A 448,817-nucleotide genomic window follows, 5' to 3' on the forward strand; every position below is an offset into this window, starting at 1 on the left:
GAGCTGTCGCTGCGACCCGGCGAACGCGTCGGCGTCATCGGCGACAACGGTTCGGGCAAGACGACCCTGCTGCGCCTCATCGGCGGCGGCCTGTTCCCCGACGCGGGCGAGCTCGTCACGCGGTTCGCCGGGGGCGTCGGCATCCACGACCAGGTTCTCGAGCTGCCCGAGGAGGCGACCGTCGGCGACGCGGTCGACGCCTGCTCGACCGAGCTGCGCGCGCTCGAGGGCGCGATGCACGCCGCCGAGGAGCGACTCGCCGGCCTCGAGGGCGCCGCGCTCGACGACGCCCTTGCCGAGTACTCGGCGCTCATCGCGCGCTTCGAGGCGCGCGACGGGTACGGCGCCCCGGCCAGGCTCGACGCATCGCTGGAGGCGCTCGGCGTGGGCGGGCTCGATCGCGACCGCGCGTGGCGCACCCTGTCGGGCGGCGAGCGCTCGCGGGTCGCCCTCGCCGCGACGATCGCCGCCAACCCCGAGCTGCTGCTGCTCGACGAGCCGAGCAACGATCTCGACGACGAGGCCTGGCGCTGGCTCGTCGAGCGACTGCGCGCGCACGACGGCACGGTCGTGGCGGTGACGCACGATCGCGCGTTCCTGCAGGCGCTCACCGAGGTGATCTGGGAGGTCGATGCCGCCTCGGTCGCGCGATACGGCGACGGCTATCCCGGCTACCTCGTCGCGAAGGCGAACGAGCGCGAGCGCCACCGGCTCGCGTACGAGAACTGGAAGTTCGAGCTGGCCCGCAACCGCGAGCTCGTCGCGGCGAACGCGGGCCGGCTCGCCGCGATCCCGCGCAAGCTCGACAAGGCGGGCATGGGGGTGGGCGCCTTCAAGCCCCGCGGTCGCGACCACGGGGCGATGGGCCGCATCCGCAACGCGAAGGCGCGGATGTCGCGGCTGCTCGCCGAGCCGGTCGCGCCGCCGCCGAAGCGGCTCGCCTTCCGGGCGGTCGGCATGCACGCGGCACCGGTTGCGAACGGCGAGCCGAATGCCGCGGCCGAGTCGGATGCCCCGCTGCTCGTGCTCTCCGGGGTGCGGGTCGCCGGGGCCTCCGTCGAGGAGCTGCAGCTGTCGGCGGGCGGCCGCCTGCTCGTCACGGGGCCCAACGGAATCGGCAAGACGAGCCTGCTCCAGGTGATCGCCGGCGAACGCCGGCCCGAGGCGGGCACGGTGGCGGCGACGTCCCGCATCGGGCAGCTGCGCCAGCACAGCGTGATCCCGCCGAGCCGCCGAACGCTGCTCGAGGTCTACGCCGCCGGCATCCGCGAGGATCTCGTGACGGCCGAAGGCCGGCTCATGCCGCTCGGGCTCTTCCACCCGCGCGACCTCGCGGTGCCCGTGGGCGCGCTCTCGTACGGCCAGCGCCGACGGCTCGAGCTCGCGCTGCTCGTGAGCGAGCCGCACGAGCTGCTGCTGCTCGACGAGCCGACGAACCACCTCTCGCCCGACCTCGTCGAAGACCTCGAGGCCGCACTCGAGACCTTCGCCGGTGCGGTCGTGCTCGTGTCGCACGACCGGCTGCTGCGCGAGCGCTTCGGGGGTGAGCACTTGCGGTTGCCCGGGTGAGGGTGCGGCGGTGGGCTCGCCACGACGATCCCGCGCCACGACTTCGGAGATCGCCACGGTATCGGACCGAACCCGTCGGGCGGCTCCGAAGTCGTGGCGATCTCCGATCGTGCGGGGTGCGTCTCAGCTGCTCGCCGGGCCGGATGCCGGAGCCCACGCGAACCCGTCGGGATCGACGAACGCCGCGGCATCCCCGTTGATCTCGACGCGGTGCGAGCCGCTGCCGTCGGCCGCGACGCCCACGGTCTTCGCGAGGGCTCGGCGCTTGTAGAGGCCGAGTCCGATGGGGCTGCCGTCGATCGCGAAGTCGACGTAGCCGCCGATGCTCTTCGCGACCGTGAGCCCGCGGTCGCTGTAGAAGCGCTTGCTCGCGGCGACGTCGTCGGCGCCGATCAGCAGCACGACGTGCTCGATGCGATGCGTCGCGGGCCCGGTGTCCTTCTTCGCCTCGCTCGCGAGCTGCCAGACCGTGCCGTCGGGCGCCTGCACGACCCCGCCGAAGCCCCAGAGCGACTTCTCGGCGGGCTTCAGCACGGTGGCGCCGGCGGCGACCGCCGCGTCGAGCAGGTGCACGACCTCGGCCGGCTGGGCGACGATGAGCGACATCGTGAATCCGCGGAAGCCGCTCGACGGGACCTCCGTCTGCCTGAGCCGCAGCCGTTCGCCGAGCCCGAAGGCCTCGTCGTAGAAGCGGGCGGCCGACTCAGGGTCTGTGACCTCGAGGGTGACCGAGCCGATCGACGTGAGCTGATCCTGGTCGGTGTTCATGTGGCACACGATTCCCGCGCGTGCGGTCGGCGTCAACCCCGCGCGTGCGAGGCGAGCCAGCCCCTAAGCGGTCGGAAGCCCGGCCGCCGACGCCTGCCGCCGCGCGTAGAACTCGCGCACCCGGTTGCGGTTGCCGCAGTCGGCCGAGACGCACCATCGGCGGTTGTGCCGCGGCGAGTGGTCGAGGAACACCCAGCCGCATTCGGCGTCGGAGCAGATCGCGAGCAGTTCGAGGTCGTCGCGCTGCAGGAGTTCGACGGCCGCGAGCGCGATGCGCCGGCGCAGCAGCGCGAGGTCGACGGGGAACGCCCAGCGCCACCCAACTCCGGCGCCCGTGCCGGCGCCGGTGCCGGTGCCGTCGGCGTCGGCATCGCGCACGAGCCGGCCGGCCCCGACGGCCTCGGCATGGGCGGTCGCGATCGGGTCGGCCGAACCGCCCTCGTAGCAGGCCGCGAAGAGCGCCTCGCGCAGCTCGACGACGTGGGCGGCCTCGGCCGCGGCCTCAGCCGGGTGCGACCCGGCGAGCGCGTCGAGCGCGGCCGCCTCGTCGTCGTCGATGAGGCCGAGCTGGTGCGCCCATCGGCGCACGTCGTCGTAGTGACCCAGGTGCTCGAGCAGGCGCTCGTCGCTCAGGCGCCACGACACCGTGTTGACGAGGTCGAGCGCGACGGCGCCGCCGATCTGCGCGAAGGTGTCGCGCCTGACGTACGGCGCGGTGGTGACGGCCATGCATCGAGACTAATGGATGAATCTGACTTTACGCATTCGGTGCGCTCTGCCAAGGTGTAACGCATGCTTGTTCGATCTCCCATTAGTCGGCGCGCGCCGCTGCCGGCAGACTTCTCCCGACTGTGGCTCGCCCAGGGAGCCGGCGTCGCCGCCGCCCAGGTCGCCGAGCTCGCGCTGCCGCTGCTCGCGGTGCTCGTGCTGAACGCCTCGGCGCTCGAGCTCGGGCTGCTCGGCGTCGCGCGGTGGCTGCCCTTCCTGCTGCTCGCCCTCCCCCTCGGTGTGCTCGTCGACCGGCACCGGCGGCGTCCGATGATCGTCACGGCCGACTGGGGGCGCGCCGCGCTCACCGTCGCGATCATCGTGGCCGCGATCGGCGGCCTGCTCACGATGCCGGCGCTGCTCGTGCTCGCGACGGCGATCGGATGCTTCACGGTGCTGTTCGAGGTGAGCTACCAGTCGATCGTGCCGAGCGTCGTGCCGCCCTCGGGGCTCGAGCGCGCGAACTCGCGCCTCGCGGCGACGGCCGCGGCCGTGCAGGTCGGCGGCCCGGGTCTCGGCGGCCTGCTCGTGCACCTCCTCTCCGCCCCGTTCGCCCTGCTCGCCACCGCGGTCGGGTACGTCGTCTCGGCGGTGTCGGTCGCCGGCATCCGCGCACCCGAGACGCCGTCGGCCCGGCGCGGCCGGTTCACGACCGAACTCCGCGAGGGGCTGTCGTTCGTGAGGCGCGACGAGTTCCTCGTCGCGAACCTCGGGTTCTCGGCCCTCTACAACCCGTTCAGCCAATGGATCATGGTGCTCTTCGTCCTGCACGCCGTCGACACGCTGGGCTTCGACGCCGCGCAGCTCGGCCTCGTGCTCGCGATCGGCGCCGCGGGTGCGCTCGTCGGCTCGATGCTCGCGGGGCCGGCGACCCGCCGCTTCAGGGCGGGCCCCGTGATCATGTGCTGCGCGATCGCGAACTGCGCGCTGCTCATGCTGATTCCGGTGGTGGATGCCTCGTGGGGCATCCCGCTCGCCGTGCTCGTGCTCGGCTCGGTGTTCGCGGTGAGCGGCGCGGCGTCGGCGATGTCGAGCGTGATCCTGACGACGGTGCGCCAGCTGCGCACCCCCGACCACATGCTGGGGCGGGTGAACGCGAGCATGCGCTGGGTCTCGTTCGGCACGATCGCGTTCGGCGCCGCACTCGGCGGCGTGGTCGGCGAACTCGTCGGCACGCGCCTCGGCCTCGTCTTCGGGGTGGTGCTCACCTTCGCCTCGGTGATCTGGGTGGCCCGGTCCCCGCTGCCGCTGATCGGCGACCCGGCCGAGCTCGCGATCCCCGAGCGGCGCGAGCCCGCGGCGGCGGCCTCCACGTCGGCGTCGGGCGCCCGCTCCTGACCCGCCCGAACCGCGCGCGTCAGCGCCGCGAGCGGATCGGCGCCTCGGGGTCGATCGCCGCGAGCGCCTGCTCGAGCGCCTCGGCGAGCGCGCCCACCCCGTCGGCGCCGACCGGAGCGAACTCCCGGTCGATCGCGGGCAGGTACGCCCTGGCTCCGGCGAGGAACCGGCGGCGACCGTCGGCGGTGAGCACGGCGAACGCCGATCGCCCGTCGTCGGGGTTCACCTCGCGGGCCACGAGGCCCGCGGCGACGAGCTCGTCGACGAGTCGGCTCACCCGGGTGCGGCTGAGCACCACCCGCTCGGCGAGCTGCCCCATCGTCAGCCGGCCACCCGCGTCGTTGAGCTCGAGCAGCACGTCGTACCAGCTGAGCGGCAGCCCTCCCCCGTCGGCGACGGCACGCTCGAGCCGGGGCAGCACGGCCGCGTGCAGGCGCAACAGGGACTCCCAGGCACGTTCGGCATCGCTCGACATGCCTCGACTCTAGCAGTTGCGTGCGTGCGCACACATATGCCAGACTCGCTCACCTCAGTTATGTGCGTCCGCACACACTTGAAAGGATCGAGCTCATGACCACGCTCCTGCACGTCTCCGCCTCGCCGCGCGGCGACGCCTCGCACTCGCTCGAGATCGCCCGGGCATTCGTCGAGTCGTTCGAGGCGACCTCGCCCGCGGCATCCGTCGAGCACTGGGATCTCTGGGACGGTTCGCTGCCCGCCTTCGGCCCCGACGGGGCCGGCGCGAAGATGCGGGTCTTCGCGGGCGACGAGCCCGAGGGCGCCGAGGAGCTCGCATGGCACCGCGCCCGCCTCGCGTTCGAGCGGTTCGCCGCCGCCGACCTCTACCTGTTCAGCCTGCCGATGTGGAACTCGGGCGTGCCGTACATCGCGAAGCAGTTCATCGACGTGGTGAGCCAGCCCGGCTGGGTGTTCGGCTTCGACGGCGAGACCGGTTACTCGGGCCTGCTCGAGGGCAAGCGCGCCGCGGTCGTCTACACGAGCGCGGTCTACGGCGAGGGGCGGCCGCCGGCGTTCGGCGCCGACTTCCAGCAGCCGTTCTTCGACGGCTGGCTGCGCTGGGCGGGCGTCGACGAGATCGACGCGATCGAGTTCCGGCCGAACCTCGCGATCGCCGATGCCGAGCCGGGCCGCCTCGCCGCCCTCGCCGAAGCCCGCCGGCTGGGCGCCGAGTTCGGCCGCGACGGGCGCGCCGCAGCGGCCTGACGGCGACGGGGCGACGCCCACCGTTCGTTCCGGGGGTTCTCCCGATACCGCCCACCCGCGCGCATCCGCTTGGCTCGAGACATGTCTCTCGTCACCTTCCTGCGCGGGTGGGCGGCCGTCGCCGTCGGCTGCCTGCCGCTCTTCGCCCTCATGCTCACGCCCCAGCTCATGCGCAGTCGCGCGGGCAGCGAGTCGCTGCTCATGATCGGGATGCCACTGCTCCTCACCCTGCTCGTCGCCGCGATCGTGCTCGCGCCCGTGCTCAACGCGATGGCGGCACCGCTCGCCGGCCGCTGGGAGCCGCGCACCGCGCTGCGAGCGACGCGCGAGGTGTGGCGCCGTCGCGCCGGGCAGGCGTGGCTGGCGCTCGGCGCCCTCGTGGTCGTCTACGGCGCAGGGCAGGCGATCGGCTACGCCGCCGGAGAGGCGGTGCCCTACGTGCACGACAACCCGGCGAGCGCGACCGACCCGTCGGCGCCGCTGTGGATCATCGACTACCCCGCGTACGCGCTGCAGGCGATCGTGCTCTACGCGTTCACGACGCTCGCGATCGCGATCTACGCGGCACGGCTGCGCGCGCTGGCCGCCGGGCTGGCCCGGCCCGCGACCGAAGAGGTGTCGAGCCCCACCTTCGCCGGTTGAGGAGCGAGCGACGAAGGAGCACGCGTCTCGAAACCTCGTGAGCCGGTCTCGAGACTCGGTCGCCGGGAATCTGCTCGGGCTGTGCCAGTTCCGCCTCATCGTGAGGGGAACTGGCACAGCCTGAACGGGGACCGTCGCCGGGTCTCGATACGCGTCGTCGCTGCGCGCCGGCGCTACTCGACCACCGGGGCTCCTCGATCGTCGCGGCTCCACTCGACCCGGGGCTCCTCGATCGTCGAGGCCCTACTCGACCACCGGGGCTCCTCGATCGTCGAGGCCCTACTCGGCCGCGGGTGCCGGCGGCACGTACACGGCGAGGCGCTCGCGCAGCGAGCCGGCGTGCAGCTCGAAGAGGTGCCCGTCGTCGTCGTAGAAGTAGATCGATTCCCCCTCGCCCTCGACGCGCGAGCGCGGCGGGCGGAGGTCGAGGCCGAGCTCGGCGACCGTCGCGCGGAGCCCGGGCAGGTCGGCCCGCTCGACCTGGAACGCGACGTGGTTGTAGCTGCGCGGCAGCCCGCCGTCGCCGAGCATCGTCGCCACCCAGGTCGCCGCTTCGCCCTCGCCGACGAGGAAGAAGCGCTCCTCCGAGAGCGAGAACGTGTCGCTGCCGCTGTCGTAGACGCGCACCGCGCCGAGCACGGCGGTGAGGATGCGTTCCATGCGGTCGAGGTCGCGCACGATGAAGGTCACATGGCTGAGGCCGCTGCTGGTCACCGCGTCAGACTACCCGCGGCCCACGGCCGCACGGCTCGGCGCACCGCGGCCAATAGGCTGAACGCGGTCGACGTCGGGAGAGACATGCTGGTGAGCTGGGCTGCGGTATTCGCGGTGGCGCTCGTCGAGCTCGGGATGGCCCTGACGCCCGGCCCGAACATGGTGCACCTGGCGGCGCGCTCGATCAGCCAGGGCACCCGTGCCGGGCTGGTCGCGCTGTCGGGCACGGCGGTCGGCTTCGTGGTCTATCTCGCGGCCGCGGCCTTCGGCCTCGCGGCGCTGTTCGCGGCGGTGCCCGCAGCGTTCCTCGTGGTGAAGATCGCCGGGGCGGTCTACCTCGGCTGGCTCGCCTGGCAGATGCTGCGGCCGGGCGGCCGATCGGCGTTCGACCCGGCCGAGGTCGCCCCGATCCGGCCCGCGCGGCTGTTCGGCATGGGCCTCGTCACGAACCTCCTGAACCCCAAGATCGCGCTGCTCTACGCGGCGATCCTGCCGCAGTTCATCGACGCCTCGCAGCCGGTGTGGCCCCAGTTCCTCGTGCTCGGCGCCGTGCAGATCGTCGTCGGCGTCACCGTGAACGGGCTCGTCGTCCTGAGCGCCGGCCGGCTCGCCGGCTTCCTGCGGGCGCGGCCCCTGGCGATGCGACTGCAGCGGTGGGTGTCGGGCACCGTGCTGGCCGGCTTCGCCGTCAAGCTCGCGGTCGAGCGGCAGCCCGCCGCCTGACGGAGCCGCCCGACGGAGCCGCCTGACGGCCCGCCCGGCGAGATTCGGTGCTGGCCCGGGTGAGCGCACGCCCGCGCCGCACTAGCCTGAGCGCGCCCGAGCGAGCGTCAGGGGGCTGCGCATGACCGAGTACACCGACATCAGCGAGGTGTCGAGGGGGCTCTTCGTCTTCATCCCGGGGCTGCCGCCGCGCACCCTGAAGGCGCGGGCCCCGTGGCAGACGCTGGTCGACCGCCTGCGCAACGACCTCGAGCCGACGTGGCGGGTGGAGGTGTTCGAGCACGAGCTCACGGCCACCTCGCGCGAGGACCTCGACGACGTCGTGCGGCGGCTCGCCGCGCAGTTGCGCGACTGGACGGGCGAGCTCTCGACCGACGTCGAGCCGCCCGACGGCATCATCCTCGCGGGGCACAGCTTCGGAGGCATCCTCGCGCGGGCCGCCTACCTGCTCGACGCCCAGGTGCCCGACGCGGCGAAGCCCGACGGCGCCGGGGCCGACCCGACGACGACCGACGACACGAAGACCGGCACGGTGGCCGCAGCAGCGACCCACGCCGCCGCCCGCGACGCGACGCACCCGTGGACCGGGCTCGTGAAGCGCATCGTGCTGCTCGGCAGCCCGAACTCGGGGTACCGCGTCAACGCCCGCAAGACTCCCCTGCGCTGGCGGCTCGCCTACGCGCTCGCCACCCCGTTCTTCGACTTCACCTTCGAGAAGGTGATGGCGGGCGGCTACTGGATCACCGACCTGCGCCTGCGGTGGCTCGAGGCGTTCCGGTCGACGAGCGATCGGCCACGGGTCATCCAGATTCTCGGCACTTCGGACCCCCTCGTGACGCACACCGACGTGATCGACCAGAAGTTCATGCCGCACGCGAAGGTCTACGAGATCCCGAACGCCGACCATGTCGGGCTGATCGACGTCGACGCGGCGCGCGATCCGAACCGTCGCTACCGGCAGCTGAAGGACGCCATCCTCGGCCGGCCCGACGAGACCGTCGACGACGAGCGACCCCGCACCCCCGGCGCGACGGCGTTCGTCCTGCACGGCATCCGTGCCTCGGCGCTCGGCACCTGGGTCGAAGACCTGGGCGCCGACTTCGCCGAGGCGACGAAGCAGGTGGAGGGCGAGGAGACCCTCGTCATCAACCCCGACACCGGGTACTTCAGCGCGCTGGAGTTCGCGCTGCCGGGCACGCGTCGTCGCAAGGTGCACGAGTTCCTACGGCTCTACGGCGAGGCGTATGCGACGCGCGATCCCGAGCGGTTCGTCTTCGCGGGCCACTCGAACGGCACGTACATGATGGCGCAGTCGCTCGATCGCGTGCCCTCGATGCGGTTCAGGCGCATCTACCTCGCCGGCACGGTGCTGCCGCGGAGCTACGACTGGCAGCGCGTGTTCGAGAACGAGCAGATCGGCCATCGCGGCGACCGGTGGGAGGCGGGCGAGGTGCGCATCGACCGCGCCACCCGGGACGTGCCCGTGGGTATCCTCTGCTCGTGGCTGCGCGGACTCGGCAGCGCCGACGTCGGCACCGCCGGGGTCGACGGCTTCGAGAACATCTCGGGGCGTGCGATCGACCAGCAGCGACGGGTGCCGGGCGGCCACGGCGCGGCGCTCAAGCACGCCGAGCAGCTGCGGGAGATCGCGGGCTACCTCACCCAGGAGTCGGTCGCGGTGGATCGCGCGTCGCGACGCGCATCGGCCGCGACCACGACCGCGCCGTCGTCGGGCACGCAGACCACCGCAGCAGCGAAGGCGGCACCGCGGATGACTCCCGCAACCGCCGCGCCCGCGGACGGGCCCGCAACCGCCGCGCCCGAATCGCCCGACGCGCCCGGCACTGAGAAGCCTGGGCCGAGGCTCGGCGAGCGCCTCTTCAACGGCGCGAGCCGCTTCGTCGGGCTGCGCCCCATCGCGTGGATCCTGCTGCTCGGGCTCGCCGCCCTCGCCGCGATCGGGCTCGTCAAGCTCGGCCGGGCGAAGGGCCCGAAGGTCGCGATCGGCACTGGAGCCGCCGCGGGCGTCGGCTTCTGGGCGCTCCTGCGCTCGATCTGACTCGCGAGCGAGCCCGAGGCAAGAGACCTCGGAACAGCCCTCCAGCGTCTGCGAGCTGGGGGGGGGTTCGCGGCCGGAGCGGGTGTGGTCATGTGGCCATGTGGTCGCGCAACCTGTGGTCAAGTGGCCATGTGGTCGCGCGACGTGTGGTCATGTGGTCGCGTGGTCGCGTCGCCGGCCCGGACCCGCCCCGCCACGCCCGGCCCCGCCGAGCATGCGCGGGATCGCTGCGGCCGAGGCGCTGATCCGAGACGGTGCCGTCACGGCCCGGTCGTGCAGGTCTCGAATCCGCTCGTCGCCTCCGAGAGCAGCGTGCCGCCGATGCCGATGCCTCCGTTGCTCGGCGCGCTCAGCGGGTTGAAGTTGTTCACGTGGTTCTCGACGGCCGGCGTCGCGGTCTGCCCCAGCGCCAGCCCCTCGATGCCGAAGTCGTTCACGGAGGGGTCGGAAGAGGTCTTCGCGAGGTCGATCCCGGGCATGGTCGGCCCGAACACCGAGCTGCCCGCCGTCTTGTTGCCGGCGATCGCCAGGCACAGCTCTGACGCGGTGTCGATCGGCCGCCCCGACTGCGCGAAGATGCCCGAGAAGTCGCCACCGGTCGGCGCACTCACGGTGTTGTTCTTCACCTGCGCCACGACGTCGCCGGCGCCGAGCGCGCGCACCGCCACACCCGACCCGCTCGTCTGGCTCACGGTGTTTTCCAGGACCTGCGCCGTGAGCGAGGCCCCGACGCCGTTGAGCGAGTCGGCGCGCGCCTCGATGCCCGGGCACCCGGCACCGTTGTCCGCCTCGATCACGTTGGCGTTGATCTGCGCCGCCACGTCGGCTGCGCCGCTCGCCGAGACGATGATCGCCCGGCAGTCGACGTGCCGGATCGGGGCGCCGACGCTGGCGCCGTTGCCCGACACCTGGAAGTTGCCCTGCGCGGCGCCGGACACGTCGATGGCCGCGAACGCATCGGGCTGGTGGCCGAACCCTCCTGTGCCGCCGTCCATGCTGTTGGCGTTCACGGCGACGACCTTCGCCAGATCACCCGGTGCGCCGAGCGTCGACGGCACGGCGCCGAAGGTGTTGCCGCCGATCACCTGGATTCCGTTCCCGGCACGGAAGCCCGAGATGGTGTTCGCCACGATGGTCGCCGAGTTGATCGCGGCCGCACCGGTCGAGCTGCCGGTCGCCGACACGACGATGGCCGAGCCGGGCGTGAGCTCGTCACCGGCGTCGGAGATGCGGTTGCCTCCGATCGACGCCGACGAGATGGTGCCGGCCCGGTTCGCGATCGAGATACCGGATGCCTCGTTCAGCTCGAGCACGCTGTTCGTGATCTGGACGGCTCCCGTGAGGTTGGTGAGGTTCGCCGAGTCGAACGCGATGCCATCTTCGCCGTCGGCGTCGCCCGCCCCGGTGATGGTGCCGGAGACGAACGAGAACCCGGCGACACCGGTGCCCACGACACCGTTGCCGGCGCTGTTCTCGATGCGCATGTTGCGGAGCGAGACATCCGCGGTGTTGGTGAGGTCGATCGCATTGCCCGTGGCGGCCGAGATCGTGCCGCCCGAGGCATCCCCGCCCTGTACCGTGCTGCCGGCGCCCGTGACGTGCAGGCCGCCCTCCGTGCCCGTGCCGGCCAGCCTAATGCCCGAGGGGGCCCCGTTCGAGGAGATGCGCTCGAACGTGACGTCGTCGGCCCCGATACCGGTCAGCGCGATCGAGAGCGCAGTACCGGTCGTGCTCGTGAGCCGGTTGCCCGTGCCGGTGACGACGACGGTTCCTGAGAGGGCGACGTCGAGGGGTACCCCGCTCGTCGTCGCGACATCGAGGCCGCCGCCGGTGATCGAGAGACGGTGCCCGCCGGAGGAGGCGAACTTGACGCCGGGATAGACGCCCGTCTCGAGATGCTTCGACGCCCCCGAGAGCACGGTGGCGCCGCCGGTGTTGTTCTCGACGATGACGCCGCCGCCCGCGTCGCTGCCGTCGGTGATCGACCCCGAGAGCGTGACGGTGCCGCCAGTGCGGTTCTGGATGTCGACACTCGTGGTCGCGGGTCCGTCGGTGATCGAGCCGCCGTACGAGATGTCGCCGCTGCCGCCGCGCACCCGGAACGGGGTGAGCCCGCTGGGCCCCGCGGAGAGCTCACCGGCCGCCGCCGAGAACGTGCCCGTGCCGATCTGGTCGATGTTGATGCCGTACACGCTGCTCTTCGTCGACGTCACATTGTCGAACGAGAGCGACGAACCCGCCGACGCGCCGACGTGCACCGCCGGCCCGTTGGTCGCGGAGATGCTCGCGTTCGCGCTCGCCGGCACGGTCACCGGACCGGTCAGGTTGAGGCTGAACCCCGCCTGGCTCGCGTCCTTCGTGCTGATGAAGAGATCGCCGAACGCGACGGCGCCCGTCGTCTGCTGCAGGTTGACGCCGCCGCCGTTCGACACACCGGTGACGAAGACCCGGTCGATCTGGCTGCCTTCGAGGTTGGACAGCCGCGCGAGGAATCCCCACCCGGTCCCCCGGGTCTGGATCTTCACGCTGGCCGCCGGGTCGAACACGACCTTCTCAGTGGAGTCGACGAACACTCCGAAGCCGGCGACGTCGACGTCGAGGTCGCCGATCCGGCTCGTGCCGGTCACGCCCTGCAGCGCCAGCCCGATGCCACCGGAGACGTCGTCGACGATGCGCACGTCGTCGACGGTCACGTCACCGGCCGGATCGCCGACGATGTCGACGACGCCGATGCCGCCGCCCGCGGTGACGGGGTGCACCTCGAGCCCGGCGACGCGGTTGCCGACGCCGAGTCCGACGACGTACGTGCCCGAGTCCATGGTGATCGTCGGCCGCTTCGCCGGGTCGCCGTGGTGCAGGGTGCGGCCGTCGACCACGAGATCGGATGCCTCGCCGATGAGTTGCTGGTCGTCGTCGAGCGCGATCGCGATCGAGTATCCGGTCGTGGTGCCGTCGCCCTTGAAGACGAAGATGTCGTCGCCCGCGCTGCTCGCCGTCGCGGCCTGCGCGATCGTGTCGAACGGCGCGGTGGAGGTGCCGACGTCGCCGTCGGCCGAGTTGTCGACGTACCAGACGCAACCGGTGATGCCGATGATCACCGTGCCGACGTCGGTGAGCGGGGCCACGTCGCCCTGGTCGGTGACGGTGTAGTCGAAGCTGTCGATCCCGATGTCGCATCCGGCCGGCGGCGAGTAGATGATGTCGCCGTCGGCCTCGATCACGACGCTCCCGCCGAACTGAGTCGTGAACGTTCCGGGCACGAGCGCGAGCACCGTGCCGGGGTCGGCGTCGGTGTCGCCGAAGAGCACGCTGCCCGACACCACACGATGCGGGCCGGCGACGGTCGGGGCGCCGTCGGTCGGGTCGTCGATCACGAAGGTCGTGTTGCCGATCGCCGCGTCGCGCCCCTCGAAGGAGTCGTCGTCGGCGATCGGGGCGTCGGCGACGCACGTCACCGCGACCGAGACCTGCGCGTTCGCGCCGCCCGGGGTGAGGGTGTAGCTGAACACGTCGGGCGCATCACCGGGCGGGGTGTTGCAGTACCCCGTGTGGGGCTCGTAGGTGAGCCCGGTGCCGCCGCCCGTGATGACGACCGTGCCGTGCGCGGGCTGCCCGACGCTCGTGATGCTGCGTGGCCCGCCGTCGGCATCGGGGTCGTTCGCCAGCACGTCGATCGCCGTGGCGGAGGCATCCTCGCTGATCGTGACCTCGTCGTCGACGGCGTCGGGCAGGTCGTCGACGCAGGTGACGGTCACCTTCACCGTCGTGGTCGATCCACCGGGTGCGAGCGTGTAGGTGAACTCGTCGGTCGTGGTGCCGGGCGGGTCGTTGCAGTACGCGGGGTCGGGTTCGTAGGTGACGGATGCCTCGTCGCCGGCGATCTCGACCGTGCCGTGTGCGGCGTCGCCGACCTGGTCGATCGAGATCGGTCCGCCGTCGGGGTCGGTGTCGTTGGCGAGCACGTCGATGGTGGTGGGCCCGCTGTCCTCCTCGACCGTCGCGGTGTCGGCGACCGCGGTCGGCGGCACGTCCTCGACGACGTCGGCCACGTGGATCGTGAACACCTCCTCGCGGCTGCCTCCATACCCGTCGGTGCCGCGCACCCGGATCGAGTAGCTCTGCTTCGCCTCGTAGTCGAAGCTCGCGGCGGTCTTCAGGGTCGAGCCGGTGATGGTGAACGAGGCGTTGTCGTCGCTGCCGGCGCCGCTCACGAGCGCGAACGCGGGCGTCGCCGCGGGGTCGCCGTCGACGAGGCCGAGGGTGCCGACGACGGTGCCGGCGGGTTCGTTCTCGAGCACGTCGTCGTTCGAGAGCGTGAGGTCGCTCGGGTTCTGGTTGCCGATCACGTACCGACGCTCACCGCTGAGGCATGCGGTCGACGAGCTCACCCGGCGCAGCACGCCCGAGCTCGGGGCGCAGAAGTACGCGACCTGGCCGGTCGTACTCGGCACGACGAGCATCGTGCCCGCCGGCTTCGTTCCGGTGCACGACTTCGCCGAGGTGAAGCGGCGCACCGATCCCTCGGGTTGGATGCAGAGCGTGGTCGGGCCGGGCCAGATTGCCACCGCCGTCTCCTGCTTCTGCCGGCAGTCGCCCGGGCTCGCGGCCGCGCGCAGCAGGCCGTTCGACTTCTGTGCGCAGGCGTAGCGCAGCTGCGTCTCGCTGTCGACGGCGAAGGCGACCGACGGGGTCGCCAGCGCGAGGATCATCGCGACGACGCTGAACAGCACGAACGCGAGCCGGATCGCCGGGGCGATCGGGTGGGTCGCTTCGGCAGTGCGCGGGTGAGACGCAGTGGACATGGAGCCCTCCTCGGGCGGCACCATCGCCGTCGATCCGCGACCGTCGGGCTCGGCGCGGAACTGACCCAACACTCGACCCGTCGCGCCCGATCCGCCAGCCCCGCGAACGGGGAGCCCACGAACGGGGGTGCCGGGTCGTTGTGCGCGGCGCCCGACCGGAGGATGCTGAGATCATGACCGATCGTGAGGATTTCTTGATTTGGCTGCAGCGCGACTTCGTGCGGGCCGAGCGGGCGATGTTCGACGGCGACGCCGGTCCGCGCCGGGCGATCTGGGCCGAGCAGGAGCCGGTCACCGTGCTCGGAGCCTGGCGCAACGTGTCGAACCACGCCGAGCTCGTCGAGGCGTTCGACGAGCTCTCGACGAGCTTCTCGAACTGCGCCGACTACGAGTTCGACCTGATCTCGTTCGAGGTGCTCGGCAACATGGCCTACACCGTGGGTTACGAACGCGTCGCCGCCTCGATCGACGGCGAGCCGCGCAGCTTCACGCTGCGCGCCACCCAGGTCTATCGCCGCAACGGCGACGGCTGGCGGGTCGTGCACCGTCATGCCGACCGGGTCGGGTAGCCGGGGTCGATCGTGACCACCACGGTGGAGGCCGACTACCTCGTGGTCGGCGCCGGCGCCATGGGCATGGCGTTCACCGACGCCCTCATCGACCACGCCGACGACGTACGGGTCGCGCTCGTCGACCGGCGCCACAGCGTCGGCGGGCACTGGCTCGAGGCCTACCCGTTCGTGCGCCTGCACCAGGCCTCCGCCCTCTACGGCGTGCCCTCGACCCTGCTCGGCGGCGGTCGCGTGCAGCACCGCGGGCCCGAGGCCGGGCTGCAGGAGCGGGCGACGAAGTCGGAGATCTGCGCGTACTTCGAGCGCGTGCTGGCCGACCGCATGCTCGAATCGGGCCGCGTCGAGTTCTTCCCGGGCTGCGAATACCTCGGCGACCATACCTTCGTGTCGCGGGTCTCGGGCGAGCAGTTCAGCGTGCCCGAGCACTGCCGCGTCGTCGACGCGCACTACCTCGCCCCGCGCGTGCCCGCCGAGGTGCCCCCGCCGTTCGAGGTCGACGACGACGCCCGGGTGATCCCGGTCAACGAGCTCGCGCACCTCGAGGAGGCGCCGAACCGGTACGTGATCGCCGGGTCTGGCAAGACCGCGACCGACGCGATCGTGTGGCTGCTCGGCCGCGGCGTCGACGCGGGCGACATCACCTGGGTGCGCCCCCGAGACCCGTGGATGGTGAACCGGGCCGCCCAGCAGCCGCTGCCCGAGGTGTTCCTCGGCATGGTCGCCGACATCATGGAGTCGGCCGACGACTCGGAGTCGCTCGAGCAGCTGTTCCTCCGGTTGGAGGAGGCCGGGGTCATGCTGCGCATCGACCGCTCGGTGATGCCCACCATGGCGAAGGCGCCCACGCTCGGCACGTGGGAGCTCGAACTGCTGCGCACGGTCGACGACGTCGTGCGGCTCGGCCACATCCGGCGGGCGGCGCGGGGGCGGCTCGACTTCGCCGGCGACTCGGTCGCGATCACCGACGACGCCCTCGTCGTGCACTGCGCCGGCTCCGGGCTCATGTACCGGCCGCTCGTGCCGATCTGGTCGCCCGGCGCGATCACGCTCCAGCCGATCCGCGCGGGATTCCCATCGTTCGGCGGCGCGATCGCGGGCTACGTCGAGGCGACCCGCGACGACGACGAGGTCAAGAACCGGCTGGCCCCGCCGTCGCCCTACCCCGACTCGATGGCGGCGTGGGCGCGCATGATCGCCGTCGGCGGCCGCAACGCGGCGGCGTTCGGGGCGGAGCGCGACATCGCCGAGTGGGCCTCGACGGTGGCGACGAACCCGGCCCGCATCCCGCCCGGAACGCCCCGCTCAACGCAGCTCGACTCGGTGCTCGAGCGGCTGAAGGCCCACACGAAGACCGGCACCGCCCGTCTCGAGCAGCTCAGCACCGCCGGCTGAGTCGCCCTCCGGTGGTCGAGGAGCGCCCGACCCCGCCTGGTGGTCGAGTAGCGCCCGACGAAGGAGGACGCGTATCGAGACCCGGCGACCCGGCCTCGAGACCCTTGCCGCATCCCACCCACCGTCCGATACTCAAGACATGCGTCGTCTCGGGGCCCTACCGCCCGAACGTCGCCGGGGGGCGGGGTTCGTGCTCGCCGTGGCCGCGGCGGTCACGGGCCTGTCGGGGTGCGCGCTGCTGCCGGCGGCGATCGACGCCGACGCCCACGCCTTCGCGCGCGGCGAGGTGGCCGAGCTCTCGCGCGGGCTGTACGGCGAGGGATCCGACACCACGATCGAGCACTACGCCCGCGAGGCCGACGAGGCGCTGGCCGAGCACGCCTGGCCGGTGCTCATCGGCTACGAGGCGTACGCCGACGACGAGAGCGAGGCCGCGCCCGTCGGCCGGCTGGAGTTCCGCGTGGTCGTGCCGAGCGAGGGCTACGGCACCGACGATCACGTCGCGTGCTTCTGGTCGGAGTTCGACCTCTACGGCGTCGTGCCAGACCCGACCGCGAGCGACGCCGCGATCGCCCACGACCTCGACTGCCCGCCCGACGCGCAGCCGATCGACCCGCCGGTCGACACCGACCCCGTGCACGTCGTGCCCGACGGCGCCGAGGCGCTCGTCGTCGAGGTGCTCACCGGGGCACCGGCGAACGCGACGGCCGACGACCTCGTCGCCGAGGTGACCGAGCGGATGCCCCGGCCCACCGGCCCCTACGACGTGGCGTTCGAACCCGCCGCGGTCGTCGTCGACGGCGAGATCGGCTTCGCGATGGGCTCGGGCCATTCGTGCCTGCTCGTGAAGCGCACCGCGGCCGGCGTCGAGGTCGTGCACGCCCCGTCGATCCTGCTCGAACCGGGCGAGCTCGGCTGCCGACCCGAGACCGCCCTGCTGCCCGCCGACCAACTCCAGTCGCCGCACTGACGCAGCACTCGCGTCAGGCGATCGGGAGACCGCCACCCGAACTGGGGCGCTGACGCACCTCGTGGCATCGTCGCGGCGGCGACACAATGTGCGCATGGACACGATCCAGACCTCGGACGCCCAGACGGAGCCCGACACGTCTCGCGCACGGACGTCATTGGCGACTGGGATCTTCGCCGCGGCGGTGTATCTCGTGGCGAACCCGCTCATCTACTTGTTGCCGCTGACCGACTGGCTGCCGCCGGGGCCGTCCTCGGGCATGTTCGCGTATCTCACGCTGCCGATGCTGCTCTGCCTCGCATCGGCCGTGCTCGGAGTGGTCGCGATCATCACCGGCAGGGCGGCGCTGCGTCGGCCGACAGCGCGGGCATACGCCGGCGCGGGCATCGCCCTCGGCGTCGCCTCGCTCGCGCAGTCCGTCATCTACCTCGTACTGCTCGTGCTCGACTTCGCCGCTATGTGACCACCCCGCCGGTCGAGTAGCGACCGACGAATGAGCACCATCGGCGGTCACGTAGCGCCCGACGAAAGTGGAAGCGTATCGAGACCCGGTGACCAGGTCTCGATACGCTCCTTCGTCGCTACTCGACCACCGGTGGGCCGAGACGGGGTTACGCCGCGAGCGGCATCACCCCGGCGACGCCCACGACGAACTCCCCGTCGCGCACGTCGACCCGCACCGCTCCCCCGTCGCCCAGCGCACCGCTCACGAACAGGTCGCTGATGCGGTCGTCGATCTCGCGCTGGATGACCCGGCGCAGCGGCCGCGCACCGTACTCGGGCTCGGACCCGCGCTCGGCGAGCAGCGCCACCGCGGCATCGCTCGCCTCGAAGCCGACCTCGCGCGCCGCGAGCCGGTGCTCGGTGGCGCCGAGCATCAGGCGAACGATCTGCGCGAGCTGCGGCTGGTCGAGCTTCTGGAACAGCACGATCTCGTCGATGCGGTTCAGGAACTCGGGCCGCATGGCCTCGCGCACCTTGCCCATGACGCGCTGGCGCACGTCGTCGGCCGACGCGAAGCCCGAGGCATCCGAGCCTGCGACGAAGCCGAGCGCACCCGACCGCGACGCGAGGAACTCGCTGCCGAGGTTCGACGTCATCACGATGACCGTGTTGCGGAAGTCGACCGTGCGGCCCTGGCCGTCGGTGAGGCGTCCGTCGTCGAGCACCTGGAGCAGCAGGTTGAACACGTCGGGGTGCGCCTTCTCGATCTCGTCGAAGAGCACGATCGAGTACGGGTTGCGCCGCACGCGCTCGGTGAGCTGGCCGGCCTCGTCGTAGCCGACGTATCCGGGAGGGGCGCCGACGAGTCGCGAGACGGTGTGGCGTTCGCCGAACTCCGACATGTCGAAGCGAATGACGGATGCCTCGTCGTCGAACAGGCTCGCCGCGAGGGCCCGCGCCAGCTCGGTCTTGCCGACGCCCGTCGGCCCGAGGAAGAGGAACGACCCGACCGGTCGACGCGCGTCGCCCATGCCGGTGCGGCTGCGGCGCACGGCCTTCGCGACGGCGGTGACCGCGTCGTCCTGGCCGATGACGCGCGCGTGCAGTTCGCCCTCGAGGTCGCCGAGGCGCTCGCGCTCGGTCTCGGTGAGGCGGTTCACCGGGATGCCGGTGGCCCGCGAGATCACGCCCGCGATCTCGGCCTCGCCGATGACCGAGGCGTCGGATGCCGCGGCGCGACCCTGCTCGGTCGCCTCGTCGAGCTTCGACTGCACCTTCGACATCTCGTCGCGCAGGCGCGACGCCTCCTCGTAGTGCTCGGCCGCGACGGCCGCGTTCTTCTCCGCTTCGAGCTCGGCGAGGCGCGCCTGCAGCGCGGAGACATCCACCTTCACGCCGAGCTTCAGGCGCAGCCGCGCCCCCGCCTGGTCGATGAGGTCGATCGCCTTGTCGGGCAGCACGCGGTCGCTGAGGTAGCGGTCGCTGAGCTCGACCGCGGCGCGCAGCGCGGCGTCGGTGTAGCTGACGCCGTGGTGCTGCTCGTACGCGGGCTTGAGTCCGTGGAGGATCTGCACGGCGTCCTCGATCGACGGCTCGCCGACGCGCACCGGCTGGAAGCGGCGCTCGAGCGCCGGGTCCTTCTCGATCTTGCGGTACTCGTTGAGCGTGGTCGCACCGACGAGGTGCAGCTCGCCCCGCGCGAGGCGCGGCTTGAGGATGTTGCCCGCGTCCATTCCGCCGTCGCCCGCACCACCGGCGCCGACGACCGTGTGCACCTCGTCGATGAAGACGATGAGCTCGCCCGTATTGGCGGCGATCTCCTCCATCGTCTTGGTGAGGCGCTCCTCGAAGTCGCCGCGGTAGCGGGTGCCGGCGAGCATGCCGGGCATGTCGAGCGCGATGACGCGCTTGCCGAGCAGGGCCTCGGGCACGTTCTCCTCGACGATCGCGCGGGCGAGGCCCTCGACGATCGCCGTCTTGCCGACGCCGGCCTCGCCGACGAGCACGGGGTTGTTCTTCGTGCGGCGCGACAGGATCTCGATGGTCTGCTCGATCTCGTCGGCGCGCCCGATCACCGGGTCGAGCTCGCCGTTCGCGGCCCGCTCGGTGAGGTCCATGCCGAACTTGTCGAGCATCGGCGTCTCGGACTCTGCTTCCGTCGGTCGAGTAGGCGCGCCAGCGCCGTATCGAGACCCGTCTTGGTCCTCGGTCTGTCCCTCGAAGTCCTCACGCATCCCCTGCGTCAGCGCCTCAGCCGTCACCCCAGCCCGAGCCAATACCTGCCCGGCAGGCGCATCCTGCCCCAGCACCAACGCGAAGAACAGGTGCTCCGGATCGATGTACGTCGCACCCGACGACCGCGCCACCTGGTAGCTGTGGAACAGCGCGCGGCTCGCCGACGGCGTGATCGTCGCAGCATTGATGTCGGCGATCTCGGATGCCGCGGGCAGACGCGCCTCGGTCGCGGTGATGATCCGCTCGGGGCTCGCCCCGATGCGGCGGATCGCCTGCTGCACGCTCTCGTCCTCGACGATCACGCGCAGGATGTGCAGGGCGTCGAGCTCGGTCTGCCCGCGCTCGAGGGCGAACCGCCCCGCCTGCTGAAGAATGCTCTGGGTACGCGCGGTAAGGAACCGGCTGAGGTCGATCGACCGCGCCTGTCGCGCCTGCTCACCCGCGAGGTATCGGGCGAGGAACTCGTCGAACGAGCTCGCGCCTGCCTCGTTGAAGTCGTTGGGCACCTGGCCTCCTGGTTGAAGTTGAGTGTGGTTCGCTCAAGTTCAACGCCCAGGAGACGTCTGTATTCCCGTGCAACAGGCCGTGCGCAATGGTCCCTTGCCTCGAAGGGCTAATCTCTCGCGGAGGGCCTACGCTCGCGGCATCCAGTACGTCGCGGCGTACAGCCTGAACACCGACTGCCCCAGGAGAAGGACCTGATAGGAAGTGAGGGCAATAGACACGGCTTCGATCGAGGTTCTGAGCGTGTCAAGATTCCCCGGGAGGTCGATTCCGGTCGCGAACGCACCAAGGGTGGCGGGTATCGCAAGCTGGAGTACCGCTAGACCCGTCGCAAGAATCCCAACTAACACGGTCCAGAAGAGTTGCGTCGTCAGCCGGTAGACGTGCCAACGCTCGTCCGTTTTTGAGAACTTCGGGTCATTCTTCAGGTTGATAGCGCGAGGCCAAAAGAACATTGCCATAGTCACGCTCAGTGCCGTAAACACGGCATTGGCGGCGAGTACTGCGGCACCAGGGTCACCCGTCCCAGCCTCGTCTCCAGCGAGCGAGGCGGACGTTGCGTAGATCCCTCCCACGATCGCTGCGGCGAGCAGCCAAAACAACTGGAGCCATGCGATTCCGGGCTTGGCGATTGCTGGAGGGGCCTCGGAAAAGAACTGCTCTCGAACGATCTGGAGGAGCGATACTCCATTCATCTGTCCCAGCCCTTCTACGTGAGGGTGGACAGTATCTCAGCGCCCACCGACGCGTTGATTGGGAGTCGCTGTTGAGCGTCCTGCAGAAACTCAGCGCAGGCTTCGGCGAACTCGCGGTCGGTGGGCCGATACGCGCTTGTGGCCCCAGCATTCGCACCGAACGGGTAGATGAGCGTGGGTGCGGAATCGTCGACAGCGACCCCGAACGAACGTTGGCGGCCTCCTCTCGTCTTGAACGCGACGGTTGCCGTCCACCCATTGTTCATCGCTTGCCCACCGGTAACCCCCGAATCTTCAACGAGGGGGGCATTCGACAGGAAGCCGAACACGGTCGCACGGTCTGGCCCATCGTTACCAATCAGTCGATTCAACGTAAGGCTGCCGCGCGGCTTCACCACGATTCTCACATCCGCGTGAACTCCATTCACCTCGATCGCTTGCGTCGAAGCTCCGGGTCGCTTTGGCGCGTCGAATCTCAGCTCCTGTACCTGAACTTGGTTCGCCCAGGCAGTAACAGCGGACCACTCCGCAACCGGGCCGAGCTTCACTGTAAGGTCGCCGAATCGGGAACGAATCGCATTCACCAGGTGACCTTGAAGTGTGCTAAACGCGGTGGCCAGACTCGCGCGCTCGTTCAGCCAGTAAGCCTCATGACCATCGGGCGGGTATACAAACATCGAGCGAACGACCGTCTCGTTCGACTCGTCAGCTTCGAATGGGACTTGATTCCCATTTCGCTGATGAAGCGTGCCCGCGATACCCGAACGACCGACACCAAACTCGACCAACGTGAAGTTGGCATATGGGTACAGGGTGCGGACGCGAAGAGTCCTGGAGTCATCATCGTCGCCGTCCAGCGGGACGAGGCTCGGACCCTCGAGTCTGGCCAGCGCACCGTCTATTACTTCACGAAGCGTGCCGCCCGAGCCGTCAACGTCCCCGATTGGCCTTCGTTCGCCCCCGCGCTGGTACCTCGGATGCAGCCAAAGGGCGTAGGGAGCCATCGTGTACGTCGCCAATTCATTGGTTCCTTTCGTTATCTCTGACGATATGGGGCAATCCGGCAGCAGCCTCTGGCGACACGACCCCAAATTGGGGGTGGTGCGGTACTCCTACTTTGTCTCCTCTACGCGCCATTGACGCACCCCGCCCACCGGCGTAGACCTGAGGCAGCCCGAGAAGGAGGTGCCGTCATGGCGAAGGATCTCTTGGTCACCCTCGAGGATCAGCCCGGCGAGGGGGCCCGACTCGGCGAAGCGCTCGGCAATGCAGGCGTCAACATCGAGGGCCTCTGCGCGCTCATGGAGGGCGGGCGGGGCGCCGTCCACATCCTCGTCGAAGACGTCGCGGGCGCCAGGGCCGCGCTCGAGAAGGCCGGTATCGCGGTCGATGCCGAGACCGACGTCATCGTCAGTCCGGCGCTGCCCGAGCCCGACCTGGACACGCCAGGCGTGTTCGGTGGGATGGCTCGCGCCCTCGCCGAGGCGGGAATCAACATCTCGCTCGTCTACGTGGCATCCCGAAACCGGGTCGTGCTCGCGACGGATGACAACCAGCAGGCCACACGGCTGCTGCAGTCGATGATGTAGCGACGGGCAAAAGCCCCGATCAGACCTCGACCGCGATCCCGTCGACGAGCCAGACGGCGCGGTCGTGCACCGACGCCGCCGACGCATCGAGCGCATCCCGCAGCCCCTGCTCGCCGTCGACGAAGTGCGACCAGCCGTCGTAGTGCGCGAACGTCGCGACGCGCGGCGCGGCGATGCCGACGAGCTCGACGGCCTGACGACCGGTCATCGTGAACCGCAGCGGTCCCGTCGCGCCGAAGCGCACCCCGCCGACGTTGGCGAGCATCACGTCGATCGGCAGCTCCTCGGCGGCCCGGCGCAGCGGGGCGAAGAGCACCGTGTCGCCGGTGATCCAGATCGCGATCAGTTCTTCGCCCTGTCGACGCACGGCGAACCCGATGACGTCGCCGACGATGGGGCGCGTCAGGGGCGGCCCGTGCCGGCACGGCGTCGCGGTGATCACGAGCGTCGGCAGGCCGGGGCGCGGGCCGGGCAGCGTGACCGTCTCTCCCGCTTCGAGCCCGTGCAGCCGCTCGGCGGACACCGCGCCACCGGGCCCGCCCGTCGCGAGGCGGCGGGCGCCGCTCGCCGTGGTGACGACGGCGCCGACCGCGGGCAGCATCGCGCGGCCCGCGTCGTCGAGGTTGTCGGCGTGGTGGTCGTGGCTGACGAGGGCGACGTCGATCGGTCCGAGCTCGTCGACCCCGACCGCCGGGTCGGCCGTCTTCGTCGATCCGGTGCCCCAGCCGAACGAGTACTGCCGACCCGCAGGGTCGAACGTGGGGTCGACGAGCAGGCGCCATCCGTCGAGCTCGACGAGCACGGTCGGGCCGCCGATGCGCGTCAGCCTCATGCAGCCACATCCTTCATGCCGCCACGCCCCCTCATGCCCGAAGCCGGTGATTCCGCGATGGCAAACACCGTAGTGGAGCGCTCTCATCGGCCGCTAGACCGAGCTGATGCGGCGGTGTGCGGGCCCAGCTCGACACTCGGAGCGGGGCTCGCGCGAGGCATCCCCTTCGCCGGATTCAGCGGGCGTGCTGCCACGCCTGCTTCGCCCAGCCGATCAGCTCGCGGTCGACGTCCTTGACCAGCCGAAGCTCGACGTGATGCATCCATGTCGCTGTCGTCGGATGCGCGATCTCCTTGAACCGCTCCGATTCCAGCCGGTGCGGCAGCGCGATCGACACCACCACGGGCACGCCTGAGGCGAGGTACTGCTTCGGCGCCCAGGCGTAGGCGAACCCGCGTCGGGCGCGCAGCGCGACCTGGCTCTTCGAGACGCGCACCGACACCCCGTCGAGACGCACCAACGGTCGGGCGAACGCACGATAGATCGCGCGCGCCTTCTCGTCATGGGCGAAGAACTGCTCGCCCTCGACCGGCTCGCTCATGACGACCACGATATGACCCGCTGCCACCGGCCGCCGCACAGGCGTCGCCTCGTAGGCTGGGAGCGTGCCCCGACTCCACGCAGAACCCGATCGCACCAAGTGGGTGCCCGTCACCGACTCCCTCGGTTTCCGCGGCCGCCGCGCCCGCAAGCAGGCGATCGGCATGCTCCTGTCGCAGGCGAAGGGGCCGAACGCCGAGCCCGCGAAGCGCGGCGGCGGCTTCAGCGCCTGGGCGATGAGTCAGGCCGTGCCGTTCCTGATGCGCAAGGCGGCGGGGCGCGTGCTCGTCTGGGTCTGGAAGGCGGAGCCCGACCTGCTCGTCGTGATGGCCCAGGTGCAGACGGCGACCCCCGACATCCGCATCGCGCGGGCCTCGATGCCGATCGAATACGACGACACCGAAGAGTTCCGCGGCACCTACCTCGGCATGGGCGAGAAGCTCGTCATGCCGCTGCCGCCGGCCGGCCGGCCGCCGTTCGCCACCTACACGTGGGATCTCGGCACGCACCTCGTGACCGTCACGGCCGTCTGCAGCGACCGCGAGCGATTCGGCACCGTCATCGGTGCGATCGATGACCTCGCCCGAGACATCCGCATCGTCGACGACCTCACCGTCGGCGAATCGGCGCCCGTGCTGCGTATCGACCCCGCCTGACGCTGGGTCCTCCACGGCGGCCGGGCTGACTTCTGGCCCGTCCCGCCGCCGCCGCATGCCACTTTCGTCCTGGATGCCGGTCCCGCTAGCTTTGCGAGAGGTCCGCGCGTGGCCCGTTGCCGAGCTTGGGAAAGGAGCACCTGATCGTGACCCTGCAGGCAGTGCTCAAGGCTGAACTCCGAGATCAGCTCGGGCCCGCAGCCCGGAGGCACGGCTACCGCGGTTCGGCACCGACGTGGCGGAAGTCGAACGCGAAAGGCGACTGGGTCGTGGTCAACGTTCAGTCCTCGTCGTGGAACACCGCTGAGAGCATCAGGTGCACGGTCAACATCGCGGCCGTGCCGGAGCCGTGGCTGCGTTGGACGCGGCACCGGCTCGGCGCTCGCGCACCGAAATCCGTCTCTGACGCGCATGGGCTCTACCGCGAACGTCTCCGTCCAACCGGTGCGCCCGCTGGACTCGATGTCTGGTGGGAAGCCGAGGATGCGCCCACCACTTCCGCGATGGTGGCCGACATGACCTCTCGGCTCGAACGGGTGGGGTGGCCACTGCTCGACTCCCTATTGTCCCGCGACGGCATGCGCGGGCGGCTGGCCGACGGCGATCTCGGCTTCTCCAAGCGGTCGACCCTTCCTTCGCTCTTCGAAAGCGCAGAAGCACTCCTCCTCATGGATCAGGGTCCGAGTGAGGAACTCGACGAACGTCTGGCGTCCCTGCTCGAGCGCTCGACACCGATGCAGCGGCACGATGCAGAGTCGTTCGATGCATGGGTGCGAACACAGGCGAAGGCGGCTCTCGCCACGTGAGCGTGCGGCGCGTGGATGCTCATCCTCCACGCGCGTACCAGGCCGATGCCGTGCACCAGCCCTGCGAAGCGCCGTGGGGTGACCAGCCGAGCGGTCAACCACTGACCCGCGCGCCGGGCGGCAGGGAGGCGCTGTCTCGACGAGGCTCTGCCAGTTGCGCCTCATCGATGAGGCGCAACTGGCAGAGCGATTCTCGTCTCGCGCTCGGAGACGAGAACGAGCCGGCGATCACACCGCGCGACCCGCCACGGCGGCCCGCACCGCATCCAGCACCGCCTGCGCGCGGCCGCATCGCGGACCTCTTGGGCACGCTCGAGGATCAGCCCGGCGAGGGAGAACGGGGGCATGAGAACCGCGTCGATAGGCTCACATCGTCGACGAGTGAACGGAGTGCGCCCGTGTTCGTGATCGAATCGGATCCTGCGCGGCCTCGGAAGCGCCGCGTCGTCGATCGAGAACGAGATGCCGCGCTCGTCCCCCTCGGCATGCGCGCGTACGAGGCGATCCGGCTGATGAAGCTCGAGTGGGGCGGGCGGGTGATCCCCTTCGAGTACGACCTCGAACCCGTCGCCACGAAAGCCGGCAGGCGCTTCGTCGGTCATGTCATCGGCTTCGGCACGAGCATGCTCGCCGCGGAACAGGCCGGCACCTCCGGATACCGGTTCGTCGACGAGGAGGAACGACGCGCCGCCGAGCGACTCGCGGCCGAGGCGCTCCTCGTCTACGGGGACTTCTACGACGGCCTCGACCATCCCGACGGAGTCTTCACCGTCGAGGTGCCGACGAAGCACGGATCCTCCGAGTACACCCGCTCGTCCTTCGGCTAAGAGACCGGCGCCACCCGCCTCGTGCTCTCCCCCGCAGCCACTGCACCTTGGGTCGCCGCTTGGCGAACCGCATCCAGCACCACCTGCAGCGCCGGCGAGTCCGCCTGACTGCGCCGATGCACCGCCGACACCCCGCGCGTCGACGCCGGTCGCACCGTCGGAATCGCCACCAGCTCCGGGTGCAGCACGGGCCGCCCCATCCGCGGCACGAGCGCGACCCCGAGTCCCGCGCGCACGAGCTCGAGGTGGTTCTCGAACTCCATCGACTCGTGCACGATGCGCGGCGCGTTCGAGACGCCGTCGAACAGGCGCCGCAGCCACTGCCGGCAGATCGTCGAGTCGAACGTCGCGATCCACTCCTCGTCGGCGAGATCGACAGGCTCCAGTTCGGTGCGGTCTGCGAGCGGATGATCCCGCCGCAAGATCACGTCCGCGACATCCGTGAACAGGGGCGTCTCGATGAGGTGATCGGGCATCGCGAGCGCGACCGCACCCCACCGGTGCACGATGCCGAGGTCGCGCTGCCCCGACGCGACGAGCGCGATCGTCTCCCACGGCTCGCTCTCGCGCGTCGGCACCCGCAGTTCGGGATGCTCCGCGCGCAGGCGCGGCAGCACGTCGACGAGGATGCCGCGCACCGCCGTCGAGAACGCGCCGACGCGCACCTCGCCCGTGACCGGACGGCTGCCTGCACCCTCGGGCCCCGCCGCGCCGCCGGCCAGGTGCAGGTCGGCCTCGAGGCGCTCGAGGTCGGCGAGCACGGTCGCCGACGACGTGACGAGGTGACGACCGGCGTCGGTGAGCACGACGCCGCGGCCGGCCCGCTCGAGCAGCGCGACGCGCGTGCCGCGTTCGAGGCGCTTGATCTGCTGCGACACCGCCGACGGCGTGAAGCCGAGCGCGTCGGCCGCCGCCGCGACGCTTCCGTTCGTGGCCACCGCGCGCAGCGCGACCACGGCTTCGAGATCGATCATGTACGAATGCTACCGAATCAGGCACAGAAATGATCGCTGGTGTTTCCGGATGCCTCGCGCTGAAGTAGAACCATGACGAGACGCGACATGCTGCTGGCTGCCCTGGTGGCGACGCTGTGGGGGTTCAACTTCGTCGTGATCGACTGGGGCATGGAGGGCATCCCGCCCCTGTTCTTCGTCGCCGTGCGCTTCGCCGTCGTCGCCCTCGCCGTGGTCGTCGTGCCCCGCCCCCTCGCGAGCTGGAAGACCGTCGTCGGCGTCGGCCTCTTCATGAGCCTCGGCCAGTTCGCGCTGCTCTACACCTCGATCGCGCTCGGCCTGCAGCCCGGCATCGCGGCCCTCCTGCTGCAGGCGCAGGTCGTGCTCACGATCGTCGTCGCGGCGCTCGCGCTGCGCGAGCGCCCGAGCCGCCTGCAGACCGTCGGCGTGCTCGTCGGCACCGTCGGGCTCGGGGTCGTCGCGTTCGGCCGCGGCGGCGATGCGCCGGCGCTCGCCGTCGTGCTGTGCCTGCTCGCCGCGCTCTCGTGGGCGATCGGCAACGTCATCTCGCGCAAGGCCGGCCCGGTCGCCCCGGCGAAGCGCTTCGGCGCACTCTCGCTGACGGTGTGGTCGTCGCTCGTCGTACCGCTGCCGGCACTCGGCCTGTCGGCGCTCATCGAGGGCCCCGACGCGATCGCCGCGGGCCTCGCCGCCTTCGGCTGGCGCCCGATCGTCTCGACGCTCTACACAGCCGGTCTCTGCACCCTCATCGGCTACGCGATCTTCAACGGACTGCTCGCCCGCAACCGTTCGGCCTCGGTCGTGCCGTGGGTGCTGCTCGCGCCGGTCGTGGCGATGGCCTCGGCCGCACTGCTGCTCGGCCAGATCCCGAACCTGTGGGAGACCGTCGGCGGGCTGGTGCTCGTGGCGGGGGTGTTCATCGCGAACGCGCCGGGTCGGCGACGCGTGGATCGGTCTGCCTCGGCGCCCGAGCCGGCCGCGACATCCGCCGCTAACCCTGCACGAGCCGCAGCGCCTTCTCGGTGAAGTAGCTCACCTCGCCGTCGGCGTCCTCGACGCCGAAGACGAACTTGCCCGAGGGAGTCGCCCTGACGTCGACGATCGCGCCGCGCCCGTGCGGTGTGATGACCTCGGCTCCGGGGGTGAAGATGGTGTCGCTCATATCTCGGAGTATGCAGGCCGGCAGCGCCTCCCACCTCCCCCGTGCGGCGGAGAATCCGTCGACGATCGAATCGTCGGCTTCGTTGCGAGATCGTCTTCCGCGCCTCTGGCGATGAACCGGCACCCCGCTCGTACACTGAGCGAACGCCTCATCCCGTCGAGAATCGGGGGTCTCAATGAGCGATGTACTCCGCAGCGCTTCCGCCGCATCCGCAGCCGCACTCGCCGTCGTCCTCGCGCTCACCGGGTGCTTTGGGGCGCCGACGGCGACCACGGAGACCGAGCCGTCCGCCGAGCCGACGCCATCTGCCGAGGCCGTGCCGGTCGACCCGATCACCACCACGGCCGCGATCGTGGTGCGACCCGAGCAGCTCGAGTTCGTGGATGCCTCCGGTGCCGTCGTCCATTCGCTCTCGTACGACGCCGAGGCGGCCGAGTTCGTCGTGGCGCTCTCGACGATCACGGGCGCCGAGCCCGAGCAGGCCGAGCACCCCGCCAGCATGGAGACGCCGCCGCGCACCGACTACACGTGGCCCGGCGTCATCCTCAGCGACGACCACGAGGAGGAGATCTCCGACAACGGTCTCGGCGGCTACGGGCCGATCGACATGAACGTGAGCGTGAACTTCGGCGCCGCGACGCTCGGCGACGGAGTCGTCGTCCGCACGGTCGACGGCTTCCAGCCCGGTGGTGACGCCGAGGCGCTCGCGGCCGAACTCGGCGAGCCGTGGCTCGACAACGGCTACGACCAGGTGCGCGTCGAGACCGGTGAGCCCATCGGGCCGCAGCAGGCCGGCCACGACTATGAGAACGCGTACTCGGTCGCGGTGAACACGTGGGAGTGGCAAGGCGCCTCGAACCGGGTGTTCGCGCCGTGGAACTTCGGCATCGGGCACGTCTGAGCCTCGAGCGACGGATCGCCTGCGGCCTCCGACCTCTTCGGAGCACTCGACCGGTCGGGCTCAGCGCTTGCTAGCGTGACCGCATGGAGGAGCAGCTCGCACCCGTCCTCGACCACCTCGACCTCGCCGACCCCGGCGAGATCGTCGGCGTCTACCTCTACGGCTCGGCCACGTCGGGAGGGCTCCGTCCCGACAGCGATCTCGACGTGCTCGTGCTGACGCGACGCTCGCTCACTCCCGGCGAGCGCGAGGCACTGACGCGAGTGCTGCTCGATGCCTCGAGCGGGTCCGCGCACCCGCTCGCGTTCTCCGACGGCGCCGCGGGCCGTCCGCTCGAGCTCACGTGCGTGGTCGTCGACGAGCGCCGCCGGTGGCCCGAGCCTGCCGAGCACGACTTCCAGTACGGCGAGTGGCTGCGCGCCGACCTCGAGGGCGGGCAGACGCCGCAGCCGACCCTCGACCCCGACGTGCCGATCCTGCTCGCGACCGCGCACACCGCGCACCGGGTGCTGCGGGGGCATCCGCTCGCAGAGGTCGTCGACCCGGTCGCCCCCGGCGAACTTCGCGAGGCGATGCTCGCGAGCATCGACGACATCCTCGGCGAGATCGTGGGCGACGAGCGCAACACGCTGCTCGCGTTCGCCCGCATCGTGACGACGCTGCGCACCGGCGAGATCGTGCCCAAGGATGTCGCGGCCGCAGCTGTGGCCGAGACGTTGCCGCCGAACGACCGGGCGCTCCTCGAGCGCGCCCGTGCCGGCTACCTCGGCGAGGCCGACGACGACTGGACTGGCCTCGCCGACGAGGTCACAGCCCTCTCCCACGCGCTCGCGGCGCAGGCGCACGAGCTCGCCGACGCTCCCCCGGTGTAGCCTGCGAGCGCACTCCGACGCTGAGTCGCCAGGCGACTCAGTGTCGGAGTCTCACCGCTGCATCGGGCCTCGATGCATCGGAACCATGCCTTCGAGGAGCGCCCGTGCGACTTCGTGCCGTCGACATCGTCGATGTCTTCGTCTACCTGGTCGTGCTGGGGCTGTTCACGCAGTTCTTCCCCGCGGTCATCACCGAGTCGTTCCTCGTCTCGCTGCTCACCGCGGTGCTGTTCAAGCTCGCGCTCGAGGTCATCGCCTGGCTCAAGTCGCGCATCATCGACCGGGTGCGGTCGGCGCGAACCCCCGCCCGCAAGGCGATGAACACCGCGCTGCTCATGGTGCTCGGCGCGGGCAGCAAGTTCCTCATCCTGTGGCTCACCGACCTGCTCTTCGGCGACGCCGTGCAGCTCGGCGGGTTCTCCTCGGTCACCCTGCTGATCGTCGTGCTCATGGCGGCGCGCTTCGGCATCCGCCTGCTCGTCGACGGCAAGCGGCCGCGCGACGGGAGCGCGTGACCCGCTGACGCTCAGCGGCCGGCGAGCAGCTCCGCCGCGATCGCCTCGCCGAGCGCACGGGCGCCCTGCTCCGACGGGTGCAGCCCGTCGTACGACATCCCGTCGGCGAACCTGCCGTCGACCGTGCGGAGGTCGGCCGAGGCATCCACGAACCGCCAGCCGCGATCGTCGGCGAGTGCGCCGAGCCGTTCGTTGTACTCGACGGCCGCGGCCGGAAACGCGTCGGCCGGCGGAATCGACGAGACCACCACGTCGGCGATGCCGACCCGCTCGACGATGCGGTCGAGGTTCGCCGCCGATGCGTCGAACGGAACCCCGAACGCGAGGTCGTTCGTGCCCGCGAGCACGACGAGCACGTCGGCGTCGTACGCGCTGACCGAGTCGGCCATGAACGCCGTCGTTGCGCCCCACTCGGCCCATCCGCCGGCGAAGTCGAGGCCTGCCTCGACCGCGGAGGTCACCCACGACTCGCTGCCGAGCTCGCCGCCCGCGAGGTCGGGGCTGTTCGCGTCGGTGATCGAGTCGCCGACGACGGCGAAGCTCGTCGTCGCGGCGCTCGGCGCGGTCGCATCGGTCGAGGGGGATGTCTCGGCCGGCCCGGTGGCGCCCTGCGGCCCCGAACCGCCCGACGGCGAGCACGCGGCGAGCCCGACACCGGCGGCCACCGAGATCACGACCGCGAACGCCCGCGCGCCGCGGCGGTGCGGCGTGCGATCGACGACGGCACCCATGCTGCGAGTCTACGAATCACGCCGCTCGCGAAGCACTGTCAGACTGGCCTCATGCCGAACGCCCCGATCGACCACGACGCCGCGCTCACGATGTGGGCCGAGTACCGCGCCGCGCATCCGGAGATCGCGACCGACGCCGAGCCGCCCTCGGTCGAGCGGTTCGGCGACCACCCCGAGCTGACCGACGAGCTGCTGGGACTCGTGCTCGACGGCACGAAGCGCGCGACCGCGACCCTCGTCGCCGAGTTCGCGGCCGAGGAGCAGGCGCTCCCCCGCGTCGGCAGCCACTGGATCGCCTGCGACTCGACCGGCGCACCCCGCGTCGTGCTGCGCAGCACCGAGCTGCGCGTCGGCCCGTTCACGAGCGTCGACGCCGCCTTCGCGTACGACGAGGGCGAGGACGACCGCTCGCTCGAGTCGTGGCGCGAGAACCACTCCCGCTACTGGCACCGCACCGCGGCGGCGATCGGCCTCGAGTGGACCGAGCAGCACGAGGTCGTGTTCGAGCGCTTCAGCGTGGTGTGGCCGCCCGCCGTCGCGGACGGCCACTCGGCGTAGCCGCTGGTCACGCCTCGGCGGTGCGCTCGCCGCCCTGCTGCGTGCGCGACGACGGCGCTGCGCGCCCCGGCATGACGGCGATGGCGAGCAGCGCGGCGATCGCCGCGACGACGGCGCCGAACCAGTAGCCGCCGTCGAAGGCGGTGATCGCGTCGCCGACGAGGGCAGCCGCCGCGATGCTCGAGACGGCCGAGACCCCGGTCGCGGCGCCGAACTCGTGGAAGGTGCTGAGCACGCCCGATCCGATGCCGGCCTCGTGCGGGGCGACCGCCGAGAACAGGCTCGTCGACGACGCGACGAAGGTCGCGCCGATGCCGAGTGCGGCGACGGTCATCGCGATCACGAGTACGGTCATGCTCGCGATGCCGGCGGCCGCCGCCATGCCGATCGCCGCGACGAACAGGCCGACGACGGCGGTCGTGCGCGCGCCGAAGCGGCCGAGGGCGCGGGCGCCGAACTGGGCTCCGCCGATGGTGCCGAGTGCGACGGGAATGAAGACGAGCCCGGTGTCGAGCGCCGAGAAGCCGTGCACCTGCTGGAAGGTGAACGAGCCGAGGAAGAACACGGCGATCATGAGCGCGGTGGCGGTGAAGATGAGCCCGAGGCCCGAGGCGACCGGGCGGCGTGCGAGCATGCCGAGGTCGAGCAGCGGCGTACGAGCGGTGCGCTGGCGCCAGACGAAGAGCGTGTAGCCGACCGCTCCGCCGAGGAGCGGCAGGAGCACGGCGAGGCTGAGCCAGCCCGCGTCGCCCGCGTTCACCAGTGCGACGATCACGCTCGCCGTCGCGAGCGTCACGAGCACGGCGCCGATGAGGTCGAGGCGCCCGCCCGAGCCCTGGAAGCTCGGCAGGATGCGCACGAGCGCGATGAGCAGCAGCACGCCCACGGGCACGTTCACCCAGAACACCCACGACCAGCCCGGGCCCGACGTCAGCAGCCCGCCGAGCAGCACCCCGACCGCGGCGCCGGCGCCGCCCAGGGCCGACCAGACGCCGAGCGCCTTGGCGAGCTCGGCGCCCTGGAAGGTGCGGGCGATCGTCGAGAGCGCCGCGGGCGACATCGCGGCCGCGCCGACGCCCTGGAACGCCCGGCCGATGAGCAGTGTCGTCGGGTCGGCGGCGAAGCCGGTGAGCAGCGAGGCCAGCGTGAAGACCGCGAGCCCTGCGAGCACGACGCGGCGCGAGCCGAAGACGTCGGCCGCCTTGCCGCCGAGCAGCATCAGGCCGCCGAACATGAGCGCGTAGATGCTCACCACCCAGGTGAGCTCGCCGCGGCTGAGCTCGAGCTCGGCCCCCATCTGCGGCAGGGCCAGCGCCACCACCGTGACGTCGACGATGAGCATGAGCTGCGCGACGCCGAGCAGTGCGAGCATGCGCCATCGCCGCTGGTACAGCTGCGGGGTGTTGCCGGTCTCGGTGTTCGGTCGTTGCTCGGACATGTGCCGCCCTCATCTCAAGTCGAACTCGTGTGTACGAGTTCGCACGATAACATGAACATGAGTGTTCGACAACGGTGAGGTGGACGACCGCCTCGGGGAGGGCTCAGCCCTGCGCGGCCACGACGGCGAGCGCCGTCTCGACCACGAGGCGCGGCGCGTCCGCGACGGCGAGCTCCTCGCGGTGCACCGCACCCGACGCGGCGTGCAGCACCGCCTGGATGGTGATGATCTGCCAGTCGACCGGCATGTCCGCGCGGAACACGCCCTGCTGCCGCCCGCGCTCGAGCAGGGCGCGCACTCGCTGAGCGGGGCTCTCGTGCGCGCGTTGCATCTGCTCGGCGGGCAGCGCCTGCCCGGCGGCGATCACGATGCCGCCGAACCGGTGCGTGAGGTACCAGCTCGCCTCGAGCAGCCGTGCGAGCGCCGCCCGCGGTTCGCCGTCGATGTCGACCTCGCGCAGCGCGAGCTCGGTCTCGTCGATCGCGCGCGTGGCGACCTGGGCGACGAGCGCCGTGCGGGAGTCGAAGTGCCCGTACAGCGTGACTCGGCCGACGCCCGCGGCCTTGGCGATGTCCTGCACGCTCGCGTCGGGGTCCGTCGCGAGCAGCCGGGTCGCGGCATCGAGGATCGCCTCGATGTTGCGGCGGGCATCCGCGCGCTTGGCAGGCGTGGCGGGAGCGGCCAAGGTGACTCCTCTTCGCGGACGATCGACGATCTCGTACGGTGCTGTCCATGATAGGGCGATCGCCCGAGTGGCCGGGCAGCAGCGCACTCCCCCAGTTCGCTTCGCTTCGAATTCGCAGGGAGCGCTAGGGCTTCGGCCGGAGCAAGCGTAGATTGCGTTATATCGCGTTTCAGGCGTGGCGAGGGGGCCACGTCTCGGCTCGACGAAGGCGGACACATGAACCTGAATCTCGAACAACGACGGAGTGGGCTCGACACCGTCGAGCGCGCCGACGGGAGGTGGGCGCCGTGGAGGTGCTGCTCGGCATAGTCATCGCATTCCTCGTCTTCGTGATCGTCTCGATCACCACGGTCGTGCTCGTGGCGCGCGCGGTCTATCGGCGCATCCGGCGCAACCGTGCGGTCGCGACGACGGCGCTGCGCACCAAGGCCGGGTTCAGCCGGGGCCCGCGGCGCAAGGTGCTCGCGCTCCGCGTGCGACTGGCCGAGGCGCTCGACAGCGGGCAGGCCGCGATCGACCTCGCCGCGCAGAGCGGCGGCGCGCACGGCGAGCTCCCCCGGCTGTTCGCGCGCATCAAGACCGAGGGCGACGCGCTCGACCTGCAGCTGCGGCTGCTCGAGAGCGAGATCGATCGGCCGGTGTTCGCGGGCGAGCTGCCCTTGGCCGAGGACCGCGTCGACCAGGTGACCGCGCTCGTGCGCCGCCTGCGCGCGGCGGTGTCGACCGGCCTCGCCGGCTCCACCGACGACACGCTCGGCATCCTCCACTCCGAGATGGAGCGCGAGGTCGCCGCACTCGCCGCCGGGGTGCAGGAGCTGCAGCGCCTCAACCGCCGCGACGAATACGTCGCGCCGGCACGACCCTCGACCCGGGCTCCCGCCCGATCCGCGAGCGCCGCGCGCCGCCCCAGTCCGACGTACGACCTGAAGGAGACCCGACCATGAGCGACAACACCTCGCGCGTCCGCACCATCTTCCGCAGCAAGACGAAGAAGGCCCTCGACAAGATGGAGGACCCGCGCGAAACGCTCGACGACAGCTACGAGCAGCAGGTGAAGCTGCTGCAGCAGGTGCGCCAGGCGGTCGCCGACGTCGCGACGGCGAAGAAGCGCGTCGACCTCCAGGGGCAGGAGATGGGCACCCGGTACCAGCGACTCGGCGAGCAGGCCCGTGAGGCGATGGCGCAGGGCCGCGAGGACCTCGCCCGCGCCGCCCTCGAGCGCCGCGCGCTGCTCGAGTCGCAGGTCGCCAAGCTGCAGGACCAGTACGCCTCGATGCAGCAGCAGACCGCGCAGCTGCAGCAGCGAGAGCGCCAGCTCTCCGAGCAGGTCGCCGCGTTCCGCGTCGAGAAGGAGACGATCAAGGCGACCTACACCGCCTCCGAGGCGCAGGTGAAGGCGAACGAGGCCGTCGCCGGCATCGGGTCGAGCATCAACGACGTGGGCGCCAGCCTCGATCGCGCACGCGACCGCGTCACGCAGATGCAGGCCCGGGCCGCCGCGACCGACGAGCTGCTCGCCAGCGGCGCGCTCAAAGACCTCACCGCCGCGCCCGACGCCGACATCGAGCGGCAGCTCGCGACGCTGTCGGCGAAGGCCGAGGTCGACCGGCAGCTGCAGGCGATGAAGGGGGATGACTCGAGCGCGGCTCGCACGCAGCAGCACCGCGAAGGGCCCGACGAGTGGCTGAGCATCGGGCAGGCGCCGACGACGCCCTGAGGTGGCGGAGGGGCGCATCCGCCTGCCACGATGCCAGTACGCCGACGTGACAGGAGACCCGATGCGCGAGACGCTCGACCGCCCGCCCGCTGCATCGCTCTCGACGCTGCCCGGCGCGACGATCATCCGCCGCATCCGCCGGATGATCTTCGCCGCGCTGGGCACGGGGTTCGTCTACTCGATGGTCGGCACGGCCAGCAAGGGTGGCTGCCAAGGCGGCGTCACGGATGGCGGCTTCGTCGACGGGCACGGCCAACCGACCGAAGTCGCCCCGACCTGCGTGGACCTCACCCTGCACCCGAGCCCGATCGTGTACACCTCGATCGCGGTGACGGTCATCGTCGCGCTCACCCTCGTGCTGCGCACGGGGCGGACCGAGGCATCCGCCCTGAAGGTCATCGACCGCGCGGTGATCGTGATCATCGCGGGCACGTTGGCCTGGGCGGCGCTCACGATGATCTCGTTCCTCGCCATCCCGCTCGACCCGCCGAGCCCGGGCGAGCCGTTCTCGATCCCGTTCACGTTCGGGTTCGTGGAGATCGACATCACCCGGTAGACGGCGGGCTTCGCGCAGCCCCGTGCGCGCGAGGGGTGCCGCCGGCGGAACGCTCTGCAACTCTGCTCCACCACCGATTCCCGGTGGAGAACCCTCCGCCCTCCAGCGCGCCCGCGCTCGCGCCCCGGGCCCGGGCCCCGGGCGAGACTCACCCGACGGGCTGCGAGCTCCCTCGCGAAGCAGGGGCAGGGGCAGGGGCAGCGGCGGCATCCGACGCCGGCGGGGGCCCCTGCCGCCGGAGCTCCCACGTCTGCAGGCCCCAGAAGATGCCGAAGAAGAGCAGCACGGTGGCCTCGACCCAGAAGATCACGGGCGGCGGGCGCTCGTCGGTTCGCGTCATGAACCAGGCCACGAGGCCGACCGCCACGGTCGCCGCCATCACCCAGGCGATCGCCTGGTAGACGGGCCGGTACGTCACCTCGCGATCGCGGATCGTGACGAGCGGCGTCTCCGTGCTGAAGCCGTTGACGAACACCACGACGATGATGAGCACGAACATCGGCACGGCCGCGCCGTAGTGCGCGAACGAGAGGAACGACGCGCGCAGCGGCCAGTCGTCGGTGAAGCCGAACCAGAGGAGTGCACCGAGCCAGACGACCGCCGCGACGACGAAGCCCCAGAGCGACCACCGGTCGCCGCGCTGCAGCCGGCGGATGGACAGCGCGGTGAAGACGAGCGCGAGGAAGCCGACGGCGAAGAGCGCCGCCATGTTGTTCACGACGCCCGGCAGGTACGCCTCGGGGATGCACCGCTCGCCCTCGATCGGGCAGGGCTCGGGCACCGGGGTCGGCACGAACGCGACGACGGGTGCGAGCATGCCCGCGAGGTTGAGCGCCGCGTCCTCGGGCCCGGGCCGGCCCACCAGCACGATGAGCGCGAACCCCATGCCGACGAGTGCGCCGACGAAGACGCTCCTGACGGGCGTGTAGTAGTACGCGCTGATCGAGTTGAGCAGTTCACCCGTGCCGAAGGTCTCGAAGACCAGCGCCGCGAACACGAGCAGGACGGCGGCGATGAGCGAGACCCGCAGGTAGATGTAGGTCTTGACGAGGTGGGCGTCCGACGACGGACCCGCCTCCGTGTGCAGCGACGCGCGCTGTGCCCCCATGAGCGCCATTCTCGACCGTGCCGGGGTTCGGCGCTGACCCCAGTTCGGGCGTGGTCGGCGACCCCGCCGCGCCGACGCGATGGGAGTAGCGTGAGCGCCGGACGCCGTGCTGCACGAGGAGGTCGCCATGGCGAGGGCACCGATCATCTACGAGACCGCGCACCAGGTGGGCTTCTCCGAGCTCGACCCCTTCCAGCACCTGAGCACCGGCAACTACGCGAGGTACTTCACCGACCATCGCATGGAGGGACTCGCGAGATACGCGGGCTGGAACCTCCCGACGCTCGGCACGCTCGGCTTCATGACGTGGGTGCGGCGCATGGAGATCGACTTCCTGCGGCCGATCGACGGCGACCAGGCGGTGACGATCACCTCCTTCGTGCGCGAGTTCCGCGGGCACGACGCGATCATCGAGTGCACGATGACGGATGCCTCGGGCACGACCGCCGCGACGTGCCTCATGATCGTGGCGTACGTCGACGCCCGCACGCGGCGCGGCGCCGACTGGCCCGACGAGCTGCAGGCGCAGTTCTTCGAACCGGCAGGGTGACGCATTCGACCGGGTCGACGCCTCACAACCAGCCGCGGTCGCGTGCGATCGTGAGTGCCTCGAGGCGATTGCGCGCGCCGAGCTTGCCGATCGCGTTCGAGAGGTAGTTGCGCACGGTGCTCGTCGAGAGGAACAGCTGCTCGGCGATGTCGTGGATCGTCGCACCGGCCGTCGACGCACGCAGCACCTCGGCCTCGCGCGCGGTCAGCGGACTCTCGCGGGTACCGAGGGCCTCCGCCGCGAGCGTCGGGTCGACGACCCGCTCGCCCCCGCGCACTCGCCGGATCGCCCCGGCGAGCTGCTCGACCGGATCGTCCTTCACGAGGAACCCGCTCGCCCCGGCGGCGAGCGCGCGCGCCAGGTAGCCGGGCCGGCCGAAGGTCGTCACCACGACGACGCGACTGCCCGGCGCAGCGGCGAGCAGCGGTTCGATCACGTCCAGTCCGCTGGCGCCGGGCAGCTCGATGTCGAGCAGCACGATCTCGGGCTGCAGCCGCGCGGCGGCGGCGACCACCTCATCACCCCGCTCGACCGAACCGACGACCGTGAGATCGGGCTCGAGCTCGAGCAGGGTGGCGAGCGCCGAGCGCATCATGCGCTGGTCCTCGGCGATGAGGATCGTGGTCGATTCGCTCATCGCGCCGACCCCTGAAGAGGCACGACCGCGGTGACGCGGAACCGCCGCCCGACCTCGACGGCGAACTCACCGCCCATGGCCTCGACCCGCTCGCGAAGCCCCCGAAGCCCGCTGCCGTCGGCGGCCGATGGCTGCGATGCCCGAGTGCGACTCGGCCCGTCGTCGGAGAAGTCGATCGTCACCCGCTGATCGGCGATCGAGATCTCGATCGCACACTCGCGGGCCACGGAGTGGCGGAGCACGTTCGTCGCCGCCTCGCGCACCACCCAGCCGAGCAGCGCATCGACCGCGACCGGCATCGGCTCCTGAGGCAGGACGACCGAGGTCGCGACCCCGGCATCCTCGAGGGTGCGGCGCGCGTTCACGATCTCCGGGCCGAGACTCATGGCACGCGAGCCGGCGACCATCGATCGCACTTCGCTGAGCGCCTCGCGTGCGATCGTCTCGACGTCCGAGATGTGGGCGGCCGCGGCATCCGGGTCCGGGGTCATGAGTCGGCGTGCCGCCTCGGTCTTCACCGCGATCACCGAGAAGGAGTGACCCAGCAGGTCATGCAGGTCGCGCGAGAAGCGCAGCCGTTCCTCGGCGACCGCCGCGGCGGCGAGTCGCTCGCGCGTGCGGTCGAGCTCGTGGGCGAGTGCCACGTAGTACTGCACCAGGTAGTTGCCCGCGCCGCCCGCGAAGGCGGCGAAACCGACGAGGACCGCCGCGCCGAGCGACAACGTCTCGAACCCCACGGCGAGCGCGCCGGTCACCGCCACCGAACCGACGATGCCCATCGCCCACCGTCGTCGGATCGCGAGCGAGGCGGCGACCGCCAGCAGCGGGAAGAGCAGCGCCTGATCCGAGTGCCAGAGCACGAGGTACCCGGCGCAGAGCGCGAGCAGCGCGACGAAGACGATCTCCGTCAGCGCGCTGGGGCGACGCCCAGCCCCGAACGGTCGCGAAACCGCGACCCCGAAGGCGACGCCGATCAGCACGACGTACGCGATTCTCGCTGGGTCGCCCGCGGCGATCGCGGCGACGAGCGGGGCGACCAGCAGCACCGGCGCCGCGATCAGCGCCAGCCACGGACCCGGGCGGTAGGCGAGCCACGCCGCGGTTCGCGGTGCGGGCTGCTGTTCGTCGATCGTGGTCACGTCACGCATCCTGGGCTCCGAATCCGGTGCTCGTCCGCCAGCCAATCTACTCAGCGCCTTCCTGCACCGTGCGGCCGTGCCGCGAGCGGCAGGCCGACGAGGAGTGCGGCACCGGTGGTCAGATGCATCGCGATGAGTGCGATCAGCACCCCTCCTGACGCGCCCGCGCCGATCGGGCCGAGCAGCGAAAGGCCGAGCAGCGTCCATCCGACGACGGCGAAGATGCGGTGGGCATGCAGTACGAACCGTTCGAGGAGCGCGAGGACGCCCCATGCGGCGGAGCCCCCGACGAACCCCGCGACGACGATCGACGCGGCGGTGACGGTCTGCGCCGTCGGACCCGCGCCCACGATCAGATCGAGTCCGAAGAGCGCGGTCGCGACAAGGCCGACGAGGAGTGGCAGCAGGATCGCCACGGCGACGGCCGCGGCCCTGCGCACTCGTCGACGTCCAGACGTGGGGGCGTTCGCCGCAACATGATCGGCGGTCGTGTTCGGCGGTAGGTTTCGAGTGGTCGTGTTCATGCGGTCGACGCTACGAACCGCCGACCCGCGACGGCAGGGTCGAATGTCACCATTCGATCGGGACGGAAGTACCGGCTCGCGCGCGACGCCGCGGCCCTACGCCCAGCCGAGCTCGCGCAGCCGGGCGTCGTCGAGCCCGAAGTAGTGGCCGATCTCGTGCACGAGCGTGATGCGCACCCGCGTGCGCAGTGCGTCGAGGTCGGCGCTGTGCGCCTGCATGTTGTTCTTGAAGAGCGTGATGCGGTCGGGCAGCTCGCCGTAGCCGTAGACGCCGCGGGTCTTGAGCGGCCGCCCGCTGTAGAGCCCGTAGAGCCGCGGCCGCTCCCCCGGCGGCTGGTCGGCGATCAGCACCGCCACGTTCTCGAGGCCGCGCACCATGTCGTCGGGCAGCGCGTCGTAGACCTCGCTCACCATGCGCTCGAAGTCGTCGTCGGAGATCTCGACCATGCGGCAATTCTGCTCGCTCGCGGAGACCGTCCGGCCGGCGCTCGCTCTCAGCGGAATCAGTCCGTGAGCCCCCGGGCCGGATGCCCCGCGCCCCCGTCGTTCTGGAGGAACGCCAGCACCGCCGCCACCCTCCGGTGCACGCCCGACTCGGGCAGCCGCAGCTTCGTGAAGATGGCGTTCACGTGCTTCTCGACCGTCGAGGTCGACAGGAACAGCGCCTGCTCGATTCCGGCGTTCGTCTTGCCCGCGGCCATCTGGCGCAGCACCTCGAGCTCGCGCGGCGACAGCGTCGCGAGCGGGCTCGCGGACCCCGCGCTCCGCCGCCGCACGAGCGTGTCGACGATCTGCGGGTCGATCACCGAGCCGCCGGCGCGGACCTCGCGCAGCGCGTGCACGAGGTCCTCGAGGTCGCCGATGCGGTCCTTCAGCAGGTAGCCGAGGCCCGCCGAACCGTCGGCGAAGAGCGCGAGCGCATAGCTCTCGTCGGCGTGCTGCGACAGCACCACGACCCCGGTCGACGGCGACGACGCGCGGATCGCGTGCGCAGCCTCGATGCCCTCCATGTGATGGCCCGGCGGCATCCTGATGTCGGTGAGCACGGCGTGCGGCGCGAGCCGCCGCACCGCGTCGAGCAGCTCGGCCCCGTTGCCGACCGAGGCGACGACGTCGACCTCGCCCGAGTCCTCGAGCAGGCGCCGCACGCCCTCGCGCACGAGGTAGTTGTCCTCGGCGACGACGACGCGCAGCACTCCCGGGTCATCCAACGGGCGCCTCCTGCCCCGCCGCCGGCGCGGCCGTGTCGACCGGCAGCTCCACGACCAGCGTCGTGCCGGACGGGTCGTTCGGCCCGACGCGCACGGTGCCGCGCAGGGCGGCGACGCGGTCGCGGATGTTCGCGAGCCCGCCGTGCGACATGGGTGTCGCTCCGGTCGATCCGGGCACCTCCCCTATCCCGCACCCGTCGTCGCTGATCGCGATGCGCAGGTGCCCGTCGCTGCGGGCGAGCCCGACCGAGGCGTGCGTCGCGTTCGCGTGCTTCGCCGTGTTCGCGAGCGCCTCGCGCACGACGTAGTAGGCGGTCGTCTCGACGTCGTCGGGGAAGCGGGTGGCGCGCAGCGCCGCGTCGGCCGACACCTCGAGCGGGATGGGGTACCGGGCGACCCCCGACTCGACGGCGGCGACGAGCCCGTTGTCGCTCAGCACCGGCGGGTGGATGCCCCGTGCGAGCTCGCGCAGCTCGCGCAGGGTGTCGCGGGCCTGCTCCTGCAGCGCGGCGAGCTCGGGGGCGGTGAGCTCGCCGCGCTGGAGACGGTTGCGCGCGAGGCGGAGCCCCGCGATCTGCGCCACCACGTCCTGCTGGATGCCGTCGTGCAGGTCTCGCTCGAGGCGCCGGCGCTCGTCGTCCTGCGCGGCGACGAGCCGCTCGCGCGAGGCCGTGAGCTCGTCGAGCTGCTCGGCCAGCTGCGCCGTCAGGCGCACGTTCGCCACGGACGCCGCGGCCTGGCCCGCGACCGTGCGCAGCAGCATCCGCTCGGCCTCGCCGTACTCGCCGCGGCGCCTCGGCCCGAGCTCGATGCGCCCGAGCGTCTCGTCGCCGTGCACGAGGTCGCAGACGTCGACGGCGGCCTCGCCGGCCGCGGCGGCGGTCGCCGCCGCATCGGCGCTCGCGAACCCGACCGGCGCCGGGGCGATCGCGCCGTCGACGCCGACGAGCTCGATGCGCACCCACGAGGCATCAAGCCCCTCGCGCACCGCCTCAGCGAGGCGCGTGAGCAGCTCGCGCGGCTCGACCGCCTGCTCGAGCCGCGCGCCGAGCTCGCCGAGCATCTCGAACTGCCGTTCGCGGTCGCCGAAGAGGGTGCGGTGGAGCCGACGCTGCAGCCAGCTCCGGAGCGGAAGCAGCGCGACCGCGAGCAGGGTCGTGAGCAGGATCGCGGGCACGACCCGCAGCGGCGGCGCGAGCAGCACCGCGGGCGTCGCGACGGCTGCCGCGTAGAGCACGGTGATCAGCAGGTTCGACGACCGCGCGACCAATGGCCCGCGATCGACCGGCGCGATGTCGAACGCGCCGTACCGAAGAATGCCGTGGATCGCCGCGATGGGGATCGTGATGAGCGACGCGTAGACGAACAGCTGGATGATCCAGTGGTCGAAGAACGTCCAGAGCGCGAATGCGACCAGGGCGGCCGCCACGACGAGGGCCATGACGCGCGTGCGTGCGCGCACTTCGGGCGTGCCGAACAGCGCGCGGGTTCCGAGCACCGTCAGCCCGACCACGACGGCCGGCGCCGGCTGCACGATGAGGTACTGCACCGCGGGCGCCGCCCACTCGAGCCATGGCACCGCGTACGGGTTCGGGATCGCGTCGCCGCTGAGGCCGATGTAGGGCGACATCACCACGTGCGGGGTCGTGAGCAGTGTCAGCGGCCCCGCGAGCATGGGCGTCCAGAGGAAGACGACCGCGATCCGCTGCCAGCGGTGCTCGGCGGTGCCCTCGGGGAAGGTCGCGAACACCATGAGGAACGCCGCCGTCGCCGTGCCGTCGGCGGTGAGCCCGATCGCATTGAAGAGGGGGAACCACGGCTCGGCGGCGACCTCCGGGTTCAACAGCACGAAGGTCTCGTACGCCGAGCTGACGAGCATGGCCGTGGAGGCGAGCGCGATCAGCACGGCCATGCGCGACGCCGTGACCGTGAGCAGCCACATGCCGAACACGAACAACGGCAGGATGCCGATCATCGGCCAGGCCAGGGTGTGATCGGCCTGGCCCTCGATGAATCCGCGCACGACGACGATGTAGACCAGGGCCGCGACCCCGATCGGGCCGAGCGTCGCGAGGCACACCCACCTGCGTTCCACGCTTCCATCGTCCTCCTCTCCGGCGCTCGGCGGGAGGGGGCCTTCCCCGGCCGTCCCTTAGCGGCTGGCCCCCATGGCGCGCGGGGGCGGCTGCCATGCGGCATCCGGCCCGCCGCGTTCCGGCGCGGGCGGGCAGCGAGCAGCGTGAACACGAGCGGATGCCACGCACCGGCGCCGCACGAAGGAGAAGGCATCATGCGCAAGCTGTACTCGGGCCTCGCCTGGACCGTGTCGGGCGCCGTCGTCGTCCAGGCCGCCGCGATCGCGTTCGCGTTCGGCGGCATGCTCAACCTCATCGCCGAGGGCGGCGTCGTCGACAAGGCGCTGCTCGAGAGCTTCCAGGCCGCGGGGGTCGGCGAGCTCGGCTTCCTCGTCCACGGCCTCGTCGGCGGCGTGCTGATCCCGCTCGTCGCGGTCGCGCTGCTCATCGTGTCGTTCTTCGTCCGCGTGCGCGGGGCGAAGCTGTGGGCCGCGATCACCCTCGGGCTCGTGGTGCTGCAGGTGACGCTCGGGTTCTCGATCGTCGGGTCGCCCTACCTCGGCATCATCCACGGCGCGAACGCGCTCGCGATCGTCGTCGCCGGGGCGGTCGCCGCCCTCCGCGTGCGCCGGGCACGACGGGCGGACGCCGCGGCGGAACGCCCGGAGGAGGCGACGAGCGATGCCGTCGCGGCGTGAGCTCCTGCGGTGCGCCGTCGTCGGCGTCGCGGTCGCGACCGCGCTCGGCGCCGGTGCGCTCGCGTGGAGCTCCACGCTGCTCGGCGAGTACTCGGTGATGGACATGGGCTCGGGCGAGGGGCACGCCGGCCACGGCGGCGACGCCGGCCACGCCTCGGGCGGGGCGGTCGGAGGCGACGGCACCGAGGCATCCGCACCCCCCGGCGGGCTGAGCGTGACCGCGCTCACCGCCCCCGACCGCCCGGCCGACGTGCGCGTCGAGCTCGTCGCCCGGCAGGGCACCGTCGAGGTGCCCGGCGGCCGCGACGTCGAGGGCTACACGGTCAACGGCACGTCGCCCGGCCCCAGGATCCGGGCACGGCAGGGCGACCTCGTCGAGGTCGAGCTCGTGAACGAGTCGGTGACCGCCGGTGCGACGCTGCACTGGCACGGCATCGACGTGCCGAACGCGGCCGACGGCGTCGCGGGCATCACGCAGGACGCCGTGCCCGTCGGCGGCCGGCACGTCTACCGCTTCGAGGCGACGGATGCCGGCACCTACTGGTACCACTCGCACCAGGTCTCGCACGAGCAGGTCGTCGGCGGGCTGCTCGGGGCGATCGTGATCGAGCCGGCGACCGTCTCGACCGCCGAGGCGACGACGCCGGCCGCGGCGCTCGACGTCACCGCGCTGCTGCACGTCTACGGCGGCCAGCACACGCTCAACGGTCGCGTCGGCGACGAGCGCGTCACCGCGGCGCCCGGCTCGACGGTGCGGGTGCGCGTCATCAACACCGACCAGGGCACCGCGGCGGTGTGGTCGGGCGCCCCGTTCCGCGTCGTCGCGACCGACGGCCACGAGGTGAACCGTCCCGGCGAGGTCGACGGGCAGCGGCTGCTCATCCCCGCCGGAGGTCGGGCGGACGTCACCGTGACCGTGCCCGCGAGCGGCGCAGCGCGCCTGCACGTGGGCGGCGCCCGGAGCGTGCTCATCGGCCCGGCCCCGGAGGCCGAGGCCGCTCCCCGGGTGCGGCAGCCGGCCGAGACCCTCGACCTGCTCGCCTACGGCACCCCCGCCCCGCTCGCCTTCGACCCCGATTCGCCCGACCGCTCCTACGAGTACGGCATCGCCCGCCGCTTCGGCATCATCGACGGCCGGCCCGGCAACTTCTGGACGATCAACGGGCGCATGTTCCCCGACGTGCCGATGTTCGCGGTGGCCGAGGGCGACGTCGTGGTGATGCACCTCCGCAACGACTCGGGCGACGTGCACCCGATGCACCTGCACGGCCACCACGTCGTGGTGCTCTCGCGCGACGGCGTCGCGGCGTCGGGCAGCCCGTGGGTCGTCGACTCGCTCGACGTGCACCCCGGCGAGTCGTACGACATCGCCTTCGTCGCCGACAACCCCGGCATCTGGAGCGACCACTGCCACACCCTCCCGCACGCCGTCGACGGGCTCATCGCCCACCTCATGTACGAGGGCGTGACGACCCCGTTCACGATCAACGGCGACGCGGGCAATCGGCCCGAGTGAGCGCGTCGCTGCGACGCGCTCCGACGCCTCAGTCGACGAGTGCTCCGGCTGACAGGTTCGCGATCGCACCGGTCATCGAGTGCGCACGGTCGGATGCCGCGAATGCGAGGTACTCCGCGACATCCTCGAGCTTCGGCAGCCGACCGAGCAGCGTCATGCCGCTGAGCCCCGTGATCCACTCGTCCATCGCGACGCCGCCGGCGTCGGCGATGCGGCCGAACATCTCGCCCGTGTACGAGGTCGCCAGCGCGTCCGACATGGCGTGCGGGCGAACGCAGACGACGCGCACCCCGTCGGGCCCGAGCTCGCCGGCGAGCGCCCGCGAGAACCCCTCGAGCCCGGCCGACTGGGCGGCGTTGCCGATGAGCCCGCGGCCGGTGAGCCGGGCGCCCGGCGTCGAGATGGTGAGGATGACGCCGTCGTGCTGCGCGATCATGTGCCGCGACGCCGCCTTCGCGGTCACGAAGTTCGTCTGCAGGTACCCGACGACGGGGTGCAGGTAGTCGTCGAGCGAGGTCTCGGCGATCGGGAGGCCCTGCACATGGTCGAAGCCGACGGCGTTGAGGGCGACGTCGATGCGCCCCGCCGTCTGCGCCACCTCGTCGACGTGCCGGTCGACCGCGGCCTGGTCCATGGCGTCGACGACGGCGACCGAGACCTCCGCCCCCTCGGCCCTCGCCCGGGATGCCGCGAGCTCGAGCCGCGGCAGCGACCGCCCCGCGAGGAACACCCGCGCGCCCTCGCGGGCGAACACCCGCGCCGCCGCGCTCCCGATCGAACCGCCACCGCCGTGGATCACGGCCACCTTGTTCTCGAGCAGCATGTCGAGCCCTCCTTCGTCCGCTTGTGCAACTCAAGGGTTGCACAACGCGAGAGAGAAATGCAACCTTTTGATTGCAAATCGGATGCGCGACGACCCGGTCATCCTCCGTTCGGGGAGACGGCATGCCGGCCCGGCGGGCGCGACCGCAGGACGATCACCGGGATCTCGCGGTCGGTGAGCCGCTCGTACTTCGCGAAGCCCCGCGCCGTCGCCGTGATCTGCGCCCAGGCCGCCGCCCGTTCAGCGCCGTGCAGCTGCTCGGCGACGACGTCGAGGTGCTTTCCGGCGAACTCGATGCGCACCCGATCGGGGTTCGCGGCGAGGTTGTAGTACCAGGCGGGGTTCCGGGCCGCTCCGTTCGCCGAGGCCACGATGTACCGCGCGCCGCCCCCGGCCGGGAACCAGCGCACCGGGGTCACCCGCTCGAGCCCCGTGCGGTGGCCGATCGTCACGAGCGCGAGCTTCGTGCCGCGACGGTCGCCCTTGCGACGGATGCGTTCGGCCATCCGGAGATTGGCCCACCGCTCGAACCGGTTGCGCGCCGGCTGCCGCGCACCACGGGTGCCGCTCCGCGTGTCGAATGACATGCGATCGCCTCCTTCCGGTGGCGAAGACTGCTCCACCTCAATCATCCCGCCGATTCGCTCGACCGGCACCCGGATTGCCTAGACTCGCCGGGTGACCGACGCCCCCGCCACCCGTCGCATCGAGCTGACATTGCACAAGCCCTGGTTCGCGCTCTACTGGGGCGTCAGGCCGACCCTCGTCATCGACGGCCGCGGCCAGCCGAGCCAGTGGGGCGTCGGAACGTGGCAGCTGCGCGCCGACGAGCGCGCCGTCATCGGCGCGTACCTCTTCAATCGGCTGTGGCGCTTCGGCGCGGCCGAGTTCGCCCTCGAGCCGGGGCATTCGGCTGCGCTCGTCTACCGGGCGCCCGCGCTGCCGTTCGGTCGCGGGCGCATCCTCCCCGCTGAATAGGATGTCCCTGACCCCACCGCGGAGAGGACGCCCATGTCGTTCGGCGAATCGATCACGACCGTGCTGCGCAAGTACGCCGACTTCAACGGCCGGGCGGGCCGCCCCGAGTTCTGGTGGTGGATCCTCTTCTACGCCCTCGTGGCGGCGGCGCTCGGCGTGTTCAACGTGATCCCGCTCGGCGACGCGTCGAGCCTCGGCGCCGTGCTGTCGAGCCTCTGGGGCATCGCCATGCTGCTGCCGACGCTCGCCGTGATCGTGCGGCGCCTGCGCGACACCGGCCAGGGCTGGGGCCACGTCTTCTGGCTGCTCGTGCCGATCGCCGGGCTCATCGTGCTCGCGGTCATGCTCTCGCAGCCCGGCAAGGCGGCCGCCGTCGCCTGACGGCACGACTCGGCTTCGCCCGGGCCCGCACGCCCGGGCGTAGGCTCACCCCCATGACCATTCAACGGATGGACAACGTCGGCATCGTCGTCGACGACCTCGACGCCGCGGTCGCCTTCTTCGTCGAGCTGGGCATGGCCGTCGAGGGCCGAGCCCCGATCGAAGGCACGTGGGCCGACCAGACCGTCGGCCTCGACGGCGTCCGCAGCGAGATCGCGGTGCTCGTCACCCCCGACGGCCACGGCCGGCTCGAGCTCGCGACGTACCTCGAGCCCGTGGCATCCGAGATGTCACCGGCGAACCCGCCGCCGAACACCCTCGGCCTGCACCGCGTGATGTTCGCCGTCGACGACATCGACGACACCGTCGCGCGCCTGCGCGGGCACGGCGCCGAGCTCCTCGGCGAGATCGCGAACTACGAGAACGTCTACCGGCTCTGCTACCTCCGAGGCCCCGCCGGCATCGTGCTGGCGCTCGCCGAACGGCTCGGCTGACTCCAGCGCGCGGCTCGGGATCACCCGAGCCCGGCGCGATCCTCCGAGGCATCCCGCTCGCCCTCGACCGGGCGGTTCGACAGGCCCACCGAACCCGCGCCCGGCTCGCCCTTCGACAGCGCCGCAGACACCGCGACCGACTCGTCGACGTCGGGGTACTGGGGGCGCAGCTGCACCGGCGTGCGGCGGCGCTGCTCGCGCTTCGCCTTGCGCGACGCGGCGATGAGGTTGAGCGCCTCCACGAGGATCGCGAAGGCCATCGGGGCGTAGATGAGCGCCTTGTCGATGTGCACGCCGAAGCCTTCGGCGATGAGGAACACGCCGATCAGGAGCAGGAACGACAGGGCGAGCATCTTCACCGTGGGGTGGCGGTTCACGAAGGTGAAGATGAAGCGCGCGGCGAAGAGCATGATCGCGAACGAGAGCACGACGACGGTGACGATGACGACGAGGTTCTCGGTCATGCCGACCGCGGTGATGACCGAGTCGAGCGAGAACACGATGTCGAGCGCGAGGATCTGCGCGAGCACCGAGCCGAAGGTGATGCGCCGGGGTGCGCCGCCGTGCTCCTCCTCGGCGCCCTCGAGCTTGTGGTGGATCTCGGTGACCGCCTTGTAGACGAGGAAGAGACCGCCGGCGATGAGGATGAAGTCCTTCACCGAGAAGCCCATGCCGAACCAGACGACCACGTCCTCCTTCAGCGTGATGATCCATCCGGCGAAGAACACGAGGATCACCCGGATCACCATCGCGAGCGTCAGGCCGAGGTTGCGGGCCTTCGCCTGCTGCTCCTTCGGCAGCTTCGACGCGAGGATCGAGATGAAGATCACGTTGTCGACGCCGAGCACGATCTCGAGCACGAACAGCGTGATGAAGACGGCGATCAGGTCGGGGGTGAAGGCGAAGGAGAAGTCCACCCGTTCATCGTAGAGAGCCGCCGTCCTCGCACGCTGCCGTCGACGCGGAATCGCAGGGATCGCTACCGGGTGAGCTCGGCCTCCTCGTCGAGGTGGCCGAGCTTGTACGGGTTCGCGATCGAGAAGATGCGCGTGATCCGCCCTCCCTCGATCTCGAAGCTGATCGAGCCTGCCAGCGCGCCGTCGACCTCGCCGCGGATCGCGGGATGCCCGTTGACCCACGTCGGGCGCGCCTCGAACGGCAGGCCGAGCTTCGCGAGGCCGCCGAGCAGGTAGCGGGCGATCTTGTCGGCACCGACGATCGGGCGGGGCGCCGCGCCCTTCACGAAGCCGCCGCCGTCGGCGACCGAGACGACGTCGGGCGCGAGCACGTCCATGAGGCCCTGCAGGTCGCCCGAGTTCACGGCCGCGACGAATCGCGCGACGACGGCCTCCTGCTCTGCCCGGTCGACCGCGATACGCGGCCGCCGCGCCGCGACGTGCTCCTTCGCGCGGTGCGCGATCTGGCGCACCGCGGCGGGCGACTTGCCCACCGCGTCGGCGATCTCGTCGTACGACACGTCGAACACCTCGCGCAGCACGAACACCGCCCGCTCGGTCGGCCCGAGCGTCTCGAGCACCGTCAGCATCGCGATCGAGACGCTCTCGGCGAACTCGACGTCGTCGGCCACGTCGGGGCTCGTGAGCAGGGGCTCGGGCAGCCACTGCCCCACGTACGACTCACGGCGGCGCGACCTCGTGCGCAGCTGGTTCAGCGCCTGGCGCGTGACGATCCGCACGAGGTAGGCGCGCTCGTCGCGCACCTCCGTACGGTCGACGGTGTTCCAGCGCAGCCACGACTCCTGCAGCACGTCCTCGGCGTCGGCCGCCGAGCCGAGCATCTCGTAGGCGACGGTGAAGAGCAGTGCGCGGTGGGTGACGAACGGGTCGTCGGTCATGATGCCGAGCCTACGACCTCGGTGGAGGCACCCGCCGACGCGCGCGTCGCGATCGGCGGCAGCTCGCACGCGTCGGCGTAGCCCTCCGAGTGGATGCCGAGAGCGACGTTCATGCGCGAGCTCATGTTCATGAACGCGACCTTCGCGGTGAGCTCGATGAGCGCGGCCGGGCCGAGCTCGTCGAGGAGCGCCGCCGAGAGCTCGTCGGTGACGGCGGGCGGGGTCTGGCTCATCGCCTCGGCGTACTCCATGACGTTGCGTTCGAGGGGCGAGAAGACGGATGCCTCGCGCCACACCGGCACCTGACGGGCCTTCGCCTCGTCGAGGCCCTCGTTGTGCGCCTTGTAGTAGTTGAAGTCGAGGCACCAGCTGCAGCCGATGTACGCCGCCGTCGCCATCACGGCGTAGCTCGCCAGGTTCTGGTCGAGCTCGTCGAGCGCCTCGATCTTGCGGCCGATGCCCATCGACGCCCGCATGAGCGCGGGGTGGTGCGCGAGCACGCCCATCGAGTCGGGCACCCGGCCGATCATGCGCTTCGCTGCGACCTTCACGACCGTGCCGAAGACGCCCGTGAGCTCGGTCGGCGGGATGCGGGTCTGGGTGGTCATCGTGTCCTCCTGCGATCGTCGACGGTCCGGGGTTCGGTTCCCGGGATCATCCCGTCGCACATGAAGACACCGGCCGGCGCGGGCGTGTGACATCCCCGGCATCGATGTTTCGACCTCGAGCGAAACGAAGCGACCATATCGTCGTGCGGTGACCTCTTCATCACCTGACATCGATTCGGCCGCGACCCACGGCGAGCACCTGGCCATCGAGCCGAGCATCCTCTACTTCGGCACTCCGGTCGTGCTGATCACGACGACGAACCCCGACGACACGTGCAACCTCGCTCCGATCTCGTCGGCCTGGGCGCTCGGCCAGACCCTCGTGCTCGGCCTGGGCTCGGACGGCCGCTCGGCGGCCAACCTCCTCGAACGGCCCGAACTGGTCGTGAACGTGCCGTCGCCCGAGTCGTGGGAGCAGGTCGAACGGCTCGCGCCGCTGACGGGCCGGTTTCCGGTGCCGCCGTCCAAGCCGGCGGGGATGCGGTTCGAGCCCGACAAGTTCGCGGCAGCCGGCCTGACGCCGATGCGGTCGACGACCGTCGGGCCGCCGCGGGTGGCCGAATGCCCGTTGCAACTCGAGGGGACGGCCGTCAGCCTGCGCGCCGGATCGGCGGGCGGGTTCATGATCGTCGAGGTCGCCGTGAGCATGGTCCACGCCGCCTCAGACATCGTGGTGCCCGGCACGAATCACCTCGACCCGGGCAGGTGGAGTCCGCTGATCTACAACTTCCGGCACTACTTCGGACTCGGGGCGCAGCTGGGGCACTCCTACCGCTCCGAGACCCCGGCGGGCGCACACCGTACGACGTCCGATCCGTCGGGCGAGCCCTCGGCGGCCTGAGGATCCCGGCCGGAGTTCAGTACCAGCCCTGTTGACGCGCGCCCCGGGTCGCGCGAGCGTTCGAGGACGGGCACCGGCCGTGGGCGAGGTTCTCGACCTCACGATTTCCCCCTGGCGGTCGAGCCCGGTGCTGGAGGTGGCAGCCCATGTCTGCCGAAACTGAACCCAAGTCCCGCTGGCAGCAGGTCAAGGCGCTCGTGCTGACGGCCGGCGGTCTCGCCGGCGCGATCCTCGCCGTCGTCGGTGTGTGGAACCTCTTCTTCAGCCCCGACGAAGGCGAGCAGGTGAGCCTCGAGCTCGAGCAGCTCGAAGACCAGAAGCTGCACGACTTCGACTTCGACGAGGCGAGCCGGGGCTTGACCTCGGCATCGGGACCCGCGGTCGAGGAGATGGGACCCGGGCAGGCGAGCGTCGAACTGACGGTCGTGGCAGTGCCGTCGCCCGCGCCCGACAAGGTGACCGGGGGCTCGACCGACGAGGTGACGGATGGCGGGACCGACGAGGTGACCGACGATTCCACCGATGCTCCCGAGACGGGTGACCCCACTGACCCGGCCGAAGACCCGACCGACATGCCGACGGTGGCGCCGACTCCCTCGACGACACCCGACGTGAGCGACTCGCCCTCGGCCTCGACCCGCCGCTTCGACGCCGTGCCGAACACCGACGTGCTCAACGAGGTCGCGCAGAATCCCGTGCTCGACAAGTGGGATCCGACCGACGATGAAGTGAAGGCGGTGATGCGTGCGATCGCCGAGAACATCGATCTCCGCGACCCGAGCGGCGATGCGCTCTCCGCCGACGATGCGGCGACGCAGTTGGCGGCAGCGTTCGAGGAGGTCGAGTCCTCGGAGGAGGGCGGCAGGTTGAATCCGCACGGATACCGCGTGAGGGTGGACTACCAGCTCGACTGGCTCGCCGGCGAACCACTGGTCCTGACCTGGTCGGTGCGCAGCGACGACGCGAGCGCCTGGACGTCCGACCGCTTGGGCGTCCGCTTCACGCCGACGAAGGAGCACGACGGCGGCACCGCGTACATCTGGGCGCCCGACCTCGAATCGGCAGGCCGTCACACACTGGACGTGAAGATCTACCACCTCCCGGATGAAACGCTCTTGAAGGGCGGATCGCTGGATCTTCCACCCGACTGAGCCCAGCACTCACGCCGCGGCGTGGCACAGACGGCGACGCACCCAGCCCGAGGCATCCGCCTGCTCGAGCTCGCCCGAGCGGATGGCACACGCGAACTCGATGGCCTCCTCGCTCAGCCGGCCGTCGGCCGTGTCGGGACCGTCGCGCAGCACGGCGACGGTGAGCCACCTCGTGAGCCGGCCGCCGATGCGGGCCGTGACCGCCACGGTGCCGGCGAAGTGCCGCGCCTGGCCGTCGGTCTGATCGTCGACCGGCCTGCGGAAGCCGCGGCCGCTCAGGCGGTTACGGCCGCCGCTCGCCGCGTCGAACACCCACAGCGGTCCGCGTCGGACTCCGGCGATCCGGCCGAGCTCCTTGAGGAACCGCCCGTTCGAGTAGCCGCGGTCGGCGAGGCGGGCGATCGAGTCGGCGAGGGCGGCGCAGGCGTCCATCCCCTCACTGTACGAGGGCGGGCGGCACGGGCGCGGCCGGCTCGGGTGCCGGCCCGGGCGCCGGCTCGGGTGCCGGCCCGGTGAGCGGCAGGGCATCGCCGAGGATCGGCGCGAGCGCCGATCGTGCCGGACCGAGGTACCGGCCGAGTTCGGCCCGCCCGTAGCGGATCGGCACCGGCGCCGTGCCCTTCGCCGGGTACATCTCGTACTCGTCGCGCAGGGTGCCGAGGAAGTGGGGCCCGAGCGCCGGGGCGGCGCCGGCGATGACGACCTCCTGCGGGTCGAGGAGGGCCGCCATGATGCGCAGGGCCCGCGACAGCGCGCGGGCGCCGACGGCCATGCGCTCGCGGGAGTCGGCGGTCGAGGCGAGCAGGCTCGTGTCGTGCCCGTCGAGCTCGTCGGTGTAGGCGTCCCCGAGCATCGCGCTCATCGAGGCCGCCGATTCGAGGCATCCCGACAGGCCGCACCGGCACGTCGCGCGGTCGCCCTCGAAGACCACGCGCACGTGGCCGATCTCGCCGGCCCGCCCGGTCGCACCCGACATGAGCGTGCCGCCGTTGGTGACTGCTGCGCCGACGCCCTCGCCGAGGTGCACGACGAGCCGGATCACGCCCTCCCCGGCGTCGGCGGCCTCGGTGAGCGCCTCGGCGTCGACGTCGTTGACGACCGAGGTCGGGGCGCCGATCGCCTCCTCCAGCAGGCTCGCGAGCGGCAACCCGTACCAGCCGAGCTGCACGCTGTCGACGACGACCCCGCCGGCCGTGACGCCGGGCACCTGCACGCATGCGGCGAGCACCCGCGACTCGACGCCCCGCGTGATCTCGCGGACCGCATCGACGACCGCGTCGACCTCCACCCCGGCGGGGTGGTCGACCCGACGGCTCGCGACCGTGCGACCGGCGAGGTCGACGAGCGCGGTGTCGACTGCACGGGTGCGCACGACCGCGACGACGATGAGGTGGGTGTCGCCGTCGATCTCGAGGCGGGTCGCGCGCTTGCCGCCGGTGCTCTCGGCGGGGCCGGTCTCGGTGACGAGGCCGACCTCGATGAGCTCGGCGACGAGCGACGACGCGGTCGCCGAGGTGAGGCCGGTGCGCCGGGCGATCACGGCCCGGGTCACGGGGGCGGGTTCGCGCGCGATGAGTGCGAGCGCCCGGAGCAGGTTGTCGCGGCGGATCACCGTCTGGGCGTCGGGCAGCCCGGTGCTCGCGAATCGGCGCAGGAGAGCGGATCTGCGCTGCGGGCTGGCGGTGCTCACGGTCATCGTCTCCTCGGTCGGGCGAAACGGTCGCCGGCGGCCGCGCTGCCGGGCACGAGAACATCTTGCCCCTTGACGCCTCCACAGCGATCGCATAGGTTCGACCCAACTTAGTTTACTAAGTCAACAAAGTGGGCCGGATGCACGGATTTCCTCCGTCGCACGGGTCCCGCGGTCGGGGATTGGCCGCGGGACTCCCCCGCTCCTCAGCGCGCCCTACCGCCGATCCGCGGTGCTGCGCGCCGTCGGACGCGGCGACGACTCCGTGCCTCGGGCGACACGACGATCGTCGAGAAGTTGGAGGCAATGATGCAATCAATTCGCAAGACGCTGGCCACGGCAGGAGTCTGCGCCGTCGCCCTGGCCGGGGTGCTCGTGCCGCTCCCCGCCGCTGCGGCCCCGCCGACGGGACCGCTGCCCGCCGTGAGCCCGACCCCGCAGTCGATCGACCGCGCGGGCTCCGACCTCAACGTGCCGGGTCGCGTCGAGCTCGTCGTCGACGACGGCACCGACCCCGCCGCGCTGGCCGCGCTGCGCGAGACCCTCACCGAGCACGGCGTCGACCGCATCGACGAGCGCGACACGCGCTCGGGCCGGGCCCCGCTCACGATCGGGCTGGGTGCGGCGTCCCGCAGCGACATCCGATCGGTGCTCGGCGAGACGGAGGTGCCGACCCACGCCGAGGGCTACGCGATCCGGGCCGATGCCTCCACGGGCCCGCTCGGCACCGTCGCGCTCGGCGGCGTCGACGCGGCCGGGCAGTACTACGCCGTGAAGACGCTCGAGCAGCTGTTCGTGCCGAAGGACGACGGCGGGTACCGCATCGCCGGCGCCGCGGTGAGCGACTTCCCCTCGATGCCGCTGCGCGGAACGATCGAGGGCTTCTACGGCGAGCCCTGGTCGCACGACGAACGACTCGACCAGCTCGAGTTCTACGGCGACGTCAAGGCGAACACCTACATCTACGCGCCGAAGGACGACCCGTACCACCGCGACAAGTGGCGCGACCCGTATCCCGCCGACAAGCTCGCCGAGCTCGGCGACCTCGTGCAGGCCGCGACGGCGAACCACGTGCGCTTCACCTTCGCCCTCTCGCCCGGCAACACCGTCTGCTACTCGAGCGACGCCGACTACGAGGCACTCACGGGCAAGCTGCAGCAGATGTACGACCTCGGCGTGCGGGCCTTCAACATCCCGCTCGACGACATCGACTACGCGCGCTGGCACTGCGACGGCGACCGCACCGCGTTCGGCGCCCCGAGCGGGCGCACGGCGGGCATCGCGCAGGCCTCGTTCCTCGACCGCGTGCAGAAGGAGTTCATCGAGACGCACGAGGGCGCCTACCCCCTGCAGATGGTGCCGACCGAGTACTACAACACGACCGACTCGGGCTACAAGACCGCGCTCCGCGGCATGGACGAGGACGTCGTCGTGATGTGGACCGGCGAGGGCGTCGTGCCGCAGGAGGTCACCGTCGCGCAGGCGCAGAAGGCCGCGACCGTCTTCGGCGGCCCGACCTTCCTCTGGGACAACTACCCGGTGAACGACTACGGCCAGACCTCGGGCCGCCTGCTGCTCGCGCCGTACGACAAGCGCGAGGCCGGCCTCGGCGAGTACCTCTCGGGCATCGTCTCGAACCCGATGAACCAGGCCGCCGCCAGCAAGATCGCGATCTTCGGCGTCGCCGACTTCACCTGGAACGACGAGGCGTACGACGCCGGCGAGAACTGGTCGCAGGCGCTGCGCTACATCGCGAACGGGGATGCCTCGACGGCCGCTTCGCTGCGCGTCTTCGCCGACCTGAACCACCTCGCCCCGAGCTTCGGGGCGCCGTGGCAGCCGCAGTCGCCCGAGCTGAACGCCCGCATCACGGCGTTCTGGGAGAGCTGGGAGGCCGGCGACAAGGCCGGCGCCGTCGCCGAGCTCCGCGAGTACGCCGTCGCCATCGGCGAGGCGCCCGACGCGATCCGCAGCGGCCCGACCGACCCCGCCTTCCTCTCCGACGCGAGCCCGTGGCTCGACGCGACGGCACTCTGGGGCGAATCGACCGTCGAACTGCTCGACGCGGTGCAGGCGCGCCTCGACGGCGACGAGGCGGGTTCCGAGGAGCTCGCGGCCTCGGCCAAGGCGACCGCGGCGCAGGCCGCCGCGGTGGTCGTCGACCCGCCCGACAACACGTGGGGCAAGGCGAAGGTGCGCATCGCCGACGGCGTGCTCGACGTGTTCCACGGCCGCATCGGGTTCACGCTCGCCATGTGGGACGCCGGTGACGTCGTGAACGTCGCGCCGAAGGGCACGGCGACCGCGTCGAGCGTCGAGGTGCCGCAGTTCGGCGCCGCGAACGTCAACGACGACAAGCCGTCGACCCGCTGGGCCTCGGGCTACAGCGACGACTCGTGGGTGCAGGTGAAGCTCGCCGAGCCGACGGTCGTGCGCGGGGTCACCCTCAACTGGGAGTCGGCCTGCGCGAACGCCTACGAGCTGCAGACCTCGACCGACGGGGTGACCTGGACGACGATCCGCACGGTCGACGACTCGACCTGCGGGCTCGACCTCTTCACCTTCGACGAGGCCGACCCGGTGCAGTACGTGCGCATGCAGGGCATCGACCGCAAGACCACGTGGGGCTACTCGATCTGGGAGTTCGGCATCTACGCGGCGAAGTGAGGCGGCTCTGACCGGTGCCCTCCCGCTCCCCTACGGGCTGGAGGGCACTCTCCTGCGCGGCCATCGCGTTCGCACCGTCGACTCTGCGTTCCGCGCTCCGCGCCGCCTCCGGATGCCGCTGCCCGCGTCGCATCAGGCGACAGGTGCCTCGTTCGAGCTCTGCCAGTTTCGCCTCACGATGAGGCGGAACCGGCATGGCATTCTCGGCGATGTCTCCTAGTCGTCGGACGCGACGATGAGGTGCACGGCATTGCTGCGGCGGTCGACCACGACGAACTCGTGGAATCCCAGCTCTCCGGGCGTGAACCCGTAGTCGTGCATTCCCTCGTCGCCCGGATTGTTCAGGGTGTAGACGGTCCCGAGCCTCAACAGGTTATGAACCCACTGAAGTCGTTCATGAACTTCGGGAGGCTGCCGGTAACCCGGGTCGGCCCAGTCCTGATCGTCTGCCCACGATCGAATCCGTGCCTCGGCTTCCCCGGCGGTGGTCGATCGGAAGCTGCTCTCGCGGATCTCGCTCAGCCACCAGCGCCCGTGCACCGGAGGTGAACTGGGAAGCCGCTCCCGATCGCGTTCGAGCTCTTCTTCGAGCAGTTCTTCCAACGGATACGGGACGGCGTAGTCGAACGCATACCCCGGACTCGCGATCAGCGCTGCGAGAGCCGATCGATCGTCGGCGGGTGGGGAACCGAAATGAGTGGTCTGCACCCACATGAACGTGTTCTTGTCGAGGTGAATCGTCTTCGCACCGATGAGCGGCAGTCCACCCATGCCTTCACCGCACCGATTCCGCTGGGTCGGCTGTCGTGAGCACAGCGCGGAGTCGTGCCCGGCACTCCGTCACGAACTCGGGGAACGTCTCCCAGTAGTACGCGATGCCCGAGACCGCGACGCCGATCGCCCAGGCACGGGCGCGCAGCCAGGTGGCGTCGTCGAGTCGCGCCGCCGCGAAGTACGCGTCGCGAGCCGCAGCAGGCAGATCCCACACCGGGGCGTGCTCGGCGTCGGGCGCGCCGATCGACAGCGCACCGAAGTCGATCACCGCGTGCAGACGGCCGTCGCGCACGAGCAGGTTGCCCGGTCGCAGGTCTCCGTGCAGCCAGACCGGGCCGGCGGTCGAGTCGGGCAGCTCCACCGCCTCGCGCCACCAGCGTTCGAGGGTGCCGATGTCGAGCTCGTCGCCAACGAGCGGTCGGCAGCCGTCGAAGTACGGGGCGATCCACTCGTCGGCGTCGCGAAGGCTGCCGCCGCGGTACCAGCTGAGCCCGCCGTCGCGGGTCGCCCTCATGAGCTCGATCGCGTGCAGTTCGCGCACGAAGGCCGCGAGGTCATGGCCGAACGCCGACCAGCCCTCGACGTTGCCCGTGTCGGGAACGTCCCCGTCGATCCACCGGACGATGGCCCACTCGGCGGGATACTCCGGGCTCGGTGCACCAGCGAACTCGGTCGTCGGCACGCGGAGCGTCAGCTGCGGTGCCAGCCGCGGCACCCACTCCCGTTCCTTGCGCAGCGACGCGGCCGAGGCGGTGGTGCGCGGCATCCGGACGAGGAGTTCGTCGCCCAGCCGGAACATGCGATTGTCGGTGCCGCCACCGGCCTCGGCGATCGGCAGCTCCGCCCACTCAGGGCGGTCGCGGCGCAGCAGCCGGGCGACGAGTGCCTCGTCGATGTGCAGCTCGTCGTCGTGCAGGGGCATCCGCCCATTCTGCCGCTCGCGGCCCCGACCCGCCGCGCTCAGCGCAGCGGCGCGTACTTCGCCGCGATGATGCCCGAGTCGGAGACCTGCGCATCGAGCAGCCGCAACCCGACCGGATGCGGCGAGCGCAGCCGGTCCTCGGCGTTGCCGACGATGAAGGGGTGGATGCCCGCGTGCACCTCGTCGACGAGGCCGGCGTCGACGAGCGCGGCCGCGACCCCGCCGTACCCGTGCGAGATGATCGAGTCGTACCGCTCGAGAAGCCCGCGCACGTACTCGGCGAGGTCGCCCTCGATGAGGGTGCAGTTCCAGTCGAGGGGGCCGGTCAGCGTCGTCGAGGCGACGAACTTCGGCAGTGCGTTGTAGTACGCCGCGAAGCCGCGTTCGTCGGTCTGCGCCGGCCAGTACTCGCGGAAGAACTCGTAGCTTCGGCGTCCGAGCAGCACGGCGTCGGCGCCGAACACGAGCTCGTCGCTCGCCCGCTGCAGGCCGGGGTCGTTCTCGTCGAACCAGTGCTCCATCTGGTCGAATGCCCCGTCGAGCGTCATTTCGAATGAGATCGTCACGTTGCCCATCGCCCCAGCATGCGCCTCGGGCGCCGGGATGTCACGGACGATCGGCCGCGGCGAGCTCCACGCGCGGCTCGAGGCCGAGGTAGGCGGCGTACCGTGCCGCCGCGTCGTCGAGGGCGGCCCGCTCCCCCCGTGCGAGCGCGCGGTACGGTCGCACCGCGAACGTCACGGCCTTCGCCGTCACCGTCCGCTTCATCGCCCCGAGCAGCTGCGCGTCGACCAGCGCCATGCCGATCGCCGTCTCCCTGGTGCGGGGCACGATGCCCTCGCCGTCGAGCACCCACCGCGAGTCCTGATACCCGCGGTACATCTCGTCGAGCACCTGCAGCAGGTGACCCCGCGGCTCGACGGAGCTCGGCGGCCCGCCCGGCGCGTGCCAGAAGGTGCGCCCGTCGTGCTCGAAGGAGTCGAGCCGGTCGGCGACCGCGGCGAGGCCGCGGCGCACGTCGGTCACGGTGAGCGTCGCCCAATAGGCGAGGTCGCGGTCGGTGGCCGGGCCGTGCGACGTGAAGTAGCGCAGCGCGAGCTCGGCGAGCGCCTCGTCGCGATCGAGGCGCCGCGGGCTGGGCACCCGATCGGCGAACAGCGCGTAGCTGTGCTCGCCGTCGCGCGGCACACCGCTGCACACCAGTCCGAGCACCTCGAGGCGCCCGAGCAGCAGCATGAGCTGCTGGCCGGTGAGCTGCTCGCCACGGACGGCGAGCGCCTCGGCGAGTTCGCCCCTGGTGCGGTCGGGCGATTCGCCGAGCGTCGCCACCACGGCGTCGCCGAGCGCGCCGACGCGGTCGCCGAGCGGTTGCAACTGCTGCTCGAACACCGGCATCACCCGGGGCGCCGTGAGCTCCTGCAGCCATTGCGCGTCGTCGGCGTGCACGTAGTGCCACGTCGATCGCAGCACGTGGATCCGCAGCACCCGCCCCTCGGCGAGCGCAGCGGCCAGGTCCTCCGCCGCTGCCGAGCCGGTGCGCGTCGCGACGGCCCACGCCGACTGCGACGGGTTCTCGGCCTGCACCGCGAGGAGCGACCGCACCACCTGCTCGGCGGTGTCGACGGGAGCGGCGAGCAGCTGCGAGCGCAGCCGCCATCGGGCGATGTCGCGGTCGATGAGCACCATTGCAGCGTATTGGCGACGACTCGGCGAGACCAGCGCCCCGCCTGTACGGGGCGAGAGGATGCCTCGCGCCGGATCCCGCTAGAGCGCCCCGGTCGCAGGCTTCTCGACGACCCGCCCGCCGCCCTCGAACACGAGCAGGCGATCGGCGAGCTTGTCGACGAAGAAGCGGTCGTGCGACACCACGACGACCGCGCCGGGGAAGTGGGTGAGCGCCCGCTCCATGACCTGCGTCGAGGTGATGTCGAGGTGGTTCGTCGGCTCGTCGAGCACGATCACCGCCGCCCCCGAGAGCAGGCACTGGGCGATCGCCACGCGCGCCCGCTGGCCGCCCGAGAGGGTGCCGATCTTCTGCTTCAGGTCGTCCTCGGAGAACTGGAGCATCGCGAGGAACCGGCCGACGCTCTTCTTCGTGGCGGTGAACGCGAGCGAGTCGGGGTAGGCGTTCACCGCGTGCCCGACGGTGTCGGTGAGGTCGAGCTCGGCGTACACGCGGTTGTACGAGACGAAGCGGGCGCCCTTCGCCCAGCGCACGCTGCCCGAGTCGGGTTCGGTCTCGCCGGTGAGCACGTCGAGCAGCGTCGACTTGCCCGAGCCGTTCGAGCCGATCACCGCGACGCGGTCGCCGCGCTGGAGGTCGAACGAGACGCCGTCGAAGAGCGGCTCGCCGCCGAAGCCCTTCGAGAGCCCCGTCACCGTGAGCAGGTCGTTCGAGACCTTGAGCCCGTCGTAGATCGAGGTGATGATCTGGTCGATCGGGCGCGGCGCCTGCCGCTTCTTGATGTCGGCGAGGCGTCGGGCGACGGCGTTCGACGGGTTGCGGGCGGCCTCGCGACGCGCAGTCGACGCGGCCTGCTCGTAGGCGAGCAGCTCCTCCTCGTGGGCGAACTGCTTCTCGAGCATCTTGAGCCGCGACTGCTTCGCGTGCACGTACGCCGAGTAGTCGCCCTCGTACTCCTGGAGGCGGTAGTTCTCGACCTCGATGATGCGGTCGACCACGCCGTCGAGGAACTGGCGATCGTGCGAGACGACGAGCACGGCGCCCGCGAACGACTGCAGCCAGTTCTCGATCCACTTCACGCCGTCGAGGTCGAGGAAGTTCGTCGGCTCGTCGAGCAGCAGCACATCGGGCGCCTGCACGAGGATCTGCGCGAGCGCGGCCCGGTTGCGCCAGCCGCCCGAGAGCCGGTCGACCGGCAGGGCTCGGCGCTCGGCGTCGAAGCCGAGCCGGGTGAGCACGGTGTCGATCGTCGTCTCGTAGGTCCAGCCGCCGATGTGGTCCATGCGTTCGAACAGCTCGCCCTGCTCGGTGAGCAGTCGCGTCATCTCGTCGTCGGCCATGGGCTCGGCGAGCGCGAGGCCGATCTCGTCGAGGCGGGCCTGCGTCTCGTGCACGTCGGCGAAGTGGGCGCTCAGCGTCTGCTGGATGCTCTGCTCGCCGTCGAGCTCCGAGAACTGCGAGAAGTACCCGATCGTGGTGCCGAGCGTGACATCCCGCGTGCCGCCCGAGGGTTCGCGGCGGCCGAGCACGACCTCGAGCAGCGTCGTCTTGCCCGTGCCGTTCTTGCCGATGAGGCCGACCCGGTCGCCCCGCTTGAGCTTGAGGAACGCCTCCTTCAGCACCGGCCGTCCCTCGATGTCGATGCTCACGTCGTTCAGGCGGATCAGGCTCACGGGCGTCCTCGGTTTCGGGGTGCGGTGCGTTGCGCAGGGGGCGAGAGTCGGCGAGACGGATGCCTCGAGCCGGCGTCGAGTCTATCGACGGCGCCTGCGCGCCGGGTGGGTGGCCGAGCCGATCAGACCATGCGGCGCAGGAAGCGGTCGCGATCGACGAACTGGTGCTTCAGCACGAAGCCGAGGTGCAGTGCGACGGCGACGAGCAGGAGGATCTGCAGCGTCACGTGCACGCCGACGAGCAGGTCGTCGTCGACGAGGTCGAGCGGTGCGGTCCAGTCGGCACGGTCTGCGATCTCCCAGTCCTCGCCCGAGATCAACACGAGCGCAAGACCGCTCGACGGCGTCAGCACGAGCAGTGCGTAGAGGGCGCGCTCGGTGGTGGAGGCGAGCTTCTGCTCCGCCCGCGTCACGGTCGCGGGCCACGCCGGCAGCGTCACGACCCGACGCCAGGCGAATCGCAGCACGGTCAGCGCGAGGATGCTGCAGCCGATGACCACGTGCACCGGCAGCAGCAGGTCTTCGTCGCCGTCGTAGAGCTCCTCGACCACCGGTTCGAGCAGCCCCTCGGCGCCGATCATCGCGTAGCCGACGAGGTACTGCGACAGCAGGGCGAGCACCGTGAGCCAGTGCAGCACCCGGGCGATCACGCCATGCCGCGGCGGGAGCGCCCGTCCGCCCGCGTCGCCTGCCATTCGCCCAGCATTCCGGTTCTCCGCCCGGATGTCACGGCTCACGCCGATGCGGAATGCGAGGATCGAACGCATGCCCGCCTCGAATGCGACCCAGCCCACGCCGTTCGACCTCGCGACCTGGCCGCGCCGCGAGACCTTCGAGCACTACCGGCACCGCGTCCCGTGCACCTACGCGATGACGGTCGAGCTCGACGTCACGGCGTTCGTCGCGGCGCTGCGCGCCTCGTCGCGCAAGACCTACCCGACGCAGATCTGGGCGATCGCGAACGTCGTCAACCGGCACCCCGAGTTCCGCATGACGCTCACCGACGACGGCCTGCCGGCGACGTGGCCGGTCGTGCACCCGGCCTTCACGGTGTTCAACCCCGAGCGCGAGACCTTCGCCGCGGTCTCGGTGCCGTACGACGCCGACTTCGGGCGGTTCCACGAGGCGGCGACCGAGGTGCTCGCGGAGGCGTCGGCCGCGAGCGAGATGTTCCCCCAGGGCGGCCTGCCGGCGAACGGCTTCGACGTGTCGAGCATCCCGTGGGCGAGCTTCACGGGCTTCACCCTGCAGATCGACGGCGGCTCGAACCACTTCGCGCCGATCTTCACGCTCGGCCGCTACGTCGAGCGCGCGGGGAGCACCCTGCTCCCCCTCGCGGTGCAGATCCACCACGCCTCGGCCGACGGGTTCCACACGGCCCGGCTGGTCGGCGAGCTCGAAGCGCTCTTCGCCGACCCGTCGTGGGTCGACGGCTGAGGCGACCGGACGCATCCGGCCGCCTCGCCGCACTCGATCTCAGCCGAGCATGCCCGAGGCGCTGACACCGGCGACGGTGCCGCCGTCGACCAGCAGGTCGGTGCCGCTCACGAAGCTCGCGCGGGTGGCGTCGAGCAGGAACGCGGCCGCCTCGGCGATGTCATCGGGGGTGCCGAGCCGCTTCGCTGCGGAGGCCTGCACCATGCCGCGCATCTGCGCGCCCGAGTCGCCGGCGAGCTCCTGCTGGCCCATGGGCGTCGAGATGACGCCGGGGCTGATGGAGTTGATGCGGGCGCCGCGCTCGCCCCAGGCGACGGAGGCGCGCTGGACGCGGAGGTGGTTGGCGCGCTTCGCGATCGAGTACGCGGCTCCGGGGTCGGGGAGCGCGCCGAGGAACGGCAGCGCGAGAAGCTCGTCGCTCGGCGTCGCAGCGAACGCCTGCTGCAGCTCGGCGGGCAACTGACCGGCGGCGAAGTGACCGGCCATGCTCGCGATCACGACGCCGGCACCGCCCGGCGCGATCACCCTGGCGAACTCGTCGAGCACGACGGCGACGCCGAGGAGGTCGACCGCGAGGATCGCCTCGGTCGAGGCCTGGGTCGGTGAGAGTCCGGCGGTGTGCGCGACGTGGGTGACCGGGCCGAGCGCCGCGGCGTCGTCGGCGAGTGCGGCGACCGAGTCGCGCTTGCTCACGTCGACGAGGTGGGCGTGCACCTCGTGGCCGGCGCCGCGCAGCTCGTCGGCGACCTGATCGAGGGTGGCCCGGTTGAAGTCGGCGAGCACGACGATGCGCCCGCTGCCGATCCGGCGGGCGATGGCCTGCCCCATTCCGCCGACTCCGATGACGACGGCGACGTCCTTCGACATGTACTGACCTCCTGTGTGCGGGTGCCCGTCGATTAACGAGACTCCAAGTAGCCTAATTCGATTCGACACCGAATACCATCGACACGTGGAACCCTCCAAGCGCGGCCGCCCGCGCAGCACCGACGCCGACCGGTCGATCCTCGAGGCGGCGCGCGACCTCCTGCTCGAGGGCGGCTACGACGCCCTCAACCTCGCCGCGGTGGCCGAGCGCGCCGGGGTGGCGAAGCAGACCGTCTACCGGCGCTGGAGCTCGAAGTCGCACCTCGTCGCCGGCGCCGTGCTCGCGGGGGTCCTGGCACCGAGCGGAATCGCGGCCGTCGCCGTCGCCGGTGCGGACCCTGGCGTCGGCGCCGAGGCCGCCGAGCCCCGCGAGGCATCCGATGAGCCGGGTGGACTCCACGAGTGGATGCGCCGCCTCGCGGCGAGCCTCGAGTCCCCCGCGAACGCCGCCACCGTGCGCGCCCTCGCCGCGGCCGCCGCCGATGACGACGACGACGCCGCACGACTGTACGAACGCTTCACCGGCCCGACCCGCCGCCTGCTCGTCGAGGTGCTCGAGGCCGGGCGCGACCGCGGCGAGGTGCGCACCGACGCCGACCTCGAGGCCGTGGCCGATGCGGTCTTCGGCGTCGCGCTCTATCGGATCCTGGCCCGCATCGACGACCCGGCCGCGGGCATCGACTCGCTCGCGACGATCCTCGTCGACGGCCTCGCGCCGCGCACCGCGACGCGCTGACACGGCGCCGGCACCGGCACCGGCACCGGGCGCAGCCGGCCGCTCACGGCCACGGAGCTCACCCCGCCGAGTCTGCGAGCACCCGCCCGCTGGCCGCCAGCACGAGCCGGCGCGGCATCACGCCGACGAGCCTGCTCATGAGCGAGTTCGCCCGGCCAGAGACGACGCTCGCGGGGGTTCGCCGCCGATCGAGCCGGTCGAGTGCGAGCGACACGACCTGTTCGGTCGTACGGAACCGGCCGACCGCCGCGTCCTCGGTGCCGACGACGTCGAAGAACTCGGTGCGCGTCGCCCCCGGGCTGAGGGTCAGCACGCGCAATCCCGATTCGCGGGTCTCGTAGGCGATCGCCTCGGTGAAACTCAGCACGAAGGCCTTCGATGCGCCGTAGATCGCCATGTTCGGGCAGGGCTGGTACGCCCCGGTGCTCGCGATGTTCACGAGAGCGCCGCGCCCGTCCTCCACGAGATCGGGGAGGAACGCGCGCGTGATCGAGACGAGCGCGGCGACGTTGAGCTGCACGAGCTCGTCGACGCGTGCCGCATCGGCGTCGACGAACGCGCCCTTCATGCCGAAGCCGGCGTTGTTGACGAGGGTCTGGATGCGGATGCCCCGCTCGTCGAGCTCGGCCCGCAGCATCGCCGCGGCACCGGGCCGCGCGAGGTCGAGCGCGATCGGGGTGGCGCGCACACCGTGCTCGCGCTCGATGCGCTCGGCGAGCTCGCGCAGCCGGTCTTCGCGGCGGGCGACGAGCACGACGTCGGCCCCGCGTCGTGCGAGCTGCAGCGCGAACTCGGTGCCGAGCCCCGAGCTCGCGCCGGTGATGAGTGCGGCGGTGGCGGTGAAGTCGATGGTCATGCCCGCAAATGTAGACACTGACAGCATTGTTGTCAATGCCTACTTCGCGATAGGGTGCTCGGGTGACCGAACGCGCCTACCACCACGGCAACCTGCGCCAGGCGCTGCTCGCCCGCGCCTGGGAGACGATCGACGCCGAGGGGCTCGACGCCCTCTCGCTCCGACGACTCGCGCGCGAGGTGGGCGTCAGCCACGGGGCATCCGCGCGCCATTTCACCGACCGCACCGCGCTGCTCGACGCGATCGCCGTCGCCGGGTTCGCCCGCATGAACGAGACGCTCGCGGCAGCCGTCGCGAGCGAACCGGCATTCGCGGGCCGGCTCCGCGCGGCGGGCCTCGCCTACGTCGGCTTCGCGGTCGAGCACCCCGCGATCCTCGACCTCATGTACAAGGCGAAGCACCATCCCGAGGCCTCCGCCGAGCTCGTCGAGCTGAGCCGCGCCAGCATGACGGCGGTGATCGCGCTCGTCGCCGAGGCGCAGGCGCGGGGCGAGATCCGCGAGGGCGACGTCGAACGGCAGGCGCTCGTCGTCTTCGCCGCGGTGCACGGCGTCGCCGCGCTCGCGACCGACGACCTGCTCGACGGCGTCGCCTGGCAGGACGCGGCCGACGCGACCATCGCCATGCTGGCCGGCGCCTACGTGCCGTGACCCCCGCGTCGACGGCTCGGGCGAGCGCCCGCGCTCGGACGAGACCGCCCGGGTCGCTGATGACTCACGGCCACCCGGCCAGGTGCGACACCTGCTCGGCGACGAGCACGACGGCGAGCACGATCATGGCGGCGCCCGACACCCGCGAGACGATGCGCATCGCCGAGGGCCGCAGGCGCAGCACCGCCCGCGCACCGAGGCCGACGCCCGTGTAGACGAGCGCGCAGCAGCCGACGAAGAGCAGGCCGAGCACGGCCAGCTGCACCGGGATCGGCCACGACCCCGCGGCATCCGTGAACTGGGGCAGCAGCACCACGAGCACGAGCAGCCCCTTCGGGTTGAGCCCGCTGACGCCCGCGCCCTGCGCGAGTCGACGCCACGGGCGATCGGATGCCACGGCGGGCAGCCGCCCGTCGTCGCCGCCCGCTGCCGGGCCCGCAGCGCCCGCCGGCGCGACGACGACCGGCGGGTCGCGCAGCACCCGCACGCCGAGGTGGATCAGGTACGCGGCCGCCGCGAAGGTGAGCGCGACGATCACCGCGGGCACCGCCGCGACCGCCGCGCCGACGCCGACCGCGACGGCGGCGACGATCGCGAGGTAGCCGAGGAGGACGCCGGCGAGCGGGGGCACGATGCTCCGCCCGCTCGCGCCCGCCGCGATGAGGTAGGCCCAGTCGGGGCCCGGCAGCAGCACCATGAGCGTCATCATGACCGAGCATGCGAGCAGCAGCTGCACGTCCATGGCGGGCCTCCTTCGTTCCGGACTCCTCGAAGGTAGGCGAATCGCGGGGGAAGCCGCTGCCGAATTCCACCTCTGCGAACCGCCTGCGTGGAAGAATTCACCACATGGATGCCACTGATCGGAGAATCCTTGCCGAACTGCAGCAGGACGGACGCCTGAGCCTCACCGAGCTGGCCGAACGCGTGCAGCTCAGCATGTCGCCGACCCACCGCCGCCTGCGCGCGCTCGAGGAGGCGGGCGCGATCACCGGCTACCGGGCGGTCATCGACCCCGAGCGGGTCGGCCTCGGCTTCGGCGCACTCGTGTTCATCACCATGGACCAGGCGAATCGCGCGACCGTGCCCGCGTTCGACGCGGCCGTGGCCGAGATCCCCGAGGTCATCCAGGCGCTGCGGCTCTTCGGCGACCCCGACTACCTCCTTCGCGTCGCCGTGCCCGACCTCGCGGCGTACCAGCGCCTGTGGGACGAGCGCCTCTCGGCGCTTCCGGGCGTGCGACGCGTCGAATCCACGCTCGTCATGAAGACCATCGTCGACGACCGGCCGCTGCCCATCTGAGGCGTTCGATCCGGACGCACGGATCTTTTGGGACGCTTGACTGGGACGCGCGTCCCACAATACGCTGCGAGCCATCGAGCAAGGAGGCTCACATGGCGCACCACGTTCACTCGAGATCCGCCGCAACACCGCTCGCCGAAGGTCGGCGACGACGCTCCATCCGCTCCATCCTCGGCATCGCCGCGATCGGCGCTCTGCTCCTCACCATTCCCGTCGCCCCGGCGTCCGCCGCCGAGAACTGGTGGGACGCCCCGAACCGCCCGGCCGTCGACGTCGAGCTCAACGTCACGGGGGCCCCGATCACGGGCGCGCCCGGCGGCGAGGTGCGGGGATTCATCGACTCGCACACGCACCTCAACTCGAACGAGGGCTTCGGCGGCCGCATGATCTGCGGTGCCCCGTTCTCGCCGAACGGCGTCGCCGACGCCCTGAAGGACTGCCCAGAGCACTACCCCGACGGCAGCGGCGCCCTGTTCGAGAACCTCACGAGCGACCCCGACGGGCACCACGACCCCGTCGGCTGGCCGACCTTCGCCGACTGGCCGAAGACCACGTCGATGAGCCACCAGGCCTCGTACTACGCCTGGGTCGAACGCTCCTGGCGCGCCGGCCAGCGGGTGCTCGTCAACGACCTCGTCACGAACGGCGTCATCTGCTCGCTGCCGATCATGCCGAAGGACCGCTCGTGCGACGAGATGACCGCGATCCGACTCGAGGCGCAGAAGGCGCGCGAGATGGAGGCGTACATCGACGGCATCTACGGCGGGGCGGGCAAGGGCTTCTTCCGCATCGTCACGACGCCCGAGCAGGCACGCGACGTGATCGAGGACGGCAAGCTCGCCGTCGTGCTCGGCGTCGAGATGAGCGAGCCGTTCGGCTGCAAGATGATCCTCGACGTCGCCCAGTGCTCCAAGGCCGACATCGACCGCGGGCTCGACGAGTTCGAGGCGCTCGGCATCTCGAGCATGTTCCTCTGCCACAAGTTCGACAACGCCCTCTGCGGCGTGCGGTTCGACACCGGCACCCAGGGCACGATCATCAACGTCGGCCAGTTCTACTCGACCGGCACGTACTGGCAGACCGAGGCGTGCACCGGGCCGCAGCACGACAACCCGATCGGCAACGCGGAGGTGCCCGAGGAGCTGCCGGGCGCCGACCCGCCGACCTACCCCTCGGGTGCGCAGTGCAACACGCGCGGGCTCACCTCGCTCGGCGAGTACGCCCTGCGGGCGGTGATGTCGCGCAACATGATGGTCGAGCTCGACCACATGAGCGTGAAGGCCGCGGGACGCGCCCTCGACATCCTCGAGGCCGACGGCTACCCCGGCGTGCTCTCGAGCCACAGCTGGATGGACTCGAACTGGTCGGAGCGCCTGTACCGGCTCGGCGGGTTCAAGACCGGCTACCCGCACGACGCCGAGGGCTTCCTCGACGAGTGGCGCGACACCGCGGCGCTCCGCGCGGAGTACGGCAAGGGCTACGGCTTCGGCCTCGACTTCAACGGCGTCGGCAGCCACCCCGCCGGCGGCACCGCTCCCGTCGCCGTGTCGTACCCGTTCACGGCGGCCGACGGCAGCACCGTCGTCGACCGCCAGGTCAGCGGGCAGCGCACCTTCGACATCAACACCGACGGATTCGCCCACTCGGGCCTCGCGCCCGACTACATCGAGCAGCTCCGGCTCGCGGGCGGCGGCGACGAGCTCGTCGACGACCTGATGTTGGGCGCCGAGTCGTACCTGCAGACCTGGGAGGCGACGCGCGGCCACGAGAGCGCGCAGAACCTCGCGACCGGCAAGGCCGCGACGTCGAGCTCGAACGAGTGGAACCCGTTCACGAGCTTCGCGCCCGGCCGGGCGGTCGACGGCAGGGCCGACACCCGCTGGGCGAGCGGCAACTGGGGCACGAGCCCGCAGTGGCTGCGCGTCGACCTCGGCGAGTCCCGTCCGCTCAGCCGCGTGACCGTGACGTGGGAGCGCTCGGCCGCGAAGGCGTACGAGGTGCAGCTCTCCGACGACGGGCAGAACTGGCGCACGGTCTGGTCGACCACCACGGGAGACGGCGGGCTCGACACGGCGTCGTTCACGCCGACGAGCGCCAGATACGTGCGGGTGCATTGCACCGAGCGCACCACGAAGTACGGGTACTCGATCTGGGAGCTCGGCGTCTTCGGCAGCTGATCGCGTCGGCTTCGCGGGCCCGGCGACGTCGTCGCCGGGCCCGTTGCGCGCCGTCGGCATCTCCGCGCCAGCACGGATGCTCCGCATCCGCGCCGCACCTACGCTGCCCCCATGAGCGGCACGCCGTCGCACCACTATCTCGTCGCGCTCGCCGACGGGGGCGGCACCGTGCCCGCCGAGCTCGGCGTCGCGCGCCGGCTCGTGGATCGCGGTCACCGGGTGACCGCGCTCGTCGACGAGTCGATGGCCGGGCCGAGCCGGGCCACCGGCGCCGCGGTGCACCTCTGGAGCGCCCGCCCGAGCACCGAGTTCCGCGACTGGGCGATCCGGAACCCGCTCGAGCTCGCGAAGAGCATGTCGGAGCACTACCTCGCCGGTCCGGCGCCCGGCCACTCGGCCGACACGCTCGCCGCCATCGACTCCGCACGCCCCGATCTCGTCGTGACGACCTTCTTCACCCTCGGAGCGATGATCGCGGCGGAGGCCCGGTCGGTGCCGTTCGACGTGCTCATGCCCAACGTCTACATCGCTCCGGTCCCGGGCCGCCCGCCCGGCGGAGCCGGGATGCGCCCGATGCGGGGCCCGCTCGGGAGGGTGCGCGATCGCATGGCGGGTTCCGCGACCACGAGGCTGCTCGACCGCTACACGGTGGAACCGCTGAACCGGGTCCGGGCGCGCAACGGCCTCGGGCCGATCGAGCACACCTGGGACCAGCTGCACCGCGCGCGCCGCGAGCTCGTGCTCACCACCGCCGAGTTCGAGTTCCCGGGCGACTACCCCGCGAACGTGCGCTTCGTCGGCCCGGTGCTCGACGACCCCGCATGGGCCGTCGCCGAGCACTTCGCACCGCCCGACGGCGATGCGCCGCTCGTGCTCGTGGCGCTCTCGTCAACGTTCCAGAACCACGCCGACTGCCTGCAGCGCATCGCCGACGCGCTGCGCGCCCTGCCGGTGCGCGGGTACATGACGACCGGGCCCGCCATTCCGCCGGAGCTGATCGACGCGCCCGGCAACACGGCCGTCGTGGCATCCGCGCCCCATCGCGAGGCGATGCGCCACGCGAGCGTCGTCGTGACGCACGGCGGGCACGGCACGGTCATGAAGGCGCTCGCCGCCGGCCTGCCGCTCGTGGTGCTGCACCACGGCCGCGATCAGGCCGACAACGCCGCCCGCGTCGTGAAGCGGGGCGCGGGCGTCGCGGTGCCGCGGCGCGCGCCGGCCGACGAGATCGCCGCGGCCATCGAGAAGGTGCTCGCGCACGACCGGTACCGGCTGGCCGCGGCCCGCCTCGGCGAGGCGATCAACCGGGATGTCGCGGCGAACGCCCTGCTCGACGAGCTCGGGAGCCTCGCCCCGGTCACAGCCCCTCCGCGATCTCCTTGATCGCGGCCAGTCGGCGCTCCCATTCGCGGCCGATGGCGTCGAGCCGTGCCGCGGTCGCGCTCAGCGACGAGCCGAGCACGCGGTAGCGCACCTCGCGGCCGACCCGCACGGGTTCGACGAGGCCGACCTCGGCGAGCACCGCGAGGTGCTTCGCGATCGCCTGGCGGGTCACGGGCAGCCGCTCGGCGAGGGCCGATGCCGAGGCATCCCCCTCGCCGAGCGCCGCGAGGATGCTCCACCGCGTCTCGTCACCCAGGGCGGCGAACACGGGAACCAGCGTCGCTGAGCTCATGCGTCGCCCTCGAGCAGGGCGACGAGCTTGTCGAGTTCGGAGACCCAGCCGTCGGCGTGCTCGGTCATGTTGAACTTCGGGTCGCTCGTGCGGTCGAACCCGGTCTCGACGACCGTGAGCTCGGTTCCGCCGTCGACCTCGTCGAGGGTGAACGTGAAGACGGTCGTCGTCGCCTCGTCGATGCCCTCGGGTCGCCGGGCCTGCGCGTCGTCGTTGCCCCAGCGGTACGAGACCGAGCGCGGGGCGTCGACCGCCTCGACGCGCAGCGGGATCACTCCGTACCCGTCGAACGTCATCGTGCCGGTGGCGCCGGCGCCGGCCCCGTCGAGCACGGTCTCGCCGAACCAGCGCGAGATGTGCTCGGGTTCGGTGACGGCTCGCCACACCTTGTCGCGGGGTGCGGCGATGCGGATCGTGCGTCGCACCGTGAAGGCCCCTTCATCGATGACGGATGCTTCGTTGCGGGTCATGCTCACCATGATCGCGCTCCTTCCGGCGAATGCCGTGGTGGATGTCTCGGCGATCGTTCGATCACCTGCAACTCGATAGTTGCATACCACCGATCGGGACGCAACCCTTTGGTTGCATTTACTCAGTCATCCGCAGGACGACGCTCCCGCGCTTGTGGCCGCCGTCGACGTACCGGTGCGCCTCGACCACCTCGTCGAAGGCGACGACGCGATCGATCACCGGTCGCAGCACCCCGGTCTCGGCGAGCGCGGCGAGCCGCTCCATGCCCGCGGCATCCATGCGGCCGCCCTCGTGGTCGACGACGAGCCCGCTGCGACGCGACTGCCGCTTTGCGAGGAGGAGCCCGTGCAGGTCGAGGATCACGAGGAGCAGCGCGCCGCCCGGCCGGAGGAGGTGCTCCACCCGCTCGAAGGGGGCGTTGCCGACGCACTCGACGATGACGTCGTAGCGAGCAGCCGCACCCGGCGAGCCGGCCACCGGCGTCGCGAAGTCCTCGCGGGTGTGGTCGATGACGTGCGCGGCGCCGAGCGAGCGCACGAGCTCGGCGTTGCGGGCGCTCGTGACCGCCGTCACCCGCGCGCCGCGCGCCGCGGCGAGCTGCACCGCCGCCGAGCCGACCGCGCCCGAGGCGCCGTTCACGAGCACCTCGCTGCCGGGGCCGATGTCGACGCGATCGAGGTAGCGCAGCGCCGTGTGCCCGCCGAAGACGATCGCCGCGGCCTCCTCGAACGAGAGGTTCGCGGGCTTGCGCGCGACCTGGCCGTCGGCGGCGATCGTCACGTACTCGGCATGGCAGCCCATGCGCGAGCCGCGCATCACGATGACCTCGTCGCCGACGGCGAAGCGCTCGACGCCGTCGCCGACCGCCGCGACGACGCCGGCGGCGTCCATGCCGAGCACGCGCACCTTCGGCCGGAACAGCCCGACCGTCGGCGCGACCATCAGGCCGAAGCCGCGCGGCAGCCGGCGCGCGCGCATCCGCTCGTCGGCGACGCTCACGGTCGACGCCCTGACGCGGACGAGCAGTTCGCCGGGGCCCGGCTCGGGGCGGGGCAGCTCGACGAGCCGCACGACCTCGGGCGGCCCGAATCGCTCGATGCGTGCGGCGCGCATGGTGGCGGGCAGCTCGTCGGGCCGCCGATCGCGACGGTCGCGGCCCGGCTCGCCGACGAGCTCGTCGTCGCGGCGCGGCCGCCTGGTCTCGGGGTGCGATCCGATGGACATGCGAGGCTCCCTTACGTCGTAAGTCTTACGTCGTAAGATACGCCGTGGGGCGAGCGTTGTCCAGACCCCCGCCGAGATACCTGACGTTGTACGGTGAGACCATGCCGAGAACCGCCGAGCGCACCCCGCTCAGTCGCGAACGCGTGCTGCAGACGGCCCTGCGGCTCGCCGACCGCGACGGCCTCGACCGGCTGACGATGCGCGCCCTCGCCGACGAGCTCGGCGTCGAGGCGATGTCGATCTACTACCACCTGCCCAACAAGCCGGCGATCCTCGACGGGCTCATCGAGCAGGTCTTCGCCGAGATCGCGGCCGAGACGGGCGGCTTCGCACCGCCCCCGACGGATGCCACGAGCTGGTCGGACGCGCTGCGCTCGCGCATCCTCGGGGCGCGCCGGGTGCTGCTGCGGCATCCGTGGGCCCCGGCGCTCATGAACGTGCGCGGCACCCCCGGCACCCTCGCGATCGCCTACGCCGACGGCGTCGTCGGCATCATGCGCGGCGGCGGGCTCTCGCACGATCTCATCCACCACGGATTGCACGCGATCGGCAGCCGTATGTACGGCTACGTGCAGGAGCTCAACGACGACAACGCCGCCGACCCTCCCGCCGACCCGGCGCAGTTCGCCGCCCTCGCCCCGCACCTCGCGGCGATGCTCGCCGACGTCGCGCACGACGACCCCGACTCGACGCTCGGCTGGTGCGACGACCAGACCGAGTTCGAGTTCGGGCTCGACCTGCTGCTCGAGGGGCTCGAGCGTCGCAGGGTCGCCGAGGCGCGCTGACACCCGTCGCCACCGCGGCGGGCCCGGCGACGCGTCACGTCGCCGGGCCCGCCGCTCCCCCCGATCTCCCCCCGGTTCTTCGCGCCCCCTCAGCGCACGCTCTCGAGGAAGTCGCGGGTGCGCTGCCGCTGCGGACGGTCGAGCACCTCCTCGGGCCTTCCCGCCTCCACGACGACGCCGCCGTCCATGAACACCACCTGGTCGGCCACGCCCCGGGCGAAGCCGATCTCGTGGGTGACGACGATCATGGTCATGCCGTCGTTCGCCAGCTCGCGCATCACGTCGAGCACGTCGCCGACGAGCTCGGGATCGAGCGCCGAGGTCGGCTCGTCGAAGAGCATCAGCTTCGGGTCCATGGCGAGCGCGCGGGCGATCGCGACGCGCTGCTGCTGGCCGCCCGAGAGCTGCGACGGGTAGTGCCCGGCGAAGTCGGCGAGGCCGACGCGGTCGAGCAGCTCGAGCGCGCGCGCCTTCGCCTTCGCGCGCGGCACCCCGGCGATGCCGACGGGGGCCTCGGTGATGTTCTCGAGCGCCGTGAGGTGCGGGAAGAGGTTGAACTTCTGGAACACCATGCCGATGTCGCGACGCTGCCTGGCGATCTGCCGCGGCGTCATCTCGTGGATGTCGTGGCCCGCCTGCCGGTAGCCGATGAGCTCGCCGTCGACGATGATGCGGCCTCCGTCGATCGACTCGAGGTGGTTGATGCAGCGCAGCAGCGTCGACTTGCCCGAGCCCGAGGGGCCGAGCAGCACGGTCACGGTCCCCTCGGGCACGGCGAGCGAGACGTCGCGCAGCACCTGGTGGGCGCCGAAGCTCTTGCGCACCCGGCGGATCTCGACGAGGGGCCGGACCTCGGCCTCGACAGCGGCGACCGGGCCGGCGGTGGGGGCGATGGTGTTCATACGGCGCTGACCGCCTTCGTCTCGGGCGCGGGCTCGACGGCACGGCGCGTGGTGAACGTCGCCCGCAGCCGCTGCAGCGGCGTCGGCGGCAGGGTGCGGCTCGAGCCGCGCCCGAACCGGCGTTCGAGGTAGTACTGCGGGATCGAGAGGATGCTCGTCATCAGCAGGTACCAGAGGCTCGCGACGATGAGCAGCTCGACCTGCTTGAGGTTCTGCGACGAGATCACGGTCGCCTGCGTGTAGATCTCGAGCACCGCGATGACCGAGAGCAGCGAGGTGTTCTTCAGCATCGAGATGGTCTCGTTGCCCATCGGCGGGATGATCACCCGCATCGCCTGCGGCAGCAGCACCCGCCGGAAGGTGTAGAGCGGCGACATCCCGAGGGAGAACGCGGCCTCGCGCTGCCCCTCGTCGACCGACACCATGCCGGCGCGCACGATCTCCGACGAGTACGCGGCCTGGTTGAGCGTCAGCGCGAGCAGGCCCGCGACCATCGCCGTGATCAGCACGTTCGTGTCGATCTGCCAGAACACGACGTCGGTGAAGGGGATGCCGATGGTGAGCTGCTCGTACAGCAGCCCGAGGTAGCCCCACAGCACGATCTGCACGAGCAGCGGCGTGCCGCGGAACGCCCACACGTAGAACCAGGCGACCGTCGAGAGCACCGGGTTCGACGAGAGCCGCATCGCGGCGATGACGATCGCGAGCAGCGTCGAGACCACCATCGCGATGAGCGTGATCACGAGCGTCAGCACGACGCCGTCGATGATGCGCGGGTCGACGAGGAACTGCCCGATGGCCGCGAAGTCGATGTTGGGGTTCGTCAGCACCGAGCTCACGAACCCGGCGGCGAGGAGCAGCACCGCGGCGGCGCTGATCCACCGCCACGGGCGGCGCAGCGGGATCGCCCGCACGTCGTCGTCCGTGGCATCCGTCGCGAATGCGGCCGCCCGCCCGGCGGGCGCCGTCGGTGCGGTCGTCATTCCGCCGCCCCCTGGTTCACCTCGGCCGACTCGACGGCGTAGGCGGCGATGTTGTTGCGCTCGAGCACCGCCTGGTAGGCGCCCTCGTCGATGAGCGCCTGCAGGGCCTGGCGCACCGCCTCGACGAGCTCGGTCTCGTCCTTGAGGATGCCGATGCCGCTGTAGACCGGGTTGAATCCGGCCGGGTTCTCGGGGTCTCGCACGACGTCGAACGCCTCACCGTCGTCGGTCGTCGCGGCGACGTACTCGGCCACGACCGCGTCGGCGACGTAGGCGTCGCTCTTGCCCGCGCGCAGGGCCGTCTGCGCGTCGAGGTCGCTCGGCAGCTCGGTCACGGTCACGGGATCGCCGTCGCAGTCCATCGCCCGCAGCAGCTCGCCCTGCACGGTCGCCTTCTGCACGGCGACGGTCTTGCCGCAGAGGTCCTGCTGGGTGGTGACGCCGACCTCGTTGCCGGCCTGCACGAGGATCGCGAAGCCGCCGTGCGTGTAGTCGACGAAGCTCACCGTCTCCTGTCGCTCGGGGGTGTCGTTCATGCCGCTCATGATGAGGTCGTTCTTGTTCGCCTGGAGCGACGGGATCACGGAGTCGAAGGCCTGCTTGTTGAGCGACACGTCGATGCCGAGCTTCTGACCGAGGAGCCGCCCGAGCTCGGGGTCGAAGCCGACGGCGCGGTTCGTCTCGTCGTACATCGCCATCGGCGGGAACGGGATGTCGAGGGCGATGTCGAGCCGGCCCTTCTCGACGATCTCCTCGGGCAGCAGCGCGGTGAGCTTCGCGTCGACGGTCGTCGAGACCTCGTCGCCCGTCGGCTGATCGGGGCCCTGGGCGGCCTCGGCGCCCGAGCCGGAGCCCGAGCAGCCGGTCAGCGCGAGGGCGAGGGCGGCCGCGGCGGCGGTCGCGCCGACGAGGGTGGTGGTGCGTGCGTTCATCGTGACTTCCTTGTCATGGGTGGGACTGGTGGGACGGGGTGGTGGGACGGTGAGGGTGGGCGGTGAGGGGGTCGGCCGGGCGCTGCGGGCCGGATGCCTCAGGCGAGCGCCTCGGCTCCGGCCATCGCCGGAGCGTGCGTGGCGAGCAGGTCGTCGTAGCTCTCACGACGGGCGACGAGCCGGGCGTCGCCCTCGCGGGCGAAGACGATCGCGGGCTTCAGGGCGCCGTTGTAGTTGTTCGACATCGTGTAGGCGTACGCGCCGGTCGCGGCCATGACGACGAGGTCGCCGACGCGCGCCGACGGCATGGGGGCGCCGTCGACGAGCAGGTCGCCCGACTCGCACTGTCGGCCGACGAGCTGCACCGACTCGGTCCACGGCTCGTGGAGCCGGTCGGCGAGGATCGCCTCGTAGCGCTGCTGGGTGAGCGCGATGTCCATCTGGTCGGCGAGGCCGCCGTCGACCGCGACGAAGGTGCGGCCGGTGCGCTTGACCGTCGTGACCCGGTAGAGGGTGACGCCGGCGCGCGCGACGACCGAGCGCCCGGGCTCGATCATGAGCTTCGCGTCGGCCGGCAGGTGGGCTCGCGCGGCCGCGACGACCGCGTCGAGGTAGGCGCCGACCTCGGGCGCCTCCTCCGCGTAGGTGTACGCGATCCCGAGTCCGCCGCCGACGTCGTAGGTGCCGAAGGTGCCGACGCCCGAGATCTTCTCGACGGCCTCGGCGAACTGCGCGACATCCAGGATCTGCGAGCCGATGTGGAGGTGCACGCCCTCGAAGCGCATCAGGGGGTGGGCCTGCATGCGGGCGATCGCCCGGGCGGCCTGGTCGATCGGCAGGCCGAACTTCGAGTTCTGGCCGCCCGTCGCCTGCGAGGCGTGCGTCTTCGCCTCGACGCCGGGGATGACGCGCAGCAGCAGGCGCTGGGGCCGGTCGAGCAGGCGCTCGAGCCGGTCGAGCTCGTCGTCGTTGTCGACGATGATCGCGCCGATGCCGGCGTCGAGCGCCATCCGCAGCTCGGCGTCGGTCTTCGCGTTGCCGTGGAAGTAGAGGCGTTCGGGGTCCACGCCCGCGGCGAGCGCGAGCCGCAGCTCGCCGCCGCCCGCGATGTCGACCGCGAGCCCCTCCTCCTGGGCGAGCCGGTACATGCCGACGGCCGGCAGCGACTTCGAGGCGAAGAGCACGTCGGAGTTCGGCCAGCGCTCGCGGAGCCCGTCGATGAACCGGCGGATCTGGCGGCGCAGCCCGGTCTCGTCGTAGACGTGCAGCGGGGTGCCGAAGCGCTCGGCGAGCTCGGTGACGGCGACGCCGCCGATCTCGAGCACGCCGTCGGCGTTCGCGGTCGCCTCCTCGGGCAGGATCCGCCAGAGCTCGCCGAGGCGAGTGCCGTCGGGTGCGGGCCGGTCCGTGGTCATGCTGTCCTCCTCGTGGGCGGCGCCTTCGCCGTCGCGCTGGCCAGCCTAGAAAGATCGCCTCACCGTGTGATTGTCGATCTCGGATAGATTCACCACATGGATGCAGGGATTTCTCCAAGCGGCGTGCTGCGATCGTCGGGTCCACGCGTGACGCTCTCAGAGCTCGTCGAGCAGCTCGGCCCGCGCACCGCGACGCCGATCGGGGCGCTCGGCCCGGGAATCGCCGTGACCGGCACGGAGTTCATCGACATCGTCGACGAACTGACGGATGCCCCGGGCACGCTGCTGCTCGCGCCGTCGACCGCGTCGCTCTCGACCGCCCGGCTCGCCGCCATCGCCGCCGCCGCGGCCGAGCAGGGGGCCGCCGGACTGGCCGTGAAGTGCAGCGCCGAGCGCGTGCCCGCCCTCGCGGCGATCGCCGACGCGACCGGACTGCCGATCGTGCGGGTCGCCGACCGCATCAGCTGGCGGCTGCTCGACGCGCAGCTCACCCACCTGCTCGGCGAGGCCGACGCGCCGCTCGCCGGCCCGCAGGACCGTGGCGCCGAGCCGTTGTTCGCGATCGCGAACGAGCTCGCCGGGTTCTTCGGCGGCTCCGTCGCCATCGAAGACCTCAGCCGCAACATCCTCGCGTACTCCTCGGTGCCGGGGCAGGTCATCGACGCGCTCCGCACCCACGGCATCCTCGCGCGGCAGGTCCCCGCCTCCCCCTACAACGACGACCAGTACCGCACGGTGCTGCGCAGCGACCGCCCCATCAAGTACCCGCGCCTCGGCGACGAGGAGCCGCGGGTCGCATTCGCGATCCGCGCGGGCGCGCTGCCGCTCGGCTCGATCTGGGCGATCGACGCCTCGGGCGAGGGCCCGACCACGCCCGAGCAGGAGGAGCGGATGCGGCGGGCGAGCGCCCTCGCGGGAGCCCACCTGCTCGACGACCTCCGCGCGCACGCGACCAACCAGCGTCCCCGCGAGGACCGCCTGCGCACCCTCCTCACCGGCATCGAGCTCACCGGCACCGAGTTCGCCGAGCTCGGCATCGAGGAGGAGCGCGGCGCCGCCCTCCTCGCCGTCGAGGTGCCGGGCGCGGGCCCGACGGCGGTCGCGCAGCTCCGCTCGACCGTCATCCGCCACCTCGTGCTGCATCGGCCCGACGCCGTCGCCGTCGCGCACCGCGGTCGCGTCTACGCCCTCTTCGCGGCCGGCTCCGTCGATGAGGCCGTGCGCTCGGCGGAGCCGCTGCTGCCGCTCGTCGACCGCCTCGTGGGCGACGGCATCCGCATCGCGGTCTCGGGGCCCGCGCACCGCTCGGGCGACGTCGCGGGCGCGCGCGAGCTCGCCGACCGGCTGCTCGAGACGGCGGCACGCGCGGGCGACCCCCGCGCCCGGCGCATCGTGACGGCCGCCGAGCTGCGGCCCCAGCTCGTGGTCGAGCGCGCCGCCGAGCTGCTCGCGACGGCGCCCGAGCTGCGCGACCCGGCGATCGACGCACTCGCCGAGCACGAGGCGACGGCGACCGTCGCCGAGACCGTGCTCGCCTGGCTCGAGTGCTTCGGCAACGTCGCCCAGACCGCCGACCGGCTCGGCGTGCACGAGAACACCGTGCGCCACCGCCTGCGTCGCGCCGCCGAGGTGCACGGCCTCCGCCTCGAGCACGCCGACGACCGGCTCGCCGCCTGGCTGCAGCTGCGCGCGGCGGCGCGCTGAGCCCGACGACCGGCTCGCCGCCTGGCTGCAGCTGCGCGCGGCGGCACGCTGAGCACGACCGCTGCGTGCCCGGCCCCGAACGCCTACTCGGCCACCTCGCGGATGAAGCCGACCACGTGATCGCGCAGCGCCTCGACGCGGCGGTCGCGGGCCGCCTCGACGTCGAAGCCGAGGTAGGCGACGGGCGGGCGCTTGCGCGCGTTCGCCGAGCACTGGAAGTCGGCGCACACGAGCGTGCCGACGGTGTCGCCCTTGCGGCCCGCCGCTCCGGCCCGCCGCGCCACGAAGAAGAGCACGTCGTTCGGCAGGTGCACGTCCTCGCACCACGAGCACTGCGGCCGCGAGCGCAGCCGGCCCTCGGCGCGCCTCAGCATGACGCCGACGAGCTCGCCGCCGACGGACGCCACGACGTAGGCGACGTTCGGCAGCTTGCGGTCGCGCCAGCCGAGGAAGTCGCGGCGCTCCCAGTCGAGCTCGGCGAAGTCGGCCGGCAGGCTGAGGGCGGCGCGCTCGCGCACGCTGGCGTTGATGAACGATGCGCGGATCTGCGCGTCGGTGATGGGGAGCATGAATCTGAACCTGTTCTGTTCGCCGCCGAGACGGGCGGCACGCTGACGTGGGGGTGACCGGTCGCAGGCGCGACCGACCGCGGCCCGCGGCGTCGAACGCCGCCGGCCTGGGGCGGGGTCACCTCATCGCGGCGCACGAGGCGCCCGCGACCCCCTCACGCCCGCGCACGATGGCGGGCAGCTCAGCACGATTCACAGTGGGGCAGTCTACACAGCGGCATCCTGCGACCCACCCGGCGCACGCGGCGCACGCCCCTGCACCCTCCCCTCGACCGCCGTCGCCCGGCGGCGTATCGTGGCCGCCGAAGCGAATGGCCGAACAAGGGGGTCACCGATGGCCGAGCTCTCACCCATCCAGCCGTGCCTGTGGTTCGACGATCAGGCCCGCGAGGCGATGGAGTACTACGTCGGCGTGTTCCCCGACTCGCGCATCAACCGCATCGACGAGTACCCCGACGAGTCGCTCGACGAGCACTTCGCGGGCATGAGCGGGAAGGTGCTCAACGGGCAGTTCACCCTGAACGGGGTCGACTTCGTCTGCCTCGACGGCGGCCCGCTGTTCACGTTCAACGAGTCGATCTCGTTCGTCGTCTCGTGCGCCGACCAGGCCGAGATCGACCGCTACTGGGCCGCGCTCTCCCACGTGCCCGAGTCGGAGCAGTGCGGCTGGTGCAAGGACCGCTTCGGGGTCAGCTGGCAGGTCATCCCGGCGAACATGGACGAGCTGACCCGGCGGCCCGAGCAGATCCAGGTCATGATGCGGCAGAAGAAGGTCGTGATCTCGGAGCTCGAGAACGCCTGAGCCTCCGCTACTCGATCGCCGGCACCCCGGCGTCGTCGGGCACCCACTCGAGCAGGTCGCCGGGCTGGCACTCGAGCACCCGGCACATGGCGTCGAGCGTCGAGAAGCGCACGGCCTTCGCCCGCCCGTTCTTCAGCACGCCGACGTTCGCCGGCGTGAGCCCGATGCGCTCGGCGAACTCGCCGACGCTCATCTTGCGGCGGGCGAGCTCGACGTCGATGCGCACGACGATGGGCATCAGATCACCTCGTCGAGGTCGCTGCGCAGCACCGTGGCACGGCGCAGCAGCACGCGCATGACGACCATCGTGAGCACGACGACGGCACCGACCAGCACCATACCCGTGAGCAGGATCGGCAGCCCGGGGTCGCGCAGTTCGGGGGTGACGTAGATGACGGTGACGAGCGTGGCGGCGAGGCCGGCGAGCAGCAGCCAGCCGACGACCATCGCCCAGACGATCGCGTCGACCCAGCGGAAGGCCCGCTCGCTGAAGATGCGGTCGTCGCGCACGAGGTCGAGCAGGCGCCAGATGCAGACGATGACGACCTGGAAGCACGCGGCCTCGAGCACGGCGACTGCGAGCATGAGCCACGGAAGCGCGCCGCGCTCGGGATGCTCGGCCGCCATGTGCGAGAACTGCCCCGGCAGGCTGAGCAGCTGCGCCACGAGGAGCCCGGCGAACACCAGCACGAGCAGCACCTTGAGGGGCACGATGACCTGGTCGATCTTCAACATGAATCGACTCTCGTTCATTATCGATCGATTGTCAATCGATAGACGCGGTCGGTTAGGCTCGCCGCATGCCCCTTGCCGCGGTCCTGCTCTGCGTCGTCCTCGGCCTGCTCGCCGTGTTCCAGCTCGCCCTGATCCTCGGCGCCCCGATCGGGCGATTCGCCTGGGGCGGGCAGCACGAGGTGCTCCCGACGCGCCTGCGCATCGGCAGTGCGGTGTCGATCGTGATCTACGCGCTCATCGGCGCGATCGCCCTCGACCGGGCCGGCCTCATCGACGTCGTGCCCGACCCGGTCTCGACCGTCGCGATGTGGATCGTGTTCGGCTACTTCGTGCTCGGCATCGCGCTCAACGCGATCTCGCGCAGCCGCCCCGAGCGCCTCACCATGGCGCCCGTCAGCGCGGCGCTCGCGCTGCTGAGCCTGCTCGTCGCGATCGGCTGACGCGGGCGCTCCGCTCAGAGGTACTGCTTGAACCCCACGTGGGATGCCTCGAAGCCGAGCCGCTCGTAGAAGCGGTGCGCGTCGTCGCGTCGCGCGTCGCTCGTGAGCTGCACGAGTCGCGCCCCGCCGGCACGCGCGTGCTCGACGGCCCAGCCGATCATCGCCGATCCGACGCCGCCGCCCCGCAGGTCTTCGGCGACGCGGACCGCCTCGATCTGCATCCGCGTCGCGCCGCCGCGCGAGAGGCCCGGGATGAAGGTGAGCTGCATGGTGCCGACGATCCGCCCGTCGACGGCTTCGAGCGCGACCAGCAGCTGCGCGGCATCCGCATCGATGACGTCGAACGCGCGACGGTACCCGGCGAGCGTCTCGTCGTCGAAGGCGAACTCGGCCGAGCGCAGCCGGTCGGCGGCCATGAGCGCGACGAGCGCGTCGACGTCGTCGCGGCGGGCGCGGCGCAGGGTGTAGGCGGCGTTCGGGGTCTCGATCGTGGTGAGGGTCACCCGACCACGCTCTCACACGGCGGGCGGCCCCGTCGTTGCTACTCCCCCGTCGCGGCGTCGTCGATGATCACGTAGAGCTTGCGCACGGTCTCGTGCACGTGCCACACGCCGCGCCAGCCGCTCGGCGTCACGAGGGTGTCGCCGGCGCCGAAGGTCACGGGCTCCTCGCCCTCGACCTCGATCGTCACCCGCCCCGAGAGGAACTGGCAGACCTCGGCGTAGCCCTCACGGGTGGCGGCGAAGCGGCCCGGCGTGCACTCCCAGTACCCGGCGTCCACGCCGGGAACGCTCCAGAGCGAGTCGGATGCCTCGAGCACCCCCTCCTCGAGCGCGGTCGGCTTCGGGGCGAAGGGGCCGAGGTCGCGTGCGAGCGGGTCGAGCGCGGCGACGGTCGCCGCGTCGGGCTGGTCGGTCATGGTCTCCTCCGGGGTCAGCGCCTCCCGCAGAGCGGCTTCTGCAGGAAATCGGTCGCGATGGGTCGATATTCGGGTGTCTCAGTGCAGATCTCCTGCGGAAGCCGCGACGCGGCTCAGCGGCCGGCGACGAGGTCGGCGACCTTCGCGATGGGCGAGGTCGTCGCGCGGCCGCGCTGCTCGCCCCGGTCGGCGGCGTGGTAGGCCGTGTAGATCGCCTGGACGGCGAGCCAGCGCAGCGGCTCCACCTCCCAGTTGCGGGCCCGGTGGCCAACCCAGGGCAGGCGGGTGAACTCGGTGTCCTGCCCGAGCACGAGGTCGCGCAGCGTGCGGCCGGCGAGGTTCGTCGCGGTGACGCCCGTGCCGACGTAACCGCCGGCCCAGCCGAGCCCGGTCGTCCGGTCGTGGCCGACGGTGGCAGCCCAGTCGCGGGGCACGCCGAGCACGCCCGACCAGGCGTGGTCGATCGCGGCGCGCCGGGTCGACGGGAAGAAGCGGTTGAGGAGGGCGGTGAGGCTCTCGATCGTGCGCTGCTGCGTCTGCCCGTCCTGGTCGACGTGCGAGCCGTATCTGTAGGGCACGCCGCGGCCGCCGAACGCGATGCGGTCGTCGGCGGTGCGCTGCGCGTACATGTAGACGTGGGCGAAGTCGCCGAGGACCTCGCGGCCGTTCCAGCCGATCTCGTCCCAGACGGCGGGTGCGAGCGGTTCGGTCACGATGAGCGAGGAGTTCATCGGCAGCCAGGTGCGGTGCAGGCCCTTGAGGTCGGGCGTGAAGCCCTCGGTCGCGCGCAGCACGTGCGCCGCGCGCACGGTGCCGTGGTCGGTGCGGGCCTCGCCGGGCACGATCTCGGTGACGGTCGTGCCCTCGTAGATCGCGACGCCGAGGCGCTCGACGGCCTGCGCGAGGCCGAGCGCGAGCTTCGCGGGGTGGATGCGCGCGGCGTGCGGGTGCCAGATGCCGCCCTGCACGCCGGCGACGTTGATGCGGGCTGCGGCGGCCTTCGCGTCGAGCACCTCGACGTCGGTCGCGGGCCACGACTGCTCCGACGCGGCCGCGGCCGTGAGGCGGGCGAGCTGTGCGGGGTTCAGGGCGACCTCGAACTCGCCGCCCTTGCGGATGTCGGCGTCGATACCCTCGGCCGCGGCGATCGCGATGACCTCGTCGACCGTCGCGTTGAGCGCCCGCTGCTGCGCGATCGCGGCCTCGCGGCCGTGCGTCTTCACGTACTGGGCGCGACCGCCCGTGACCGAGTTCGTGAGCCAGCCGCCGTTGCGGCCCGACGCCCCGTAGCCGGCGAACCGGCGCTCGAGCACCGCGACGCGCAGGTCGGGCTGGTCGCGCTTCAGGTAGTAGGCGGCCCACAGGCCCGTGTAGCCGCCGCCGACGATCGCGACGTCGACGTCGAGATCTCCCGGCAGTGCGGGCCTCGGGGTCGGCACGCCGACCTGCTGCAGCCAGAACGAGACGCCGCCGTTCACCGTCATGCGGGGTGTTCTCCATCTTCGTCGAGGGGTTTCGGCCGCGAGCGGCACGTCGCCGAGGCATCCGGATCGAAGCGGAGAAATCGGCGTGTTGTACAACAGTGTTTTGAAACGTACCCTCGACGTGTCAGGCTGTCAAACGACGAAGCGAAGACGGAGCGGAGGGAGGGCCAGTGCCGATCGAGGTCGACCCCGACGAGCGCCTCGCCGACATCGCCCGCGCGACGGTCGAGGTCGCACGCGAGCGCGGCACGCGTGCTGTGACGCTGCGCGCCGTCGCCGAGCGCCTCGACCGCTCGACCGCGTACATCACGAACTTCGTGCCGTCGCGCGCGCTGCTCATGGCGAACGCCCTCGACCACGCCCGCGCCCAGTGGGACGAGTCGCGCGCCGCCCACCTCGGCGACCTCGTGGGCGTCGAGCGCCTCGCCGAGCTCACTCGCTGGATGTGCTCGTCCTCTCCCGAGGAGAACGTGCTGCGCAGCCTCTGGATCGAGGTCATCGCCGACGTGCGCGGCGCGAACCGGCGCGCCTACGAGGTCGTCAGGGGCGTGACGGATGCCACCTACGGCAAGTTCCTCGCGGGCGCCGAGCACATCGTGGCGAGCGGCGAGCCGGTCGACCGCGTGGCCGCCGCGCACATCGCCGACATCCTCTACCTGTACTGCCGCGGCTACGAGGTCAAGGCGGTGGAGGACCCCGCGGCCTGGACCGACGAACGCGTGCAGGCCTCGCTCGAGGTGCTGCTCCGCGCGCTCGTCTTCGACGGCGCCGAGGCGCGCTGACGTTCAGTCAACACTTGGATACAAGTTGTATCCTTCGGGCATGGGCAGCAAGCAGACGACCCCGACCCCCGGCGAACCGACCACCGCGACCGACCGACCGGGGCACGCGACGGCGCACGCCGCCGGCCTCGAACGACGGCTGCGCCGCGCGCGCACGCTCAACGTCGTGCTCGGCGTGGCGACCGCGTTCCTCCTCGTGATCGCCATCGCCCAGGCGTTCCCGCAGACGACGAGTGCGGCGGCGCCGGCCGCGGGCACCGGGCCCGAGGCATCCGCCCGGCCGAGCGCAGCGGCCGAGAACCCGGCGATCGCGCTCCGCGATCCCGACGACCCGCTCGCCATCGGCGACGTCGACGCCCCCGTGGTGCTCGTCGAGTGGGCCGACTTCCGCTGCCCCTTCTGCGCCGTCTTCACCAACCAGACCCTCCCCGTCATCCTCGACGAGTACGTCGAGACGGGGCTCGTGCGGTACGAGTTCCGCGACGTCGCCTTCTTCGGCGACGACTCGACCGCCGCCGCGGTCGCGGCCCGCGCCGCGGGCGAGCAGGGCCGCTTCCCCGAGTACCTCGAGGTGCTCTACGCCGCCGCCCCCGAGCAGGGCCACCCCGATATGCCGCGCGAGAAGCTCGTCGGCTTCGCGAAGGAGGCGGGCGTCCCCGACCTCGCGACGTTCGAGGCCGACCTCGATCGAGCCGACCTCCGCGAGGCGGTCGCCGCGAGCACCGCGCAGGCGCAGCAGCTCGGCGTGAGCGGCGTGCCGTTCTTCGTCGTCGGCGACCAGGCGCTCTCGGGCGCGCAGCCGCTCGACGCCGTGCGGGCGTTCCTCGACGAGCAGTTGCTCGCCGCCGGCATCGACGCCGCCGAGCTGCCGACCGCCGGCTAGCGGGTCGTGGACCTCGGCTTCGCCGGCGCGTTCATCGGCGGCATCCTCACCCTGCTGAGCCCGTGCTCGGTGATGCTGCTGCCCGCCTTCTTCGCCTACGCGTTCACCTCGCCGACGCGGCTCGTCGCCCGCACCGGGGTCTTCGCGCTCGGCCTCATGACCACCCTCGTGCCGATCGGCGTGCTCTCGGGCACGGTCGGGGCGTTCGTCAGCGCCAACCGCACCCTGCTCGTCACGATCGCCGCGGTGGTCGTCATCGCGCTGGGGCTCGTGCAGGCACTCGGGATCCCGCTGCCCTGGTTCACCCGCGACACGGGCGCGGGCGACGGGGCGGGCGACGCCGGCTCCGTGGCATCCGTGTACCTGCTCGGCACCGTCTACGGACTCGCCGGGATCTGCGCCGGGCCGGTGCTCGGCTCGGTGCTCACCCTCGCCGCGCTCGGCGGCAGCCCCCTCTACGGCGGGCTCGCCCTCGCGGTCTTCGCCCTCGGCATGACGGTGCCCCTCTTCGTGCTCGCGTTCGCCTGGTCGCGGTCGCCGTGGATCCGCCGGATCGTGCGCCCCCGGACGATCCGCATCGGCCGGTGGTCGAACACGTGGACGCAGCTCGTCGCCGGTCTCCTCGGCATCGGCCTCGGCGTGCTGCTCATCGCCACCGACGGCACCGCCGGGCTCACCGGGCTGCTGGGCGCATCGCAGCAGTTCGCGATCGAGTCGAGCGCGCTGCGGCTCACCGCAGGGGTGCCCGACCTCGTCTTCGTCGCGATCGCGGTCGCGATCCTCGTGGCGGTGTGGCTGCTGCACCGCCGGGTCGCGCGACGGTCCGCCGCGGTCGCGCAGCGTGCCGCCCCGGTCGACGGCGCCGGGTCGGCGCAGCCGGAGTCCGGGGCACCGGCCCCGTGAGTCACGAACCGGCACCGATGGATGCGACCAACCCCGGGAGCGGCCATGATGGGCGGGTGCCGACCATCGACAGCGCAGCACTGCGCGCCTACGCCGCGACCCGAGCGGCGATCCTCGACGGCACCCATCGCCCGGGCACCATGCTGAGCGAGAACGAGCTCGCCGGGCGGCTCGGCATGAGCCGCACCCCGGTGCGTGCGGCGCTGGCGCGCCTGCAGGACGAGGGGTGGATCACGATCTACCCGAAGCGCGGCGCGCTCGTGCGCGAGCTCGGCCCGCGCGAGATCGCCGACCTTGCCGACGCCCGCCTCATCCTCGAGGCGATGGGCGTGCAGCGGGCGACGAGCGCGGTGCGCCGCGCCCTCGCCGACCGGCTCGAGCCGCAGCTCGTCGACCAGCGGGCGGCGCTCGTCGCCCACGACCTCGACCGCTTCGTCGAGCTGACGATCGCCTTCCACCGCTCGTTCGTCGAGGCATCCGGCAATGCCGTGCTCGTCGAGATCGGCGACCGGCTCGCCGACCGGCAGCGGCTGCTGCTCAGCGCCCACCGCGACACGCTCTTCGATCGCGTCGACGAGACGATCGCCGAGCACCTCGCCCTCCTCGAGGCGCTGCGGGCCGACGACCCCTCGGGCTTCGCCGAGGCGCTGCGGGTCCACATCATGGATACGCACGGTCCCGAGCTCGGGCCGGTCTGAGCCGACCGCACCGGGCGCACCGGAACGCGTCCGGCGCGCCCGCGCGCTCAGGCGGGCACTGCGACCTCCGCGGGCTTCCGCTCGCGGATGAGGAACCCGAACGCGAGCGCGACAAAGAACATCAGCACGCCGTACACGGCGGCGGGCAGGCTCATCTCGACGCTGCCGATCACCGTCTGCGCGATGACGATCGCGAGCGTCGCGTTGTGGATGCCGATCTCGAACGAGCTCGCGACCGACTGCGCGCGCCCGACGCGCAGCAGGCGCGGCACCGCGAAGCCGACGGCGAGGCTCAGCACGCAGAAGAGCACGGTGATGAGTGCGAGCGTGCCCGCGTTGGCGAGGAGCAGCTCGAGGTTCGTCGCGATCGCGCCCGCGATGACGACGACGAGGATGACCACAGACGCGATGCGCACGGGCTTGTCCATGCGGTCGGCGAACGCCGGCTTCCACCAGCGCACGAGCATGCCGAGCACGACCGGCCCGAGCACGATCGCGAACACCTCGATCGTCTTGGCGAACTGCAGCCCGAGGGCGTCGTCGCCCGGAAGGAAGCAGGTGATCGCGAGGTTCGTGATGAGCGGCAGCGTGAACACGGCGAGCACCGAGTTCACGGCGGTGAGCGAGATGTTCAGCGCGACGTCGCCGCGGAACAGGTGGCTGTAGAGGTTCGCGGTCGTGCCGCCGGGGGATGCCGCGAGCAGCATCATGCCCACCGCGAGCACCGGCGGCAGCTGGAACAGGAGGACGAGCCCGAAGCAGATCAGCGGCAGCAGGACGAGCTGGCAGGCGAGTGCGACGAGCACCGCTTTCGGCTGCTTCGCGACCCGGGCGAAGTCTCGCGGGGTGAGCGAGAGCCCGAGGCCGAACATGATGATGCCGAGCGCGACGGGCAGCCCGATCGTGGTCAATGGACCCATGTGGTGATCACTCCTTCGTGATGACGGTGAGAGACAGTCTCGTGGACGGGACGACCCTTGTCACGAGCGGATTCTCGGGGCCCGGGCGGCCCGGGTTGACGGTGGCAGGTGGCATGCTGGGCGCATGGCGATCGACGTGCGACCGGCGACGGAGTTCGACGACACGGCGGCGGTGATCGGACCGAAGCGGCCGACGTCGAACGTGTGCTTCTGCCTGAGCTACCGGCTGCGCTCCTCGAAGGAGAACCTGGCCCTCGTCGGTCCGGCGCGCGGCGAGCGCGTGCGCGAGCTGTGCGCCCAGACTCCCCCGCCCGGTGTGCTCGCCTACGACGGCGACGAGCCCGTCGGCTGGGCTGCGGTGCATCCGCGTGCCGACACCGCCTTCGCGACCAGCCGCAAGATCCCGCACGTCGACGACCTCGACGTGTGGTCGGTGTGGTGCATCCGCGTGCGGCCCGGTCACCGCGGGGAGGGCATCTCGCACCGCCTGCTCGCGGGGGCGGTCGAGTTCGCCCGGGCGAACGGCGCGCCCGCGATCGAGGGCTACCCGGTCGACAACGAGGGTGCGAAGGTCGACCTCACGATGGCGTACGTCGGCACGCGGCGACTGTTCGAGCAGGGCGGCTTCACGAAGGCGGCCGACACCGATTCGGTGATCAACGGGTTTCCGCGCGTGCTGATGCGGCTCGACCTCGGGTAATCGACCGACTCGAGCCTCGGGCTATACATCCGATCTTTAATCGGGCAGGATGAGCCGTGGTCGCAGATTCCCGACGAATCGCGATGATTCCGCACCGAAACACCAGATCAATGATGCTCCGGAGGTTCCCCCGCATGCTTCACCGCGAGATTCCGCGCCGCCGCGCCCTGCAGCTCGGCGGGCTCGTCGCCCTGGCACCGCTCGTGCCCCAGTTCCTCGCCGCCCGGCCCGCCGCCGCTCTCGTCGGGGGCCGCGCCGCCGCTGCCGCCGGCGGAGGCATCCCGATCCCCGAGCTCTCGCCGAAGGCGCTCTGGTACGGCACCCCCGCGACCGACTGGGAGACGCAGGCGCTGCCCATCGGCAACGGCCGCCTCGGCGCGATGCTCTTCGGCAACCCCGACGAGGAGGTCGTGCAGTTCAACGAGCAGAGCCTCTGGGGCGGGCTCAACGACTACGACAACGCCCTCGCGGGCAAGCCAGACGGCGCCTACGACACGAGCGTGACGGGCTTCGGCTCGTACCGCGACTTCGGCACGCTGACGATCGCCTTCGGTGCGAAGCCCAAGGTCACCGCCCCCGGCGGCCCGTACAAGATCTGGGGCGCCGAAGACGTCGACAAGAGCTACGACGGCAACAGCCAGACGAAGTGGTGCATCGACGGACCGCCCGCGCACGTGCTCTGGCAGGTCGAGCTGCCCTCGGCCGCGGTCGTCGCGTCGTACAGCCTCACGAGCGCGAACGACGTGCCGGCGCGCGACCCGCAGGAGTGGCGCGTGCTCGGCTCGAACGACGGCAGCGCCTGGACGACGCTCGACTCGCGCACCGGTGCGCCGTTCGAGCAGCGCTTCCAGACGAAGACCTACGAGTTCCAGAACGCGACCGCCTACCGGTTCTACCGCATCGACTTCGTGCCGAAGGCGGGCGTGAGCCACTTCCAGCTCTCCGAGATCGGGCTCGGCGGCATCGAGCTCGCGCAGGGCGGCAGCGTCTACGTCTCGTCGCCCACGGGGCACGCCGACTCGCTCGTCGGCAGCATCGACGGCGAGGCGTCCACCGTCTGGCAGGTCGACGACGCCGGGTCGGGCGCCGCGTGGCAGCTCGAGCTCACCGCGAAGCGCGCGCTCACCGGCTACGTGCTGACGAGCGCGCCCGACGCGCCCGAGGCCGACCCTCGCGACTGGGTGCTCGCCGCCTCGAACGACGGCGTCACCTGGAAGACCCTCGACACCCGGGCGGGCGTCGCGTTCGCCGGGCGCGGCGAGGCGAAGAGCTTCTCGTTCGCGAACTCGACCACGTACTCGCGCTACCGGCTGACCTTCACCGCGCCGGGGGCGTTCCGCCTCGCGGGCGTCGCGCTCACGGGCAGCGGCTACACGACCCGCGGCCAGCGCAACGTGGTCGGCTACCGCAGGGCGCTCGACCCCGCGATCGGCGTGCATACCGCGCACTTCGCGACCGTCGCGGGCGCGGTGCTGCGCGAGGCCTTCGCGAGCCGCGAGGCCGACGTCGTGGTGCTGCGCTACACGAGCGACACGGCGGGCGCGCTGACGGGCACGATCGGGCTCGTCTCCGAGCAGGAGAACTCGCCCACGACGGTCGACGCCGCGGGCCGGCGGCTCGGCTTCGCCGGCACGATGGCCAACGACCTCAGCCACGCGGCGACGGTGCGCATCGCCGACACCGACGGGGAGGTCGCCGCCGACGGCGCGGGCCTCCGCGTGACCGGGGCGTCGACCATCACGCTGATCCTCGACGCGCGCACCGACTACAAGCTGAGCGCGGCCGACGGCTGGCGCGGCGCCGCCCCGCAGCCCGGCATCGACGCGGCGCTCGACGCGGCGAGCGCGCGCGACTTCGACGAGCTGCTCGACGAGCACGTCGCGCAGGTCTCCGAGCTCATGTCGCGCGCGGCGGTCGAGTGGGGCGAGACGGAGGCCTCGGTGCTGGCGCTGCCCACGACCGCGCGCCTCGCGCGCTACGGCGCCGGCGAGTCCGACCCGACGCTCGAGCAGTCGATGTACGACTTCGGCCGGTACCTGCTGCTGAGCTCGTCGCGACCCGGCGGGCTGCCCGCCAACCTGCAGGGCCTCTGGAACAACAGCAACCAGCCGGCGTGGGCGAGCGATTACCACACGAACATCAACGTCCAGATGAACTACTGGGGCGCCGAGACCACCGACCTGCCCGAGGCGCACGAGGCGCTCGTCGCCTTCGTGCAGCAGGTCGCCGTACCGAGCCGCGTCGCGACCCGGAACGCCTTCGGCGAGAGCACCCGCGGCTGGACGGCGCGCACCTCGCAGAGCATCTTCGGCGGCAACTCGTGGGAGTGGAACACCGTCGCGAGCGCCTGGTACATGCAGCACGTGTACGAGCACTGGGCCTTCACGCAAGACAAGAAGTACCTGCGCGACGTCGCCTACCCGATGATCAAGGAGATCTGCCAGTTCTGGGAGGACCGGCTCAAGGAGCTGCCCGACGGCACCCTCGTCGCGCCCGACGGCTGGTCGCCCGAGCACGGGCCCCGCGAGGACGGCGTCATGTACGACCAGCAGATCATCTGGGACCTGTTCCAGAACTACCTCGACTGCGCCGACGCGCTCGGCGACGAGGAGCTCGGCGCCGACGTCGAGTACCGGGCGACGATCGCCGACCTGCAGTCGCGGCTCGCGCCCAACAAGATCGGCAGCTGGGGCCAGCTCCAGGAGTGGCAGGCCGACCGCGACAGCGCCACCGACATCCACCGGCACACCTCGCACCTCTTCGCGGTCTACCCGGGCCGGCAGATCACGCCGTCCTCGCCCGAGTTCGCGGCGGCCGCGCTCGTGTCGCTCAAGGCGCGCTGCGGCGAGAAGGAGGGCGTGCCGTTCACCGCGGGCACCGTCTCGGGCGACAGCCGCCGGTCGTGGACGTGGCCGTGGCGCACCGCGCTGTTCGCCCGCCTGGGCGACGCCGAGCGCGCCGGCATCATGGTGCGCGGCCTGCTCACGTACAACACGCTGTCGAACCTGTGGTGCAACCACCCGCCGTTCCAGCTCGACGGCAACTTCGGCATCACGGGCGCCATCGCCGAGATGCTGCTGCAGAGCCACGACGGCACGATCCGCCTCCTGCCGGCACTGCCCGCCGACTGGGCCGCCTCGGGCTCGTTCACGGGCCTGCGTGCCCGCGGCGGCTACAAGGTGAGCTGCGAGTGGAAGGACGGCGAGGTCGTCTCGTACGACGTCGTCGCCGACCGGGCACCGAACATGTCGAACGTCACGGTCGTCGTCGACGGGCAGCGGCGCAAGGTCAAGCCCGCGAACCCGAAGAACGGCAAGCCGATGCGCGAGCTCGGCAAGGCCGACTGAGCCGCACCGCGAGATCGTCGGCGAGGATGCCCCGGGCGCGAGCCCGGGGCATCCTCTGTGTCGGCGGGGCACGTTAGCTTTGGCCCCGACGAAGGGACACCGATGACCGCCTCGCACGACTCCGCCTCGCACGACCTCGCCCCGATCGAGCGGCTCCGCGCCGAACTCCGGGGCGCGCTGCTGCTGCCCGGCGACGACGGCTACGACGCCGCACGCGCCCCGTGGAACCTCTCGGTCGAGCAGCGCCCGGCCGCGATCGCCGAGCCCGCCGACGTCGACGACGTGCGCGCGATCGTGCTCGCCGCGCGCGACGCGGGGCTCGGCGTCACCACGCAGCCGAACGGGCACGGCGCATCCGACGGTCTCGACGGTGTGGTGCTGGTGCGCCCGCGCCGGCTCGACGAGCTGCACGTCGACGTCGAGGCGCGGGTGCTGCGCGCAGGTGCCGGCGTCAACTGGGGTCGCGCGCTGGCGGCGCTCGAAGGAACGGGTCTCATCGGGCTCGCCGGATCGAACCCCGAGGTCAACGTCGTCGCGCTCGCGATCGCCGGCGGCCAGTCGATGTTCAGTCGCCGCTACGGACTCACGGCGCGCTCGATCATCGCGGTCGAACTGGTCGATGCCGCGGGCGAGGTCCGCCGGGTGACCGACGCCGACGACGGCGAGCTGCTCTGGGCGCTCCGCGGCGGCGGCGGGCTGTTCGGCGTGATCACCGCGATCGAGCTCGCGCTGCACCCGGGCGACGCCCTCTACGGCGGCGGCCTCGTGTTCCCCGCCGAGTCGGCGACCGACGTGCTCTCGGCCGCCTTCTCGCTCGCACGCGACGAGCCCGAACTCGGGCTCGACATCGGAATGATGCGCTTCCCCGACGCCCCGGTCTTCCCGCCCCACCTGCGCGGGCGCGTCGTCGCCACCGTCGGCCTGGTGCACGTCGGCGACGAGGCGACCGGGCAGGCGTTCGCCGACCGGCTGGTCGCCGTCGCCGAACCGATCGCGAACGCGCTCACCGCCTTCACGATCGGCGAGCTCGCGGCGGTCGCCGCCGAACCGGTCGACCCGATGCCCACCGCCGACTTCGGCGCCGCGGTCGGCCCGCTCGACCATGATTTCGCGCGCGACTTCGTCGAGGCCTTCGTCCGCGGTGCCGACCGAGGGCTGACCCGGTGCAGCATCCGGGCGATGGGGGGCGCGATCGCCGACGAGCTCGGCGCCGAGCTCTCGGTCATCGGCGCGGTGCACGCACCCGGCCTGCTCAGCTCGGGCGTCCTGCTGCTCGGTCCCTCGGTCGACCCCGAGGCCGCCCTCGCGCCGCTGCGCGAACTCGCCGCGAGGTACCCGGCCGAGGGCATGGTGCCGAGTTTCCTCGGGGCGCGCACGAGCCTCGCCGACGCGTACGGCCCCGAGGTGCTCGAGCGACTCGAGGCGGTGAAGCAGCGCCTCGACCCCGACGGGTTGATCCGCAGCAATCGCCCGCTGCGCTGACGCCGACGATCGCGACGAGAGAGCGAAGAGCGCACCATGGCCGAGCGGTACCGCACCGTCGACGAGTTCCTCGCGGCGCAGGCACCCGAGCGACGTGCCGAGGTCGAGGTGCTGCGCGAGCTCGTGCACGAGGCCGAACCCCGGCTCGTCGAGATCGTCAAGTGGAACTCGCCCGACTACACCCTCGAGGGCGTCGACCGGCTGACGATCAACGCCGCGGGGCGCGGCCCCGTCCGGCTCATCCTGCACTTCGGCGTTGCACGCGCCGAAGACCGCAGCGCCGCGCCGAGCTTCTCGGGCGACCCCTCGGGGCTCCTCACCTGGCACTCGAACATCCGGGCGAGCCTCCCTGCACCCGGGGGCGCGTCGGGCGCCGACGACGAGACCAGGGCGCGCATCATCGCCGTCGTGCGGGCGTGGCTCGCCGACGTGTGAGCCACGACGGCGCCAGCACGGCACCCCGATCCCGCCCGACCGGGCGCGGGTGGCTGGCGGCCGCCGGGCCGATGCACGAGCATGGCGGAATGGACCTCACCGAGTGGTTGCTCGACGCCGATCCCGCGATCCGCTGGCAGGTGCTCCTCGACCTGCACGACGACGCCGACGGCGCCGCCTCCGAGCGCGCCCGCGTCGCGCATGAGGGCTGGGGCGCGGGGCTCCTCGCCCTCCAGGGCGACGACGGCTATTGGAGCGGGCAGGAGTACGGCGAGGACGGCGACCGCCGCAGCACCATCTGGTCGCTGCAGTCGCTGCGCCGGCTCGGCGTCGACCCCGAGGCATCCGTCGTGCGCTCGGCGATCGCCCGGGTCCGCGACGGCGTCGTGTGGCGCCACCACGGCGACCTGCCGTTCTTCGACGGCGAGGTCGAGGAGTGCGTGAACGGCGGTGTGCTCGCGCTCGCCTCGTACTTCGGCGTGCTCGGCACCGGCAGCGACCGCATCGTCGCCCGCCTCCTCGACGAGCAGCTGCCCGACGGCGGCTGGAACTGCGAACCCCGCGAGGAGTCGGAGCGCTCCTCGTTCGACTCGACCGTCTGCGTGCTCGAGGGCCTACTCGCCTACGAACGGGCGGTCGGCGACGACGCCTCGAACGGCGACGCCTCGACGGTCGCAGCCGCGCGCCGTCGGGGCGAGGAGTACCTGCTCGAGCGCAACCTGTTCCGCCGGCGCACTACGGGCGAGATCGTGCTGCCCCGCTATGCGAACTTCGCGTTCCCGTCGTACTGGTTCTACGACGTGCTGCGGGCGCTCGACCACTTCCGGGATGCGGGCGCCGCACCCGACGCCCGCATCGCCCCCGCGATCGACCTGCTGCTTGAGCAGCGAGCCGATGACGGTCGCTGGGCCGCCGGTCGGCCGTGGCACGGCGAGACCTATTTCGCGCTCGACGCCGCCGAGGGCGAGCCGAGCCGGTGGAACACGCTCCGCGCGCTGCGGGTGCTGCGCTGGGTCGACGCCGCCGCGGCCTGAGCCGCCCCGACCCGACACCCCCTGTACCGGTGTCTTGCCGCGCTTGTCCCCCGGTCCTACCCTGAAATGCACCCCGCCAGACCGCGAGGTCCTCCGAATCCGCTCCGGAACGGTGACCGCATGTCTTCAGCGTTGTACGCCCTGGGCCGCTGGGCATTCCGGGCGCGTCGCGCGATGCTCCTCATCTGGGTCGCCGTGCTGGCGGTGCTGTTCGCAGGGGCGGCGCTGCTCAGCGAGGGCACCGAGAACAGCTACGCGATCCCGGGCACCGAGTCGCAGGAGGCGCTCGACGCGCTCGCGCGCACCTTTCCGCAGGTGAGCGGCAGTTCGGCTCAGCTCATCGCGGTCGCGCCCGACGGCGACTCGGTCACCGCCGCCGGCTTCGAGTCGGCCGTCGACGACGCCGTGACCGCGATCGCCGCGCTGCCGCAGGTCGCCTCGGCGACCTCGCCGTACTCGTCGGCGACGAGCGGGGCGGCGAACATCGCGAGCGACGACTCGGCCGTCCTCGTGCCGATCCAGCTCTCGGTGAGCACGAGCCAGGTGCTCCCTTCGACGGCCGACGCGCTGCAGGAGGCCGGCCGTTCGCTCGAGGCCGCGCTGCCCGACGGCTCGGAGGTCGCGGTCGGCGGCCAGCTCTTCGCGCAGACCTCGACGGGCATCAGCGTCACCGAGCTGCTCGGCATCGCGATCGCGTACGTCGTGCTCCTCATCACCTTCGGTTCGCTCATCGCGGCGGGCCTTCCGCTCGTCACCGCGCTGCTCGGCGTCGCGGCGTCCCTCTCGATCGTGCTCGCCGGCACGGGCTTCATGACGATCACCTCGACGACGCCGCTGCTGGCCCTCATGCTGGGCCTCGCGGTGGGCATCGACTACGCGCTCTTCATCGTCTCGCGCCACCAGGACCAGCTGAAGCACGGCCTCGACCCCGCCGAGTCGGCTGCGAGGGCCGTCGCGACCTCGGGCTCGGCGGTCGTGTTCGCGGCGACCACGGTGATCATCGCGCTCCTCGGCCTGACGGTCGCGGGCATCCCGTTCCTCACGACGATGGGCGTGGCGGCGGCGCTCGCCGTCGCGGTCGCCGTGCTCATCTCGCTCACGCTCACCCCCGCGCTGCTCGGCTTCGCAGGGTGGCGGGTGGTCGCGAGGCGATTCCGCCCCGGCGGCGCCGATGCTGCCCCGCCCGAGTCCGGCGAGCATGCGGATGCCTCAGGGGAGGCACCGGACGACGACGCGGTCGTGGCATCCACGCCTCGCGAACCCGCCGCGGGCGATGAGCTCGCGGCCGCCCTCGCGGAGGAGCCGGCCGAGGAGGCCGCGCGCTCGATCGACGACGACGACGTGCACTCGCCCGCCCGTCGCGGCTTCTTCTGGGGCTGGGTGCGCACCGTGACCCGCTGGCCCGTCGTGACGATCGTCGTGATCGTGGGCCTGCTCGGCCTCGCGGCCCTGCCGGCGGCGCACCTGCGGCTGGCCCTGCCCGATGCGGGCTCGCTCGAGGAGGACGCCCCGGGCCGCATCGCCTACGACCTCATCGCGGAGCACTTCGGACCGGGCTACAACGGCCCGCTCATCGTGACGGGCACGATCATCGAGAGCACCGACCCCGTCGCGCTCATGGACGACCTCGCGGTCTCGGTCGCCGCGGTCGACGGGGTGGCGTCGGTGCCGCTCGCGACGCCGAACGAGACGGGCGACACCGGCATCGTGCAGGTGATCCCCGAGGGCTCGCCCGACTCGGAGGCGACGAAGGCCCTCGTGGCGGAGCTGCGCGCGATGCACGACGACTGGCAGCAGCAGTACGGCGTCGACCTCTCGGTGACGGGCTACACGGCCGCGGGCATCGACATCTCGGCGCAGCTCGCCGACGCGCTGCTGCCGTTCGGGCTGCTGGTCGTCGGGCTCTCGCTCGTGCTGCTCGCGATGGTGTTCCGCTCGATCGTGGTTCCCGTGACGGCGGCGCTCGGTTACGCCCTCTCGATCGGGGCGGCGTTCGGGCTCACGAGCGCCGTCTTCGTCGACGGCGTGTTCGCCGAGCCGCTGAACGTCGCCGACGTCGGCACCGTGATCAGCTTCATGCCCATCATCCTCATGGGCGTGCTCTTCGGGCTCGCGATGGACTACGAGGTGTTCCTCGTGAGCCGGATGCGCGAGGACTACGTGCACCGGGGCGACGCCGAGTCGGCGGTCGACAACGGCTTCCTGAGCTCGGCGCGCGTCGTGACCGCGGCGGCGATCATCATGTTCGCCGTGTTCGCGGCGTTCGTACCCGAGGGCGACGCGTCGATCCAGCCCATCGCCTTCGGCCTCGCGGTGGGCGTCGCGATCGACGCGTTCATCGTGCGGATGAGCCTGATCCCCGCCGTGCTCGTGCTGTTCGGCGCGCGGGCGTGGTGGATGCCGCGGAGCCTCGACCGGGCGCTCCCGCACTTCGACATCGAGGGCGAGGGACTCGCCGAGGAGTTCGCCCTCGCCGACTGGCCCGAGCCCGGCACCCGGCTCGCCGTGGCCGCCGACGGGGTGCGCGCCGCCGTGCCCGGCCGCGACGACGATGAGGACGTCTCGCCGCACCTCGACGCGATGGTGCCCCGCGACGCGCACCTCGTGCTGCTCGGCGGCACCGACGTCGAGCGCCGTCGGCTGCTGCTCGCACTCGGGGGGCGCGCCCCGGTGGCGGCCGGACGACTGAAAGTGGCCGGCTTCGTCGTGCCGCCGCGGGCTGCCGCCGTGCGGGCGCGCTCGGCGGTCGTGCGGTTCACCGACTCGGCGACCGCGCTCGAACGCGTCCGCAGCGCCCTCGTCGCGCGACCGCGGCTGCTGCTGCTCGATGCCGTCGAGGAGGTGGGCGACCCGCGCGTCGTGCACGACGTCAGGGCCCTCCTCGCCGAGGCGGGCGCCGACGCCGCCTCGGGCTCCGGGCGGCGCGGCCCGGTGCTCGGCGTGGTCGTCGCGGCGCGCGACGCCGACGCCGCCGAGCGGATGCTGCCCGACGGCGCCCCCGCAGTGCACGCCCATCTCGTGGAACCGGCGGCACCGGCCGCGGCCGGCGCCGGCGCGGCGCTGTCGGCGGTGGGCTGACATGGCGTCGCGCACCTTCTCGGCGACCTCGGGTTCGGAGCGGCTCGGCCGGCTCGCGATGCTCGGACTCGTGGTGCTGCCGCTCCTCATCGGCGGGGTGCTGAGCTGGGCGCTCGCGACGCCGACCGCGCACCTCGACCGGATGACCGCGGCCATCGTGAACGACGACGCGCCCGTCACGATCGACGGCCGCACCGTGCCGCTCGGGCGGCAGTTTGCGGCGGGGCTGATGGAGGGCGGGGCGACGGCGAGCGCGACGCCGAGCCCGGGTGCGACGCAGACCGGGGCTCCGTCGGCGAGCGCCTCAGCCGAACCTGCCGCGAGCGTCGCTGCCGAGCCCGCGGCCGGCGCGAGCCCGACGGCGAGCACGCCGGGGAGCCCCGAGCCGACCCCGCTCCCCTCGCCCGCCGCGGCGACGCCCGTCGAGACCCCGACGAACTTCGACTGGGTGCTGACGAACGCCGACGAGGCCGCCGACGGGCTCGCGACCGGCCGCTACGCGGCCGTCGTCACGATCCCGGCGTCGTTCTCGGCCGCGGCCACCTCCTTCAGCGGAGCAGCGAGCCAGGCACGACAGGCCGTCATCGAGGTCGCGACGACCCCGGCCTCGGCGTTCCTCGACCCGGCGCTCACCCAGGCGGTGACGCAGGCCGCGGTCGATGCGCTCAACCGGCAGCTCACCGAGCAGTACCTCGCACAGGTGTACCAGGGCCTCAACACGATCGACGAGCAGATCGGCGAGGCCGCGAGCGGCGCCGCCCAGCTCGCCGAGGGCGCCGCCTCGCTCGACGCCGGTGCGGCGCAGCTCGCCGACGGCGCCGCCTCGCTCGCCGAGGGGCTCGCGGCGCTCGAGACCGGCGCCGACGGCCTCTCGGCGGGGGTCTCCGAGCTGGATGCCGCGGCCGCCCCGCTGCCCGCCGCCTCGAGGCTGCTCGCCGACGGGGCGGCCGACGTCGCGGTCGGCGTCGATGCGCTCGCGAGCGATCTCGCGGGCGCGACCGCCGAGTTCGCCGCGGTCGTCGACCGCGTGTGCGCGACACCGGGCCCCGTGTGCACGCGTGCGACGACCGCGCTCGAGAACCTGCGCCGCCTCGACGCGAAGATCGACGCGCTCGCCCGGGGCGCCGACGGCGTGGCGGCCGGCGATGCCGACCTCGCCGAGGCGATGACGGGGCTCGTCGACGGCCTCGACGCCGCCGCGACGGGGGCCGGCGACCTCGCGAGCGGCGCCGGGGACGCGAGCGCGGGCGGGGCCGACCTCGCGAGCGGTGCCGACCGGCTCGCGAGCGGCGCGAGCTCGCTCGACGAGGGGGCGGCGCAGCTCGCCGAGGGGCTGGCGCAGGCGAGCGAGCAGATCCCGAGCTACACCGCCGACGACATCACGACCCTCTCGACGGTCGTCTCGCAACCGGTCGTCGCCGACCAGGACACGGACACCCCCGGCGTGCTCTCGGTCCCCCTCTACGGCGTGGTCGCGCTCTGGCTCGGCGGCTTCGCCCTCGCGCTCGCCCGCCGGGCGGTGCCGGTCGAGCGGCTCTCCGCCGCCGATCCGTCGCGGTCGATCGCATGGCGGGCGGTGCTGCCGGGTCTCGGCCTCGGCGCCTTGCAGGGCGTCGTCGTCGGCGTGGTCGTGCTCGCCGGGATCGCCGTGACGCCCGCGCAGGGCGCCGCCTTCACCGTGGCGAGCATCGTGGTCGGCGCGGTCGGCGCGATCGCGAACCAGGGCCTCGCCGCCGCGTTCGGCGGTGCCGGGCGACTCATCGCGGTGTTCGTCGCCCTCGTCGCGCTGACCGCGGGCCTCTCGTCGACGGTCCCCCCGTTCATCGCGACGGCGGCGCAGCTCGCGCCGACCGCACCGGCGCTGCAACTGCTCACCGCGACGCTCGCCGACGCCGACGCCGACGCGTCGGCAGCCCTCTGGGGCGCGTTCGGCCTGCTCCTGCTCATCGCCGTCGCGGCGTTCGCCCTCGTCCTCGCGGGGGTCGCGGCCCGCCGGAGCGGCGACCCGCTGCGGTTCGCCCCGGCCGGCTGATCAGAGCATCGCGCCGACGAGCGCCTCGCCGAGCGGCGTGCGCAGGTGGAGCATCCTCGCCCCGTCGCGCGTCGAGGCGACCAAGCCGCCGTCGCGCAGCACCGACAGGTGGTGCGACGCCGTCGACACCGCGATGCCGTGCTCGGCGGCGACCTGCGAGGTCGTGCGCGAGCGGTGCGCCGCGAGCAGGATTGCCGCGCGCGCCGGGCCGATGAGCGCCCCGAGCGCCGACGCGGTCTCGCCGGGATCGCGCGCCCACGTCTCGGTCACGCCCTGCGCGGGATAGAACACGGTGGGCTGCGCGGGCGGTTCGGTCAGCACCATGCACCCGTACGACGACATGACCGAGGGCACGAGCACGAGCCCGCTGCCGCGGCAGTCGAGCACCTCGTGATGGAGGCGGAGCCCGACGCGCACGGCGTCGTCGTGCCAGCTGATCGAGGGGTGCAGCTCGCCGGCCATCGCGGCGATGCCGTCGGTCGCCACGCGGCGCGACCGCACGGCGATGTCGGCGCGCAGCATCCGTTCGAGCTGGGTCCACACGGGTGCCAGCACGGCCGCCCACACCTCCACCCAGGCGTCGGCGATCATCGCCCGCGCCCGCTCGGGCTCGGCGATCATGCGCCGGATCGCCTGCTGCCTCGAGCCGCTCGACCGCAGCACCATCTTGTGCAGGTCGACGAGCATCGGCTCGACGGACGCGACGCGGAGCCGCGCGACCTCCTCGTCGGGTTCGAGGTCCCACCCGGGCTCGGAGGTGAGGAAGTCGGGCATGTAGCCGTCGACCCCGATGAGCACGGCGAGGAGCTCGAAGGACTCGCGCGGCAGCCGCCCGCGGACGGCTCGCAACCAGCCCCACTGCAAGGGGTGCTCGGCCGGGCGCTGCAGCACGCGCACCGCGTGGCAGAGCTCGTGGCCGGGCGAGATGCCGAATCGGATCGCCGAGATGTCGCCCTGGGCGAGCCCGAACTCCACGAAGTTTCGATTCACATCGAAACTCTAACGCTCGGGGATGCCACGGGCGGAGGCTGTTCCCAGATCGTACCGGGGCCGTGCCGAGGCATCCGGACTGCAGAACCGAACGAAGGAGCCGCCGTGAACGCCGCCGAGATCACCCTCTCCCCCACCATGACGCCGCCCACGACCCCGAGGGTCGTCTCCGCCGAGGAGCTCCGCATCGGCACCGGCGGCACCCGCCGCTTCGTCGGGCTCGAGCACGGCGCCCGCATCTCGTACTTCTTCGTCGACAACGCCCCGGGAGAGGGGCCCGACCTGCACTGGCACCCGTACGCCGAGACCTGGATCGTGCTCGAGGGCGTCGCGCGCATCACGGTCGGCGACACCGAGCTCGTCGCCCGCGCCGGCGACACCGCGACCGCACCCGCCGGAGTGTGGCACGGTTTCAAGAACGCCGGCGAGGGCCGGCTGCAGCTCATCGGCATCCACGCCGCCGAGACCATCGTCCAGACCTGGGCCGAGTAGGCCCGGGCACCGCCCGAATCCGCCGATCCACCCGATCCATCGATCCACCGACGAAGAGCGAGGGAGCATCCATGTCGTTCCAGGCATATCTCGACAACATCGAGGCGAAGACCGGCCTCACGCCGCGCCAGTTCATCGAGCTCGCGTACGAGCGCGGCTTCGACGCCTCGACGAAGGCGACCCCGATCGTCGCCTGGCTGAAGGAGGACTACGGGCTCGGGCAGGGCCACGCGATGGCGCTCGTGCACGTCATCACGAAGGGCCCGCAGATCAGCACCAAGCACGTCGGCACCGACGGCGTCCACCGCGACGCGACCGACACGCTCTGGCTCGACGGCCGGGCGACGAACCCGAACGGCTGACGCGGCTCAGGCGAGGCGCGCCGCTCAGGCGAGCCGGGCCGAGACCTTCGCGCCGCGGAACTGCCCGGCCGCGACGAGCAGCACGATCACCACCGCGAACACCCCGCAGCTGATGAGCCCGAGCGGGCTCGCGAGCCAGGCCTCGGGCACCGGTGACCCCGCGGCGACGACGAGGGCGCCGAGCCCGGCCGAGGCGTTGAACGCGCCGTGCCCGAACACCGCGGGCCAGACCGAGCCGGTGCGCAACCTCGTCCAGCCGAGCAGCACGCCGAAGAGGGTGCACGCGAGCACCATGAGCAGCACCCCGGTGACGTCGGTGAGGCCGTAGTTGTAGCCGAGCAGAATGAGCGGGCTGTGCCAGAAGCCCCAGAACGCCCCCGAGACGAGCAGGGCGGGCCAGACGCCGAGCGGGCGCAGCGCGGGGAGCAGCCAGCCGCGCCAGCCGACCTCCTCGCCGAACGCGAGCGGGGCGTTGACGATCGCGCCGACCGGGATCATCATGAGCTGCGCCGCGACCACGAGCCCCATCGGCGGCAGGGGCTGGCCGGGCGGCAGCTGCCCGGCGATCAGCTCGGTGAAGCCCGAGAAGCCGACGGGGTCGAACACCGCGAGCCCGAGCAGGCCGACCACGACGAGTCCGGCGCCCACCACGAGCGGCATCGCGAAGATCATCACGACGCTCGTGCCGATCGTGCGACCGACGGGCCGCAGCGGCCACATGCCGAGTCCGCGCAGGATGTCTCGCGCCGGGCGCCGGCCATTGAGCCTCCCCTCGACCACGATCGCGACGAACGTCGCCACGGCCGGGGTCAGCATCATCGCCATCGCGATGAGCGGCAGCAGCGGGTCGGCGAGGCCCTGGCCGCGCGCCCACAGCGGCGAGGCGACGAGCCAGGCGAGCCCGCACGACACGACCGCGAAGACGCCGACCGGCACCCAGGGGACCGTCGCGCGCACCTCGGGCCGCGTCTCGGCGTCGGCGGCGGCTCGGGTCTCGGTCTGGTCGCTCACCCGGCCCACGCTACCGAGCCGCGCCGCACCGCGGATCCGTCGCACGACGGAGATCGACGGAGGCCTACGCGACCAGCGTCCGCCAGTCGCCCCCGCGCGCGTCGATCGGCGAGCCGTTCGCGATGCGCGCGGTGCGCGCGGCCGGGTCGAGCTGCACGGTCGCGAGCGTCGCCCAGCGCTCGCCGAACGGCAGGGCCGGGTCGGGACGGTGGCAGAGCAGCGGCTGGCCCGGGTCGGAGTAGAGGAACGCGAGCAGCTCCTCGTCGGTGCGCGGCTCGGGATAGTCGGCGAAGCGGCTCGCGATGAGTCCGTACCGCTCGTCGGAGTCGGGCTGGTAGACCTCGGTCTTCTCGTCGGCCTGCGCCTCGGGGCTGAGGAAGTGGTTCGTGCGCACCACCGTGCCGTCGACGGGCTCGACGACGAACACCCCGACGGGCGTGATGTCGGTCGTCACGACACGCTCGGCGTCGAGCAGCGTGAACGAGCTCGATGCGCTGCGGGGCGCGTCCCGCACGAGCTCGACGGCCTCGTCCACCGAGGCCGCCTCCTCGAGCACCGTGGCCGACAGCACGTGCACGGGCACCCCGCCGGCGCCGTCGGTGCGGTGCCCGAGGATGTTGAAGTGCACCGCGAGTCCGGCGCTGTTCACGCCGATCTTGCCGAGCATGCCGTGCTCGGTGAGCCCCGCGAAGTCGTACCTGCCGCCCCGCGTCTCGTGCGTGTGCCACTCGCCGTCGAGCTGGTGGTGCCAGTCCCAGGTCTGCAGGCCGAAGGTGCGCACCGTGCCGTCGTCGAGCTCGACCCGGCGACCGATCGTCGAGCACTCGCCCGGCGCGGCGCCGAGGCCCTGCGACAGGATCTCGGTGCGGGCGTTGAGCGCGTAGACGTGCCACGGCTCGACGCCGGCCCCGGCGGCGATGCCGTCCATCTCGGCGAGGCGGGCCGGGCGCCACTCGCCGACCGCGTCGGCGCAGCGGAGCGCGAGCGTGCGCACCTCGGCCTCGTCGAGCGCGTACTTCGCGAAGAGCTCGAGGTAGGTCTGCAGCCCGGCCGGCAGGGCGTCGCGCAGCCGGCTGCCCCGCTCGCGTCCGCGTTCGAGGGGCTCGCTGCCGTTCGCGACGACGTGCAGGCGGTCGGTGATGCTGTGCAATGGATCGTTCCTTCGGATGTGCAGTGGTACGTCGGTCGGCGATGCCGCCGGTGCGGCGGAGCCGCCGTCGCCGGGGATCATGCCTGCCGGGCGAGCTCGTCGATGACCCCGCGGCGTGGGACCCAGCCCGGCTGGGGTGCGCACTCGAGCAGCAGCTTGGTGTACGGATGCGAGGGGTGGTCGAGGATCTCGTCGACCGTCCCCCGCTCGACGATACGCCCGCGCCGCATGACGATCACGTCGTCGGCGACGGCGCGCACGACCGAGAGGTCGTGCGTGATGAACAGGTAGGTGAGGCCCTTCTCGCCGCGGAGCCGGTCGAGCAGGTCGAGCACTTGCGCCTGCACCGACACGTCGAGGGCCGAGACCGCCTCGTCGAGCACGATGATCTCGGGCTCGGCCGCGAGTGCGCGGGCGATCGCGACGCGCTGCTTCTGGCCGCCCGAGAGCGCCGAGGGCTTCGCGTCGGCGTGCCGCTCGGTGAGGCCGACCTCGGCGAAGAGCTCGAGCACTCGGGCCCGTCGCCCCGTCCGGTCGAGGTCGGGCCGGTGCACGCGCAGCATCTCGTCGATGGTCGCCGCCACCGGGAGCGAGCGGTTCAGCGAGCCCTGCGGATCCTGGAAGACCATCTGCACGAGCTTGGCGCGCGCCCGCAGGCGCGACCGCGAGGTGGTCGGCCGCACCTCGACGCCGTCGATCGCGACCGTGCCGGCGTCGGCCGTCTCGAGGCCGACGATCACGCGCGCGAGGGTCGACTTGCCCGACCCCGACTCGCCGACGACGGCGAGGCAGGTGCCGCGCCGCAGCACGCAGGAGACGTCGTCGAGCGCGGTGACGCTCGATCGTCGGCCGAGGTGGAAGGTGCGGCGGAGGCCCTCGGCCTCCAGGATGAGGTCCGCGCTCATGCGTGCGCCTCCGTTCCGTTCGGGACCACCGGCGCACGGTCCCCCGGGTGCAGCAGCGGCCGCGCGTCCATGAGCGCGCGGGTGTATGCGGTCTTCGGCCGGTCGCGGATCTCCTCGGGAGTGCCGATCTCGAGGATCGCGCCGTCCTTCATGACCGCGAGCCGGTCGCACACCGCGGCGGCGAGGTCGAGGTCGTGGGTGACGAAGATCATCGAGAGGCCGTGTTCGCGGCGCTTCTCGTCGAGGATCGCGACGACCTCGGCCTGCGTCGTCACGTCGAGCGCCGTCGTGGGCTCGTCGGCGAGCAGCAGCCGCGGCTCGCCCGAGATGGCGCCGGCGATCACGACGCGCTGCAGCATGCCGCCCGACAGCTGGTGCGGGTAGGAGCGCAGCACCCGCTCGGTGTCGCTGATGCCGACCTGCCGCAGGAGCCCTGCCGCCCGCGCCTTCGCCTCCGCCTTCGGGAGCCCCCGGGCGTCGGCCATGCCCTCGATGAGGAAGCGCTCGACGTGGAGCACGGGGTTGAGCGCGCCGTGCGGGTTCTGCGCGATGAGGGCGAGCTCGTTCGCCCGGATCCTCCGCAGCCCTTCGCCGCTCGCCGAGAGCAGGTCGGTGCCGGCGAACTCGATCGAGCCGCCGACCTTCGCGCCGGCCGGCTCGATGCCGAGCAGGCACTTGAGGGTCATGGACTTGCCCGAGCCCGACTCGCCGACGAGCCCGAGGGCTTCGCCCTGGCCGAGCGAGAACGAGTTGCCCCGCAGGATCTCGGTCTCGTCGCCCGTGTCGGGATCGGTGACGCGCAGCGTCAGGCCTTCGACGTTCAGCATCAGCGCATCCTCCCCGCAGCACGGCGACCGCCGAGCTGCTCTCCGACGTAGCCGAGGGCGGCCACGGTGATCACGATCGCGAGTCCGGCGAAGACGCTCTGCTCCCAGTAGCCCTGCAGGAGCGACGACTGGCCGTTGGAGACCATGAGGCCCCAGTCGGGCGTGGGCGGCTGCACGCCGAGCCCGAGGAACGAGAGCGCGGCGAGGTCGATCATCGCGTAGCCGAAGTTGATGGTCATGCCCGTGAGGATCTGGGTGCGCACGTTCGGGAGGATGTGCCGCACGGTGATGAGGAATCCCGAGATGCCCTGCAGCTGCGCCGAGGCGACGTACGGCAGGTTGCGCTCGCGCAGCGCCACCGAGCGGATCACCCGGGCCGAGTACGGCGTGAAGCCGATGGCGAGCGCGATCGAGGCGGTGAGCAGCGACGGCCCGAAGATGGCGACGGCGAGGATCGCGAGCAGCATGTTCGGGAAGGCGAACAGGATGTCGAGCACGCGACCGATGAACGCGTCGACCCGCCCGCCGAACCACACCGCGGTCAGCGCGAGCGTCACGGCGGCGGCGGCCGCGACGAGCACGACGATCGTCGGTCCGATCAGGCTCGTGCGCGCACCCCAGATGATGCGCGAGAGGATGTCGCGGCCCGACTGGTCGGTGCCGAACCAGTGCTCGGGGCTCGGCGGCAGGTGCCGGTCCACGACCGAGCCCTGGTACGGGTCGTACGGTGCGAGGAGCGGCGCGAAGATCGCCGTGAGCAGCACGAGCCCGAGCACCCCGGCGCAGACGAGGCCGAGCGTCCCGAGCCGGCGGCGCACGAGGCCCCACCCGGTCACCGGGCCGTCGAGGCGCCGGCGGCGCACCGCCTGCACCGCGACGGTGTCCTGGCCGACGGTGTTCGCCGGCGGTTCCGTACTGGTCCGGCCGGTCATGCCGACACCTCCCTGGCCAGTCGCACCCGCGGATCGATCACGGCGTAGAGCAGGTCGACGATGAGATTGATGAGGCCGAACGCGAGCACCATGATGAGCGCGATCGCCTGCACGACGGCGAAGTCCTTCTTCTGCACGGAGTTCACGAGCAGGGAGCCGATGCCGTCGAGGGTGAACGCGTACTCGATCACGAAGGCGCTCGCGAGCAGGCCTGCGATGTTGGTGCCGATCACGGTCGTGACCGGCAGCATCGAGTTGCGGATCGTGTGGCGGGCCAGCACGATCCGCTTCGGCACGCCGCGGGCGATCGCCATGACGACGTGCTCCGACCCCTGCTCCTCGCGGACGGCCGTGCGCGTGATGCGGGCGACGACCGCGATGGCCGGGAACGCGAGGGCGATCGCGGGCAGCGTGAGGTGCCAGACCCGGTCGGTGAACCCCTCGCCCGAGCCCGAGACCGGGAACCACCCGAGGTTCGCGCCGAACAGCGCCATCAGGAGGAGCGCGGCGAAGAAGGTCGGCACCGCGAAGCCGAGGTTCGAGCCGAACACCACGACCTTCTCGAAGACGCCCGAGCGGGTGGCGGCGAGCACTCCGAGGCCGACGCCGAAGAGCACGATGAGGATCGCGGCGTACGCGGCGAGGAAGAGCGTGGTGGGCAGCCGCGACTCGACGAGCGTCGAGACATCCTGCTGCGTGATCAGCGACCGGCCGAAGTCGCCGTGCAGCACGTCGACGAGCCAGTTCCAGTAGCGGACCAGGAAGGGATCGTCCAGCCCGTACTGCGCCCGGATGGCCTCGAGCACCTCGGGGGTCACCGTGCGGCCCTGGACGAGGAACTGCTCGGGGCTCCCCGGCGCGAGGTACATCCCGCTGAACACGATGAAGCTGGAGACGAGCAGCACCAGCGCCAGTGCGACGATGCGTTTCAGTACGTAGAGCATGGACGATCCCTTCCCGTGAGCACCGGTTACTCGGCGGAGCCGAGGTCGGCGGCCCAGGGGTAGTACAGGTAGACGAACGACGCGGGCACGCCGGTCACCGCCTTGTCGAGGTAGAGGCGCACGGCGAGGTCGTTGATCGGCACCCACGGCTGCTGCTGCATGACCAGCGCCTCGGCGTCGACCGTGAGCTCGGCCCGCTTCTCGGGGTCGCTCTCGGCGAACGCGGCGTCGATCGCGGCGTCGATCGCCGGGTCGGAGAAGCCCGAGTAGTTCTGCTGGCTGCCGGTGTAGGCGACGTTGTCGAGGTGCGCGAGCGGCGACGGGCTCGACAGGTAGTTCGTGGTGACGAAGCCGTCGTAGCCCTTGCGCGCCTCGGGGTCGGAGAAGAACGCGCCGAACTGCGCGCTCGGCACGCCCGTCGGCTCGAGGGTCAGGCCGAGTTCCTTCGCGCCGTTGGCCATCTCGTTGAGGATGTCGGCGTAGAACGCGCGCTCGCTCGGGTAGGCGATCTTGATCGGCTGCGAGAGGTCGACGGTCGCCGCCTCCAGCTCCGCCTTGGCGGCCTCGAGGTCGTGGCCGAGGTCGGGCAGCTCGGCGTCGCGCTGCGCGGCGACCTCGGGATAGCGGTTCCACGGACCCTGCGGGACGACCGAGCGCGACGGGGTGCCGGTGCCCTCGTAGACGGTGTCGGCGATCGCCTGGCGGTCCGTGGCGCGAGTGAGCGCGCGGCGCACGGCCGGGTCGCCGAAGGCGCCGTTGCCGGTGGAGATGATGGCCATGATCTGCATGCCCTGCCCGTACGAGAGCGAACCGGTGCTGCTCGTCGAGAGCTGCCCGAGTGCGGGCAGCGGCACGTCGTAGGAGCCCTGGATCTCGCCGGTCGAGAGTCCGGTCGCGATGGCGGTGGGGTCGACGACGAAGCCGATCACGACCTCCTTCGCCTTGGCGCGCTTCTCGGCGTTCCAGTAGCCGTCGTAGCGGTCGAGCGAGATCGACTGACCCTGCTTCCACTCGCCGAGCTGGAACGGCCCCGTGCACATGACGCCGGCCTCGGGGTTGCCGTAGTTCTCGCCGGCGGCCTCGCGCTGCTTCTGCTGCACGACGGCGCCGAGGTTCGTCGCGAGCTCCTCGTCGAGGATGGCGTTCGGCTCCGAGAGGGTCAGCGTCACCTCCCACTCGCCGGTCTTCTCGATGCCCGTGACGTCGGCGAAGCTCGAGGCGAGGTAGCTGCCCTCGGCGGGGTCGAGGTGGCGGTTGAGGCTGTAGACGACGTCGTCGGCGGTCATCGGCGTGCCGTCCCAGAAGGTGACGTCGTCGCGGATCTGGAAGACGTAGCGCGTGCTGTCGTCGAGCACCTCGAAGCCGGAGGCGAGGTTCGGCTCGACCGAGAAGTCGGGCTGCATCTGGAACAGCGACTCGCAGAGGTTCGAGATGATCGTGTTCTCGGGGTAGTTGAAGGCCTTGATCGGGTCGAGCGTCGCGAGCTCGCCGTAGGTCGAGTTCCACGTGACCGTGTCGATCTCACCGGTGGCCGCGGGCGTGACCTGCAGGAGCTCGCCGTCCTCCAGCGCCGGGCCGGCGTCGTTGCCCCGATCCGCCGTGCAGCCTGCGAGCCCCAGGCTCGCGACCGCGAGCAGCGCGATCGATGCCCTCGTCAATGCGGTTTTCACTGTGTCCTCCTGAGCTTCTTCGTTGAATCCCTCGCCGTCGATGCGATGAGCTACGGCGACGGTACTAGGAAAATCGATTCTTGTAAATCGATTCCCTGAATCGATTCTTCTTCTCGTGGACTGCGCGATCCGCTTGCTACGCTGTGCGGGTGTCCATCGAAGCCGCCAGACCGACCATCAACGACGTGGCCGAACGCGCCGGCGTGTCCCGCACTACGGTCTCGAACGCGCTCAACGGCAAGGGCACGATCGGCGCCGAGACCATCGAGCGGGTCAAGCGGGTCGCCGACGAGCTCGGCTACGAGCCGAACGCCGTGGCGCGGGGCCTCCGCCAGTCGAAGCTCGGGGTGATCTCGCTGCTCATCCGGCCGCTCGAGTCGCTCGACACCGCGCTGCCCGAGGGCGTCGACTACTTCCTCCGCTTCGCCGGGTCGGCCGCCCTCGCCGCGATGGACCACGGCTACTCGCTCATGCTCATCACCGACCCCGCGAAGCCCGGGGCCCCGTCGTCGTCGCTCGCCGCCGACGGATGCCTCGTCGAGGCCCCGATCCGCAACGACCCCGCGCTCACCCTCCTCGACCGCAAGCGCATCCCGTTCGTGGCCATCGGCGTCGACCCGGCGCGGCCCGACGCCTTCCCCGCGATCGCCCAGCAGACCGAGCGCGACACGTTCGTCGTGCTCGACCATCTGCGCGCGGCCGGGGCGGAGCGCATCGCGCTCGTGACGGGCACCGACGAGAACTCGTGGAACACCCTCGCGCGACGCGGCTACGAGGCCTGGACGGCCCGCCACAGCATCGAGCCCGAGATCCGCTCGCTCGACGAGACGAGCGGCGTCGAGGGCGGCCGGGCGATCGCGCACGAGCTGCTCGCCGGCCCGCAGCGGCCCGACGGCGTGTACTGCCTCACCGGCCGGCACGCGGCCGGACTCGTCGCCGGGGCGGGCGAGCTCGGCCTCCGGGTCCCCGACGACCTCCTCGTCGCCGCCGGCTCCGACGCGGTCGTGACCCGCACCTCGACGCCCACGATCACCGCCCTCGACATGCGCCCCGTCGAGACGGCACGGCTGGCCGTCGAGTCGCTGATCCGGGTGCTCGAGGGCGAGCCCGTCGACTGGTCCCTCATGGATCCCGAGAGCCTCCTCGTGGTCCGCGACTCGACGTCCCGGAGCTGAGCGGCCCCGGGGCATCCGCTCGCAGCCGACTCACCGTTCGAGGCCGTAGGCTCGATGGCACCGCAACCCCCGAACTGCAGAGGAGTCCGCCTGCCATGAGCGACGCCGCGAACCTTGACGTCTTCAACCGCCGCGAGTCCGAGGTGCGCGGCTACGTGCGCTCGTTCCCGACCGTCTTCGACCGTGCGACGGGCTCGACCCTCGTCGGCGCCGACGGCACCGAGTACCTCGACTTCTTCGCCGGCGCGGGCGTCCTGAACTACGGGCACAACAACCCGCTGTTCACGCGCGCCCTCATCGAGTACCTCGAGCGCGACGGCATCATCCACGGGCTCGACATGGCGACCTCGGCCAAGCAGGCGTTCATCGAGGCGTTCGAGCGCCACATCCTCGAGCCGCGCGGCCTCGACCACAAGCTGCAGTTCACCGGACCGACCGGCGCGAACGCCGTCGAGGCCGCGCTGAAGGTCGCCCGCCAGGCGACCGGCCGCTCGACCGTCGTGGCGTTCACGAACGCGTTCCACGGGCTCAGCCTCGGCGCCCTCGCCGCGACCGGCAACAGCCACTACCGCGAGGCCGCCGGCGTCTCGCTGGGCGACATCGTGCGCCTCCCCTACGACGGCTACCTCGGCGACGGCGTCGACACGCTCGACCTGTTCGAGAAGATGCTCGGCGACCCCGGATCGGGCCTCGACCTCCCGGCCGCCGTCATCGTCGAGGCGGTGCAGGGCGAGGGCGGCATCAACGTCGCGAGCGTGCCGTGGCTCCAGCGCCTCCGCGCGATCACGGCCGAGCGCGGCATCCTGCTCATCCTCGACGAGATCCAGGCGGGCGTCGGCCGCACCGGCGCGTTCTTCGCGTTCGAGGCCGCGGGCATCGTGCCCGACCTCGTCACCGTCTCGAAGTCGATCTCGGGCTCGGGCCTGCCGATGTCGCTCGTGCTGCTGCGCCCCGAGGTCGACGTGTGGAAGCCGGGCGCCCACACGGGCACCTTCCGCGGCAACAACCTCGCCTTCGTCTCGGCGCGCGTCGCGCTCGAGAACTACTGGGCCGACGACGAGTTCGTCGACGCGATCGCACGCACCTCGTCGGTGCTCGCCGCCGAGCTCGAGGAGATCGCCGCGGCGAACCCCGCGCTCGGCCTCACGGTGCGCGGACGCGGCCTCATGTACGGCCTCGTCTGCGACGGCGACCCGACGCTCGCCGGCCGCATCTCGAAGGCGGCCTTCGCGCGCGGCCTCGTGATCGAGACCTCGGGCGCCCACGACGAGGTGCTGAAGTTCCTGCCCGCCCTCACCATCGGCGAGGACGAGCTGCGTCGCGGCCTCGCGATCGTGCGCGAGAGCCTCGCCGCGGTCCTCGAGGCCTGAGCGGGCGAGCGTCGTCGACGACATGACCGAGACGGATGCCCCGCGCGCGCCGCGCGTGCTCGGGGCGACCGTCGACGACGAGACCCGGTGCGTGCACTACCGCACCGAGGTCGACGTCGTCGCGATCCGCTTCGCCTGCTGCGGCGAGTACTACCCCTGCCACGCCTGCCACGAGGAGGCGGCCGACCACCCGGCCGAGCAGTGGCCGCTCGCCGAGCGCGGGCGCGAGGCGGTGCTCTGCGGCGTCTGCCGCACCGAGCTGACGATCGAGGCCTACCTCGTCGCCGACGCCTGCCCCGCGTGCGCGTCGCGCTTCAACGAGCGCTGTCGGCTGCACACGCACCTCTACTTCGAGACGCGCTGACGACGGCCGAGGGCGGGCGGATGCCACGCGGCATCCGCCCGCCCTCGTGCGCGACGCCTCAGCCGCCCAGCGCGACCGCCTCGACCTCGACGCCGAGCCGCTCGGGCCGCGGCTGCGACGGGTGCGGGGTGTCGAGGAGCTCGGCCTGCAGCTCCCACAGCACGACCTTCAACTCCTCGCGGAGCTCCGCGTACGCCGGGTCGAGGTAGACGTTGTTCACCTCGTCGGGGTCCTCGACGAGGTCGTAGAGCTCCCACTCGGGCGGATAGCTGTGGGCCGACGACCCCGGCAGCCCGAGCCCGTCGTTGTAGAAGTAGATGAGCTTGTGCCGCTCGGTGCGCACCCCGTAATGGGCGAAGGCGTGGTGATTCGCGTCGTCGTTCTCGAAGTAGCGGTAGTACATGGCGGGCCGGGTGGGCCGTTCGGGCTCGACCGTGAGCTGCGGCCAGAAGCTCTGGCCCTGCATCCGCCCGTGCGGCGCGACGCCGGCGCTCTCGAGGATCGTCTGGGCGAAGTCGACGTTGGTGACGATCTGCTCGAGCGGCTCGTCGCGGTGCGGGATCCGCGACGGGCAGCTGATCACGAGCGGCATTCGCAGCGACTCGTCGTACATGAAGCGCTTGTCGAACCAGCCGTGGTCGCCGAGGAAGAAGCCCTGGTCGGACGTGTACATCGTGAGGGTGTCGTCGAACTGGCCGCGGTCGCGGAGCCAGTCGACCACCCGGCCGACGTTGTCGTCGACGGAGGCCACGCAGGCGAGGTAGTCCTCCATGTAGCGCTGGTACTTCCAGAGGGCGGCCTGTTCGTAGTCGAGGCCCTCGGGCGGCGCCTGCTTGAGGTCGGTGAGCGTCAGGTGGTCGGCGATGCGCATCGCCGCACGGTGCGCGGCCGACGATCGGGTGCGGTAGTCGTCGGTGAACGTCGCGGGCACCGGGATCGGCTCGGCGTACATGCCCCGGTGCTTCTCGTCGGGCTCCCACGGCCGGTGCGGGGCCTTGTGGTGGATGAGGAGGCACCACGGCTCGTCGCCCTCGAGCGAGTCGAGCCAGGCGAGCGAGAGGTCGGTGATGACGTCGGTCGCGTAGCCGTCGACGATCCGCACCCCGTCAGCGGTGAGGATCTGAGGGTCGAAGTACTCGCCCTGGTCGCGGAGCACGGCCCAGTGGTCGAAGCCCTCGGGGTCGTGGCCCGGGCCCTCGCCCATGTGCCACTTGCCGATGATCGCGGTGCGGTAGCCCGACTCGCGCAGCTGCGAGACGAACGTCGGCTGGCTCGCGTCGATCGGCGTCTCGAGGGTGGTGACCCCGTTGACGTGGCTGTAGGTGCCGGTCAGGATCGACGCCCGGCTCGGCGTGCACAGCGCGTTCGTGCAGAAGCAGTTGTCGACGCGCACGCCGGCGGCGGCGATCTCGTCGATGCGCGGCGTGCGGTTCACGACCGAGCCGTACGCGCCGATGGCGTGCGAGGCATGGTCGTCGGTGAGGATCAGCAGGATGTTCGGGCGGCGTTCGGTGGAACTCATCGATCTCATTCGTCTGTCGAGAAGCAGGCAGGGCGAGGCATCCGCTGCCGACGGGGCCGCACGGCGGAGCAGGCGCTCCGCCGTGCGACAGGGGTGCGGACGGCGGCGGGTTACTCTTCGCCGGCCGCCACGAACTGCTCGCCGAGGTAGTACTCGGCGGGGTCGAGCGGGTCGGTGACCTTGCCGGCCGTGACGAAGTACTCGTTGAGTGCGCCGAGCCAGGTGACGACCGTGCCGTCGTCGGTCAGGGCGTCGACCTCGGCGGCGGTCATGTACTTCGCGTTCTCGGCCTCGACGGCGAGCGCGTCGGCCTCGATCTTCAGCATCGCCGAGGTCAGCTCGATCGTCTCGTCGAGGTTCTCGACCCGGTAGTCCATGGCCTCGCGCAGCACGGCGAGCACCTTGGCGGTCGCCTCGGGCTGCTCGTCGACGAACGACGGGCTCGCGACGAAGGCGCTCGGGAAGGCGACCTCGTCGATGAAGTCCTCGTTCTCCGCGAGGATCTCGAGGTCGGGCACCTGCTCCTGGATGGTGTCGATGAGCGGGTACCAGATGCCCGCGGCGTCGACCTGCTTCGAGGCGAAGGCCGACACGACCGTCGCCGGGTCCATCGCGACCTTCTCGACGTCGTCGATGGTCATGCCGGCCTCGCGCAGCGCCATGGTGAGGATCATGTCGCCCGAGGTGCCTTCGGGCACCGCGACCTTCTTGCCCTTCAGCTCCTCGATGGAGGTGATGCCGGCCTGCGCGATGACGCGGTCGGCGTTGCCGAGGCTGTTGATGGCGGCGACCTTCGCCTGGCCGGAGGCGGGCAGCCACATCGCACCCGGGCCGATGTAGCCGAAGTCGAGGTCGTCGGTGCCGAGCGCCTGGATCTGGAGGGGCCCGTTGGTGAAGACCGGGGTCTCGACGTCGATGCCGTGCTTCTCCCAGAGGCCCTGGTCGTCGGCGATGGCGAGCAGGCTCGCGCCGTTGAAGTCGGCGATGTAGCCGAAGCGCACCTTCTCGAGCTCGGCGGGGGCGCCCGAGCCCGAGTCGCCTGCGGCGCTGCTGGAGCAGCCCGCCAGGGCGAGGGCGACGACTGCGGCAGCTGCGGCGAAGAGGCCGCGCGTGCGGAGGGTGTTGGTCATGGATCTTCCTTGATGTCGTGCTGTCAGTCGACAGCGGTGGGGGTCGTGCCGGGGTTCTGGTGGTAGACCGCGTTCCAGACGCGGTTGCGGAGCGCCGCGAACTCGGGGCTGAGCCGCATCTCCTCGGTGCGGGGGTAGGGCAGGTCGACGTCGACGATGTCGAAGATGCGCCCGGGTCGTGCCGCCATCACGATGACGCGGTTGGCGAGGTACACGGCCTCGTCGACGTCGTGCGTGATGAAGACGACGGTGCGCTTGTCGCGGTTCCACGTCTCGAGCAGCTGGTCCTGCAGCGTCACCCGGGTGAGCGCGTCCAGCGCGCCGAACGGCTCGTCCATGAGCAGGATGCTGGGGTTCACCGCGTAGGCCCGCGCGATCGCGCAGCGCTGCTTCATGCCGCCCGAGAGCATCTTCGGCAGGGCGTCGGCGAACTCCGTGAGCCCGACGAGCTCGATGAAGTGCTCGGCCTTCTCACGCCGTTCCTTCGCCCCGAGCCCGGCGGTCCTGAGCCCGAACTCGACGTTCTTGCGCACGGTCAGCCAGGGGAAGAGCGCGTACTGCTGGAAGATGACGCCGCGCTCGGGGCCCGGGCCGTCGACCGCGCGTCCGTCGACGAGCGCCTCGCCCGAGCTCGGCCGGTCGAGCCCGGCGAGGATGTTCATGAGCGTCGACTTGCCGCAGCCCGACGGTCCGACGACGGTGATGAACTCGTTGTCGGCCACGTCGAGCGAGACGCCGCCGAGGGCGGTGAACTCCTCGCCCTTGAGCTCGAAGGTCTTGGTGACGTCGCGCACCGAGATGCGGGCGTCGGTGAGGGTCGTGGTGGTCATCGTCGTTCCTGCCATCCGGTGAGCTTCGTCTCGGCGTAGAGCAGCACCCGGTCCATGAGGAGTCCGAGGATGCCGATCACGATCAGCCCGACGAAGATCGTCGGGAGGTCGTAGTAGAGCTGGGCCTGCTGCATGCGGTAGCCGAGGCCGGCCTGCGCGGCGATGAGCTCGGCCGCGACGAGGGTCGCCCAGGCCGCACCGAGGCCGACGCGCATGCCGACGAGGATGAACGGCACGGAGGCGGGCACGACGACGCGGAGGAAGATGCCGGCGTCCTTCGTGCCGAGCACTCGCGCCGCGTTGATCAGGGTGCGGTCGATGTTCACGACGCCCTGGAACGTCGAGATCACGCAGGCGAAGAACGCCGCGAGGAAGATCACGAGGATCTTCGGCTCCTCGCCGATGCCGAGGAGGACGATCGCGAGGGGGATGATGGCGAGCGGCGGGATGGTGCGGAAGAACTGGATCCACGGTTCGACGAGCCCGCGCGCCCACGCGTACCAGCCCATGAGGAAGCCGACCGGGATCGCGACGAGGGTGCCGAGCGCGAAGCCGATCAGCACGCGGGTGAGGCTCGCGACGGTGTCGGAGAGCAGTGTGCCGTCGACGAGCAGCTCCCAGCCGCGCACGGCGACCTCGACGGGCGAGGGCAGCCGCAGGCCGGCGGCCGAGAGGGCCCACCACAGCAGGATGCCCGCGGCGACGCTGATGAGGTTCAGCGCGAGCATGCGGCGGCGGGGCGAGGCATCCTTCGCCTTCGCCGTCGCCTTCGCGCGTTCGGAGGCGTCGCGGCGCTTCACGGTGGCATCGGTCAGCGCGACCATGCGCGGCCTCCTCGGTTCAGGGGGGACATCAGGTGGTGCTCCTTCGCAATCGGGTGGCCGCGGGGGCGACGTTCGTCGCCGACTGGTAGCCGGCGAGCAGGGGGGAGTTCTGGAAGATGGCGATGATGCCGCCGATGGCGCCGCCCTCGTCGCCGAGCGCGGCGCCGCGGATGCGGGGCGAGTACTCGCCGACGGGCAGCAGCTCGTAGGCGGTCGTCGCCGCGGCCTGCTCGAGGATGACCTCGGAGATCTGGGCGACCTCGCCGCCGACGACGATCTCGGAGGGGTTCAGCGCGACCGCGAGCGAGCCGATCACGCGGCCCACGGCCTCACCGGCGTCGCGCAGCACGCCGACGACGAGGGGGTCGCCCTTGGCCGCCGCCTCGGCGAGGGCCTCGAGCGAGCCCATCGGCGCGCCGGCCTCGGCGGAGCGCCGGAGGATCGCGCCGATCGAGGCGACCGTCTCGAGGCAGCCGCGCTTGCCGCAACGGCAGAGCTCGCCGTGCCCGCCGAGACTGATGTGGCCGAACTCACCGGCGAGGCCGGAGGCCCCGGTGACGAGTCGCCCGCCGACGACGAGCCCGCCGCCGATGCCGTCGGACAGGCGCAGGTAGAGCAGGTGCTCGGCCTCGGCGGCGCTGTCCCAGGTCGCCTCCGCGAGCCCGGCGAGGCGGGTGTTGTTGTCGAGCAGCACGGGGGCGGCGAAGCGTTCGGCGAACGCGGTGCGCATGAGCACCGCTCCCGCCCTGCGCGCCTCGGCGACCGGCTCGGAGGGCTCGTGCGGCACCCGCGGCGAGAACGGGCCGGGGAATCCGATGCCGACGCCGAGCACGCCGTCGAAGTGCAGCCCGCGATCGGCGCCCATGCGGTCGACGAGGTCGAACGCCGCGTCGATGCGCTCCTGCCACGACGCCGTCGCGTCGTAGGCGACGACGTCGGAGGCGATGAGGTCGTGGGCCGCGTTCGCGACCACGATGCGCACCCGGCGCCGGCCGAAGTCGACGCCGAGGTACTGCCCGGCGGCGGGGTCGAGCGTGAGCTTCTCGGCGGGCCGGCCGCGCCCGAGGCGGGGGGTCTCGTCGTCCGAGACCGAGATCACGCCCCGCTCGAGCAGCTGCGAGGTGATCTCCGAGAGCGTGGTGCGCGAGAGGCCGATGCGCGCGGCGAGCTCGCCGCGGGTCATCGCGCCGTGCTCGCGCAGCACCTGGAGGACCCGGTCTTCATGGGTCCGTCTGACGAGTGCGTGCACTCCGCTGGGCAAGGTCACACGGACACGCTAAGAGGGCCGATTTTTTCCGTCAACACACCGACATAATTCGCTTCGAAATCCGACATCCACCGGACGAATGGCGCTCCGAGCCCATGCGCCGGATGCCTCGGCACGACGACGAACGGGCGCGATGGTCGTCGACCATCGCGCCCGTCCTCATCGCCGCGGGCCCCGCGCGGGGCCCGTGAGCCCGCCCGTCAGCGCTTGCCGGGCACCGTCACCTGGACCGTTCCGGCTACCACCGGCTCGGCGCCGCCGACCGTGACCTCGAGCTGCCCGGTGTGCACACCGGAGGTGTGGAAGTTGCGGCTCGAGCTGCCCGCGTACGGCGAGTTCTGCGTCATCGCGACGATGTCGACCGCGGCGGTGCTCGTGAGCGCGACGCTCTGGCGCAGGCCGTCGCTCCAGACGAGCTCGGCCGTGACTGCCGCCGGAACGGAGTCCGGCGCGATCACCCGCCAGTCGATCTCGACCTTCGACGACATCGGCGCATCGCCGGCGGCGGCGGGGGTCGCGGTGACGGGCACGCGCGTCACGCTCGGCGCCGCATCGACCCGCCAGTCGACGGTCGCGGTCGGGAAGAAGTTCACGCCCTGCACCGTCATGCGGGTGCCGAGCTGTCCGGCCCGGTCGATGAACTCGGCGAGCACCTTGCCCGACTGCGGCGTCCAGCCGGCCTCGGCGGTCGCGAGCAGCCGCGGGAAGGTGTAGAACTGCGCCTGGTCGACGCCCCGGATGAACTCGCCCCAGAATGCGGCCTCGACGCCGAGGATCGCGCTCTCGGGGATGCCGGAGATGTGGGTCGCGGGGTTCCAGCTGTAGGCGTTCTCGAGCGTGCACGGGCCGCCGCAGGCCCACGTGCCGCCGAGCGGCTGCCGGCCGTCCTGCTTCTGCGGCATGTAGGTCTTGTTCGCGGGCGAGAGGATCACCTTCGCGCCTCGCTCGCTCACCGCGTCGCGGGTCGATGCGCCGTTCCCGTTCCAGTACTGCACGACCGCGTCGTCCTGCGGCAGTGCCGAGCTCGCGTACTCGTTCCAGCCGACGACGGTCTTGCCCAGGTCGGCGACGGTCTCGTTCGCGAAGTCCACCATCCTGAGGTAGTCCGCGTGCGAGGTGCTGTGCGCCTCGTCGCCGCCGATGTGGAGGTACTCGCCCGGCGTGAGCTCGGCGAGCTGGCCCAGCACCTCGGTGATGAAGGCGTAGGTGTGCTCGTTGTCCGCGTCGAACGTCGAGATGCCCACGTCGCCCGTGCCCTGGTGCGGCGCGGTGTCCTCGCCGGGCAGCGGCTTGGGGTTCGACCCCGCCGAGTTCAGCTGCGGAATGGCGTGGAGCGCCGCGTTGGTGTGGCCCGGCAGGTCGATCTCGGGGATCACGGTCATGCCGTTGCGGCCGGCGTACGCGACGATCTCGCGGTAGTCGTCCTTCGTGTAGAAGCCCGTCCGGCCGAGCTCGGTGCCCATGAGCTGGCCCGCCCGGTTGTAGGTCATCGCGGTCGCGCCGCTGATCGCGGTGAGGTCGGCGTAGTCGATGCCGGAGGGGTTCTCGGCCGGGGTGTCCATGGCGATGCGCCAGCCCTGGTCGTCGGTCAGGTGCAGGTGCAGCCGGTTGAGCTTCAGCGGGGCGGCGCTGTCGATGAGTCGCTTGACCTCGTCGACCGTGTAGAAGCTGCGGGCGGTGTCGACCATGAGCCCGCGGTGCTCGAAGCGCGGGTAGTCGCTGATCGAGACGAACGGCACCGCCCATTCGACGTCGGTGCGCTGCGCCGACTCGACCCAGGCCGGCAGCAGCTGGCGGAGCGTCTGGACGCCGTTCAGCGCCCCCGCCTCGGTGTCGGCGGCGAGCTCGATGCCGCCGGCGTCGACCTCGAGCGTGTAGCCCTCGGCCTCGTGGCCGGCGGGCGCGCTGCCCTCGGCGACCGAGACCTCGATGACCGGGCCGTCGTCGTCGGCCTCGTCGACGATCGGAAGGTCGAAGCCGGTCGACGGCCGCATGACGTCGGCGAGGTACTCGGCGGCCGCGAGGGCGTCGCCGGATGCCTCGATCTCGACCCCGTCCGTGAGGATGAGCGCGCCGTCGCCGCGCTCGAGCGAGACGGGGGCGGGTACGAGCGGCAGCTGCGGCTCGGGCTCGGGCAGGGGCGCGTCGTAGACCCGGAACTCGGAGAGCGAGTACCCCCAGCTCGACCAGCGGGTGATGCCCTGCATCCGCACGAACCCGACCGGCTCGTCGACGTCGAGGCTCAGTTCGTCGATGCGCGGGCAGGTGGCCTGCGCGGCCCGTTCGGCCTGCGTCGTCCACTCGACGCCGTCGACGGAGGTCTGGATCCGGTAGGCGCGGGCGCAGGCGTTCGGCCACTCGAGCACGACCGTCGCGACCGCTGCCGGCTCGGCGAGCTCGAGCTGCACCCAGCTCGCGTCGACGTACTTCGACGACCAGCGGGTCGAGGTGTCGCCGTCGTTGACGTGCGCCGGCACGAAACGCGCGTCGTCGAGCTCGGTCGACGACGCCGTCGCGACGGCGTCGAGCGCGAGGTTCGCGGGCATCGCCGCGCGAAGCGCGGTCGGGCCGCCATCGGGCTCGTCGGCGGCGGCCGCCGCGAACGGCGCCGCCGGCACGATCAGGGCGGCGGCGAGTGCGGCCGCGGCGAGTCGGAATCTGCGGGGCATGAGGTCTCCTCGTCGAGATGCAGGGAATCGCGCCTCACGCTAAGGAGCCCGTTTTTTTCCGTCAACACCCCTGCAGAATTCGGCCCGGAACCCCCTCCGAGCTGGCGTCGCGACGGGCGTCCGACGCGCTCGCCGGCGCCCCCGGCGAGCCCGCCCGCACGACCCGGAGCGTCGCGAGCGTCGGGTCGACGGCCCCCCGCACGTAACCCCCGGGGGTGGCGGCGATGCGCTGCAGGAACTCGACGACCTCGGCGGTGACGACCTCGCCGGGCAGCACGTTGGGGATGCCGGGCGGGTACGCGGCGAGGGCATCGGTCGACACCCGCCCGATCGCCTCCTCGATGGGCACCTGCGCGCCGGAGGCGAAGAACGCGTCGCGCGGCAGCATCGCGAGCGGCCCGGGCTCGGGCAGCGCGACCGACGCCGCGCGGGCGATCCCCGTCGATCCGGATGCCTCGCCCACGGCGTCGTCGGGCGCGAGCGCGTGCAGGGCCTCGACGATGCGGTCGACGTCGGGCACGACCCCCGCGCCGAGCACCGCCACGACGGCCGAGTCGGTCGCGATCTCGAAGGAGACGCCGTCGCGCTCGAGCCGATCGCGCACGGTGTGGCCGTGCAGCCCGCCGCGGGCGACGTCGATCGAGACGCGCAGGGGGTCGGCGTCGACGATGTCGGCGAAGTCGCCGAAGCCGTCGCTCACGATGCCGAAGCGACCACGGCTGCGGATCTCGTCGCGCAGGCGGTCGGCGGCCGCGATCGACGCGGTGATGCGCGCCTCGCCCGTCTGCAGGGTCTCGCGCGCGAGGTCGAGCGAGGCGAGCAGCAGCGCGCTCGCGCTCGTCGACTGGGTGAGCGTGAAGCCGCGGTCGACGAGCGGTTCGAGCTCGTCGGCGAACGGCCCGTCGGCGAGGTGGAGCATCGCCGACTGGGTCAGGCTGCCGCCGAGCTTGTGGGTGCTCGAGATGACGAGGTCGGCGCCCAGGCGCACCGGGTTCTCGGGGAGTTCGGGATGGAACCCGAAGTGCGCGCCCCAGGCGGCGTCGACGACGAGCGGGGCGCCCGCGGCGTGCGCGACCTCGGCGAGCGCCGCGATGTCGGCGACGGCGCCGAAGTAGCTCGGCGAGATGAGGTAGACGCCCTTCGGGCGATCGACCCGGGCGAGCGCGGCGCGGAGTGCGTCGGGCGAGACCCCGTGGTTGATGCCGAGGACCGGGTCGATCGCGGGTGCGACGAAGCTCGGCGAGAGCCCGGCGAGGATCACCCCGTCGATGAACGAGGAGTGGGCGCTGCGCTGCCCGACCACGGGATCGCCGGCCCCGCGGAACGCGCCGAGCGCGAGCGCGGCGATGCGGTTCGCCTGCGAGGCGCCGTTGGTCACGAACCAGGTACGCCGCGCGCTCCAGGCCTCGGCGGCGAGCGTCAGCGCCTCGGCGAGCGGGTTGCCGGGCCCCTTGTCGATGCCGGCGAGGAGCGGCGGAACGTCGCGCCGCAGCAGCGCCGCCCCGAAGAACTCGGTGAGCGCGGGCGCCGCGTCGGGGTCGGCCGCGTGGCCGGGCACGTAGACACGGGCACGGTCGGTGTCGGCGTAACGGGCGACGGCGTCGGCGTAGGGAGTGGGCATGGTTCAAGCCTCCCCGATCTCACATCGATACGGAATACCGTTGTTTCTGGAATGCTCCATACTGAATATGGAGTAGGAAAGGAGAGAGTCGATGCTCGACCTGCGTCAGTTCCGTGCACTGCGCGCGATCGCCGAGCACGGCTCCGTGGCCGCCGCGGCCCGCGCCCTCGGCTGGAGCCAGCCGACCGTGTCGCACCACCTCGCCGGACTCGGCCGCGCCACGGGCACCGACGTGATCGAGAGCTCGGCGGGGGGCACGACCCTCACCACGGCGGGTCGGCTCTGGCTCCCGCACGCCTCCGCCGTGGTCGACCGCGCCGACCGCGCGCTGCTCGAGGTCGCGGCGACGCTCGAGTCCGGGCGTCGCACGGTGCGCCTCGGCGTCTTCCCGACGGCGGCGGCACGGCTGCTTCCGGGCCTCGTCGCGGCGTTCGACGCCGCGGGGCTCGTGCCCGAGATCACCGAGGCCGAGCTCGACGTGCTCGCCTCGGCGCTCGATCGGCTCGAGCTCGACGCCGCCGTCGTCTACTCGGCCCCCGGTGCGCCCAGGCACGGCGTCCGCCGTTCGAGCGCCGGCGTGCAGCGGACCCCGCTCTTCACCGAGCGCTTCTCGCTCGTGACGCCGGCGACACATCGCCTCGCCGGTGCCGGCGCAGTGCGACTCGCCGAGCTCGCCGGCGAACGCTGGGTGGTCGGCACGCTCGACGACGACCCGGTCGACGCCGCCTTCCGCTCGGCCGCGGTGCAGGCCGGCTTCGAGCCGCTGCTCGGGCCCCGCAGCGACGACTACCGCGTCGTCGTCGAATACGTCGCCGCGGGGCTCGGCCTTGCCTTCGTGCCCGAGCTCGCGGTGCCCGCCGGCCGCGACGACCTGGTCGTCGTCGAGGTCGAGGGGCCGGCGCTCGCTCGCGAGGTCGAGCTCGCGACCGCACCGACCCTCGCCCCCGAGCTGCGCGAGCTCATGGTTCGCGCGCTCGCGTGATCCGGCTCGGCTCCGCTCAGTCCCGCCCGGCGCCGGCGGGTGCCGGCTCCACGTCGTCCGGCTCGAGCCCGGGTGCGGCGGGAGCCGCCCCGTGCACGGGGTGCGTCCGCTCGAGCGCGGCGCCCTCGACGTCGACGTCGGGCAGGAGGCGGTCGAGCCACTTCGGCAGCCACCACGCCTTCTCGCCGAGCAGGTGCATGATCGCGGGGATGAGCAGCATGCGCACGACGAAGGCGTCGAGCAGCACGCCCGCCGCGAGGCCGAAGCCGAGCGGTCGCACCATCGTGAGGTGCGAGAACACGAAGCCGCCGAACACCGCCGCCATGATGATCGCGGCGGCGGTCACGACCGCGCGGCCGCCCCTGAGCCCGGCGACGACCGCCGTGCGGGCGGGCACGCCGTGCACCCACGCCTCGCGCATGCCCGACACCAGGAACAGCTGGTAGTCCATCGCGAGCCCGAACAGCACGCCCATGATGATGATCGGCGCGAAGTTCAGCACGGGCCCGGGGTCGTGCACGTCGAACAGCGGTCCGAGCCATCCCCACTGGAAGATCGCGACGACTGCGCCGAACGCCGCGAACAGCGAGAGCACGAAGCCCGCGGTCGCGATGAGCGGCACGAGGATCGAGCGGAACACGAGGATCAGGATGATCATCGAGAGGCCGACGACGAGGCCGAGGTAGAGCGGCAGCACGTTCGCGAGCTTCTCGGAGATGTCGATGTTGCCGCTCGCCTGGCCGGCGACGCCGAGGGCGAGCTCGCCCGTGCCGTCGAGGCCCGCATCGGCGGCGCCGAGCGGCGAGAGCGACCGCAACTCGTGCACGAGCTCTTCGGTCGACACGCTCGAGGGCCCGTCTTCGGGCACCACCTGGAACGCGAGGAAGTCGCGGTCGTCCGAGACGCCGACGGGGGCCACGGCGACGACGCCGGGCTGGCCGTGCAGCAGTTCGGCGAGCTCGGCCTGCGCCGGCACGACGCCGTCCTCGTCGAGACCCTCGGGCAGCGAGACCGTGACGAGGAGCGTGCCGTTCTGGCCCGCGCCGAACGCGTCGGCGACCGCCGTGTAGGCGCGGTACTGGGTCGAGTCGGCGGCCTCCGAGGAGCCGTCGGGCAGGCCCAGGCGCATCGACAGCGCGGGGATGGCGACGACGAGCAGCGCGACGATCGCGATGCCCGCGCGCAGCAGGGCCCGCGAGGTCTTCATGGGCTTCAGCTCGGGCTGCGCGTGCTCGGCGTGCCCGATCTGCGCCCGGGCGCGACGGCTCAGCACCCGCGGGCCGATGAGCCCGAGGAGCGCGGGGCTCAGCGTCACGGCGACGATCACCGCGATGAGCACGCACACCGCGCCGACCGTGCCCATGACGCCGAGGAACGGGATGCCGGTCACGTTCAGCGCGAGCAGCGCGACGAGCACCGTCGAGCCCGCGAACACGACGGCGTTGCCCGAGGTGCCGTTCGCCAGCGCGATCGACTCGTCGAGCTCCATGCCGGCGAGCAGCTGGCGGCGGTGGCGGTTGAAGATGAACAGCGCGTAGTCGATGCCGACCGCGAGGCCGAGCATGACGCCGAGCACCGGCGTGACCGACGACATGTCGACGACGCCCGAGAAGGCGAGCGAGCCGGCGACGCCCACCCCGACGCCCACGAGCGACGAGAGGATCGGCAGCACGGCGGGCAGCAGCGCCCGGAACATGATGATGAGCACGAGCAGCGCGAGCACCACGCCGATGATCTCGCCTGCGCCGATGAGCCCGTCGATCGAGGCCGCGATCTCGGAGGAGTAGTCGATCGCGACGCCGTCGATGTCGGCGCCGTCGAGCTCGGCGGCGACGGCCGACTTCTGCTCGTCGGGCAGGCTGAAGAGGTCCTCCTCGAACATGACGGCCCCGAGTGCGGTGGCCCCGTCGTCGGAGACGGTGCTGATCTCGGAGGCGGCGTCGGCGAGCCGCACGCCTGCGTCGAACTGGACGCGCTGGGTGGCGAGCTCCTCGGCGCCCGACTCGAGCTCGGCGCGCTTCGCCTCGAGCTCGGCCTGCCCGGCGTCGAGCTGCGCCTGCTGCGCCGCGAACTGCGCGGCGGCCGCGTCGTACGCGCCGGCGGCCTTCGCCTGCTCGACGGCCGCGTCGAGCTGGGCCTGGCCTGCGTCGAGCTGCTGCTCGGCGGCGTCGAGCTGCGCCCGGCCGTCGTCGAGCTGCTGCTCGGCTGCGTCGAGCTGCGCGGCGCCGTCGTCGAGCTGCGCCTGCGCGTCGGTGCGCTGGGCGTCGGCCTCGAAGGGGTCGACGACGTCGGCGACGCCGTCGAGCTCGCCGATGCCGGCGAGCAGCTCGCCGATCGCGGCCTGCTGCTCGTCCGTGAACGCCGCGCCGTCGTCGGTCTGGAACACGACCGTGCCCGTCGCTCCGCCGAGGTCGTCGAGCTCGCCCTGGAGCTCGGCGGTCACTCGGTCGGTCTCGGTGCCGGGGATGCTCATGCTCGAGGTCAGCGTGCCGCCGAACGCGAGGAAACCGCCCACGGCGAGCGCGAGGGCCAGCACCCAGCCGGTGATGACGCGCCAGGGTCGGTGCGCGGCGAACCGCCCGAGGCGGTAGAGGAGTTCGGCCATGGCGGTACTGCCCTTTCGAGTCGCGGATACGGCGGCGCGTCGTCGGGCCGGTCCGAGAATAACCGACACCTGTCGGATATCCGACATCTGTCGGACGCTTGGCCCGGCCGAGGCATCCGGCTGACAGAATCACGGTATGGATGTCCGCGTCGAACGCACCCGCCGCGCGCTGCAGGCGGCGCTGTTCGAGCTCGCCAGGGAGCGCCCGCTCGAGGACCTCACCGTGGCCGACATCGCGCAGCACGCCGGGGTCAACCGATCGAGCTTCTACCAGCACTACGCCGACAAGGAGACCCTGCTCGCCGACGCCCTCGACGCCGCGGCGGAGGCGGCGGGCGCCTCGCTCCCCCGGATCAGCGAGCCGCTGCCGGCGCCGCCGCAGGCGCTCTTCGACTACCTCCGGCACTTCGACGCCAACGCCGAGGTCTACCGCCGCGTGCTCGGCGCGCAGGGCTCGGCGCTCGTCACCGCACGCCTGCGCGCGAAGATCGAGGGCATCGTGCGCGACGGCATCGAGGCCTCGGGCGCCCGCGTGTTCGACGGGCTGCCCCTCGACATCGTCGGCGCGGGCATCGCGGGCTCCGCGCTCGGGGTCATCGAGGCCTGGCTCGCGCGAGACCCCCGCCCACCCGTCGAGACGGCGGCCGAGTGGCTGTGGCGGGTGCTGCTCGGCCCCGGCGACGACTGGCGGTGAGGCTCAGCCCGGTTCGCCGGCGCCCTGCTCGATCGCGGTGTCGGCGAGGTGCCGGGCGCCATGGCTCAGCACCTTGACGACGACCCCGCGCCGCCGCAGCTCGCCGAGCGTGCGCACCTCTTCGTCGAGGTCGCGGCCGAGGGCGTGCACGTTCGCCACGACGAGCACGTCGCCGTCGTGCAGGGTGCCGAAGAATCGGGCGAGCCGCTGCTCCCACGACTCGCCGAGGTTCTCGGGCGCGGGGTAGCGGAAATCGAGGATGGCGACCCCGAACGCGAGCAGGTCCTGGCGCTGCTCGAGGATCGGCGGCATGTCGTCGCGCGCGACGACGAGGCCGACGAGTCGCGAGCCCTCGGGCCGCGCCATCCACCAGTGGCCGTCGTGCCGCACCTCGACGAAGCACTCGGGGCACTCGGTCGGCGTGTGCGCGACCTGCCCCGTGCCGCTCATGGGACCCTCGTCGCTCATCGTGCTCGCCTCGCTCCTACCCGTTCGTCCGGCATTCATCGTACGCGGTCACGACGACATCGGGCCCGGCCCCGCACGCGCAGAGCTCCACGAGCCGGTCCGGCGGATCCGCCGTCAGTCGTCGGCGCGCACTCGCGCCCGGCGCCCCTGCGACCGGGCGAGCACGACGGCCGCCGCGCCGAGCAGCACCGCGACGAACGCGAGCAGCCCCCAGCCCGCTCCCTCGAATCCCGTGTCGGAGAGCGCACCCGGGCCGGACGGGGCCGGCGGACCGGGACTCGGCCCGGGCGTGGGCCCGGGCGGCGAGGTCTGCTCGTTCGCGAAGGTGCAGACGGCCGTGTCGCCGAGCCCGAGGCCGACGATCGCGCTCGAGCCCTCGACCTCGACCCCGTCGCTCGCCCCCGTGCACGTGATCCCCGCGAGCTCCCACCCGTCGGTGCCGAGCTCGGTGACGACGTACTCGCCCGGCGCGAGCGGCGCGGTCGAGAACGGCGGCGAGGCATCCGCCAGCGTGAAGCCCTCGCCCGGTTCGCCCGAAGCGCCCCATTCGAAGCCGAACTCCTGCGGCGAGCCGCTCGGGTCGGTCGTCTTGTCGACGACGAGCACACCCCACTCCACGTTGGTGAACGTGCAGGTGACCGTCTCGCCCGGGTCGAGCTCGATCGAGCCGACGAGGTCGACGACCGTCGACGCGGTGCCCTCCGCGTCGCCGTCGACGCAGCTGAGGTCGGTCGTGTCGTAGCCGTCCTCGTCGGACTCCGCGACCGCGTAGCTCCCCGGCGGGATCGCGTCGAAGATCGCGGCCCCCGTGCCGTCGCTCGTGGTGATGGTGAACTCGGGCGGGTCGAGCCAGTCGCCGGTGAACGAGAAGGCGCCGTCGGCACCGTCGACCGCCTTCGCGATGACGATGCGCCCCGGCGCCGTGTTCACGGCACGGCAGTCGCCCACGTCGCCGGGGCCGACCGAGAACTCCGAGAGGTCGTCGATCACGAACGGCGCACTCCCGTCGCCCGGCGTGATCGTGCAGCTGAGCGAACCCTCGATCCACTCGGGGCGGTCGACCTCGGCGAACGAGTATCGGACGCCCGGGACGATCACGGGCAGGGGGATGCTCACGGTGCCTCCCTCGGTCACGGCGCCCACGGTCACCGGGTCGACCTCGTGGTCGAGATCCATCAGCACGAACTCGAACGTGCCGTCACCGCCGAGCGAGGTCTTGGTGAGCGTGCCGGTGCCCGCCACGGCCTGGTTCGTGAACGTGCAGGCGAGCCCCTGCCCGACCGGGGCCGTGAACTGCAGGCCGGGCGTCTCGGGCTGTTCGTCGACGAGGCCGTCGCAGCCCACGGTGCCGTTCCAGCCGCCGGGCACGTCCTCGGTGATGGAGTAGCTCCGACCGGGCACGAGACCCGACCAGCTCACGCTCTGGGCCGACTGCCCGACGCCGCTCACGGTCTTGGGGTCCGTCTCGCCCTCGGGCACCGGCGCGATCGACAGGTCGAACGACCACTCGAAGTCCGAGGCGATGCCGCTGGAGATCTTGGCCACCGTGATCGACGACGTCGCCGCCGTGTTCTCGACCGAGCAGGAGATCGCCTGGCCGGGTGCGGGCGCGAACTGCACGCCGGGCACGGCGGGGTCGAGGTCGGCGACCCCCTCGCAGACGAGCTCGCCGCGGGTCCAGCCGGACTGGGCGGCCCCGGCCTCGCGCACCGTGTAGGTGGCGCCCGGCGTGAGCTCGCCCCACTCGACCACGGGCGCCCCGTCGGTCGCGGTGCGGCCCTCGACGCCGCCGCCCGGGGCGACGAGCTCGAAGTCGAACGACCACGCCAGCCCGGGGTCGGTGCCGGCGACCGACTTCTCGACCGACAGCGACGCCGGCTCCGCGCGGTTGGTGAAGAAGCAGACCGCCGCCTCGGTGTCGGCGAGCTCGACGACGACGCCGCGCCCGTCGGCGCTCGGCGTCCATTCCGCGCCGTTGCAGTCGAGGCCGTCGAGCGACCATCCGTCGACGTCGGCGGGCTCGGTGATCGTGTAGCTGCCGGGCTCCAGCCCGCCGAACGAGGCCAGGGCGACGTTCGGCGGCGTCGAGCTGCCGTTGAGTGCGAACGCGGTCGGCTCGTCGTCGGGCGGGGTGAAGAGGAACGCGAACTGCTGGTCGTACTCCACCGGCACGGTGCGCTTGATGACCGCGATCGAGCCCGGGAGGCTGTTCGTGAAGAAGCACCGCACCGTCTCGCCCGGCAGCACCGTGAGGTCGATCGTGCGCAGCTCGAGGTCGCCCGTGTTGTCGCTGCCGCCGTAGGTGCACGAGAGGTCGGCCAGCCGGGTCGCCGGGTCCCCCTCGTCGGTGGCCTCGGTGATCGTGTAGTCGCCCGGCGCGACCCCCGTGAAGACCTCCTCGTAGAGGGTGCCGTCGCCGTTCGGCACGGCGATGCTGAACTCCTCGCCGCCGGGCAGGTCGCTCGTGAAGTCGAAGGTGCGGCCGTCGACGCCGTGGGCCTCCTTGGAGACGATGACGGTGCCGAGCTGGGTGTTCGTGAACGTGCAGGTGATGTTCTGCCCGGCCTCCGGGGTGACGGTGACCGAGCGCTCGCCCGTCTCGGCCTCGGCGTCGCAGCTGATGCCCGGCGGCAGCCAGCCGTCGGCGGGCGCCTCGGCGATCGAGACGGGCTCGCCGACCGGCACCGCGAAGGAGCGACTGCCGCCGTCGCTGAGCCGGAACGTCGCCTGCCCGGTGGCCTCGAACCCGAAGTCGGCGGTGGAGCCGTCGGGCTCGATCTGCTTCACGACGGTGATCACCGCGGCGGAGTTCGTGATCACGCAGTCGGTCGTGTTCTCGGGCGAGACGACGAATCGGTCGGCCGGATCGTCGAGGACGAACTGCTGCGGAGGGCCGCCGGCGAGCGGGATCGCGGTGCAGACCACCGACTGCAGCGACCATGGAGCGGGGATGGCCGTCTCGTCCAGGCGGTAGTCGGATCCGGCGAGCACGTCGGGGTAGGTCTTCGTCTCCCCCGCCGCGACGGTGTCGTCGATCGTGTCGACGGGGGGAGGACCGGGGATCACCACGCCCCCATCGCGCGCGATGGTGAAGCCGAAGTCGTCGTCGGCCACGACCCCGTCGGGCACGGTCTCCTTCGTCACCGTGAGGGCGCCGCAGTTCGAGATGCTCATCGGGTCGGGCGTGTGCTCGGCGAAGTCCTGGATGTTCGCCTGCGGCGAGTTGCCGGTGCGCGTGAACATCTCGGACACCTCGAACGTGCTGCACTGCGTCGGCGCGAAGATGCCCGCGGTGTTCAGGTCGATCGCGAACTCGCCGAAGGTGTCGAGCGGCTGGTTCGTGAGCGGCGGCCCCTCCTGCCGCACTCCCGTCGACCAGGCGATGTCGGCCGTGCCCGGCTGCGCCTGCCAGGTTCCGGCGCCGAGCGGGTTCGCGCACGCGTCGCCCGCGCTCGGCACCCAGCGCAGCACGCGGGCGGTCGTGCCCGACGAGGCGTAGTCGAACTCGATGAGCACGTCGTCGCACCGGCCGGAGGCAGGCCCCTCGAGGTCCTGGAAGATGCTCACCTCGCCGTTGCCCGCGTACCTCGTCCAGTAGCCGTAGAGGATCGCGTGCCGGGTGCCGTCGGCGGCGACGACGACCTCGAGGCCGTAGCCGGTCGAGCAGAGGTCGCCCTTCTCGTTCGGCTTGGCCGAGCCGGGCAGCCACGGGTTCGTGTTCGGGCTCTGGCTCGGCGGCGCGCCGGTGGGCTCGGCTCCGACCGCGCACGCCGCCGTCTCGGCGTTGTTGTCCCAGTCGAAGGCCGCCTGGATGATGCCGCTCGACTGGAGCCCCTGGGCGGTCGTGTACGCGCCGGTCGGGGCGAAGGTGAAGCTGCCATCGGGCTGCACGTCGGTGATGAAGTCGCCCCAGTTGAACGTGTTCGGCGGGGAGGCCGGGGTCGTCGTGCCGTTGACGACCATGCCGGTCTGGAGCCCCGACGGCGACAGCGTCGCGGCCGCGGCGGGCCCCGCGGCGCCGAGCGGCACGAGGACGGCTGCGAGCAGTGCGACGGCGATCGCCGCCGCGCCCCTCCGCCGCCGCCCGGTCATGCTCGGCCGTCCCTCGATCGCGCACAGGGCTGGGGCGACGGTGATGCCGTCGCGCTGATCACATGGCCCGTTCCCCCCGGCGTGCGCACGGTTTCACCGTAGCGGACCCGCGCCACGGGGTACAGGCCCGGACTCCCCGGCCCCGGCGGCGGCGAGCTCAGCCCTGCGCGCCGAAGAACCCGATCGCCGCCTCGCGGAACACCCGCGACCCCGGCGCGTTGAAGTGGTGGCGCCCGGGCAGTTCGACGAACTCGCCCCGCGGTGTCGCCGCGGCGAGGAGGCGCGACTCCTCGATGATCGCGTCCTTCGTGCCGGTGGCGAAGAGGATCCGCTGCCGCGGCGGCCTCGACACGTCGGGATCGGCGTCGCCGCCGTGCCGCATGCCCTCGGCGAGTGCGATCAGCGCGAGCAGGTCGTTGCCCTCCACACGTTCGGCGAGGGTCGCGTAGTTGCGGGTCACGGGGTCGTCGACGGGGGTGCCGTGCAGGGCGTACTCGCGCGCCTGCGCGATGTCGAGGCGGGCGAGGGGCCGGCCGTCGGGGATGCCGCCGAGCACGGCGCAGTCGACGTGCTCGGGGGCCTGCACGGCGAGCTGCCAGCCCACGCGCGCACCGAGCGAGTAGCCCGCATAGCGCACGGTGTCGAGGAGATAGGTGTCGAGCACGGTCACGAGGTCCTGCACGAGCGCCGACATCGCGTACTCGGACGCCTCGCGCGGCTTGTCGCTCGCGCCGTGCCCGAGCTGGTCGACGCCGAGCACCCGGTACCCGGCGTTCAGCAGGTCGCGCACCCAGCCGGTGTTGACCCAGTTGTCGCGGCAGCTCGACGCGAAGCCGTGCACCGCGAGCACGGTCGGCGCCGACTCGTCGCCCCAGGAGTACGTCGCGATGCGCCGCCCCTCCGCGGTCATCACGAACTGCGGGGCGGGCATCGCGGTCAGCTGCGGAAGCGAGGCATCCATGTCGGCCATTCTCCCGGTTGCGGATGCCTCGCGCACCACGCCGGCCGAACTCCGGCCCCGGCCGCCGGCTCAGCCCTGGAAGTCCTCGGGGTCGACGTCGTCGAGGAAGCGCTTGAACTCGGCGAGCTCGACCTCGTCGTCTCGCCCCTCGTCGCCCGAGCCGCCCTCGGCGGCCTCGTCGTCCTCCCCGGCGAACGCGGCGGGGACGGCCGCCTCGTCGAGCACCTCGTCGGCGACGAAGATCGGCGCCGCGGCCCGCAGCGCGAGGGCCACCGCGTCCGACGGCCGCGCATCGACGACCTGCCGCCCGCTCGGGGTGGTGATCGTGAGCTCGGCGTAGAAGGTGCCGTTCTCGATGCGGGTCACGTCGACCCGCTCGACCCGCGAGTCGAGCGTCGCGAAGAGCGTCGTGATGAGGTCGTGCGAGAGCGGGCGGGGCGGCCGCTCTCCCTCGAGCGCGACGAGGATCGAGGTCGCCTCCTGCGAGCCGATCCAGATCGGCAGCACCCGGGGGGCGCCGGGCTCGAGGCCGTCGAGCGGCTTCAGCAGCACGAGGTGCTGCTGCGCGGCGTCGAGCGCGATGCCGAGCACGCGGACCTGGACCATGTTTCGAGGGTAGGCGCCTTCACCGCCCGCCGACAGGGCGTTCGACGACGTGCGGTTCGCCCGTAGCGAGCGCGCTGGCGCGCGGTGCTCGCCGGGTTCAGGATGGAACGATCCTGACCGCGATCGAAGGAGCAACAGCATGACCGCCTGGACCCCCGACGAGCTCGACCGCATCGGCGACGCGGAGGAGCTGAGCCTCGCCTCGTACCGGGCCGACGGCACGCTCCGCCCGTACGTCGTGATGTGGGTCGCGAGGGCCGGCGACGAGCTGTACACCCGGTCGGCGTACGGCCCCGACGCCGCCTGGTACCGGCACGCCCTCGCGAGCGGCCGCGGCCGCATCCGCGCCGGCGGCATCGAGCGCGAGGTGCGGTTCGAACCGGGCGACGCCGCGGCGAACGCGCCGCTCGACGCCGACTACCACCGCAAGTACGACCGCCACGGCCCGAAGATCGTGGGCACCGTCGTCGGCGAGCACCGCTACGGCGTCACGGTGCGACTCGCCCCGAACGAGGCGTAGCCCGTCGGCACCGCCTCGTGAAGAATGGCGGGATGCGCGGCGAACGCCGCGCCGAGAGGACCGCATGACGAACGAGGCCGAGCACGTGGCATCCGACCCGGACTGGTGGCGCCAGGCGGCCGTCTACCAGATCTACCCGCGCAGCTTCGCCGACCGCAACGGCGACGGCATCGGCGACCTCGTCGGCATCACCTCGCGGGTGCCCTACCTCGCCGAGCTCGGCGTCGACGCGGTGTGGCTCAGCCCGTTCTACCCCTCCGCCCTCGCCGACGGCGGCTACGACGTCGACGACTACCGCGACGTCGACCCGAAGATCGGCACCCTCGCCGAGTTCGACGAGATGGTCGCCGCGCTGCACGGTGCGGGCATCAAGGTGGTCGTCGACATCGTGCCGAACCACAGCTCCGACCGGCACGGGTGGTTCCGCGCGGCGCTCGCCGCCGGCCCCGGCTCGCCCGAGCGCGAGCGGTACCTCTTCCGCGACGGGCGCGGCCCGAACGGCGATCTGCCGCCGAACGCGTGGCCCTCGATCTTCGGCGGCAGCGCCTGGGAGCGCGTCACCGAGCCCGACGGCACCCCGGGCCAGTGGTACTTCCACCTCTTCGCGAAGGAGCAGCCCGACCTCAACTGGGAGCTGCCGGAGGTGCACGAGGACTTCCGGCGGACGCTGCGGTTCTGGAGCGACCGGGGCGTCGACGGCTTCCGCGTCGACGTCGCCCACGGACTCAAGAAGGACCTGGACGGCGCGCACGACGACCTCGCGACGATCCACCGCGCCGACCTCTTCGCCGACGGATCCCACCCCCTCTGGGACCGCGACGACGTGCACGAGGTCTACGCCGAGTGGCGGCGCGTGTTCGACGAGTACGACCCGCCGCGCACGGCGGTCGCCGAGGCGTGGGTGCACGCCGACCGGCGCGCCCGCTACGCCTCGCCCGAGGGGCTCGGCCAGGCGTTCAACTTCGACCTGCTCCAGGCGGGCTTCGAGGCGGAGGGCTTCCGCGAGGTGATCGCGAAGAACCTCGCCGAGGCGGCCGCGACGGGCGCCTCGTCGACCTGGGTGTTCTCGAACCACGACGTCGTGCGGCATGCGACACGCTACGGCCTGACCGACGAGTCGGGCGCCGTGGGCGGCACGCCGACCGGCGCGGAGGGCAAGGCGTGGCTGCTCGCGGGCGGCGACCCCGAGTTCGTCGACGCCGAGCTCGGCCTCCGTCGCGCTCGCGCGGCGACGCTGCTCATGCTCGCGCTGCCGGGCTCGGCGTACCTCTACCAGGGCGAGGAGCTCGGCCTGCCCGAGGTCGGCGAGATCCCCGACGTCGAGCGGCAGGACCCGGTGTTCTTCCGCAACACGGGCGTCGAGGTCGGTCGCGACGGATGCCGCGTGCCGCTGCCCTGGACGGCGGAGGGCCCCTCCTTCGGGTTCGGCCCCGCAGGCGGCGCGGCCCCGCACCTGCCGCAGCCCGAGTGGTTCGCCCGCTACGCCGTCGACGTCGAGGCGGGGGTGCCCGGATCGACGCTCGAGCTCTACCGCGACGCGCTGCGGCTGCGTCGCGAGCTGCAGGGCGCCGAGACGCTCGAGTGGCTGGAGGCCCCCGGGCCGACGGCGCTCGCCTTCGCCCGGCCGGGCGGATGGCGTTCGGTGACGAACTTCGGCGACGAGGCCGTGTCGTTGCCCGACGGCGAGGTGCTCGTCGCGAGCGGCGCGCTGCCCGGCGACGGCACGCTGCCCGGCGCGACGACGGTCTGGCTGCGCTGAGCCGCCCGCGGTCTCCGGGCCTCGGCTGCCTCGCGGCGTCCCCGGCGTCAGCCGCCTTCCCGGCCTCGGCCGCGCGAGGCGCGCCCTGCGCGCCACCAGACGACGACGGCGGTGACGGCGCTGCCGATCATCACCGACCCGGCGATGGTCGCGAGGACGACGTAGCGCAGCTCGGTCGTCTCGCCCTCGTAGGGCTGCGCGTCCGACCAGTCGAGCGAGATGCGCACGAATGCGAGCGCGAGCGCCCATCCGCCGACCCAGACGAGCGCCGCGACGAGGCGCCCCCTCGCGCGCCGGCTCATCGCCATGCCGTGCCCCTCCCCCGCGTCGTGCTCGCCCCTCGGCCGCCCGTCCCGCCGGGCGGCCGCGAAGGGGCCTGCGACCATCCTCCCCCCGTTTCCCGAAGGAGGTCGCAGGCCCGGCTCAGTGCTCCGCGTCGACCTCGTCGAGCGGATGGGTGGTGGTCGGGATCGCGCCGGTCAGCGGCAGCCCCTCGCGGAGCAGGCGGCGACGGCGGAGCATCCACAGGAACGCGAGCACGACGAACCACACGGGGGCCGCGAGGAGCGCGGGGCGCGTGCTCTCGCCGAGCAGCAGCGTCACGATGATGAACGCGAAGAAGGCGAACACGAGCCACGGCGTGACCTTCGCGAACGGCATGCGGAACGCCGAGGCCGCGTGCTTCTCGGGGTGGCGGCGCTGGTACACGAGGTGGCTCGCGACGATCGAGCCCCAGGTGAAGAGCACGAGGCTCGCGCACACCGAGCTCACGAAGGTGAACGCCTGCACGACGCCGTCGCCGGCGTAGAGCAGCGGGATCGCCGCGAACAGGAACACGCAGGTGAAGAAGACGGCGTTGCGCGGGATGAACCGCCGGTCGACCTTCGCGAAGACGCGCGCCGCGTGGCCGTCCTTCGCGAGGCCGAACAACATGCGCGTACCGGAATACAGCCCCGAGTTCGCGCTCGACGCCGCGGAGGTCAGCACGACGAGGTTGATGGCGAAAGCCGCCGCCCCGAACCCCGCGAGCAGCAGGGTCGAGGTGAACGGGCTCGTCCCCGCCTCGATCTGGTCCCAGGGCGTGATGCTCATGATGACGACCATCGCTCCCACGTAGAAGACGATGATGCGCACGACGATCGAGTTGATCGCCTTCGGCAGGTTGCGGCGCGGGTTCTGCGTCTCGGCGGCGGCGGTGCCGACGAGCTCGACGCCGATGAAGGCGAACACGCCCATCTGGAAGCCCATGATGAAGCCCGAGGCGCCGAGCGGGAACAGCCCGCCGTGCTCCCACAGGTTCGTCACCGAGGCCTGCACGCCGTCGGGGCTCGTGTAGCCCGTCACGATGAGCACGATGCCGACCGCGATGAGCCCGAGGATCGCGACGATCTTCACGATCGCGAACCAGAACTCGGTCTCGCCGAACCACTTCACCGGCTGCAGGTTGAGGATCGTGAGACCGATCGCCGTGAGCAGCGCGGGCACCCAGACGGGCAGGTCGGGGGCGAAGTACTGCGTGTACGCGGTGATCGCCACGATGTCGGCGACGCAGGCGACCACCCACGAGAACCAGTAGGTCCACGAGACGAAGAACCCGGCCCACGGGCCCAGCATGTCCTTCGCGATGTCGCCGAACGTCTTGTAGTGCAGGTTCGACAGCAGCAGCTCGCCGAGCGCCCGCATGATGAAGAACACGAAGACGCCGATGATCATGTACACGAAGATGATCGACGGGCCGGTGAGGCTGATGACGGTGCCCGAGCCGAGGAACAGGCCGGTGCCGATGGCGCCGCCGATCGCGATCAGCTGGAGGTGCCGGTTCTTCAGCCCGCGTTCGAGCTCGGCGGGCGGGGCCTCGCTCGAGGCGCCGGTCGGTCTGGGGGGCGATACCGCTTCGGTCATAGGGGGACTCCTTCGTCTGTGCGGATCGGGGCGGGGGTGCTCGAGACCATGCGCCGGGCGTCTGGACCCGGGCTCGGCGCCCGGCTCAGGCTCGGGCGACGACGCGCACGCGGTCGAGCCGGGGATCGACGCTGCCGCGCACGTAACCCGAGGCATCGGCAGCGGTGGCGCGGAGGAAATCGAGCACTTCGCGGGTGAACGGTTCACCGGGAAGCACATTGGGGATACCAGGAGGATACGCGGCGAGGGCGTCGGCGGAAACTCGGCCGACGCTCTCCTGCCACGGGATCACCTCGGTCTCGCTGAGGAACGCGTCCTGCACGCTCATCGCGAGCGGCGCGACGGGCGGCAGCGGACGGGGGTCGCTGAGGCTCTCGGCGACCACGGGCAGCGCGTGCAGCGCGGCGAGGAAGCGGTCGACGTCGACCCGGCTCGTCGCGCCGAGCAGCAGCAGGATCGCCGAGTGCGTCGAGAGCTCGACGACGACCCCGTGATCGCGGATGAGGCGGTGGTGCGCCTCGCCGCCCGAGATGCCGCCGGCGCGGGTGTCGATGACGATCTTGAAGGGGTCGAGGTCGACGGTGCCCGCGCTCTCGCGGATGTCGTCGCTCGCGTCGCGGAAGCGCCCGCCCTCGCGGATGCCGCGGCGGATCGCCTCGGCTGCGGCCAGCGTCTCGCCGATGGAGCGCTCGCCGTCGACGACGAGGCGGCGCCGGGCCTCGTCGAGCGAGGCCATGAGCAGCGCGCTCGAGGAGGTCGACTGGTAGGAGCGGTGCACCCGGTCGACGAGGCCTTCGAGGCGTCGGCCGAACGGCCCCTCCCCGAGGAAGAGCATGGCCGACTGCGTGAGCGAGCCGCCTCCCTTGTGCGTGCTCGAGACGACGAGGTCGGCGCCGAGCCTGGCGGCGTTCGTGGGCAGTCCGGGGTGGAAGCCGAAGTGCGCGCCCCACGCCTCGTCGACGATGAGCGGCACGCCGTGCGCATGGGCCACGCCCGCGATCGCGGCGATGTCGGAGACGGCGCCGAAGTAGCTGGGACTCGTGAGGTAGACCGCCCCGCTCGCGGGGTGGGCGGTGAGGGCGGCGTCGACCTGCTCGGCCGTCAGCCCGTGCGAGGAGCCGAGGGCGCTGTCGACCGCCCCCTGCACGAAGTGCGCGTCGATGCCGCCGTGGGCGATGCCGTCGATGACGCTCGAGTGCACGCCGCGCTGCACGACGAGCTCGCGGCCGAGCGCGCGGGCGACCATCGTCGCGATGTGGTTGCCCTGGGACGCCCCGTTGGTGAGGAACCAGGCGCGGCGGGCGCCCCAGGCGTCGGCCGCGAGCTCGAGCGAGCGGGCGAGCGGCGTCGGCTTCGCGGGGTTGATCATGCGCCAGCTGTCCTGGTCGATGCCGCTGAACAGCATCGGCTTGTCCATGCGCAGCGCCTGCTCGCCGATGAACGAGGCGATCCCGGGCGCGTTCTCGGCGTGGCCGTGGTGGGCGGGCACGTGGATGTGCTGCCAGTCGCCGGCGGCGAGCGCGCGGAGCGCGTCGGCGTACGGGACCTCGGTCTGCGTGGGGAGCTGCGTCGGTGCGGCGTGGAACATGAGGTTCAGGCTAGGAAGCCTCGGGCGACATGAGAAGTGGGTGAATCTGTGCCGCAGCGACATACGCTCTATGAGTGATCTCGTTGCAGCAGCTCCGCGTCATCCTCGCCGTGCGCACGAACGGCAGCCTCACGAAGGCGGCGAGCGCCCTCCACTACGGCGTCCCGACCGTCACCCACCACCTCGATGCCCTCGAGGCCCGCCTCGGCGCGCGACTCGTCGAGCGCACGCCGCGGGGCGCGCGACTGACCCCGATCGGCGAGCTGCTCGCCGAGGAGGGCGAGCAGATCCTCGCGCGGGTCGCGCACGCCGAGCGGCTCGTCGCCACCTACCGCGACGCCGGCGCGATGACGCTCGTCGTCGGCACCTTCCCCTCGATCGGCTCCCGGCTCCTGCCCGAGGCGATCCGGGTGCTCCGGGCGTCGATGCACGTCGAGGTCGAGCTCGTCGAGGGCGAGCCGACCGAGCTCGTGCGCATGCTCGGGGAGGGCGCCCTCCATGCGGCGCTCATCTACGACCTCGAAGGCGATCCGGCGTTCGACGCGCCCGATCTCGCGTCGACCCTGCTCATGTCCGAGCCGTTCCAGGTCCTCGTCGGGGAGCGGAGTCCGCTGGCCCGGCTGGGCGAGCTCGACCTCGCCGAGCTCGGTCGCAGCTGGATCGGCAGCCGCAACGACGACGAGGCGTCCCAGCGGGTGCTCCGCCGGGCGAGCGCCGCGCTCGGCCAGGAGCTGCACGTGTTCACCCGTACCGACGACCTCAACATGATCCACGGCCTCGTCGCGGCCGATCTCGCCGTCGCGCTCACGGTTCCGTCGACGCTCGTGCCGGGGTTCGGCGTGGTCGCGCGCCCGTCGGTGCAGGAGCTCGGGATGCGGCGTCTCGCCTTCGTCACCCGTGGCGACGGGCAGCCGCCGGCGCTCGCACGCCTCCGGGACATCCTCGTCGAGGCCGCAGCCGACCTGGCGACCGCGACCGGGACCGCGACCGGGGCGACCACCCCTCCCCGCGCTCCGGATCGACGGTGAGGCCTGCCCGGCTCAGGCGAAGACGAGCCAGCCGGTGCCGATCGCGACCGCGACGACGCCGAGCACGAGGCTCGGGACGAAGGGCTCGCGCCGACGGAGGTGGAGGCCGACGGCCACGGCCATCATGCCGGCGAGCGCGAAGGCCGCGACGGGCGTGAGCCAGGGTGCGATGCCGGTCGCGGCGGGCAGCACCAGGCCGAGCGCGCCGATCACCTCGAGCGCGCCGATGCCCTTGAGCTGGGCCGGGTTCACGGTCTCGACCCAGGCCATCCGCTCGTTCTCCCCGACGCGCTCGTACGGGGTGACGACCTTCATGGTGCCGGCCATCACGAAGGCGAGGGCGAGCACGGCGGTGACGATCCAGAGGGCGATGATCATGGGGGTTCCCTTCTCGGTTACGAACAGTTCGTAACGCACGATCGGGTATCGTATTCCTCGAGCGCCCGGCACTTCTCCGTGCGTCGCGCACCTCGAGGTGCGTATCGGGCCCTGCGAAAGGAGCCGTGCATGCCGAGTCCGTCCCCGCGTCCCCTGCTCACCCCGCCCGTCGACGCCCCGTTCGGGCACGAGGGCACCGCCGCGTGCAGCGTCGACAACCCGGCGAGCGGGCTCATCCGCGAGATCCTCGCCCGTGTCGGCGACAAGTGGAGCATGCTCGTCATCGGCGTGCTGCACGACGGCCCCCTGCGCTTCACCGAGCTCCAGCGCAAGATCGACGGCATCTCGCACCGCATGCTCACGCAGACGCTGCGCAGCCTCGAGCGCGACGGCCTCGTGACGCGCACGAGCTACCCCGAGATCCCGCCCCGCGTCGAGTACGCGGCGACCCCGCTCGGACGCTCGCTCTCCGAGCCCGTGATCGAGCTCGCCCGATGGGCCGCCGCCCATCGCACCGACATCCTCGACGCCCGCGAGGCGTACGACGCCGACCGCTGACGCGGGGCGTGCCGCCGAGCAGTGACCGAGCCGACCTGCGCGGTCAGCCGACCGCGTCCGCGTACTCCTGCGCGACCCGCGCCACCTTGTCGACGTAGTCGTTGTCGTGGTTGTACGAGTACACCGCCGTGCGCCAGCCCTCGGGGCTCGTCATCGGACCCGCCGCGCACAGGTAGCGCGCCGTCGTGAGGGCGGCGTCGTCGATCTGATGGGGGTCGGCCACGTCGTCGCCGTTCGCGTCGCTCGCCCACCGGTCCCAGGTCGAGGGGATGAACTGCATCGGGCCGACGGCGCGATCCCACGTGGTGTCGCCGTCGAGGACGCCGTCGTCGGTGTCGTGGATCGTGGCGACCCCGTCGCCGTCGAGCGCCCGGCCGATGATCGGCGGACGGACGTCGCCCGACTCGCCGAGCGACGAGTCGCCGTGGCGGCCGTGATCCGACTCGATCGACCCGATCGCGGCGATCGTCGCCCAGTCGACCCCGCACTCCGGCTCCTCCTGGGCCACGGCGACGTGGGCGAGCGTGTAGGCGGCGAGCGCCCGCACCGGGATGCCGGTGGCGTCGGCCACGGCCTCGAGCCACTCGCCGTCGACCACCGGCATCGGCAGCCGCCCGGGGCCCGAGCCCGACACGCCGGCGGGATCCTCGGGCGCCGCCGTGCCGCCGTCGGCCGACGGGTCGCCCTCGGCCCGGTCGAGCTCGTCGGGCTGCGCGGTGGTCGGCGGCAGCGCCACGTACGAGCCGTACGCGGCCGGCGCGGCGAAGCCGCCGGGGTTGCGTGCCGTGCCGATGAGGTTCACGGCCACGACGACGCCGGCGACGAGCGCGACGACGCCGACCGTCGCGCCCACGTACATCGCGACGCGGCCGATCGCCTTCCGCCAGCCGCCCGGCGTGCGGGCTGGACGGCGCTCGCCGGCATCGTCGGCGTCGAAATCGTCGTCCCAGGACATCGTTGCTCCGTTCGGGCGTTGGTTCAGGGTGCCCGCGGGGCCGACCGTGGTCGCTCGTTCGAGCGCGACGGCGACGACCCCGCATCCACAGTACGCGCCCTTCGCGGATCCTGCGCCCAGATCGTGCCAGTCGGCCTCCTCGTGAATCACCGCCCGCCCGACTAGGCTCGGCCTCGCGGGCACCGAGGAAGGGCTGATGCGAGCCATGTCGAACGCACTCTCCGAAGATCAGCTCGCGATCGTGGCCGCGGTCCGCGAGTTCACGACGGCCGAGCTCGCCCCCTTCGCGAACGAGCGCGACCAGACGAAGCACTTCCCGGTCGACACCCTCGAACTGGCCGGGAGACTCGGACTCGGCGGCATCTACGTCGCCGAGGACGTCGGCGGGTCGGCGCTGGGCAGGTTCACCGCCGCCCTCGTGTTCGAGGAGCTCGCCAAGGGCGACACCGCCATCGCCGCGTACCTGTCCATCCACAACATGGTGGCGTGGATGATCGACCGCTACGGCGACGAGGCGCAGCGCCAGCGGTGGCTTCCGGGCATGAGCTCGCTCGTCGATCGCGGCAGCTACTGCCTCACCGAGCCGTCCGCCGGGTCCGACGCCGCCGCCGTGACCACCTCCGCGCGGCGCGAGGGCGACGAGTACGTGCTGAACGGGGTGAAGCAGTTCATCTCGGGCGCGGGCTCGTCGGCGGTCTACCTCGTCTTCGCGCGCACCGGCGGCGCGGGCTCGCACGGGATCAGCGCGATCGTCGTCCCGGGCGAGGCGTCCGGCCTCTCGTTCGGGGCCGAGGAGAAGAAGATGGGCTGGAACGCCCAGCCGACGCGCCAGGTCGTGCTCGACGACGTGCGCGTACCGGTCGGCAACCGTCTCGGCGAGGAGGGCGACGGCTTCGCGATCGCGATGTCGGGGCTCGACGGCGGCCGGGTGAACATCGCGGCCTGCTCGCTCGGCGGCGCCCAGTGGGCGCTCGACCGCACGCTGCGCTACGTGCGCGAGCGCGAGACCTTCGGGCACCCCCTCGCCGAGCACCAGTCGGTCGGGTTCGCGCTCGCCGACATGGCGACCGAGCTGCACGCCGCGCGCCTGCTCGTGCATGACGCGGCCGCCGCGATCGACGCTCGCGACTCCGACGCCTCCGCGAGGTGCGCGATGGCCAAGCGGTTCGCGACCGATGCCGCCTTCGCCGTCGCGAACACCGCCCTGCAGCTGCACGGCGGGTACGGCTACCTCTCCGAGTACGGCATCGAACGCGTCGTGCGGGACCTGCGCGTGCACCAGATCCTCGAGGGCACGAACGAGGTCATGCGCATGATCATCGCCCGGCGGCTTCTGGCGCTCAGCTCGTGAGCAACCCCGAGTGCAGCAGCTCGAGGTAGTTCGCGCTCACGCTCGCCGCCGTGTGGCTTCCCCCGGGCCGGTACCAGCGCACCGTCGACCAGACGGCGTCGCGGATGAAGCGGAAGGCGAGGCGGGGGTCGATCGACTCCCGGAAGACGCCGTCGCGCTGGCCCGCCGTGATCTGCTCGAGCCAGAGCTCCTCGATGCGTGCGGCTCCGTCGACGAGGAACTCGAAGCCGGGCTGGGTCATCAGGAACCCGGTCTCGTTCTGGTAGATGCTCACCTCGTCGGGGCGCTCCTCGATCGTGAGGAAGGCGTGCTCGACGAGCTGGTCGAGGTGCTCGCGGTGGCTGCCCTCGCTCGCGACGATCCGCTCGAAATGGGCGAGGGTGTCGCCCATGAAGGTGCGCAGGATCTCCTGCAGCACCGCCTCCTTCGACGAGAAGTGGTGGTAGAGGCTGCCCGAGAGGATGCCGGCCTCGTCGGCGATGTCGCGGACGGTCGTCGACGAGTAGCCGCGCGAGGCGATCTGCCTCGTCGCGATCGCGAGGATCTCGTCGCGCCGGCCCGGTGCGTCGCCCACGTCAGCGCCCGCTGACCTTGCCGAACAGCCGTGCGATGGGTGCGAGCACGAGCGGTCGCGCCGCGACCCACGCGGCGGCGATCACCGCGAGCGAGCCGACGAAGATCCAGAACCCCGTCCAGTTCACGACGTCCTGGCTGGCGTACATGTGGTTGAGGTTGCGCAGGGCGCCGGTCGCGAACACGAGCCCGACGTGCACGATGATGAAGAGCACGAAGTAGAGCATGACCGGGAAGTGCACGGCCCGGGCCCACTCGACCGGGTAGATGCGGTTCAGCGTCTTCGCGTTCTTCGGCCAGAGGCCCGACATCCGCACGCCGGTGATCACCGCGAGCGGCGCCGCAACGAAGACGGTGACGAAGTAGGCGATCTGCTGCAGGCTGTTGTAGTTCACCCAGCCGTTCTCGGTCGGCCAGTCGAGCGACAGGTACTGGAGCAGCGCCGAGATCGCGTTCGGGAAGACCTCCCAGCTCGTCGGCACGATCCGCATCCACTGCCCGGTCGCGAAGAGCAGCACGACGAAGACGAGGCCGTTGACGAGCCACAGGATGTCGAGGGACTGGTGGAACCACAGCGACAGGCTGATCTTGCGCTTCGCGTTCCACCGCGGCGACCAGAACGCGGTCGGCCGCTTCTGCGTGCGGACCTGGAGGCCCGAGCGGATGATGAGCACGATCAGGAACACGTTGAAGAAGTGCTGCCAGCCGATCCACGCGGGGATGCCGACGGGCGCCGACTCGGGCAGGTGGTACTCCCCCGGGTACGTGGCGATGAAGTCCTGCATCGGCGCGAGGGCGAGCAGCCAGTTGACCACCACGACGACCCCGGTCGCGGCGAGCAGCAGGCCGAAGCCGCCGATGGCGAGGCCACCGGCCCACTCGGCCCGGGTGTACGGTCCGTAGCGCTTCGGCCACGGCTCTGCTTCAGGGCGCGCGGATGCCACGGCGACCGCCGCACGCCGCGGCTGCGGTGCCGGGGTGGGCCGGGGCGCCGGCGCGGGCGCGGGCGTCACGGCGGCCGCAGCCGCCGGCGCAGCGGGTGCCGGCGCCGCGACGGGCTCGGGCTCGACCGCCTGCGGGGCCTCGACCGGTGCCGCAACGACCCGCTCGGGTCGCACGGGGGCCGTGCCTGCCGGGGGCCAGGGCTCGCCGTCGGGCGTGCGCGGAAGTCCGCGACGCAGGGCGACTCCCCCGGCGACGGCGGTCGCGGCGGGCTGCGCCGTTGCGGGTGCCGTGGCTGACGCGGCCGCGGGGGCTCCGCCCGGGGCGGCCTCGGCGGGGGCGGCGACGGCCGCGGCGGCCGGAGCCGCGAGGTCGGCGGCGCTCGCCGCCGCGGGTGCCGCGGCGGCGGGCGGCCAGGGCTCGCCGCCCGGCGTGCGCGGAAGTCCGCGGCGCAGCGTGCGCGCCGTCGCGACGGTGGTGGCCGCAGCCGCGACGGGTTCGGCCGCAACCGGCGCCGGCGCCGCCACGGCGGGCGCGACGTCCGCCGTCGCCGTGGCGGCCGAGCCCGACGGCGCCTCGGCGGGAACCGCCTCCGCCGAGAGCTCGGTCACCGGCGGCCAGGGGTCGCCGCCCGCCACGCGGGGCAGGCCCTGCCGCGTCGTTCGCCCGTACGTCGCCATCGGGGGCTACGCCTTCCGCGCCTCGAGCGCGGCGATCAGCTGCGGCACGACCGTGAACAGGTCGCCCACGATGCCGAAGTCCGCGATCTCGAAGATCGGGGCGTCCGCGTCCTTGTTGATCGCGACGATCGTCTTCGCCGTCTGCATGCCGGCCCGGTGCTGGATTGCTCCCGAGATGCCGAGGGCGATGTAGAGCTGCGGCGAGACCGAGACGCCGGTCTGGCCGACCTGGTACGACTGCGGCACGTAGCCCGCGTCGACGGCCGCGCGCGAGGCGCCGACCGCGGCGCCGAGCACGTCGGCGAGCTGGTCGACGAGTGCGAACTGCTCCTCCGACCCGAGACCCCGGCCGCCCGAGACGACCTTCGCCGCGCCGCGCAGCTCGGGGCGCGACGAGGTGACGACGGCCTCCTCGACGCTGCCGATCACCGCGGCACGACGGCCGGATGCCTCGACCGCGAGCCGCTCGATCGAGGCGGGCCGCGCCTCCGCGCGGGCGTCGACCGCGCCCTCGCGAACGGTGATGACGGGGGCGCCCCAGGTGACGGCGGAGTCGACGTTGTAGGCCCCGCCGTAGACGGAGTGGTGGGCGACGACGCCCTCGGCGTCGCGGGAGACCCCGACGGCGTCGACGGCGAGGCCCGAGCGCGAACGCGCCGCGAAGCGCGCCGCGGCCTCGCGCCCCTCGATGGAGTTCGAGACGAGCACGGCATCGGGCCGCACGACGTCGGCCGCCGCGGCGAGGGCGTCGGCGGCGGGCACGGTCAGCTGCGCACCGGCCTCGGCGTGCTCGGCCACGAGCACGTGGGCCGCGCCGAGCGCGGCGGCATCCGTCGCGGCCTGCTCGCCCTCGCCGGCCGCGGCGAGGAGCAGGGCGACGGGGGTGCCGACGCCGGCCGCGGCGCCGAGGAGCCCGGCGGCGCTCTTGGCGAGCCCGCCCGAGGGCAGGAGGTCGAGGAGGACGAGGATCGAGTCGGCCTTGTAGTCAGTCATCGTCGATTCCTTACGCGAGCCGGTTCTGGACGAGGTACTCGGCGAGGCGCTCACCGGCGTCGCCCTCGTCGACGATCTTGGTGCCCGCCGTGCGCGGCGGCTTCTCGGCGAGAGAGATCATGATCGAGCGCGACGCCTCGACGGTGTCGGCGTCGACGCCGACCTCGGCGAGCGAGAGGGTCTCGAACGGCTTCTTCTTCGCGGCCATGATGCCCTTGAAGTTCGGGAACCTGGCGTCGGGCAGGCGTTCGGTGATCGAGACCACCGCGGGGAGCGACGCCGTGACCTGCATCGTGCCGTGGTCGCTGGCGCGCTCGCCGCGCACCTCGCCGTCGGCGATCTCGACCGTGTTCAGGCTCGTCGCGTTCGGCACGTCGAGGAGTTCGGCGATCATCGCCGGCAGCACGCCGCCCGAGCCGTCGGTCGACTCGTTGCCCGCGATCACCAGGTCGTACCCGATGTGCTGCAGCGTCGCGGCGAGCGCTTCGGCGGTGAGCCCGAGGTCGGCGCCGACGAGCGCCTCGTCGACGAGCTGCACGGCCGAGGACGCGCCCATGGCGAGGCCCTTCCGCACCGTCGCCGCCGCCGATTCGGGCGACATCGAGAGCACGACCACCTCGGTGCCGGCGTTCGCGTCGGCGTACGACAGCGCGACCTCGAGGGCGCGCTCGCCGATCTCGTCGAGCACCGTGTCGCTCGCCGCACGATCGGCGAGGCCGGTCTGCAGGTTCAGCTTGCGGTCCCCGTAGGTGTCGGGGACCTCCTTGACCAGGACGACGATCTTCATTCCGCTCCCTTGTGCACGCGAGTCGCTCCATCCTAACCAAGCACTTGCTTGCCTGGATACGGCACTCTTTTGTGGCGTATCGCCAAAGCCGTCGGAGCGGGCGACGGATGCCTCGTGGAACCCCCACAGTTCCCGGCCGGCGCGCGGCGTGCCGGGGTTACGCTGCGGGCATGAGCGGATTCCGACCCCCTGTTGCAGACATCGCCTTCGCCCTCGAGCACGTCGTCGACTACGACGCCGTCGCACAGCTGCCCGGATTCGAGCACGCCGACATGGAGACGGTGTCCGAGATCCTCGACGAGGTCGGCAGCTTCATGGCCGAGGTGGTGGCCCCGACCAACCGCGCCGGAGACCTCGAGGGTTCGACGCTGAACCCCGACGGCACCGTCACCACGGCCACCGGCTTCAAGGAGGCCTACGCCGCCTACGTCGACGCCGGCTGGGGTTCGGTCCCGCTGCCCGAGGAGTACGGCGGCGGCAACTTCCCGCGCTCGGTGGGCCTCGCCATCCAGGAGCTCATGATGACCTCCAACATGGCGTTCTCGCTGGCCCCGCTGCTCACGCAGGGCGCGATCGAGGCCCTCCTGCACTACGGCAGCGACGAGCAGAAGCAGCAGTGGCTGCCGAAGATGGTCTCGGGCGAGTGGTCGGGCACCATGAACCTCACCGAGCCGCACGCCGGCAGCGACGTGGGCGCGCTCACGACGAAGGCCGTCAAGCGGGCCGACGGCAGCTACGGCATCACCGGCCAGAAGATCTTCATCACCTTCGGCGACCACGACATGAGCGAGCAGATCGTGCACCTCGTGCTGGCCCGCACGCCCGACGCGCCCGCCGGCACCCGCGGCATCTCGATCTTCATCGTGCCGAAGTTCCTCATGAACGACGACGGCTCGCTCGGCGAGCGCAACGGCGTGCACACCGTCGGCGTCGAGCACAAGATGGGCATCCACGGTTCGCCCACCTGCGTGCTCTCCTACGAGGACGCGACCGGCTACCTCATCGGCGAGGAGAACATCGGCATGCGCATCATGTTCGTCATGATGAACAGCGCCCGCCTCTCGGTCGGCACGCAGGGCCTCGCCGTCGCCGAGCGCGCCTACCAGCAGTCGCTCGACTACGCGCAGGAGCGCATCCAGGGCCGCGCGGTCGGCGCGACGAGCGACTCCCCCATCATCGACTTCCCCGACGTGCGACGCATGCTCATGACGCAGAAGGCGTACATCGCCGCGATGCGCCGCATGATGCTGCTGAACGCGACGTACACCGACCAGTCGACGAACAACCCCGACCCCGCCGTGCGCGCCCGCGCCAACGAGATCGTCGGCCTGCTCACCCCGATCTGCAAGTCGTTCGGCACCGACCTCGGCAACGAGCTCACCTCGCTCGCGCTGCAGATCCACGGCGGCATGGGCTTCATCGAGGAGACCGGGGCCGCCCAGCACTACCGCGACGTGCGCATCGCCGCGATCTACGAGGGCACCAACGGCATCCAGGCCGCCGACCTCGTGGCCCGCAAGCTCCCGGTGCGCGACGGCGCGAGCGCCCTCGAGTTCATCGCGAGCATGCGCGGGCTCGACGCCGAGCTGGCCGCCGCGGGCGAGGAGTTCGCCTCGATCCGCAGCAACCTGAACGCCCAGCTCGACGCCCTCGAGCAGACCACCGCGTGGATGCTCCGCACCGGCGCGACCGACCCGAACGCGGTGCTCTCGGGCTCGAGCCCGTACCAGCGCATCTGGGGCCTCGTCATCGGCGGCTGGCTGCTCGCGAAGTCGGCGCTGGCCGCCCGCGGCCTCGACGCCGACGGCATCGCCGAGACGCAGCTGCCGCTCGCCCGCTTCTACGCCGAGCAGCTGCTGCCGCAGGCCGCCGGTCTCGTCGGCGCGGCGACGGCCGGTTCGCGCGACCTCTTCGCCCTCGACGCCGACGCGCTCGGCGACGCGGTGGCGCGCGGGGTTCGCGTCTGACCGCACGCGACGGCTCGAACGCGGAAGGCCCGGCACCTCGATCGAGGTGCCGGGCCTTCCGGCGTTCGGCGTGCGATGGTCCGCGAGGCCGCCAGGATGCTCAGCGCCGCGGCGTCCATCCGGGCGGCAGCGGCCCGTCGACGTCGGCGCGCTCGCGATCGGCGGCCGCAGACCAGCCCTGCGCGGCATCCTCCGAGTCGAAGCCGCCGCGGGCGACGCGGAACCCGAGGTCCTCGTGGTGCATGCGCGGTGCCCCGCCCCGGCGGGTCGACGCGCGCACGCTCCAGGCGTCGTCGGCGAAGCCGCCGCCGCGGAAGACGCGGTAGTCGTCGTAGCGGGCGGGGTCCAGCAGGTCCCAGCACCACTCCCACACGTTGCCGAGCGTGTCGAAGAGGCCGTTGAGGTTCGGCAGCCGCCCCCCGATCGGCTGGGGCGTGGTCACGCCGTCCGCCGCGGTCCATGCGACCTCGGCGAGCGGCCCGTAGTGCGGACCGGTCGAGCCGGCACGACAGGCGAACTCCCACTCCGCCTCGGTGGGCAGCCGGTAGCCGTCGGAGTCGACGTGCCACGAGACCTCCTCGCCGTCGAACGAGTACGCCGGGTCGAGGCCCTCCCACTCGGAGGCCGCGTTGCAGAACCGCACGGCGCGGAGCCAGCTGACGTCGCCGGCCGGCCTCCGCGGATGCGCGGCGGTCTCGCCGAGCAGCTCGCCGAGCTGCGCCTGGGTGACCGGGTACACCCCGATCTCGAACGGCTCGAGTTCGACGTTCCGGCGCACCTTGCGACGGGCGTCGTGCAGGGTCACGCTGCCCGCCTCGATGCGGGCGAGCTCGATGTCGGTCATCCGGGCAGTCTCGCACGGGTGCGGCGACCGCGACCGCCTGCCGCCCCTCCCCCGCGCCACGAAATCTAACTATGATTCGAAATCATGGCGAATCCGGTCGACGACGCAGCTGCACCGACGAAGACGCTCGCGGGCAGGACGGCGAGCAAGTCGGCGCGCACGCGCGAGCGCATCCTCGACTCCGCCGCGCACGTGCTGAGCCGCAAGGGCTACGCGGGAACCCGACTCGTCGACGTCGCCGCGCACGCGAACCTGCAGGCCCCGACGATCTACTACCACTTCGCCTCGCGCGACGAGCTCATCGAAGAGGTCATGTGGGTCGGCGCAGCGCGGGTGCACCTGCACGTCGTCGACGAGCTCGCTGCGCTGCCCGCCGAGACGACGCCCCTCGATCGCATCCTCACCGCCGTCGAGGCGCACCTGCGCTACGAGCTGCTGATCTCCGACTACACGACCGCCTCGATCCGCAACGCGAACCAGGTGCCCGAAGGCCTGCGCGCGAAGGCGGCGGCCGAGGAGGCCGTCTACGCGAAGCTCTGGCGCGACCTGCTGAACGACGCGATGGACGCGGGACAGCTGCGTCCCGACCTCGACATCTCGGTGTCGCGGCTGCTGCTGCTCGGGGCGATGAACTGGGCGGCCGAGTGGTGGAACCCGCGCCACCGCACCCTCGAGGACCTCATCGGCGCCACGCAGGACATGGTGCGCTACGGCATGGCGCTGCCGCAGCGGTAGCCGCCGCCGGGACCGGCCGGCACCGCGTCGGGGAGGGACACGGCACCGGCCCATGAGGTGACGGGGTCACGCCGTGACCGGCACCCCGAACTGCGCGATCCGGGCGCGCAGCACCTCCTCGGCGTCGGCGACGACGCGCCGCACCACCTCGCCCGCGCGGGGGATGTCGCGGATGAGCCCCTGCACGAGCCCGACCGTCCAGATGCCGGCGTCGAGCTCGCCGTCCTCGAAGACCTTCCGGCCGCGCGCACCGGCGACGAGCTCGCGGATGTCGGCGAACTCGCCGCCCTGCGCGAGGATCTCGACGACCTCGTCGCTCACCGCGTTCTTCGCGACACGAGCGGTGTTGCGCAGGCTCCGGAAGATGAGGTTGGTGTCGAGCTCGGATGCCGCGACGATCCGCTCCTTCACCACCCGGGAGATCGGCGACTCGACCGTGCACATGAACCGCGAGCCCATGTTGACACCGTCGGCGCCGAGCGCGAGGGCGGCCGCGAGGCCGCGCCCGTCGGCGATGCCGCCCGAGGCGATGAAGGGGATCGAGAGCGCGTCGGCCGCAGCCGGGATGAGCACGAGCCCGGGCACGTCGTCCTCGCCGGGGTGACCGGCGCACTCGAAGCCGTCGATCGAGACCGCCGTGACGCCCACGCGCTCGGCCTTCAGCGCGTGCCGCACGCTCGTGCACTTGTGGATCACGCGGATGCCGTGCGGCGCGAACGCCTCGACGTGCGGCTCGGGGTTCGACCCGGCGGTCTCGACGATCGTGACCCCCGAGTCGATGATCGCCCTGCGGTACTCGTCGTACGGCGGCGGGTTGATCGACGGCAGGATCGTGAGGTTCACGCCGATCGGCTTGTCGGTCATCGTGCGCGCCCGCTCGACCTCGCGCACCAGGTCGGCGGGCGTCGGCTGGGTGAGCGCGGTGATGATGCCGAGGCCGCCGGCCTCGGAGACGGCGGCCGCGAGCTCGGCGCGGCCGACCCACATCATGCCGCCCTGCACGACGGGGTGCTCGATGCCGAGCGCCTCGGTGAATCGCGTGGTGAGCATCCGTCTCTCCTATTCGTAGGTCTCGCCTGCGGCGGCGCGCTCGACGAGCGACGCCGGGGGCAGGAACCGATCGCCGTACGCCGCCGCGAGCTCGCGGGCCCGGTCGACGAAACCCTGCGGTCCGCCGTCGTACTGGTTGACGTACTGCAGCACTCCACCCGTCCAGGCGGGGAACCCGATGCCGTAGATCGAGCCGATGTTGGCGTCGGCGACGCTCGTGAGCACGCCGTCGTCGAGGCAGCGGATCGCGTCGATCGCCTCGGCGAAGAGCATGCGCTCCTGGAGGTCGACGAGCGGCAGCACGGTGCGGCCCGAGCCGAAGTGCTCGCGCAGGCCCGGCCAGATGCCGAGGCGCCGGCCGTCGGCGTCGTAGTCGTAGAAGCCGCGCCCCGCCTTGCGGCCGGTCCGGCCCTCGACGTCGATCATCCAGTCGACGACGGCGTGCGAGGCGTGCTCGGTCCACTCGCCGCCCTCGGCGACGACGGCCTCCTGCGTCTCGCGACGGATCTTCTGCGTGAGCGAGAGAGTGAGCTCGTCGAGCAGCTGCAGCGCCCCGGCCGGGTAGCCGGCCTGGAGGGCGGCCTGCTCGATCGACGCGGGCTCGACCCCCTCCCCGACCGCGGCGACGGCCTCGGCGATGAACTCGCCGATGACGCGCGAGGTGAAGAAGCCGCGGGCGTCGTTCACGACGATCGGGGTCTTGCGGATCTGCTGCACGAAGTCGAAGGTCTTCGCGAGCACCGCGTCGCTCGTGCGCTCGCCGCGCACGATCTCGACGAGCGGCATCTTGTCGACGGGCGAGAAGAAGTGGATGCCGATGAAGTCGTCGCTGCGTTCGACGCCCTCGGCGAGCAGCGAGATCGGCAGCGTCGAGGTGTTCGAGCCGAGCACGGCGTCGGGCTCGACGACGTGCTGGATCTCGTGGAACACGCCCTGCTTGACGGGCACCGACTCGAACACGGCCTCGATCACGAAGTCGACGCCCGCGAAGTCGGCCGCGTCGCCGGTCGGCGTGATGCGGGCGAGGAGTTCGGCCGAGCGCTCGGGCGTGGTCGTGCCGCGGGCGAGCGCGCGCTCCTCGAGTCCACGCGAGTAGTCCTTGCCTCGCTCGGCGGCGTCGGTCGAGACATCCTTCAGGACGACCTCGATGCCGGCCCTGGCCGAGACGTACGCGATCGCCGCGCCCATCATGCCGGCGCCGATGACGCCGACCTTGCGGGCCGTGTGCTTCGGGAACCCGTCGGGGCGGCTGCCTCCCGCGTTGATGTGCTGGAGGTCGAAGAAGAAGGCCTTGATCATGTTCTTCGCGACCTGCGTGTGCGTGAGCGAGACGAGGTAGCGGGTCTCGATCTTCGAGGCGGTGTCGAAGTCGACGTAGGCGCCCTCGACCGCGGCGGCCATCGCGGCCCGAGGTGCGGGCATGGGCGAGCCCTTGAGCTGCTTGCGCAGCAGCGCGGGCATCGCGGGCAGCATGGAGGCCACGGAGGGCGAGTTCGGCGCACCGCCCGGGATCGTGAACCCGGGCTCGTCCCACGGCTTCGCCGCCGTCGGGTGCGCGGCGATCCACGCCTTCGCGGCCGGCATGAGCTCGGCGTCGGAGGCGACCAGCTCGTCGACGATGCCGACGGCCAGCGCGTCGCGCGGGCCGAACTTCGTGCCGGGCAGGATCACCTCGGCGAGCGCCCGCTGGAGCCCCAGCATGCGCACGAGGCGGGTGATGCCGCCGCCGCCCGGCAGCAGGCCGAGGGTCACCTCGGGCACGCCGAACTGCGCGCCCTTCGCGTCGACCGCGATGCGGCGGTGGCAGGCGAGGGCGACCTCGAGGCCGCCGCCGAGCGCGGTGCCGTTCATGGCCGCGACGACGGGCAGGCCGAGCAGTTCGAGGCGCCGCATGTCGTGCTTGACGGCGTCGATGTGGGCGGTCTCGGCCGCCGAGTTCGCCGGGTCGGCCGCGCGCAGCAGGTTGAGGTCGCCGCCGGCGAACCAGCTGCGCTTGGCCGAGACGAGGATCACCCCGGTGATGCCCTCGCGCTCGGCCTCGAGCCGGTCGACGGTCGCGCGCAGCGAGGCGACGAAGTGCGCGTTCATGGTGTTGACGACGCTGTCGGGGTCGTCGAGGGTGATGACGACGATGCCGTCGTCGTGCTGCTGCCAGTCGTAGCCCTCGGCCACGCGGACGTCCTCGATGGTGCTGGTCATGGATGCCTCTTCTCAGTTCGTTCCGCGGGTGCGCGGTGGTCAGACCCGCTCGATGACGGTCGCGATGCCCATTCCGGCGCCGACGCAGAGCGTCGCGAGCCCGCGCCGGAGGTCTCGGCGCTCGAGCTCGTCGAGCAGGGTGCCGAGGATCATCGCGCCGGTGGCGCCGAGGGGATGCCCCATGGCGATCGCGCCGCCGTTGACGTTGACCTTCTCGTGGGGGATGTCGAGGTCGCCCATCCAGCGCATGACGACCGCCGCGAAGGCCTCGTTGAGCTCGAAGAGATCGATGTCGTCGACGGTGAGCCCGGCCCGGTCGAGCACCTTGCGCGTCGCGGGGGTCGGACCGGTGAGCATGATCGTCGGCTCGGAGCCCGTGACAGCCGTCGCGACGATGCGGGCGCGCGGGGTCAGGCCGAAGCGCTCGCCGATCTCGCGGCTGCCGACGACGACGAGCGCGGCGCCGTCGACGATGCCCGAGGAGTTGCCGGCCGTGTGCACGTGCGAGACGCGCTCGAGGGCGTGGTACTTCTGCAGGGCGACCGCGTCGAAGCCGGCGTTCTCGCCGAGCGCGGCGAACGAGGCCGGCAGCTCGCCGAGGGTCGCGGTGGTGGTGCCGGGGCGGCGGTGCTCGTCGGTCTCGAGCAGGGTGACGCCGTTCTGGTCGCGCACCGGCACGACCGAGCGGTCGAACCAGCCGTTGCTCCAGGCCTGTTCGGCGCGGCGCTGCGACTCGGCCGCGTAGGCGTCGACGTCGTCGCGGGAGAAGCCGTCGATGGTCGCGATGAGGTCGGCGCCGATGCCCTGCGGCACGAAGTGGAGGTCGTAGTTCGTCGTCGGGTCCTGCGCGTAGGCGCCCCCGTCGGAGCCGATGGGCACCCGCGACATCGACTCGACGCCGCCCGCGATCACCAGGTCCTCGAAGCCCGAGGCGACCTTCTGCGCGGCGACGTTCACCGCCTCGAGGCCCGAGGCGCAGAAGCGGTTGAGCTGCACGCCCGCGACGGTCTCGGGGAGACCTGCGACGAGCGCCGCGGTGCGGGCGATGTCGCCGCCCTGCTCGCCGATCGGCGAGACGACGCCGAGCACGAGGTCGTCGATCGCGTTCGGATCGAGCCCGGGGTTGCGCTCGACGACGGCGTCGATGAGGCCGACGACGAGGTCGACCGGCTTGGTGCCGCGGAGCGCGCCGCCGCGGTTCCTGCCGCGCGGCGTGCGCACGGCGTCGTAGATGTATGCCTCGCCCATGCGATGCTCCCTCAGAGTCCCAAGCCCCGGCCGACGATCTGCTTCATGATCTCGGTGGTGCCGCCGTAGATGGTCGTGATGCGCGCGTCCTCGTAGTCGCGCGCGATGCGGTACTCGCGCATGTAGCCGTAGCCGCCGTGCAGCTGCAGGCAGCGGCCGACGATCTGCACGTACTGCTCGGTCGTCCAGAACTTCGCCGCTGCGGCGTCTTCGGCCGAGAGCTCGCCGTTCGCGTGGCGCACGATGCACTGGTCGATGTACGCCCGGCTCACCTGCACGGCCGTGTGCATCTCGGCGAGCTCGAAGCGGGTGTTCTGGAACGAGCCGATCGAGGTGCCGAACGCCTGGCGCTCCTTCACGTAGGCGAGCGTGCGCTCGACGACGCCCTCGCTCGAGGCGACGGCGGCGGCCGCGATCGAGAGCCGCTCCTGCGGCAGGTTGCGCATCAGCCCGAGGAAGCCCTGCCCCTCGGCGCCGAGCAGGTTCGCGACGGGCACCCGCACGTCGACGAAGACGAGCTCGGAGGTGTCCTGCGCGTGCAGCCCGATCTTCTCGAGGTTGCGTCCGCGCGAGAAGCCCGGCAGCTCGGTCGGGATGACGAGGAGGCTGAGCCCCTGGTGCGGGTCGTCGCTCGTGCGCACGGCGGTGACGACGAGGTCGGCGTTCTGCCCGTTCGAGATGAAGATCTTCGTGCCGTTGACGACGTAGTCGTCGCCGTCGCGCACCGCGGAGGTGCGGATGCCGGCGAGGTCGCTGCCGGTGCCCGGCTCGGTCATGGCCACGGCCGTGACGAGCTCGCCCGCCGCGATGCCGGGCAGCCAGCGCGCCTTCTGCTCGTCGTTCGTGAGCTCGAGGAAGTACGGGATGACGATGTCGTTCGACAGGGCGATGCCCGCCATGCCGCTCGTCACGGGGTTGCGGGCGAGCTCCTCGCCCATGACCGCGTTGAAGCGGAAGTCGTCGGTGCCGCCGCCGCCGTACTCCTCGGGGATGGTGAAGCCGAGCAGTCCCGCCTCGGCGGCCCTGGTGAACAGTTCGCGGTCGACGCGGCCCTCGGCCTCCCAGCGATCGGCGTGGGGGGCCGCGTGGGTGTCGACGAACTCCCTCACGAGCGCGCGGAACTGCTCGTGCTCCTCGTCGTAGACGGTGCGGACTCGGTCCGCCGCGGCGAGCGTCGTCTGGGGCATGTGCTCGATCTCCCTCGATCATCGGGGTCGACGCCCCGGCCTGCGACGACTCTACGACGAACTTCGAGCATTTTCTATATTGGATTAGAAAATCTTCGCCGATCCTCTTGCCGTCCGGCTTGCTGTCTCGCAGAATCGGCTCATCGGGTTTTCGAATCCCGATGCGAAGACGTAGCCGCGATGCGGCCGCGACCGCCGAGCCGACGCGAGGATGCGCAGTGCACGAGACCGAACCGACCGCCGACGCGCTCGTGCGCCGGGTGCGCGACTTCGTGCGCGACGAGGTCATCCCCGTCGAGATCGCCGAGCAGGGCGTGCTGCACCGGGCCCACGAGGACGCCCACGGCGCGGGCGCGGGGAGCACCGGGGGCGCCGATCGTGGCGGCGGCATCGATGCCGGCGAGCGCGCACTCCGCCGCGAGCTCCAGGCCGCCGCGCGCGCGGCGGGCCTGCTCGTGCCGCAGTTGCCGCCCGCCTGGGGCGGCCGCGGACTCGGGCACCTCGAGCGCGCCGCCGTCTTCGAGGCCGCGGGGTACTCGCTCTTCGGGCCGATCGCACTCAACATCGCGGCCCCCGACGAGGGCAACATGCACCTCCTCCTCGAGGCGGCCTCCGACGAGCAGCGCGAACGCTGGCTCCGCCCGCTCGCCGCCGGCGACCTCCACTCGGCGTTCGCCATGACCGAGCCGCCGCCCGGCGCGGGCAGCGACCCTCGGGCGCTCACGACGCGCGCCGAGCGCGTCGCGGGCGGCTGGCGCATCACCGGCGAGAAGTGGTTCATCACGGGCGCCCGCGAGGCCGGCCTCGTCATCTGCCTCGCGCGCACCTCGGGCGAGCCCGGCGACGCGGGGGGCGCGACGATGTTCCTCGTCGCAGGCGGAACCCCCGGCATGACGGTCGTCCGCGACGTGCGCACGCTCGACGCGGGACTCTACGGCGGCCACAGCGTCGTTCGATTCGACGGATGCCTCGTGCCCGACTCGGCCGTGCTCGGCGAGGTCGATCGGGGATTCGAGGCGGCGCAGGTGCGGCTCGCCCCCGCACGCCTCACGCACTGCATGCGCTGGCTCGGGCTCGCGGCCCGCGCCCACGACCTCGCGCTCGCGCACGTCGTCGACCGCCGCGCCTTCGGCTCGCCGATCGCCGATCTCGGCCTCGCCCAGCAGCACCTCGCCGACAACGAGATCGACCTCGCGGCGGCCCGGGCGCTCGTGCGCGAGACGGCTCGCGTACTGGATGCCGCGGAGTCGCCCGCCGCGGTCGCGCCCGGCGCCGACCTCGGCGCCGCCGACCCGGGCGCGGCATCCTCGATCGCGAAGACCTTCGTCGCCGAGGCGGTGGGCCGCGTCGTCGACCGCAGCATGCAGCTCGCCGGCGGCCAGGGCGTCTCGGAGGAGCTGCTGCTCGCGCGGTACTGGCGCGAGGTGCGCCCGTTCCGCATCTACGACGGATCCAGCGAGACGCATCGCTGGTCGATCGCGAAGCGCGCCGCGCGCCTCCACCGGAAGGGACTCCGCCATGACCTCGCCCGCTGACCGCACCCACGCCGACGGCGCCGACGACGCCGCTGACGCCGCCGCTGACGCCGCCGACGTGCCTTCGCCCGCCGCGGCGAGCGCACCGCGCCGAGCCGCGCTCGTGACCGGCGGTTCGCGCGGCATCGGGCTCGCGATCGCCGAACGGCTCGCCGCCGAGGGCTTCTCCCTCACGATCGCCGCGCGTTCGCGCGACGCGCTCGACGCGGCCTCCGCCGCGCTCGCGGCCCGCGGCGCCCGCGTGGTCGCCGTCGAGGCCGACGCCGCCGATCCCGAGGCGATCGATCGGCTCGTCGCCCACCACGAGAAGGCCTGGGGGCGGCTCGACGCGCTCGTGCTCAACGCGGGGATGGGCTTCGCGAGCCCCATCGCCGAGACGCCGCTGCGCCGCGTCGACAAGCACTACGCGCTGAACCTGCGCGGCACCTTCGCGATGGTCGCGGCCGCGCTCCCCCTGCTCAGGCGCACGGCGGTCGGCGAGCCGCGCGGCGCACGCGTCATCGCCCTCGCGTCGCTCGCCGGGCTCATGGCCGAGCCGGATCTCGCGGCCTACAGCGCGACGAAGGCCGCCGTGGTCTCGCTCTGCGAGTCGATCTGCCTGGAAGAGGCGGCGACCGGCGTCAGCGCGACCGCCCTCTGCCCCGGCTACGTCGACACCGACATGGCGGCCTGGAAGCACGACGAGATCGCCCCGGCCGACATGATCCGGGCGACCGACCTCGCCGAGCTCGCGGTCTCGCTCACCCGCCTCTCCCGCAACGCGGCGGTGCCGACGATCGCAGTGCACCGGGCCCAGGGCGGACTCCGGGGAGCGTGAGGCCGTGAGGGCGGTCGCTCCCGCCCGGGAGCCGAGCACTGGCCCGTGCCACGGCGCGGTCGCGTCGGGCGGCCGGCACCACCCGTGCTCGTGCCGCTGCCGCTACCGTTCGCCGGCCTCGTCGCGCACCTCGCGGTCGGCGGCGTGCTCGAGCACGAAGTAGTAGGCGCGCCCGTCATCGAGCGCGCGGCGGCCGGTCATGACCCCGAGCACGGCGCCGGGGCCGATCCGCACGAACAGGTCGACGATCGGCTGGCCGTCGTACGACATCGCCGCCGTCAGCACGCCGTCGTGCTCGGCCCGCGAGAGGCTGGCCCCGCCGCGAGCGAGCGCGGCGTCGATGACGAGCGATCCGTCGTCGGTCTCGCGCACGATCGGCGCCACGTCGTCGGCCGAGCGGAACAGCTTGCCGTACCAGCGGCTCTTCGAGAGCAGGCGATGAGCGGGATGCAGCGTGCTGAGGCCGGTGCCGCGCCAGAGCCCGCGCAGCTCGGCGGGATCGACCGCGGGCAGCGAGCGCCAGATGCGGGGCAGGTCGTCGGGGGCGACCCGGCCTTCGGCGAGGGCCGCGAGCAGTTCGCCCGGCCGGGGCTGTGTCACCGACCGAGCGGGTTCGTGGGCGCCCGCGTCACGGGCGTCGTCCGCCGAGCGCGACGTCGCGGAGCCGGCCGTCGACGAGCCGGCCGCCGCCGATCGGTGGCCGCCGGGCATCTCGAGCACGGGCTTGACGACGCGGCCGCCGCGGGCGTCGGCGACCGCCGTCTCGACGTCGTCGAAGGCGTAGGTGGTGATGAGCTGCTCGACGGGCAGCCGCCCCGCCCGCCACAGCGCAGCGAGCATCGGCACGTCGCGGGCGACCGCGGCATCGCCCTCGATGACGCCCGTGAGCGTGCGGCCCCACAGCAGCCGCGTCTGCGAGACCGCGACGCGGTTGGAGCCCGGCTTCAGCGCGACCGTCGCGACGACGCCGCGCGACGCGATCGCCGTCAGTGCGGCGTCGATCGCCGGCTCGGACCCGACGGTGTCGAGCGCGTGCGTGAACGGCGCGCCGGGAAGCAGCGCGGCGAGGTCGCCCGGTGCGACGGCCTCGCTCGCGCCGAGCTCGAGTGCGAGCGCGCGGCGCTCGGCGAGCGGGTCGCTCACGACGACGCGCGCGACGCCGCGGTGCGCCGCGGCCATGACGGCGGCGAGCCCCGTCGTGCCCGCTCCGATCACGAGGAGCGCGTCGGCGGGGCCGGGGCGCAGCACGTTGAACACCGCTCCCGCTCCGGTGAGCACGCCGCAGCCGAGCGCCGCGGCGACCGGCCACGGGACATCCTCGCCGATCGCGACCGCGCTGCCCTCGTCGACGACGACGTGCGTGGCCCAGGCGGACTGACCCATCCACCCCGTCGTCACCGGCTCGCCGGCGGCACCGGCCGCCCCCGCCCGCGCGGCGTAGTTGAGCGCGGCGAAGCGGTCGCAGTAGGCGGGGTGGCCGTCGCGGCAGGCGGCGCAGGCGCCGCACGAAGCGAATCCGAGGGCGACGCGGTCGCCGGGCGCGAAGGCGGTGACCGAACGGCCGACGGCCTCGACGAGCCCGGCGCCCTCGTGCCCGAACACCGCCGGGAAGCGGTCGCCCGCCCCGCCGTCGATGCCGAACAGGTCGGTCGGGCAGACCCCCGAGGCGCGCACCCGCACCACGATCTCGTGTTCGCCGGGCTCGGCGAGCGACACCTCGGCGAGCGCGGGCCCGCCGCCGGCCTCGCGCACGAGCGCCGCCACCGCCGCCGTCATGGTCACGCCGGGGTGAGTTCGCGATCGGCCGCCCGGAGCGCGACCTTGTTCACCTTGCCGCCGGCGTTGCGCGGCAGCACCTCGAGCACGACGACGTGCTTGGGCTGCTTGAAGCGGGCGAGCCGGTCGGCGAGGAACCCGGCCAGGCTCTCGGCGGTGACCTGCGCCCCCGGCGCGACCACGAGCGCGGCGACCGGCACCTCGCCCCAGCGCTCGTCGGCGCGACCGTACACGGCGACGTCGAGGATCTCGGGGTGCGCGGCGAGCACGTTCTCGACCTCGGCGCAGTACACGTTCTCGCCGCCGGAGATGATCATGTCCTTCTTGCGGTCGACGACCCAGACGAAGCCCTCGTCGTCCTGCCGGACGAGGTCGCCCGAATGGAACCAGCCGCCCTCGAAGGCCTCGGCGGTCTCGACGGGCTTGCGCCAGTACCCCTTCATCATGGTCGGGCCCCGGTACACGATCTCGCCGACCTCGCCGGTCGCCACGTCGTTCATCTCGTCGTCGACGACGCGGGACTGGATCGTGGGGATCGGCCGGCCCACCGAGCCGAGCTTGCGCAGCGAGTCGGGCCCGCGCAGTACGCAGGTGATCGGCGACATCTCGGTCTGGCCGAAGACGGCGACGTTCATCGCGTTCGGGAAGCAGTCCTCCATCTGGCGCAGGAGCGTGTCGGAGGCGGGGGCGGCGCCCCAGCTGATGATGCGGAGGGCGAGGTCGCGTTCGCGGATGCCGGGCAGCGCGCAGATCGCCTGCCACTGCTGCGGGACGTTGAACACGATGGTCGCGCGCTCGGCCTCCCAGGCGTCGACGATCGCGGCCGGGTCGAAGGCGCCGAGCGGGTGGATGACGGTCGGGATGCCGATGATGAAGTTCGGCGCGATCGAGCCGAGCCCGGCGATGTGGAAGAGCGGCGCGGTCATGAACGAGATGTCGCTCTCGTCGACCACGGCGTTCGCGCGGATGCAGGTGAGCGCCTGCGCGGCGAGGTTGAGGTGGTCGAGCATGGCGCCCTTCGGGCGCCCGGTCGTGCCGGAGGTGTACATGATGAGGGCCGTCGCGTCCTCGGCGACGTCGGGCGCCTCGAAGCCGTCGAGCGGCTCGCCGATGAGCTCGGGCACCGACTCCTGGCCCTCGCCGGCCTCGCCGAGCACGAGCACGCGGGTGAGGCGCTGCGTGATGCCCGAGACGACGCCGACGAGCGGGGCGAGCGGCGCGTCGACGATGATGACCGAGGCATCGGCGTCGTCGACGATGTAGGCGATCTCGGGCGGCGTCAGGCGCACGTTGATCGGCACGGCGATCGCGCCGAGGGTGTTGACGGCGAAGACGGCCTCGACGACCTCGGGGCTGTTGAGGGTGAGCAGCAGTACCCGGTCGCCCTCGGCGACGCCGCGGCGCCGGAGCGCGGCGGCGAGGTGCGTCACGCGCTCGTGCACCTCGCGCCAGCTCGTCGTGCGGCCGAGGTACTTGAAGGCGGTCGCCTCGGGCCGGTTGGTCGCGTGGGTCGCGACCTGCGCCATCCAGTGGTTGCGGCGGACGGCCGGCGGGATGGTCTGGGCGGCGGTGCTCATGTCGGGGGTCCCTTTCGTACGTCGCTGTACGTCCGCCGGTCGGGTCGGCGGGCGAGGTGAAGCCAGTATGCAACGCGCGGCGCAGGATGTCACGCTTTTTGTTAATCACGATTCACCTATCTCGGATCGCCTGCGATAGCCTGAGGCGATGAGTGCGATCGAAGCGACCACCGTTCCCGGCCGCACCAGGCCGAAGGACCGGCGGCAGAAGATCGCGATGGCGGCCGCCGAGGCCTTCTCCGAGCGCGGCTACCACCAGGTGAGCATGGGCGACGTCGCCGCGGCCGTGGGCATCTCGGCGCCGGCGCTCTACCGCCACTTCCCCAACAAGTACGCCCTCTTCGTCGACGCCGCCGAACGCCTCGCGCACGGGCTCCTCGATGCGACCGAGGGCATCGACGCGGCACCCGGCGCGGGCGGGGCATCCGACCCCGACCACCCCGACCACCGCGGGCACGCGACGCAGGCGACCGACGCGAGCGACGCCGCGCGCGCCCGCTTCGACGAGATCGTCGCGGCGGTCACGGCGGTCACCATCGAGAACCGCCGCACCGGCGGCCTGTACCGCTGGGAGGGGCGCTACCTCGAGCCCGACGACCGATCCCGCATCCGCGACGACTTCGTCGAGCTCACCGCCCGCGTCGCCCGGGCGCTCGAGCCCATGCGCCGCGCCGAGGGGCGGCCCGTCGCGCACGACGACGGCATGCTGCTCGCCGCGGGCGTGCTGAGCGTCGTCGCGAGCATCACCGCCCACCACACGAGCCTTCCCCGGCGACCGCTCGCCGAGCTGCTGCTGACCGCCTCGCACGACGTCGCCGAGACCGTGCTGCCCGCGCGCGTCGACGCCCCCGCCGCCGACCCGGCCGGGCTGCCGAGCACCTCGAAGCGCGAGCTCATCGTCCGCGAGGCGCTCGTGCTCTTCCACCGCCGCGGCTACCACGACACCGGCATCGAAGACCTGAGCGCCGCCGTCGGCCTCACGACCTCCGGCTTCTACCGGCACTTCGCGAGCAAGTCCGACCTGCTGCTCGAGGCGTGCCTTCGTGCGAGCGAGCGCCTCGTCGCCACCACCGCCGACGCCCTCGGGCGCTCCGACTCCCCCGCGATCGGGCTCGACCGGCTCGTCGACGCGTACGTCGCCCACAGCTTCACGAACCACGATCTGATGAGCGTGTACTTCTCCGACGCCGGAGCGCTGCCGCTCGCCGAGCAGGAGCGGCTGCGCACGCTGCAGCGCAACCACGTCGACGAGTGGACGGCCCTGCTGCGGGCGGTGCGCCCCGAGCTCTCGGCCGCGGAGGCGCGGTTCCGCGTGCACGCAGGGCTCAACGTGGTCGTCGACATCGGGCGGCTGCTGCACTTCGCGCCGTCGGAGTCGAACCGGGCGGTCGTGTCGGCCCTCGTGCGCTCGGCCCTCGGGGTCGGCCCGACGTACGGACCGACCCCGAGCGCCTGACCGCGCGCCCGCCCCCGGCCGCGGCTCAGCGCTTGCCGCGCCGCCCGTGCATCATGTGCAGCATCCGCTCGGCGAGGTGCATGTCCTTCGCGGAGCGCTCCATGGTGAGCAGGTCGAGCATCGGCTTCATGGTCTGCACCGCGACCGACTTCACCACGCTGAACTCGCGCAGGCCGTCGGCGCCGTGGATGCGCCCGAAGCCCGATTCGCCGCGGCCGCCGAAGGGCAGTCCCGGGATGCCGGCGAAGCCGAGCACCGAGTTGACCGTCACCGCGCCGGCGCGGAGCCGCTCGGCGAGCGCGCGGCCCTTGCGCAGGTCCTTCGTGAAGATCGAGGCGCCGAGGCCGTAGTCGGTGGCGTTCGCGCGGGCGACCGCCTCGTCGAGATCGCGCACGGGGTTCACGACGAGCACGGGCCCGAAGGTCTCCTCGGTGACGACGGCGCAGTCCTCGGGGACGTCGCGCAGCACGATCGGCTGCACGTAGCCGCCCGCGATCGACTCGCGTCCGCCGACGACCGCGACCGCGCCGCGATCGAGCGCCTCGCCGACGTGCCGGGCCACGATCTCGGACTGGCGCGCGAGGGTCATCGGTCCGTAGCTGTCGGATGCCTCGGGCCCGGGGTGCAGCTTCGCGACCGCCGCGACGAGCTTCGCGACGAAGGCCTCGGCGACCCCCTCCTCGACGTAGACGCGCTCGACGCCGGCGCAGGTCTGGCCGGCGTTGCCCATGCCGCCGAACACGGCGAACCCGGCCGCGGCGTCGAGGTCGGCGTCGGCTGCGACGATCATCGCGTCCTTGCCGCCGCCCTCGATCACGACGGGGGTGAGCCGTTCGGCGGCGGCGGCCATCACGCGCTTGGCCGTCGCGGCCGAGCCCGTGAACGCGAGCTTGTCGACGCCCGCGGCGACGAGCGCGGCGCCGGTCGTCGCGCCGTCGCCGACGACGACGCCGAAGACGGCGTGGCCGGGCACCGCCCGGTTCCAGGCCGCCTCGATCCACTTGGCGGTCGCCGGTGCGAGCTCGCTCGGCTTGAAGACGATGGCGTTGCCCGCGGCGAGCGCGTACGAGATCGACCCCATCGGCGTGTAGAACGGGTAGTTCCACGGGCCGATCACGCCGACCACGCCGTAGGGCTCGTATCCGACGCTGGCCGACTGGTTGTAGCTCGCGAGCCCCGAGGCCACCTTGCGCCGCGAGAGCACCTTGCCGGCGCGCTTCGAGGCCCAGTCGAGGTGGGTGAGCGTGAGCACGACCTCGAGCAGCGCGTCGCCCTCGGGCTTTCCGGTCTCCTGGGAGATGACCGCGGCGAGCTCGCGCGCGCCCTCGGCGATCTCGGTCTTCCACGCCTGCAGGTGCTTGCGGCGACCGGCGAAGCCCTGGGCGCGCCACCACTCGGCGGCGCCCCGTGCTGCGGCGATCGCGGCGTCGACCTGCGCCGGGCCGTCGATGGGCCAGCTGCCGACCGGCGACCCGTCGCGGGGGTCGGTCGAGACGAGTTGCGAATCCGTGTGGTCGTCGGCGATGAGCGTCATGGCCGTCCCTTCCTCGTTGAATGAACTGGAGCCTGAAGTGAATGCGGGTTCACTCTAGGGTCTGGTGCGATCCGCCACAAGGGACGGCCTTCAGCCGGCCGTCGCGAGCTCATCGGCGAGGGCGAGCAGCTGGGGAACGCCGTGCTCGAGGCGGGGCGCGAAGACGGTGTCGTCGGGCCGCTCGCCCGCGAGCCAGCGGGTGTAGATCGCCTCGCTGAACACCGCCGACTTCCAGAGCGCGAGCGACTGGTACCAGCGGATCGCGTCGAGGTCGGCGCCGGTCAGCTCGGCGTACCGCGCGGCCAGGCCGGCACGGTCGGGGAAACCGTCGAGGCGGGTGACGGGCGAGAGCTCCATGGTGGTGCCGGGCGATCCCGGTTCGCTCCACGTGGCGGTGAAGTAGCCGACGTCGGCGAGCGGGTCGCCGAGGGTCGCCATCTCCCAGTCGAGCACCGCCGACACCTCGGGCCGGGCGCCGGGCGCGAACATGAGGTTGCCGAGCCGGAAGTCGCCGTGCACGACGGCCGCGCGCGGGGTCGGCGGCACCCGCTCGGCGAGCCGCCGGGCCACGCCGTCGACCTCGGGGAGACGTCGGCGCGACACCTGCTCCCACAGCCCGCCGAAGCGGGCCAGCTGCCGCTCGAGGTAGCCGTCGGGCCGGCCGAGCCCGGCGAGCGGCCCGCTCGCGACGTCGATCGCGTGCAGTCGTGCGAGCGCCTCGACCGCCGCCTCGGCGACGGCCCGGCGCGGCGCGGGCTCGTCGAACCGCGCCGGCAGCGTCTCGGTGATCACGTCGCCCCGGAGGTACTCCATGACGTAGAAGGGCACCCCGAGCAGCCGCTCGTCGTCGCACACCGCGAGGATCCGCGGCACCGGGAAGTCCGCGTCGCGGAGCATCCCCTGCACCCGCGCCTCGCGCAGCATGTCGTGCGCCGATCTCGGCAGCGGAGGTCGCGGCCCGCGCCGCAGCACGAGCTCGGTCTCGCCGCGGCGCAGCAGGAAGGTCGCGTTCGACTGCCCCTCGCCGACGCGCGACCAGGCGATCGGCCCCTCGCCGAGGCGCTGCTCGTCGAGGTAGCGGGCGACGCGGTCGAGCACGAGCAGCGGCGGCGCGGCGAGCGCGGATGCCTCGGCGTCGGTCGCGACGACGTCGCGCCCGTCGGGTTCGTGGCGCAGCGTCATCGGGCGGTCCTCTCGTCGGGCCGGGCGGCGGGGTCGGGGCGGGCGTCAGAGCCGGCGCGGGCGGCGGGCTCGGTACGGGCCGCGGGATCGGGTGCGGCCGCGGGGCGGGGCGCAGCCGTGGCATCCCACCGCGCGATCGCCTCGTCGAGGGAGCCCTCGAGGCGCGGCGGGAACACGGGCGTCGCGGCACCCGAGCGGTCGAGGCGCGGCGCGGGCGCCGGCGCCTCGTGCCCGCCCCACGATCCGGTCCAGCCGCGTGCGACGAGGTGCGGATGCCCCGCGGCCTCGCCGAGATCGAGCACCGGCGTGACGCACGCGTCGGTGCCGTCGAAGTGCGCGGCCCACTCGTCGCGGCTCCGGCGCGCGAAGGCGGCGGTGAGCGCCGACCTCAGCGCGGGCCAGTTCGCGCGATCCTGCCGTTCGCGCTCGTCGAGTCTCGCGGCGGCCGGATCGAGTGCGTCGCCGAGCCCGTCGACGAGCGCCGAGTAGAAGGCGGGCTCGAGGGCGGCGACCGCGACGTGGCGCCCGTCGGCGCACGCGTAGACGTCGTAGAACGGCGCGCCGCCGTCGATGAGGTTGGCCGCGCGCTCGTCGCGCCACGCGCCCGCGCCGAGCATCGCCCGGTGCACGTGCCCGAGCTGCCCGACGCCGTCGACCATCGCGGCGTCGACGACCTGCCCGCGCCCCGAGACCCCCCGTTCGACGAGCGCGGCGAGCACGCCCGCGACGAGGAACATCGCGCCGCCGCCGTAGTCTGCGACGAGGTTGAGCGGAACCGACGGCCGATCGGCCTGGCCGATGGCGTGCAGCATGCCGGTGATCGAGAGGTAGTTGAGGTCGTGCCCGACCCGCCCGGCCCAGGGCCCCTCCTGGCCCCAGCCCGTCATGCGCCCGTAGACGAGGCGCGGGTTGCGGGCGGCGAGCTCCTCGGGGCCGAGGCCGAGCCGCTCCATGACGCCCGGGCGGAACCCCTCGACGAGCACGTCGGCGCGGTCGACGATCGCGCGCACCCGATCGCGCGCGCCCTCGTCCTTGAGGTCGGCGGCGACGATCGTGCGGGAGCGCAGCGTGGTGTCGAACGGATCGATCGCGGGCGCGCCGCCGCCGGGCGACGGGCGGTCGATCCGCACGACGTCGGCGCCGAGGTCGGCGAGCAGCATCGCGGCGAAGGGGGCCGGGCCGAGCCCGGCGAACTCGACGACGCGGATGCCGCGGAGCGGGCCCCGCGCGCCGGACTCGGCCGTGGGGTCGGTCGCGTGGTCGGTCGGGCCGACGGCGCACGCGCTCGCCTCGCCCGGCTCGGCCGTTCGGATGTCGGCATTCACGCGCTGACCACTCCCTCGGGATCAGGCCGGAGGCATCCACCGGCACGCCGCAATTCTGGCGACGTTCGCAAAAACCGTCAAGGCTGACTTTTATCGCCCGGTGTCGCGACGACGCGACGGACCCGTCACTCGCCGAGCAGCTGCGCGCGGGCGAGCCGGCGCCAGAGCACGAGATTCGGCTCGCTCGCCGCGTCGGCGTCCGTGATCGCGTACGTCATCGCGGTGCCGCGCATGCTCGTGACGAGGAGCTCCATGAGCGGGGCGAACTCGGCCCGCGCGGCCAGTTCGTCGCCGAAGAGCCGGCGCTGCGTGTCGAGCAGGATGCCGCCCATCCGACGTTCGGTCGGCAGGAGGGCGGCACGGAGCGCCTCGTCGTGCCGCGCCGCGAGCCACAGCTCGAGCGAGGCGAGGAACTCGGGCTGCCCGTTCGACGCCCACATCGCCGTGATCGCGGCGTCGATGCGGGCGCCGGGCTCGTCAGGCAGCTCGAGCTCGCCGAGCTGCGCGCCGAGCCTCGTGGCCGCGAGGTGATGCACGGCCGCGACGAAGAGCTCGTCGCGCGAGGGGAAGTGGTGCAGCAGCCGACCTCGCGAGACCCCGGCGCGCTCCTGCACCCGCACGGTGGTCGCCGCGGCGTAGCCCTCCTCGGCGAGCACGCGCACGGCGGCATCGAGGATCGCGGCCCGGGTGCGGAGCCCGCGCTCCTGCACGGGGCGGCGCGGCCCGGCGGGCTCCCCGGTCATGCGGCCTCCTCGGTGGGCGGGTGCGCGCCGGCGGACACGGCGCGGGCCGGCGTGCACCGGCGTGTGGGCCAGACGCTACCAGCCGCAGCCCGCCGGTCAGTCGGAACCGACCGGGGGTTCCGCGAGTTCGATCCAGGCCAGTGTGCGGTCGACGGCCTCGGCGGGGTCTCCCTCGCCCCCCGCCTCGACCCAGCTCGTGAGCGCGGCGAACGTCGCCGCCTGCATGGCCGCGGCGAGCGCGCGGCAGGTGCCCGCCGAGGCGCCGGGCAGCCGGCTCCCGAGGAAGGCGGCGAGCCGGCCGGTCCAGGCGCGGTCGGCGGCCGCCGCGGTGGCGGCGAGCTCGGGCTCGCTCGCGATCAGGCGGAACCAGGCGGCGGCGCTGCGCCGCACGTGCGGGTCGTGCGAGACCGAGGCGACGATCGCGCGGCGCACCGCTTCGCCGACCGGCGTGCCCGGGCTCATCTCGGCGATCGATCGCGCGAGCCGGTCGTTCGCCGACTCGACCTCGGCCCACGCGATGCGATCGCGGGTGCCGAAGTGCCGCATGAGGGTTCGCGTGCTCACCCCGGTGGCGTCGGCGAGCTCCTTCCAGCCGGTCGCCGCGTAGCCGCGCTCGGACCAGAGGGCGAACGCCGCTTCGGCGACCGCGTCGCCGTCGACGATGGTCGGGCGTCCGCGGCCTCGCGCGGGGGCATCACCGTTCGACAAGGGTTCCACAGCCGCCTCCGAGTATTTTGACGTAGTGTGTCAAATATAGTCTTCGCTCCTCGAATCGGAAGGAAACACACCATGACCCGCAAGTACGTCGTCACCGGCTCCGCCTCGGGCATCGGCGCCGCGACGAAGCGCGCGCTCCTCGAGCAGGGCGCGACCGTGATCGGCGTCGACCTCCGCGACGCCGACGTCGAGGCCGACCTGTCGACCGCCGAGGGGCGCGAGGCGGCGGTCGCACGCGTGCTCGAGCTCTCCGGCGGCGTCGTCGACGGGGTCATCGCCTGCGCCGGCATCGCGGCGCCCGCCCCGATCACGGTCTCGGTCAACTTCTTCGGCGTCACCGCCGTGCTCGAGGGGCTGCTGCCGGCGCTGCGCGCCTCCTCGGCTCCGCGCGCCGCCGTCGTCTCGTCGATGGCCTCGCTGCAGCCCGTCGCACCCGCGATCGTCGACGCCGCGCTCGCGGGCGACGAGCCCGGCGCACTCGCCGCCGCCGCCGCGCTCGCCGAGCAGGGCCCCGAGCTCGGGTACCTCTCGTACCCGTCGTCGAAGCGCGCGCTGTCGCGCTGGGTGCGCCGCGAGTCGATCACCGAGGCCTGGGCGGGCGCGGGCATCCCGCTCAACGCGGTCGGCCCCGGCACGGTCATCACCCCGATGACCGCGGGCCTGCGCGACAACCCCGAGGGCCTCGCCATGGTCGACGCGGCCGTGCCGATGCCGCTCAACTACCACCAGCCGGCCGAGTCGATCGCGAACCTGCTCGTCTGGCTCACGAGCGAGCAGAACACGCACATGGCCGGGCAGACGATCTACTGCGACGGCGGCGCCGACGCCACGCTGCGGGGCGACGACATCTGGTCGTGGAACGACCCCGCGATCACCGCGTAACGCTCCCACGCGAACAAACCGGGCCCGGCACCTCCTCATGGGGTGTCGGGCCCGTCGCGCGCACCCGACACGACCCCCTGGGGCGGTGTCGACCCCCCGCCTCGACCGGTTACCCCTGCACCGGCTCGATGTCGGCGACGCGCATCGTCGCTCCCGCACGGGCGGCGAACGCCGTCGCCGTCGCCGCGATCGTGCGCTGCATGACCTCCACCGCCGCGGTCGGTGCGACGCCCACCGGGCGCGCGAGGCTGATCGTGCGGGCGAGCCCGGCGGCGTCGAGCCGTGCCGAGCGCAGGCCCGGGCGGTCGATGAGCACCATCGCCGGCACGATCGCGACCCCGAGCCCGCGCTCGACGAACCGCAGCACCGCGTCCATCTCGGCGCCCTCGAGCACGACCTCGGGCGTCAGCCCGGCCGCGGCGAAGGCGGCATCCGTCGCCGCGCGGAGGTCGTAGCTCGAGCTGAACACGATCTGCGGCAGCGCGGCGACCTCTCCCAGCCCGATCCGATCCCCCGTCGTGATGGGCGGTGCCCCGGCCGACGAGATCACGACCAGCTCCTCGACGAGCAGGGGCGCCACGGTGAATCGCTCGGCCGAGGAGGCATCCGTCGTGGTGATGAGGGCGAGGTCGAGCTCGCCGCCGGCGAGCTCGTCGAGGAGGCGGCGCGATCCCTGCTCCGAGAGGTGCAGCTCGATGCCGGGATGCTCCGCGTGGAACGCGCTCAGCACCTCGGCGACGAGGCTGATGCAGAGGGTCGGGGTGGCGCCGAGGCGCACCCGGCCCCGCTCGAGGCCGGCGAGCTCGGCGAGCTCGCGTCGGACCGACTCGGCGTCGGCGAGCATGCGGCGAGCGAGCGGCAGCAGCGACTCGCCCGCGACGGTCAGCGTGCTGCCGCCGCGCGCGCGATGGAAGAGCTCAGCGCCGAGGTCCTGCTCGAGGGCGGCGATCTGGCGGCTGAGGGAGGGCTGCGCCAGGTAGAGCTCTTCGGCCGCCCGGGTGAAGTTGCCGAACCGGGCAACCTCGACGAAGCTGCGCAGCTGCTCGAGATTCATATCAATAGCCTATGCGCATCGTCGGTAGTTCGAAGATGCATTGGAGTAATCGAAAGCACGAACCTAGCGTGGAGCGCATGACCACTTCAGCCAGCCTTCCCGCCGAGCGGCAGATCTCCACCACCGTGCTCGTCATCGGCACGGGCGGCTCGGGGCTGCGTGCCGCCATCGAGCTCGCCGAAGCCGGCGTCGACGTGCTCGCGCTCGGCAAGCGCCCCAAGTCCGACGCTCACACCTCGCTCGCCGCCGGCGGCATCAACGCCGCCCTCGCCACCATGGACGCCGACGACAGCTGGCAGCAGCACGCCGCCGACACCCTGAAGGAGAGCTACCTGCTCGCCGACCCCCGCACGGTCGAGACGGTGACGAAGGGCGCCGCCCAGGGCATCGACGACCTCGAGCGCTACGGCATGCCCTTCGCCCGCGAGGCCGACGGCCGCATCTCGCAGCGCTTCTTCGGCGCGCACACCTACCGCCGCACCGCCTTCGCGGGCGACTACACCGGACTCGAGATCCAGCGCACGCTCGTCAACCGCGCCGCGCAGCTCGACATCCCGATCCTCGACACCGTCTACGTCACCCGCATCCTCGTGAACGACGACGGCGCGGTGTTCGGCGCCTACGGCTTCGACCTCGACGACGGCACGCGCTACCTCATCCACGCCGACGCCGTCATCCTCGCCGCCGGCGGCCACAACCGCATCTGGCGTCGCACCTCCTCGCGCCGCGACGAGAACACCGGCGACTCGTGGCGCCTGGCCGTCGAGGCGGGCGGTCGCGTACGCGACCCCGAGCTCGTGCAGTTCCACCCCTCGGGCATCATCGAGCCCGAGAACGCCGCCGGCACCCTCATCTCCGAGGCGGCGCGCGGCGAGGGCGGCATCCTCACCAACGGCCTCGGCGAGCGATTCATGCACGAGTACGACCCCGAGCGGCTCGAGCTCTCGACGCGCGACCGCGTCGCCCTCGCCTGCTACACCGAGATCAAGGAGGGGCGCGGCACCCCCAACGGCGGTGTCTGGCTGGATGTCTCGCACCTCCCCCGCGAGACGATCATGCAGCGCCTCCCCCGCGTCTACCAGACCATGCTCGAGCTGCAGATGCTCGACATCACAAGGCAGCCGATCGAGATCGCGCCGACCGCGCACTACTCGATGGGCGGCGTCTGGGTGCGCCCCGACGACCACGGCACCGACGTGCCCGGGCTCTACGCCATCGGCGAGGCATCCAGCGGGCTGCACGGCGCGAACCGGCTGGGCGGCAACTCGCTCATCGAGCTGCTGGTCTTCGGGCGCATCGTCGGCCGCGCGGCCGCGGCCTACTCCGCGTCGCTCGACGCGCAGCGCCGCTCGGCCGCCGCGGTGCAGACCGCGCGCGACGAGATCGCCGCGCTGCTCGGAACCGACGGCACCGAGAACGTTCGCGCCCTCCAGCGCGCCATCCGCAACACGATGACCGAGCACGCCGGCGTCGTGCGCGACGAGCAGGGCCTCCTGACGGGGCTCGCCGAGCTCGACGCGATCGAGGCGCGCATGGGCGACCTCGGCGTGCACCCCGACATCGCCGGCTACCAGGACCTCGCGCACGCCTTCGACCTCAAGTCGGCCGCGCTCGCGGCCCGCGCGACGCTCGAGGCGGCGCTCGAACGTCGCGAGACCCGCGGCTGCCACAACCGCAGCGACTACCCCTCGATCGACGAGTCGCTGCAGGTGAACCTCGTCTGGTCGCCCGCGACGGGGGTGACGCGCGAGTCGATCCCGCCGATCCCCGAGGAGATCGCGGCGCTCATGCGCGAGGTGTCGACGGTGGGCAAGCTCGTCGAGTAGCGACCGCGGTCGGCCGCCGCCGCGAGCTAGTTCGCGGCGGCGGCGGCCGCGAAGAGCGGCGCCACCACGAGGAGCGAGTCGGCCCGGTCGAGCAGCCCGCCGAATCCCGGGAGCCACGCGCCCGCGTCCTTGACTCCGGCGTGCCGTTTCACCATCGAGGCGATGATGTCGCCGAGCGGGGCGCCGATCGCTGCGGCGAGCAGCAGCACCCAGCTGAACTCCCGGGTGACGGCCAGGACTCCGGCCGCGGCGAGCGCGCCGCCCAGCAGTCCGGCGATCGTCTTGTTCGGCGACACCGCGAAGGGGCGCAGCCGCGCCCCGGGCAGCCGACCGAGGCTCTTCCCGACAGCCCAGCTGGCCACGTCGGTGACCGCGACGGTCAGGATCAGGAGCGTCAGCTCCTCGTGGATGATCACGAGCTGCGCCGGCGCCCACACCAGCCACAGCATCCCGAAGGCCGCGGCGGTGGCGCGCGGGAGCGCGGCCTCGGGGTCCTGGCTGAGCACGGGAAGCACCGCCGCAGCCAGCAGCGCGAACGGCAGCCACGCACCGACGGCGGCGGGGTTCACCGCCGCCAGCACCGGGGCGCTGACGCCGGCGGCGATCAGGACCCAGCGGTCGGCGGTGCTGAGGCCTGCCAGCCGCACGTACTCGACGATGCACACCACGCTGACCGCGATCGCCACGACGACCGCGCCGGCGACCCCGATCGCCTCGGCGACGCCGACGATCACCCCGATGACCGCCCACGTCAGCCACCTGCTGCGGATGGTCGGGTTGCCGAAGGCCAGCACGGGCAGCGCGGTGGCCACGAGCAGGACGAGCCCGACGGTCGCAGGAGCGCTGAGTCCGAACCAGCTCATGCGTCGACCGTTCGGAGGGCGCGCCGCGCCGCTCGGACCCGGATCGCGGCCGTCACCGTCGAGCCGACGACGATCACCGCCGAGCCGACGACGATCACCGCGTCGACGGGCACCCAGATGAACGCGAGCGACATGAGGAACACGACGAGCGTGCGTTCGGTTTTGCCGAGCGGTCCGCCGTTGAGCCGCGGTGCACCGGCGGCCGCGGCGGCGAGCGAGACGAAGGTCGGCCACGACGCGGCGGTCATCGCCACGAGGGCGGCCGCGAGCGCCGGTGCGGCGCCCGTCTGCCAGGCGAGGATGCCGATCGCGGCCAGCGGCAGCAGGTCGGAGACGCGGTCGCCGATCTCGTTGAGGAGGAATCCGAACGGGCGGCTCACCCCTCTGTCCCGAGCCACGGCGCCGTCGAGATTCGCACCGGCGAGCCTCCCGACGAGTCCGACGAGCACCACCGGCCACCATCCGATGAGCAACCCGGCGGCGGCCACGGCGGCGAAGGCGACCCCGACGGCGGTGAAGGCGTCGGGCGACCACCCGCGCCGGACCGCGATGCCGACGAGTCCCTCGAGGCGCCGGGTGAACCACGGCTTCGCCGCGTACAGGCCGCGCATCACGACCACCACCGGATCACGAAGCCGAGGCCGAGGGGGAACAGCGCCAGGCACACGGCCTGCACGGCACCGAGGCACGGCTTCAGGTAACGCGAGAGCAGGCCGCCGACGATCCAGCCCATCCCCCCGACGATCGCGATCCGGCCGAGGCGCGGCAGCATCGCGGCGACGACGTCGGCGAAGTCCAGCCCCAGTTCACCCGCGCCGTGCGCGTAGACCTTCACGGGGATGCCGTTGAACATCTGGCTCGCGAACGCGCCCGCCGGATCGGTCGTGAGCTGGTCGAGGGCCGTCTCGTGCATGCGCGGCGTGGTCAACGGGGTCGGAACCGGCACGCCCTGCGAGACGAGCCACCAGGTGGCGAGGATGCCCGCGGCTGAGGCGATCGCGGTCGCCCCGATCATGAGCGGGCCGCGCCAGGAGCGCCCGACGGTGCAGACGAACAGCAGGAGCGGCAGCTCCGCGACGAGCGGCCAGACGATGCCCTCCGCGAATGCCCACGCGGTGACGAGGGCCATGCCCGTCGCGGCGAACGCCATGCGGCGGATCCTGGCCCACGCCCGGCCGGGGCGCTGGCGGGCGGGCTCCCGGATGAGCTCGTCGATGACGCCGAGCGCCGCTGCCGCGGACTGCTCGGCACGCCCCGACTCGACCGTGAACGGTTCGCCCCACCGCACTTCGACGGGCCGGCGTCGGATGAGCCGTCGCTCGGCCGGGAGGAGATCACCGGTGCCGACGAGGCCCACGGGCAGGACGGTCGCGCGCGACGCGGCCGCGAGCTCGAACGCGCCGCGCTTGAAGCCGGCGAGCTCCGGCGTGCGACGGCGACTGCCCTCGGGGAACACGACGAACACGACGCCCGCGGCGACGGCCGGCGCTGCGGCCAGCAGGTCCGCCATCCCCCGGCGATCGCGCCGGATCGGCCAGATGCCGACCAGCCATCTCGCGATGAGCCGGTTTCGCGTGCTGCCGAACCAGTAGTCGGCCGCGGCGACGAACGTGACCGGCCTGCTCCGGCCGAGGGTCGCGAGCAGCACGGCGGTGTCGGCGTGGGAGGAGTGGTTGGCGACCACGACCAGCGGGCCGGCCGGAAGGGGCGGCCGCTGCGCGAGCGGGATCTGGTCGGAGCGGCGCCCGGCCGGGATCGTCGTGACGCCGTCGGTGACGATCGAGAGGATCAGGCCCCAGAGCTTCGAGCGCCAGTACGACACGAAGCCGAGCCGGCGCACCCGTCTCGTGGTGGGCGGTGCTGGAAGCCGGAGGGACGCGGTGTCGAGCACGGTCCGGCTCCCGTCATCCTCGGCGCTCGCGAGCCCGGCCGATGCCGATGATGGCGACGCCGAGCAGCACGAACGCGGCCAGGATGCCGGCGATGTAGCCGAGGGCCGAGCCGTACCCGGCGATGTGCGGGTCGAGGAAGCCGTAGGGGTACCACCACGCCGCGCTGCCGTCCGGGTTGGCCACGCGCTCCCCGCGGACCATCGTGTAGACGGCCCACCCGAGCGGGTAGCTGACGATGACGGCGAGCGACCACCACGGCAGCGCCCGGCGCCGACTGGCGAACAGCAGGTCGATCACGAATGCGATCGGCAGCACCACGTGCAGCGTCTCGGTGGCCCACTGGTCCATGAACGAGACCCAGCCGGGGTCGGTGGCGGCGATCGGCGCCGGGTCGCCGCGCAGCAGCACGTTGAACACGATGCCGAGCAGGATGACCGGTCCGGTGACTGCGGCGAGCGCGAGCGCGATGCCGATCGGCTCGCGCGAGGGCGCGGGGTGCCGCAGGCTCCACCGGGCCGCGATCGCGAGCACGACGACGCTGAGGATCGACGACACGATCGTGAACAGGCTGAAGTAGTTCGCCAGCACGTCACTGCGATCCTCGCCGGTGCGCATCGCACGGTCGATGTTGACCAGGAGCCCGGCGATGACGCCCGAGCTCGCGATGCCGGCGACGGCGATCCTGAACCATACCCAACGCATGAGACCCCCCACGGTTCGATGCAGCTGTATCCGATTGAGGACGTTGTAGCCCTCTCGCCGGCCGGCCGCACCAACCTTGGCGGCAAAGTTGAGGATTTCTTGATTAAGTCGCCCCGCGATTGTGCGAGAGCTCCAAGGTCGTCCCCCTGTCGGGGGACCGTCAGACCATCACTCGCCCGACCGCACCGCCCGCTCGATCAGCACCCGCACCTCGGGAACGAGTTCGTCGACCGGCCCCTCGACGGGCAGGCCCGGTGCCACCAACGTGATCGGCAGCGCCGCGACCGGTGACGATGCGGCGCCGAGCTCGCGCCGTCATCCCGAGATCTGCTCCGCTGAGGCGACGTAGACGACCCGGCCGAGGCCGACCCAGGCGTGCGCCGCCGAGCACATCGGGCAGTGCTCGCCCGAGGTGTAGACGGTCGCCGCCGCCCGCTCGTCGGCGCTGAGGTTCGTCGCGGCCCACCGGGCGATCTCGAACTCGGGATGCCGCGTCGCATCGCCCGTGCTCTCCTCGCGGTTGCGGTCGGCGAAGCGCTCGCGACCGTCGGCGTCGACGAGCACCGAGCCGAACGGGCCGTCGCCGCCCGCGAGCGCCTCCTCGGCGAGCGCGACCGCACGGCGGAGATGGACGAGATCGGCATCGGAGATCGTCATGGAACCAAGTCTGGCGCGGAGTGGCACCGATGGCGAGCGGCCCCCTCGCCCGACCGCGCGCGCTCGCCTAGGCTGTCGGCGTGAGCCGAGCGCTGGACGAGGGGCCGTTCTTCCACGGCACGAAAGCCGAGCTGCGGAGCGGCGACCTGCTGACGGCGGGCTTCCGGTCGAACTACCGCCCCGACGTCGTGATGAACCACATCTACTTCACCGCCCTGCGCGACGGGGCCGGCCTCGCCGCCGAGCTCGCGGCCGGCGACGGCGACCCGCGCGTCTACCTCGTCGAGCCGACCGGGCCGTTCGAGGACGACCCGAACGTGACCGACAAGAAGTTCCCGGGCAACCCCACCCGCTCCTACCGCAGCGCCTCCCCGCTGCGGGTGCTCGGCGAGGTCGCCGAGTGGACGCGGCTCACGCCCGAGGCGCTGCAGGAGTGGCGGGAGCGGCTGGCCGCGCTCCGCGCCGACGAACGGGGCGAGATCATCAACTGATCCCGGCGTCGCACGTCCCGCGCACTCGATAGCCTGTGCAGGCGACGAGCGCGCGACGATCCTGCCGCCTCGACCATTCGCACCGCCCCCACCTCGAGGAGTTCCACGTGACCATCCAGCGCATCCAGCCCGGCCCCCGCATGAGCCAGGCCGTCGTCCACGGCGACACCGTCTACCTCGCCGGCCAGGTGGCCGAGGGCGCGACGGTCGTCGAGCAGAGCCGCGCCGCCCTCCAGCGCGTCGACGAGCTGCTCGCGAGCGTCGGCAGCGACAAGTCGAAGCTGCTCAGCGTGACGATCTACCTCGCCGACATCGCGAGCTTCGCCGACATGAACTCGGTCTGGGACGCGTGGGTCGACGGCGACAACGCTCCCGCGCGCGCCACCGTCGAGGCGAAGCTCGCCACCCCCGACTACTTCGTCGAGTTCGCGGTCACGGCCGCGATCTGATCCGGTCGGCCCTCCACCGATGGGCCGGATGCCGCAGCCCACGCCATCGCGTGCGGGCGAGGCATCCGGCCCGTCGCGTGTCACCTTGACGCGACCGAAACCCGCACGGAAGTATGACCGGATGCCGCTTTTCGACCACCTCGGGCTCAGCGTCGACGACCTGCCCCGCTCGATCGCCCAGTTCGACCCCGTGATGCAGGCGCTCGGCTGCACCCGGCAGGACGCCGACAACGGAGTCTCGTGGTACCTGGGCGAGGAGGAGCTGATCCTGTTCCCGGCACGCGACGGATCGGGCCCGCACCGCCACGGCCGGGTCGGCTGGCAGCATCTCGCGTTCCCGGTCGCCTCGCGCGACGAAGTCGACCGCCTGCACGCCATCGCCGTCGACGCCGGGTGGACGGCCGTGCGCGACCCGAAGCCGTACCCGCGCTTCAACGAGCGCTACTACGCGTCGTTCGTCGAGGACGACAACGGCATCCGCTTCGAGTTCATGCACAACCCGCCGAAGGAGTCGGTCGCGGGCTGAGGGCCCGGGCGGCTCAGGCGGGCGTGCGCCGCGTGTGCACCATCCGCCAGTTGACGGGCGCCCAACTGGCGCCGTCGTCGAACGAGAAGTCCTGCTCCCAGACGGGGTGCGGACCGTCGGTGTCGAGCCAGCGGAATCGGGCGAGGAAGTGGACGCCCCGGTACTCGGCCGGGCCGATGAACGTGCCGATGCCGTCGTCGAAGCGGCCGCGCACCGGGTCGTCGAGCACCCCCGGTCGCGAGGCCGACGCCCACCAGATCGCCCACTCGTCGGTCTCGGGCACGTAGAGGCGCAACGAGTAGCCGTCGAAGGCGGTGCCGTCGGCCAGCGTGCCACGAGTCTGGTCGGCCGTGCCGAGTCCGCCGAGGATGCTCTCGACCTCGGCGACCGAGTCGAACTCGACCCAGGTGTCGCAGGCCGGATCGAGCGCGTCGGTCAGCCGCCGGTGGCGCACCGTCCAACTGCCGAGGAGGAAGTCGAAGTCCGTCGAGGTCATGGCCGTACGGTATCGAGTGCCGCCGACACCCGGCATCGTCATCGTGCCGCCGCCTGCGCTACGTTCGTCGATGTAGACGCCGTCGACACCCGCGCTCGAGCGACCCCAGCAGCCACCCGATGGGGTCTCCTGCATGCCTTCGTCGGCGTCGGGATCTTCGTCGCGTGCAACTTCCTCCCGGCCCTCATCCCCGCCGAGTCGTGGAACTACCCGGTCTGGCTGGCGTCCGCGCTCGCCATGCCGGTGCTCGTCACCGGATGGATCGTCTCCGTGTCCCGGAGGTGGGGCACCGGCAACCTCATCCGCGACTACGGGCTGAGCTTCCGCTGGATCGACCTGCTCGGCATCCCGGTCGCCTTCGCGGCGATCTGGTATCTCGAGCCGGTCGTCGTGTTCACCGCCCTGCTGATCTTCGGCGACCCCGGCGGTCTCGAGACGAACGTGGTCGTCTCCCCCGAGCCGATGGTGTGGCTGCCCGAGCTCGTCCTGGCGGTGGTCGCTGCCCCGTTCATCGAGGAGGTCGTGTTCCGCGGCATGCTGCAGCCCTCCCTGAAGCGATGGTTCGACGGCGAGTGGCCCGACCCCGACCGCAGCGTGCGGGCGACGAACGGCGCGGTCCTCATCACGGCGGTGATCTTCTGCTCGCTCCATCTCCCGCAGATCATCGGCGGCGTCAACGGGGTGAGCCTCGCCGCGTCCACCTTCTTCGCCGGCATCGTCTTCGGAACGCTCGCGATGGCGACCCGCCGTACCGCCCCTTCGATCGTCGTGCACGCGGCATCGAACCTCGTCGCGACGGCCGGCGCGTACGGACTGCTGGGCTGACTCGACTCGGTCGCGATCGAGCGTGCGCTACGCGCCCGCCAGCGCCCTCGCGACTGCGCCGCGCAGCGCCGGCACCGTCTCGGCCTCGAACCACGGGTTGCGCTGCTGCCAGCCGATGTTGCGCGGAGACGGGTGCACGACGGGGAACGCCGCAGGACCGTAGTCGCGCCAGTGGCGGACGGTCTCGGTCAGCGTCGGCCGCCGGGCGGGCAGGTAGGCGCGCTGGGCGTGCGCCCCGACGAGCACGGTCAGCCGTACATCCGCGAGCTGCGAGAAGAGCAGCGGATGCCACGTGGCCGCGACGCCCCGCCGGGGCGGCAGGTCGCCCGACGCCGCCTTGCCCGGGAAGTAGAAGTCCATCGGCACGATCGCGAACGCGCTCGGGTCGTGGAAGGTCTCGCGGTCGACGCCGAGCCAGCGGACGAGGGTGTCGCCGCTCGCGTCGCTCCACGGGACGCCCGACTCCTGGGCCCGGCGACCGGGCGCCTGCCCGATGAGCAGGATGCGCGACTCGGACGCCGCGGCGAAGACCGGCTGCCGGCCGAGCGCCGTGAACTGCGCGTTCTCGGGATCGGCGGCGATCGCCTCGCGGATCCTCCGGATCTCATCGCTCATGATCGCTTCAGACTACGACCTCGACGGGGAGTGGGCTCGGTTCGTATTCTTCGCTTTCCGCCCGTGAACACGCGAGAACACGACCAGATTCGAAGCCAATTGTCTGCTTTGACAACCGATTCCGCACATTTCGAGTACTGTAAGTCGACCGCGCGAGCCCGCCGGTCGTGGCGGGGCGTCGACGGCGGCGCTCCGATTGGACACTTCACTGCGCGCCGAGCGATCGGCGCTCCGGGAGAGGATCGATGATGACCCGAACCGCCACTCCGTCGCACCCGACGCTGAAGCGGTCGCTCGGCCTGTGGGCGATCGTCGCCCTCGGCCTCGGCTACATGACCCCCATGACCGTGTTCGACACGTTCGGCTACGTCTCGGAGGAGAGCGGGGGCGTCGTGCCGCTCGCGTACGTCTTCGCGCTCGTCGTCATGATCTTCACCGCCATCAGCTACGGCCGCATGACCCGCGTCTACCCCTCGGCGGGTTCGGCGTACACCTACGCGTCGGAGACGATCCACCCGAACTTCGGCTGGATCGTCGGATGGACGGCGCTCCTCGACTACCTGCTGCTGCCGCTCGTCAACGCACTGCTCGTGCGCCAGTACCTCGAGTCGTTCTTCCCCGAGGTGTCGGGCTGGGTGTGGGTCATCGCCTACGTGGCCGTGATCACGCTGCTCAACCTGTGGAGCATCACCTCGACCTCGCGCGTGAACGCGACGCTGCTCATCTTCCAGGTCGTGCTCATCGGCGTCTTCATCGTGCTCGCCTGGGTCGCCCTGGCGCAGGGCGCCGGCGACGGCACGCCGTTCACCCTCGAGCCGTTCTGGAACGCGAACGTGCAGGTCATGGCGGTCGTGAGCGCCGCGACGATCGTGTGCTTCTCGTTCATCGGCTTCGACGCGATCACCATGTACACCGAGGAGGCGAAGGACGCGAGCGTCGTGCCCAAGGCGATCGTGCTCGCGCTGCTCTTCGGCGGCCTCATCTTCTTCACGGCCGGCTGGTTCGCGCAGGCGCTGTTCCCGACCGACGCGGGCTTCGAGGGCACCGCGCTCCCCGAGATCGCGTACTCGGTCGGCGGCATCATCTTCCAGATCTTCTTCGTCTCGGCGGCGGTCGCCGCGGCCGTCGCGTCGAGCCTCGCGTCGCACGCGAGCGTCTCGCGCATGATCTACGTGATGGGCCGCAACGGCACGGGGCCGATCTCGCGCTTCTTCTCGTACGTGCACCCGAAGTACCGCACGCCCGCGATCGCCGTGATCTTCGTCGGCGTCGTGTCGCTCGGTGCGGCGGTCGCCGACCTCGACTTCATCTTCACGCTCATCAACTTCGGTGCCCTCATCGCCTTCACGATCGTGAACGTGACCGTGATCCTGCACTTCGCGGTGCGCAACAAGCAGGTGAAGGGCTTCTCGCAGGTCTTCCGCAACATCGTGCTGCCGGCCATCGGCATCGCGCTGACGGTGCTGCTGTGGGTCAACCTCAACATCGACGCGATGATCTACGGTCTCATCTGGCTCGCGGTCGGCGTCGTGGTGCTGCTCTCGATCACCCGCTTCTTCACCCGCAACCTGCGGATGTCGTTCGAGGAGGACGAGGTCATCGCCGAGGGCGAGGAGGGCGAGGCCGCGCTCAATGCGGCCGATCGCGAGGTGCTCCACGTGGGCGAGGCGCTCCAGGACGGCCGGGCCGACGAACCCTCGACGGAGGCGGGCCCTCGCGCCTGACACGCCCGTGCACGAAGGGGTCCCGCCATCGGCGGGGCCCCTTCGCGGTCTCCGCGGCAGATGACAAGAATAACTCTTGACTTATATAAGTCATGATGCAAGTATGAGGTCGTGCACGCGCTCGATGTCCTCGGGGATCCGGTTCGACGCCGCATCCTCGAGCTGATCGCCGATGGCGAGTCGTCCGCCGGCGAGGTCGGCGGCGTGATCCAGGCCGAGTTCGGCATCTCGCAGCCGGCGGTCTCGCAGCACCTGCGCGTGCTGCGCGAATCGGGGTTCGTCACCGTGCGGCCCGAAGGCGCCCGACGGCTGTACGCCGTCGACCCCGCGCCGCTCGCGCAGGCCGACGCCTGGTTCGACGGCTTCCGCCGGTTCTGGTCGCCGAAGCTCGACGCCCTCGGCACCGAGCTCGCGCGCGGCCGGCTCGCGCAGCGCAAGGCCGCCGAGGCGGCACCGGTCGACGATCCCTCGCCCGAGGCATCCTCGTCGACGACGACATCGCCGCACCACGACGCCGGCACCGAAACCCACGACGAGTGAACGAAGGAGTACCGACATGGTCGACGTGAACGCCCAGCTCGACGCCGTCACCCGCAGCATCGAGACGAAGGAGGTCGACGGCGAGCGCACCTACGTGCAGCAGCTCACCCAGACCTACCCCTCCCCCATCGACGACGTCTGGGACGCGGTGACGAGCGCCGAACGGATCCCCCGCTGGTTCCTGCCGATCTCGGGCGACCTCCGCCTCGGCGGCCACTACCAGTTCGAGGGCAACGCCGGCGGCGAGATCCGCCGTTGCGAGCCGCCGCGCGACGGCGCGGCCGGCTACTCGGTCACGTGGGGCATGGGCTCCGGCGAACCGGCCATCGTGAGCGTGCGCCTCGTCGAGGTGGATGCCTCGCACACGCGGTTCGAGCTCGAGAACGTCGCCACGGCGGCGAGCCTGCCCGACGGGATGTGGGAGCAGTTCGGCCCCTCCGCGACCGGCATCGGCTGGGACCAGGGACTGCTCGGTCTCGCGCTGCACTTCAGCGGCGGGGACGACGGCATCGCACCCGAGGAAGCCGCCGCCTGGGTCGCGACCGACGAGGGCAAGTCGTTCATGCGTCGCTCGGCCGACGCGTGGGCCGCCGCGCACGAGCGCGACGGGGTCGCCGCCGACGCCGCGAAGGGGGCGGCCGACCGCACGTACGCAGCGTACACCGGGGAGGCGCCGGGGCCCGAGATGGACTGACGGCTCGTACGGCTCAGTCGCCCGACGCCCACGGGCGAGCGTCGCTTCCGACTTGTGCGGCAGCGGCCCGCGACGACCCGGACGGTCAGCGCGCGGCGCCGCTCGCCGCCTCCGCCGCCGGCGGCTCCGGCGGCACGATCGTGTGCGAGAAGGACGCCGCCGCCGCCGCGGCCTCGAACTGAGCCGAGTTGCGGCGCACGCGACGCGCGACGAGGAGCACGAGCCCGATGCCGAGCACGCACCAGATGCCCATCGAGATCGACGACCACGAGAACGCCTGCGCGAGGGCCGCCGAATCCGACGCACCGCCGGCGAGCTGGCGGGCGTTGACGCCGCTGTAGACCGACGCGACGATCGCCGTCATCACCGCCGCACCCACGTAGCGCGCCATGTTCGACACACCCGATGCAGCGCCGACCTCGCGCGGTTCGACGCTGGAGGTCGACAGCGACGAGCACGGACCGTTCTGGAGGCTCATGCCCGCGGCGACGCCGATGAGCGGCAGCACGAACATGCCGTACCCCCACGACTCGGTGACGAACGCGAGCACGGCGAACGAGGCCGACATGAGCACGAAGCCGAGCACGATCGTGACGCGAACGCCGATGCGACCCACGATCGGCGTGATGAGCGGTGAGAGCACCACGGCGGTGGCCGCGACCGGCAGCGTCGCGAGCCCCGTCTGGAAGGCGTCCATCTCGAGCGCGACGGGGTTCTGGAAGTAGAGGCTGACGACGTACATGATGCCGTTCACGGTGCCCGAGCCGAGCAGGATCGAGAGCGTCGCGCCGACGAGGACCGTGTTGCGCAGCAGCTTCAGGTCGAGCAGCGGTGCGGCGACGCGGCGTTCGACCAGTACGAACCCGATGGCTGCGCCGACGGTCACGGCGAAGCATCCGATCGTCTGCCAGGAGAGCCAGCCCCATGCGGTGCCGTTGGTGAGCGCGAAGATGAGGGGCGCCAGGGTGGCGGCGATGAGCACGGAGCCGACGACGTCGATCGAGCGCGGCTTCGACGGGTCGGAGGACTCCTGCACGCCCATCAGGGTGATCGGGATGCAGATCGCGGCGATGGCCGCGTCGATCCAGAACAGGCCCTGCCAGCCGAGCGTCGAGGCGAGCAGGCCGCCGACGAGCGGGCCCGCGGCCGCGCCGACCGCGGATGCCGCGCCCCACAGCGTGACCGCGCGCAGCTGCTCCTTGCCGGTGTTCGCCGCGGAGAGGAGGCTCATGCCGCAGGCGAGGATCGTCGCCCCGGCCGCACCCTGGATGCACCGCCCGGCGATGACCCCGATGCCCTCCTGCGAGAGGGCGATGAGCACGCACGAGGCGATGAAGAGCACCAGGCCCCAGAAGAAGATCCGTCGCCTGCCGAACACGTCGCCGAGCGACCCCGACGTGACGATCACCGCCGCACCCACGAGCGAGTAGCCCGTGACCGCCCATTGCAGCGTGTCGGTCGGCGTTCCCGTGTCGGCCGAGATCGCCGGGATCAGGATCGACACCGCCGACGTGTTCGCGTTGACCACCAGCGCCGACACGCACGTCGCGATCAGCGCGGCGAGCGCCGCGCGCTTGGCCGCAACCGTCGCGGCGGAGCCGGCGACCTCCACCGTTTCCCCCATGCGCTGTTCCTACCACCGGGCGGAGGATGCGGACAAGAGGCGCGCGATGCGCATTTTCGTGACGGCCGGATGCCGCGTGCATCCGCCCGTTGCATCGCCCGGGTCGCGCATTCGCGTCGGACGCGGAACGCGGAGAATGGGACGGTGACCGAACCCGCCGACTTCGTCGACCGCACCTTGCGGAACGAGGGCGACGAGTACCGTGCCGACGACGTGCGCGAGCGCCTCGGGCTCGACTCCTACGGGGCCTCGGTCGGCGCCGTGCGCGGCACGATCCGCGACCTGGGCAACCGGTACCGCGGGCTCGACCACGATGCGATCACGGCACTCGCCTCGGAGCTCTGGTCGGTGCCGGTCTTCGAGCGGCGCCTCGCCGCCGTCGTGCTGCTGCAGCGCAACGTGCGGATGCTCGGCAACGGCGACCTCACCCGCATCGAGGGGTTCCTCCGCGAGGCATCCGCCGACGCCCTCGTCGACCCGCTCATCGCCGATGTGCTGCGACCGCTCATCGGCGGGCTCGGCGGTGGCGCCCGCCGCCGCGCCGAGGGCGTGCTCGCCCGCTGGGCCGACGATCCGTCGCCCGCGCTGCGCCGAGCGGCTCGCGAGGGCCCGGGCGGGGCCTGACCGCTCCCGGCGATCCGACGCTCGCCCACGGCGGCGCGCGTGTGCCAGACTGCCTCGAACGGGGAGGGTCGCATGGGCGAGCAACCGACTGGCGACATGAAGCGGCGGCGCACGGCCGCCGGACTGGTTCCGATCGCGGGCTGGCTCCGCGGCTACGATCGTCGCTGGCTTCGCGGCGACCTGATCGCCGGGGTGACGGTCGCGGCGCTGATCGTGCCGAAGAACCTCGGCTACGCGGGCATCGCCGGAATCCCGCTGCAGAACGGGCTCTACGCCGCGGCGGCGGGCGCGCTCCTCTACGGGATCTTCGGCACGAGTCGCCAGATCTCCATGGGCCCGAGCTCGGCGCTCGCCGCGGTCGCCGCCAGCGCCGTCATCGCGACCGGGCTCACCGACCAGGCCGACGTCGCGTCGTTCGTCGCGGGCATCACCCTCGCCTCCGGAGTGCTCTTCCTGCTCCTGTACGTGCTCAAGGCGGGCTGGATCGCGCAGTTCCTCTCCCGCGCGGTGGTGACCGGGTTCCTGTTCGGCGCCGCCGTCGACGTGGTCATCTCCGAGCTGCCGAAGCTCACCGGCACCGAGACCGACGGCTCGAACGCGATCCAGGAGCTGTGGTCGTGGTTCGGCACCCTCGGCGAGACGCACCCGACCACGCTCATCGTCGGCGCCGTCTCGCTCGTCGTGGTCTTCGGCGTCGGCCGGGTCGCGCCCCGCCTGCCCGGCGCGCTGGTGCTCGTGGTCGGCGGCCTCCTGGCCTCCTGGCTCCTGGATCTCGGCGAGCGCGGGGTCGCCCTCGTCGGCGACGTGCCGCGCGGGCTGCCGGCGTTCGCCCTCCCCGACCTCGGGCTGATGTGGGACAACGCGGCGACGGTCGGGATCGCGGCGGTCGCGCTCGTGCTGATCGGCTTCTCGCAGACCGCCGGCGACGCGAGGATGTTCGCCGCGAAGCACCGCTACCAGGTCGACATCGACCAGGAGTCGATCGCGCAGGGCATGGCCAACGCCGGCGCCGGGCTCTTCCAGGGCATGCCGGTCTCGACCAGCCTGTCCGCGAGCTCGCTGAACGACCACTCCGGCGCGCGCACCGGGCTGGCGTCGCTCACGTCTGGCGTCACCGTGCTCCTGACGCTGCTGATCCTGGCGCCGCTCTTCTCGGGCCTGCCCAAGCCGGTGCTCGCCGCGCTCATCATCGAGGCCGTCGTGATGGGCATGATCAACCTCCCCGAGATGCGCCGCCTCCTCCGGGTGCAGCCGTTCGACTTCTGGATCGCGGTCGCCGCCATCGTGGGCACGCTGGCGTTCGGCGTGCTCGCCGGGGTCATGATCGGCATCGGGCTGTCGATCGTCTGGCTCATCGGCGTCGCCACGCACCCGAACATCGCGACCCTCGCGCGCGAGCGGGGCACCCAGGTGTTCCGGGACGTGAACGAGCACCCCGACGACGAGCGCGTTCCCGGGGTCGTCGTCATCCGCATGGACGGCGGCCTGTTCTTCGCGACCTCCGACGCCCTCGAAGACCGCATCCGCGAGATCATCCACTCGACGCCCGACCTCACCGGGATCGTGCTCGACTGCGGCGGCATCAACTTCATCGACTCGCAGGGATGCGCGAAGTTCAACGACATCGTGGAGATGGCACAGGCCTCCGGCGTCACCCTCCGCCTCGCCCGCGTGAAGCAGGCCGTGCGCGCGACGCTCGCGCGAGACGGCGCGCTCGAACGGCTCGGCCCCGACCGCATCCACGGCAACGTCGATCGCGCGGTCACGGCGCAGCTCGAGCACCCCGGGCCTCCGTCGGACGCCGACGGTCCTGCGGCCTGATCAGCGACGGCGCGTCGGCGGCTCGAGCGACCGATCGTCTGCTCGGCGCAGATCACCGATGGAGCGTCCGCCTCGCGTGGCGATTCCGAACGTGGCCGGCTTGCCCCGCAGCCGAAGGATCACCTCGACGATCATCAGGGTGCACATGGTCAGGGTGCCGAGGCCCCAGACCACGAACGTCGCCCACATCGGCGGGTACACCCAATCGGGTGCGCCGAGGAGGACGCCGAAGACGATGATCTCCAGGAGGACGAGCGCGAGCCCGACGAGGAACACCGCACCCGAGAGGTTGTAGATCGTTCGAGCGAGGTCGCCCCTGTAGATCAACTGGATCCTGGAACGGCTCGCTCGCTCGCGTCGAGCACCGCTCGCTCCGCTCTTCGTCGGCCGTCTACGGCGACGTCGTGACTTCGGCATGGCGCCGACGCGTCAGAAGTCCCAGTCCTCGTCCTCCGTCACCACGGCCTTGCCGATCACGTACGAGCTCCCGGACCCCGAGAAGAAGTCGTGGTTCTCGTCGGCGTTCGGCGAGAGCGCCGAGAGGATCGCCGGGTTCACGTCGGTCACGGTCTTCGGGAACATCGGCTCGTAGCCGAGGTTCATGAGGGCCTTGTTGGCGTTGTAGTGCAGGAACTTCTTGACGTCCTCGGTGAGGCCGACGCCGTCGTAGAGGTCCTGCGTGTACTGCACCTCGTTGTCGTAGAGCTCGTAGAGCAGCGAGAAGGTGTAGTCCTTCAGCTCGTCGCGCTCGGCCTGCGAGATGCGCTCGAGGCCCTTCTGGAACTTGTAGCCGATGTAGTACCCGTGCACGGCCTCGTCGCGGATGATGAGGCGGATCAGGTCGGCCGTGTTGGTGAGCTTCGCCCGGCTCGACCAGTGCATCGGCAGGTAGAAGCCCGAATAGAAGAGGAAGCTCTCGAGCAGGGTCGAGGCGACCTTGCGCTTCAGCGGGGAGTCGCCCTGGTAGTACTCCATGACGATCGCGGCCTTCTTCTGAAGGTTCGGGTTCTCGACCGACCAGCGGAAGGCGTCGTCGATGTCCTTCGTCGAGCACAGCGTCGAGAAGATCGACGAGTAGCTCTTCGCGTGCACCGACTCCATGAACGCGATGTTCGTGTAGACAGCCTCTTCGTGCGGAGTGATCGCGTCGGGGATGAGCGAGACCGCACCGACCGTGCCCTGGATCGTGTCGAGCAGGGTGAGGCCCGTGAACACGCGCATCGTGAGGGTCTGCTCTTCGGGGGTGAGCGTGTTCCACGACTGAATGTCGTTCGACAGCGGCACCTTCTCGGGCAGCCAGAAGTTGTTCACCAGGCGGTTCCAGACCTCGAGGTCCTTGTCGTCCTGGATCCGATTCCAGTTGATCGCGTTGACGTGGTCGACGAGCTTCAGCTTGCCGCCGACGTGCGCCGGGTCGTTGCTGGCCGAGTTGACCGGGTCGGTGAGGGTCATCGTGTTCCTTACTCGCTCTCGCGTGCTGTGTTCTTCGCTGCGTCCTCGACGCAGAATCGACATTCGGGCTTCGAGACGCCCTTATTCGTGTGGTAGCGGGTGTGGGCGCTCCGAACGCTCGACGGCATCGGGCGGCCCTTCCTCGCTGCCGACATCTTCGCTCGCGTCTCAGCGGAGGCCGACTTACCGAAGTTCGGGTTGCCCTCGCCCCTACGCGTCTCCGAGAGCTGCTGGCGCGATTCCTCCGACATGGAGTGGCCGAAGCCCGGGTGATCCGAACCGAACTTGCCGTAGTTCGGGTTCCGCTCGCCGGCGTTCCTGCCCTTACGTTCTGCAGACCAGCGGGCCTTCTGTTCCTCGCTGTGTGTGCGTCCCCACATCGGGTTCGCCTGCCCCGGCATCGCGACGCCGACCCTGCCGCGATTGCGTTCGCTGGCAGCCTGCCTCCGCTCGGGCGACCACTCGACACCCGTCGGTCCGAGACCGCCCTCGGAGAGGTTGAGCAGACGATCGCCGAGCTCCCGATAGAGCGTGATCCAGCCGATCTCCGCGAGCCCGAGGTCTTCACGACTCGTGCAGATCCGCTCGAGAATGACGACTTCGTACTCCTCACGGGGAGTCTTCCTCAGCCAGTCGTAGAACGGCGTCTTTCGCCCGCGTCGCGCGACGGTCAGGTGCTGCCCGGTACGCCGGGACAGCGACTTGGTCGTCTGCCCGACGTACCGGTACTCACCGGTCGCCTTGACGCGGAATCCATAGACGATCCCGAGCATCGGGGAACCTTCCCCGAGCTCCGGCCTCCATTGGATGGTCTCGATCATGGGTGGGTTACAGCGCGCAGCTGACGCACATCTCCAGCTCGGTGCCTTCGAGCGCGAGCTGGCGCAGCCGGATGTAGTAGATCGTCTTGATGCCCTTCTTCCACGCGTAGATCTGCGCGCGGTTGATGTCGCGGGTCGTCGCCGTGTCCTTGAAGAAGAGGGTGAGCGAGAGGCCCTGGTCGACGTGCTGCGTCGCCGCGGCGTAGGTGTCGATGACCTTCTCGTAGCCGATCTCGTACGCGTCCTGGTAGTACTCGAGGTTGTCGTTCGTCATGAACGCCGCCGGGTAGTACACGCGACCGAGCTTGCCCTCCTTGCGGATCTCGATCTTCGAGGCGATCGGGTGGATCGACGCCGTCGAGTTGTTGATGTACGAGATCGAGCCGGTCGGCGGCACCGCCTGCAGGTTCTGGTTGTAGATGCCGTGCTCCTGGATGGAGGCCTTCAGCTCCTGCCAGTCCTGCTGCGTCGGGATGTGCACGCCGGCGTCGGCGAAGAGCTGCGTGACCTTCGCGGTCTCGGGCACCCACGCGGCATCCGTGTACTTGTCGAAGAACTCGCCCGACGCGTACTTCGAGTCGGCGAAGCCGTCGAAGGTCTCGCCGCGCTCGATCGAGATCTTGTTCGACGCGCGCAGCGCGTGGAACAGCACCGTGTAGAAGTAGATGTTCGTGAAGTCGATGCCCTCTTCGCTGCCGTAGAAGATGCGCTCGCGGGCGAGGTAGCCGTGCAGGTTCATCTGGCCGAGGCCGATGGCGTGCGACTTGTCGTTGCCGTCTTCGATGGAGCGGACCGAGGCGATGTGGCTCTGGTTCGACACCGAGGTGAGGCCGCGGATCGCGGTCTCGACGGTCTTGCCGAAATCGGGCGAGTCCATCGTGAGGGCGATGTTCAGCGAACCGAGGTTGCAGCTGATGTCCTTGCCGATCTGGTCGTAGGACAGGTCTTCGTTGTACGTGGTCGGCGTGTTCACCTGCAGGATCTCGCTGCAGAGGTTCGACATGTTGATGCGGCCCTTGATCGGGTTCGCCTTGTTCACCGTGTCCTCGAACACGATGTACGGGTAGCCCGACTCGAACTGGATCTCGGCGATCGTCTGGAAGAACTCGCGCGCGTTGATCTTCGTCTTCTTGATGCGCGGGTTGTCGACCATCTCGCGGTAGTGCTCGGTGATCGGCACGTCGCCGAACGGCTTGCCGTAGACCTTCTCGACGTCGTACGGCGAGAACAGGTACATGTCCTCGTTGTTCTTCGCGAGCTCGAAGGTGATGTCGGGCACGACGACGCCGAGCGAGAGCGTCTTGATGCGGATCTTCTCGTCGGCGTTCTCGCGCTTGGTGTCGAGGAACCGCATGATGTCGGGGTGGTGGGCCGAGAGGTACACCGCGCCGGCGCCCTGGCGGGCACCGAGCTGGTTGGCGTAGCTGAACGAGTCCTCGAGCAGCTTCATCACGGGGATGATGCCCGACGACTGGTTCTCGATCTGCTTGATCGGGGCGCCCGACTCGCGCACGTTCGAGAGCAGCAGGGCCACGCCGCCGCCGCGCTTCGAGAGCTGCAGCGCCGAGTTGATGCCGCGGGCGATCGACTCCATGTTGTCTTCGATGCGGAGCAGGAAGCAGGAGACGAGCTCGCCGCGCTGCGCCTTGCCCGTGTTGAGGAAGGTGGGGGTCGCCGGCTGGAAGCGGCCGCCGATGATCTCTTCGACGAGGTCGATCGCGAGCTGCTCGTCGCCCTGCGCGAGGCCGAGCGCGGTCATGACCACGCGGTCTTCGAAGCGCTCGAGGTAGCGCTTGCCGTCGAAGGTCTTCAGCGTGTAGCTCGTGTAGTACTTGAACGCGCCGAGGAATGTCTCAAAGCGGAACTTCTTCGAGTAGGCCAGGTCGTTGAGCTTCTGGATGAACTCGAACGAGTACTGGGCGATGACCTCGGGCTCGTAGTACTCCTTCTCGACGAGGTAGTCGAGCCGCTCCTTCAGCGAGTGGAAGAAGACGGTGTTCTGGTTGACGTGCTGGAGGAAGTACTCGCGCGCCGCCTCGCGGTCCTTCTCGAACTGGATCTTGCCGTCGGCGCCGTAGAGGTTGAGCATCGCGTTGAGCGAGTGGTAATCCATCGCGGTGCGCGGCGCCTCCATGAGGGCTACGCCGTCCGTTGCTGCTGCTGACTTCGCCAAAATGCGTCCAATCCATCGTCGACGGCGCGAACGTCGTCTGGGGTTCCGAATACTTCGAAGCGGTAGAGGTGCGGCACCCCGGTCTTCGCGGCGATGATGTCGCCGGCCAGACCGAAGGCCGACCCGAAGTTGGTGTTGCCTGCGCTGATCACGCCTCGGATGAGTGCGCGATTGCGCTCGTCGTTGAGAAACTTGATGACCTGCTTCGGCACGGCGCCTTTGCCGTCGCCTCCGCCGTAGGTCGGCACGACGAGCACGAACGGCTCGTCGACCTCGAGTGCCGGCTCACGGGCGTGCAGCGGAATGCGCGCCGCCGGCCGGCCGAGCTTCTCGATGAAGCGCTTGGTGTTGCCCGAGACGCTCGAGAAGTAGACCAGGTTCGTCATGATCGTCTCCTTCGCGTTCCGGTTCACTCCCCCGAGCTCACCGGCGGCGATTACGCCAGGCGCGAGGCGAGCTCGTCGATCTTGTCGGGGCGGAAGCCCGACCAGTGGTCTTCGTCGGTGATCACGACGGGGGCCTGCAGGTAGCCGAGCTCCTTGACCTGGGCGAGCGCGTTCTCGTCGACCGAGAGGTCGAGCACCTCGTACTCGATGCCCTTGCTGTCGAGGGCGCGATACGTCGCGTTGCACTGGACGCAGGAAGGCTTCGTGTAGACCGTGACCGTCATGGTTTTCCCCTCGTTCTCGGGCTTTTCAAGGCCCATCCCCCATGTTGCTGATTGACACTTCAATACTACATCTAGTGCCTGCCGAACTGAACCGCCACAACATGATGTAGTTACATTCATGTAGTTATCCACGGGGTTTTCCACCGGTTGTGAACAACGGATGTCGCGATGATCGGCCTGTTTGCAGGGGCGCCCCGCGGTTATCCACAGGCCGAAGATTTCGAGATCGCACGGTTGTGGATGAACGCCCCGGCGTGTCGCGATGCACGACACTTGGGGGCCCTCGGATGCCGCCACCCCTACATATGGTGTTGTAGCCCCCACCATGCCACCACCCACCGACATCGGCGGGCACCGCGCGAGCGTGTCGCCGCGCCCGCGACGGCAGCAGAACGGCGGATGCCGCGGGGCCGGCCCCGTGGCATCCGCCGTGGTGGATCGATCAGGCCTTCGCGGCCTTCGCGGCCGCCTTCGCCGCCTGCTTCGTCGCGCGCACCTTCGCGAGGGACTCGGGGCTCACGATGTCGGCGACCGAGGCGAACGAGCCCTCGTCGCCGTAGGCGCCGGCCGCCTCGCGCCATCCGGGCGCCGCGAGCCCGCACTGCTTGCCGAGCAGCGCGAGGAAGATCTTCGCCTTCTGCTCGCCGAAGCCGGGCAGCGCCTTCAGCCGCTTGAGCACCTCGGCGCCGGACGGGTCGCCCTGCGTCCAGATCGCGGCGGCGTCGCCGCCCCAGTCGTCGCGCACGGCGCCGGCGAGCGACTGCACCCGGCCCGCCATCGACCCCGGGAAGCGGTGCACCGCCGGCGTCTGCGCGAACAGCTCGGCGAAGCGCTCGGGATCGGTCGCGGCGACCGCACCGGGATCGATCGTGCCGAGCCGTTCGACGATCTTCGCCGGGCCGGCGAACGCCGTCTCCATCGCGACCTGCTGGTCGAGCAGCATGCCGGTGAGCAGCGCGAACGCGTCGTTCGAGAGCAGCTCGTCGGCCGCCTGGTCCCCCGTGATGTGCAGTGCCATGCGTTCCATCCTCGCACCGGTGCGCGCTCGCGGCCACGGCTCGCGGGACGCGGGCGGTGAGCCGCGCGCGCCGGCTACGCCTGCTGCGAGTAGTCGGGCAGCTCCTGCAGGGTCCAGCGGTTGCCGTCGGGATCCTTCAGGCTGACGAACCGACCCCAGGCCTGCTCGTCGACGCCCTCGGCCTCGACGCCCTTGGCCCGCAGCTCGGCGAGCGCCGCGTCGGCGTCGGGGATCACCACCTGGATCACGTCGAGCGTGCCCGGCTGGATCGCGCTGCCGAGACCCTGCCCGATCGCGATCGAGCAGGCCGAGCCGGGCGGGGTGAGCTGCACGAAGCGCAGCCCCTCCATCACCGTCTGGTCGTGGTCTGCGTTGAACCCGAGCTTCTCGACGTAGAACTCCTTCGCCCGATCGACGTCGGTGACGGGCACGAAGATGAGTTCGATCTTCCAGTCCATGATCAGCCTTCTCTCGTAGGGCGCTGGGCGGACGGTCCGCACCATCTGACCCCCTGCCCCCATCGTCCACAAGCATCCGGACGATTTCCGTCCGGATGGGCACGACGCCCTGCGCCCCGGCTCGCGCCGGCGCCGCGGCGGACCGAGCGGGAGGCCGACGACGACGACGGCCCCCGCTCCGAGGAGCGGGGGCCGTCGTGCCGTGAGGCGAGTGGGACTAGCCCGCCTGGTTCACGATGTCGAGGAGGTTCGGGTTGTTGGCGTACGCCTCGGCCGCGTTCTCCTTGGTCACGATGACCGGGGCGAGCAGGTACGCCGGGACGACCTTCACGCCGTTGTCGTACTGCTCGGTGTCGTTGACGTCGACCTCTTCGCCCTTCTGGAGCTGCTGGATCATCTTGATCGTCTGCTCGACGAGGAGGTTGGTGTCCTTGTTGATGGTCGAGTACTGCTCACCGGCCATGATCGACTTCACCGACTCGACCTCGGAGTCCTGACCGGTGACGGTCACCTTCGAGATGTCCTTGCCGGCCTGCTTGGCCGAGGTGATGATCGCACGGGCGAGGTTGTCGTTCGGCGAGAGCACGCCGTCGACGTCCTTGTCCGCGTAGTTCGCGGCGAGCAGCGAGTCCATGCGGCTCTGCGCGTTCTCGGCCTCCCAGCCCTGGGTCGCGGTCTGCGCGATGTCGGTCTGGCCCGAGACGACGACGAGCGTGCCGTCGTCGATCTTCGGCTGCAGGACCTCCATGGCGCCGTTGAAGAACACGGCCGAGTTCGCGTCGTCGGGCGAGCCCGAGAACAGCTCGATGTTCCACGGAGCCTCGTGACCCGAACGCGCGGCGAGGCCGTCGAGCAGCGCCTGGCCCTGGAGCTTGCCGACCTCGAAGTTGTCGAACGCCACGTAGTAGTCGACGTTCGGCGTGTTCTCGATCAGGCGGTCGTACGCGATGATCTTGACGCCGGCGTCGGCGGCCTGCTGGAGCTGCGTGCCGAGCTGCTTGCCGTCCTTCGCGCCGATGACGATGACCTTCGCGCCGTTGGTGACCATGGCCGAGATCTGGTTCTGCTGCTCGGCGACGGTGTTCGAGGCCGGCGCGTACTGCACGTCGCCCTTGAAGCCGGCGTCCTTGAGGCCGTCCTCGAAGAGGCCGCCCGCGAGCACCCAGTTCTCGCTGGTCTTGTCGGGAAGCGCGATGCCGATCGTCGAGTCGGCCGCGAAACCGGCCGAACCGGTCTCGTCGCCGCCGGTCGAACCGCCGCGGTCGGACGAGCAGCCCGCGAGCGCGAGTGCTGCGACCGCTGCGACCGCTGCGGCCGCAAGAGTGAGCTTCTTCATTGATCATTCACTTTCTTGTTTGGGATTGCTGACTTCTCTTGGAGGGGAAGGGTGGGTGGATGCCGCGGCGTCGACGCCGAGGCATCCGTTCTCGCTCAGCGGGGGCGGATATCGCTCGGCTGGGAGGACTCGTTGGACGCGACGGTCGGAGCGACGGCCGGGGGCTCGACGGGGCCCTCGGACTCGAGCTTCGCCTTGCGGCGGTTCGACCAGATTCCGAAGATCGACGGGCCGCCCTGGCGCTTCGACCACACGTCGACGGCCACAGCGAGGAGGAGCACGAGGCCCTTGATGATCTGCACGACGTCGGCGCCGGCGCCGATGAGCTGGAGGCCGTTGTTGAGGAACGCCATCACCAGACCACCGACGATCGAGCCGATCACGGTGCCGATGCCGCCCGAGACCGCGGCGCCGCCGATGAACACGGCCGCGATCGCGTCGAGCTCCCAGCCGTTGCCGTCCTGCGGGCCCGAGGCCGTCGAACGGGCGACGAAGATCATGCCCGCGAGGGCGGCGAGCACCGACATGTTCATCATCACGAAGAAGTCGACCCGGCGGTCCTTCACGCCCGACAGCGTCGCGGCGAGGCGGTTGCCGCCGACCGCGTAGATGTGACGGCCGAAGATCGTGTTGTTCGTGATGAACGAGTAGACGATCACGAGGACGACGAGGATGATGCCCGAGATCGGGAAGCTCGTGCCGGGGCGGCCGGTGGCGAACAGCCAGGCGGCCCAGAGGATCACGCCGGCGAGCACGACCACCTTGACGACGCTCACCCAGACCGGCGCCATCTCGGAGCCCAGCTTCTTCTGGGTGCGACGCAGGTGGAACTCGTTCCAGACGATCCAGCCGGCGCCGACCACGCCGAGCAGCATGGTGAGCACGTTGAACGGGAGCGGCAGCGCGAGCTCGGGCAGGTAGCCGGCGCCGATGACGCCGAACTCCTGGGGCACGGGCGTCGTGGTCGACTGGCCGATCAGCTGGTTGCCGCCGCGGAAGATGAGCATGCCGGCCAGCGTCACGATGAACGCCGGCACGCCGACGAACGCGACCCAGAAGCCCTGCCAGGCACCGATCGCGGCGCCGACGGCGACGCCGAGCACGATCGCGAGCGGCCACGGGAAGTTCCACTCCGCCATCGACTTCGCGACGATGATGCCCGTGAACGCGGCCACCGAGCCGACCGAGAGGTCGATGTGACCCATGATGATGACCATCACCATGCCGATCGCGAGGATCAGGATGTACGAGTACTGGTTGACGACGTTGATCAGGTTCGTCGGCGAGAGCGTGAGCCCGTCCGTCCAGATCTGGAAGATCACGATGATGACGATGAGGCTGCCGAGGATGCCGAACTGGCGGAGGCTCGACTGCCCGCCGCCGAAGACCTTGCGGATGTCGGCGAGGCCGCCCTTCTTCGGAGGGGTGCTCGCGGGGGTGCTCGCCGTGGTCATGCGTTCGCCTTCTTCTTCGCCGAGGTCATGCTGCGCATGAGCGCCTCGGGGTTCGCCTCTGATGCGGGGATGTTGTCGGTGATCTGGCCTTCGAAGACCGTGTAGATGCGGTCGGCGATGCCGAGCAGTTCGGGCAGCTCGCTCGAGATGAGGATGACGCCCTTGCCCTGCGCCGCGAGCGACTGGATGATCGTGTAGATCTCGTACTTCGCGCCCACGTCGATGCCGCGGGTCGGCTCGTCGAGGATGAGCAGGTCGGGGTCGGTGAACATCCACTTCGCCAGCACGACCTTCTGCTGGTTGCCGCCCGAGAGCTTCGAGACGCCCGCCTCGACGCTCGGCGTCTTGATGCGGAGCTGCTTGCGGTAGTCCTCGGCGATGCCGAACTCGCGCGAGTCGTCGATGACGCCGCGCTTCGCGATCTTCGAGAGCTTCGCCGCGACGATCGAGCGCTTGATCGTGTCGAGGAGGTTGAGGCCGAGCTGCTTGCGGTCCTCGCTCACGTAGGCGAGGCCGTGGCTGATGGCCGACTCGACGTCCTTGAGGACGATCTCCTTGCCGTCCTTCACGATCGTGCCCGAGAGGTAGTTGCCGTACGAGCGGCCGAAGACGCTCATCGCGAGCTCGGTGCGCCCGGCGCCCATGAGCCCCGCGATGCCGACGATCTCACCGCGGCGCACGTTGAAGCTCGAGCCCTTCACGACGAGCCGCTCGGGCACCTGCGGGTGCTGGATCGTCCAGTCCTTCACCTCGAAGAACACCTCGCCGATGTGCGGGGTGCGGTCGGGGAAGCGGCTCTCGAGCGAACGGCCGACCATGCCGCGGATGATGCGGTCCTCGTCGACCCCGCCGGCCTTCACGTCGAGCGTCTCGATCGTGTGGCCGTCGCGGATGATCGTGATCTCGTCGGCGATCTCCTCGATCTCGTTGAGCTTGTGGGAGATGATGATCGACGTGATCCCCTTGCCCTTGAGGCCGCGGATCAGGTCGAGCAGGTGCTCCGAGTCGTCCTCGTTGAGCGCCGCGGTGGGCTCGTCGAGGATGAGGAGCTTCACGTCCTTCGCGAGCGCCTTCGCGATCTCGACGAGCTGCTGCTTGCCGACGCCGAGGTGCTTGATCTGCGTGTCGGGGTCTTCGGACAGGCCGACCCGGGCGAGCAGGTCGATGGCGCGGAGCTTGGCCGCCGCCCAGTCGATGCGGCCGCCCCGGGCGATCTCGTTGCCGAGGAAGATGTTCTCGGTGATCGAGAGCTCGGGGATGAGGGCGAGCTCCTGGTGGATGATCGCGATGCCGGCCTGTTCGCTGGCACGGATGTCGCGGAACTGCACCTCTTCGCCGCGGAAGATGATGTCGCCCGTGTAGGTGCCGTACGGGTAGACGCCGGAGAGCACCTTCATGAGCGTCGACTTGCCGGCGCCGTTCTCGCCGCAGATCGCGTGGACCTCGGCGGGCATCACCGTGAGCGAGACCTCGGACAGGGCCTTCACACCCGGGAACTCCTTGGTGATGGAGCGCATCTCGAGGATCGGCGGCGCGCTCATCGGCGGCCTCTCGGAGCTGCGGTCATCATCGACGGGTACATTCGCGACCTCGGTGTCTGTGGTTCGGGGACTCGATGTGACGCGTGTGACCGTTCACATCGAGACCTATGGTGCATCCGACATGCGCCGCTGTCAAGCGGGGGCCGCAAGACGGCCCGTGTCAGGCCCGTGCGAGCGGCTTGCGCACCGGCGCCTCGGCGGTCGTGCCGCGCACCACGAGACGCGGCACGATCTGCTCGACCTCGAGCACCTGCTCGCCGTGGAGCTGGTTCAGGAGCAGCGCGACCGCACGCCTGCCGCTCTCGCGGTGGTCCTGGTACACGGTCGTGAGCGGCGGCCAGACGTGCTGCGCGACCGGGATGTCGTCGAAGCCGACGACGCTGATCTCGCCGGGCACGTCGACGCCGCCGTCTCGGAAGGCGTGCATGAGCCCGATCGCCATCTGGTCGTTCGCCGCGAACACCGCGGTGAAGTCCCGGTGGCGCAGCAGCTCACGGCCGGCGAAGTAGCCGAAGTCGGCGCTCCAGTCGCCGAGGATCGGCGGGTGGAGGTCGAGCTCCGCGTCGCCGATCGCGTCGAGGAACCCGCGCATGCGCGCCTCGGCCTCGATCCAGTCCTGCGGTCCGGCGAGGTGCACGATCTCGCGGTGGCCGAGGTTGATCAGGTGCTGGGTCGCGCGCCGGGCCCCGGTGACCTGGTCGACCGAGAGCGCGAGGTGGTCGCTGCGCCCCGTCGACTGCAGGCTCACGAACGGCACGCCGACCGGGGCGCCTGCGAGCACCTCGAACACGCGCACCTGCGGGGCGATGACGACGAGCCCCTCGATCGCCTGCAGCATCAGGTGCTCGAGCGCGTCGGCGATGCCCTCGGGCGAGGGGTCGGCGATGTTCGCGGTGTTGACGTAGTAGCCGTGCTCGCGCGCCGCGTCCTCGATCGCGGCGATGGCCGTCGCCGGGCCGTACTCGGTGCTGCGGGCGGCGAGCACGCCGATCGTGTGCGAGCGGCTCGTGACGAGCGCGCGGGCGGCGCGGTTCGGCCGGTACTGCAGCGTCTCCATCGCGGCGATCACGCGATCGCGCGTCTCGGGCCGGATGCTCGGGTGGTCGTTCAGCACCCTCGAGACGGTCTGGTGGGAGACCTCGGCGAGGCGCGCGACATCGCGGATGCTGGGCGCCCGCCCCTTGGGAGAATCAGGATTCACTGCCAGACCGATCGACGTCGATGTGCACGTTCACATCGAAGGTGCTTCCATTATGCACGTCGGGCGCGATCGCACAACGTCGCCATGTGACAGTCACATCGCGGGGTCGATTCGATTCGACCGATCGCGGGCGATTCGACCGTCCCGCCGGCGGTCCCGCGCGACCGATGCGCGGCTCCACGCGCGGCTCGCGCGACGCCGCCGGGCGCGAGCGGGCGCGACCGGGCGCGACCGGGCGCGACCGGGCGCGAGCGGGCGCGGCGCGAGCCGGGCCGCGCGATCCCGTCCGGCACGAACGCGCCGGAGCCGGTGTCAGGCGCGCGGGCGGACGCGGGGAGCCAGCACGACCGCCACGAGTGCGATGACGACCGTGACCGCGAAGTCGGCGGTGAACGCGGAGGCGGCGACCGCGCTCGAGACGAGCGCGGTGATGGCGAGCGCCGACGACGCCCCGAGCGACTCGCCGATCGACAGCGCCGCACTGTTGAAGCCCTGCGCCGAGACCGGCGAGAGGCCGAGCACCGCGACCGAGTGGCGCGGGTACATGAATCCCATCGCCGCACCGGCGAAGGTCCACGCGACGAACGCGATCGCCGGATGCAGGGTGAACGCCGCCACCGCGAGCACCCCGAGGAGCGAGAGCGTGAGCAGCACGGAGCCGAGCATGACGGCCTGCGCGTTCGAGACGCGGTCGCCCAGGCGCCCCTGCAGCCACGAGGCGATCGCCCAGCTCACGCCCGCGCCGGTGAGCACGGCGCCCGCGAGGCTCGCCGAGAACTCGTAGCGCTCCATGAAGAGGTACGGCAGGTAGATCTCGCTGCCGAAGAAGGCGCCGGCCACGATCAGGCGGAGCAGCACGGTCGCCGGCAGCCCCCGCGCGGCGCGCAGGGTGCCGACCGGCAGCAGCGGGCGTGCGGCGACGACGACGAGCGCGATCGCCGCGGCGGCCACCACCCAGCGCCACGGGTCGGCGAACTCCTTCGACAGCGACAGTGCGAGTGCGGCGGCGGCCGTGAGCACCGCCCAGCCCATCCGGCCGAGGCTCCAGGCGACCGACGGGTCGCCCTGGATCTTCTCGCGCACCCGGAGGATCGGCGGCACGACCATCGCCGCCGCGGGGGCGACGAGCACGATGACGCCGAGGAACACCCAGTGCCAGCTGAACACCTCGGCGATCGCGCCGGCGACCGCCGGCCCGATGATCGAGGGGATCACCCACGCCGCCGCGAACCCCGCGAACACCCGGGCGCGCAGCGCTTCGGGGTAGACGCGCGCCACGATGACGTAGAGCGGCACGATCACCGCCGCGCCCGAGAGTCCGTGCACGAAGCGGCCGACGATGAGCACCGTCATGTCGGTGGCGGTGCCGGCGATGAGCAGGCCGACGACGAACAGCACCGCCGCCGTGATCAGCGAGGGAAGCGGCCCGGAGCGGTCGGTCCAGTTGCCGGCGATCACCATGCCGATGATGCCCGCGGCGAGCGGCACGGCGAACGCGAGCGCGAAGAGGGCGACCCCGTCGAGGTCGCGCGCGACGATCGGCATCACCGTCGTGACCGCCATCGCCTCGAACGCCGCGAGGAAGATGAGCGAGAACATGCCGATCGACAGCCAGCGGTACGGCCGCGAGAGCGGGCTGCGAGCCTCGGGCTCCTCGGCCGTCTCGGTCTCGATCTCCACGGCGTCGCGGGTCGGAATCGGGGTCTCGGCGGTCGGCTCACTCACCCGATCGAGCCTACGACCTCAAGGGCGCTTGAACTCAAGTCCCGCGGCCGGCTCGACGTGCGGACGCACCGCGGCGCGACGGCCCGGCCGAGCGCGGCAGGTCCCGCTCTTCCGCATCCGTCGGCGACGTGGTAGCGTCCAAAAGCCGATGACAGCGGTGTCATAGGTTTCGCAGTGAAGCGACAGGGAGCGACGGTGAAGCACTTCAACCGGTCGGGCAGCGCCCGCCGAACGCGGGCGACCGCAACAGCAGTGATCACGATGGCGATGGCCGCGGCGGCGTTGACGCCGATCTCGGCCGCGGCGGCCGCCGGGGAGGTGACGTTCGAGTCGTCCTTCGAGGCGGGCGACGCGGTGCCTGCCCTCGCGGGCACCGGCGCATCGGTCAACCTCAGCGGCGACCGCAACGTGCCGGGCAGCGTGCTGCCGCACGTGACGAAGGTCACGGCCTCGGCCGAGAACCCGCCGAACGAAGTGGCGGGCAACCTCGCCGACGGCAACCCCGGCTCGAAGTGGCTGACGTTCGCCTCGACCGGCTGGGCGCAGTACGAGCTCGCCGAGGCGACGCCCGTCGAGGCGTACACGCTCACCTCGGGCAACGACGCGCCCGAGCGCGACCCCCGCGACTTCCGCATCCTCGGTTCGAACGACGGCACCGACTGGGCCGTCGTCGACACCCGCAGCGGCGAGTCGTTCTCGGCGCGCGGGCAGACCCGGACCTTCACGCTCGCCGCGCCGAGCGCGGCCTACCGCTACTACCGCCTCGACATCACCGCGAACCACTCGGGCGGCCTCATCCAGCTCGCCGGCTGGGAGCCGATCTCCGATGCCGACGCCGTGCCGACGCCCACCGACCTGGCCCTCGAGGTCGACTCCGGTCCGTCGAGCTCGTACACCGCGAAGACGAACGTCGGGTTCTCGGGCACCCACGCGCTCCGCTACGCGGGCAGCCACCTCGGAGACGGGCCCGCCGCCTCGACCTCGGTGATCTACGAGGACCTCGACATCGCCGTCCAGGAGGACAGCCGTCTCTCGTACACCGTCTTCCCCGTGCTCGACGCGGGGCAGACGTACGCGTCGACCTTCGTCTCGGTCGACCTCGTGCTCGACGACGGCACGACCCTCTCGACGCACGAGCTGACCGATTCCTACGGCTACGGCGCCGACGCGCGTTCGCAGGGTCTCGCGAACGTGCTCTGGCCCGACCAGTGGAACAAGGTGACGGTCGACCTCGGCTCGCTCGCCGGCCGCACGGTCACGGACGTCCTCCTCGACTACGACCACCCGGGCGACGGCGTCACGGGCGTCGAGACGCCGGCCGCGGGCACGACCGTGCTCGGATGGCTCGACGACATCGCCATCGAGCAGGCGGAGCCGCTCGACGACTCCGACGGACTCGTCTCGTACGTCGACACCCGTCGCGGCACGAACTCCACCGGCGGCTTCTCGCGCGGCAACAACATCCCCGCGGTCGGCGTGCCGAACGGCTTCAACTTCATCACCCCGATGACGAACGCCGACAACACCGGAACGATCTACCAGTACCAGGGCGCCAACACGTCGCAGAACCTGCCGGCGCTCGAGGGCATCGGCTTCTCGCACCAGCCGAGCATCTGGATGGGCGACCGCAACCAGCTCGCCGTCCTCCCCGCGGTGGGCGCGAACCCGACCTCGACGCTCGACGACCGGCGCCTCACCTTCCACCACGAGAACGAGGTGGCGCGGCCCGACGTCTACGGGGTCGAGTTCGACAACGGCATCACGACCGAGGTCACCGCGACCGACCACGGGGCGATCTACCGCTTCGGCTTCACCGGAGACCAGAGCTCCGTGATCGTCGACCAGCTCGTGAACTCGTCGAAGCTCACGATCACGGGCGACACGGTCAGCGGCTGGGTCGACGGCGGCTCCGGCTGGCCGGGCCGCACCCGCATGTTCGTCTACGGCACCTTCGACGCCCAGCCGACGAAGGCCGGGGCGACGACGCAGGGCAACCGCAACGGCAGCGCACGCTTCGCCGCGTTCGACACCTCGGGCGACCGCACGGTCGAGCTCCGCATCGCGTCCTCGTTCATCTCGCAGGAGCAGGCGCAGCGCAACCACGGGCTCGAGCTCGCCGGCGTCTCGTTCGACGACGCCCATGCGGCCGCGCAGGAGGCCTGGAACGACCGTCTCGGCGTGGTGCACGACGTGCAGGGCGCGACGGAGACGCAGCTGGTGACCCTCTACTCCAGCCTGTACCGCCTGAACCTCTACCCGAACTCGCAGTTCGAGAACGTCGGCACGGCCGGCGACCCCGAGTTCAAGTACGCGAGCCCCGTCTCGGCCACCAGCGGATCCTCGACCGACACCACGACCAACGCGAAGATCGTCGACGGGAAGATCTACGTCAACAACGGCTTCTGGGACACGTACCGGACGGCGTGGCCGCTCTACACGCTGCTCTACCCCGACATCACCGAGGAGCTCGTCGACGGTTTCGTGCAGCAGTACCGCGACGGCGGCTGGATCGCCCGCTGGTCGTCGCCCGGCTACGCCGACCTCATGACCGGCACGAGCTCGGACGTCGCCTTCGCCGAGGCGTACCTCGCCGGCGCACTCGACACCGAGACCGCGCTCGAGGCCTACGACGCCGCAGTGAAGAACGCCACCGTGCTCCCCGCGTCGAACGCCGTCGGCCGGAAGGGCCTCGCGCAGTCGATCTTCCTCGGCTACACCGAGGAGAGCACGCACGAGAGCGCGTCGTGGGGCCTCGAGGGCTTCATCAACGACTTCGGCATCGGCGAGATGGCGACGGCGCTCGCCGACGACCCGAACACGCCGGCCGACCGCGTCGACCGGCTCCTCGAGGAGGCCGAGTACTTCCAGGCCCGCGCGAGCCACTACGCCGAGATGTTCAACCCCGAGGCCGGCACCTTCACCGCCCGCAACGCGGACGGCAGCTGGCCGGTGGGCGCCGACTTCGACCAGAAGGCCTGGGGCGGCGCGTTCACCGAGGCGAGCGCGAAGACCTTCGGGTTCCACGCGCCGCACGACGTCGCGGGGCTCGCCGCGCTCTACGGCGGGCGACAGGGCCTCATCGACGAGCTCGACGAGTTCCTCACCGTCCGCGAGAAGGCCGACTACTCCGGCATCCACGAGGCGCGGGAGGCGCGCGACGTCCGACTCGGCATGCTCGGCATGTCGAACCAGGTCGCGCACCACATCCCGTACGTCCTCGCCGAGGCGGGCGACCCGGCATCGGCGCAGGCGCTGATCCGCGACATCCAGCAGCGGCTCTTCGTGGGCTCCGACATCGGCCAGGGCTACCCGGGCGACGAGGACAACGGCGAGTTCTCGGCCTGGTACGTGTTCTCCGCGCTCGGCCTCTACCCGCTCGAGGTGGGCTCCGGCGACTACACGATCGGCACGCCGCTGTTCGACCGGGCGACGCTGACCATCGGCGACCGCGAGCTCGTGATCTCGGCACCCGGAGCCTCGGAGGGCAAGACCTACGTCTCGGGCGTCGAGCTGAACGGCGAGTCCGTCGACGTCACCACCCTCGACGGCGACCTGCTGCGCGAGGGCGGCGAGCTCTCGTTCACGATGAGCGACGAGCCGAGCACGTGGGGCGCGAAGGACCTCGGCGAGGGGCTCGAGGTTCCGCGCACGCTCGTCGACGCCACGAAGCCCGGCCGCGGCACCCTCACGGCGGGCGACGGCGCCTCGACGGCGGCGCTCGTCGACGACAGCATGAACTCGACCGCGACGTTCGACGCGGGCGCCGCCGAGCTGACCTGGACCTCGCAGTCCGGGCCGGTGACGGTGGGCCAGTACACCCTGACGGGTGCCGCGCTCGCCACGGCGCCGGCGGCATGGACCCTCTCGGGTTCGACCGACGGTGAGAACTGGACCGAGCTCGACCACCGTGACGGCGAGTCCTTCGACTGGCCGACGCAGACGCGTCCGTTCTCGATCGACGGCGACGGCGACGGCGACGGCATCTACACGAGCCTGCGCCTCACGGTCGAGTCGGCGGGCGGGCCGCTCGCGCTGTCCGAGGTGGAGCTGTTCGCCTCGGCGGGCAGCGCCGACGGGCTCTCGGTCAACCCGGCGCCGGCGCAGTCCGTCGCGGTCGACACCGAGTTCTCGGGCTCGATCGCGACCATCGTCGGCACCGAGACCTCGGCCGACGGCTACCAGGTCTCCGTCGACTACGGCGACGGCACCGGTGCGGTCGCGGCGGTGCTGAAGCGCGACGACCTCGGAGGCTGGCGCGTGACCGCGCCGCACACCTTCGCGGCGCCGGGCGTGTACACCGCCGACGTCATCGCGCAGGACTCGACCGGGGCCCTCGCCTCGGCGTCGTCGAACATCTCGGTCACCCGTGACGAGACGCTCGTCGGCTCGTTCGGCTCCGTCTGCATCGGCGACCTCGGCACGACCGCCGCGAACTGCGACAGCCAGGGCCACGGGTACTTCCGCGACAAGCTCGCCGCCGACGGATTCGTCCAGGGCACGACCATCGCGATCCCCGCCACCGAGCTGAGCTTCGACCTGCCCGCAGTGCCGGCCGGCAAGCCCGACAACCTCACCGGCGAGGGGCAGACGGTGCGCCTCGACCTCGGCGCGGGGGCGAGCCGGCTCGCCTTCGTCGGCGCGGCGACCGAGAGCGGGCGCCAGCCCGAGGCGGTGCTCCACTTCACCGACGGCAGCTCGCAGACGGTGAAGATCTCGTTCGGCGACTGGGTCGGGGCCTCCGGCAACCCGGCGTACGGCAACACCGTACTCGCGATCTCGGAGGGTCGACTCTCCGGCACCGCGGCCGAGTCCTCGGTCAAGAACACCGCGATCTACGCGACGGCGCCGATCACGATCGACACCGACGACGCCGGTGCCCCGAAGGTCGTCGAGGCGCTGACGATGCCGACCGAGGCGGGCACCCTCGGCGACGGACGCGTGCACGTGTTCGCCGTCGCCTCCGACGGCGACCGCTCGGCCGCCTCGGCGCTCGAGGTGCAGCCGCAGGCCGTCGAGGCCCAGGTCGCCGCGCAGGCGTTCGAGGCGACGCTCGCCACGGCCGCCGGCGGTGCACCCGAGCAGTCCGCCATCGTCAACTGGGGCGACGGCACGCCGGTGTCGGCACTGCCGGTGACCGACGGCGCCGTGGTCGGCGGCCACACCTACGCCGTCGCGGGCACCTACACCGTCTCGGTCACGGTCGACGACGGCGTCCGGTCGGCCTCGACCACGCTCGAGATCGTCGTCGACGAGCCCGCTCCGGTGTACACGCCCGAGATCGCGGTCGACCCGGCCGTGGTCGCCCCGGGCGGCGCCGTCCGCGTGACCGGCGACGGGTTCGCCGCCGACGAGGCGGTCGAGCTCCGGTTCGGCGACGGCGAGCCGGTCGGCACGACGGCGAACGGCGACGGCGAGATCGATGCCGAGATCGCTGTCCCGGGCGACGCGGCCGACGGCGAGTACCCGGTGACCGCGCTCGGTGCCGTCTCGGCGGTCGAGGCGTCCACGACGCTCACCGTGCTCACCCCGGCGACGGCCACCACGGTCGTCCTCGGCTCGGAGGCCGAGGCTCCCGTGGCCGGCGACCTCCTCGCGCTGAGCGCGACCGTCGCACCCGCGGCGGCCGCGGGCCAGGTGGAGATCCGCGAGGGCGACACCGTGGTCGGCACGGCGACCGTCACCGCGGGCACCGCGACGGTGGACGTGCGCGTGGAGACCTCGGGGGTCCACACCTACACGGCGCACTTCACGCCCGACGACCCCGCGGCCTACCTGGCCTCGGTCTCGGAGCCGTTCTCGATCGAGGTCGGCGACGCCCCGGTGGTGGATGCCGAGCTCGTGCTCGGCGACGACAGCGTGGCGCAGGGCGGCAAGCTCGAGCTCACGGGCACCGGATTCGGCGCGGGCGAGATCGTCGCGATCACGCTCCACTCCGAGCCCGTCCGGCTCGCCGAGGTCACGACCGACGCCGACGGCTCGTTCTCGACCGAGGTGACGATCCCCGCATCCGTCGCACTCGGCGAGCACACGCTGATCGCCGAGGGCGCGACGTCGGGGCTCAGCGCCCAGGCGAAGCTGACGGTCACCGGGTCGACCACCGAGGTCCTGACGCTCGCCCTCGGCGGACCGAACAAGCTGCTCGCGAAGTCGGGTTCGGCGATCCGGTTCGTCGGTGGGGTCGTCGCGCTGGACGGCAGCTCGCCGGTCGGCACCTTCCGGGTGTACGAGGGCGACACGGTGCTCGCCGAGGTGCCGGTGACCGCGGCCGACGACGGCAGCGTGAGCATCAAGCTGCCGAAGCTCGGGGCCGGGCTCCACTTCGTGCGCGGCGAGTTCGCGGGCGCCGGCGGCTACGCGGACTCGGCCACCTTCCCGGTGCCGGTGCTGCTCTGGTGAGCCGCGGGTGACCCTCCGGCCCGGTGCGTCCGAACAGGACGCACCGGGCCGGACCGTGTCGGGGTGGCGCGAACCGGTCGAGCGGGAGCCGGTCCGTCACCCGGCCGGTCGAATCGGCCGGCGCGAACCGGGTCGGCCCATCAGGGGCCGGCCCGGTTCGCTGCGTCCGGGACCGGCCGAGCGGGCCTCGCGCCTCAGAACTCCTCGTGCGTGTCGGGGTCCGCACCCCAGATGCGCCCCCGCGCGAGCGCCGAGATCGCCGCGACCTCTTCGGAGGTGAGCGAGAAGCCGAACACGTCGAGGTTCTCGCGGCGCCGCTCGGGGTCGGACGACTTCGGGATCGGCACCGACTCGAGCTCGACGTGCCAGCGCAGCACGAGCTGTGCGGGGCTCACGCCGTGCGCCTCCGCGAGCTCGACCACCACCGGCTCGCGCAGCAGTTCGGTGCGGCGCGCGAGCGGGCTCCAGCTCTCGGTGCGGATGTCGTGCTCGTCATGGAAGGCGCGCAGCTCCTCCTGCGGGAAGTACGGGTGGAGCTCCACCTGGTTGACGACCGGCACCACGCCCGTCTCGTCGATGAGCCGCTCGAGCATGGCGGGCGTGAAGTTCGAGACGCCGAGCGCCCGCACGAGTCCCTTCTCGCGCAGCGAGATCATCGCGCGCCAGCTGTCGACGAACTTGTCGATGCGCGGCAGCGGCCAGTGGATGAGGTACAGGTCGACCCACTCGAGGCCCAGCCGCTTCCGCGACTCCTCGAAGCTCGCGATGGTCTCGTCGAAGCCGTGATGGCGCCCGGGCAGCTTGGTCGTGATGACGAGGTCGCTGCGGTCGACGTCGGTGCGCTCGATGGCCTCGCCCACCGCCTCCTCGTTGCCGTAGTTGTAGGCGGTGTCGATCAGGCGATAGCCCTCGTCGATGGCCGAGGTGATCGCCGCGATGCCGAGCTGGTCGTTCAGCCCGTAGGTGCCGAGCCCGATCGCGGGAATGGAGTTGCCGTCGCGAAGGGAATAGGCGGGAACGCTCATCCCTCAATACTCACGCACGCGGCCCCCCTGCGCCACCGCGTCCCGGCCGCGACGCCGCCGCGGCGACGCTCAGGCCGGGAGCTCGGCGAACGCGCGCACCGGGAAGGTGCCGAAGCCCTCCACCCGCGGGGGCACCGCCGTGAACCGGGCGCCGTGGACGGGCACGCGGTCGAGCGCGGTCAGGTGCTCGATCACGTGCACCCCCGCCTCGAGCAGGATGGAGTGCGCGGGCCGCTGACCGGCCGACTCGGCGTCGTCGATGTTGAGCGAGTCGATGCCGACGGCCGCGACCCCGGCCGCGACGAGGTGTCGCGCCCCGGCCTCGGTGAGGAAGGGCGCGCCCGTCGCGTACTCGGGCCGCCCGAAGTGACGGCTCCACCCGGTGTGCAGCAGCACGGCGGTGCCGGCCAGCTCGCGATCGAGGAAGACCTCGGCGGGAATGCCGCGCCCCGTGGCATCCGTCAGCCTGAACACCTCGGCCCGGAGGCCGACCAGCGTCTCGAGCGGCAGGCTCGCGAGGTCGCCGCCGTCGGCGTAGCGGTGGAACGGGCTGTCGAGGTAGGTGCCGGTGTTGCCGATCATCGTGATGACGTCGAGCGCGAACTCGGTGCCGGGTGCGTAGTGCTCGCGCGACGCCTCGCGCGTGAGGTGCGGCGTGATGGTCGGGGCGGGCAGCCCGGGGTAGGTGACGAGACCGGCCGAGATGGGGTGGCTGAGGTCGACGAGCGCCCCGCGCTCGGTGCGGTCGGCGGCGGATGCCCCGGGCTCAGCGCCGCTCGCGTCGACGCCCCGCGATCCGCGGTGCGGCTCGGCGACGATCTCGAGGTTCGAGAGCGCGACCCGGCCGACGAGGGCGAGTCCGAGGTGCCGCACGAGCAGCGCGCCGATCTCGGCCTCGCCGAGCTCGGGCGAGGGCAGGTCGAGGCGGAACCCCTCGGCACGCAGCCCTCCCCCGTTGACGAAGTCGATCTCGGCGTCGAAGTGGGCGCGGTACTCGGTCATGCGTGCTGCTCCTCGGGGATGCGGTCGGATGATGCTGCGGGCTCGTTCGACGCGGGTTGGTCGGTGGCGCCCGGAGCGCCCGCCGGTCCCGCCCCGGCCCTCGAGGCGCGCCGCGACCGCCACCGGCGCACGACGGTCACCGCGACCGCGGCGAGCGCGAGCACCGCGGGCACGAGCAGGTTCGACCAGGCGAGCACGAGCAGGCCGACGGTCATGACGGTCGCGACCACGGCGAGCCACCAGCCGAACGACCAGCGCCGCAGGAGCAGGGTCGCCGCGAGCATGCCGGCGGCGTAGATCGCGACCATGTTGCTCGTGTGGACCAGGATGAAGCCCGACAGGTCGAGGTCGTTCGCGAGCATGAGCCCGTAGTAGGCGAGGATGAGCACCCCCGTCACCGCGAGCGCCCGTCGCGGGATCTCGCCGTCGGCGGCGCCCTTCGCGAGGAAGCGGGGCAGGTCGCCGTCACGGCCGAGTGCGGCGCCGAGCTTGCCGAAGGCGGGCAGGTAGGCGTTCATCACGCCGACGGTGACGATGGCCGCGATGATCGCGACGAGCACGGGGCCGATGCCGGGGGCGGTGGTCTCGACGAGGTCGAGCAGCGGCACCTGCCCGTCGCCCGCCCGGTCGCCGAGCACCGCGACGGTGACGAACTGGAGAGCGAGGTAGCCGGCGCCGACGACGACGACCGCGATCGCCGTCGCGATCGGGATGGTGCGGCGCGGGTTCTTGAACTCGCCCGCGATGTGGGTGCCGACCTCCCAGCCGGCGAAGGCCCAGACGAAGAGGCTGATGGCGACGCCGACGCCGGCCCAGCCGTTCGGCAGGAACGGCTGGAAGTTCGACATCTCCGCGGCGGGGAAGGTCACGGCCACCACGCCGACGACGACGGTGACGAGCAGCCCCGAGAGCACGAACTGCACCCAGCCCGCGACGCGCACGCCGAACCAGTTCGCGATGAAGGGCGGCACGAACACCGCGAGCCCGATGATCGGCACGGCCGAGCGGTCGACGCCGAGCACCGCCACGACGTACTCGCCGCCGAGCACCGCGAGCACCGGGGCGCCGACGCACACGCCGAAGTAGAACCAGTAGCCCGCCATGCGGGCCGCGGTGTCGCCGAGCGCCCGGCGCACGTAGCTCGCGACGCCGCCGGCGTCGGGGTAGCGCGCGGCGAGCGCGGCGAAGGTGCCGGCGAGCGGGATGGAGAGCACGAGCACGGCCGCCACGGCGACGATCGAGGCGGGGCCGGCGGCCTTCGCGGCGAGGCCCGGCAGTACGAGGATGCCGGTGCCGAGCACGCTCGCGATGTACAGGGCCGTGCCCTGGCCGAGCCCGAGGCTGCCGTGGTGCTCGCCGTTCGCGGCGCTCGCAGCGCTCGCGGAGGCGGTGTCGTTCGAAGTCACCCGATCATTCTGGGGCACCCGGCGCGCACGACGCGATGGCTGGATCGGCACTCTTCGTCGATTTTCTGCCACACACCTCGCTCAGTGCCCGCGCACCTGCGCCACCGCCGCCTCCCGGTCGATGAACGAGGTCAGCTCGCCGATCGAGCCGAGGAGCGGCGCCGGCACGACCACCAGGGTGTTCTTGTCGACGCCGACCTCGACGAGCGTCTGCAGGGTGCGCAGCTGCAGGGCGAGCGGATGCGACATCATCGTGTCGCTCGCGACGCCGAGCTGCGCGGCGGCGAGCGCCTCGCCCTCGGCGGCGATGATCTTCGCCCGCTTCTCGCGCTCCGCCTCGGCCTGGCGGGCCATCGCCCGCTTCATGGCGTCGGGCAGGAGGATGTCCTTGAGCTCGACGAGCGTCACCTGCACGCCCCACTCGGCGGTCGTCACGTCGAGGATCTCGCGGATGTTCACGTTGAGGACCGCGGTGTCGGAGAGCGCCTCGTCGAGGTGGTGCTGCCCGATCACCTTGCGCAGCGTGGTCTGCGCGATCTGGTCGATGGCGGACTTCACGTTCTCGATCACGATGACCGACTTCACGGCATCGGTCACGCGGTAGTACGCGACCGCCGAGACGCCGACGCTGACGTTGTCGCGCGTGATGATGCCCTGCGATTGGATCGGCAGCGTGACGACCCGCAGCGAGACCTTCGTCATCACGTCGACGATCGGGATGATGAAGCGGATGCCGGGATCGCGGACGCCGTGCAGCCGGCCGAACCGCAGCACGACGCCGCGCTCGTACTGCTTCACGATCTTCACCGACATGAAGAACAGCACGATCGCGAGGATGACGACGACGATCAGGGTGATCCAGAGCCAGACCATGGGACTCATCTCCAGCGGCGCCGGTGACGGGCCGCGCGCCGTCACCTCCATTGTCGCACCGGAGACGGCGGCCGCCCCCCCCCTGTCGGGGAACGACCGGCCGAGGCGGTTACAGCCGTGCGAGCGTCTGGTCGATGTCGGCGAGCAGGTCGTCGACGTCCTCGATGCCCACCGAGAGGCGCACCACCGACTCGGGCACCTCGGCCTCGGTGCCCTTGACCGAGGCGTGCGTCATCTCCGAGGGGTAGTTCACGAGCGACTCGACGCCGCCGAGCGACTCGGCCAGCTGGAACAGCTCGGTCGACTCCGCGAAGCGGCGGGCCGCCTCGCCGCCCCCGGCGAGCGCGATCGAGAGCATGCCGCCGAAGCCCGACATCTGGCGGCCCGCGAGCTCGTGGCCCGGGTGCGACTCGAGCCCCGGGTAGTAGACCCGCTCGACGCCGGCGTGCTCGTCGAGCCGGCGTGCGATCGCGAGCGCGTTCTGGCTGTGACGCTGCATGCGGACCCCGAGGGTCTTGATGCCCCGCGAGGTGAGGAACGCGTCGAACGGACCGGACACGGCGCCCGCGGCGAACTGCGTGAACTTCACCCGCTCGTGCACCTCGTCGAGGCGCTCGCCGGCACCGAAGACGAGCGCGCCGCCGACCACGTCGGAGTGGCCGCCGAGGTACTTCGTCGTCGAGTGCACGACCACGTCGGCGCCGAGGGCGAGGGGCTGCTGCAGCGCGGGCGACGCGAAGGTGTTGTCGACGACCACGACGAGGCCGGCCTCGTGCCCGAGCTCGGCGAGCGCCGTGACATCCGACACCTTCATGAGGGGGTTCGAGGGGGTCTCGATCCAGAGCACCTTCGTGGCGCCCGGCTCGATCGCGGCGCGCACCGCGTCGACGTCGCTCGTGTCGACCGTCGAGTGGCGCACGCCCCAGTCGCCGAAGACGCGGCGGATGAGCCGGTGGGTGCCGCCGTACACGTCGTTGCCGATGACCACGTGGTCGCCCGGCTTCACGACGGTGCGCAGCAGCGCGTCCTCGGCGGCGAGGCCCGAGGCGAACGAGAGGCCGTGCGCGCCGCCCTCGAGCGCCGCGAGCTGCGTCTCGAGCGCGGTGCGCGTGGGGTTGCCGCCGCGCGAGTACTCGTAGCCGCCGCGGAGCCCGCCGATCCCGTCCTGCACGTAGGTCGAGGTCTGGTAGATCGGCGGGATCACCGCGCCCGTCGTGGGGTCGAAGGCCTGGCCGGCGTGGATCGCGCGGGTGTCGAAGCGTGCGTCGTGGTGCATGAGGAGGTGCCTTTCGCAGGATGTTTCAGGAACTCGGAAGCTCCTCAGGACGATTCGGCCGGAATCGTCCTGAGCAGCGTGCCTTCTCCTGAATCGGTGAGGGGTCTAGTGGGAGAGGTAGCCGAGCAGGTCGGTGCGGGTGATCACGCCGAGCGCCTTGCCGCCGTCGGTGACGAGCATGGCGGGCGCGCCGGCGAAGGCCTGGCGGGCGGCGGCGACGGGCTCGGTCACGCCGATGAGGGGCAGCGGCTCGCCGACGACGGTGCTCACCTCGTCGGTGAGCTTCACCACCCCCGAGAACACCTGGTCGAGCAGCACCTCCTCGTGCAGGGCGCCGAGCACCTCGCCGAGGACGACGGGCGGCTCGGCCGACAGCACGACGAGCTGCGAGACGCCCGTCTCGGTCATGCGGTCGATCGCCTCCTTCACCGTGTCGTTCGGGTGCACGTAGACGAGCGGTGCGGTGCGGTCGGCCTTCGCCGCGAGCAGCTCGGCGATCGTGTGCCCGGCGGGCGCGTTGCCGAAGCCGTAGGCGCGCATCCACTTGTCGTTGAAGATCTTGCCGAGGTAGCCGCGTCCGCCGTCGGGCAGCAGCACGACGAACACGTCGTCGGCCGTGACGCCGGGGGCCGCCGCCGCCTCGAGCGCCGCCACGACCGCCATGCCGCTCGAGCCGCCCACGAGGATGCCCTCCTCGCGCGCGAGCCGCCGGGTCATCGCGAACGAGTCGGCGTCGCTCACGGCGATGATCTCGTGCGGCACCGTGGGGTCGTAGGCCGTCGGCCAGAAGTCCTCGCCGACGCCCTCGACGAAGTAGGGGCGGCCGGTGCCGCCCGAGTAGACCGAGCCCTCGGGGTCGGCGCCGATGATGCGCACCCCGTCATCGGACACCTCGCGCAGGTACCGCCCGGTTCCCGTGATCGTGCCGCCCGTGCCGACGCCCGCGACGAAGTGCGTCACGCGCCCGTCGGTGTCGCGCCAGATCTCGGGTCCGGTGGTCTCGTAGTGCGAGCGCGGCCCGTTCGGGTTCGAGTACTGGTCGGGCTTGAACGCCCCCGGAATCTCGCGGGCGAGCCGGTCGGAGACCCCGTAGTACGACTCGGGGCTGTCGGGCGCGACCGCGGTCGGCGTGACGACCACCTCGGCGCCGTAGGCGGTGAGCACGTTGCGCTTGTCCTCACCCACCTTGTCGGGGCACACGAACACGCAGCGGTAGCCGCGCTGCTGCGCGACGAGCGCCAGGCCCACCCCGGTGTTGCCGCTCGTCGGCTCGACGATCGTGCCGCCCGGCTTCAGCAGGCCGTCGCGCTCGGCGGCGTCGATGATGCGGCCCGCGATGCGGTCCTTCGAGGAGCCGCCGGGGTTCAGGTACTCGAGCTTGACGAGCACCGTGGCCTCCGTCACGCCCTTCGTGACGTGCTGGAGCTTGACGAGGGGGGTGTCGCCGACGAGGTCGACGATGGATTCTGCGTACTTCATGGGTGTCCTTGCGTGTCGGCCGCGGCTGCTCGGCCGGCGGAGTGGGCGGCGAGAGATCTGGGCGAGGGTGCGTGCGTGGGGTCGGGAGACGTCGGCGTCAGCGACAACACAGCGAGAGGATCACGAGGTCAACTCTAGCCCGGCGGCGCTCGGCCTGTCACGATGACGATGGCGCGGGCCGGATGCCCCGTGCCGCATCCCGCACGCGATGCGGCGTTCTCCCAGCCGCATGCGTTCGTATGGTTCTGACGTCCCCTCGACGTCGACGCGATTCTCCCCGCCGTCGGCGTCCCGAACCGAGAGAGGCCCGCGTGAGCGCGACCCCGCCCATCCCCCCGAAGGCGAAGCAGCAGGCGAAGCAGCAGAGCATCAAGGAGCAGCGCGCCGCCGAGCGCCAGCGCAAGCTCGAGGAGTTCCGCAAGAAGGAGGCGCGGGCCAAGCGCAATCGCAAGATCGTGCTGTGGTCGAGCATCACCGGCGGCGTCGCCGTGATCGCGCTGCTGGTCACCGCGATCGTGCTCACCCCCCAGCCGGCCAGTTACGGCGCGGGCGGCGACGGCGCCTCGATCGAGGGCGTCGAGACGTTCGAGAACGGCGCGGGCCACGTCGAGGGCGTCGTCGACTACGCGCAGACCCCGCCCGCCGGCGGCGAGCACAACCAGGTGTGGCTGAACTGCGGCGTCTACGAGCAGCCCGTGCCGAACGAGAACGCCGTCCACTCCCTCGAGCACGGCGCGATCTGGGTCACCTACGACGCCGCGAAGCTCTCGGACGACGAGCTCGCGACGCTGAAGTCGAAGCTGCCGTCGAGCTACGTCGTGCTGTCGCCGTTCGAGGGGCTGCCCTCCCCCATCGTGCTGAGCGGCTGGAACACCCAGCTCAAGCTCGACGACGCCGACGACCCGCGCATCGCCGACTTCTTCGAGGAGTACTGGCAGAGCCGGAACGTCCCCGAGCCGGGCGCACTGTGCACCGGCGCGTTCGACGCACCCGGCAAGGTGTCGTGACCGCACTCGACACCGCGACGGGCTCCTCGCCCGCGCCGACCGCTGCGACGCCGTCGCAACCGCCCCGGCGCGGCCGCGGCGGTCGCCTCGCGGTCGCGGTCGTGGCCGTGCTCGGCGTCGTCGTCGTGGCGATCGCCGCCTTCTCGATCGGCCGCCTCTCGACGCTCGCCGAGCCGACGCCGACCACGACGAGCGCCGAGGCCGGCTTCGCCCGCGACATGCAGGTGCACCACCAGCAGGGCGTCGAGCTCGCGATGATCGTGCGCGACGCGACCTCCGACGACGAGGTGCGACTGCTGGCCTACGACATCGCGACGACGCAGGCGCAGCAGGCCGGGCAGATGTACGGCTGGCTCGCGAGCTGGGGGCTTCCGCAGGCGGGCCGCGAACCGTCGATGACGTGGATGACCCGTGCCGCGCCCGGCGACGACGCGCACGGCACGCACGGGGGCACCGACGGCGCCGCCGCGCATGAGCCCGGCGCACCCATGCCCGGGCTCGCGACGCCCGAGCAGGTCGCCGAACTCCGTACGCTCTCCGGAGTCGAGGCCGAGGTGCGGTTCCTCGAGCTCATGATCGCCCACCACCAGGGGGCCGTCGACATGGCCGAGGCCGTGCTCGACCGCTCCTCGACCGAGGTGGTCGTCGCGCTCGCGCAGTCGATCGTCGACAGCCAGACGAGCGAGATCGAGCTCATGGAGTCGATGCTCGAGGAACGCGCCGCCGCTCCCGCGGTCGAGTAGCGAAGCGTATCGAGCCCTCGTCACGAGGTCTCGACACGCTCCTTCGTCCGCGACCCGACCACCGGCGGGGGCGTCATTCGACCGCCGGCGCCCGCCGCCGATTCGAGTCGGATCAGGGCTCGAGCACGCCCGCGCCCTCGACCGGGCGCTCCTCCTGCTGGCGGTAGAGCGAGGCGTACACGCCGCCCGCGTCGACGAGGTCGGCGTGCGTGCCGCGCTCGACGATGCGCCCGGCGACCACCACGAAGATGACGTCGGCGGCGACCACGGTCGAGAGCCGGTGCGCGATCGCGATCGTGGTGCGCCCGCGCGCCGCGTCGTCGAGGGCCTGCTGCACCACCCGCTCGGAGATCGTGTCGAGCGCGCTCGTCGCCTCGTCGAGCACGAGCACCGCCGGGTCCTTCAGGAGGACCCGGGCGATCGCGATGCGCTGCTTCTCGCCGCCCGAGAGGCGATAGCCGCGTTCGCCCACGACCGTGTCGTAGCCGTCGGGGAAGGAGGCGATCGTGTCGTGGATGTTGGCGGCGCGCGCGGCCGCCTCGAGCTCGGCGTCGGTGGCGCCCGGCTTCGCGTAGCGGAGGTTCTCGGCGATCGACGCGTGGAACAGGTAGGTCTCCTGGCTGACGATGCCGATGTGCGACATCAGCGACTCCTGCTTCAGGTCGCGCACGTCGACGCCGGCGAAGCGCACGGTGCCGCTCGTCGCCTCGTAGAGGCGCGGCACGAGGTACGACACCGTCGTCTTGCCGGCCCCGCTCGGCCCGACGAAGGCCGCGAAGCGGCCGGGCTCGATGGTGAAGCTGACCCCGTCGAGCGTCGGGCGCGACTCGTCGTCGGCATCGGGATAGCGGAACGACACCTCGTCGAACTCGACCCGGCCGAGCGCCCCGCCCGCGGGCACCTCGACGCTGCCGTCCGCGTCGGGCGCGTCGCCCAGCTCGACCGGCACCTCGCGCGCGTCGGGCGCATCCGTGATCGTCGGGCGCAGGTCGAGGTACTCGAAGATGCGGGCGAACAGCGCGCGCGAGGTCTGCAGGTCGAGGGCGACGCGCATGAGCCCCATGAGCGGGAACAGCAGCCGCGCCTGCACGGTCGTGAACGCGACGATGGTGCCGGCGGTGAGCCCCGCGGTGCCGCCCGCGATGAGCCAGCCCGCCACGAGGTACACGATCGCCGGGATCGACGACATGAAGATGTTCACCATCGCGAAGAACCACTGCCCGGTCATCTGCTGCTTGACCTGCAGCCGGATCTGGTTGCGGTTCTCGTCGGCGTAGCGCTCGATCTCGCTCTGCTGCCGCGTGAAGCTCTTCGACAGCAGGATCCCCGACACGCTCAGCGTCTCCTGCGTGATCGCCGTCATCTCCGACAGCGACTCCTGCGTCTTGCCGGCGATGCGCGCCCGCACCTGCCCGACCCTGCGCTGCGCGATCACCATGAACGGCATCAGCACGAGGGCGATGAGGGTCAGCTGCCAGTTCAGCAGGAGCATGGCGATGAACGCCGAGATGACCGTGACCGTGTTGCCGAGCACGCTCGACACGGTGTTCGTGAGCACGCCCGCGACGCCGCCCACGTCGTTCTGGAGGCGCGACTGGATGACGCCCGTCTTCGTGCGGGTGAAGAAGCTCAGCTCCATCGCCTGCAGGTGGCTGAACAGCCGCACCCTGAGCGAGCCCATCACCTTGTTGCCGATCGTCGCGGTGAGCCACGTCTGCCAGACGCCGAGCAGCGCCGACACCACGAAGACCGCGATCATCGCGAGCACGAGCGCCGTGAGCACCGGCACGTTCGGCGGGGATGCCTCGCCGCCCGCGCCGGTCGGGAAGAGCCCGTCGTCGAAGGCGCGCTGGGTGAGCAGCGGCGGGATCACGCTGAGCGCCGCACCGACGAGCACGAGCACGACCGTCGTGATGAGCGCCGTCCGGTGAGGGGCGAACAGCTCGGCGATGCGCCGCAGGAGGTGCGGGATCTTGGGCGCCTCGGCATTGGCCGCCCGCTGCGCCGACTCGTCGGACGAGGCGATGCGCGTGCGCGCCTTGCCGTACCGGCCGACCTGCGCTCCTCCGCCACCCCCGCCGTGCATGCTCATGTTTTCACCCTACGACCGCCGCCTCCCGCGGTCGGCGCCGTTCGCCCCCGGCGCAGCCGCGGGCGAGCGCGCCACGAGCGAGCAGCATGGATGCCGCGTGGCCGGCCACGCGGCATCCGGCTCCCCCGCCCGCCCTGGGTCAGCCCTTGGTCGAGCCTGCGAGCAGGCCGCGCACGAAGTAGCGCTGCAGGCTGAAGAACACGATGAGCGGCACGACGAGCGAGATGAACGCCGCGGCCGTGAGGCGCTGCCAGGTCTGGCCCCGCTGGCCCGCGAGCTCGGCGAGCCGCTGCGTGAGCGGCGCGACGTCGGCGGTGCCGCCCGAGAACACCAGGGCCACGAGCAGGTCGTTCCACACCCAGAGGAACTGGAAGATCGCGAACGACGCGAGGATCGGCACCGAGAGCGGCACGACGATGCGGAGGAAGATCTGGCCGTGGGTCGCCCCGTCGACCCGCGCGGCCTCCATCAACTCGCGCGGGATCTCGGAGATGAAGTTGTGCAGCAGGAAGATCGCGAGCGGGAGCCCGAAGATCGTGTGCGCGATCCACACCTGCACGTAGGTCTCGTCGGGGATGATCGGGATGATGTCGTGCAGCCACTCCTGCGCCGGCTTCAACGTCGAGGTGAAGATCTGCAGCAGCGGGATGAGCGCCATCTGCAGGGGCACGATCTGCAGCGCGAAGATGATGATGAACACCCACTCCGCGAACGGGAACTTGATCCAGGCGAGCGCGTAGGCCGCCATGGCGGCGAGCACCGTCGCGAAGACGACGACCGGGATCGTGATCGCGAGCGAGTTCACGAAGTACGAGCCGAGCTGCGGGGCCGAGGAGGACGCCGACAGCAGCACTTCGCTGTAGTTGTCGAGGGTCCAGCCCCAGTTCTCGAAGGCCGTCCACCAGCCGGTGGTGTTGATGAGCTCGGCCGGGCGGAACGACGAGACCAGCAGGCCGAAGGTCGGCAGCGTCCAGAGCACGGTGATGAGGATGGCGAACACCGTCGCCGGGCGCGAGGTCAGCCGGCGCTTCACCCGCTGCGCCTTCGTGCCGTCGAGGTTGTAGCCACGGCGGGCGGCGGAGTCGAGCTCCTTCACGATCGCCTTGTCGGTCGATCCGGTGGTCTGACTCATCGAATCTCCTTCTGCTTTCGAAGCACTCGGATGTTGTAGACGACGACCGGCACGACGAGCAGGAACAGCACGAGCGCGAGTGCCGCGCCACGACCCGGCTCCGCCGCGCGGAACGCCTGGGTGTACATCTCGTTCGCGATGACGCTCGTGTTGAAGTTGCCGCCCGTCATGACGCGCACGATGTCGAAGACCTTGAGCGTCGCGATCGTGATGGTCGTGACGACCACCACGAGCCCGCCTCGGATGCCCGGCAGCGTCACGTTCCTGAACCGCTGCCAGTTCGTCGCCCCGTCGAGCTCGGCCGCCTCGAGCTGCTCGGCCGGGATGCCCTTGATCGAGGCCGACAGCACCACGACCGCGAAGCCGGTCTGCACCCAGATCATCACGATGATGAGCAGGAGCGTGTTGACGAACGGCTCCTGGAGCCACAGCACCGGCTCGCCGCCGAACCAGATCACGACCTGGTTCAGCAGGCCGATCTGCGGGCGACTCGACGGGCGGTACTCGTAGATGAACTTCCAGATGATGCCGGCGCCCACGAACGAGATCGCGACGGGCATGAACACGAGCGACTTGTAGATGCGCTCACCGCGGGAGCGGTCGATGAACACGGCGTAGGCGAGGCCGATGCCCGTCGACACCGTCGGCACGAGCACGACCCAGAGGATCGTGTTGCCGAGGGTCAGCAGCGCCTCGGGCTGCGTGAACATCCAGACGTAGTTGTCGACGCCGACGAAGTCGCCGGCGCGGTTGGTGAACGAGGTGAACGCGGTGCGCACCGCGGGATACAGCAGGCCCACCGCGAGCAGGAGGCACGCGGGGGCGAGGAAGAGCACGAGCTGATACCAGTCGCGACCGCGCTTGGGGGCGCGATCGATGAGGAACAGGATCAGCCCGATGACGGCCGCGAAGACCGCGAGCCCGAGCAGGATCTGGAAGATCTTGCCGATCAGGTCGGCTGTGGTCACGTCGAGGGCCTCCGATCGCAGGCGGAATCAGATGAGCCGGCACACCGCGCGGCGAGGTGGGATGGGAGACCCCGGGGCCGCGCGCGGCGCGGCCCCGGGGCATCCGTCACTCCTGAGGCCAGCTCGCCTCGATGAAGTCGAGCGTGTCGGCGGTGCTCTTGCCGCCGATCCAGTCGACCATGCCCGTCCAGAACGTGCCCGAGCCCACCGCGGCCGGCATCACGTCGGAGCCGTCGAAGCGGAAGGTCGTGTTCGGGTCCTGGAGGAGCTCCACCGACGCCTTCAGCAGCTCGCTGCCGGCGTTCTCGGGGTCGAGTCCGGTGTTCGCGCTGATCACGCCGCCGAGGCTCACCCGCGAGTTGGCCCATTCGGGGCTCGACAGGTAGGTCTGCACCGCGACGACCTCGTCGGCGTCGGAGAACGCCGCGACGATCTCACCGCCGCCCGTGACCGCGTTGGCGCCGGCCTCGGTGCCGGGCATCATGAACGCCCACACGTCGCCGTCCTCGGCGACCGTCGTGCCCTCGGGCCAGAAGCCCTCGTAGAACGAGGCCTGGTGGTGCATCGCGCACGCGCCGTCCATGATCGGCAGTCCGGCGTCGCCGAAGTCGGTCGTGGCGATCGAGCGAACGTCGCCCAGCCCGCCGTTCACGTTGGCGTCGTCGCGGATGAAGCCGTCGACCGCGTCGAACGCCTCGGCGATCGCCGGGTCGTTGAACGGGATCTCGTGCGTCGTCCACTGGTCGTAGACGTCAGCGCCCGACTGGCGGAGCACCATGTCCTCCACCCAGTCGGTGCCGGGCCAGCCGGTGGCCGCGCCCGAGGCGAAGCCGACGCACCAGGGCTTGTCGACCGCACCCGACTCGCGCACCTCGGTGGTGAGCGTCGCGAGGTCGTCGAGCGTCTCGGGGACCTCCCAGCCGTTCTCCTCGAACATCGCGGGCGAGTACCAGATCCACCCCTTGATGTTCGCCATCAGCGGGGCGCCGTACAGGGTGCCGTCGACGGTGCCGTAGGCCGCCCAGTCCTCCGACCAGTACTCGGCCACGTTGTCGGCGACCGCCTGCGGCGCCTCGAGGAGGTCGCCCTGCTGGGCGAGGCGGGCGATGAGGCCCGGCTGCGGGGTGATGCCGAGGTCGGGCGGGTTGCCGCCCTCGATGCGCACGTTCAGCTGCTCTTCGTACTGGTCGGAGCCCTCGTACACGATGTCGATGCCCGTGCAGTTCTCGAAGTCGGCCCAGGACTGGTTCAGCAGTTCGGCCTCGGGGTCGAGGATGGTGCCGTAGACATCGACCTCGGTGCCGTCTTCGAAGCTGCCGTAGCTCTCGTAGGGCCCGCAGTCGCCGGTGGCGGACTCCTCGTTCGCGATGTCGCCCGTGCAGGCCGTGAGTGTGAGACCGACCGCTGCGGCCACCACGACGGGGGCCATCAGACGGCGATGCCGTGTGAATCTCATGTCATCTCCTCGTTGAGTGTGGTGCAGGGCGGAGCCGGGAACCGGTTCCAGACCCCACGGTAGGCCAGCGGTGCGGGCGACCACAAGGGAGCCCGGGTCACGAATCAGTCACCGAAGCGGGCAGCCGGGTTCGCGGTCGGAGAGCGCTCCCACGATTCGCGCCGCGAATCCGCCGGAACCGGTTCCATCCTCGGTCGGTCTGCCGCTAGGCTCGGCTCCGGAACTGCCCGACGGAGGGGGTTGCGCATGGCGGCCATCGGCGATGTCGCGCGCCTGGCGGGGGTCTCGAAGGCCACCGCCTCCCGAGCGCTCTCCGGGGGCGGCCACGTCGCCGACGAGACCCGTCGCAGGGTCGAGGCTGCGGCATCCGAGATCGGCTACATCGCCTCGCCCGCGGCCGCGAGCCTCGTCACCGGCCGCACGATGAACGTCGGCGTGGTGATCCCGATCGTCAACCGCTGGTTCTTCGGCGAGGTGCTCGAGGGCATCGAGCGCGCGCTGCTCTCGGCCGGCTACGACCTCACCCTCTACAACGTGGGCGACGACGGCCCCGAGCGCGACCGGGTGTTCGAGTTCTTCCTCGCGCGCAAGCGCGTCGACGCGGTCATCGCGGTCGGGGTCGACCTCGCCGAGCACGAGGCCGCCGGGCTCGCACGCAGCGAGAAGCCCCTGGTGTGCCTCGGCGGGCGAGGCGCCGTCGACGCCCGGCTCGCGATCGACGACCGCGCCGTGGGTACGCTCGCGACCGAGCACCTGCTGCGCCTCGGCCACACCCGCATCGCGCACCTCGCGGGGCCCGACGCGGCCGCCGAGCCGGGCAGTGTGCAGGGCGAGCGGCTGCGTGGCTACCTCGACGCGCTCGCCGCCGCAGGGCTCGTCCCCGGCGAGGGCCACGTCGTCGAGGCCGACACGACGATGCCGGCCGGATGCACCGGGGCGCTGCAGCTGCTCGGCCAGCCCGGGCCCCGCCCGACCGCCCTGTTCGCCGCCTCCGACGAGATGGCGTTCGGTGCGATGATCGCCGCCGAGCGACTCGGCATCGCGGTGCCAGGCGAGCTCTCGGTGATCGGGGTCGACGGGCACGAGTACGCCGAGATGTTCGGCCTCACCACGATCGAGCAGGCGCCGGGCGAGCAGGGGCGCCTCGCGGTCGACGCGGTGCTGCGCCTGCTCGGCGACGGCGAGGTCGCCGACCCCCTGCCCGACTCGGGCGCGCCGCTGCCGACCCGGCTCGTGGTGCGTTCGAGCACGACCGCACCGCCGCGCGGCTGAGCCGCCCCGCCGGGCATCGCCCGGCAGGAGCGCTCGCGAGTGGTCTCAGGCGGCGTCGCCCACCGTGATCGCCTCGGCCTCGCGCTCGGACGCCTCGGAGGCCCCGGCGTCGCCCTCCACCCGGTCGACCCGGCGAAGCGCGCGGTGCCCGAGCACCACGATGAGCGCCGCGACGAGCACCGAGCCCGCGGCCGCGTAGTACGGCGCCGACGGCGAGATGAGGTGCGCGAGCTCGGCCGCGGCAGGCGGGGCGAGGGCGCCGCCCAGGAACCGCACCGCAGAGTACGCGCTCGACGCCACGGAGCGCTGGAGGTCGGTCGCCTCCATCACGCACTCGGTGAGCACCGTGTTGAGCACGCCCAGCACGAGCCCGCCGACGACGATGCAGACGACGAGCGCGGTCGAGTCCTCGATGAGGAGGCCTGCGGCGACGAGGTCGAGCGAGAGCAGCGGCAGCGCGATCCACAGCACGCGGGTGCGCGGCATCCTCGCCGTGAGCAGCGGCGCGACGAACACCGAGGTGATCGCGAGCGCGACGCCCCAGCCGAAGAAGGTGAAGCCGAGCCCGAGCGCATCGAAGCCGAGCGGGAACGGCGAGTACGCCAGCAGCACGAAGAAGCCGATGTTGTAGAACAGCGCCGCGGCGGCGAGCACGGCGAGCGCCGGCTGGCGCAGCGCGCGCAGCGGCGCCGACAGCCGGGTCGGTTCGGGTCGCGTGCCCGGGGCATCCGCATCGTCCTTCAGGAACACGAGGATCGCGATCACGCCGATCGCCATGAGCGCCGCAGTGCCGAAGAACGGACCGCGCCAGCTGAGGTGGCCGAGGAGGCCGCCGAGCAGCGGCCCGACGGCGATGCCGAGACCGAGCGCGGCCTCGTAGAGGATGATCGCCGAACCCGAGCCGCCCGCCGCGGCGCCGACGATCGTCGCGAGCGCGGTCGAGATGAACAGGGCGTTGCCGAGGCCCCAGCCGGCGCGGAAGCCGATGATCGACTCGACGTTCTGCGAGAGTCCGGCGGCCGCCGCGAACACCACGATGATGCCGAGGCCGATGAGCAGCGTCTTCTTCGCGCCGATGCGGCTCGAGATCCAGCTGGTGCCGAGCATCGCGAGTCCCGTGACGAGCAGGTAGCTCGTGAAGAGCATCTCGGTCTCGGTCGGCGTCGCCTCGAGGCTCTCGGCGATCGCGGGGAGGATCGGGTCGACGAGGCCGATGCCCATGAACGCGATCACGCACGAGAAGGCGACCGCCCAGACGGCCTTCGGCTGCTTCAGGATCGACGCGGAGGTCTCGTGGGCGTGCGCGGTCACGCGATCGCCCCGGTGCGCGCGGCGTCGTCGGCCCGCTCGATGCGTGTGCGGATGAGGGCGACGGCGCTCGCGAGCGTCTCGCGCTCGTCGTGCGAGAGGTCGTCGAAGTAGGGCGCCATGGCCCCGACGAGCTCGTCGCGCCACGCGTCGAGCGCCGCGAGGCCGCGCGGGTCGGCCGAGATGAGCCAGGCGCGTGCGTCGCCGGCATCGGCGATGCGGCGGACCCAGCCGCGGTCGTCGAGCGCGTGCACGAGCTTCGTCATGGTGGGCTGGCTGACCCGGCTGACGCGGGCGAGCTCGCCGAGGCGCATGGGGCCGAGGTCGCGCAGCACCGCGAGGGTGCGCCAGACGGCGGGCGACTCGGTCGACGAGGTCGAGGCGGCGGCGAGGCGGGTGAGTCGGTGGTTCACCGAGACCAGGCCCCCGATGAGGTCGGTGAGGTCGGCGTGGCCGGAAGATTGCATAGCTCAACTATATAGCTGAGCTATCCAATTTGCGACCCGGCACCGTTTCAGGAAATGGTGCGCGGCGCGGCGCGGCGCCCCGAGAACGACGGATGCCCCGTGGCCGTGGGCCACGGGGCATCCGTGTCGTTCAGGTGACGCAGGTCACCTCAAGCTTCGAACCCGCTCGCGCGGGCGCGAATTACTTGAGGGTGACGGTCGCGCCGGCCTCCTCGAGGGCGGCCTTCGCCTTCTCGGCGGTCTCCTTGTTCGCGCCCTCGAGCACGGCCTTGGGAGCACCGTCGACGACGGCCTTGGCCTCGCCGAGGCCGAGCGAGGTGAGCTCGCGGACGGTCTTGATGACCTGGATCTTCTTGTCGCCGGCAGCCTCGAGGATGACGTCGAAGGAGTCCTTCTCCTCAGCCTCTTCAGCAGCGCCCGCGCCACCGGCAGCGCCGGCAACGGCGACGGGAGCGGCCGCGGTGACCTCGAACTTCTCCTCGAACGCCTTCACGAACTCGCTGAGCTCGACAAGCGTGAGACCTGCGAACTGCTCGAGCAGCTCTTCGGTGGTGAGCTTCGCCATGATGTATCTCCTAATAGATGGGGTTGTAACGAGTCCGTCGGGCGCTTACGCGGCCTCGGCGGTCTCCAGCTTTTCGCGAAGCGCGTCGATGGTGGCGGCAGCCTTGCCCATCGTCGCCTTCATCATGCCCGCAGCCTTCGCAAGCAGAACCTCGCGGCTCTCGAGCGAGGCGTACTTGTTGACCTCGTCGGCGTCGAGGGTCTTGCCCTCGAAAACGCCGCCCTTGATCACAAGGTTCGGGTTCGCCTTGGCGAAGTCACGCACGGCCTTGGCAGTGGCGACGAAGTCACCGTGCACGAAGGCGACGGCGGACGGGCCGGTGAGGCTTTCGTCCAGCGTCGAGATGCCGGCCTTGTTGGCGGCGATCTTGGTCAGCGTGTTCTTCACCACGGCGTAGTTCGCGTCCTGACGGATGGTGTTGCGCAGCTGCTTGAGCTGTGCAACCGTCAGGCCGCGGTATTCGGTCAGCAGAACGGCGGCCGAGCTCTCGAACAGGTTCGTGAGTTCGGCAACCGAGGCTTCCTTGTTCGCCATGGCCACTCCTTGTGTACTCAACGCGCATCGCGGAGGCGATGCACGGCCTGGAGCGCTGGAAGCAATGGGGAGAAAGAAAAAAGCTCCGGCGCAGTTGCGCGGAGCTCGGCCCGATCTCTCGGAAAGTCTTCGTCACACCTGCGCGGGCCCTTGCTTTCGCAAGACTTCGGTCGCATTCGCTCGTTTTCACGAGCGCGCACGACAACCAGCGGTCTTCGGCTCCGTCAAGAGTAGCGGATGCCCCGGGCTCCGCCAAATCGACGCCGGACCGCGCCGCACGGCCGGCCCGGCGATCGCGGTGGGAATAGTTGACCGATGTCGACAGTTGACGAATGCAACGACTTTCTCTATAGTTGATTTCGATCAACTACTTATGCAAGGAACTTCTGTGACCTCCACGCTTCCGAACGACCTCGAGACGGCGACTCGTACGCCTCGGCAGGTCTTCACCGCCCTCTCGGGCCTCATCATGGGCATGTTCGTCGCCGTGCTCTCGGGCACGGTCGTCTCGACCTCGATGCCCGTCATCATCGCCGACCTCGGCGGCGACCAGTCGGCCTACACCTGGGTCATCACCGCGAGCCTGCTCGCGACCGCCGTGTCGACCCCGATCTGGGGCAAGCTCGCCGACCTCGTCGACCGCAAGATGCTGCTGCAGATCGCGCTCGGCCTCTTCGTCGTCGGCACGGTCGTCGCCGGCTTCTCGCAGTCGACCGGCATGCTCATCGCCGTGCGCGTCGTGCAGGGCCTCGGCGCGGGCGGCCTCATGTCGCTCGTCATGATCGCGGTCGCCCTCATCATCTCGCCGCGCGAGCGCGGCAAGTACATGGGCGTCGTCGGCGGCATCATGGCACTCGCCACCATCGGCGGCCCGCTGCTCGGCGGCGTCATCACCGACGCCTTCGGCTGGCGCGCCAACTTCTTCATCGGCGTGCCCTTCGCGATCGCCGCGATCATCCTCATCCAGCGCACGCTGCACCTGCCGAAGCCCAACCGCGAGCGCGTGAAGATCGACTACCTCGGCGCGATCCTCCTCACCGTCGGCGTCTCGCTCCTCCTCATCTGGGTGTCGATGGGCGGCAACCAGTTCGAGTGGAACTCGATCGAGAGCTTCGTCATCATCGGCGTCTCCGCCGCGGCGATCATCGGCTTCATCGTCACCGAGTTCCTCGTCGAGGAGCCGATCGTGCCGATGACCCTCTTCACGAACCGCACCTTCACCCTGTCGGTGATCGCGTCGATCTCGATCGGCGTGGCGATGTTCGCGACGAGCGTCTTCCTCGCGCAGTACTTCCAGCTCGCGCGCGGCGCGACCCCGACCGAGTCGGGCCTCATGACCATCCCGATGATCGTCGGCCAGATGGGCGCCTCCATCGGCATCGGCGCGCTCGTCAGCCGCTTCGGCAAGTGGAAGGGCTGGATGCTCCTCGGCTCGGTGCTGACCCTCGCCGGCGTGAGCCTCATGACCACGCTCCGCTACGACACCGACTTCACGCTCGTCTCGATCTACATGTTCGTGCTCGGCGCCGGTCTCGGCATGATCATGCAGAACCTCACACTCATCGTGCAGAACGACACCCCCGCCTCGCAGCTCGGCGCGGCGAGCTCGAACGTGAACTTCTTCCGCTCGATCGCGGGCACGATCGGCGTGACCGTCATGGGCTCGGTGCTCGCCACCCAGGTGACGACGCACATCACCGACGGGCTCTCGAAGTTCACCCCGACCTCGGCCGACGAGGTCGACGCGCTGAAGTCGCTCGCGAGCGGCTCGCTGCCGAAGGTCTCCGAGCTGCCCGACACGATCCGCGTGATCGTCGAGGGCTCGTACGGCCACGGCATCGCCGACGTGTTCATCATCGCGATCCCGCTCGCGGTCATCAGCCTCATCGCGATCGCGTTCCTGCCGAACAAGCCCCTGTCGACGAAGAACGCGGCGCAGACGCTGGCCGAGGAGGCCGAGCAGGTCGCGATCGACCTCGCCGAGGCCGAGATCGCGGCGCCGGTCACCTCGTCGATCCAGCTCGTCGACGGTTCGGATGCCACGGGCGGCCGCCGCGACGAGGCATCCGCCCGCGATGCCGGGGCCGAGGCTGCGGGCGCCCGCAAGTAGCATGAGCGTCGTGACCGAGCCCACCGCCGACCCCGCCGTCGAGCCCACCGTCGACGACGCGATCGCCCACGTGGAGGATCAGCTCTCCGTCGTCTTCGGCCGTGCCCGCACGGTGTGGAAGGAGGCGGCGCAGCAGATCCACCCCGAGCTGAACCCCGCCGGGTACAAGCTGCTGGCGACGGTCGTGCGGCTCGGTTCGACGAACGCGCACGTGCTCACCGAGCTCTTCGACATGGACAAGAGCGTCGTGAGCCGGCAGATCCGCATGCTCGAGGAGGTCGGCCTCGTCGCGAGCCGCCCCGACGAGCGCGACGGGCGGGTGCGCGTCATCGCGCCCACCCCCGAGGCGGTCGAGCGCATCACGGCGGTGCGGGCGCGCAACCAGTCGCGCCTGCACGCCGTGCTGCGCGAGCGCTCGGTCGAGGAGCTCGAGCTGTTCGCCGAGATGCTCGGCGGCCTCGCGGAGGCGTAGGCACCCTCCGCCCGAATCCTGAAGGAGCGTATCGAGACCCCTCGCGAGGTCTCGATACGCTCCGTCGTCGCTATTCGACCACCGGGCTCAGCCGGCGTGCAGCGACTGCTGCAGCGCGCCCATGCCGCCGACGAGCGGCAGGTGCACCGTCGACTTCGACGGGTCGACCGTGAGCGTCGTGCCGGGGGCCGGGCGCACGGTGAACTCGTGGTCGCTCGAGAGCACGACGAGCCCGATCTGCGATCCCGCCGAGAACACGTAGTCCTTCGGCTCGAGCTCGAACGCGAAGTCGTACGCGCGGCCCGGAGTGATCGGGTCGGTCACCGCGGCCGAGTTGCGGTTCTCGACGTCCATCCACCCGCGGGTGATGATCTTCGGCGCGCCGGTCGTCGGGTACTCGACGAGCAGCGCCGTGAGGTTCGCCTTCGGCCGGTCGACCGAGAGGCGCAGCGACACGGACGGCGTGCCCGAGAGGCGCATCGACTCGCCCAGCACCTCGGTGCGGTAGGCGAGGCGGTTCGGCGAGGACGCCGCCGCCGCGAGGTCGGCGGCGAGGAGGCTCGCGTCGTCCACGAGGTCCTCGCTCGCCTTCGACCCCGAACGCGACACCGCGATGGTGCCGACCCCGTCGGCCTCGGCCGCGCCGCCGAGCTTCAGCTTCACCTGCTCGGTCGCCGGGTCGGGCCACTCGGCGTACTCGGTCAGGGTGCGGTCCTCGCGCACGACGTACGCCTTCGGCAGCGCCTCGACGCCGTTCTCGACGTCGTAGAGGTACCGGGTGAACCAGCGGTTCAGCAGCGTGTCGTTCGGGTTGCCGCCGTGGCCGCCCTGGTGCAGGTAGATCTGGTGCGGCACGTCGTTCGCCTTGAGCTCCTCGTAGAGGTCGGCGGCGTTCTTCGTCATGACGTTCCAGTCGTTGAGCCCGTGGGCGACGAGGGTCGCGGCCGAGATCCGATCGGCGTTCGCGAGGTAGTCGCGCTCGGCCCAGAAGGCGCTCTCGTCACCGGTGACGCGATCCTGGTTCGCCCGCAGCTCGTCGATGACCGGCTGGCAGATCTCCTGGTCGAAGCGGGTGTAGACGTAGTCGGCGAGCACGTCGAGGTCTTCGCCCTGGTAGCCGCCGGGCGCTCGCACCGCGCCGTTCGCGCGGTAGTAGTCGTACCAGTTCGAGATCGCCGAGACCGGCACGATCGCGTCGAGCCCCTCGACGCCGGTCGAGGCGACGCCGATCGGCAGCGTGCCGTTGTACGAGGTGCCGATCATGCCGACGCTGCCCGTCGTCCAGTCGGCGGCGACCTCGGTCGTGCGTTCGGGGCTCGTGTAGGCCGTCGCACGGCCGTTCAGCCAGTCGACGACGGCCTTGCCCGCGAGCGACTCGTTGGTGCCGCCCGAGGTCGGGCAGCCCTCGGACCAGCCGCTGCCGAAGCCCTCGGCGTGCACGACGGCGAAGCCGCGCGGCACCCAGGTGTTCTCGAGCGAGCGCGAGATGGTCGGGCTCGTGCGGTTGCGCGGCACGTAGGCGGGCCACGGCTCCTTCTCGCTCGGCGGCTCGCCGATCTCGTGGTCGACCGACCAGTTCGTGACCTGCGAACCGCCGGCGTAGTAGGGGCTGAGCTCCATCAGCACCGGGACCTTGAGGTCGGCGCTCTCGGTCTCGGGGACCCGGCTCACGTCGATGTGCACGAGGTCGGGCAGGCCGTCGCGGTCGGAGTCGACCTCGCTCTCGACCCACGCCTCCTCGTTCACCCACTCGGCCGAGTTCTTGGTGAAGACGGCCTGCGAGAGGCCGTCGACGAAGGTCGGCTCGGCCGGCTCGGGGCTGGCGTAGGCCGGCGACGCGATCGCGACGCCCGCGCAGGCGAGCGCGGCCGTCATGGCGACGGCGACGCGATGACCGCGTCGCCGCCCTGCGGTGGTAGGTACCGCTCGGATCATGCGGATGCTCCTTCGGTCGTGCCGGGGCGCAGGCCTCCCCCCGCGCCCGGCGCGGTGCCACCGCCCCGTGGCTGCTCCACACGCTACGGGCGCGCGAGCGCGACACGCCAGAGCGCGGGCGCGCCCGTGCCTCCCCTACTCGGCGACCGCGACGGGCCGGCCGCTCGGCGCGGGGGCGAGCGGCAGCTCCACCGTGAACACGGTGCGCCCGGGTTCGCTCGCGACCTCGACCGTGCCGTGCTGCGCCTCGACCACGGCCCGCACGATGGCGAGGCCGAGGCCCGTCGATCCCGCGCGGCGCGAGCGCGAGGCATCCCCGCGTGCGAACCGCTCGAAGAGCGTGGCGCGCACCGACTCGTCGATGCCGGGGCCGTCGTCGACCACCTCGAGCCGGGCGCGGTCGCCGATCACCCGGAGCCGGGCCACGACCTCGGTGCCTGCGGGCGTGTGCACCCGCGCGTTCGCGAGGAGGTTGGCCAGCACCTGCCGCAGGCGCGCGTCGTCGCCCGAGACCTCGACGTCGTCGTCGGGCGCGTCGACCGACCAGTCGTGGTCGGGGCCGGCGGCCTGCGCGTCGCCGACCGCGTCGACCACGATCGCCCGCAGGTCGACCCGGCCGTGCACGAGCTCGCGACCCTCGTCGAGCCGGGCGAGCAGCAGCAGGTCCTCGACGAGCCCGGTCATCCGCAGCGACTCCGACTCGATCCGCGACAGCGCGTGCACGACGTCGTCGGGCAGCTCGCCGCCGTGCAGGCGCGTGAGCTCGGCGTAGCCGCGGATCGACGCGAGCGGGGTGCGCAGCTCGTGCGAGGCGTCGGCGACGAAGCGGCGCACCTTCTGCTCGCTCTGCTCGCGGGCGGTGAGGGCGGAGGCCACGTGGCCGAGCATCCGGTTGAACGCGGAGCCGAGCCGGCCGACCTCGGTGCCGTCGTCGTCGACGTCGACCCGCTCGGCGAGCGCGACGTCGCCGCGGTCGAGCGGCAGCTCGGAGACGCGCTGCGCGGTCGCGGTGACGCGCTCGAGCGGGCTGAGCGCCCTCGCGACGATGACCGAGCCGAGCCCGAGCGCGACGACGAGCCCCGCGAGCGCGACGATCGTGATGGTCAGGGCGAGCTGCGAGCTGTCGGCGTTCACCTCGGCGAGCGGCAGTGCGAGCACGATCCGCACGCCCTCCCAGTCGGTCTGCTCGAGTGCGAGCGCGCGGTAGTCGCCGAGCTCGCCCACCCGGATCGAGTGCGGTTCGCCGTCGGTCGGCACGGCCGCGAGCACCTCGGCGAGGTCGGCGGGGAGGTCGAGCACCCGGCCGCTCTCGGTGATGTACCCGGCCCTCGTCTCGCCGTCGGCGGGCACGAGCGCGGCGAGGGTGCCGGCCTCCTGGCCGGGGATGTTGAGCACGAGCGACGGCGCCGCGGAGGGGTCGCCGGGGAAGCCGGGCGGCTGGCCCGAGATCGCGAGGTTCGCGCGGGAGATCGTCGAGTCGAGGTTCGCGTCGAGCCGGGCGACCGAGGAGCTGTGGAACACGGCGACGCTCACGAGGCCGACGACCGCGCTCACGGCGACGAGCAGCGCGGCGACGATGAGGAGGAGCCGGCGACGCAGGGTCCACGGGTGGCGGTGCGGGGCGTCCTCGTCGTCGGGGGCGCCGAGCGCGTCGACCGCACCCGTCGAACCGGTCGCGACCGCCGCGCTCGCCTCGCGCGAGGCGGCGGCGTGCCCCGGGTCGCCGGGCCGGGTCATCCGGCGGCCTTCAGCATGTACCCGGCACCGCGGACCGTGTGGATCATCGGCTCGCGGCCGGCGTCGACCTTCTTGCGCAGGTACGAGATGTAGAGCTCGACGACCGACTCCTTGCCGCCGAAGTCGTACGACCAGACGCGATCGAGGATCTGCGCCTTCGAGAGCACCCGGCGGGGGTTGCGCATGAGGTAGCGGAGCAGCTCGAACTCGGTCGCGGTGAGCTCGATGGGCTCGCCCGCACGCGCGACCTCGTACGAGTCCTCGTCGAGGGTGAGGTCGCCGACGGCGAGCACCGGGTCCTTCGCCTGGGCGAGGGTGAGCGTCGAACGGCGGATGAGTCCGCGCAGGCGCGCCACGACCTCCTCGAGGCTGAACGGCTTCGTGACGTAGTCGTCGCCGCCCGCGGTGAGGCCGGCGATGCGGTCGTCGAGCGAGTCCTTCGCGGTGAGGAACAGCACGGGGGTCTCGGTGCCGTCGGCGCGCACCCGCTGCAGCACCTCGAGCCCGTCGAAGTCGGGGAGCATGATGTCGAGCACGATCGCGTCGGGCCGGAACTCGCGGGCGATGCGCACCGCGCTGTGGCCGTCGGCGGCGGTGCGCACGTCCCAGCCCTCGTACTTCAGCGCCATCTTGAGCAGCTCGGTGAGCGAGTGCTCGTCGTCGACCACGAGCACGCGCACCATCGACCCGTCGCCCTTGGCGATGGCGGGGGCGCGGTGGGGGGCTGCGGGAGTCGTGGTCATGATTCCAGTATCCGCAGCCGGCTATGCGTTTCCTATGACTCCGATGGGCGGATGCCTCGTGCCGACGGAGCACGGGCGGACATAGCCGGGTCATAGTCACGCCATCGGGCGGGCACAGCGCCCGTGCCTAGGGTCTCGATCGGCGCCCCGGCCGGGGCGCCCTCACCCGATCCTCCGACCCTTCCCGCCCTCCGACCCCTGAGGATGCCCATGTTCTTCACCTATCTCCGGCGCGAGCTCGCCGGTCGCCGCAGGCAGACGGCGATCATCGCCATCGGCATGGCACTCGCGATCGCACTCGTCATCATCGTCAACTCCATCGCCTCGGGGGTGAAGGCCGCGCAGGCCTCCGTGCTCGAGTCGGTCTACGGGGTCGGCACGGATATCACCGTGACCCAGTCGCCCACCCCGCCCGGCGAGGGCGAGGGCGGCGGCCCCCGGTTCGAGTTCGACGCCGGCGCCGGCACCACGAGCGACGGCACCACGGAGCTCAGCCAGTCGCGGCTCAGCGCGGGCTTCGGCTCGACCACGTTCGACGAGGGTGCGCTCGAGACCGTGCAGGGCATCGACCACGTCGCCATGGCCGCCGCCACCCTGTCGCTCACCAACACGACCTTCAACGGCGAGATGCCCGACTTCAGCCAGATGCAGGGCGCCGACGGCGGCCCCGCGACCGACGGGGAGGGCGGGCAGGCCGCGCCGCCGCAGGGCGGCCCCGACGGCGCCGGCGGCAGCGCCTTCGACGTCGACTCGTTCACCGTGCTCGGCCTCGACCCCGCGGCCGACGCGATCGGCCCGCTCTCGGCGGTCTCCCTCTCCGAGGGCCGAGCGCTCGATGCGGACGACGCCGGCGAGTACCTCGCCGTGCTCGACGCCGACTACGCGACGAGCGCCGAGCTCTCGGTCGGCGACACGATCGACCTCGGCGGCACCGGGTTCGAGGTCGTCGGCACCGTGACCGCCAACGCCGCGGACTCGGCGAGCGCGTCCGACGTGTACATCCCGCTCGACGTGGCCCAGGCCCTCTCCGGCGAGGACGGCATGATCTCGAACGTCTACGTGCAGGCCGCGTCGTCGACCGACATCCCGCAGGTGCAGGCCGACCTCGAGGCGGCGCTGCCCGACGCGACCGTGTCGACCCAGGAGGACCTCGCGTCGAGCGTCTCGGGCTCGCTCTCGACGGCGTCGAGCCTCGTGTCGAACCTGGGGCTCTGGCTCTCGCTCGCCGTGCTCGTGGCGGCATTCCTCATCGCCATCCTCTTCACCGTCTCGGGCGTCACCCGGCGCACCCGCGAGTTCGGCACGCTCAAGGCGATCGGCTGGTCGAACCGCCGCGTCGTCGGCCAGGTGGCGGGCGAGTCGCTCGTGCAGGGCCTCATCGGCGGAGCCGGCGGCATCCTCATCGGGCTGCTCGGCATCGCCGTCGTCAACCTGGTCGCCCCGACCCTCTCGGGCAGCGCATCGGGCGGCGGATTCGAGATGGGCGCCGGCCCCGGCGGCCAGACCGGGCCGGGCGGCGCGATTGGCGGCGAGGCCGCCGGCGGGCGGGCGTTCGGCCCCATGGGCCAGACCGCCGCCGCGACGACCGAGATCGCCCTCAACGCCCCGGTCACGGTGTCGGTCATCGCGATCGCCGTCGGCATCGCCGTCCTCGGCGGCCTCCTTGCGGGAGCGATCGGCGGCTGGCGGGCCGCGCGTCTCCGCCCCGCCGAGGCGCTCAGGAGCGTCGGCTGACGAGCGGGCCGCACCGCGACCTCCCATCATCGAAACGACCATCACGGAGCAGACCATGTACACCCTCACCAAGCTCACGAAGACCTACCGGCAGGGCAACCGCACGGTGCACGCCCTGAAGGACGTCGACCTCGCGATCGGCGCCGGCGAGCACGTCGCGATCCAGGGGCCGACCGGCGGCGGCAAGTCGACGCTGCTGCAGATGCTCGGCGGGCTCGACCGACCGACCTCGGGCGCGATCAGCATCGGCGACGACGAGATCTCGAAGATGCCCGACGCGAAGCTCGCGAGGATCCGCGCGAAGGAGATCGGGTTCGTCTTCCAGAACTTCAACCTGATCCCGACGCTCACCGCCCAGGAGAACGTCGAGACGGCGCTCGAACCGCTCGGCGTCGGTGGCCCGCGACGGGCCGAGCGGGCCGCGGCGGCCCTCGCCTCGGTCGGACTCGCCGACCGCGCGGGCCACCTGCCGAGCGAGCTCTCGGGCGGTCAGCAGCAGCGGGTCGCGATCGCCCGCGCACTCGTGAAGGAGCCCGAGGTGCTCCTCGCCGACGAGCCGACCGGTGCCCTCGACGAGGACACCCGCGACGAGATCCTCGAGATCCTCGAGGGGATCCGCCGCGACCGCGGGCTGACGCTCATCGTCGTCACGCACGACTCTGCGGTCGCCCGTCGCGCGGAGCGTCGCCTCCACATCAAGGCGGGCACGGTCACCGAGCGCTGAGCACGACGGGGGATGCCCCGGCCGCGGGTGCGGCCGGGGCATCCGCCTGCGACCGCCGGGTCCTGAGCGAACGCCCACCGAAGCGACGTACGGTGGATCGAGTGGATGACCTGAACACGACCGGCGGGGTCGCCGAGGCGACCCGCGACGGCCGGGCGGAGCCGACGGCGCCGCACGCGCCGGCGCGCCCCGACCGGCGGGTGTACCTGCGCCGGCGCCTGCTCGTCGGCGGCGCAGTCGTGGCGGTGCTCGCGCTCCTCGCCTGGGCGGTCGCCGCCATCGTGGGCGCGGTCGTCGCGGCCAACGCCCCGCGCGGACCGGGCACGCAGGGCGGCGACGGCAGCCATCCGAACGCCGCGGCACTCGAGCTCGACCCCGAGCTGCCCGCCCCCGTGCTGCGCCAGCTCGAGTACGTGCGCGAGCACTGGGACGCCGACGAGAGCGAGCGCTACGGCGTGCTCGGCGACGACGACTGCGTGAACTTCGCCTCGCAGTCGCTCATCGAGCGCGGCTGGCTGCCCGACGACGAGTGGTGGTACTCGGAGGACGGCGACCCGTACGCGGCGAGCCCGGCCTGGCGTTCGTCGACGATCTTCAGCGAGTACCTCGCCGCGCACCCCGAGCGGGCGACGGCGCTCGCCGACGCGCAGCGCGCGCAGGTGAAGCCGGGCGACATCGTGCAGTTCGACTGGGACGCCTCGGGCGACCGCGACCACACCGCGATCGTCACCGCGGTCATCGAGGACGAGGACGGGAACGTCGACGTCTTCTACGGCGGCCACACGGATGCCACGTGGGACCGCTCGGTCGACGACCATCCGCGGCACCCCGAGACGCAGGTGCACTACTGGAGCGTCGCCGGCTGAGCGGTCCGGGGCCGATGCGCGCCCGATCGATCCGTGGGCGGCCGGCGCTCGGTCAGATGAGGTCGTGCCGCAGGGCCCACGCGGCCGCTGCCGCCCGCGAGGGCACCCCGAGCTTGCTGCGGATGTTCGCGAGGTGCCGGTGCACCGTGTGCGGACTCAGCAGGAGATGCGCGGCGATCTCGGCGTCGGTGTCGCCGCGGGCGACGAATCGGAGGACCTCCCGCTCGCGCGCGGTGAGGCCGATCGCGCCGGCGGGCCCCGACCTCGATCCGGCGTTCGGCGCATCGACCGGCGCGCCGAGGAAGGCGAGGGTCTCGCGTGCGACGGCGTCGGCGTCGCCCCGCCACGGGAAGTGATCGTCGCCCTCGAGCCCGACGAATCGTGCGTCGCGGATGCGGGCGGCCACGTCCTTGCCGAGCGCGAACGGGATCGCCCGGTCGGCGCGGCGGTGCAGCACGAGCGTCGGCGCGCGAACCTCGGCGAGGTGCCGCGTCGCGTCGACCTCGTACACCGCCTGCAGTGACGCGTGCGCGACCTCCCGCGAGGCAGAGCTGCGCTGGAACTCGACGAACTCGGCACGCTCCTCGGCCGTCGCGTCCGGCAGGAACAGGTCGGCCAGCACCCGCGAACCGAGACCCCAGTGCTGCTCGATGACGCCGAGCATCGCCGCCCGGGCGGCCGGCGGCGCGAGATCCGCCCCACGGGCGTACGTGCCGTAGAGCACGAGACGGTCGACGCGCCCGGGATGCCGCGCAGCGAAGAGCGAGACCACCCCGCCGCCCGACGAGCCGCCGAAGAGCGCGATCGGCCCGGACGAGTCCGCGGCCTCGTCGACGACCGCCTCGAGCACAGCGAGCTCCTCGTCGAGGGTGCCGGGAGGAGCGGCGTCCCGATCGGACCTCCCCGTGCCTGGCCGGTCGTAGCGGATGACCGTGCGGTGGCGTGCGAACTGCTCGACGAAGCGCCGGAACCGGGCGTTGCGCCAGTCGAGCTCGAGGTCGCTCGACCACCAGCCGCCGATCACGAGGAGCGGCCCGGCGCCGACGGCCGACCACGCGATCGAGCGGCCGTCGAGCTCGGCGTGGTGGATCACCTGATCTTCAGGTCGCACGGCGCAAGTCTACGAACGCGAGGGACGCTCGGCACCACCTCGTGAGCGCCGGCCGCTCGTCGGCGGCGAGCGCGCGCACCCGTTCGACCTCGGCGAGATGCTCGCGGAGCAGGGCGCGCGCGCCCGAGAACTCCCTGCTGTCCTCGTCGCCGACGAGCACGGGCACGTACTCGCCGGGCAGCAGCAGCTCGTCCCGGTCGCCGTCGGGGGCGCGGACGACGCGGAGGACGCCGGCGCCGGCCTGCTCCTCGAGCCAGACGCGGCCGCGCTGCTCGGGCACGCCCGCCAGCTCGGCGAACGTCGCCGCATCGACGGGGCCGGCGTCGAAGAGCACGCGGTAGTAGCCGCGCTCGCGGCCGACGGCGATCGAGTCGGCGAGGCTGCGGGCGGATTCGGATGGGGTGTTCATCGGTGACTCCTCGGATTCGTGCGTCGCCGGATCGCGACGCTCCGATTCCACCGCCGACGACGCACCGCCCGCATCGCGTCTTCGGGCCAGCTCGGCGTGGCCCGTTCGGGCCACGCGCTCCGCTCAGAGCCGCTCGAAGTCGTACTCCTGGAACTCGGCGACCTCGGGCACCCACCGGCCCGCGACGAAGCCCACGTGGGCGGGGTGCGCGTTGTAGGCGTCGTACGTCGCCTGGTCGGCGAACACCATGCCGAAGCGATGCGTGAACGCGCTCTTCGGGCTGACCTGGCGGCTGATCGCGAAGTCCGCGACCCCGGGGATGCCGGTGAGCGTCTCGCGGGCGGTGTCGAAGAACTCCTGCTCGGCGGCCGAGCCCGGCTCGTGGACGAGCCGGAAGACGACGGTGTGCTCGATGGGCATGCGACGGGCTCCTACTGGTTCGAGAAGGCCGCGTCGAACGAGGCCGTCGGTCGGGGGAACAGCTTCGAGCGGATGAAGCCGACGGCCTCCGCGGCGCCGTGCAGGCGATCCATGCCGGCGTCCTCCCACTCGACCGAGATCGGGCCGGTGTAGCCGATCGCGTCGAGCGCGCGGAACGCGTCCTCCCAGGGCACGTCGCCGTGCCCCGTCGAGACGAAGTCCCACCCGCGGCGCGGGTCGCCCCACGGCAGGTGCGAGCCGAGGATGCCGGGGCGGCCGGTGGCCGGGCGCATCCGGGTGTCCTTGCAGTCGACGTGGTAGATCCGGTCCTTGAAGTCCCAGATGAAGCCGACGGGGTCGATCCCCTGCCACATCATGTGCGACGGGTCCCAGTTGAAGCCGAACGCCGCGCGGCGGTCGATCGCCTCGAGGCTGCGCACGCTCGTCCAGTAGTCGTAGGCGATCTCCGACGGGTGCACCTCGTGCGCGAAGCGCACGCCCTCGGCGTCGAACACGTCGAGGATGGGGTTCCAGCGGTTCGCGAAGTCCTCGTAGCCGGCGTCGATGACCGAGGCCGGCACGGGCGGGAACATGGCGACGTAGGGCCAGATCGACGACCCCGTGAACCCGACGACGGTGTCGACGCCGAGCTTCCGCGCGACCCGCGCGGCGCGCTTCATGTCGTCGGCGGCGCGCTGCCTGACCCCCTCGGCGTCGCCGTCGCCCCACGTGTACGGGCGCAGGATCGCCTCGTGCCGGAAGTCGATCGGGTCGTCGCAGACGGCCTGCCCGGTGAGGTGGTTCGAGATCGCGAACACCTCGAGGCCGTGCCGCTTCAGGATCTCCTGCCGCTCGGCGAGGTAGCCGGGCTCCTCCTCGGCGAGCTTCAGGTCGAGGTGGTCGCCCGAGCAGGCGATCTCGAGGCCGTCGTAGCCCCACTCGGCGGCGAGGCGCGCGACCTCGGCGAAGGGCAGGTCGGCCCACTGACCGGTGAAGAGCGTGACGGGGTGCGTGGAGGCGGTCATGCCGGGTTCCTTTCGTCCTGCAGCGCGGTCAGGTATCGGATGCTCCGTGCCGCGAGTTCGTCCTGCGTGGGAGCGAGCGGGCGCCAGACCGACGCGGCGACCGCGATCGTCGCGTTCTCGCCCGTGAAGCTCTCGAGCCCGAGCGCGCCCGAGTACCCGACGTCGTCGAGGGCGTCGAGGAACGCGGGCCAGTCGAGGTGGTCGTCGCCGACGGCGCCGCGGTCGTTGCCGCAGACCTGCACGTAGGCGAGGTGCTCCCCCGCGGCGCGGATCGCGTCGCCGATCGACTTCTCCTCGATGTTGAGGTGGTAGCTGTCGAGCGCGAGCCCGAGGCCGGGGCCGAGCAGCGGCCCGAGCGCCTCGAGGGCCTGCTCGACGGTGTTCACGAGACTCGTCTCGTAGCGGTTCAGGGGCTCGATCGCGAGCCGGATGCCACGGCCCTCCGCCTGCCGGACGACGGGCGCCAGGCTCGCGCGGAGCTCGCGGTAGCGGGCGTCGCGCTCCTCGGCGTCCATGCGCCAGGCACGACCCGTGGCCGCCGTGAAGGGGCCGGCGACGACCGGCGAGCCGAGCCGCTCGGCCACGCCGAGGCAGTGCACGAGGTAGTTCTGCGTGGCGACGATCTCGGAGCCGGGGGCCGCGACGAGGTTGCGGCCGGGGCCCATGGCGCCGATCACGATCGGGTCGAGGCGGTGCTCCGCCAGCAGCTCGGCCGCGGCATCCGGCGACCAGTCGCCCGGGCTCTCGACCGGCAGCTCGATCGCGCCGAAGCCGAGCTCGGCCGCCTTGGCGGCGAGCGCGGGAAGGTTCTCGTCGGTGAGGGGAGAAGCCCACACCCAGGTGTTGACGCCGATCGTGCGGCGCATGCTGCCTCCTTGCAGAATTCGGTCACCGTCGAGTACGGCCGGTGGTCGAGTAGCGAAGCGTATCGAGACCCCTCGCGAGGTCTCGATACGCCCCTTCGTCGCTACTCGACCACCGTACTCAGCGGTTTACGGGATGACCCGGTCCTCCCAGACCTGCGGGTAGCCGGGCAGGTCCTCGCCGCCGAACTTGGCGTAGTGGCCGTCGGGCATGTTCTCGTTCAGCGCGAGGTACTCGTCGACCTCCTCCGCGGTGATCGGCGACTGCGGGAGCACCCACTCCTGCGGCACCTCTTCGCCGGCGAAGATCATCTGCGCGGCGAGGAGCGGCGTACGCCACTGGAAGTTCGAGTACACCGGCGCGAGGCCGGTGAGCCCGGTCTCCTTCCACTTGCGGAGGAAGCTCATCTCGTCCTCACCCGTCATGACGGGGTAGTCGACGCCGGCGTCCTCGAACGCCTCGATGGCGGCGACGGCGCCGTCGCCGGCGTCCATCCAGACGCCCTTGACGTCGCCCTTGGCGAGCTCGTCGGAGATGATCTTCTTGATCTCCGCCGGGTCGGCCCCGGTGAAGTAGTCGACCGCGTCGATGCCGGCCTCGTCGAACAGCTTCTCGGCCGCGGCCCAGCGCTGCTCGAGCACGTCGACTCCCGGCAGGATGCGCAGCGCAACGACCTTGTCGCCCTCTTCGAGCTCGTCGATGAGGAACTCGGCCGTGTCGATGCCCCACGCGAATCCGCCGATGGGGTGGATGAACGTGACGGGGCAGTCGGTCTGCACGCCGCGGTCGAACACGATGACCGGCTTGCCGGTGTCGCAGGCGCGCTCGACGGCCGGCGTCATCGCCGCCGTGGAGTTCGGCGAGATGATGAAGACGTCGCAGTTGCCCTCGTTGATGAAGTAGTCGATGTCGGCGATCTGCGTGTCATCGGAGTCCTGCGCGTCGCGGGTCTCCATCTCGCTGATGACCCCGGCCTCCTGGAGCACCTCGAGCTGCTGGTTCATGGTGATCCAGCCGGTCTGGCGCCACGGGTTCGAGATCGAGGCGTTGGCGAAGCACGCCTTCTTGGCGCCCTCCGCGGCGAACTCCGAGGTGTCGACCATCTCGGCGTTGATGTGCTGCAGCCAGGGCTGCCCTTCGGGGCCCTCGGGCACGACGTCGCGCTCGGCGTCCTGCTTGTCGAAGAGCTCCTGGTCGAACCACTCGACCGACTCCTCCGTGGCGGCGGCGTCTTCCGTCGGCGCGGCCACGTTGGGGTCGGTGGTGCAGCCGGCCATCGTCAGCAGCGCGAGGGCGCCGACCATTGCGGATGCCACCGTATACCTGCGTCGCATCACGAACCTCCCTTGGTTTCGTTGTCAGCCCTCGACGTCGAGGGAATGGGTGCAGGGCGAGCGGATGCCTCGGCATCGCGCTCCTCCGCCGGTGCCGGCGAAGTCTGGGTCGCCGCGTCGGGCGAGGTCTGGGTCGCCGCGTCGGGCGAGGTCGGGCTCGTGGCATCCGTCGGTGCCTCGATGCCGCGCCCTCGGCGGCGCGCGCGGAAGGTCGTCGCCGAGTAGGCGACGGCGAGGATGATGATCGCCCCCTGCACCGCGTCGCGGTACGTCGAGGGCACGCCGGCGAAGTTCAGCAGCGTGAAGAGCGCTTCGAGGGCGAAGGCGCCCGCCGCAGCGGCCACCACCCAGCCGCGCCCGCCGCCGAGCACGACGCCGCCGAGCACGACCGCGGTGATCGCGATGAACTCGTAGCCGCGGCCGACCGAGGGGTGCACGCCCGCGTAGCCGACGAGCAGCACGCCGGCCACCGTCGCCGAGAGCGAGGAGATCATGAAGGTCGAGGTCTTCACCCACCAGTTGCGGGTGCCCGAGAATCGCGCGGTCGTCGGGTTGTCGCCGAGGGCGATGATCGTGCGCCCGAACGGCCGCTTCGAGAACCAGATCGCGGCGGCGAGCGCCACGGCGAGCACGAGGACCGACCACGGCAGGATGTCGATCACCGGGATGCCGCGGATGCCGCCGCGCCCGATCTCGCGGAACCCGTCGGCGGGGTTGCCGGTCGCGGCGCCGCCCGTCCAGTAGAGGGTGCCGCCGAGCAAGGCGAGCATCATGCCGAGGGTGACGATGAAGCTCGGCACCTTGAGCATCGTGACGATGAGGCCGTTGACGAGGCCGACCAGCGCGCCGAACACGAGCATGAGCGCGAGCACGGGGAGCGACTTCGACTCGTCCTGGCCGATCAGGTTGCCGGCGATGACGACCTGCGCCGTCACCACCGAGCCCATCGAGAGGTCGAACTCGCCGCCGACGATGACGAAGTACTGCCCGATCGCCACGATCGCCACGGGGGCGACGCGCTGGATGAAGCGGATGAACTGCGAGGGCTCGGCGAACGACGGGTTCAGCACCGCGATCGCGACGAGCAGCACGATGAGGAGGAGGAACACGGCGCCGCGCGGGCTCACGAGGGTGCGGCCGAGTTCGGCCAGGCGGTCCCCGACGCTCGGGCGTTCGGATGTCACGGCGCTCATGCCGCGCCTCCCTTCGGTGCCTCGGCGGTGACGGGCGCGTCGGCGCCCGCGGGCGGTTCGGCCCCCGCGCTGAATCTCGGCCGTCGGCGGTCGAGCGAACGGCTCGTGTACACGGCGACCGCCGCGACGATGACGACGCCGCGCACGACGTCCTTGAGGAACGGGTTCACCTGCATGACGCTCATCACGTTGTCGACGACCGCGAAGATCGCGACGCCGCCGATGGTGCCCCAGATCGAGCCGCGACCGCCCATGAGCAGGGTGCCGCCGAGCACGACCGCGGCGATCGAGAGCAGGTCGTAGCCGCCCTGGGTGCCGACGACCGGGCTGCCGACACCGAGGCGGCTCGCGAGGAGGAGCCCCGCGAGGGCCGCGGTGACCGAGCACAGCACGTGGGCGACGATGAGCGGGCGGGCGGTGCGGATGCCGGAGAGCCGGGCGACCTGCTCGTTGCCGCCGACCGCGAACATGTGGTTGCCGGTGCGGGTGCGGGCGAGGAAGAACGCGGCGCCGAGCGCGACGACCAGCATGAGCAGGGTCGACACGGGCACCGGGCCGACGCCGGTGGCGCCGATCAGCTGGAACTCCCACGGCACCTGCCCGCTCGTGCCCTTGTAGTTCGAGTCGAGGTAGCCCTTGATGATGAGGCCCGTGCCGAGCGTCGCGATGAAGCCGTTCACCTTGAGCTTCGTGACGATGAGGCCGTTCGCGAGGCCGATGAGGGCCGCGACCACGAGCACGACCAGCACCGCGAAGGGGATGTTCGCCGGGTTGCCGGCCATCAGGTCGGCCGCGATGAGGCTCGAGAGGCTCACGACGTACGGCACCGACAGGTCGAGCGAGGCGCAGAGGATCACGAGCGTCTGCCCGATCGCGACGAAGCCGAGCACGCTCATGCCGGTGAGGATGTCGCGGATGTTGCCGGCGCTGAAGAAGTTGCGGCCGACCGTCGCGACGAGGATCGCGCCGACGGCGATCACCGCGACGAGGGCGATGCCCACGATGAGGCTCGAGTCGAGCCGGCGGCGGGGACCGGTGCGGCGCGCGGGCGCGGTGGGGGTCGTGGTGCTCATCGCAGCTCCTCTCCCCCGATGCGCAGTGTCCCGGTGGCGGCGCCGAGGATGGTGGCCTCGTCGCTGCGCGCGGGCAGTTCGGCCGAGGCGCGGCCGTCGTGCATGACGATGATGCGGTCGGACATGCCGATCACCTCGGGGAGCTCGGACGAGATCATGAGGATGGCGACCCCTTCTTTCGCGAGTCGGCGCATGAGCGTGTAGACGGCGACCTTCGCACCGACGTCGATGCCTCGGGTGGGCTCGTCGAGGAGCACGACGCGGGGCTTCGTGGCGAGCCACTTCGCGAGCACGACCTTCTGCTGGTTGCCGCCCGAGAGGTACTGCACCTCCTGGTCGAGCCCGCGCGAGGCGAGTTCGAGCGAGGAGAGCACGCCGGGAAGCTCGCGCCGGGTGTCGCGGGTGCGCCGCGAGAAGACCGAGCGGATGACGAGCAGCGCGTTGTCGGTGATCGACTGGTTGAGCGCGAGGCCCTGCGCCTTGCGGTCCTCGGTGATGAGGGCGATGCCCCGCTTCACGGCCTGGCGGGCCGAGCCGAGCCGCAGGGGCTCGCCGTCGAGGCGCATCTCGCCGCGCGTGAAGGGCACCACGCCGAAGACCGCCTCGACGAGCTCGGTGCGGCCCGAGCCCTGGAGCCCGGCGATGCCGACGATCTCGCCCGCGCGGAGCTCGAGGTCGACCCCGTCGACGTAGGCGTTGCCCGCGCCGCGGAGCTCGAGCCGGGGCTCGCCGAGCACGGTGCCGGGTTCGGCCTCGGGGAAGTACGCCGAGATCGGCCGGCCGACCATGCGCCGCACGAGCTCGTCGGTGTCGAGCTCCGACGCCGGGCCGCTCGAGACGAGCGCCCCGTCCTTCAGCACCGTGATCGTGTCGCAGAGGTCGAAGATCTCCTTCAGGCGGTGCGAGACGTAGAGGATCGCGACGCCGCGGGCCTGCAGCCGTCGCACGATCGTGTAGAGCAGCTCGACCTCGTGGTCGGCGAGGGCGGCGGTCGGCTCGTCCATCTGGATGACCCGGGCGTCGACCGAGAGCGCCTTCACGATCTCGACGATCTGCTGCTCGGCGACGGTGAGGGTGCGCACCGGGGCGTCCGCCTCGATCGAGTCGATGCCGAGCTCGGCGAGCAGCGCCCGCGTCTCGGCGAGCATCGCCTTCTTGTCGACGAGGCCGCGGCGCTTGGGCTCGCGACCGAGGAAGACGTTCTGCGCGACCGTGCGCTCGGGCAGGAGGTTGAACTCCTGGAACACGGTGGCGAGGCCCGCGCGTGACGCCTGCACCGGGTGGGTGAACTCGACCTCGGTGCCGCCGAGGGCGACCGTGCCCGCGTCGCGCTGGTACACGCCCGCGAGGATCTTCATGAAGGTCGACTTGCCCGCGCCGTTCTCGCCGACGAGGCCGTGCACCTCGCCGGCGCGGAGGGTGAGGCCCACCCCGCGCAGCACGGTGACGCCGAAGAAGGACTTCTCGAGGCCCTCGGCCACGAGGACGGCTTCGCCGCTCATGCGGGCACCTCCACCCAGTCGCGTCGTTCGGCCGAGGCGAGGACCGCCTCGGTGATCTGCGCCGCGCGCAGCCCGTCGGCGAAGCCGGGCAGCCCGTCGGGCGCCGCGCCGTCGATCGCGGCGTAGGCGTCGGCGACGAACGCGTTGAACGCGTCCTGGTAGCCCATCGGGTGCCCGGCGGGGACGATGGCGAGGCGGGCGGCATCGGCGCTCAGGCGGCTCGCGTCGCGTTCGATGACGCTGGATGCCTCGGTGCGGCCGAGCCACAGGGTGTCGGGCCGCTCCTGCTCGAAGCGGACGCTCGCGTCGGTGCCGGCCAATTCGATCGTGAGCGCGTTCTTCCGGCCGGGTGCGACCTGCGAGACGAGCAGGGTGCCGAGCGCGCCGGAGTCGAGCTCGACGACCAGGGCGACGAGGTCTTCGGTCTCGATGCCCGAGTGGGTGGCGCGGTCGGCGTAGACGGTGCGGCTCGCGGCGTTGAGCCGCACGATGCGCTCGCCCGCGACGAACTCGACGAGGTCGACGAGGTGCGAGCCGATGTCGGCGAAGGCCCGCGAGGGGCCGCCCACGGCCCGGTCGACCCGCCAGTCGTCGTCGTGCGGGGCGGCCAGCCAGTCCTGCAGGTAGGCGCCGTGCACGCTGAGCAGGCGCCCGGTCTCGCCCGCGGCGACCCGTGCGCGCGCCTCGCGCGCCATCGGGTGGAACCGGTAGACGAAGGGCACTGCGGCGACGAGCCCGCGCTCGTCGGCGAGGGCGACGAGTTCGGCGGCATCGGCCGCGGTGGTGGCGAGCGGCTTCTCGCAGATCACGTGCTTGCCGGCTTCGAGGGCCGCCCGCGCGAAGCCCGCGTGGGTCGCGTTGGGGGTGCAGATGTGCACGACCTCGACGGCCGGGTCGGCGAGCAGCGCTTCGAAGGAGTCGAAGGAGGCCCGGAGCCCGAGCCGCTCGGCGGCCGCAGCGGCCCGTTCGGGAGAGGAGGATGCGGCGCCCATGAGCTCTGCCCTGGCGGCGCGTGCCGCCCTGGAGTGCACGGCGGCCATGAAGCCGCCACCGACGAAGCCGGCACGGCGAGTGCGGGTCGGGGCGGTGACGTCCGTTGTCATGAGGACATGTTGACACAGACCCGGCATCTTTTGCTAGCCCTTCGACAAAAGTTGTTCGCCGGGCGACATCATGTCGATTCCCCGATCAGAGAAGTCGGTGTGCTTTACTCAATTGCATGACCGACATCAGCCGCGGATCGGCGCTCGGGACCTCAGGGGCCAGCGAGCTGTTCCAGCTGCTGCGCGACGGCGCCCCCCGCACGCGCGCTTCACTCGCCCAGTCGACCGGCCTCGCCCGGTCGACCATCGCCGCCCGCGTCGACGAGCTCATGCAGCTCGGCCTCGTCTCCCCCGTCGCCGACGCGGCCTCGACCGGCGGCCGGCCCCCGTCGCAGTTCGCGCTGAACCCGGCGGCCCGCATCGTGCTCGCCGCCGACCTCGGCGCCTCGCACGCCACCCTCGCCGTCACCGACCTCGCCGGCACCGTGCTCGCCGAGCACTCCGAGCGCATGGACATCGCCCAGGGCCCCGAACCCGTGCTCGGCTGGATGGTCGAGCAGGGGCTCGCCCTCATCGAGGGCCTCGGCCGCACCCGGCACGAGCTCGTCGCGATCGGCATCGGCGTGCCCGGCCCCGTCGAGCACTCGACCGGCCGGCCGGTGAACCCGCCCATCATGCCCGGGTGGGACCGCTTCGACGTGCCCGGCTGGGTGCAGCAGCACCTCGAGGTGCCCGTGCTCGTCGACAACGACGTCAACATCATGGCGCTCGGCGAGCAGGCGATCGCCTGGCCGCAGACCGAGCACCTTATGTTCGTGAAGGTCGCGACCGGCATCGGCTCCGGCATCATCTCGGGCGGGCTGCTGCAGCGCGGCGCCCAGGGCATCGCCGGCGACATCGGGCACATCCGGGTCGCGCGCGGCAGCGAGGTGCCCTGCCACTGCGGCAATCGCGGATGCCTCGAGGCGCTCGCCTCCGGCCCCGCCATCGCGCGGACGCTCCGCGAACAGGGTCTCGACGCGGCATCCGGCAGCGATGTCGTCGAGCTCGTGAAGCGCGGCGACATCGACGCGATCCAGGCGGTGCGGCAGGCCGGCCGCGACATCGGCGAGGTGCTGACCGCCTGCGTGAGCTTCGTGAACCCCTCGGTCATCGCGATCGGCGGCTCGATGGCCCGGGCGGGCGAGCACCTCATCGCGGGCGTCCGCGAGGTCGTCTACACGCGCTCGATGCCGCTCGCGACCGAGCACCTCGCGATCGTGCAGTCGGCCGCGGCCGAGAACGCGGCCGTGCTCGGCGCCGCGATGCTCGCCATCCACCACGCGCTCTCGCCCGAGGGCATCGACGCGCTCGCCGCGCGCTGAGCCGGGGCATCCCCGCGACCCCGACGCTCGCGCCGGCCGCGCCATCGCGCTCATCGCCGTCGTCGGCGCTCCGCCCGTGCAGAATTCAGGAGCTCCGGTGCGGCGCCCGGCGCGTCAGCGCCCGACACGCCGGCACGCGTCCGTCGGCTCCTGCGTTCCGCACGGGGGCGACGGGCGACCGATCCAGCCGGGCATGCCGAGGGGCGAGCGAGCGGGGATGCCGCGCGCCCGCCCCGATCGCGCGTCAGAAGCGCAGGTCGCGCAGGTAGTCGTAGCCGACGTCGGCGGTCTGGAGCGGGGTGACGTCGGGGGTGTCGTTCTCGACGATGTACTCCTCGACGGCGTGCGCCCGGAAGATGCGGGCGAAGTCGATCGTGCCGGTGCCGAGGTCGGCCATGTCGCCGCCGACGTGCCGGTCCTTCACGTGGAACTGGCGCACCCGCTGCGGCGCCGCGTGGATCACGTCGATCGCGAACTGCTCGGGATCGGCGGCGCCGGTCTGGACACCGCCGGTGACCGCCCAGTAGAGGTCGACCTCGAGGTGCACGAGCGCGGGATCGAGTCGCTCGGTGAGCACCTGCCACGGCGTGCGTCCGCCGCCGAGGTCGGTCGTGAACTCGTGGGCGTGGTTGTGGTAGCCGTAGGCGATGCCGTACGAGGCCGCGGCCTGCGCCTCGGCGTTCATCGTGTCGGCGAGCTGCTGCCAGTCGGCGAGCGCGCCGGAGGCGAAGTACGGCACGTTGAGGTAGCGCTGCCCGAGCGTCGCCGCGTTCTCGAGCTTCTGCTCCAGTGCGGCGGCATCGGCCGAGGGGCCGTCGTGCGAGGAGGTCGCGCGGATGCCGATCTCGTCGTAGAACGCGCGCAGTTCGGCGGCGGTGCGGCCGAAGTAGCCGAGCGCCTGCTCGACGCGCGGGTACCCCAGCCCGGCGATCGCACGGAGCGTGGTGTCGTAGTCGCCGGGACCCCAGGGCGCTCCGAGCGCCTCGCGCACCGTCCACAGCTGGAGGCTGATCTTGCCGGGCGGCACCCGCTTCCAGGGCTTCTTCGCGACGTCCGCGACCGCGGGCGCCGCCCCCGCCGAGAACGTGGCCGCCGCGGCGGTCGCGCCCAGTGCGCCGAGCAGGAGCCCGCGCCGGGTCACCCCGCGCTCCCCGAGCGATGCGCGCAGCGCGCCCTTGCCGTCATGTCCGTAGCACATGGTGTTTCCTTCCGTCTCAACGCCGAGAGTTCGTGCTCGAACACTGTCGCCTACTTTTGATGGTTAAGCAATCAAAAGTTGTCAGGAACTGAAACGGAAGATGACCGCCGCCGCTCCGAATGGTGGGACGTCGCTTCCCGCCCGGGCGCGCTCGACCGCCCCTCCCCGCCGCACACAGGCGGGGTCGGACGGGCGGGCGGGATGGCACCGGCTGGCGCTCAGCGCCCGAGCCACCAGGCGAGCGCGACGGCGAGCGCGAGCACGTTCAGCACGACCCCGGCCCAGAAGACGCGGCGGAAGCTGCGCTTGCGCGTCTTGTGCCTGAGCAGCTGCTGCGCGACCAGCGCACCGGGCCAGCCGCCCGCGAGGTCGACGAGGTGCAGGGTGCGCTCGGGCACCCGGCCCGCGGATCGCTTCGCCGCCGCCTTGTCGACGCCGTACGAGGCGAACGCGACGATCGACCAGGCCGTGTACCAGGCGGCGACCCACCAGGGCACGACCGCCAGCAGGACGGCGCCGGCGAGCAACGCGGCGAAGCCGAGCAGCACGCCCCAGCTGAGCGCAGCGGGCAGCGGCCGCGAGAGGTCGCGATCGCCTCGGACGGTGCGGCCGGACGCCCCTCGCGGGGCGATCCTCGAATCAGCTGGCATGCCGTCGATCGTACGGCGCGCGGGGGCGGCGGCGAGTACGCTCGAAGGGTGCCTGAACCATTCGCCCTCTTCGATCTCGAGGGTGACACGTGGGCGCCGCCGGCCGAACCCCGTCCGAGGCATCCGCACGAGACCCGCGTCGTCGCCGACTCGGGCGATCGCGTCGCGTGGCTGCGCGCGCGGGCGCAGGGCATCACCGCGACCGACGCGGCCAAGCTCGCCACCCGCGAGTCGGTGCGCACCGCCGCCCATGAGAAGCTCCACGGCGCCCGCCGCAGCTTCGGCGGCAGCCGGTACACCGACCACGGGCGGGCCCGCGAACCCGTGATCGCCGAGTGGGTCAGGCAGACCCACGGGCTCGCGCCGTCGACGCTGCTCTTCCACTCCGAGTTCGAGCGGCGCCATCTCGCGACGCCCGACGGGCTTGGCGTCGCCGCGAACGGCTCGCTCGAGCTGTGCGAGATCAAGACCACCTCGAAGCCGTGGCGCGGCATCCCCCGCGGCTACCTGCGGCAGGTGTGGTGGCAGCAGTACGTGCTCGGCGCCGAGCGCACCCTCGTCGTGTGGGAGGAGCACGCCGACTTCGTGCCCGTCGGCGACGAGCCGGAGTCGCGCTGGGTCGACCGCGACGACGACCAGATCGAGATCCTCGTCGGACTCGCGAACGAGTTGCTGCAGGCCATCCGGCCGAACCCCGGCGCCGTCGACCCGCGGGCGGTCTACCGCCCGGGGGCGCTCGCGTGACGACGCTCCTGCTGCACGGCCTCGGCGCCGATCGCAGGCAGCCGCTCGAACTCCTCGCGCCCGTCGTCCGTTCGGTCGCGGGCGACGACGAGCTCGTCATCGCGCCCGACGTGCGCGCCCACGGCGGCTACCTCACGGTCGGCGAGCCCGCCGACTTCGCGCTCGACCGCCTCGCGGCAGAGGTCGCGACGACGGTCCGCGAGCAGGTCGAGGAGACCACGGGACGCCCCGTCGACGAGGGCGCGCCGCTCACCGTGCTCGGCATCTCGATGGGCGCGGCGATCGCGCTGCGGCTCGCGCTCGACGAACTGCTGCCGATCGATCGCGCCGTGTTCGTGCGACCGGCGTTCGACGATCGCTCGCTGCCCGACAACCTGCGGGTCTTCCCCGTCATCGGGCAGTTGCTCGTCGACGCCGGCGCCGCGGGCGCCGCCGAGTTCCGCGAACGCGAGATCTTCCAGCGCATCGCGGCGGAGTCGCCGGCCGGTGCGAAGGGGCTGCTCACGCAGTTCACCTCCCCCGATGCCGCGCGACGGGCGATGCGACTCATCGAGATCCCGCGCAATCGCGCCTTCACGGGCGACGACGAGCTCGCCCGGCTCCCCCGCCGCGGCGTGCGCTCGCTGGTCGTCGCAGCGCCCCGCGACCCGGTGCACCCGGTGCCCATCGCCGAGCGCTGGGCCCTCGGCCTCGAGGCGCCCCTCGTGACCCTCACCGCCCGCGACGACGGGCAGGCGCAGCAGAACGCGGTGCTCGGCCGGCACCTCGCCCGCTGGCTCGAGGCGAGCGAGGCCCGCCGGGGCTGATCGCGCTCAGCCGGCGGCCGACGTCACCGTGCGATCGCCCTCGGGCGTCGCCTCGGGCTCGGCCGGTCGGGACGGCCGGGCCGCACGACTGATGCCGACGACGCCCGCGCCGACCAGCAGGATGAACGCGGCGATCGCGATGACGTAGACGGCGACGCCGTCGTAGCCCACGCCGGGACTCACCTCGGGGTTCAGGAACGGGTACGGGTACCAGCCGACGATCGCCCCGCGGATCATCGTGTAGACCACCCAGGCCACGGGGAACGCCGCGATCCACCAGAAGCGGTTCCAGGGCACCCGGCCGCGCCCGGGCGCGAGCACCCAGTCGAGCACCAGGTAGAGCGGCGCCCACACGTGCAGGATCTCGTTCGACCACGGCAGCGTGGCGGCCTGGTCGAGCGAGATGTCGCGCAACAGCAGGTTGTAGACGACGAGGGTCGTCGCCATGTAGGTGGTCGCGCACGCGCGCACGAGGTCGAAGAGCGGCGGATCGCTCGCCCGCCGGAACGCGTACGCGGCACCGACGAGCAGCACCACCGCGGCGACGCCGTTCGAGAGGATCGTGAAGAAGCTGAAGAAGTTCACGACGAACACGGCGGGGTCGGGCACGAGCGAGAGGCTCTTCGCGAACTGCCCCACGACGGCCGCGATGATCGCGGCGGCGGCCACGACCCGCAGCACTCCGAACGCTCGACGCACGATGCCCCCTCCCGGCCGCCCTGCGACGACGCTCCTCGCAGCATAGCCACGGCGGGCAGAATGGAGCGAGGACCACGACGGGAGGCACGGGGAATGCAGGCGGAGACGGCGCAGGAGACCATGCAGGCACTGGTGATCGACCGCACGGGCGATCCCGGCGAGCTGCACCTCGCCGAGGTGCCTCGGCCGCTCCGCATCAGCGACGAGGTGCTCGTGCGCGTGGTCGCGGCGAGCGTGAACCCCATCGACGTGAAGACCCGCGCCGGTCGCGGCACCTCGGCGGCGATCGAGCGCTATCCCGCGGTGCTCGGGCACGACTTCGCGGGCGTCGTCGAGCAGGTGCCGTACGCGGCGCATCCGCTCCAGCCGGGCGACCGCGTCTACGGCATGGTGCGGGTGCCGCGCATGCCGGGCGCCCATGCCGAGTTCACGACGGTGAGCTCGATGAGCCTCGCCCCGATGCCCGCCTCGCTCGACTTCGCGCACGCCGCGGCCGTGCCGCTCGCGGCGCTCACGGCATGGGGCGCCGTCGTCGACACCGCGCGGGTGCACGACGGGCAGCGGGTGCTGATCCACGCCGGCGCCGGCGGCGTCGGGCACTTCGCCGTACAGTTCGCGGCGTATTTCGGCGCCACCGTCACGACGACGGCGTCGGCGCGCAACGCCGAGTTCCTGCGCGGGCTCGGCGCGCACCGGGTCGTCGACTACACGAGCGAGCGCTTCGAGGAGGTCGCACGCGACCAGGACGTCGTGATCGACCTGATCGGCAACGTGAAGGATGCCACGGGCACGCGCTCGCTCGACGCCCTGCGCCCGGGCGGGCTCATCGTGACGGTGCCCACGGGCTCGTGGCCGACGATGGGCGAGGAGGCGGCGGCACGCGGCATCCGCGCGACCGGCTACGTCGTCTCGCCCGACGCCCGCACCCTCGCCGTGATCACCCGGCTGATCGACGACGGCGCGGTGCGGGTGCACCTCGACCGCGAGCTGCCGCTCGCCGAGGGCGCCGAGGCGCACCGGCTGATCGAGGCCGGGCACGTGCGCGGCAAGCTCGTGCTGCGGGTCGCGCCCGACCCCGCCTGACCGGTCGCGGCTCCGGCGTCCCTCGCCCTGGCGCCGTGGCCGCCGCCTAGCGCCCCGCCGCGAGCAGCGAGCTGCCCAGCTCGCTGCGGAGGTACAGCATGCTGTGCCCGTACCGCGTCGAGACGACGAGCCCGGCGTCGCGCAGCGCCCGCAGGTGCTGGTTCACCGCGGAGGCGGTGACGCCGAAGCGCACGCCGAGCTCGGTCGACGACGCCGGGTCGCCGAGGGCCGAGAGCAGCCGCGCGCGCGTCTCGCCGAGCACGGCCGCCACGGCGGCCGGGTTGGCGACGCTCTCCGCCTCCCACAGTGCGCCCTGGCCGCGCGCCGGGTACATGATCATCGGCGGTCCGTCGCCGACGGGGGCGGACCCGCGGCGGGTGAACATCGTCGGCACGAGGGTGAGGCCGAGCCCGTCGATGTGCTGCACCCGGTCGTTCGGGTCCTTCAGCCGCACCGAGACGACGCCGCCCTCGTAGTCGACGGTCGACGAGATGCCGTTGAGCATCGTCGCGAGGCCGCTCTGGGCGATCTGCCGGCCCCGGTAGACGACGTCGGCCTCGAGCACGGCGCGCATGCGCGGCCAGTACGGCTCGAACGTCGCGGCCCAGAGCTCGGAGAGCGCGGCGACGAGCCGGCGCACGGCGACCCGCCGTGATCCGGCGAACACCTCGGGCACGCGCCCGTGCACGCCGACGAGGTCGCGCTCGAACTCGTCGGCCGGCAGGTGCCGCAGTGCGTCGAGCTCCTCGTCGAGCCGGGTGAGCGGCGACGTCGGGCGCGGGTTGAGGAAGTCGGGCGTCCAGAGGCGGTCGTCGATGAGCGCGGTGAGCGCGTCGAGGTCGAGGTCGGCGCGAGCCGCCTCGGTGCGGCGGAGCCACGGCAGCTGCAGCGGGAACCGGGAGGGGTCGCGGATGGCGCGGAGCGAGAGACCGAGCTCGCACAGCGGCGAGATGCCGAAGCGCACGGACGCGACATCCGACTCGTTCAGGACGTAGCGCAACATGTAGCCATACGCTACATCAATTTCGCGGCCCCTGCGGCTCTGCGAGAACTGTGATGTGAGCCCCACCATCCCGCACGGCACCGCCCCCGCCTCCCCCGACACCGGCGCGACCCCCGCCGTCGACGCGGACGCCGCCCCCGGCGCACGCCCGACCCTCGTCGCCCGCCTCGCCGCCTCGGTCGCCGACCCCGTGCTGCGCATCCTCGTCGGCGCGACCCTCATCTCGCGCATCGGTCGCGGCATCTTCCTCACCGTCACGGTGCTCTACTTCACCCTCATCGTCGGCCTCACCCCGGGCGAGGTCGCGATCGTGCTCGCCGCGGCGAGCGGCGCGGGCGTCGTCGCCTCCTTCGCCGGCGGCTGGCTCGCCGACCGGTTCAGCGCGAAGCGGCTCATCATCCTGTTCACGGCGATCGAGGGGGCCGCCCTCATCACCTACGTGTTCGCCGCCGACTTCGTCACGGCGCTCGTGATCGCCGTGATCTGCGGGCTCTTCGAACAGGGCGCGAACTCCACCCGCTCGGCCATCATCGCGCGGGCCTTCACCGGCGAGTCGCGGGTGCACGCCCGCGCCGTCCTCCGCACCGTGACGAACGTCTCGATCGCGGTCGGCTCGGGGCTCGGTGCGCTCGCCCTGGCGCTGGGCACCGCCGAGGCGTACCGCGGCCTCATCCTCGGCGCCGGCGTCCTCTACCTGCTCGGCCTCTTCCAGCTCGTGCGCCTGCCCGCCCGGGTCGACGCCCCGGCGCGCGCCGCCGTCGCCGAGGTCGTCACCGCGACCGGCTCGGTGGATGCCGCGGCCACCGCAGAGGCGATCGAGAGCGAGCGGCGCAGCTGGCGCTCGCACTCGCCGTGGCGCGACCCGCGCTACCTCTGGCTCACCGCGCTCAGCGCGATCTTCGGCATGCAGTTCGGCGTCGGCGAGCTCGGCGTGCCGCTCTGGATCACCCGCGAGACCGCCGCACCCGAGGTGCTCATCGCCGCGCTGCTCATCCTCAACACGATCATCGTCGTGGTCTTCCAGGTGCCCATGTCGCGCGGCACCCACGACCTCCGCGTCGCCGGGCGGGTGTCGGCGATCGCCGCCTGGCTCATGGCCGGCGCGTGCCTCGTCTACGCCGCCTCGGCCGGGCTGCCGGTCGGCTTCGCGATCGCGGTGCTCGTCATCGCCGCGACCGCCCACGCGTTCGCCGAGGTGCTCTCGCAGGCCGGCGGCTGGGGCCTCAGCTTCGAGCTGGCCGACCCGGTGCGGGCCGGCACCTACCAGGGCGTCTTCGGCATGGGGTACTCGGTCGGCGCCCTGGCCGCGCCGCTCGTCGTCAACGCGACGGCGATCTCGCACGGCATCTCGGGCTGGGCCGTCCTCGCCGCGATCTTCCTCGCCTCGGGACTCGGCACGTGGCTGATCGCGCGACGGGCCGCCGCCGTGGCATGATCGGCGCATGGCCGAGCACCGCGCGCCGCTGACCGCCCACTCCGAGGACGGCCGGTCGTTCACGATCCCCGACGCCTCGGGCACGCCCTTCATCGCGGGCACCCTGCTGCTCATCGCCACCGACCACGGCCGGCAGCTCGCGCTCGTCGAGTCGCGCGAGCTCACCGACGCCGACGACGACGCCGAGGCACTGCACGGGCGGCTGCTCGGCGAGGTCGACGGCGAGCGGTTCGACCAGCGCGGCGGCGCCCCGTTCACGGGCGGCGCCGTCGAGGTCGCCGACGCCGCGACGATCGACCTCGTGCACGCCGCGATGGGGGCGACGCTCGAGATCGGGGTCAACCTCAGCCCGCCGATCCGCCCGGCGCTGCTGCTCGCCCACCGCTTCAACCGGCACACCTTCTGGTGCGGGCAGAGCGGCTCGGGCAAGACCTACGCGCTCGGCGTGGTGCTCGAGCAGCTCATCGCGCACACCGCCCTGCCCGTCGTCGTCTTCGACCCGAACTCCGACTTCGTGCGGCTCGGCGAGCTGAACCCCGGTGCGAGCGGCGACACGGCCGAACTGCTGCGCGAGCGCGACATCCGCGTGCTGCGCCCGAACACCCCCGGAACCGAGCCACTGCGCGCCCGCTTCCGGTCGCTCAACATGGCGGCGAAGGCCGCGGTGCTGCGCCTCGACCCCGTCGCCGACCGCGACGAGTTCAACGCCGTCGTGCACCTCAGCGACACGCTCAGCGCGAGCGAACCCGACCAGCTGCTGCCCGAGCTCCTCGGCTCCGACGACCCCGCACGGCGCGCGCTCGGGCTGCGCATCGAGAACATGGGGCTGCTCACGTGGGAGGTCTGGGCCGCGCACGCCCTCGAGGCGACGCGCATCGTCGACGAGCGGGCGGATGCCACGGTGCTCGACCTCGGCGGGTTCTCGACGCCCGACCAGCACCTCGTCGTCGCGCTCTCGGTGCTCGACGAGCTGTGGGAGCGGCGCGAGGAGCGGCGGCCGGCCCTGCTCGTGATCGACGAGGCGCACAACCTGTGCTCGCCCGAACTGACGTCGCCGCTCGCCGTGGCCGTGCGCGAGCGCCTCGTGCAGATCGCCGCCGAGGGGCGCAAGTACGGCCTGTGGCTGCTGCTCTCGACGCAGCGGCCGTCGAAGGTGCACCCGAGCATCATCTCCCAGTGCGACAACCTCGCGCTGATGAAGATGAGCTCGCCCATCGACCTCGACGGCCTGGCGACGTACTTCGGCTACGCGCCGACCGCGTTGATCGCGCGCTCCCCGTGGTTCCGTCAGGGCGAGGCGCTCTTCGCCGGCGGCTTCGCGCCCGCGCCCATGCTGCTCGCGATGAACGCGAGGCTCACGCCCGAGGGCGGCGGCGACGTCGGCGTGCCGCTGCGCTGAGGCCCGCCGCGCACGGCGGGGCGATGCCCGCGCGCCGTCACTCCACCGGGTCGGCCAGCGGCTGCACGAGCACCCAGTCGTTCTCGATGCGTCCGCCGAGGGTGAAGTGCTTGCGTCCCGCCTTCGCGAAGCCCTGCTTCTCGTAGAAGCGGATCGCCCGCCCGTTCTCCTCGTTCACGCCGAGCCAGCACACGACGGCGCCCGCGGCGCGCGCCGCGTCGAGCGTCGCCGCCATGAGCGGCGCCGCGATGCCGCCGCCGTGCTCGCCCGCACGCGTGTAGAACTTGCTGAGCTCGATCGCCGGCCTGGCGCCGACGGCGGTCGCGGCATCCGCATCGCCCGGCTCGCCGCCGATGAGCATGCTGTACCCGACGAGCGCACCGGATGCCCCGCGCTCGGCGACCACGAGCCGCCGCTCGGGGTCGGCCAGGTAGGCCGCGAAGTGCTCGGGCTGGAAGTGCCGCTCGACGAAGTCGGCGATCGACTCGGCCGTCGTGTGCGGCGGGCACGCGAGCGGGAACGTCTCGGCGGCGAGCCCGGCGAGCGCCTCGAGGTCGGCGGCGGTCGCTGGTCGGATCACGAGGTCGGTCACGCCGCGATTCTGCCAGAGCGGGCCGCGTCGGAGATGTGTGCGACGCCCCGGTCCCGGGAGGACGGAAGCCCGTCAGGACGCCTTCCCGAGTATCGTCCTGACGGGCATCCGAGATCCCGCGACCGCGGTGGCCGCCCGCACGCCGAACGGGCCTCCCCGGCCGCTGCACCTCCGGGGTCGCCGGATGCGGTCGGGAAGGCCCTGGTCGTCGGCCGCGCCTCAGAGGAAGCGCGCGTACGCCCCCACGGTGAGGAACGTCGGGAACTCGGGCTCGAGCGCCACAGTGCGGAACACCGAGATCGCGTCGTCGAAGCGGTCGCCCTCGAAGCGGGGCAGCTCGGCGACGGCCGCGGCCATGAGGCGCACGATCGAGGTCTGGTCGATGCGCGTGCCCTCGGCGGTGACGGTGTTCTCGTTGAGCCACTGCCACAGCTGCGAGCGCGAGATCTCGGCGGTCGCCGCGTCCTCCATGAGGTTGTCGATCGCCGCGGCGCCGACGCCCCGCAGCCACGACTCGATGTAGCGGATCGCGATCGAGATGTTGTCGCGCACGCCGCCCTCGGTGACCTCGCCGCCGATCGACGGGATGTCGAGCAGCTGCGCCGCCGTCACCTGCACGTCGTCGCGGAGGCGGTCGACCTGGTTCGGGCGGTCGCCGAGGACCGCGTCGAACTCGGCGCGGGCCGTGGGGATCAGGTCGGGGTGCGCGACCCACGTGCCGTCGAAGCCGTCGCCGGCCTCGCGGCGCTTGTCGGCCGAGACCGCGGCGAGCGCGCGCTCGGTCACCTCGGGGTCGCGGCGGTTCGGGATGAACGCGCTCATGCCGCCGATCGCGTGCGCGCCGCGCTTGTGGCACGTCTGCACGAGGAGCTCGGTGTAGGCCCGCATGAACGGCACCGTCATCGTGATCTGCTTGCGGTCGGGCAGCACCCAGCGGCGGCCGCGCGAGCGGAAGGTCTTCACGATCGAGAAGATGTAGTCCCAGCGACCGGCGTTGAGCCCGGCGCAGTGGTCGCGGAGCTCGTAGAGGATCTCGTCCATCTGGAACGCGGCCTGGATCGTCTCGATGAGCACCGTCGCGCGGACCGTGCCCTGCGGGATGCCGAGCGCGTCCTGCGCGTAGACGAAGATGTCGTTCCAGAGCTTCGCCTCGCGGTGCGACTCGAGCTTCGGCAGGTAGAAGTACGGGCCGCGGCCGTCGGCGATGAGCGCCTGGGCGTTGTGGAAGAAGTACAGCCCGAAGTCGACGAGCGACCCCGAGGCGTGCATCGCACGGCCGGCACGGTCGTGGAACTTCAGGTGCTTCTCGACGAGGTGCCAGCCGCGCGGGCGCATCACGATGGTCGGCGTCTCGGCGGCCGTGACGCGGTACTCCTTGCCCTCGGGGCTCGTGTACTCGAGCTCGCCCCTGAGGAAGTCGAACAGGCTCAGCTGGCCCTCGATGACGTTCGCCCAGGTCGGGCTCGTGGCGTCCTCCTGGTCGGCGAGCCACACCTTCGCGCCCGAGTTGAGGGCGTTGATCGCCATCTTGCGGTCGGTCGGCCCCGTGATCTCGACGCGACGGTCCTCGAGGCCGGGAGCGGCGCCCGCGACGCGCCAGGTGGCGTCGTTGCGGATCCACTCGGTCTCGGGCAGGAACCGCGGGTCGCGGCCGTTCGCCGCGTCGACGCGGGTCTGCAGGCGCTCGGCGAGCAGCTCGTGCCGGGTGCCGGCGAAGCGGTCGTGCAGCTCGGCGAGGAACGCGAGCGCCTCGGGCGTGAGGATCTCGTCGTAGCGCGCGCCGAGCGGCGCGGTGACCTCGATGCGCGGTGCGACGGTCTGGAAGCTCCCGGTCGCGGGGCGCGGGGTGGATGCCTCGGACGCGCGTGCGGGCGGGGCATCCGTTCGTTCGATGATGAGGGTGTTCATGGTCGTTTCTCCTCCGGTTCGCCGGCCGGGCGGTGCCTCGGCACCGCACCGGCCTGCTGGCGGGTCAGTGGTTGAACTGTTCTTCCTCGGTCGATCCGACGAGGGCGAGCGTAGCGCTGTTGGGGTTCAGCGCGGTGGCGATCTGGTCGAAGTAGCCGGTGCCGACCTCGCGCTGGTGGCGCGTGGCGGTGTAGCCGGCGGCCTCCGAGGCGAATTCCGCCTCCTGGAGCTCGACGTAGGCCGACATGTGACGCTCGTTGTAGTCCTTGGCGAGCGTGAACATGCCGTGGTTCAGGGAGTGGAAGCCGGCGAGGGTGATGAACTGGAACGCGTAGCCCATCGACGCGAGCTCGCGCTGGAACTTCGCGATCTGGTCGTCGTCGAGGTGGCTCTTCCAGTTGAAGCTCGGCGAGCAGTTGTACGAGAGGCGCTTGCCCGGGAACTTCGCGTGCACGGCCTCGGCGAAGCGGCGCGCGAGGTCGAGGTCGGGCTCGGCCGACTCGACCCAGAGCAGGTCGGCGTACTCGGCGTAGGCGAGGCCGCGGGCGATGACCGGCTCGATGCCGTTCTGCACGTTGTAGAAGCCCTCGGCGGTGCGCTCGCCGGTGACGAACGGCTTGTCGCGCTCGTCGTGGTCGCTCGTGAGGAGGGTCGCGGCGAGCGCGTCGGTGCGGGCGATGATGATCGACGGGACGCCCGCGACGTCGGCCGCGAGACGGGCCGCGTTGATCGTGCGGATGTGCTGCGAGGTCGGGATGAGCACCTTGCCGCCCATGTGGCCGCACTTCTTCTCGCTCGCGAGCTGGTCCTCCCAGTGCACGCCGGCCGCGCCCGCCTCGATCATCTGGTGCATGAGCTCGTAGGCGTTGAGCGGTCCGCCGAAGCCGGCCTCGGCGTCGGCGACGATCGGGGCCATCCAGTCGGAGATGCCCGTCTGCGCCTCGTTGCCCTGCTCGATCTGGCCGGCGCGGAGGAGCGCGTTGTTGATGCGGCGCACGACCGCGGGAACCGAGTTCGCGGGGTAGAGCGACTGGTCGGGGTAGGTCTGGCCGCTGAGGTTCGCGTCGGCCGCGACCTGCCATCCCGAGAGGTAGATGGCCTTGAGGCCGGCGCGCACCTGCTGCACGGCCTGGTTGCCGGTGAGGGCACCGAGCGCGGCCGACCACTCGGGGTCCTCCATGCGCTCGAAGGCGTTGCCCGTGTTCTTCTGGATGTTCTCCCAGAGCTTCTCGGCGCCGCGCCTGGCGAGCGTGCGCTCCTCGCGGACGGGGCCGCGGAGGGCGATGACGTCCTCGGCGGTGTAGTCGCGCTTCACGCCCTCCCAGCGGGGGTCGGCGTCCCACTCGAGCTGCAGCTCGGCCGCGGTCTGGGTCTGGTCGCCGGGGCGGTTGGGGGTGCTCATCGTCGTGCTCCTTCGGTGCTGCGGGTGCGTTCTCGGGATGCCTCGTGGCGGGTCATCCGTTCGTCTGGAACCCATGCTGCGCCCGCCCGGAGCACCCCGACCGACGATTCGGGGGTGAACTTCTGCAGTATTTCTGCGACGCGGAAGAACCGGTCGCTACCAGGCCTCGGCCTGCTCGCCGGGCCGCACGAGCCCGGACTCGTAGGCGGCGACGACCGCCTGCACCCGGTCGCGCACGCCGAGCTTCACGAACAACCGCGTGATGTGGGCCTTGACCGTCGCCTCGCTGAGGAAGAGGCGTTCGCCGACCTCGTGGTTCGAGAGGCCTCGGGCGAGCAGCATCCACACCTCGCGCTCGCGGGGCGTGAGGTCGGGCCCCGCATCGGAGGCCGCCCCGGGCGAGGGTGCGGCGAGATACTGCTCGATGAGCCGCCGGGTGAGCGCGGGGGCCAGCAGCGCTTCGCCGCGCGCGACGGTGCGCACGCCGTCGATGAGCCGTTCGGGCGGAGCGTCCTTCAGCAGGAATCCGGATGCGCCCGCGGCGAGCGCGCGGTACACGTACTCGTCGAGGTCGAAGGTGGTCAGCACGAGCACCCGCGCCGAGCCCTGCTCGGCGGTGATGCGCGCGGTCGCGTCGACGCCGTCGACGCCGGGCATGCGTATGTCCATGAGCACGACGTCGGGTCGCAGCCGCCGCGCCGCCTCGACCGCCGCGGCGCCGTCGCCGACCTCGCCGACCACCTCGAGATCGGCCGCCTCGAGCAGGCCCACGATGCCCGACCGCACGAGTGCGTGGTCGTCGGCGACGAGGACCCGCAGCGCGTTCACGAGCCCCCCATCGGCAGTTCGACGTGCACGCGCCACCCGCCGTCGGGCTCGGCCCCGTACTCGAGCGTGCCGCCGTAGACCCGCACCCGTTCGCCCATGCCGAGCAGCCCGCGGCCGCCGGCCTCCGTCGGGAGACCCGGCGAGGCGGGGCGCTTCCGCGCCGGACCGTTCACGACGTCGACCACGATGGCGCGGTCGCGACGCAGGACCCCCACCGCCGCCTCGGCACCCGGCGCGTGCTTGCGCACGTTGGTGAGCGACTCCTGCACGATGCGGTACACGGCGAGCGCGTGCCCGTCGGGCACGTCGCCGACCCCGGGGTCGACGTCGATCCGGCACGGATGCCCCGCGGCCTCGGTTTCGGCGATGAGGTCGGGCAGGCCCGACAGGCCGGGCTGCGGCGCGTAGTCGACGCCGTCCTCGCGCAGCACGCCGAGGAGGTGACGCATCTCGTCGAGTGCTTCCTGCGCGGTGCGGCGGGTGAGCCCGAGGTGGCGTCGAGCCCGCTCCACGTCCTTGTCGAGGAACTGTTCCGCGGCGCCCGCCTGCAGGGCGACGATCGACAGCGCATGCGCGACGATGTCGTGCAGTTCCCGGGCGATCCGGGTGCGCTCGACGGCGACGGCATCGGCGGCGAGGCGATCGGAGCTGTCGCGGGTGCGCTGCAGGGTCAGCGCACGATGGCGCACGATGCGGCCTGCCGCCCACGTCGCGCCCACGAAGAACACGAGGAACACCGTGCCCGCCGTCTCGATGCCGGGCGAGCCGAAGTACCCGAGCGAGTGGGCGGCGAGCATCGCCCCAATGGGCACCAGACCGAGGAGGCCGGCGATCCACCACGAGGCGATGCGCTCGGCCACCGTGAAGGTCGCGACGAGCAGGCTCGGGAAGGGGTTGAACGTCGCGTCGGGCCCGGCGAGCGCGGCATGCGCGACGAGCGCCGCGGCGATCGCCACGAGCACGAGCGCGGGAAACCGTCGCCGCACGACGAGCGGCGCCGACACGGCGAGCGCGAAGAGGAGCTGCTCGGCGACGTTGCTCGACGGCACGAGCACGGCCTCGAGCGTGGCCCACAGGCCGATGCCGCCTGCGATCGCGAGGTCGAGCGGCGAGGTCCACGATGGGACGGCCGAGGCACGGGGCGCGAGGTCGCCGCTCGAGGCGCCTCGGATCGTCGCGCGGTCGTCGGGCGATCGCCCCTGCGCAGTCTTCTCGGTCGGCACGGTTCCGATGCTATGCGCGCGGGCGGGCCGGACGACAGCGACGAAGGTCGACATCCTCACCTCCCCAGGTCGGCATCGTGGCCTGCCCCGGGTCGCGCACCGACGCGCCCCGAGTCGGTGCGCCGCGCCACCAGCGGCGGATGCTCCGGAAGCCGCACCGGCACGAGGCTGGCTGCTGCCCGGCGAGCTGCCGGCTCCATCCGACCAAGGAAGGCGACACTATGACCCCGTCACTCTCGAAGCATTTCGGCGCCCCCGCACCCGCACTGCCCGCCACCGGCCGCGAGGGCGTCGCCCTCGCCCGCCCCTACCCGCGGGACGGACGTCTCATCGGCCGCATCGGCACCCGCCTCGCCGGCGCTGCGTCGATCACCGCCGCGGTGCTCTCGATCATCATGGGTGTCACCCAGGCATTGTTCCCGCAGGACGAGGATCCGGCGATCGACCCGCGCACCCGAGTGCTGCTGGCCCTCTTCACCGTCGTGCTCTGGGGCCTCGCGGTCGTCTACCTGGGCCTCGCCCGGTACGCACGGAGCAGCTGGGGGGCGACCGTCGCCGCGGCGGGCGCGGTGCTGCTCACGGTCGGCACCATCACGAGCGCGGTGAACGGCATCGACCTCGAGTTCTTCCCGATCGTGGCGATGGTCGCGAACGGCGCCTGGCTCGTCGGCGTGATCGCCCTCACGGTGTCGCTCGTGCGCGCCAAGCAGGTGAGCCTGTGGATCGCCGTCCCCCTCGTGCTGCTGCAGGTGTGCCTGATCTTCCTCTCCCAGTCGGGCGGCGGCGTGCCGGCGGGACTCTTCCTGCTCGTCATCGGCGTGCTGTTCCTCCGCGACCGCATCGACAGCCGTGCCCGGGCACGCGTGCGACGCGGACGCCCCTGACGCTGCCGTCCGGGCCGGATCCCGGGTCGCACCTCGGCCCGCGGCATCCGGCGCGGTGCGCCGGCACGGCATCACCGACTGAAGCACACCGTCGCGCGGAGGCCCCCGCCAGGGCGGGCGGCGAGCTCGAGCTCCGCCCCGTGGCGGGCTGCGATCGCGGCGACGATCGACAGTCCGAGGCCGCGGCCGCGGTCGGCGGCATCGCGGGTGCGGCCGCCGCCCCTGGCGAACGGCGCGGTGAGCGTCGTCACGGTCGCGGCGTCGAGCTCGGCCCCGCCGTTCTCGACGCGGAGGAACGAGGCCCGCCCCGCGGCGTCCGTCGTCACCGTCACGAAGCCGTCCGGTTCGTTGTGGCGGATCGCGTTCTGCACGAGGTTGACCACGAGTTGCCGCAGCAGCACCTCGTCGCCCTCGACGGTCGTCGCCCCGAGCGTCGAGCCGATGTGGACCCCAGCGGCCTCCGCCTCGGCACCCGACTCGTCGACGACGGAGGCCGCGACCGCAGCGAGGTCGACGGGCCCGAACTGACCCGTCTCGGCCGATTCGATCGCGGAAAGATCGAGGAGCGCCTCGACCGTCGCGATGCTGCGCTCGTTCATCTCGCGGAGACGCTCGAGCAGCCGCTCGTCGGCGGGCGATCGCGTCGACAACGCCACGTCGAGCATCGCCCTCGTCGTCGCGAGCGGGGTGCGGAGCTCGTGCGACGCGTTCGCGGCGAACCGCCGGTCGGCGTCGGCGGATCGCTCGAGGGCGTCCAGCATTCCGTCGAAGGTGTCGGCGAGGTCGGTGATCTCGTCACGCGGTCCGCCGAGGGCGATGCGGTGGTCGAGGTGGCCGCGCGACGCCCGGTGCGCGGCGACGTTCACCTCCTGGAGGGGTCGCAGCATCCGGCCGGCGACGAACCAGCCCGCCCAGGCGCCGCCGACCGCGAGCAGCACGAGCGCGCCCACCGACACCTGGAGCAGCAGTTGCAGGATGTCCGCGCGCGAGCTCACCACGACGGCCGCCTCGGTGGTCGAGGCAGCGAGGATCCCCGGGTCGAAGAGCGGCTCGACCGGCGCCGCCGATTCGATCGGCGCATCGGCCGGCACCGACTGCGACTGCGTCGCCTGTGTCAGGGTCGAGGCGGGCGTCGTCGCCGCGAACTCGTAGCTCGGCACGAGGCCCACGATGAACGACACGATCACGAGCAGCACCGCCCCGGCCACGGTCAGCAGCACAGCGTAGGTCAGCGCGAGGCGCGCGCGCACCGTCAGCCGGAACGACCGCGGCGCGGCGGCTCCGGGCTCAGCCGCGCGCGACATCGATCGCATACCCCGCACCCGGATCGGTGCGGATCATCCACGGCTCTCCGAGCTTGCGCCGCAACGTCGAGATCGTCACTTTGACCGAGTTCGTGAACGGGTTCGCATGCTCGTCCCAGGCCTTCTCGAGCAGGGTCTCGGCGCTGACGACCCCGCCGTCGGCGCGCATCAGCACCTCGAGTACCGAGAACTCCTTGCGGCTGAGGCGCACGAACCGCCCCTCGCGGAAGACCTCACGGCGGAAGGGGTCGAGCGTCACGCCCGCGGCCTCGAGCCGCGGCGGCAGCGCGGAGAACCTCCGGCGCCCGAGGGCGCGCACGCGCGCCACGAGCTCGGGGAACTCGAACGGCTTCGCCAGGTAGTCGTCGGCGCCGAGCTCGAAGCCCTCGACCTTGTCGCCGAGCCGGCGGGCCGCCGTGAGCATGAGGATCGCGGGACGCGCCTCGCGGGCGGCGAGCGCGGCGCACACTTCGTCGCCGTGCACGCCCGGCAGGTCGCGGTCGAGGAGGACCACGTCGTAGTCGTTGACGTCGACGTTGAAGAGGGCGGTCTCGCCGTCGGCGGCGACATCCGCCGCGATCGCCTCGAGCGCGAGCCCGGCGCGCACCGCCTCGGCGAGGTAGGGCTCGTCCTCCACGATCAGCACGCGCACGTCTCGACTCCATTCGGTTCACGGGCGTCAGGGATGTCCCATCACACCCCGCGGGGCATAAGGAAAACGTCAGTGCCACCTTTTACCCCACTACGACCGCGCTGGGAGTGTGCTGGGATCCGCGCTCGAACACGGCGCGTACGAAAGGACACCCCAATGACCTCCCGAACCTCCCGCGGCGCCCGCACCCGTCTCGCGCTCACCGGCATCGGCCTCCTCCTCGCGCTGACGGCGTGCGCGCCGAGCGCCCCCGAGACGCCCGAACTGAAGTCGGGCGATTCCGATGCGGCCTACGACGAGTGGTCGGCCGACTTCGTGTCGTGCATGAAGGAGCAGGGCGTCGACATCGAGGTGGCGACGGCCTCTGGCGGATCGACGGGGAGCGACTCCGCCGACTCCGACGAGGCGCTCGATCCCGAGGAGATCGAGCCCGAGGCGATGGCGGCGGCGCAGGACACCTGCATCGACGAACTCGGCGAGCCGCCGGCCGCGCCGGGCATGCCCGACGCCGACGAGATCAACGAGGCCTCGCTGCGCTTCGCGGCGTGCATGCGCGAGCTCGGCTACGACTTCCCCGACCCCGAGATCTCCGCCGACGGCTCGGTCGGCATGACCCAGGCGATGTCGGTCGACGAGGTCGACCCCGAGGACTTCGACACGTGCACCGAGAAGGCCGACTACCCCGAGATGGGGCAGCAGTGACGGGCGACGAGCCGACGACCGAGGCCACCGCGCCCGACGCGGCGACCGCGGCGACCCCGGGGTCACCGCGCCGGCGCCGCCCGTGGCTCATCGCGGGCGCCTGCGTCGCGGTGCTCGGCATCGCGGGCGGCGTGCTCGCGGTGACGATGCCCGCGCCGGCGGCGGGCGACGACGACGAGCACCCGGCGAGCGACGTCGCGACCGCGTCGGCGACCCGCGGCGACCTCACCGAACGGGTCCGGCTGAAGGGACGCCTCGGCTACGGCGAGTCGCGGGATCTCGGCACGAGTCTCGGCGGCACGGTCACCTGGCTTCCCGCGGTCGGCACGGTCCTCGATCGCGGCGCCACGATGTTCCGCGTCGACGACGACCCCGTCGTGCTGCTGCTCGGCGAGCTGCCGGCGTGGCGCGCGTTCGCCGAGGGCATGGACGACGGATCCGACGTGCGCCAGCTCGAGGAGAACCTCGCCGCCCTCGGCTTCTTCGACCGGGAACCCGACGAGGAGTTCGCCTGGTCGACGGCCGAGGCGATCGAGGAGTGGCAGGAGTCGCTCGGGCTCGAGGAGACCGGCTCCGTCGAGCTCGGCCGCATCCTCTTCGCTCCCGAGCCCGTGCGCGTGGCCCAGCACAAGGTGAAGCCCGGTACCGCCGCCGGCGCCGGCGTCATCGCCGTGACCGGCACCGCGAAGCGCGTGAGCGTGTTCCTCGCGCCGAACCTCGAGTCGATCGCGCCGGTCGGCACGCCCGTGCAGTTCACCCTGCCCGGCGGCGGCACCGCGCCCGGTACGGTGAGCGCCGTCGGCGCCCCGGTCGAGCAGGACGACGACCAGGGCGGCACGAAGCTGAAGCTCCCGGTCACGATCACGCTCGACGACGCGGCCTCCGCCGACGGGCTCGACGACGTCGGCGTGAGCGGCGAACTGACCGCGGTGAGGCGGGAGGACGCGCTGATGGTGCCCGTCACGGCGCTGCTCGCCCGCGCCGGCGGCGGCTTCGCGGTCGAGGTCGTGACGAAGGGCGAGGTCACGAGCGTGCCCGTCGAGCTCGGCCTGTTCGCCGACGGGCTCGTCGAGGTCACGGGCGGCGAGCTCGAGGCGGGCGACGAGGTCGTGGTGCCCCGATGAGCGGCCCGCTGATCCGGATGCGGTCGGTGACCCGCACGTACGGCTCGCCGCCCACGGTCGCGCTCTCGCATGCCGACCTCGACGTCGCGCACGGTGAGATGCTCGCGATCGTCGGGCCGAGCGGCTCGGGCAAGTCGACGCTCCTGAACCTCATGGGCACGCTCGATCGGCCGAGTTCCGGCGAGATCCGCATCGACGGCCACGACACGGGGGCGATGAGCGACGCCGAGCTCTCGGGTCTCCGGGCGCACACCATCGGGTTCGTCTTCCAGCAGTACCACCTCGCCGAGGGGGTGACCGCACTCGACAACGTCGCCATCGGCCTGCTCTACACCGGGGTGCCGAAGGCCGAGCGGCGGGCCCGGGCCGCCGTCGCGCTCGAACGCGTCGGCCTCGCGGCCCGCACGCGCCACCGCCCCAACGAGCTGTCGGGCGGAGAACGCCAGCGCGTGGCCATCGCCCGGGCGGTCGTCGGCGAGCCGGCGCTCCTCCTCGCCGACGAGCCGACGGGAGCCCTCGACACCCGCTCGGGCGAGACCGTCGTGTCGATCCTCGCCGAGCTCAACGCCGGGGGCGCGACCGTCGTCGTGATCACCCACGACCTGCAGGTCGCGGGGCGGATGCCTCGCCGCGTCGGGATCCGCGACGGCGTCCTGTCGACGGGCGAGCGCGTCCTCGCCGGAGCCCGATCGTGAACGGGCTCCGCTCGCGGCTCCGCGCCGGCGACCTCCTCTCCCTCGGACTGCACGGGCTCCGGGCCAGGCCCATGCGGGCGGTGCTCTCGGCCCTCGGCATCGCGATCGGCATCGCGGCGATGGTCGCGGTCGTCGGCATCTCGACGTCGAGCGAGGCGCTCGTCAAGCAACGGCTCGCCTCGCTCGGCACGAACCTGCTCACCGCCTCGGCCGGTTCGGACTTCTTCGGACAGGACGCGCAACTGCCGAGCGACGCGATCGACCGCGTCCGCCGCATGGACGGCGTCGAGCGGGCGAGCTGGAGCGCCTCGCTCGCCGAGGTCCACGTCTACCGCAACTCGATGGTCGACCGGGGTGCGACGGGCGGGCTCACGGTCGCCGTCGCCGACCTCGAACTGCTCGAGGCGACCGGCACCGAGCTCGAGTCGGGCGCGTGGCTCAACGGCGCGACCTCGGCGTTCCCCGTGACGGTGCTGGGCGCCGCGGCGGCCGAGCGGCTCGGCATCGTCTCGATCGGCAGCGCGATCGAGATCGAGGGGCGGCTGTTCACGGTCGCCGGCATCCTCGACCGCTCGCCGCTCGCCCCGGAACTCGACTCGGTCGCCTTCGTCGGCGCACCGATCGCGACCGAGCTCTTCGACTTCGACGGCTCGCCGTCGGTCGTCTACGAGCGCTCCGCCGACGATCTCGTCGCGGAGGTGCGCGACCTCCTGCCGGCCACCATCGATCCCGAGTCGCCGACGCAGGTGAAGGTCAGCCGGCCGTCGGATGCGCTCGCCGCCAAGAACACGATCGACCAGGCGTTCACGGGGCTCCTCGTCGGCGTCGGATCGATCGCGCTGCTCGTCGGCGGCATCGGCGTCGCGAACACGATGGTGATCTCGGTGCTGGAGCGCCGGCAGGAGATCGGCCTGCGCCGCGCGCTCGGCGCGACCCGACGGCACGTGCGCTCGCAGTTCCTCGTCGAGGCGATCCTGCTGGCGCTCTGCGGCGGCATCGCGGGCACCGCGATCGGGTGGGCGATCACGGCGGTGGTCGCGGGGGCGAACGGATGGCCCGTCGCGGTGCCGCTCGCGGTCCTCGCGGCTGCGGTCGGGGCGACGGTCGGCGTCGGCGCCGTCGCGGGGGCGCTGCCCGCCGCTCGCGCCGCACGGACCTCGCCGACGGCCGCGCTGAGCACCTGACTCCGGGCGGGGGCGCCGACCGACCGGACGGACTGTCAGGTCCCCGCGCCCCCGCCCGATGGTTCGTCTCATTCGCCCCGAACCGCGTTGCGTCTGCCCGACCTCGTGGCTTGAATGGCCACTGCGCGATGGCGCGCGAGTGAACAGGAGGCGTCGTCAGTGACCCAGGCATCCACGATCGAGACGGAGTCGGGGACGGCTCCCGCATCAGGGGCATCCCTCGGCGAGGCACCCGGAACGGTCGTCATCGACGCCGTCACCAAACGCTACGGCGACGCCACCGCGGTCGACGGGCTCTCGCTCACCATCCAGGCGGGCGAGTTCATCTCGCTGCTCGGCCCTTCCGGGTGCGGCAAGACCACGACGCTGCGCATGATCGCCGGCTTCGAGCAGCCCGACGCGGGCGACATCCGCGTCTCGGGCCGTTCGCTGCTCGGCGTCCCGCCCTACCGCCGCGACGTGAACACCGTCTTCCAGGCCTACGCCCTCTTCCCGCACATGTCGGTCGCCGAGAACGTCGCCTACGGCCTGCAGCAGAAGCGCACGCCGAAGGCCGAGATCCGCGAGCGGGTCATCGACGCCCTCGACCTCGCCCAGATGCGCGGCTTCGCCGACCGCAAGCCCACCCAGCTCTCGGGCGGCCAGCAGCAGCGCGTCGCGCTCGCCCGCGCCCTCGTCAACCGCCCTTCGGTGCTGCTGCTCGACGAGCCGCTCGGCGCGCTCGACCGGCAGCTGCGAGAAGAGATGCAGCTCGAGCTGAAGCTCCTGCAGTCGCGGCTCGGCATCACGTTCGTCTTCGTCACGCACGACCAGGGCGAGGCGCTCTCGATGAGCGATCGGATCGCCATCATGCGCAGCGGCCGCATCGAGCAGCTCGCCGACGCGGACACCGTGTACGCCCGGCCCGCCTCGGCCTACGTCGCGGCGTTCGTCGGACAGCAGAACTTCTTCCGCGGTCCGGTCGCCGACGGCGGCGCTGCCGTCGACTCGGCGCACGCGCTCGTCCACGCGGCGGCCCCCGCCTCCCCCGCCCTCCGCGGCGGCGACGCGGGCCTCGCCGCCGTGCGCCCCGAGTTCGTGCGCCTCGAGGCGGCGTCCGGCGCGGCACCCGACGGAGCGAACACCGCCCGCGGCACGCTCATCGGCGTCTCCCACCTCGGCGAGACCATGCAGTACCTCGTGCGGCTCGGCGACGACCAGAGCCTCATCGCCCGGCGCCCCACCCCCGAGGCGCCGCAGGTCTCGGTCGGCGACACCGTCGTGTGCTCCTGGCGCCCCGAGAGCGTGCTCCTGTTCCCGGCCGACGAAGCGGCGAGCGACGGCGGGTTCGTCGCGCCGCCCACCGCGTGAGTCGCCGAGGAGCCACGATGTCAGCAGAACCGATCCGCATCCTCGCGCCCGCGGGCGCGGCCAAGACCATCCGGCGCGAGCTGTCGCGCCGCCGATTCCTGAGCTTCGCCGCCGCGGCGGGCTCGGCAGGGCTGCTCGCCGCCTGCGCGCCGTCGGGCACGCCGGGGGCCGCGCAGGCCTCGGGCGGCGCCCTCGAGGACCGCCTCTCGATCTACACCTGGGGCGACTACGACGCCCCCGACGTGCTCGAGGCCTTCACCGCCGACCTCGGGCCGAAGATCTCGCTCAGCGCCTTCAACTCGAACGAGGAGATGGTGGCCAAGCTCGTCGGCGCCCGCGGCACGAGCGGCTACGACATCGTCGTGCCGACCGGCACCTTCGTCGCGCAGATGGCCGAGCACGGCCTGCTGTCGAAGCTCAACCGCGACCTCATCCCCAACCTGCAGTACGTCGATCCCGAGTTCCTCGGCCGCGCGTGGGACCCCGACAACGAGTACTCGATCTGCAAGGCGTGGGGCACCACGGGCTTCGTCTACGACACCACGGTGATCGACCGCGAGCTGAAGGACTGGAACGACTTCATCGACGCGGCGATGAACGAGGCGAGCGGCAGGACCTCCCTCCTCGACGACCCGGCCGAGCTCACCGGCCTGTACTTCTGGTCGAACGGCATCCCGTGGAACACGACCGACGCGGCCCAGCTCAACGCGGCCGAGGCCTTCCTCGTCGACGAGCTGGCCCCGCACATCTCGGCGTTCGACTCGTACCCGGGCGGCAGCGCGATCCCGCAGGCGACGCACGCCCTCATGCAGTCCTACAACGGCGACGCGCGGCTCGGGATCCTCGAGAGCCCGAACCCCGAGCGCTGGCGATTCGTGCTGGGCTCGCCGTCGACCGAGCTGTGGATGGACAACTGGGCGATCCCGGCGGGAGCCCCGCACCCCGAGGCGGCGCACGCGTTCATCGACTACGTGCTCGCCCCCGAGAACGCCCTGTCCGAGCTCGACTACATCGGGTACCACACGGGCGCGAAGGACATCGAGCAGGTCGCGGCCGACGCCGGACTGCCGATGCTCGACCTCGTGTTCTTCACGCCCGAGCAGCTCGCCACCATGCAGGAGGGCGAGCTCACCGAGGCGCAGGAGCGCATCGTGCAGATCTGGAACACGACGAAGGCGGCGGCTGGTGCGTAGACGACTCCCCGGATTCCTGCTCGCCGCGCCCGCGTGGGCGTGGCTGGCGATCTTCTTCATCGCGCCGGTGGCGATGGTGGTCTGGTTCAGCTTCGGCTACAAGCCGAGCATCTTCGCCACGCAGGCCACCGACCGGCTGTCGTTCGACCGCTACGCCGAGGTGCTCACCCCGACCTTCTTCTCGACGTTCCAGAACACGCTGTGGGTCGGCGTCGTCGGCACCGTGCTGTGCTTCGTCATCGGCCTGCCCGTCGCGTACTGGATGGCCGTCAAGGCGCCGCCGTCGCGGCGCGGCCTGCTCGTCGCGCTCGTCATGGTGCCGTTCTGGACGAACTTCCTCGTGCGCACGATCGGCTGGCAGGTCATCCTCGCGCCCGAGGGCGCGCTCTCCACGTTGCTCCAGGGCGTCGGCTTCGAGCCGCTCGCGATCCTGAACACCCGCGGGGCGGTGCTGCTCGGCGTCGTCTACAACTACCTGCCGCTGATGATCCTGCCGCTCTTCGTCGCGTTCGACCGCGTCAACGGGCCGCTTCGCGAGGCCTCGAAGGACCTCGGGGCGGGCAAGCTGACGACGTTCTTCCGCATCACGCTCCCGCTCGCGCAGCCCGGCATCGTCGCCGGCGTCCTGCTCGTCTTCATCCCCCTCATGGGCGACTACATCACGGCGACCGTGCTCGGCGGGGCGAAGGGCAACATGGTCGGCCAGCTCGTCGCGAGCCAGTTCCAGACCGCGCAGAACTGGGCGCTCGGCTCGGCGATGGCGGTGGTGCTGATCTTCGTCATCCTGCTCACCGCGGCGGCCGGGGCGGTCGTCGTCTGGCTCGTCTCGCTGCCGTTCCGCGCCCGCAACCGGCTCGTCATCGGCTCTGCGCCGACGGCGGCATCCGCTTCGACTCGCGAGGAGGTCGCGGCATGAGCCTGCGACAGATGGAACAGCCGGTTCAGCAGCCGACGGCGCGGCCGGTGCAGCCGGCACGGCCGGTGCGCACGGTGCGTCCCCGCAGGGCGTGGTCGGATGTCGCGTTCGGCGTCTGGGGGGTCATCGTGCTCCTCTTCCTCTTCTCGCCGATCCTCGTGATCATCGCCTCCTCGTTCAACGTGGGCCGCCTGCTCGTGTCGTGGGAGTCGTTCGGCTTCGACTCGTTCATCGCGCTGCTCGCGAAGCCCGCGCTGCGCGACGCCGTCTGGATCTCGGTGCAGACGGGGTTCATCGCCGCACTCGTGGCGACGCTGCTCGGCACACTCGCCGGCATCGCGATGGCGCGGCACGCCGGCAAGTGGGTCTGGTGGTTCCTCGGGCTGCTGCTGCTCGTCTCGGTCACGCCCGAGATCGTCGACGCGGTCGCGCTGCTGCCGTGGATGGTGTTCCTCGGACAGGACCTGGGCCTGTCGATCTTCAACGACGGCATCGTGCGCCTCGTCGTCGGCCACTCGCTGTTCTCCGTCGCGGTCGTCTCGTACCTCGTGCGCGCGCGGCTCATCGGCCAGGAGCCGAAGCTCGAGGAGGCCTCGGCCGACCTCTATGCGACCCCGGCGCGCACCTTCCGGAAGGTGACCCTGCCGCTCGCGATGCCCGCGGTGCTGGCGGGCTTCCTGCTGTCCTTCACGCTGAGCCTCGACAACACGGTCATCGCGGCCTTCGTCTCGGTGTCGGGGTCGACGCCGTGGCCGGTCTACGTGCTCAGCGCCCTGCGCAGCGGCCTGCGACCCGAGATCGCCGCCGTGTCGACGGTCATGCTCGTGCTGACGCTGGTCGCACTCGGGCTGGTGGCGCTCGTGCTCCGGCGCGCGGGCGACTCGGCCGCGGACATCGCCCGGACGATGGGCGGCGGCTGAGCGGATCCGGCGGGCCCCGGCTCGGGGCCGTACGCAGAACGGGGGCGCACCGGAAGGTGCGCCCCCGTTCTGCGTGCGTCGCGCGTCAGGCGCAGACGGTGGTGAGCTCGGTGATGCCCTCGGTGAGCGCGGTGAGGTGGTCGCCCATGGCCGAGACGTCGGCGTTCGCCGGGTCGGCGAGCATGCCGTCGACGTAGGTGACGTACTCGGTCATCGCGGTGGCCGCGCCGTCGGCGGCGGGCTTCACCTCGGAGTTGCTGATCTGCGCGGCGGTCTCGGTGACCGTCTGCTCGGCGCCCTTGAACGCCTCGAGCGCGGCGGCGGGGTCGCTCGTGTCGACCGACGCGAGGCCCTCGAGCTCGGTGAGCGTGGTCTTCACGAGCTCGCAGGCCTCCTCCTTCGACTGGTCTGCGGCGGGCGCGGCCGCCTCGGCCTTGGCGTCGCCGCCACCGTCGGCCGCCGGGGCCGCACCACCGGCGGCGCAGCCGGTGAAGAGGAGAGCGAGCAGCGCGAACGAGGCGGCGGCGAGCGGGCGTGATGCGGTCATCGTGGTGTTTCCCCCAGGAGAGTTCGGCCCGAGTCGGTCCCGGGCCCCGGTACATCCAAGCAGGCACCGCCGACGAGGGGAAATGGGGACCCCTGCCCACCGCGCGAACGTCACCCGACGTTCACCGATAGCGCTCGGTGAGCACGGCGCCGAGCGCGGCGAGCCGATCGCGCAGGCCCACCGGCTCGATCACCTCGGCCTCGCCGGCCCATGCGGCCAGGCGGCGTGCGAGCACCTGCTCGCTCGGCGCGGTGACGCGCAGCCGCACTCGACCGTCGGCGCCCGCCCCGTCGTCGCTCGTGCCGGTCACCCAGCCGCGGAACTCCTCGAGGACTCCGGCATCGACGAGCACCGTCGCCTCCGCGCGTCGCCGCGCCGCGTTCGCCGCCGTGCGCAGCGCCGCCCACTCGGCGTCGAGGTCGAACGCCTCTGGCCGTTCGAAGCGCTCGTCGAGGAGGACGACGCCGGCCATGCGGTCGACGCGGTAGCTGCGCCGTGACGCGGCGGCGGCGGGCGCGGCGGGCGACCCGGCGCCGGCGTCGGCGGCGGCGGCGTGGGCGCGGGCCCGATCGGCGACCGCGTCGGCGATGAGGTACCAGACGCCGCGGGTCTCGATGAGCCCGAGCGGTCGCACCGTGCGCTCAGCCGACTCGCCGCCCCATCGGGTGTACCCGAACCGGGCGACGCGTCGCTCGAGCACGGCCTGCTGCAGGAGCTCGACCGCCCCGGGCGGTCGCGTCGCGGGGGCGTCCCACCCGCCCGCGTCCACGATCACCGCGTCGGCGGCGGCCTCGGCGTCGGCGCGGAACGTCGCGGGCAGCGCCCTGAGCACCTTGCGGAGCGCGGAGCGCGCCGCGTCGCTCTCGTCGGCGCGCGGCCCGAGCAGCAGGAAGAGCGCCCGCGCCTCCGAGGCGGTGAAGCCGCTGAGGTCGGTGCGCCCCTCGCCGAGCAGCTGCCAGCCGCCGCCCCGGCCGGGCTGCGGATAGACCGGGATGCCGGCGGCCGAGAGCGCCTCGAGGTCGCGGCGGGCGGTCGCAACCGAGATCTCGAGCTCCTCGGCCAGCTGGCGGGCGGTGACGCGACCACGCGCCTGCATGACGAGGAGGGTGGCGACGAGCCGGTCTGCGCGCATGATCCGATTCTCCTCGCAAAAGTAGTCAGAAGGTGAGCACTTCTGCGTTCGATCATGGATTCACCAGGCGACGACGGGTCGCCGGAACACGAGGGAGAACCCCATGCTGCGAGGCATCGCCACCATCAACTGCTACGTCGACGACCCCGCCGCGGCGGCGGCCTGGTACACCGAGGTGCTCGGCATCGAGCCGTACTTCTCGCGCCCCGGGCCCGACGGGCGTCCCGCGTACGTCGAGTTCCGCATCGGCGACCACCAGCAGGAGCTCGGCTTCATCGACCGGCGGTTCGCCCCGGCCGAGCTCGGTGCCGGCGCGGGCGGCGCGCTCGTGCACTGGCACGTCGACGACCTCGAGGGAGCGGTCGCCCGCCTCGTCGAGCTCGGCGCCGCGCCGCTCCTGCCGATCACCGAGCACGGGCCCGGGTTCGTGACCGCGTCGGTCGTCGACCCCTTCGGCAACGTGCTCGGGGTCATGACGAACGTGCACTACCTCGACATGCTCGCCGCGCGCGACGAGCTCCTGCAGGAACGGTGAGGCGCGGCGCCGCCGCCCCTCAGGCGGCGGCCTCCCGCCCCGAACGCCCCGAACGCCCCGCGAGCTCGGCGAGGACGCCCCCGTGCTCGGGCAGCCAGCCGAGCGAACGGGCCTTCGCGCCGCTCGCCCGCTGGTCGAGCAGCAGCGCGTCGGCGAACGCCGCGCCGAGGCGGGCGCGCGAGGCCTCCGCCCCTTCGGCGACGACCCCGCTCGCGCGACCGGCTGCGACGACGGCCTCGGCCACCGCGCGGACGGTCGTCGGCGAGCCGTCGCTGCCGATGACGCGGCCGAGCGCGTGCTCGTGCTCGAGCGCCCGCCGGTAGAGGCGGGCGAGGTCGCCGACGTGCACCCACGTCCAGTGCTGCTCGCCGTCGCCGATGAGCAGGATGCGGCCCTCGGCGTCGCGCGGCGCCTCGGTGACGAGTTGCACGAGTCCGCGATCGTCGCCGTAGACGACGCCGGGCGCGATGATCGTGGCCGAGACGGATGACTCGAGCAGCCGCTCCTCGATCGGCAGCCGCCAGGCGACGAGCTCCGGCGCTTCGGGCCGGGCGTCGTCGTCGAGCGCCTCACCCGCGCCGTACGCCCAGATGCCGCCGGTGTGGACGTACCGGCGGGTCGTGCCGCCGAAGGCCTCGACGACGGCGTCGGCGATCGCACCGTCGAAGGCCGCGGCGTCGGCCGCGGGAGCGGCCGCGTGCACCGCGCCGTCCACGTCGGCGAGGAGCGGCGCGAGCCACGCGGCATCCGTCGCCGCGCCGATCGCTGCGGTGGCGCCGCGCGCCTCGACCGCTCGAGCGGCGCGCTCGCTGCGCACGACCGCGACGACCTCGTGCCCGGCGCCGACGAGTTCGTCGAGCACCGCCGATCCGATGTATCCGGTTCCCCCGGTCAGTAGAATCCTCATGCCTGCGACGCTACGGAGCGGACGCCGGTTACTTCAACGGAACTTCCCTCGAGGGAAGCACGAGCCGTCATGGGGGGGGGTCGGATGTCGCAGCACCAGGTCACGATCGCGGCCGCCGCCGCCCCGACGTCGGGCGACGACGAGGTGCGCGACGTGCTCTCGCCCGACTGCCCCAGCCGCGTCATCCTGAGCCGCATCGGCGAACGCTGGACGATGTTCGTCATCCTCGCCCTCTCGCGCGCGGGCACGCTGCGCTTCACCGAACTGCGAGCCAGGGTCGGCGAGGTCACGCCGAAGGTGCTGACCGAGACGCTGCGCGCGCTCGAGGCCGACGGGCTCGTCGAGCGCCGCGCCTACGCCGACTCCCCGCCGCGCGTGGAGTACTCGCTCACCCCGCTCGGCGAATCCCTCCTCGAGCCGATCGCCGCGATGCGCGAGTGGGCCGAACGGCACGTGCCCGAGGTGCTCGCCTCCCGCGAGCGCGCAGCCGACTGAGGCGGTTCGCCCGCCCGGTGCTCCCCGACGACCGGGCATCGGTGTCGGTGCCGGTGCCGGTGCGCCCCGGGCCGGTTACATTGGGCGAGTGACCCGAGCGCTCATCATCATCGACATCCAGCAGGACTACTTCCCCGGCGGGCGTCACCCGCTCGTCGGCACCGACGCGGCGGCGGCGCAGGCCTCGCGACTGCTCGCGGCGTGGCGCGAGCGCGGCGAGCCCGTCGTGCACGTGCAGCACATCTGGGACGCCCCCGACGCGGCGTTCTTCCAGCCGGGCACGCCGGGCGTCGAGATCCACCCCTCGGTCGCACCGCTCACCGGCGAGGCGCTCGTTACGAAGGAGAACCCGAACTCCTTCCTCGGGACCGACCTCGACGAACGGCTGCGCGCGCTCGCCCCCGACGAGCTCGTCGTCGCGGGCATGATGTCGAGCATGTGCGTCGACGCGACCGTGCGCGCGGCGGCCGACGCGGGCTTCGCGGTGACCGTCGCCCACGACGCGTGCGCCGCCCCCGATCTCGAGTTCGGCGGGGTCGTCGTCCCGGGCGCCCAGGTGCACGCCGCGTTCATGGCCGCGCTCGACGGCAACTACGCCGCGGTCGCGAGCGCCGAGGAGATCATCGCGCAGCGGTAGCACTTCCCGAGTTCTTCGCAGGCGAGACATCCGTTTCGCCGCGATCTCGACGATCTGGAGATGGATTCGACAGAACTTCTCCGATTGTTCCGTTTGCGAGAACCGCCCGCGCGTGTGACCATCGATGGCATGATCACCGTCGATGCCACCGCCGAAGCCGCCGAGCAGCTCGACGCGCTCACGCTCGGCCGGCGCATCCGCGACCGCCGCACCGCCCGCGGCATGACCCTCGGCGAGCTCGCGCGCGCCATCGACCGGGCGCCCAGCCAGGTGTCGGCGATCGAGAACGGCAAGCGCGAGCCCCGCCTCTCGATGCTGCGCACGATCGCGCTCGCGCTCGGCACCTCCGTCGACGAGCTGCTGCGCACCGACGCGCCCAACGAGCGCGTCGCCCTCGAGATCGCCGTCGAGCGCGCGCAGCGCGGGCCCGTGTTCGCGGCGCTCGGGCTCGACCCGTTCCGCGTCGCCAAGACGATGAACGACCAGACCCTGCAGACGATCCTCGCCCTGCACAACGAGATCGACCGCCTGCACCGCGAACGTGCGGCCACCCCCGAGGAGGCGCGCCGCGCCAACGGCGAGCTCCGCGCCGAGATGCGCGCTCGCGACAACTTCTACCCCGAGCTCGAGCAGAAGGCCGCCGAACTGCTCGAGGCGGTCGGGCACACCGGCGGGCCGGTCTCGCACCAGCTCGTCGCCGACATGGCCTCCCACCTCGGCTACTCGCTGCACTACGTGGGCGACCTGCCGCACTCGACCCGTTCGGTGACCGACAAGCACCACGGCCGCATCTACCTGCCGACGCAGCAGTCGCCCTCGCGCGACTCGCGCTCGCCCATCCTGCAGGCGCTCGCGAGCCACCTCCTCGGCCACGAGGAGCCCGCGAACTACGGCGACTTCCTGCGCCAGCGCATCGAGACGAACTACCTCACGGCCGCCCTGCTGCTGCCCGAGCAGGCGGCCGTGCGCTTCCTCTCCGAGGCGAAGAACCTGCGCCGCATCTCGATGGAGGACCTGCGCGACGCGTTCGCCGTCTCGTACGAGACCGCGGCGCACCGCTTCACGAACCTCGCGACCGCGCGCCTCGACATCCCGGTGCACTTCACGAAGGTGCACGAGTCGGGCACGATCATCAAGGCCTACGAGAACGACCGGGTGCGGTTCCCGAGCGACGCGCTGGGTGCGATCGAGGGCACCACGATGTGCCGCAACTGGACGGCGCGAACCGTGTTCGACGTCGAGGACCGCTACAGCCCCTGGTACCAGTACACCGACACCCCCTCGGGCACGTTCTGGTGCACCTCGCGCATCGAGAAGGCGAAGGAGGGCGAGTACTCGGTGTCGGTCGGCGTGCCGTTCGAGCACGTGAAGTGGTTCCGCGGCCGCGAGACACCCCATCGGGCGGTGTCGCGCTGCCCCGACCCGGCATGCTGCCAGGCGCCGTCGGGCCTCGCCGAGAAGTGGGCGGATGCCTCGTGGCCCGCCGCGCGCACGCCGACCTCGCTGCTGGCGGCGCTGCCGACGGGCACCTTCCCGGGCGTCGACCAGACCGAGGTCTACCAGTTCCTCGAGGCGCACGCGCCGAACTGAGCGCGCGCCGCTCGTCTTCGACGCTCCCCTCGTCGCACGACAGCGCCCGGGCGGACCGGCTCGAGACCGGCCCGCCCGGGCGTCGGTCGAACGGCTAGCTCGCCGCCTTGCGCAGCTCCTTGCCGTGCACGGTCAGCGCGTAGATCACGAGGATGTCGAGCACGATCACGATGAGCGACCACCACGGCTGCGCCGGCAGCAGGAAGAGCTGGCCGATCGCGTTGACGATCGCGAGGATGATCGCCACCACCCGCGCCCAGGTCGCGCCGGCGAACAGCGCCAGCGAGGCCAGGATCAGCACGATGCCGATGAGCAGGTGCCACCAGCCCCAGCCCGCGACGTTCATGAGGAACAGCCCCTCGTTCGTCACGAAGTAGGCGCTGTCGGGGCCGATGATGGCCATGAGGCCGTAGATCGCGTCGAAGATGCCCGCGACCAGCAGCATGATCGCGGCGAAGTAGCCCCAACCGACCCAGCCGGTCGTTTCGGTGTCGCTCATGATTCCTCCCAGTGGATTCGGCGGGCGCCGCACGGGCACGGCCGCGCGTCGCCTCGGTTGCCGCCACGGTACCGAGCGCCTGCGCGCACAGGCATCACTCAGGTTGCATGATTCCGGTCGCCCGCCGGCCGGCGGATCAGAGCCGGCCGATCCCCGACACGATGACGAAGACGCCGATCACGACGAGGATCAGCTCGCTGATCGACCGGCTGTTCCGCGACATCCAGTCGCGCATCGTCGTGAGCCTCGGAGCGGTCCGCCCGGGCGCGACCCGCGCCGAGACGATGGGCACGGCGACCGTCGACGCGCCGATCACGACGAAGCAGGCGATCACCACGACCGCCTCGACCGCCGTGAGGCCTGCGCCCCGGATCGAGAGCGCCGCCGCCGCGACGAGGAGCAGGCTCTTCGGCCGGATGTTGAGCGCCACGCCGAGGGCGAAGGCCTCGCCGCGGCCGATGCGGCTCAACCGCCCGAGCCATTTGGGCGGCTCGTCGGTCGTCGTGCCCCGCGAGCGGAACCGACTCACGACGGCGACGACGAGGATGAGCGCGCCGACGACGATCTCGGCGATGCCGACGGCCTGCTCGGGCTCGCGCTGCGACCCCTGGCGCGGCAGCGCCTGCGCGAACAGCGTGCACCCGATGACGAGCACGGTCATGCCGACGAGCCATCCCGAGAGGAAGGGCAGGGCGACGCGGTCGCCGTTCGGCGACAGCAGGATGGAGAGCGTGACGAGGATCGGCACGGAGCTCGCCGCGACCGCGACCGCGATCGGCACGACATGGGCGAATGCCTCGAGCATCCCGCTCATGCCGCGCCGATCGCGGTCTCGTCAGTGCGCTGCATGCTCAGCGGACGTCACGCCTTCGGCGGAAGGTGATACCCGATGTGCACCGACTCGATCGCCCCGTCGAAGGCGAACGGCATGCGGTCGACGTACGCCCGCGACACCGCGCCGCCGTACGCCCGGCCGATGTCGAGGCAGTCGTTCGCCGAGAACAGCAGCGGCGCGCTGACCGGGACCGTGCCCGAGCCGACCTCGGCACCGTCGACGCGCAGCGCGACCGAGAGCGGCCCGCCGGGGCGCGGCTCGACGTAGTCGGTCACGATCTCGACCGTCACCTCCCCCGCCTCGATCGGCGACGCGGACGCGATCGTCGTGCGCTGCACGAGGAACAGGTTGTACTCGTAGGTGAGCACGCCGTCGAGGAGGAAGCACGTGAGGCCGCCGCCGGAGCCGCCGAGCTTGTAGAGCACGCCGTTCGCGCGCTCGGGCAGCTGCAGCTTCATCGTGACCGTGTTCGGCTTGTTGCCGAGGGCGGGCGCGCAGAACTCGGGGACGCGCACCGTGTCGCGCGAGAGGTCCCACTCCGTGTAGGCCGGCCCGAGCCGGAACTCGGGGTGGTAGACCGGCACCCACAGCCCGCCGCCGACGGGCAGCACGTCGTTCTTCGCCGCCTCGATCGCGAACAGCTCTTTCAGCTGCGCGAGCTTCTCGGGGTGCTCGGCGGCGAGGTCGTGCGCCTGGCTCCAGTCCTCGTCGAGGTGGTAGAGCTCCCAGGCGTCGGCGTCCGGCGTCCACGTCGCGATACCGGGAGGGGCTCCCGGCACCCACGGCAGGCGGGGCCCGGTGGCCGACGCCATCCAGCCGTCGGAGTAGATCGAGCGACTCGCCATCACCTCGAAGTACTGCACCCGGTGCCGGCCGTCCGCAGCCGCGTCGTCGATCGAGTACGCGAAGCTCGTGCCGTCGATCGGGTCCTGCGGGATGCCGTTGACCATGTCGGGGTGCGAGATGCCGAGGATCTCGTAGATCGTCGGCACGACGTCGATCACGTGGTGGAACTGCGTGCGCGGTTCGGGATCGTGCGCGATGCGCCCGGGCCACTGGATGAACATCGGGTTGCGCGTGCCGCCGAGGTGCGAGGCCATGAGCTTCATGCCCTGGTACGGCGTCGAGCCCGCCCACGCCCAGGCGGCGTGGTACTGGTTGTCGGTGGCCGGAGTGCCGAGGGCGTCGAGCCCGCCGAGCTCCTCGAGCGCGGCGATGTGCTGGTCGATGGTCGTCGGGATCATGTTCTGCGCGAGCAGCTCGCTGATCGTGCCGTTCTGGCCCTCGCCCGACGAGCCGTTGTCGCCCCAGATGTAGAGGATGATCGTGTCGTCGAGGTAGCCGAGTCGCTCGAGCTCGTCGACGAGGCGGCCCGCCTGCACGTCGGCGTGCTCGCCGAACCCGGCGCACACCTCCATGAGGCGCGCCTGGAACGGCTTCTGGTGCTCGGGGATGTCGTCCCAGCCCTGGAGGCTCTCGGGCCGCGGCGTGAGCTCGGCGGTCTCGGGGATCCAGCCCGCCGCCTTCGCGCCCTCGTGCGCCTGCTCGCGGTAGGCGTCCCAGCCGTCGTCGAAGCGGCCCTTGTACTTGTCGGCCCACTCCTTCATGATGTGGTGCGGCCCGTGGATGGCCCCGGTCGCCCAGTACATGTAGAAGGGCTTGTCGGGGGCGTTCGCCTTGTGGTCCCGCAGCCAGCGCATCGCGTCGTCCGCGAGGTCCTCGCTGAGGTGGTAGCCCTCTTCGGGCGTCTTGGGGGGCAGCACCCCCGTCGTGTTGCGCACGAGGTTCGGTTCGTACTGCGATGCCTCGCCGGCGAGGAAGCCGTAGAAGTACTCGAACCCGTATCCGGTGGGCCATCGGTCGTACGGCCCCGACGACGTCGTCTCCTCGGCGGGGGTGTTGTGCCACTTGCCCCAGGCGCCCGTCGAGTAGCCGTAGTTGCGCAGCACCTCTGCCATCGTGGCGCTCGACTTCGGGATGTGACCCGAGTAGCCGTCCCAGTCGTTCGCGAGCTCGGCGATCTGGCCGCTGCCGACCCGGTGGTGGTTGCGGCCGGTGAGCAGCGAGGCGCGGGTCGGCGAGCACATCGCCGTCGTGTGGAAGCGGTTGTAGCCGAGGCCGTTCGAGCGGATGCGATCGAGTGTCGGCGTCTCGACGACGCCGCCGAGCGGCTTCGGCAGCGCGGGGCCGGCGTCGTCGATGAGGATGACGAGCACGTTGGGCGCCTGCTCGCCGAGGCGGTGCTCGGGCGGCAGCGGCGAGTACGTCGATTCGGCCAGGGTACGGCCGGGGATGCTGCCGGACGGCTTGGGCGGGAACGGCAGCGTGCGGGCCGGTGGCAACGGCGCTCCGACGATCGAGTGGGATGCGTTGTCGGTCATTGCGATTCTCCTGTCTTCCCCCGCCCCCGGGGCGCAGTCCTGGGTCCGCGGCGCCGGGCGCCGACTCTCCATCGTGATCAACCGATGGGCCGACGGCATCACGCAGATCGCACGATGCAGACACGCCGCCCATCATTCGCGTGATCTGCATGATGCGGAAGCCCGTGAAGGGGGGTGGGATCGGGAGCACCGATTGGAGCCCGGCATGGACCACCTCGAACTGCTGCGTCGCCTGGCGATCGACGACGACCGGCTCTCGGGCGAGAGCCTGACCGAACCCGTCGACGGGCCGCTGAGCCCGAAGGCGCTCGCACTCGCCCGCCTCGGTGCGCTCTGCGGCGTCGGCGGTACGGACGCCTCGTTCTCCTCCGCGGTCGACGCCGCGATCCGGGCGGGTTCGACCGGGCCCGAGCTCGTGCACCTCGTGGTCGCGGTGGTGCCCGTCGTCGGCATGCCGCGCGCGGTGGCGGCTGCGCAGCACCTCGCGGTGGCGCTCGGACTCGACCTCGAGACCTTCGTCCCGTCCGACAGCTGAGGCTCAGCCGAGCAGCCGGAGCTCCTCCGCCCGGGCGACCGCAGCGCCCCGCGTCGTGACCTGCAGCTTTCGGTAGATCGAGCCGAGCTGCGAGCTCACGGTGTTGCGCGAGACGAACAGCCGGTCGCCGATCTCGCCGATCGTCAGGTGCGTCTGGAGGTACGGCAGCAGCCGCAGCTCGGCCGGCGTCAGCGGCGAGGTGCCGAGCACCTCCCTCGAGTGCTCGATCGAGGACCGCAGCTCGGCGACGTCGTCGAGGAGGGTGCCGAGGTCGGGTCGCACGCGGACGAGGTCGTCGATCTCCTGCAGGAGGTGGGCCGCCGTGGAGCCCTTGCCGAGCGCGACGAAGGCGCGGGCGAGCTCGAGCCGGACCTTGACCGCGAAGACCGGCATCACGTGCGTGCAGAGCCCGCGGTCGCGCATGGCGCGCGCGAGCATGCGCTTCGCCGTCGGCCCGTCCTGCCGCCGGATCGCGACGCGGGCGCCGACCGCGAGCAGGAGCGTGGTGGTCGCGTAGCCGTCCATGCCGTGCTCGTCGATCGCGGCGAGCCCGCGGTCGACGTGGGCGGCGGCCGGCGCGACGTCGCCCCGATCGAGGGCGATGATCGCGAGCTCGGCCTCGCTCAGCACGATCGAGTCGGCGTTGCCGAAGAGCTCGGCCTGGCCGGAGGATCGTTCGAACGCCTCGACCGCGCCGTCGACGTCGCCCGCGAGCAGCCGGGTCCACCCGACGAGATGGAGCGCCTGGTCGTGCCACAGGCTCGACGGCGACTCCGACTCGAGGCCGAAGGCCGCATCGGCCGTGGCCGCCTCGAGCCCCTCGCGCCACATGATCACCCGCACCATCGCACGGGCCGAGTCGTAGTTCGGCAGCCCGAGCTCGGCCGGCCCGTCGTACTCGATGCGATCGAAGAGCCGTGCCCAGCCGTCGGCCTCGGCCGCGTGTCCGTCGAGGATGGCCCGGAGTCCCGCGAGCACGACGAGCGGCGGGTACTCGGCGATCGCCTCGGGACCGAGCTCGTGCATCCACCGCGCGACCGCCGCGAGTTCGCCGGCCTGATAGGCGCCGAGCGCCCGCTCGGCGACGAGCCGCACCGACCGCCGCCGGTCCCCCGCGGCGAGCAGGTGCTCGATCGCGAGCGCGACCTCGCCGTGCGCCTCGCACCACTCCGCCGCCCTGAGGTGCAGCGCAGGACCCGATCCCGGCTCGGCGCGATCGAACTCGGAGAGCAGGAACTCGCGGAAGAGCTGGTGGTACCGGTACTCGCCGCGACGCCGGTCGATCGGCACGAGGAAGAGCCCGCGGTGCTCGAGCTCGTTCAGGCGCCCCCGCGAGTCGTCGCGTTCGAGCACCGCGTCGCAGCATCCGGCCGAGAGGTGCTCGAGCAGGGCGGTGCGCCGCAGGAACGCCTGGTCGTCGGCGTCGAGCGCGCGGTAGCAGGCCCGGTAGAGGTAGTCGGCGACGAAGCGGTCGTCGCCGCCGATGTCGACCGGATGGCCGCCGTCGCGTGCGGCGAGCGCGGCGAGCGCGACGCCGGTCGGCCACCCCTCGGTGTGCGCGACGAGCCGGGTCAGGTCGTCGTCGTCGGCGACGGCGTCGAGGGTCTCGAACACCCGCCGGGCGTCGTCGACGTCGAGGCGGAGCTGATCGGCGCCGATCTCGACGACCTCCCCGTCGAGGCGGAGGCGGGACAGGAACTCGGGCACCTGACGGCTGGCCATGACGACCTGCGACCCGCTCGGGATGCGGGCGAGCGCGACCTCGAGCGCGTCCTGGCAGGCCGGGGCCTCGGCCTCGTGGAGATCGTCGATCACGAGCACGAACGGCGACTCGACGAGCTCGATCGCGGCGGCGAGCATGGGTGCCGCACGTCCGAGCACCGCGGGCCCCGTCATCGGCAGCGCGGCCACGGCGGCGAGCCGCTCGTCGCCGGGCACCGCGCGGTCGAACGCCCCGGCCAGCACGTTGATGAGCGCCGACGGGTCGTTGTCGAACCGATCGAGCGAGACCCAGACGACCACGCGGTCGTCGCGCTCCGCCCACTCCCGCAGCAGCGTCGACTTGCCGTACCCGGCGGGCGCCGCGAGGCTCACGAGCGGAGCGCCCGTCGCGCGGGCGCGTTCGATCAGGCGGCGGCGGCTCACAGCCCCGCCGCGACCCCGTGGCGGCGCGAATTTCGGCGAGGCCGCGCCGGCGCCCGATCGCGACGAAACGTCCTCGTGCACGGTCGTGAGTCCGTCCATATCCGGATTCTATGTACTCCCGGCGTCGAATCGGCGTGCGACACCTTGTCCGGACCGCCGTCGAACTCGCGACAGCGCGAGGTGGCGGTCGCTCGCCCCGGCGGGCGAGGATGGTGGGACCTACCATCGCATCGGAGTGATAGCCCGTGGGCACCACCGTCTTCGAACGACGCATCCCCCAGCCCTCCGTCATCGAGCACGCGCTCGGTGGCACCTCGCATTCGACCTTCTGGATCGACGACCTGCCCGAGGCGCTCAAGCCCTCGCGGCCGAAGCTCGCCGGCACCTCGGTCGCCGATCTCGTCGTCGTCGGCGGCGGCTACACCGGCCTCTGGACGGCGCTGCTCGCCAAGGAGCGCAACCCCGACGCGCACGTCGTGCTCGTCGAGGCGAAGCGGGTCGGCTGGGCCGCCTCGGGCCGCAACGGCGGCTTCTGCGAGGCGAGCCTCACGCACGGCCACGAGAACGGCATGGCGCGCTGGCCGAAGGAGATGGCGACGCTCGACCGGCTCGGCCTCGAGAACCTCGACGCGATCGAGGCCGCCGAGGCGAAGTACGGCATGGACTTCCACTTCGAGCGCACCGGGCAGCTCGCCCCCGCCGTCGAAGAGCACCAGGTCGAGTGGCTGAAGGAGTGGTACGCGGAGGGCACGGCGCGCGGCGAAGCGGGCCTCGTGTACCTCGACGAGGCCGCGATGCAGGCCTCGGTGGCCTCGCCGACCTACCTCGCGGGCGTCTGGGAGCAGCGCACCAACGGCATGCTGCACCCGGCCCGCCTCGCCGCCGAGCTCGCCCGCGTCGCCGAGGAGCGCGGCGTCGAGATCTTCGAGCACTCCCCCGTCCGGCGCCTCGAGACCCCGGGCTCGACGGGCGCGGTCAGCGTCGTCACCGACGGCGGCCGCGTCGACGCGAAGCACGCGGTGCTCGCGACGAACGTCTTCCCGTCGCTGCTGAAGCGCAACCGACTCATGACCGTGCCGGTGTACGACTACGTGCTCATGACCGAGCCGCTGTCGGCAGAGCAGCTCGCCTCGATCGGCTGGAACGATCGTCAGGGCATCGGCGACATGGCCAACCAGTTCCACTACTACCGGCTCTCGAAGGACGACCGCATCCTCTTCGGCGGCTACGACGCCATCTACAACTACGGCCGCAAGGTGCGCGAGTCGTACGAGAACCGGCCCGAGAGCTGGCAGCGGCTCGCGAGCCATTTCTTCACGACGTTCCCGCAGCTCGAGGGGCTGAAGTTCAGCCACAAGTGGGCGGGCGCGATCGACACGAGCACCCAGTTCACCGCGTTCTTCGGCACGGCCCGCGACCACCGCGTCGCGTACGCCGCCGGGTTCACCGGCCTCGGCGTCGGGTCGACCCGCTTCGCCGCAGAGACGATGCTCGACCTGCTCGAGCGCCGCGAGAACGAGCGCACCACCCTCGAGATGGTGCGCAAGCGCCCGCTGCCCTTCCCGCCCGAGCCCGCTGCGGCGATGGGCATCAACGCGACCCGCTGGTCGCTCGACCGCGCCGACCACAACCGCGGCAAGCGCAACCTCCTGCTCAAGACGCTCGACGCGCTCGGCCTGGGGTTCGACTCGTGAGCGGCGGCGAGACCGCGCTGCGCCTCCTCGCCGGCGCACTGACGGATGCCCCGGGCCTCGCCCTCGAGCACGAGCCGGTGCCGGCCGACCAGGTCGTCGCCGGCAGCCCGACCACCGCGTACCGCGCGCTCGACGCGGCGGAGGCCGGCGAGATCGGCGTGTGGGAGATGTCGGTCGGCGCGATGCGCGACGTCGAGGTCGACGAGGTCTTCGTCGTGCTCGCCGGCGCCGCGACGGTCGAGTTCGAACACGTGCCGTCGACCGGCCGCCCCGGCGACCCCATCGTGCTCGCCCCGGGCGCGGTCGTCCGCCTCGAGGCGGGCATGAAGACGATCTGGACGGTGCGCGAGCCGCTCCGCAAGGTATTCATCGAGCGCTGAGGCTCGGAGAGAAGAAGAGGAACATCATGGCGAAGTATCGGGTGCAGAACCCCGCGACCGGCGAGATCGTCGAGACCTTCGAGGCCGCGACCGACGCGCAGATCGAGGAGACCCTCGCAGCGGCCGACGCCGCCTACCGCGAGTGGCGCGAGCGCAGCGTGCAGGAGCGCGCCGCGGTGGTCAAGCGCGTGGCCGAGCTCTTCGAGGAGCGCAAGGACGAACTCGCACGGCTCATCGCCGTCGAGATGGGCAAGTCGATCGCCGAGTCGCTCGACGAGGTCGAGTTCGCCCGATCGATCATCGAGTACTACGCGGTGCACGGGCCGAGCCTGATCACCGACCACGAGATCCCGTCGACGATCCCCGGCAAGGCGATCATCGAGCAGCTGCCCGTGGGGGCGCTCCTCGGCGTCATGCCGTGGAACTTCCCGTACTACCAGGTGGCCCGCTTCGCGGCGCCGAACCTCGTGCTCGGCAACACGATCATCCTGAAGCACGCCGACATCTGCGCCCGCTCGGCGCTGACGATCCAGGAGATCATGGAGGAGGCCGGGGTTCCGGTCGGCGGCTACCAGAACGTCTTCGCCTCGCACGAGCAGATCGCGACGATGATCGCCGACCCGCGGGTGCAGGGCGTCTCGCTCACCGGCTCGGAGCGGGCCGGCGGCATCATCGGCGAGCAGGCGGGCCGGCACCTGAAGAAGTGCGTGCTCGAACTCGGCGGCAACGACGCGATGGTCGTGCTCGACTCCGACGACGTCGCGAGCGTCGCGCAGGCGGCCTGGGACTTCCGCGTCTACAACGGCGGTCAGGTCTGCAACTCGAACAAGCGGCTCATCGTGATGGACGACATCTACGACGAGTTCGTCGCCGAGCTGCGCCGCCTCGCGACGGGCCTCGAGCCGGGCGACCAGCTGAACCTCGGCGAGGGGCAGTACGTGCCGCTGTCGTCGCGGGCGGCGGCCGAGACCGTGAACGCCCAGGTGCAGAAGGCCGTCGCCGAGGGCGCGACCCTCGAGGTCGGCGGCGTGCTCGCCGACGGCCCCGGCGCGTACTTCTCGCCCGCGGTGCTGACCGGCGTGCCGCGCGGCTCCGAGTCGTACCGCGAGGAGATGTTCGGCCCGGTCGCGACGGTGTACCGCGTGCACAGCGACGACGAGGCCGTCGACCTCGCCAACGACAGCCCCTTCGGCCTCGGCGGCTCGGTGTTCTCGACCGACGAGGCGCGAGCCGCCCGGGTCGCCGCGCGGCTCGACGTCGGCATGACCCACGTCAACACGATCGCCGCCGAGGCCGCCGAGCTGCCCTTCGGCGGCGTGAAGCGCTCGGGCTTCGGCCGGGAGATGGGCCCGGTCGGCATCGGCGAGTTCGCCAACCGCCGCCTGCGGTTCGTCGCGAAGTAGCCGACCCGATCACCGCGAAGGGACCCGCAGGCGCTGCCTGCGGGTCCCTTCGCGTTCGGGCGGGCGCGCGGTCGAGTCGTCGACGACGGCCCCGAGCACGACCCGGAGCGGCGCCGATCAGCCGCAGAACTCCTTCGGCACGCCGGCCTGCTCCTGCACGCCGATCATCACGACGACGTCGCTCTCGACGAGGAAGTTGAGGTGGCCGTCGGCATCGTCGCCCACGGCGTAGCCCTGCGAGCTCGCGCCGGTCTGGTTCGTCGGCTCGAGCTCGGGATAGGCGGCGGTCAACTCGTCGAGGGTCGACCCCAGCTCGATGCCCGCCTCGGTGTGCGGCGATGCCGGGACGACGCCGTCGGCATCGGCTCGGCCGCTCGCCCACACTGCGGAGATCTCGTCGGCGCCCTCGGGGGTGACGACGAGGAGCGCGGCCGCGCCGTCGGCCGAGAGGGCCAGGCGGCCGGGGCAGTACTCCTCGGTCTCGAAGGCGGTGAGCCCCGAGATCGTCTCCGTCGACGACGCGCCCCGCTGGATCGGCCCCATGCCCTCGGTCGTGATGAGCCAGGTCGTCACGTCGGCCGGATCGACCGCGGCGGGCGACGGCGTCGGCGTCGCGACCGGCGTCGGCTCGGCCGAGGGTGCGGCGTTCGCCGACTCCTCGGGCGTCGCCCCGCTGGGCGAGGCGCACCCGGCGAGTCCGAACGCGGCGATCGCCACGACGCCGAGTGAGACGAATGCGGAGATGGACGGGCGGGCCTGCGACATGGACACTCCTCGCGGAATCGGTGACATGCGGGGGAACCGCCAGGCTCAGGCTATCGAGGGAGTCGCCCGGGAAACGGAGGCGCGGATATCGCTTCGGTAACACGCACGGCCCGGCGACTCGGGTCAGGCCACCGCCGCGGTCGCCCCGGGCGTCGGCCGGGCGGGGTCGATGCGGAACGTCGCACCGAACCGAGCGAGCAGTTCGGCATCGCCCGCGAACGGGGCGGATGACTCCCCCGCGAGCAGCGCGCGCAGCGCGACCGGCGCGAGCTCGAGCTCGAGCACCGCCTGCGGCACGGGCTCGAGGGCCGAGCGCCGGCGCGGCTGCGGGAGCGCGCCGTCGCCGACCGGCACCACGTCGAGGCTCGTGCCGACGACGATGGCCGACACCGAGACCGCCGAGCCGTCGCCCGCCACGTGCAGCACGTACTCGGTGGGCGGCAGCGAGGCCGCGGCATCCGGCCGGAATGCCGCGCGCAGCGCGATGGCGACGGAGTCGGCGCTCATCGTCTCGCCGTCGCCCGGATCGCCGAGCAGCCCCCAGCCCCAGCGTTCGAGGGCGACGATCACCGGCTCGAGGCCGCGGCCGAGCTCGGTGAGCTCGTAGCCCCCGCGCACGCTCGGCACCCGGCGGAGGACCCCCGCCTCCTGCAGCTCCTTCAGGCGGTCGCTCAGGATGTTCGTCGGGATGCGCGGCAGCCCCGCCTTGAGGTCGCCGTAGCGGCGCGCGCCGACGAGCAGGTCGCGGACGATGAGCAGTGCCCATCGATCCCCGACCCGCTCGAGTGCGCGGGCGGCTCCGCCGTACTGGCCGAAGCCGCGCGCGCCGCGTGTCGCCATGCGGTCAGGCCGTCGCCGACTGCGACTCGGCCTGGCCGGCCAGGTAGGCGTCGGGCCCCTGCTCGACCGCCGCCTGCTCCATGAAGAGGAACCCGAGGAGGTTGCCGTCGGGGTCTTCGAGGTCGCGCGAGTACATGAACCCGTAGTCCTGCGCGTCGCGCGGCTCGGTGCCGCCCGCGGCGAGCCCCTTCGCGAGCACGGCGTCGACCTCGTCGCGCGAGTCGCGGGTGAACGAGATGCTCGTCTGGGCCTGCGTCTTGGTGTCGATGATCTGCTTGTCGGTGAAGGTGCCGAGGTACTCGCGGGTGAGCACCATGAAGTAGATGTTCTCGTCGAGCACGACGCAGGCGGCGTTCTCGTCGGTGAAGAGCGGGTTGATGCTGAACCCGAGTGCCTCGTAGAACGCCTTCGAGCGGTCGAGGTCGTTGGTGGGCAGGTTCACGAAGATGCTGGTCGCGGTCATGATCGCCTCCGAGGGATCGTCAGTGGTCGTCGGTGTTTCGTGCTCCAGCTTGCTCTTTGCAAGTTCACTTGTCAATAGCAAGTGAAGAATCCGTCAGCGCAGCGCGCTGCGCCGCACGAGGAGCGCGAGATGCAGCGCGGTGAGCGTCTCGCCGTCGTCGAGGTCGACGCCGAGGAGCTGGCCGATGAGCGACAGCCGCTGGTAGAACACCGACCTCGAGAGGTGCGACGCGCCCGCGGCGGCGGTGCGGTTGCCCGGGTGGGCGAGCGTCGCGCCCAGCACGTCGAGCAGGTCGCCGCCCCGCGCGAGGTCGTACTCGATGAGCGGGGCGAGCATCTGCTCGCTGTGCCGGAGCAACCGATGGTCGTCGCGCAGCGAGGTCACGAGCCTGATCAGCGGGCGGTCCTCAGCCCGGCGGATCGCGAGGCCCCGCTGCGACCGGGACCCGGGCGCACGGGCGAGGTCGATCGCCTCCTGCACCGAGCCGAGCAGCCCGTCGAGCCCCGACGCCGCCTGGCCGATCGAGAGCACCAGGTGATCGGCGGATGCCTCGTCGCCGACCAGCGCCCGGGCGAACTCGCGCGCGGCCGCATCGGCGAAGAACGTGCCGTCGGGCAGCGACAGCAGCACGACGCTCGCCTGGGTCTGCCGCGGCCAGCCGGGCGCCGCGCCGGAGACGGCCCGTCCGCCGAGCGCCTGCGCCGCGGCATCCGCCCGCGACGCCGTCACCGGCGCCCCCGTGACGACGAGCCCGTGGAGCGTCGCCCCCTCGACGGGCAGCCCGGCGGCGCCGAGCCGCGCCGCCGCCGCGGGCAGGCCGGCGAATCGCCCCTCGAGCAGGCCGTCGATGAGCCGCTGCCGGCCCGCGCGCACCCACTCGTCGGCGTCGTCGCCGTCGGCGAGGCGCCCGAGCGCGAGCGCGATCGCCCCCTGCTCGAGCACGCCGGTGCGACCGGCCGGATGGGCGGGGCCCGGCAGCGCGATGAGGTGGCCCCAGCGGATGCCCCGCGCCTCGACCGGCACGATCAGCCACTCGTCGGGCTCGCGATGCGCCTGCCGGGAGCGCTGCTCCCAGTTCGCGAACAGCTCGGCCTCGGAGCCGGCGGGCACCTCGGCGGCGACCACCTCGTAGGCGAGGTTCTCGAGCACGACGGGCGCCCCGAGGGTCTGCGCGAGCTGGGCGACGATGTAGTCGGCGGGCGAACCCCGCAGGCTCAGCGCGGTGAAGCGCTCGCGCACCTCGTCGCGGGCGCGCAGCGCGGTCGTCTGCTCGGAGATGATGCGGCTGTGCACGGCCTCGGTGAGGGTGACGAACTTCACCTCCCGGTGGAGCGCCACGAGCGCGAGCCCGCGCTCGCGCGCCGCCTGCTCGACCACGGCGGGCACGTAGCGGTAGTGCACGCCGAGCTCGAGCACGAGGCCGGCGAGCCCGGCGTCGACGAGGCCCGAGATGAAGTCGTGGAGCTCGTCGGGGTCGGTCGGCCACCCCGATCCGGTCGACAGCAGCAGCTCGCCGCCGTCGAGGAGCCGGGCGACGCCCGCGCTGTCGGAGACGTGCACCCAGCGCACCCGCGCGTCGAGCGCCCCGCCGTCGGCCGAGAGCGCCTCGGGCACCCCGGCGACGACGGCCGGCAACGCCAGGATCTCGCGGACGGTCGGCAGCGCCGCACCGTCGCCCGTCGTGCTCGCCGACGACCCGTTCGGGCCGTCCGGACGATCCGTTCGGATCGACTGATCTTCGCGACGATCTGGCACCGCTTCGCTCTCTTCGCCTCTGCAACACTTGGAATCAGAAGCTTAGTCGAGCGTCGGCCATTCTGTCTGAACGGCCTGATGCACCGCCCGGAAGGACCTGTCATGAGTATCACCGAGACCGCGACGTCGCCCACTTCGAACCCCGAAGTGCCGGCGATCGGGCACTGGATCGACGGCGCGCTGCGCGCGTCGACCTCGGGCCGCACCGCCCCGGTCTACAACCCCGCAACGGGCGCCGTGCAGGCCGAGGTCGCACTGGCCGACCAGGCCGAGATCGACGCGGCGATCGCGTCGGCGCAGGCCGGCTTCGAGGTGTGGAGCGGCTACTCCATCGCCAAGCGCCAGAGCGTGCTGTTCGCGTTCCGCGAGCTGCTCAACTCGCGCAAGGGCGAGCTCGCCGCGATCATCACGGCCGAGCACGGCAAGGTGCTCTCCGACGCGATGGGCGAGATCCTCCGCGGCCAGGAGGTCGTCGAGCTCGCCACCGGGTTCCCGCACCTGATCAAGGGCGCCTTCTCCGAGAACGCCTCCTCGGGCATCGACGTCTACTCGCTGAAGCAGGCGCTCGGCGTGGTCGGCATCATCAGCCCCTTCAACTTCCCGGCGATGGTGCCGATGTGGTTCTTCCCCATCGCGATCGCCGCCGGCAACGCCGTCGTGCTGAAGCCGAGCGAGAAGGACCCGTCGGCCGCGCTCTGGATGGCGGAGCTGTGGAAGGAGGCCGGTCTCCCCGACGGCGTCTTCACCGTGCTCCAGGGCGACAAGCTCGCCGTCGACGGCCTGCTCACCTCCCCGATCGTGCAGTCGATCTCGTTCGTCGGCTCGACGCCGATCGCGCAGTACATCTACGAGACCGCCTCGAAGCACGGCAAGCGCGTCCAGGCCCTCGGCGGCGCGAAGAACCACATGCTCGTGCTGCCCGACGCCGACCTCGACCTCGTCGCCGACCAGGCCGTGAACGCGGGCTACGGCGCGGCCGGAGAGCGCTGCATGGCGATCTCCGTCGTGCTGGCCGTCGAGCCCGTCGCCGACGAGCTGATCACGAAGATCACCGAGCGCATCGCCGAGCTGAAGATCGGCAACGGCGCGGGCGTCGACGGCGTCGAGCCCGACATGGGTCCGCTCATCACCGATGTGCACCGCGACAAGGTCTCGTCGTACGTCGACATCGCCGAGGCCGACGGCGCCAAGATCGTGGTCGACGGCCGCGGCTTCACCGTCGACGGCCACGAGGACGGCTTCTTCTTCGGCCCGACGCTGATCGACGACGTGCCGACCACCTCGCGGGCCTACACCGAGGAGATCTTCGGCCCGGTGCTGTCGATCGTGCGCGTGCAGTCGTACGACGAGGGCCTCGACCTCATCAACTCGGGCCAGTTCGGCAACGGCACCGCGATCTTCACGAACGACGGCGGCGCCGCCCGCCGCTTCCAGAACGAGGTGCAGGTCGGCATGATCGGCATCAACGTGCCGATCCCGGTGCCCGTCGCCTACCACTCGTTCGGCGGATGGAAGCAGTCGCTGTTCGGCGACTCGAAGGCGTACGGCACGCACGGCTTCGACTTCTTCACCCGTGAGAAGGCCATCACGAGCCGCTGGCTCGACCCGGCCACGCGCAGCGACCGCGCGCACACCGGCATCAACCTGGGCTTCCCCCAGAACCACTGACCCAGCCAACCCCTTCCATCGAGGTGACACCTGTCGTCGGATCCGCGCCGCCGCGACCGACGACAGGTGTCATCTCGACCGAGACCTGAGGACGACAGCGCATGACTGACACCCTGATTCCCGAGACGGATGCCGCGACCGACCCCGCGACCGCCGTCCACACCGACCGCCACGGCGCCGTGCACGCGCTCCCCGACGCGGCCGCCGACGCGCAGGTGCGCGCCGACGACCGGGCCCACGTCTTCCACTCGTGGAGCGCGCAGGCCCTCATCGACCCCCTGCCGATCGCCGCGGGCGAGGGCGCCACGTTCTGGGACTACCAGGGCAACGCGTACCTCGACTTCTCGTCGCAGCTCGTGAACCTGAACCTCGGGCACCAGCACCCCGACCTCGTCGCCGCCATCCAGCAGCAGGCCGGTCGTCTCGCGACGATCCAGCCGTCGATGGCGTCCGACGTGCGCGGCGAGCTCGCCCGCCGCATCGCCGAGGTCGCCCCCGGCGACCTCGACAAGGTGTTCTTCACCAACGGCGGCGCCGACGCCAACGAGTACGCGGTGCGCATGGCGCGCGCCGTGACGGGCCGCCGCAAGGTGCTCTCGATGTACCGCAGCTACCACGGCGGCACCGCGACCGCGATCTCGCTCACCGGCGACCCGCGCCGCTGGGCGAACGAGCCCTCCGACGGCTCGGTCGCGCACTTCTTCGGACCGTACGAGTACCGCTCCGCCTGGGGCTCGACGACCCCCGAGGAGGAGGCGCAGCGTGCGCTCGCGCACCTCGAGCAGGTCATCGTGCTCGAGGGCGCATCGACGATCGCGGCGATCATCCTCGAGACGGTGGTCGGCACGAACGGCGTGCTCGTGCCGCCGCCCGGCTACCTCGAGGGCGTGCGCGCGCTGGCCGACAAGTACGGCATCGTCTACATCGCCGACGAGGTCATGGTCGGCTTCGGCCGCATCGGCGAGTGGTTCGCGGTGAACCACTTCGGCGTCACCCCCGACCTCATCACCTTCGCGAAGGGCGTCAACTCGGGCTACGCACCGCTCGGCGGCGTCGTGATCTCGCAGAAGATCGCCTCGCACTTCGACACCGTCGCCTTCATGGGCGGCCTGACGTACTCGGGCCACCCGCTCGCCTGCGCCCCGGGCGTCGCGACGTTCGAGGTCTTCGAGCGCGACGGCATCCTCGAGCGCGTGCGCGACCTCGGCGAGCGCGTGGTCGGCCCCCGACTCCGCGAGATCGCCGCGAAGCACCCCTCGGTGGGCGAGGTGCGCGGCGTCGGCCTGTTCTGGGCGATCGAGCTCGTGAAGGATGCCGCGACGCGCGAGCCGCTCGTGCCGTTCAACGCCGCAGGCGCCGACGCGGCGCCCATGGGCGCGGTCGCCGCGGCCTGCAAGCAGGCGGGCCTCTGGCCGTTCGTCCACTTCAACCGGATGCACGTCGCCCCGCCGCTCGTCATCTCGGAGGAGGAGCTCGTGCGCGGCCTCGACATCATCGACGAGGCCCTCACGGTCGCCGACGGGTACGTCACCGCCGGCTGACCGACGCCGTCCGCGCACGAGGCCCGGGCCTCGGGGTTCGCCCCGATGCCCGGGCCTTTTCGCGCGGAGTACCATGGGCGTCGTTCGCGGGCCCCCGCATCGGCGGAGCGGGCCCGGATCGGGGGAAGCACTCATGGACGAACGGCACATCTCGGACCGCGTGGAGACCGTCGCCGCGGCGACGCCCTTCCAGATGCTCTACGACTTCTACCGGCTGTCGGGCTACGAGCGACGACGGCACGAGCCGGGCGTGCTCGACTTCACCTTCGGCGACCCGCACGACCCGCCGTCGGCCGAGTACGTCGAGATCCTCCGCGAGGCGCTGGTGCCGCAGCACGAGCTGTGGTTCGCCTACAACTTCGGCGACCCGGCGGCGATCCGCGCGGCGACCGACTCGCTGCGCGAGCACCTCGGCCTCCCGTTCGAACCCGAGGACGTGCACCTGACGACGGGCGGCTTCGCGGCGATCTCGGCCGCGTTGAAGGTGGTCGGCGACCCGGGCGACGAGGTGGTGTACAGCCTGCCGCCCTGGTTCCTCTACGAAGGGCTGATCCTCGAGGCGGGCATGGTCCCGGTGAAGGTGCCGATCGACCGGCGCACCTTCGACCTCGACCTCGAGGCGATCGCGGCGGCGATCACGCCGCGAACCCGCATCGTCATCGTGAACAGCCCGAACAACCCGACCGGGCGCATCTACCCGCCCGCGCTCCTCGAGCGCCTCGCCGCGCTGCTCGACGAGCGTTCCGAGCGCAACGGGCGGCGCATCCACCTCGTCTCCGACGAGGCCTACAACCGGATCGTGTACGACGGCACCCGGTTCCGCAGCCCCGTCGAGTTCTACCCGTGGAGCTTCGTGGCGTACAGCTACGGCAAGACGTTGCTCTCGCCGGGTGAGCGGATCGGCTACCTCGCCGTGCCGTCGACCATGCCCGCCCCTGCTCGCGACGAGATCCGCAGCGCCGTCGAGACGGTGCAGATCACGGGCGGATGGCTCTTCCCGAACGCGTCGATGCAGTACGCGCTGCCACGGCTCGAGCGGTTGCGCTTCGACGTCCCGCTCTTCCAGCGCAAGCGCGACGTCATGGTCGCGGCGCTCCGCGAGATCGGGTACCGCGTCGCCGTGCCCGACGGGACCTTCTACCTGTTCCCCGAGTCGCCGCTCGCCGACGACGCCGAGTTCGCCCGGCTGCTCGACCGCGAGGGCGTGCTCGTGCTGCCGGGGCGGATGTTCGAGACGCCCGGGTTCTTCCGCATCTCGCTGACCGCGACGATGGAGACGATCGAGGCGTCCATCCCGCGGTTCGCCGCCGCCTTCGCCGCGACGGGCGTCGGCTAGCCTGAACCACATGGACTCACGGGCGACGCCCGGCGGCATGGCCCGGCGCACGTTCCTCGCCGCCTCCTTCTCGGGCCTCGCGACCGTCGTGCTCGCGAGCTGCACCGCACCGCAGCCCACCCCGAGCCCGCAGCCGACCGGCACTCCGACCTCGAGCCCGTCGCCGTCGCCCGCACCGACCCCGTCCGCCGTCCCCGAGCCGCTCGCGCTCCGCCGCTCCCGCTGGGGCGCCGACCCCTTCGCCCGCGGGGCGTTCAGCTTCGATGCGGCGGGGGCCGCCGACGAGCTGCGCGACGCGCTCTCGCAGCCCGTCGCCGACCGCGTGTTCTTCGCGGGCGAGGCCTGCGACATCGCGGCTCCCGGCACCATGCAGGGCGCCCGGAGCTCGGGCGCGCGCGCCGCCGCCCTCGTGCAGGGCCTCGCCGAACCCGGCGAACGCGTCGCCGTGATCGGCGCGGGGATCGCCGGGCTCACGGCGGCCCGCGAGCTCGCCGACGGCGGGCTCGAGGTCGTCGTCATCGAGGCCAGGGACCGCGTCGGCGGCCGGATCGACACGATCGACGCCGACGGCTTCGACGGCCCCGTCGAGCTCGGTGCGCTCGTCGTCGGCAGCGCGACGCTGCGGGCACGCCTCCCCGACTCGGTCGAGCTGGTGCCGATCGCACCGCCCGCCGACGCGATCACGCCCGACGGCACCGCCCTGCCGATCCCCGCGACCGGCCCCCAGGCGATCGCCGCCGCGCAGGCCTGGGCGGCCGCCCAGCCCGGCGCGCGGGCCGGACGGCTCTCGCTCGCGACCGCGCTCGTCGAGTCGGGCACGAGCGCCTCGCTCTCGACCGTGCCCGATGCGAGCGGGGTCGCGCCGGCGGCCTGGCTCGCGCACTCGGTGACGAGCGGCGTCAGCGTCGAGACCGGGGCGACGGCGAACCGGGTCGCGGCGCTCGCCGACCTCGGTCGCGGCCCGACGGCGGTGCTCGCGGCAGCGGTCGGCGCAACGGGCACCGACCCCGACGCCCCGCGTGCGACCGCCCCGGCGCTCGCCCGCGGCCTCTCGACCGCCCTCGACCCCGACGCCGACGCGCTCGACATCGCGGTCACGAGCGTCGTCACCCGGGTCGCCTACGACGAGCGCCGGGTGAGCCTGCGCCTCGACTCGGGCGAGTCGCTCACGGTCGACCGCGTCGTGGTGACCGTCCCGCTCGGGGTGCTCAAGACCGACACCCTGCAGTTCTCGCCCGCCCTGCCCCTCCTGCACCAGCGGGCGATCTCGCAGCTCGGCGTCGGCCTCCTCGACACCGTCTGGCTGCGGTTCGACGAGCCCTTCTGGCGCACGGGCGACGGCCGCGACGAGGCGACCGGCACCGACGACGCGAGCGGCTCCGACGCCGAGGCATCCGTCGCCGTGCTGACCGTCGTGGGCGAGACGCCGAGCGTCGCCGCCTGGCTCGACGTCGGCGCACCCGACGGCGAGCCGGTGCTCGTCGGGCTCATCGCCGCGACGCAGGCCGAGCGGCTCGAGGCACTCGACGACCAGGCGTTCCGGGCCGCGGTGCTCGCCGATCTCGAGCCCTTCGCCACAGCCACCGGTTGACGGCGACGAGCGCGGCGGTCAGCGTCAGGAAGATGACGAGCACGAGCGCGCAGTAGAGCGCGACGCCGGCCGGGCCGCCGACCTGCGCCTCGTCGAGGAAGAAGTAGGGGTACCAGCCGAGATCGGCGCCGCGGGCGAGCGTGTAGCCGAGCCACACGGTCGGGAACACGAGCACCCAGCCGACCGTCGCCCACGGCACCCGCGGGTTCACGGCCATGATGCTGTCGGCCGTCCAGGCGATGACGGCGAGCGCCGGCACGACGAAGTGGAGCAGGGTGTCCGACCACGGCACGTCCACCCGGTAGTCGCGGGTCGAGGCCTGGGCGACGATGATGCCGAACACGATGCCCGACACCAGCACGTACACGGTCACCATCGTGCGCAGCACGCCGAGCCAGGCCGGGTCGCGCGGCGCGAGCAGCGCGAACCCGCCGGCGATGCCGAGCGTCACCACCGCGAGGAACGCCGATTGCACCGTGAAGTAGCTGAAGAAGTTGGCGGTCGCGAAGAAGCGGAAGCCGAGCACGTACTCGAAGTTGCCGATGAGCGCGACGATCTCGAGCGCGGCGATCGCGAGCCGGAAGGCGCCGAGCGCCCGCCGCGCGCGCAGAGGACCCGCGTCGTTCGGTGAACGCGGGCCCGGCATGACTCCACGCTAGCCGCCGCGGTCGCCGAGGCGCTCCAGGTCGACGGCGACGGCGATCTCAGTCGAGCGGGCGCAGGATGCGCTGGAGGAACCGGCGCGTGCGCTCCTCGCGCGGTTTGGTGAAGATCTGCTCGGGCGCGCCACGCTCGACGACGACCCCGCCGTCCATGAAGAGCACCTCGTCGGCGGCCTGACGGGCGAAGCCGAGCTCGTGGGTGACCACGACCATGGTCCACCCCTCGTCGGCGAGCTCCTTGATGACCTGCAGCACCTCGCCGACCAGCTCGGGGTCGAGGGCGCTCGTCGGCTCGTCGAAGAGCAGCAGCTGCGGCTTGAGCGCGAGCGCGCGCACGATGCCGACGCGCTGCTGCTGCCCGCCCGAGAGCTCGAACGGGTAGGCGTCGCGCTTCTCGGCGAGGCCGACGCGGTCGAGCAGGGCGGATGCCTCGGCCACGGCCTGCGCCTTCGGCACCCTCTGCACCCGCACCGGGCCCTCGATGACGTTCTGCAGCACCGTCATGTGCGGGAAGAGGTTGTGCTGCTGGAACACCATCGCCGAGCGGTCGCGCAGCGCGAACCTCTCGGCCTTCGAGATCGGCGTCGCGAAGTCGAGCGAGGGCCCGCCCGCGATCGAGACCGTGCCCCCGTCGGGCGTCTCGAGTCCGTTGAGCGAACGCAGCACGGTCGTCTTGCCCGAGCCGCTCGGTCCGATCAGCACGACGACCTCGCCGCGGCGCACCTCGAGGTCGATCGACCGCAGCACCTCGTTGTCGCCGAACGACTTGCGGATGCCCCGCGCCTGGAGCAGCACGCTGTCGTCGGGGGCCTGGCCGGGGGCGAGCGGGTCGGTCCCCGAGGCATCCGAACCGTACCGCGAACCGTCGCTCGCCGGGTCGTCGCGGTCAGTGGGCGACATAGCGGTCCAATCTCTTCTCGAGCGCGTTCTGCCCGCTCGACAGCACGAAGCAGAAGACCCAGTAGATGACGGCCGCCTCGATGTAGATCACCATGAACTCGCGGCTGAACGCCGCGATCTCCTGCGCCACCCGGAACATCTCGGTCACGAGGATGAGCGAGGCGAGCGAGGTGTCCTTCACGAGCGAGATGAAGGTGTTCGAGAGCGGCGGCACCGACACGCGGGCCGCCTGCGGCAGGATCAGCCGGGTGAGGGTGGTGCCCGGCGACATGCCGATCGTGTACCCGGCCTCCCACTGGCCCTTCGGCACCGAGAGGATCGCGGCCCGGATGATCTCGGCCGCGTACCCGCCGACGTTGAGCGAGAACGCGATGATCGCGCTCGGCCACGGGTCGATCGTGATGCCGACCGAGGGCATGCCGTAGAAGATCACGAACAGCTGCACGAGCAGCGGCGTGCCGCGGATCACGGAGATGTAGACCCTCGCGATGCCGCTCAGCACGCGGTTGCGGCTGATGCGCATGAGCGCGATGCCGAGCGCGATCACGAGGCCGAGCGCGAACGAGGCGATCGCGAGCGGGATGGTGCCCGTGATGCCGCCCCAGAACAATGGCCAGAACGAGTCGAGTACGAGTTGCCACTCGGTCATCGCCCCACCGCCTTCCGGAATACGGCGGATGCCGCGTCACCCCATGATTCCATCCGGGAGGGTCTACCCGAGGGAATCAGGGGCGGAACGCGGCATCCGCCGGTCGAGCTGGTGGGTTACTCCGAGACGTCCTCGCCGAAGTACTTCTCGCCGAGCTCGGCGAGCACGCCCTCCTCGCGGAGTTCGGCGAGCGCCTCGTCGACGGCCTTCACGAGCGCGGTCTTGTCCTTCGTGAAGGTGAGGGCGCTCTCGGTCGGGTCGGTCTCTGCGGCGACGGCGAGCTTCGCGTCGGGCGTCTGCTTCACGTAGTCGAGGTAGGTGAGCTTGTCGTTCACGGTCGCGTCGACGCGGCCCTGCTCGAGGAGCGCGACGGCCTGCGCCCAGCCCTCGACGGCCTCGACGTTCGCGCCGGCGTCGACGGCGAGCTGGTAGAAGTTGCTCGTCAGCGACTGGGCGGTGGTCTTGCCCTTCAGGTCCTCGAAGCTCGAGATCGAGTCGTCGCCCTCGTTCACCACGACGACGCTCGGCGACACGGTGTACGGCGTCGAGAAGAGGTAGTCCTCTTCGCGGTCGGGGTTGATCGACACCTGGTTCGCGATGACGTCGAAGCGGCCCGCGTCGAGGCCCGCGAAGATCGCGTCCCACTGGGTCTCCTCGAAGGCGATCTCGAGGCCGAGCTTGTCGGCGACGGCCTCGGCCACCTCGACGTCGTAGCCGACGAGCTCGCCCGCGCCGCCCTCGTGGTAGGTGAACGGAGGGTAGGTGCCCTCGGTCGCGACCGTCAGGGTGCCGGCCGTCACGAGACCGAACTCGTCGTCGCCGGCGGCCGAGTCGCTCGCGGCGGGGGCGCTCGACGAGCAGGCGGCGAGCGCGACGACGGCGAGGGAGGCGGCGGCGAGGCCGAGCAGGGTGCGGGCACGGGGTGCGCGAGACATGGGGGCTCCGTTCGTGGGGAGGGGTGCGGCCGCAGGTGCGCGGCGACGATGGGGTCGAGTCCATCACGACCCGGCCGCAGGGTGAAACGGGATTACCCCGCGTTGCATTCCCCACTCCCACGCTGCATCACCGTGCTGCCCGCTGCTTCCGCAGGAAATTGGGCGCGATGGTCGCCTGTCAGCCCGTCTCAGTGCAATTCTCCTGCGGAAGCCGCGGCCGCGTCAGGGGTGGTGCAGCACGCCGTCCTCCCGGCGCGGCACTCCGAGCGGGTTGCCGTCGGCGAGCTCGGGCGGCAGCACGGCGGCCGGGGCATCCTGCCAGGCGACGGGCGTCAGCCACCTGCGGATCGCGGTCGCGCCGACCGAGGTGTGCACCGAGGCGGTGGTGGCGGGCCAGCCGCCGCCGTGGTGCTGGCCCCACGCGATCGCGACGCCGGTCGGCCAGCCGTTGAACACGAGGCGCCCGGCGACGGGTTCGAGCATCGCGGCGAGCGCGGTCACGTCCTCGCCCGGGGCGTGGTGGATCGACGCGGTGAGCGAGCCCTCGAGGGCGGCGATCGCGCCGTCGAGTCCGGCGTCGTCGGCGTAGCGCACGAGCAGCGTGAGCGGGCCGAAGCACTCCTCGAGGAACGCCTCCCGGCCCGCGACGAACGCCGCGGTGCTCGTCGCGACGACCACGGGCGCGGCGACGTCGGCCGCGCGCTCCCCCGCGAAGACGAGCTCGACGTCGTCGCGCTCGGCCAGCTCGACCGAGCCGCGGTCGAAGGCGGCGGCGATGCCGTCGGTCAGCAGGCGCTGCGGTGCGGCGTCGCCGAGCACGGCGGCGAGCGCCTGCTCGATGCCCGAGCCCTCGGGCACGAAGACGAGCCCGGGCTTGGTGCAGTACTGCCCGCCGTCGCGGGTGAAGGAGCCCGCGAGGCCGGCCGCGATCGCGGCGGCGCCGGGCGCGTCGCCGCCCTCGGATGCGACCGCCGCCCGGGTCACGACGACGGGGTTCAGCGAACCGAGCTCGCCGTAGAACGGGATCGGCGCGGGGCGGGCGGCGGCGAGGTCGAACAACGCACGGCCGCCGCGGGTCGAGCCGGTGAAGCCGACGGCGGTGACCTGCGGGTGCTGCACGAGGGCGACGCCCGCCTCCATGCCCTCGACGAGCTGCAGCGCGCCGACGGGGCCGCCGGCCGCGGCGAGCGCCTCGTGCGCCACCTCGGTGATGCGCCGCGAGAGCCGCGGGTGCCCGGGGTGCGCCTTCACGACCACGGGGCAGCCCGCGGCGAGCGCGGAGGCCGTGTCGTTGCCGAGCACCGAGAACGCGAACGGGAAGTTCGAGGCCGCGAACACGCCGACGACGCCGAGCGGGCGCAGCATGCGCCGCAGCTCGGGGCGGGGCGGGAGGAGCGAGGCATCCGGCGAGTCGATCGTCGCCTCGAGGTACGAGCCCTCGTCGATGACGCCGGCGAAGAAGCGCAGCTGGGTCGAGGTGCGGGTGAGCTCGCCGCCGAGGCGCGCGGCCGAGAGGTGCGTCTCCTCCGCGGCGAGGGCGACGAGCTCGTCGCGGTGGGCCTCGACGGCGTCGGCGATCGCGACGAGCAGCCGGCCGCGATCGGCCCGGCTCGATCGGCCGAGGCCGGATTCCGCTGCGGTTCGCACCGCGAGCGCGACCCGCGCCTCCGCCGGCAGCTCGACGCGGTCGTCGCCGATCGCCGGTTCGTCCCGCGGCGCGATCCCCGTGGCATCCGTGTTCATGTCTTCTCGTCTTCCTCTGCGGGCTCGTGCCGAGTCGCCAGTTCGGGGATCCTCTAGAACGCGTTGAGCCCCGTCAGCTCGCGGCCGAGGATCAGCTGATGGATCTCGTCGGTGCCCTCATAGGTGCGCACCGACTCGAGGTTGGCCGCGTGCCGCATGACGGGCCACGCGTTGGTGATGCCGTCGCCGGCGAGGATGGCCCGTGCCTCGTGCGCGATCGCGAGCGCCTCGCGGACGCTGTTGAGCTTGCCGACCGAGATCTGGGCGGGCGTGAGCGCGCCGCGCTCCTTCAGGCGGCCGAGGTGCAGTGCGAGCAGGATGCCCTTCTCGACCTCGAGGAACATGTCGGCGAGCTTCGCCTGGATGAGCTGGTTCGCGCCGATCGGCCGGCCGAACACCTCGCGCGAGGTCGAGCGCTCGATCGCGGCCTCGAGGCACGAGCGCGCGGCGCCCATCGCGCCCCACACGATGCCGTAGCGGGCCTCGTTGAGGCAGCCGAAGGGGCCGCTCAGTCCGCGGGCGCCGGGCAGGATCGCGTCGTCGCCGACGCGGACGCCGTCGAACGCGATGTCGCACTGCACGGAGGCGCGCATCGAGAGCTTGCCGTCGATCGGCGTCGCGGTGAAGCCGGGCGTCGAGGTCGGCACGAGGAACCCGCGCACCGCGCTGCCGCCCTCGCCGAAGGCGCCCGAGGGATCGTCGACCTTGGCCCAGACGACGGCCACGTCGGCGAGCGAGGCGAGGCCGATCCAGCGCTTCGCGCCGTCGATGACCCAGCCGTCGCCGTCTCGGCGCGCCGTGGTCGTCATGCCGGCGGGGTCGCTGCCGCCCTGGGGCTCGGTGAGCGCGAAGCAGCCGATGAGGTCGCCCGCGGCCATGCCGGGCAGCCACCGGTTCTTCTGCTCCTCCGAGCCGTACTTGTGGATCGCGCTCATCGCGAGCGAGCCCTGCACCGACACGAAGGTGCGCCAGCCCGAGTCGGCGGCCTCGAGCTCGAGGCAGACGAGGCCGTACGAGACGGCGCCGGCCCCGGCGCATCCGTAGCCCTTGAGGTGCATGCCGAGGAAGCCGAGGTCGCCGAGCTCCTTCACGAACTCGCGGCGGAAGTGCTTGGCCTCGAAGTCGTCCTCGATGACGGGCAGCAGCCGCTCCTGCGCGAAGCCGCGCGCCTTCTGCTGCCAGCCGCGCTCCTCCTCGCTGAGGAGGGCGTCGAAGTCGAAGACCTGGTCGATGCTGGGGGCGATGGTCATGCGCGGTGTCCTTTCGAGGGGTCGGCGGTGGGGTCGGATGCCACGGGGCGCCAGTCTGCCCCCGCGTGCTGGTCGAGCCGGGGCGGCGGGGTCAGGTACTCGGCGCGGGCCGAGGAGAGGCGGATCGGGTTGGCCACGGTGCGGCTGCCGCCGATCTCGGCGACCGGCTCGAGCCCGAGCGACTCGGCGAACGCGATGGCCTCGGCCACGTCGTTGACGAGCCCGGCGGGCACGCCGGCCTCGCTGAAGCGCTCGGCCCAGGCGGCGGCGCGGTCGGCGACGAGGGCGCCCTCGAGCTCGGCGCGGAGGTGCTCGCGGTGGGCGACGCGCGCCTCGTTCGTCGCGTAGCGTTCGTCGTCGGCGAGCCCCGGCACCCCGAGGATCGCGGCGAGCGCGCGGAACTGCTTGTCGTTGCCGACGGCGATCACGAGATCGCGGTCGGCGGCGGGGAACACGGCGTACGGCGCGATCGACGGGTGCTGGTTGCCGAGCCGGCGCGGGGCGCGACCGGTGACGAGGGTCGAGGCGGCCTGGTTGGTGAGTGCCGAGAGCAGGCTCTGCAGCAGGTTGATCTCGACGTGCGCGCCCTCGCCCGTGCGGTCGCGGTCGCGGAGGGCGAGCAGGATGCCGGCGAGCGCGTTCTGCGCGCAGAGCACGTCGACGAGGGCGACGCCGGCCTTCGAGGGCTCGCCCTCGGGCTCCCCCGTGATCGACATGAGGCCGCCGACGGCCTGCACGAGCAGGTCGTAGCCGGCGAGCCCGGCGCCCTCGCCGGTGCCGAAGCCCGTGATCGAGCAGTACACGACGCCTGGGTTCTCGGCGCGCACGGCCTCGTAGTCGAGACCGAAGCGGTGCATCACGCCCGGCCGGAAGTTCTCGATGACGACGTCGGCCGTGGCGGCGAGCCGGCGGGCCTCCGCGAGGCCCTCGTCGCTCGCGAGGTCGAGCGCGACCGAGCGCTTGTTGCGGTTGACGCTGCCGAAGTAGGTGGCGGTGCCGTCGGCGTCGACCGGCGGCTTCCAGTGCCGGGTGTCGTCGCCCGTCGGCGGCTCGACCTTGATGACGTCGGCGCCGTAGTCGGCGAGCATCATCGTCGCGTAGGGGCCGGCGAGCACGCGGGAGAAGTCGGCGACGCGGAGCCCGGCGAGCACCGCGCCCGGCCCGGCACCGGGGGCCGTCGCGGCGCCGGCCCGTGGCTCGCCACCGGTCGTCGTGTCGGGTCGCTCGTGCATGGTCATCCGCCTTCGCATGTGCCGGCCGTTCGGCCTCGCTCCATTCATCCTATAGTGAATCTTTTTTGCGCGCGTCGCCACTCGGCCGCGGCGCGCTCGGCTATCGTGAACGCATGGAATCGAGGGTGGGCCCCGGCGCGCGCGAGGCCGTGTTCGCCCAGCTCGCCGACGCGGGCCGCGCCGAACAGGTCGCGCAGCGCCTCACGGACGGGATCGTGCTCGGCGTGCTCGACCCCGGCGAGCGACTGCCGAGCGAGCCCGAGCTGGCCCGCCGCTTCGGCGTCGCCCTCATCACCGTGCGCGAGGGGCTCGGCATCCTGCGCGAGGCCGGCCTCGTCGAGACCCGTCGCGGCCGCGACGGCGGCAGCTTCGTCGTGCACGACGACGCCGAGCACCGCACGCTGCTCACCGCCCGCCTCCGCGGGCTCGCCCAGGTCGAGCTCAGCGACATGGCGGTCTACTTCGGCGCGATCCTCGCGGGCGCCGCCGAGCGCGCGGCCGAGCGCGCGAGCGACCCCGAGGCGAGCCGGCTCGCGGCCTGGCTCGACGCCGCCGACTTCGGCACCGCCGCCGCCGCCCGCACCAACCAGGGCGGCTTCTTCCTCGAGCTCGCGGTGCTCAGCCAGTCGGCCAGGCTCGTCCGCGAGCAGATCCGGCTGCAGGCCGAGTTCGGCCCGCTGCTGCTCATCGGGCTCGACGACGCCGAGGCCCGCAGCCAGGCGGCCGCGGCCGACCGTCGCATCGTCCGCGCGGTCACCACGCATCGCCCGGCGAAGGCCCGCGAGGCGGCCGGCGTGCTCGTCACGGCGCTCGCCGCGAGCCTGCTCGCCGCGAAGGCCCGAGTCGAACGCGGAGGGGGCCTCGATGACCACGCATGAGCAGCGCGCCGCCGTCGAGGCGGTCGCCGACGCCGTCGGCGAGGTCTTCGCCCGCGTCTTCGACCAGCTGGCCGACTGGCGCAGCCCGATCGAGGCGATGATCGCCCGCTCGTCCGCCGCAGGCAACGAGGTGCGCCCGGCCGAGCTCGACGAGGCCGTCGCCGAGCTCGTGATCCCGCGCCTCGTCGAGCCCGACGCCCTGCTCATCGGGGCCGGGTTCATCGCCGACGGCGAGATCGTGCGCGGCCGCGAGGTGCACTTCGCGTGGTGGCTCGGCCCGCTCGACGACAATCCGGTGCTCGGCTCGACCGACGGCCCGACGCGGCTCGACCTCTCGACGCGGGGCTACACCGAGTACCTGCGCGACTTCCGCGCGCTCGAGTGGTACCGCATCCCCGCGACGACCCGTCACGCCCACGTGACGGGCCCCTTCGTCGACCACCTCTGCACCTGCGACTACATCCTCACCCTCACGATGCCGGTGCACGGCGAGGGCGGCGAGCGCATGGTCGGCGTCGTCGGCGCCGACATCTCCGTGCGCCGCCTCGAGCAGGAGCTGCTGCCCCGCTTCCTCGGGGTCGCGGTGCCGCTCGCGCTCGTGAACGCCGACGGCCGGGTGGTGCTGTCCACCGAGCCGGCCCTCCAGGTCGGGCAGCTGGCCGGCGCCTCGGCGACCGAGTCGCTCGACTGCCCGGGCACCCCGTTCCGCGTCGTCGTCCGTCCCGGCTCGATCGATCGCTGAGGGCGCGCCGAGGGCTCGCCGAGGGCGGACTCGCGAAACCGAGCATCCGCTGAGCACGGGTCGAGAAGAATCATCCGTTGTTATATCTTTGACGGACGAGCGTATGCACCGCGGCAGACGACCCCTCCGACAGGCCCCGGCCGACTGGCGTGCGTGCCCCGAGAAGGAGAAACCCCATGCCCTATGCCGTGACCAACCCCGCCACCGGCGAGGTCGTCAAGAGCTTCGACACCATCACCGACGAGGCGCTCCAGGCCGCCATCGCCTCGGCCGACGAAGCGCACCGCGGCTGGTCGAAGCAGTCGACCGTCGCCGAGCGCGCCGCGCTCATCCGCCGCGTCGCCGAGCTCCACAACGAGCGCGTCGACGAGCTCGCCGACATCATCGTGCGCGAGATGGGCAAGCCGCGCGAGCAGGCCGTGGGCGAGGTCGAGTTCTCGGCCGCGATCTACGAGTACTACGCCGACAACGCCGAGTCGCTCCTGAAGGACGAGCAGATCGACCTGCTCGCGGGCGAGGGCTCGGCGCTCATCCGCCGCTCGTCGCTCGGCGTGCTGCTCGGCATCATGCCGTGGAACTTCCCCTACTACCAGGTCGCCCGCTTCGCCGGCCCGAACCTGATCATCGGCAACACGATCCTGCTGAAGCACGCCGAGCAGTGCCCCGAGTCGGCCGCCGCGATCGAGCGCATCTTCCTCGACGCCGGCTTCCCCGAGGGCGCCTACGTCAACCTCTACGCCTCGCACGCGCAGATCGAGACCGTGATCGCCGACCGCCGCGTGCAGGGCGTGTCGCTCACCGGCTCCGAGCGCGCCGGCGCGATCGTCGCCGAGATCGCCGGCCGCCACCTGAAGAAGGTCGTGCTCGAGCTCGGCGGCTCCGACCCCTTCATCCTGCTCTCGACCGACGACCTCGACGCGACCGTCGACCAGGCCGTCTTCGCGCGCGTCGACAACAACGGCCAGGCCTGCAACGCGGCCAAGCGCTTCATCGTCGTGGAGGACCTGTACGAGCCGTTCCTCGAGAAGTTCACCGCGAAGATGAACGAGGTCGAGGAGGGCGACCCCGCCGCCGACGGCACCGCACTCGGCCCGCTCTCGTCGGCGAAGGCCGCAGAGGGTCTCGCCGAGCAGGTCGAGCGCGCGGTCGCGCAGGGCGCGACGCTCCACTCGGGCGGCAAGAAGAACGGCAACTACTACTCGGCGACGATCCTCACCGACGTGCAGCCCGGCTCCGACGCGTTCCACGAGGAGTTCTTCGGCCCGGTCGCACAGGTCTTCAAGGTCGCCGACGAGGCCGCCGCGATCGAGCTCGCGAACGACACCCCCTTCGGCCTCGGCTCGTACGTCTTCACGACCGACAGCGAGCAGGCCCTGCGCGTCGCCGACGGCATCGAGGCCGGGATGGTCTTCGTGAACCTGGTCGGCGCCGACGGCGCCGAGCTGCCCTTCGGCGGCGTGAAGCGCTCGGGTTCGGGCCGCGAGCTCGGCCGCTTCGGCGCCGACGAGTTCGTCAACAAGAAGATGATCCGCATCGGCTGACCGGCCGCAGCGTGATCGGATGCCCCGGGGTTCGCCCCGGGGCATCCGTCGTTCCCGGCGGACGCCGGGTCGGCGACATCCCGACCCGGCCTTCAGTCCGCGAGTCCGTGCCGAAACGCGTAGGCGGTCGCAGCCGACCGTGACGTCAGGCCGAGCTTGCCGAAGATGTTGCTGAGGTGACGTTCGATGGTCTTCTCGCTCAGGTAGAGCGCCGCCGCGATCTCCCGGTTCGAGTGGCCGGCCGCGACGAGCCGCAGGACCTCGACCTCGCGCGGCGAGAGGCCGTCCGGCGCCGTCACGGGCGGCCAGGCGACAGCGAACCCGGGTGCCGCACCCAGCTCCTCGAAGATCGCCCGGGCGGCGTCGAGTTCCATGGCGGCCGAGGCCTCGTCACCGGAGGCCCGGATGCACCGAGCGGCCAGCACCCGGCTGCGTGCCGCTTCGAACGGCACTTCGAGCTCCCTCCACCTCACCCAGGCCCGGCGCGAGGCGGCAAGCGCCCCTTCGGCATCGCCTTCGGCCAGCAGCACCGCCGACTCGGCGGATTCCGCGAGCGCGTCCACGAGTGGCATCGACTCGCTGCGGCTGAACGCGACGAGCTCGTCGGCCGCCCCGCGTGCGCCGGCGACCTCCCCCGCGACGAGCTCGATCTCGACGACGGCGGGCAGGAGCACCCGGCGTTCGGAGGGATCGAGCCGATCCGCTGCGGCGAGGATCATCCTCCGCGCCGTCGCGCTGTCGCCCTGTGCCAGCCGGAGCAGTGCCAGCCCCGGCTGGGGCTCGAAGCCCGTTCGCGCCGCCGCCTCGTACGACGCCTCGGCGGCAGCGTCTTCACCCCGCAAGCGGTGCACCTCGCCCCGGAGGTACGCGGAGGCGAAGATCCCGTCGTGGTCGCCGCGCGCCGAGCGCTGCATCGCCTCGTCGGCGGCGGCCTCGGCCTCCGCCCACGCGCCGTGCGCCAGGAAGAGCGCTGCACGGTGCGCGTGACACTGACCGGTGAAGACGATCAGGTCCGGACGCGCAGCGCACCATCGGTCGAGCGCGCGGGTCCACTCCTGCGCGCGCCGGAGGTCGAACGCCAATCGGCACGACTGCAGCAGCGCGCAGTACGCGATACCGGACGCCTCCGGCGAGAGCTCCCCCGTCGTGACGGCGACCATCACCTCGTCGAGCAGCCTCATCCCGGCGCCGAGGTCGCCGAGCATGATCCGCGACTGGCCGATCCCGAGTCCGGCCAAGGCGGCGATATCGGCGTCGCCCGCGCGCCGTGCCCGCAGTTCGGCCTCACGGAAGATGCGTTCGGCGCCCTCCGCGTCTCCGGAGTAGAGGGCCTGCAGCCCGTGCGGCACGCGCAGGAAGCCGTGATCGGCGTCGGGCTCGTCCGAGGCGTCGACGAGCCGCTCCGCACGTGCGAACCACCCGCCGCTGCGGGCGTGGTCGCCGAGGTCCGACAGCATCATGCCGAGCCAGGCGGCGCAGCGGATCGCCGCGACGTCGTCGCCGTCGGCGAGGAACGCCTCGTGCGCCCTCGCGAGCCAGTCGAGGCCGTCGGCGGCGCGTCCGACCAGGAACGCGGCCGTTGCGAGGTTCTCGAGATCGAGCGGCGTGGTGACGGCGTCGCGGTCGGCCAGCTCGAGCTCGGCGACCGCGTCGTTCCAGCGATTCTCGCGGTAGGCGGCTCGGCCCACGTCGAGTGCGGATCCACCCATGACGTCTCCACCCCGGGCGCCGCGATCGTGGGCGCGGTGCGACCGACTCCGGCGGCGTCCGAGTTCAGGCTAGCCCCGCACCGGTTCCGCCGGCAACGCGCCGCGACCCGGTCGACGGCCGCTCCGACCCCGCACCGACCGGAGGCACAGCACGAGCATGACCGCGCACGAGACGAGGTAGAAGGTGTGCAGCATCCACACCGGACCGATCGGGAGGGTGAAGACGTAGGCCGAGTAGACGACGTTGGCGACGTTGATCATCACCAGGCTCGCGAGGCTGTACGACGAGACGTCCCGGGTACGCACCGCCTTGCTCAGCATCGGGAGATTGCTGACGGCGAAGACGACGGCCGAGGCGGTTCCGGCGAGCATCGCGAGGTCCATGCGCCGAAGGTAGCCGCCGGCCGGCCCGCGTCGCATCGGCGGGACCCCGCAGTCGGTCTTCCCCGACTGCATGATCTCCCCCATCGCCGGCCGGCGGACGTGCGCGGATCAGCGCCGCTTCTTGTCGAGCTGGGCGTCGATCTGCGCGATGCGCTCGGCGAAGATGCGGCGCAGCAGCTCGTCGGGCACCGGATGCTCCGCCGTGAACTGGAGCGCACCCGGCGACCACGTCAGCCCGGCCGCGTCGAGCTCGGCCGCGAGGCCCGGGAGGATCTGCCCGCTGAACGGGTAGAGGCCGAGGTGCTGCTTCGCCTCGAGCGCGGCCGCGAGCCCCTTGCCGCGATGCAGCAGGGCCGGCATGCCGTAGCTCTCGCCCTCGACGGCGTCGGGCGAGAGCTCGCGGGCGATCGACATGACGTGCTCGAGGGCGGCGCGGTTGTCGCCGTCGCGTTCGGCGAGGTAGTCGGTGACGGTTCCCATGCGGGCATCCTGCCACGGAGCCCGTCGGGCGGCATCCGAATAAATCATCCGGTGCTATACCTTTACTGCCGAATGTATGGCTATGCTTGCGCATACCGTGCGGCCGAGGGGGCGGTCGCGAGATCAATGTCGATCGAAAGGGCATCATGCCAGCAGAACCCACGCCGAACCATCTCGGCGACGACGAACACCTGAAGTTCCTCGGCTACGACGGGTCGTTCAACCGCTCGATGAGCCTCTGGGCGAACTTCGCGCTCGGCTTCACGTACCTCTCACCGCTCGTGGGCGTCTACTCGCTCTTCGCGACCGCCCTCGCGGTCGGCGGGCCGCCGTCGATCTGGTGGATCGTGATCGTCGGCGCCGGGCAGCTGCTCGTCTCCCTCGTGTTCGGCGAGGTCGTCTCGCAGTATCCGATCCACGGCGGCATCTACCCGTGGGCCCGCCGCCTCTGGGGTCGCCGCTACGCATGGATGGCCGCGTGGGTCTACATCTGGGCGATGATCGTCACGATCACCGCGGTCGCCGAGTTCGGCGCCGGATTCGTGGCGAGCCTCTTCAGCGTCGAACTCACCCCCACCGTGAACCTCACGATCACGCTCGGCCTCCTGCTCGTCGCGTTCGTCTTCAACTTCTCGGGCACGAAGACCCTCGCCCGGGTCGCGCAGATCGGCCTCGCCGCCGAGCTCGTCGGCGTCATCGGGCTGGGGCTCTACCTCCTGATCTTCCAGCGCAAGCAGGAGTTCAGCGTGTTCTTCGACACGATGGGCGTCGAGGGCGACGGCAGCTACGTCGCCGCGTTCATGGGCGCGGCGCTCGCGGGCCTGTTCCTCTTCTACGGGTTCGAGGCGTGCGGCGACGTCGCCGAGGAGGTCGCGAACCCCGCCCGCCGCATCCCCAAGGCCATGATGATGACGATCCTCGTCGGCGGCGTCTCGGCGCTGTTCTCGTTCGGCGGCTACGTGCTCGCGGCGCCGAACCTCGAGGAGATCGTCGCGGGCGGCGACGTCGACCCGATCCCCGGCATCCTCGAGGCGACGCTCGGCCCCGTGGGCGCGAAGCTCTTCCTCGTCATCGCGATCACCGCCTTCATCAGCTGCGTGCTGAGCCTCCAGGCTGCGGCGAGCCGACTGCTGTACTCGTTCGCCCGCGACGGCATGATCCCGGGGCACACCTGGCTCGCGAAGGTGTCGCCGCGCAACAAGGTGCCGACGAACGCGCTCATCGTCGCGTGCACGGTGCCCGCGCTGATCAGCGTGCTCATCTTCCTTAACGACGGGCTGCTGCTGCCGGTCACCTCGTTCGCGGTGCTCGGCATCTACGTCGCGTTCCAGATGGTGGTGCTCGCGTCACTGCGGCAGCGGCTCATGGGGTGGAAGCCGGCCGGGCCGTTCACGCTCGGCCGCCTCGGCCTCGTCGTGAACGTCGCCGCGCTCGCCTACGGCGTCTTCGCGATGATCCTGCTCGCGAAGCCCGGCTCGTCGGAGGACTTCTTCACCGACTGGGTCGTGCTGATCGGCCTCGGCATCGTGGTCGTCTCGGGCGCGCTGTACCTGGTGATCGCGCGCGCCGACCGCAAGTCCGACGCACCGGCCGGCGATGCGATCGCGGTCGCCGACGAGATCCGCACCCGCACGGGGGCGGTGCCCGCGGCGGACGCCACGACCGTGCACTGATCCGTGCACTCCCCTGCGGGGGTGTCCTTCCACCGCCGGGTGATTCCTCCTCCCGGACGCGGTGGAAGGACACCCCCGCAGCACGTCGCGGTCGCGCGTCGCACGAACCGCCTCGGGCCGGGCTCGCCGGGGTAGGGTGAGCGGATGATCCGCCGTCATGTCGTCGTCAGCGGCCTCGTGCAGGGCGTCAGCTACCGCTACCTCGCCCGCAAGCACGCCGAACGGCTCGCCGTCACGGGGTGGGTGCGCAACCGCCCCGACGCGACGGTCGAGGCCGAGGTCCAGGGCGAGACGGCCGCGGTGCACGAGATGCTGCGCCGGCTCGAGGCCGGGCCGCCCGGATCGCACGTCACCGGGCTCGTCGTCAGCGAGCTCGACCCGCTCGACGACGACGAGGCCTTCCGCATCCTCCGCTGAGCGGTCGGCGGCGCCGCCGCAGCGACGCCCGTCGTGGACGTTGACCGCCGTTCGGCGCGGACGTACCGTTGAACTGACCCCCGATTGGGAGCCACCACCTTGAGGAGGCTGGTTTCTATGAAGAAGTGGACACGCTGGGAAGACTGGGTCGCCGTCGCCGCCGGTGCTGCAGCGATGCTCTCGACGCTGTTCGTTCCCGCGATGGGCGCCTCGCTCGCCCTGATGCTCGTGCTCGGCGCACTGCTCGTCATCTCCGGGCTCGTCAACCTCGCCGCGCCGGGCCTCGTCGCGATGGAGTCCGTGCAGGCCGCGCTCGGCCTGCTGCTCTTCGTCTCGCCCTGGATCGGCGGCTACGTCGACACCGCGAGCGGGGCGGCCTGGATGTCGTGGATCTGCGGTGCGGTCGCGCTCGTCGTGGCCGTGCTGGCGATCCGCCCGAGCATGCAGGCGCACCACGACGCGATCCCGCACTGACCCGTCCGCACGCACGCACGACGAAGGCCCCGCCGGCGAACCGGCGGGGCCTTCGTGGATCTCGAGACGCGCTTCGCGCTCCTCGATCACCGGTGGATCAGATGGCGTTGACGTCCAGGGGGATGCCGGGGCCGAACGTGGTCGACACGGCGCCCTTCTGGATGTAACGGCCCTTCGAGCTGGACGGCTTCAGACGGAGGACCTCTTCGAGGGCCGCCTTCGCGTTCTCCTCGAGCTGCTCGGCCGAGAACGAGGCCTTGCCGACGACGAAGTGCACGTTGGCGTGCTTGTCGACGCGGAACTCGATCTTGCCGCCCTTGATGTCGGAGACGGCCTGGCCCACGTTCGGGGTCACGGTGCCGGTCTTCGGGTTGGGCATGAGGCCACGGGGGCCGAGCACCTTGCCGAGACGGCCGACCTGGCCCATGAGCTCGGGGGTCGAGACGGCCGAGTCGAACGCGGTGTAGCCCGCGGCGACCTTCTCGATGAGCTCGGCGCCGCCGACCTCGTCGGCGCCGGCGGCGATGGCGGCCTCGGCCGCGGGGCCCGTCGCGAAGACGATGACGCGGGCGGTCTTGCCGGTGCCGTGCGGGAGGATGACGGTGCCGCGCACCATCTGGTCGGCCTTGCGGGGGTCGACGCCGAGCTTCAGCGCGACCTCGACGGTCGAGTCGAACTTCGCCGAGCCGGTCTCCTTCGCGAGGGCCACGGCCTCGCTCGGGGTGTAGAGCTTGCCGTCTTCGATCTTCTCGGCCGCGGCGCGGTAGGCCTTGGACTTCTGTGCCATGTTGCTTCTCCTTGAGAGAGTGTGGTCATCTGCGCCTGGCGGGCGCTGCCACTGATGCTGAGTTCTGAGGAGCGGAGGTCGCTCGACCTCCGCTGCGGCCTTATTCGACCGTGATGCCCATCGAGCGAGCGGTGCCCGCGATGATCTTCGACGCGGCGTCGAGGTCGTTCGCGTTGAGGTCGGCCATCTTCTGCTCGGCGATCGCGCGGACCTGGTCCTGCGAGAGCTTGCCGACCTTGGTGGTGTGGGGGACGCCAGAACCCTTGGCGACGCCGGCGGCCTTCTTGATGAGCTCGGCAGCGGGCGGGGTCTTCAGGATGAAGGTGAACGAGCGGTCTTCGTAGACCGTGATCTCGACGGGGATCACATTGCCGCGCTGCGACTCGGTCGCCGCGTTGTAGGCCTTGCAGAACTCCATGATGTTCACGCCGTGCTGACCAAGCGCCGGACCGATGGGCGGTGCGGGGTTGGCGGCGCCGGCGTTGATCTGAAGCTTGATCAGACCAGTGACCTTCTTCTTCGGTGCCATGATTTCTCTCTTTCTGTTCGAACGCCCTGGGGGCACTCTCCCGTCGTTCCGGCGGTTCCGGACGGCGGTGGTTCGTGTGGGTTCGGACGGACCGAACGCAGCACAACCCTCCGAGTATACCGGAGGGCTGGCTGTGGAGCTTCTGAGGGCGCTTAGAGCTTGGTGACCTGGTCGAAGCTGAGCTCGACCGGGGTCTCGCGCTCGAAGAGCGAGACGAGCACGGTGAGCTTGCCGCTCTCGGGCTTGATCTCGCTGATCGTGCCGGGCAGGCCGGCGAACGAGCCGTCCTTGATGGTGATCGTCTCGCCGACCTCGAAGTCGACCTCGGCGGGGATCTGGCGGGCTGCGCCGGTGGCGGCGCCGGCCTTCGCACCCTTGGCGGGCGCGACGTCCTTGATCTCGACGAGGCTCTTCAGCATGCCGAAGGCCTCCTCGAAGCGGAGGGGGGTCGGGTTGTGCGCGTTGCCCACGAAGCCGGTGACGCCGGGCGTGTGGCGGATGACCGACCAGCTCTCCTCGTTCAGCTCCATGCGGACGAGCACGTAGCTGGGGATGCGGACGCGGGTGACCATCTTGCGCTGGCCGTTCTTGATCTCGACCACGTCTTCCATCGGCACTTCGACCTGGTAGATGTAGTCGGCCATCGCCATCGACTCGCGTCGCTGCTCGATGTTCGCCTTCACTCGGCGCTCGAAGCCCGCGTACGAGTGGATGACGTACCACTTGCCCGGGAGGAAGCGCAGCTCGGCGCGGAACTCCTCGTACGGGTCGAACTCGGTGTCGGCCTCTTCCTCGACCGCCTCGAGTGCGGCCTCGGCCTCGTCGGCGGAGTCGATGTCGAGTGCGTCGTCGACGATCGCGTCGGCCTCGGGGTCGTTCGCCTCGGCCAGGGAGTCGAGCACGGCGTCGAGGTCGACGTCGTTGCCCTCGTCGTCGACGATGTGCACGGCCACGTGCTCGGCCGGCTCGGAGGACTGCTCCTCGTGCTCGTTGACGTTGCCCGTCTGCGCCTCGTCGTCTTCGGCCGACTGCTCTGCAGCCGTGGCCCAATCGACGTCGTCGTGCTCAGTCCTTGACAATTCTCGATCCTTCTCTTCGTGCGCCTGCGGCGAACGGGTTTGCGAGCCGAAGGCCTCGATCAGACCCCGGTCGTTCCGAAGACGTACAGCACCAGCCACCCGAACAGCTGGTCGAGGCCCCAGACGAGCGCCATCATGATGATGACGAACACGAGCACCACGATCGTGAAGCTGACGAGCTCCCGCCGCGTGGGGGTGACGACCTTCTTCAGCTCAGCGATGACCTGCCGGATGAACAGGGCGATGCGCGAAAAGGGATTCCGACGCGCGGCGCGGTCGCGCTTCGCGTTGGCGACGACGTCCTCACTCGGTTCGTCGATTACTTTTCGTGCCACCTCGTACACCTTTCGTGGGCCGGCAATCACTGCCGGCTCGCAGGGCGGACAGGACTCGAACCTGCAACCTGCGGTTTTGGAGACCGCTGCTCTACCAATTGAGCCACCGCCCTCGGGCCCTGTTGCGAGGGCACCTCGGAGTCACCGCCTCGACTCCGTCGCACTCGAAATCTGAGATTTCGGGCGCAGTGAAGTTTTGCTGAGGAAAGCAACATCGAACAGTCTATGCGACGCGAGCGGCTCGCGCGAACCGGCGCCTACATTGGGTTCATGAGCCCCGACCGCGCCGCCCGCCGCACCCCCGAGCCGAGCTCCAGCGTCGAGGTCGTCGGCGAGCACTCGCAGTTCCGCCTCGACCTCGAGCGCATCCGGTTCTCGCCCTACTTCTCGCGGCTCTCGGCGGTGACCCAGGTCATCGCGCAGCCGGGCGCGGGCCCGCTCATCCACAACCGGCTCACCCACTCGATCAAGGTGACCGCGGTCGCGCGGGCCATCGCGGTCGGCTTCGCGGATGCCTCGTCGCCGGCCCATGCGCTCGCGGTGGAGCACGGCTGCGACGCCGTCGTCGTGCAGGCCGCGGCGAGCGCGCACGACCTCGGCCACCCGCCGTTCGGGCACCTCGGCGAGCGCGTGCTCGACCGGCTCGCCCGCGAGACGCTCGGCCTCGACGACGGCTTCGAGGGCAATGCGCAGAGCTACCGCATCATCGCGACCCTCGACGTCAGCGCCGCGGCATCCCATGGCCTGAATCTCACCGCGGCCGTGCGCACCGCGATCGCGAAGTACCCGTGGACCCGCTTCGCCTCCCCCACGCCGTTCGCCGACGGGGGCCTCCCCCGCGGCATGCGCGTCGTCGACGGCGAGGCCGTCGCGACGAAGTTCTCGGCCTACGGGCTCGACGCGGCCGATCTCGCGGCGGCGCGCGCGGGCCTGCCGCCGATGGTGCAGTCGCTCGAGTGCTCGGTGATGGACACCGCCGACGACATCGCGTACTCGATCCACGACGTCGACGACTTCTACCGCGCCGGGCTGCTCAGCCACGGCGCGGTCGCGCGCGAGTTCCGCGGCTGGGTCGAGGGGTGGAGCGAACTGCGCGCACTCGGCGACGAGGAGCTCGCCTCCCGCACCGCGCCGGCCGGCGCCGCCCTCGAGGCGCTCCGCCGCAAGCTCAGGGCGAGCGACGCCTGGGTCGCCGACGACGACGCCTTCGCCGCCGCGGTCGACACCGTCGCCGACGACCTCGTCGACGGCCTGCTCGCGACGCCGTTCGACGGCTCGATCGCGTCGGAGCGCGCCCTCTCCTCGTTCACGAACCGCTGGATCGGCCACCTGCAGACCTCGGTCGTGCCCGCCCCCGAGGGCGTCGCCCGCACCGGCCTCGTCGCGCTCGACCGGGGCGCGTGGCACGAGGTCGAGATCCTGAAGTTCGTGCACCGGCACTTCATCCTCGACCGCGCCGACATCGCCATGTACCAGCGCGGCCTCAGCCGGGTGCTGACCCGGGCCGTCAAGGGCCTCACGGCGTGGGTGACCGACGACTACGACCGCCACCGGGTGCCGCAGCGGCTCAAGGAGCTCGTCGACATCGCGACCGCGGGCTACGAGCTCGTGCGGGCCACCCGCCCCGAGGGGGTGCCCGTGCCCGACGCCGGCGCGGTGCGCCGGCTCGGCGTCGGCCGGGGCGTCGTCGACTACGTCGCCTCCCTCTCCGACGACCAGGCGCTCGCGGTCTCCGAGGCGATCGACGGCCGGCCCGACCGCCTGTGGGACATCGGCCAGAACCTCTGAGCCGTCGCGCCGCTGACGATCGTTCACCGGCTCGTCGCCCGCCGGACGCCCGGGCGACACTGGGGTGCAGGCCGTGCCCGATTTGCTCGCGACCATGAGCCGAATCCTCACGCGACGCGCGCTGCCGCGCGTCATCGCCGTCACCGCCGCGACCGCAGCCGCGGCCGCCCTGCTCGCCGCCGCCCCTGCCGACGCCGTCGGCAACGGGCAGACCACCCCGACCTCGCCGATGCACGCCTTCGAGCCGACGCTCGTCGCGCGAGCGACGCTCTCGGCCGACTTCCTCGCCGACGGGCCCGCATCGGGCGCGCTCGCCTCCGCAGCGAACGGCCGACAGGGCCCGTGGGAGGGTCAGGTCATCCCGGGCTTCTCGGCCGTGATCGAGAACGCCGACGGCACCTTCTGGGCGCAGCCCGACAACGGGTTCGGCTCGAAGGGCAACTCGGCCGACTTCCTGCTGCGCAACTACCTGGTGACGCCCGACTGGCAGACCGCGGACGGGGGCGACGGCTCGCTCGAGGTGGAGCGGTTCATCTCGTACAACGACCGCAACGGCGTGCTCGACTTCCCGATCGTGAACGAGGGCACCGACGAGCGCCTCCTCACGGGCGCCGACTTCGACATCGAGTCGGTCGTGCGTGCGAAGGACGGCAGCTTCTGGGTCGGTGAGGAGTTCGGGCCGTTCCTGCTGCACTTCGACGCCGAGGGCACCCTGCTCGAGAAGCCCTTCTCGCTCGACGGCGCGAAGTCGCCGCAGAACCCCTACCTCGAGCCGGGCGAGAGCCCGCGGGTGCGCGCGAGCCGCGGGTTCGAGGCGCTGGCCGCCTCGGTGAACGGCCGCTACGTCTACCCGATCGTCGAGGGCTCGTACGCCGACGACGCCGACCTCCGCCGTCGTGAGATCCACGAGTTCGACACGAAGCGGGGCGTCTACACCGACCGCACCTGGAGCTACCAGACCGACCAGGAGCCGAACGTCATCGGCGACGCGTTCACGGTGAAGAACGGCGTGCTGCTCGTCGTCGAGCGCGACGACTTCGAGGGCGAGCAGTCGGTCACGAAGCGCGTCTACCAGGTCGACCTGAAGCGCACCGACGCAGAGGGCTACCTCGAGAAGACGCTCGTGCTCGACGCATTGCGCATCCGGAACCCCGACGGGGTCGGCGCCGGCGACGGCTACGGCACCGGCGAGGTGTTCTCGCTGCCCGTGCAGTCGTTCGAGACGATCGTGCAGCTGAAGGACGGGCGCCTGCTCATCGGCAACGACAACAACTACCCCGGCAACGACGCCCGCGTGCCCGGAACCCCCGACGACACCGAGTTCGCCGTGATCGACCTCGACCGAACGAAGATCGAGCCCGAGCAGGTGACCGTCATCGGCCACCGCGGCGCGAGCGGCCACCGCCCCGAGCACACGCTCGCGGCCTACGAGCAGGCGATCGTGCAGTGCGCCGACTACATCGAGCCCGACGTGGTCTCGACGAAGGACGGCGTGCTCGTCGCCCGCCACGAGAACGAGATCAGCGGCACGACGAACGTCGCCGCCCGGCCCGAGTTCGCCGACCGCAAGGCATCGAAGGTCATCGACGGCGCCACGGTGACCGGCTGGTTCACCGAGGACTTCACGCTCGCCGAGCTCCGCACCCTCCGGGCGAAGGAGCGGCTGCCGCAGACCCGCCCGGCGAACACCGCGTTCGACGGCCTCTACCAGGTGCCGACGCTCGACGAGGTCATCGACCTCGCCCGCCACTCGATCAGCTGCGACGGCCGCCAGGTCGGCGTCTACCCCGAGACGAAGCACCCGAGCTACTTCGACGCGATCGGCCTCTCGCTCGAGGAGCCGCTCGTCGCGGCGCTCCGGGCCGACGGCCTCGACCGCGCGGACGCCCCGGTGCTCGTGCAGAGCTTCGAGGTGTCGAACCTCCGCGAGCTCGACGGCCTCACCGAGGTGCCGCTCGCCCAGCTCGTCAGCAACTCGGGCCGCCCGTACGACTTCGTCCTCGCGGGCGACACGCGCACCTACCGCGACCTCGTGACGCCCGTCGGCCTCGCGGAGATCGCCGGGTACGCCGACGGCATCGGCGCCGAGAAGTCCGTGCTGATCCCGCGGACGGCGTCGGGCACGCTCGCCGCGCCGAGTCCCGTGATCGCCGACGCGCACGCCGCCGGCCTCGACGTGCACGGCTGGACCTTCCGTCTCGAGAACCAGTTCCTCCCGGTCGAGTTCCGCTCGAGCGCGCTGCCGAACGAGGCGGGCGACCTGGCGGGCGAGATCGCGGTCTACCTCGCCGCCGGCATGGACGGCGTGTTCAGCGACCAGCCCGACGTGGCGGTCACGGTCGCCGGCTGAGCCCGCGCGTACGCCGGCGAGGGGATACCACGGGCCCGGCCCGCGGCATCCCCTCGTGCACGGAAGCCCGAGCCGGCGCCCGCGGGCTGGGGCGGTACCGCGGCGCGAGGACGCGGGAATCACCGGGTCAGCGGGCGGATCGGTTCCCCTGCGCTTCGCCCCTGAGTAGCATGTGGCTCAGCACCATCAGCACCATCGCGCGCCGGCGCCGCCGAGGCCCCGTCGCATCCCGCATTCGACGAGGGGGTTGGTTCCATGAGTGACACGCAGACCGGCGAGGTCCGCCCGACCGGCTGGGTCGGCTGGGGCGTCTTCGCGGCGATCATCCTGATCGTCGCCGGCGGCTTCGACCTGCTCTACGGCTTCATCGCGCTGTTCATGCCCGACAGCGCATACTTCGTCACGGCGCAGGGCGGCCTGCTGCTCTTCGACGTCGAGGGCTGGGGCTGGTGGCACGTCATCTCGGGCGCCCTGCTCGTGCTGATCGGCGCCGTGCTCTTCACGGGCGCGACGTGGGCCCGCGTCATCGCGGTGATCCTCGTCGTGGTCAACGCGCTCGGCCAGCTCGCGCTGCTGCCCGTGCAGCCCTGGTGGTCGCTCATCGTGCTCGCGCTCGACGTGCTCGTCATCTACGCGCTCACGGTGCACGGCAAGGAGCTCGAACACCTCGGCTGAACCGTCGCGCGTCTCCGGATGGATTGCGGCGTCGCACCGCCTGTCATCCGGAGCGCGCGCGCCGTAGGCTGGTGGCCGTGACCGAACGCGCCCGTCTCTCCGCCCGCATCGCCGCCATCGCCGAGTCCGCGACCCTCAAGGTCGACGCCAAGGCGAAGGCCCTCCAGGCCGAGGGCCGCCCGGTCATCTCGTACGCCGCGGGCGAGCCCGACTTCTCGACGCCCGAGCACATCGTCGAGGCGGCGCTCGCCGCCACGCGCGACCCGAGGAACTACCGCTACACGCCGGCCGCCGGCCTCCCCGAGCTGCGCGAGGCGATCGCCGCGAAGACGCTGCGCGACTCGGGCCTCGAGGTCTCCCCCGGCCAGGTCGTCGTGACGAACGGCGGCAAGCAGGCGGTCTACCAGGCCTTCCAGGTGCTGCTCGACGAGGGCGACGAGGTGCTCGTGCCCGCCCCCTACTGGACCACGTACCCCGAGGCGATCAAGCTCGCCGGCGGCACGCAGGTCGACGTCTTCGCGGGCAGCGACCAGGGCTACCTGGTCACGGTCGAGCAGCTCGAGGCCGCCCGCACCGAGCGCACCAAGGTGCTGCTGTTCGTCTCGCCGTCGAACCCGACGGGCGCCGTCTACTCGCCCGAGCAGACGCGCGCGATCGGCGAGTGGGCGCTCGAGCACGGCATCTGGATCGTCGCCGACGAGATCTACCAGAACCTCACCTACGGCTCGCTCGACTCCGAGGTCGGCGGCGCCGCCCCGCGCGCCCTCTCGATCGTCGAGGCCGTTCCCGGTCTCGCCAACCAGACGATCCTCGTCAACGGCGTCGCGAAGACCTACGCGATGACGGGCTGGCGCCTCGGCTGGATGGTCGGCCCCGCCGACGTCATCAAGGGCGCCGCGAACCTGCAGTCGCACCTCTCGTCGAACGTCTCGAACATCTCGCAGCGCGCGGCGATCGCCGCCCTCAACGGCCCGCAGGAGCCCGTCGAGGCGATGCGGCAGGCGTTCGACCGCCGCCGCCGCCTGATCGTCGCCGAGCTCTCGAAGATCGACGGCATGACCGTGCCGGTGCCCGAGGGCGCCTTCTACGTCTATCCCGATGTGACGGGCCTCCTCGGTCGCGAGTGGGGCGGCGTCACGCCGGCCACCTCGCTCGAGCTCGCCGACCTCATCCTCGAGCAGGCCGAGGTCGCCGCGGTTCCCGGCGAGGCGTTCGGGCCGAGCGGCTTCCTGCGGTTCAGCTACGCCCTCGGCGACGAGCCGCTGCTCGAGGGCGTGCAGCGCCTGCAGCGCCTCTTCGGCTGAGGCGGGTGCCTCGGGGCGACGTCGGACGCGTGCGCCCCGCGTCGCCGGGTCAGTCCGCGAGGCAGACGACGTAGGCCGCGAAGAACCTGGGGCTCCGGTCGGCGTCGACGCGCTCGACCTCGATCCGCCAGCCGATCGGGCGGCGGGTCGCCCCGTCGCTGCCGGCGATCGGTCCGTCGTCGGTCTCGGTCACGCCGCCGCCGGAGCCGAGCCGGCCGCCGCCCAGGGCGATCTCGCCGGGCTCGCAGTACACCGCGGCGGAACCCGCGAGGTCGTACGATCCGAGCATCGCCCCGGCCTCGCGCAGCGCGACGGCGTCGGGCACGTCGCCGGCTCGCGAGACGGGCGGAGCCGGCATGCCGGCCCCGATCGGCGAGTCGTGCGAGGTGGCCACCTGCATGCCGACGAGGGTCCCGACGCCGTACGCGGCGGCGACTGCGGCGATGGTCGCAGCGGTCACCATGGCCGCGACCACCCAGATCTTCATGGGCAGCTCCTCGCCAGACTGGCAGCACCTCGCCCGGGTCGCCGGCGACGGTAGCGCAAGCGCCGGCCGGCCGCCTGCGTGCCAGCACTGGACTGCGGCCGGGGTCGCCTCAGACGAGGGTGCGCCGCGCCTCGCTCGCGAGCGACTCGGCCACCGCGTCGAGCAGGGGCGAGCTGAGGTTCCACTGCTGCCAGTACAGGGGCACGCCGACCGGCGGGCCGCCGAGCCGCACGAGCTCGCCGTGCTCGAGCTCGGGCGACGACTGGAACTCGGGCAGCATGCCCCAGCCGAGCCCGAGCTTCACGGCGCTCGCGAAGTCGTTCGAGGCGGGCACGTAGTGTCGGGGGGCGCGTTCGGGGTCGAAGCCGGCGGCGCGCAGCGCATCGTGCTGCAGGTGGTCCCGCCGGTCGAAGTCGACGAGCGGCGCATGCACCAGCCAGGCGGGCAGCGCGGATGCCACGGCGCCGGGACCGCGGCGCTCGCCGTCGCCGTGCCCGGCGGACCACCGGGCGACGTACGCCGGGGTCGCCACGGCCTCGTAGCGCATGACGCCGAGGGGGTGCACGAGGCATCCGGCCACGGGCGTCGCCTGCGAGGTGACCGCCCCCATGACGGTGCCCGACTCGAGCAGGCCGGCCGTGAAGTCCTGGTCGTCGCGGTGCAGGTCGAAGACGACGGGGTGCGCCTCGGCGACGCGGGCGAGGGCGGGCAGGAACCACGTGGCGAGCGAGTCGGCGTTGACCGCGAGCGGGATCGCCACGGGCCGGACGGCCGCGGAGCGGGCGCCGATCGCCGCGCCGGCCTCGGTGTCGGCGACGCTGTCGGCGTCGAGGCCGAACTCGGCGAGCGCATCGTGCTCGAGGAGCGCCAGCTGCCGGGCGAGCCGTACGACGACCGCCCCCGCCTCGGTCGCCCTGGCCGGCTTCGAGCGCACGACGAGCACCCGCCCGAGCCGCTGCTCGAGCGTCTTCACGCGCTGCGACACCGCAGACGGGGTGAGCCGGAGCCGGCGGGCGGCCGCGTCGAAGGTGCCCTCGTCGATGACGGCGGCGAGGGTGCGGGCGAGGTCGAGTGGAATCTGCATCTGAAGCAAGGCTAACGGTTCTGAAGGATCTTGAGCTGGATTCATGCATCGATCGCTCCTAGCCTCGAATCCATGTCCCTCTCCTCCGTGCTCGCCGGTCTCGGCCTCGGCCTCTCGCTCATCGTCGCGATCGGGGCCCAGAACGTGTTCGTCCTGCGTCAGGGCATCCGGCGCGAGCACGTCTTCGCGGTCGCGGCGATCTGCGCGCTGAGCGACCTCGTGCTCATCGTCGTGGGGGTCTCGGGCATCGGGGCGGTGCTCGCCGCCGTGCCGTGGCTCGTCGAGGTGATCCGCTGGGTGGGCGCCGCCTTCCTCGTCGGCTACGGACTGCTCGCCCTGCGGCGCGCACTGAAGCCGGGCGGCGAGGCGCTCGTCGCCGAGGCGGCGGCGGAGGCGGTGGAGCCCGCGGACGCTCGGGCCGGGACTCCCGACGCGTCCGCGGACTCGACGGCCGCCGCCCGGCCGGCCCCAGCGGCGCTGCTCGCGCCGGCACGCACGCGCCCGGTGCGATCCACCCTCACGGTGGCGGTGCTCACCTGCCTCGCCCTCACCTGGCTGAACCCGCACGTCTATCTCGACACGGTGTTCCTGCTCGGCTCGGTGGCGAACAGCCACGGCGACGAGCGCTGGGCGTTCGCCGCCGGCGCGGGGGCCGCGAGCCTCGCCTGGTTCTTCGCGCTCGCGTACGGCGCGCGCCTGCTCGGTCGCGTGCTCGCCACCCCGCGGGCGTGGCGCATCCTCGACGGCGTGATCGCGGTGGTCATGTTCGCCATCGCCGCCTCGCTCGTGCTGCCCCACTGATGGGGAATAGCGGGTCGCCCCCGGCCGTGCTACCGTTTCCGACATCGTGAGCACCTTCACCTGTCGCTGCTGTCGCCGCTAGGCGGTCGTCTCCCCGACGACCCCAGGGCGCGATTCCCCGCGCCGCCGACTGCAGCCCCGTGCTCACGCCGCATCCGACGCGTCCGCGTCAGCTCCGCGGCATCCGCCTCGAACCGATCTCTCGCATCGGACTCGGATCACCGGATGCAACGCAGCCGACGTCAACGGATGCCGGGGCCGCTGCATCGTCGGCGCACCACCCGGCACTCGAAAGGACCATCCCATGTCCGGCATCCCCGTTCTCGACCTCTCCCTGCTCAACGGCACGACCGAGCAGCAGGCGCAGTTCCGCGACGAGCTCCGCCGCGCGACCCACGAGGTCGGCTTCTTCTCGCTGATCGGCCACGGCGTGCCGACCGAGCTCATCGACCGCGCGTACGCGGCGGCGCGGGCGTTCTTCGCCCTGCCCGAGTCGCACAAGCTCGCGATCGAGAACGTCACGAGCCCGCACTTCCGCGGCTACACCCGCATGGGCGGCGAGCGCACGCTCGGCCGCGTCGACATCCGCGAGCAGATCGACCTCGGAGCCGAGCGCCCGGCCGTGCCCATGACGGCCGATACCCCCGACTACTGGATCCTCGAGGGCCCGAACCTGTGGCCCGAGGCGCTGCCCGAGTTCCGCGCGGTCGCCGAGGAGTGGATCGCCCGGCTCGACGAGGTCGGCACGCGCCTCCTGCGCAGCTGGGCCGAGGCGCTCGGCGCGGCGCCCGACACGTTCGACGCGGCCTTCGAGCGCCCGTCGCCGTACCTCAAGGTCGTGCGCTACCCCGGCGTCGCGGCCGAGCAGCCCGCCCAGGGCGTCGGCGCCCACAAGGACCTCGGCGTGCTCACGCTGCTCTCGGTCGAGGACGGCAAGGCCGGGCTCCAGGTCGAGAAGGACGGCGAGTGGATCGACGTCGTGGCGCCGGCCGGCGCGTTCATCGTCAACATCGGCGAGCTGCTCGAGATCGCGACCGACGGCTACCTCAAGGCGACCAAGCACCGCGTGGTCTCCCCCGCACCCGGCACCGAGCGCATCTCGATCCCGTACTTCCACGGGCCGGCGCTCGACGCCGTGATCCCGACGATCGAGCTCGCGCCCGAGCTCGCCGCCGAGGCGCCCGGGGTCACCCGGGACCCGGCGAACCCGCTGCACGCGGTGTTCGGCGAGAACTGGCTGAAGAGCCGGCTCCGCGCCCACCCGAACGTCGTCGAGGCGCAGTACCCGAGGCTGCTCGTCGGCGCCTGACCGGGGTCGGGCGAGCGCCGATCGCCCCGAACCGGCACGAGGTGTCGAAAACGGCTTCCGCCGTTCGTCGTACCTGCGTAGCGTGACCGAGAGAGAGGATTCCGACATGGAATACGCGCTGTTGTACGCAGAGGGAACGGACGCACTGCCCTACGTCGCCGCCGACGACAACGTCGGCGACTGGGTCGACGAGGTCGTCGCGCGCGGCGTCTCCGAGTTCGGCGAGCGGCTGCGGCCCGAGCAGGATGCCACGACCGTGCGCGTGCGGCGGGGAGAACTGCTCGTGAGCGACGGGCCGTTCACCGAGTCGAAGGAGTCGATCGGCGGGTTCGACGTCATCGACGCCCGCGACCTCGACGAGGCGATCGAGATCGCGTCGCGGCACCCGGTCGCGTCGTTCGGTCGCGTCGAGGTGCGCCCGTTCGTGCGGTGGCCCGACGCCGAGCCGGGCGCGCGCATCGTGCCGGCCGGCTTCGCCGAGCGCGAGGCCGTGGGCCGGCGCTACCTCATGCTCGTGATCGCCGGGTCCGGCGGCGAGCGCGCCGAGGGCGCCGAGGGCGAGGGCGCCGCCGGTGACGACGACCCCGAGGCGTGGGTGACCGAGATGGACGGCCGCGGCGTGCGGCTCTTCGGCGAGGTGCTGCGCGGCCCCGAGGACGCCACCTTCGTGCGGCGGCGCGACGGCGAGGTGCTCGTCGCCGACGGGCCCCTCACGGAGGCGAAAGAGTGGATCGCGGGCTTCGACCTCCTCGAGGTGGCCGACCTCGCCGAGGCGATCGAGGTCGCGTCGAAGCATCCGATGGCCCGTGGCGGCACGCTCGAGCTCCGCCCGCTCTGGCCGTTCGACCCGCACGAGGACCACGTCGAACGCACGGAGCGCGAGGCTGCCGACGTCGCGGTGCGGCTCGAGCCGCGCGCGGTCGACGCCGCCGCCCTGGTGGGGGCGAGGGTCTGACGCACGCCGGCGACGCGCACGGCGCGCACGAGGCGGCTCCGCACGAGCAGGGCGGAGCCGCCTCGGCCGACGTCGATCTTGCGCTCCGCACCGCGTTCGAGGGCGAGTGGGCGCGCGTCGTGGCGACGCTCATCCGGGTGACCGGCGACTGGGACGTCGCGGAGGAGGCCGCGGCCGGGGCGTTCGAGCGGGCGACGGCGACCTGGCCCCGTGACGGGGTGCCGCGCAACCCCGGCGCCTGGCTCACGACGACCGCGCGCCGCATCGCGCTCGATCGGCTGCGTCGACGCGGCGTCGAGGCCGAGAAGGTGAGGGAGTGGCTGATGGATGCGCGTGCGGACGGAAGCCTCGACGGCCCCGCCGACCCGGGCGAGGTCGTCGTGCACGGCGAGGACCCGGCGTGGGACGACCGGCTCCGCCTCGTCTTCACGTGCGCGCACCCGGCGCTGCCGATGGAGGCGCGGGTCGCCCTCACGCTGCGCACGGTCGGCGGGCTGGAGACCCGCGAGATCGCCAGGGCGTTCCTCGTTCCCGAGTCGACGATGGGCCAGCGCATCGCTCGCGCGAAGCGCAAGATCCGGCACGCCGGGATCCCCTATCGCGTGCCGCCCGCCGAGGCGCTGGCCGAGCGGCTCGGCGGCGTGCTCGCGGTGGTCTACCTGATCGCCAACGAGGGCTACCTCGCCTCCTCGGGCGATCGCCTGCAACGCCTCGACCTCTCAGCCGAGGCGATCCGGCTCGCCCGGCTCGTCGTCTCGCTCATGCCCGACTCCGACGAGGCACGGGCGCTCCTGGCGCTGCTCCTGCTCCAGCACGCGCGCTCCGCCGCACGGGTGGACGCGGCGGGAGACCTCGTGCCGCTCGCGGAGCAGGATCGGTCCCGCTGGGACCGGGGCGAGACGACCGAAGGACTAGCGCTGCTCGCGGGTCCGAGCGCGACCGCCGGGCCGGGCGGCGCGACCGCCGGACCGGGCGGCACGCCCGCCGGCGCCTACCGCCTCCAGGCGGAGATCCAGGCGGTGCACGCCGTCGCGACGACCGTCGACGCGACGGACTGGCCCGCGATCGTCGCCCGCTACGACGCGCTCGCAACGCTCACCGACTCGCCCTTCGTCCGGCTCAACCGGGCCATCGCGCTCGGCGAGGCCGATGGCGCCGCTGCGGCGCTCCTCGCCCTCGCCGGGCTCGAGGCCGGCGGACGCCTCGCGGGGTACCACCTGCTGCCCGCGGCGCAGGCCGAGTTCCTGCGCCGCGAGGGTCGGCTCGCCGAGGCATCCGACCGCTACCGCGACGCCATCGCGCTCGCGCCGACCGCGCCCGAGGTGCGGTTCCTCGAACGCCGCCTGGCGGAGATCGAGCCGCGGTAGGTGCTCACCCGCCCCCGGCGTCCACCGACCGGTGGATGCCGGAATCGACCCGTCGGACGCTGCCGCACCGGCGCGCCCGCTGCCACGCTGGAGCCATGACGACGAACGACGCGGCCGTGCAGGTGCGGGAGCTCCGCAAGCAGTACGGCCAGAAGACCGCGGTCGACGGGGTGAGCTTCGACATCCGGCACGGCGAGACCTTCGCGCTGCTCGGGCCGAACGGCGCCGGCAAGTCGACCACCATCGAGATCCTCGAGGGGTACCGCAACCGCACGGGCGGCGAGGTGAGCGTGCTCGGCACCGACCCCGCGAAGGGCGGCCTCGCCTGGAAGGCGCGCCTCGGCATCGTGCTGCAGACGACCGGCGAGACCGGGCTCGTGACGGTGGCCGAGCAGCTGGCGCACTTCGCCGGGTTCTACCCGAACCCCCGGGACGTCGACGAGGTCATCGCGGCCGTCGGCCTCGAGGCGCAGGCGAAGACGCGCATCGCGAAGCTCTCGGGCGGGCAGCAGCGGCGCGTGGACGTCGCGCTCGGCATCATCGGGCGCCCCGAACTCCTCTTCCTCGACGAACCGACGACCGGCTTCGACCCCGAGGCCAGGCGGCAGTTCTGGCAGGTCATCCGGGGGCTCAAGGCCGAGGGCACGACGATCCTGCTCACGACCCACTACCTCGACGAGGCGGCGCAGCTCGCCGACCGGGCGGGAGTGATCGCCGGCGGCCGGCTGGTCGACCTCGGCGGCATCGACGAGATCGGCGGCACCGAGGCGCGCGTGCCGCTCGTGCGGTGGCGCGACGCGGGAGGGGTGCTCCGCGAGGAGCGCACCCACGAGCCGGGCCGGGTCGTGGCCGCGGTCGTGGCCTCGGCGGGCGGAGAGCCCGCCGAGCTCGAGGTGATCCGTCCGAGCCTCGAGGACATCTACCTGCAGCTCGTGCGCAGCGTCGAGGGCGCTGCCGAACCCGAGGAGGTGCTCGCATGAGCACGATCGCACTGGGCGCTTCGCGCATCGGCTACGAGACGAAGACCTACTTCCGCTCGATCGACACCCTGTTCTTCACGTTCCTCTTCCCCTTCGTGATGCTCGCGATCTTCACGGCCGCGTTCAGCGCTCAGGGCGAGGTCGGTCCTCCCGGGTCGGAGATCTCGATCGCCGCCTACTACCTTCCCGGGATGATCGCCGCCGGCATCCTGCTGTCGGGCGTGCAGAACCTCGCCGTCGACATCGCGATGGAGAAGAGCAACGGCACGCTCAAGCGCCTCGGCGGCACCCCGTTGTCGCCGGTCGGCTACTTCCTCGGCAAGATCGGGCAGGTGTTCGTGACCGGCACGCTGCAGGCAGGCCTCCTCATCCTCGGCGGATGGCTCGTGCTCGGCATCGACATGCCCACCGAGCCCGAGAAGTGGCTCACCTTCGCGTGGGTGTTCGTGCTCGGCCTCGTGACCTGCGCGCTCGTCGGCATCGCCCTCTCGGCGGTGCCGCGCAGCGGCAGGAGCGCGACCGCGGTGGTCGTGCCGATGGTGCTGCTGCTGCAGTTCATCTCGGGCGTCTACCTGCAGTGGAACATGCTGCCGACCTGGTTGCAGGACATCGCGAGCCTGTTCCCGCTCAAGTGGATCGCGCAGGGCATGCGGTACGTCTTCCTGCCCGAGGGCTGGGAGGCGCTCGAGCAGAACGAGTCGTGGAACCTGCCCGGCGTCGCGATCGCGCTCGGTGTCTGGCTCGTCATCGGGCTCGTGCTCAGCCGCATCACGTTCCGCTGGATCCGACGGGATGCCTGAGATCCGCACCGCGGGGCCCGCGAGCGTTCGCGGGCCTCGCGAGCGCCCCGATCCCCCCGTGAGAGCATGACGGCATGCTGAACCGCCGCTGGTGGGATCTCGGGGCGCTCGCCGTCGCCGCGGTGACCGTGCTCTTCGGCGTCGCCGAGCCGCCCTACGGCCCCGGCGACTGGGGGGCGTGGGCGGTCTCGGCCGTGTTCCTGGTGCTCTACTTCGCCTACCTGCGCGGCGGCATCGGCGGCGAGGACCCGACGCGGCACGTCGTCATCACGATCGCGCTCGCGGCCGTCGTCGGCACGGGCGTCGCGTACGACCCGAGCGCGTCGATCCTGCAGGCCTTCGCCTACCCGTTCATCTGGATCACCGCGCCGTCGACGCGGCGCGCGATCATCGCCAACGTGGTGATCGCGCTCGCGCTGCTCGTCGGGTACCTCGTGCACTTCGGCCTCGGCGGCTGGCTCGCCGGCCTCACCGTCGCGGGGCTCTCGCTCGGCTTCAGCCTCGCGCTCGGCCTCTGGATCACCCACATCGCCGAGATCGGCGAGGAGCGGGTGCGGCTGTACGACGAACTGCAGGCCGCGCAGGGCCAGCTCGCGGCGATGCACCGCGAGGCGGGCGTGAACGAGGAGCGCGGCCGGCTCGCCCGCGAGATCCACGACACGATCGCGCAGAGCCTCACGGGCCTCGTGATGGTCGCCCAGCGCACCGAGAACCGCCTCGCGACCGTCGAGGGCGAGGCGGCGGCCGCCGCGCGCGGCGACGTCGAGCTCATCGAGCAGATGGCGCGCGAGGCGCTCACCGAGGCACGCGGCCTCGTCGCCTCGCTCGCCCCGGTCTCGGCCGACGGCGGCCTCGCCGCCGCGCTCGGCCGGCTCGGTGCCGCCTTCGAGCGCGAGACGGGGGTGCGGGTGGGCATCGAAGCGGAGGCCACTGGCCTCGACCGCGAGCTCGAGGTCGTGCTGCTGCGGTGCGCCCAGGAGGGGCTCGCGAACGTGCGCAAGCACGCGCAGGCGAGCCGCGCCGAGATCGCGGTGCGGGCGACGGCCGAACGGGTGGAGCTGACCGTGCGCGACGACGGCATCGGCCCCGCGCGCGAGGGCGACGAGGCGGCGGAGCCCGGCGGCTTCGGGCTCGCGGGACTGCGCGACCGCGCGGCTCTGGTGGGCGGCACGTTCGAGTTCGGCGCGGCCGACGGCGGCGGTGCGCTGCTGCGGGTGACCGTGCCCCGGAAGGAGCAGGGATGAATCCGATCCGCGTCGTCGTGGCCGACGACCACCCGATCGTGCGGGCCGGCATCGTGGGCCTGCTCGGCACGGCCGCCGGCATCGAGGTCGTCGGGGAGGCGTCGAACGGGGCGGAGGCGGTCGAGCTGGCGCGCGCGGAGCATCCCGACCTCGTGCTGATGGACCTGCGCATGCCGGGCGTCGACGGCGCCTCGGCGACCGCCGAGATCGTCGCCTCGGTGCCGGGCACCCGCGTGCTCGTGCTGACCACCTACGAGACGGACGAGCACATCCTGTCGGCGATCGAGGCGGGCGCGGGCGGGTACCTGCTGAAGGCGGCGCCGCAGGAGGAGATCCTCGCGGGGATCCGCGCCGTGGCCGGCGGCGAGACCGTGCTCGCGCCGTCGATCGCCGCGAAGCTCGTGGCGCGCGTGCGCGCCGACGCCGCGGAGCCCGCCGAGGCCGCACCCTCGCTCTCGCCGCGCGAGCTCGAGGTGCTGCGGCTCGTCGCCGCGGGCCGCTCGAACCCCGAGATCGCGCGCGAGCTGTTCATCGGCGAGGCGACGGTGAAGACGCACCTGCTGCACGTCTTCGAGAAGCTCGGGGTGAGCGACCGCACGCGTGCCGTGACCCGGGCGATGGAGCTCGGCCTGCTCTGAGTTCGAGGGGCCGCGTCGCGCGCCGGGCACCGGCGCCCGTGAAACCGAACTGCGCTTGAATTTGCACTTTCGCCAAAAGAGTGCAGAATTGCACTTCATGACCGAAAGTGCAAAGACCTCGCCGGGCCTGCGCGAGCAGCGCATGCGCCGCACACGCCGAGAGCTCTGCCACCGCGCGCGCCAGCTCACGATCGAGCGCGGCCTCTCGGGCTTCACGATCGACGAGCTCTGCGCCGACGTCGGCGTCTCGCGCCGCACCTTCTTCAACTACTTCGCCGGCAAGGAGGCCGCGGTCGTCGGGCACGACGCCGACAGCATCGACGAGGAGGCGCTCGCCGCCTTCACCCGCGGCGACGACGACGCCCCGACCCTCCTCGACGCCCTCGCCGAGCTCGCGATCGCGACCATCGCCGCGTGGGACGAGGAGCACGACGCCATCGACCCGCACGCGCTCGTCGAGCGGGAGCCGCACCTCCTCCCCCACATGATCGGAGCCGGCCGGCAGCTCGAGACCCGCATCATCGCGGCGATCGAGACCCGCGAGGGCCTCGAAGCGGGCGATCCGATCGCCCGAACCGCGGCCGCCGTCATCGGCGCGCTCGTCGGCAACGCCGGGCACCGCTTCTTCGCGGATCCCGCGAGCGGCCGCGACGACTTCGCCGCGATCCTCCGCGAGTCGGTGACCGCGACCCGAGCGGTCTGCGCGCCGAACGCCACCCGAACCACGACCCCCCGCAACACCGAAAGCACCCCATGACCACGTCACCACCCGCCCCGGCGGCCCCCCTCCTCCTCACGAAGCGGCGCATCTGGATCATCTTCTCGGCGCTCATCGCCGGCATGCTGCTGTCGAGCCTCGACCAGACGATCGTCTCGACGGCCATGCCGACGATCGTCGGCGAGCTCGGCGGGGTCGAGTACCAGGCGTGGATCACCACCGCCTACCTGCTCGCGACCACCATCGTCATGCCGATCTACGGCAAGTTCGGCGACGTGCTCGGGCGGCGCAACCTCTTCCTCATCGCGATCGCCCTGTTCACCGTGGCCTCCATCGGCGCCGCGTTCGCCCCGACGTTCTGGGCCTTCGTCGCGTTCCGCGCCATGCAGGGCCTCGGCGGCGGCGGACTCATGATCCTGTCGCAGGCGATCATCGCCGACATCGTGCCGGCCTCCGAGCGCGGCAAGTACATGGGCCCCCTCGGCGCCATCTTCGGCCTCTCGGCCGTGGCCGGGCCCCTCCTCGGCGGCTACTTCGTCGACCACCTCACCTGGCAGTGGGCGTTCTACATCAACATCCCGATCGGCATCGCGGCGTTCGCCATCGCCTGGTTCACGCTGACGCTGCCGAGCAAGAAGGCCACGCACCGCATCGACGTGCTCGGCGTCATGCTGCTCTCGGCCGCGACGATCTGCCTCATCTTCTTCACCGACTTCGGCGGCAGCTCCGAGCACGGCTGGGGTGCGATCGAGACCTGGGCCTGGGGCGTCGGCCTCCTCGCCGCCGCGTGCATGTTCGTCTGGGCCGAGGCGCGCGCCGAGGACCCGATCATCCCGCTCTCGCTCTTCAGGAACCCCGTCTTCATCAACGCGACCGCGATCGGCTTCACGCTCGGCATCGGCATGTTCTCGGCCATCGCCTTCGTGCCGACGTTCCTGCAGATGTCGTCGGGCACCTCGGCGACGGCCTCGGGCCTGCTGATGCTCCCGATGATGGCCGGCATGATGGGCACGTCCATCTGGTCGGGCATCGCGATCTCGAAGTCGGGGCGCTACCGCGCCTACCCGATCGCCGGCACCCCCGTGACCGCTGCGGCCATGCTCGCCATGACGACCCTCTCGGCCGACACCCCGATCTGGCTGATCTGCGTCTACCTGTTCGTGTTCGGCGCGGGCCTCGGCCTCATCATGCAGGTCGTCGTGCTCGTGGTGCAGAACGCCGTGCCGGCCACCCAGGTGGGCACCGCGACCAGCACGAACAACTACTTCCGCGAGGTCGGCGCCTCGCTCGGCGTCGCGATCTTCGGCGCGATGTTCACGACCCGGCTCTCCGAGAACCTGACGAAGATCTTCACGGATGCCGGTGCCAGCGCCTCGCAGGCCGGCGACGCGATGTCGACGCTCGACCCGCAGGCGCTCTCCGAGCTGCCCGACCCCGTCCGCGACGCGATCGTGACGGCGTACGCCGACTCCCTCGCGCCCGTGTTCTGGTACCTCATCCCGTTCATCCTCGCGGCGTTCGTGCTGGCCCTGTTCCTCAAGCAGATCCCGCTCTCCGACGAGGCCGGCATGGTCGCGCGCGGCGAGGCGATCGCCGGCGACGAGGCGGATGCCGCGGAGCTGGCGCTGCGCGACGGCGGCACCGTCGTGACGGGGCCGGCCGACGACGGCGACCCGGCCGGTGCCGCGACGGGATCGACGCCGGCGCAGCGCTGACCGGATCGCATCCGATGCGGTGCATGCGGGGTCGCCTACGCTGGACGTGGCGTCCGCATGCACCGCTGGAGCGGCCGGGCCGAGCCCGCCGTCGACGCATGCCGACGGCCTCGAGAGGCTCGCATGACCCCGTATGAACACCGTCCATGGCTCGCGCACTACGCCGAGGGCGTGGCGCACACCATCGAGGAGCCGAGCCAGACGCTCGTCGACATGATCGACGATGCGGTCGGCCGGTTCCGCCGCCGCACCGCGCTCGAGTTCTTCGGCGCGGAGACGAGCTACGCCGAGCTCGGCGAGCAGATCGCCTCCGCCGCCGAGGGACTGCGCCGGCTCGGCGTCGCGGCGGGCGACCGCGTCGCCATCGTGCTGCCGAACTGCCCGCAGCACGTGGTCGCGTTCTACGCGGTGCTGCGCCTCGGCGCGATCGTCGTCGAGCACAACCCGCTCTACACGCCGCCCGAGCTGCGCCACCAGTTCGAGGACCACGGCGCGAAGGTCGCGATCGTCTGGGACAAGGTCGCCGACACGGTCGCGGAGTTCCCGCCGGACATCCGGCCCGACCACCTCGTGTCGGTCGACCTGACGCGTGCGTTCCCGCTCGGCAAGCGCCTCGCCCTCCGCCTGCCGATCCCGAAGGCGCGCCGATCGCGCGCCGCGCTCACGACGACGCCGACGGCCCGCGGCCTGATCGACTGGGAGCGGCTCACCGCTCGGCGCGCGATCTCGAAGCGGCACCCCCGGCCGAGCCTCGACGACACCGCCGTGCTGCAGTACACGAGCGGCACCACCGGGTCGCCGAAGGGCGCCGTGCTCAGCCACCGCAACCTGCGGGCGAACGCGATGCAGGGCCGCGCCTGGGTGCCGGGCCTCGTCGAGGGCGAGGAGGTCTTCTACGGGGTGCTCCCGCTGTTCCACGCGTACGGCATGACGCTCTGCCTGACCTTCGCGATGAGCATCGGGGCGCGGCTCGTGCTCTTCCCGACGTTCGACTCGAAGCTCGTGCTCGACGCCGCGAAGCACTCGCCGCCGACGTTCCTGCCCGCCGTGCCGCCGATCTACGACCGCCTCGTGCGGGATGCCGCGACGCATCCGCGGGCGCTGCGCCACATCCGGTTCGCCATCTCGGGCGCGATGAGCCTGCCGATCACGACCGTCGACCTGTGGGAGAACGCGACGGGCGGGCTGCTCGTCGAGGGCTACGGCATGACCGAGTCGTCGCCGATCACCCTCGGCAACCCGATGGGGCCGACGCGACGCCCCGGTACCGTCGGCGTGCCGTTCCCGAGCACCGAGATCCGGGTCATCGACCCCGACGACCCCGAGGTCGACCTCCCCGCGGGCGAGGCCGGCGAGCTGCTCGTGCGCGGGCCCCAGGTGTTCCAGGGGTACTGGCGGCGCCCCGCCGAGACCGCCGAGGCGCTGCTGCCCGGCGGCTGGCTGCGCACGGGCGACATCGTGCGCGTCTCCGACGAGGGATTCGTGACGATCGTCGACCGGCGCAAGGAGCTCATCATCACGGGCGGATTCAACGTCTCGCCGTCGGAGGTCGAGGTCGCGCTGCTCGCGCACCCCGACGTGCGCGGCGCGGCCGTCGTGGGCCTCCCCGGCCGCTCGGGCGGCGAGGTCGTCGCGGCGGGCGTCGAGCTCCGCGAGGGCGCGGTGTTCGACGAGACGGCGCTGCGCGACTTCTGCCGCGCGAGCCTCACGCCCTACAAGGTGCCGAAGCGCATCGAGCCGTTCGACGAGCTGCCGCGCTCGCTCATCGGCAAGGTGCTGCGCCGCGAGGTGCGCGACGCCCTGCTCGAGCGCGCGGAGTAGTCGGCCGCTGCCCTTCCTGGTTCAGTAGGTGACGGCGTGGCCGTGCGCCGGCTCCTCCGTGCGCCGGCGCCTCCGCGCGCCGGTTCTCGCTCACGGCGGAGGTGCCGCCCGCGGAATCGGTGGTGAAGCAGAGTTGCAGCGCGATCTCCCAAGGAGATACCCCCGCCATCGGCCGTCGACGCACGTGTCGACCGGACGGAGCGGGTGGGCCGGTGCCCGGACGAGGTGGCTCAGAGCAGGCGCCGCGCGTTCGCCCACGCCGTCAGCTCGTGCCGGCTCGAGAGCTGGAGCTTGCGCAGCACCGCCGAGACGTGCGTCTCGACGGTCTTCGTCGAGATGAAGAGCTCAGAGGCGACCTCCTTGTAGGCGTAACCCCGGGCGATCAGCCGCATGACCTCCTGCTCGCGCGCCGAGAGCCGGTCGAGCTCGTCGCTCGCCTGCGCGGTCTCGCCGACCGCGGCGCCGAAGGCGTCGAGCACGAAGCCCGCGAGCTTCGGCGAGAACACCGCGTCGCCACCCGCGACGGCGTGCACGGCCCGGCTGACGTCGGCGCCGGAGGAGCCCTTGGTGATGTAGCCGCGCGCGCCGGCGCGGATCACGCCGACGACGTCCTCGGCCTTGTCGGAGACCGAGAGCGCGAGGAACTTCGTGGCCGGCACGGAGTTCGCCGCGCGCCGGATCACCTCCGCCCCGCCGCTCGTGCCCGCCGGCACCGCGACCCCGGGCAGGTGCACGTCGAGGAGGACGACGTCGGGCGCGGCCTCCACCACCGTCGCGACGGCGGACTCGACGTCATGCGCCTCGCCGACGACCTCGATCGTGTCGTCGAGGTCGGCCTTCAGGCCCGACCGGAAGATCGAATGGTCGTCGACCACGACGACCCTGACGCGCTCAGCCACGCTGCCCCTCCCCGCTGCCGCGCTCGGCCGGGAAGCGCAGGCGCACCTCGGTGCCGACCCCGCCCGCGCCCGGCGCGACCGATCCCGAGCCGCCGGCCCGGCGCATCCGGCCGATGATCGACTCGCGCACCCCGAGCCGGTCGCCCGGCACCTCGGCGAGGCTGAACCCCGGCCCGCGGTCGCGCACGAACACCTCGACCGCCTCACGGCTCGACTCCACGTACACCGACACCTCTCCCCCGGCGTGGCGCGCCGCGTTCAACATCGCCTCGCGCGCCGCCGCGGCGAGCTCGCCGCTCGCCCGCTCGCGGATCTCGCCCACGACCACGACGTCGACGGTCACCGCGTAGTCGATCTCGAGCGCGGCACCGAAGTCGCGGAGGTCGGTGCCGAGGTCGCTGTCGGCGGGACCGTCGCCCGCGAACAGCCAGTCGCGGAGCTCGCGCTCCTGCGCCCGCGCGATGCGGGCGACCTCGCTCGTGGCCCCGGCCCGGTTCTGGATGAGCGCGAGGGTCTGCAGCACCGAGTCGTGCAGGTGCGCGGCGATCTCGCTGCGCTGCTCCTCGCGGATGCGCTTCGTGCGCTCGTCGCTGAGCTCGCGCCACTGTGCGAGCAGTGTCGGCAGGTAGACGAGCGCGATGCCGATGAGTGCGGCGAACGCCGCGACGAACGTCGGCACCGGGTACCAGGACGCGGTCGGCCCGAGCACGAGGGCCAGCGCCGTCACCGCGAGCAGCACCGTCGCGACGACGCGGATCGCGAGTTCGGCGCGCGGCCCGCGTTCGGGATCGGGGCGGTCGACGAGCGTCGCCCAGGCTCCGGCACCCGCGGCGAGCGCGACGCCCGCGGCGACGAGGCCGAGCCAGCCGACGAGGCCCTGGCCGCCCGATTCGACGACGCGCCCCGGCGTCGCCCAGGCCACCAGGAGGCACACGGTCGCGGCGACGACGAGGATCCAGGCGACCGGCGCGCGCCGGGTCGGCTGCTCCTCGCCCTCCTGCCACGGCGTGAGGGCCCACAGCCAGAGGTAGAGCAGCAGTCCGGCGCCGCTCGCGAGGCACGTCACGACGAACGCCGCGCGCACGAGCGCGACGGGCCACCCGAGGTGCTCGGCGAGCCCGGCCGCGGTGCCCGTCGCGAGGCAGGCGCGCGGACGGGTCATCCTCGGCGACGGCGCCGCGGTCGCCGACGCGATCTCGCCAGGCACCGCGCGTTGCTCCATGCCTGCAATCCAAGCAGACGACGCCGCCCCGACCGCGGGCGGGGCCCCACCCTCAGGGTCGAATCAGGGATCCACCCCATGGCGGGCGACCCGGCGGCGCTGCCAGCATCGAAGCATGGAGACGAACCAGACCGCCCCAGGGGCCGGCCCAGCGCCGGAGGATGTGCAGGGGGACTCCGCGTCCGCCGGCCAGCAGGCCGACGGGGCGGTCGGTTCGCCTTCGAACCAGCCGGATGCCACGGGCCCCGGCTTCTACGCCTGGCTCCGCCGGCTCGGGGTGCCGCGACGGGCCGGCTGGCTCGGCGGCGTCTGCGCGGGCGTCGGCGCCCGGCTCGGCATCGACCCGATCATCGTGCGCGGCATCGTCGTCGTGCTCGCGGTGCTCGGGGCGCCGTTCGTGCTCGTCTACGCGATCGCCTGGCTGCTGCTGCCCGACACCGAGGGCGAGATCCACCTCGACCGCCTCACCCGCGGCATCGTCGACCCCGCGGTCGTCGGCATCGCGGTGATGGGCGTCATCGGGTTCATCCCCCTCGTGCAGGGCGGGTGGCTCGGCTGGCGCTGGTGGCCCGACTGGCAGTTCACGGACCCGGTCTTCGGGTTCGACCTCACCTGGCCGCTGCGCGTCGTCTGGGCGCTCGTCGTCATCGGCGCGATCGTCTGGTTCGTCATCTGGCTCGCCCGTCGAACCTCCGCGAACTCCCCGGCCGGCGGTGCCGCGCGAATGGCTTCCGCGCCGAGCGCCGCCGGCACGGGGCCCGTCGCCGCCGACCCCGGTGGCGCGGGCACCACGGCCGACGCGAGCCGCCCGGCCACCGCGGCATCCGCAACCACGGCCGCCGCGTTCGCCGCCGGAACGGCCGCCGGCACCACCGCCGAAGCGGCATCCGCCGCGCCGCCCGCGGCCGCCGAGCCGCCGGTGCCCGCCGAGGGCGCCGATGCAGCCGCGATCGCCGACTGGCGGGCGCAGCACGAGGCATGGCGCGTCTCGCACGCCGAATGGAAGGCCGGCCAGGCAGAGGCCGACCGGGCCGCTCGGGCGCAGGCCGCCGAGGAGAACCGGGCGCGCGCCCTCGAGTTCCAGGCGCAGGCCGCGGCGGCCCGTGCCGCCCGCAAGGCGAGCCGGCCCCGCGCGAGCGCCGCGTTCGTCTTCACGATGCTCGGCATCGCCGTCGTCGTCGGGGCGATCGCGGCGATCTGGGCGTACGGCTCCCCCGAGGCCGCGGCGTTCAGCAGCGCGATCGCGCTCGCCGCCGCGACCCTCGTGCTCTCGCTCGGCATGGTGATCGCCGCCCTCCGACGCCGCCGCAGCGGCATCCTCGCCGCCGTCACGGCGACGACGCTCGTGGCGATGCTCATCAGCACCGCGGTCTCGGCCTTCGCCCCGTACGGCGCGCTCATCGGCCCCAACCAGGCGATCTCGCTCGGCTACCCGCAGCAGCTCCTGCAGCCCGTCGGCGACGCGTACGTCTCGGTCGGCTCCTACGACGCCTACCCGAACGACACCCAGGTGATCACCCTGACCCAGGGCACCGGCGACACCTACATCGCCGTCGAGCCGCGCACCTCGCTCGTGCTCGACGCGAGCGACGCGGGCGCCATCAGCTACACCGTCTGGGACGCCGACGGCACTCCGTCGCAGCGCCAGTTCGGCGACGTCGACGACCGCATCCTGGTGCTCGGCGACGTGGCGGACGACGATCCCGAGGGCGCGACGGCCGACGCGCGGCTCGTCCTCCGGCAGAACAGCGGATCGGTCTTCATCGAGGTCTTCGAATGAACGGAGCGAACATGCCCGGACCCACGCCCGACGAGCGCCGCGACGACACCGCTCGCCTCGACGACACCGCTCGCCTCGAGGACGGCGTCGAGACGCTCGCCTTCGACCGGGTGCTCGCCGACACCCCGCTGGCGCCTCCGGCCGCGCCCGCAGCGGGCGACCGGTCCACCGCGACCGCGACGCCCTCGACCGGCCACGACACCCCGCAGGCCGCCCCGCTCCCCCGACCGACCATCCGCTGGGGCGCGCTCGTCTGGGCGCTGCTCTTCGGCGCGGTCGCCGCGTTCGCGCTCTGGACGCTGACCGACCTGCAGCACCGCGACGAGGTGCTCTTCTGGATCGCCGCCGTGCCGGTGCAGCTCGTGCCGCTCTACCTGCTCGCCGCGGTCGGCGTCGTCGTCGCGCTCTTCGGCATCGTCGGGCTCATCCGACGGGGCGAGCGCCAGCGCCGCGCGTCGTCGTCATCGTCGAGCTGAGCGGGCCCGCCGTCACCAGACGACGGGCACGTCGCGGTCGCCGAGCGGCGTGAGCTCCGCGGGCATCGGCCAGCCGAGCTCGAACCGCATCAGCGGGACGTCGATCGCGCCGAAGTCGTCCTTCTTCACGACGATGCGGTCGGTGCTCACCTCGGTGATGCGCACCCGCAGCTCGCGGCCGTCGTCGAGCCGGAGCACGTACGGATCGGCGAGATACCGCAGCCCGTGCGCCTCGAGCTGCTGCTCGCCCTCCAGCCAGTCGACCGCGTCGCCGAGCTCGCGCCCGAGCAGGTCGACGGGCACGAAGCCCTCGCCCACGGGGCGCAGCCAGCCGACGAGCTCGCCGTCGGGGCGCCGGTGTTCGATGAAGTCGCTGCGGTCCACCCGCCCGACTCTAGCCCGACGTCGGCCCGGCTAGAGCTCGACGCCCACGAGCACCGGCTCGGGCCGCAGCACGATGCCGAACTCCGCCTGCACGCGCTGCTGGACGAAGCGGGCGAGCTGCGCGAGCTCGTCGGCACTCGCCCCGCCCCGGTTCGTGAGCGCGAGCGTGTGCTTCGACGAGATCGCGGCCCGCGACCCCGGCAGCGCGAAGCCTCGCGAGATGCCCGAGTTCTCGATCAGCCACGCCGCCGAGAGCTTCACGAGCGGCCCGGGGGCGGGGGCATCCGGCGGTGTCTCGATGCCGGATGCCTCGAGCTCGGCCTGCAGTGCGAGGAACGCGTCGAGCGGGGTGCCCGAGGCGATCGTCGAGAGCGGGGTCACCTCGTCGGGCTCGTCGGGCTCGACGTACCAGCGGGGCGCGTCGGCCGGCATCGAGCGGGCCGTGCGCTCGGTCACGATCGGGTTGGTGAAGAACGAGCCCGCGCTCACCGAGTCGGGGTCGGCGTCGTCGAGCACCATGCCCTTCGAGGCGCGCAGCGCGAGCACCGTCTCGCGCACGCGCGCGATCGGCACGCGGTCGCCGAGCTGCACGTTCAGGGCACCCGCGAGCTGCGCGTAGGCGATGGGCTGCCCGGGCGCCTCGCCGAGCACGGCGAGCTCGGAGGCGGTGTCGTGCAGTTCGAGCTCGACCGAGACGACGATGCCGCGGAGCCCCTGCTTGAGCACGGAGGTGCGGTAGCCGAGCTCGAGCTCCTCGGCCGTCATGCGGCGCGGCCGCTCGGCCCCCTCGTCGAGGAACTCGACGGCGACGAGCGTCGAGGCCAGCTCCTGGCCGTAGGCGCCGATGTTCTGCACCGGCGCGGCACCGACCGATCCCGGGATGCCCGAGAGCGCCTCGAGGCCCGAGTAGCCGTGCTCGACCGTCCAGGCGACGAGATCGTCCCACCCCTCGCCGGCCTGCACCCGCAGACGGGCGACGTCGTCGCCCTCGCCCGACCGCGGAAGCACCTCGATGCCCTTGGTCGCGACGCGGATGACGGTGCCGTCGAAGCCCTCGTCGCCGACGAGCAGGTTCGAGCCGCCGCCGAGGGCGAGCCACGGGTCGTCCGTCGACCACGCCTCGGCGGCGAGGTCGACGAGGTCGCGCTGGGTGGTCGCGGTGACGAGCCGGGCGATCGGCCCGCCGACCCGCAGGGTCGTGAGCTCCGAGAACGAGGCGCCGGTCATGTCAGCCGAGCGCGACGCGGACCTGCGCCTTGCCGAGCACGGTGTCGTCGCCGAGCTTGACGGTGAGGTCGATGCGGGCGACGGTCGCGGCCTCGTCGAGCTGGCCGACCTTGGCCGACACGGTGACGAGCGCACCCTGCTCGGGGTCGACGACGACGGGGCGGGTGAAGCGCACCTGGTAGTCGGCGACGCGGCCGGGGTCGCCGGCCCAGTCGACGACCGGCTGCACGGCGAACCCCATCGTGAGCATGCCGTGCGCGAGCACGCCCGGCAGCCCCACCGAGGCGGCGACGTCGTCGCGGTAGTGGATCGGGTTGAAGTCGCCGGAGGCGCCGGCGTAGCGCACGAGCGAGTCGCGGGTGAGCGGGAACTCGCGCTCGGCGATCACGTCGCCGACGGCGAGGGACGCGAAGTCGGGGGCGGCCATCAGTCTTCTCCTCGGATCACGAGCGTCGAGATCGCGGTGACGACGTGCTCGCCCGCGGCGTCGGTGATCGCCGTCTCGGCGGTGACCATCGAGTGGGCGCCGAGGGTCTTCACGCTCGCGACGGTGAGCGTCGCGCTGAGCAGGTCGCCCGCGACGATCGGGCGGGTCGAGGTGAAGCGCTGGTCGCCGTGCACCACCCGCGAGAAGTCGATGCCCGCGTCGGGGTCGGCGAGCAGCTGCGCGAGCGAGCGCTCCTGCACCACGACGGCGAAGGTCGGCGGGGCGACGACGTCGGCGTAGCCGGCGGCCGCGGCGGCCTCGGGGTCGAGGTTGATCGGGTTCGTCGCGAACACGGCGCGGGCGAACTCGCGCACCTTCTCACGACCGACGAGGTACGGCTCGGTGGACGGGTAGACCCGCCCCTGCAGCTCGGGGTTCAGTGACACCCGGACAGTCTATGCGGGCCGCATGCCGCGGGGCCGCGGGAGCGACTCGGCCGCCCCGCGGCCCCGCGGACCAAGTCAGCGCTTGCCGCCGCCCAGCAGGCCGCCGAGCAGGTCGCCGAGGCCGCCGCCCGAGCCCGAGCCCGAGCCGCCGGAGCCTCCCGACCCGCCCGAGCCGCCGCCGAGGAGACCCCCGAGGATGCCGCCGAGGTCGATGCCGCCGGCCGAACCGCCGGGGCCGCCCGAACCGGTACCCCCGCCGAGGAGCCCGCCCAGGCGGTCGCCGATGCCGCCGCCGGAGACCTCGCCCTCGGCCGGCGAGCTCTGCTTCTGCTGGAACTGCTTCGCGAGGAAGCTCATCACGATCGGCGCGAGGATCGGCAGGAGCTTCCCGATGAGGTTGCCGGCGCCGCCCTCCTTCTTGTCGAGCGCCTGCACGACCTGGTCGGTGTTGCCGCCGAAGACGTTCTTCACGATCTTCTCGCCGTCGGCCTCGTCGACGTCGGCGAGGTTCACCCCGCCCTCGACGAGCTTCGGGTCGTGGTTCGCGACGGCCTTCTCGAGCGAGGCCGCGCCCGCGGGGTCGGCGGCGTTGGCGCCCATGCCCGCGAGCAGCGCGGGCAGCGCGTCGCCGACCGCCTGCTTCGCGGTGGCCTCGTCGACCCCGAGCTTGGCGGCGATGTCGCCGATCGGAAGGTCGGCGATGATGTCGTCGAGTGCAGGCATTCGGATTCCCCGTTCCGCGCCCGCCGTCGGGACGCCGCGATCTTCACGGTATCGGGAGCGACGCCGCCTCCGGAAGAGGCGCCGGCGGGTGCGACGGGGCTCAGTCGTCGCGAAGTCGTGCGAGCCGCAGGCGCAGCGCGTCGAGCAGGAGTTCGAGGCCGAGCTCGAAGACCCGCTCCGAACGCGCATCGCCGCGCTCGGCCGAGGCGATGAGCCGGCCGAGGCTCCGCGTGGGCGCGCCGGGCTGCCAGATGTCGTCGGGCGAGGCGACGTCGAGCCCGAAGCCGAGGGCGAACGCATCGAGCACGGCGACCACCGAGAGCACCTCGTCGTCGGGGAACCCGCCGTCGACGAGGGCCGTGGCCAGTGCGTCGTAGCTCGCGATGACCGTGTCGTCGGTGATCGTCTTGCCGACGAGCAGCGGCACGATCGCGGGGTGCTCCGCGTAGAGCCGGCGCAGGCCCTGCAGGGTGGCGACGACCACCTGCTCCCACGTGCCGGTGGGCAGCTCGGGCAGGTAGCGATGGGCGAGCCGCCCCCGCATGAGCTCGATGATGCCGTCGCGCCCGTCGACGTGGTTGTAGAGCGAGGAGGGCGTGACGCCGAGGCTGCGCGCGAGCGCGTTCACCCCGAAGCCGGCGCCGGAGTCGGCGAGCTCGATGGCGGCGTCGGCGATGCGATCGGTCGACAGCAGCGGCACCTTCGGCCTCGCCATGCGCACTCCTCGGGTCGGTGGTCGTCTCGGGCGATCACTCGCGCAATCAGGTCAGCCTACGCGGATGCCGCGGGCCGGGGTTCCGTCATCCGGCCTCGCGATGCATAATAAACGAACACCATTCGTTTAGCGCGGTCCCCCGCCGCGTGTCGACCCCCCAGGCACGCCGATGTGCCCCGACCCCCGACGGAGCCCCCGATGTCGCACTCCGACCTCAGCGCACGCGTCCCGCTGCGCCTGCCCACCGCGACCGCCACCTTCGCGATCGCCATCGCCGGTTACCTCGGCGTGAACCTCTCGCCGTACATGATCACCGCCCTGCAGACGGCGCTCGATACCGACCTGCTCACCGCGAGCTGGATCGTGACCGGCGCCCTCCTGGCCACCGCCGTCGTCGGGCTCGCCCTCGCACCGCTCTGCGCCGGCCCGCGCCGGCTGCTCGTCGCCCGCGCCGGGCTCGCCCTCGGCGTCATCGGCTTCGGTGCGGCGGCCTTCGTGCCGGCGCCCGGCGTCGTGGTCGGCGGCCTCCTCCTCGGCGGGGCCGGCGCCGGCGGCGCGGTCGCCGCCGCGGGCGCCGCGATCGCCGCGTTCCGCAATCCCGACCGGGTCGCGGGCGTCAACGGCCTCGCGAACCGCGGCGTCATCACGATCGTGCTCTTCGTCCTCCCGCTCATCGGGCTCGCCCCGATCGACGTGTTCGGCGCACTCGCGCTCTTCAGCCTGATCGGCATCGCCGTGAGCGGCTGGCTGCCGGCCGCGCCCGTGCACGCACCGCAGACCGGCGCCGCGGTCGCCGAGGCGGTCCCGGTCGAGATCCCGCCGACCGGCGCCGTGCGCGCACTGCCCGAGCGCAGCCCCGCCACGACCCGCCTCGTGACGATCGCCGGCTTCGCCCTGCTCGTCACCTTCGCGCTCTGGGCCGCGAGCGAGGACTCGCTCTGGGCGATGGCCGGCTTCATGGGCGCCGAGCAGGCCGGGCTCACCCCCGAGGGCCTCGGCCTGGCGCTCAGCGGCGCGACCGCCGGCGGGCTCATCGGCTCGGTGCTGCTCATGGTCGTCGGCGACCGGTTCGGACGCGCGCTGCCGCTCGGCATCCTGCTCGCGCTCGGTGGCATCCTGAAGATCGTGGAGGGCTTCACGAGCGACGAGAGCTCGTTCATCGTCGTCTTCATCGCGTGGAACACCGTCTACGCCATCGCCTTCATGTACTTCGTCTCGACCTCCGCCGCGCTCGACGCCGACGGCCGCTGGTCGGGACCGCTGCTCGCCGTCTACCTCGTCGGCTCGAGCCTCACCCCGGTCATCGGGGCGGCGCTGGTCGAGGTGCTCGGCTACCAGGGCTTCGCCGTGGCGCTCGGCATCGCGAGCTTCGTGCTCGCCGTGCCGGCCGTCGCGGTCGCCCGTCTCTCCACCCGCCTGCAGCGCGAGGAGGCCGAGCCGTCGGCCGGCACCCGCGCCGAGGCATCCACCGCAACCCAGGAGGTCACCGCGTGAGTCGCACGCTCATCACCAACGCCCGCATCTTCACCGCGAACCGGCCCGGCGACGGCGCCGAATGGGCGGAGGCGCTCGTCGTCGACGGCGAGGCGCTCGCCTACGTCGGGGATGCCGCGGGCGCCGCTGCGGCCGCCGGCGACGACGCCGAGGTGGTCGACCTCGGCGGGCGGCTCGTGATGCCCGGCTTCCTCGACGTGCACACGCACCTGCACATGCTCGGCGACGCGCTCGGCCGGGTGCAGCTGCGCGACGCCGGCGACCTCGGCGGGATCCAGGCGCGCCTGCGTGCGGGCCGCGCCGCCGACCCCGAGGCGCCGCGGCTCCTCGGCGTCTCGTGGCTGTTCGACGCGGTGCCCGGCGGTGCCCCCACCCGGCAGATGATCGACGAGGCGGTCGCCGACGTGCCCGTCTACCTCGACGCGAACGACCTGCACTCGACCTGGGTCAACACTGCGGCCCTCGCCGAGCTCGGCATCACCCGCGACACTCCCGACCCGATCGGCGGGCGCATCGGGCGCGACGCCGACGGCGAGCCCGACGGCATGCTCTACGAGACGGCGACGCAGTTCTTCGTGTGGCGGTTCCTCGCCGGGCAGGCGACCGACGCCGACCGCGACGCCGCGGTCGAGCGCGCCCTCGACGCCTACGTCGCGGCCGGCGTCACCGGGGCCGCCGACATGGCGTTCGGCGAGCTCGAGCTCGACTCGATCGAACGCGTCGCCGCGCGCCGCGGCGGCGAGCTGCCGTTCCACCTCGTTGCGTACTGGCTCATCGACAACACGGGCGACGACGCGCAGAACCTCGCCCAGGTCGCGCGCGCCGCCGAGCTCGCGCAGCGGCCGGATGCCTCGGGGGTGCAGGTCGTCGGCATCAAGCTCATCACCGACGGGGTCATCGACGCGTGCACCGCCGCGATGAAGGAGCCGTACGCCGACGGCTCGAACGAGGAGCCCATCTGGCCGTACGAGCGGATGGCGCCCGTCGTCGCCGCGGCCGACGCCGCCGGGCTCCAGATCGCCCTGCACGCGATCGGCGACCTCGCGAGCGAGTCGGCGCTCGACGCGCTCGAGCATGCGGCCGGGGTGAACGGCGACCGGCCGCGCCGCCACCGCATCGAGCACCTCGAGTACGCCGCGCCCGGCACCGCCGAGCGCATGGCGCGCCTCGGGGTCACCGCCTCGATGCAGCCCGTGCACTGCGACCCCGCGGTCATGGACAACTGGATCGCGCAGCTCGGCGACGCGCGCGCCGACCGCGGCTTCGCCTGGAGCGAGTACCGCGACGCCGGGGCGCTGCTCGCGTTCTCGACCGACGCGCCGACCGCGCCGCACGAGGCGCTCGCGAACCTCTACATCGCCGCGACCCGCCGCTCGGCGCTCGACCCCTCGCTCGACGCGCTGACGCCGCAGTACGCCCTGCCGCTCGGCGAGGCCGTCGGCCACGCGACCCGCGACGCCGCCGCCTCGATCCGCGAGGAGCACGTGCGCGGGCGCCTCGCCGCGGGGCTCGCGGCCGACTTCGCCGTGCTCGACGCCGACCCGTTCGCAGCGGGCGACGCGGCGCTGCTCGAGGCCCGGGTCATCCGGACCGTCGTCGGCGGACGCACCGCCTACGAGGCGTAGGGGGTCTCGAGGCGCGCCCCTCCTGCGTCGGGCGCTCCTCGACCGCCGGACCACCCCCGGTCGCCGACCGCCGACTGAGCATGCGTCGAGCAGGTCATCCTTCCGGGGCTGTGCCGGTTCCGCCTCATCGATGAGGCGGAACCGGCACAGCTCATCGCGAAGCCCGCGCGCATCGGAGACGCAGGTCGGAGAGCGCCGGGCGGAGAGCGCCGGGCGGAGAGCGCCGGCGGAGAGCGCACACCGAGCCCGGCGGGCACCCGTCGCCGCTCCACCCTTCAGGCCGGTCTTCGGCACCGGAATCGCGAACGAGGCCGCCCCCTGGTGTCGCAGGGGGCGGCCTCGTCAACCGCACAGAGGGGACGCGGGCGTCACTCCTCCGCCACCGCGCGCGAGAGCGTCTCGCCGCGGAAGTAGGCCGGGCGCCTCCAGCGCTGCCAGAACATGATGACGACGCCCGTGAGCAGGATCACCATGCCGAGCACGAACACGAGGCCGACGCCGCCGATCTCCGAGCCCGAGCCGTAGTCGGGGTCCATGCTGTCGATGAGCGTCGTGAAGAACAGCACCGAGAGGATGAGCCCGCCGACGAACGGCGCGAACAGGCGGAAGAAGAAGTCGCGGCCCGAGCGGAACCACGTCTTGCGGAAGTACCAGACGCACGCGAACGCCGTGATGCCGTAGTAGAAGCAGATCATCATGCCGAGGGTCGTGATCGTGTCCCACAGGACGTCCTCGCTGACGAAGCGCATGACCGTGTAGAAGACGGCCGCCACGATCGCCGCGACGACGGTCGCGTAGCCCGGCGTGAAGAAGCGCGGGCTCACGCGCGCGAACTTCTCGGGCAGGGCGCCGTAGTGGCCCATGGCGAGGAGCGTGCGCGCGGGCGACACGAAGGTCGACTGCAGCGACGCCGCCGAGCTCGAGAGCACCGCGAGCGACATGAGGATGGCGAGGGGGCCCAGGATCGGGCCGGCGAGGAAGAAGAACGCGTTCTCCTGGATCTCCTCGTTGCCGAGGCCGACGCCCTCGGTGCCGACGCCCGCGAAGGCGAGCGAGCCCATCGCGACGAACAGGTAGATCGCGACGACGATCGTGACGGTGAGGGTCGCCGCACGACCGGGCGTGGTGCGCGAGCCCTTCGTCTCCTCGTTCATGGTGAGCGTGACGTCCCAGCCCCAGAACACGAAGAGCGACACCGAGAGGCCCGCGACGACGGCCGAGAACGAGCCGATCTCGAAGGGGTTGAACCAGCTGAGCTCGACGGGCGTCGCGTCGAACGCGGTGCCGTTCGCGACGTGCCAGAACGCGGCGACGCCGAAGCCGATCATGACGAGCAGCTGGAACCCGACGAGCCAGTACTGCACCTTCTGCGTCGTCTGCATGTCGCGGTACGAGATGAGGGTCGCGCCGAGGATGAACACGAGGCACGTCGCGACGTTCACGAACGGGTTGCCGACGAGGTCGGCGACGGCCGCGGCGTCGCCGCCGAAGAAGCCGACGACCTGCGAGACCGCGAGGTAGAAGAACTCCACCGCGATGCCCGCGAGGTTCGAGAGCACCACCACCGTCGCTGCGATGAGGCCCCAGCCGCCCATCCAGCCGAGCCAGGGGCCGAAGGCCCGCGTCGCCCAGGTGAACGACGTGCCCGAGTCGGGCATCGCGCTGTTGAGCTCGCGGTAGCCGAACGCGACGAGCAGCATCGGGATGAACCCGAGCAGGAAGATCGCGGGCAGCTGCGTGCCCACCTCGGCGACCGTCGGGCCGAGCGCGCCGGTCAGCGTGTAGGCCGGGGCGATGCACGAGATGCCGATGACGATCGCGCCGATCAGGCCGACCGATCCGGCCGAGAGGCCCTTCTTCGAGAGTCCCGCCTCGGTGCCGTCGACCGTCGCGCTCGCGGTGGTGAGCGGCGCGTGCGGCTCGGTGTGGTGTTCGTGTGGGTGCGTCATTGCGATGTCTTTCAGTCGGTTGGGCGCGGCACGACGATCATCGGCACCGGCAGCTCGCGGAGCATCTTCGAGCCGGTGGACCCGAGGAACAGCCGGCTCGGCGTGGCGAGCCGGCTCGAGCCGACGAGCACGATCTCGCCGGCGTGCCAGTCGAGTCCGCGCACGGACTCCTCGATCGAGGAGCCGGTCGCCGTGGAGACGGTCGCCTCGACGCCCGCGGGCAGCGCCCGCTGCGCCTCGACGAGCACCTCATGCGCGTGGGCCGTCGACGTGAGGTCGGCGAGCTCCTCGTCCATGCCGGAGGGCAGGTCGATGGGCACGAGCGAGAGCAGGCGCAGCGGCGCGTGCGTCGCACGGCCCAGGCGAACGGATGCCTCGAGCACGGCGCTCGCCCCGGCGCGCAGGCCGATCGCCGCGGTGATGCGGGTGACGCCGAGCGACGTCGGCACCTCGCGCGAGCCCGCGGGGGCCAGCGCGACCGGCACGTCGGAGGCGTGCAGCAGCGCGCTCGCGACCGAGCCGATGCGCGAGCGACCGAGCGCGGCGCCGCGCGCCGAGCCGACCACGATGAGCGAGGCGCCGAACTCGTGCGCCGCGTCGACGAGGCCCTCGGCGAACGACTCCGCGTAGCGGATGTGCAGCGACTGGTCGATCTCGTCGCCGATCTTCGCGCTCGCCTCGGCGAGCCAGCGCTGCGAGCGCTCCTTGACGTGCCGCTCGTACCCGGGGTCGCGGGGCACGACGCCGCCGCGGGCCTCGATCGGCAGGATCATGACGACCTCGAGGAACGCCTCGGTCGCCGCGGCCAGGCGGGCGCCGAACGCGAGCGCGTCGGCACCCGAGTCGTCGGCCGTGTAGCCGACGACGATGCGGATGGCTTCGGACATCGTGCCGCTCCGCTCAGCCCGCGAGGATCTGCTCGGCGACGAGGCGGCCCATGCGGATCGCGCCGTCGACGTGCTGGTAGCCCTTGCCCGCCATGTCCGAGCAGGCGAAGTGGATCGGGCCGACGTGCTCGCGCAGGTCGGCGCCGTAGCGGGCGAGGCCGCCCATGTCGAAGCTCGCCGCGTACGCGCCGCGGGTCCACTCCTCGCTGCCCCAGTCGCTCTCGTAGTACACGACGGGGTTCAGCGCCTCGGGGCCGTAGTAGTGCGAGAGCGACTCGAGGATCTTCGCCTTGCGCTCCTCGGCGGAGAGGGTGAAGACGCCGTCGGCCTCCTCGTCGGAGACGAAGCCGACGAGCGTGCCGCGGCTGTCGCCGTGGTTCGTGTTGTCGTAGGCCTCGTGGCAGAGCTCGTACGGGCTGAACGCGGTGCCCGACAGGCCCTGCTCGCGCCAGAAGGGCGTCTCGTAGACGGCGTGCACCTTGATGACGAAGCCCATCGAGAGGTGCTGGTGCAGCTGGTGCTGGCGGCGGGGCAGCGGCGGCTCGTAGGAGATGCGGCTGTAGAGGATCGGCGGCACGGCGAGCACGACGCGCTTCGCGTGCACCTCGATCGAGTCGGTGACGGCGACGACGCCCTCGGCGAGGTCATCGGGGTTCCAGCGGAGCTTGCGGACCGGCTGGTTCAGGCGCACGGCGTCGCCGAGCTTCGCGGCGAGGCCGAGGGGCACCTGCTGGAGGCCGCCCACGACGCGCTTGTCGAGGATGAAGTCGGCGTCGACGAGGTTCGAGAACGAGCCGGCCGAGGCGGCCATGAGCAGGGCCTGCAGCGCGCTGAACGCGTGCGCGGGCTTCGTGAGCATCGCGCCGGCGATGAACATGCCGATGTTGAGCTTCGCCTCCTCGTCGTCGGTCTGCGTGCCGAGCCACTCGGCGAACGAGACCTCGTCGAGCTCCTTCGCGCGCGGGTGCGCCCACGGAGCGTCGGGGTCGATCTCGGCGACGAGCGCGTCGAGCTTCTCGATGAGGCCGACGATCTCGCCCTCGGTCTTCGCCGGCACCGGGAAGATGTCGCCCTCGAAGCGCCGCCGCTCGCCGTCCTCGGCGATGTAGATGTTCTCGCCGTCGCGGTAGCGCTCGTAGGTCTCGAGGCCGAGCTCGGCGAGCGTCTCGATCAGGGCGTCCTGGTCGGGCGAGACCCACTGGCCGCCGATCTCGAGCATGGCGCCGTCGACGTCGCCCGTCCAGAGGCGACCCCCGACGCGGTCGCGGGCCTCGAGCACGACGACCGATTCGCCGGCGTCCCTCAGCTTGTTGGCGGCGGTGAGGCCTGCGGCCCCCGCGCCGACGATGACGACGTCGGTCTCGATGCGTTCCATGGTTCTTCGTTTCGCTTTCTGCGGTTCGTTTGGGCTCGCGCCCGAAAAGAAGCGAGCGGATGCCACGGGCTCAGCCGGTGGCATCCGCTCGCATCGTTCAGCTCACCGGAATGAGCGTGTACTTGGTGTCGAGGTACTCGTGGATGCCCTCTGCGCCGCCCTCGCGGCCGATGCCCGACTGCTTGATGCCGCCGAAGGGGGCCGCCGCGTTCGAGACGAGGCCGGTGTTGAGGCCCATCATGCCCGTGGCGAGCTTCTCGATCATGCGCTGGCCGCGCGCCAGGTCCTGCGTGAAGACGTAGGAGACGAGGCCGTACTCGGTGTCGTTGGCGAGGCGCACGGCTTCGTCTTCGGTCGAGAAGGTCGTGATGCCGAGCACCGGGCCGAAGATCTCCTCCTTCAGGAGGCGGGCGTCGGCCGAGACGTCGCCGAGCACGGTGGGCGCGTAGAACGTGCCGGCGCCGTCGATGACGGTGCCGCCGGTGAGGATCTTCGCGCCCTTGCCGACCGCGTCCTGCACGAGTTCGTCGGTCGTGGCGACCGCCTTGTCGTCGATGAGCGGGCCGATGTTGACGCCGTCCTCGGTGCCGCGGCCGACCGAGAAGCCGGCGACGCGCTCGGCGACCCGCTTCGAGAACTCTGCGGCGACCGACTCGTGCACGATGAAGCGGTTCGCGGCGGTGCACGCCTGGCCGATGTTGCGGAACTTCGCGAGCATCGCGCCGTCGACCGCCTTGTCGAGGTCGGCGTCGCCGAAGACGACGAACGGCGCGTTGCCGCCGAGCTCCATGCTCGTGCGCAGGATGCCGGTGGCGGCCTGCTTCATGAGGGCGCGGCCGACGCCGGTCGAGCCCGTGAAGCTGAGCTTGCGGAGGCGCGGGTCCTCGATGATCGGGCCGGAGACGGCCGAGGAGGTCGAGGTCGCGATGACGTTCACGACGCCCTTGGGCAGGCCCACCTCTTCGAGCAGCTGCACGAACGCGATTGTCGTGAGCGGGGTGAGTGCCGGGGGCTTGATGACGACGGTGCAGCCGGCCGCGAGCGCGGGCGCGATCTTGCGGGTCGCCATCGCGAGCGGGAAGTTCCACGGGGTGATGAAGAACGAGGGGCCGACGGGGCGCTGCGAGACGACCATGTGGCCGGTGCCCTCGGGGTTGAGGCCGTAGCGGCCCGAGATGCGCACGGCCTCCTCGCTGAACCAGCGGAGGAACTCGCCGCCGTAGGCGACCTCGCCGCGGGCCTCGGCGAGCGGCTTGCCCATCTCGAGGGTCATGAGGAGCGCGAACTCCTCCTTGCGCTCCTGCAGCAGGTCGAAGGCGCGGCGCAGCAGCTCGCCGCGGACGCGGGGCGCGGTGGCGGCCCACTCGTCCTGCGCGGCGACGGCGGCGTCGAGCGCCTTGAGGCCGTCGGCGACGGAGGCGTCGGCGATCTCCTTGATCGTGTCGCCGGTGGCGGGGTCGATGACGGCGAGGGTCTTGCCGCCCTCGGCCGGCACCCACTCGCCGGCGATGAAGAGGCCGGCCTCGACCTTGTCGAGCACCGTGGCTTCAAGCGTTGCGTTCGTCATGTGTGACTTCCCGTTCGATGGTTCGTGCAGTTCGTGCGGTTGCGGTTGCGGTGTGCGTTTCCGATGATCCGGATGTCTCCGAGTCGCCCGTCGCCGTACGACGACGGGCGACTCGGGGAGGAAGTTGACGGATCAGGGGTACAGGCCGCGCAGCTTGTGCGCTTCGGCGACCCGCTCGACCGCGAGCGCGGTGGCGGCGGTGCGGAGCGACAGGCCCCGCGAGGTCGCGTAGCCGAGCACGTGCTGCCACGCGCTGAGCATCCGCTCCTCCAGTCTGGCCTCGACCTCGTCGACGCGCCACCAGTAGGCCTGGTTCGCCTGCACCCATTCGAAGTACGAGACGATCACGCCGCCCGCGTTCGCGAGGATGTCGGGGACGACGAGGACGCCGCGCTCGCGCATGATGCGGTCGGCCGCGGGGGTCGTCGGGCCGTTCGCGCCCTCGACGACGACCTTGGCCTGCACCCGCGCGGCGTTGGCCTCGTGCAGCACGCCCTCGACGGCGGCCGGCACGAGCAGGTCGACGTCGAGCTCGAGCAGGGCCGCGCCGTCGAGCGCCTCGGCGCCGGCGAAGCCGACGACGGCGCCGGTCTCGCGCACGTGCGCGCTGAGCGCCTCGATGTCGAGGCCGGCGGCGTTGAAGACGGCGCCGTACTGGTCGCTCACGGCCTGCACGGTGACGCCCGCCTCGGTGAGGAACCGCGCGGCATCCGCGCCGACCTTGCCGAAGCCCTGCACGGCCGCGTTCGCCTGCGCGGGCGTGATGCCCGCGTGGCGGAGCGCGGCGAGCGCGATGTGCGTGACCCCACGCGACGTCGCGCTCGCGCGCCCCTGGGAACCGCCGAGCGCGATGGGCTTTCCGGTCACGATGCCGGGCACGGTGAAGCCGGAGTTCACGGAGTAGGTGTCCATGATCCAGGCCATCGTCTGCTCGTCGGTGCCGATGTCGGGCGCGGGGATGTCGCGCTCCGGGCCGATGATCGGCAGGATCTCGCTCGTGTAGCGACGGGTCACGCGCTCGAGCTCGGCCTTGGAGTGCTCGCGGGGGTCGATCGCGATTCCGCCCTTGGCGCCGCCGTACGGCACGTCGAGCAGGGCGCACTTCCAGGTCATCCACATGGCGAGCGCGCGCACCTCGTCGATGTCGACGTTCGGCGCGTAGCGCAGGCCGCCCTTGGCGGGGCCGCGGCTGAAGTTGTGCTGCACGCGGTAGCCGGTGAACAGCACGGTCTCGCCCGAGTCGCGGCGCAGTGGCACCGCGACCGTGAGCTCGCGGCGCGGGGTCGCGAGCATCTGGTGGGTGCCCTCGGAGAAGCCGAGCAGGCCGATGGCCTCGGCCAGCTGCGAGCGAGCGTCCGCCAGCGGGGTCGACACGGGGGTCGTGTGCGCGGCGACGACGTTGTCGATCACGGTGCTCATGCCTGCTTGAGACCCTCCGCGATCACGCCGAGGCCCTCGATGAGGAGCTCGTCGGAGATCGTCAGCGGCGGGAGGAAGCGGATCACGTTGCCGTAGGTGCCGCACGTGAGCAGGATGACGCCCTGCTCGTGCGCGTACTTCGCGACCTTGTTCGTGAGCGCGGCGTCGGGCGCGCCGGTGGCGGGGTCGACGAGCTCGATCGCGACCATGGCGCCGCGACCGCGGACGTCGCCGATGCGCGGGTCGGCGGTGCGGAGCGCGTTGAGGCGGCCGATGAGCACCGAGCCGATCTCCTTGGCGCGCTCGACGAGGCCGTCCTGCTCGTAGGTCTCGATCGTCGCGAGCGCGGCGGCGCAGGCGAGGGGCGAGCCCGCGTAGGTGCCGCCGAGGCCGCCGGCCATGGCGGAGTCCATGATCTCGGCGCGGCCGGTGACGGCCGAGAGCGGCAGGCCGCCGGCGATGCCCTTGGCGGTGACGATCACGTCGGGCACGATGCCCTCGTGCTCGCTCGCGAACCAGGCGCCCGTGCGGGCGAAGCCGGTCTGCACCTCGTCGGCGATGAAGACGACGCCGTTCGCGTTCGCCCACTCGACGAGCGCGGCGAGGAAGCCGTTCGCCGGGACGATGAAGCCGCCCTCGCCCTGGATGGGCTCGATGATGATCGAGGCGAGGTTCTCGACGCCGACCTGCTTCTCGATCTGGAGGATCGCGCGCGCCGCGGCCTCGCGGCCGTCGAGGCCGCCGTCGCGGAACGGGTAGCTGAGGGGCGCGCGGTACACCTCGGGGGCGAACGGGCCGAAGCCGCTCTTGTACGGGATGTTCTTCGCCGTGAGCCCCATGGTGAGGTTCGTGCGGCCGTGGTAGGCGTGGTCGAACGCGACGACGGCCTGCTTCTTCGTGTAGTGGCGCGCGATCTTGATCGCGTTCTCGACGGCCTCGGCGCCCGAGTTGAACAGGGCCGAGCGCTTCTCGTGGTCGCCCGGGGTGAGCTCGTTGAGCTTCTCGGCGACGGCGACGTAGCCCTCGTACGGCGAGACGGTGAAGCAGGTGTGGGTGAAGGCGTTCAGCTGCGCCGCGACGGCGTCGACGACGCGCGGGGCCGAGTTGCCGACGCCGGTGACGGCGATGCCCGAGCCGAGGTCGATGAGCGAGTTGCCGTCGGCGTCGACGACCACGCCGCCGCCAGCGGCGACGACCGAGATGGGCAGGGTGTGGCCCACGCCGGCCGCGACGGCCTGCGCCTTGCGGGCGATGAGCTCCTGCGAGCGGGGGCCGGGGATGGCCGTGACGAGACGGCGCTCCTGGGCGAGTGCGGGGCCGCCGGGGATGGTGGTGGCCGGGGTGTCGACGAGGGTCATGGCTGCTCCGATGCAATGTGACGACGGTGGCTGATCCGTCGATGGTAGGTCGGGCAGCACGGATGCCCCGGCGCCCGCGTGTACACGAAGCATCCACTTCTTGGACATCGCGTACAACACAACGGCTTCTGCAGGAGAATTGACGCGAGACGCCCTCACAGGCGACCATGGCGCCCAATCTCCTGCAGAAGCCGGGGACGGGGTGGCGGGGTGGGTGGGTCAGCGGCCGGCGAACTCCTTCTGCTCGATCTCCTGCGCCGCGACGGCGCGCGTCGCGGGCGCCGGCGGGTCGTTCGGCACGGCGGCGGGCCGGGCGCCCAGCCCGGGGATCGCCGAGCGCCGCCGCGCGCGGCCGATCGCACGCAGCGACACCGCCCACTGCAGGCCGTAGCCGATCAGGAACACGAGCAGCGTGAAGATGAGCGCCATCGCCGCACCCTGATCGGGCTGGTAGAGCTGCGCCGAGCGCGGGCTGATCATGGCGTACATGTAGACCGACAGCGGCCGCGACTCGGGCGTCGCGAGGAACGCCGGCAGCGTGAACTCGTTCGTGCCGAGGATGAACATCTGGATCCACACGGCGAAGACCGTGGGCATCAGCAGCGGCACCACCACGCGGCGGAAGCCCTCGAGCGGGCTCGCGCCGCTCACGACGGCCGCCTCCTCGAGCTCCTTGCGGATCTGCAGGGTCGCGCTGTAGCCCGAGCGGTACGCGATGGACACCCGGTAGGAGTAGGCGATCACGAGCGCCGCGATGGTGCCCGCGAGCGGGATGACGGGGTTGATCACGAGGAAGGTGAGGAACATCGCGAAGCCCGCGATGACCGCAGGGATCGCGACCGAGGACGAGGCGAAGAGGTCCATGGCCCTCGACCCCGGCGTGCGCCGGCCGCGCGCGATGCCGTAGGCGAGCACGGTCGCCGCGACGCACGCGATCGTGGCGCTGGCGCCGGCGATGAGGAGCGTGCGCCCGAGCGAGGCCCAGAACTCGCCGTCGGCGAGCACCTCGCCGAAGGCGGTGAAGTGCGTCTGCGTGGCGAGCGCGTCGAACGAGAACGCGATCGGGTACGGGGTGATCGCCGACCAGAGCAGCGCGAACATCGGGAGGATCGCGGTGAGCAGCACGAAGACGAGGATCGCGAGGAGCACGGGCGCCTTCCAGCCGCCGAGCTTCATGATCGTCGGCCGGAAGCCCTTGCCCGAGATCGAGGCGCGGCGTTCTGCGCTGCGCGTCGCCCGGAGGTAGATGACGAAGGCGATCGTCGTGATCACGAGGAACACGCAGCCCCACGCCGCGGCGAGCCCGTACTGCGGCAGCTCGCCGGCGCCCGCGCTGATGAGGTTCCAGAGCTTGAGGGCGAAGATGTTCTTGCCCGCCTCCTGGCCGAACAGCAGCGGGATCTCGAGGCTGCCGAGGCCGAGGATGCCGGTGAGCACCGCCACGCCGAGGAGGCCCGGCCACAGCATCGGCAGGGTGACGCGGCGCAGGGTCTGGCCCCACGAGGCGCCCGAGACCCGCGCCGACTCCTCGAGCGAGCCGTCCATCGAGGTGAGGATCGGCACGATCATGAGGAACGGGAACGTCACGTTCGTGAGCGACTGCACGACCGTCATCGTCGCGAACGAGTAGGGGTCGATGACGAGGTCGCCGGGCAGCAGCCGCAGCAGCTGGTTCAGCACGCCCGACTCGGGCGAGAGCATGAGCTGGTACGCCTGCGCCTTGACGATCGGCGGGATGATGAACGGCACCACGACGAGCACCGAGATCACCCGCTTGAACGGGATGTCGGTGCGCACCGTGACCCACGCGAGGCCGAAGGCGAGCAGCAGCGAGATGATCGTCGAGCCGCCGACGAAGACGGCGGTCGAGCCGAGCACCGACCAGAAGTCCTCGCGCAGCTCCCAGAGAGTGACGAAGTTGTCGACCGACCACTTCGCGCTCGACACGCCGAACGGCAGGAACGGACCACGGAACGCCGTGATGACCTGCACGGCCAGCGGGATCGCGAGGAGGAGGGTGATCACCGCTCCGGCGACGATCGTCGCGATCTTCATTCCGGTCGGGCGGGTGCGCCCGGTGTCCGTGGTCCGTCCTGCCGTCGACATGTCTTATCCGTTCAGTGCCGCGTCGGCGGCGTTGATCATCGCGATCCAGTCGTCGCGGTTCTCGGGCGACTCGATGTTCGTCGTGCCCTCGAGGCCCTCGAGCAGCGCGTCCGCGTTGGTCTTCATGAGGCCGGTCGCCTCCTCGAAGACCGAGGACGGCAGGCCCGCGTACGGCACCTGCGTGGTAGAGAACTGCTCGTCGGTCATGCGCAGGTTCAGCCACTCGGGGTTGAAGGCGTTCCAGAGCACCCAGAGCATGCCGCCGGCCTGGTTCTTCGCGTCGACGTTCACGCCCGAGAACTGGGCGAAGACGGGACCGTTCTCGTACGGCTGCACGGTGAGGGCCGGGTTCGGGTTGAACAGGGTCTGGCCGAGCGCGATCGGCACGTCGCCGTTCGAGAGCGGCGAGTCCTGGTCCTCGAGCACCTGGAGGGTGCCCGACGACTTCAGCTCGCCGATGAGGTCGACCATGGCCTCCTCGCCGTCGGCCATGCCGACGCCCGAGAACACGTTCGCGTTGTAGCTCGCGACCGACACCTTGCCCGTGTACTGCGGGTCGAGCAGCCCCTCGAGCGTGGCCGGGGCCTCGATCTTCTCGGTGTTGACCTGCATGAGCGAGCCGTTGATGCTGTCGGGCAGCATGCCGGTCGAGCCGAGGGTGAGGAACTCCTCGGGCACGCCGAACTTCGCCCAGTCGACGTCGGCCCAGTAGCCCTCGTCGGTCATCGCCGCCGAGGAGACGATCGAGCCCGAGATCACGTCGGTGTTGCGGGCGCCGGTGGCCTTCGCCGAGATGATCGCCGACGACAGGTTGTAGGTGAGGCCCTGCGTCTCGATCTTCAGGTCGGGGTAGCTCTTGTTGAACTCGGCGATGACCTCGGGCGAGAGCTCGTACCAGTCCCAGATCACGAGGCGGCCGCCGTCGGTCTCCTTGGCCTGCTCGTAGAGGGCGTCCATCTGCTCGTCGATCGCGGGCCAGATGTCCTCGTAGAAGTTCTCGCATCGGGTGACGGGGCCGACCTCGACGGCGTCGCAGGCGCCGGCCTGCGCGGCGTCGCCCGAGGGTTCGATGGGCTCCGATGCGCCGGAGGGCGTGCTGCACGAGCTGAGCAGCAGCATGCCGCTCGCCGCGAGGGCGATGAGGCCGCTGCGGGCTGTGGATGACTTCATGATCCGGGTGTCCTCTCTGACGTGGATCTCGGGTGGGTGGAGCGGGGTGGGACGGTGCGGTGGAACGGGTGGGGCGGGCCTCTCGGCGACGGTGGAGCGCTAGTGGGCGAGCACGCGGCAGGCGTGCGGGGCGAGTTCGATGAAGATCTCGCTGCCGTTGGCGGGCGAGTCGAGGGGGGCTCCGCGGGCGACGATCGTGCCGACGACGGTCTCGCCGGCGAGCACCTCGACCTCGACCTCGACGATCTCGCCGAGGAACTCGACGCGCACGACGCGAGCGGGCAGGACGTTGGGGCGGTCGGGAGCCGTCTCGTGCCAGCGGACGCTCTCGGGGCGGAACGTGACCGTGACCTCGTCGCCGAGGCCGATGCCGTCGGGGCACGGGGTCGCGAGCCGGGTGCCGAAGGCCTCGACGAACGCCTCGCCCGAGCCGCCGCGCTCGCGCACGACGGCGGGGATCATGTTGACCCGCCCCACGAAGTCGGCGACGAAGCGGTCGGCCGGCTGGTAGTAGAGCTCGCGGGGCGAGGCCTCCTGCACGATGCGGCCCTGGTTCATCACGGCGACGCGGTCCGACATCGAGAGCGCCTCGGACTGGTCGTGCGTGACGTAGAGGGCGGTGATGCCGAGGCGCTGCTGGAGGCTCCGCAGCTCGTTGCGCATCGTGTCGCGGAGCTTGGCGTCGAGGTTCGAGAGGGGCTCGTCGAGCAGCAGGAGCCGGGGCCGGTGCGCGAGCGCCCTGGCGAGGGCGAGGCGCTGCTGCTGGCCGCCTGAGAGGGCGGTGGCCGGCCGGTTCGCGTAGGCGTCGAGCTGCACGAGCTCGAGCGCCTCCATGGCACGGGCGCGCGCCTCCTTCTTCGGCAGCTTGCCGCCCGAGACCTGGAGCGGGAAGACCGCGTTGGCGAAGACCGTCATGTGCGGCCAGATCGCGTAGTTCTGGAAGACCATGCCGACGTCGCGCTTGTCGGGCGGCATGTGCTCGGTGCCGGTCGAGAGCACCTTGTCGTCGAGCGTGATGCGCCCGCCGTTGCTCGTCTCGAGCCCCGCCACGCAGCGGAGCGTCGTCGTCTTGCCGCACCCCGAGGGCCCGAGGAGCGAGGTGAAGGTGCCCGGCTCGATGGTGAAGCTGACGCCCTTGACGACGGGCACGGGGCCGCCGTCGAGCTCGTACTGCTTCTCGAGGCCGTCGACGACGAGCCGGCCGCCTCCGCTTGCTGCACTCATGTGTCCGCTCCTTGGCGATTTTTGTATTCTGGATCCGATAGAACGGCGAGGATGCCCCGCCCGGGCGTCGCGGCGGCCATCAGCGCTCGACCGCCTCGGCCGGCACTCCGTCGCGGCCGGCGGCACCGGCCTCGCGCGTGTCGCCCCACCCGACCGTGACCTTCGGCCTGGCGAAGAAGAGCACGACGAGCGCGCAGAGCGCGAACGCGCCGACCGCGAGCCAGAGCGACTGGGCCATCGCCGTCGAGAACCCGCCGACCGCCGCCTCGGGCAGCGCTCCGCCGGCGCCCGGCGCGAGCTCCTCGGCCGTGAAGCCCGGCAGCTGCGCCGCGAGGGTGGCGCTCATGAGTGCGGCGATCGCCGCCGATCCGAGCACCGAGCCGAGCTGGCGGGTCATCGTGTAGACGCCCGCTCCGGCGCCGGCCTGCGCCCGGGGCAGGTTGCGCGTCGCCGTCGAGGCGAGCGGGGCGAAGACGCCGGAGATGCCGAACCCGAGCAGGGCCGAGGGCAGGAGCAGCAGCCAGTACGGGACATCCGGCCCGATCAGCAGGCTGTACCAGCCGAGCGCGAGCGCCGAGAGCGACAGCCCGGCGAGCGCGACCCACTTCGGGTCGATCCGGTCGCTGAAGCGGCCGACGAGGGGTGAGAGCACGCCGGAGACGACCGCCATCGGCACGAGCATGAGCGCCGCCTGCGTCGGCGTCAGCCCGCGCCCCACCTGGAAGTAGAACGCGAGCGGCAGCGGCATCGTCGTCATCGCGACGCCGACGAGCGAGATCGCGACGTTCGAGAGCGAGAAGTTGCGGTCGCGGAAGAGGCCCAGCGGCAGGAGGGGCTCGGCCTTGTTGAACGCCTGCCAGACGACGAAGCCCGCGAGCACGACGAGGCCGGCGACGATGAGGCCCCAGACCGTGATCGGTCCGACGATCACGCCCCAGTCGTACGTCTCGCCCTCCTGGATACCGAAGACGAGGAGGAACATGCCCACGGCGCTCAGCGCGACGCCGAGCCAGTCGAAGCGGTGCGCGTGCGTCTCGAGGTCGGGCACGAGCCGCCACGCGGCGAGGAATGCCACCACGCCGACGGGGATGTTCACGAAAAAGACCCACTGCCAGCCGAGCGAGTCGACGAGCACGCCGCCGAGGATCGGCCCGACGAGCGTCGCGACGCCCGCGACCGACCCCCAGAGGCCCATCGCGGCGCCGCGCTGGTTCGGCGGGAAGACGCGGGTGATGACCGCCATCGTCTGGGGCGTCATCAGCGCGGCGCCGAACCCCTGCACGGCGCGGGCCGCGATGAGGGTCGTGATGTCGCCGGAGAGGCCGCACCACAGTGACGCGAGGGTGAACACCACGAGCCCGGCGAGGTACACCCGCTTCGGCCCGAAGCGGTCGCCGAGTCGCCCCGTGATGAGCAGGGGCACCGCGTAGGCCAGCAGGTAGGCGCTCGTCACCCAGATCACCGCCGTGAGGTCGGTGTCGAGGTCGGCGAGGATCGCCGGGTTCGCGATCGACACGATCGTCGTGTCGACGAGGATCATGAAGAACCCGATGACGAGCGCCCAGAGGGCGGGCCACGGTCTGGCGGTCTGGTTCATGGTCGGCTTTCGCAGGGGCAGGTCACGGCCGGGGGTCGGTTCGGTTCAGTTCGCGGCGGATGACCCGCCCGGCAGCCCGACGACGGGGTCGCCGAGGAGCGGGGTCGAGACGGCGTAGATGCCGTGGTTCGCGAAGAGCCAGATGAGGTTGCGGTCCCACTCGACGAAGATGCCGTGCACGGGCGCGGCCAGGTCGTCGTCGTCCTTGAGACCCATCGGCGGCACGAAGTACGCGCCGACCTTCGGGTCCTCGGGGTCGCGCACGTCGAAGATCTGCAGGCCGGCCGCGTAGAACGCGTAGGGGACGACGCCGCCGTGCGGGGTGCCCGTGTTCGTGAAGTAGCCCGAGCGCTTCGGCCCGAACGAGCCGCGGCGCTGCGCCCAGTCGGTGAACTTCGCCTCGGCGGGCGGCACGGGTCGGGGCAGCGTGCGCACGACCTTCGGCTGCGTCGGGTCGCTCACGTCGATCTGGTAGATCTCCTTGGCCGGCTCGTAGCAGTCGGTGTTCATCGGGTAGCCCGAGACGTAGACGTAGCCGGTCTCCTCGACCTGGGTCGTGTCGACGTTGTCGCCCTCGGTGCCGGCGACGCTCGTGGGCAGGGCGCACCAGCCGACGTGGTGGATGTTCGCCGGGTCGGAGACGTCGAGCACGAAGAAGCCCTGGCCGCCCTGGGCCGCGTACGCGTACCGGTAGCCCGACTCGACCGAGCGGGGCATGAAGACGCCCATGCGCGAGCCGAACCAGCTCGTCTTGTTGTTCCACCGGTCGTTGCCCTCGAGGTACTCCGAGTCCTGCTCCTCGCCTGCGCGGGTGCCGGGCACCCACCAGGTCGAGAGCAGCTCGGGGTTCGCGGGGTCGCTCACGTCGTAGGCGGCGTGGCCCGCGGCCCACAGCGTCGTCTTGTACGGCTGGTTCGTGAAGGTGTTGTCGGGCGCCGTCGCGACGAAGAGGTACTTGTCGCCGTAGTAGACGGGCAGGTCGAGCACGCCGTTGCCCTCCTGGATCTCGTCGGGCCCGTGGTTCGGGTCGGTCGAGACCTCGGTGATGAGCGTCCAGTCGCGGGGGCTCGGGCCGTTCATCTCGAACGTGCGGAAGCCGCGGAGGCCCTCCCACTCGAGCAGCTGGCCCTCGACGGTGTCGTCGGTCCACTTGTTCGCGACGCGTCCCTTGAGGAAGTAGCGCGGCGTCTCCGATGCCTGGATCGCGATGTGCTTGCCGAGCTGCTCGTTCCACTGCACCGTCGTGGCGCCGAACTGCGGCCGCGGGTCGTCCCAGCCCCACTGCTCCTCGTCGACGACGGTGAGGTCGCGCGGGTCGGTGATGTCGTAGAGCTTCCAGTGGTTGCCTCCGCCGTAGTGCAGCATGAGGCGGCGGTCGTCCCAGTCGTAGATGCACTGCCACGAGTGGCTCGTGTTCACGACGATCGGGTAGAACGCCTCGGCCGTCGCGTTGAGCGCGTAGGTCTCGGGGTCGCGGTAGTCGAGCTGGCCGGGCCAGTCGACGAAGACGTCGCGCGGCACCGACGGGGTCGAGGCCGGCGGCAGGAAGGTGCCGTCGGGCTGCATGCCCCAGGTGCCGGGCTCGGGGTCGCTCGGTTCGCCGGCCACTCGCTGGAAGTCCTCGGGGCGGTACTTCTTCGCGTGGGGAACGTACGGTGAGCCGGCCATGTCGCCTCCATTGGCAGCTGGAACTGAGATCGTCTCGACGCGGTGCGTCGTCCCAATCAGCGTCGCCAGAAGTTGCGATGCCGTCCAATATCTATTCGGCTCGCAGCCATGACCGTTCAGGCATACCGGCCGATCTGCTGCGCCTCGCGCTCGGCGTGCTCGCGTTCGAACTCCGCGAGGCGTGCTCCCTCGACCCGGAGGTGCTCGAGCAGGGCCGAGGACGCGGCCGACGGGGCGCGGTCGGCGAGCCGCGTGACGCCGACCGCGCGGCGGATCGAGCTCAGCGGGGTCGGCAGGATGCGGAGCTCGCGGTCGTCGACGGCGATGAACATCGGCAGCGCCGCGATGACGTCGGTCGACACGAGGAGGTTGCGGAGTGTGAGCATCGAGGTGCACTCGACCCGGTCGGCCGGCAGCGGCAGGCCCTCGTGGAAGAAGACGGCCTCGAGCTCGGCGCGCAGCGCCGTCTGCGCGAGGGGGAAGATCCACGGGTAGCGCACGAGCTCGGCGAGCGCGGTCGTCGGGCCCTGGTGCACCGGATGCCCCGCCCGCGCCACGAGCCGGATGGGCTCGAGGTGCAGCCGCTCCTGCTCGAGCCGCACCGGCACGCTCGACGAGAGACGGCCGACCATGAGATCGAGGTCGCCTGCGAGCAGCAGCTGCTGGAGGGTGTCGGGCGTGCCCTCGCGGACGACGACGGTGAGGCGCGGATGCTCGGCCTTGAGCCCCGCGATCGCCCTGGGCAGCAGCAGGTTCGAGCCGGCCAGGTGCGTGCCGACCGTGACGGTGCCGAGCTGGCCGGACTGCAGCAGCCGCACCTCCTCCCCCGCGATGCGCAGCTCGGCGAGCACCGACCTCGCGCGCTCGATGAACGGCCGGCCGTACTCCGTGGGCGTGACGCCGCGCGGCAGCCGCTCGAACAGCGGCACCCCGAGCAGGTCCTCGACCTCGCGCAGCCCGCGGGTCACGACGGGCTGGGTGATGTGCAGCGCCTCGGCGGCCCGCACGAGCGTGCCCTCGTCGGCGATGGTCGTGACGAGGACGAGGTGCCGGATCTTGAGTCGGCCATCGAGGAGGCGGTCAGTGCTCATGCAACGGAACCATAGCCGAACAGGCATGGCAGCGCGGCAAGATGGCATTTGTCGGCATCCCGCCCGCTTCCTAACCTGAAGCCATGTCCTCCCCGACGTCACCGGCGACGCTCGCCCTGCCGACCAAGCCGACGCCTCGCGCGCCCCGCCAGATCCGCAACTTCATCGACGGCGAGTTCGTCGACGGCATCCGCGGCTTCGACAAGCTCGACCCCGTCGACGGGTCGCTCGTCGGGCAGGTGCACGAGGCGGGCCGGGTCGAGGTCGACCGCGCCGTCGCCGCCGCACGGGCCGCGCTCGACGGGCCGTGGGGCCGCATGTCGGTGATCGAACGCACCCGCCTGCTGCGGCGCATCGCCGACGTCATCGACCGCCGGGCGGAGGAGCTCGTCGCGGCCGAGGTCGGCGACACCGGCAAGCCCGAGACCCTCGCCCGCGACCTCGACGTCGCGCGTGCGGCCATGAACTTCCGCTCCTTCGCCGACACGGTCGCCGCGGCCGGGCTCGACTCGTTCCTCACCGAGCTGCCCGACGGGCGCCGGGCTCTGAACTACGCCGTGCGCAAGCCGCTCGGCGTCGTCGCGGTCATCGTGCCGTGGAACCTCCCGCTACTCCTGCTCACCTGGAAGCTCGCCCCGGCGCTCGCCGCGGGCAACACCGTCGTCGTGAAGCCCTCGGAGGAGACCCCGTCGTCGGCGACCATGCTCGCCGAGATCCTCGCCGAAGCCGGGCTGCCGGCCGGCGTCGTCAACGTCGTGCACGGCTTCGGCGCGGGTTCGGCCGGGGCGTTCCTCACGGAGCATCCGGGCATCGACGGCGTGACCTTCACCGGCGAGTCCTCGACCGGCTCGACGATCATGCGCGCCGTCGCCCCGCGGGTGCGCCCCGTGTCGTTCGAGCTCGGCGGCAAGAACGCCGCCGTCGTCTTCGCCGACGCCGACCTCGACGCCGCCGTCGCGGGCCTCGCCCGCTCGACCTACCTCAACACCGGCCAGGTGTGCCTCTGCACCGAGCGCATCTACGTCGAACGCGCGGTCTTCGACGACGTCGCGTCGGGCCTCGCCGAGCAGGCGCGGCGGCTGCGCCTCGGCCGGCCCGAGAACCCCGCGACCACGACCGGCCCGCTCATCTCGCAGGCGCACCGCGAGAAGGTGCGCTCCTACCTCGACCTCGCCGTCGCCGAGGGTGCGACGGTGCTCGCCGGCGGCGGCATCCCGACGCTCGGCGACGGCCTCGACGGCGGCTCGTGGATCGAGCCGACCCTCTGGACCGGCCTCGACAACTCGCACCGCACGGTGCGCGAGGAGATCTTCGGCCCCGTCGCCGCGCTCATCCCGTTCGACTCCGAGGAGGAGGCGATCGCCCTCGCGAACGACACCGACTACGGGCTCGCCGCCGTGACGTGGACGAGCGACCTCACCCGCGGGCACCGGGTCGCGCAGCGCATGCGCGTCGGCATGTCGTGGGTGAACACCTGGTACCTGCGCGACCTCCGCAGCCCCTTCGGCGGCGTCGGCCTCTCGGGCATCGGCCGCGAGGGCGGCACCCACTCGCTCGAGTTCTACACCGAGCCGACGAACGTGTGCGTGCAGCTGTGAGCGGCGCGACGGCGAACGCGGCGGCCCTGCACGCGGCCGAGGAGCGGCTGCACGCGGCGGCCCGCGACGGCCTCGCCTGCTCGCCCGTGCGCGAGCTCATCGGCGAGACCGACCAGGACGCGGCCTACGCCGTGCAGTCGCTCGGCATCGCCCGCCGGCTCGCCGAGGGCCGGCGGATCGTGGGCCGCAAGATCGGCCTCACCTCGCCGGCGGTGCAGGCGCAGTTCGGCGTGTTCACGCCCGACTACGGGGTGCTGCTCGACGACATGGTGTTCGCCGACCGGGAGCCGATCGACCTCGCGCGCTTCCTGCAGCCGCGCGTCGAGGCCGAGGTGGCCTTCGTGCTCGGCCGCGACCTCGACTCCCCCACCACGCACGTGGCCGAGGTGCTCGCCGCGACCGAGTTCGTGCTGCCGGCGATCGAGGTCGTCGACTCGCGCATCGCCGGCTGGGACATCCGCATCACCGACACGATCGCCGACAACGCCTCGAGCGGGGCGATCGTGCTCGGCACCACCCCGCGCCGGATCGAGGGGCTCGACCTCGCCGGGCTCGGCATGCGCCTCGACCACGAGGGCGAGCCGGTCTCGACCGGGTCGGGTGCCGCGTGCCTCGGCAGCCCCGTCATCGCCGTCGCCTGGCTCGCACGCGAGGTCGCCCGGCACGGGCGGCCGCTCCGCGCCGGCGAGATCGTGCTCTCGGGTGCGCTGGGGCCCATGGTCGCGGCGGGCGCGGGCGTCTTCCACGCCCGACTCGACGGGCTCGGCGAGGTGCGCGCGGACTTCACCACGACCGCTCTCGAAGGAGCCGCAGCATGACCACCGCCGTCGCCATCATCGGTTCGGGCAACATCGGCACCGACCTCCTGATCAAGGTCAAGCGCCTCTCGTCGACGCTGCACGTGGCCGCGATGGCGGGCATCGACCCCGATTCCGACGGCCTCGCCCGTGCGCGCCGGCTCGGGGTCGCGACGACCCACGAGGGCGTCGACGGGCTCGTCGCCATGCCCGAGTTCGCCGACGTCGAGCTCGTCTTCGACGCGACCTCTGCGGGCGCCCACGCGCGCAACGACGCGATCGTGCGCGACCTGGGGCGCCTCATGGTCGACCTCACCCCTGCGGCGATCGGCCCCTACGTCGTGCCAGTCGTGAACCTGGGCGACGAGCTCGAGGCCACGAACGTCAACATGGTGACGTGCGGCGGCCAGGCCACCGTGCCGATGGTCGCGGCCGTCTCGCGGGTGGCGCCGGTGGCGTACGCGGAGATCGTCGCGTCGATCTCGTCGCGTTCGGCGGGCCCCGGCACGCGGGCGAACATCGACGAGTTCACCGAGACGACGGCCCGTGCCCTCGAGGTGATCGGCGGCGCCGAGCGCGGCAAGGCGATCATCGTGCTGAACCCGGCCGAGCCGCCGCTCATCATGCGCGACACGGTGTACTGCCTCGTCGAGGACCCGGCCGACGGCAGCGCCGGCGCGGCCGCGCTCGACGAGGGCGCAGTGCGCGACTCGGTGGCCGCGATGGTCGCCGAGGTGCAGGGCTACGTCGGCGGCTACCGCCTCAAGCAGGAGGTGCAGTTCGACCGCGTCGACGAGGCCTACGTGCCGGCGCTCGACCGCCCCTTCCGAGGCACCCGCGTCACCGTCCTCCTCGAGGTCGCGGGCGCCGGCCACTACCTGCCCGAGTACGCGGGCAACCTCGACATCATGACCTCGGCGGCGCTGCGCACGGCCGAGCGACTCGTCGCCGCACGGAACGGAGCCGCAGCATGATCGCCGACGCGACCACCGCCACCGCCGTCCCGGCCGCCGCAGCGACCGGGCCGACGATCTACGTCCAGGACGTCACGCTCCGCGACGGCATGCACGCGATCGCCCACCGCTACACGCTCGATCAGGTCCGCGACATCGCGCGCGCCCTCGAGGCCGCGGGCGTCGACGCCATCGAGGTCGCCCACGGCGACGGCCTCGGCGGCTCGAGCGTCGCCTACGGCCAGGGCGCGCACACCGACTGGCAGTGGATCGAGGCCGCCGCCTCGGTGCTCGACCGCGCGAAGCTGACGACGCTCATCCTTCCCGGCATCGGCACGATCGACGACCTCGCACGCGCCCGCGGCCTCGGCGTGCAGAGCGTCCGCGTCGCGACGCACTGCACCGAGGCCGACGTCGCCGCCCAGCACATCGGCTGGGCCCGCGAGCACGGCATGGACGTCTCGGGGTTCCTGATGATGAGCCACCTGAACGACCCCCGTGGCCTCGCCGAGCAGGCGCGGCTCATGGAGTCGTACGGCGCGCACTGCGTCTACGTCACCGACTCGGGCGGCCGCCTCACCATGCAGGGCGTCGCCGAGCGGGTCGATGCCTACCGCGAGGTGCTCGACCCGGCGACCCAGATCGGCATCCACGCGCACGAGAACCTGTCGTTGAGCGTCGCGAACAGCGTCACGGCGGTCGAGCACGGCGTGTTCCGCGTCGACGCCTCGCTCGCGGGCCAGGGGGCGGGTGCCGGCAACTGCCCGATCGAGGCGTTCGTGGCCGTCGCCGACCTGCTCGGCTTCCGGCACGGCTGCGATCTCTTCGCCCTGCAGGATGCCGCGGAGGAACTCGTGCGGCCGCTGCAGCGCCGGCCCGTCCGCGTCGACCGCGAAACCCTCACGCTGGGTTACGCCGGGGTGTACTCGAGCTTCCTGCTGCACGCCGAGCGGGCCGCCGAGCGCCACGGGCTCGACGCCCGCGACATCCTCGTCGAACTCGGCCGCCGGCGAATGGTGGGCGGCCAGGAGGACATGATCATCGACGTCGCCCTCGACCTCGTCGCCGCGCGCGACGCCGACGCCGCGGGCGCGGCCCGCGCGGACGGGGACGCCGCATGACCGCCGCGTCCGCCTTCGCCGCCGCGCTCGACCGGGCGCAGCGCACCGCGTCGCCGATCTCGCGGCTCGACGCGGGCGAGGTCATCGGCCTCGGCACCGCCTATGCCGCGCAGCACGCGCTCGTCGCCCGCCGCGTCGCCCGCGGCGAGCGCGTCACCGGCGTGAAGCTCGGATTCACGAGTCGCGCGAAGGCCGCCCAGATGGGCGTCGACGACGTCATCATCGGCACCCTGACCGACGCGATGCGCGTCGCCGACGGCGGCGCCTTCGACCCCCGCGCGGCGATCCACCCGCGGGTCGAGCCCGAGGTCGCGTACCTCCTCGGCGCCGACCTCGACGGCTCCTCCGACGACGAGCTCGACCCCGCCGTCGCGATCGCCGCGGTCGCGCCCTCGCTCGAGGTGATCGACTCCCGCTACCGCGACTTCCGGTTCAGCCTCGACGACGTCGTCGCCGACAACGCCTCGGCCGCCGCGTACGCGATCGGCCCGTGGCGCACCCCCGCCGAGGCGGGCCCGCTCGACAACCGGGCCGTACGGCTCGAGCTCGGCGGGCGGCTCGCCCAGGCCGGGTCGACCGCCGCGATCCTCGGCGACCCCGCCCGCGCGCTCGCCGCCGCCCGCCGTCTCGCACGCGAGCACGGCTTCGCGCTGCGCGCCGGCACGGTGCTGCTCGCGGGCGCGGCGACCGCCGCCGTGCCGCTGCCGCCGCACGGCCTCATCGAGGCGACGATCGCCGGTCTCGGCCGGGTGTCGTTCCGCGTCGAGCCCGGTGCAGCCCCCGAACGGCAGGAGGACGCGTCATGAGCGAGACCCGTGGCATCCTCGTCGCCGGCAAGGCGACCCCCCGCGGGCGGTTCCCGCACGCGAAGCTATCGGGCGACCTCGTGTTCGTCTCGGGCACGTCGAGCCGCCGGCCCGACAACACGATCGCGGGCGCCGAGGCCGACGAGTTCGGTGCGACCCGGCTCGACATCGCCGTGCAGACCCGCGCCGTCATCGAGAACCTCCGCGCCATCCTCGCCGAGGCCGGCTGCGGGCTCGACGACCTCGTGCAGGCGACGAGCTACCTCGTCGACATGAACGACTTCGCCGGCTACAACGCGGTCTGGGCCGAGTACTTCGACGAGGGCGGGCCGACCCGCACGACCGTCGCCGTCCACCAGCTGCCGCACCCGCACCTGCGCATCGAGATCCAGGCGATCGCACGGCGCCCCGATGCTTCCCCCGTTCCCAGCACCACCACTCTCGAGGAGGAGAAGAAATGACCACCATCCCACCCGTGATCGATTTCCCGGCCTGGATCAAGGAGCACGAGCACCTGCTCAAGCCGCCGGTGAACAACAAGCAGGCGTTCATCCCCATGAACGACTTCATCGTGCAGGTCGTCGGCGGTCCGAACCAGCGCACCGACTTCCACTTCGACCCGTACGAGGAGTGGTTCTACCAGTACCGCGGCAGCATGCACGTCAACATCCAGACGGAGGACGGCCCGCAGCGCATCGACATCCGCGAGGGCGAGATGTGGCTGCTGCCCGGCAATGTGTACCACTCGCCGCAGCGCCCCGAGGCCGGCTCGATCGGCATCGTCATCGAGCGCATCCGCGAGGAGGGCACGCTCGAGAAGTTCGCGTGGTTCTGCCCGAACTGCAACGAGAAGGTGCACGAGGTCGAGCTCCAGGTGCGCGACATCGTCGAGGACCTGCCGCCCGTCTTCCGCGAGTTCTACGAGAGCGAAGAGGGTCGGACGTGCCCGAAGTGCGGCACCGTCCACCCCGGCAAGGGCTGAACCCGTTGGGAACCATCGACATCCACACGCACTACGTGCCGAGCGCCTGGCCCGATCTGTCGACGCAGGTCGGGCCGGGGGTCTGGCCGTCGCTGCGGGTCGACTCCGAGCGCGAGGCGATGATCATGCTCGGCCAGGCCGAGTTCCGCCGCGTCGAGGCCGACTGCTGGGATGCCGAGGCTCGCCTCGCCGACATGGACGCCGACGGCGTCGACATCCAGGTCGTCTCGCCCACGCCCGTCTTCTTCTCGTACGACAAGACGGGCGACGAGGCGGTGAAGGTCGCGCGCATCTTCAACGACCTCGCCCTCGAGATCTGCGCACCGGCATCCGACCGCCTGCTGCCCTTCGCGCAGGTGCCGCTGCAGGACACGGACGCCGCGTGCGCCGAGGTCGACCGTGCGATCGCCGCCGGCCATCGCGGCGTCGAGATCGGCAACCACGTGGGCGACCGCGACCTCGACGACGCGGGCGTCGTCACCTTCCTCCAGCACTGCGCGGCGCAGGGCGTGCCCGTGCTCGTGCACCCGTGGGACATGCCCGAGTCGCCGCGGCTCGACCGCTGGATGGCCAGGTGGCTCACCGGCATGCCCGCCGAGACGCACCTGTCGATCATCGCGATGATCCTCGGCGGCGTCTTCGACCGGGTGCCGCCCTCGCTGCGCATCGCGTTCGCGCACGGCGGCGGCTCCTTCGCGTTCTGGCTCGGCCGGCTCGAGAACGGCTGGCACCGCCGGCCCGACCTCATCGCGACGAGCGAGCGGCCGCCGTCGAGCTACCTGGATCGCTTCAGCGTCGACTCGGTCGTCTTCGACGAGGCGCCGCTGCGCCTGCTCGTCGACACCCTCGGCGCCGAGCACGTCATGGTCGGCAGCGACTACCCTTACCCGCTCGGCGAGCGCCCGGCGGGCTCGGTCGTCGATCGCGCCGGCTTCCTCACCGAGGGGCAGAAGTCGGCCATCCGCCACGGCAACGCCCGCCGCTTCCTGGCGATCTGACCCGGGGCGCCCGCCCCACGGGCGCCCCGGTCGGTTCCGTTCCCCCCGGGCCGGCCCGTTCCACCCGGCCGGCCCCGACCCCAGACACGGAGACCCCGCACATGAGCCTCGCGACATCCGCACCCCACGCCATCGACCGCGCGACCTGCGCCGCGCTCGACGCGGCCGACCCGCTCGCCCGCTTCCGCGAGCGCTTCGCGCTGCCCGAAGGCGTCGTCTACCTCGACGGCAACTCGCTCGGCGCGCTGCCGCGGGCGACGCCGGGGCATGTCGAGCGCGTGATCGCCGAGGAGTGGGGCACGGGCCTCATCCGCAGCTGGAACGACGCGGGCTGGTTCGACAAGCCCGTCGCCCTCGGCGACCGCATCGCCCCGCTCATCGGTGCCGCGCCCGGCGAGGTCGTGCTCGGCGACTCGACCTCGGCGAGCCTCTTCCAGGTGGCGACGGCGGCGGCGAGGCTCCGGCCCGGCCGCCGGGTGATCATCTCCGAACGCGGCAACTTCCCGACGGACCTCTACGTGCTCGAGTCGGTGCAGGAACTCCTCGGCGAACCCGGCCGCCCCTACGAGCGCCGGCTGATCGACGACGACGGGCCCACCCTCGAGGAGGTCCTTGACGAGGACGTCGCCGTCGTCGTGCTCACGCACGTGAACTACCGCACCGGCCGCATGTACGACATGGCCGAGGTGACCCGGCAGGTGCACGAGGCGGGCGCGCTCATCGTGTGGGACCTCTGCCACAGCGTCGGCGCGGTGCCCGTCGAGCTCAACGCCGCCGGCGCAGACTTCGCGATCGGCTGCACCTACAAGTACCTCAACGGCGGGCCCGGCTCGCCCTCGTTCATCTGGGTCGCGGGCCGGCACCAGGGCGTCGCGCGCCCCCCGCTCACCGGCTGGCACGGCCACGCGCGCCCCTTCGACTTCACCGTCGGCTACGAGCCCGCCGACGGCATCACGCGGTTCCGCGTCGGCACCCCGCAGCTGCTCGCCGTCGCGGGGCTCGAGGCGAGCCTCGCCCTCTGGGCCGAGGTCGACCTCGCCGAGCTGCGCGAGAAGAGCCTGCGGCTCACCGAGCTGTTCATCTGCCTCGTCGACGCCCGGCTCGCGGAGTGGGGCATCGAGGTCGTCACGCCGCGGCAGTCGGCACGGCGCGGCAGCCAGGTCGCGCTGCGCGCGGGCGGCGCGGGTGCTGGCGCTGCAGGCCCGCTCGCCCCCGGCGACGGCTACGCGCTCATGCAGGCGCTCATCGAACGGGGCGTGATCGGCGACTTCCGCGCGCCCGACCTCATGCGCTTCGGCTTCGCCCCCCTCTACGTCACGCACACCGACGTGTGGGACGCGGTCGCGGCCCTCGAGGACCTCCTCCGCAGCGGCAGCTGGCGCGAGCCCCGCTTCGCGCGTCGCGGGGCGGTCACCTGACCGTGCTCCGCGCTCGGGGGCACCGCGCAACATTCGGCGGATGCCACGGGCCGATGTGTACACTCAGGGCATCATGATCGCCGGCGTGTACACCAGCTCGCCGGTCGAGTAGGCCCCAGCGGCCGACTCGAGATCCGCCCGGGATCACCGAGGAGCCCCGTGAAGCCCACCGTGCAGACCCTGCTCGACCACCCCGAGCTCGCCCTCGGCCTGCTCACCCCGGCGGACGCCCTGCCCGACGGCGCGCTCGACGCCCCCGTCGTGTGGGCGCACAGCTCCGACCTCGCCGACCCGACCCCGTTCCTCGACGCCGGCCACGTGCTGCTGACGACCGGCACCCAGTTCGCCGACGGCGCCGCGGCCGACGACGGGTTCGCCGAGTCCTTCGTGCGCCGCCTCAGGGAGCGCGGGATCGCGGCGCTCGGCTTCGGCACCGAGGTGATCCGCGCCGGCACCCCCGAGACGCTCGTCGCCGCGTGCCTCGCGCAGGGCCTGCCGCTCTTCGAGGTGCCCTACCGGGTGCCCTTCATCGCGATCGCGCGCACCGTCGCCGACCTCATCGCCGAGGACGCCTACGCCAGGCAGGCCTGGGCGCTCTCCGCGCAGCGCGCGATCTCGCTCGCGGCGCTGCGCCCAGACGGGCTCTCGGCGACCCTCGCCGAGCTCTCGCACCGGCTCGGCGCCTGGGTGGGGCTCATCGACGCGACGGGATCGCTCGACCGCGAGGCCCCCGAGGGCGGGCTCGCCCAGCCCGCGCTCGGCGAGGTCGTCGGCGAGGCCCGCTCGATGCTGCGCCGCGGCCAGCGCGCGAGCCGCACCCTCCTCGCCGCCGAGTCGACCGAGTCGCCGCAGCGCATGACCCTGCAGACGCTCGGCGGCGGCGGTGCGCTGCGCGGCGTGCTCGCGATCGGCGACTCGGCCGAGCTCGACCAGGCCGGCCGCGAGGTCGTGACCTCGGTGATCGCGCTCGCGGGGCTCGCGCTCGAGCAGAACCGCGACCTCGACCGCGCACGCGGCCACCTGCGGTCGGGGTTGCTCAGCGGCATCCTCGCCGGCGACACCGCGCTCGCCGAGCGCGTCTCGGCCGAGATGTGGGGGCCGCTGCCCGAACCGCCGCTGCGCATCATGGTGACCGACGCCCCGCTCACCCAGGCCGACCGCCTCACCGAGCTCCTCGAGCTCCGCGTCGAGGAGCGGGCCGGCCGGCTCTTCTTCGGCCGCGACGACGAGCAGTACGTGCTCGTCGTCGAAGAGGCCGACGCCCCGCTCGCCGAGGAGATCGCGGCCGAGTTCGAACTGCCCGTCGGCGTCTCCGACCCGGTCGGCGGCGGCGCCGTCGCGCAGGCGCACGAACAGGCGCTGCGCGCCCTCGACCGGGCCCGCGAGAGCGGCGCCGGCGTCGTCAACTTCGACGAGATCAGCCGCCAGGGCGTCCTCGCGTTCCTCGCCCGCACCGACGCGCGCGCCGTCGCCCTCGCGACGCTCGCCCCGCTCACCGAGCACGACGCCGCGAACGGCACCTCGCTCGTCGTGACCACCCGCACCTGGCTCGAGCACGGCGGGCAGTTCGACGCGACCGCGCAGGCGCTCGGCGTGCACCGGCACACTGTGCGCAGCCGCATCGCCCTCGCCGAGCGGCTGCTGGGCCGCGACCTGTCGGGGTTCCACGCCCGCGCCGACCTCTGGGCGGCGCTGCTCGCGGTCGAGTAGGCGGCGGGTCGCTCGCCGACCCGCGCCCGCGCCCGCGCCCGCCACAGTTTCGGAGATCACCACGATCTCGGGCCCCTCAGGCGCATCGGCCCGAGGTTCTGGCGATCGCCGAAGTCCTGGCGAGCCGCCGGGAGCACCGGCACACCGGCACCAGCACCAGCACCAGCACCAGCACGCCAGCACACCGGCACGCCGGCGCCCGGGCGACTCAGCCCGCCTGCGCGGCGATCACGCGCCGGTACCAGTCGAACGAGTCCTTGCGGGTGCGCTCACCGGTCTCGAAGTCGACGTGCACGAGCCCGAAGCGCTGCGTGTAGCCCTGCGCCCACTCGAAGTTGTCCATCAGCGACCAGGCGAAGTAGCCCCGCACGTCGACGCCCTGCCCGATCGCCGCGGCGACGGCCCGCAGGTGCCCGTCGAGGTAGGCGATGCGCTCGGCATCGTGCACGGCGCGACCGCCGTCGGATGCCTCGACCACCTCGTCGACGAACGACGCCCCGTTCTCGGTGATGACGACGGGCGGCAGCGCATCCCCGTAGTCGCGGCGCAGCCCCAAGAGCAGCTCGGTGAACGCGCCCGGCACGATCGGCCAGTCGAAGCCGGTGCGCGGCGTGCCCGCGGGCGGGTCGACCGGTTCGAACGGCAGCCCGGCAGCGGCGAACTCCGAGTCGGCGGCGGGGGCCGCGACGTACGTCGGGTTGTAGAAGTTCACGCCGTAGAAGTCGAGCGGCGCCGCGATGAGCTCGAGGTCACCGGCCTGGAGCCCCGGGAACTCCTCCATGCCGAAGGCCGTCAGGTCGGGGTAGACGCCGGTGAGCACGGGGTCGGCGAAGATGCGGTTGTAGATGAGGTCGAACGCCCCCGCCGCCATGAGGTCGGCGGGCGAGTCGCCGGCCGGCACGACGAGGGTGTGGTTGTTCGTGATGCCGACCTCGGCCGAGGGCGCTGCGGCGCGGATCGCGGCGACCGCGAGACCGTGCCCCAGCAGCTGGTGGTGCACGGTCGGCAGGGCGCCGAGCATGAGCTGACGCCCCGGCGCCTGGGTGCCGAGCGCGTAGCCCTCGAGCGTCGTCATCGCGGGCTCGTTGAGGGTGATCCAGCGGCCGACCCGGTCGCCGAGGCGATCGAGCACGAGCCCGACGTACTCGGCGAAGCGCTCGGCGGTGTCGCGCACGAGCCACCCGCCGGCGTCCTCGAGGGGCTGCGGCAGGTCCCAGTGGTAGAGCGTCGCGAGCGGCGCGACACCGGCCTCGGCGAGCGCGTCGACGAGCCGCTCGTAGTAGTCCAGCCCGGCGGCGTTCGCGGGCCCGGTGCCGCCCGGCTGCACCCGCGGCCAGGCGATCGAGAAGCGGTAGTCGCTCGCGCCGAGCTCGGCGAGGAGGGCGACGTCGTCGCGGAACCGCCGGAAGCTGTCGGCCGCGACGAGCGCGTTCGAGCCGTCGACGACGCGGCCGGGTTCGGCGGTGAACGTGTCCCAGATGCTCGGCCCGCGCCCCGCGGCATCCGTCGCGCCCTCGATCTGGAACGCGGCCGTCGCAGCGCCCCAGCGGAAGCCCGCCGGCAGTCGCAGCGCCGGCTCGCCCACGGCCTGCTCGGCCGTCGTCGCACGCGTGGTCGGGGCATCCTGCATCGTGAACCTCACTGTCCGTCCGAACTGGGACGCTTGACCCAGTTCGACCCACCCTAGCGGGCCCGGCTCGCGCTGGGAAGGGCCGCCGCCCCTTCCCGCCCGCGGCGCCCGAGCGTACGCTGGAGTGGTCGAAGGGGGCTCCGATGAACGCGACGGTCGGCGAACGCCTCGTCATCCACGGCAAGCAGGTCGGTCAGCCCGGCCGGCACGGCGAGATCCTCGAGGTGCGCGGCGAGAACGGCGGGCCGCCGTACCTCGTGCGGTTCGACGACGGCCACGAGACACTGCTCTTCCCCGGCGCCGACTGCGAGATCGAGCACGCCGAGAGCTGAGCGCGCGGCATCCTGCCCCACCCTGCTTGTGCAGGAGATTGGGCTCCATGGGTGGCTGACCGCGCCGATCAGCGCAATTCTCCTGCACGAGCTCCGGGATGCCACGCGCCCGCGGCGCGCTAGCGTTGAGGGCATGTTCCACTCCTACGCGGCGATCGGCGACAGCTTCACCGAGGGCGTCGGCGACGAGCTGCCCGACGGCAGCGTGCGCGGCTGGGCCGACTTCGTCGCCATCGGCCTCGCGAAGCACGCACGCGAGCCGATCGGCTACGCCAACCTCGCGATCCGCGGACGCAAGCTCGGCCCGATCATCGACGAGCAGCTCGAGGCCGCGATCGCGCTGAAGCCCGAGCTGCTGAGCTTCAACGGGGGCGGCAACGACATGCTGCGGCCCCGCATGGACGAGCAGGCGACGGCGATCCGCTTCCGCGCGGCGATCAACCGCATCCGCGAGTCGGGCATCCACGTGCTCATGCTGAGCGGGGCGAACCCGACCGACCACCTGCCGATGGGGCGCGTCTTCGACACCCGCGGTGCCCGCCTCACCGCGGCCCTCGTCGACCTCGGCTCGCTCGACGGCGTCACCTTCGTCGACAACTTCAACGACCGGGGGCTCCGCGACATCCGGTACTGGTCGCCCGACAAGCTGCACCTCAACGCCCTCGGGCACGCCCGCGTCGCGTCGAACGTGCTCACCGCGCTCGACGTGCCGGTGCCGCCCGAGTGGGGCGTCGAGGAGGTCGCGGCGGCTCCGGCCGGGCCGCGCAGCCGCAACACGGCGGCGTACTACCGCGAGTTCGTGCTGCCGTGGATCGGCCGCCGGCTCACCGGCCGTTCGTCGGGCGACGGGCGCGTCGCGAAGCGGGCGACGCTCGAGGCGCTCGCGCCGAGCTGAATCACGGCCGAGCGGTCGGGCGACCCGACGAACGGGCGACCCGACGATCGGGCGACCCGACGATCGGGCGACCCGGCAGCCGCTCCCTACGCGCCGAGCACGTCGGCGACGAACGCCCGGGTGCGCCGCGCGAGCCCCTCGATGCGCTCGAGCTCGTGCGCGCTCGGCATGACCTCCGACGGCGCCGGCGGACGGCCGAGCCGCACCGTCTCCTGACACGCGAGGTCGCCGCAGATGTAGGTGCCCACGCTGTCGCCGCGGGCTCCGGCCGCTCCCGAGCGACGGGCCGAGAACAGGGCGACCTGGTCGCCCGGCTGGTGCGTGTGGCAGAGGTTGCAGACGGCGGCACGATGCCGCGAGCCCGTGCGCTCGGCGCTGCGCAGCACGATGCCGGCGGGAGCGCCGTCGAGCTCGGTGACGAGGTAGCCCCGCGAGGCGATGCGCGGGTCGCGCCACGCGAACGCGTCGAGGTGCGCCCATTCGGTGACGAAGAAGTTCACCGGCAGCGAGAGCTGTTCGAGCTCGGAGGCGTCGGCATTGCCGAGCGCCGCCCGGACCTCGGACTCGACCAGTGGCTGCATGCGGATCCCCTCGTGCGACTCCCCCAGTCTACGAGCGCTCGAGCGGACCGATCAGGGGACCGTGTCGGGGTTGTCGGGGCCGTCGGGGTCGTCGGGGCCGCCCGACCACTCCTCGAACGTCATCCGGTCGGGCGGGGGCGGATCGATGAACACGAGCTCCCACGTGACGCCCTCGCTCTCGGCCGACCACGAGATCACCACCACATCGCGCTCGCCCATGCCCTCGGGCCGCTCGTCGCCGAGCTCGGCGGCGGCGTACTGCACCATGATGCCGTGCTCGTCGAAGCGCGCCCGCGAGGCGCACTCGCCGCGCTCGACGAGGCTCGTCCCCTCGGGAACCACCGAGAGGCAGACCTGGTCGACGCCGTTGAGGTAGGCCCAGAAACCGCGCCCGAACACGTCGTCGATGCGGCGCACGGTGTCGGCCTGCGCCCCGAGCGCGACCGTGAGGCTCTCGTCGTCGGCGCGCTGCGGCCGGTCGAACACGGCCAGGCCCCGCACCGGCGTCGCGAGGGTCACGACGGCGACCCCGCCGACGATCGCGAAGCCCGCGAGCACGGCCGCGATCGCGAGCCCGTTCGCCGCGCGGGTGCCGAGACGCCCCGGCCACCGAGCACGGCTCGCGGATGCCACGGGGTGCCCGCCGTCCGCCGACCCCGCCGACCCCGCCGTCCCGGCACCGCGCGTTCCGCCGACGACACCCGGCGGCCCGCCACCGGTCCCGCCTGATCCGGCCGCCGCGTCCCCGGGCTCGGATGCCACGCCGGACCGCCGCTCGTCGGGCCGCCCCGGGCCGCCGAGGGCCGCGGCCGTCGCCCGTTCGCGCTCGTCGGCCCGCTTGGCGAGCTCGGCCTCCACCGACTCGAGCTCCTCGGCGGCGCCCGAGGCGAATCCCTCGGGGGTGCCGTAGACGATCCGGCGCAGGTCGTCGGCCCGCGCCTCGAGTTCCGCGTCGTCGCTCGTCAAGGCCCCTCCGATGCCGACGCTAGCCCGCGAGGCGCCGTTCGGACAGTCCCCCGTCCGCGGCATCCCCGCGACGTCGTCGCTCGGGACGCGAGGCCCGGCTCCGACCGCTGCGCGCGGCTCAGAAGACGGGTCGCGGCCGATCGTCGACGAGCGGGTGCCATCCCTCGGGCCCGCGGTCGTACGCATACGCCGGACCGTCGGCGATGAGCCGCGAGAGCGCGGCGAGGAAGCGGTCGACGTCGTCGGCCGAGGACCCCGCGCCGAGGCTCGCCCGCAGCCCGTTGGCGCGGCTCGCGACGCGCTCGAAGAACGGGTGGGCGCAGAACCGGCCGGCGCGCACCGAGATGCCGTGCTCGGCGCCCAGCGCCGCGGCGAGCAGCCCGACGGAGCCGCGCTCGAGCTCGATCGTGGCGATGCCGAGCCGGTCGTGGGCGTCGTCGAATCCGCGCACGACCCGCACGCCGCGCTGCGCCGCGAGGCCGGCGTGCAGTCGTTCGGTGAGCGCCCGCTCGTGCCGGTCGCGGGCGGTGTCGCCGAGGCGCTCGAGCTCGCCGAGCGCACGCGCGATCGCGGCGATGCCGAGGACGTTCGGGGTGCCGGCCTCGTGGCGGGCCGCGCCCTGCTTCCACGCGACGCGGTCGAGGGCGACCGAGTCGACCGCTCCCCCGCCGGCGAGGTGGGCGGGTGCCGCGTCGAGCCAGTCGGCCCGGCCGACGAGGGCGCCCGCACCGAAGGGCGCGTAGGCCTTGTGGCCCGAGAAGGCGAGGTAGTCGATGCCGGATGCCTCGAGCGAGACCCTGCGGTGCGGCAGGAGCTGTGCCGCGTCGACGGCGAGGCGGGCGCCGTGCGCGTGGGCGAGCGCGGCGAGGCGGTCGACCGGCAGCACCTCGCCGGTGACGTTCGAGGCGCCCGTCACGGAGAGGAGGGCCGCGGGACATCGGGCGAGCTCGGCGTCGAGCACCTCGAGGGTCTCGCCGATGCTCGGGCGGGCGACGACCACCCGTCGGGCGCCGTCGCGCCAGGGCAGCAGGTTGGCGTGGTGCTCGAGGTCGAGCACGACGGTGTCGCCCGGCACGGCGGCCGCGAGCAGGTTGAGGGCGTCGGTCGTGTTGCGCGTGAAGACGACGAGGTCGTCGTCGCGGGCGCCGACGTGCCGGGCGACGGTCGCGCGGGCGGCCTCGACGAGCGCGGTGGTCTGCTGCGACGGGTAGCCGGTGCCGCGGTGCACGCTCGCGTAGTAGGGCAGCACCTCGGCGACGTGCGCGGCGACGGCCGAGAGCGCGGGCGCCGAGGCCGCGGTGTCGAGGTTCACGTGACGCACGAGCCCGCCGCCGAGCACGGGCACCTCGAGTCCGGCGTCGACGAGCGGCGCGAGCGGACCGAGCGGGGCCGGGCCCGAGGCATCCATCATCGCCGCCGGCTCCGACGTGCGCGCGGTGCGGGCGGCGGTCGACTCGGTGGCGATCACGGGGCTCTCCTCGGGTGCGTGGTTCGGACGACGCTACGGATGCCCCTGCCCCGCCTCAACCCTCCGTGACGCGGGCCGTCACGGCGCGCAACAAACGGAAACACGGAGGGTCGAGACGGGGATGCCGGGCCGTGCCCCGGCTACTCGCCGGGCGGGTTCGTGGGCTCGCCGAGCGAGAGCATGAGCCGGTTCGCCCAGTTGAAGAACGCCGCGGAGTGGATGACGTCCGACACGGCCTGCTCGTCGAAGCCGGCCTCGCGGAGCGCGTCGAGGTGCCCGCGCTCGAGCCGGGGCGGCGTCGCCGCGAGCGCGACCGCCGCGTCGATGACGGCCCGCCACGCGGCATCCTGCTCGCCGTCGATGCCCTCGTCGAGCAGCCGCTGCACGTCGTCGTGACGCTTCGAGTGGTGCGTCGCGAACCGCGCGTGCACCGAGGCGCAGAAGATGCAGCCGTTGAAGCGGCTCGTCGCGGCGGCGGCGAGTTCGCGCTCGGCGCGCGGCAGGCCGTCCTTCGCGTTGTAGAAGATGTCCTTGTCGGTGAGCGTGCGCGCCCGCAGGATGTCGGGGTCGCGCGCGAGCAGCCTGAAGTAGTCGCTCTTCGCCCGCGCCCGGTCGACGAGCCCCTCGAACTGCCGCTCGGTGAGGCTCGCCTCGTCGGCGGGTTCGAGCCAGGGCACCCAGCCGAGCTCGGCCTGGGTGAAGACCTCCGGGGTGGATGCCTCGGGGTGCCCGAGCACCCGGGCGGCCTCGTGCGTGGCGTGGTCGGTCATGCTGCGTCCTCCGTCGTGAGGAGTCGGAGCCCGGCGGCGACGCGCAGCTGGAACGCGAGGAACGACACGAGCTGGGAGAGGGTGACGATGCCGTCGCTCGACCAGCCGGCGGCGGCGAGCGCGGCGAGCGCCTCGGGCGAGGCCTCGCGCGGGCGGAACACGAGCAGGTGCGCGTGCTCGAGGGCGGCGGTGACCCGGTCGCCGAGCGCCGCACGGGCCGGGTCGCCCGCGGCGACCGAGAGACGGAGCCCGTCGCGGTTCTCGGCCGCGAGCGCGGCCGTCGGGTAGTCGCCGTACGGTCCGGTCGTGCGCACCGAGGCGGCGAGGTCGACCACGGCGTCGGCGAGCGCGTCGCCGTCGCCGGAGTCAGCGTCGCCGCCTGCCGTGCGGGTGAGCGCGCCGTAGTGCGCGGTCGCCACCTCGTCGTCGTGCAGGATCGCGACGAACTGCGCGACGGCGGCCCGCTCGGCGAGAGTCGCGTGCGTCTCGTCGATCCCGGTGAAGAGGGCGTCGTAGCTCGCCTGGGCGTTGTCGCGGGTCGCCGGGCGGTGACGGCGCAGCGCGTCGGCGGCGGTGTCCGGGATCACCCCCGCGAGTCGGTCGATGAGGTCGGTCATGTCGGTGCCTTTCTGTCGTCGGTGTCGGTCTCGGTCTCGGTGTCGGTGTCCCGGCCGAGTGGCCTGACCGGGCCGGGGTCCCTCCGCGGCCGGCGTGGTCATGTGGTCGTGTGGTCGCACCCGGTGTGGTCATGTGGTCGTGTGGTCGCACCCGGTGTGGCCACGTCGTCATGTGGTCGCGGCCGGTGTGGTCATGTGGTCGTGTGGTCGCGGCCGGCGTGGTCATGTGGTCATGTGGTCGCTCTCACGGAAGGGGCCATTCCCGCCCCGGACGGGTCGGCGAGGCGGACTCGCTCGCGGACCGCGCCGAGTCAGCGGGCGAGCGCGGGTGCGCTCGCACCCCAGCCGAGCGCCGGCGCGACCTCGCGAGCGATGAGCTCGATCGAGCGCAGCACGAGCTCGTGCGGCGGATCGACCGAGTGCACCTGGAACGCGACCTCGCTCGCCTGCGCGGCGACCGCGTCGCGCGAGAGCGACTCGATCACCTCGTCGACCGTGCCGACGTGCGTGTCGTAGGCGGCGATGAGGTCGTCGAGGGTGTCGCCGTTCGGCGCCTGGCCCATGCGGGTGAAGCCCACGGCGGCACGGCGCAGTCCGATCTCGGCGTAGCGCCGGGCCTCGTCGCGCGAGTCGGCGACGAAGAGCGTGCGCGAGGCGAGGATGCGTGGCGGCACGCCGTGCGGCAGCGCCTCGAGGTACGCGTCGACGACCGGCTGCTGCACGTCCGAGAGGCTCGCGCGCGGAGCATCCGCCGCTCTCGGCTGGGTGCGCGAGAGCATCAGGCCGTGACCGGCGCGACCGGCGCGCGTGCCGCCGAACGGCGAGAACGTCGCCTGCCAGACGCGGCCCAGCAGGTCGCGCCCCGGCGGTTGCAGCCGATTGGCGTCGTCGCCGAGCGCGCCGCCCGCGAGCGCCGCGACGAGCGAGTCGATCTTCTCGCCGAAGACGCGGCCCCGGTCCTCCGAGCGTTCGCCGAAGGCGAGGAAGGAGGCGGGCGTCGACCCCGAGCCGAGTCCGAGCTCGGCGCGGCCTCCCGACACCAGGTCGAGCACGACCGCGTCCTCGGCGACCCGGACGGGGTCTTCGAGGGGCAGCGTGACGACCCCCGTGCCGAGCCGGATGCGCGAGGTCTGCGCGGCGACGTGCGCGAGGAACACGAACGGCGACGGCAGCCCGCCCTCGGCGGCGTGGAAGTGGTGCTGCGCGACCCAGGCCGAGTCGAAGCCGTGGCGCTCGGCCGCGACGATCTGCTCGTTCGCGATGCGGTAGCGCTCGGCGGCGCCGGCGTCGTCGAGCAGGCGGGTGAAGAATCCGATGCGGGTCATGCGAGGGCCTTTCCTGAGGAGACGGCGAGGGCGACGTCGGTCGAGTCGTCGGCCGGGTCGCGGGGGTCGTGCGCGGCGGCGGCGGCGCGGGCGTCGTGCGCGGCGGCGGCGTCGCGGGCGTCGGCGGAGCCGGGCCCATGCCCGTGCCCGCGCCCGAGCCCGGGCCCGGGCGCGCCGTCCGCGTCGAACGGCGGCACCGCCCGCCGCGGCACCGCGTCGAGGAGCTCGCGCGTGTACTCGTGCTGCGGCGCGTCGAAGACCTGCTCGGTCGCGCCCTGCTCGACGACCCGCCCGCGCCGCATCACCGAGACCGAGTGGCTGATGCGGGCGACGACGGCGAGGTCGTGCGAGATGAACAGGTAACTGAGCCCGAGCTCCTCCTGCAGGCGCTCGAGGAGCTCGAGGATGCGGGCCTGCACGGTCACGTCGAGGGCCGACACGGCCTCGTCGAGGATGACGAGCTCGGGCTCGGGTGCGAGCGCCCGGGCGATCGCGACGCGCTGGCGCTGCCCGCCCGAGAGCTCGGCGGGGCGCCGCCCGCCGACGTCGGCCGGCAGCGCCACCCGCTCGATCAGGTCGCGGGCGGTCTCCGCACGGCTCCGCCGGTCGCCGATGCCGAAGTTGCGCAGCGGCTCGGCGATGATCTCGGCGACCGTCTGCCGGGGGTCGAGCGAGGCGAAGGGGTTCTGGTAGACGAGCTGCACCCGCCGTCGGAACTCCCGCTTGGCGGCACCCGCCAGCGCCGTCACGTCGAGCGACGGGGCGCCGCCGCGGGCGCCGAGCGCGACCGTGCCCGAGTCGGGCTCGACGAAGCGCGCGATGATCCGGGCCGTCGTGGTCTTGCCCGAGCCCGACTCCCCCACGATGGCGTGGGTCGTGCCGCGCAGCACCTGGAACGACACCTCGTCGACGGCCCGGAACGGTTCGCGCCCGCGCCCGAGCGAGAACTCCTTCACGAGCCCGGATGCCTCGAGCACGAACGGGTTCTCGGCCGCGGCGACCCCGGGGTCCCGCAGGAACAGCGGCGGACGGGGGTGGCGGAACGGATGCTCGGCGAGGCCAGGGGCATCCGCCAGCAAGCGACGCGTGTACGCCTCGACCGGAGCGTCGATGAGCCGCCCTGTGGCGCCCTGCTCGACGACGCGGCCGTGCTGCATGACGACGACGCGTTCGGCCCGCTCGGCGGCGACGCCGAGGTCGTGGGTGACGAGCAGCACCGCGGTGCCGTGCTCGCGGCGCAGCTCGTCGATGAGGTCGAGGATGCGCCGCTGCACGGTGACGTCGAGCGCGCTCGTCGGCTCGTCGGCGATCACGAGCTCGGGCTCGAGCGCGACCGCGTTCGCGATGAGCACCCGCTGGCGCATGCCGCCCGACAGCTCGTGCGGATACTGCCGCGCCCGCAGCGCCGGATCGTCGAGCCCCACCCGGTCGAGCAGTTCCAGCACGCGGGCGCGGATGCTGCGGCGGTCGCCGCGCCCGTGGATGCGGAAGGTGTCGGCGAGCTGCACGCCGATCGGCCGCACGGGGTTGAGCGACGAGACCGGATCCTGCGGGATGTAGCCGATGCGCGCGCCGCGCACCGACTCGAGCCGTCGATCGCTCCAGCCGGCGAGGTCGGTGCCCGAGAGGCGGATCGCGCCGCCCTCGATGCGGCCGCCGCCGGGCAGCAGGCCCAGCACGGCGCTCGAGGTCGTCGTCTTGCCCGAGCCCGACTCGCCGACGAGGGCGACGACCTCGCCGGGCGCCACCTCGAACGACACGTCGTGCACGACGCGGCGGAGTCCGTCGCGGCCGGCGTAGGCGACGTCGAGGTGCTCGATCGCGAGCAGCGGCGCGTTCGGGTCCGGGTTCGCGGTCATCGGGTCCTCCCGAGGGCGTGGCTGATGCGGTTGGCGCTGAGCACGACGGCGACGACGACGAGCCCGGGCAGCACGGTGAGCCACCACGAGGTCGCGACGTAGTTGCGCCCCTCGGCGATGAGCAGGCCCCACTCGGGCGTCGGCGGCGGCGCGCCGTAGCCGAGGAACCCGAGGGTCGAGATGGCGAGGATCGCCGTGCCGAACTGCAGCGCCGCGAGCCCGACGACCGAGGTGAGCGAGTTCGGCAGCACGTGCCGGAACAGCACGGTGTGCAGCCGCGCGCCCGAGCCGATCGCGGCCTCGACGTAGTCGGCCTGGCGAACCCGCACGACCTCCGAGCGCGAGAGCCGGGCGAAGGCGGCGATGGAGCCGACGCCGACCGCGATCGCCGCGTTCACCGTGCCGAAGCCGAGCAGGATGATGATGCTGAGCGCGAGCAGCAGGCCCGGGATCGCGAGCAGCACGTCGACGAGCCGCATGACGACGGCGTCGACCGCCCCGCCGAGGGAGCCCGCGAGCACCCCGAGCAGTGTGCCGCCCACGAGTCCGACGGTGACGGCGACGAACGCGCCCGAGAGCGAGTGCACGGCCCCGTGGACGACCCGGGTGAAGAGGTCGCGGCCGATCGCGTCGGTGCCGAAGAGGTGCGCCGCACTCGGCGCCTGCAGCTTGTCGGCGGGCACCCCGGCGAGCGGGTCCTGCCCGGTGAACAGCCACGGCACGAGCGCCCACGCGATCGCCACGGCGATCACGATCCACGCGACCACGAGCCCGGGCCGGATGCCCCGGAGCCGGCGTCGCACGTCGGCCGATGCCCGGGCGGCGCTCGCCGCCCCCGGCCGTTCGAGCACGTCGGCGCTCATGCCGCCACCGCCTTCCGTTTGAGCCGGGGATCGAGGATCGGGTACACGAGGTCCACGGCGAGGTTCACGACGACGAACACGAGCGCGGCGAGGATGACGATCGCCTGCAGCACCGCGACGTCCTGGTTGGCGACGGCCTGCTCGGTGAGCCGGCCGATGCCCGCCCGTCCGAAGACCGTCTCGGTGACGACCGCGCCGCCGATGAGTTCGCCGATGAGCACGCCGGCGATCGTGATCGTCGGCAGCGTCGCGTTGCGCGCGACGTCGCGCCAGAGCACGCGCGCCGGGCTCGCGCCCTTCGCCCGCACGACCGCGACGAACGGCGACAGCTGCACCTCGTCGATCGCCCGGGCGAGGATCTGCGCGAGCGGCGCCGAGATCGGGATGGCGAGGGTGAGGACCGGCAGGATCAGCGCCTGCACTGGGTCGGCGCCGATGACCGGCACGAGCCGGAGCTGGAACGAGAACACCTGGATCAGCACGATGCCGAGCCAGAACACCGGCACCGACACGAAGACGCCCGGCAGCGAGCGCAGCGCCTGCCGCAGCCAGCCGAACGGGGCGAGCGTCGAGAGGAACGCCAGCACCACCGCGAGCACGACCGCGACGAGGAACCCGAGCCCGGCGAGCACGAGGGTCTCGGGCAGCGCCGTGCCGATGAGCTCGTGCACCGGGGTGCCGTACTGCACCGAGGTGCCGAAGTCGCCCGCGAGGAACCCGGCGACGGTGTGCAGGTACTGCTGCCAGACCGGCACGTCGGCGCCGTAGCTCCGGCGGATCTCGGCGATCTGCTCGGGCGAGAGCCCCAGCTCGGGGCTCTCGAACTTGATCAGGATCGCGTCGCCCGGCAGCGCCTGCAGCAGCACGAACGTCGCCGTGAACGCGATCGCGAGCACGAGGAGCGCCTGTCCTGAGCGGCGTGCGAGGTAGGCCATCGTCCTCTCCTTCCGGTTCTGTTCGCGTGAGGGGGCCGCGGCGGTCGAGCGGCCTTCGTGGGGCCGCCCGACCGCCGAGCGCTTCGCTACTGCTTCGCGACCCAGGTGTCGTAGAACAGCGGACGGGCGACCGCCTCGGTCGTGAAGCCGTGCACGTACGGCGCGGCGCCGTAGACCTGCGGTTCCTCGAAGAGCGGGATCACGTACGCCTGCTCGGTGAGGTAGTCCTGCACGGCGACGGAGGCCTCGTCGCGCTTCGCGGGGTCGGGCTCGGATGCCACGGCGAGCAGCAGCTCGTCGAGCTTCGCGTCGTCGGAGAGCAGGGTGTTGCGGTTCTTCGTGAAGTACTGGCTCTTGATCACGTCGTTGTCGGCGCGCCCGACCATCGAGTGGTAGAGCGGCGTCTTCAGCGGATCGAGGATGTCCTCGGCGTAGCTGCCCGCGTCGGCCGCCTTCACCTCGAGCTCGACGCCGATCTTCGCGAGCTGCTGGCTCACGAGCTCGAGCGTCTGCTTCGAGAGCGGCTGCGGCTTGGCCTCGTAGACGGTGAGCGAGAGCCGCTCGCCGTCCTTCTCGCGGATGCCGTCGGCGCCGGGCGTCCACCCGGCCTCGTCGAGCAGTTCCTCCGAGAGCTCGGGGTCGAAGGCGAGCGCCGCCGACTCGTCGGTGTAGCCCTTCGCCGTCGCGGCGAGCTGCGAGGTCGCGACCGGGTAGTTCTCGGTGAAGATCGTGTCGACGACCTCTTGGGCGTCGACGCCGTGCACGAGCGCCTGGCGCACGCGCAGATCGCTCAGCAGCGGGTTGGTGAACCGCAGCCCGAGCGAGTTGTTGACGCCCCGGGTGGGGGCGGCGACGATCTCGAAGCCGGCGTCCGCGACCTGGGCCTCGTCGAAGGCCTGCACGTAGCGGATGACGTCGGCCTGGCCCGCGAGCAGCGAGCCGATGCGCACGCTGTCCTCAGGGGTGACGATGAGGTCGATGGCGTCGAGGTACGCCCGGCCCTGGTGCTCGAACGAGGGCGGCGCCCAGTCGTAGTCCTCGCGCGCCTCGAGGTGCAGCGAGGTGCCGATCTCCTCCTCGGTGACGACGAAGGGCCCCGAGCCGACGATCTCGGTCGACGAGCCCGCGCCCCAGTCCTCGAGCTTGCGGTCGAGGGTCTCGGGCGAGACGAGCCCCGAGTTGATCGTCGAGGTCGCCTGCAGGAACCCGGGTGCGGGCGCCGAGAAGGTGAAGGTCACCGTGTCGGCGTCGACCACCTCGCTCGCGGCGTAGTTGTTGATCGCCTCGGAGACGGTGAGGCCGAGGGCCTCGTCGCCGAGCCCGTAGATGTCGAAGTTCTTCGCGACGGCGGCGGCGTCGAGCGGCGTTCCGTCCGAGAAGGTGACGTCGTCGCGGAGCTCGAAGGTGTACTCCGTGGCATCCTCGTTGACCGACCACTCGGTCGCGACCCACGGCTCGATCTCGAGGGTCTCGGGGTCCTGCCAGGTGAGGCGGGCCGTGATGTTGTTCACGATGCCGCCGTTCGGGTAGAAGCCGGCCTGCGGCGGGTAGAGCGTCGTGTGGGGCTGGTGCTCGAGGTAGGTGAGCGTGCCGCCCGTGACCGGGTCGCCGGCCGCGTCGGCCGTGCCCTGCGCGCCCTGCGCGGCGCAGCCGGCCAGCAGGCCGGCGGCGGCGAGCGCGGCGATGCCTGCGGCGATCGGTCGCGTGTTCTTCGTGGACATGTGCTGTGGGTTCCTTCGGTTCGGAAGCGTGTGATCCGCCCCTGGGTGCGGGGTGTGATCGTCGAAGCTACGGATGCCCCGCGCCCGTCTCAACCACCCCTCGACGCCTGCCGTCACCGCGGGAAACCGGCGGCAACGGGGCGTCACCCGGCGTCACGTGCACGTTCCCGGGGCGGGCCAGACCGAGGTGCTCGCGCAGCGTCTCGCCCTCGTACTCGGTCGGGAACGCCCCGCGCCGCTGCAGCTCGGGGACCACTCCGAGGGCGAACGCGTCGAACTGGGTCGGCTGGATCGCGGAGAGCACGTTGAAGCCGTCGACGGCGCCGGCGTCGCCCCAGGCCTCGAACTCGGTCGCGATGTCCTCGGCGGTGCCGACGATCATCGAGGCGTTCACCGAGGCGGCCACGACGAGGTGGCGGAGCGTCGGCGGGCGTTCGCCCGAGGGGTTCCGCCCGGTGCGCTCCGCGACGATCTCGACGAGCTCCTGGCCGGGTGCGCTGAACTCGGCCACGATCGCGGGCGTGACCGCCCGGTCGGGCGAGAGCCCCGAGACATCCACCCCGAGGAGCGTCGAGAGCTGGGCCAGCGAGCGGTTCGCGGGGAACGCCGCGGGCGGGCCGTCGGGCCAGTCCTCGGCGATCTGCACGAGCTCGCTCAGCTCGTCGGCGATGGACTGCGCGTGCTCGCGGGTCTCGCCCACGATCGGCAGCACGGGTGCGATGACCTTCAGGGTGCGGTCGTCGCGCCCCGACTCGAAGGCGAGCGCGCGCAACTCCTCGCGCACCTGCACGGCGTGGTCGAGGTCGCTCACCGCGACGAGGGCGAGGTCGGCGTTCTGCGCGGCGAACAGGCGCGAACGCGGCGAGGTGCCCGCGTGCACGATCGGCAGGTGCCCCTGCACGGGCCGGGCGACGTTCAACGGCCCCGTCACGCTCAGGTGCTGGCCGTTGAAGTCGGTGGCGTGCAGCTTCGACGGGTCGAGGAACACGCCCGCCGCGGCATCCGCGACGATCGCGTCGTCCTCGAACGAGTCCCAGAGACGGCGCAGCACGTGCTCGAACTCGACCGCGCGGTCGTAGCGCGTCTCGTTGGCCGCGTGGAAGTCGCGGCCGTGGTTGCCGGCAGCCCGCGGCTCGGCGCCCGTCACGAGGTTGAGCCCCGCGCGACCGCCGCTCAGGAGGTCGACCGAGGCGGTCGCCCGCGCGAGCGTGAACGGATCGGAGTAGCTCGTGTTCGCCGTCGCGATCAGGCCGATGCGCTCGGTGACGCCCGCGAGGTAGGTGACCGCCGACAGGGGGTCGATGCGGGCCACGAGGTACGGGTCGCGGTACTCGAGGTCGTGCCCCGTGGCGAGCCAGTCGCCGAAGAACAGGTAGTCGAGGCGCGCGCGCTCGGCGAGCTCGGCCGTGCGGCGCAGCACCGCGGCATCCCCCCTCGGATCTCGATGCGCGCCCGGATACCGCCAGCCCGACGGGTAGGCGCCGATCGCCCTGACCATTGCGCCGATGATGAGTCGTGTCATGTTTCGACCTCCCGGGCTCCGACGCTAGGGAGGGCGATCGGATGCCGCGAGCCCACCCGTCACACTCGGGAACCGGGTGTCACACGGGGACAGCGGGCGTCACATGACAGCGCGCCGGGCGCCGGCTCACCAGGTCGCGACGTACTCCGAGACGCGGTCGGGCAGCGTGCCCCGCACCACCGGCGCCCCGCGCTGCACCGCCTGGGCGATGCGTTCACGCAGCTGCGGCGAGGCGATGCGGTAGTCGACGAAGTCGCCGTCGCTCGCGTACACGCCGATCGGCAGGGTCAGCGCCTGGAAGAACGAGAACAGCGGGCGGAACTGGTGCTCGATGATGAGCGCGTGCCGGTCGCTGCCGCCCGTCGCGGCGAGCAGCACCGGCTTGTCGATGAGGGCGTACTGCCCGACGAAGTCGAACACGTGCTTGAACAGGCCGGTGAAGCTCGCCCGGTACACGGGGCTCGCGACGATGAGCAGCGTCGCCGACTCGATACGACGGAGCGCCGCCTCCGCCTCGTCGCCGAGCTCGTCGCGGCGCAGCGCCCCGCTGAACCCGCGGCCGATCTCGCCGAGCTCGATGAGGTGGGTCTCGACCTCGACGCCGGGCTGCGCGGCGAGCGCGACCGCGAACTCGGCCAGGATCTCGCGTGCGAGCACGGTGGTCTTCGACGGGCTGTGCAGGCTGCCCGAGACGGCGACGAGTGAGACGTGGTGCGACATGCCTCGACGCTAGGCACGGCTCGGGGATGCCGCGACCGCGACGGTCATACGAGGGAACGGGCCGTCACGGTGGGTCATGCAGGCGCGTCGGGCCCGTGCCGTGCCGTTGAACAGGATGAGCCGCCCGGCTCCCCCGCATCCGGGCCTGCTGAACAGCTCATCCTGCTCGAGTGGGCCAGACTCCTCGCCGTGGTCCGGCGCGATCCGGCGCTGTTCAGGCTCCGACAGGATGAGGCTCCCGGCATCGCCGCGCCCGGGGCTACTGAACGGCTCATCCTGTTCACGCGGTGCCGCGCACCGTCGCATGCGCTCAGCGAGCCGGGCGCGGGCGCCGCTCGGCACTGCGCCCGGCGGCACGCGACCGCACGAGCGGCACGATCCCGAGCAGCAGCAGCGCGCCGAGGGTGTAGCCGACGAGGTCGAGCGGGTCGAACGAGCTGCCGAAGACGAGACGCAGCGGCGGCACGGCATCGACGAGGCGCGACGGGATGCCGGTGAGCTGCAGCAGTTCGACCGCCGCCGCGATGCCGAACCCGGCGACCGCGACGACCCACACCGGCAGGCGCGGCCAGAAGATCGCGACCACGAGCCCGACGAGGCAGGCGTAGAGCGCGCTTCCGGCGAGGTCGACCACGACCGTGCGGTCGAGCAGCTGCAGGCCGAGGCCCGCGAGCAGCACGACCGCAGCGGTCGCGGCGAACGTCAGTCGCGCACGACGGTCACCCGCCGAACCGGTCACTCGTCGCGCGGGCCCTTGTGCCGGGGCTTGCGCGCCGGACGGTCGTCGCCAGCGCTCGCACCGCCGTCGCGGTCGTCACGCGGCGGCCGGCCGTCGCGGTCGTCACGACGCGGCCGGTCGTCGCGGTCGTCACGACGGGGCCGGTCGTACCGGTCGTCGCGGCGCGGGCGGTCGTCGCGCCCGTAGCGCCCTCCGCCGCGGCCGTCGCGGTCGCGGTCGTCGCGGTCTCGGCGGCGCGGGGCCCCGCGGTCGGGCCGCAGCTCGATGAGGCGCCCCGAGATGCGGGTGCCGTCGAGGCGTTCGAGCGTCTCGCGGGGAAGGTCGGCGGGCAGCTCGACGAGCGAGAACTCGGGCTTGATCTGGATCGCGCCGAAGTCGTCGCGGTTCAGGCCGCCCTCGTTCGCGAGGGCGCCGACGATCTGGCGCGGTTCGACGCGGTGGCGTCGGCCGACCGCGATCCGGTAGGTCGCCATCGGCACCCCGCTGCCGCGCGGGCGCCGGGCGGGGCGGTCGTCGCGGTCGTAGCGGTCGCCGCCGCGGCCGCGGTCGTCGCGCCGGTCGTCGCGGTCGCGACCCCGGTCGTCGCGGCGGTCGCGGTCGAAGCGCGCCGGCCGCTCGGGCTCGGCCTCGAGCAGCAGCGGCGACTCGCCCTGGGCGACGACGGCGAGCGCGGCGGCCACGTCGACCTCGGGCACGTCGTGGTGGCGCAGGTAGTGGGCGATGATGTCGCGGAAGCCCTCGATGCGCTCGTTCTGCTCGAGCGCCGCGGTGATGCGGTCGTCGAAGCGGGCGAGGCGGGTCACGTTGACGTCGTCGACGCTCGGCAGCGTCATCGGGGTCATCGGCTGCTTCGTCGTCTTCTCGATGCGGGCGAGCAGGCTGCGCTCGCGCGGGGTGACGAAGCTGATGGCGTCGCCGGTACGACCGGCACGGCCGGTGCGGCCGATGCGGTGCACGTACGGCTCGGGGTCGGTCGGGATGTCGAAGTTGACGACGTGCGAGATGCGCTCGACGTCGAGGCCGCGGGCCGCGACATCCGTGGCGACCAGGATGTCGAGCTTGCCGCTCTTCAGCTGCTCGACGGTGCGCTCGCGCTGGGCCTGCGCGACGTCGCCGTTGATCGCGGCGGCCGCGTACCCGCGGGCGCGCAGCTTCTCGGCCAGCTCCTCGGTCACGTTCTTCGTGCGGACGAAGATGATCATGCCCTCGAAGTTCTCGACCTCGAGGATGCGGGTGAGCGCATCGACCTTCTGCGAGTACGCGACGATCAGCGAACGCTGCGTGATGTTGGCCGAGGTCTGCGTCTTCGCCTTGACGGTGATCTCTTCGGGGTCGTGCAGGTACTGCTTCGACATGCGACGGATCGCGGCCGGCATGGTCGCCGAGAACAGGGCGACCTGCTTGTCGTCGGGGGTGTCGGCGAGGATCGTCTCGACGTCCTCCGCGAAGCCCATCTTGAGCATCTCGTCGGCCTCGTCGAGCACGAGGTACTTGAGCTCCGAGAGGTCGAGGGTGCCCTTGTCGAGGTGGTCCATGATGCGGCCGGGCGTGCCGACGACGATGTGCACGCCGCGGCGCAGCGCCGAGAGCTGCACGCCGTAGCCCTGCCCGCCGTAGACGGGGAGGATGTGCACGCCGCGGAGGTGCGCGGCGTACTTCTCGAACGCCTCGCACACCTGGAGCGCGAGTTCGCGGGTCGGGGCGAGCACGAGCGCCTGCGGCGTCTTCTGCGAGAGGTCGAGGCGGGCGAGGATGGGCAGCGCGAACGCGGCGGTCTTGCCGGTGCCGGTCTGGGCGAGGCCGACGACGTCTCGCCCCTCGAGCAGGGTGGGGATGGTCGCGGCCTGGATGGCGGAGGGCGTCTCGTACCCGACGTCGTCGAGCGCCTCGAGCACCGCCCCGTCGAGACCGAGGTCTGCGAATGTCGTCGCGGCGGGCTCCTCGGGAGCCGCGTCCGGGGCGGGAAGTTCTTCAGAAGTCACGCTTCAGGGTAGTCCCCGGTGCTGTGAAAGCCCCGGTGGATGCCGCGGGGCGGCGTCGAGGGGGCGGCCGGCGCGGCACGCGGCCCGCCGTCAGCCCTTGGGCTTCTTCGGCCCCTGCCCGCGCCCCGGGTGGTCGTCTTCGGGCTCGGGCGTGGGCTCGACGGTCGGCTCGACGGCGGGCTCGTCGGGCTCGTCGGCGACGGGCTCGTCGGTCGGCTCGTCGGGCGCCGTCGTGGGCTCGGGAGCCGCGGGCGTCGCCGTCGGCAGCACCGGCGGGAACGCCTGCGAGTTCGCCGGGGCGTTCGGGGTCGGCCGCGGCGTCTGGAGTTCGGAGGAGGCCTCGGTGTCGGGCGCGCCGGTGCCGGCCTGGATGACGGCGGCTCCGCCGGCGATGATCCCGATGGAGAGGAGCGCGGTCGCACCCGTCAGCGCCACCGCCCGGTGCGCGGTCACCCACCCCACCGTCGCGGCGAAGGCCGGGGCCAGCCTCGCGGCGACCGCATCGAGTCGCTTCGCGGTCGCCGAAGCGGGCTCGGCGGCGCGGCGGCCGCGCGGTCGGGTGCGGCGTTCGCCGGTTCCGTCGCTCACATCGGCCTCGTTTCGTCGTGCGACCCGCGTTCAGGGGCCACGAACGAGGATAGGCGGCTCGCGGGTCGACCGCATCCGGGGAGCGGATCGGGCGTCAGGCGTTGACGATGAGCGCGTAGATCAGCGAGCCGAACTGCTGGAGGAGCACCATCGCGCCCACCGTCGTGCCGATGGCCCCGTAGACCCGGGTGGGCCCGCCCCGCAGGCAGGCGACGATGCCGATCGCGACGGTGGCGAGGGCGAGCACGACCGAGACGGTCGTCATGACGAACGAGACGGTCGAGAACGAGGAGAAGTCGCCCGATCGGATGAGCGCCGCGTTGATGAAGATGGCGGCGAAGTCGGCGACGACGAGCACGATGCCCAGCACGAACGCGACGACGCCGATCGGTTCGAGCCGGGATGAGCGCGAGGCGTCGGTCATGGGGCCACCCTAGCGGTCGGGCGCGCCGCGCGCGAGAAGGCTCGCTCCTGCTAGTGTCATCCTGATTTCAACGTTGAAACCAGCGAGCTGAGGACGATGACGACCCGAACCCCGCCCCGCGGCATCCCGACCGACGCCGCCGCGACCGCCCCCGCGCTCGGCCCCCGCACCTGGGCCGCGATCATCCTGATCGGCCTCGTCGGCCAGCTCGCCTGGGTGATCGAGAACATGTACCTCAACCTGTTCGTCTACGAGACCGTCTCGACCGATCCCGGCGTCATCGCGTGGATGGTCGCCGCGAGCGCGATCGCCGCGACCGTGGCCACCCTCATCGTCGGCGCCTGGTCCGACCGGCTCGGCCGCCGACGCGAGCTCGTCGCGGGCGGCTACCTCGCCTGGGGTGCGGTCACCGCGGCGTTCGGCCTCGTCGGCGCCCCGGATGCCGCGGCGGAGGCCGCCCCCGTGCTGATCGGGGCCGTCGTGGCGATCATCGCGCTCGACTGCGTGATGAGCTTCATCGGCTCGGGCGCGAACGACGCGGCCTTCGCCGCGTGGGTCACCGACTCGACGGTGCCCGCGAATCGCGGCCGGGTCGACGGATGGCTCGCGACGATGCCGCTCGTCGCGATGCTGCTCGTCTTCGTGCTGCTCGACCCGATGACGCAGGCCGGGCAGTGGCCGGCCTTCTTCGCCCTCGTCGGCGGGGTCACCGCGGTCACGGGCGTCGTCGCCTGGTTCCTCGTCCGCGACCGGGGCGTCGCCCCTCGCGAGCAGCACGTGCTGCGGGCGGTCGTCGAGGGCCTGCGTCCCGCCACCGTCCGGCGCGAGCCCGCGCTCTTCCTCACCCTCGCGATCTGGTGCGTGATCGGCATCAGCTCGCAGGTGTTCATCCCCTTCGTGCTCATCTACCTGCGCTACTCGCTCGCGCTCGAGGCCTCGGCGATCGCGCTCGGCATCGTGCTCGTCCTCGCCTCGGCGCTCAGCGTCGTCGGCGGGCGCGTGATGGATCGCGTCGGCAAGGAGCGCTTCCTCCTGCCCGCCGTCGGCGTCTTCGTCGCCGGCCTCGTCGCGATGACCTTCGTGCGCGACTTCGCCTGGGTGATCGTGGCGGCGACGTTCATGATGGCCGGCATGATGGCCTCGATCGCCGCCGTCTCGGCGATGACGCGCGACCAGACGCCCGCCGACCGGGCGGGCGGCGTGCAGGGCGCCCGCATGATCATGGCGGTGATGCTGCCCATGGTGATCGGCCCCGCGATCGGCGCCGCCGTCATCTCTGGCGCGGCCCACAGCTACGTCGAGCTCGGGCGCGAGCACCCCGTGCCGGGCCCAGAGATCTTCCCCGTCGCCGCGCTCGTGCTCGTCGCCGTGCCGGTGCTCGCCGCGCTGCGGACGCGCGTGCTGCGGCGTGCCGCCGCACCCGATCCCGCCGGCGCCGACACCGGGGCCGGGGCAGGGGCCGACGCCGGGGCCGACGCCGCCGAGGAGACCCGCGCGTGAGCCGCCGCACCCCCTGGGCCGACGCCCTCGACCCCGACGCAGTGCTGCCCGAGTACCCTCGCCCGCAGCTGGCCCGCGACAGCCACCTGAACCTCAACGGCTGGTGGGATCACGCGTTCACCGCCGACGACCGCCGGCCGGCCGACTGGGACGGCCGCATCCTCGTGCCCTTCTCCCCCGAGGCCGAGCTCTCGGGCGTCGGGCGGCAGCTGCAGCCCGGCGAGCACCTCTGGTACCGGCGCACCGTGCGCCTGCCCGAGGGGTTCCTCATCGGGCGGGCCCTGCTGCACTTCGGCGCGGTCGACCAGCGCTGCCGCGTCTTCGTCGACGGGGTCGAGGTCGGGGCCCACGAGGGCGGCTACCTGCCGTTCTCGATCGACGTCACCGAGGCTCTCGCCGACGGCGCCGAGCACGAGCTCACGGTCGACGTCGTCGACCCGAGCGACACCTCGTACCACTCGCGCGGCAAGCAGGCCCTGAAGCGCGGCGGCATCTGGTACACCGCGCAGTCGGGCATCTGGCAGACCGTCTGGATGGAGTCGGTGCCCGCGCTCCACGTGCGCGAGCTCGTGCTGCGCCCGAGGCTCGACGACGAGACGATCGAGGTCGTGGTCGAGGCATCCGGGCCCGGATCGGATGCCGCGACGGACGCGAGGGACTCGCCGAGCGCGGCCACCCCGCTCGCGACCGTCATCGTGCGCGCCGACGGACGCGAGATCGCCCGGACCGAGGGGCCGGCCGGCCGCACCCTCACCGTCCCGGTGCCCGGCGCCCGGCGCTGGACCCCCGACGACCCGTTCCTCCACGACGTCGAGGTGCGCCTCGGCGACGACGTCGTGCAGAGCTACGTGGGCATGCGCTCGGTCGGCGTCGCGCCCGACGCCTTCGGCCGCCCGCGGCTCGTGCTCAACGGCGAGCCCGTCCTCCACGCGGCGGTGCTCGACCAGGGCTACTGGCCCGACGGGCTCTACACGCCGCCCTCCGACGAGGCGATGCTGCACGACCTCCGCAGCATGAAGGAGCTCGGCTTCAACGCGGTGCGCAAGCACATCAAGATCGAGCCGCTGCGCTGGTACCACCACTGCGACCGGCTCGGGCTGCTCGTCTGGCAGGACATGGTGAACGGGGGCCGCCGGTACGACCCTGCGGTCATCACGCTGCCGGTGAAGCTGCCGCTGCGGCTCGACGACCGCCGGCATCGCCGGTTCGGCCGGCAGGATGCCGCGGGGCGCGCCGAGTTCACCGCCGAGCTCGAGGCGACCGTGCGACTGCTGAGGAACTCGCCGAGCGTCGTGGTCTGGGTGCCGTTCAACGAGGGGTGGGGCCAGTTCGACGCGCTCGACGCGGTCGAACGGGTGCGCGCGATCGACCCCGACCGGGTCATCGACCATGCGAGCGGATGGCACGACCAGCGCGGCGGCGACCTTGAGAGCCTGCACGTGTATTTCCGGAAGCTGAAGCCGAAGCGCAGCTGGGGCCGCGACGGGCGCGCCGTCGTCGTCTCGGAGTACGGCGGCTACAGCCTGCGGCTGCCCGGGCACGAGTTCGGGCCGCGCGAGTTCGGCTACCGGCGCTACCGCAGCATCGACGCGCTCACCGACGGCTTCGTCGAGCTGCACCGCGACGAGGTCCTGCCCGCGATCGGCGCGGGGCTGTCGGGCATCGTCTACACGCAGCTCTCCGACGTCGAGGACGAGCTCAACGGGCTGCTCACCGCCGACCGCACGGTCGTGAAGGTCGACGCCGACCGCGTGCGCGGCGTCCTCGACGAGCTGTTCGCCGAGTTCGACGCCGTCACGGGGGCGGGCGCGGCATCCTCGAGCCCGCCCGTCGCCGCCCACCCCACCCGCTGACCACCCGAGAACGGAACCCCATGGCCCGCACCATCGTCGAGCGCGAGCTCACCGCCCCCGTCGCCCTCTGCGGGCCCGACGGCCGCCTGAACCGCGACGCCGTCGGCTGGACGCGGACGCCGCTGCACGACACCTCGGGCATCGACGGCCGCCGCGTGTGGGGCCGCAACAAGCGCTGGGAGTACTGGGCGATCACCACCCCGACCCACCTCATCGCGCTGACCGTCTCATCGATCGACTACGCGGCGGTGCACGCGATCCTCGTGCACGACCGCCGCGACGGGTCGACGATCGACCGCTCGGCGATCGCCCCGCTCGGCTCGAGCGCGACGCTGCCCGCCTCGCTCGGCGACGGGCCGGCACGCGCCCGCACTTCGGCGATCGAGATCGACCTCGAAGAACTGCCCGACGGCGCGGGAACGCGCCTGCGCGGCACCGCCGAGGGCGTGCGCCTCGACCTCGTCGCGCACCGGCCCGCCGGGCACGAGAGCCTCGGCGTCGTCGTGCCCTGGTCGGACCGCCGGTTCCAGTACACGGTGAAGGACGTCGCGCGCCCCGCGACCGGGTGGCTCGAGCTCGGCGGCGACGGCGGCGACGACGACGGCGACGACGACGGCTCGGTCGAGCGCATCGAGCTGCCCGAGGGCGAGAGCTGGGCGGTGCTCGACCACGGCCGCGGGCGCTGGCCGTACACGATGATCTGGAACTGGGGCGCGGCCTCGGGCATCGTCGACGGCCGCACGATCGGCCTGCAGCTCGGCGGCAAGTGGACCGACGGCACCGGCTCGACCGAGAACGCCGTCGTCGTCGACGGGAGACTGCACAAGATCAGCGAGGAGCTCGACTGGGACTACGACGTCCACGACTGGCTCGCGCCGTGGCGCATCCGCGGCGAGCACGCCGATCTGCGGTTCGAGCCCTTCTGGGACCGGGTGAGTGCCACCGAGCTCGTCGTCTTCGGCTCGCACGGGCACCAGTGCTTCGGCCACTACTCGGGCTGGGTCGACGCCGGCGGCGAGCGCGTCGCCGTCGACGGGCTGCTCGGCTGGGCCGAGGACGTGAGGAACCGCTGGTGACCGGGCAGGACGAAGCGGGCCGCGGGGGCCGGCTGGGTGGCCGGGCACGCCCCGGACACCGCTCGGCCGGCCCGACGCTCCGGGACGTCGCGGCGATCGCCGGCGTCTCGTACCGCACCGTCTCGAACGTCATCAACGGGCGCGTGCCGGTCAGCGGGCCGACGCGGGAACGGGTCGAGGCCGCGATCGCCGAGCTCGGCTACCGGCCCCAGTTGGCCGCGCGCCAGCTCCGGGTCGGCCGCAGCAACCTCATCACGCTCTCGGTGCCGTTCCTGTCGCTGCCGTACTTCGCCCAGCTCGCGCACGCCGTCGTCGGCGCCGCCGAGCGGGTCGGGTACGACGTCGTCGTCGACGAGACGCACGGCGATCCCGAACGCGAGCTCCGCGCGGCCTCCGGGTTCCAGACCCTCCTCACCGACGGCATCCTGCTGAGCCCGATGTCGCTCGACGACGCGCAGCTCGTCGCCGCGCGCGGGCGCACGCCCCTCGTCGTGCTCGGCGAGCGCATCCGCGCCGCGCGCGTCGATCGCGTCGTCGTCGACAGCGTCACCTCCTCGCGGGATGCCGCGGCGCACCTCCTCGCGTCGGGCCGGCGCACGCTCGGCTTCCTCGGCACGGTTCCGGATGCCTCGGTCGGCGCCGCGGCCGCCGACCTCCGGCTCGAGGGCTTCCGCTCGGCGCTGCGCGCGGCGGGACTCGAGGCGAAGCCGCACCACGTCCTCGAGGTCTCCCCGTGGGATCCGGCCTCGCCCGACGGCGACTACTCGCGCGAGGAGGGGTACGCCCGGATCCGGGCCCTGCTCGCGGGCGGCGGGCTCGACGGCCTCGACGGCCTCGACGGCCTGGTCTGCGCGAACGACCTGCTCGCGATCGGCGCGCTGCGCGCGTTCCGCGAGGCCGGCGTCGACGTGCCCGGCAGGGTCGCGGTGATCGGGTGGGACGACTCCCCCGAGTCGGCGTTCGCCGCACCGTCCCTGACGAGCATCGCCCCCGATCTCACCGAGCTCGCACGTCTCGCCGTGGCATCCGTGCTGCGACTCGTCGACGACCCGCACGCGCCGCCGCGCGTCGAACAGGCGCCGTACCGGCTCGTCGTACGCGAGTCGGCGCCGTAGCGGGGCATCCCACCCGAGTTTTTCGACGTAGTGTAGAAATATGTCCCGCGCGACGCTCGCCCTCCGCCTGCTGCTGCCCGCCTTCCTCATCGGCGCGATCGTCGCGATCTCGTTCCTCGAGGCGCCGCTGAAGTTCCAGGCGCCGGGCATCACCATCCCGCTGGGGCTCGGCATCGGCCGCCTCGTGTTCACCGCGCTCAACGTGCTGACCGGTGTGGCCCTCGCCGTGCTCACGCTCGTGAGCCTTCGCCGGCCGCGCGCCGGCCGCACCCCGCTCGTGCTGCTCGGATCGACCTGGCTCGTCTACCTCGTCGAGATCCTCGTCATCCGCCCCGTGCTCAACCGGCGCAGCGACCTCGTGATCGCCGGCTCCGAGGCGCCCGGCACCGACTGGGCGCACTACGCCTACATCGCCGCGGATGTCGCGGTGCTCGCCCTCCTCGTCGCCCTCGTCGTCGTGACGGTGCGCGAGGTGCTGCCGGCGGGCTCGGTGCCGGCCGTGCGCGAGGAGTCGCACACCGCGGGCTGAGCCGGGGTCCGGGGCGCTCGGCGGGGTCCGAGGTCGGACTCCGTGTCGGAGTCGGGGCGGAGACGGGGTCGAAGTCGGGCTTGAGCAGGACGAGCCGGTCGGCACCCCGCACAGGCGACCTGCCGGCGCGCTCATCCTGCTCGAGCCCGACCTCCCGCAGCACTCATGACGCGCCGACCCTCGGGCCCTCCAGCAGATCCGTCGCCCGGCACATCCGGAGAAGCCCGGGCGCGACTCGGCCCACTGATGCTGTCGAGCCGCTGAAAGCGGGGCCGCCCCGCCACCCGAAGCAGAACGACGACGCAGCCTCAGCCCGCCGTCGAGGCCCGCACGACGAGCTCGGGCTGGAAGACGACCTGCTCGGGGCTGAAGCCGGCGTCGTCGGCCTCGCGCAGCAGCAGGTCGACGGCCGTGTGCCCGATGAGCGCGGCGGGCTGCCGGATCGACGACAGCGGCACCACCGCGGCCGCGGCGAAGTCGATGTCGTCGTAGCCGATGAGCGCGATGTCGCCGGGCACCCGGGCGTCGCCGCGCATCACGAGGGCCTGCAGCACGCCCATCGCGAGCAGGTCGTTCGCCGCGAACACGGCATCGGGCCGCTCGGTGGCGGGCCGGGCGCGGATCGACTCCCCGGCGGCGCGACCCTGCAGCACGGTGAGGCTCTCGGTGGCGATGACCTCGAGCGAGGCGCCGGGCACCTCCGCGACCGCACGGCGGGCGCCCTCGAGGCGGTCGGCGACCTGGCGGATGCTCGCGGGGCCGCCCACGAACGCGATGCGCCGCCGCCCGATGCCGAGCAGGTGCTCGGCGGCGAGGCGGCCGCCGGCGATGTCGTCGACGGCGACCGACGAGAAGCTGCGGTCGTGCGCCTGCCGGTCGACGAGCACGACGGGCGTGCCGCGCTCGCGCAGCCGTTGCAGCCGCGGCAGGTCGTCGGCGAGCGGGGAGATCAGCACCCCGTGCACGCGCTGCTCCTCGAAGAGGTCGACGTAGACGCGCTCGCGGTCGACGTTCTCGTCGCTCGTTCCGAGGAGCACGGTGAGCCCCGCCTCGGCCGCGCGCGTCTCGGCGCCGCGGGCGACGTCGGTGAAGAAGGGGTTGCGCACGTCGAGCACCACGAAGCCGATCGAGCGGCTGCGCCCGGCGCGCAGCTGGCGGGCCGCGTCGTTGCGCACGAAGCCGAGCTCCTCGATCGCGGCCTGCACTCGTTCGACGGTCGCGGGCGCGACGCGGTCGGGGCGGTTGAGCACGTTCGAGACGGTGCCCACCGAGACGGATGCAGCGGCCGCGACGTCGCGAACACTGACTGCCATTGCCGCTCCTCCTCATGTCGCACCGCCCGCACGAGCCGGACGGCGTTGAACCGATTCGATCATGGCATCGATTCCCGGGGCGTCGGGCACGCGGATTGATTCGTTTCAAAACCGTGACTCGATCCGACTTGACCATCCGCCCCGCATGACTCTACAGTGACCATGGATCGATTTTGAATCGATTCATTCCCACGCTTGCACCGCGGAGCGATCCCCCCGCTCCCACCTCGACGAGGAGGCCCCGTGACGGACATCCCGCGCACGTCGGCGGACACCCCGCCCGTGCCTGCGGCGACCCCGCCCATGCTCGAACTCGACGCCGTCGCGAAGTCGTTCGGCGCCGTCGTGGCCCTGCGCTCCGGCAGCCTTCGCCTCGAGCGAGGCTCGATCCACGCCCTCATCGGCGAGAACGGTGCAGGCAAGTCGACGCTCGTGAAGATCGTCGCCGGGCTCTACCGCCGCGACGCCGGCGACCTGCGCCTCAACGGCGAGTCGGTCGACTTCACCTCGACCGCGCAGTCCAAGGCCGCGGGCATCGCGGTGATCTACCAGGAGCCGACGCTCTTCCCCGACCTCACGGTCACCGAGAACGTGTTCATGGGCCGCCAGCCCGTCAGCCGCTGGGGTCGCATCGACCGCAAGGCGATGCGGCACGAGGTCGAACAGCTCTTCACCCGGCTCGGCGTCGGCATCGACCCCGACCGTCCGGCCGAGGGCCTCTCGATCGCCGACCAGCAGGTCATCGAGATCGCGAAGGCGGTCTCGCTCGACGCCCGCGTGCTCATCATGGACGAGCCGACCGCCGCGCTCTCGGGCGTCGAGGTCGAGCGCCTCTTCCAGATCGCCCGGAGCCTCCGCGACGAGGGCCGCGCCCTCCTCTTCATCTCGCACCGCTTCGACGAGGTCTTCGCGCTCTGCGACACCGTCACGGTCATGCGCGACGGCTCCTACATCGCGACCACGCCGATCTCCGAGACGACGGTCGACGACCTCGTGCGGCAGATGGTCGGCCGCGACGTGACCGAGCTCTTCCCCAAGCTCGAGGCCGAGATCGGCGAGCCCCTGCTCGAGATCGAGGGCCTCTCGAGCCCGCTGTTCCACGACATCTCCTTCACCGTGCGCGCGGGCGAGATCGTCGGCCTCGCCGGCCTCGTCGGCGCGGGCCGCAGCGAGGTCGCCCGCGCCGTCTTCGGCGTCGACGGCTACGACGAGGGCACGGTCCGGCTGTCGGGTCGGCCGATCCCGAAGAACCGGCCGGATGCCGCGATGCGGGCCGGCCTCGCACTCGTCCCCGAGGACCGCCGCAAGCAGGGACTCGTGCTCGAGTCCTCCGTCGCCCGCAACGTGACGCTCGCCATCCGCGAGACGATCGCGAAGGCCGGGCTCATCACCTCGGGCATGGAGAACCGCGCCGCGAAGGAGTGGGCGAGCCGGCTCGAGGTCAAGACGAACGCGCTCTCGACCGTCGCCGGAACCCTCTCGGGCGGCAACCAGCAGAAGGTCGTGCTCGGCAAGTGGCTCGCCACCGAGCCGAAGGTGCTCATCATCGACGAGCCGACGCGCGGCATCGACATCGGCACGAAGTCCGAGGTGCACCGGCTGCTCTCCGAGCTCGCGGGGCGCGGCATGGGCATCCTCATGATCTCGTCGGAACTGCCCGAGGTGCTCGGCATGGCCGACCGCGTGCTCGTCATGCGCGAGGGCCGCATCACCGCCGAGATCGATCGCGACGACGCGACCAGCGAGAACGTCATGTTCGCCGCGACCCACGCCCAGGGAGCCCACCAGTGACCGCCACCATCGAGAAGACCGCCGTCACCAAGCGGCTGCACGCCATCGGGGCGGTGCGCGAGTTCGGCATCCTGCTCGCGCTCGCGCTCGTCGTGCTCGCCGCGACCGTCGCGAACCCGAACTTCCTGTTCAGCGCCGACGGCTGGCGCGACCTGCTGCTCACCCCGGCGATCCTCGTGCTCGTCGCGATCGGGCAGGCGATACTCATCATCACGCGCAACGTCGACCTCTCGGTCGGCTCGATCCTCGGCCTGTCGGCCTACCTCACCGGTCGCCTGTTCATCGACCTGCCGGGCATCCCGATCGTCGCGGTGTTCGTGATCGCCGTCGTCTTCGGCGGCCTGCTCGGCCTCGTCAACGGCGCGCTCGTGGCGTTCGCGAAGGTGCCCGCCATGGTCATCACGCTCGGCACGCTCTACGCATACCGCGGCATCAACGTGCTGTGGACGGGCAGCGACCGCATCAACGCCTCCGACCTGCCGAAGGACTTCCTCGCGCTCGGCACCGGGCAGATCCTCTGGATCCCGATCCTCACGATCATCGCCGTCGTCGTGCTCGCCGTGACCGGCTGGATCATGAAGAACACCCGCGGCGGCCGCGAGTTCTACGCGATCGGCTCCGACCCCGCCGCCGCCGAGCTCTACGGCCTGCGCGTGACGCGGCGCCTGCTCATCGCGTTCGCGACCTCGGGTGCGCTCGCCGGCCTCGCCGGGGTGCTCTACGCGGCCCGCTACGGCACGATCAACTCGCAGGCCGGCGCGGGCTGGGAGCTCGACGCCGTCGGCGCGGCCGTCATCGGCGGCGTCGCCATCACCGGCGGCGTCGGCTCGGTCTGGGGCGCCGCGATCGGCGCCTGGCTGCTGCTCACGATCAACCGGGCCCTGCCGATCCTCGGCATCCCCGACTTCTGGCAGCGCGCCGTCGTCGGCGCCCTCATCATCGGCGCCATCGTGCTCGACCGCGTGCTGGCCGTCCGTCAGAAACGAAAGCTCCTCGAGGCGAGGGAGGACGAGCGATGACCGCCACCACCACCGCGGCCGCCGCCATCGCGCGCACGTACCGCGACTACGACCGCCCGCTCTGGCAGCGCGTGCTCCTCACCCGCGAGATGGCGATCGTCGCCCTCGTGATCGTCGTCGCCGTCGTGGCCACCGCCACCGTGCGCGGCTTCGGCCAGCCGATCACGGTCACCTACCTGCTGCTCGACGTGATGCCGATCCTGCTCATCGCGCTGCCGATGACGCTCATCATGATCACGGGCGAGATCGACCTGTCGGTCGCGAGCATCGTCGGCCTCTCGAGCGTGCTCACGGGCGTGCTCACCGCAGGCGGCCTGCCGTTCGAGCTCGCTGCCGTCGTGGCGCTCGTCGCCGGCGCCGTGTGCGGCGCGATCAACGGGTTCCTCGTGACCGTCGTGGGGCTGCCCTCGCTCGCGGTGACGATCGGCACGCTCGCCCTCTTCCGCGGCCTCGCGGTGGGCCTGCTCGGCACGACCGCCATCACCGACTTCCCCGACTTCTGGACCGACCTCGCCAAGGCGCGCGTCGGCGGCAGCAACGTGCCGGTCGTGCTGTTCGTGTTCCTGGTGCTCCTCGTCGTGTTCATCGTGCTGCTGCACTTCACGCCGTTCGGTCGCGGCATCTACGCGATCGGACTGTCGAAGGCCGCCGCGCGCTTCTCGGGCGTGCACGTCGAGCGCACGAAGTTCGTGCTGTTCATGCTCGCCGGCCTCGTGTCGGCGCTCGCGGGCATCTTCTACACGCTGCGGTTCGGCAGCGCGCGCGGTGACAACGCGACCGGGCTCGAGCTGCAGGTCATCGCCGCCGTCGTGCTCGGCGGGGTCTCGGTCTTCGGCGGCCGCGGCGCGATCCACGGCGTCATCGCCGGCGTGCTGCTGATCGGCGTGCTCTCGAGCGCGCTGCGCCTCGCGAACGTCACCAGCGACGTCATCAACATCATCACCGGGGCGCTGCTCGTGCTCTCGGTGGTGACCTCCAGCTTCCTGGTCTGGCTGCGCAAGCGCCGGAAGGCACCAGGTGGAACACCGCGCGTCGAGGCCTCCACAGCAGGTTGACCGGGCCGCGCGGGCCGTCGAGGCGATCACTCGTCGACCTCATCCGATGAAGGGAAGAACAACGATGTTTCAGAAGAAGACCCGCGCCGGCGCGCTGGCCGCGGTCGTCGCGACCGCAGCGCTGGTACTGAGCGGATGCGCCGTCGACAGCGGCAGCGACGGCGGCGACTCGAGCGGCGGCGACTCCGCCAACCTCGCGATCACCTTCCTGCCGAAGAACCTCGGCAACCCGTACTTCGACACCTCGTCGGCGGGCGCGAAGGAGGCCATCGGCGAGTTCGACGGCACCTTCGCCGAGGTCGGCCCGGCCGAGGCCACGCCCGACGCGCAGGTGAGCTACATCAACACGCTCACCCAGCAGGGCGTCGGCGCGATCGCGGTGTCGGCGAACGACCCTGAGGCGATCTGCGACGCGCTGAACGAGGCGCGCGACGCCGGCATCAAGGTCGTCACCTTCGACTCCGACACCAACGCCGACTGCCGCGACCTGTTCATCAACCAGGCCACCGCGGAGGGCATCGCGAAGGTGCAGGTCGACCTCATCACCGAGCAGATCGGCGACGAGGGCGAGATCGCGATCCTGTCGGCGTCGGCGAACGCGACGAACCAGAACGCCTGGATCGACCTGATGAAGGCGGAGCTCGAGGCGAACCACCCGAACGTGACGCTCGTCGACACCGTCTACGGCGACGACGACGATCAGACCTCGTTCGACAAGACCGCGGCGCTGCTCCAGACCCACCCGAACCTCAAGGGCATCATCTCGCCCACGACGGTCGGCATCGCCGCCGCCGCACGCTACCTCTCGACCTCGGAGTACAAGGGCAAGGTCGCGCTGACCGGCCTCGGCACGCCGAACCAGATGCGCGAGTACGTCGAGGACGAGACCGTCACGGCGTTCGCGCTGTGGAACCCGGCCGACCTCGGCTACCTCGCCGCGTACGCGTCGAAGGCCCTCATCGAGGGTGAGATCACGGGCGAAGAGGGCGACTCGTTCGAGGCCGGCAAGCTCGGCGACTACGAGGTCGGCGCCGACGGCGTCGTGCTGCTCGGCGACCCCTACGTGTTCAACGCCGACAACATCGGCGACTTCGACTTCTAAGCAGTCGACGGGAACGGGATCGCCATGAGAGGGCGCAGGTCGGCCGCACAGCCGACCGGCCTGCGCCCTCCGCGTCCGCCGCATCGAGCGGATGCCACACGCTCGACCCCATGCCCATCTTGAAACGATTCACCCCCTGAACGGAGGACGACCGATGAACACCGCACCGCGCCCCGAGCGCGTCCTGTTCCAGCTGCAGGTCGACCCCGCCCGGCTCGACGAGTACCGCGAGCGCCACGCCGCCGTCCGGCCCGAGATGCTTCGGGCGATCGAAGCCGCCGGACGCCGCAACTACTCGCTCTTCCTGCGACCCGACGGGCTGCTGATCGGCTACTACGAGACCGACGACGACGCCGCGGCGCAGGCGGCGCTCGCCGCCGACCCGCGGACCGCCGCGTGGGAGGCCGAGATGGCCCCGTTCTTCGTCGCGCTCGACGGCGACCGGCCCGACCAGGGCGCACCCAGACTCCCCGAGGTGTTCCACCTCGAAGACCAGCTCGCGGCACTCGACGCCGCGCCCCCGGCCTCCGCAGGCGCCTGACCGCGAGCCGGACCAGCCACACGAACAGCGCCGCCCCGCGGCATCCGATCGACCGAAGAGAGCGACACGACATGACCACCTTCACCCCCGAGATCCAGTCGCAGCTGGCCGCGCAGGCCATCGAGCTGCCGAGCTGGGCGTTCGGCAACTCGGGCACGCGCTTCAAGGTGTTCGCGACGCCGGGCACCCCGCGCGATCCCTTCGAGAAGATCGCGGATGCCGCGCAGGTGCACCGCTACACCGCGCTCGCGCCGACGGTCGCCCTGCACATCCCGTGGGACCGCGTCGACGACTACGAGGCGCTCAAGCGCCATGCCGAAGACCACGGCGTCGCCCTCGGCACGATCAACTCGAACACCTTCCAGGACGACGACTACAAGTTCGGCGCCCTCACGCACGAGGACGCGGCGGTGCGCCGGAAGGCGATCGACCACCACTTCGAGTGCATCGACATCATGCACGCCACCGGCAGCCGCGACCTGAAGATCTGGCTCGCCGAGGGCTCGAACTACCCCGGCCAGGCCGACCTGCGCGGCCGGCAGGACCGCCTGCACGAGTCGCTGCAGGAGATCTACGCCCGTCTCGGCGACGAGCAGCGCCTCGTGCTCGAGTACAAGTTCTTCGAGCCCGCGTTCTACCACACCGACGTTCCCGACTGGGGCACGAGCTACGCCCAGGTCGCCGCGCTCGGCGAGAAGGCCATGGTCTGCCTCGACACCGGTCACCACGCGCCCGGAACGAACATCGAGTTCATCGTCATGCAGCTGCTTCGCCTCGGCAAGCTCGGCTCGTTCGACTTCAACTCGCGCTTCTACGCCGACGACGACCTCATCGTCGGCGCGGCCGATCCGTTCCAGCTGTTCCGCATCATCTTCGAGGTGATCCGCGGCGGCGGCTTCAACCACCCCGACGTCGCCTTCATGCTCGACCAGTGCCACAACGTCGAGGACAAGGTGCCCGGCCAGATCCGCTCCGTGCTCAACGTGCAGGAGATGACCGCCCGCGCGCTGCTCGTCGATGCCGAGGCGCTGCGCGCCGCGCAGGTCTCGGGCGACGTGCTCGAGGCCAACCGCGTCTTCATGGACGCCTTCTACACCGACGTGCGCCCCGCCCTCGCCGAGTGGCGCGAGTCGCGCGGCCTGCCGGCCGACCCGATGCGTGCGTTCGCGGCATCCGGCTACCTCGCGCGGATCGCCGACGACCGCGTCGGCGGCGTGCAGGCCGGTTGGGGGGCGTGATCATGACGAACCCCGCAGCGGCAGCGCTCATCGCCCGGTCGAACCGCCTCGGCGCCGACCCGAAGAACACGAACTACGCCGGCGGCAACACCTCGGCCAAGGGCACCGAGACCGACCCGGTCACCGGCGAGCCCGTCGAGCTCCTGTGGGTGAAGGGCTCGGGCGGCGACCTCGGCACGCTCACCGAGCCGGGCCTCGCGGTGCTGCGGCTCGACCGGCTGCAGGCGCTGAAGGGCGTCTACCCCGGCGTCGACCGCGAAGACGAGATGGTCGCGGCGTTCGACTACTGCCTGCACGGCAAGGGCGGCGCGGCCCCGTCGATCGACACCGCCATGCACGGCCTCGTCGACGCGGCGCACGTCGACCACCTGCACCCCGACTCGGGCATCGCGATCGCGACCGCCGCCGACGGCGAGGCGCTGACGGCGAAGATCTTCACCGACGCCGCGGGCGTGCAGAAGGTCGTGTGGGTGCCGTGGCGGCGCCCCGGCTTCCAGCTCGGGCTCGACATCGCCGAGATCAAGGCCGCGAACCCGCAGGCGGTGGGCTGCATCCTCGGCGGGCACGGCATCACCGCGTGGGGCGACACCTCCGACGAGGCCGAGGCGAACTCGCTCTGGATCATCGACACCGCGGCCGCCTACCTCACCGAGCACGGCGAGGCGCAGCCCTTCGGGGGCGTGCGCGCCGGCTACGAGGCGCTGCCCGAGACCGAGCGCCGCGAGCGCGCCGCCGCCCTCGCCCCGACGATCCGCGGCATCGCCTCGCACGACCGGGTCATGGTCGGCCACTTCACCGACGGCGACGTGGTGCTCGACTTCCTCGCGAGAGAGAAGGCCCCGGCCCTCGCGGCGCTCGGCACGAGCTGCCCCGACCACTTCCTGCGCACGAAGGTCAAGCCGCTCATCCTCGACCTGCCCGCGACCGCGACGGTCGAGGAGCAGCTCGCCCGCCTGCACGAGCTGCACGCCGAGTACCGCGCCGACTACCAGGCGTACTACGACGCCCACGCCACCGCCGGGAGCCCCGCGATCCGCGGCGCCGATCCGCTCATCGTGCTCGTGCCGGGCGTCGGCATGTTCTCGTACGGCGCGAACAAGCAGACCGCGCGCGTGGCCGGCGAGTTCTACGTCAACGCGATCAACGTGATGCGCGGCGCCGAGTCGGTCTCGACGTACTCCCCCATCTCCGACGCCGAGAAGTTCCGCATCGAGTACTGGGCGCTCGAGGAGGCGAAGCTCCAGCGGATGCCGAAGCCCAAGACCCACCAGGGCCGCATCGCCCTCGTCACGGGCGCCGCGAGCGGCATCGGCAAGGCCATCGCGACCCGGCTCGCGGCCGAGGGCGCATGCGTCGTCGTCGCCGACCTCGACCTCGAGAAGGCGCAGGCCGCCGCCGCCGAGCTCGGCTCGAGCGACGTCGCGATCGGCGTCGCCGCGAACGTCGCCGACGCCGACGCGGTGCAGGCCGCCCTGAACGAGGCGGTGCTCGCGTTCGGCGGCGTCGACCTCGTGGTGAACAACGCGGGCCTCTCGCTCTCGAAGCCCCTCCTCGAGACCACCGAGAAGGACTGGGACCTGCAGCACGACGTCATGGCCAAGGGCTCGTTCCTCGTGTCGAAGGCGGCAGCGCGCGTGCTCATCGACCAGCGGCTCGGCGGCGACATCATCTACATCTCCTCGAAGAACTCCGTCTTCGCCGGGCCGAACAACATCGCCTACTCGGCGACGAAGGCCGACCAGGCGCACCAGGTGCGACTGCTCGCGGTCGAGCTCGGCGAGCACGGCGTGCGCGTCAACGGCATCAACCCCGACGGCGTCGTGCGCGGCTCGGGCATCTTCGCGAGCGGCTGGGGCGCCAACCGCGCCGCCACCTACGGGGTGAACGAGGAGGACCTCGGCCAGTTCTACGCCAACCGCACGATCCTCAAGCGCGAGGTCGTGCCCGAGAACGTCGCCGACGCGGTGTACGTGCTCACCGGTCCCGAGCTCAGCCGCACCACGGGCCTCCACATCCCGGTCGACTCCGGCGTCGCCGCCGCGTTCCTGCGATGACGACGGGCGGCGGCCCGGCGGCGGGCGGGCGAGGTGCGGCGGGCTCGGTCGCCGCGGTCGACCTCGGCGCCACGAGCGGCCGGGTCGTCGTCGGCCACGTCGACCAGGCGGCCGAACGGCTCGAGCTCGAGCAGGTCGCGCGCTTCGCGAACGGCCCCGTCCGCTTGGCGTCCGGGCTGCACTGGGATGTCACGGGCCTCCACCGCGACCTCGCGCAGGGCCTCGCCGAGGCGTTCCGCCGCGAGCCCGGCATCGCCTCGATCGGCGTCGACTCATGGGCCGTCGACTACGGGCTGCTGCGCGACGGCCGCCTCCTCGGCGAGCCGTTCCACTATCGCGACGAGCGCATCGCCCGCGCCGTCGACGGGGTGCATGCGGTCGTGCCGTTCGACGAGCTCTACCGCCGCAACGGCCTGCAGTTCCTGCCGTTCAACACCGTCTACCAGCTCGCGGCCGAGCAAGAGACGGGATGGCTCGGCTTCGCCGACACGCTCCTCCTCATCCCCGACCTGATCGCCTTCCAGCTCACGGGCGCCATGGTGGCCGAGCGCACGAACGCGTCGACCACCGGGCTGCTCGGGGTCGCGAGCGGCGAGTGGGACCTCGAGCTGATCGAGCGGCTCGGGCTCGAGGCATCCCTGCTGCCGCCCCTCGTGTCGCCCGGAGCCGCGATCGGCCCGCTGCGCCCCGCCGTCGCCGCGGAGCTCGGCGCACCCGACGGCGTCGAGGTGGTCGCCGTCGGCTCGCACGACACGGCCTCCGCCGTCGTCGCCGTGCCGATGCGGGCCGAGTCGGCCGCGTACATCTCGTGCGGCACCTGGGGCCTCGTCGGCGTCGAGCTCGAGCAGGCGGTCACGAGCGAGGCGGCACGCGAGGCCAACTTCACGAACGAGGGCGGCGTCGACGGCCGGGTACGGTTCCTGCACAACGTCATGGGGCTGTGGCTGCTCAGCGAATCGGTGCGCTGGTGGGAACGAGACGGCTCGCAGATCGCCCTCGGCGAGCTGCTGGATGCCGCGGCCGCCGTCGACCGCCCCATGCCCGTGTTCGACGCGAACGACCCGCGGTTCATGGCACCGGGCGACCTGCCGGGCCGCATCGCCGAGTGGTGCGCCGAGCACGGCCTCGCCGCCCCGCAGACCCGGGCCGAGTTCGCCCGCTCGATCATCGAGAGCCTGGCCCAGGCCTTCGCCGACGCCGTGCGCGACGCCGCCGCGCTCTCGGGCGTCGAGGTCGAGACGATCCACATCGTCGGCGGCGGCGCCCTCAACCGGCTGCTCTGCCGGCGCACCGCCGACCGCTCGGGCCTGCCCGTGCTCGCCGGCCCCGTCGAGGCGACCGCCATCGGCAACGTGCTCGTGCAGGCGCGGGCGCAGGGCTTCGCCTCGGGCGACCTCGAGTCGCTGCGCGCACTCGTCGCACGCGCGTTCGAGCCGGTACGGTACGAGCCGCGGGGCTGAGGCGGGGCTCGCGGCTTCAGGCGCGCCGCCGCTCTGCGCACCGGATACCACTCGCCGACGTCGCTGCGGCATGTCGGGTCGAGGCGCCCGTGACGACGGACACATCCGATCTTTAACGGATCGAACCACCTCGTTTCATTGACGCCAGCCCGCGTGTTCCGGCATACTCACAGCAGAAGTTGCACGTTTCGAGGCCAATGGGGTTCGCGAAACCACGATGAATCATCAGATCTCTCGCAGAGTTCCATCGGCCGCCATCAGCTGATCACGCGAGCTCTGTACGAACGTGCCCGCCGGCTCGGAAGACGAGCGGGTGGGCCGGAGCGCCGCGGATCGACACCCGTGAAAAGGTCGGCATGTTCCTTCGAAATAGAGTCCTCCCTGCACTGGCGGCGCTCATCGCGCTGCCGCTGCTGGGTTCCACCATCACCGCTCCGAGTGCCCTCGGCTCACCGATGACCGAGTCCTCGCCGACTGCGCAGGCCGCGGAGTCCGGCAGCGACGCACTGCGCATGTGGTACACCGCACCCGTCACCGACTGGGAGAACCAGGCGCTCGTGCAGGGCAACGGCACCACCGGCCTCATGGCGTTCGGCAACCCCGGGCGCGAGCGTCTGCACTTCAACGAGAAGACGCTGTGGCGAGGCGGACCTGTCGCCGGCCGAACCTACCTCGGCGGCAACAAGGCCACCGCGCTCACGCCGGAGCAGCTCGAGGCGTACCGGCAGGCGCTCGACGACAAGGCGACGAACGTCTTCGGCCTCCCAGCCACCGGCACCACCGGAGCCAACCGCCAGCTCACGAACCTCATGTTCGGCAACACGGGCGGCATGGGCATGTACCAGGACTTCGGCGATCTCTACCTCGACTTCGGCACAGCAGGAATCACCGACGACTCCGCGTCGAACTACGTCAGGGACCTCGACCTCACCACTGCGGTCTCGACCGTGAACTTCGACCACGAGGGCGTGCACTACGAGCGCGAGTACTTCGTGAGCTACCCCGACCAGGTCGCGGTGGTCCGCCTGACCGCGTCCGAGCCGGGAAGGCTCAGTTTCACGACGTCGACCGCTGCGGCGAGCGGCCTGACCACCTCGGCGACGGCCGACGCGGACGAGAAGCGGATCACGCTCGCCGGGCAGGTGGTCGACAACCAGATGCGCGCCGAGATGCAGCTCAAGCTCGAGAACGAGGGCGGAACGGTCACGAGCAGCGACGGCCGCACGCTGACGGTCACCGCCGCCGACGAGGTGACGCTCGTCTACTCCACCGGGACGGACTACGAGAACGAGTACCCGACGTACCGGGGCGAGGACCCGCACGCTGAACTCACCCAGCGTGTGGACTCCGCCACGGCAGACGGGTACGACGCCGTACTCGAACGTCACCTCGCCGACTACCAGGAGCTGTTCTCCCGGGTGAGCTTCGACGTGGGCGCGACGGTGCCCGACATCCCGACCGATGAGCTGATGCGCGACTACCGCGCCGGCGAGCACGATCTGGCGGTCGACCAGTTGGCGTACCAGTTCGGCCGCTATCTCAGCATCGCCGGCTCGCGAATCGGAGACCTTCCCACCAACCTCTGCGGCCTCTGGATGATCGGCAGCGCGAACGCCTTCTGGGGCGCCGACTACCACTTCAACGTCAACGTCCAGATGAACTACTGGCCGGCGATGACCACCAACCTCGCCGAGACGCAGGTGCCCTTCAACGAGTACGTCGAGTCGCTCGTGATCCCGGGGCGCCTGACGGCCGAACGATCGGCAGCGGTGAAGACCGAGGACTTCGTGAACACGCCGATCGGATCGGGCAACGGATTCCTCATCAACACGCAGGTCAACCCGTTCGGGCACACCGCCCCAATCGGCTCGCAGGAGTACGGGTGGAACGTCGGCGGATCGTCGTGGGCCATGCAGAACCTCTACGACTACTACCTCTTCACGGGTGACGAGGCGTACCTGCGAGACACGGCGTATCCCATGCTCAAGGAGATGGCCGAGTTCTGGAACGAGTACCTCTGGTACAGCCCGTACCAGCAGCGGCTGACCGTGGCCCCGGGCGTCTCGGCCGAACACGGCCCGACGGCCGTCGGCACCGCCTACGACCAGTCGCTGGTGTGGGAGCTCTATCGCATGGCGATCGAGGCCTCCGAGAAGCTCGGCGTCGACGCCGAGCTGCGCACCGTGTGGCAGGACAAGCAGTCGCAGCTCGACCCCATCGCCATCGGGCAGCAGGGCCAGGTGAAGGAGTGGTACGAGGAGACCTCGCTCGGCAAGGCGCAAGCCGGCGACCTGCCGGAGGAGAGCATCTGGAACTTCGGAGCAGGGGGCTCCGCCAACCAGGGTTCGGTGCACCGCCACACCTCTCAGCTCGTCGGGCTGTTCCCGGGCACGCTGATCAGCAAGGACACTCCCGAGTGGATGGATGCCGCCATCACCTCACTCGAGCAGCGCAGCCTGAACGGCACGGGCTGGTCCAAGGCGATGAAGATCAACATGTACGCCCGGACCGGCCTCGCCGAGGACACCTACTCGATGGTGCGGGCGATGCTGTCCGGAAACCGAAACGGGCTGATGGACAACCTGCTGGACTCCCACCCGCCGTTCCAGATCGACGGCAACTTCGGTCTCACCGCGGGTATGACCGAGATGCTCGTGCAGAGCCAGCTCGGCTACACGCAGTTCCTCCCGGCGCTGCCGAGCGCATGGAAGGACGGCAGTGTCGACGGCCTCGTGGCTCGCGGCAACTTCGTGATCGGCATGGATTGGAGCGACGGCGAGGCGACGCGCTTCGAGGTGACCGCACGCAACGGCGGCACCTTCGTCGGCGACCACCCGGGCATCGCGGAGACCACGGTGAAGGACTCCGACGGCAGGCTCGTGGCGGTGGCGGCCGACGGCTCCGATGAGATCTCGTTCGAGACGACCGTGGGCGAGACCTACACGATCGCCTTCGAGCCCGACGGCCCCGGCTTCGACAACGCCGAGTGGCACGTCGATCGGGCCGAGGCCCTCGGCGAGATCACCGCGGCGGCGGCCGAGCAGGTTCGGGGGCACCTCGCCCAGGCGCAGCACCTCGAGTCGACCTCCGCGTCGAGCCGCGCGATCATCGCGCAGCTCGAGAACGCCGCCCGGAAGGGCAAGGCGAGCGCAGAACTGGTCGACTCGCTCGACGCGCTCGCCGATTCCTACCGCTGAGCCGGCAGGGTGCGCCCGGTGATCTCGGTCACCGGGCGCACCCGGCCACACGATCCAGCGTCGAGCCGCTTCGCGCCCGCTTCGCGTGTCGGAGCGGCAACGCCTGAGCGGGCGACGCCCGCCGGCGGGTCAGTCGCCGGCCGCTCGCAGCCAGAGATGCGGGCTGCGGGATGCGGCACCGGGCTCGAGCCCCGACACATCGGTCGTCGGCGTGCGGACGAGCTCGCCCGAGACCTCCTCGCTCGCCGAGACGCCGGCCGCCTGCGCCGCCTTGAGCGCGCTCGCGCGGAGCTTGCGCCAGTCGGGCTCGCTGACGGGGACTCCGCTCATGTCGGCACCGCGCACGAGCACCAGCCGGGTGCCGGCCGGGCCGGATTCGAGTCGCGCGACCGTCGAGGCGACCGCCTCGATCTTCGTGGCCTTCATGTGCCACTCGAGGCGGGAGGGGTGCTCCCAGAAGCGAGGCAGCGCCGCACCGTCGAGCGCGGCGGCCGCGGTGTCGAGGTCGGCGTCGAACCGCACGACGGTCGCGAGCGACGCCAGCTTGCCGTCGACCCCCGTGCCGCTCGAGTCCTGCCACGTCTTGCCCGTCCGGGCGGCGTCGGCGGCGGACGCCGACCGGCGACGCACCCACCCGCGAGCGACGCCGAGGATGATGATGAGCACGATGATCGCGCCGATGATGACGAAGCCCTGATACTCCTGCCAGAAGGTCATGGACGCATCCTAAGCGCACCGGACCGCCCTCGACGACCGGCTCCGACGCACGACGCCGCACCGCCGACGGCTGCGGCAGCGCGGCCTCGGCCGCACCGGCCCGAGAGACACGAAAAGCCCGGAACTCCACTGGAATTCCGGGCTTCTGGTAGCGAGGGCGGGACTCGAACCCGCGACACCACGATTATGAGCCGTGTGCTCTAACCACCTGAGCTACCCCGCCGCAAGGCTTCGGCCGACGAGTCGGACCGAGAACCAGAGCCCCGAGTCAGGATTGAACTGACGACCCCTTCCTTACCATGGAAGTGCTCTACCACTGAGCTATCGGGGCGTGTGCCGCATTCGGCAACCGTACGAGGATATCACCTCTCGGAGGGTGCTTCGTACCACTGCCACGAGCACGTCGACGCGCGCCGTCAGGAGCTCGTCGCGAGCGCCGACATGCCGAACACGAACAGCAGGAACACCGTGATCCCGCACACGGTGAACGCCGTGAGCACGTAGCCGAGCACGAGCCCCGTCATCGCCGTGACCGCCCCCTGCTCGCCGGTGCGGCGGATCTGGCCGCGCGCGATGTGCCCGCACACGATCGCCGCGACCGAGGTGAGCAGCCCGAAGAGCACCCAGCTGATCGCGAGCCCGAGGCTCACCCATGCGAGCACGTTGTGGGGCGGTGCGACGTAGCGCGGAGTCGCCGGCGAGACGACGTTGCCGTACCCGTCGTACATCACCGGCGGCGGCGGCGCGAGGTCGGCGCGGTGTGAGTCCACTGGGCTCCTGCAGGGGTCGGCTCGACGGCGTCGGGTCGGCGTCGATCTGCGCTCATGCTATCGGCGGCAGCGCGCCCGCTCACCACGCCGGCGCGACCACGCCGGGAAGGCGCCACGCGCCGAACGCGGGCCCGTCGGCCTGCGCGGTCACGATGTCGGTCGACGGGTCGGATGCCTCGAGCCGCACCTCTCCGAACACGACGAGCGGCTCGCCGAGCCCGGCGGGCAGCTCGATCGCCGCCGCCGAGCGGGCGGCCACGACGAGCACCGACTCCTCGGCCGACTCCCGCACGAACGCGACGAGCTCGTCGGCGACCGCGAGCCAGCGGATGCCGCCGGTCGCGAGCACCTCGTGCGAGCGCCGCAGCCCGACGAGCCGGCGGTACGCGTCGAGCACTGGCGCGACCGAGGCATCCGCTTCGCTGCCCCAGGGCATGGGCGTGCGCGAGGCCTCGCCGTCTTCACCGACCAGGCCGAACTCGTCGCCGGCCCACACCACGGGGATGCCGGGCATCGTCACCGCGAGACCGAAGCCGACGGGCACCGTGCCGGGGCGCGCGTTCGTCGCGAAGCGCGGGGTGTCGTGCGTGTCGAGGGCGTTCATGCCGCCGAGGCGGGTGCGCCACGGATAGCCCGCGGCGAAGCGCAGGTGCGCGTCGACGAACTGGCGACCGGTGAACTCCGGCACCCGGGCGAGCGCGAAGCCGATGCCGCCGCCCGCGGGGCTGCCGGGCGCCTGCAACCAGCTCCAGAGGGGCCGGGTGAAGGGCGTGTAGCTCATCGCGCCGTGCCACGCATCGCCCTGGAAGTCGCCCGCGCCGTCGTTCGTCGACTCGCCGAGCAGGATCGTGTCGGGGTTCACCGCGAGCATCGTGCGCCGGATCGCCTGCCGCACCTCGGCGTTGAGGTCGACGCCGCCGAGCCGGCCCGTCATGTTCGCGACGTCGATGCGCCAGCCGTCGAGCCCGAACGGCGCACGCAGGTACTTCGCGACGATCGAGTCGGGGCCGTCGACGAAGCGCCGTCGCAGCTCGGGCGACGACCAGTCGAACTTCGGCAGGCTCGGCACGCCGAGCCACGACTCGTAGCCGTTGGGCACGTCGTCGTCGAAGTAGTAGAAGTCGCGCTCGGCCGACGCCGGGTCGGCCTGCGCGGTGCGGAACCACTCGTGCGCGTCGCCCGAGTGGTTCGAGGTCAGGTCGCCGATGACGCGGATGCCACGTGCGTGAGCCGCCTCGACGAGTCGCACGAGTGCCTCGTCGCCGCCGAGGAGCTCGTCGACGTGGTCGAAGGTCGAGGCGTCGTAGCGGTGGTTCGAGCGCGCAGGGAACACCGGCGTCAGGTACAGCAGGTTCACGCCGAGCCCCGAGAGGTGGTCGAGCTTCTCGCGCACCCCGTCGAGGTCGCCGCCGAAGAACTGCGCCGACCGCCCCGGCGGCACGGGGTCGAGCGCGTCGCCCCACGGCGCGGGGATCGCCCACTCGGGCGTCTCGCGGCCGTCGGCGGCCGTCGAGCGGGCGAAGCGGTCGGGGAACACCTGGTAGAGCACGGTGTCGGCCACCCACTCGGGCACCGGCTCGTGCGCGACGAGCTTGAAGTCGTCGCGGTCGCGGGTCTCGATGTCGCTCAGCCCGACCTGGTTCAGCCAGTGCTGGCGGCCGTCGGCGCCGACGAGCAGCCAGCGGTAGCCGTGCACGGGGTTCTCGACCTCGACGCCCGCCTCCCACCAGGTCCAGCCGTCGCCGGCGGCCGGGTCGCTGCCCGGCTCGACGCGCACCGCCTCGTCGAAGCGGGGCTCGCGGTTGGGGTTCGATCGGGTGCCGACCCATGCGAGCGGGCCGAAGCCCTCGGGCACCCGCAGCCGCACGCGCACGGTCTCGCCGAGCACCGGACTCCGGGTCGAGACGTGCAGGGGCGATCCGTCGTGATGTGGGGTCAGCATGGGGTCATCCTCTCGTGGGGCGGTGACATCGCGGCGCGCTGGCGCGATGCGGTGCTGTTGCAGAATGGAGCGTCGCCTGCGACCGCGACGCGAAGGGAGTGACGGTGGCCACCGGATTCGAGCTGATCGAACGCGACGGGCTCGCCGCCTTCGCGGAGGCCAACGGCTGGGAGTACCGCGCCGTCGGCGACCCGCCGGCGCTCGGAGACGGGCTGTGGGAGCAGGTCTCGAACGGCACGGCGCACGACCAGGTGATCGCCGACGGCTGGCAGACCGGCCACCTTCGCGGCGGCACGCGCAGCGCCGAATCGGTGCGGTACACGAAGTCGGGTATCAGGGTCACGACGCGAGTCCGCTCGGGATCGCCCGTGTCGAGCATCGACGTCGGCTACCTCGCGATCGACCTGCCCCGGCACCTGCCGAACATGATCCTCGACGCCGGCCGCAACGACGGGCTCATCGGCTCGAGCCTCGCGCGCCCGCCGAAGGAGGACCAGCGGCTCTCGCTCGAGGGCGACTTCGACCGGCACTTCCGGCTCTACGTGCCGAGGGGCTACGAGCGCGACGCGCTCTACGTCTTCACACCCGACCTGATGGCGCTCCTCATCGACGAGACCGGCGACCTCGACGTCGAGGTGCGCGACGACCTGCTCATCGTCATGAGGCCCGGCGGCTTCGCGTGGGCCGACGCAGCGACCTGGCAGCGGTTCGACCGCATCCGCGCGATCGTCGGCGCGAAGTTCCGCGACCGCACCGACCTGTACGTCGACGAGCGGGTGCCGGGCGCCGAGACGCCCGCGTCGCGCCTCGCGGCCGTCGCCGGTGCGGGAGCGGGTCCGGGCACGGGCGTCACCGCTGCCGCTGCACCCGTGAACACCGTCGCCCCCGCCGGCCGGCGCCTGCGACGCAAGATGGACCGCGCCACCGCGATCGGGATCGGCTTCGGCATCGGCGGCGTGCTGATCGCGATCGCCGCGATCGTGGTGCCGATGATCTTCATGGCCGCGTCGGGCATGCAACCCGGCGAGTCCGTCTCGTTCTGATCCGAACGCCGGCAGACCGGCCGAACTCGGGCCGGGCTCACCACCCGACGGGCTCTTGGCCGACCGCCCGCCGGACGCACTCCCCGACCGCCCGCCGGGCGCACTCCCTGACCGGCTGGCGGACGCACTCCCCGACCGGCTGGCGGACGCACTCCCCGACCGGCTGCCGGGCGCACTCCCCGACCGGCTGCCGGATTCGCGCCCCGTCCGCAGGTCACGCTCATGGCTCGACCCGACGGCGACTACTTCGCCCTCCGGGCTATGCCAGTTCCGCCTCACGCTGAGGCGCAACCGACACAGCTCGAATCAGAAGGTCCCGTGCCGCCCGGGTTCCGTGAGGCGCAACTGGCATACCTCGAAACAGAAGGCCCCGAGCCGTGCCGGTTCCACCCCGCCGTGAGCCGGAACCCGTATGGCCCGGAACGCACCGCGTGCCCTACTTCACCGCGCCGGCGGTCAGCCCGCCGACGATGTACTTCTGCAGGAAGAGGAACAGCGCGACGACCGGCAGCGCCGACATCACGGCGCCCGCCGAGAACGCGCTCCAGTCGGCGTAGCGGGGGTTCGACACGAGCTTCGTGAGGCCGACGGCGAGCGTCTGCTTCTCGGTGTCGATGAGCAGCACGGATGCCACGACGAACTCGTTCACCGAGGCGATGAACGACAGCAGTGCGACGACCGCGAGGATCGGGGCGACCAGCCGCAGGATGATCGTGAAGAAGATGCGCGCGTGGCCGGCCCCGTCGATCTTGGCGGCCTCGTCGATCGACGCGGGCACGGTGTTGAAGAAGCCGTACATGAGGTACGTGTTCACGCCGAGCGCGCCGCCGAGGTAGACCATGATCAGGCCGAGGTGCGTGTTCAGGCCGATCGCGGGGAACAGGTCGCCGATCGTCGACATGAGCAGGAAGATCGCGACCACGGCGAGCAGCTGCGGGAACATCTGCACCACGACGATCGAGATGAGGCCGAACCGGCGACCCGTGAAGCGCATGCGCGAGAAGGAATACGCCGCGAGCGCCCCGAGGAACACCGTGCACACCGCGGTCGTGCCGGCGATGATCATCGTGTTCGCGAACCACGTGCCGAACGGCACCTGCGGGTCCGAGAGGATCCGCACGTAGCTGTCGAGGCCGATCTTCGAGAACAGCGCGTTCGAACCGGTCAGCGTGCCGTTGGGGTTCAGCGACGACGAGACCACGAACACGATCGGGAACAGCGAGAACACGACCATCACGACGCCGACGATGTGGCGCCAGCCGGTCGCCGCGAACCAGCGGCCGAAGTTGAACGGGCGCTTCGGCAGCACGAGCGGCGCGTCGCCCAGCGAGGAATGCGCCCGCGTCGAGGCATCCGTCATCTCTTCGATCTCGCCTGCGGCGAGACCCACGCCCGTGCCGGGCACCACCTTGCGAGCGGCCATCAGTTCAGCTCCTCGAGGCTCTTGGTCCGGCGGAACGCGATGATCGAGATCACCGCGACCACGATGAAGATGATGATCGAGTACGCGCTCGCGAGACCGTAGTCACGGGTCTGGCCGGTGAACGCGACCTTGTAGACCATCGTGATCAGGATGTCGGTGAACCCGACCGGGATCGGCGCGTTCGAGTCGCGCGGCCCGCCGTCGGTGAGCATGTAGATCGTGTTGAAGTTGTTGAAGTTGAACGCGAACGAGGCGATGAGCAGCGGCGCCACGGTCACGAGCAGCAGCGGCAGCTTGATCAGGCGGAAGATCGCCCACGGCTTCGCGCCGTCGACCTTCGCGGCCTCCTGGATGTCGTCGGGGATCGACTGCAGCGCGCCCATGCACACGAGGAACATGTAGGGGAAGCCGAGCCACAGGTTCACGATGAGGATCGAGACCTTGGCGAGCAAGGGGTCGGTGAGCCACGGTATGGATGCCCCGCCGAGCAGCACCTGGTTGATGAAGCCGAAGCTCTCGTTCATCATGCCCGCCCAGACGAGCGCCGAGAGGAACGACGGGATCGCGTACGGCAGGATCATCAGCACGCGGTAGATCTTGCGGCCCCGCATGCGCATGTCGTTGAACACGATCGCGAGGAAGAGGCCGAGGAAGAAGGTCGAGGCGACCGAGATGAGCGCGAACGCGAAGGTCCAGGCGGTCACGTAGAGCAGGGGGCCCGCGAGGCGGGTGTCGGTGACGGCGCGCACGAAGTTGTCGAAGCCGACCGTGATCTGCCAGCCCGGCAGCAGCTGGTCGCCGTCCTCGGCGGTGAACGCCCCCACGCCGGTGTCGGAGTAGACCGTGCCGGTCGAGAGGTCGGTCATGGTGCCGGCGGCCTCGTCGTACTCGAGCGTCGAGACGTAGAGGTAGCCGGTCGAGCCGTCGGGCGTGCGGATCGCCCCGTCGTTCGGGTCGTCGGACGCGGGCACCGCGAGCGCGGTGACCTCGTCGGTGCGCTCGAGCACGTCGGCGAACTGCAGCGTGTTCCAGCCGTCGGCCGACACGGCGACGTCGCCGTCGAACTCGACACCGGATGCCTCGGCGAGCGGTTCGTCATTCGTGCCGACGAGGGCGTCGCCCTCGGGGTCGGTCACGAGCAGGCCCAGCTCGCCGGCGCGCTCGACGACGGTGACGGGATAGGCGGGCGAGTCCTCGACGCGCTCGAGCGACGAGGCCATGAGCGAGGAGACGGCCTGCTCCTTCGAGCCGTTGTGGCCCGTGCCGTAGTTCGTGAAGGCGATGTACCCGGTGTAGAGGAGCACGAACACCTGGAACACGACGAGGAAGATGACCCCGGGCGTGAGGTACTTCGCGGGGAGCTTGCGGCGCGAGAAGTAGATCCAGTTCACGAGCGCCGTGACGGCGGCGACGATGACGAGCACCACCCACTGCTCGTGCAGCGCGAGCACGAACACGGCGTAGAGCGCGAGCGCGTCGACCAGGCCGAGCGCCAGCAGCTTGACGAGCAGCACCTTGATGCCGCCCGAGGCCTGCTCGGCGATGCCCGCAGCGCGACGCTGCTGCTTCGTCTGCTTCGGCGGCGCGTCCTCGCGGACGTCCTCCTCGATCACGGTGCCCATCTGCCTGTCTCCCTCATCGTCGTCGCTCGGTGATGCCACGGCGGCCGAGCAGTCGCGGGTGGTCGAGTAGGCCCGCCAGGGCCGTATCGAGACCTGGTGACCAGGTCTCGATACGCGCTTCGCGCTACTCGACCACCGAGTCGACTACTCGGCCGCCGAACGGATCAACCTGCGTCGATCGCAGCCTGGACGTCGGCGGCGAGCTTCTGCCACGTGGCGACCGGGTCGGCACCGTTGATGATGTCGGCCTCGGCGATGCCCCAGTACTGCCACACCTTGCCCATGGCGGGGATGGCGGGCATCGGCACGGCGTCGGCGCCGACGGCGGCGAAGCCCTCGATGATGGGGTCGCTCGACGCGGTCTCGGCGGCGGCCGAGTTCGCGGGGAGGATGTTGCCGGCCTCGAACAGCTCGAGCTGCGTCTCCTCGCTGCCGAGGTAGTTCACGAGGAAGTCGTTCGCGGCGACCTTGTTCTTCGACTCGGCCGAGACGAAGAAGCCCTTGACGCCGGCGAACGGCTGGGTGGCCTCACCGGTGGGGCTCGGCGCCGGGTCGATCGCGACGTTGATGCCGGCGTCGACGGCCGCGCCGACGTTCCACGGGCCGGTCAGCCAGAAGGCCGACTTGCCGGTGAGGAAGCTGTCCTTCGCGATGTCGCCGTCGATGTCGGTGTTGAACGCCTTGGTGCCGTTCTTGCCCTGCGTGCCGAGCCAGGTGGCGAAGGCCTCGCCGCCGGCGTTGCCGAGCTGGAGGTCATCGGCGTTGTAGCCGTTCTCGTCGCTGCCGAAGACGGGAGCGCCGAACGCGGTCTGGAAGGGGTACAGGTGGTAGGGGTTGCCCTCGGCGCCCTGCTCGACGACGAACGGCTGGGTGAGGCCCGCCGCCGTGCCCTTGGCGAGCATGTCGTCGAAGCTCGTGGCGGCCTCGGGGATGAGGTCGGCGTTGCGGAGGACCGCGATGTTCTCGACCGCGTAGGGGAGCATGTAGGTCGTGCCGTCGTAGGTCGACGCGTCCACGGCCACCTGGAGGTAGTCGGCTGCCGAGTCGCCGAGCTCGATCGGGGCGACGACGCCGTTGGTCGAGAGCTCGCCCAGCCAGTCGTGGGCACCCATGGTGATGTCGGGGCCCTTGCCGGTCGGAACCTGCTGGATGAAGTCGTCCTTGATGTCGGCGTTGTCCTTGCCGACGAGCTTGACCTCGACGCCCGTCTCGTCGGAGTAGGCCTTGGCCGCGCCCTTCAGCGCGTCGACGCGCTCGGCGTCGACCCAGACGGTCAGCGTGCTGCTCGCGCTCGACTCCGTGTCGGAGCTGCCATCGGCACCGGCGCAACCGGCGAGACCGAGCGTCGCGACGACCGCGACCGCACCGGCCGCAAGGAGGCTCTTCCTGTTCACCCTCATTGGTGTGTCCTTCTCAGTGTGCGTGAGATCGGCGCCTTCGCCCGGTGGCTCGAAACGCGCACCCGCCCGAAAGGCCGTTCTTCCCTGTGTCGCTCGCGATTGCAAGCGATTACAGGTATACCCTGCTTTCCCTCTCTCGCCAAACTGGCGGAACTTGATCGATACCGGTTCGTGACCATCGCACATTCTGCGATTCCTGCAAGCGTTTCCACGGTGTATCAAGATGTCGTACAGTTTCCGTCATGACTTCCGAATGGTGGCGCACTGCCGCGATCTACCAGATCTACCCCCGCTCCTTCGCCGATGCGAACGGTGACGGCATGGGCGACCTGGCCGGCATCAGTGCCCGACTCGACGACCTCGCCGAGCTCGGCATCGACGCCATCTGGCTCTCGCCCTTCTACACCTCGCCGCAGCGCGACGCCGGCTACGACGTCGCCGACTACTGCGACATCGACCCGCTCTTCGGCACCCTCGCCGACTTCGACGGCATGGTCGCCGCGGCGCACGCCCGAGACATCCGCGTCATCGTCGACCTCGTGCCGAACCACTCGAGCGATCAGCACGACTGGTTCCAGGCCGCGCTCGCAGCGCCCGCCGGCAGCGCCGAGCGCGCCCGATACCTGTTCCGCGACGGCCGCGGCGAGGGCGGCGAGCTGCCCCCGAACAACTGGGAGTCGGTCTTCGGCGGCCCCGCCTGGACCCGCGTCACCGAGCCCGACGGCACGCCCGGCCAGTGGTTCCTGCACCTCTTCGACTCGTCGCAGCCCGACTTCGACTGGACGAACGAGGAGGTCCGCGAGGAGTTCCGCCGTATCCTCCGCTTCTGGCTCGACCGCGGCGTCGACGGCTTCCGGGTGGATGTCGCGCACGGCATGATCAAGGCCGAGGGCCTGCCCGACTGGACCCCGCCCGCCGAGGGCGGCAGCATGGGCGGCGCGGGCGGAGTCGGCGAGGCCGGCGTGCCCCTCGAACCGGCCATCTCGGACGAGCCCGGCGACGGCGCACCCTACTGGGGCCAGGACGGCGTGCACGAGATCTACCGCGACTGGCGCGCCCTGCTCGACACGTACCCGGGCGAGCGCATCCTCGCGGCCGAGGCGTGGGTCGACCCGCTCCCCCGCGTCGCGAAGTGGGTGCGCCCCGACGAGATGCACCAGGCTTTCAACTTCGCGTACCTCGAGACGCCGTGGAAGGCCGACGCCCTCCGCCGCGTCATCGACGACTCGATCGACGCCTTCGCGGCCGTCGGCGCGCCCTCGACGTGGGTGCTCTCGAACCACGACGTCGTGCGCCACGCCACCCGGCTCGCGCTCACCGAGCCCAACCCGCAGGGCCACGGCGTCGGCCCCCGCACCCCCGGCCTCGGCGACCCCGCGACCGGACTCCGCCGCGCCCGCGCCGCGACCGCGCTCATGCTCGCGCTGCCCGGCTCGGCCTACCTCTACCAGGGCGAGGAGCTCGGCCTGCCCGAGGTCATCGACCTGCCCGACGACGCCCGCCAGGACCCGACGTGGTTCCGCACGAACGGCGAGCGCTACGGCCGCGACGGATGCCGCGTGCCGCTGCCCTGGACGGCGTCCGCACCGTCGTACGGCTTCGGCCCCACGGATGCCGCGTGGCTCCCCCAGCCCGCATCGTGGGCCTCGTTCGCGCGCGACGCGCAGCGCGGGGTCGAGGGCTCGACGCTCTCGCTCTACCAGGCGCTCCTCGCCGGGCGCCGCGCGCACGGGCTCGCCTCGGGCTCGCTCGAGTGGCTCGCCGGCCCGGCGCCCGAGGTGCTGTCGTTCCGCAACGGCGACGTCGTCGTCGTGGCGAACACCGGCTCGGCGCCCGTGGCGCTGCCCGCGGGCGAGGTGCTGCTCGCGAGCGGGCCGCTCGGCGAGGCATCCGCCCTGCCCGGCGACACCACCGTCTGGCTGCGCGCCGCCTAACTGCTGGCCACCGTTCGAGGCCGGCTCGAGCAGGATGAGCCGACCGGCACCCCGGTCTCAGGGCGTACTGACCCGCTCATCCTGCTCAAGCCACCGCGCACGCACGCGCGCTCGCACCACCGCCCAGCCGCCCGACCCCGTGAACAGGACCACCCGCCCTGCACCCCCGTCTCGGGGCGAACTGACCCGCTCATCCTGCTCAAGCTCGCGCACGCCCCTGCGATCAGCGAGCGAGCGTCGCGACCGGAGGAACGTCATCATGCCGGTCGAGGCCGCGCAACGTGACACCGATCCCCGACGAGGGCGCTGAACTGCCACCCCACCGGTGCTCGCCCCGATCGACGAGCGCGAGAATGCCGCGGCTCGTCGTCTCCCACTCCTCCATGACCATGCGGTAACTCAACCGGAGTACCCGATAGCCCCGCATCGCGAGCTCGAAGTCGCGGCGGCGGTCGTTCTCGAACTCGGCGACGCCTGCGTGGAAGCGGGCGCCGTCGACCTCGACGACCAACCTGTCTCCCACGAGGAGGTCGACGCGACCGACGCCGGGGATCGAGACCTGCGTGCGATGCCTGATGTTGTGCGCGCGCAGCAGCAACCGCACCCGCGTCTCGAGACCAGACTCCGACCCGGGGGCGCACCGCACGAGTGTTCGATGAAACGCGGGACTCGCGATGGCTCGCACCTCCTCGAGGCCGACCAGCCTTCGCGCGAGCGCCGAGTCGATCGTCGCGATCGCGGCTTCGGGCGGCGCGCAGCGCAGCATCTCGGCGAGTGCGAGCGCCAGGCCGTCCCGTCCGCTGATGAGCTGCGGATCGGAGCGGTAGTGAACGCAGACCCCGTCGCCCGCTGCATCGAGCGGCACTGGGGCCCGACCGAGCGCCGGCACCCGCGGTGACTTCAGCCGGGCGGCCGTCCGAGGCACCCGCACGTGCAGACGCGCGTCGTCGTGCACCCAGAGCCCCTCGATCCGGGCGACGGATGCCGCGGTCGCGGCCCCGCCGACGCGAACCGCGCGGACGACCTCGTCAGGCGCATCGGGGACCGAATACCAACTCCGCCGAAGACGCACCAGGGCACCCTCGGCGGCAGCGGCGTGGACATGCTGCCGACGCAGACCCGCGGCGTCGAGAGCGCGAAGCGGCACGGCGCCGCCGTGGGCGCGGATCCATCGCGCGACCTGTCTCGACTCGTTCGACATGCGAAGAGCCTCTGCGAAGAGCGATGCCGCTCGTGGTCATCGGCGTGAACGGTGGAGACTCGCGCCGGTCGATCGCCTGGGGAGGAACGCCTGTGGTCCGCGTGCTCAGCGCAGCGACCCGTCGCCGAAGGACCGACCCGGCTTGAACAGGACCAGCCGGCGAGGTGCGCCGACTAGCAGGGTGCCGAGCGGCTGATCCTGCTCAACGCTGAGCCGACACCCGACTTCCCGGCACCGATCGCGCCTCCCAGCCACCAGCGCCCAGCGCCCGGCGCGAGCGCGTCAGTTGGTGTTGGCGTAGAGCCACTCGAGCGGGTCGACCCACTCGCCGTCCATGCCGCCGATGCGGATCTCGAAGTGCAGGTGCGGGCCGGTCGACATGCCGGTGTTGCCGGTCTCGCCGATGACGTCGCCGACCTCGACGGTGTCGCCGATCTCGAAGAGTCGTGATCCTTCGACCATGTGGGCGTAGACGCTCGTGATGGTCTGCCCGTCGATCTCGTGCTGGATCATCATGACCACGCCGAGCGAGCCGCCCGAGTCGGTCGACTCGACGACGACGCCGTCGGCGATCGACTGGATGTCGGCGCCGTAGCCGGGGTTGAAGTCCTGGCCGTGGTGGTCGCTCGAGCAGCCCGCGCAGTCGCGGTAGCCGAAGCGGTCGCCGATGTGCACGCCGACGGCGAAGGGCCACTGCACGGTGCCGGAGGGGTTGTTCGTGAAGGTCGCCTCGGGGCGGATGCCGGCCGCCTCGGCGTACTCCTCGATCGTCTGCGTCTTGTAGCCCTCGCTCTGCACGCCCTGCGCGAGCACGCCGTCGTTGATCTGCACGCGCTGGCCGTCGATCGTGGTCGTCGACATCTCCTCGAGCGCCATCGCCTGCACCTCGGCGGGCGTGAGCAGCGACAGCGACGGCACCGAGGTGGCGACGGCGAGCATCGCCGCGAAGCCCATCGCGATGACGCTGGCGATGCTGCGCGTGCTCTTGCGGGTGCGACGCTGGGCCGGCCGCGCCGGCTGCGGGGCGGATGCCGCGGGGCGGGCGTCGACCGCGACCTGCCGGCCGGTGGCGCGCGACGCGCCTGCGGCACGACGGGCGGATGCCGCGGGGTGCGCCTCGTGGCCCTCGGCGCCGCGCTGGCGACGAGCCGCGGGCGCTGCGGCGAACTTCTCGGCCTCGGCGCCTGCGGCGGCGATCATCGCGGCGAGGTCGTCGCTCTGCGCGGCGGCGCCGCGCGGGGCCAGGGGGATCTCGCTCGAAGCGGCGAGCAGCTCGGGCCCGGGCATCGGGACGACGATCGGCTCGGTGCGCGGCCCGGTGGCGGCTCCGGCGATGAGCGACGCGAAGTCGGCCGACGCCGAGGCGGCGGCGGACGCGGTGGCGGCTCCGCCGGTCAGCGGTGCGGAGGCGGCCGAACCCGCAGGGAGGGCGGCCGAACCCGAAGCTACGGCAGCGGTGCCGGCAGCCGCGACGCCGGCGGCAGCGGTGCCCGCGACGGCGGCAGCGCCACCTGCGGCGGACGCGCCTCGCCGCACCCCGCGGACCTCGGGCTGCGCCTTCGTTCCGAAGCGGCCCTTGGCGGCCTTCGCCGCCTGCTTCTCGGCCTTGCGGTCGCTGCGGGCCGAGCGGTCGGAACGACCCGACCGGCGGCCGGAGTCGGCGGCTTCGGTCTCGTCGTCGTCGCCGAGTCCGGCGAACAGGTCGTCGAACCCGGTGGTCTCGTTCGCGACGGGAGCAGCGGCACGAGCGGTGGAAGCAGCCGGCGCGACGCCGGGACGCTCGGCCGCCTGACCCCGCGCAGACATGGCGGAGGCCGAGCGGCGGTCGACCGGGTGGTCGATCGGCTCGGCCTCGAGGGGCGTTGCGGGGGTGGAGCGGCGGCGCGTCTGCTGGGCTTCGGCGACGGAGGACGAGGTCGGGGCGTTCGAGCCCGAGAACAACTCGTCGAAGCTGGGATGCGACGGCCGAGGCGCCGCGACCGGCTGAGCCGCGGCGACAGGCTGGGCCGCCGCCTGCTGCGCGACCGGATGATGGGCGGGGGCCGGAGAGCTCGGCCACGCGGGCTGGGCGGGCGCCTGCGGCTGCCACTGCCCCTGCCACTGCGCCTGCCCCTGCGGCATCGGTGCCGACTGGACCGGCGCCTGCGCCTGCGCCGGCGCCTGCTGCACCCACGAGGCGGGCGCCGAGGCATCCGCCGGGGGGAACTGCGCGTGCGCCTGAGGCCCGCCGTTCGCGAGCTCGGCCCGCCGTGCCGCCTCGGTCTCGAGCTCGCGCAGCTCGCGACGGGTCAGGGGTCGCTCGGGCCGCACTTCAGGGCGGGTGCCAGGCGTTGATCCGTCGGGCACGAGGGGGGACTCGAGCACGTGTAGGGGGCTTTCGGCGTCGGGGGCGAGAGTTCTGTCAGGGAGGTACTCATCACGACGCTCGCGCCGAGATAACAGGTTGATAAAGAGTACCCGGAATCAGCGATGAACGCCACGCGAAACCACGGGATCCGTCGGATGAACGGTCGATGGATGCCGGTGTGCCGCGTGATCCCGGGCGACGCGCCGTCAGACTCCCTCGCCGGCATCTGCGAGCGCGGCGACGAGCTCCTCGTAGAGGCCGGGTGCGGCGGCGACCACGAGTTCCTCGTCGGCGCGTCCGCCGCGTGGGCCGCCGACCCGCGCACCGGCCTCGCTGAGGATGAGCGCGCCGGCCGCGTGATCCCAGGGGGCGAGCCCGCGCTCGTAGAAGGCGTCGAGCCGGCCGGACGCGAGCGCGCACATCTCGAGCGCCGCCGAGCCGTTGCGCCGCACGTCGCGCACGCGCGGCAGCACCCCGAGCAGCACCTCGGCCTGCTCACGGCGACGCTCGGCGGCGTAGCCGAAGCCGGTGCCGACGAGCGCGCGCCCGAGCGGCACCCCGGTGTTGACGTGCAGCACCTGCGGCGCGTCGGGCCCGGCGCCGGCACCCGCGCCCGCACCCGGGACGCCCCCACCGCTCACCCGCGCTCCCCCGCCGGCGCTCGCCTCGAAGACCTCGCCCGTCGACGCGTTCACGACGACCCCGACGAGCGCGTGCCAGCTGGTCGGGTCGGCCGGGCCCTCGACGACGGCGATGCTGACCGCCCAGCTCGGCAGACCGTAGAGGAAGTTCACGGTGCCGTCGATCGGATCGACGACCCAGGTGAGCCCGCTCGCGCCGATCCGCGCGGTGTCCTCCTCGCCGAGGATGCCGTCGTCGGGCCGCGCGGCGAGGATGCGCTCGCGGATGAGCGCCTCGGTGTCGCGATCGGTCGCCGTGACGACGTCGGTCGGCGTGGACTTCGTCGCCGCGACCTCGACGCCTGCGCGGCGGGCCGCGGCCGCGAACTGCGCGGCTTCCACGGCGATGTCGCGAGCGAGCGCGAGCAGTTGATCGAGGTCGACGGATGCCACGTGCCCGGTCATGCCCTCAAGCTAGCGCGGCCCGTGGCCCGGCGCACCCGTGCCGCAAGCCGAGCACCCGCCCCGAGAAACACGAAAACCCCGGCGAACCGGGGCTTTCACTGGTGGCGAGTGAGGGATTCGAACCCCCGAATGCTGAGCAGTCTGATTTACAGTCAGATCCCTTTGGCCGCTTGGGTAACTCGCCGTCGCACCCGACCACGTTCTGCACACAACCGGGGGCCTGTCAAGGATACCCGCCGATGCCGCGTGGCGGAAATCGAGCTCAGGAGCCGCTCCCCGGGTCGCTCGGCGGACCGCTCCGAGGCTCGCCCTGCGGGCCCGCCGGGGGCCCGTCGACCGGCGGCGTGCCGGGCGCGGCGCGGCGCCGCCGGACCGCCGCGTAGATCACGGCGGCGGCACCCGCGAGCAGCACGCCCGCGGCGAGCGCGATGAACGGCGCGATGTTCGCGCCCGACTCGGCGAGCTCGCCGGTCGATGCCGGCGCGGGCGACGCGAGGCCGGGCGACGCGGGCGGCGAGGCCGGCGGCGACGCGGGCGGCGAGGCCGGCGGCGACGCGGGCGGCGAGGACGGCACCACCACGGGCGCGACCGTGATGGGCGGCACCTCGACGCCGGCCTGCGAGCCGTCGACGGTCACGGGGTCGGGCGCCGTGTACCCGGCCGGCGGCACGACGACGAGCGTGTACTCCTCGGCCTGCGGGAGCTCGACGGTGAAGTCGCCGTTCTCGTCGACCGGCACCTGCAGCTCGTCGCCGTTGACGTCGCGCACCGGCTGCCCGTCGGCGTCGTCGACCTCGACGACCGTTCCCGGCGGCGGAGGCGCGCCGCCGTCGAGCGCGATGGACCCGGTGATCGTGGTCTTCGCCGCGGCGGCCGCGAGCCACAGCTGGTACGACGGCGAGCCGTTGACCGCCCCGTAGAGCAGCTCGATGCGGCGCACCGCCGGGTCGGGCCGGAATCCGAGGTAGGCGCCCGAGGTGTCGTCGAAGTTGCCGACGACCGTGCCCGGCACGAAGGTGATGCCGTAGTCGGGCAGCGTGCCCGCCGCGACCCAGCGCGGCACGTCGGTGAACGGCCCCGGGCCGACGCACGTGCTCGGCTTCGGCGAGCCGGCGGCGCAGGAGTTCCCGGGCGTCATCGCGCCGAGCGCGTCGACCGGCAGCTGCACGCCCGCGTCGTCGAACGCGGTCACGAAGACCCAGTCGGCGTCGACGTCGCCGAGGGCGAAGCCCCAGTCGTCGCCACGTGTTGCCCCGAGGTCGACGACGGTGCGCGACGGGGGCGGGTCGTCGACGGCGGGCGGGGTCGGAGCCAGCGCACCGGTCTTGGGCCTGATCGTGAGGTAGGGCTGGAGCCGGCTCGATCCGTACTCGGCGCCGAAGTCGGTCGACGCGTTGAGGAACGCGCTCGCACCCGACGCCTCGGTCAGGGTGATCGAGTCGCTCGTGACGCTGATCGGCCCGGCGAACCCGGTCGAGGGCGGAAGCATCCCGCTCGCGGTGAACACGCCCGCCGAACCGGCGACCGCCCAGTCGGCGTACGCGCCGATCTCGGTCGCCGGATCCACGGCGCTCGCGGGCGCGGCAGCGCCGACGAGCACGAGCCCGATGATCCCGATTCCCCCTGCGAGCGACTTCCGTCGATTCGACATTCCGTCATGCTCGCACACCGATCGGGCGAGCGATACCCCGGGACGCCGGCCTCAGTTCGACGAGCGCCACCACGGCATCTCGGCCGTGTCGCTGCGGTCGCGGTCGCCGTCGCCGTCGACCGGGGCAGCCCCGGAGCGAGCGGCCTGCTGCCGCTCGTCGTGCGTCGAGATCCAGCCCTGGTGCCCCTGCGGCGCGGTCGCCTGCACGGGAACGGGTTCGGTGATCGGCTCGCGGGTGTCGCCCCCGGCACGCACGCCCCCGCCGCGCCCGCCCGCGTCGCCGCGGGCGTACTGCGCGCGGTCCCACTCCTCGCGGGCGCGGGCGCGCTCGTCGAGGGCGGCCTGCTCGGCGCGCGCCCGCTCGGCGCGCTCGCGCGAGATGCGGGCCGGCTCCGAGCGGCGCTCCTCGGTCGTGGGACGACCGCCGCCGCCCCGCAGGCCCGCGCGCTGGATGACGCGCTGGATCGTGAGTCCGCGCTCGTTCGGCGAGGCCACGAAGCGGATCTCGCGGAGGCCCTGGTCCTGCGCGGCCGACTCGAAGATGAAGTGGCCGTAGTTGAAGATGCGGCCGAGGAGCGGCTTGTGCACCGAGATGTCGAGGATTCGGGCGATCGGCATCGTCGCGATGCGCTGCGAGAGGATGCCGTGCACCCGGAACACGCGCATGTTGGTGATGACGAAGCGGTCCATGCGGCGCTGCAGGATGCGCCAGCCGCCGTGGATCACGAGGAAGAGCGAGAGGAAGAACGGCAGCCAGTACAGCTGCGACGGCAGCCACGCCAGCAGGAACAGCACGGGCACGGCCGCGAGCATCTCGAGCGCGGCGAACACGTTCGACGCCCAGTGCTTGTGCACCTCGTCGATGACCACTTCACCGTCGTCGGCGATGAGGTGCCGCTCGATGTGCGGATCGAACAGGCTCACGGCGCGCTCCGGCTATGACGCGAGCGAGGTGAAGAACGTGACGACGGAGCCGGCGGCGTTGAACACGGCATCGATCGCGCCCTGCACGGCGTTCGCGGCGTCTTCGGGCCGGGTGATCAGGTAGAAGGCGGCGAAGACCACGACGAGGCCCAGGACGATGCGCTTGACCCACTTCACGGTAGAGGTTCCCTTCGAGTGACGGATGGGCATGCCAACCACCCCTTGGGCAGACCCTGACCAAGGCATTCTTCCCTGAACCCGGCGTTCGGGACAACGCGCCGCGCCGCACTCGGGCGGGTGCGAACGGTAGGATTCCAACCGATTACGGGGAATGAGGGCCATGGCCGGCATCGAAGAGGTCGCGAAGCTCGCGGGGGTCTCGACCGCGACGGTCTCGCGCGCGCTCAGCGGCCGCGGCCACGTCTCGCCGGGTTCGAAGGCCAAGGTGCAGGATGCCGCGGCCCGCCTCGGCTACGTCGTCTCCTCGAACGCCTCCTCCCTGGCATCCGGGCGCACCCGCAACATCGGCGTGGTCGTGCCGTTCCTCAACCGCTGGTTCTTCTCCTCGGTGCTCGAGGGCGCCCAGCAGGCGCTGCTGCGCCGCGGCTACGACCTCACCCTCTACAACCTCTCGGGCGACGGGCAGGAGCGCTCGAGCGTGTTCGAGCACTTCCTGCTGCGCCAGCGCGTCGACGCGGTCATCGCCGTCTCGCTCGAGCTCACCGAGCCCGAGGTCGCCCGGCTGCACGAGCTCGGCAAGCCGCTCGTCGGCGTCGGCGGCCCGATCCCCGGCGTGCGCACGCTCACGATCGACGACGCGGCCGTCGCGCGCCTCGCCACCGAGCACCTCATCGGCCTCGGCCACCGCCGCATCGCGCACATCGGCGGCGACCTCGAGTTCGACGTCGACTTCCACCTGCCGACGAACCGCCGCCTCGGCTACGAGGGCGCGCTCCGCGACGCCGGCATCGAGCCCGACTCGCGCCTCTTCGCCCCGGCCGACTTCACCATCCGCGGCGGGTTCCACGCGACGAAGCAGCTGCTCGGCGCCCCGCACGACCGCCCGACGGCGATCTTCGCCGCCTCCGACGAGATGGCGATCGGCTCGATCCTCGCCGCCCGCGAGCTCGGCCTCGTCGTGCCGCGCGACGTCTCGATCGTGGGCATCGACGACCACGACCTCTCCGACTTCTTCGGCCTCACCACCGTCGCCCAGTTCCCCCGTCTCCAGGGCGAGAAGGCGGTCGACGTCCTGATGGACGAGCTCGAGCCCGCCGTCGGCGAGACGCCCCGGCCGGCGGCGACCCAGCTCCCCTACGAGCTCCGCGTCCGCTCCTCCACGGCCCGTCCGCCCGAATGAGGGCGACGGATGCCCCGGCGCGCGCGCCGTGGCATCCGGTCGTCTGATTTCGCGCCTCGGTAGACTGGTTCGCATGGCAGATTCAACGTTCGACATCGTGAGCAAGGTCGACCACATGGAGGCCGAGAACGCCGTCAACCAGGCGCGCAAGGAGGTCGAGCAGCGTTACGACTTCAAGAACGTGGGCGCCTCGGTCGAGTGGAGCGGCGAGAAGGTGCTCCTGAAGGCGCAGACCGAGGAGCGGGTCAAGGCCGTGCTCGAGGTCGTCGAGTCGAAGTTCATCAAGCGCGGCATCACGCTGCGCGCGCTCGACACGGGTGAGCCCTACGCGTCGGGCAAGGAGTTCCGCATCGAGATCGCCATGAAGAACGGCATCGACAGCGAGAACGCGAAGAAGATCTCGAAGATCATCCGCGACGAGGCGCCGAAGAGCGTCAAGAGCCAGATCCAGGGCGACGAGCTGCGCGTCTCGTCGAAGAGCCGCGACGACCTGCAGGCGACGATGGCGCTGCTCAAGGGCAAAGACCTGGATGTCGCGCTGCAGTTCACGAACTTCCGCTGAGCGGAGCGACGCACCTCGACGAGCGCGGTCCGGGCTTCGGCCCGACCGCGCTCAGCCGTCGGTCTCGACGTCGAGCGGCGGCATGACGGCGTCGGCCTGGCGCACGACGAAGACGATGCCGACGACCGCGGCGATCACGCCGATCGGGAAGAGCAGCTGCGGTATCGCGCCGTAGTCGGGCACGAGTTCGCTGACGGCGACGAGCACGCCGGGCGTCACGGCGAGCAGGGCGCCCCACCAGCGGCGGCTCAAGATCCAGCCGGCGATGAAGACGGCCAGCGAGAGCGCCAGCCCAGCGACGAGCCAGGGCATCGCGCGCTCCCGGGCGGCGACGGCCTCGTAGTAGACGAAGCGGAGGAACGTCTCGTACAGCCAGATGCCGAGGAAGACCATCGCCGTCAGCGCGGCCGGCACCCAGACGAAGAGTCCGACGGCGGTCGGCCAGACGAGGCGACGACGCGGGCGGGTCGTCATCTCGGGCCGTACCCTCGCAGCCAGCGGGTGATGTCGGCGTAGGCCTGCGAGCGCGCCGGCTCGTGCGACAGGAAGACGTCGTGCAGGGCGCCGTCGATGCGCGCCACCGTCACCGACGGCCCGATCCTCAGCGAGCGTTCCGCGATCTCGTCGACGACGAGCACGCTGTCGCTCGAACGCATCGCGTCGTCCCAGCGGGCGAGGATGGTCGATCGCGCCGAGAGCAGCGTCAACACGGGCGCACCGACGTCGACGCGCGACTCGATCGTCGCGTGCCCCGCGAGGATCGCCATGAGCCAGGCCGGCGACGTCGCGAACCCCCGATCGGGTCGCCAGGCGTGGTCGTAGTCCCACTCGCCGCCCTGCTCACGGCAGACGGCGCGCGTGTAGAAGCCGAGGTCGACGTTCGGCAGCGGCGCGAGCGGGTGCACGCGAGCGCCGAGCTCCATCATCGGGGCGAGCGCCTGCCGGCCGACCTTGCTCAGCTGGAACTCGAGCCACGGGCTGTTGAGCACGAGCGCCGCCGCGCGACCCCTGTGGCGCGCGGCCCAGAGCGAGAGCGTGAGCCCGCCGGTCGAGTGCCCGAGCAGGATCAGCGGGCGGCCCGAGGGCGGGCCCGAGGCATCCGGCTGCCCCATCGCGGCGAGCGCGGCCGCGATGTCGGCGTCGTAGGTGGCGAGATCGGCCACGAAGCCGGGCGTCTGGCCAGGCCGCAGGCTGCGGCCGTACTTGCGCAGGTCGAGCGCGTAGAAACGGGCGCCGAGCCCGGCCCAGTACTCGGCGAGCTCGCGGTTGAAGAAGTAGTCGCTCCAGCCGTGCACGTAGAGCACGTCGGTTCCGGATGCCGCGCCGCGCGTGAACCGCGGCCGCCACCCCGGGCGGTACCGCACGAGGGTCGCGACGACGTCGCCCTCGTCGTCGTCGCCGAGCGGGAGGGTGAGCTGCTCGAAGCGGTCGCCGAGGATGTCGGGGCGCCAGGTCTGCGGCTGGGCGGGATCAGCATGGCGCACGCTCGCTTCGGTCTCCCCCACGCCGCCTCCCCTCGTCGCGAGGCCAGCCTATCGAGGCACCCTCCGCGAACGGCGCGATCTCGATGCTTCGATCAGGGTGCCTGCACGGTGAACGCGTTGATGATGCCGATCACGCCGGGCGTCATCACGACGATCATGAGCACCGGAAGCAGGCAGAACACCAGCGGGAACAGGATCTTGACCGTCACCTTCTGAGCCTGTTCCTCGGCGCGCTGACGACGCTTCAATCGCATCTCACCGGCCTGCACCCGCAGCACGTCGCCGAGCGCGATGCCGTACGCGTCGGCCTGGACGACGGCGCGCACGAACCTGCGGAGGTCGGGCGAGTTCGTGCGGGCTTCGAGCTCGAGAAACGCGTCCCGGCGGGTCCGGCCGATCGACATGTCCTGCAGCACGCGGATCAACTCCTCGGCGAGCGGGCCGTGGCCGTTCCGCGCCGCCTTCGCCATCGCGGCATCGAATCCGAGGCCCGCCTCCACCGCGATCGTCATCTGGTCGAGCGTGTCGGGCAGGGTGTTCCTGATCGCCTCCTGCCGATCGTGCGCACGGCTGTTGATGAGCACGTCGGGGAGGAAGAACAGGAGGATCGTCGCAAAGGCGGCGAGCAGGATCTTGATCGGCTGCACACCACCCGAGATGGTGAAGAGGATGCCGAACACCGCTCCGACGGTGCCGAGCACGAGCTTCCACGTGATGATGCCGCTGAGGGTCCAGCCGGTCGGTCGGCCGGCGAAGAGGATCTGTTTCTCGATCCAGCCGATGTACCCGCGCGGTGCCGCGGCGACGAGTGAGGCGCCGATGGTACCGCGCTGCACCGGCTCCTCGACCGGGCCGTCGCCGACCGCCTCCGCCTTGGGCTTGCGCGCCGGGAAGAGCAGGAACACGAAGAGCCCGAACGCGATCGCCGTGAGGAGCGCGACGCCCAGCATCACCCAGCCCAGCATCAGAACTTCACCTTCACCGTGAACGCGATCCAGATCGTGCCGACGATCAGCAGGATCCCGGCGATGATCAACGCGATGATCCCGTAGACGCTCGTGAAGAACACCGACAGGTAGTTCGGCTGCGTGATCAGCAGGAAGAGGAACACACCGATGGGGAGGCCCACGAGCACGATCGCCGAGAGCCGACCCTCGGCGCTGAGCGCCTTGACGTGGCGCCTGATCTGGTTGCGCTCGCGGATCGTGCGACCCACCTGGTCGAGCACCTCGGCGAGGTTGCCGCCCGTCTCCTGGTTGATGGCGATCGCCTGCGCCACCCACTCGAAGTCGGCGCTCTTCATGCGGTGCGCGGTGTTCGTGAGCGCCTCGGCGAGGTTCCGCCCGAGGCGGGTCTCGTTGACGACCCGAGCGAGCTCCTCGCTCGTGGGCTCCTCGGCCTCGGCCGCGACGGCGCCGATCGTGCGGTTGAGCCCGTGCCCGGCTCGAAGCCCACCGGCCATCATCTGCACGGTGTCGTCGACCTGGTCGGCGAACTTCGACTGCCGCTGCGAGGTCCTGATGACGAGCACGAGCTTCGCGAGGAACGGCGTCGCCGCACCGAACAGGATCGCCAGGATGAACCAGGTGCCGTTGGCGATACCGAGCAGCACCCCGATGAGCGTCATCACGCTCGTGGCCGACACGACGAGGACGAGGAACCCCGAACGATCGGTCTTCACCCCGGCCAGTTCGAGTGCCTCGGGACTGAACATGCCGCCCGAACGGTTGGCCGTCGCCGACTCGATCGCCGCGGTCGTGCGGTCGGTGAGCTTCGTCAGCGTCGACACGTGTTGCTCGCCCGGTGCGAGTCGACGGTCGCGCGATACCCGCGGTGCCTGCGGTGCGATCACGAAGAGCACGAGCACGACCAGCGCGAGGAGGCAGATCGCCACCCCGGCCACAAAGAACACCGGGTTCATCGGATCTCTCCGAGCATCTCGCGGGGCACGACCTGGAAGAGCGACATCGGGAGCGAGATCCCATGATCGGCGATGCGCTCTGCGAAGCGCGGCCGCACGCCGGTCGCCTCGATGCGGCCCTTCAGCCGACCGTCCTCGTCGTAGCCCGCCGAGTAGTCGAAGCTGAACGCGTCCTGCAGGGTGATCACCTCACCCTCCATGCCGTGCACCTCCGTCACGCTCGTGATGCGCCGCACGCCGTCCTTGTGGCGGGAGATCTGCACGATGATGTCGATCGCCGACGAGATCTGCTCGCGGATCGCGCGGAGCGGCAACTCCATACCCGCCATCAGCACGAGCGTCTCCATGCGCGAGATCGCGTCGCGCGGCGAGTTGGCGTGCAGCGTCGAGATCGACCCCTCATGGCCGGTGTTCATGGCCTGGAGCATGTCGAGCGACTCGGCCCCACGGACCTCACCGACGACGATGCGGTCGGGGCGCATGCGCAGCGAGTTGCGCACGAGGTCGCGGATCGTGATCTCGCCGCGCCCCTCGATGTTCGGCGGGCGGGACTCGAGGCGCACGACGTGCTCCTGCTGGAGTTGCAGCTCGACCGCGTCCTCGATGGTGATGATGCGCTCGTCGCCGGGGATGAAGGCGGAGAGCACGTTGAGCAGCGTCGTCTTTCCGGTGCCGGTACCGCCCGACACCAGGATGTTGAGCTTCGCGCGCACCGCGGCATCGAGCACGGTGGCGACCTCTCGCGTGAGGCTGCCGAACCCGATCAGGTCGTTGACGGTGTACGGGGTGCCCGCGAACTTTCGGATCGTCAGCGACGCCCCGTCGACCGCCAGCGGCGGGATGATCGCGTTCACGCGGGACCCGTCGTCGAGGCGCGCATCGACGAGCGGCGACGACTCGTCGATGCGGCGGCCGACCCGCGCGACGATGCGCTCGATGACGCGACGCAGCTGCGGCTCACCGGTGAATCGGTGGGGGGTCTCCTGCAGGCGGCCGTTCCGCTCGACGTACAGCCGGTCGAAGCGATTGACCATGATCTCGCTCACGCTCGGGTCGGCCAGCAGCGGCTCGAGCGGTCCGTACCCGAGCACGTCGGCGCCGATGTCGTCGATGAGGCGATTGCGCTCGGCCGTCGAGAGCGCGAGCTGTTCGCCCGCCACGATCTCGGCGAGCTCGGCACGCGCGAGGACGTGCAGCTGCTCTTCCGTCATCGCCGGGTCGTTCAGGCGGGAGCCGATGCGCCCGAAGAGCTCCTCGGCGGCCTTCTCCTTGACGGCGGCGAGCGGGTCGACCGAGCCCACAGGTCGCGCCTGGGGAGCTTTCGGCGTGGCGGGCGCCTTGAACAGCGGCTGCTGCACGTCATCGACGGCCCGCTCGGCCGACTCGACTGCCGGGGACGCGTTTTCAGGACTCTCAGGGGAAACTGGCTCGGTTGGGATGCGAGGGACGGTCGGCGCAAAGGGGTCGGCAGCCTCGCGCTCGGCGCGGAGCGCGTTCAGACGCTCATTCAGGTTCATTCGTTCGCCGCCTTCTCTGGATCTTGCTGCGCTTCGGGAACGCCTCGGGTGCGATGCGGAGCACGATCGACCGGATCGCCTTCGCCGCCGGGTCGCGCACGTCATCGTGGATGAGCGGCACGCCCTTGTTCGACGCGAACAGCACCGCAGACGACTTGGGCACCTCGATGTCGACCGGGGCGCCGATGATGTTCTCGACGTCCTTGATCGTGAGCCCGCTGTTCTTGTCGGTCTGGTTCACCACGACGTGCCGGTTGCCGGGCATGAGCCCGATCTTGGTGAGCAGCTCGAATTCGGTGCGCGTTGCACGCAGGCTCGGCACGCCCATGTTCGTGACGAAGACGGCGTCGGTGACGTGCTCGAGCGTGATGAGGGTGTGCTCGCCGAGTCCGGGCGTCGTGTCGATGATGACGTAGCGGAACGTCGCGCGGAGTCGGTCGATGAGCTCGGCGAGCGCCGCCGGTGCGACCTGGTCGCCGAGCTCGGGCGACGGTGCGCTCGCGACGACGAAGAAGCCGTCGTCGTGGTGCGTGAGCGTGGTCTTCAGCACGAGCTCATCGGCTGCGGTGTCCGCGACCGCGTCGACGATCGTGCGCTCGGGCTCGAGCGCGAGCGCCGCGGTGATGTCGCCGAACTGCAGGTCGGCGTCGACGAGCACCACCGAGTTCGGCGCGATCTCGGCGAGGCCGGTCGCGAGGTTGATCGCGATGGTCGTCTTGCCCTGGCCGCCCTTCGGGGCGACGACCGCGATCGCCTCGGTCGGCACCCCGGCCTCGATCGGCGGAAACTCCCACTCGGGTGCCGCCGGCTCGGGCTCGGGCTCGGGCTCGGGCTCGACGAGCTCCTCCGTTTCGATGGCAGGCTCATCCGCGACCAGGTCGAAGTCGGCGGGCTCCAGGTCGACGAACGGCATGTCGTCGATCTCGAGCGCAGGCGGTGCGTCGAAGTCGTGCGCCTCCGCGTGGCCGTTCGCAACGAGCCAGGCAGCCAGGCGATCGAGGAGTGCGAGGGTCGTCTCGTCGGTCGCATCGGGGTTGAGCACCGCGTGCAGCGCGAGCTCGTCGACCCAGTCCTCGAGATCGGAACGCTGCTCGCGAACGACGATCAGGCCGAGCGAGGGATGCTTCGCCGTGAGCGCCTCGACAAGCCCTTTCGTCTCCTCGTAGTTGAGCACCGGGCCGAGCAGCGCGATCCGCGGTCGCTCGGGCACCCGGGTCACGACCGCCTCCGGGCCGAAGGTCAGGAACTCCCCTGGCACCACGGTCAGTCGCTCGCCGAGCACCGACCGGAGTCGGGTCTCGTACTCGGCCGAGCGGCTGACCAGCAGGAAGGGCGGCGTAGCCACGGGGATCACCCGAAGATGTTCTCGCCGGAGCGGGGCGTCGAGCCGCCCGGGTCTGCCGTCTCGGGCTCGAGCGTCAGCCAGATGCCGCCGTTGCCGTCCAGCTGCTGTTCTGCGCCGTAGACGAGCTTCTCGACCTGCGGGGTCGTCGCCGCGATCGTGACGAGGAAGGTGTTGACCATCTGCGGCGAGTTGCTCTCGTCCTCGTCGTCGTTGACCGCGACGTCGGCGCCCGCGACGATCCTCGTGACCAGCATGCGATGGAAGATGAACTGCGTGATCGCCTTGTCTTCGTTGGCGAACTCCGACTCCGTGCTCGTCGTGTAGACGACGCCGACAGTGCTTCCGGGCTGCACCGCGCCACCGACCATCCGGTCCGCGGGCACCGTGATCGTGACCTCCTGCATGCCGTCGGGCACCGGCACCTCGCCGCGAGCGGCGAGCTCGAGCGGATCGATGAATCGCGCCTCGGAGAGCTGCTCGCCGGGGAGCAGATCGGCATCCGCGACGAGGCCGTCGAGCACCGACAGGTCCGTCACCACGCCCTCGACGAGATTGCGAACGGGAACGGTGTCGAGTTTGACGAAATCGCCCACCACCTCGCCGGCGGTACCCTTCGGAATGGTCTCCTGCACGACGTAGACGTTCTGCAGCTCGGCACCCTGCGCCGCCCGCACGTCGGCGCCACGGACGTAGATGACGAGGGCGAACGCGCCGACGATCGCGAGGATGAGGGCGACGATCGCCCCGATGATTCGGGTCTTCATGGCTGCGTGCTTTCGGTAGGGCGGATGAGGTCAGTCAAGCAGTCCGGCGAGCTCGTCGGGAGTAATGATCATGCGCACGACGCTGAGGCCCTCGCTGTCACCGTCGCCGAGTTCGAAGGCCTCGTCGACAGAGACGTACTTCACGAAGTACCCCTGGAGGCCACGGCAGCTTCCCGTGCATCGCGGAGCAGTGGAATCCACATAGGTGCTCGGACCGCTCAACTTGAACCCCGTGAGCACGAACGCGGCGAACTTCTCGATGTGGAAGCAGATGATGCCTCCGCGAGAGTCGTCGGGCTCGGAGCACGACGTGTTGATCTTCTTGAACGAGTCGTAGATCGGGATGAGTACGGTGCTGTCGAGACGCAACGCGAGGTCGGTCTCGGGGTCACCGCTGCCGACGTCGCAACCGCTCTTGCTGAGGTTGTTGCCGCGATCGGCCTTGTGCCAGATGGATCCGGCGGTGAGGTCGATGTCGGCTGCGCACTCGACGGCGTCGAGCCACCCGAACCCACCCGGAGAGTACGTCGGGTCGCAGCCGCTCCGCGCTTCGGTGTTGTACTGGACGAGGATCTTGGTCGGCGTGGCGTCGGGATCGATCGGCGGGAAGTCGTCGAACTCGCAAGCACCGATCGCAAGCGGGAGGGTGCTCCCGGCCACGGGAGTCCCGTATTCGGCGGAGCCCGAGGCCCAGACCGTCTCAGAGCCGGGCCCGTCGATCACGCTGGCGAGGTAGTGCTCGACGTCGGCCTCTGCCGTGACGGTCACGATGTTTCCTGCGGTGTCGATGCTGGGGGCGTTCGCGGTGGGGTCGTACGGCAGTGTGGCGTTGCCGTCGACGTACTCCTGCGCCTTCGTCGTCGCACCGCTGGAGCAGGTCGTCTCATCCTTCGCACAGGATGCGGCGAGCGCCATCGCGGCGCCGTCGACGCCGTTCTGCAACTGAGCACGCTCGGAGACGAGCGCGCCGACGTCGACAGCGATCGCACCCGCTCCGATCAGCGGGACGAGCATGACCGCGACGAGCACGGCCGATGCGCCACGTTCACGACGCAGCTTCCGAATCAACCGCCGCATATCATCTGCCCCGTTCCCGTGATCACGAAGTCGTCGCCCGTCACCAGATCCCAGAATCCCGGAACGATGAACGAGGTGCTGTAACTGACGGTGGCCGTCACCGGGTCGCCCGGGTTGTCCTCGCAGGAGGTGAGGTCGATCGCGACGTCGGCGGTCGTCAGCGCGGGGTTCAGCACACCCGCCGTCGCCGCAACGCCGGCGCTCTTGGCTGTACCGGGATCATCCTCGATCGCCATCACGCGCACCGCTTCTCGGGCGGCGTTCGAGACGACGAGTTGGATGTTGAAGAGCCGGCCGAACTCGAAGATGCCGAGCAGCACGAGGAGCAGCAGCGGCAGTACGAGCGCGAACTCGACGGCCGCTGCTCCTCGCTCGTTGCGACGCTTGCGCTCGTTCACTTCTCACCTCTGAAACGTGTATCGCTGGGGAACCGTCGCGATCGACGGTCCCCCAGCGTGACGCCGGCCGCTTCGCCGGCAGATCTCAGGAGCGGATTACGGGGTGCCGCCGCCGCCACCGCCACCGGTGCCGCCGAGCGCCGCGGCGATCGCGTCGAAGATCGCGTCGAGGTTGGTGCCGACGAGGGTGACGGCCGCGATGATCACGACGGCGATGAGGGCGACGATGAGTCCGTATTCGACGGCGGTCGCGCCCTCTTCCTCGGAGCGGAGGCTCTCGAGGTGTGCACGTGCTCGCGTGAATGCCTTGAGCATGGTGAATCCTTCGGGTAAGTAGGGACACTTCACCACCCCGAAGGATGGCTGGTGCCGCATGTGGGTACATGCGGTGACATGAAGGTATCCACCGTGTTCGGGGTCACCTATGCCCCACTTTGGGGGAGGCATCCGGCCTGGAACGCAACGATTGGCACAGATCGGCTGTTTTCCGCGCAAGAGACCGCATCTTGCCCCCCAGTTTGGGGGTTTTTCGGGGTACACGATTGGGGTACACGCGTACCCTGCGATCGGGGTACAGGTGTACCCCGATCTCGAAGGGGCCCCGCCGGCTCGTTCGCCGACATTCCCCCGAAGGCACCCGGGACTCAGCCCACCGGCCCCGCCAACATCACCGCCACGAGCGCCCCCGCGAGCATCGACGGCCCGAACGGGATCGACCCCCGCAGCGTCACCCGTTTGCGCGCGAGCGCGACGAGCGACGCGAGCCCCCCGATCACGAAGGCGGCGAGCAGGGCGACGAGCCAGGGCGACAGCCCGAACCATCCGGCGAGCAGCCCGATCACGAGCGCGAGCTTCACGTCGCCCATTCCCATCGACGACGGCGAGATGAGGGCGAGCACGAAGTACACGGCGAACATCGCCGCGGCGCCCGCGAGCGCCCAGACGAGTCGCATCCACTCCCCCGCCGCCCAGGTCGCCGGCACCAGCAGCACCGCGACCGCGGCGAGGGCCGGAAACAC

At 71.9% G+C, this 448,817-nt stretch carries 412 protein-coding genes and 4 tRNA genes (2 of these 416 running past the window's edge); 171 read left to right on the forward strand and 245 right to left on the reverse strand.

All coding sequences use genetic code 11. The annotated features are described in order from the left end of the window. Positions 1–1,569, forward strand: partial view of an ABC-F family ATP-binding cassette domain-containing protein gene (locus ACFVSL_RS02220; RefSeq protein ID WP_386938101.1) — the 3' portion only. Its footprint begins 75 nt before the window's first position; only the last 1,569 of its 1,644 coding nucleotides appear in the window; its start codon lies beyond the left edge, outside the window; the stop codon is at positions 1,567–1,569. Positions 1,570–1,692: 123 nt separating this feature from the next. Here the strand turns inward: ACFVSL_RS02220 and ACFVSL_RS02225 are convergent, their stop codons facing one another. Together ACFVSL_RS02225 and ACFVSL_RS02230 are read right to left on the reverse strand one after the other, a co-directional pair. Then, a complete protein-coding gene (locus ACFVSL_RS02225) occupies positions 1,693–2,337 on the reverse strand; it encodes a glyoxalase (RefSeq protein ID WP_386938102.1) in 645 nt (214 codons plus the stop codon). Between the two features lie 63 nt (positions 2,338–2,400). Then, positions 2,401–3,066, reverse strand: a complete 666-nt coding sequence (locus ACFVSL_RS02230; RefSeq protein WP_386938104.1) for a CGNR zinc finger domain-containing protein — start codon at positions 3,064–3,066, stop codon at positions 2,401–2,403. Between the two features lie 63 nt (positions 3,067–3,129). On the opposite strand from ACFVSL_RS02230, the gene ACFVSL_RS02235 reads away from it, so the two are divergent. Continuing rightward, positions 3,130–4,443 (forward strand): MFS transporter, encoded by a 1,314-nt coding sequence (locus ACFVSL_RS02235; RefSeq protein ID WP_386938106.1) that lies wholly within the window; start codon positions 3,130–3,132, stop codon positions 4,441–4,443. Between the two features lie 19 nt (positions 4,444–4,462). Here the strand turns inward: ACFVSL_RS02235 and ACFVSL_RS02240 are convergent, their stop codons facing one another. Next, positions 4,463–4,918 (reverse strand): MarR family winged helix-turn-helix transcriptional regulator, encoded by a 456-nt coding sequence (locus ACFVSL_RS02240; protein WP_386938107.1) that lies wholly within the window; start codon positions 4,916–4,918, stop codon positions 4,463–4,465. Positions 4,919–5,013: 95 nt separating this feature from the next. Here ACFVSL_RS02240 and ACFVSL_RS02245 point away from each other — a divergent pair, with 95 nt between their 5' ends. Further along, positions 5,014–5,667 (forward strand): FMN-dependent NADH-azoreductase, encoded by a 654-nt coding sequence (locus ACFVSL_RS02245; RefSeq protein WP_386938108.1) that lies wholly within the window; start codon positions 5,014–5,016, stop codon positions 5,665–5,667. Between the two features lie 81 nt (positions 5,668–5,748). Continuing rightward, the gene (locus ACFVSL_RS02250; RefSeq protein WP_386938109.1) at positions 5,749–6,309 is read left to right on the forward strand and encodes a hypothetical protein; all 561 of its coding nucleotides are present in this window, start codon (positions 5,749–5,751) and stop codon (positions 6,307–6,309) included. Positions 6,310–6,588: 279 nt separating this feature from the next. On the opposite strand, the gene fosX is transcribed toward ACFVSL_RS02250, so the two are convergent. After that, on the reverse strand, positions 6,589–7,023 hold the full coding sequence (gene fosX, locus ACFVSL_RS02255; protein ID WP_386938112.1) for a FosX/FosE/FosI family fosfomycin resistance hydrolase: 435 nt from the start codon (positions 7,021–7,023) through the stop codon (positions 6,589–6,591). Between the two features lie 84 nt (positions 7,024–7,107). Between fosX and ACFVSL_RS02260 the strand changes: the two genes are divergently transcribed. Together ACFVSL_RS02260 and ACFVSL_RS02265 are read left to right on the forward strand one after the other, a co-directional pair. Further along, the gene (locus tag ACFVSL_RS02260) at positions 7,108–7,746 is read left to right on the forward strand and encodes a LysE family translocator (protein ID WP_386938114.1); all 639 of its coding nucleotides are present in this window, start codon (positions 7,108–7,110) and stop codon (positions 7,744–7,746) included. 121 nt (positions 7,747–7,867) lie between these two features. Then, positions 7,868–9,805, forward strand: coding sequence for an alpha/beta fold hydrolase (locus ACFVSL_RS02265; protein WP_386938115.1), 1,938 nt, complete (start codon positions 7,868–7,870; stop codon positions 9,803–9,805). A 260-nt stretch (positions 9,806–10,065) separates the two neighbouring features. On the opposite strand, the gene ACFVSL_RS02270 is transcribed toward ACFVSL_RS02265, so the two are convergent. Continuing rightward, a complete protein-coding gene (locus tag ACFVSL_RS02270; RefSeq protein ID WP_386938116.1) occupies positions 10,066–14,607 on the reverse strand; it encodes a beta strand repeat-containing protein in 4,542 nt (1,513 codons plus the stop codon). Positions 14,608–14,780: 173 nt separating this feature from the next. Between ACFVSL_RS02270 and ACFVSL_RS02275 the strand changes: the two genes are divergently transcribed. From ACFVSL_RS02275 to ACFVSL_RS02290, 4 genes are all read left to right on the forward strand, one after another. Then, positions 14,781–15,176, forward strand: coding sequence for a YybH family protein (locus tag ACFVSL_RS02275; protein WP_386938118.1), 396 nt, complete (start codon positions 14,781–14,783; stop codon positions 15,174–15,176). Positions 15,177–15,188: 12 nt separating this feature from the next. After that, positions 15,189–16,571: an NAD(P)-binding protein gene (locus ACFVSL_RS02280; protein WP_386938120.1), complete on the forward strand. Its 1,383-nt coding sequence runs from the start codon at positions 15,189–15,191 to the stop codon at positions 16,569–16,571. Between the two features lie 139 nt (positions 16,572–16,710). Further along, positions 16,711–17,541, forward strand: coding sequence for a hypothetical protein (locus ACFVSL_RS02285; RefSeq protein WP_386938122.1), 831 nt, complete (start codon positions 16,711–16,713; stop codon positions 17,539–17,541). Positions 17,542–17,635: 94 nt separating this feature from the next. Further along, positions 17,636–18,004, forward strand: coding sequence for a hypothetical protein (locus tag ACFVSL_RS02290; RefSeq protein WP_386938123.1), 369 nt, complete (start codon positions 17,636–17,638; stop codon positions 18,002–18,004). Positions 18,005–18,152: 148 nt separating this feature from the next. Here the strand turns inward: ACFVSL_RS02290 and ACFVSL_RS02295 are convergent, their stop codons facing one another. From ACFVSL_RS02295 to ACFVSL_RS02305, 3 genes are all read right to left on the reverse strand, one after another. Continuing rightward, positions 18,153–20,726, reverse strand: a complete 2,574-nt coding sequence (locus ACFVSL_RS02295) for an ATP-dependent Clp protease ATP-binding subunit (protein WP_386938125.1) — start codon at positions 20,724–20,726, stop codon at positions 18,153–18,155. 126 nt (positions 20,727–20,852) lie between these two features. Beyond that, positions 20,853–21,419 carry a hypothetical protein gene (locus tag ACFVSL_RS02300; RefSeq protein WP_386938127.1) on the reverse strand — a complete coding sequence of 189 codons (567 nt, stop codon included), beginning with the start codon at positions 21,417–21,419 and terminating at the stop codon, positions 20,853–20,855. A gap of 14 nt (positions 21,420–21,433) precedes the next feature. Then, a complete protein-coding gene (locus ACFVSL_RS02305) occupies positions 21,434–22,438 on the reverse strand; it encodes a hypothetical protein (protein ID WP_386938129.1) in 1,005 nt (334 codons plus the stop codon). Between the two features lie 174 nt (positions 22,439–22,612). On the opposite strand from ACFVSL_RS02305, the gene ACFVSL_RS02310 reads away from it, so the two are divergent. Next, positions 22,613–23,008 carry a hypothetical protein gene (locus ACFVSL_RS02310; protein ID WP_386938131.1) on the forward strand — a complete coding sequence of 132 codons (396 nt, stop codon included), beginning with the start codon at positions 22,613–22,615 and terminating at the stop codon, positions 23,006–23,008. Positions 23,009–23,027: 19 nt separating this feature from the next. On the opposite strand, the gene ACFVSL_RS02315 is transcribed toward ACFVSL_RS02310, so the two are convergent. Together ACFVSL_RS02315 and ACFVSL_RS02320 are read right to left on the reverse strand one after the other, a co-directional pair. After that, a complete protein-coding gene (locus ACFVSL_RS02315) occupies positions 23,028–23,840 on the reverse strand; it encodes an MBL fold metallo-hydrolase (protein ID WP_386938133.1) in 813 nt (270 codons plus the stop codon). Positions 23,841–24,015: 175 nt separating this feature from the next. Continuing rightward, entirely contained in the window at positions 24,016–24,381 is a 366-nt protein-coding gene (locus ACFVSL_RS02320) for a DUF5655 domain-containing protein (RefSeq protein ID WP_386938135.1), read from the reverse strand. Between the two features lie 64 nt (positions 24,382–24,445). Between ACFVSL_RS02320 and ACFVSL_RS02325 the strand changes: the two genes are divergently transcribed. The 3 genes from ACFVSL_RS02325 (at position 24,446) to ACFVSL_RS02335 (ending at position 26,669) form a co-directional block, all read left to right on the forward strand. Next, positions 24,446–25,036 carry a hypothetical protein gene (locus ACFVSL_RS02325; protein WP_386938137.1) on the forward strand — a complete coding sequence of 197 codons (591 nt, stop codon included), beginning with the start codon at positions 24,446–24,448 and terminating at the stop codon, positions 25,034–25,036. 146 nt (positions 25,037–25,182) lie between these two features. Beyond that, positions 25,183–25,842, forward strand: coding sequence for a DUF4304 domain-containing protein (locus ACFVSL_RS02330; RefSeq protein WP_386938139.1), 660 nt, complete (start codon positions 25,183–25,185; stop codon positions 25,840–25,842). Beyond that, positions 25,839–26,669: a hypothetical protein gene (locus tag ACFVSL_RS02335; RefSeq protein ID WP_386938141.1), complete on the forward strand. Its 831-nt coding sequence runs from the start codon at positions 25,839–25,841 to the stop codon at positions 26,667–26,669. Before ACFVSL_RS02330 ends, ACFVSL_RS02335 begins: the two co-directional genes overlap by 4 nt. Here ACFVSL_RS02335 and ACFVSL_RS02340 read toward each other — a convergent pair. After that, positions 26,666–27,643 carry a LysR family transcriptional regulator gene (locus tag ACFVSL_RS02340; RefSeq protein WP_386938142.1) on the reverse strand — a complete coding sequence of 326 codons (978 nt, stop codon included), beginning with the start codon at positions 27,641–27,643 and terminating at the stop codon, positions 26,666–26,668. The two genes, ACFVSL_RS02335 and ACFVSL_RS02340, sit on opposite strands and share 4 nt — an antisense overlap. 72 nt (positions 27,644–27,715) lie before the next feature. On the opposite strand from ACFVSL_RS02340, the gene ACFVSL_RS02345 reads away from it, so the two are divergent. Beyond that, positions 27,716–28,669 carry an EamA family transporter gene (locus tag ACFVSL_RS02345; RefSeq protein ID WP_386938144.1) on the forward strand — a complete coding sequence of 318 codons (954 nt, stop codon included), beginning with the start codon at positions 27,716–27,718 and terminating at the stop codon, positions 28,667–28,669. Here the strand turns inward: ACFVSL_RS02345 and ACFVSL_RS02350 are convergent. Further along, positions 28,635–28,805, reverse strand: coding sequence for a hypothetical protein (locus ACFVSL_RS02350; RefSeq protein WP_386938146.1), 171 nt, complete (start codon positions 28,803–28,805; stop codon positions 28,635–28,637). The two genes, ACFVSL_RS02345 and ACFVSL_RS02350, sit on opposite strands and share 35 nt — an antisense overlap. Positions 28,806–28,980: 175 nt before the next feature. Here ACFVSL_RS02350 and ACFVSL_RS02355 point away from each other — a divergent pair, with 175 nt between their 5' ends. The 3 genes from ACFVSL_RS02355 (at position 28,981) to ACFVSL_RS02365 (ending at position 31,093) form a co-directional block, all read left to right on the forward strand. Then, positions 28,981–29,706, forward strand: coding sequence for a hypothetical protein (locus tag ACFVSL_RS02355; RefSeq protein ID WP_386938148.1), 726 nt, complete (start codon positions 28,981–28,983; stop codon positions 29,704–29,706). Between the two features lie 83 nt (positions 29,707–29,789). After that, positions 29,790–30,578, forward strand: coding sequence for an aminoglycoside adenylyltransferase domain-containing protein (locus tag ACFVSL_RS02360; RefSeq protein ID WP_386938150.1), 789 nt, complete (start codon positions 29,790–29,792; stop codon positions 30,576–30,578). A gap of 104 nt (positions 30,579–30,682) precedes the next feature. Next, the gene (locus ACFVSL_RS02365; protein WP_386938152.1) at positions 30,683–31,093 is read left to right on the forward strand and encodes a hypothetical protein; all 411 of its coding nucleotides are present in this window, start codon (positions 30,683–30,685) and stop codon (positions 31,091–31,093) included. An 11-nt stretch (positions 31,094–31,104) separates the two neighbouring features. Here ACFVSL_RS02365 and ACFVSL_RS02370 read toward each other — a convergent pair whose 3' ends face one another. Continuing rightward, positions 31,105–31,824 (reverse strand): SGNH/GDSL hydrolase family protein, encoded by a 720-nt coding sequence (locus tag ACFVSL_RS02370; protein WP_386938154.1) that lies wholly within the window; start codon positions 31,822–31,824, stop codon positions 31,105–31,107. A gap of 51 nt (positions 31,825–31,875) precedes the next feature. On the opposite strand from ACFVSL_RS02370, the gene ACFVSL_RS02375 reads away from it, so the two are divergent. Then, positions 31,876–32,382 carry an ASCH domain-containing protein gene (locus tag ACFVSL_RS02375; RefSeq protein ID WP_386938156.1) on the forward strand — a complete coding sequence of 169 codons (507 nt, stop codon included), beginning with the start codon at positions 31,876–31,878 and terminating at the stop codon, positions 32,380–32,382. A 7-nt stretch (positions 32,383–32,389) separates the two neighbouring features. Here the strand turns inward: ACFVSL_RS02375 and ACFVSL_RS02380 are convergent, their stop codons facing one another. Both ACFVSL_RS02380 and ACFVSL_RS02385 read right to left on the reverse strand, forming a co-directional pair. Then, entirely contained in the window at positions 32,390–33,820 is a 1,431-nt protein-coding gene (locus tag ACFVSL_RS02380; protein WP_386938158.1) for an MFS transporter, read from the reverse strand. 103 nt (positions 33,821–33,923) lie between these two features. Next, positions 33,924–34,505 carry a TetR/AcrR family transcriptional regulator gene (locus tag ACFVSL_RS02385; protein WP_386938160.1) on the reverse strand — a complete coding sequence of 194 codons (582 nt, stop codon included), beginning with the start codon at positions 34,503–34,505 and terminating at the stop codon, positions 33,924–33,926. A gap of 287 nt (positions 34,506–34,792) precedes the next feature. Between ACFVSL_RS02385 and ACFVSL_RS02390 the strand changes: the two genes are divergently transcribed. From ACFVSL_RS02390 to ACFVSL_RS02400, 3 genes are all read left to right on the forward strand, one after another. Further along, positions 34,793–35,449, forward strand: coding sequence for a hypothetical protein (locus ACFVSL_RS02390; RefSeq protein ID WP_386938162.1), 657 nt, complete (start codon positions 34,793–34,795; stop codon positions 35,447–35,449). Then, positions 35,446–36,222 carry a PspA/IM30 family protein gene (locus ACFVSL_RS02395; protein WP_386938164.1) on the forward strand — a complete coding sequence of 259 codons (777 nt, stop codon included), beginning with the start codon at positions 35,446–35,448 and terminating at the stop codon, positions 36,220–36,222. The genes ACFVSL_RS02390 and ACFVSL_RS02395 overlap by 4 nt, the downstream gene beginning before the upstream one ends. 61 nt (positions 36,223–36,283) lie before the next feature. Next, positions 36,284–36,778 carry a hypothetical protein gene (locus ACFVSL_RS02400; protein WP_386938165.1) on the forward strand — a complete coding sequence of 165 codons (495 nt, stop codon included), beginning with the start codon at positions 36,284–36,286 and terminating at the stop codon, positions 36,776–36,778. Positions 36,779–36,926: 148 nt separating this feature from the next. Here ACFVSL_RS02400 and ACFVSL_RS02405 read toward each other — a convergent pair whose 3' ends face one another. After that, positions 36,927–37,886: a hypothetical protein gene (locus ACFVSL_RS02405; protein ID WP_386938167.1), complete on the reverse strand. Its 960-nt coding sequence runs from the start codon at positions 37,884–37,886 to the stop codon at positions 36,927–36,929. A gap of 127 nt (positions 37,887–38,013) precedes the next feature. Between ACFVSL_RS02405 and ACFVSL_RS02410 the strand changes: the two genes are divergently transcribed. Next, positions 38,014–38,436, forward strand: a complete 423-nt coding sequence (locus tag ACFVSL_RS02410; protein WP_386938168.1) for an acyl-CoA thioesterase — start codon at positions 38,014–38,016, stop codon at positions 38,434–38,436. Positions 38,437–38,458: 22 nt separating this feature from the next. Here ACFVSL_RS02410 and ACFVSL_RS02415 read toward each other — a convergent pair whose 3' ends face one another. From ACFVSL_RS02415 to ACFVSL_RS02440, 6 genes are all read right to left on the reverse strand, one after another. Continuing rightward, positions 38,459–39,073 carry a DNA-binding response regulator gene (locus tag ACFVSL_RS02415; protein ID WP_386938170.1) on the reverse strand — a complete coding sequence of 205 codons (615 nt, stop codon included), beginning with the start codon at positions 39,071–39,073 and terminating at the stop codon, positions 38,459–38,461. Next, positions 39,070–40,212, reverse strand: a complete 1,143-nt coding sequence (locus tag ACFVSL_RS02420) for a sensor histidine kinase (RefSeq protein WP_386938171.1) — start codon at positions 40,210–40,212, stop codon at positions 39,070–39,072. The genes ACFVSL_RS02415 and ACFVSL_RS02420 overlap by 4 nt, the downstream gene beginning before the upstream one ends. A gap of 50 nt (positions 40,213–40,262) precedes the next feature. Beyond that, a complete protein-coding gene (locus tag ACFVSL_RS02425; protein WP_386938172.1) occupies positions 40,263–40,736 on the reverse strand; it encodes a DUF6069 family protein in 474 nt (157 codons plus the stop codon). Between the two features lie 96 nt (positions 40,737–40,832). Next, a complete protein-coding gene (locus tag ACFVSL_RS02430; protein ID WP_386938174.1) occupies positions 40,833–41,183 on the reverse strand; it encodes a metallopeptidase family protein in 351 nt (116 codons plus the stop codon). 56 nt (positions 41,184–41,239) lie between these two features. Next, positions 41,240–41,947, reverse strand: coding sequence for a response regulator (locus tag ACFVSL_RS02435; protein WP_386938175.1), 708 nt, complete (start codon positions 41,945–41,947; stop codon positions 41,240–41,242). Next, the gene (locus ACFVSL_RS02440; RefSeq protein WP_386938176.1) at positions 41,940–44,042 is read right to left on the reverse strand and encodes a sensor histidine kinase; all 2,103 of its coding nucleotides are present in this window, start codon (positions 44,040–44,042) and stop codon (positions 41,940–41,942) included. Before ACFVSL_RS02440 ends, ACFVSL_RS02435 begins: the two co-directional genes overlap by 8 nt. 195 nt (positions 44,043–44,237) lie before the next feature. Between ACFVSL_RS02440 and ACFVSL_RS02445 the strand changes: the two genes are divergently transcribed. Both ACFVSL_RS02445 and ACFVSL_RS02450 read left to right on the forward strand, forming a co-directional pair. Then, positions 44,238–44,720 (forward strand): hypothetical protein, encoded by a 483-nt coding sequence (locus ACFVSL_RS02445; RefSeq protein WP_386938178.1) that lies wholly within the window; start codon positions 44,238–44,240, stop codon positions 44,718–44,720. After that, on the forward strand, positions 44,704–46,236 hold the full coding sequence (locus ACFVSL_RS02450; protein WP_386938180.1) for a multicopper oxidase family protein: 1,533 nt from the start codon (positions 44,704–44,706) through the stop codon (positions 46,234–46,236). Before ACFVSL_RS02445 ends, ACFVSL_RS02450 begins: the two co-directional genes overlap by 17 nt. A gap of 28 nt (positions 46,237–46,264) precedes the next feature. On the opposite strand, the gene ACFVSL_RS02455 is transcribed toward ACFVSL_RS02450, so the two are convergent. Further along, the gene (locus tag ACFVSL_RS02455; RefSeq protein WP_386938181.1) at positions 46,265–47,059 is read right to left on the reverse strand and encodes an SDR family NAD(P)-dependent oxidoreductase; all 795 of its coding nucleotides are present in this window, start codon (positions 47,057–47,059) and stop codon (positions 46,265–46,267) included. Positions 47,060–47,157: 98 nt separating this feature from the next. Beyond that, positions 47,158–47,646, reverse strand: a complete 489-nt coding sequence (locus tag ACFVSL_RS02460; RefSeq protein WP_386938182.1) for a nitroreductase/quinone reductase family protein — start codon at positions 47,644–47,646, stop codon at positions 47,158–47,160. A gap of 91 nt (positions 47,647–47,737) precedes the next feature. Here ACFVSL_RS02460 and ACFVSL_RS02465 point away from each other — a divergent pair, with 91 nt between their 5' ends. Genes ACFVSL_RS02465 through ACFVSL_RS02475 form a run of 3 tightly spaced genes read left to right on the forward strand, consistent with a single transcriptional unit; the run spans position 47,738 to position 48,912 of the window. Further along, positions 47,738–48,037 carry a hypothetical protein gene (locus ACFVSL_RS02465; RefSeq protein ID WP_386938183.1) on the forward strand — a complete coding sequence of 100 codons (300 nt, stop codon included), beginning with the start codon at positions 47,738–47,740 and terminating at the stop codon, positions 48,035–48,037. A gap of 33 nt (positions 48,038–48,070) precedes the next feature. Then, positions 48,071–48,418, forward strand: coding sequence for a DUF805 domain-containing protein (locus ACFVSL_RS02470; protein ID WP_386938185.1), 348 nt, complete (start codon positions 48,071–48,073; stop codon positions 48,416–48,418). Positions 48,419–48,471: 53 nt separating this feature from the next. Further along, on the forward strand, positions 48,472–48,912 hold the full coding sequence (locus ACFVSL_RS02475; protein WP_386938186.1) for a VOC family protein: 441 nt from the start codon (positions 48,472–48,474) through the stop codon (positions 48,910–48,912). A 20-nt stretch (positions 48,913–48,932) separates the two neighbouring features. Here ACFVSL_RS02475 and ACFVSL_RS02480 read toward each other — a convergent pair whose 3' ends face one another. The 3 genes from ACFVSL_RS02480 to ACFVSL_RS02490 form a co-directional block, all read right to left on the reverse strand. Continuing rightward, complete coding sequence (locus ACFVSL_RS02480; RefSeq protein WP_386938188.1) at positions 48,933–49,829, reverse strand: TerC family protein; 897 nt, start codon at positions 49,827–49,829, stop codon at positions 48,933–48,935. A 62-nt stretch (positions 49,830–49,891) separates the two neighbouring features. Continuing rightward, on the reverse strand, positions 49,892–50,767 hold the full coding sequence (locus tag ACFVSL_RS02485; protein ID WP_386938189.1) for an RNA polymerase sigma-70 factor: 876 nt from the start codon (positions 50,765–50,767) through the stop codon (positions 49,892–49,894). Next, positions 50,764–51,375 carry a carboxymuconolactone decarboxylase family protein gene (locus ACFVSL_RS02490; protein WP_386938190.1) on the reverse strand — a complete coding sequence of 204 codons (612 nt, stop codon included), beginning with the start codon at positions 51,373–51,375 and terminating at the stop codon, positions 50,764–50,766. The genes ACFVSL_RS02485 and ACFVSL_RS02490 overlap by 4 nt, the downstream gene beginning before the upstream one ends. Positions 51,376–51,523: 148 nt before the next feature. Here ACFVSL_RS02490 and ACFVSL_RS02495 point away from each other — a divergent pair, with 148 nt between their 5' ends. Next, on the forward strand, positions 51,524–52,216 hold the full coding sequence (locus tag ACFVSL_RS02495) for a flavin reductase family protein (RefSeq protein ID WP_386938191.1): 693 nt from the start codon (positions 51,524–51,526) through the stop codon (positions 52,214–52,216). Between the two features lie 146 nt (positions 52,217–52,362). After that, the gene (locus ACFVSL_RS02500) at positions 52,363–53,367 is read left to right on the forward strand and encodes a hypothetical protein (RefSeq protein WP_386938193.1); all 1,005 of its coding nucleotides are present in this window, start codon (positions 52,363–52,365) and stop codon (positions 53,365–53,367) included. A gap of 9 nt (positions 53,368–53,376) precedes the next feature. Here the strand turns inward: ACFVSL_RS02500 and ACFVSL_RS02505 are convergent, their stop codons facing one another. After that, positions 53,377–53,799, reverse strand: coding sequence for a hypothetical protein (locus ACFVSL_RS02505; RefSeq protein ID WP_386938195.1), 423 nt, complete (start codon positions 53,797–53,799; stop codon positions 53,377–53,379). Between the two features lie 4 nt (positions 53,800–53,803). Next, positions 53,804–55,057, reverse strand: a complete 1,254-nt coding sequence (locus ACFVSL_RS02510) for an ROK family transcriptional regulator (protein ID WP_386938196.1) — start codon at positions 55,055–55,057, stop codon at positions 53,804–53,806. Between the two features lie 309 nt (positions 55,058–55,366). On the opposite strand from ACFVSL_RS02510, the gene ACFVSL_RS02515 reads away from it, so the two are divergent. Further along, a complete protein-coding gene (locus tag ACFVSL_RS02515) occupies positions 55,367–57,724 on the forward strand; it encodes a beta-N-acetylglucosaminidase domain-containing protein (RefSeq protein ID WP_386938198.1) in 2,358 nt (785 codons plus the stop codon). Between the two features lie 216 nt (positions 57,725–57,940). Here the strand turns inward: ACFVSL_RS02515 and ACFVSL_RS02520 are convergent, their stop codons facing one another. The 6 genes from ACFVSL_RS02520 to ACFVSL_RS02545 form a co-directional block, all read right to left on the reverse strand. Beyond that, entirely contained in the window at positions 57,941–58,495 is a 555-nt protein-coding gene (locus ACFVSL_RS02520) for a hypothetical protein (RefSeq protein WP_386938199.1), read from the reverse strand. A gap of 4 nt (positions 58,496–58,499) precedes the next feature. Then, positions 58,500–59,420 (reverse strand): aminoglycoside phosphotransferase family protein, encoded by a 921-nt coding sequence (locus tag ACFVSL_RS02525; protein WP_386938200.1) that lies wholly within the window; start codon positions 59,418–59,420, stop codon positions 58,500–58,502. A gap of 38 nt (positions 59,421–59,458) precedes the next feature. Next, on the reverse strand, positions 59,459–59,986 hold the full coding sequence (locus tag ACFVSL_RS02530) for a dihydrofolate reductase family protein (RefSeq protein WP_386938201.1): 528 nt from the start codon (positions 59,984–59,986) through the stop codon (positions 59,459–59,461). 40 nt (positions 59,987–60,026) lie between these two features. Beyond that, the gene (locus ACFVSL_RS02535; protein WP_386938202.1) at positions 60,027–61,103 is read right to left on the reverse strand and encodes a winged helix DNA-binding domain-containing protein; all 1,077 of its coding nucleotides are present in this window, start codon (positions 61,101–61,103) and stop codon (positions 60,027–60,029) included. Positions 61,104–61,184: 81 nt separating this feature from the next. Further along, a complete protein-coding gene (locus tag ACFVSL_RS02540; RefSeq protein WP_386938203.1) occupies positions 61,185–62,777 on the reverse strand; it encodes an ABC-F family ATP-binding cassette domain-containing protein in 1,593 nt (530 codons plus the stop codon). 122 nt (positions 62,778–62,899) lie between these two features. After that, the gene (locus tag ACFVSL_RS02545; RefSeq protein WP_386938205.1) at positions 62,900–63,472 is read right to left on the reverse strand and encodes a cytochrome b; all 573 of its coding nucleotides are present in this window, start codon (positions 63,470–63,472) and stop codon (positions 62,900–62,902) included. A gap of 70 nt (positions 63,473–63,542) precedes the next feature. On the opposite strand from ACFVSL_RS02545, the gene ACFVSL_RS02550 reads away from it, so the two are divergent. After that, positions 63,543–64,214, forward strand: a complete 672-nt coding sequence (locus ACFVSL_RS02550) for a CatA-like O-acetyltransferase (RefSeq protein WP_386938207.1) — start codon at positions 63,543–63,545, stop codon at positions 64,212–64,214. A 39-nt stretch (positions 64,215–64,253) separates the two neighbouring features. Here ACFVSL_RS02550 and ACFVSL_RS02555 read toward each other — a convergent pair whose 3' ends face one another. Then, positions 64,254–65,081, reverse strand: a complete 828-nt coding sequence (locus ACFVSL_RS02555) for an SDR family oxidoreductase (RefSeq protein ID WP_386938209.1) — start codon at positions 65,079–65,081, stop codon at positions 64,254–64,256. An 85-nt stretch (positions 65,082–65,166) separates the two neighbouring features. Between ACFVSL_RS02555 and ACFVSL_RS02560 the strand changes: the two genes are divergently transcribed. After that, positions 65,167–65,817 carry a TetR/AcrR family transcriptional regulator gene (locus ACFVSL_RS02560; RefSeq protein WP_386938211.1) on the forward strand — a complete coding sequence of 217 codons (651 nt, stop codon included), beginning with the start codon at positions 65,167–65,169 and terminating at the stop codon, positions 65,815–65,817. A gap of 58 nt (positions 65,818–65,875) precedes the next feature. Here ACFVSL_RS02560 and ACFVSL_RS02565 read toward each other — a convergent pair whose 3' ends face one another. Then, positions 65,876–66,673 carry an SDR family NAD(P)-dependent oxidoreductase gene (locus tag ACFVSL_RS02565; RefSeq protein ID WP_386938213.1) on the reverse strand — a complete coding sequence of 266 codons (798 nt, stop codon included), beginning with the start codon at positions 66,671–66,673 and terminating at the stop codon, positions 65,876–65,878. Positions 66,674–66,735: 62 nt separating this feature from the next. Between ACFVSL_RS02565 and ACFVSL_RS02570 the strand changes: the two genes are divergently transcribed. Next, positions 66,736–67,323: a TetR/AcrR family transcriptional regulator gene (locus ACFVSL_RS02570; RefSeq protein ID WP_386938215.1), complete on the forward strand. Its 588-nt coding sequence runs from the start codon at positions 66,736–66,738 to the stop codon at positions 67,321–67,323. A 64-nt stretch (positions 67,324–67,387) separates the two neighbouring features. Here the strand turns inward: ACFVSL_RS02570 and ACFVSL_RS02575 are convergent, their stop codons facing one another. Beyond that, a complete protein-coding gene (locus ACFVSL_RS02575; RefSeq protein ID WP_386938217.1) occupies positions 67,388–68,065 on the reverse strand; it encodes a LysE family translocator in 678 nt (225 codons plus the stop codon). Positions 68,066–68,169: 104 nt separating this feature from the next. On the opposite strand from ACFVSL_RS02575, the gene ACFVSL_RS02580 reads away from it, so the two are divergent. The 3 genes from ACFVSL_RS02580 to ACFVSL_RS02590 all read left to right on the forward strand — a co-directional run bounded on the left by ACFVSL_RS02580 (position 68,170) and on the right by ACFVSL_RS02590 (position 72,182). Beyond that, positions 68,170–68,622, forward strand: coding sequence for an Lrp/AsnC family transcriptional regulator (locus ACFVSL_RS02580; protein WP_386938219.1), 453 nt, complete (start codon positions 68,170–68,172; stop codon positions 68,620–68,622). A 92-nt stretch (positions 68,623–68,714) separates the two neighbouring features. After that, positions 68,715–70,799 (forward strand): discoidin domain-containing protein, encoded by a 2,085-nt coding sequence (locus ACFVSL_RS02585; protein ID WP_386938221.1) that lies wholly within the window; start codon positions 68,715–68,717, stop codon positions 70,797–70,799. 111 nt (positions 70,800–70,910) lie between these two features. Further along, on the forward strand, positions 70,911–72,182 hold the full coding sequence (locus ACFVSL_RS02590) for a glycosyltransferase (RefSeq protein ID WP_386938222.1): 1,272 nt from the start codon (positions 70,911–70,913) through the stop codon (positions 72,180–72,182). Here the strand turns inward: ACFVSL_RS02590 and ACFVSL_RS02595 are convergent. From ACFVSL_RS02595 to ACFVSL_RS02605, 3 genes are all read right to left on the reverse strand, one after another. After that, positions 72,157–72,474: an ArsR/SmtB family transcription factor gene (locus ACFVSL_RS02595; RefSeq protein WP_386938224.1), complete on the reverse strand. Its 318-nt coding sequence runs from the start codon at positions 72,472–72,474 to the stop codon at positions 72,157–72,159. The two genes, ACFVSL_RS02590 and ACFVSL_RS02595, sit on opposite strands and share 26 nt — an antisense overlap. Further along, positions 72,471–72,944: an SRPBCC domain-containing protein gene (locus ACFVSL_RS02600; protein WP_386938226.1), complete on the reverse strand. Its 474-nt coding sequence runs from the start codon at positions 72,942–72,944 to the stop codon at positions 72,471–72,473. The genes ACFVSL_RS02595 and ACFVSL_RS02600 overlap by 4 nt, the downstream gene beginning before the upstream one ends. A gap of 118 nt (positions 72,945–73,062) precedes the next feature. Next, positions 73,063–74,169 (reverse strand): NAD(P)-dependent alcohol dehydrogenase, encoded by a 1,107-nt coding sequence (locus ACFVSL_RS02605; protein WP_386938228.1) that lies wholly within the window; start codon positions 74,167–74,169, stop codon positions 73,063–73,065. A gap of 101 nt (positions 74,170–74,270) precedes the next feature. Here ACFVSL_RS02605 and ACFVSL_RS02610 point away from each other — a divergent pair, with 101 nt between their 5' ends. Further along, complete coding sequence (locus ACFVSL_RS02610; RefSeq protein ID WP_386938230.1) at positions 74,271–74,954, forward strand: TetR/AcrR family transcriptional regulator; 684 nt, start codon at positions 74,271–74,273, stop codon at positions 74,952–74,954. A gap of 89 nt (positions 74,955–75,043) precedes the next feature. On the opposite strand, the gene ACFVSL_RS02615 is transcribed toward ACFVSL_RS02610, so the two are convergent. The 4 genes from ACFVSL_RS02615 to lysA all read right to left on the reverse strand — a co-directional run bounded on the left by ACFVSL_RS02615 (position 75,044) and on the right by lysA (position 79,186). Continuing rightward, positions 75,044–75,856 (reverse strand): amino acid ABC transporter ATP-binding protein, encoded by an 813-nt coding sequence (locus ACFVSL_RS02615; protein ID WP_386938232.1) that lies wholly within the window; start codon positions 75,854–75,856, stop codon positions 75,044–75,046. After that, complete coding sequence (locus ACFVSL_RS02620) at positions 75,853–76,839, reverse strand: amino acid ABC transporter permease (protein ID WP_386938234.1); 987 nt, start codon at positions 76,837–76,839, stop codon at positions 75,853–75,855. Before ACFVSL_RS02620 ends, ACFVSL_RS02615 begins: the two co-directional genes overlap by 4 nt. Beyond that, positions 76,836–77,771: an ABC transporter substrate-binding protein gene (locus tag ACFVSL_RS02625; protein ID WP_386938236.1), complete on the reverse strand. Its 936-nt coding sequence runs from the start codon at positions 77,769–77,771 to the stop codon at positions 76,836–76,838. Before ACFVSL_RS02625 ends, ACFVSL_RS02620 begins: the two co-directional genes overlap by 4 nt. 98 nt (positions 77,772–77,869) lie before the next feature. Then, positions 77,870–79,186 carry a diaminopimelate decarboxylase gene (lysA, locus tag ACFVSL_RS02630; protein ID WP_386938238.1) on the reverse strand — a complete coding sequence of 439 codons (1,317 nt, stop codon included), beginning with the start codon at positions 79,184–79,186 and terminating at the stop codon, positions 77,870–77,872. 147 nt (positions 79,187–79,333) lie between these two features. Between lysA and ACFVSL_RS02635 the strand changes: the two genes are divergently transcribed. Further along, complete coding sequence (locus ACFVSL_RS02635) at positions 79,334–80,890, forward strand: PucR family transcriptional regulator (RefSeq protein WP_386938239.1); 1,557 nt, start codon at positions 79,334–79,336, stop codon at positions 80,888–80,890. A gap of 83 nt (positions 80,891–80,973) precedes the next feature. On the opposite strand, the gene ACFVSL_RS02640 is transcribed toward ACFVSL_RS02635, so the two are convergent. Further along, the gene (locus tag ACFVSL_RS02640) at positions 80,974–81,459 is read right to left on the reverse strand and encodes an FBP domain-containing protein (RefSeq protein ID WP_386938241.1); all 486 of its coding nucleotides are present in this window, start codon (positions 81,457–81,459) and stop codon (positions 80,974–80,976) included. A gap of 334 nt (positions 81,460–81,793) precedes the next feature. Between ACFVSL_RS02640 and ACFVSL_RS02645 the strand changes: the two genes are divergently transcribed. After that, positions 81,794–82,261, forward strand: a complete 468-nt coding sequence (locus ACFVSL_RS02645) for a VOC family protein (RefSeq protein ID WP_386938242.1) — start codon at positions 81,794–81,796, stop codon at positions 82,259–82,261. Positions 82,262–82,268: 7 nt separating this feature from the next. Here the strand turns inward: ACFVSL_RS02645 and ACFVSL_RS02650 are convergent, their stop codons facing one another. Together ACFVSL_RS02650 and ACFVSL_RS02655 are read right to left on the reverse strand one after the other, a co-directional pair. Next, positions 82,269–82,499, reverse strand: coding sequence for a helix-turn-helix domain-containing protein (locus ACFVSL_RS02650; RefSeq protein ID WP_386938244.1), 231 nt, complete (start codon positions 82,497–82,499; stop codon positions 82,269–82,271). After that, a complete protein-coding gene (locus ACFVSL_RS02655) occupies positions 82,499–82,996 on the reverse strand; it encodes a DUF2975 domain-containing protein (RefSeq protein ID WP_386938245.1) in 498 nt (165 codons plus the stop codon). The genes ACFVSL_RS02650 and ACFVSL_RS02655 overlap by 1 nt, the downstream gene beginning before the upstream one ends. 65 nt (positions 82,997–83,061) lie before the next feature. On the opposite strand from ACFVSL_RS02655, the gene ACFVSL_RS02660 reads away from it, so the two are divergent. Continuing rightward, entirely contained in the window at positions 83,062–83,436 is a 375-nt protein-coding gene (locus ACFVSL_RS02660; protein ID WP_386938247.1) for a hypothetical protein, read from the forward strand. 14 nt (positions 83,437–83,450) lie between these two features. Here the strand turns inward: ACFVSL_RS02660 and ACFVSL_RS02665 are convergent, their stop codons facing one another. From ACFVSL_RS02665 to ACFVSL_RS02675, 3 genes are all read right to left on the reverse strand, one after another. Further along, a complete protein-coding gene (locus tag ACFVSL_RS02665) occupies positions 83,451–83,939 on the reverse strand; it encodes a GNAT family N-acetyltransferase (protein WP_386938249.1) in 489 nt (162 codons plus the stop codon). A gap of 38 nt (positions 83,940–83,977) precedes the next feature. Then, positions 83,978–84,355, reverse strand: a complete 378-nt coding sequence (locus ACFVSL_RS02670; protein WP_386938251.1) for a cupin domain-containing protein — start codon at positions 84,353–84,355, stop codon at positions 83,978–83,980. Positions 84,356–84,468: 113 nt separating this feature from the next. Beyond that, on the reverse strand, positions 84,469–85,839 hold the full coding sequence (locus ACFVSL_RS02675; RefSeq protein ID WP_386938253.1) for an NAD(P)/FAD-dependent oxidoreductase: 1,371 nt from the start codon (positions 85,837–85,839) through the stop codon (positions 84,469–84,471). 170 nt (positions 85,840–86,009) lie between these two features. Here ACFVSL_RS02675 and ACFVSL_RS02680 point away from each other — a divergent pair, with 170 nt between their 5' ends. Genes ACFVSL_RS02680 through ACFVSL_RS02695 form a run of 4 tightly spaced genes read left to right on the forward strand, consistent with a single transcriptional unit; the run spans position 86,010 to position 89,105 of the window. Next, positions 86,010–86,621 (forward strand): hypothetical protein, encoded by a 612-nt coding sequence (locus tag ACFVSL_RS02680; protein ID WP_386938255.1) that lies wholly within the window; start codon positions 86,010–86,012, stop codon positions 86,619–86,621. Positions 86,622–86,661: 40 nt separating this feature from the next. Next, on the forward strand, positions 86,662–87,504 hold the full coding sequence (locus ACFVSL_RS02685) for a DsbA family protein (RefSeq protein ID WP_386938256.1): 843 nt from the start codon (positions 86,662–86,664) through the stop codon (positions 87,502–87,504). Between the two features lie 6 nt (positions 87,505–87,510). Beyond that, positions 87,511–88,407, forward strand: coding sequence for a cytochrome c biogenesis protein CcdA (locus ACFVSL_RS02690; RefSeq protein WP_386938258.1), 897 nt, complete (start codon positions 87,511–87,513; stop codon positions 88,405–88,407). A 56-nt stretch (positions 88,408–88,463) separates the two neighbouring features. Next, positions 88,464–89,105: a GntR family transcriptional regulator gene (locus ACFVSL_RS02695; protein ID WP_386938260.1), complete on the forward strand. Its 642-nt coding sequence runs from the start codon at positions 88,464–88,466 to the stop codon at positions 89,103–89,105. 47 nt (positions 89,106–89,152) lie between these two features. Here ACFVSL_RS02695 and ACFVSL_RS02700 read toward each other — a convergent pair whose 3' ends face one another. Next, the gene (locus tag ACFVSL_RS02700; RefSeq protein WP_386938262.1) at positions 89,153–90,025 is read right to left on the reverse strand and encodes a bile acid:sodium symporter family protein; all 873 of its coding nucleotides are present in this window, start codon (positions 90,023–90,025) and stop codon (positions 89,153–89,155) included. A gap of 124 nt (positions 90,026–90,149) precedes the next feature. Here ACFVSL_RS02700 and ACFVSL_RS02705 point away from each other — a divergent pair, with 124 nt between their 5' ends. The 7 genes from ACFVSL_RS02705 (at position 90,150) to ACFVSL_RS02735 (ending at position 102,133) form a co-directional block, all read left to right on the forward strand. Then, positions 90,150–90,725: a GNAT family N-acetyltransferase gene (locus tag ACFVSL_RS02705; protein ID WP_386938263.1), complete on the forward strand. Its 576-nt coding sequence runs from the start codon at positions 90,150–90,152 to the stop codon at positions 90,723–90,725. 134 nt (positions 90,726–90,859) lie between these two features. Continuing rightward, entirely contained in the window at positions 90,860–94,072 is a 3,213-nt protein-coding gene (locus ACFVSL_RS02710; RefSeq protein WP_386938265.1) for a glycoside hydrolase N-terminal domain-containing protein, read from the forward strand. A gap of 102 nt (positions 94,073–94,174) precedes the next feature. Then, positions 94,175–95,554, forward strand: coding sequence for an FAD-binding oxidoreductase (locus ACFVSL_RS02715; protein WP_386938266.1), 1,380 nt, complete (start codon positions 94,175–94,177; stop codon positions 95,552–95,554). Between the two features lie 36 nt (positions 95,555–95,590). Then, entirely contained in the window at positions 95,591–95,989 is a 399-nt protein-coding gene (locus tag ACFVSL_RS02720; protein ID WP_386938267.1) for a DUF1801 domain-containing protein, read from the forward strand. Between the two features lie 89 nt (positions 95,990–96,078). Next, positions 96,079–97,023 carry a hypothetical protein gene (locus tag ACFVSL_RS02725; RefSeq protein WP_386938269.1) on the forward strand — a complete coding sequence of 315 codons (945 nt, stop codon included), beginning with the start codon at positions 96,079–96,081 and terminating at the stop codon, positions 97,021–97,023. Positions 97,024–97,143: 120 nt separating this feature from the next. Then, entirely contained in the window at positions 97,144–100,101 is a 2,958-nt protein-coding gene (locus tag ACFVSL_RS02730) for an MMPL family transporter (RefSeq protein WP_386938271.1), read from the forward strand. A 1-nt stretch (position 100,102) separates the two neighbouring features. Next, complete coding sequence (locus ACFVSL_RS02735) at positions 100,103–102,133, forward strand: YhgE/Pip domain-containing protein (RefSeq protein ID WP_386938273.1); 2,031 nt, start codon at positions 100,103–100,105, stop codon at positions 102,131–102,133. On the opposite strand, the gene ACFVSL_RS02740 is transcribed toward ACFVSL_RS02735, so the two are convergent. Continuing rightward, entirely contained in the window at positions 102,134–103,123 is a 990-nt protein-coding gene (locus tag ACFVSL_RS02740) for a DUF5937 family protein (RefSeq protein ID WP_386938275.1), read from the reverse strand. 105 nt (positions 103,124–103,228) lie between these two features. On the opposite strand from ACFVSL_RS02740, the gene ACFVSL_RS02745 reads away from it, so the two are divergent. Together ACFVSL_RS02745 and ACFVSL_RS02750 are read left to right on the forward strand one after the other, a co-directional pair. Next, entirely contained in the window at positions 103,229–103,615 is a 387-nt protein-coding gene (locus ACFVSL_RS02745) for a cupin domain-containing protein (protein ID WP_386938277.1), read from the forward strand. Between the two features lie 71 nt (positions 103,616–103,686). After that, on the forward strand, positions 103,687–103,977 hold the full coding sequence (locus ACFVSL_RS02750; protein WP_386938278.1) for a DUF4287 domain-containing protein: 291 nt from the start codon (positions 103,687–103,689) through the stop codon (positions 103,975–103,977). A gap of 24 nt (positions 103,978–104,001) precedes the next feature. Here the strand turns inward: ACFVSL_RS02750 and ACFVSL_RS02755 are convergent, their stop codons facing one another. The 7 genes from ACFVSL_RS02755 to ACFVSL_RS02785 form a co-directional block, all read right to left on the reverse strand. Continuing rightward, positions 104,002–104,988: a CPBP family intramembrane glutamic endopeptidase gene (locus ACFVSL_RS02755; RefSeq protein WP_386938280.1), complete on the reverse strand. Its 987-nt coding sequence runs from the start codon at positions 104,986–104,988 to the stop codon at positions 104,002–104,004. A 64-nt stretch (positions 104,989–105,052) separates the two neighbouring features. After that, the gene (locus ACFVSL_RS02760; RefSeq protein WP_386938282.1) at positions 105,053–106,138 is read right to left on the reverse strand and encodes a C45 family autoproteolytic acyltransferase/hydolase; all 1,086 of its coding nucleotides are present in this window, start codon (positions 106,136–106,138) and stop codon (positions 105,053–105,055) included. A gap of 77 nt (positions 106,139–106,215) precedes the next feature. Continuing rightward, a complete protein-coding gene (locus ACFVSL_RS02765; RefSeq protein WP_386938284.1) occupies positions 106,216–107,043 on the reverse strand; it encodes an ABC transporter ATP-binding protein in 828 nt (275 codons plus the stop codon). Next, a complete protein-coding gene (locus ACFVSL_RS02770) occupies positions 107,040–107,870 on the reverse strand; it encodes an ABC transporter ATP-binding protein (RefSeq protein WP_386938285.1) in 831 nt (276 codons plus the stop codon). The genes ACFVSL_RS02765 and ACFVSL_RS02770 overlap by 4 nt, the downstream gene beginning before the upstream one ends. Continuing rightward, on the reverse strand, positions 107,870–108,802 hold the full coding sequence (locus ACFVSL_RS02775; protein ID WP_386938286.1) for an ABC transporter permease: 933 nt from the start codon (positions 108,800–108,802) through the stop codon (positions 107,870–107,872). Before ACFVSL_RS02775 ends, ACFVSL_RS02770 begins: the two co-directional genes overlap by 1 nt. Then, positions 108,799–109,746, reverse strand: a complete 948-nt coding sequence (locus ACFVSL_RS02780) for an ABC transporter permease (RefSeq protein ID WP_386938288.1) — start codon at positions 109,744–109,746, stop codon at positions 108,799–108,801. The genes ACFVSL_RS02775 and ACFVSL_RS02780 overlap by 4 nt, the downstream gene beginning before the upstream one ends. Positions 109,747–109,772: 26 nt before the next feature. Beyond that, entirely contained in the window at positions 109,773–111,416 is a 1,644-nt protein-coding gene (locus ACFVSL_RS02785) for an ABC transporter substrate-binding protein (RefSeq protein ID WP_386938290.1), read from the reverse strand. A gap of 149 nt (positions 111,417–111,565) precedes the next feature. On the opposite strand from ACFVSL_RS02785, the gene ACFVSL_RS02790 reads away from it, so the two are divergent. The 3 genes from ACFVSL_RS02790 to ACFVSL_RS02800 all read left to right on the forward strand — a co-directional run bounded on the left by ACFVSL_RS02790 (position 111,566) and on the right by ACFVSL_RS02800 (position 114,325). After that, positions 111,566–112,591, forward strand: a complete 1,026-nt coding sequence (locus ACFVSL_RS02790; RefSeq protein ID WP_386938291.1) for a LacI family DNA-binding transcriptional regulator — start codon at positions 111,566–111,568, stop codon at positions 112,589–112,591. Between the two features lie 95 nt (positions 112,592–112,686). Beyond that, positions 112,687–113,961: a diaminobutyrate--2-oxoglutarate transaminase gene (ectB, locus tag ACFVSL_RS02795; RefSeq protein WP_386938293.1), complete on the forward strand. Its 1,275-nt coding sequence runs from the start codon at positions 112,687–112,689 to the stop codon at positions 113,959–113,961. 22 nt (positions 113,962–113,983) lie between these two features. Next, positions 113,984–114,325 (forward strand): CHY zinc finger protein, encoded by a 342-nt coding sequence (locus tag ACFVSL_RS02800; protein WP_386938295.1) that lies wholly within the window; start codon positions 113,984–113,986, stop codon positions 114,323–114,325. A gap of 58 nt (positions 114,326–114,383) precedes the next feature. Here ACFVSL_RS02800 and ACFVSL_RS02805 read toward each other — a convergent pair whose 3' ends face one another. The 7 genes from ACFVSL_RS02805 to ACFVSL_RS02835 form a co-directional block, all read right to left on the reverse strand. Further along, a complete protein-coding gene (locus ACFVSL_RS02805) occupies positions 114,384–115,847 on the reverse strand; it encodes a sulfatase (RefSeq protein WP_386938296.1) in 1,464 nt (487 codons plus the stop codon). 110 nt (positions 115,848–115,957) lie between these two features. Continuing rightward, positions 115,958–116,977, reverse strand: coding sequence for an aliphatic sulfonate ABC transporter substrate-binding protein (locus tag ACFVSL_RS02810; RefSeq protein ID WP_386938298.1), 1,020 nt, complete (start codon positions 116,975–116,977; stop codon positions 115,958–115,960). A 23-nt stretch (positions 116,978–117,000) separates the two neighbouring features. Continuing rightward, entirely contained in the window at positions 117,001–117,807 is an 807-nt protein-coding gene (locus tag ACFVSL_RS02815; RefSeq protein ID WP_386938300.1) for an ABC transporter ATP-binding protein, read from the reverse strand. Further along, complete coding sequence (locus tag ACFVSL_RS02820; protein ID WP_386938301.1) at positions 117,804–118,631, reverse strand: ABC transporter permease; 828 nt, start codon at positions 118,629–118,631, stop codon at positions 117,804–117,806. The genes ACFVSL_RS02815 and ACFVSL_RS02820 overlap by 4 nt, the downstream gene beginning before the upstream one ends. Before the next feature lie 28 nt (positions 118,632–118,659). Beyond that, entirely contained in the window at positions 118,660–119,898 is a 1,239-nt protein-coding gene (locus ACFVSL_RS02825; protein WP_386938303.1) for an ROK family protein, read from the reverse strand. Between the two features lie 200 nt (positions 119,899–120,098). Then, the gene (locus tag ACFVSL_RS02830; RefSeq protein ID WP_386938304.1) at positions 120,099–122,567 is read right to left on the reverse strand and encodes a family 20 glycosylhydrolase; all 2,469 of its coding nucleotides are present in this window, start codon (positions 122,565–122,567) and stop codon (positions 120,099–120,101) included. Positions 122,568–122,628: 61 nt separating this feature from the next. Beyond that, positions 122,629–124,188, reverse strand: a complete 1,560-nt coding sequence (locus ACFVSL_RS02835) for an aminotransferase class I/II-fold pyridoxal phosphate-dependent enzyme (protein ID WP_386938306.1) — start codon at positions 124,186–124,188, stop codon at positions 122,629–122,631. Positions 124,189–124,279: 91 nt separating this feature from the next. Here ACFVSL_RS02835 and ACFVSL_RS02840 point away from each other — a divergent pair, with 91 nt between their 5' ends. Further along, positions 124,280–125,170, forward strand: a complete 891-nt coding sequence (locus ACFVSL_RS02840; RefSeq protein WP_386938308.1) for a LysR family transcriptional regulator — start codon at positions 124,280–124,282, stop codon at positions 125,168–125,170. Between the two features lie 16 nt (positions 125,171–125,186). Here the strand turns inward: ACFVSL_RS02840 and ACFVSL_RS02845 are convergent, their stop codons facing one another. Continuing rightward, complete coding sequence (locus ACFVSL_RS02845; protein WP_386938310.1) at positions 125,187–127,775, reverse strand: MMPL family transporter; 2,589 nt, start codon at positions 127,773–127,775, stop codon at positions 125,187–125,189. Positions 127,776–127,911: 136 nt separating this feature from the next. Between ACFVSL_RS02845 and ACFVSL_RS02850 the strand changes: the two genes are divergently transcribed. Continuing rightward, on the forward strand, positions 127,912–128,469 hold the full coding sequence (locus tag ACFVSL_RS02850; RefSeq protein ID WP_386938311.1) for a TetR/AcrR family transcriptional regulator: 558 nt from the start codon (positions 127,912–127,914) through the stop codon (positions 128,467–128,469). Positions 128,470–128,472: 3 nt separating this feature from the next. Here the strand turns inward: ACFVSL_RS02850 and ACFVSL_RS02855 are convergent, their stop codons facing one another. From ACFVSL_RS02855 to ACFVSL_RS02870, 4 genes are all read right to left on the reverse strand, one after another. Beyond that, positions 128,473–128,937 carry a recombinase family protein gene (locus ACFVSL_RS02855; protein ID WP_386938313.1) on the reverse strand — a complete coding sequence of 155 codons (465 nt, stop codon included), beginning with the start codon at positions 128,935–128,937 and terminating at the stop codon, positions 128,473–128,475. A 114-nt stretch (positions 128,938–129,051) separates the two neighbouring features. Beyond that, positions 129,052–133,029 (reverse strand): hypothetical protein, encoded by a 3,978-nt coding sequence (locus ACFVSL_RS02860; protein ID WP_386938315.1) that lies wholly within the window; start codon positions 133,027–133,029, stop codon positions 129,052–129,054. 157 nt (positions 133,030–133,186) lie between these two features. Then, the gene (locus tag ACFVSL_RS02865; protein WP_386938316.1) at positions 133,187–133,990 is read right to left on the reverse strand and encodes an alpha/beta fold hydrolase; all 804 of its coding nucleotides are present in this window, start codon (positions 133,988–133,990) and stop codon (positions 133,187–133,189) included. Between the two features lie 69 nt (positions 133,991–134,059). Further along, positions 134,060–134,596, reverse strand: a complete 537-nt coding sequence (locus tag ACFVSL_RS02870) for a bifunctional nuclease family protein (RefSeq protein ID WP_386938318.1) — start codon at positions 134,594–134,596, stop codon at positions 134,060–134,062. Between the two features lie 139 nt (positions 134,597–134,735). Here ACFVSL_RS02870 and ACFVSL_RS02875 point away from each other — a divergent pair, with 139 nt between their 5' ends. Together ACFVSL_RS02875 and ACFVSL_RS02880 are read left to right on the forward strand one after the other, a co-directional pair. Beyond that, on the forward strand, positions 134,736–135,116 hold the full coding sequence (locus ACFVSL_RS02875) for a DUF2255 family protein (RefSeq protein ID WP_386938320.1): 381 nt from the start codon (positions 134,736–134,738) through the stop codon (positions 135,114–135,116). Positions 135,117–135,180: 64 nt separating this feature from the next. Then, positions 135,181–136,875, forward strand: a complete 1,695-nt coding sequence (locus ACFVSL_RS02880) for an alpha-amylase family glycosyl hydrolase (protein ID WP_386938322.1) — start codon at positions 135,181–135,183, stop codon at positions 136,873–136,875. A gap of 47 nt (positions 136,876–136,922) precedes the next feature. Here ACFVSL_RS02880 and ACFVSL_RS02885 read toward each other — a convergent pair whose 3' ends face one another. The 3 genes from ACFVSL_RS02885 to ACFVSL_RS02895 form a co-directional block, all read right to left on the reverse strand. Beyond that, the gene (locus ACFVSL_RS02885; RefSeq protein ID WP_386938324.1) at positions 136,923–137,261 is read right to left on the reverse strand and encodes a hypothetical protein; all 339 of its coding nucleotides are present in this window, start codon (positions 137,259–137,261) and stop codon (positions 136,923–136,925) included. A 37-nt stretch (positions 137,262–137,298) separates the two neighbouring features. After that, positions 137,299–138,777 (reverse strand): amino acid permease, encoded by a 1,479-nt coding sequence (locus tag ACFVSL_RS02890; RefSeq protein ID WP_386938325.1) that lies wholly within the window; start codon positions 138,775–138,777, stop codon positions 137,299–137,301. A gap of 85 nt (positions 138,778–138,862) precedes the next feature. Then, on the reverse strand, positions 138,863–140,365 hold the full coding sequence (locus tag ACFVSL_RS02895) for an aminotransferase class I/II-fold pyridoxal phosphate-dependent enzyme (protein WP_386938327.1): 1,503 nt from the start codon (positions 140,363–140,365) through the stop codon (positions 138,863–138,865). 74 nt (positions 140,366–140,439) lie between these two features. Between ACFVSL_RS02895 and ACFVSL_RS02900 the strand changes: the two genes are divergently transcribed. Beyond that, positions 140,440–141,393: a LysR family transcriptional regulator gene (locus tag ACFVSL_RS02900; RefSeq protein ID WP_386938329.1), complete on the forward strand. Its 954-nt coding sequence runs from the start codon at positions 140,440–140,442 to the stop codon at positions 141,391–141,393. 12 nt (positions 141,394–141,405) lie between these two features. On the opposite strand, the gene ACFVSL_RS02905 is transcribed toward ACFVSL_RS02900, so the two are convergent. Continuing rightward, positions 141,406–141,771, reverse strand: a complete 366-nt coding sequence (locus tag ACFVSL_RS02905; RefSeq protein ID WP_386938331.1) for a DoxX family protein — start codon at positions 141,769–141,771, stop codon at positions 141,406–141,408. Positions 141,772–141,900: 129 nt separating this feature from the next. On the opposite strand from ACFVSL_RS02905, the gene ACFVSL_RS02910 reads away from it, so the two are divergent. Continuing rightward, on the forward strand, positions 141,901–142,329 hold the full coding sequence (locus ACFVSL_RS02910) for a winged helix-turn-helix transcriptional regulator (RefSeq protein WP_386938333.1): 429 nt from the start codon (positions 141,901–141,903) through the stop codon (positions 142,327–142,329). A 43-nt stretch (positions 142,330–142,372) separates the two neighbouring features. Here the strand turns inward: ACFVSL_RS02910 and ACFVSL_RS02915 are convergent, their stop codons facing one another. Further along, positions 142,373–143,284: a lytic transglycosylase domain-containing protein gene (locus ACFVSL_RS02915; protein ID WP_386938334.1), complete on the reverse strand. Its 912-nt coding sequence runs from the start codon at positions 143,282–143,284 to the stop codon at positions 142,373–142,375. 205 nt (positions 143,285–143,489) lie between these two features. On the opposite strand from ACFVSL_RS02915, the gene ACFVSL_RS02920 reads away from it, so the two are divergent. Further along, positions 143,490–144,635 carry an acyl-CoA dehydrogenase family protein gene (locus ACFVSL_RS02920; protein ID WP_386939310.1) on the forward strand — a complete coding sequence of 382 codons (1,146 nt, stop codon included), beginning with the start codon at positions 143,490–143,492 and terminating at the stop codon, positions 144,633–144,635. Here the strand turns inward: ACFVSL_RS02920 and ACFVSL_RS02925 are convergent. From ACFVSL_RS02925 to ACFVSL_RS02940, 4 genes are read right to left on the reverse strand one after another with little or no spacing between them, the layout of a single operon-like run. Next, a complete protein-coding gene (locus ACFVSL_RS02925) occupies positions 144,625–145,209 on the reverse strand; it encodes a TetR/AcrR family transcriptional regulator (protein WP_386938336.1) in 585 nt (194 codons plus the stop codon). The two genes, ACFVSL_RS02920 and ACFVSL_RS02925, sit on opposite strands and share 11 nt — an antisense overlap. Before the next feature lies 1 nt (position 145,210). Continuing rightward, positions 145,211–146,830 (reverse strand): cytochrome b/b6 domain-containing protein, encoded by a 1,620-nt coding sequence (locus ACFVSL_RS02930; protein WP_386938338.1) that lies wholly within the window; start codon positions 146,828–146,830, stop codon positions 145,211–145,213. Positions 146,831–146,836: 6 nt separating this feature from the next. Next, a complete protein-coding gene (locus tag ACFVSL_RS02935) occupies positions 146,837–147,823 on the reverse strand; it encodes an electron transfer flavoprotein subunit alpha/FixB family protein (protein WP_386938340.1) in 987 nt (328 codons plus the stop codon). Between the two features lie 10 nt (positions 147,824–147,833). After that, a complete protein-coding gene (locus ACFVSL_RS02940) occupies positions 147,834–148,610 on the reverse strand; it encodes an electron transfer flavoprotein subunit beta/FixA family protein (protein WP_386938342.1) in 777 nt (258 codons plus the stop codon). A gap of 170 nt (positions 148,611–148,780) precedes the next feature. Between ACFVSL_RS02940 and ACFVSL_RS02945 the strand changes: the two genes are divergently transcribed. Further along, positions 148,781–150,577, forward strand: a complete 1,797-nt coding sequence (locus ACFVSL_RS02945) for an acyl-CoA dehydrogenase (protein ID WP_386938344.1) — start codon at positions 148,781–148,783, stop codon at positions 150,575–150,577. Positions 150,578–150,677: 100 nt separating this feature from the next. Here the strand turns inward: ACFVSL_RS02945 and ACFVSL_RS02950 are convergent, their stop codons facing one another. Beyond that, positions 150,678–151,421, reverse strand: a complete 744-nt coding sequence (locus tag ACFVSL_RS02950; RefSeq protein ID WP_386938346.1) for a formylglycine-generating enzyme family protein — start codon at positions 151,419–151,421, stop codon at positions 150,678–150,680. Between the two features lie 84 nt (positions 151,422–151,505). Between ACFVSL_RS02950 and ACFVSL_RS02955 the strand changes: the two genes are divergently transcribed. Beyond that, the gene (locus ACFVSL_RS02955; RefSeq protein ID WP_386938348.1) at positions 151,506–152,156 is read left to right on the forward strand and encodes a TetR/AcrR family transcriptional regulator; all 651 of its coding nucleotides are present in this window, start codon (positions 151,506–151,508) and stop codon (positions 152,154–152,156) included. A 66-nt stretch (positions 152,157–152,222) separates the two neighbouring features. On the opposite strand, the gene ACFVSL_RS02960 is transcribed toward ACFVSL_RS02955, so the two are convergent. From ACFVSL_RS02960 to ACFVSL_RS02975, 4 genes are read right to left on the reverse strand one after another with little or no spacing between them, the layout of a single operon-like run. Next, positions 152,223–153,206: an NAD(P)H-dependent flavin oxidoreductase gene (locus ACFVSL_RS02960; RefSeq protein WP_386938350.1), complete on the reverse strand. Its 984-nt coding sequence runs from the start codon at positions 153,204–153,206 to the stop codon at positions 152,223–152,225. Between the two features lie 9 nt (positions 153,207–153,215). Next, positions 153,216–155,405 carry a 3-hydroxyacyl-CoA dehydrogenase NAD-binding domain-containing protein gene (locus ACFVSL_RS02965; protein WP_386938352.1) on the reverse strand — a complete coding sequence of 730 codons (2,190 nt, stop codon included), beginning with the start codon at positions 155,403–155,405 and terminating at the stop codon, positions 153,216–153,218. 39 nt (positions 155,406–155,444) lie between these two features. After that, positions 155,445–156,653, reverse strand: a complete 1,209-nt coding sequence (locus ACFVSL_RS02970; protein ID WP_386938354.1) for an acetyl-CoA C-acetyltransferase — start codon at positions 156,651–156,653, stop codon at positions 155,445–155,447. An 11-nt stretch (positions 156,654–156,664) separates the two neighbouring features. Continuing rightward, a complete protein-coding gene (locus ACFVSL_RS02975) occupies positions 156,665–157,840 on the reverse strand; it encodes an acyl-CoA dehydrogenase family protein (protein ID WP_386938356.1) in 1,176 nt (391 codons plus the stop codon). A 218-nt stretch (positions 157,841–158,058) separates the two neighbouring features. On the opposite strand from ACFVSL_RS02975, the gene ACFVSL_RS02980 reads away from it, so the two are divergent. Together ACFVSL_RS02980 and ACFVSL_RS02985 are read left to right on the forward strand one after the other, a co-directional pair. Next, on the forward strand, positions 158,059–159,375 hold the full coding sequence (locus ACFVSL_RS02980) for an acyl-CoA dehydrogenase family protein (protein WP_386938358.1): 1,317 nt from the start codon (positions 158,059–158,061) through the stop codon (positions 159,373–159,375). Further along, entirely contained in the window at positions 159,359–160,192 is an 834-nt protein-coding gene (locus ACFVSL_RS02985) for an SDR family oxidoreductase (RefSeq protein ID WP_386938359.1), read from the forward strand. The genes ACFVSL_RS02980 and ACFVSL_RS02985 overlap by 17 nt, the downstream gene beginning before the upstream one ends. Positions 160,193–160,294: 102 nt before the next feature. Here ACFVSL_RS02985 and ACFVSL_RS02990 read toward each other — a convergent pair whose 3' ends face one another. Together ACFVSL_RS02990 and ACFVSL_RS02995 are read right to left on the reverse strand one after the other, a co-directional pair. Continuing rightward, complete coding sequence (locus ACFVSL_RS02990; RefSeq protein WP_386939312.1) at positions 160,295–161,968, reverse strand: alcohol dehydrogenase catalytic domain-containing protein; 1,674 nt, start codon at positions 161,966–161,968, stop codon at positions 160,295–160,297. Between the two features lie 2 nt (positions 161,969–161,970). Next, complete coding sequence (locus ACFVSL_RS02995) at positions 161,971–163,545, reverse strand: long-chain-fatty-acid--CoA ligase (RefSeq protein ID WP_386938360.1); 1,575 nt, start codon at positions 163,543–163,545, stop codon at positions 161,971–161,973. A 148-nt stretch (positions 163,546–163,693) separates the two neighbouring features. On the opposite strand from ACFVSL_RS02995, the gene ACFVSL_RS03000 reads away from it, so the two are divergent. Beyond that, on the forward strand, positions 163,694–165,001 hold the full coding sequence (locus tag ACFVSL_RS03000; protein WP_386938362.1) for a TetR/AcrR family transcriptional regulator: 1,308 nt from the start codon (positions 163,694–163,696) through the stop codon (positions 164,999–165,001). A gap of 25 nt (positions 165,002–165,026) precedes the next feature. On the opposite strand, the gene ACFVSL_RS03005 is transcribed toward ACFVSL_RS03000, so the two are convergent. The 5 genes from ACFVSL_RS03005 to ACFVSL_RS03025 form a co-directional block, all read right to left on the reverse strand. Further along, positions 165,027–166,535, reverse strand: coding sequence for an aldehyde dehydrogenase family protein (locus ACFVSL_RS03005; RefSeq protein ID WP_386938364.1), 1,509 nt, complete (start codon positions 166,533–166,535; stop codon positions 165,027–165,029). Between the two features lie 90 nt (positions 166,536–166,625). Further along, positions 166,626–167,717, reverse strand: a complete 1,092-nt coding sequence (locus tag ACFVSL_RS03010) for a phosphotransferase family protein (RefSeq protein ID WP_386938366.1) — start codon at positions 167,715–167,717, stop codon at positions 166,626–166,628. Next, a complete protein-coding gene (locus ACFVSL_RS03015; protein ID WP_386938367.1) occupies positions 167,714–169,042 on the reverse strand; it encodes a CaiB/BaiF CoA transferase family protein in 1,329 nt (442 codons plus the stop codon). Before ACFVSL_RS03015 ends, ACFVSL_RS03010 begins: the two co-directional genes overlap by 4 nt. A gap of 125 nt (positions 169,043–169,167) precedes the next feature. Continuing rightward, complete coding sequence (locus ACFVSL_RS03020) at positions 169,168–169,785, reverse strand: TetR/AcrR family transcriptional regulator (protein WP_386938368.1); 618 nt, start codon at positions 169,783–169,785, stop codon at positions 169,168–169,170. Positions 169,786–169,881: 96 nt separating this feature from the next. Beyond that, complete coding sequence (locus tag ACFVSL_RS03025) at positions 169,882–170,502, reverse strand: TetR/AcrR family transcriptional regulator (RefSeq protein WP_386938369.1); 621 nt, start codon at positions 170,500–170,502, stop codon at positions 169,882–169,884. A 72-nt stretch (positions 170,503–170,574) separates the two neighbouring features. Here ACFVSL_RS03025 and ACFVSL_RS03030 point away from each other — a divergent pair, with 72 nt between their 5' ends. Further along, entirely contained in the window at positions 170,575–171,384 is an 810-nt protein-coding gene (locus ACFVSL_RS03030; RefSeq protein WP_386938371.1) for an SDR family oxidoreductase, read from the forward strand. A 109-nt stretch (positions 171,385–171,493) separates the two neighbouring features. On the opposite strand, the gene ACFVSL_RS03035 is transcribed toward ACFVSL_RS03030, so the two are convergent. Next, positions 171,494–172,438 (reverse strand): LysR family transcriptional regulator, encoded by a 945-nt coding sequence (locus ACFVSL_RS03035; RefSeq protein WP_386938373.1) that lies wholly within the window; start codon positions 172,436–172,438, stop codon positions 171,494–171,496. A 77-nt stretch (positions 172,439–172,515) separates the two neighbouring features. Between ACFVSL_RS03035 and ACFVSL_RS03040 the strand changes: the two genes are divergently transcribed. Then, a complete protein-coding gene (locus ACFVSL_RS03040) occupies positions 172,516–174,264 on the forward strand; it encodes an L-aspartate oxidase (protein WP_386938374.1) in 1,749 nt (582 codons plus the stop codon). Between the two features lie 26 nt (positions 174,265–174,290). Here ACFVSL_RS03040 and ACFVSL_RS03045 read toward each other — a convergent pair whose 3' ends face one another. The 5 genes from ACFVSL_RS03045 to ACFVSL_RS03065 form a co-directional block, all read right to left on the reverse strand. Continuing rightward, the gene (locus ACFVSL_RS03045) at positions 174,291–175,127 is read right to left on the reverse strand and encodes a phosphatidate cytidylyltransferase (RefSeq protein ID WP_386938376.1); all 837 of its coding nucleotides are present in this window, start codon (positions 175,125–175,127) and stop codon (positions 174,291–174,293) included. Next, the gene (locus ACFVSL_RS03050) at positions 175,124–175,738 is read right to left on the reverse strand and encodes a CDP-alcohol phosphatidyltransferase family protein (RefSeq protein WP_386938378.1); all 615 of its coding nucleotides are present in this window, start codon (positions 175,736–175,738) and stop codon (positions 175,124–175,126) included. The genes ACFVSL_RS03045 and ACFVSL_RS03050 overlap by 4 nt, the downstream gene beginning before the upstream one ends. After that, on the reverse strand, positions 175,738–177,018 hold the full coding sequence (locus tag ACFVSL_RS03055) for a 1-acyl-sn-glycerol-3-phosphate acyltransferase (protein WP_386938379.1): 1,281 nt from the start codon (positions 177,016–177,018) through the stop codon (positions 175,738–175,740). The genes ACFVSL_RS03050 and ACFVSL_RS03055 overlap by 1 nt, the downstream gene beginning before the upstream one ends. A 13-nt stretch (positions 177,019–177,031) precedes the next feature. Further along, a complete protein-coding gene (locus ACFVSL_RS03060) occupies positions 177,032–177,721 on the reverse strand; it encodes a Pr6Pr family membrane protein (protein ID WP_386938381.1) in 690 nt (229 codons plus the stop codon). Between the two features lie 315 nt (positions 177,722–178,036). Beyond that, on the reverse strand, positions 178,037–178,378 hold the full coding sequence (locus tag ACFVSL_RS03065; protein ID WP_386938382.1) for a nucleoside deaminase: 342 nt from the start codon (positions 178,376–178,378) through the stop codon (positions 178,037–178,039). 80 nt (positions 178,379–178,458) lie between these two features. Between ACFVSL_RS03065 and arr the strand changes: the two genes are divergently transcribed. From arr to ACFVSL_RS03080, 3 genes are all read left to right on the forward strand, one after another. Continuing rightward, the gene (gene arr, locus ACFVSL_RS03070; protein WP_386938384.1) at positions 178,459–178,869 is read left to right on the forward strand and encodes an NAD(+)--rifampin ADP-ribosyltransferase; all 411 of its coding nucleotides are present in this window, start codon (positions 178,459–178,461) and stop codon (positions 178,867–178,869) included. Positions 178,870–178,976: 107 nt separating this feature from the next. Beyond that, the gene (locus ACFVSL_RS03075; RefSeq protein WP_386938386.1) at positions 178,977–179,318 is read left to right on the forward strand and encodes a RidA family protein; all 342 of its coding nucleotides are present in this window, start codon (positions 178,977–178,979) and stop codon (positions 179,316–179,318) included. Positions 179,319–179,439: 121 nt separating this feature from the next. After that, entirely contained in the window at positions 179,440–179,844 is a 405-nt protein-coding gene (locus ACFVSL_RS03080) for a VOC family protein (protein WP_386938387.1), read from the forward strand. A 13-nt stretch (positions 179,845–179,857) separates the two neighbouring features. Here ACFVSL_RS03080 and ACFVSL_RS03085 read toward each other — a convergent pair whose 3' ends face one another. After that, on the reverse strand, positions 179,858–180,340 hold the full coding sequence (locus ACFVSL_RS03085; protein ID WP_386938389.1) for a hypothetical protein: 483 nt from the start codon (positions 180,338–180,340) through the stop codon (positions 179,858–179,860). A 270-nt stretch (positions 180,341–180,610) separates the two neighbouring features. On the opposite strand from ACFVSL_RS03085, the gene ACFVSL_RS03090 reads away from it, so the two are divergent. After that, on the forward strand, positions 180,611–181,165 hold the full coding sequence (locus tag ACFVSL_RS03090) for a CPBP family intramembrane glutamic endopeptidase (protein ID WP_386938390.1): 555 nt from the start codon (positions 180,611–180,613) through the stop codon (positions 181,163–181,165). 27 nt (positions 181,166–181,192) lie between these two features. Here ACFVSL_RS03090 and ACFVSL_RS03095 read toward each other — a convergent pair whose 3' ends face one another. Beyond that, positions 181,193–181,780 carry a uracil-DNA glycosylase family protein gene (locus ACFVSL_RS03095; RefSeq protein WP_386938392.1) on the reverse strand — a complete coding sequence of 196 codons (588 nt, stop codon included), beginning with the start codon at positions 181,778–181,780 and terminating at the stop codon, positions 181,193–181,195. Positions 181,781–182,028: 248 nt separating this feature from the next. On the opposite strand from ACFVSL_RS03095, the gene ACFVSL_RS03100 reads away from it, so the two are divergent. The 3 genes from ACFVSL_RS03100 to ACFVSL_RS03110 all read left to right on the forward strand — a co-directional run bounded on the left by ACFVSL_RS03100 (position 182,029) and on the right by ACFVSL_RS03110 (position 184,738). Continuing rightward, on the forward strand, positions 182,029–183,504 hold the full coding sequence (locus ACFVSL_RS03100) for an APC family permease (protein WP_386938394.1): 1,476 nt from the start codon (positions 182,029–182,031) through the stop codon (positions 183,502–183,504). Positions 183,505–183,615: 111 nt separating this feature from the next. Continuing rightward, positions 183,616–184,044 (forward strand): ArsR/SmtB family transcription factor, encoded by a 429-nt coding sequence (locus ACFVSL_RS03105; RefSeq protein ID WP_386938395.1) that lies wholly within the window; start codon positions 183,616–183,618, stop codon positions 184,042–184,044. Positions 184,045–184,060: 16 nt separating this feature from the next. After that, positions 184,061–184,738, forward strand: coding sequence for an SRPBCC domain-containing protein (locus tag ACFVSL_RS03110; protein WP_386938396.1), 678 nt, complete (start codon positions 184,061–184,063; stop codon positions 184,736–184,738). 85 nt (positions 184,739–184,823) lie between these two features. Here ACFVSL_RS03110 and ACFVSL_RS03115 read toward each other — a convergent pair whose 3' ends face one another. Next, positions 184,824–186,362 (reverse strand): MFS transporter, encoded by a 1,539-nt coding sequence (locus ACFVSL_RS03115; RefSeq protein ID WP_386938398.1) that lies wholly within the window; start codon positions 186,360–186,362, stop codon positions 184,824–184,826. 144 nt (positions 186,363–186,506) lie between these two features. On the opposite strand from ACFVSL_RS03115, the gene ACFVSL_RS03120 reads away from it, so the two are divergent. Together ACFVSL_RS03120 and ACFVSL_RS03125 are read left to right on the forward strand one after the other, a co-directional pair. Further along, on the forward strand, positions 186,507–186,986 hold the full coding sequence (locus ACFVSL_RS03120; protein ID WP_386938400.1) for a DNA alkylation repair protein: 480 nt from the start codon (positions 186,507–186,509) through the stop codon (positions 186,984–186,986). Positions 186,987–187,058: 72 nt separating this feature from the next. Further along, a complete protein-coding gene (locus ACFVSL_RS03125) occupies positions 187,059–188,807 on the forward strand; it encodes a SulP family inorganic anion transporter (RefSeq protein WP_386938402.1) in 1,749 nt (582 codons plus the stop codon). Here ACFVSL_RS03125 and ACFVSL_RS03130 read toward each other — a convergent pair whose 3' ends face one another. The 13 genes from ACFVSL_RS03130 to ACFVSL_RS03190 all read right to left on the reverse strand — a co-directional run bounded on the left by ACFVSL_RS03130 (position 188,808) and on the right by ACFVSL_RS03190 (position 202,656). After that, positions 188,808–189,134, reverse strand: a complete 327-nt coding sequence (locus ACFVSL_RS03130) for a hypothetical protein (RefSeq protein ID WP_386938404.1) — start codon at positions 189,132–189,134, stop codon at positions 188,808–188,810. A gap of 102 nt (positions 189,135–189,236) precedes the next feature. Then, positions 189,237–190,259, reverse strand: a complete 1,023-nt coding sequence (gene nrdF / locus ACFVSL_RS03135) for a class 1b ribonucleoside-diphosphate reductase subunit beta (protein WP_386938405.1) — start codon at positions 190,257–190,259, stop codon at positions 189,237–189,239. Positions 190,260–190,267: 8 nt separating this feature from the next. After that, on the reverse strand, positions 190,268–191,080 hold the full coding sequence (locus ACFVSL_RS03140; protein WP_386938407.1) for an NUMOD3 domain-containing DNA-binding protein: 813 nt from the start codon (positions 191,078–191,080) through the stop codon (positions 190,268–190,270). Positions 191,081–191,087: 7 nt separating this feature from the next. Further along, complete coding sequence (nrdE, locus tag ACFVSL_RS03145; RefSeq protein ID WP_386938409.1) at positions 191,088–193,193, reverse strand: class 1b ribonucleoside-diphosphate reductase subunit alpha; 2,106 nt, start codon at positions 193,191–193,193, stop codon at positions 191,088–191,090. 26 nt (positions 193,194–193,219) lie between these two features. Then, entirely contained in the window at positions 193,220–193,639 is a 420-nt protein-coding gene (nrdI, locus tag ACFVSL_RS03150) for a class Ib ribonucleoside-diphosphate reductase assembly flavoprotein NrdI (protein ID WP_386938411.1), read from the reverse strand. A gap of 50 nt (positions 193,640–193,689) precedes the next feature. Beyond that, positions 193,690–193,923: a glutaredoxin-like protein NrdH gene (gene nrdH, locus ACFVSL_RS03155; protein ID WP_386898926.1), complete on the reverse strand. Its 234-nt coding sequence runs from the start codon at positions 193,921–193,923 to the stop codon at positions 193,690–193,692. Positions 193,924–194,365: 442 nt separating this feature from the next. Next, positions 194,366–194,950: an HhH-GPD-type base excision DNA repair protein gene (locus ACFVSL_RS03160; protein WP_386938413.1), complete on the reverse strand. Its 585-nt coding sequence runs from the start codon at positions 194,948–194,950 to the stop codon at positions 194,366–194,368. A gap of 65 nt (positions 194,951–195,015) precedes the next feature. Continuing rightward, complete coding sequence (locus tag ACFVSL_RS03165) at positions 195,016–195,399, reverse strand: glyoxalase superfamily protein (RefSeq protein ID WP_386938414.1); 384 nt, start codon at positions 195,397–195,399, stop codon at positions 195,016–195,018. Positions 195,400–195,616: 217 nt separating this feature from the next. Then, a complete protein-coding gene (locus ACFVSL_RS03170) occupies positions 195,617–196,735 on the reverse strand; it encodes a substrate-binding domain-containing protein (protein WP_386938416.1) in 1,119 nt (372 codons plus the stop codon). A gap of 95 nt (positions 196,736–196,830) precedes the next feature. Continuing rightward, positions 196,831–198,189, reverse strand: a complete 1,359-nt coding sequence (gene mmsB / locus ACFVSL_RS03175; protein ID WP_386938418.1) for a multiple monosaccharide ABC transporter permease — start codon at positions 198,187–198,189, stop codon at positions 196,831–196,833. Continuing rightward, the gene (mmsA, locus tag ACFVSL_RS03180; protein WP_386938420.1) at positions 198,186–199,730 is read right to left on the reverse strand and encodes a multiple monosaccharide ABC transporter ATP-binding protein; all 1,545 of its coding nucleotides are present in this window, start codon (positions 199,728–199,730) and stop codon (positions 198,186–198,188) included. The genes mmsB and mmsA overlap by 4 nt, the downstream gene beginning before the upstream one ends. Before the next feature lie 160 nt (positions 199,731–199,890). Beyond that, a complete protein-coding gene (locus tag ACFVSL_RS03185; RefSeq protein ID WP_386938422.1) occupies positions 199,891–200,931 on the reverse strand; it encodes a LacI family DNA-binding transcriptional regulator in 1,041 nt (346 codons plus the stop codon). A gap of 312 nt (positions 200,932–201,243) precedes the next feature. Continuing rightward, on the reverse strand, positions 201,244–202,656 hold the full coding sequence (locus ACFVSL_RS03190; RefSeq protein ID WP_386938424.1) for an MFS transporter: 1,413 nt from the start codon (positions 202,654–202,656) through the stop codon (positions 201,244–201,246). Positions 202,657–202,830: 174 nt separating this feature from the next. Between ACFVSL_RS03190 and ACFVSL_RS03195 the strand changes: the two genes are divergently transcribed. Further along, a complete protein-coding gene (locus ACFVSL_RS03195; protein ID WP_386938426.1) occupies positions 202,831–209,052 on the forward strand; it encodes a GH92 family glycosyl hydrolase in 6,222 nt (2,073 codons plus the stop codon). Positions 209,053–209,246: 194 nt separating this feature from the next. On the opposite strand, the gene ACFVSL_RS03200 is transcribed toward ACFVSL_RS03195, so the two are convergent. The 6 genes from ACFVSL_RS03200 to ACFVSL_RS03225 form a co-directional block, all read right to left on the reverse strand. Beyond that, positions 209,247–210,077, reverse strand: coding sequence for an aldo/keto reductase (locus ACFVSL_RS03200; protein ID WP_386938427.1), 831 nt, complete (start codon positions 210,075–210,077; stop codon positions 209,247–209,249). A gap of 69 nt (positions 210,078–210,146) precedes the next feature. Then, entirely contained in the window at positions 210,147–211,079 is a 933-nt protein-coding gene (locus ACFVSL_RS03205) for a cyclase family protein (RefSeq protein WP_386938429.1), read from the reverse strand. Continuing rightward, on the reverse strand, positions 211,076–212,485 hold the full coding sequence (locus ACFVSL_RS03210) for an APC family permease (protein WP_386938431.1): 1,410 nt from the start codon (positions 212,483–212,485) through the stop codon (positions 211,076–211,078). Before ACFVSL_RS03210 ends, ACFVSL_RS03205 begins: the two co-directional genes overlap by 4 nt. 81 nt (positions 212,486–212,566) lie before the next feature. Beyond that, a complete protein-coding gene (locus ACFVSL_RS03215) occupies positions 212,567–213,358 on the reverse strand; it encodes an SPFH domain-containing protein (RefSeq protein WP_386938433.1) in 792 nt (263 codons plus the stop codon). Positions 213,359–213,467: 109 nt separating this feature from the next. Beyond that, on the reverse strand, positions 213,468–214,634 hold the full coding sequence (locus ACFVSL_RS03220; protein ID WP_386938435.1) for a cystathionine gamma-synthase: 1,167 nt from the start codon (positions 214,632–214,634) through the stop codon (positions 213,468–213,470). 105 nt (positions 214,635–214,739) lie between these two features. Continuing rightward, positions 214,740–216,113 (reverse strand): cystathionine beta-synthase, encoded by a 1,374-nt coding sequence (locus ACFVSL_RS03225; RefSeq protein WP_386938437.1) that lies wholly within the window; start codon positions 216,111–216,113, stop codon positions 214,740–214,742. Between the two features lie 311 nt (positions 216,114–216,424). On the opposite strand from ACFVSL_RS03225, the gene ACFVSL_RS03230 reads away from it, so the two are divergent. Together ACFVSL_RS03230 and ACFVSL_RS03235 are read left to right on the forward strand one after the other, a co-directional pair. Then, positions 216,425–217,120 (forward strand): DUF3105 domain-containing protein, encoded by a 696-nt coding sequence (locus tag ACFVSL_RS03230; RefSeq protein WP_386938439.1) that lies wholly within the window; start codon positions 216,425–216,427, stop codon positions 217,118–217,120. Beyond that, the gene (locus ACFVSL_RS03235; RefSeq protein ID WP_386938441.1) at positions 217,117–217,863 is read left to right on the forward strand and encodes a DUF305 domain-containing protein; all 747 of its coding nucleotides are present in this window, start codon (positions 217,117–217,119) and stop codon (positions 217,861–217,863) included. Before ACFVSL_RS03230 ends, ACFVSL_RS03235 begins: the two co-directional genes overlap by 4 nt. 112 nt (positions 217,864–217,975) lie before the next feature. Here the strand turns inward: ACFVSL_RS03235 and ACFVSL_RS03240 are convergent, their stop codons facing one another. The 4 genes from ACFVSL_RS03240 to ACFVSL_RS03255 form a co-directional block, all read right to left on the reverse strand. Then, the gene (locus ACFVSL_RS03240; protein ID WP_386938443.1) at positions 217,976–219,955 is read right to left on the reverse strand and encodes an ABC transporter ATP-binding protein; all 1,980 of its coding nucleotides are present in this window, start codon (positions 219,953–219,955) and stop codon (positions 217,976–217,978) included. Positions 219,956–220,094: 139 nt separating this feature from the next. After that, a complete protein-coding gene (locus ACFVSL_RS03245; protein ID WP_386938445.1) occupies positions 220,095–221,087 on the reverse strand; it encodes a carbohydrate ABC transporter permease in 993 nt (330 codons plus the stop codon). After that, positions 221,084–222,055, reverse strand: a complete 972-nt coding sequence (locus ACFVSL_RS03250) for a carbohydrate ABC transporter permease (RefSeq protein ID WP_386938447.1) — start codon at positions 222,053–222,055, stop codon at positions 221,084–221,086. The genes ACFVSL_RS03245 and ACFVSL_RS03250 overlap by 4 nt, the downstream gene beginning before the upstream one ends. Before the next feature lie 106 nt (positions 222,056–222,161). Beyond that, positions 222,162–223,511 (reverse strand): ABC transporter substrate-binding protein, encoded by a 1,350-nt coding sequence (locus tag ACFVSL_RS03255; RefSeq protein ID WP_386938449.1) that lies wholly within the window; start codon positions 223,509–223,511, stop codon positions 222,162–222,164. 246 nt (positions 223,512–223,757) lie between these two features. On the opposite strand from ACFVSL_RS03255, the gene ACFVSL_RS03260 reads away from it, so the two are divergent. Next, positions 223,758–224,783: a LacI family DNA-binding transcriptional regulator gene (locus ACFVSL_RS03260; RefSeq protein WP_386938451.1), complete on the forward strand. Its 1,026-nt coding sequence runs from the start codon at positions 223,758–223,760 to the stop codon at positions 224,781–224,783. Positions 224,784–224,828: 45 nt separating this feature from the next. Here the strand turns inward: ACFVSL_RS03260 and ACFVSL_RS03265 are convergent, their stop codons facing one another. The 4 genes from ACFVSL_RS03265 to rplJ form a co-directional block, all read right to left on the reverse strand. After that, positions 224,829–226,094 carry an MFS transporter gene (locus tag ACFVSL_RS03265; protein ID WP_386938453.1) on the reverse strand — a complete coding sequence of 422 codons (1,266 nt, stop codon included), beginning with the start codon at positions 226,092–226,094 and terminating at the stop codon, positions 224,829–224,831. After that, positions 226,091–226,558 (reverse strand): MarR family winged helix-turn-helix transcriptional regulator, encoded by a 468-nt coding sequence (locus ACFVSL_RS03270; RefSeq protein WP_386938455.1) that lies wholly within the window; start codon positions 226,556–226,558, stop codon positions 226,091–226,093. Before ACFVSL_RS03270 ends, ACFVSL_RS03265 begins: the two co-directional genes overlap by 4 nt. Positions 226,559–226,739: 181 nt before the next feature. Continuing rightward, positions 226,740–227,123 carry a 50S ribosomal protein L7/L12 gene (rplL, locus tag ACFVSL_RS03275; protein WP_022890492.1) on the reverse strand — a complete coding sequence of 128 codons (384 nt, stop codon included), beginning with the start codon at positions 227,121–227,123 and terminating at the stop codon, positions 226,740–226,742. A gap of 45 nt (positions 227,124–227,168) precedes the next feature. Beyond that, positions 227,169–227,657, reverse strand: coding sequence for a 50S ribosomal protein L10 (rplJ, locus tag ACFVSL_RS03280; RefSeq protein WP_386938458.1), 489 nt, complete (start codon positions 227,655–227,657; stop codon positions 227,169–227,171). 373 nt (positions 227,658–228,030) lie between these two features. Between rplJ and ACFVSL_RS03285 the strand changes: the two genes are divergently transcribed. Further along, on the forward strand, positions 228,031–229,767 hold the full coding sequence (locus ACFVSL_RS03285; RefSeq protein WP_386938460.1) for an MDR family MFS transporter: 1,737 nt from the start codon (positions 228,031–228,033) through the stop codon (positions 229,765–229,767). Positions 229,768–229,777: 10 nt separating this feature from the next. After that, positions 229,778–230,239 (forward strand): MarR family winged helix-turn-helix transcriptional regulator, encoded by a 462-nt coding sequence (locus ACFVSL_RS03290; protein WP_386938462.1) that lies wholly within the window; start codon positions 229,778–229,780, stop codon positions 230,237–230,239. Between the two features lie 87 nt (positions 230,240–230,326). Here the strand turns inward: ACFVSL_RS03290 and ACFVSL_RS03295 are convergent, their stop codons facing one another. The 3 genes from ACFVSL_RS03295 to ACFVSL_RS03305 form a co-directional block, all read right to left on the reverse strand. Beyond that, positions 230,327–232,174, reverse strand: a complete 1,848-nt coding sequence (locus ACFVSL_RS03295; protein ID WP_386938464.1) for a Xaa-Pro dipeptidyl-peptidase — start codon at positions 232,172–232,174, stop codon at positions 230,327–230,329. Between the two features lie 135 nt (positions 232,175–232,309). Beyond that, positions 232,310–233,911: a sensor histidine kinase gene (locus tag ACFVSL_RS03300; RefSeq protein WP_386938466.1), complete on the reverse strand. Its 1,602-nt coding sequence runs from the start codon at positions 233,909–233,911 to the stop codon at positions 232,310–232,312. Further along, positions 233,908–234,654, reverse strand: a complete 747-nt coding sequence (locus ACFVSL_RS03305) for a response regulator transcription factor (protein WP_386938468.1) — start codon at positions 234,652–234,654, stop codon at positions 233,908–233,910. The genes ACFVSL_RS03300 and ACFVSL_RS03305 overlap by 4 nt, the downstream gene beginning before the upstream one ends. A 210-nt stretch (positions 234,655–234,864) precedes the next feature. Between ACFVSL_RS03305 and ACFVSL_RS03310 the strand changes: the two genes are divergently transcribed. From ACFVSL_RS03310 to ACFVSL_RS03320, 3 genes are all read left to right on the forward strand, one after another. After that, complete coding sequence (locus ACFVSL_RS03310) at positions 234,865–236,388, forward strand: ABC transporter permease (RefSeq protein ID WP_386938470.1); 1,524 nt, start codon at positions 234,865–234,867, stop codon at positions 236,386–236,388. A gap of 55 nt (positions 236,389–236,443) precedes the next feature. Further along, positions 236,444–237,112 (forward strand): ABC transporter ATP-binding protein, encoded by a 669-nt coding sequence (locus ACFVSL_RS03315; RefSeq protein ID WP_386938472.1) that lies wholly within the window; start codon positions 236,444–236,446, stop codon positions 237,110–237,112. Positions 237,113–237,213: 101 nt separating this feature from the next. Beyond that, positions 237,214–237,978, forward strand: a complete 765-nt coding sequence (locus ACFVSL_RS03320) for an amidase domain-containing protein (RefSeq protein ID WP_386938473.1) — start codon at positions 237,214–237,216, stop codon at positions 237,976–237,978. A gap of 52 nt (positions 237,979–238,030) precedes the next feature. On the opposite strand, the gene ACFVSL_RS03325 is transcribed toward ACFVSL_RS03320, so the two are convergent. From ACFVSL_RS03325 to ACFVSL_RS03370, 10 genes are all read right to left on the reverse strand, one after another. After that, positions 238,031–239,089 carry an alpha/beta fold hydrolase gene (locus tag ACFVSL_RS03325; RefSeq protein WP_386938475.1) on the reverse strand — a complete coding sequence of 353 codons (1,059 nt, stop codon included), beginning with the start codon at positions 239,087–239,089 and terminating at the stop codon, positions 238,031–238,033. Next, positions 239,079–239,498 (reverse strand): hypothetical protein, encoded by a 420-nt coding sequence (locus ACFVSL_RS03330; protein WP_386938477.1) that lies wholly within the window; start codon positions 239,496–239,498, stop codon positions 239,079–239,081. The genes ACFVSL_RS03325 and ACFVSL_RS03330 overlap by 11 nt, the downstream gene beginning before the upstream one ends. A gap of 123 nt (positions 239,499–239,621) precedes the next feature. Continuing rightward, positions 239,622–239,918 carry a Dabb family protein gene (locus ACFVSL_RS03335; protein ID WP_386938478.1) on the reverse strand — a complete coding sequence of 99 codons (297 nt, stop codon included), beginning with the start codon at positions 239,916–239,918 and terminating at the stop codon, positions 239,622–239,624. Between the two features lie 11 nt (positions 239,919–239,929). Continuing rightward, positions 239,930–240,943 (reverse strand): sugar phosphate isomerase/epimerase family protein, encoded by a 1,014-nt coding sequence (locus ACFVSL_RS03340; protein ID WP_386938480.1) that lies wholly within the window; start codon positions 240,941–240,943, stop codon positions 239,930–239,932. After that, entirely contained in the window at positions 240,940–241,809 is an 870-nt protein-coding gene (locus tag ACFVSL_RS03345; RefSeq protein WP_386938482.1) for a sugar phosphate isomerase/epimerase family protein, read from the reverse strand. Before ACFVSL_RS03345 ends, ACFVSL_RS03340 begins: the two co-directional genes overlap by 4 nt. A gap of 126 nt (positions 241,810–241,935) precedes the next feature. Beyond that, positions 241,936–243,141 carry a substrate-binding domain-containing protein gene (locus ACFVSL_RS03350; RefSeq protein ID WP_386938484.1) on the reverse strand — a complete coding sequence of 402 codons (1,206 nt, stop codon included), beginning with the start codon at positions 243,139–243,141 and terminating at the stop codon, positions 241,936–241,938. Beyond that, positions 243,141–244,334, reverse strand: a complete 1,194-nt coding sequence (locus ACFVSL_RS03355) for an ABC transporter permease (protein WP_386938485.1) — start codon at positions 244,332–244,334, stop codon at positions 243,141–243,143. The genes ACFVSL_RS03350 and ACFVSL_RS03355 overlap by 1 nt, the downstream gene beginning before the upstream one ends. Then, positions 244,331–245,407, reverse strand: a complete 1,077-nt coding sequence (locus ACFVSL_RS03360) for an ABC transporter permease (RefSeq protein WP_386938487.1) — start codon at positions 245,405–245,407, stop codon at positions 244,331–244,333. Before ACFVSL_RS03360 ends, ACFVSL_RS03355 begins: the two co-directional genes overlap by 4 nt. Further along, a complete protein-coding gene (locus ACFVSL_RS03365; protein ID WP_386938489.1) occupies positions 245,404–246,909 on the reverse strand; it encodes a sugar ABC transporter ATP-binding protein in 1,506 nt (501 codons plus the stop codon). The genes ACFVSL_RS03360 and ACFVSL_RS03365 overlap by 4 nt, the downstream gene beginning before the upstream one ends. Then, on the reverse strand, positions 246,906–248,012 hold the full coding sequence (locus ACFVSL_RS03370; protein ID WP_386938491.1) for a Gfo/Idh/MocA family protein: 1,107 nt from the start codon (positions 248,010–248,012) through the stop codon (positions 246,906–246,908). The genes ACFVSL_RS03365 and ACFVSL_RS03370 overlap by 4 nt, the downstream gene beginning before the upstream one ends. Before the next feature lie 116 nt (positions 248,013–248,128). On the opposite strand from ACFVSL_RS03370, the gene ACFVSL_RS03375 reads away from it, so the two are divergent. Next, entirely contained in the window at positions 248,129–249,316 is a 1,188-nt protein-coding gene (locus ACFVSL_RS03375; protein WP_386938493.1) for an ROK family protein, read from the forward strand. 244 nt (positions 249,317–249,560) lie between these two features. Here the strand turns inward: ACFVSL_RS03375 and ACFVSL_RS03380 are convergent, their stop codons facing one another. Both ACFVSL_RS03380 and ACFVSL_RS03385 read right to left on the reverse strand, forming a co-directional pair. Continuing rightward, on the reverse strand, positions 249,561–250,514 hold the full coding sequence (locus ACFVSL_RS03380) for a sugar phosphate isomerase/epimerase family protein (RefSeq protein ID WP_386938495.1): 954 nt from the start codon (positions 250,512–250,514) through the stop codon (positions 249,561–249,563). Positions 250,515–250,732: 218 nt separating this feature from the next. Next, on the reverse strand, positions 250,733–251,164 hold the full coding sequence (locus tag ACFVSL_RS03385) for a DUF1294 domain-containing protein (protein WP_386938496.1): 432 nt from the start codon (positions 251,162–251,164) through the stop codon (positions 250,733–250,735). Between the two features lie 48 nt (positions 251,165–251,212). On the opposite strand from ACFVSL_RS03385, the gene ACFVSL_RS03390 reads away from it, so the two are divergent. Both ACFVSL_RS03390 and ACFVSL_RS03395 read left to right on the forward strand, forming a co-directional pair. Continuing rightward, on the forward strand, positions 251,213–251,908 hold the full coding sequence (locus ACFVSL_RS03390; RefSeq protein ID WP_386938498.1) for a YqaJ viral recombinase family protein: 696 nt from the start codon (positions 251,213–251,215) through the stop codon (positions 251,906–251,908). After that, positions 251,905–252,714, forward strand: a complete 810-nt coding sequence (locus tag ACFVSL_RS03395; protein WP_386938500.1) for an alpha/beta fold hydrolase — start codon at positions 251,905–251,907, stop codon at positions 252,712–252,714. Before ACFVSL_RS03390 ends, ACFVSL_RS03395 begins: the two co-directional genes overlap by 4 nt. A gap of 6 nt (positions 252,715–252,720) precedes the next feature. On the opposite strand, the gene ACFVSL_RS03400 is transcribed toward ACFVSL_RS03395, so the two are convergent. Continuing rightward, the gene (locus ACFVSL_RS03400) at positions 252,721–253,413 is read right to left on the reverse strand and encodes a Pr6Pr family membrane protein (protein WP_386938502.1); all 693 of its coding nucleotides are present in this window, start codon (positions 253,411–253,413) and stop codon (positions 252,721–252,723) included. A gap of 93 nt (positions 253,414–253,506) precedes the next feature. Here ACFVSL_RS03400 and ACFVSL_RS03405 point away from each other — a divergent pair, with 93 nt between their 5' ends. Continuing rightward, positions 253,507–254,496: an NADP-dependent oxidoreductase gene (locus ACFVSL_RS03405; protein WP_386938504.1), complete on the forward strand. Its 990-nt coding sequence runs from the start codon at positions 253,507–253,509 to the stop codon at positions 254,494–254,496. Between the two features lie 46 nt (positions 254,497–254,542). On the opposite strand, the gene ACFVSL_RS03410 is transcribed toward ACFVSL_RS03405, so the two are convergent. Then, positions 254,543–255,499, reverse strand: coding sequence for a DUF5937 family protein (locus tag ACFVSL_RS03410; protein ID WP_386938505.1), 957 nt, complete (start codon positions 255,497–255,499; stop codon positions 254,543–254,545). Positions 255,500–255,554: 55 nt separating this feature from the next. Between ACFVSL_RS03410 and ACFVSL_RS03415 the strand changes: the two genes are divergently transcribed. Together ACFVSL_RS03415 and ACFVSL_RS03420 are read left to right on the forward strand one after the other, a co-directional pair. Continuing rightward, positions 255,555–256,934 (forward strand): MFS transporter, encoded by a 1,380-nt coding sequence (locus ACFVSL_RS03415; RefSeq protein WP_386938507.1) that lies wholly within the window; start codon positions 255,555–255,557, stop codon positions 256,932–256,934. Between the two features lie 7 nt (positions 256,935–256,941). Beyond that, positions 256,942–258,333 (forward strand): ATP-binding protein, encoded by a 1,392-nt coding sequence (locus ACFVSL_RS03420; protein WP_386938509.1) that lies wholly within the window; start codon positions 256,942–256,944, stop codon positions 258,331–258,333. Positions 258,334–258,370: 37 nt separating this feature from the next. Here ACFVSL_RS03420 and ACFVSL_RS03425 read toward each other — a convergent pair whose 3' ends face one another. From ACFVSL_RS03425 to ACFVSL_RS03445, 5 genes are all read right to left on the reverse strand, one after another. Further along, positions 258,371–258,925, reverse strand: coding sequence for a GNAT family N-acetyltransferase (locus ACFVSL_RS03425; RefSeq protein ID WP_386938511.1), 555 nt, complete (start codon positions 258,923–258,925; stop codon positions 258,371–258,373). 219 nt (positions 258,926–259,144) lie between these two features. Further along, complete coding sequence (gene aceB / locus ACFVSL_RS03430; RefSeq protein WP_386938513.1) at positions 259,145–260,833, reverse strand: malate synthase A; 1,689 nt, start codon at positions 260,831–260,833, stop codon at positions 259,145–259,147. A 64-nt stretch (positions 260,834–260,897) separates the two neighbouring features. Further along, a complete protein-coding gene (gene aceA, locus ACFVSL_RS03435) occupies positions 260,898–262,235 on the reverse strand; it encodes an isocitrate lyase (RefSeq protein ID WP_386938515.1) in 1,338 nt (445 codons plus the stop codon). Between the two features lie 156 nt (positions 262,236–262,391). Beyond that, complete coding sequence (locus tag ACFVSL_RS03440; protein WP_386938517.1) at positions 262,392–263,063, reverse strand: response regulator; 672 nt, start codon at positions 263,061–263,063, stop codon at positions 262,392–262,394. After that, on the reverse strand, positions 263,060–264,286 hold the full coding sequence (locus tag ACFVSL_RS03445) for a sensor histidine kinase (RefSeq protein WP_386938519.1): 1,227 nt from the start codon (positions 264,284–264,286) through the stop codon (positions 263,060–263,062). The genes ACFVSL_RS03440 and ACFVSL_RS03445 overlap by 4 nt, the downstream gene beginning before the upstream one ends. A gap of 221 nt (positions 264,287–264,507) precedes the next feature. On the opposite strand from ACFVSL_RS03445, the gene ACFVSL_RS03450 reads away from it, so the two are divergent. Next, positions 264,508–265,170: a hypothetical protein gene (locus ACFVSL_RS03450; protein ID WP_386938521.1), complete on the forward strand. Its 663-nt coding sequence runs from the start codon at positions 264,508–264,510 to the stop codon at positions 265,168–265,170. A gap of 71 nt (positions 265,171–265,241) precedes the next feature. Here the strand turns inward: ACFVSL_RS03450 and ACFVSL_RS03455 are convergent, their stop codons facing one another. Beyond that, positions 265,242–266,474 carry a sensor histidine kinase gene (locus tag ACFVSL_RS03455; RefSeq protein ID WP_386938523.1) on the reverse strand — a complete coding sequence of 411 codons (1,233 nt, stop codon included), beginning with the start codon at positions 266,472–266,474 and terminating at the stop codon, positions 265,242–265,244. Beyond that, the gene (locus ACFVSL_RS03460) at positions 266,458–267,126 is read right to left on the reverse strand and encodes a response regulator transcription factor (protein WP_386938525.1); all 669 of its coding nucleotides are present in this window, start codon (positions 267,124–267,126) and stop codon (positions 266,458–266,460) included. Before ACFVSL_RS03460 ends, ACFVSL_RS03455 begins: the two co-directional genes overlap by 17 nt. A 156-nt stretch (positions 267,127–267,282) precedes the next feature. Between ACFVSL_RS03460 and ACFVSL_RS03465 the strand changes: the two genes are divergently transcribed. From ACFVSL_RS03465 to ACFVSL_RS03500, 8 genes are all read left to right on the forward strand, one after another. Next, on the forward strand, positions 267,283–267,828 hold the full coding sequence (locus ACFVSL_RS03465; RefSeq protein ID WP_386938527.1) for a hypothetical protein: 546 nt from the start codon (positions 267,283–267,285) through the stop codon (positions 267,826–267,828). Further along, positions 267,825–268,952, forward strand: a complete 1,128-nt coding sequence (locus tag ACFVSL_RS03470; protein ID WP_386938529.1) for a peptidoglycan-binding protein — start codon at positions 267,825–267,827, stop codon at positions 268,950–268,952. The genes ACFVSL_RS03465 and ACFVSL_RS03470 overlap by 4 nt, the downstream gene beginning before the upstream one ends. After that, entirely contained in the window at positions 268,949–269,647 is a 699-nt protein-coding gene (locus ACFVSL_RS03475) for an ABC transporter ATP-binding protein (RefSeq protein ID WP_386938531.1), read from the forward strand. The genes ACFVSL_RS03470 and ACFVSL_RS03475 overlap by 4 nt, the downstream gene beginning before the upstream one ends. Next, on the forward strand, positions 269,644–270,831 hold the full coding sequence (locus ACFVSL_RS03480; protein WP_386938533.1) for an ABC transporter permease: 1,188 nt from the start codon (positions 269,644–269,646) through the stop codon (positions 270,829–270,831). Before ACFVSL_RS03475 ends, ACFVSL_RS03480 begins: the two co-directional genes overlap by 4 nt. Positions 270,832–270,990: 159 nt before the next feature. After that, positions 270,991–272,181, forward strand: a complete 1,191-nt coding sequence (locus ACFVSL_RS03485; RefSeq protein WP_386938535.1) for an ABC transporter ATP-binding protein — start codon at positions 270,991–270,993, stop codon at positions 272,179–272,181. A gap of 17 nt (positions 272,182–272,198) precedes the next feature. Further along, the gene (locus ACFVSL_RS03490) at positions 272,199–273,374 is read left to right on the forward strand and encodes a spermidine/putrescine ABC transporter substrate-binding protein (RefSeq protein WP_386938536.1); all 1,176 of its coding nucleotides are present in this window, start codon (positions 272,199–272,201) and stop codon (positions 273,372–273,374) included. Further along, positions 273,367–274,290, forward strand: a complete 924-nt coding sequence (locus ACFVSL_RS03495) for an ABC transporter permease (RefSeq protein WP_386938538.1) — start codon at positions 273,367–273,369, stop codon at positions 274,288–274,290. Before ACFVSL_RS03490 ends, ACFVSL_RS03495 begins: the two co-directional genes overlap by 8 nt. 11 nt (positions 274,291–274,301) lie before the next feature. Beyond that, the gene (locus ACFVSL_RS03500) at positions 274,302–275,210 is read left to right on the forward strand and encodes an ABC transporter permease (RefSeq protein WP_386938539.1); all 909 of its coding nucleotides are present in this window, start codon (positions 274,302–274,304) and stop codon (positions 275,208–275,210) included. 85 nt (positions 275,211–275,295) lie between these two features. Here ACFVSL_RS03500 and ACFVSL_RS03505 read toward each other — a convergent pair whose 3' ends face one another. Then, on the reverse strand, positions 275,296–275,757 hold the full coding sequence (locus ACFVSL_RS03505) for a hypothetical protein (RefSeq protein WP_386938541.1): 462 nt from the start codon (positions 275,755–275,757) through the stop codon (positions 275,296–275,298). 121 nt (positions 275,758–275,878) lie between these two features. After that, positions 275,879–276,889, reverse strand: coding sequence for a helix-turn-helix transcriptional regulator (locus ACFVSL_RS03510; RefSeq protein ID WP_386938543.1), 1,011 nt, complete (start codon positions 276,887–276,889; stop codon positions 275,879–275,881). A gap of 103 nt (positions 276,890–276,992) precedes the next feature. Here ACFVSL_RS03510 and ACFVSL_RS03515 point away from each other — a divergent pair, with 103 nt between their 5' ends. Continuing rightward, the gene (locus ACFVSL_RS03515) at positions 276,993–277,424 is read left to right on the forward strand and encodes a VOC family protein (RefSeq protein ID WP_386938545.1); all 432 of its coding nucleotides are present in this window, start codon (positions 276,993–276,995) and stop codon (positions 277,422–277,424) included. Between the two features lie 19 nt (positions 277,425–277,443). Here the strand turns inward: ACFVSL_RS03515 and ACFVSL_RS03520 are convergent, their stop codons facing one another. Then, on the reverse strand, positions 277,444–278,331 hold the full coding sequence (locus ACFVSL_RS03520) for an NAD-dependent epimerase/dehydratase family protein (protein WP_386938547.1): 888 nt from the start codon (positions 278,329–278,331) through the stop codon (positions 277,444–277,446). Between the two features lie 84 nt (positions 278,332–278,415). On the opposite strand from ACFVSL_RS03520, the gene ACFVSL_RS03525 reads away from it, so the two are divergent. The 3 genes from ACFVSL_RS03525 to ACFVSL_RS03535 all read left to right on the forward strand — a co-directional run bounded on the left by ACFVSL_RS03525 (position 278,416) and on the right by ACFVSL_RS03535 (position 281,053). Further along, positions 278,416–278,826: a winged helix-turn-helix transcriptional regulator gene (locus ACFVSL_RS03525; protein WP_386938550.1), complete on the forward strand. Its 411-nt coding sequence runs from the start codon at positions 278,416–278,418 to the stop codon at positions 278,824–278,826. Between the two features lie 88 nt (positions 278,827–278,914). Next, on the forward strand, positions 278,915–279,463 hold the full coding sequence (locus tag ACFVSL_RS03530) for a cysteine hydrolase family protein (RefSeq protein WP_386938552.1): 549 nt from the start codon (positions 278,915–278,917) through the stop codon (positions 279,461–279,463). Positions 279,464–279,592: 129 nt separating this feature from the next. Next, complete coding sequence (locus ACFVSL_RS03535) at positions 279,593–281,053, forward strand: helix-turn-helix domain-containing protein (RefSeq protein WP_386938554.1); 1,461 nt, start codon at positions 279,593–279,595, stop codon at positions 281,051–281,053. Positions 281,054–281,147: 94 nt separating this feature from the next. On the opposite strand, the gene ACFVSL_RS03540 is transcribed toward ACFVSL_RS03535, so the two are convergent. The 3 genes from ACFVSL_RS03540 to ACFVSL_RS03550 form a co-directional block, all read right to left on the reverse strand. Further along, positions 281,148–281,552 (reverse strand): hypothetical protein, encoded by a 405-nt coding sequence (locus ACFVSL_RS03540; RefSeq protein ID WP_386938555.1) that lies wholly within the window; start codon positions 281,550–281,552, stop codon positions 281,148–281,150. A gap of 136 nt (positions 281,553–281,688) precedes the next feature. Continuing rightward, complete coding sequence (locus ACFVSL_RS03545) at positions 281,689–282,366, reverse strand: GAP family protein (RefSeq protein WP_386938557.1); 678 nt, start codon at positions 282,364–282,366, stop codon at positions 281,689–281,691. A 47-nt stretch (positions 282,367–282,413) separates the two neighbouring features. Then, complete coding sequence (locus ACFVSL_RS03550) at positions 282,414–284,768, reverse strand: arylsulfatase (protein ID WP_386938559.1); 2,355 nt, start codon at positions 284,766–284,768, stop codon at positions 282,414–282,416. 205 nt (positions 284,769–284,973) lie between these two features. On the opposite strand from ACFVSL_RS03550, the gene ACFVSL_RS03555 reads away from it, so the two are divergent. After that, positions 284,974–285,303, forward strand: a complete 330-nt coding sequence (locus tag ACFVSL_RS03555; protein ID WP_386938561.1) for a hypothetical protein — start codon at positions 284,974–284,976, stop codon at positions 285,301–285,303. A gap of 3 nt (positions 285,304–285,306) precedes the next feature. Here the strand turns inward: ACFVSL_RS03555 and ACFVSL_RS03560 are convergent, their stop codons facing one another. Beyond that, positions 285,307–287,547, reverse strand: a complete 2,241-nt coding sequence (locus ACFVSL_RS03560) for an AAA family ATPase (protein ID WP_386938563.1) — start codon at positions 287,545–287,547, stop codon at positions 285,307–285,309. Positions 287,548–287,693: 146 nt separating this feature from the next. On the opposite strand from ACFVSL_RS03560, the gene ACFVSL_RS03565 reads away from it, so the two are divergent. The 3 genes from ACFVSL_RS03565 to ACFVSL_RS03575 are packed head-to-tail and all read left to right on the forward strand — an operon-like array spanning position 287,694 to position 290,925. Beyond that, complete coding sequence (locus ACFVSL_RS03565) at positions 287,694–289,142, forward strand: NAD(P)/FAD-dependent oxidoreductase (RefSeq protein WP_386938565.1); 1,449 nt, start codon at positions 287,694–287,696, stop codon at positions 289,140–289,142. After that, the gene (locus ACFVSL_RS03570; protein WP_386938566.1) at positions 289,139–289,522 is read left to right on the forward strand and encodes a cupin domain-containing protein; all 384 of its coding nucleotides are present in this window, start codon (positions 289,139–289,141) and stop codon (positions 289,520–289,522) included. Before ACFVSL_RS03565 ends, ACFVSL_RS03570 begins: the two co-directional genes overlap by 4 nt. 26 nt (positions 289,523–289,548) lie before the next feature. After that, positions 289,549–290,925 carry an NAD-dependent succinate-semialdehyde dehydrogenase gene (locus ACFVSL_RS03575; protein ID WP_386938567.1) on the forward strand — a complete coding sequence of 459 codons (1,377 nt, stop codon included), beginning with the start codon at positions 289,549–289,551 and terminating at the stop codon, positions 290,923–290,925. Positions 290,926–291,042: 117 nt separating this feature from the next. Here ACFVSL_RS03575 and ACFVSL_RS03580 read toward each other — a convergent pair whose 3' ends face one another. The 4 genes from ACFVSL_RS03580 to ACFVSL_RS03595 form a co-directional block, all read right to left on the reverse strand. Continuing rightward, on the reverse strand, positions 291,043–291,690 hold the full coding sequence (locus ACFVSL_RS03580) for a hypothetical protein (RefSeq protein ID WP_386938569.1): 648 nt from the start codon (positions 291,688–291,690) through the stop codon (positions 291,043–291,045). Positions 291,691–291,813: 123 nt separating this feature from the next. Then, positions 291,814–292,530 carry a winged helix-turn-helix transcriptional regulator gene (locus ACFVSL_RS03585; protein ID WP_386938571.1) on the reverse strand — a complete coding sequence of 239 codons (717 nt, stop codon included), beginning with the start codon at positions 292,528–292,530 and terminating at the stop codon, positions 291,814–291,816. 4 nt (positions 292,531–292,534) lie between these two features. Beyond that, positions 292,535–292,993: a VOC family protein gene (locus ACFVSL_RS03590; RefSeq protein ID WP_386938573.1), complete on the reverse strand. Its 459-nt coding sequence runs from the start codon at positions 292,991–292,993 to the stop codon at positions 292,535–292,537. A 93-nt stretch (positions 292,994–293,086) separates the two neighbouring features. After that, a complete protein-coding gene (locus ACFVSL_RS03595; protein WP_386938575.1) occupies positions 293,087–294,748 on the reverse strand; it encodes a PucR family transcriptional regulator in 1,662 nt (553 codons plus the stop codon). A 102-nt stretch (positions 294,749–294,850) separates the two neighbouring features. Here ACFVSL_RS03595 and ACFVSL_RS03600 point away from each other — a divergent pair, with 102 nt between their 5' ends. From ACFVSL_RS03600 to ACFVSL_RS03615, 4 genes are all read left to right on the forward strand, one after another. Continuing rightward, on the forward strand, positions 294,851–296,416 hold the full coding sequence (locus ACFVSL_RS03600) for a CoA-acylating methylmalonate-semialdehyde dehydrogenase (RefSeq protein WP_386938577.1): 1,566 nt from the start codon (positions 294,851–294,853) through the stop codon (positions 296,414–296,416). Positions 296,417–296,517: 101 nt separating this feature from the next. Then, positions 296,518–297,957, forward strand: a complete 1,440-nt coding sequence (locus tag ACFVSL_RS03605; protein ID WP_386938579.1) for an aspartate aminotransferase family protein — start codon at positions 296,518–296,520, stop codon at positions 297,955–297,957. Positions 297,958–298,090: 133 nt separating this feature from the next. Continuing rightward, positions 298,091–299,293: an aminotransferase class I/II-fold pyridoxal phosphate-dependent enzyme gene (locus tag ACFVSL_RS03610; RefSeq protein WP_386938580.1), complete on the forward strand. Its 1,203-nt coding sequence runs from the start codon at positions 298,091–298,093 to the stop codon at positions 299,291–299,293. Between the two features lie 10 nt (positions 299,294–299,303). Then, positions 299,304–300,884 carry an FAD-dependent oxidoreductase gene (locus tag ACFVSL_RS03615; RefSeq protein WP_386938582.1) on the forward strand — a complete coding sequence of 527 codons (1,581 nt, stop codon included), beginning with the start codon at positions 299,304–299,306 and terminating at the stop codon, positions 300,882–300,884. On the opposite strand, the gene ACFVSL_RS03620 is transcribed toward ACFVSL_RS03615, so the two are convergent. The 7 genes from ACFVSL_RS03620 to ACFVSL_RS03650 form a co-directional block, all read right to left on the reverse strand. Then, positions 300,781–301,530: a Pr6Pr family membrane protein gene (locus ACFVSL_RS03620; protein WP_386938584.1), complete on the reverse strand. Its 750-nt coding sequence runs from the start codon at positions 301,528–301,530 to the stop codon at positions 300,781–300,783. The genes ACFVSL_RS03615 and ACFVSL_RS03620 overlap by 104 nt on opposite strands. A gap of 58 nt (positions 301,531–301,588) precedes the next feature. After that, the gene (locus tag ACFVSL_RS03625; RefSeq protein WP_386938586.1) at positions 301,589–302,446 is read right to left on the reverse strand and encodes an amino acid ABC transporter ATP-binding protein; all 858 of its coding nucleotides are present in this window, start codon (positions 302,444–302,446) and stop codon (positions 301,589–301,591) included. Further along, entirely contained in the window at positions 302,433–303,095 is a 663-nt protein-coding gene (locus tag ACFVSL_RS03630) for an amino acid ABC transporter permease (protein ID WP_386938587.1), read from the reverse strand. The genes ACFVSL_RS03625 and ACFVSL_RS03630 overlap by 14 nt, the downstream gene beginning before the upstream one ends. Positions 303,096–303,211: 116 nt before the next feature. Further along, positions 303,212–304,030 carry an amino acid ABC transporter substrate-binding protein gene (locus tag ACFVSL_RS03635; protein WP_386938588.1) on the reverse strand — a complete coding sequence of 273 codons (819 nt, stop codon included), beginning with the start codon at positions 304,028–304,030 and terminating at the stop codon, positions 303,212–303,214. A gap of 222 nt (positions 304,031–304,252) precedes the next feature. After that, a complete protein-coding gene (locus ACFVSL_RS03640) occupies positions 304,253–305,773 on the reverse strand; it encodes an aldehyde dehydrogenase family protein (protein WP_386938589.1) in 1,521 nt (506 codons plus the stop codon). Positions 305,774–305,826: 53 nt separating this feature from the next. Then, a complete protein-coding gene (locus ACFVSL_RS03645; RefSeq protein WP_386938590.1) occupies positions 305,827–307,023 on the reverse strand; it encodes an acyl-CoA dehydrogenase family protein in 1,197 nt (398 codons plus the stop codon). Next, positions 307,020–308,261, reverse strand: a complete 1,242-nt coding sequence (locus tag ACFVSL_RS03650) for a CaiB/BaiF CoA transferase family protein (protein WP_386938592.1) — start codon at positions 308,259–308,261, stop codon at positions 307,020–307,022. The genes ACFVSL_RS03645 and ACFVSL_RS03650 overlap by 4 nt, the downstream gene beginning before the upstream one ends. Before the next feature lie 107 nt (positions 308,262–308,368). Here ACFVSL_RS03650 and ACFVSL_RS03655 point away from each other — a divergent pair, with 107 nt between their 5' ends. The 3 genes from ACFVSL_RS03655 to ACFVSL_RS03665 all read left to right on the forward strand — a co-directional run bounded on the left by ACFVSL_RS03655 (position 308,369) and on the right by ACFVSL_RS03665 (position 311,416). Then, on the forward strand, positions 308,369–309,133 hold the full coding sequence (locus tag ACFVSL_RS03655) for a GntR family transcriptional regulator (protein WP_386938594.1): 765 nt from the start codon (positions 308,369–308,371) through the stop codon (positions 309,131–309,133). Next, positions 309,120–309,875, forward strand: a complete 756-nt coding sequence (locus ACFVSL_RS03660; protein ID WP_386938595.1) for a cache domain-containing protein — start codon at positions 309,120–309,122, stop codon at positions 309,873–309,875. Before ACFVSL_RS03655 ends, ACFVSL_RS03660 begins: the two co-directional genes overlap by 14 nt. A 176-nt stretch (positions 309,876–310,051) precedes the next feature. Then, a complete protein-coding gene (locus ACFVSL_RS03665) occupies positions 310,052–311,416 on the forward strand; it encodes an NAD-dependent succinate-semialdehyde dehydrogenase (protein WP_386938596.1) in 1,365 nt (454 codons plus the stop codon). A gap of 92 nt (positions 311,417–311,508) precedes the next feature. Here the strand turns inward: ACFVSL_RS03665 and ACFVSL_RS03670 are convergent, their stop codons facing one another. The 3 genes from ACFVSL_RS03670 to ACFVSL_RS03680 form a co-directional block, all read right to left on the reverse strand. Next, entirely contained in the window at positions 311,509–313,125 is a 1,617-nt protein-coding gene (locus ACFVSL_RS03670; protein ID WP_386938597.1) for a LuxR C-terminal-related transcriptional regulator, read from the reverse strand. 69 nt (positions 313,126–313,194) lie between these two features. Next, positions 313,195–313,509 (reverse strand): hypothetical protein, encoded by a 315-nt coding sequence (locus ACFVSL_RS03675; RefSeq protein WP_386938598.1) that lies wholly within the window; start codon positions 313,507–313,509, stop codon positions 313,195–313,197. A 108-nt stretch (positions 313,510–313,617) separates the two neighbouring features. Continuing rightward, complete coding sequence (locus tag ACFVSL_RS03680; protein WP_386938600.1) at positions 313,618–313,989, reverse strand: iron chaperone; 372 nt, start codon at positions 313,987–313,989, stop codon at positions 313,618–313,620. Between the two features lie 146 nt (positions 313,990–314,135). On the opposite strand from ACFVSL_RS03680, the gene ACFVSL_RS03685 reads away from it, so the two are divergent. From ACFVSL_RS03685 to ACFVSL_RS03695, 3 genes are all read left to right on the forward strand, one after another. Beyond that, positions 314,136–315,662 carry an APC family permease gene (locus ACFVSL_RS03685; RefSeq protein WP_386938602.1) on the forward strand — a complete coding sequence of 509 codons (1,527 nt, stop codon included), beginning with the start codon at positions 314,136–314,138 and terminating at the stop codon, positions 315,660–315,662. Positions 315,663–315,806: 144 nt separating this feature from the next. Then, complete coding sequence (locus ACFVSL_RS03690; protein ID WP_386938604.1) at positions 315,807–316,079, forward strand: acylphosphatase; 273 nt, start codon at positions 315,807–315,809, stop codon at positions 316,077–316,079. A gap of 117 nt (positions 316,080–316,196) precedes the next feature. Beyond that, positions 316,197–316,553, forward strand: coding sequence for an SPW repeat protein (locus tag ACFVSL_RS03695; RefSeq protein ID WP_386938605.1), 357 nt, complete (start codon positions 316,197–316,199; stop codon positions 316,551–316,553). A gap of 97 nt (positions 316,554–316,650) precedes the next feature. On the opposite strand, the gene rplA is transcribed toward ACFVSL_RS03695, so the two are convergent. From rplA to ACFVSL_RS03720, 5 genes are all read right to left on the reverse strand, one after another. Continuing rightward, on the reverse strand, positions 316,651–317,340 hold the full coding sequence (gene rplA, locus ACFVSL_RS03700) for a 50S ribosomal protein L1 (RefSeq protein ID WP_386938607.1): 690 nt from the start codon (positions 317,338–317,340) through the stop codon (positions 316,651–316,653). A 100-nt stretch (positions 317,341–317,440) separates the two neighbouring features. Beyond that, positions 317,441–317,869, reverse strand: coding sequence for a 50S ribosomal protein L11 (rplK, locus tag ACFVSL_RS03705; protein WP_022889257.1), 429 nt, complete (start codon positions 317,867–317,869; stop codon positions 317,441–317,443). Positions 317,870–318,021: 152 nt separating this feature from the next. Then, positions 318,022–318,948, reverse strand: coding sequence for a transcription termination/antitermination protein NusG (nusG, locus tag ACFVSL_RS03710; protein WP_386938609.1), 927 nt, complete (start codon positions 318,946–318,948; stop codon positions 318,022–318,024). Positions 318,949–319,007: 59 nt separating this feature from the next. Further along, a complete protein-coding gene (gene secE, locus ACFVSL_RS03715; RefSeq protein ID WP_386938610.1) occupies positions 319,008–319,283 on the reverse strand; it encodes a preprotein translocase subunit SecE in 276 nt (91 codons plus the stop codon). Between the two features lie 40 nt (positions 319,284–319,323). Continuing rightward, a tRNA-Trp gene (locus tag ACFVSL_RS03720) sits at positions 319,324–319,396 on the reverse strand. Between the two features lie 157 nt (positions 319,397–319,553). Between ACFVSL_RS03720 and dgt the strand changes: the two genes are divergently transcribed. The 4 genes from dgt to ACFVSL_RS03740 all read left to right on the forward strand — a co-directional run bounded on the left by dgt (position 319,554) and on the right by ACFVSL_RS03740 (position 325,400). Then, positions 319,554–321,071 carry a dGTP triphosphohydrolase gene (gene dgt / locus ACFVSL_RS03725; RefSeq protein WP_386938612.1) on the forward strand — a complete coding sequence of 506 codons (1,518 nt, stop codon included), beginning with the start codon at positions 319,554–319,556 and terminating at the stop codon, positions 321,069–321,071. 94 nt (positions 321,072–321,165) lie between these two features. Then, entirely contained in the window at positions 321,166–323,421 is a 2,256-nt protein-coding gene (locus ACFVSL_RS03730; protein ID WP_386938613.1) for an esterase-like activity of phytase family protein, read from the forward strand. 255 nt (positions 323,422–323,676) lie between these two features. Next, positions 323,677–324,096: a hypothetical protein gene (locus ACFVSL_RS03735; protein WP_386938614.1), complete on the forward strand. Its 420-nt coding sequence runs from the start codon at positions 323,677–323,679 to the stop codon at positions 324,094–324,096. Positions 324,097–324,173: 77 nt separating this feature from the next. Continuing rightward, complete coding sequence (locus ACFVSL_RS03740) at positions 324,174–325,400, forward strand: pyridoxal phosphate-dependent aminotransferase (RefSeq protein WP_386938616.1); 1,227 nt, start codon at positions 324,174–324,176, stop codon at positions 325,398–325,400. 49 nt (positions 325,401–325,449) lie between these two features. On the opposite strand, the gene ACFVSL_RS03745 is transcribed toward ACFVSL_RS03740, so the two are convergent. Both ACFVSL_RS03745 and ACFVSL_RS03750 read right to left on the reverse strand, forming a co-directional pair. Beyond that, entirely contained in the window at positions 325,450–325,887 is a 438-nt protein-coding gene (locus ACFVSL_RS03745; RefSeq protein WP_386938617.1) for a hypothetical protein, read from the reverse strand. A gap of 109 nt (positions 325,888–325,996) precedes the next feature. Then, positions 325,997–326,971: a LysR family transcriptional regulator ArgP gene (locus ACFVSL_RS03750; RefSeq protein WP_386938619.1), complete on the reverse strand. Its 975-nt coding sequence runs from the start codon at positions 326,969–326,971 to the stop codon at positions 325,997–325,999. 72 nt (positions 326,972–327,043) lie between these two features. Here ACFVSL_RS03750 and ACFVSL_RS03755 point away from each other — a divergent pair, with 72 nt between their 5' ends. From ACFVSL_RS03755 to ACFVSL_RS03805, 11 genes are all read left to right on the forward strand, one after another. After that, positions 327,044–327,772, forward strand: coding sequence for a LysE/ArgO family amino acid transporter (locus ACFVSL_RS03755; RefSeq protein ID WP_386938620.1), 729 nt, complete (start codon positions 327,044–327,046; stop codon positions 327,770–327,772). 304 nt (positions 327,773–328,076) lie between these two features. Beyond that, complete coding sequence (locus tag ACFVSL_RS03760; RefSeq protein WP_386938623.1) at positions 328,077–329,081, forward strand: isopenicillin N synthase family dioxygenase; 1,005 nt, start codon at positions 328,077–328,079, stop codon at positions 329,079–329,081. 106 nt (positions 329,082–329,187) lie between these two features. Further along, positions 329,188–330,036, forward strand: coding sequence for a YciI family protein (locus ACFVSL_RS03765; protein WP_386938625.1), 849 nt, complete (start codon positions 329,188–329,190; stop codon positions 330,034–330,036). A 119-nt stretch (positions 330,037–330,155) separates the two neighbouring features. Beyond that, on the forward strand, positions 330,156–331,403 hold the full coding sequence (locus ACFVSL_RS03770) for an RNA polymerase sigma factor (RefSeq protein WP_386938626.1): 1,248 nt from the start codon (positions 330,156–330,158) through the stop codon (positions 331,401–331,403). A 95-nt stretch (positions 331,404–331,498) separates the two neighbouring features. Continuing rightward, entirely contained in the window at positions 331,499–332,383 is an 885-nt protein-coding gene (locus ACFVSL_RS03775) for an ABC transporter ATP-binding protein (protein ID WP_386938628.1), read from the forward strand. Further along, positions 332,380–333,183 carry an ABC transporter permease gene (locus tag ACFVSL_RS03780; RefSeq protein WP_386938629.1) on the forward strand — a complete coding sequence of 268 codons (804 nt, stop codon included), beginning with the start codon at positions 332,380–332,382 and terminating at the stop codon, positions 333,181–333,183. Before ACFVSL_RS03775 ends, ACFVSL_RS03780 begins: the two co-directional genes overlap by 4 nt. A 74-nt stretch (positions 333,184–333,257) precedes the next feature. Then, on the forward strand, positions 333,258–334,427 hold the full coding sequence (locus ACFVSL_RS03785) for a sensor histidine kinase (RefSeq protein ID WP_386938631.1): 1,170 nt from the start codon (positions 333,258–333,260) through the stop codon (positions 334,425–334,427). Continuing rightward, on the forward strand, positions 334,424–335,065 hold the full coding sequence (locus tag ACFVSL_RS03790) for a response regulator (RefSeq protein WP_386938632.1): 642 nt from the start codon (positions 334,424–334,426) through the stop codon (positions 335,063–335,065). Before ACFVSL_RS03785 ends, ACFVSL_RS03790 begins: the two co-directional genes overlap by 4 nt. A gap of 97 nt (positions 335,066–335,162) precedes the next feature. Next, a complete protein-coding gene (locus ACFVSL_RS03795) occupies positions 335,163–335,822 on the forward strand; it encodes a TetR/AcrR family transcriptional regulator (RefSeq protein WP_386938633.1) in 660 nt (219 codons plus the stop codon). Next, complete coding sequence (locus ACFVSL_RS03800) at positions 335,819–337,498, forward strand: MDR family MFS transporter (RefSeq protein ID WP_386938634.1); 1,680 nt, start codon at positions 335,819–335,821, stop codon at positions 337,496–337,498. Before ACFVSL_RS03795 ends, ACFVSL_RS03800 begins: the two co-directional genes overlap by 4 nt. A 123-nt stretch (positions 337,499–337,621) precedes the next feature. Next, positions 337,622–339,319: a long-chain-fatty-acid--CoA ligase gene (locus ACFVSL_RS03805; RefSeq protein ID WP_386938636.1), complete on the forward strand. Its 1,698-nt coding sequence runs from the start codon at positions 337,622–337,624 to the stop codon at positions 339,317–339,319. A gap of 230 nt (positions 339,320–339,549) precedes the next feature. Here the strand turns inward: ACFVSL_RS03805 and ACFVSL_RS03810 are convergent, their stop codons facing one another. Together ACFVSL_RS03810 and ACFVSL_RS03815 are read right to left on the reverse strand one after the other, a co-directional pair. Beyond that, positions 339,550–340,218 (reverse strand): LuxR C-terminal-related transcriptional regulator, encoded by a 669-nt coding sequence (locus ACFVSL_RS03810; protein WP_386938638.1) that lies wholly within the window; start codon positions 340,216–340,218, stop codon positions 339,550–339,552. After that, on the reverse strand, positions 340,211–341,440 hold the full coding sequence (locus ACFVSL_RS03815; protein WP_386938640.1) for a PspC domain-containing protein: 1,230 nt from the start codon (positions 341,438–341,440) through the stop codon (positions 340,211–340,213). Before ACFVSL_RS03815 ends, ACFVSL_RS03810 begins: the two co-directional genes overlap by 8 nt. A gap of 115 nt (positions 341,441–341,555) precedes the next feature. On the opposite strand from ACFVSL_RS03815, the gene ACFVSL_RS03820 reads away from it, so the two are divergent. Beyond that, positions 341,556–343,220, forward strand: a complete 1,665-nt coding sequence (locus tag ACFVSL_RS03820) for a PspC domain-containing protein (protein ID WP_386938641.1) — start codon at positions 341,556–341,558, stop codon at positions 343,218–343,220. A gap of 11 nt (positions 343,221–343,231) precedes the next feature. Beyond that, positions 343,232–343,696, forward strand: coding sequence for a hypothetical protein (locus tag ACFVSL_RS03825; protein WP_386938643.1), 465 nt, complete (start codon positions 343,232–343,234; stop codon positions 343,694–343,696). 12 nt (positions 343,697–343,708) lie between these two features. On the opposite strand, the gene ACFVSL_RS03830 is transcribed toward ACFVSL_RS03825, so the two are convergent. From ACFVSL_RS03830 to ACFVSL_RS03855, 6 genes are all read right to left on the reverse strand, one after another. After that, positions 343,709–344,080 (reverse strand): hypothetical protein, encoded by a 372-nt coding sequence (locus tag ACFVSL_RS03830; protein ID WP_386938645.1) that lies wholly within the window; start codon positions 344,078–344,080, stop codon positions 343,709–343,711. A gap of 30 nt (positions 344,081–344,110) precedes the next feature. After that, positions 344,111–345,307: a UDP-N-acetylmuramate dehydrogenase gene (locus tag ACFVSL_RS03835; RefSeq protein WP_386938647.1), complete on the reverse strand. Its 1,197-nt coding sequence runs from the start codon at positions 345,305–345,307 to the stop codon at positions 344,111–344,113. Position 345,308: 1 nt separating this feature from the next. Continuing rightward, positions 345,309–345,734 (reverse strand): MaoC family dehydratase, encoded by a 426-nt coding sequence (locus tag ACFVSL_RS03840; protein ID WP_386938648.1) that lies wholly within the window; start codon positions 345,732–345,734, stop codon positions 345,309–345,311. After that, complete coding sequence (locus ACFVSL_RS03845; RefSeq protein WP_386938649.1) at positions 345,734–346,180, reverse strand: MaoC family dehydratase N-terminal domain-containing protein; 447 nt, start codon at positions 346,178–346,180, stop codon at positions 345,734–345,736. Before ACFVSL_RS03845 ends, ACFVSL_RS03840 begins: the two co-directional genes overlap by 1 nt. Before the next feature lie 75 nt (positions 346,181–346,255). After that, a complete protein-coding gene (locus tag ACFVSL_RS03850; RefSeq protein WP_386938651.1) occupies positions 346,256–346,903 on the reverse strand; it encodes a DUF937 domain-containing protein in 648 nt (215 codons plus the stop codon). Positions 346,904–347,003: 100 nt separating this feature from the next. After that, positions 347,004–347,618, reverse strand: a complete 615-nt coding sequence (locus ACFVSL_RS03855; RefSeq protein WP_386938653.1) for a TetR/AcrR family transcriptional regulator — start codon at positions 347,616–347,618, stop codon at positions 347,004–347,006. Positions 347,619–347,816: 198 nt separating this feature from the next. Between ACFVSL_RS03855 and ACFVSL_RS03860 the strand changes: the two genes are divergently transcribed. Together ACFVSL_RS03860 and ACFVSL_RS03865 are read left to right on the forward strand one after the other, a co-directional pair. Continuing rightward, complete coding sequence (locus tag ACFVSL_RS03860; protein WP_386938654.1) at positions 347,817–349,112, forward strand: MFS transporter; 1,296 nt, start codon at positions 347,817–347,819, stop codon at positions 349,110–349,112. Continuing rightward, positions 349,109–350,737 (forward strand): amidohydrolase, encoded by a 1,629-nt coding sequence (locus ACFVSL_RS03865; RefSeq protein WP_386938656.1) that lies wholly within the window; start codon positions 349,109–349,111, stop codon positions 350,735–350,737. Before ACFVSL_RS03860 ends, ACFVSL_RS03865 begins: the two co-directional genes overlap by 4 nt. A gap of 368 nt (positions 350,738–351,105) precedes the next feature. On the opposite strand, the gene ACFVSL_RS03870 is transcribed toward ACFVSL_RS03865, so the two are convergent. The 12 genes from ACFVSL_RS03870 to ACFVSL_RS03925 form a co-directional block, all read right to left on the reverse strand. Then, positions 351,106–352,686 (reverse strand): APC family permease, encoded by a 1,581-nt coding sequence (locus ACFVSL_RS03870; RefSeq protein ID WP_386938658.1) that lies wholly within the window; start codon positions 352,684–352,686, stop codon positions 351,106–351,108. 11 nt (positions 352,687–352,697) lie between these two features. Further along, positions 352,698–353,573, reverse strand: a complete 876-nt coding sequence (locus tag ACFVSL_RS03875; RefSeq protein ID WP_386938660.1) for a universal stress protein — start codon at positions 353,571–353,573, stop codon at positions 352,698–352,700. 13 nt (positions 353,574–353,586) lie between these two features. Continuing rightward, positions 353,587–354,948 carry a flavin monoamine oxidase family protein gene (locus ACFVSL_RS03880; protein WP_386938662.1) on the reverse strand — a complete coding sequence of 454 codons (1,362 nt, stop codon included), beginning with the start codon at positions 354,946–354,948 and terminating at the stop codon, positions 353,587–353,589. 97 nt (positions 354,949–355,045) lie between these two features. Next, positions 355,046–356,515 carry an NAD-dependent succinate-semialdehyde dehydrogenase gene (locus ACFVSL_RS03885; RefSeq protein ID WP_386938663.1) on the reverse strand — a complete coding sequence of 490 codons (1,470 nt, stop codon included), beginning with the start codon at positions 356,513–356,515 and terminating at the stop codon, positions 355,046–355,048. A 132-nt stretch (positions 356,516–356,647) separates the two neighbouring features. Beyond that, complete coding sequence (locus ACFVSL_RS03890) at positions 356,648–357,934, reverse strand: Glu/Leu/Phe/Val dehydrogenase (protein ID WP_386938665.1); 1,287 nt, start codon at positions 357,932–357,934, stop codon at positions 356,648–356,650. Beyond that, complete coding sequence (gene gabT / locus ACFVSL_RS03895) at positions 357,931–359,292, reverse strand: 4-aminobutyrate--2-oxoglutarate transaminase (RefSeq protein WP_386938666.1); 1,362 nt, start codon at positions 359,290–359,292, stop codon at positions 357,931–357,933. The genes ACFVSL_RS03890 and gabT overlap by 4 nt, the downstream gene beginning before the upstream one ends. Before the next feature lie 219 nt (positions 359,293–359,511). Further along, the gene (locus ACFVSL_RS03900; protein WP_386938668.1) at positions 359,512–361,398 is read right to left on the reverse strand and encodes an ABC transporter permease; all 1,887 of its coding nucleotides are present in this window, start codon (positions 361,396–361,398) and stop codon (positions 359,512–359,514) included. A gap of 3 nt (positions 361,399–361,401) precedes the next feature. Next, positions 361,402–362,568 (reverse strand): hypothetical protein, encoded by a 1,167-nt coding sequence (locus ACFVSL_RS03905; RefSeq protein ID WP_386938669.1) that lies wholly within the window; start codon positions 362,566–362,568, stop codon positions 361,402–361,404. A 99-nt stretch (positions 362,569–362,667) separates the two neighbouring features. After that, positions 362,668–363,792, reverse strand: a complete 1,125-nt coding sequence (locus tag ACFVSL_RS03910; protein WP_386938670.1) for an ABC transporter ATP-binding protein — start codon at positions 363,790–363,792, stop codon at positions 362,668–362,670. Positions 363,793–363,871: 79 nt separating this feature from the next. After that, on the reverse strand, positions 363,872–365,389 hold the full coding sequence (locus ACFVSL_RS03915) for a DHA2 family efflux MFS transporter permease subunit (protein ID WP_386938672.1): 1,518 nt from the start codon (positions 365,387–365,389) through the stop codon (positions 363,872–363,874). Positions 365,390–365,434: 45 nt separating this feature from the next. Then, entirely contained in the window at positions 365,435–367,057 is a 1,623-nt protein-coding gene (locus ACFVSL_RS03920; RefSeq protein ID WP_386938674.1) for an LVIVD repeat-containing protein, read from the reverse strand. Between the two features lie 116 nt (positions 367,058–367,173). Continuing rightward, a complete protein-coding gene (locus ACFVSL_RS03925; protein ID WP_386938675.1) occupies positions 367,174–368,148 on the reverse strand; it encodes a LysR substrate-binding domain-containing protein in 975 nt (324 codons plus the stop codon). Positions 368,149–368,231: 83 nt separating this feature from the next. On the opposite strand from ACFVSL_RS03925, the gene ACFVSL_RS03930 reads away from it, so the two are divergent. The 10 genes from ACFVSL_RS03930 to ACFVSL_RS03975 all read left to right on the forward strand — a co-directional run bounded on the left by ACFVSL_RS03930 (position 368,232) and on the right by ACFVSL_RS03975 (position 378,531). Continuing rightward, positions 368,232–369,746, forward strand: coding sequence for a 2-hydroxymuconic semialdehyde dehydrogenase (locus ACFVSL_RS03930; RefSeq protein WP_386938677.1), 1,515 nt, complete (start codon positions 368,232–368,234; stop codon positions 369,744–369,746). Further along, complete coding sequence (locus ACFVSL_RS03935) at positions 369,743–370,564, forward strand: 2-keto-4-pentenoate hydratase (RefSeq protein WP_386938678.1); 822 nt, start codon at positions 369,743–369,745, stop codon at positions 370,562–370,564. Before ACFVSL_RS03930 ends, ACFVSL_RS03935 begins: the two co-directional genes overlap by 4 nt. Beyond that, positions 370,561–371,517, forward strand: a complete 957-nt coding sequence (locus ACFVSL_RS03940; RefSeq protein ID WP_386938680.1) for an acetaldehyde dehydrogenase (acetylating) — start codon at positions 370,561–370,563, stop codon at positions 371,515–371,517. The genes ACFVSL_RS03935 and ACFVSL_RS03940 overlap by 4 nt, the downstream gene beginning before the upstream one ends. Further along, on the forward strand, positions 371,514–372,617 hold the full coding sequence (dmpG, locus tag ACFVSL_RS03945) for a 4-hydroxy-2-oxovalerate aldolase (protein ID WP_386938682.1): 1,104 nt from the start codon (positions 371,514–371,516) through the stop codon (positions 372,615–372,617). Before ACFVSL_RS03940 ends, dmpG begins: the two co-directional genes overlap by 4 nt. Beyond that, on the forward strand, positions 372,614–373,423 hold the full coding sequence (locus tag ACFVSL_RS03950; protein WP_386938683.1) for a 2-keto-4-pentenoate hydratase: 810 nt from the start codon (positions 372,614–372,616) through the stop codon (positions 373,421–373,423). Before dmpG ends, ACFVSL_RS03950 begins: the two co-directional genes overlap by 4 nt. After that, positions 373,420–373,884 (forward strand): RidA family protein, encoded by a 465-nt coding sequence (locus ACFVSL_RS03955; protein WP_386938684.1) that lies wholly within the window; start codon positions 373,420–373,422, stop codon positions 373,882–373,884. Before ACFVSL_RS03950 ends, ACFVSL_RS03955 begins: the two co-directional genes overlap by 4 nt. Further along, positions 373,881–374,405, forward strand: coding sequence for a 3-hydroxyanthranilate 3,4-dioxygenase (locus tag ACFVSL_RS03960; protein ID WP_386938685.1), 525 nt, complete (start codon positions 373,881–373,883; stop codon positions 374,403–374,405). Before ACFVSL_RS03955 ends, ACFVSL_RS03960 begins: the two co-directional genes overlap by 4 nt. Positions 374,406–374,410: 5 nt before the next feature. Continuing rightward, positions 374,411–375,403 (forward strand): amidohydrolase family protein, encoded by a 993-nt coding sequence (locus tag ACFVSL_RS03965; RefSeq protein WP_386938687.1) that lies wholly within the window; start codon positions 374,411–374,413, stop codon positions 375,401–375,403. A 101-nt stretch (positions 375,404–375,504) separates the two neighbouring features. After that, positions 375,505–376,821 carry a kynureninase gene (gene kynU / locus ACFVSL_RS03970; RefSeq protein WP_386938689.1) on the forward strand — a complete coding sequence of 439 codons (1,317 nt, stop codon included), beginning with the start codon at positions 375,505–375,507 and terminating at the stop codon, positions 376,819–376,821. A gap of 159 nt (positions 376,822–376,980) precedes the next feature. Further along, on the forward strand, positions 376,981–378,531 hold the full coding sequence (locus tag ACFVSL_RS03975) for a PucR family transcriptional regulator (RefSeq protein ID WP_386938691.1): 1,551 nt from the start codon (positions 376,981–376,983) through the stop codon (positions 378,529–378,531). A 208-nt stretch (positions 378,532–378,739) separates the two neighbouring features. Here the strand turns inward: ACFVSL_RS03975 and ACFVSL_RS03980 are convergent, their stop codons facing one another. Continuing rightward, complete coding sequence (locus tag ACFVSL_RS03980; protein ID WP_386938692.1) at positions 378,740–380,161, reverse strand: GH1 family beta-glucosidase; 1,422 nt, start codon at positions 380,159–380,161, stop codon at positions 378,740–378,742. A 143-nt stretch (positions 380,162–380,304) separates the two neighbouring features. Here ACFVSL_RS03980 and ACFVSL_RS03985 point away from each other — a divergent pair, with 143 nt between their 5' ends. Beyond that, the gene (locus ACFVSL_RS03985; protein WP_386938693.1) at positions 380,305–380,493 is read left to right on the forward strand and encodes a DUF1918 domain-containing protein; all 189 of its coding nucleotides are present in this window, start codon (positions 380,305–380,307) and stop codon (positions 380,491–380,493) included. A gap of 133 nt (positions 380,494–380,626) precedes the next feature. Then, on the forward strand, positions 380,627–381,388 hold the full coding sequence (locus ACFVSL_RS03990; RefSeq protein ID WP_386938695.1) for an SGNH/GDSL hydrolase family protein: 762 nt from the start codon (positions 380,627–380,629) through the stop codon (positions 381,386–381,388). Positions 381,389–381,474: 86 nt separating this feature from the next. Here ACFVSL_RS03990 and ACFVSL_RS03995 read toward each other — a convergent pair whose 3' ends face one another. From ACFVSL_RS03995 to ACFVSL_RS04070, 16 genes are all read right to left on the reverse strand, one after another. Beyond that, entirely contained in the window at positions 381,475–381,969 is a 495-nt protein-coding gene (locus ACFVSL_RS03995; RefSeq protein ID WP_386938697.1) for an FBP domain-containing protein, read from the reverse strand. A 51-nt stretch (positions 381,970–382,020) separates the two neighbouring features. Then, positions 382,021–382,935, reverse strand: a complete 915-nt coding sequence (locus ACFVSL_RS04000; RefSeq protein ID WP_386938698.1) for a hypothetical protein — start codon at positions 382,933–382,935, stop codon at positions 382,021–382,023. A gap of 118 nt (positions 382,936–383,053) precedes the next feature. Then, entirely contained in the window at positions 383,054–384,403 is a 1,350-nt protein-coding gene (locus ACFVSL_RS04005) for an aminotransferase class V-fold PLP-dependent enzyme (protein ID WP_386938699.1), read from the reverse strand. 140 nt (positions 384,404–384,543) lie between these two features. After that, the gene (locus ACFVSL_RS04010; protein ID WP_386938701.1) at positions 384,544–385,173 is read right to left on the reverse strand and encodes an alkylhydroperoxidase domain protein; all 630 of its coding nucleotides are present in this window, start codon (positions 385,171–385,173) and stop codon (positions 384,544–384,546) included. Continuing rightward, positions 385,170–385,790, reverse strand: a complete 621-nt coding sequence (locus ACFVSL_RS04015; protein WP_386938702.1) for a CMD domain protein — start codon at positions 385,788–385,790, stop codon at positions 385,170–385,172. Before ACFVSL_RS04015 ends, ACFVSL_RS04010 begins: the two co-directional genes overlap by 4 nt. A 311-nt stretch (positions 385,791–386,101) precedes the next feature. Further along, positions 386,102–387,115, reverse strand: a complete 1,014-nt coding sequence (locus tag ACFVSL_RS04020) for a putative FMN-dependent luciferase-like monooxygenase (RefSeq protein ID WP_386938703.1) — start codon at positions 387,113–387,115, stop codon at positions 386,102–386,104. Next, the gene (locus tag ACFVSL_RS04025; RefSeq protein ID WP_386938705.1) at positions 387,112–388,974 is read right to left on the reverse strand and encodes a dipeptide ABC transporter ATP-binding protein; all 1,863 of its coding nucleotides are present in this window, start codon (positions 388,972–388,974) and stop codon (positions 387,112–387,114) included. The genes ACFVSL_RS04020 and ACFVSL_RS04025 overlap by 4 nt, the downstream gene beginning before the upstream one ends. Then, a complete protein-coding gene (locus tag ACFVSL_RS04030; protein WP_386938706.1) occupies positions 388,971–389,837 on the reverse strand; it encodes an ABC transporter permease in 867 nt (288 codons plus the stop codon). The genes ACFVSL_RS04025 and ACFVSL_RS04030 overlap by 4 nt, the downstream gene beginning before the upstream one ends. Beyond that, positions 389,834–390,772: an ABC transporter permease gene (locus tag ACFVSL_RS04035; RefSeq protein ID WP_386938707.1), complete on the reverse strand. Its 939-nt coding sequence runs from the start codon at positions 390,770–390,772 to the stop codon at positions 389,834–389,836. The genes ACFVSL_RS04030 and ACFVSL_RS04035 overlap by 4 nt, the downstream gene beginning before the upstream one ends. Positions 390,773–390,858: 86 nt before the next feature. After that, positions 390,859–392,493: a TIGR04028 family ABC transporter substrate-binding protein gene (locus tag ACFVSL_RS04040; protein WP_386938708.1), complete on the reverse strand. Its 1,635-nt coding sequence runs from the start codon at positions 392,491–392,493 to the stop codon at positions 390,859–390,861. A 67-nt stretch (positions 392,494–392,560) separates the two neighbouring features. Next, positions 392,561–394,015 carry an NtaA/DmoA family FMN-dependent monooxygenase gene (locus tag ACFVSL_RS04045; protein ID WP_386938710.1) on the reverse strand — a complete coding sequence of 485 codons (1,455 nt, stop codon included), beginning with the start codon at positions 394,013–394,015 and terminating at the stop codon, positions 392,561–392,563. Between the two features lie 126 nt (positions 394,016–394,141). Then, positions 394,142–394,735 (reverse strand): FMN reductase, encoded by a 594-nt coding sequence (gene msuE, locus ACFVSL_RS04050; protein ID WP_386938711.1) that lies wholly within the window; start codon positions 394,733–394,735, stop codon positions 394,142–394,144. A 310-nt stretch (positions 394,736–395,045) separates the two neighbouring features. Further along, positions 395,046–395,474 (reverse strand): DUF2809 domain-containing protein, encoded by a 429-nt coding sequence (locus ACFVSL_RS04055; protein ID WP_386938713.1) that lies wholly within the window; start codon positions 395,472–395,474, stop codon positions 395,046–395,048. Further along, positions 395,471–397,456 carry a DEAD/DEAH box helicase gene (locus tag ACFVSL_RS04060; protein ID WP_386938715.1) on the reverse strand — a complete coding sequence of 662 codons (1,986 nt, stop codon included), beginning with the start codon at positions 397,454–397,456 and terminating at the stop codon, positions 395,471–395,473. The genes ACFVSL_RS04055 and ACFVSL_RS04060 overlap by 4 nt, the downstream gene beginning before the upstream one ends. Positions 397,457–397,546: 90 nt before the next feature. Then, positions 397,547–398,044, reverse strand: coding sequence for a hypothetical protein (locus tag ACFVSL_RS04065; RefSeq protein WP_386938716.1), 498 nt, complete (start codon positions 398,042–398,044; stop codon positions 397,547–397,549). 94 nt (positions 398,045–398,138) lie between these two features. Further along, entirely contained in the window at positions 398,139–398,468 is a 330-nt protein-coding gene (locus tag ACFVSL_RS04070; protein WP_386938718.1) for a hypothetical protein, read from the reverse strand. A 96-nt stretch (positions 398,469–398,564) separates the two neighbouring features. Here ACFVSL_RS04070 and ACFVSL_RS04075 point away from each other — a divergent pair, with 96 nt between their 5' ends. The 5 genes from ACFVSL_RS04075 to ACFVSL_RS04095 are packed head-to-tail and all read left to right on the forward strand — an operon-like array spanning position 398,565 to position 404,541. Then, the gene (locus ACFVSL_RS04075) at positions 398,565–399,968 is read left to right on the forward strand and encodes an MFS transporter (protein ID WP_386938721.1); all 1,404 of its coding nucleotides are present in this window, start codon (positions 398,565–398,567) and stop codon (positions 399,966–399,968) included. Next, positions 399,965–401,821: a glycoside hydrolase family 2 protein gene (locus ACFVSL_RS04080; RefSeq protein ID WP_386938723.1), complete on the forward strand. Its 1,857-nt coding sequence runs from the start codon at positions 399,965–399,967 to the stop codon at positions 401,819–401,821. The genes ACFVSL_RS04075 and ACFVSL_RS04080 overlap by 4 nt, the downstream gene beginning before the upstream one ends. Positions 401,822–401,841: 20 nt before the next feature. Next, a complete protein-coding gene (locus tag ACFVSL_RS04085; RefSeq protein WP_386938724.1) occupies positions 401,842–402,897 on the forward strand; it encodes a DUF2804 domain-containing protein in 1,056 nt (351 codons plus the stop codon). Then, on the forward strand, positions 402,894–404,012 hold the full coding sequence (locus tag ACFVSL_RS04090; protein ID WP_386938725.1) for a LacI family DNA-binding transcriptional regulator: 1,119 nt from the start codon (positions 402,894–402,896) through the stop codon (positions 404,010–404,012). Before ACFVSL_RS04085 ends, ACFVSL_RS04090 begins: the two co-directional genes overlap by 4 nt. Before the next feature lie 40 nt (positions 404,013–404,052). Continuing rightward, positions 404,053–404,541: a hypothetical protein gene (locus ACFVSL_RS04095; protein WP_386938726.1), complete on the forward strand. Its 489-nt coding sequence runs from the start codon at positions 404,053–404,055 to the stop codon at positions 404,539–404,541. A 308-nt stretch (positions 404,542–404,849) separates the two neighbouring features. On the opposite strand, the gene ACFVSL_RS04100 is transcribed toward ACFVSL_RS04095, so the two are convergent. After that, entirely contained in the window at positions 404,850–405,854 is a 1,005-nt protein-coding gene (locus ACFVSL_RS04100) for a LacI family DNA-binding transcriptional regulator (protein ID WP_386938727.1), read from the reverse strand. Positions 405,855–406,157: 303 nt separating this feature from the next. Here ACFVSL_RS04100 and ACFVSL_RS04105 point away from each other — a divergent pair, with 303 nt between their 5' ends. The 9 genes from ACFVSL_RS04105 (at position 406,158) to ACFVSL_RS04145 (ending at position 419,311) form a co-directional block, all read left to right on the forward strand. Then, on the forward strand, positions 406,158–407,645 hold the full coding sequence (locus ACFVSL_RS04105; RefSeq protein ID WP_386939314.1) for a sugar ABC transporter ATP-binding protein: 1,488 nt from the start codon (positions 406,158–406,160) through the stop codon (positions 407,643–407,645). Beyond that, positions 407,642–408,664 (forward strand): ABC transporter permease, encoded by a 1,023-nt coding sequence (locus ACFVSL_RS04110; protein ID WP_386938729.1) that lies wholly within the window; start codon positions 407,642–407,644, stop codon positions 408,662–408,664. Before ACFVSL_RS04105 ends, ACFVSL_RS04110 begins: the two co-directional genes overlap by 4 nt. Further along, on the forward strand, positions 408,661–409,719 hold the full coding sequence (locus ACFVSL_RS04115; protein ID WP_386938731.1) for an ABC transporter permease: 1,059 nt from the start codon (positions 408,661–408,663) through the stop codon (positions 409,717–409,719). Before ACFVSL_RS04110 ends, ACFVSL_RS04115 begins: the two co-directional genes overlap by 4 nt. A 64-nt stretch (positions 409,720–409,783) precedes the next feature. Beyond that, on the forward strand, positions 409,784–410,821 hold the full coding sequence (gene rhaS, locus ACFVSL_RS04120) for a rhamnose ABC transporter substrate-binding protein (RefSeq protein WP_386938732.1): 1,038 nt from the start codon (positions 409,784–409,786) through the stop codon (positions 410,819–410,821). Positions 410,822–410,975: 154 nt separating this feature from the next. Continuing rightward, positions 410,976–411,362: an L-rhamnose mutarotase gene (locus tag ACFVSL_RS04125; protein WP_386938734.1), complete on the forward strand. Its 387-nt coding sequence runs from the start codon at positions 410,976–410,978 to the stop codon at positions 411,360–411,362. Positions 411,363–411,433: 71 nt separating this feature from the next. Further along, on the forward strand, positions 411,434–412,600 hold the full coding sequence (rhaI, locus tag ACFVSL_RS04130; RefSeq protein WP_386938736.1) for an L-rhamnose isomerase: 1,167 nt from the start codon (positions 411,434–411,436) through the stop codon (positions 412,598–412,600). A 2-nt stretch (positions 412,601–412,602) separates the two neighbouring features. Next, positions 412,603–414,654, forward strand: coding sequence for a bifunctional aldolase/short-chain dehydrogenase (locus tag ACFVSL_RS04135; RefSeq protein ID WP_386938738.1), 2,052 nt, complete (start codon positions 412,603–412,605; stop codon positions 414,652–414,654). Then, positions 414,651–416,114: a rhamnulokinase family protein gene (locus ACFVSL_RS04140; protein ID WP_386938740.1), complete on the forward strand. Its 1,464-nt coding sequence runs from the start codon at positions 414,651–414,653 to the stop codon at positions 416,112–416,114. The genes ACFVSL_RS04135 and ACFVSL_RS04140 overlap by 4 nt, the downstream gene beginning before the upstream one ends. Positions 416,115–416,569: 455 nt before the next feature. After that, positions 416,570–419,311 (forward strand): glycoside hydrolase N-terminal domain-containing protein, encoded by a 2,742-nt coding sequence (locus tag ACFVSL_RS04145; RefSeq protein WP_386938742.1) that lies wholly within the window; start codon positions 416,570–416,572, stop codon positions 419,309–419,311. A 129-nt stretch (positions 419,312–419,440) separates the two neighbouring features. Here ACFVSL_RS04145 and ACFVSL_RS04150 read toward each other — a convergent pair whose 3' ends face one another. The 5 genes from ACFVSL_RS04150 to ACFVSL_RS04170 all read right to left on the reverse strand — a co-directional run bounded on the left by ACFVSL_RS04150 (position 419,441) and on the right by ACFVSL_RS04170 (position 422,740). Then, complete coding sequence (locus ACFVSL_RS04150) at positions 419,441–420,028, reverse strand: hypothetical protein (protein ID WP_386938744.1); 588 nt, start codon at positions 420,026–420,028, stop codon at positions 419,441–419,443. A 146-nt stretch (positions 420,029–420,174) separates the two neighbouring features. After that, positions 420,175–420,251: transfer RNA gene (locus tag ACFVSL_RS04155), tRNA-Met, on the reverse strand. Positions 420,252–420,287: 36 nt separating this feature from the next. After that, positions 420,288–420,359: transfer RNA gene (locus ACFVSL_RS04160), tRNA-Thr, on the reverse strand. 85 nt (positions 420,360–420,444) lie between these two features. Further along, a complete protein-coding gene (locus ACFVSL_RS04165; protein WP_386938746.1) occupies positions 420,445–420,798 on the reverse strand; it encodes a DUF4190 domain-containing protein in 354 nt (117 codons plus the stop codon). Between the two features lie 79 nt (positions 420,799–420,877). After that, complete coding sequence (locus ACFVSL_RS04170) at positions 420,878–422,740, reverse strand: glycoside hydrolase family 13 protein (RefSeq protein ID WP_386938748.1); 1,863 nt, start codon at positions 422,738–422,740, stop codon at positions 420,878–420,880. Between the two features lie 104 nt (positions 422,741–422,844). Between ACFVSL_RS04170 and ACFVSL_RS04175 the strand changes: the two genes are divergently transcribed. Continuing rightward, on the forward strand, positions 422,845–423,783 hold the full coding sequence (locus ACFVSL_RS04175; RefSeq protein ID WP_386938749.1) for a hypothetical protein: 939 nt from the start codon (positions 422,845–422,847) through the stop codon (positions 423,781–423,783). Positions 423,784–424,219: 436 nt separating this feature from the next. Here ACFVSL_RS04175 and ACFVSL_RS04180 read toward each other — a convergent pair whose 3' ends face one another. The 3 genes from ACFVSL_RS04180 to ACFVSL_RS04190 all read right to left on the reverse strand — a co-directional run bounded on the left by ACFVSL_RS04180 (position 424,220) and on the right by ACFVSL_RS04190 (position 428,228). Next, a complete protein-coding gene (locus tag ACFVSL_RS04180; protein ID WP_386939316.1) occupies positions 424,220–425,143 on the reverse strand; it encodes a sugar ABC transporter permease in 924 nt (307 codons plus the stop codon). 62 nt (positions 425,144–425,205) lie between these two features. After that, positions 425,206–426,828, reverse strand: a complete 1,623-nt coding sequence (locus tag ACFVSL_RS04185; RefSeq protein WP_386938751.1) for an ABC transporter permease subunit — start codon at positions 426,826–426,828, stop codon at positions 425,206–425,208. 164 nt (positions 426,829–426,992) lie between these two features. Continuing rightward, positions 426,993–428,228, reverse strand: a complete 1,236-nt coding sequence (locus ACFVSL_RS04190) for an extracellular solute-binding protein (RefSeq protein ID WP_386938753.1) — start codon at positions 428,226–428,228, stop codon at positions 426,993–426,995. A gap of 242 nt (positions 428,229–428,470) precedes the next feature. On the opposite strand from ACFVSL_RS04190, the gene ACFVSL_RS04195 reads away from it, so the two are divergent. Further along, positions 428,471–430,162 carry a glycoside hydrolase family 13 protein gene (locus ACFVSL_RS04195; protein ID WP_386938755.1) on the forward strand — a complete coding sequence of 564 codons (1,692 nt, stop codon included), beginning with the start codon at positions 428,471–428,473 and terminating at the stop codon, positions 430,160–430,162. A 223-nt stretch (positions 430,163–430,385) separates the two neighbouring features. Here the strand turns inward: ACFVSL_RS04195 and ACFVSL_RS04200 are convergent, their stop codons facing one another. The 7 genes from ACFVSL_RS04200 to ACFVSL_RS04230 form a co-directional block, all read right to left on the reverse strand. Beyond that, a complete protein-coding gene (locus tag ACFVSL_RS04200) occupies positions 430,386–431,234 on the reverse strand; it encodes an endonuclease domain-containing protein (RefSeq protein WP_386938757.1) in 849 nt (282 codons plus the stop codon). A gap of 411 nt (positions 431,235–431,645) precedes the next feature. Then, positions 431,646–433,727 (reverse strand): M23 family metallopeptidase, encoded by a 2,082-nt coding sequence (locus ACFVSL_RS04205; protein ID WP_386938759.1) that lies wholly within the window; start codon positions 433,725–433,727, stop codon positions 431,646–431,648. A 189-nt stretch (positions 433,728–433,916) separates the two neighbouring features. Then, positions 433,917–434,795 carry an inositol monophosphatase family protein gene (locus ACFVSL_RS04210; protein ID WP_386938761.1) on the reverse strand — a complete coding sequence of 293 codons (879 nt, stop codon included), beginning with the start codon at positions 434,793–434,795 and terminating at the stop codon, positions 433,917–433,919. Positions 434,796–434,894: 99 nt separating this feature from the next. After that, a tRNA-Tyr gene (locus tag ACFVSL_RS04215) sits at positions 434,895–434,979 on the reverse strand. 78 nt (positions 434,980–435,057) lie between these two features. Next, the gene (locus ACFVSL_RS04220) at positions 435,058–436,446 is read right to left on the reverse strand and encodes a hypothetical protein (RefSeq protein WP_386938762.1); all 1,389 of its coding nucleotides are present in this window, start codon (positions 436,444–436,446) and stop codon (positions 435,058–435,060) included. 51 nt (positions 436,447–436,497) lie between these two features. Further along, positions 436,498–437,370: a PH domain-containing protein gene (locus ACFVSL_RS04225; RefSeq protein ID WP_386938764.1), complete on the reverse strand. Its 873-nt coding sequence runs from the start codon at positions 437,368–437,370 to the stop codon at positions 436,498–436,500. Positions 437,371–437,382: 12 nt separating this feature from the next. Beyond that, a complete protein-coding gene (locus tag ACFVSL_RS04230) occupies positions 437,383–437,547 on the reverse strand; it encodes a hypothetical protein (RefSeq protein WP_386938766.1) in 165 nt (54 codons plus the stop codon). Positions 437,548–437,710: 163 nt separating this feature from the next. Here ACFVSL_RS04230 and ACFVSL_RS04235 point away from each other — a divergent pair, with 163 nt between their 5' ends. Both ACFVSL_RS04235 and ACFVSL_RS04240 read left to right on the forward strand, forming a co-directional pair. Next, on the forward strand, positions 437,711–438,730 hold the full coding sequence (locus tag ACFVSL_RS04235; protein WP_386938768.1) for a LacI family DNA-binding transcriptional regulator: 1,020 nt from the start codon (positions 437,711–437,713) through the stop codon (positions 438,728–438,730). A 73-nt stretch (positions 438,731–438,803) separates the two neighbouring features. Then, entirely contained in the window at positions 438,804–439,292 is a 489-nt protein-coding gene (locus ACFVSL_RS04240; protein WP_386938770.1) for a YajQ family cyclic di-GMP-binding protein, read from the forward strand. A gap of 51 nt (positions 439,293–439,343) precedes the next feature. Here ACFVSL_RS04240 and ACFVSL_RS04245 read toward each other — a convergent pair whose 3' ends face one another. From ACFVSL_RS04245 to ACFVSL_RS04295, 11 genes are all read right to left on the reverse strand, one after another. After that, positions 439,344–439,766 (reverse strand): hypothetical protein, encoded by a 423-nt coding sequence (locus ACFVSL_RS04245; RefSeq protein WP_386938772.1) that lies wholly within the window; start codon positions 439,764–439,766, stop codon positions 439,344–439,346. After that, entirely contained in the window at positions 439,763–440,797 is a 1,035-nt protein-coding gene (locus tag ACFVSL_RS04250) for an alpha/beta hydrolase (protein WP_386938774.1), read from the reverse strand. Before ACFVSL_RS04250 ends, ACFVSL_RS04245 begins: the two co-directional genes overlap by 4 nt. A gap of 71 nt (positions 440,798–440,868) precedes the next feature. Continuing rightward, the gene (locus ACFVSL_RS04255) at positions 440,869–441,741 is read right to left on the reverse strand and encodes a type II secretion system F family protein (RefSeq protein WP_386938776.1); all 873 of its coding nucleotides are present in this window, start codon (positions 441,739–441,741) and stop codon (positions 440,869–440,871) included. Continuing rightward, complete coding sequence (locus ACFVSL_RS04260; RefSeq protein WP_386938777.1) at positions 441,741–442,697, reverse strand: type II secretion system F family protein; 957 nt, start codon at positions 442,695–442,697, stop codon at positions 441,741–441,743. The genes ACFVSL_RS04255 and ACFVSL_RS04260 overlap by 1 nt, the downstream gene beginning before the upstream one ends. Beyond that, positions 442,694–444,214: a CpaF family protein gene (locus tag ACFVSL_RS04265; RefSeq protein ID WP_386938778.1), complete on the reverse strand. Its 1,521-nt coding sequence runs from the start codon at positions 444,212–444,214 to the stop codon at positions 442,694–442,696. Before ACFVSL_RS04265 ends, ACFVSL_RS04260 begins: the two co-directional genes overlap by 4 nt. Beyond that, on the reverse strand, positions 444,201–445,568 hold the full coding sequence (locus ACFVSL_RS04270; protein WP_386938779.1) for a CpaE family protein: 1,368 nt from the start codon (positions 445,566–445,568) through the stop codon (positions 444,201–444,203). Before ACFVSL_RS04270 ends, ACFVSL_RS04265 begins: the two co-directional genes overlap by 14 nt. Next, positions 445,565–446,323: a Flp pilus assembly protein CpaB gene (locus ACFVSL_RS04275; protein WP_386938781.1), complete on the reverse strand. Its 759-nt coding sequence runs from the start codon at positions 446,321–446,323 to the stop codon at positions 445,565–445,567. Before ACFVSL_RS04275 ends, ACFVSL_RS04270 begins: the two co-directional genes overlap by 4 nt. A 30-nt stretch (positions 446,324–446,353) precedes the next feature. Further along, positions 446,354–447,352, reverse strand: a complete 999-nt coding sequence (locus ACFVSL_RS04280) for a Tad domain-containing protein (protein WP_386938782.1) — start codon at positions 447,350–447,352, stop codon at positions 446,354–446,356. Between the two features lie 35 nt (positions 447,353–447,387). Then, positions 447,388–447,798 carry a TadE/TadG family type IV pilus assembly protein gene (locus tag ACFVSL_RS04285; RefSeq protein ID WP_386938783.1) on the reverse strand — a complete coding sequence of 137 codons (411 nt, stop codon included), beginning with the start codon at positions 447,796–447,798 and terminating at the stop codon, positions 447,388–447,390. A gap of 96 nt (positions 447,799–447,894) precedes the next feature. Continuing rightward, positions 447,895–448,113, reverse strand: a complete 219-nt coding sequence (locus ACFVSL_RS04290) for a Flp family type IVb pilin (RefSeq protein ID WP_386938784.1) — start codon at positions 448,111–448,113, stop codon at positions 447,895–447,897. Positions 448,114–448,442: 329 nt separating this feature from the next. Beyond that, on the reverse strand, positions 448,443–448,817 hold the 3' portion of the coding sequence (locus tag ACFVSL_RS04295; RefSeq protein ID WP_386938785.1) for a prepilin peptidase. Its footprint extends 285 nt past the window's final position; 375 of the gene's 660 nt are visible here — the last part of the coding sequence; its start codon lies beyond the right edge, outside the window — the gene reads right to left on this strand; its stop codon occupies positions 448,443–448,445.

The organism is Agromyces sp. NPDC058064 (assembly GCF_042885275.1).
Classification (GTDB): Bacteria; Actinomycetota; Actinomycetes; order Actinomycetales; family Microbacteriaceae; genus Agromyces.

What these genes read in the sequence shown, in the direction of transcription:
- ACFVSL_RS03380 (WP_386938495.1), bottom strand. Translation starts at nt 250,514, where the DNA reads ATGTGCTACGGACATGACGGCAAGGGCGCGCTGCGCGCATCGCTCGGG.
- ACFVSL_RS04235 (WP_386938768.1), top strand. Translation starts at nt 437,711, where the DNA reads ATGGCCGGCATCGAAGAGGTCGCGAAGCTCGCGGGGGTCTCGACCGCG.
- ACFVSL_RS02405 (WP_386938167.1), bottom strand. Translation starts at nt 37,886, where the DNA reads ATGGGGGCACAGCGCGCGTCGCTGCACACGGAGGCGGGTCCGTCGTCG.
- ACFVSL_RS03410 (WP_386938505.1), bottom strand. Translation starts at nt 255,499, where the DNA reads ATGTTGCGCTACGTCCTGAACGAGTCGGATGTCGCGTCCGTGCGCTTC.
- ACFVSL_RS04095 (WP_386938726.1), top strand. Translation starts at nt 404,053, where the DNA reads ATGTCCCGCGCGACGCTCGCCCTCCGCCTGCTGCTGCCCGCCTTCCTC.
- ACFVSL_RS02910 (WP_386938333.1), top strand. Translation starts at nt 141,901, where the DNA reads ATGCCGAGTCCGTCCCCGCGTCCCCTGCTCACCCCGCCCGTCGACGCC.
- ACFVSL_RS03625 (WP_386938586.1), bottom strand. Translation starts at nt 302,446, where the DNA reads ATGTCGCCCACTGACCGCGACGACCCGGCGAGCGACGGTTCGCGGTAC.
- ACFVSL_RS02990 (WP_386939312.1), bottom strand. Translation starts at nt 161,968, where the DNA reads ATGACGGCGGCGGTGGCGGCGCTCGTGCGCGAGGCCGGCGGCGGGCCC.
- ACFVSL_RS02240 (WP_386938107.1), bottom strand. Translation starts at nt 4,918, where the DNA reads ATGTCGAGCGATGCCGAACGTGCCTGGGAGTCCCTGTTGCGCCTGCAC.
- ACFVSL_RS02520 (WP_386938199.1), bottom strand. Translation starts at nt 58,495, where the DNA reads ATGGGTGGACTGCCGCTCATCGGTGCGAAGACGATTCACCTCGACAAG.
- ACFVSL_RS02835 (WP_386938306.1), bottom strand. Translation starts at nt 124,188, where the DNA reads ATGCCCACTCCCTACGCCGACGCCGTCGCCCGTTACGCCGACACCGAC.
- ACFVSL_RS02315 (WP_386938133.1), bottom strand. Translation starts at nt 23,840, where the DNA reads ATGAGGCTGACGCGCATCGGCGGCCCGACCGTGCTCGTCGAGCTCGAC.
- ACFVSL_RS02565 (WP_386938213.1), bottom strand. Translation starts at nt 66,673, where the DNA reads ATGACCATCGACTTCACCGCCACCGCCGCACTCATCACCGGCGCGAGC.
- ACFVSL_RS04210 (WP_386938761.1), bottom strand. Translation starts at nt 434,795, where the DNA reads ATGACCGGGCACGTGGCATCCGTCGACCTCGATCAACTGCTCGCGCTC.
- rhaI (WP_386938736.1), top strand. Translation starts at nt 411,434, where the DNA reads ATGACCACCTTCACCCCCGAGATCCAGTCGCAGCTGGCCGCGCAGGCC.
- rhaS (WP_386938732.1), top strand. Translation starts at nt 409,784, where the DNA reads ATGTTTCAGAAGAAGACCCGCGCCGGCGCGCTGGCCGCGGTCGTCGCG.
- ACFVSL_RS02820 (WP_386938301.1), bottom strand. Translation starts at nt 118,631, where the DNA reads ATGGTCGCGCTGACCGATGCCACCGTGAAGCGCCGCGACGCCTCCGAA.
- ACFVSL_RS02865 (WP_386938316.1), bottom strand. Translation starts at nt 133,990, where the DNA reads ATGGATGCCTCGCTTCCGCAGCTGACCGCGATGCCCGCCCCGCAGTTC.
- ACFVSL_RS02490 (WP_386938190.1), bottom strand. Translation starts at nt 51,375, where the DNA reads ATGACCACCCAGACCCGCATCCCGCCGACCGAGCTCACGGGCGTCTTC.
- ACFVSL_RS04170 (WP_386938748.1), bottom strand. Translation starts at nt 422,740, where the DNA reads ATGCTGACCCCACATCACGACGGATCGCCCCTGCACGTCTCGACCCGG.
- ACFVSL_RS04115 (WP_386938731.1), top strand. Translation starts at nt 408,661, where the DNA reads ATGACCGCCACCACCACCGCGGCCGCCGCCATCGCGCGCACGTACCGC.
- ACFVSL_RS02675 (WP_386938253.1), bottom strand. Translation starts at nt 85,839, where the DNA reads ATGACGGTGAACGGCGGCGTCTCGTTCTGGCTGCAGCAGGTCGGCGTG.
- ACFVSL_RS02585 (WP_386938221.1), top strand. Translation starts at nt 68,715, where the DNA reads ATGGCGCACCACGTTCACTCGAGATCCGCCGCAACACCGCTCGCCGAA.
- ACFVSL_RS03295 (WP_386938464.1), bottom strand. Translation starts at nt 232,174, where the DNA reads ATGATCCGAGCGGTACCTACCACCGCAGGGCGGCGACGCGGTCATCGC.
- ACFVSL_RS02355 (WP_386938148.1), top strand. Translation starts at nt 28,981, where the DNA reads ATGAGCGATGTACTCCGCAGCGCTTCCGCCGCATCCGCAGCCGCACTC.
- ACFVSL_RS02290 (WP_386938123.1), top strand. Translation starts at nt 17,636, where the DNA reads ATGGACACGATCCAGACCTCGGACGCCCAGACGGAGCCCGACACGTCT.
- ACFVSL_RS03005 (WP_386938364.1), bottom strand. Translation starts at nt 166,535, where the DNA reads ATGACGCTCATCGCCGACGACCACACGGATTCGCAACTCGTCTCGACC.
- ACFVSL_RS04045 (WP_386938710.1), bottom strand. Translation starts at nt 394,015, where the DNA reads ATGACACGACTCATCATCGGCGCAATGGTCAGGGCGATCGGCGCCTAC.
- ACFVSL_RS03930 (WP_386938677.1), top strand. Translation starts at nt 368,232, where the DNA reads ATGTCCTCCCCGACGTCACCGGCGACGCTCGCCCTGCCGACCAAGCCG.
- ACFVSL_RS04020 (WP_386938703.1), bottom strand. Translation starts at nt 387,115, where the DNA reads ATGACCCGCATCGGATTCTTCACCCGCCTGCTCGACGACGCCGGCGCC.
- ACFVSL_RS03200 (WP_386938427.1), bottom strand. Translation starts at nt 210,077, where the DNA reads ATGAGCGTTCCCGCCTATTCCCTTCGCGACGGCAACTCCATTCCCGCG.
- ACFVSL_RS04035 (WP_386938707.1), bottom strand. Translation starts at nt 390,772, where the DNA reads ATGGCCTACCTCGCACGCCGCTCAGGACAGGCGCTCCTCGTGCTCGCG.
- ACFVSL_RS03475 (WP_386938531.1), top strand. Translation starts at nt 268,949, where the DNA reads ATGAGCGGCCCGCTGATCCGGATGCGGTCGGTGACCCGCACGTACGGC.
- ACFVSL_RS04075 (WP_386938721.1), top strand. Translation starts at nt 398,565, where the DNA reads ATGACGACCCGAACCCCGCCCCGCGGCATCCCGACCGACGCCGCCGCG.
- ACFVSL_RS03525 (WP_386938550.1), top strand. Translation starts at nt 278,416, where the DNA reads ATGTCGCAGCACCAGGTCACGATCGCGGCCGCCGCCGCCCCGACGTCG.
- ACFVSL_RS03825 (WP_386938643.1), top strand. Translation starts at nt 343,232, where the DNA reads ATGCCCGGACCCACGCCCGACGAGCGCCGCGACGACACCGCTCGCCTC.
- ACFVSL_RS02555 (WP_386938209.1), bottom strand. Translation starts at nt 65,081, where the DNA reads ATGTCGAAGGACGTCGCCGTCGTCATCGGAGTCGGCGGAATGGGGCAG.
- ACFVSL_RS03675 (WP_386938598.1), bottom strand. Translation starts at nt 313,509, where the DNA reads ATGGACCTCGCGATGCTCGCCGGAACCGCCTCGGCCGTCGTCTTCGCC.
- kynU (WP_386938689.1), top strand. Translation starts at nt 375,505, where the DNA reads ATGAGCCTCGCGACATCCGCACCCCACGCCATCGACCGCGCGACCTGC.
- ACFVSL_RS03095 (WP_386938392.1), bottom strand. Translation starts at nt 181,780, where the DNA reads ATGAGCGATGAGATCCGGAGGATCCGCGAGGCGATCGCCGCCGATCCC.
- dmpG (WP_386938682.1), top strand. Translation starts at nt 371,514, where the DNA reads ATGATCGCCGACGCGACCACCGCCACCGCCGTCCCGGCCGCCGCAGCG.
- ACFVSL_RS03035 (WP_386938373.1), bottom strand. Translation starts at nt 172,438, where the DNA reads ATGAATCTCGAGCAGCTGCGCAGCTTCGTCGAGGTTGCCCGGTTCGGC.
- ACFVSL_RS03875 (WP_386938660.1), bottom strand. Translation starts at nt 353,573, where the DNA reads ATGTCCGAAGCCATCCGCATCGTCGTCGGCTACACGGCCGACGACTCG.
- ACFVSL_RS02810 (WP_386938298.1), bottom strand. Translation starts at nt 116,977, where the DNA reads ATGACCAACACCCTCCGCACGCGCGGCCTCTTCGCCGCAGCTGCCGCA.
- ACFVSL_RS02685 (WP_386938256.1), top strand. Translation starts at nt 86,662, where the DNA reads ATGGGCAGCAAGCAGACGACCCCGACCCCCGGCGAACCGACCACCGCG.
- ACFVSL_RS04085 (WP_386938724.1), top strand. Translation starts at nt 401,842, where the DNA reads ATGGCCCGCACCATCGTCGAGCGCGAGCTCACCGCCCCCGTCGCCCTC.
- ACFVSL_RS03665 (WP_386938596.1), top strand. Translation starts at nt 310,052, where the DNA reads ATGCCCTATGCCGTGACCAACCCCGCCACCGGCGAGGTCGTCAAGAGC.
- ACFVSL_RS04220 (WP_386938762.1), bottom strand. Translation starts at nt 436,446, where the DNA reads ATGTCGAATCGACGGAAGTCGCTCGCAGGGGGAATCGGGATCATCGGG.
- ACFVSL_RS02310 (WP_386938131.1), top strand. Translation starts at nt 22,613, where the DNA reads ATGGCGAAGGATCTCTTGGTCACCCTCGAGGATCAGCCCGGCGAGGGG.
- ACFVSL_RS03615 (WP_386938582.1), top strand. Translation starts at nt 299,304, where the DNA reads ATGGACTCACGGGCGACGCCCGGCGGCATGGCCCGGCGCACGTTCCTC.
- ACFVSL_RS03260 (WP_386938451.1), top strand. Translation starts at nt 223,758, where the DNA reads ATGGCGGCCATCGGCGATGTCGCGCGCCTGGCGGGGGTCTCGAAGGCC.
- ACFVSL_RS03635 (WP_386938588.1), bottom strand. Translation starts at nt 304,030, where the DNA reads ATGTCTCGCGCACCCCGTGCCCGCACCCTGCTCGGCCTCGCCGCCGCC.
- ACFVSL_RS02300 (WP_386938127.1), bottom strand. Translation starts at nt 21,419, where the DNA reads ATGAATGGAGTATCGCTCCTCCAGATCGTTCGAGAGCAGTTCTTTTCC.
- ACFVSL_RS03755 (WP_386938620.1), top strand. Translation starts at nt 327,044, where the DNA reads ATGTCCCTCTCCTCCGTGCTCGCCGGTCTCGGCCTCGGCCTCTCGCTC.
- nrdF (WP_386938405.1), bottom strand. Translation starts at nt 190,259, where the DNA reads ATGACCCTCACCGACCCGGTCAACTCGGCCAGCAACGACCCGGCGCAC.
- ACFVSL_RS03805 (WP_386938636.1), top strand. Translation starts at nt 337,622, where the DNA reads ATGACCCCGTATGAACACCGTCCATGGCTCGCGCACTACGCCGAGGGC.
- ACFVSL_RS04025 (WP_386938705.1), bottom strand. Translation starts at nt 388,974, where the DNA reads ATGACCGCGAACCCGGACCCGAACGCGCCGCTGCTCGCGATCGAGCAC.
- rplA (WP_386938607.1), bottom strand. Translation starts at nt 317,340, where the DNA reads ATGGCACAGAAGTCCAAGGCCTACCGCGCCGCGGCCGAGAAGATCGAA.
- ACFVSL_RS02550 (WP_386938207.1), top strand. Translation starts at nt 63,543, where the DNA reads ATGCCCGCCTCGAATGCGACCCAGCCCACGCCGTTCGACCTCGCGACC.
- ACFVSL_RS03215 (WP_386938433.1), bottom strand. Translation starts at nt 213,358, where the DNA reads ATGGTCTGGCTCTGGATCACCCTGATCGTCGTCGTCATCCTCGCGATC.
- ACFVSL_RS04260 (WP_386938777.1), bottom strand. Translation starts at nt 442,697, where the DNA reads ATGAACCCGGTGTTCTTTGTGGCCGGGGTGGCGATCTGCCTCCTCGCG.
- ACFVSL_RS03660 (WP_386938595.1), top strand. Translation starts at nt 309,120, where the DNA reads ATGACCACGCATGAGCAGCGCGCCGCCGTCGAGGCGGTCGCCGACGCC.
- ACFVSL_RS03780 (WP_386938629.1), top strand. Translation starts at nt 332,380, where the DNA reads ATGAGCACGATCGCACTGGGCGCTTCGCGCATCGGCTACGAGACGAAG.
- ACFVSL_RS03375 (WP_386938493.1), top strand. Translation starts at nt 248,129, where the DNA reads ATGACCGACATCAGCCGCGGATCGGCGCTCGGGACCTCAGGGGCCAGC.
- ACFVSL_RS03080 (WP_386938387.1), top strand. Translation starts at nt 179,440, where the DNA reads ATGCCGCTTTTCGACCACCTCGGGCTCAGCGTCGACGACCTGCCCCGC.
- ACFVSL_RS02375 (WP_386938156.1), top strand. Translation starts at nt 31,876, where the DNA reads ATGCCGAACGCCCCGATCGACCACGACGCCGCGCTCACGATGTGGGCC.
- ACFVSL_RS02955 (WP_386938348.1), top strand. Translation starts at nt 151,506, where the DNA reads ATGGCGAATCCGGTCGACGACGCAGCTGCACCGACGAAGACGCTCGCG.
- ACFVSL_RS03160 (WP_386938413.1), bottom strand. Translation starts at nt 194,950, where the DNA reads ATGGAACGCATGGCACTGCACATCACGGGGGACCAGGCGGCCGACGAG.
- ACFVSL_RS02580 (WP_386938219.1), top strand. Translation starts at nt 68,170, where the DNA reads ATGGATGCCACTGATCGGAGAATCCTTGCCGAACTGCAGCAGGACGGA.
- ACFVSL_RS04265 (WP_386938778.1), bottom strand. Translation starts at nt 444,214, where the DNA reads ATGAACCTGAATGAGCGTCTGAACGCGCTCCGCGCCGAGCGCGAGGCT.
- ACFVSL_RS04255 (WP_386938776.1), bottom strand. Translation starts at nt 441,741, where the DNA reads ATGCTGGGCTGGGTGATGCTGGGCGTCGCGCTCCTCACGGCGATCGCG.
- ACFVSL_RS02605 (WP_386938228.1), bottom strand. Translation starts at nt 74,169, where the DNA reads ATGTCCATCGGATCGCACCCCGAGACCAGGCGGCCGCGCCGCGACGAC.
- ACFVSL_RS03535 (WP_386938554.1), top strand. Translation starts at nt 279,593, where the DNA reads ATGATCACCGTCGATGCCACCGCCGAAGCCGCCGAGCAGCTCGACGCG.
- ACFVSL_RS03335 (WP_386938478.1), bottom strand. Translation starts at nt 239,918, where the DNA reads ATGCCCATCGAGCACACCGTCGTCTTCCGGCTCGTCCACGAGCCGGGC.
- ACFVSL_RS02230 (WP_386938104.1), bottom strand. Translation starts at nt 3,066, where the DNA reads ATGGCCGTCACCACCGCGCCGTACGTCAGGCGCGACACCTTCGCGCAG.
- ACFVSL_RS04105 (WP_386939314.1), top strand. Translation starts at nt 406,158, where the DNA reads ATGCTCGAACTCGACGCCGTCGCGAAGTCGTTCGGCGCCGTCGTGGCC.
- ACFVSL_RS02670 (WP_386938251.1), bottom strand. Translation starts at nt 84,355, where the DNA reads ATGACCGACCAGCCCGACGCGGCGACCGTCGCCGCGCTCGACCCGCTC.
- ACFVSL_RS03550 (WP_386938559.1), bottom strand. Translation starts at nt 284,768, where the DNA reads ATGACCGACAACGCATCCCACTCGATCGTCGGAGCGCCGTTGCCACCG.
- ACFVSL_RS02625 (WP_386938236.1), bottom strand. Translation starts at nt 77,771, where the DNA reads ATGAACGCACGCACCACCACCCTCGTCGGCGCGACCGCCGCCGCGGCC.
- ACFVSL_RS04140 (WP_386938740.1), top strand. Translation starts at nt 414,651, where the DNA reads ATGACGACGGGCGGCGGCCCGGCGGCGGGCGGGCGAGGTGCGGCGGGC.
- ACFVSL_RS03960 (WP_386938685.1), top strand. Translation starts at nt 373,881, where the DNA reads ATGACCACCATCCCACCCGTGATCGATTTCCCGGCCTGGATCAAGGAG.
- ACFVSL_RS03815 (WP_386938640.1), bottom strand. Translation starts at nt 341,440, where the DNA reads ATGGAGCAACGCGCGGTGCCTGGCGAGATCGCGTCGGCGACCGCGGCG.
- ACFVSL_RS03640 (WP_386938589.1), bottom strand. Translation starts at nt 305,773, where the DNA reads ATGAACACGGATGCCACGGGGATCGCGCCGCGGGACGAACCGGCGATC.
- ACFVSL_RS03305 (WP_386938468.1), bottom strand. Translation starts at nt 234,654, where the DNA reads ATGACCACGACTCCCGCAGCCCCCCACCGCGCCCCCGCCATCGCCAAG.
- ACFVSL_RS02725 (WP_386938269.1), top strand. Translation starts at nt 96,079, where the DNA reads ATGGACCTCACCGAGTGGTTGCTCGACGCCGATCCCGCGATCCGCTGG.
- ACFVSL_RS03385 (WP_386938496.1), bottom strand. Translation starts at nt 251,164, where the DNA reads ATGCCAGCTGATTCGAGGATCGCCCCGCGAGGGGCGTCCGGCCGCACC.
- ACFVSL_RS02720 (WP_386938267.1), top strand. Translation starts at nt 95,591, where the DNA reads ATGGCCGAGCGGTACCGCACCGTCGACGAGTTCCTCGCGGCGCAGGCA.
- ACFVSL_RS02245 (WP_386938108.1), top strand. Translation starts at nt 5,014, where the DNA reads ATGACCACGCTCCTGCACGTCTCCGCCTCGCCGCGCGGCGACGCCTCG.
- ACFVSL_RS04135 (WP_386938738.1), top strand. Translation starts at nt 412,603, where the DNA reads ATGACGAACCCCGCAGCGGCAGCGCTCATCGCCCGGTCGAACCGCCTC.
- ACFVSL_RS02640 (WP_386938241.1), bottom strand. Translation starts at nt 81,459, where the DNA reads ATGCTCCCCATCACCGACGCGCAGATCCGCGCATCGTTCATCAACGCC.
- ACFVSL_RS04240 (WP_386938770.1), top strand. Translation starts at nt 438,804, where the DNA reads ATGGCAGATTCAACGTTCGACATCGTGAGCAAGGTCGACCACATGGAG.
- ACFVSL_RS02890 (WP_386938325.1), bottom strand. Translation starts at nt 138,777, where the DNA reads ATGACCGAAGCGGTATCGCCCCCCAGACCGACCGGCGCCTCGAGCGAG.
- ACFVSL_RS03655 (WP_386938594.1), top strand. Translation starts at nt 308,369, where the DNA reads ATGGAATCGAGGGTGGGCCCCGGCGCGCGCGAGGCCGTGTTCGCCCAG.
- ACFVSL_RS03855 (WP_386938653.1), bottom strand. Translation starts at nt 347,618, where the DNA reads ATGGCGAGGCCGAAGGTGCCGCTGCTGTCGACCGATCGCATCGCCGAC.
- ACFVSL_RS03790 (WP_386938632.1), top strand. Translation starts at nt 334,424, where the DNA reads ATGAATCCGATCCGCGTCGTCGTGGCCGACGACCACCCGATCGTGCGG.
- ACFVSL_RS02930 (WP_386938338.1), bottom strand. Translation starts at nt 146,830, where the DNA reads ATGGCGACGTACGGGCGAACGACGCGGCAGGGCCTGCCCCGCGTGGCG.
- ACFVSL_RS04010 (WP_386938701.1), bottom strand. Translation starts at nt 385,173, where the DNA reads ATGACCGACCACGCCACGCACGAGGCCGCCCGGGTGCTCGGGCACCCC.
- ACFVSL_RS02935 (WP_386938340.1), bottom strand. Translation starts at nt 147,823, where the DNA reads ATGACTGACTACAAGGCCGACTCGATCCTCGTCCTCCTCGACCTCCTG.
- ACFVSL_RS02345 (WP_386938144.1), top strand. Translation starts at nt 27,716, where the DNA reads ATGACGAGACGCGACATGCTGCTGGCTGCCCTGGTGGCGACGCTGTGG.
- ACFVSL_RS02830 (WP_386938304.1), bottom strand. Translation starts at nt 122,567, where the DNA reads ATGCCCCGCAGATTCCGACTCGCCGCGGCCGCACTCGCCGCCGCCCTG.
- ACFVSL_RS03490 (WP_386938536.1), top strand. Translation starts at nt 272,199, where the DNA reads ATGTCAGCAGAACCGATCCGCATCCTCGCGCCCGCGGGCGCGGCCAAG.
- ACFVSL_RS02965 (WP_386938352.1), bottom strand. Translation starts at nt 155,405, where the DNA reads ATGACCAGCACCATCGAGGACGTCCGCGTGGCCGAGGGCTACGACTGG.
- ectB (WP_386938293.1), top strand. Translation starts at nt 112,687, where the DNA reads ATGAGCGACGCCGCGAACCTTGACGTCTTCAACCGCCGCGAGTCCGAG.
- ACFVSL_RS02860 (WP_386938315.1), bottom strand. Translation starts at nt 133,029, where the DNA reads ATGACCGGGCGGCGGCGGAGGGGCGCGGCGGCGATCGCCGTCGCACTG.
- ACFVSL_RS04180 (WP_386939316.1), bottom strand. Translation starts at nt 425,143, where the DNA reads ATGACGGATGCCTCGACGCGGGCGCATTCCTCGCTGGGCGACGCGCCG.
- dgt (WP_386938612.1), top strand. Translation starts at nt 319,554, where the DNA reads ATGAGCCCCGACCGCGCCGCCCGCCGCACCCCCGAGCCGAGCTCCAGC.
- ACFVSL_RS03450 (WP_386938521.1), top strand. Translation starts at nt 264,508, where the DNA reads ATGACCCCGTCACTCTCGAAGCATTTCGGCGCCCCCGCACCCGCACTG.
- ACFVSL_RS03520 (WP_386938547.1), bottom strand. Translation starts at nt 278,331, where the DNA reads ATGAGGATTCTACTGACCGGGGGAACCGGATACATCGGATCGGCGGTG.
- ACFVSL_RS03645 (WP_386938590.1), bottom strand. Translation starts at nt 307,023, where the DNA reads ATGACCATCGCCCCCAGCATCGACCAGGTCTTCGACTTCGACGCCCTC.
- ACFVSL_RS03505 (WP_386938541.1), bottom strand. Translation starts at nt 275,757, where the DNA reads ATGACCGCATCACGCCCGCTCGCCGCCGCCTCGTTCGCGCTGCTCGCT.
- ACFVSL_RS03345 (WP_386938482.1), bottom strand. Translation starts at nt 241,809, where the DNA reads ATGCGCCGCACGATCGGCGTCAACACCTGGGTGTGGGCTTCTCCCCTC.
- ACFVSL_RS03785 (WP_386938631.1), top strand. Translation starts at nt 333,258, where the DNA reads ATGCTGAACCGCCGCTGGTGGGATCTCGGGGCGCTCGCCGTCGCCGCG.
- ACFVSL_RS03905 (WP_386938669.1), bottom strand. Translation starts at nt 362,568, where the DNA reads ATGAAGTCATCCACAGCCCGCAGCGGCCTCATCGCCCTCGCGGCGAGC.
- ACFVSL_RS03735 (WP_386938614.1), top strand. Translation starts at nt 323,677, where the DNA reads ATGAGTGACACGCAGACCGGCGAGGTCCGCCCGACCGGCTGGGTCGGC.
- ACFVSL_RS02840 (WP_386938308.1), top strand. Translation starts at nt 124,280, where the DNA reads ATGCTCGACCTGCGTCAGTTCCGTGCACTGCGCGCGATCGCCGAGCAC.
- ACFVSL_RS04030 (WP_386938706.1), bottom strand. Translation starts at nt 389,837, where the DNA reads ATGAGCGCCGACGTGCTCGAACGGCCGGGGGCGGCGAGCGCCGCCCGG.
- ACFVSL_RS03990 (WP_386938695.1), top strand. Translation starts at nt 380,627, where the DNA reads ATGTTCCACTCCTACGCGGCGATCGGCGACAGCTTCACCGAGGGCGTC.
- ACFVSL_RS03900 (WP_386938668.1), bottom strand. Translation starts at nt 361,398, where the DNA reads ATGTCGACGGCAGGACGGACCACGGACACCGGGCGCACCCGCCCGACC.
- ACFVSL_RS03575 (WP_386938567.1), top strand. Translation starts at nt 289,549, where the DNA reads ATGGCGAAGTATCGGGTGCAGAACCCCGCGACCGGCGAGATCGTCGAG.
- ACFVSL_RS03840 (WP_386938648.1), bottom strand. Translation starts at nt 345,734, where the DNA reads ATGGCCGCCCCCGACTTCGCGTCCCTCGCCGTCGGCGACGTGATCGCC.
- ACFVSL_RS02425 (WP_386938172.1), bottom strand. Translation starts at nt 40,736, where the DNA reads ATGAACACGACCACTCGAAACCTACCGCCGAACACGACCGCCGATCAT.
- ACFVSL_RS02500 (WP_386938193.1), top strand. Translation starts at nt 52,363, where the DNA reads ATGTCTGCCGAAACTGAACCCAAGTCCCGCTGGCAGCAGGTCAAGGCG.
- ACFVSL_RS02660 (WP_386938247.1), top strand. Translation starts at nt 83,062, where the DNA reads ATGCCCCTTGCCGCGGTCCTGCTCTGCGTCGTCCTCGGCCTGCTCGCC.
- rplJ (WP_386938458.1), bottom strand. Translation starts at nt 227,657, where the DNA reads ATGGCGAACAAGGAAGCCTCGGTTGCCGAACTCACGAACCTGTTCGAG.
- ACFVSL_RS03670 (WP_386938597.1), bottom strand. Translation starts at nt 313,125, where the DNA reads ATGGGTGGATCCGCACTCGACGTGGGCCGAGCCGCCTACCGCGAGAAT.
- ACFVSL_RS03685 (WP_386938602.1), top strand. Translation starts at nt 314,136, where the DNA reads ATGCCAGCAGAACCCACGCCGAACCATCTCGGCGACGACGAACACCTG.
- ACFVSL_RS02505 (WP_386938195.1), bottom strand. Translation starts at nt 53,799, where the DNA reads ATGGACGCCTGCGCCGCCCTCGCCGACTCGATCGCCCGCCTCGCCGAC.
- ACFVSL_RS02260 (WP_386938114.1), top strand. Translation starts at nt 7,108, where the DNA reads ATGCTGGTGAGCTGGGCTGCGGTATTCGCGGTGGCGCTCGTCGAGCTC.
- ACFVSL_RS02845 (WP_386938310.1), bottom strand. Translation starts at nt 127,775, where the DNA reads ATGGCCGAACTCCTCTACCGCCTCGGGCGGTTCGCCGCGCACCGACCC.
- ACFVSL_RS04245 (WP_386938772.1), bottom strand. Translation starts at nt 439,766, where the DNA reads ATGACGACCCGCCCGCGTCGTCGCCTCGTCTGGCCGACCGCCGTCGGA.
- msuE (WP_386938711.1), bottom strand. Translation starts at nt 394,735, where the DNA reads ATGTCGCACCACGTCTCACTCGTCGCCGTCTCGGGCAGCCTGCACAGC.
- ACFVSL_RS04070 (WP_386938718.1), bottom strand. Translation starts at nt 398,468, where the DNA reads ATGACCGACGCCTCGCGCTCATCCCGGCTCGAACCGATCGGCGTCGTC.
- ACFVSL_RS02905 (WP_386938331.1), bottom strand. Translation starts at nt 141,771, where the DNA reads ATGATCATCGCCCTCTGGATCGTCACCGCCGTGCTCGCCCTCGCCTTC.
- ACFVSL_RS03795 (WP_386938633.1), top strand. Translation starts at nt 335,163, where the DNA reads ATGACCGAAAGTGCAAAGACCTCGCCGGGCCTGCGCGAGCAGCGCATG.
- ACFVSL_RS04290 (WP_386938784.1), bottom strand. Translation starts at nt 448,113, where the DNA reads ATGCTCAAGGCATTCACGCGAGCACGTGCACACCTCGAGAGCCTCCGC.
- ACFVSL_RS03680 (WP_386938600.1), bottom strand. Translation starts at nt 313,989, where the DNA reads ATGGGAACCGTCACCGACTACCTCGCCGAACGCGACGGCGACAACCGC.
- ACFVSL_RS03950 (WP_386938683.1), top strand. Translation starts at nt 372,614, where the DNA reads ATGACCGCCGCGTCCGCCTTCGCCGCCGCGCTCGACCGGGCGCAGCGC.
- ACFVSL_RS03010 (WP_386938366.1), bottom strand. Translation starts at nt 167,717, where the DNA reads ATGACGCTGCGCCACGAACCCGACGGGCGCGACGTCGTCGCGACCGAC.
- ACFVSL_RS02735 (WP_386938273.1), top strand. Translation starts at nt 100,103, where the DNA reads ATGGCGTCGCGCACCTTCTCGGCGACCTCGGGTTCGGAGCGGCTCGGC.
- ACFVSL_RS03315 (WP_386938472.1), top strand. Translation starts at nt 236,444, where the DNA reads ATGTACACCCTCACCAAGCTCACGAAGACCTACCGGCAGGGCAACCGC.
- ACFVSL_RS03850 (WP_386938651.1), bottom strand. Translation starts at nt 346,903, where the DNA reads ATGCCTGCACTCGACGACATCATCGCCGACCTTCCGATCGGCGACATC.
- ACFVSL_RS02710 (WP_386938265.1), top strand. Translation starts at nt 90,860, where the DNA reads ATGCTTCACCGCGAGATTCCGCGCCGCCGCGCCCTGCAGCTCGGCGGG.
- ACFVSL_RS03045 (WP_386938376.1), bottom strand. Translation starts at nt 175,127, where the DNA reads ATGAGCTGGTTCGGACTCAGCGCTCCTGCGACCGTCGGGCTCGTCCTG.
- ACFVSL_RS02275 (WP_386938118.1), top strand. Translation starts at nt 14,781, where the DNA reads ATGACCGATCGTGAGGATTTCTTGATTTGGCTGCAGCGCGACTTCGTG.
- ACFVSL_RS02880 (WP_386938322.1), top strand. Translation starts at nt 135,181, where the DNA reads ATGACGAACGAGGCCGAGCACGTGGCATCCGACCCGGACTGGTGGCGC.
- ACFVSL_RS03420 (WP_386938509.1), top strand. Translation starts at nt 256,942, where the DNA reads ATGGCCGAGCACCGCGCGCCGCTGACCGCCCACTCCGAGGACGGCCGG.
- ACFVSL_RS03220 (WP_386938435.1), bottom strand. Translation starts at nt 214,634, where the DNA reads ATGCACCACGACGCACGCTTCGACACCCGCGCGATCCACGCCGGCCAG.
- ACFVSL_RS02265 (WP_386938115.1), top strand. Translation starts at nt 7,868, where the DNA reads ATGACCGAGTACACCGACATCAGCGAGGTGTCGAGGGGGCTCTTCGTC.
- ACFVSL_RS02470 (WP_386938185.1), top strand. Translation starts at nt 48,071, where the DNA reads ATGTCGTTCGGCGAATCGATCACGACCGTGCTGCGCAAGTACGCCGAC.
- ACFVSL_RS03040 (WP_386938374.1), top strand. Translation starts at nt 172,516, where the DNA reads ATGACCACTTCAGCCAGCCTTCCCGCCGAGCGGCAGATCTCCACCACC.
- ACFVSL_RS03985 (WP_386938693.1), top strand. Translation starts at nt 380,305, where the DNA reads ATGAACGCGACGGTCGGCGAACGCCTCGTCATCCACGGCAAGCAGGTC.
- ACFVSL_RS03140 (WP_386938407.1), bottom strand. Translation starts at nt 191,080, where the DNA reads ATGATCGAGACCATCCAATGGAGGCCGGAGCTCGGGGAAGGTTCCCCG.
- ACFVSL_RS02750 (WP_386938278.1), top strand. Translation starts at nt 103,687, where the DNA reads ATGTCGTTCCAGGCATATCTCGACAACATCGAGGCGAAGACCGGCCTC.
- ACFVSL_RS04150 (WP_386938744.1), bottom strand. Translation starts at nt 420,028, where the DNA reads ATGACCTTCTGGCAGGAGTATCAGGGCTTCGTCATCATCGGCGCGATC.
- ACFVSL_RS03585 (WP_386938571.1), bottom strand. Translation starts at nt 292,530, where the DNA reads ATGGCGACACGCGGCGCGCGCGGCTTCGGCCAGTACGGCGGAGCCGCC.
- ACFVSL_RS03940 (WP_386938680.1), top strand. Translation starts at nt 370,561, where the DNA reads ATGACCACCGCCGTCGCCATCATCGGTTCGGGCAACATCGGCACCGAC.
- ACFVSL_RS02920 (WP_386939310.1), top strand. Translation starts at nt 143,490, where the DNA reads ATGTCGAACGCACTCTCCGAAGATCAGCTCGCGATCGTGGCCGCGGTC.
- ACFVSL_RS03545 (WP_386938557.1), bottom strand. Translation starts at nt 282,366, where the DNA reads ATGAGCGGGATGCTCGAGGCATTCGCCCATGTCGTGCCGATCGCGGTC.
- rplK (WP_022889257.1), bottom strand. Translation starts at nt 317,869, where the DNA reads ATGGCACCGAAGAAGAAGGTCACTGGTCTGATCAAGCTTCAGATCAAC.
- ACFVSL_RS02320 (WP_386938135.1), bottom strand. Translation starts at nt 24,381, where the DNA reads ATGAGCGAGCCGGTCGAGGGCGAGCAGTTCTTCGCCCATGACGAGAAG.
- ACFVSL_RS03310 (WP_386938470.1), top strand. Translation starts at nt 234,865, where the DNA reads ATGTTCTTCACCTATCTCCGGCGCGAGCTCGCCGGTCGCCGCAGGCAG.
- ACFVSL_RS02410 (WP_386938168.1), top strand. Translation starts at nt 38,014, where the DNA reads ATGGCGAGGGCACCGATCATCTACGAGACCGCGCACCAGGTGGGCTTC.
- ACFVSL_RS02450 (WP_386938180.1), top strand. Translation starts at nt 44,704, where the DNA reads ATGCCGTCGCGGCGTGAGCTCCTGCGGTGCGCCGTCGTCGGCGTCGCG.
- ACFVSL_RS02525 (WP_386938200.1), bottom strand. Translation starts at nt 59,420, where the DNA reads ATGCCCCTGCACGACGACGAGCTGCACATCGACGAGGCACTCGTCGCC.
- ACFVSL_RS02995 (WP_386938360.1), bottom strand. Translation starts at nt 163,545, where the DNA reads ATGAGCACCGCCGCCCAGACCATCCCGCCGGCCGTCCGCCGCAACCAC.
- ACFVSL_RS02485 (WP_386938189.1), bottom strand. Translation starts at nt 50,767, where the DNA reads ATGACCGACGACCCGTTCGTCACCCACCGCGCACTGCTCTTCACCGTC.
- ACFVSL_RS04015 (WP_386938702.1), bottom strand. Translation starts at nt 385,790, where the DNA reads ATGACCGACCTCATCGACCGACTCGCGGGGGTGATCCCGGACACCGCC.
- ACFVSL_RS03695 (WP_386938605.1), top strand. Translation starts at nt 316,197, where the DNA reads ATGAAGAAGTGGACACGCTGGGAAGACTGGGTCGCCGTCGCCGCCGGT.
- ACFVSL_RS02950 (WP_386938346.1), bottom strand. Translation starts at nt 151,421, where the DNA reads ATGACCGACATCGAGCTCGCCCGCATCGAGGCGGGCAGCGTGACCCTG.
- ACFVSL_RS03590 (WP_386938573.1), bottom strand. Translation starts at nt 292,993, where the DNA reads ATGACCGCGACCAGCATCTTCGTGAACCTGCCCACCAACGACCTCGAC.
- ACFVSL_RS02875 (WP_386938320.1), top strand. Translation starts at nt 134,736, where the DNA reads ATGACCGCCTGGACCCCCGACGAGCTCGACCGCATCGGCGACGCGGAG.
- ACFVSL_RS03330 (WP_386938477.1), bottom strand. Translation starts at nt 239,498, where the DNA reads ATGAACACCCCATCCGAATCCGCCCGCAGCCTCGCCGACTCGATCGCC.
- ACFVSL_RS03800 (WP_386938634.1), top strand. Translation starts at nt 335,819, where the DNA reads ATGACCACGTCACCACCCGCCCCGGCGGCCCCCCTCCTCCTCACGAAG.
- ACFVSL_RS03240 (WP_386938443.1), bottom strand. Translation starts at nt 219,955, where the DNA reads ATGAGCATGCACGGCGGGGGTGGCGGAGGAGCGCAGGTCGGCCGGTAC.
- aceA (WP_386938515.1), bottom strand. Translation starts at nt 262,235, where the DNA reads ATGAGCACCCCCAACCGCCCCGGCGACCAGACCCAGACCGCGGCCGAG.
- ACFVSL_RS02960 (WP_386938350.1), bottom strand. Translation starts at nt 153,206, where the DNA reads ATGCTCACCACGCGATTCACCGAGGCGCTCGGCATCGAGCACCCCGTC.
- ACFVSL_RS03510 (WP_386938543.1), bottom strand. Translation starts at nt 276,889, where the DNA reads ATGCGCGCAGACCGGCTCGTCGCCACCCTCCTCGTCATGCAGGCGCGT.
- ACFVSL_RS03030 (WP_386938371.1), top strand. Translation starts at nt 170,575, where the DNA reads ATGACCCGCAAGTACGTCGTCACCGGCTCCGCCTCGGGCATCGGCGCC.
- nrdI (WP_386938411.1), bottom strand. Translation starts at nt 193,639, where the DNA reads ATGACGAACCTGGTCTACTTCTCGAGCGTCTCGGGCAACACCAAGCGC.
- ACFVSL_RS04040 (WP_386938708.1), bottom strand. Translation starts at nt 392,493, where the DNA reads ATGTCCACGAAGAACACGCGACCGATCGCCGCAGGCATCGCCGCGCTC.
- ACFVSL_RS02285 (WP_386938122.1), top strand. Translation starts at nt 16,711, where the DNA reads ATGCGTCGTCTCGGGGCCCTACCGCCCGAACGTCGCCGGGGGGCGGGG.
- ACFVSL_RS02545 (WP_386938205.1), bottom strand. Translation starts at nt 63,472, where the DNA reads ATGGCAGGCGACGCGGGCGGACGGGCGCTCCCGCCGCGGCATGGCGTG.
- ACFVSL_RS03170 (WP_386938416.1), bottom strand. Translation starts at nt 196,735, where the DNA reads ATGAAGAAGCTCACTCTTGCGGCCGCAGCGGTCGCAGCGGTCGCAGCA.
- ACFVSL_RS03650 (WP_386938592.1), bottom strand. Translation starts at nt 308,261, where the DNA reads ATGACCATGCACGAGCGACCCGACACGACGACCGGTGGCGAGCCACGG.
- ACFVSL_RS03955 (WP_386938684.1), top strand. Translation starts at nt 373,420, where the DNA reads ATGAGCGAGACCCGTGGCATCCTCGTCGCCGGCAAGGCGACCCCCCGC.
- ACFVSL_RS02850 (WP_386938311.1), top strand. Translation starts at nt 127,912, where the DNA reads ATGGATGTCCGCGTCGAACGCACCCGCCGCGCGCTGCAGGCGGCGCTG.
- lysA (WP_386938238.1), bottom strand. Translation starts at nt 79,186, where the DNA reads ATGACCACGGACCGGCCCGCACCCGACGGCACTCGCCTCGGCGAGCTC.
- ACFVSL_RS03760 (WP_386938623.1), top strand. Translation starts at nt 328,077, where the DNA reads ATGTCCGGCATCCCCGTTCTCGACCTCTCCCTGCTCAACGGCACGACC.
- ACFVSL_RS02460 (WP_386938182.1), bottom strand. Translation starts at nt 47,646, where the DNA reads ATGTCATTCGACACGCGGAGCGGCACCCGTGGTGCGCGGCAGCCGGCG.
- ACFVSL_RS03745 (WP_386938617.1), bottom strand. Translation starts at nt 325,887, where the DNA reads ATGAAGATCTGGGTGGTCGCGGCCATGGTGACCGCTGCGACCATCGCC.
- ACFVSL_RS03165 (WP_386938414.1), bottom strand. Translation starts at nt 195,399, where the DNA reads ATGGACTGGAAGATCGAACTCATCTTCGTGCCCGTCACCGACGTCGAT.
- ACFVSL_RS02445 (WP_386938178.1), top strand. Translation starts at nt 44,238, where the DNA reads ATGCGCAAGCTGTACTCGGGCCTCGCCTGGACCGTGTCGGGCGCCGTC.
- ACFVSL_RS02805 (WP_386938296.1), bottom strand. Translation starts at nt 115,847, where the DNA reads ATGAGTTCCACCGAACGCCGCCCGAACATCCTGCTGATCCTCACCGAC.
- ACFVSL_RS03355 (WP_386938485.1), bottom strand. Translation starts at nt 244,334, where the DNA reads ATGAGCGCCGTGACATCCGAACGCCCGAGCGTCGGGGACCGCCTGGCC.
- ACFVSL_RS03225 (WP_386938437.1), bottom strand. Translation starts at nt 216,113, where the DNA reads ATGAAGTACGCAGAATCCATCGTCGACCTCGTCGGCGACACCCCCCTC.
- ACFVSL_RS03860 (WP_386938654.1), top strand. Translation starts at nt 347,817, where the DNA reads ATGTCGCACTCCGACCTCAGCGCACGCGTCCCGCTGCGCCTGCCCACC.
- ACFVSL_RS04195 (WP_386938755.1), top strand. Translation starts at nt 428,471, where the DNA reads ATGACTTCCGAATGGTGGCGCACTGCCGCGATCTACCAGATCTACCCC.
- ACFVSL_RS03730 (WP_386938613.1), top strand. Translation starts at nt 321,166, where the DNA reads ATGAGCCGAATCCTCACGCGACGCGCGCTGCCGCGCGTCATCGCCGTC.
- ACFVSL_RS02940 (WP_386938342.1), bottom strand. Translation starts at nt 148,610, where the DNA reads ATGAAGATCGTCGTCCTGGTCAAGGAGGTCCCCGACACCTACGGGGAC.
- ACFVSL_RS03880 (WP_386938662.1), bottom strand. Translation starts at nt 354,948, where the DNA reads ATGGAACGCATCGAGACCGACGTCGTCATCGTCGGCGCGGGGGCCGCA.
- ACFVSL_RS03125 (WP_386938402.1), top strand. Translation starts at nt 187,059, where the DNA reads ATGGGCGAGCAACCGACTGGCGACATGAAGCGGCGGCGCACGGCCGCC.
- ACFVSL_RS04275 (WP_386938781.1), bottom strand. Translation starts at nt 446,323, where the DNA reads ATGAAGACCCGAATCATCGGGGCGATCGTCGCCCTCATCCTCGCGATC.
- ACFVSL_RS02235 (WP_386938106.1), top strand. Translation starts at nt 3,130, where the DNA reads ATGCTTGTTCGATCTCCCATTAGTCGGCGCGCGCCGCTGCCGGCAGAC.
- ACFVSL_RS03455 (WP_386938523.1), bottom strand. Translation starts at nt 266,474, where the DNA reads ATGTCGCGCGCGGCTGAGCCCGGAGCCGCCGCGCCGCGGTCGTTCCGG.
- ACFVSL_RS02815 (WP_386938300.1), bottom strand. Translation starts at nt 117,807, where the DNA reads ATGACCACCACGACCCTCACCGACGCCCGCATCTCGGTGCGCGACGTC.
- ACFVSL_RS03600 (WP_386938577.1), top strand. Translation starts at nt 294,851, where the DNA reads ATGAGTATCACCGAGACCGCGACGTCGCCCACTTCGAACCCCGAAGTG.
- ACFVSL_RS02610 (WP_386938230.1), top strand. Translation starts at nt 74,271, where the DNA reads ATGCCGAGAACCGCCGAGCGCACCCCGCTCAGTCGCGAACGCGTGCTG.
- ACFVSL_RS03560 (WP_386938563.1), bottom strand. Translation starts at nt 287,547, where the DNA reads ATGGACGGACTCACGACCGTGCACGAGGACGTTTCGTCGCGATCGGGC.
- ACFVSL_RS02765 (WP_386938284.1), bottom strand. Translation starts at nt 107,043, where the DNA reads ATGAGCGCGGACCTCATCCTGGAGGCCGAGGGCCTCCGCCGCACCTTC.
- ACFVSL_RS04185 (WP_386938751.1), bottom strand. Translation starts at nt 426,828, where the DNA reads ATGGGCACCGTGATCGAGGAGGACGTCCGCGAGGACGCGCCGCCGAAG.
- ACFVSL_RS04100 (WP_386938727.1), bottom strand. Translation starts at nt 405,854, where the DNA reads ATGGCAGTCAGTGTTCGCGACGTCGCGGCCGCTGCATCCGTCTCGGTG.
- ACFVSL_RS03465 (WP_386938527.1), top strand. Translation starts at nt 267,283, where the DNA reads ATGACCTCCCGAACCTCCCGCGGCGCCCGCACCCGTCTCGCGCTCACC.
- ACFVSL_RS02225 (WP_386938102.1), bottom strand. Translation starts at nt 2,337, where the DNA reads ATGAACACCGACCAGGATCAGCTCACGTCGATCGGCTCGGTCACCCTC.
- ACFVSL_RS03245 (WP_386938445.1), bottom strand. Translation starts at nt 221,087, where the DNA reads ATGAGTCAGACCACCGGATCGACCGACAAGGCGATCGTGAAGGAGCTC.
- ACFVSL_RS03885 (WP_386938663.1), bottom strand. Translation starts at nt 356,515, where the DNA reads ATGACGAACGCAACGCTTGAAGCCACGGTGCTCGACAAGGTCGAGGCC.
- ACFVSL_RS02650 (WP_386938244.1), bottom strand. Translation starts at nt 82,499, where the DNA reads ATGCCCATCGTCGTGCGCATCGACGTCGAGCTCGCCCGCCGCAAGATG.
- ACFVSL_RS02415 (WP_386938170.1), bottom strand. Translation starts at nt 39,073, where the DNA reads ATGAGCGAATCGACCACGATCCTCATCGCCGAGGACCAGCGCATGATG.
- ACFVSL_RS02770 (WP_386938285.1), bottom strand. Translation starts at nt 107,870, where the DNA reads ATGCTGAACGTCGAAGGCCTGACGCTGCGCGTCACCGATCCCGACACG.
- ACFVSL_RS02970 (WP_386938354.1), bottom strand. Translation starts at nt 156,653, where the DNA reads ATGGGCGAGGCATACATCTACGACGCCGTGCGCACGCCGCGCGGCAGG.
- ACFVSL_RS03915 (WP_386938672.1), bottom strand. Translation starts at nt 365,389, where the DNA reads ATGAACCAGACCGCCAGACCGTGGCCCGCCCTCTGGGCGCTCGTCATC.
- ACFVSL_RS04125 (WP_386938734.1), top strand. Translation starts at nt 410,976, where the DNA reads ATGAACACCGCACCGCGCCCCGAGCGCGTCCTGTTCCAGCTGCAGGTC.
- ACFVSL_RS03360 (WP_386938487.1), bottom strand. Translation starts at nt 245,407, where the DNA reads ATGAGCACCACGACCCCCACCGCGCCCGCGCGCCGCACCGGTCCCCGC.
- nrdE (WP_386938409.1), bottom strand. Translation starts at nt 193,193, where the DNA reads ATGGATTACCACTCGCTCAACGCGATGCTCAACCTCTACGGCGCCGAC.
- ACFVSL_RS03910 (WP_386938670.1), bottom strand. Translation starts at nt 363,792, where the DNA reads ATGAGTGCAGCAAGCGGAGGCGGCCGGCTCGTCGTCGACGGCCTCGAG.
- ACFVSL_RS02705 (WP_386938263.1), top strand. Translation starts at nt 90,150, where the DNA reads ATGGCGATCGACGTGCGACCGGCGACGGAGTTCGACGACACGGCGGCG.
- ACFVSL_RS02895 (WP_386938327.1), bottom strand. Translation starts at nt 140,365, where the DNA reads ATGTTCCACGCCGCACCGACGCAGCTCCCCACGCAGACCGAGGTCCCG.
- nrdH (WP_386898926.1), bottom strand. Translation starts at nt 193,923, where the DNA reads ATGACGGTCACGGTCTACACGAAGCCTTCCTGCGTCCAGTGCAACGCG.
- ACFVSL_RS02400 (WP_386938165.1), top strand. Translation starts at nt 36,284, where the DNA reads ATGCGCGAGACGCTCGACCGCCCGCCCGCTGCATCGCTCTCGACGCTG.
- ACFVSL_RS03020 (WP_386938368.1), bottom strand. Translation starts at nt 169,785, where the DNA reads ATGACCGGGGAGCCCGCCGGGCCGCGCCGCCCCGTGCAGGAGCGCGGG.
- ACFVSL_RS03115 (WP_386938398.1), bottom strand. Translation starts at nt 186,362, where the DNA reads ATGGGGGAAACGGTGGAGGTCGCCGGCTCCGCCGCGACGGTTGCGGCC.
- ACFVSL_RS02800 (WP_386938295.1), top strand. Translation starts at nt 113,984, where the DNA reads ATGACCGAGACGGATGCCCCGCGCGCGCCGCGCGTGCTCGGGGCGACC.
- ACFVSL_RS04190 (WP_386938753.1), bottom strand. Translation starts at nt 428,228, where the DNA reads ATGAGGGTGAACAGGAAGAGCCTCCTTGCGGCCGGTGCGGTCGCGGTC.
- ACFVSL_RS03065 (WP_386938382.1), bottom strand. Translation starts at nt 178,378, where the DNA reads ATGACGATCTCCGATGCCGATCTCGTCCATCTCCGCCGTGCGGTCGCG.
- ACFVSL_RS02600 (WP_386938226.1), bottom strand. Translation starts at nt 72,944, where the DNA reads ATGACCCGCAACGAAGCATCCGTCATCGATGAAGGGGCCTTCACGGTG.
- ACFVSL_RS03285 (WP_386938460.1), top strand. Translation starts at nt 228,031, where the DNA reads ATGCAAGGAACTTCTGTGACCTCCACGCTTCCGAACGACCTCGAGACG.
- ACFVSL_RS03340 (WP_386938480.1), bottom strand. Translation starts at nt 240,943, where the DNA reads ATGACCGCCTCCACGCACCCCGTCACGCTCTTCACCGGTCAGTGGGCC.
- ACFVSL_RS02615 (WP_386938232.1), bottom strand. Translation starts at nt 75,856, where the DNA reads ATGAACACCATCGCCCCCACCGCCGGCCCGGTCGCCGCTGTCGAGGCC.
- ACFVSL_RS03540 (WP_386938555.1), bottom strand. Translation starts at nt 281,552, where the DNA reads ATGAGCGACACCGAAACGACCGGCTGGGTCGGTTGGGGCTACTTCGCC.
- ACFVSL_RS03995 (WP_386938697.1), bottom strand. Translation starts at nt 381,969, where the DNA reads ATGCAGCCACTGGTCGAGTCCGAGGTCCGGGCGGCGCTCGGCAATGCC.
- ACFVSL_RS02515 (WP_386938198.1), top strand. Translation starts at nt 55,367, where the DNA reads ATGCAATCAATTCGCAAGACGCTGGCCACGGCAGGAGTCTGCGCCGTC.
- ACFVSL_RS03820 (WP_386938641.1), top strand. Translation starts at nt 341,556, where the DNA reads ATGGAGACGAACCAGACCGCCCCAGGGGCCGGCCCAGCGCCGGAGGAT.
- ACFVSL_RS02430 (WP_386938174.1), bottom strand. Translation starts at nt 41,183, where the DNA reads ATGGTCGAGATCTCCGACGACGACTTCGAGCGCATGGTGAGCGAGGTC.
- ACFVSL_RS02590 (WP_386938222.1), top strand. Translation starts at nt 70,911, where the DNA reads ATGAGCGGCACGCCGTCGCACCACTATCTCGTCGCGCTCGCCGACGGG.
- ACFVSL_RS03610 (WP_386938580.1), top strand. Translation starts at nt 298,091, where the DNA reads ATGGACGAACGGCACATCTCGGACCGCGTGGAGACCGTCGCCGCGGCG.
- ACFVSL_RS02780 (WP_386938288.1), bottom strand. Translation starts at nt 109,746, where the DNA reads ATGCTCTACGTACTGAAACGCATCGTCGCACTGGCGCTGGTGCTGCTC.
- ACFVSL_RS02855 (WP_386938313.1), bottom strand. Translation starts at nt 128,937, where the DNA reads ATGAGCGACGAGGGTCCCATGAGCGGCACGGGGCAGGTCGCGCACACG.
- ACFVSL_RS03555 (WP_386938561.1), top strand. Translation starts at nt 284,974, where the DNA reads ATGGACCACCTCGAACTGCTGCGTCGCCTGGCGATCGACGACGACCGG.
- ACFVSL_RS03365 (WP_386938489.1), bottom strand. Translation starts at nt 246,909, where the DNA reads ATGAGCGGCGAAGCCGTCCTCGTGGCCGAGGGCCTCGAGAAGTCCTTC.
- rplL (WP_022890492.1), bottom strand. Translation starts at nt 227,123, where the DNA reads ATGGCGAAGCTCACCACCGAAGAGCTGCTCGAGCAGTTCGCAGGTCTC.
- ACFVSL_RS03630 (WP_386938587.1), bottom strand. Translation starts at nt 303,095, where the DNA reads ATGACCGAGTGGCAACTCGTACTCGACTCGTTCTGGCCATTGTTCTGG.
- ACFVSL_RS02885 (WP_386938324.1), bottom strand. Translation starts at nt 137,261, where the DNA reads ATGGTCGCAGGCCCCTTCGCGGCCGCCCGGCGGGACGGGCGGCCGAGG.
- ACFVSL_RS04145 (WP_386938742.1), top strand. Translation starts at nt 416,570, where the DNA reads ATGACCGAGTCCTCGCCGACTGCGCAGGCCGCGGAGTCCGGCAGCGAC.
- ACFVSL_RS02350 (WP_386938146.1), bottom strand. Translation starts at nt 28,805, where the DNA reads ATGAGCGACACCATCTTCACCCCCGGAGCCGAGGTCATCACACCGCAC.
- ACFVSL_RS02595 (WP_386938224.1), bottom strand. Translation starts at nt 72,474, where the DNA reads ATGAGCTCAGCGACGCTGGTTCCCGTGTTCGCCGCCCTGGGTGACGAG.
- ACFVSL_RS02340 (WP_386938142.1), bottom strand. Translation starts at nt 27,643, where the DNA reads ATGATCGATCTCGAAGCCGTGGTCGCGCTGCGCGCGGTGGCCACGAAC.
- ACFVSL_RS02360 (WP_386938150.1), top strand. Translation starts at nt 29,790, where the DNA reads ATGGAGGAGCAGCTCGCACCCGTCCTCGACCACCTCGACCTCGCCGAC.
- mmsA (WP_386938420.1), bottom strand. Translation starts at nt 199,730, where the DNA reads ATGAGCGCGCCGCCGATCCTCGAGATGCGCTCCATCACCAAGGAGTTC.
- ACFVSL_RS02270 (WP_386938116.1), bottom strand. Translation starts at nt 14,607, where the DNA reads ATGTCCACTGCGTCTCACCCGCGCACTGCCGAAGCGACCCACCCGATC.
- ACFVSL_RS03870 (WP_386938658.1), bottom strand. Translation starts at nt 352,686, where the DNA reads ATGACGCACCCACACGAACACCACACCGAGCCGCACGCGCCGCTCACC.
- ACFVSL_RS02975 (WP_386938356.1), bottom strand. Translation starts at nt 157,840, where the DNA reads ATGCCCCAGACGACGCTCGCCGCGGCGGACCGAGTCCGCACCGTCTAC.
- gabT (WP_386938666.1), bottom strand. Translation starts at nt 359,292, where the DNA reads ATGACCCTCGTCGACACCCCGGCCACCACCATCCCCGGCGGCCCCGCA.
- ACFVSL_RS03370 (WP_386938491.1), bottom strand. Translation starts at nt 248,012, where the DNA reads ATGACAACGGACGTCACCGCCCCGACCCGCACTCGCCGTGCCGGCTTC.
- ACFVSL_RS03580 (WP_386938569.1), bottom strand. Translation starts at nt 291,690, where the DNA reads ATGTCGCAGGCCCGCCCGTCCATCTCCGCATTCGTCTCACTCGGCGTC.
- ACFVSL_RS02655 (WP_386938245.1), bottom strand. Translation starts at nt 82,996, where the DNA reads ATGTTGAAGATCGACCAGGTCATCGTGCCCCTCAAGGTGCTGCTCGTG.
- ACFVSL_RS03050 (WP_386938378.1), bottom strand. Translation starts at nt 175,738, where the DNA reads ATGCGCGGCCTGTACGCGGCGAAGCCGTGGTTCACCCGGCGCCTCGAG.
- ACFVSL_RS03890 (WP_386938665.1), bottom strand. Translation starts at nt 357,934, where the DNA reads ATGAGCACCGTGATCGACAACGTCGTCGCCGCGCACACGACCCCCGTG.
- ACFVSL_RS03350 (WP_386938484.1), bottom strand. Translation starts at nt 243,141, where the DNA reads ATGCGACGCAGGTATACGGTGGCATCCGCAATGGTCGGCGCCCTCGCG.
- ACFVSL_RS03980 (WP_386938692.1), bottom strand. Translation starts at nt 380,161, where the DNA reads ATGCAGGATGCCCCGACCACGCGTGCGACGACGGCCGAGCAGGCCGTG.
- ACFVSL_RS03620 (WP_386938584.1), bottom strand. Translation starts at nt 301,530, where the DNA reads ATGCCGGGCCCGCGTTCACCGAACGACGCGGGTCCTCTGCGCGCGCGG.
- ACFVSL_RS02870 (WP_386938318.1), bottom strand. Translation starts at nt 134,596, where the DNA reads ATGGTCCAGGTCCGCGTGCTCGGCATCGCGCTCGACGCCGCGCAGCAG.
- ACFVSL_RS03255 (WP_386938449.1), bottom strand. Translation starts at nt 223,511, where the DNA reads ATGAGATTCACACGGCATCGCCGTCTGATGGCCCCCGTCGTGGTGGCC.
- ACFVSL_RS03405 (WP_386938504.1), top strand. Translation starts at nt 253,507, where the DNA reads ATGCAGGCGGAGACGGCGCAGGAGACCATGCAGGCACTGGTGATCGAC.
- ACFVSL_RS02945 (WP_386938344.1), top strand. Translation starts at nt 148,781, where the DNA reads ATGAGCGGATTCCGACCCCCTGTTGCAGACATCGCCTTCGCCCTCGAG.
- ACFVSL_RS03270 (WP_386938455.1), bottom strand. Translation starts at nt 226,558, where the DNA reads ATGCAATCTTCCGGCCACGCCGACCTCACCGACCTCATCGGGGGCCTG.
- ACFVSL_RS02395 (WP_386938164.1), top strand. Translation starts at nt 35,446, where the DNA reads ATGAGCGACAACACCTCGCGCGTCCGCACCATCTTCCGCAGCAAGACG.
- ACFVSL_RS03100 (WP_386938394.1), top strand. Translation starts at nt 182,029, where the DNA reads ATGACCCGAACCGCCACTCCGTCGCACCCGACGCTGAAGCGGTCGCTC.
- ACFVSL_RS03110 (WP_386938396.1), top strand. Translation starts at nt 184,061, where the DNA reads ATGGTCGACGTGAACGCCCAGCTCGACGCCGTCACCCGCAGCATCGAG.
- ACFVSL_RS03690 (WP_386938604.1), top strand. Translation starts at nt 315,807, where the DNA reads ATGATCCGCCGTCATGTCGTCGTCAGCGGCCTCGTGCAGGGCGTCAGC.
- ACFVSL_RS03060 (WP_386938381.1), bottom strand. Translation starts at nt 177,721, where the DNA reads ATGCGTTGGGTATGGTTCAGGATCGCCGTCGCCGGCATCGCGAGCTCG.
- ACFVSL_RS02645 (WP_386938242.1), top strand. Translation starts at nt 81,794, where the DNA reads ATGGCCGAGCTCTCACCCATCCAGCCGTGCCTGTGGTTCGACGATCAG.
- ACFVSL_RS02475 (WP_386938186.1), top strand. Translation starts at nt 48,472, where the DNA reads ATGACCATTCAACGGATGGACAACGTCGGCATCGTCGTCGACGACCTC.
- ACFVSL_RS02575 (WP_386938217.1), bottom strand. Translation starts at nt 68,065, where the DNA reads ATGGACGTGCAGCTGCTGCTCGCATGCTCGGTCATGATGACGCTCATG.
- ACFVSL_RS02370 (WP_386938154.1), bottom strand. Translation starts at nt 31,824, where the DNA reads ATGGGTGCCGTCGTCGATCGCACGCCGCACCGCCGCGGCGCGCGGGCG.
- ACFVSL_RS03835 (WP_386938647.1), bottom strand. Translation starts at nt 345,307, where the DNA reads ATGACCGGCGCCTCGTTCTCGGAGCTCACGACCCTGCGGGTCGGCGGG.
- ACFVSL_RS03205 (WP_386938429.1), bottom strand. Translation starts at nt 211,079, where the DNA reads ATGACCGAGTACCGCGCCCACTTCGACGCCGAGATCGACTTCGTCAAC.
- ACFVSL_RS03920 (WP_386938674.1), bottom strand. Translation starts at nt 367,057, where the DNA reads ATGGCCGGCTCACCGTACGTTCCCCACGCGAAGAAGTACCGCCCCGAG.
- aceB (WP_386938513.1), bottom strand. Translation starts at nt 260,833, where the DNA reads ATGAACACCCTCATCATCGAACGAACGGATGCCCCGCCCGCACGCGCG.
- ACFVSL_RS02700 (WP_386938262.1), bottom strand. Translation starts at nt 90,025, where the DNA reads ATGGGTCCATTGACCACGATCGGGCTGCCCGTCGCGCTCGGCATCATC.
- ACFVSL_RS02715 (WP_386938266.1), top strand. Translation starts at nt 94,175, where the DNA reads ATGACCGCCTCGCACGACTCCGCCTCGCACGACCTCGCCCCGATCGAG.
- ACFVSL_RS02380 (WP_386938158.1), bottom strand. Translation starts at nt 33,820, where the DNA reads ATGTCCGAGCAACGACCGAACACCGAGACCGGCAACACCCCGCAGCTG.
- ACFVSL_RS03925 (WP_386938675.1), bottom strand. Translation starts at nt 368,148, where the DNA reads ATGAGCACTGACCGCCTCCTCGATGGCCGACTCAAGATCCGGCACCTC.
- ACFVSL_RS02730 (WP_386938271.1), top strand. Translation starts at nt 97,144, where the DNA reads ATGTCTTCAGCGTTGTACGCCCTGGGCCGCTGGGCATTCCGGGCGCGT.
- ACFVSL_RS03765 (WP_386938625.1), top strand. Translation starts at nt 329,188, where the DNA reads ATGGAATACGCGCTGTTGTACGCAGAGGGAACGGACGCACTGCCCTAC.
- ACFVSL_RS02250 (WP_386938109.1), top strand. Translation starts at nt 5,749, where the DNA reads ATGTCTCTCGTCACCTTCCTGCGCGGGTGGGCGGCCGTCGCCGTCGGC.
- ACFVSL_RS02455 (WP_386938181.1), bottom strand. Translation starts at nt 47,059, where the DNA reads ATGCTGCTCGAGAACAAGGTGGCCGTGATCCACGGCGGTGGCGGTTCG.
- ACFVSL_RS02915 (WP_386938334.1), bottom strand. Translation starts at nt 143,284, where the DNA reads ATGTCCTGGGACGACGATTTCGACGCCGACGATGCCGGCGAGCGCCGT.
- ACFVSL_RS03500 (WP_386938539.1), top strand. Translation starts at nt 274,302, where the DNA reads ATGGAACAGCCGGTTCAGCAGCCGACGGCGCGGCCGGTGCAGCCGGCA.
- ACFVSL_RS02985 (WP_386938359.1), top strand. Translation starts at nt 159,359, where the DNA reads ATGACCTCGCCCGCTGACCGCACCCACGCCGACGGCGCCGACGACGCC.
- ACFVSL_RS03000 (WP_386938362.1), top strand. Translation starts at nt 163,694, where the DNA reads ATGAGTGCGATCGAAGCGACCACCGTTCCCGGCCGCACCAGGCCGAAG.
- ACFVSL_RS03515 (WP_386938545.1), top strand. Translation starts at nt 276,993, where the DNA reads ATGCTGCGAGGCATCGCCACCATCAACTGCTACGTCGACGACCCCGCC.
- ACFVSL_RS02775 (WP_386938286.1), bottom strand. Translation starts at nt 108,802, where the DNA reads ATGACCGGCCGGACCAGTACGGAACCGCCGGCGAACACCGTCGGCCAG.
- ACFVSL_RS03085 (WP_386938389.1), bottom strand. Translation starts at nt 180,340, where the DNA reads ATGACCTCGACGGACTTCGACTTCCTCCTCGGCAGTTGGACGGTGCGC.
- ACFVSL_RS03300 (WP_386938466.1), bottom strand. Translation starts at nt 233,911, where the DNA reads ATGACCCGGCCCGGCGACCCGGGGCACGCCGCCGCCTCGCGCGAGGCG.
- ACFVSL_RS02620 (WP_386938234.1), bottom strand. Translation starts at nt 76,839, where the DNA reads ATGACGACCGCACCGACGGCGCCCGCCGGGCGGGCGGCCGCATTCGCG.
- mmsB (WP_386938418.1), bottom strand. Translation starts at nt 198,189, where the DNA reads ATGACCACGGCGAGCACCCCCGCGAGCACCCCTCCGAAGAAGGGCGGC.
- ACFVSL_RS03605 (WP_386938579.1), top strand. Translation starts at nt 296,518, where the DNA reads ATGACTGACACCCTGATTCCCGAGACGGATGCCGCGACCGACCCCGCG.
- ACFVSL_RS03750 (WP_386938619.1), bottom strand. Translation starts at nt 326,971, where the DNA reads ATGCAGATTCCACTCGACCTCGCCCGCACCCTCGCCGCCGTCATCGAC.
- ACFVSL_RS03775 (WP_386938628.1), top strand. Translation starts at nt 331,499, where the DNA reads ATGACGACGAACGACGCGGCCGTGCAGGTGCGGGAGCTCCGCAAGCAG.